The following is a 461,373-nucleotide window of genomic DNA, read 5'->3' as shown; positions in this document are numbered from 1 at the left end:
TTTTCCAAGCTGCAACCAGCCAGACGTCAGAATTGACTCGTTGGATACCTCAGGAAACAGTCCCAAATTTACAAACCACCGCGGTACCCCCTGAATATTGTTGGTATTTTCCTGCTCGATGACATCCTTTGAGGCCAGCAGATCCAGGCGAACCAATCGATAATAGCCGCCATCAAAAATAGCCTGGATCACCGACTCGGCACCGACCTTGTCACCGTTTTCCAGATAGGGAGTGAGCGCAAGCCCCAGCGAAGTTGCCGTATTGATGACCGTTGTTTCCTGTTGCTGCGCCAGATAAGTGCGGGTTGAATTGAATTGCACCCAGTATGTGGCCGCAAATAACAATCCAAACAGCAGCAGCATAGTGGCTAATAACTGTCGATAGAGCGTCATAGGTTAATCATCCAAATTCACCACTGGCCGAGCCAATCGCCCCGAGGTCATGCGATTGCGTAAATCATTCCATAATCCCAAGCGGGATGATTGACCAGCCAGTTCCCCTTGGCCTCGTGCCTTCATCAACCACAAGTGACTACCGTTAAAACTGTAAATAGGCTCCAGATCACGCCGCTGTGTGGCTGGGCGAATCGAGCCTATCAAATTATCCAAAATAACCGGAACGGAAGAGGGTGTCTCATAATATGCCACCACCATGTGAAACTGGTTGTAATCGAGAGCCTTGACGTACACCATCCGCATTTTATCATCCGGGATCCCAAGCTCGAGCAGCGTAGAGTATTTGGCGATACTGAAATCTTCACAGTCTCCCCCGGCGGCCCCCAAAAATTCCAGCGGGGTTGCCCAATAATCCTTTTTGCGCCATAACTTGATATCGTCAATAAAACGCATCCGATTGAAAAAATTATTAACCCGCTCAAGCTTTTTTTCTTCGCTCAGGGCCCTGCCCTTCGTCTCCATGACCAGCATACGCCAACTGGTTACACGCTTGCCGGCTCTGGCGCCATAGGTCTGATCCGCCCGTTTGATCAAGTTGAGATCTTCCTGTGGCAGAGGCTGACTGGCACAGAGCAGAAGTGAGAAGGGTAACAGCAGGATCCATAAGGAGTGGCGCAAAGCGCGTAGGGATCTGTATCTCCATTCATTAAGAAGATAACACCATCTGCCGCCGGTTTCGCGCTGGAGTGTCACGTCATATTCCTGCTGCATTATTGCTGCTGCACTCCTCAAAGCCCGTGCAACCATCTGCTTTAGCCAAACATGGTGACTGCCAGCAGCAGTCACCATATTGGCGTTCATGATCCCAGCGGGATCATGGGCAAACGGTTATTGCCTGGCCTGCCATTCAGCGGGTTGTTTGACGCTAAATGCATTGAGCAGGCTACCTGTCGCGTTGAGAATGCGATAGTCCGCCAGCAGTGCATCATACTCGGCAGTAATGTAGCTGCGACGCGCCTCGAACAGTTCGTTCTCGGTGTTCAATACGTCCAGCAATGTCCGTTGACCCAACCCAAACTGCTTCTTGTATGCCTGTACGGTGTCATAGCTGGCGTCAACATGCTCTTTCAGGAAGGTCTTCTGCTTGGCCAGCGACTCTTTCGCGTTCCAGGCCAGACGAGTGCCTTCCTCCACCTGGCGGAACGCATTCACATGAATGTCTTTCGCCTGAGAGTAGAGCGCCGATGTTGCATTGCTCTCTGCCACATCAGAGCCGCCACGGAACAGGTTGTAACGCATCCGCACCATGGCGGTCAGGTCATCATTACGGCCAGGAACAGCATCGATATCCTCATTCCAGTTCTGATCGACCTCGAATGTCACATTGGGATAGAAACCGGATTTGGCACCTTCATGCTGATACTTGGCCGCTTCGATATCCTGCAAGGAAGAGAGCAGGGTGGGGTGGACTTCGGTCGCCGTTTTCAGCGCACTATCGAGGCTGGTCGGGATAAGCTCGGTATTGGGAACCGGCTGCACCAGATCTTTGGGTACCTCGTTCACGACACGAATAAATTCACTCTCTGCATCGCGATAGTTGTTTTCAGCAGCAGCCTGATTTGAATAGGCTCGGGCAACACGACCTTCAATCTGGGTCTGATCCGCAGTAGAGCCAAGCCCTGAATCAGTCCGCTTGCTGATGTCGCTGCGGATCTGTTCGTGGGTTTCCAGGTTCTGTTTGGAGAGTTCCAAAATCTCCTGCTGACGCAGCATATTGAGGTAGACCTCAGCTACTCGCAGCGCAGTATTCTCTGCTTCGGAGATCATCGCCAGACGCTGGGCATTGGCTTCTGCTTCGGTTCTGGAGACGTTGTTGCTGACATCAAAGCCATCAAACAACATTTGCCGCAGACTGAGTCCGGCTTCTTTACGCGTCAGTGAATCATCACCCCTGAACCCAGGAGCACGAGTTGTAGGGCTGTCAGTCTTTTCATAGCCTACGCCACCACGCAGATCGATCGTGGGATAATAGCCACCCTTGGCTCCATCATGCTGATAGAGTCGTGCCTGATACAGATCAAACGCTTCCTTGATCTTGGGATGCGTAGCAAGTGTCTGTGCCACCGACTCTTCCAGAGTCTGGGCCTGACCCAAACTCGGGATCAGGATGCAGCCACTGACCAGCATGGCAACAATCGTTTTTTTCATGTTATCTCCAGTCATGTTTTGTTTTTAGATTGTTGGCTTATCGTTCTCTCAGTGCCGACTGCTTCGCCCGTAAAATCGGCTTAAGCAAATAGTCTAGGACACTTTTTTTACCAGTAATGATATCAGCACTGGCTAACATACCGGGGATGATGGGAAGTGCGTTAAGCTCATCGCCCAAGTAACTCTTCTCAGTTCGAACCCGAACCAGATAAAAGGAGTTCCCCTCCTCATCCTGGATCGAATCCGCACTTATCTGTTCAACCTTGCCATGCAATCCTCCATAGATTGTAAAGTCATAGGCAGTAATTTTGACGATGGCATCCAGCCCCGGTCGCAGGAAGGCGATATCTTTCGGTGACACCTTGGCTTCTACCAGCAAGGTATCCTCCAACGGCACAATCTCCATCAAATCCATGCCGGGCTGAACCACGCCGCCCAGGGTGTTGATCTTGAGTTTCTTGATGGTGCCCTTGAGCGGAGCAATCACGCTGGTCCGGTCGACCCTGTCTCGCAAGCCAACCTGCCCTTCTGATAACTGGCCAAGCCGCCCCTGTTTCTCATTCAGTTCAGTCTGGGAGTCTGCTCTGAATTTTAGCGCAATATCATTACGCTTGGAGATGGTCTCACGCAGTACCGAATTGAGTTTTGGGATCAGCAGACGGTTGCTCTCCAGCTCCCCCTGCATCTCGTTGACCTGCCGCTCAAGCTTGATTAGCTCCACTTGAGGCACTATACCCTCTTTCGCCAGCGGACGGCTAATATTCAGTTCCTGTCTGGCCAGATCCACACTGCGATTCACGGTGCGAATTTTGGCATTAAGTTCAATCAGCTCCTGCTCTTTCTGTTCGATTTGCTGACCAAGAATATAGAGCTGGTTCTTCAGGTTATTGAGGCGATCCCGCTGTACAGAGCGCTCACGGTGCGCATATTCGGCAAAGACGGTTTCATAACCATCGGGGAACTGGATTGGCGCTTCGCCTACCACTACCTGCTCACGCCACCCCAGTGCCGGGTCGTTTTTCACCTCGACGCTGGCCATCTCGGCGCGCAGACGGGCCACATCCCCCTTCAGGGTGACGACCTCTTGCTCCCGTTCTCTAAAGTCGGAGCGGAAACGGGTGTCATCAATACGCAGCAGCGGCTGCCCCTTTTCGACGATGTCCCCCTCTTTGACGAAGATCTCTTTGACGATCCCCCCTTCCAGGTTCTGGATCACCTGCAGCTGACGGGACGGAATAACTTTGCCCTGACCCACGGTGACTTCATCCAGTTCGGCCCAGGCCGCCCAGACGATGGCACTCATGAAAAAGAGGAAACAGCACCATAGCAGGATGCGAGCTCCGGTCGGCGTGGTCAGCAGTACAGCTGCCGCGCCGTCATCGACAAACTCCAGATGCTCGGGTGCTGGCAATACCTCGCCGGAAGGCGTCTTTTTGCTGCGCTTGAACCAGTCCATGAGCCCCTTAACCATGGGACACCTCCTGCACGCGCACCTTGCCTTCCTTCAACTGCTGTAACACCACCTCTTTGGGACCATCAGCAACGATCTGCCCCTGCTCGATGACGATCACTCGCGATGCCACATCCAGCATCGAGGTTTTGTGAGTGATGAGGATCAATGTGGTTTCCGGGCCCAGTCTGGCGAGCTCCTGTTTGACCTGCATCTCGGACTGATTGTCCATGTTGGAGGTCGGCTCATCCATCACCAGAATGGGGGGATCATTGAGCAGGGCGCGTGCCAGCAGGATCGACTGACGCTGGCCACCGGATAGCTGACGGCCCCCCTCGCCTATCTGCCGATCCAGCCCGTTAGGATCCCGGTTGGTAAAGTTGGTGACACCCGCCCGCTTGGCTGCGCGCAAGACTCTCACATCATCCACCAGCGGATTACCCAGCATGATGTTGTCCCGCACCGATCCGAAAAAGAGAATGACATCTTGCGGAACACAGCCGATATTGCGACGGATCACCGCAGGTGGCAGTTGATCAAGTTCAAAACCGTCGATACGTACCGAGCCATCGGTCGGTCGATACAGCCCCATCAACAACTTCTCGAGGGTCGTTTTACCCGCCCCAATCCGGCCGATAATCGCCACCTTTTCGCCCGGCTGAATGCGCAAATTGATATTGTGCAGGGTGCTGGTTTCCATGCCGGGATATTTGAAGGAGACATTCTCGAATTCAATGCGACCGGCAATCACCGGATGATGGATATATTGCTTGCCTTCCTCCTGCTCTCCCGGGGTTTGCATGATTTTTTCCAGAATATCCAGTGCTGACTTGGCCTGGTTATAACGGGTCGACAACACGGAGAGTTGCACCATAGGTGCAATGGCGCGACTGGAGAGCATCACGGCGGCAATCATGCCCCCCATAGTGACCAAGCCTTCGGAGATCTGGTAAACACCGACAATCACCAGACCAACCGTCACCACCTGCTGGATATAACTGGCCAGCGAGGACATGGAGTTGGTAATGCGGCGGGTCTGTACGCCCCAGGTGGAAATATGAGAAACGGCCTGTTCCCAGCGATGCTGGAACATGCTCTCGGCGCCGAAAATCTTGACGGTTTCCAGCCCGGAAATACTTTCAATCAGGTTGGCGTTCTTCTGGGACGCAAGGCGCGAACCCTCTTCGATGGACTGCTTGAGGGGCTCCTGAATATAAAAGCTGTAAGCGATGAGGATCAGCATGGCGACGATGGGGACCACCACCATCACACCGGCAAACATCCAGATGATAAAAAGGAAGAAGACGGCAAAAGGGAGATCGATAAGAGTAGAAACCGTTGCGGAGGTGAAAAACTCCCGCACCGATTCAAATTCCTGCAGATGTTTGGCGAACGCGCCGGTGGAAGCGGGACGAGATTCCATCCTCATGCCCATCACCTTGGCGAAAATCTTGGCGGACAGCAGCACATCAGACTTTTTGCCAGCGATATCGATAAAGTAGCTGCGCAACTGCCGCATCACAAAATCGAAGGTAAAGACCACCATGGCCCCGACCGCCAGCACCCAGAGTGAATCAAACGCCAGATTGGGCACAATCTTGTCATAGACGTTCATGGTGAAAAGAGGGCTGGCAATGGCAAACAGGTTGATCAGAATGGAGGCGATCAGCACATCGCGATAGATGCCGCGGGATTCGAACAAGGTGCTCCAGAACCAGTGGCCATCACGGGTTTCCAGTACCTTGGGCGAGCGCTCGTCAAACTTGAACTGCTTCTTTACATAGAAGAGGCGTCCCAGATACTCATCACCCAATTGGGCTGCGGTCAGCCATTGCGCGGCATCACCGGCCTGCGGGAAAATCACTTTCCCCTGGCTGCGATCTTCGTTCCACTCCAGCAAAATGCAGGCGCCACCACTGCGCATCTGCAATACACAAGGCAGCAGCAAGGGAGAAATATCGGCCAGTGGCTGTATCACTTCACGGGCGGATAACCCGCCCCGCTCGGCAGCACGGCAAAAGAGTGCGGTTGTCAGGCGTCCGGAGACCAGTGGCAACCCGGTCGTCAGGGCATCCTGGCTGTTGGGCACACCATAAAAACGGGTCAAGAAGACCAGACACTCCAATAACTCATCAATACGACTTGTTTCTGCTTGCATAGCATCCTGTCACTGCATAAATGAGGTAGATAAGAGCGTTCATCGCTCATATTTCCCTGCTATAGCCACGCTAAAACCGAGTGGCCTTCCCGCTGATGAGACTGATCAGGGGATAAACCTGTCCAGATAGATCGCGACACTCATCGCCAATTTCCCGGCACAGCAGCAATGGCGGCATGATTCGTTATTGGTAAAAATAATCGGCTCATCAACACCATGCTAACACTGCAATCAGGGTGAATGTCGGAGTTAATTGATAATGGCATTTATTATGGCGCACCACTATATCAACCGGCACGTAGCAAAACTATAGTTTAGGGTATGAAGTTTTTTATATAACCCTATGTTTTACGTGAAAATAATAATCTGGCGCTCAATTATAGGTCAGGAAGTATGAAGGGTCTGCCCAACGCGTGACCTTGCGGGCCGTTCAATGAGAGTGCTTTGGCAATGTCCGCCATGGCCGTCCAGCGATTTTCACACCAGGCTGGCGCCAACAGGGTTGGACGGCGCGCGGAGGCCGAAATCCGGTGATACACCACCTCGGGCGGCGTGTGCTGGATCATGGCAACGGCCGCTTCCACATACTGCTCCAGCGTCAAGACCTCAAGGCGCCCCGCCTGCCACGCTTTGCCAAGAGTACTACCCTCTACCACATGAAGCGGATGCAGCTTGATCCCCTCAACACCGGTCTCAACGATGCGATGCAGGGTATCGAGGCTGTCCATCGGCACTTCGCCCGGCAGGCCGACGATCAGATGAGCACATACCTTGATGCCGCGCTGATGGGCACGTCTTACCGCATCCTCATAGGCGGCATAACCGTGGCCGCGGTTGATCCGTTGCAGGGTCTTGTCGTTGGCACTTTGCAGCCCGAGCTCCAGCCACACCTCGTAACCCCGGGCCTGATAGCCCGCCAACAGATCCAGCACCGCATCCGGCACGCAATCGGGGCGAGTGCCCACACAGAGCCCCACCATATCGCTCACTGACAGCGCCTCTTCATACATCCGCTGCAGATATTCGACCTCGGCATAGGTGCTGGTATAGGCCTGAAAATAGGCAAGATAGCGCTTGGCACGGGTGACTTCGTCCCGGCGAGCCAGCAGTTGTTGCACCACGGAGAGTTGCTGAGCCGACTCGTCAGCAAAAGAGGATACGTTGCAGAAGGTGCAGCCACCACGGCCCAGGGTGCCGTCACGGTTCGGGCAGGTGAAGGCCCCGTGGATGGAGAGTTTGTGGATCTTCTGACCATGACGCTGCTTGAGATCCTGACCGAATGTATTGACGAGTTCGTGTAACTGCATGACACCTCCGCTAAAGGAGCGCCATTGTACGAGCTTGCGCAAAACAGGGGCTGAGCTGGATCAAGCTAGCGGAGAGGGTAAAACATATAAAGACCCGACCAATTTTGAATAAATATAGAGAAAAAGCGCAAAAAAAGGATTTTTACAGTTCTTTGACGATTCAAACAGTAAACATCCATATGAAAATGAGACCTGATAACCCACTGTTGAACAATGAAAAATTCAAAGAGACCCTACAGCACACAATTGCAAGCATGGGATATTGAAAATGTGATCACTTCCGCTCTCGGTAGCATAGGGTTGGTAAAATTACTACATTCGCCCATCGTCGCCGAGCGCACCATTGAGCCCGTCAATGGCGATATATTTAACCAACAAAATAAAACAAAACAGAATAAACACTTCATAACTGCGAGCAAATCCCACCAATCCGACATTTTGTTATGCGAATGTAACTATGAAGACAAACCTGACCTGCGATTGACCTCGCCAGAAAATCCCATTAGTTTGGAGATTCGCCACGTCAGGCAGACGGAACCACAAGAGCCAATCGCAATTTATGCAGTCAGGTGATGACTGTGCGATACAAGGCCGAGCAAGGGAGAAATGCAATGTCACTATATGATCCAAAGCTGGAGAGGGATAACTGTGGCTTCGGCCTGTTGGCCCACATGGAAGGGGAAGCCAGCCACAAGCTTGTCCGTCTCGCGATGTCAGCATTGGCTCGCATGCAGCACCGCGGCGGGATCTCCGCCGATGGCAAGACCGGCGATGGTTGCGGTCTGCTGCTGCAAAAACCGGACAGCTTCTTCAGAGCTGTCGCCGAGGAGAAGGGATGGCACCTTGGCCGCAACTATGCGGTCGGCATGCTGTTTCTCAACCCTGACCCCGTATTGGCCCAGCAGACCCGCGACATCATAGACGAAGAGCTGGAAAAAGAGACCCTGAGTCTGGTCGGCTGGCGCAAGGTGCCCGTCGATACCAACGTACTGGGTACCATCGCCAAAGCCTCCCTGCCCAGCATTGAACAGGTTTTTGTCAACGCCCCGCCCGGCTGGGTCGACAAGGATCTCGAGCGCCGCCTCTATATCGTGCGCCGCCGCATCGAAAAGCGCGTCAACGACGACTACTTCTATGTGGTCAGCCTCTCCAACCTGGTCACCGTCTATAAAGGGCTGTGCATGCCGGTGGACTTGCCGCGCTTCTATCTGGATCTCGCCGACATCCGTATGCAGGCGGCCATCTGCGTCTTCCACCAGCGCTTCTCCACCAACACCAGCCCGCGCTGGCCGCTGGCGCAGCCGTTTCGCTATCTGGCCCACAACGGCGAGATCAACACCATCGCCGGCAACCGTCAGTGGGCCAAGGCGCGCAGCTACAAGTTTGCCACCCCGCTCATTCCCGATTTGCAGGAAGCGGCACCCTTCGTCAACACCACGGGGTCGGATTCCTCCAGTCTCGACAACATGCTGGATCTCTTCCTCGCCGGTGGCATGGACCTGTTCCGCGCCATGCGCTTGTTGATCCCGCCTGCATGGCAAAAACACCCGAACATGGATGACGACCTGCGCGCCTTCTACGACTTCAACTCCATGCACATGGAGCCGTGGGACGGCCCGGCCGGTATCGTCATGACCGACGGTCGCTACGCCACCTGCGCACTTGATCGCAACGGTCTGCGTCCGGCCCGCTACGTCATCACCAAGGACAAGTTCATCACACTCGCCTCCGAGGTCGGCACCTGGGACTACACCCCGGACGAAGTGCTGGAGAAGGGCCGGGTCGGCCCGGGCGAGCTGTTCGTGGTCGATACCAGCAACGGCAAGGTGTGGACCAGCTTCGAGATCGATGACGATCTCAAGAGCCGCCACACCTACAAACAGTGGATGGACAAACATTGCCGCCGGCTGGTTCCCTTCGAGCAGATGGACGACAGCCAGACCGGTAGCCGCGAGTTCTCCGATGAGCAGCTGAAAACCTATCAGAAGCTGTTTGGCTACTCCTTCGAGGAGCTGGACCAGATCATCCGGGTTCTCGGTGAAAATGGTCAGGAAGCGGTGGGCTCCATGGGGGATGACACCCCGATGGCAGTGCTCTCTTCCAGCGCTCGCACCCTTTATGACTACTTCCGCCAGATGTTTGCGCAGGTGACCAACCCGCCCATCGATCCGCTGCGGGAGAATCACGTGATGTCGCTCGCCACCTGTATCGGTCGCGAGCAGAACGTCTTCAACGAGACCTTCGGCCACGCCCACCGGGTGCTGTTCCAGTCACCGATCCTGCTCTACTCCGACTTCCACCAGCTGCTGGCACTGGAGGGAGAGTACTACCGGCACAAGGTGATCAGCCTCAACTTCAAGCCCGAAGAGGGACTGGAGGCCGCCATCCTGCGCATCTGCGAGGAGGCCAAGGCTGCCGCCAGGAGCGGTACCGTGCTGCTGGTGCTGTCGGATCGCGACATCAGCATCGATACCCTACCCATCCCGGCCGCCATGGCGGTGGGTGCGGTGCAGCGTACTCTGGTGGACAACAACCTGCGCTGTGACGCCAACATTCTGGTGGAGACCGCGAGCGTGCGCGATCCGCACCACTTCTCGGTGTTGCTGGGCTTTGGCGCGACCGCCATCTACCCCTATCTGGCCTACGAAACCCTGGCCAAACAGGTTGAAGAGGGGGTGCTCGCCATGCCCCTGCGCCAGGCGATGGTCAACTACCGCAACGGCATCAACAAGGGGCTCTACAAGGTGATGTCCAAGATGGGCATCAGCACGGTCGCCAGCTACCGCTGCTCCCAGCTGTTTGAAGCGGTGGGTCTGGCCAAAGCCGTGGTCGAGACCTGTTTCCGTGGCGTATCGAGCCGTATTCAGGGCGCCGACTTTGCCGACATCCAGCAGGATCAACTCAAGCTGGCACGTCAGGCCTGGCTGGCCCGCAAGCCCCTCGCCCACGGCGGCCTGCTCAAGTTCGTTCACGGCGGCGAGTACCACACCTACAACCCGGATGTGGTGCAGACCCTGCAAACCGCGGTGCGCTCCGGCAACTATGCCGATTACAAGGAGTACGCCCGTCTGGTCAACGAACGCCCGGTCTCTACCTTGCGTGACCTGCTGGCCCTGAAGAAGGTCGACAATCCGGTCGCACTGGATCAGGTTGAGCCAGCCGACAAGCTGTTCCCCCGCTTTGACTCCGCCGCCATGTCCATCGGTGCCCTCGGCCCTGAGGCCCACGAGGCGCTGGCTGTCGCCATGAACCGCCTCGGCGGTCAGAGCAACTCCGGTGAAGGGGGCGAAGATCCCAAGCGCTTCGGTACCGAGAAGAACTCCCGCATCAAGCAGGTGGCTTCCGGCCGCTTTGGCGTCACCCCCCACTACCTGATGAACGCCGATGTGGTGCAGATCAAGGTGGCTCAGGGGGCCAAGCCCGGCGAGGGTGGCCAGCTGCCCGGTGACAAGGTGACTGCCCAGATCGCCCAGCTGCGTTATTCCGTGCCCGGCGTGACCCTGATTTCACCGCCGCCGCACCACGACATTTACTCCATCGAGGATCTGGCCCAGCTCATCTTCGACATCAAGCAGATCAACCCAAGCTGTCTGGTGTCGGTGAAACTGGTCTCCGAACCCGGCGTTGGCACCATCGCCTGCGGCGTGGCCAAGGCCTATGCCGACTTCATCACCATCTCCGGTTATGACGGCGGTACCGGTGCCAGCCCCCTCACCTCGGTCAAATATGCCGGCTCCCCGTGGGAGCTGGGTCTGGCCGAGACCCAACAGGCGCTGGTCGCCAACGGCCTGCGCCACAAGGTGCGACTGCAGGTGGATGGCGGCCTCAAGACCGGTCTGGACATCATCAAAGCGGCCATCCTCGGCGCCGAGAGCTTCGGTTTTGGCACCGGCCCCATGGTGGCGCTCGGTTGCAAATACCTGCGGATCTGCCACCTGAACAACTGCGCCACCGGCGTTGCCACTCAGGATGAGAAGCTGCGTCGCGAGCACTTCACCGGCCTGCCGGAGATGGTGATGAACTACTTCAAGTTCATCGCCGAGGAGACCCGCGAGCTGATGGCCCAGCTCGGCGTCACCCAGCTGACCGACCTGATTGGCCGCACCGATCTGCTGGAAGCCCTGCCCGGCCTCACCGCCCGTCAGGCCAAGCTGGATCTCTCCGGCATTCTGGCCCGTCCGGTTGCTCCGGCAGGCTCCAGCCTGTTCAGCCAGCAGCACAACCCCACCTTCGACAAGGGACCGCTCAACCTGAAAATGGTGGAAGATCTGCTGGAAGCGGTGGAAACCTCAAGCGGCGGAGAGTTCCGCTACGACATTCGCAACACCGACCGCTCGGTGGGTGCGCGCCTCTCGGGCGAGATCGTCAAACGTCACGGCAATCAGGGAATGGCGGCGGATCCGGTCAAGGTGCACTTCAACGGCACCGCAGGCCAGAGCTTCGGCGTCTGGAACGCAGGTGGCCTCGAGATGATCCTCACCGGTGACGCCAACGACTACGTGGGCAAGGGGATGACCGGCGGCAAGCTGGTGATCAAGCCCCATGTCGGCGTGGCGTTCAAATCCCATGAAGCGGCCATCATCGGCAACACCTGCCTCTACGGCGCCACCGGCGGCAAACTCTACGCCGCAGGCACTGCCGGCGAGCGTTTCGCGGTGCGCAACTCCGGCGCCCTGGCGGTAGTCGAGGGGATTGGCGACAACGGCTGTGAATACATGACCGGCGGCATCGTCACCGTGCTCGGTCAGACCGGTGTCAACTTTGCGGCGGGCATGACCGGCGGCTTTGCCTACGTGCTCGACGAGTGCGGCAACTTCGCCAAGCGCACCAACCCCGAGCTGGTGGAACTGCTGGACGTGGCGGATCTCGCCATCCATCAGGAGCACCTGCGCGGCATCATCACGGCGCACCTCAATGAGACCGGCAGCTCGCGCGCCGAGGAGATCCTGGCCAACTTCGACTCCTATGTGCCCAAGTTCAGGCTGATCAAACCCAAGTCCAGCGACGTGAAATCGCTGCTGGGTCACACCAGCCGTTCCAGTGCAGAACTCAGAATCCAGGCGCAATAAGGAGGGAACCCTATGAGCCAGAACGTATTTCAGTTTATCGATGTCCAGCGGGTTGACCCGCCCAAGAAGCCGCTCAAGATCCGCAAAATCCAGTTTGTGGAGATCTACGAGTCCTTCAATCAGCCGCAGGTACAGATGCAGGCAGATCGCTGCCTAGAGTGCGGCAACCCCTACTGCGAGTGGAAGTGTCCGGTCCACAACTACATCCCCAACTGGCTGAAGCTGGCCAAAGAGGGGCGCATTCTGGAGGCGGTGGAGCTCTCCCACCAGACCAACAGCCTGCCGGAAGTGTGCGGTCGGGTCTGCCCACAGGATCGCCTCTGTGAGGGCTCCTGCACCCTCAACGATCGCTTCGGCGCTGTGACCATCGGCAACATCGAAAAATACATCACCGACAAGGCGTTCGAGATGGGCTGGAAGCCCGACCTCTCGAACGTGGTCAAGACCGGCAAGCGGGTCGCCGTTATTGGCGCCGGCCCGGCGGGTCTTGCCTGTGCCGATGTGCTGGCACGCAACGGCGTCACCCCGGTGGTGTTTGACAAATATCCCGAAATTGGCGGCCTGCTCACCTTCGGTATCCCCTCCTTCAAGCTGGAAAAAGAGGTGATGCAGCGTCGCCGCGAGATCTTCCAGGGGATGGGTGTGGAGTTTCGTCTCGAGACCGAAGTGGGCAAGGACATCACCTTCGCCGACCTGCTCGGCGAGTTCGATGCGGTCTTCCTCGGGGTCGGTACCTACAAGTACATGAAGGGCGGCTTTGCCAACGAAGAGGCGCCGGGCGTCTATGATGCCCTGCCCTACCTCATCGCCAACGCCAACCGCTTGCTGGGGTTCGAGAAGGCGCAAGCTGACTACATCGACTTCGCCGGCAAGCAGGTGGTGGTGCTGGGCGGTGGCGATACCGCCATGGACTGCGTGCGGACCGCCATCCGTCAGGGGGCTGACAAGGTTATCTGCGCCTATCGCCGCGACGAGGAGAACATGCCGGGCTCCAAGCGGGAGGTGAAAAACGCCCGCGAGGAGGGGGTTGAATTCATGTTCAACCTGCAACCGGTGGCAGTCGAACTGGATGCCAACGGTCGCACCGTCGGCATCAAAGTGGTGAGCACCGAGCTGGGTGAACCCGATGCCAATGGCCGCCGCAATCCGGTGGTCATCGAAGGCTCCGAGCAGGTGCTGGCTGCCGATGCGGTGGTGATGGCGTTTGGCTTCCAGCCCAACCCCCAACCCTGGATGGCGGAGTTCGGCATCGAGCTCGACAACCGGGATCGCATCAAGGCCCACGAGCAGGCGGAATACGCCTTCCAGACCAGCAATCCCAAGGTGTTCGCCGGTGGCGACGCGGTACGTGGCTCCGATCTGGTGGTGACCGCCATCTACGAAGGGCGCAAAGCGGCCGAAGGGATCATGGACTATCTGGCGGTCTGATCCGACCGACCAAGACCCTGATACGCTTTCACAATCAGCCTCGCCAATGCGGGGCTGATTTTTGTAGCTACCCACCCCCTACAAACGCACCACCAGCCACTCCCCCTTGCCGACCGGCACCAGCGAGGTGGCAAAGGCCGGATCCTGCCCGACCTCGTTCATCCACTCCACCATCTCGCTGCGATGGGAGATGGCGTTGTCGACCACCAGCAGGCCACGGGGTGCCAGCAGGCGGCGGATCTGCGGCCACCATGCCCGGTAGTGCTGACGATCCGAATCGAGGAAGATGAGCTGATAGCCGGCTTGCGGCAAGGTCGGTAACAGCTCACTCGCATCCCCTGCCAGCAACGTTACCCAGGGGGCCAACCCTGCCTGCTGAAAGTTGTCATGGGCCTGTACGCGCTTATCCTCATCCAGCTCAATGGTGGTCACGTGCCCCTCCAGCCGACGCACCGCTTCTGCCAGCCAGAGTGTGGAGTAACCATTTGAGGTGCCGATCTCCAGCACCGCCTGCGCCCCACGGGTCTGCACCAGCACTGACAGCAACTCCCCCGTGTCGCGGGTGATATTGAGCAGCTTGCGGTGGCGAGCCTGCTGCATGCTGTCATTGCGCTCGCCAAGCTGCTCCAGCTGGCGTTTTAACTGTTCCAGTTCCATCGATATCCCTTTCGTCCTTACCCAAAACCATTAGCCCACACCTCCAAGCTTGGCATTTGGGAGTCAAATGATTGCTTTCAACCGCCATTCACACCACAAAGGATGAGAAAGGACAACCATTTGAGGCAGAATTTGTGACGTCTATCTGTTACACTTCGCGCCCGCCATTTTCCGGCTCACTCTCTGACTTGATGTCAGGCGCAGCCGTCGGTGGTTACAACCTCCGTCTCGCTCATGCCGAGCTAACCAAGCCAAACACAGCCCAGCTGGAACACAGGAACCCATTATGAGATTTGAATCGTTCGATTTTGCCCCCGAGATTTTGCGTGCTGTCTCAGATTGCGGTTATCAGGAGATGACCCCTGTGCAGCAACAGGCGATCCCGGCCATTCGCCGTGGCCGCGATGTGCTGGCCAGCGCCCAGACCGGTACCGGCAAGACCGCCGCCTTCGCCCTGCCCATCTTGCAGCGTCTGGTAGACAATCCGGCGCCGGTCCAGCCTTCCAACGCCCGTGTGCTGATCCTGACCCCGACCCGCGAGCTGGCGGCTCAGGTGGCGAGCAACATCAATGACTTCGCCAAGTATCTCGATATCACCACCATCACCATCGTCGGCGGTGGCAAGCAGGACGTGCAGGCCAAGAAGCTCAAAGCGGGCGCTCACATCATTGTGGCCACCCCGGGCCGTCTGCTGGAGCACCTCACCGCCTGCAATCTCAGCCTCTCCGGTGTCGAGTGTCTGGTGATGGATGAAGCGGATCGCATCCTCGACATGGGCTTCAGTGCCGATGTGCAGAAGATCCTGCAAGCGGTCAACAAGACCCGTCAAAACCTGCTCTTCTCCGCCACCTTCTCCGACGCGGTGAAGAAGCTGGCCAACCTGATGCTGGACAGACCGCAGATCGTCAGCGTCAACAAGCAGAACTCCACCGCCGACACCGTCAGCCACACCGTCTATCCGGTCGAGCAGAAGCGCAAGCGCGAGCTGCTCTCCGAGCTGATTGGCAAGCAGAACTGGCAGCAGGTGCTGGTGTTTGCCAGTACCCGCGAGAGCTGTGATGTGCTGGTCGAGGAGCTGAACCTCGACGGCATCAAGTCCGCCGTTGTCCATGGCGAGAAGGCCCAGGGCAACCGTCGCCGCGCCCTGCGCGAATTCATGGAAGGCAAGGTACGGGTACTGGTGGCCACCGAAGTGGCCGCCCGTGGTCTGGACATTCCGGATCTGGAATACGTGGTCAACTATGATCTGCCGTTCCTGGCGGAAGATTACGTGCACCGCATCGGCCGTACCGGTCGTGCCGGCAAGCGCGGCATGGCCATCTCCTTCGTCAGCCGTGAAGAGGAGCGTACCCTGCTGGAGATCGAGGCCCTGATCGGCCAGAAGATCCGCCGCATCATGGTACCGGGCTATGAGGTGAGCAGCCGTGACGAGCTGATCAAACAGCTGCAGGAGCGTCGTCGCTTCGGCAAGCGTCCACAGCGTGAAGATAACGCCGTGGCTCAGGTGATGGCCGAAGCCAAGCTGCAGGGTCAGCGCCTCAAGCGTCTGGCCGCCGCCAAGAAGCCCCGTCAGCCGAAATAAGGCGGGCAGTTGCTCTATTGAACCGCAAAGGCGCCACTGGCGCCTTTGCCATCTCTGTCATCGGTGTTGACCCCTGGTGGTCAACTCAAGGATTGCTTATGACCTCTCCGACCTACAATCAGGCCCTGCTCGAGATGGCCACTCAAAGCCTGGCCGAACTGGCCCGCACCGCCGAGCAAAAGGCGGGCAAGCGCACTCCGGCGCAAGAGAGCCACTTTCTCTGCACCTGGATGGCTGACTCCCTCAAGGAGAAGCGCTTCTCCCGTCTGGTGATGGAAGATTTGAAAGCTTGGGTGCAGCTTGGCCGCACGCTGGGTGCGGGTGCCGATCTCAAGGGATTGCTGGAGCGCATCGCCTTCCAGTACCAGTGCGCCATGACCAACCCGCAACAACTGGGGGCCAAGCTGGCGGCGCTGCTGGAGGAGCTCTCAGCGGCAGGCTGGCTGGTGCTGACCGAGAGCGAGGTGAACGCCAAGCTGCGCCTGCAATCGGGCGGGCAGGCGAGCCTGGTGGTAAGCCACAGCGAATATGAAGGCCATATCGAGGACGGTGAGCTTGTCAAACCCCTCACCCTCTATGTGCGCGGTGACGAGAAGGTGCTGGCCGAGGCGGCCTTCAAGCACGGCCTGCTGCTGAGCCAGGGCAACAAGAAGACCACCCTGGTCAAACACCACAAGGCCTACCGGCTGATGCCAGACAACGCCCAACCGGCGCTGGCACTGCTGAGCGAGGCTCGCCAGAGCGCCTGATCCCGCCAGTGTGCTGCAATAAAAACGGCAGACCCTTGCGCAGGATCTGCCGTTTTTTATTGTTCGATGTTTGGTGATGAGGTTGGGTAGTCGTTTAGCGGATCTTGAACCCAATCTGGCCCGCGTCACACCACTCGAACATCACCTCCTCGCTCTTGCCGCAGCAACTGCCACCACAGACCCGGCTTTCACGCTTGATGACCCGCCCCTTGCGCATCCAGACACCGAGCATGGCCTCCACCGCATCTTCCGAGGTGTGGAAGTGGCGAGCCAGATCACGCCGGCTCACCTTCTGCTGCACGGCGAGGTAATCCCCCAGCTCGCGCAGGATCATAAGGTCACCACCTTGCGGGCAACGATGTCACCGTGACGGCGACCGGCCCACCAGAGCAACACCAGAGAAAGGCCGTAGCTGACGATCCAGAACAGGCTCTGCTCCGGATGAGCGGCAAAGGTCGCGACCTGATAGAAGAGGGTCGCGCACATAAAGGCCATATAGTTGCACCATACCGCCGTCATCAGCGCCCACTGACGACCGGTTTCCCGCACCAGCGCGCCCATGGCGGCGGCGCAAGGCATGTAGAGCAGCACGAACAAGAGGTAGGCAAAGGCACCGGCCGCCCCGTCGAAGTGGGTCTGCATGTTGCCGTAGGTGGAGACATCCACCTCCTGCGCCTCGGCGGCAGCTTTCTGGTCGTCGAGGTTGCCAACATCAAGCCCCATGGGGTCGCTCGGGTTGATCTCCGCCAGATTGGCCGCCACGGCATCGATCGCCTCGTGGAAGCTGGCCACCAGCGAGAACTCGCTCGCCTCCTCTTCATCTGCGCCACCACCGGCGTAGAGGCTGTTGAGGGTACCGACCACCGCCTCTTTGGCGAAGATGCCGGTGACGATACCGACTGTGGCCTGCCAGTTGTCATCGCGTACACCTATGGGGTGCAGCACCGGGGTCACCGCCTGGCTGATTTTGCTCAGGACCGAGCTCTCCTGCTCCTGATGGCCAAAGCTGCCATCGGTCCCCAGGGAATTGAGCACGCTCAGCACGGCGACCACCAACACGATGGTTTTACCTGCACCAAAGACGAAAGATTTGAGCTTCTGCCAAGTCTTGATGGCAACGTTGACCGGCCGCGGCCACTCGTAATCCGGCATCTCCATCAGCATGGAGTCGCTCTTGCCCGGCAGCAGGGTGCTGCGAAGCAACAGGCCGGTGAGCACCGCCACCAGAATGCCGATGAGGTAGAGACCGAACACCAGGTTCTGACCTGACTCGGGGAAGAAAGCCACCGCAAACAGGGCGTAAACCGGCAGACGGGCACCGCACGACATAAAGGGGGCCATGGCGGAGGTCATCAGCCGCTCCCGCTCGGAGTTGAGGGTACGGGTCGCCATCACCGAGGGGACGGTACAGCCAAAACCCATCAGCATCGGCACAAACGCCTTGCCCGGCAGGCCGAGGCGGCGCATCAGGGCATCTACCACGAAGGCGGCACGGGCCAGATAGCCGGAGCTCTCCAGCACCGCGAGGAACAGATAGAGGCAGCCAATCACCGGAATAAAGGTGGCCACGGTCTGCAAGCCGACGCCGAAGCCGTCTGCCAGAATGGCGCCCAGCCACTCGGGGGCATTGACCAGTCCCAGCAGGTGGTGCACCCCATCGACAAACAGGGCGCCGCCCATGATGTCAAAGAAGTCGATAAAGGCGCTGCCGACGTTGATGGCAAACAGGAACATCAGGTACATGACAAACAGGAAGAAGGGGATGCCAATCCAGCGATTGAGCAGCACCCGATCCAGCCACTCGCTCTGGGCCTCGGTGAGCTTGCCCTTCTGCTGACGAGCCTGTTGTACCCACTGGTGGATATGGCCGTAGCGAATATCCGCCAGTTGCAGGTCGATATCCTGTCCCTGATGGGCGCGAGCTACTACATTGGCGGCGGCCGCCTGCTGACCGGGCAGCAGGGTCTCCTGCATCACCGCATCCTCTTCCAGCAGGCGCAGGGCGCGGCCACGGGTAGTAAGATGATGCGGGGCGAGCAGGGTCTCCAGCTCCGCCAGATCGGTTTCAAGCGCGTGGCCGTAATCGAGCTGCAAGGCGGCTTGCGGCTGACCGATAAACTGGCGGATCTGCTGTTTGAAGGCGGCAACCTGCTTGCTGTTGTGGGCAGAGAGGGCCACCACCGGGCAACCGAGGGATTTGCCGAGCTTGCTCTCGTCGATGACGATGCGGCGCTTTTGCAGGATATCCAGCTTGTTGAGCACCACCACCATAGGCAGGCCCAGTTCGCGCAGTTGCAGCGTGAGGTAGAGGGAGCGCTCCAGATTGGCGGCGTCGATGACGTTGAGCAGCAGGTCGGGTTGTTGGCCCTGGGCAAAGCGGCTGGCGATCTGCTCGTCCAGACTGCCATCCTGACTGGCCAGGCTATAGATGCCGGGCAGATCCATCAGCTTGAAGTGATGCGCACCCGCGCTGAACTCACCCATCTTCTTGTCGACGGTGACACCACTCCAGTTGCCTACCTGCTGGCGGGCGCCGGTCAGGGCGTTGAACAGGGAGGTCTTGCCGCTATTGGGGTTACCTACCGTTACCAGGGAATAATTCATACCAGCTCTACCTCTATTTTCTTCTGAACCCGCCGCGTGTGTGGCAAGCCGCTTTGCAGGTTCGACTTATTGTCTCTGAACCGCTCCCGGTGACTTTCTTGACCGGAGCGGCAGCCGAGCAGGGGGTTATACCGGCTCGACTTCTATTTGCTGGGCCAGACTCTTTTGCATGGATAGACAGATCCCCTGGCACTGGATCTGGAGCGGGTCCCCCAGGGGGGCGGAGCGCAGATAGATGACTTCAGTCTGGGGCAACAGGCCCATCACCATCAGTTTGCGGCGCAGCGGCCGGGCGAGCAGATTCATATTCTTGATGCGAGCACTCTGTCCCGGTGACAACTGCGTGAGTACCATGACTGACTCCTGAAGTTAAACAATAATAATTCGCTTTTACTTGGGGCATTATAAGCTGTGTCTTCAACTTTTATTTGAGTAAAATCAAACTCCGCTTAGCTAACCCATAAAGTATTGCCATGAGTCACGACAACAACAGCCGCCTCGTTTACAGCACAGATGGCGGCATGATCAAGGAGCAGAGCGCTCCCCAATCCGCCTCCCCCTTCCCCACCGACGGCACCGTGCGCATTCGCCGCGAGACCAAGGGGCGCAAGGGTGCCGGGGTGATCACCATTCATGGCGTACCCGCCGATCAGCAAAAATCCCTGGCCACCCTGCTCAAGAAAAAGTGCGGCACCGGAGGCGGTATCAAGGAGGGAGTGATCGAGATCCAGGGGGATAAACGGGACCTGATCAAAACCGAGTTGGAGAAAGCCGGTTTCAGCGTCAAGCTGGTGGGTGGCTGATCCCCTTGTCACTCATGCGGTTTTTCCCTAGAATGCCCGCTCCCATCGAGGGGGAGTAGTCTCGCACACCGGTGCCATCCATTGCATGAATACCGGTTTGCGACCCTGATCAACATACTTGGTGCCAAATCACCATGGTCAGGGTGATCCATGCCAGCCATGGATTTGACAAGACCTTTGACGGGCCAGTGCCAATACCGGGGACGGATGGCGCAGGCTTGTCTTTGGTTTATAACAATTCCGTCCCCCGGTCATTTTTATGGAAGCCTTGTTAACCTCAACCCTCAGCGTCGCTATTGCCGAAATCGGCGATAAAACCCAGCTGTTGGCGTTGCTGCTCATCTGCCGTTTTCGCAAGCCCTGGCCCATCATCGCCGGCATGCTGGCGGCTACCCTGCTCAACCATGCGGGCGCTGCCTGGATTGGCGAGTTCATCAGCCGCTGGCTCGATCCCAAGATAATGACCTGGCTGGTCGCCATCGCCTTTATCGCCATGGCTATCTGGATTTTGGTGCCGGACAAGATGGATGACGAGGAGAGCCCGCTCGATAAATACGGCCCCTTTATGGCCACCTTCGTGCTCTTCTTCATCGCCGAGATCGGTGACAAGACCCAGATCGCCACCGTGCTGCTGGCCGCCAAATATGACTCGCTGGTGCAGGTCATTACCGGCACCACCCTCGGCATGATGCTGGCCAACGTACCTGTGGTGCTGATCGGCAAGCTGGGGGCAGACAAGCTGCCGCTCAAGGGGATCCGCATCGCCTGCGCCATCCTCTTCGTCGGCCTTGGGGTGAGCACTCTGATCTTTGCCTGATCGCCTTTTCCGCTGCTCAAGCCCTCCCCTGTGGAGGGCTTTTTGTTTACTGCTGTGTCTATTGCGTAATCCGCTGTCGCAACCACCAGCCGTAGAGCCAAGGGGCAGTGCACGGTTGCGGGTGCCTCATGCCATAATGGGGCAAACCTCGTGGAGTCCCCCCATGCACAACATATCAAGAGAGACGCTTCTCGAATGGGTCAAACAGGGACGGCTGGCGCCAGAGAAGCTGGCGGACGCACTGACCCTCGCCGATCTTCCCCCCATCCGGCGCGCTGGCAGTGGCTGTTTGACCGGCTGTTGCTCTGGCTCGGTGCCCTCTGCATCGGGGCTGGCCTCATCTTCTTTGTCGCCTTCAACTGGCAAGAGCTGGGCCGGGTCTCCCGCCTCGCCCTGCTGGAGGCACCGCTGCTCGCCATGCTGATTCTGCTGTGGCGCAAACCGCTGGGGGATACCCCCCGTCAGGCGCTGCTGCTCGCCATCGCCCTCAATATCGGCGCCCTGCTGGCGCTGGTGGGTCAAACCTACCAGACCGGCGCCGATCCCTGGCAGCTGTTCGCCACCTGGGCGCTGATGCTGTTGCCACTGGCTGTATTTGGCCAAAGCCCCCTGCTCTGGACCTTAAGCTGGCTGCTCGGCCAGCTGGCGCTGGTGCTCTACTGGCGGCTCGGTTTGTTCACGTTTTTCTTTACCTTCGATGAAGAGGGGCTGGGCTGGTGCCTGACCCTGCTCAACGCCGCCCTCTGGGGTCTGCTTCTGCTGGCACCTGCCAGCTGGCGCCTGATGCCAAGCTGGCTAGCGGGCCTTGCCGCCGGACTTGGCGCCACCCTGCTCGCCCTGCTAGCGCTCTTCGATGCCGCCTCCCCGCTGGTGTGGCCGCTCTGGCTTGGCTGGCTCGCTGCGGCCTATGCCCTTTGGCACCACAGATTTATCGCCGGACTCGCCATGGGGTGCCTCAGCCTGATTGCCGTCATCCTCGCGGCGCTGGGCAAGTGGATGGAGCCCGACATCAACGGCTTCTTGCTGCTGAGCCTGATTGCCATCGGCCTTTCGGTCACCGCCGCCCGCTGGCTGCAACAACAACGGAGGTCTCATGAGTGATCTGACCCTTTGGCAAGCGCTGCAACAGGCCAATCTGGTGGAAGGGGATCAGCCCCGCAACAACCAGCCACACTGGTCGAGCCGCTTTCTGCTCGGGCTGGTGGGCTGGATTGCCGCCCTGTTCCTGCTCTTTTTCCTGTTTCTCACCTTCGAGCAGCTGACCCGCGAGGCCAACAGCGCCCTGCTGCTGGGGGCCGTGCTGCTGGCGGGGGCCTACGCCCTCAATCGCAGCCAAAGCGGCGATCTCTGGGATCAGTTCGTGCTGGCCCTTACCCTGGCGGCCGATGCCTGGCTGCTCTATGGCCTGCTCGATCAGCTTGATCTCCATCACGCCCTGCTCTGGTTTGGGTTGTGCCTGCTCTCCCTTGCCATCGCAGTGCTGTTCGATCACTGGCTGGTGCGGCTGTTTCACAGCGTGGCGGCGGCCCTGCTGCTCACTCTTGGCCTTGCCTGCCTCGGGCTGCAACTGCTGGCGCTGCCGCTGGTAATGGCGGCCATCGCCTTCTGCTGGCTGCGGGCAGATAGGGATCCAGAGCGCCACCAGCTCTACCACTCCATCACGCTGGGGCTCGCCCTCTCGCTGCTGGTGCTGGGCCGTCTGCACCATCCGCTGTGGGATGGCGGCAGCAGCGTGCTGGACGAGCTGGGGCTTTCCCGCCTGCCGCTCTGGCTCAATCCCCTGATCTGCGCCGCCCTGCTGCTGGCGGTGATGGTGAAACTCAAGCTCCCCCTGCTGTTTGGCCTGCCGCTGGTGCTGATCAGCGCCGTTATCCCTGGCATGGGGGCGGGCGCACTGGTGCTGATCCTCGGGTTTTATGCCGGCAGTCTGGGGCTGATGACCCTCTCGGCCCTGCTGCTGCTCGGCTATGGCTCGCTCTATTACTACGATCTTGGGCTCACCCTGATGACCAAATCCTGGCTGCTGCTGGGCTCCGGCATCCTGCTGCTGGGGGCCCGCCAACTGCTCACCACCTTTGCGGCAAGGAGCGACTCATGAAACCTGTGACCCGACAACTCGCCCTGTTGCTGAGCGGCCTCGCCATCCTGGCGGGCATCAATGCCACCGTCTGGCGCTATGAGCACGCCATGAGCAGCGGCGAAGTGGTGCTGCTGCGGCTCGCTCCGGTCGATCCCCGCTCCCTGATGCAGGGGGATTACATGCGGCTCAACTATGAAATTGCCCGCGAGCTGACCAGCCGCGACGCCAGAGCTACTCAAAACAAGGGCAGCGACACCCTGGTGATCCGCCTCGATGCCCATCAGGTGGCCACTCTAGTGGCCGATGGCAAACCGGATCGACTCGCCAGCGATGAGCGGCTATTGCAGGTGCACCAGAGCGAGCGGCAGTGGCAGATTGGCCCCGATGCCTACTTCTTTGAAGAGGGCACGGGGGAGCAGTACGAAACAGCCCGCTACGGCGAGTTCCGTCTGCAAGCGGATGGCAAGACCCTGCTGGTGGGGCTGCGGGATGAGGCCTACCAGCCCATCGGGCTGATCCGCGCCCGCTGGTAGCGGCAGTGAGTGGCTATTTACTCTGTTCATGGTCACACTCAAGGGAAGGTTGATCGCTAAGGATGTTCCCAATGAGGATATGGCTGATCTGTCATCTGTTGCTGCTCTGCTGGGCCTCGACGGCCCGGGCTGATCTGGGCAAGCTCGAGTACCTCACCGAAGAGTACCCCCCCTACAACTACAGCGATCCGCAAGGCCAGCCCACCGGCCTTGCGGTCGATCTGCTGCAGATGATCTGGCAACACAGCGGCGTGACGCCCCAGCCGGTGCGCATCCTGCCCTGGGCGCGAGGTTATTACTTGCTAACCCAGAAGCCCAACGTGGTGCTCTTCTCCACCGCCCGCACCCAAGCGCGGGAGGATCTCTTCAAGTGGGTATGCCCCATCGGCTACTCGGAGTACATACTGCTGGGCCGCAAAGCGCAGAACATCACCCTGACCGCTTTCGAACAGATGAGCCAATACAAGATCAGCGCGGTGCGCTCGGATGCCGCCGAGCAGTTGCTGCTCAACAACGGTATGGATGACAACAACATCATCCCGGCCAACCGCCTGTCGCAGGGGTTGAAGATGTTGCTCTCCGGCCGCGCCGACCTGCTCGCCACCAGCAAGCTGGCGGGATATGACGCCATCCGCGAACTGAAGCTCAATAGCGACGACTTCAACGTGGCCATGGTGCTGAGCGCAGAGCAGCTCTGCTACGCCTTCAGCCGTCAGGTGCCCGACAGCGAGATCACCCTCTTTCAGCAGGGCCTGACCCGCGCCCTCGCCTCGGAGGAGTTTCGCAAATTGCAGGCCAAATACCTGCCGGTGCGCTGAGCACTCACTCACCCGCTGGGCAGCAGTTCGCTGCCCATTTTATTGATGAAAGATGCAATAGAGGTGGCTAGCTATTCCCGCCACAAGCAGTCAAACTGGGCTACATAGTTGATTGCGAAGGATCTTTCCCGTGCGGACATGGCACCTACCTCATCTGCTACTGCTCTTGTGGGCCACCTTCGCGCAGGCCGATCCGGGCAAACTCGAGTATCTGAGCGAAATCTCTCCCCCGTTTAATTTCAGCGACCAACAAGGGATGCCGACCGGATTGTCGGTGGAGCTGATGCAGCTTATCTGGAAAGCGCGCGGCGTGTCGCCCCAGCCAATCCGCATTCTGCCCTGGGCCCGGGGCTACAACCTGCTGCAACAAAAACCCAATGTGGTGCTGTTTGCCACCGCCCGCACTCCGCAGCGGGAAGCACTCTTCAAGTGGGCCTGCCCCATCGATCACTCGGAGTTTGTGCTGCTGGGGCGCAAGGCGGACAACATCACCCTCGGCTCCGTGGCCGAGATCAGCCGCTACAAGGTCGGCGTGGTGCGCTCCACCGTCTCCAAACAGCTGCTGCTCGAGCGAGGTATCGATGAGCGCCAGCTGATGCTGGCCAACCGCCTCACCCAGGCGGCCAAAATGCTCACCTCCGGTCGCGCCGATCTCTTTGCGACCAACAAGCTGGCTGGCTATCAAACTCTGCAGCAGCTTGGCTTCAAGCCGGATGACTTTCATGTCGCCTTCGTGCTGGATGCCAGACCGCTCTGCTACGCCTTCAGCCGTCAGGTGCCCGACAGCGAGGTCGCCCTCTTTCAGCAGGCGCTGACCCAGGTCGTCGCCTCGGCGGATTACTCGGCCCTGCAAGCCAAATACCTGCCGCTGCGCTAACGCCCCGATCGCCGCCGACATAGGGCGCAAGATGGCGGCCGCCCCCGCGCTTTTTTGCCAAACATGCTCCGTCGCCTTGGCGAAATCGGCCAGCTTGGTCACACTTGAGCAGATATTCCCTTGATCAGGATGGCAAAAATGAAACCATGGATTGGATTGGCCGGGGTGCTGCTGGCCACCCTCGCACAGGCGAGTCCTGAGCTCGGCAAACTGCACTACATCACCGAAGAGTACAAACCCTACAACTACGCCGATGCCAGCGGCGCCCCCACCGGCCTCGCAGTCGAGCTGCTGCAACTGGTATGGAAAAAGACCAATACGCCGGCGCAGCCCATCACCATCATGCCATGGGCGCGCGGTTACTACCTGCTGACCCAAAAGCCCAATGCGGTGCTCTTCTCCACCGCCCGCACCCAGGCGCGGGACCCCCTGTTCAAGTGGGCCTGCCCCATCGGATATGCCGAGATCGTGCTGGTGGGGCTGGCCGATCGCAATATCACCATCACCAAGCTCGACGATGCCAAGGCGTTCAATATCGGGGCGGTACGAGCCGATGTGGGGGAGCAACTGCTGCTCAACAACGGCTTTGACGAGACCAAATTGATGGCCGCCAACCGGCTGGCACAGGCGCTCAAGATGCTCACCTCCGGCCGGGTCGATCTGGTCTCCACCAACAAGACCACCATGGAGCAGCTGATCGTCGAGCAAAAACTCGATCCCGCCCGCTTCAAGGAGCAGTGGGTACTGAGCTCGGAGCAGTTCTGCTTCGCCTTCAGCCATCCGGTGAGCGACGAGCTGGTCAAGGAGTTCCAGACCGGCTTGACCCAGGTGCTGGCGAGCAGCGAATACCCGCTGCTGCACAGCAAATACTTCCCAACCCCCGCAGCCAAATAGCGGAGCCGCGTCGAGCACCAACAACAAGGGGCCCACCGCGGGCCCCTTCGCTTTTTTCCGTTTGCGCTCCCCTCCTTTACCGTTTGCACTCCTCTCGCGGCGTCACCCCACCGCCCTGCCAGCTCCAAGCCCCGACAACCAACAACTAATCGCTAATTAATAAAAGTTTGTGCCAGCGCAAAAAATCACTCTTTTCTGATAGTTAGCTCATCAAAACCATAGATAAGACCACTCTGGCTCCGTAATATGGCGACGGGCGTCTGTTGACCCCTTTTCCGAGATCAATGGTCAACGGCGCAATCTGGTAGCGACAGTCAGGGGCGGTAGCGACTTTAGCGTAGGGTCGAGTAGGGTCGATTAGCGAAGCGTAATCGTCCACGGTAACCATCCCCTCTCCCCTTGCGGGAGAGGGTTAGGGTGAGGGGTCGGTAACGTCTTTGCCCTGCAACAGGGTATTGGCATGGCTTCGCCAGTAGGGTCGATTAGCGGAGCGTAATCGTCCACGGTCGCTGTTCCCTCTCCCCGTGCGGGAGAGGGTTAGGGTGACGGGGTCGGTAACGTCTTTGCCCTGCAACAAGGTATTGGCATGGCTTCGCCATGCAGGACGCGAGGACTCCGTCCTCGACGGGGTTTCGCCGCCGCTGCGCGGCTTGGCGAGTGACTTTGGAAAGACCCAAAGTCACCAAAGGTCTAATCCCCCACTTGTTCGCCCTCCTGCGTCGGGTTCCCTCGGTTCACCCGTTTGTCCCACGGCACGCGCCGATGGGCCATCCATGGCCCAGCGGCGCTCGCTCGGCGTCCTGCCTCGCGGCCTGGACAAACGGGCTCACCTCGGCGAACAACAGGGGGCAACACCCAGCCCGCAGCCCCGAGGCCAGTTAACAGGCGTAGGGTGCAATAAGCGCAGCGCATTGCACCGCGGTAACACTCCCCAGCCTATTCGGGGCAAAGATCGGGCGGGTTGTTGTCTCGCTGCCACCCCCTCGCCACCCCATGGCGAGAGCAGATTGTCGCACCTATGCAACAGGTATCATCGACATGGTTGCATAGGTGAAAAAAACATGGCGGGTATAACGGCAAGCGGCAGATATCCCAATTTGGAAACGGCTTTATATTGAAGGCCCGACAGTGAGTATTTCACCGTAATAACACCATATTTCTCGAACGTCCGATTACGCTTCGCTAATCGAACCTACGAACTATAAATAAATACATTTAATTGCCAAGGATATCAACATGACACCTATTGAAAAAATTAAGGGTTGGATTGAGGACAAACCAATCTGGTGGAAACACACTATACGTTTGGCATTAGTCAATGGAGAGCTAGATCAGGATGATATCAATGAGATATATCAAATTGCTAGAATTGAACATTATTTAGAAGATGAACAGCAATTTGATCGTTCTCGATTAGATGTAGCGTTAGATTTTTCTGGTTATACGACTGAAGTAGATAAAGTTAACTTGGCATCAATAGAAAATGTCCAAGGAGTCGGAGTTCTTCATGACGAACAAATTCTGAAATTTAATGAAAGTGGATGTTTTATTGTTTACGGTGATAATGGTGCTGGTAAGTCAAGTTATGCCAGCATTTTAAAGAATGCATGCCTAACTCGTGGATCATGTCCAACGATATTGGGAAATGTTTTTTCGGTAAACAATCCAACTCCAAGTGCAAATATTAGAATCACTGTAGGTGGAAAAGATGAGATTCACGCTTGGTCTTTAAACAAAGATATAATACCCTCTCTTAAAGCAATAAGGGTTTTTGATTCCACATCGGCTCAACACTATGTCAACAAAGAAGACTCCCTTGGTTTTAAACCATCAGGGCTAAATCTATTGACCGAACTAACCAAGACGATTAATAGAATCAAAGCATTTATTGATGAAGATACCATGGCAGGTAACGGCTTTATCAAAATTAATCCTTTGGAATCCAACTCAGTTACAGCTCAATTTTTCAATGACATATCTTACAAAACTAATGAGGCTGATGTACTTAATCATGTAGCCTCGAAAGAAGAAATATTGAGAATTGAACCTCTCTTGCAAGAGATATCTAAGTTTAAGTTACAAACACCAGAATCAATTAAAGCATCACTGCGTCAACAAATCGACATTTTAACTCCATTGTATCAATCAACAACAAACATTTTAAGGCACTTAGGAGATAAAGCATTTGAACGATTAGTCGAATTGCAAGATGATTATCATAAAAAGCAAAAGATTGCTGATGATATAATGCAGGCAACATTACAAGGATTACCTCTGGATACAATTGCAGGTATAGCTTGGCAAACAATGTGGACAGCCGCAAAGAACTTTATTAAGTCTGAACCAAAGGCTCATAACTTCCCACCTATTCAGGGTGATTCTTGCCCTTTATGTTTACAAGATATTTCTGAGGTCAGCGCTGAACGACTAGCTTCATTAAGCACGTTTTTAGCGAACTCAGCAGCTACAGATGCAAAAGATGCGCACAATTTACTTAAAAATGCTCTTTTAATGATTTCATCTCAAGATGTCAGCCTCACTAATCATAATGCTGCGCTAACAGAAATAGATAAGTTACAACCAGGAATGGCAGATAAGATAACTGTACTATTTAACACATTATCTGAACGTCAAAAGCTATTCACTACTTCATCATCATATCCAGCTAGCGACTCACCTCTAGATACTTCTGCTGCTACAGGATTATATACAGCTATTAACATAATCGCTGAACAATTAAGCTCAATTAATGATAATAATGACCTATCTAAACTAATAATTAAAAAGGAATCAGAGCTAAATGAAATCAAAGACAGGAAATACATACAGGAAAACCTTGAGCACATACTTAATAATATCAGAAGGCATAAAGTTATCGAGAAAATGAATAAAATAAGGAGTGAGTGTGATACAAGAGGCATCTCTTTGTTGTCATCAAAAATTTATCAGCAAGATGTAATAGAACCACTCAAAAACTCCTTTCAAAATGAATTGAAAAGTTTCGGTTTTACTCGTTTCTCTGTTGACGTACAGACAAGAAACTCTGGAGGTTATCAGCAATTTAAGTTATCGATAGCTGAATCTGGTGAACAAATTGTTGCGAAGGTGGCAAGCGAAGGAGAGCAACGCTGTATTGCTATAGCAGCTTTCTTGGCCGAAATGAAAGTTGATAACAGACAGTCCACTGTTATATTTGATGACCCAGTCAACTCATTGAGTCATCAATGGAGCTGCAAAATTGCAAAGAGGCTTATTGACGAATCTATAAATCGCCAAGTAATTATATTTACACATGATATAGTATTTTTTAAAATTCTGTTAGAGCAAGTGGAAATTCAACAAGCAAAATATGGGAGCTTAACTCTCGAAAGATCAAGAAAGCATGCAGGAATTGTCAGAGATAGCGCCCCTTGGGAAGCATTAACGACCTCCAAGCGTTTAAATTATTTGAACACCAAGCTTCAAAATTTAAGAAAAATCGATAAGGATGGAACAGAAAATGACTTCCATCGTGCCTCTAGAGAGTTTTATGGCTTACTCCGAGAGTCATGGGAACGTTTGATTGAAGAAAAGCTTCTGAACAAAGTAGTATGTAGATTTGAACGAGGTGTTTCTACGCAACGCTTGTCACGGCTAATTGACATATCGGAAAGTGACATACAATTAATAGATAATGCCATGAGTAAATGTAGTGCTTATTTTACCGGTCATGATAACGCCCCAGCTGTTGGTGCCCCCTGCCCAACTATTGATGAAGTGGAAGCAGACCTTTCTCAGATTAAATCATATCTGAGTGACTTACAGGTTCTAAGGAAAAGAACTTAACTTATTAAAGGCTTATTTAACGTCATCAAATTACATTTCCATATAAAGATTTGGGTTATCTCTATGACCATTAAAAACCGCAGCCTTGAGCTGCGGTTTTTATTTCTATTTCCCTGACACTTTTTAACTCAAGCCAAAGCCCTATTTCCCCACCTCCTTGCTCTGCCCTCCCCTTTCAGCGGAAAAGGCGGTCAACATGCACGCTAAAGCCACGGGCGGGCACGGTATTGGTTCCCCCTGCAAACCGCCGAGTCGAGTTCAACGGGTCAGGAGCGCCATCAGGGATGATGGCGCAGCCGCAGCCGGCACAGGGATGTGCCGTCTGCGGCGCTCCGTCCGACCCGTTGGACGAGACGAGGGAACCCGCGAAGCGGGCGGGTTGCCGGGGGAGAAGACCTTTGGTGACTTTGGGTCTTTCAAAAGTCACTCGCCCCAGCCCGAAGGGCGGGCGAAACCCCTTCGAGGGCAAGGCCCTCGTGTCCTGCATGGCGAAGCCATGCCATTAAGGAGAGAGGGAAGGTGCCAGCCCTCAGACCGGCCACAAAAAAAACCGCAGCCCTAGGGCTGCGGTTTTTTATTAGCTCAACCTGTTGGCACCAGACGCCAACAAGGCCAACCGGCCTTAGGCACGGCGCCAGCTGGTCTTGCCGGCGCTGTCTTCCAGCACTATGCCCATCTCGGTGAGACGGTTGCGGGCGGCATCGGCAGCAGCCCAGTTCTTGTCGGCACGGGCCTGATTGCGCTCGGCGATCAGGCGCTCGATCTCGGCAACCTCTTCGTCCGCTTCGTCACCCTTGAGGAAAGCCTCGGGGTCTTGCTGCAGGATGCCGAGCACGGCGCCCAGTTCGCGCAGACGGGCGCCCAGCGCGGCGGCAACGGCCATGTCTTCACCCTTCTGGCGGTTGATCTCGCGCACCAGATCGAACAGGGCGGAGTAGGCTTCCGGGGTGTTGAAGTCGTCGTCCATCGCTTCCTTGAAGCGCGCCACCTGCTCCTCGCCACCGGCAGCCGCGGCCACCGGCAGATCGCGCAGGGCGGTGTACATGCGCTCCAGCGCGGCGCGGGCTTGCTTGAGGTTATCTTCCGAGTAGTTGAGCTGGCTGCGGTAGTGGCCAGACATCAGGAAGTAACGGACGGTTTCGGCATCAAAATGGGCCAGCACATCGCGGATAGTGAAGAAGTTGCCAAGGGATTTGGACATCTTCTCTTTATCCACCATCACCATGCCGCTGTGCATCCAGGTGTTGACGTAGTCGCCACCGTGGGCGCAGCAGGACTGGGCGATCTCGTTCTCGTGGTGCGGGAACTGCAGATCGGAGCCGCCGCCGTGGATGTCGAAGTGGTTGCCAAGGTGCTTGGAGTTCATGGCGGAGCACTCGATGTGCCAGCCAGGACGGCCCGGGCCCCAGGGGCTCTCCCAGGTCGGCTCGCCGGGCTTGGACATCTTCCACAGCACGAAGTCCAGCGGGTTGCGCTTGGCATCCACCACATCAACGCGGGCACCGGCTTGCAGCTGCTCCAGATCCTGGCCGGAGAGCTTGCCGTAGTCGGCGTAGGATTCGACGATAAACATCACGTCGCCGTTATCCGCCACATAGGCGTGCTCTTTTTCCAGCAGGGATTGCACCAGCTCGATGATCTCTTCGATGTGCTGGGTGGCGCGCGGCTCGATATCCGGGCGCACCATGCCGAGGGCGTCGAAGTCGGCGTGCATGTCGCCAATCAGACGCTCGGTCAGCTCGTCGCAGGTGACGCGGGTTTCAGCGGCGCGCTTGATGATCTTGTCATCCACGTCGGTGATGTTGCGCACGTAGGTGAGGTCGTAACCGGCGTAACGCAGGTAGCGAGCGACCACATCAAAGGCGACGAAGGTGCGGCCGTGGCCGATATGACAGTGATCGTAGATGGTGACGCCACACACATACATGCCCACCTTGCCCGGGTGGATAGGTTTGAATTCTTCTTTTTGACGAGTGAGTGTGTTGTATATCTTCAGCATCTTCTAACCACTGCCTGTGAGTAAAATGGTTGGTCATAATACCCCGTTCGGGGGCAGAAAACGAGGCAGAAAAGCGGGCCAATCCCGCCTGCCAGCACGGTTACGGCGCCAGAGAGACTATGCCGCCAGCCCCTGATGGGCTAGAATTGCCACCACTTTATGCCATACACCTGCGGGCACTTCGTCGCCCGCATCAAATGAAAGGACATATCATGGTCACTCTGCACACCAATCACGGCGACATCACCCTCACCCTGAATGCTGAAAAAGCCCCGGAAACCGTGGCCAACTTCCTGCAATACTGCCGTGACGGTCACTACGACAACACCATTTTCCACCGTGTCATCGACGGCTTCATGATCCAGGGCGGCGGCTATGCCCCGGGCTTTGAAGAGAAAGACACCCGCGCGCCCATCAAGAACGAAGCGGCCAATGGTCTCTCCAACAAGATCGGCACCATCGCCATGGCCCGCACCATGGAGCCGCACTCTGCCAGCGCCCAGTTCTTCATCAACGTGAACAACAACGACTTCCTCGACTTCAAATCCGCTACCACTCAGGGCTTCGGCTACTGCGTATTCGGTGAAGTGACCGCCGGTATGGACGTGGTCAACAAGATCAAGGGCGTCAAGACCGGTAACTACGGCCGCATCCACCAGGACGTGCCGGTAGAAGACGTGGTGATCACCAAGGTGACCCTTGCTGACTGATCTCTGCCGACTCGGCACAGACAAAACTGCGGCCCCGGCCGCAGTTTTTCCATCTGCCTCCCCCACTGCCAGTCCGAACTGGCGCCGCCTCGACTATCTGGCCCACGGCAACCCGCGCCAGCGCTCGGCCCATGCCCTGCTCACCGCCGGTGTGTGGGATGAGCTGGCCGCGCAGTGCGCCGATCTGGCGCTGGTGAGCACGCTCGCCATCGGCCTGGATCGGCCCGGCAGCGATCTCGATATCCTCTGCCAGCATCCAAATCCCGCCGAGTTTGCCGCTACTTTTGCAGAGCAAGGCTGGCAGGCGAGCCCCAAGGGCGACAATGTCTGGCTGCTGGAGCGCACCTTTTCCTGTCTCGAGCAAAAGAGTATCGATAGCGATTGCTCCAAGAGCGAGGCCCGCTGGCCGCTGGAGCTCTACGTGACCCCAGCTCCCATCGAGACGCTGAACGGCTGGCGCCACCTCACCCTGATGGCAGCTTTGCTCGAGCGGTTTGGTGATGCCTTCTACCGTGAAGTGCTGCGCCTGCGCCTTGAAGAGGGATTGAAAGGGGAAGCGGCCACGTGCCGGTTGCTGGGTCTGGCGGGCGATCCTTACGCCGCGCTGCTGACGCTGGAGGGACGCAATCTGGCCGAGCTGGCATGGCAGCCGCCATCCCGTGACGATATCCATACCTCAACTGGCACGATGGCGCCCGCAGCGCACGATTCGTCCCCTGTTGTGTCTACTACCTCTGCCACCCCTGTTTGCCCTGTTTCGACCGAGAGCCCGATCCCCACATCATGAGCACCCTCTTTATCAGTGACATTCACCTCTCTGCCCAGCGGCCCGATATGACCGCGGCACTGGTGCGCTTTCTCGAGCACGACGCCCCCGGCGCCGATGCCCTCTATGTGCTGGGGGATCTCTTCGAATTCTGGATTGGCGACGATGACCCCAATCCGCTCCATCAACAGATGGCCGACGCCTTTTTGGCCCTGAGCCAGCAGAACGTGCCCATCTACTTTATCCACGGCAACCGCGACTTTCTGCTGGGCCAGCAGTTTGCCAAGCGCGCGGGGATGACATTGCTGGGTGACCCTTGCGTCATCGACCTCTATGGGGAGCGGGTAGTGCTCAGCCACGGCGATCTGCTCTGCACCCTGGATGAGGGGTATCAGAAGTTTCGCCGCATCACCCAGCTCAAGTGGCTGCGCTGGCTCTTTTTGCGGCTGCCGCTCTCCCGCCGTCAGGCCATCGCCTGCAAGATGCGCGGCCAAAGCCAGATGGAGAACGCCCACAAGAGCCAGATCATCATGGATGTGACGCCCGCGGCGGTGGACGAGATGCTGCGCGCCCACGACTGCCGAATGATGATCCACGGCCACACCCACAGACCCGCCATCCACGACTTCACCCTGGACGGCCCGCCCGCCCGCCGCATCGTGCTGGGAGACTGGTTCGAGCAGGGCTCGGTGCTGATCTGCCGCCCCGGCGAGCAGCGGCTGGAAATGCGGGCGCTGGCAACGATCGACCCCGCCGCTCAGCCATCCGTCTGACATCCCCCCTGTGCGGGTTGCAGGTAAAACCTGCGGCCCGGCGCCCCCCTGTAAACCTGGTGAACCGACGTATCACGATGAGATCAGGCTGGTATGGCCTGTGCCGATGGGGTGCTCGCCCCATCCCTATCGGTTCTGCTGCGCCAGCAACACCAAATACGGCAAAAGCCGGCCAAAAAAACATCCAAGATGCTGAAAATAAAGCAAAATGACCATTCAATCAGCGTTGAAATAAGCAAGGCAGCTCATTAGACTACCGACTCCCCTACCCGTCGTAACACAAGGAACGTATCAAACAATGAAAAAGACGGTTCTCACCCCCTTACTGGCGCTGTTGATCACAGGCTGTGGCGGCGGTGATGGCGAACAGGAAGAGACCCCTATCCGCCCCCCTGTCACCCCCAACTATTTCGAGGCATCCAGCCAGAGCAGCGCGGGCGGACAGTTGAACCCCACCAACCTGCGGTTGGCGGCGGGTGAACAGGGGCGCTTCTCGGTACAGGCTGACAGCGGTTACCTCCTGACCGATATAAGCGGATGTGATGGCACCCTGGACGGCCTCACCTATACCACTGGCCCCATGCGCAGCGATTGCCAGATCTCGGCCAGCTTCACGCAGGAGAGTGCCGCCGTCTATTTCAACGCCACCACCCACGCTTCTCAGGGGGGGGCGCTAAGCCCCGACTCCCTGCGCCTGAATGCGGGTGAGCAGGGCCGTTTCACCGTGCAGCCCGAGAGTGGCTTCGTACTGGCGCAGATCGCTGGGTGTGAGGGCACCCTGACGGGTAATACCTACACCACAGCCCCCATGCGCGCCGATTGTCAGATCTCGGCCCGCTTTATCAGCGATGCCGCCAATGCGATTGCCCGGGAAGATCATACCCTTGCCAGCGAGCAATCCCTGATCGCCCATGCCCGTGCGACGATTGCCGACAGTGAGGCGCACCGCACCGAACTGGTTCGCAGCCTCTATCAGGGAATGGCACAGATCAGCTGGAACCCGAGCCACGACTCCATCACCTTTTCCAGCTTCCAGCCGGAGAGCACGGTGACCCTGCTCCCCTCCAACATCAATGGCAAGGGGGAGAGCGAGATCCGGGGTCTGGTGATGGTCTCCGAGCAAGCCGATTACCGTCAGGCCGCCATGGGGGCGAACCTGTTTTCCGTTGACCGCACAGCGCAGAGCGAGGCGCTGCTCAAGGGGCTGATTGGCTGGCTGACCCGGGGCAAGGATAGCGATGGCCTGCGCATCCTCACCACCCAGATGCCTAGTCGCGCCGATAGCGTCTATTTTCCCCACAACGAAGGCGTGCGTGACTGGCTCAAGGCGATCTATCCCGACAAGCACAACATCAACCCGGCCAATACCTGCGATTATCAGGCGCTGAGCGACTGTATCGACACCATGGCGCCGGAGCTTATCGTGATCAGCGATATCGACCGCCAGGGGCTGGGGTATCAGGGGATCGCAGAGGCGATCGCCAAGGCCAAAGCGGCCAGGATCCCGCTGCTGCTCTCCAACTATCGGCGCGATGCCAGCCCGCTGCTAAGCCCCCTCTATCTCGATATGGGGCTGGTCACCTGGGGCAACTACTGGTCAAAACTCAGAGCCAGCGATCTGGCAGTGAACACCATCATGGCACCCGACACCCAGCTGATGGCGGTCGATACCCTGCTTGGCAACCTTCTGGATCGCAACTTCACTACCCAGTGGCTCGATAGCTGCGGCGGCAACTTTATCAATTGCGGTGGCTCGGAGAGCTTCAACCAGCAGTTCAAGCTGGGTGCCGACTGGCTGAGAAATGCGGCCATCACCCTCGACAAGGCCGGGATCAGTCCCTTTGCCCGTGACGGCGTGACACTGTTGCCCGCCACCCTGCTGCTGGCCGACAAATACCGTGCCGCCATCGACTACCCGATTGCCTGGGATGAACATCAATCCTGGCAGCAGGCGATGTTTGCCGACTGGCTGGTGAGCTATGCCCGCCCCCGTACCCCGGCCCAGCCCGATCTGGGGGAGTACGTCACCGATCGCAACAAGGTGGTGAAGGGACAAGCGGCTCACTATGCCTATCCCGCAACGCTCACCGACAGTCGGCGCATTGCGGTTCCCTACAGCGGGCAGTGGACCACCACCGGCTGGTATGCCCTGCCGGGACAAACCATCACCCTGAGACGCACCGATAACGCCGATGTGTCTGCTACCGTCCGACTCAACTACCATAGGCCCAACACCAATCGCGCCTATGAGCAGAAGATCTATCGAGCCCCGCTGGAGCTGACCACCGGACGACTGATCTTGGCCAAGGGGGGCAGCGTCACCTTCACCTCTCCTTATGGCGGCCCTATCTATCTCTATCTGGAAGGGGGGGCAGCATCGCTGGCCGTCCAGGTAAGCGCCACGGGCGTCACCCGTCATCCGGCCATCATGGATTTCAGTGATGAGCAGCAGATACGCGAGTTCAACGAGCGGCTGGAACAAACCGAGCTGCCCCATATCGATCTGCGGGCCGATGGCGCCGAACAGCATCTGCGCCGGGATCGCTTCACCAAGGCGGTGGGGGGCGTCATCCCCGACACCAATGCCCTGCTCGACAGCATCGCCCGGGATCACATCAATGGCGTCTACACCCTGGCGGGCCTGAAAATTCAGGGAAAGGGGCTCGATAAGTCGCTGCCGGCAGATGTTAAAAACGCCTGCGTGGCACTGCTGGGGGAGGGTTGTCTCGATGAGTCGATTCATACCCGCACCATCATCCAGCATGCCAACTATGACCAGAATGCCCATTGCGGCAGCGGTTGCAGTGGCAACCCGTGGGACTCTTCCGGCAGCATCAGCCCGATCGGCTGGCTCGACAATCACGAACTGGGCCACAACCTGCAGACCAACCGGTTGAACGTGCAGTACGCAGCGGCAGACGATGCCGACAACTGGAGTGGCTACGGCAGCCGGGCGGGGGAAAACTCCAACAACATCTTCCCTTATGTGGTGAAGTGGCGCGCCCATTATCTGAGGGATGGCAACACGGCGCCCATCAAGGATGGGCACATGAATCACAAGGATCTCTTCTATGTGTTCATGTCTGATGCGGCGCAGGTACGGGACAGGAGTGGCAACCGCGTCGTGCTCGGGGCCAACTGCCAGGTGCTCGATACCGGCGAGAGTCGCTACGAAGCCCCCTGGAAGAGCAATGCCTACGCCGTCCACAACGGCTATCGCATGGCGTTTTATATCCAGATGGCATTACGCGCCCACCGTATGATTCTGACTGATGGCACCCGTCTGAACGATGGCTTCACTATCTTCACTCTGCTCTATCAGCATTCACGGATCTTCGGCGCGGCAGCCGACAGTGAAGCGCAGTGGAATGCCAGCAAGGATAGGCTCGGCTTTAGCCTGTTCCCCTACTCGGGGCATGCGGTCTATGGCGGCAAACGGGTGCGCGACATACCGGGCAATGACTTTATGCTGATTGCACTCAGTCGGCTCACCGGCTGGGACTGGCGTAATCACTTCGATCTGCTTGGCCTGCGTTACTCCAGCCTCGCGGTCGCTCAGGTGCAGGCCAACCAGCGTTATGGCAGCCTGCCGATGGGGATGTATGTGCTGGAGGATGACCTGCCCCCAGCCAACATGAGCGAAGGCGTCACATTCCTGCCGCTCTCTGAAAGCGACGGATCCACCCTCTGGCCCCGCAACAGTGGCTCGCCAAGCGCCTGCCCAACACCCTAAATAGGGTCATCGCGATAACCACAACAAGCGCCCGGCAGGGCGCTTGTTGTTTATCCGGCCTCTGGCCCCGTTGTTGATGATGTGAAGAGGGTGGAATTAAGTGGTGATCGCTCACAGATCAGCAAAGCAAACCTGCACTCCTCCTTCAGTCCCCAGGTTGTGTGAACCCCGTCACCTTGCCCCTTGCCGATTGAGAGGATGATAGCGCTCAGGCAGAAACGTCTTTCTCGCCAGTATTTCAACAAGTTGAGGTTTGTATGCCTGACAGCAATGCGGTCGCTCACCCGTTCGATGCCAAGAAGATCAATGTCAACGATCCCTATGAGATGAAGCAGTGGATCAAAATGTTCGAGTGCACCGAAGTCCAGCTGAAACGGGCGGTCAAGGCAGTCGGCACCTCAGGCAAGGCGATCAGAAAATACCTCAAGAAGTGAGGGTGCAACCCCGTCACAAACCCGGCCCCGCTGACGGGCTTTTCTCATTTTGGCCTTTACGTGGGCCATCCCCGCCCCTGTTTGGCGGTGCACATACCGCCATTCAGCCGCTCATAACCGGACTGTGCAGCCCGACCAGCACTGGCCGCCGTCCGACAGCTTGTGACCGGCCAGCGCCGTCTGGCCCTTCGCATCCCGGCATCCCTGCCTATAATGCGGGCTCAAACACACAGAGAGGATTAATCCATGGGCTTTATCACCTGGATCGTATTGGGACTGTTGGTGAGTATTCTGGCGAAGTGGATCATGTCGGGCCGCGATGGTGGTGGCTTCTTCATGACCGCCCTGCTGGGGATTGTCGGCGCCATGGTCGGCGGCTATGTGGGCACCTTGCTGGGTCTGGGCTCGGTGACCGGCTTCAATATTTCGAGCATTGCCATCGCCACCGTGGGTGCCCTTATCGTCCTGTTTGTCTTCAACAAGATCCGCAGCTGACAACCCAACGCCATCTTATGTGTAGATAAACAGGGCACCGCGAGGTGCCCTCTCTTTTTGTATCACCTTCACTATTTTGCCAGCGGCAAGATCAGCCTCACCAGCAAGCCACCCAGCTGAGTGGCAGGCAGCAGCACCACCTCGCCGTGGTGGTAGTGGGCGATGTCGCGCACCAGCGCCAGACCAAGCCCTGCTCCCGGCTGTTCGCTCCCCTGCTCGAGGCGCTGGAACGGCTGCCAGACCCGCTCTGCCAGCTCGGGGGCAATGCCGGGGCCGCTATCCTCCACCTCAAGCCAGATCTGCCCGTTGCCGTGCACCACCCGCGCCGTCACCGTGCCGTGGGTCGGGGTGTATTTGATGGCGTTGTCGAGCAGGTTGGCGCACAGCTCCCCGAGCAGCAGCGGCTCCCCTGCCACCATGACGGCGGACTCCTCCCCTTCGTAACCGAGATCGATCCCCTTGCTGCGCGCCTGCGCCAGCCGTGACAGACAGGCCTGCTGCACCAGCGCCGTCAACTCGATGGGATCCCGCAGGCGCAGCCCGGAGCACTCGTCCGATTTGAGCCGGGCCAGCAGCAGGAGCCGCTCGGTCAGGGCGATGGTGTGATCGAGCCGCACGGCCATGGCATCGAGGCTTTCGCTCATCAGGGCAGGATCGCCGCTGCCGCGCGCCACCTCAACCTGGGTTTTCAGGATGGTGAGCGGGGTGCGCAGCTGGTGGGCGGCATCGGCGCTGAAACGTTCCTGCCGGGCCACCAGCTGGCGCAATCGGGCCAGCTGGCGGTTGAACGCCTGCACCAGCGGCCGGGTCTCCTGCCAGGGGAGCAGATCCGGCAAGGGAGCGAGCGTGGCGGCATCGCGGCGCAGGATCTCCCGCGACAGGCGGCGCATCGGGGTGAGCAGCCGCTTGAGCAACAGATAAGCGAGCAGCAGGGTGAGCACCACCAGCGCCCCCTGCGTTAGCACGGCCGACCAGAGCAGCTGCTGTGCCAGTTGCTGGCGGCCGAGCAGGGTTTCCGCCACCGTGATGCGGGCCATGCCGGTGACGCCCCCCTCGCCTACCGGTTGCAGCAGCATCACGGCGCGGATTGGCGCCTCCTGATAGAGGCCGTCGTAGAAGTAGGCGAGCGCCGGATAGCGGTCGGTCAGGGGCGTGCCGACCGGCATGGGGGGCAAATCGTCAAAGCCGGAGATGACCCTATCGTCGATGCCGCGCACCTGATAGAAGAGGCGATCGCGCATGTTGCGCTCGAAGCTGTCGAGCACCACATAGGGCACATCCACCTTGAGAACACCATCGTTTGCCGTCAGCCGCTCGGCGACGGTGCGGGCCGAGGCAAGCAGGGTGCGATCATAGGCCGAGGTGGCCGCCGCCAGCGCACCGTAGTAGCTGTACCAGGCCGAGGCGGCCCAGAGGATCAGCAAGGGGCCCCCCAGAAACAGCAGTAGTTGATGGAGCAGGGAGCGACTAATGGGAGGCCTCCGGCGCCGCTTCCAGCAGATAGCCCAGCCCGCGCAGTGTGGTGATCACCACCCCGCTGCCCACCAGTTTTTTGCGCAGCCGGTGGATATAGAGATCGATGCTGTCGAGCCCTACCTCGTCATCGAGGTTGAACACCTGCTCGAACAGCTGTCCCTTGGCAACCGGCCGCCCGTGGCGGTACATCAGCGCTGTCAGCAGCGCCAGTTCGCGCGGAGTCAGGGCAAGGCGGGCATCGGCCAGCAGAAAATAGCCGTCGGGATGCAGGGTCAGACGCCCCAGCCGCAACTCGGCACCACCGCTTTCGCTGCGCCGCAGCAGGGCTCGCAACCGGGCATCCAGCTCCCCCAGATCGAACGGCTTGGCCAGATAGTCATCGGCTCCGGCATTGAGACCGCAGATCCGCTCCTCCACCGCGCCGCGGGCGGTGAGCAGCAGCACCGGCACCCCCTGCCCCCGACTGCGCAACCGGCCGAGTACCGCCAGCCCGTCGAGCTTGGGCATCTCGATATCGAGCACCGCCAGCGCGTACTGTTCGTGGCGCAGCAGGTGGTCAGCCTGAGCTCCGTCAGCCACCCAATCCACCGCGAAACCGGCGCTGGTGAGTGCCCGCGACAGCCAGTGGGCCAGTTCGTGATTATCTTCCGCCAACAGCAAGCGCATCCCTCTCCCCTTGTTCCTAACCACGGCATTCAGCCGCACTGCTTCAACTGCATCCCTTCGTCACTGCCATTGCGGGAGAAGGTGCGATCAGGGTCACACTCCCGGCTCTTGGTCAGCGATTGAAAGGTGAATGAAAGGTTGTTGTTTTAACAATTCCGCATCACTTCGTCTATCGACGGAGTCACACCCAGGAAAAACAACGACAAGATGGAGCACACAACCATGAAGCAACGCACACGTCATGCCCTCGCCCTGCTGACCCTGCTCGGCGCCCTGCCACTGCAGGCGGCCGAAAGTGCCACGACCCCGAGCCGTACCGAATGTATCGCACCGGCCAAACCGGGCGGTGGTTTCGATCTCACCTGCAAGTTGCTGCAGGTGAGCCTGCAGGAGACCGGCACCATCGACAAGCCGATGCGGGTCACCTACATGCCGGGCGGGGTCGGCGCCGTGGCCTACAACGCCATCGTGGCCCAGCGCCCTGCCGAGGCGGGCACCGTGGTCGCCTTCTCCGGTGGCTCCCTGCTCAACCTCTCACAGGGGAAATTTGGCCGCTACGGGGTGGACGATGTGCGCTGGCTGGCGGCGGTGGGGACCGATTACGGCATGATCGCGGTGCGCCACGATGCCCCCTATCAGAACCTCAAGGAGCTGGTGAGCGCCATGGAGCGCGATCCCAATAGCGTGGTGATCGGCGCGGGTGCCTCCATCGGCAGTCAGGACTGGATGAAGACGGCGCTGCTGGCCAAACAGGCCGGGGTTGACCCGCACAAGATGCGCTACGTCGCCTTTGAAGGGGGTGGCGAGCCGGTCACCGCGCTGCTTGGCAACCATGTGCAGGCGGTCTCCGGCGATCTGAGCGAGATGGTGCCCTATATCGGCGGCGACAAACTGCGGGTGCTGGCGGTGTTCTCTGCCGAGCGGCTGCCCGGCAAGCTGGCCACCATCCCCACCGCCAAGGAGCAGGGTTATGACCTGGTGTGGCCGGTGATCCGTGGCTTCTATGTCGGCCCCAAGGTGAGCGACAGCGAATACCAGTGGTGGAAGCAGACCTTCGATCAGTTGGTGAAGACCGACACCTTCAAGGCGCAGCGGGATCTGCGCGGCCTGTTCGAGTTTGACCTCACCGGCGAGGCCCTCGACAGCTACGTCAAGGAGCAGGTAGCGCAATATCGCGAGCAGGCCAAAGCCTTCGGTCTGGCCAAATAGGAGCCGCAGCCATGAGCGATCGCATCTTCGCCGCCATCTGGCTGCTGCTCTGTCTGGCGGGGGCCTCCCTCGCCTGGCAGTACCAGAGCGAATACAGCTATGAGCCGCTGGGGCCGCGCCCCTTCCCGCTCGGCATCATCGGCCTGATGGCGCTGTGCGCCCTGTTGCTGCTGCGCCGCCAGCCGGACACCGTTACCTGGCCGCCGCTGCGTACCCTGCGCCACCTCGCCATCATGGTGGTGGCGCTGGCCGGGTACGGTGCCAGCTTCGAGTGGCTGGGCTTTCCGCTGGCCACCACCCTGCTCACCTTTGTTCTGGGGCGCCTGTTTGGCGCCTCTGCCAAAGCCGCCCTGCTCTCCGGCGTTGTCGGCGGTCTGGTGCTCTATCTCGCCTTCGACCGGCTGCTGGATGTCACCCTGCCCCTCGGCGTCTGGTTCTCTTAAGGAGTCAATATGGATACCTGGATGTACCTATCCCAGGGCTTTGCGGTGGCACTCACCCCGGAGAATCTGGTGATTGCCCTGATCGGCTGCTTTGTCGGCACCGTAGTCGGCCTGCTGCCGGGCCTTGGCCCCATCAACGGGGTCGCCATCCTGTTGCCGCTGGCTTTTGCCCTGAAACTGCCCCCCGAATCGGCGCTCATTCTGCTCGCCACCGTCTATATCGGTTGTGAGTATGGCGGGCGGATCTCCTCGATCCTGCTCAACGTGCCGGGGGATGCCGCCGCCATCATGACCGCGCTGGATGGCTACCCCATGGCCCAGCAGGGCAAGGCGGGAGTGGCCCTCTCCATCTCGGCGGTCAGCTCCTTTGTCGGCTCCATGCTCGCCATCGGCGGGATCATTCTGTTCGCCCCGGCGCTGGCGCGCTGGTCACTGGCCTTCGGCCCGGCGGAGTATTTCGCCCTGATGGTGTTCGCCATCGCCTGCCTTGGCAGCATGATAAGCCAGAACCCGCTCAAGTCCTTTATGGCGGCGCTGATTGGGCTGGGACTCGCCACCGTCGGGGTGGATGCCAACACCGGCGTCTATCGCTTCACCTTCGACAGCGTTCACCTCTCGGACGGTGTGCAGTTTATCGTGGTGGTGATCGGCCTCTTCTCGGTGAGCGAGATCCTGCTGATGCTGGAGCACACCAGTGGCGGCGGCAAGCTGGTGCGCACCACCGGACGGATGCTGTTCAACTTCAAGGAGCTGGTCCATTGCACCGGCACCATGCTGCGCTCCTCCACCATCGGCTTCTTCGTCGGCATTCTGCCCGGCGCCGGTGCCACCATCGCCAGTGCCATCACCTACATGACCGAGAAGCGCCTGGCGGGGCCCAAGGCCAAATTCGGCGAAGGGGACATTCGCGGCGTGGCCGCGCCGGAGGCGGCCAACAACGCCTCAGCCTGTGGCTCCTTTATCCCCATGCTGACCCTGGGGGTGCCGGGTTCGGGCACCACGGCGGTGATGATGGGGGCACTGACCCTCTACAACATCACTCCGGGCCCCACCATGTTCACCGAACAGCCCGATGTGGTGTGGGGACTGATCGCCGCCCTCTTGCTGGCCAACGTCATGCTGCTGGTGATGAACATCCCCATGGTGGGGCTCTTTACCCGCATGCTCTCCATCCCGCTCTGGTTTTTGGTGCCCGCCATCGCCAGCGTCTCGGCAGTGGGAGTCTATGCGGTGCACAGCACCACCTTCGACCTGTTGCTGATGGTGGCCCTCGGGGTCTTTGGCTACCTGCTGCGCAAGATGCACTTCCCCATGTCACCGCTCATTCTGGGCTTCGTGCTGGGTGAAATGCTGGAGCAGAACCTGCGCCGCGCCCTCTCCATTAGCAATGGCGATACCACCATCCTGTGGAGCAGCGGCATCAGCCAGACCCTGCTGGTGCTGGCCATCGTTGTAATCGCCCTGCCCCCGCTGGTACGCCTGCTGCGCCGCCGCAAAGCCGATCCGCTGATCCCGGACGCCCGCCCGGAACAGGGGGCCTGATCCGATAAGAAAGATGACGGGATATATTGATATAAAAGGGCGAGATCTGAACGATCTCGCCCTTTTTAACAGACCGCATCCATCTGTCACTAACGGTATAAAAACATCCAATATATCAACGCTAATCGCCCCGCGTTCTCTGACACCTCAAGAGTCTCAAACTGACGTCATTCAGCAGGTCTTATGAGCAAGCCGCTACGTGACAAAGTGTATGGAGATGGTATTCACCTGACAGTTGCCCACAAAAGGGAGTGGTCATACGGCTTCAAACCGGATAACAAAACGGTACCCCTACCGTGTTATCCGGAGTCACCATATGACCACCAACGAGAAAGTAGCACGTCGCAAACTCAGCCTGCTAGAGCTCGCCAAAGAGCTCAATAACGTCAGCAAAGCCTGCAAGCTCATCGGCTACAGCCGTCAGCAGTTCTACGAAATTCGCCGTAATTACCAGACCTATGGCGCCGAGGGCTTGCTTGACAAATTGCCTGGCTGTAAAGGGGCTAATCCCAACCGGGTTGCGCCCGAGATTGAACAGGCCATCCTTGATTACTCCCTCACCAGACCAACTCATGGCCCACTGCGGGTAGCACAAGAACTGGCCCTGCAAGGTATCAACGTCAGTGCCGGTGGAGTACGTGGCGTGTGGCAACGCCACGATTTGCTCTCTAAACACGACCGCTTTTTGCGCCTTGAGAAAACTCACCGTGAGCAGACCATTGAGCTCAATGACGAACAAATTCGCCTGTTAGAACGCTTCAGCCCCGAGTTTCGCGAACGCCAGATTGAGGTTCACTACACCGGGGAACTGGTGGCGGTCGACACCTTCTTCGTCGGCGCGCTCAAGGGGGTTGGTAAGGTGCATCTGCAAACCGTGCTGGACTGCTATAGCCGCCACGCCAGGGGGCGGCTCTACACCAGCAAGCTGCCGGTGACCTCGGTTCATGTGCTCAATGAAACGGTGCTGCCGTTTTTCGAGGCCCACGAGGCGCGGGTCTATACCATCCTGTTGGACAACGGGCGCGAGTTCTGTGGGCGTCCTGACCACCATCCCTACGAGCTGTTCCTGCAACTGGAGGGGATTGAGCACCGGACAACCAAGGTACGCAGGCCATAGAGCAACAGCTTTATCGAGCGGCTACATCGAACCTTGCTGGATGAACACTTCCGTATCAAGGGGAGGACAACCTGGTATGAGTCGGTAGAACAGATGCAGACAGACCTGGAAGCTACCTAGAGCACTACAACACCCAGCGGCCACATCAGGGCAGGATGATGGAGGGTCAAACCCCCTATACCATGTTCAAGAAGGGGCTGAAATTGATACCGAAGGAAGTGCACACTAAAGTAGCGTAAACAAGACACCGGTTTGAGGCCGGTGTCAGGTGATAACTAGATCTGTACACCGATCAGGGCTACACCAATCGCCTGCAACTCGAAGTGAAACTGGCAGAACTGCCGGAGTGATATCTGGATGCGAGAAGGGCCCCACAATGTGGGGCCCTTCTCATTCTGCCTGACAGCGCACTGAGACATGGCCAAGGAAAGGCGCCGCATGAAGTGCGCCATCAGGCAGAGCGGCATCATACAAGAAGACCGTACCACTACCCATGAGAAGAAGAGGTAAGCCCCTCAAAAAAACGCTGTCGCCACTTTGGCGCCATTTAGGCAAAAGAAAAAGGCCACTATTTCTAGCGGCCTTTCGTAACTCTTTGATTTTAATGGTGCCCGAGGCCGGAATCGAACCGGCACGACGCGAACGTCGAGGGATTTTAAATCCCTTGTGTCTACCGATTTCACCACTCGGGCACCGCAATCGGTATCAAGCTCGCGTGGCGGGCTTGTCAATATGGAGGCACGTTCCGGAGTCGAACCGGACTAAACGGATTTGCAATCCGCTGCATAACCGCTTTGCTAACGCGCCATGCAAAAGAGAGTTGGCTCTCGATTGTCTGAATTTGGAGCGGGAAACGAGACTCGAACTCGCGACCCCGACCTTGGCAAGGTCGTGCTCTACCAACTGAGCTATTCCCGCATTGGTCTGGCTGACTGCCTGACTACGAGGACGCATTCTAGCGATGTTCCTCGCCCAGTCAACCAGAAATATTTAATTACCTGATCGTTCGGTTTTTTGCCCTTTTTGAACAGTTTTAGCGCCTTTGGACGTTTCCTGCCTCAAATCAGTGGAAACATCACCTTGCGGCGCAAGTGACTCACAGGTTGGCGTGGTGGGTCAAATCGCCCCAGGCTGCCTTCATGTACTGGAACATCGACCAGAAGGTGAGCACGGTGGCGACATAGAGCATCACATAGGCGAGCCACACCATCCAGACGTTGTATTGCCAAATCAGACCGGTCAGCGACACCATCTGGATCATGGTCTTCCACTTGCCAATCCAGCTGACCGCCACCGAGGAGCGTTTGCCGAGCTCAGCCATCCACTCACGCAGGGCGGAGATGATGATCTCGCGGCCAATCATGGTCATGGCGGGGATGGTCACCCAAATGGTGTTGTAGTGTTCAACGATGACTACCAGTGCGGCGGCAACCATGATCTTGTCGGCAACCGGGTCAAGGAAGGCGCCAAAGGCGGTGGACTGATTGAGCTTGCGAGCCAGATAGCCATCAAACCAGTCGGTGGCAGCGGCCAGAATAAAGATGATGGCGGCAGCCAGATAGGACCATTGATAAGGCAGATAGAACAGGATGACGAAGACGGGAATGAGCAAAATCCGGAAAAACGTCAACAGGTTAGGTATATTTGTCATTATTTTCAGCCACTTCTTGTACGTCGCTACATAGTGCGCCAAAGCCGATTTGCGATGCAACCGCACTGGCGCCCGTCTTGGTCTTTTTAATCCATCAATCTTCTCAAAATGCGAGGGCCATTATGGCATTTACGGCCCCCCCGCGTCACGGCTCTTGTGCATCAAGGAGTTAGCGATTTTGCCATGCGGCTAACCCAGCTCAGGCGCTGTGCAAGCCATCGTGGATGGCCTGGGCCAGCTCCTGGCTGATGCCGGGTACCTTGGCCAGTTCATCCACGCTCGCCTTTTTGACCTCCTGCAGGCCGCCCAGATATTTGAGCAGCGCCTGTCGCCGCTTTGGCCCCACCCCCGGAATATCCTCCAGACTGCTGCTGGTGCGGGCCTTGGCCCGTCTGGCACGGTGGCCGGTAATGGCAAAACGGTGGGATTCATCGCGAATATGCTGAATCAGGTGCAAAGCGGGCATATCTGCCGGTAAATGCAACTCTTCGTGACTCTCCCCCATGATGAGCGTTTCCAACCCTGCCTTGCGAGTCACCCCCTTGGCAATCCCCACCAGCAGCGGATATTTGCCGCCGAGGAACTCCAGCTGACGGGCCAGGATCTCTTCGGCGCGGCGCAACTGGCCGAGGCCACCGTCGATAAACAGCACGTCCGGCACCTTGTCCGGCTCCTGCTGCTTGCCAAAGCGGCGCTCCAGCGCCTGCTCCATCGCTGCGTAGTCATCACCGCCGGTGATACCGTCGATATTAAAACGACGATATTCCGATGAGAGCGGCCCCTCCCGGTTGAACACCACGCAAGAGGCCACGGTGCGCTCCCCCATGGTGTGGGAGATATCGAAACACTCCATGCGAGCGATGGGGCGCTCAAGCTCCAGCAGCTCTTCCAGCTGGTCGTAGCGAGCGGTGATGGTGCTCTTGTGAGCCAGCCGCGAGCGTAGCGCCGTCTCGGCATTGATGGAGGCAAGCTTGATAAAACGGGCCCGCTCGGCGCGGGTACGGCTCACCACCCGCACCTTGTAGCCTGCTGTCTGGCTCAGGGTCTCGGCGATGACGCTTTCATCTTCGAGAGCCACATCGAGCAGCACCTCGCTCGGGATCTGCCGCCCCCCCTGCCCCGACAGATAGAACTGCAGCAGGAAGGATTGCACCACCTCGTCGAGCTGGGTATCGGCCGGCACTTTCGGGAAGTAGCTGCGCGAGCCCAGCACCTTGCCCTGACGAATAAAGAGCACGTGGATGCAAGCAGCACCTTGCTGGAAGGCGACCCCCACCACATCCAGCTCGTCCAGCACGTTGCCGCTCACCGACTGCTGTTCGGTGACCCGCCGCAGCGCCAGGATCTGATCCCGATAGCGGGCTGCCTCTTCAAAGCGCAGATCGCCGCTGGCAGACTCCATCTTGCCCACCAGCTCGCCAATCACCTGCTGGTTCTTGCCTGCCAGAAACAGTTTGGCCAGCTCCACCTGCTGGGCATATTCGGCCTCGCTCACCAACCCGGGTACGCAAGGGCCGGCGCAACGCTTGAGCTGATAGAGCAGGCAGGGACGGGTGCGGTTGGCATAGACCGCATCCTCGCACTGGCGTACCGGAAATATTTTCTGCATCAGATGCAAACTCTCGCGCACCGCGCCGCCAGAGGGGTATGGGCCGAAGTACTCTCCTTTGATCTTGCGGGCACCGCGATGCACGCCGATGCGCGGATGCTGGTGCGCGGTGATGATGATCCAGGGGTAGGATTTGTCATCCCGCAGCAGCACGTTGTAACGGGGTTGGTACTGCTTGATGAGATTGTGCTCGAGGATCAGCGCCTCGGTCTCGGTGTGGGTGACGGTGACCTGGATATCGGCGATCTGGCGCACCAGGGTGCGGGTCTTGATGCTGTCGACGTTGGTGCGAAAGTAGGAGGCGAGCCGCTTTTTCAGATCCTTGGCCTTGCCCACATAGATCACGGTGCCACCGCTGTCATACATGCGGTAAACGCCGCTCTGATGGGTGACGGCGCTCAGAAACGCCTTGCTGTCGAAGAGAGGTTCGGGAGAGAGGGTCATCAGCTACTCGGCTCACACAAAGGCAAAAATTGACGGGCAGAGCATACTGCCCCCGCCGCCTGAAAAGCAAAAGGGCAGAAAAGCAAAAAGGCGGCACGCGCCGCCTTTGTGACCACACGCCACCCGATTAGAGGGTATCGGCATCCAGCATGCCATAGCGAATGGCCAGATGGGTCAGTTCCACGTCACCGTTGATCCCCAGCTTGCTGAACAGACGATAGCGGTAGCTGTTGACCGTCTTCGGGCTCAGGTTGAGCTGCTCGGAGATATCAGTCACCTTCTGCCCCTTGGTGATCATCATCATGATCTGCAGCTCGCGCTCGGAGAGGGACTTGAAGGGATTCTCGTCAGCGGAGGCAAACTGGCTGAGGGCCATCTGCTGGGCAATCTCCGGGGAGATGTAGCGCTGACCGGAGTGCACCAACCGGATCGCCTGGATCATCTCGTCAGGGGCAGCCCCCTTGGTCAGGTAACCGGCGGCGCCGGCCTGCATCACCTTGGTGGGGAACGGATTTTCTGAATGAATGGTCAGCACTATGATGCGCACATCGGGGCGGATCCGCAGAATTTTGCGGGTCGCTTCCAGACCACCAATACCCGGCATGTTCATGTCCATCAGGATCACGTCCGGATGGTGTTGGCGACAGAATGTAACTGCGGTCTCGCCGCTCTGTGCTTCACCCACCACCTTGATCCCGCGCACATCTTCAAGAATGCGTCTTATCCCTGTACGCACCAGCTCATGATCATCGACCAGGAATACATTTATCACCCAAACACCCCGTTTTATCTCGTTTTAGCCGCCCGGTTAGGGTTAACAGGGCGTCTTGCATCATAACCAAACTCGTCGCTTTGGCAAACCATGCACGCCAAAAGTTTGAGAAAACCCATGTTTAGCGTTTAAAATCAAATAATTATATAAATTTTCAAAACAAAAAACGGTGCCTTGCGACACCGTTTTTCATGACGTTAGTGCTGTGGCCATCACTTGGCCAAAAAGGTGCGCACCTTCTCCAGATCGGCCTGGGTATCCACCCCGACCGGCGGCGCTTCGAGCGCCTGGGCGACGTGGATCTTCTCCCCGTACCAGAGCACCCGCAGCTGCTCCAGCGCCTCGACCTGCTCCAGCACGCTCGGTGCCCAGTCTACGTAACGCTGGATAAAGCCGGCGCGATAGGCATAGATACCGATATGACGCTGGTAGTGGTCACCAATCTGTTCGTGGCTCCCAGAAATGCGGTCACTGGCAGCAAAGCGATCCCGATCCCAGGGAATGCTGGCGCGACTGAAGTAGAGGGCGTAGCCATCCTTATCAGTCACCACTTTCACTGCGTTCGGATTGAACGCCTCTTCGGCATCCTTGATCGGCACCGACAGGGTCGCCATCGGCGCCGTAGCGGCGGCCAGATTGTCCGCCACCTGACGAATAATGGCGGGCGGAATGAGCGGCTCATCCCCCTGCACATTGACGATGATGGTATCGGTAGCAAAACCGTAGTGACGGCACACCTCGGCCAGACGCTCAGTGCCGGACTGGTGATCCGGTGAGGTCATGCACACCTCGACGTCGGTGCTCAGCAGTGCCTGCTGCACCCGCTCGTCATCGGTGGCGACGATCACCCGATCGGCACCCGATTGCAGGGCTTTCTCCACCACGTGCTGCACCATGGGCTTGCCATGGATATCCGCCAGCGGCTTGCCCGGCAGACGGGTTGACGCATAGCGGGCCGGAATGACGACGACGAAACTCATGACGGCAGCTCATCGCTGTTGAGCGGACGGGCACGGTTCTCCAGTAGTACCGGGATCCCCTCTTCCAGCGGATAGGCCAGCTTGTCGAAGCGGCAGACCAACTCATGAACTGCTTTGTTGTAATGCAGCTTACCCTTGCAGACCGGGCAGGCGATGATGTCGAGCAACTTGATGTCCAAAGCCAAAACGATACTCCTTCACGATGTCGCGCTGGCGGCTTCATCACGCCAGCGATGGATGTCGAGCAACCAGATATTCCATACGGGACCGCTATTGGTCCACTTCTCCCCCGCTCAGGCAAGAGAGATTAATCTTGCGCCCTGGTCGCGCCCTTTGCCTTCACCCCCAGCTTGTGCAGCAGGGCATCGAGCAGGGAAGCGGGCAACTCGGCGCTGACCGGCAGATACCACCAGTTTGCGAGGGCAAACGGACGACACTTGACCGCATCCTTCTCGGTCATCAGCAGCGGCTTGCTGGCAAAGCGGCCAACCAGCTCATCCCGATCGAAGGGGTGATGATCGCCGTAGGCGGCCTGCTGATCCAGCGGGTAGCCGAGCCCTTCCAGGGTGGCAAAGAAGCGGGGAGGATGACCGATCCCCGCCAGCGCATCGACCGGCCCCGACAAGGGGGCAGCCAGCGGGGCATCGTCGCATACCCGACGCGGCGCATCGGCGACCAGTTGCATGGGGTACTCCCCCTTGCCCGGCTCGCCGCCGTTGCAGATGATGGCGTCCACCCGTTTGAGGCGAGTGACCGGCTCGCGCAGCGGCCCCATCGGCAGCAAGCAGGCGTTGCCGAAACGGCGCATCCCATCTACCACCACCAACTCGATGTCGCGGGCCAGCGCATAGTGCTGCAGACCATCGTCGGTGATGATGATATCCACCTCACCGCTCTGCTCCAGCAGTCGTACCGCGTCGGCACGTTTCGGAGCAACCACCACGGGGCAGCCGCAGCGCCGGGCAATCAGCACCGGCTAATCCCCCGCCAGCGCCGTGGTGCTGGTTTCATCCAGACGATAGGGGTAATGGGGCGCCTTGCCACCATAACCACGGCTCACCACCCCGGGGCGATAGCCGCGGGCTTGCAACTGCTCCACCAGCCAGACCACCACCGGCGTCTTGCCGTTGCCCCCCACCGAAATATTGCCCACCACGATCACCGGCAAGGAGGCGCGATACCCCTTGCGCCAGCCGTGACGATAGGCGTAGCGGCGGGTGCCGCTGATGATGGCAAACAGCAGGGCAAAGGGGGCCAGCAACCAGCGCCAGCCACTTTTGCGATACCAGAGCCGTTCCAGCATCAGGCCTTGCTTCCCGCGTTGCCAAACTGAATGGCTCGCAGCTGGGCATAGGTGCCACGCTGCTCCATCAATGCTTCGTGGTTACCGCGCTCGACGATATGACCTTCGTCGATCACCAGGATCTCGTCCGCCTTCTCGATGGTGGAGAGACGATGGGCGATCACCAGCGAGGTACGCGCCTTGCAAAGCTCATCGATAGCCGCCTGAATGTGGCGCTCGGATTCGGTATCGAGGGCCGAAGTGGCCTCATCCAGCAGCAGAACCGGCGCATCGCGCAGCAAAGCGCGGGCGATGGCCACACGCTGGCGCTGACCACCGGAGAGGGATGCACCGTTCTCGCCAACCACAGTGTCATACCCGTTGCTCATCTTGCTGACGAACTCGTCGGCGTGAGCGATACGGGCGGCCTGCACGATCTGGTCGCGGCTGTATTTGTCTTCTGCGGCGTAGGCGATGTTGTTGGCCACCGAGTCATTGAACAGGTGAACATGCTGGGAGACCAGCGCGTACTGCTTGCGCAGCTCGCTCAACTTGTATTCGCGGATGTTGATGCCGTCCAGCAGGATCTCGCCCTGATCGATGTCGTAGAAGCGGGTCAACAGGCTGGCAATGGTACTCTTGCCAGAGCCGGAACGGCCCACCAGCGCCACCGATTTACCCGCCTCCACCTTGAAGCTGACGTTGTGCAGCGCCGGGGTGTCCTTGGTCGGGTAGGTGAAGGTGACGTTGCGAAACTCGATCTCGCCGCGAGCACGCTCCAGAGTGCGGGTGCCGATATCCTGCTCCGGCTCGCTGTCGAGCAGGCCAAACAGGCTATGGCAGGCGGTGATGGCGCGCTGGAACTGGTTGTTGACGTCGGTCAGGCTTTTCAGCGGCTTGAGCAGCATCATCATGGAGGTGATCATGACGGTAAACGTACCGGCAGTCAGCTCGCTGCGCACACTGTCGATGGTGGCTACATAGAGGAAGGCAGCCAGCGCGATGGAGGCCACCATCTGCACCACAGGACTGCCGATGGCATCGGCGGCGACCATCTTCATGGTTTGCTGGCGCATGTTGTTGCTGACCTGGAAGAAGCGTTTCTCTTCCACCTTCTGGCCACCAAACATCAGCACCTCTTTGTGCCCTTTGAGCATCTGCTCGGTGGAGGTGGTGATATCCCCTACCGCCTGCTGGATGTGACGGCTGATCTGGCGGAAACGACGGCTGATAAGGCCGATGATGACCCCCACCAGCGGGCCAACCACCAAAAAGATCACCGACAGCTGCCAGGAGTGCCAGAACATCAGGCCGAGCAGGCCGACCACGGTCGCCCCTTCCCGCACCAGGGTCACCAGCGTGGTGCTCGCCGCCGAGGATACCTGACTGGCGTCATAGGTCACCTTGGAGAGCAGATGACCGGTGTTCTGACGGTCAAAGAAGCTCATCGGCATCGCCACCATGTGATTGAACACCTGCTGTTGCAGACGCATCACGACGTGGTTGCCAACCCAGGCCATGCAGTAGTTGGAGAGAAAGTTGGCGACACCGCGCAGGGCCACGATGCCGAGGACGAAGAAAGGCATCCATTTCAAAACGGTGCTGTCGTTGCCATTGATGCCCTGATCGATCAGCGGCTTGATGGAGTAGACAAAGGTGGTATCCACGGCGGCATAGCCCAGCATCCCGATGATGCCACCGACCAGGCCCAGCTTGCGATCACGGACATAACCGAGCAGGCGTTTGAATACTGGCCAGCTCTCTTGTGAGGTTTCTTGTTGCATGAATAGCCGTTAGTAATGGAAATGACGGGCTATTCTAGCCAAAGCGCAGGCTTACACCAAGCGCCGCCACCTATATCGCATTCCTCCACGGCAGAAATGGCGGATTATTGCTCAAACCACACTCGCGGTCGCCACCACTCACCACTGCGCCGGTACCAGGGCCCCAGATCTCGCTCGGCGGTGACGCTCAAGCCCGCTGCGGTGGGTTCGACCAGCATCGCCCCTTGCTGACCGGTGATCCACTGGCGGGCATCCCGATAGCGGGCCACTACATCGGGACGGGGAAAGCCCCACTGATTCATAAAACCGGCGCTGTGGATCACCTCCTTTGCCACCACCGCCGCGACAAACGGGGGCGTGGAGGAGGTGCGACTGCCATGATGGGGGCTCACCAGCAAGGTGCTGGCCAACCCCTCCCCCTCCAGCGCCACCAGTCTCAGCTCTGCCTGCCGTTCGATATCGGCACTCAGCAATATGCTGCGCTGCCCATCGCTGATGCGCACCACGCAGCCATCGTTATTGCGCCCGCCACCGGGATGTTCTGGCCAGAGCACTGCAAACGAGAGCCCCTGCCAACGCCACTGTTGCCCACGCTGGCAGAGCGTCGTTCTCTCACTAAAAGGGTAAGAGGAGAGCTCGTAGCGCACCGGCATGGCGCTGAGCAGTCGCTTGCGATTGCCGGCATGGTCCCGATCCTTGTGGCTGATGATGAGGCGATCGATGACCCGGATCCCCAGATGGCTTAGCTGAGGCAGGATCACAGCGTCCGCCATGTTGTAGCCTCCGGGATAGCGATCACCGGTGTCATAGAGGATGGCTCGCTCCCCCTTGCTGATCAGCACCGCCAGCCCCTGCCCCACGTCCAGCACCCGCAGTTGCCAGCGGGCAGGCGTTGGCCAGAGCGTGAGCAACAGCGCACACATCCCCGGCAGCCAGAGCCAGCGTGCCGGGCGCCACTGCGCGGCGACCCCGAGCAGCAACAGCAGGGTGCAGAGCGGCAGCCACCAGCCGGGCAGTGACCACCACAGTTGCAGTTGATCGGCCAGCCAGGTCAGAATCGTCAGCACCCACCCGAGCCCCAGATCCGCCAGCCAGAACAGGACATAGGCAAGCGAGGTGGATAGCGGCGCCAGCAGCACACCGATCAGGGCCAGCGGGATGATGGCGATACAAAAGAGCGGCACAGCCAACAGGTTGATCACCATGGCAAGGGGCGCTATCCCCTCGAACAACGCCAGTTGCAGCGGCAGCAGACCGAGTAGCAGCCAGAGCTGGATCTGCCAGAGCCCCGGCTTGTCGTGGACATATCCCACCAGCAGCAAGATGGCCACCGCCAGAAACGAGAGCCAGAAGCCGGCCGAATAGAGGGCGAAGGGATCCCAGAGGGTCAATACCACAAAGGCCCACAGCCAGATGCGCCAGGCCGGCCACTCTCGCCGGCTCCAGCGCAATACACTCCACACCAGCACCATGATCAGAGCCCGTTCGGTGGCCACAGCAAACCCGGCCAACGCGCTGTAGACGGCGGCAAACAGCAGGGAGGTGATGATGGCGCCACGCAGGCCAAACAACCTGCCCAGCCACCACCCGAGCACCGCCACCAGCGCAATGTGCTGCCCAGAAATGGCGATGATGTGAGTCAGGCCGCTACCGCGAAACAGCTCCCACTGGGCATCCGTGATGCCACTCTGCTCGCCAAAAGTGAGCGCCGCCAGCAAGGGAGCATGGCCAAGAGTGCGCCAACTCTCGGTCGCCGCGCCCAACCAGCGTTCGCGCCACCCCACAGGTGCCTGTTGAATATCTATCACCCGACGCAAATTGCCGGTGGCGGTGACCCCCTTGCCCAGCAGCAGACGCCGCCCATCCAGCCCCGCCTCGTTGGCCAGACCGTGAGCCGGTTTCAACGAGGTCACCAGGGTGATCCGGCTGCCCACTGTCATGGCGGGTAATGCCTGATAGGCATTGACCCGGATCAGGGGCTCAGGTGTCACCGGTTGCTCGTCGAGGGTGCTCACCCGCAGCAGCAGCCGGACAAATTTATCCCCCTCGGGCTCTGCACTTTGCAGCTGTGCGGTTATCATGTGGCTCGTCTGATCGCCCAACCGCTCCAGCCAGGCCAGCCGATAGGCAAGATTGGCCTGCATCCAGAGGATGCCGAGCAGAAGAAACAGCCACCGCCAGGCACGGCAATATGCAAGGGGGATCAGCAGGGACAGCAACAGGCCCCCCCATGCGAGTGAAGGTAACCATGGCCAGAGCAGTGAGGAGCTTGCCCCCAGGGCAAACGACAACAGACGCAGATCCATGGAGCAAGTATTTAGCAAGGTTTCAATATGCCCAAACGACTCATTAAACGCTGGATGCCCGATCAGCAAACCCTGAAAGAACACAAGCACCTGCGGCTGTTCGGCAAACTGCTGCTCGATGCCAACCTCTGGCACCTCAACCGCCGCTCGGCCGCAGGGGCATTTGCGGTGGGCCTCTTCATGGCCTGGGTGCCGCTCCCCTGCCAGATGCTGCTGGCCGCCGGTGGCGCCATCCTGTGCCGGGTCAATCTGCCGCTCTCGGTGGCGCTGGTCTGGCTCTCCAACCCCTTTACCATGCCGCCCCTGCTCTATGGCGCCTATCTGGTGGGTTGCCAGCTCATGGGACATTCAGCGCAGCAGATAGAGATTGAATTCACCTGGGACTGGCTGGTCTCGGTACTGGGCACAGTGGCACCGCCGCTGTTGCTGGGCTCGCTGATCCTGGCCCTGCTCAGTTCCCTTATCGGCTACACCCTGATCCGCACCTTCTGGCGGATCAGCACGGTGCGCCAGTGGCAAAAACGCAAGATGGCCCGCCCATGCTGAGTCGCTGGTTTGCCCGCTTCAAGCTAGATCCCGACACCCTGCGCCAGCAGAAGTGGTTTGCCCTGTTTGGTGAACGGCTGCTTGCCCCCGCCCTCTGGCAAGGGGGCACCCGCGCCCTGAGCGGCGCCGTAGCGGCCGGGATCTTCGCCTGCTGGTTCCCCATCCCGATGCACTCGCTCATCGCAGTCGGTCTGGCGCTGGCATTCAGCCTCAACCTGCCACTGGCGCTGCTGGCGGTCTGGTTCAACAATCCGCTGACCCTGCCGTTCATGTACCTCTACGCCTATCGCACCGGTTGTCTGGTACTGCACCAGACACCGGAGCCTTTCCACCTCAGCTGGACCCTCCACTGGCTGGAGCAGGAGGCGGCAACTCTTGTTCCCCCATTCCTGCTCGGCAGCCTGCTGCTGGCGGTACTCACCGCCCTGAGCGGCGGCGCCCTGACCGCGCTGCTGTTGCAACTGCGCAAACTGTGGCAAGGTGCCCGCCACCAGTGAGTCCCCCTTCCCATTGTTTGACGATCAGCCGTTGGCGATCAAAAAAGCCCGTCACCAGGTGACGGGCTTTTTCATGGCATAGTGCCAGAGCACAAGGCGATGCGATTACAGCACCTTGGCGATCGCCTCGCACAGAGGATCGATATTGGCGCGGGTAATACCGGCTACGCTGATCCGGCCTGAGCCGACGATATAGATGGCAAATTCGCTCTTGAGGCGCTCCACCTGATCCTTGGTGAGACCGGAGAAGGAGAACATGCCGTTCTGCTCGCGGATAAAGCTGAAATCCTGGCTCACGCCGAGGGCAGCCAGCTTCTCTACCAGCAGCTCGCGCATCTCGCGAATCCGTACCCGCATGGCAGCCACTTCTTCGACCCACTCGGCATAGAGAGCCGGATCGCTCACCACGGCGGTGACCACAGCGGCGCCGTGTGACGGCGGGTTGGAGTAGTTGGCACGGATCACGGTCTTGACCTGAGTGAAGGCCACATCGGCGATCTCCTTGGTCGCGCTGACCAGCGTGAAGGCGCCGACCCGCTCGTTATAGAGGCCGAAGTTCTTGGAGAAAGAGCTCGCCACCAGCAGCTCGTCATGGCACTCGGCGAATATGCGCAGACCTTCGGCATCCTCTTCGATACCACGGGCAAAACCCTGATAGGCGAAGTCAAACAGCGGCAACCAGCCGGCAGCAGCACTCTGCTTGGCCAGCGCGCGCCACTGATCGCTAGTGGGGTCGATACCGGTCGGGTTGTGGCAGCAGCCGTGCAGCAGCACCAGCTCACCCGGCTGCACTTCGGCCAGCGAGGCCTGCATGGCGGCAAAGTCGAGCTCCTTGGCGGCGGCGTCGTAGTACTTGTACCACTTGACGGTCAGGCCCGCGGCCTGGAACACGCTGACGTGGTTGGCCCAGGTGGGATCGGAGATCCAGATTGTCTTGGCCAGACCGTTGCGCACCACGAATTCGGCCGCGATACGCAGGGCCCCGGTACCGCCCGGCGCTTGCGCGGTCTTGGCGCGGCCACTGGCAACCAGCGCAGAGTGCTGCCCGAACAGCAGTTGCTGTACGATGCGGCCATATTCGATATTGCCTTCAATACCGAGGTAGTTCTTGGTCTTCTCGTCGGTCAGCAGCTTCTGCTCGGCTTTCTTGACGCAGTGAAGAATGGGGGTGGCACCGGACTCGTCCTTGTAGATCCCTACGCCCAGATTGATCTTGTGGCTGCGAGAGTCAGCGCGGAAGGCTTCGGTCAGGCCCAGGATCGGATCCGCTGGGGCGGCAACAACCTTTTCAAACATGGTATTCCCTGTATTCCGTTGAGTTCGTTGGGTGGCAAAGCGGCTTGATAAACAAAAGCGCTCATCTGGCGAGCGCTTCGTCAACTCTTTATATCACCGCGTTCAATGGGGGAAAACCGCTTTTTGGCTCGCTTTCAGGCCAATTTCAACCAACGGCATGCCACGCTGGCGCCAGCGCACACACCTCGGCCGACAAGCCACCATTTGACTCAACCAAACCGCTACAAACTGCTAACAATGGCTTGGGGATCCGGCTCGGTTCCCAGGGCCGAGCTTCAGTCAAAGGTTGGGCATACGCGCTGAGGATGGGGGCCAGATCACGAGGCAGCCACCAGCTGGCCGGACGACCCAAGCGCTGGGCCAGTGCCTGCAGCCGATCCACCCCGGCAGGGTCGAGGGCGGTGAGATGACTCCACAGCACATTGGGGGGCAAGGCGGCCACCACCTGCTGCAAGGCAAGGGGAGCCGATGGGGGTGCCCACACCAGCAAGGTGCCGGGTTCAAGAGGCAGCTCGGCAAAGGCGCCGACGCTGTCTGTGGTGATCACCCGCTCGATGCTCCCCTCCCCCCACAGGATCTTGCCAAGACCCGCCAGGGTGCGCTCGGGCAGCGCCACCTCCCCCAGCGCCTGCAACCAGGGGGCTGCGTCGATCAGGGTGCCGCCGCTGAAAAAGAGGCTGAACGGCTGGGCGGCGCGCAAGCGCAACAGCTGATCGGCACAGAGCCGGATCCCCTTGTCCTCGAAATCGATCTGCTCGTTGGGGGTGAAGTTCACTTCGCTCTTGCGATAGAGCGCCGCCAGCACCCGTTCGTTGACCTGCTCCCCCAATTGCCAGCCCTGAGCATGCAACCACTCCTCGGGCTCGGGGGGAGCGGTGGCGATCTCGGCCAGCATCAGCTCGCGGGTGAGATAGCGCCGCCCGGCCGGGGTGAGCTCATAGCTGTGGTTGCCGTGGGCAAGCAGCAGCTGGTTATCCTTGAGCAGGCCCACCAGCGGTTGCCACTGACGGCCACGGATCACCACAGGTGAGTGGCTCAGCAACTGCTGCGCCAGCGCCCGCCATTCGGGGTGACTAAAGTCGATCAATTACAATCCATCCCTGTCAGTGCTCAATCGGATAAACAGCCTGAAAAGGTACCGTTACAGGCCGATGACGCCAAGCCTCCCGCGCCAATTACGTGACCTCGCTCCCTGCAATCTGCTCCAAACAGAAGAGCCCACAGTGGGGTGGGCTCTTTCTTGGATAACACTCGACGCTTATTCGACGTTGAGGCGCAGTTCGGCGTCGTGCCAACCCAGTGGCAGGGTCAACAGCTGATCGATCAGCTCACGGCGATCGGATTTCTCCAGATATGCAAGATAGAGCGGACGGCTCAGCGGCTGGCCCCCCTCCACCAGATGGAGCGCCCCCTTCTCGAGGAAGGGGCTGACCATGCGCCGTGGCAGGTAGGCCGCACCACCGTTGGCCAGCACGAACTGCAACGCCATGCTAGCGGAGCTGGAGTGCAGCACCGGGGTCTTTTGCAGGCTCTGCAAGCGGCTGGGTTGCGGCTCGAAGCTGGTGCCCCAGTCGAGGTGGATGTGCGGCATCTGCATCAGGTTGTCGGCATTGGCGGCCGGATCCCGACTCACCAGCTCGAACACCAGCTCACCGATGGGATGCAGGGCAATCTCGTCGATCTTGGTGGGCTCGGAGAGCAGGGCCAGATCGAGGGAGCGCTCCAGCAACTGGCGGCAGAGGTGCTCGCGGGAGGCTGTTTCCAGCCGCACCGCCAAACCGGGCGCCAATGCATAGATGTGATTGAGCCAGTCGTTGAAATCGAGCTCCCAAAACACCGCGGGCGCGCCGATGGCCAACTGCTGGCTGAATCCTGGCGAGAGCGCCACATCCTGCTTGGCACGACCAAGGGTGTGCAAGATAGCGTCTGCGTAGGGCAGCAGACGCTCACCGGAGGCGGTCAGGCGGATGTTGTTGCGATGACGTGCAAACAGACTGACACCCAGTTGCTGCTCGAGCTGGCGGATCCGGAAACTCACCGCCGACTGGGTCAGGTAGAGATTTTCAGCAGCCCGGCCAAAATGCCGGGTCTTGCTCACCTCGATAAAGGTCCGAAGCAGCTCGGTATCCATTAATCGATGGACTCGTCACTGCCACCACCGCTGCCACCACCGACATCAAAGCTGCCGCCACCGCTGCTCTCTTCGCTGGCGCCGCCAACGACGGTGCAGAGGCGATGAACGCGCTTGGGACCGATCACCTTGAGGTATTTGAACCACACCTTGGCATGGGGGTTGGTACCGGCTGCGCCGGATTTGACCTGCTCGACGAAGGCGGACTCGACATCGTCACGGGGTGCAAGGTTGCCCTGGTAGAGTGCCAGCATAGCGGTACCATACTTTTCCAGACTGTCCGCTTCGGCCACAGTGAATTCACCACTGCGACGCAGGCCACGGGGAAAATGTTTGAAGTCGTTGAAACGCTTGTCTGATTCGAAGCTCATAGTGCTCTTTTTTCTGGTTAGTTTGACCTTTGCGGGCAAGTATCATCAGGCCATCGCCGAGTGCAAAATCAATTTTCTCACTATGTTAATAAATATCTTTTATCGAAGTCACTTTGCCCCATCGCTGACGCTGATTTTGTGGCATAACACACAAAAAACGTTGATAAATAATAAACTTATGTAAACGTGCAGCCAATTTGCACGTCACTTTTTGGACTGTGCAGGCAAAAATAAAGCGCCATACGGCGCTTTATTTGTCACATCAGGTGAACCAGCTGAACCTTTGGTTCAAACATGCTTACTCAATCATGGCCGGTTGGGCCAGGTTGTCTGCACGCCACAGACGGTAGCGCACTTCATACTCCTGCGGCACGTAGATCACGAACGGCAGTTTTGAGTTGTAGTTCACGAAGAAGCCCTGACCGTAGATCTGGACGAAGGTCTCTTTCTGCTGGTTATCCGGGCACATCATCAGGGTGCTGATGGGGTCGGAAACCTTGCCCAGTTTCAGGTAGTTGTAGCCCCAGCCTTTGACGCTGTGCTGTTCCAGGTTGCCTGCAAAACGCGGTACGTTGCAATCAACCATCATCTTTTTGCCGACCTGCAGCTCGACCATCATGTCGGCTTCTTTCTCGACTTCAGGCAGGCGGATCACCACACGTTCCTGATTCACGTCAGCGGCTGGGAACATGCTGATATCAAATTTTTTCGGCTCGGCGGCGAAGGCATGGCCACCCAGCAACAAGGCGCCCAGCAGGCTAAAACGCAATACGGTTTTCATCTGTACCTCATGGGGTTGGTTCAACGCCGCTAGACTAACCGCTCTGCCGATTTCATGCCAGCGATCTGCTACGTAAAAACTGCGTAAAATGATGCAGATCCGGCACACCATGACGTGATCTGGCTATTTTCTGACAGGGCGCACACTCCCGTTACGGGAACCTGAAACAAAAAGCGAGGCCAATTAGCCTCGCTTTGCATTCAAATGGCGCCAGAGTGCTATTTGGCCGCCTCTTGATGGGCCTTGATGACGGCCACCGCCTTGTCGGGGAAGTCGCTGAACACCCCATCCACATCGGCCTGATAGAGGAAAATATTAAGGAGATCGGTGAAGTCCTTGGCATAGGCCGGGATCTGCCCCTCATCCTGACGGAAGGTATAGGGGTGAACTTTCAGGCCCGCCGCGTGGGCTTCTTTTACCATGCCGGTGAAGACCGGCTTGCCCAAAGTGCCCGGCTCGGTGACGATCATCGGTTTCCACGGGCCAATCCCTTCGGCATAGCTGGCGATGGTTTTCATCGCCCCCGGCTTGAACATCCAGTCATAGTTGTAGGGGGTAGCCTTGCCCTTGGCGTCGTAGACCATGGTCTCGTTCCAGTCGGTCTCGGCCATCAGCTGCACCAGTTTCAGATCCATACCCATGGCGGGCATCAGTTCGCTGTTGATGCGCTTGAGTTCATCGGCATCGAAGCACTGCAGATAGACCTTGTCATCCTTCCCGGTGTAGCCGTACTCCTTGAGCACCTTCAGCACTGCTTTGGAGATATCCTTGCCTTCGTGACGGAACAGCCAGGGCGCCTTGATCTCCGGGTAGATGCCGATGTTCTTACCGGTGCTCTTGTTGAGCCCCTGGATCATCTCGATCTCCTCCTGGAAGGTGTGGATCTTGAAGTCTGACTTCCAGAGCGGGAAGCGGGCAGGATAGACCGGCACCTGCTTGCCATCCACCAGCTGGAACGGCTCGGTCATGCGCAGGGAGCGCACCTCGTCCAGGGTGAAATCCACCACATAATAACGGCCGTCCGGACGGGCACGGCCGGGGAAGCGCGCCGCCACATCGGTGATGCCATCGAGGAAGTGATCGTGCATCACCACCAGCTGGTCATCCTTGGTCATCACCAGATCCTGTTCCAGATAGTCGGCCCCCATGCCATAGGCCAGCGCCTTGGACTCCAGGGTATGCTCGGGCAGGTAGCCGGAAGCGCCACGGTGGGCGATCACCACCTTGCCTTCATCGGCAGCCAACACGGGTAATGAGAGGGATGCCCCAAGGCTCAAGGCGATGAGGGAAACGGCGAGTTTTTTCATATGTGATGCTCTTTTATTATTGTGTGTAGGTAATTGTTCTATCAGAGGTTTGTTTCATATTTACGGTGGAAAGCGGTGGGCAGCAGCGCACTGCCCACCGTCACTCATCAGCTCGCCTTGCGCAGAGCCTGATGGTATTGGTCGAGCCAGATCTGCAGCATCTGCTGCTCTGACTCGTTCAAGCGCAGCCCCAGCTTGCTGCGGCGCCAGAGGATATCGTCCAGTGAACAGGCCCACTCCCGTTCGATGAGATAGCGCACTTCCGACTCGTACAGGCCACCACCGAAGTGAATGCCGCGATCCTCTTTCAGCCAGAGACGGGCATGGGCGCCATAAGCTTCGGCAATGCGCAGGGCGCTGCGATCATCGAGCCAGTCAAACTCCAGCGCAAAGGCGCGGGCCAGCTCGCGCACCGAGCAGTCAAACTCGCCACCTGGCAGCCGGCTGGTCGCAGTCCAGTCATCCCCCATCTGGCTGAACCAGGGCTTGAGCTTGTTGCAGGCAGCCTGCGCCAGCTTGCGATAGGTAGTGAGCTTGCCGCCAAACACCGACAAGAGCGGCGCACCATCCGATTCGCCAGAGAGCTCGAGGGTGTAGTCGCGGGTCACCGCCTGCGGCGAGTCTGACTCGTCATCACAGAGCGGGCGCACCCCGGCGTAAGTCCAGATCACATCTTTCGGCGCAATCTGGCGAGTGAAGTGGGCGTTGACCACCTTGCACAGGTAGGTAATTTCGGCCTCGCTGATCTTCGCTTCCCGCGGGCTGCCGTGGTGCTCCACATCGGTGGTGCCGATGAGCGAGTAGTCCTGCTGATAAGGGATGACGAAGACGATGCGGTTGTCTTCGTTTTGCAGGATATAGGCCTCTTCGCGCTCATGGATGCGCGGCACTATCATGTGGCTGCCTTTAATAAGGCGAATGCCGCGGGGGGATTTCTCGTGCAGGCTCTCGTCGTAGAAGGTCTTGACCCAGGGGCCCGCCGCATTGACCAGACCACGACAGGTGACGGTGAACTGCTCGCCCCCTTCCCGCTCCAAAGTGAGCGTCCAGTGTTTGGAACCGCGCACCGCCTTGATGCAGCGGGTGCGGGTCTGCACGTCGGCCCCCTTGTCACGGGCCATCATGGCGTTGAGCACCACCAACCGGGCGTCGTCGACCCAAGCATCGGAATATTCAAACCCCTTGTTGATCCCCGCGCTCAAGCCATCTTGCGGCAGGAAGCGCACGCCACAGCTCCCCTTTAGCTTGTCGCGCTTGGCCAGATTGTCATAGAGGAACAGACCGGCGCGGATCATCCAGGCCGGACGCAGGTGCGGGCGGTGCGGCAGGCGAAAACGCATGGGACGGGCGATGTGAGGCGCCATACCGAGCAGCACCTCCCGCTCCGCCAATGCCTCTTTCACCAGCCGGAATTCGTAATGCTCGAGATAGCGCAAACCGCCGTGGATCAGCTTGCTGGAGTTGGACGAGGTGGCAGAGGCGAGATCTTGCGCCTCAAACAGGGCAACCTTCAGGCCCCGTCCTGCCGCATCGGCTGCGATGCCGACCCCGTTGATGCCGCCACCGACGACGACCAGATCATAATGTTCGCTCATGTTCACCTACTTTCATTTTTATGATTGCCATAACAGCAATGTTTGATTTCGCTCATTTTAGAACATGAAAATACAACAAACGAACATTTTATGATGAAAGTGTGATCGCCACAGCCCGCCAGAGGTGGCAAAGGGGACAGGTCAGCGGAGCAAATGGCGTCGGGCCAACATCGGCGGGTTGATAGCCAAAAAAACCAGATTGAATAGTGGTTTTGGCAATACCTATAAAGGGGTGAGATGGGTGCAGGGATGGGGGAGAGAAAGAGAAAGGAGGCCGCCCTGACGGGCGACCGGCACAGCCTTGGCGTGTTTCGCCGTCAGCAGATGTGGCAGGCGATCTGGTGTTGCGCCATCAATCGCGCCAGCTTTTCCGGTGGCTCCTGATCGGTAAAGAGGGCGTGGATCTGGCTGAGATTGCCCAGATTGACCATGGCATTGCGACCGAACTTGGTGTGGTCGGCGGCCAGAAAGACCTGACGGGAGTGGGCGATGATGGCCTGGGCGATCTTCACCTCGTGATAGTCGAAATCGAGCAGGGAGCCGTCGTTGTCGATCCCCGAAATCCCGATAACGCCATAGTCCATGCGAAACTGACCGATGAAGTCGCGGGTCGCCTCCCCCACGATGCCGCCATCGCGGTTGCGGATCTCGCCGCCGGCAATGATGACGGTGAAGTCATCCTTGGCCGTCAAAATGCTGGCCACGTTGAGGTTGTTGGTGACGATGCGCAGCTCGCGGTGATCGAGCAGGGCGCGGGCGATCGCCTCGGTGGTGGTACCTATGTCGATAAAGAGCGATTAGCCGTCGGGAATATTGGCCGCAACCTCGCGGGCGATGCGCTCTTTCTCCTTGAGTTGCATCACTTTACGGGCGCTGTAGGCGGTATTGACGGTACTCGAATGCAGGGAGGCACCGCCATGATGGCGCCGGATCTTGTTCTGTTCGGCGAGATCGTTCAGATCCCGGCGAATGGTCTGGGGGCTGACGTCAAAGTGGGTCACCAGATCGTCGGTCGAGACAAATCCCTGCCGCGTCAGGACGTCCAGGATCTCCAGATGTCGTTGGGTTTGCTTCACGCTTGCACTCCGATGATGAGACAAAAAAAGGCCCCGGCAGATGCGGGGCCTTTTGGCAGTTTACCTGATCCCCTTTGGGATCAATAAGCTGAGGATCACGTTTTATGCCTTATGGGCAGCCGCTTTCTTGGCCGCAACGGCAATGTTCTCGTGCTTGAGGGTCATCGCCAGCAGAATGATGGAGAGCACGCAGGAGACGGTCAGCACCATGAAGCCGCCATCCCAACCGAAGTGGTCAACGGTGTAGCCCAACATGGCGTTGGCTGCCACGGCGCCGCCCAGATAACCGAACAGACCGGTGAAACCTGCCGCAGTACCGGCTGCTTTCTTCGGTGCCAGCTCAAGAGCATAGAGACCGATCAGCATGACAGGGCCGTAGATCAGGAAGCCGATAGCCACCAGCGCCATCATGTCGATGGTCGGGTTGCCGGCCGGGTTGAACCAGTAAACCAGCACAGCCAGGGTCACCAGCACCATGAACAGGATACCGGCCGGTGCACGGCGGCCCTGGAACATCTTGTCAGAGATCCAGCCACACAGCAGGGTGCCCGGAATACCGGCCCACTCGTAGAGGAAGTAAGCCCAGGAGGAGTTGTCGACGGTGAAGTGCTTGGCCTCTTTCAGGTAGGTTGGCGCCCAGTCCAGCACACCGTAACGAATGAGGTAAACGAAAGCGTTGGCGATCGCGATGTACCACAGCAGTTTGTTGTGCAGCACGTACTTGACGAAGATCTCCTTGGCGGAAAACTCCTGCTCGTGGCTCTCGTTGTAATCCTTCGGATAGTCGTTCTTGTACTCCTCGATGGGAGGCAGACCGACCGATTGCGGGGTATCACGCATCACGAAGAAGGCGATCACCGCGATGGCGGCCGCCGCTGCCGCAGGCACATAGAAAGCGCTGCGCCAGTCGTTGAACCAGCCCATCCCGAGGATAAACAGCGGGCCAATCATGCCGCCACCCACGTTGTGTGCCACGTTCCAGACCGCAACCACTTCGCCGCGCTCTTTCTGTGACCACCAGTGCACCATGGTGCGACCGCAGGGCGGCCAGCCCATACCCTGTGCCCAACCGTTCAGGAACAACAGCACAAACATGATGGCAATGCTGGAGGTGGCCCAGTGCATGGTACCCATCATGAACATGATGGCAGCCGAGAGCAGCAGACCGGCGGAGAGGAAGTAACGGGCGTTGGAACGGTCGGAGACGTTCCCCATCAGGAACTTGGACAAACCGTAAGCGATGGAGACCCCGGAGAGCGCGAAACCGAGATCACCACGGGAGAAGCCCTGCTCGATCAGATAGGGCATCGCCAGACTGAAGTTTTTCCGTACCAGATAGTAGCCGGCGTAACCGAAGAAGATCCCGAAAAACACCTGCCAACGCATGCGTTTGTAGAAGGGATCGACCTTGTCAGCCGGGAGCCTGTCGATGTGCGCCGCAGGCCTGAAGAGACTAAGCATGTTCTGCTTCCTTATTGTTGTTATGGGCGGTTGAGGATGCCCTGACCATTCCAACGAATCATGTGAGTCCACTAATTCGTAAGCGAGCCTATTGTGCTCATATGCGCTCATTTAATCTGTGATGCATGCTCAAATATTGCAGTTTTATTACAAATAAAAGCTCCAAATGAGAAATCACTCAGCAAGCGTCAGCCCTTGTGTGGCAAGGGTTGCAAGCTACCCCCTAAGTGGTAACTGGCGGTAATCAAGATGCTTTACGTCACATTTTCTTAGCAATGAGTGGGATCTTGTCCACATTTCCTATGGAGGGGGGATGGTGAAATTATTGGGAAGGGTTATTTTCTGTCACGACCGATAACGAGCGCAAACGAGCATAACGTTTGCGCAAGACGCAAAAACAACAAGGAAACGTTTTCGGCAGCAACGGATAGACACAAAAAGATAAAACGGAACATCAAACCTCTACGGGTGGATATAAGGAACAAAAGTATGAGCATACAAAGACCCAATACCCTGCTTGGCGAGTGCATCGCCGAGTTTATCGGAACCGGCCTGCTGATATTTTTCGGCGTCGGATGTGTGGCGGCACTGGTGCTGGCAGGCGCCAACTTCGGGCAGTGGGAAATCTCCATTACCTGGGGTCTGGGTGTGGCCATCGCCATCTATGTGACCGGCGGCATTTCAGGTGCTCACCTGAACCCGGCTGTAACCCTGGCGCTGATGACCTTCTGCGGTTTCGACAAGCGCAAGGTGGTACCCTACATCATCGCCCAGATAGCCGGTGCCTTCTGCTTCGCGGCCCTTGTCTACTTCCTTTATGGTAACCTTTTCACCCAGTGGGAAGTGACCCATAACGTGGTGCGCGGCAGCGTCGAGAGCCTCGGCACCGCCGGGATCTTCTCCACCTACCCCAATGCCCTGCTGACCAATATGCAAGCTTTTGCCGTCGAGCTGGTGATCACCGCCGTCCTGATGCTGGGCATCATGGCGCTGGGTGACAACAACAACGGCGCTCCTAAAGGTTTCGCAGCCGCTCTGCTGATCGGTATCCTGATCGCGGTGATCGGTGCCTCCCTTGGCCCGTTAACCGGTTTTGCCATGAACCCGGCCCGTGACTTTGGTCCGAAACTGTTCGCGTTCTTTGCTGGCTGGGGTGATGTTGCCCTAACCGGTGGTCGTGACAACCCCTACTTCTGGGTTCCGATCCTTGGCCCCATCGTTGGCGCCCAGATTGGTACCGCTCTGTATGTCAAAGTGCTGGCTCCCTGCGTCCCGGGCAACCGTGTCGTCACCACCGAGCAAGCGACCCAAACCGCCAAAGAAGAGGCTGCCGCATAAGAGCGGCCCCCTCCAACGTATAAAAACGTGGAAAATAGAAACGTGGAGAACATCATGTCTGCTGAAAAGAAATATGTCGTCGCTCTGGACCAGGGAACCACCTCTTCCCGCGCCATCGTGTTTGATCAGGATGCCAACATTGTCGGTACCTCCCAGCGCGAGTTCACCCAGCACTACCCGAAAGCGGGCTGGGTAGAGCACGACCCGATGGAGATCTGGGCGACCCAATCCTCCGTCTTTACCGAAGTGCTGGCCAAGACCGGCCTGCGCAGCGAAGAGATAGCCGCCATCGGTATCACCAACCAGCGTGAAACCACCGTTGTCTGGGAAAAGGCCACCGGCAAGCCCATCTACAACGCCATCGTCTGGCAGTGCCGCCGCACCGCAGCCATCTGTGAAGAGCTGAAAGCACGCGGTCTGGAAGAGTACGTTCGCGAGAACACAGGTCTGGTGCTGGATGCCTACTTCTCCGGTACCAAGGTGAAGTGGATCCTCGACAACGTGGAAGGTGCCCGCGAGAAAGCAATGAACGGCGAGCTGCTGTTCGGCACCATCGACACCTGGCTGGTCTGGAAGATGACCAATGGCGAAGTACACGTCACCGACCCGACCAACGCCTCCCGTACCATGCTCTACAACATCCGCGAGCTGAAGTGGGACGAGAAGATGCTGGACGAGCTGGGCATCCCCATGTCCATGCTGCCGGAAGTGAAACCCTCTTCCGAAGTTTACGGCTACACCACCCGTGGCGGCGGCTCCCGCATCCCCATCGCCGGTATCGCCGGTGACCAGCAGTCTGCCCTGTTCGGCCAGCTCTGCTTTGAAAAAGGGATGGCCAAGAACACCTACGGCACCGGCTGCTTCATGCTGATGAACACCGGCACCGAGCCGGTTCGCTCCAGCAACGGCCTGCTGACTACCGTTGCCATTGGCCCGAAAGGGGAAGTGAACTACGCGCTGGAAGGTGCAGTGTTCATGGGCGGCGCCACCATCCAGTGGCTGCGTGACGAGCTGAAGATCATTCACGATGCCCGCGATACCGACTACTTCGCCTCCAAGGTGGGTGACACCAACGGCGTCTATCTGGTACCGGCCTTCGTCGGTCTGGGCGCGCCCTACTGGGATCCGTATGCTCGCGGCACCATGGTCGGTCTGACCCGTGGCGCCAACCGCAACCACATCATCCGGGCCGCGCTGGAATCCATCGCCTACCAGAGCCGCGATGTGCTGGATGCCATGCAGCAGGACTCCGGTATCAAGCTGGCAGCGCTGAAAGTAGACGGCGGCGCCGTAGCCAACGACTTCCTGATGCAGTTCCAGGCTGACATGATGCACACCCCGGTGGTACGTCCGACCCGCATCGAGACTACCGCCATGGGTGCCGCTTTCCTGGCAGGTCTGGCAGTCGGCTTCTGGAAGAGCTCGGACGAGCTGGAAGACAAGTTCAGCGTGGACCGCGAGTTCATCCCGCAGATGGACAGAGACGATCGCGCCAAACGTTACAGCGGCTGGCAAAAAGCAGTTGAGCGTTCACGCCGTTGGGCTGAAGAGGATTGATCGGGCATCCGATATTCCTTTGAGATAAACACCAAAGAGGCCGACCGCAATGTCGGCCTCTCTTTTTATGCTTTCCCTTACCGCTTTCTGCCCCCTTCCCCGCTCATTGCTCCCTCCTGTTTTTCTGCCGCACTCTGTTGTTACCATCCGCGACAACGCAATTGAGTTCTCTATCTATAATCATCATCTGGGTCGCATATGCGACCTTATTTATGAGGAGAGCGATATGGAGAGGGCGATACACCGTTTTACACTGCACTCACTCTGGTCAGGGCTCGGGATCCGCACCAGGATCCTCGCTGGCGTGGCGATACTGATGGCCATCGCCATCAGCTGCATCACCTTGATCCTCGAGCAGATATCCCACAGTCAGGCCCAGCAACGGGTCGAACGCTACGAGCTGCCAAGCAGTGTGGATCGCATTGCCAACCAGCTGACAGCGCAGCTTATCCAGCACCTGACCGAGGCGCAGGCGCTAGCCAGCAACCGTTTTGTCATCGACTGGCTGACCGCTGGCATGCCAGAACAAGAGTGGCCCGCCATGGAGCGCTACTTTCAGGATCTGCAACGGCGGATCGGCGGTAACGTCTTTATCGCCCCCCGCCAGAGCAACACCCTGATCAACTTCAGCGGCGGCCCCATCGCCCAGAAATCGCTGAGCGAATCAGACCCGAAAGATGGGTGGTTTTTCGGCTTTCTCAAACGCAGCAAACCCTATGAGCTGAACCTCGACATCTCCGATTTTGACAAGCGCGCCTCCCTCTATATCAACACCGCCGTCACCTACGAGGGCAAGACCCTGGCGGTGGCAGGTACCTCCATCGACATGAGTGCCCTGAGCAAGCTCATCAGCGGCTACCGGATCGGCAAGAGTGGTCAGGTCTATCTGGCCGACATGGAGGGCAATATCGAGATCCACCCCGAGCTGGAGGTGGAGGGGGCCGCCCACCACCAGCAATCCTTCCTCGATACCGTCAAACGGCTTATTCCCAATGCCCGGGAACAGGTGGCCGTAGAGGCGCTAACACTGGAGGGGCAAACCTACCTCATCGCGGTGCGTTACATCCCCACCCTCAACCGGCTGCTGATTGGCGAGATCAACAGCGCCGAGCTGGAAGAGGGACTGCAGGAATCCCGCCAGCTCATTATTATGGTCTCGCTCGCCATCGGCGGGATCGCCATGCTGGCCTCCGCCTGGCTGGCTCACTCCATCAGTCGCCCCATTCGTCAGGCAGCCGATGGCATGCACCACATCACCGCCGATCGGGATCTGGCGACCCGTCTCGACTTCTCTGACGAGTCGGAGCTGGGCATGATGGCCCAAAGTTTCAATCAGCTGATCCAGAGCCTGAACCAGAGCTTCTCCCGCTTCCAGCAGTCAGGCAGCGCCCTCTCCGCCCAGTCGTCCCAATCCATGCAGCAGGCCCAGGCACTGGCAGGAGAAGCGTGCCAGCAGGCCCAGAGCATTCAGGAGCTGACCACTGTGGTCACCACCATCGGTGACAACGCCGAGCAGATCGCCAGCCGCTCGGAAGGGGTCAACGACGTGACCCAACGCATCGCCAACCATATGCTCAGCATCGAGCAGGATGTGACCCAGAGCGCCGCGCAACTCGACACCTTGCGCAGCAGCATCGGCAGCTCCTCGGCCCTGCTCGATGAGGTAGTGAAAGACAGCAACAACATCACCCAGATCATGAACCTCATCCGCGATGTCTCGAACCAGACCAACCTGCTCGCCCTCAATGCGGCTATCGAAGCGGCTCGGGCAGGGGATATGGGACGGGGCTTTGCGGTGGTGGCCGATGAGGTACGCCAGCTGGCGGTACGTACCCAGACCGCCACCAAGGATGTGCAGGATCTTATCTTGCGCCTGCAGGAGGGAACGCGGCAGGCCAGCAGCTCAATGGCAGACTCACGCAACCTGAGCGAAGAGGGATACAACCGGATGAATCAGGCCAGAGAGGTGCTGGTTGATGCCACCAGCCAGATCAACCAGACCGCCCTCGAGATCAACGAGATCAGCGCGCTGGCGCAGGCGCAGAATCAACAGATGGGGCAAGCCAGAACGGCGCTGGACGAGCTGGCCATGGTGGCCGAACACCAGCGGGAACACGCGCAGGAGAGCAATGCCGCCAGCCGCGAACTGTTCGAACTGGCCAAGGCCATCGACGAGCAGATCCGCCAATACCGGATTGGCTAGGCCCGGCGCTTCCCCCTCTCCCTCTCAATAACCAAGACGCCACCACAGGGTGGCGTTTTCATTTTGCAAATCATTTTGCCTGCGCTCTCGAAACGGGAATGACGACAAGACTCGCAACCAATTGATAATTAACATTAAAAAATGTGGAATGGCCATTGCTTAGTGATATCAGACTCAACAGAGGGATATCGCCATGAAACCGACCACCACTCAAGCGCCCGTAGCCCACGTCGCCACTCAAAAAGAGACACTGACCCCCCGCGAAGGCACCTTCCTGATGATGGTGGCCCAACTGGTGGTGCTCACCTGCATCGTACTGGCCGCCACCGTCGGCGGCCTCTCCTGGCAGTGGACCCTGCTGCTGGCCATTCCGCCGGTGATCGGCGGCGCCCTGCTCAGCCGGGTATGGGGCAAACTGCCACGGTAACTGCGCTTCACCTCACACACCTTCCCGAACCGGCGGCCGACCCTCAAGTCGGCCGTCTGTTTATCTGCCGGCTGGCTAATGCTGATTGGCCGCAACGAAGGCGCGGCTTGTTCTTCGCCAAGCAAACCGCAGCGACGAACCGTTGAAACAAACCGCACAAACCAACCTGCACTAAAGGGTATGGCTGCCAAGCTGCTCTTTAAGAAAGTCGAGCCAGACCCGTAGCCGGATATCCCGCTGGGCATCGGAGTAGAAGACCGCATTGATGGGGCGCGAGGCGCCACTGTTGCTGCGCGCCAGCACCTCCACCAGCGCGCCGCTCTCCCGATCCGGCCCGGTCATAAAATCCGACAGACAGACAATCCCCTGCCCCGCCAGCGCCAGCTGACGCAAGGTTTCACCGCTGCTGGCACGCAGGCTGGGGGTGATGGCAAAGCGATCCCCCTGCTCGGCACTGAGCAGCGGCCAGTGGTTGAGGTGATCTGGATGCAAAAATCCAAGCAGCTCGTGACCGCTCAGCAGATCTGCCGGTTGGCGCGGGGTGCCGCGCTCGCTCAAGTAAGCAGGAGAGGCCAGCAGCCGCAACCGCGAACGGCCAAGGGGCAGCGCGCGCAGGGAGGAGTCGGTCAGCTCGCCGATGCGGATGGCCATGTCCACCCGCCGCTCCATCAGATTGATAAAGCCCTCCGAGCTGTGCAGTTGCAGCTCGATGGCAGGATAGCGAAGTCGAAACTCGCCGATAATTGGCACCAGCCGATGCAGAATAAAGGGGGTAGCGGCATCGACTCTCAACACCCCTTCGGGTTGTTCCCGGCGCATCAGCAGATGCCCCTCCGCCTCGCTCATCTCGGTCAGGATCTTCACCGCCCGCTGATAGAACCAGCTCCCCTCCTCGGTCAGGCTGACCCGGCGGGTGGTGCGATTGAGCAAAACGGTTGAGAGCTTCTCCTCCAGCCGCTTGATGCCGCGACTCACCACCGAGTTGTCCATGCCGAGGTTCTCCGCCGCTTGGCGAAAACTGCCCGCCTCCACCACCGCCACAAACAGGGTCAGTTCATCAGAATGGGTCTTCATTGCTGTTATCCGGACAAGAGTAATGGGCCTTTATAGGCGCAGCCGCTGTGGATTGGCAAGCGTGCGATGAGGCCAGTTCTTTTTTTCTACAGAGAAAGAACGTGACCGCGAGCCCACATCATACCCGCGATTTGTCAGTACAATGCAGCCAGAAAAGCACCGTATGGCACCACCCGTTTCACAAGGATTAATACCATGACATTTGAAGCACAGCTGGCCGCCGCCCATCAGGAGCTGGCTAACAAAGGGGTATGGCATGCCAACTACAATCCCCCCTTGTTCTGGTTGTTGCGCCAACTGGGTTGGTCTGTCAAACCGCCACATTACGAGAGCTGGCTTACCAACTTTCTGGTATTTGGCATCGGCCTTGGACTGATCTGGAGCATACTGTTGTGGCTTTTCAGCTGGCAACCCATGGGAATGGATCTGCTATTTGCTCTACGTCAAACCGCATTTTTTGCGGGATTTATCGGCCTCATTATGGCCAGTGTCCTCAGGTTACGGCATAAGCAACTTAAACTGACCCCGTGGGAACAACTTGCTAAGCCCAGCGATGCTGATGATGAGGGAGACGAACTGAATGAAAGCCCATGAAAAACTGAACTATGTGGAGTTTGCAGCGCGGGACCTTGCGGCCACCAAGACCTTCTTTCAGGCTGTATTTGGCTGGCAGTTTGTCGATTACGGCCCCGACTACTGCGCCTTTGCCGATGAGGGGCTGGATGGCGGATTCTATCGGGCAGAGCAGTGCAATCAAACAGCTCAGGGCGGCGCCTTGCTGGTGTTCTACAGCGCTGATATTGAAGCAACCCAAGCCAAGGTGATCCAACACGGTGGCACAATCAGTCGCCCACTATTCGACTTCCCCGGTGGCTGCCGTTTCCACTTCGTTGAGCCCAGCGGCAATGAGTTTGCAGTCTGGTCAGAACATTCCCACGCCTGATGAAACAGGGCGGTACGTCCGCCCCTTTTCTCTTTGATGCCATGCCACCATGGCACTTGCGCCATGTATTTCTGGCTACAGGATTGCTGCTCTCCCCTCAATACTGTTTTGCAACCAGCGCCCTGTTTCCAGCAAGTCACGGCAGGCATACTGACCCTTCGTTTTTGCCAAGGAGGTTCAGATGTCATCACCCGTGATTGTGATTGCCCAGCTTGAAGCCAAACCCGAATTCGCCGCCCAGTTTCGCGCCGCCCTTGAGCCGCTGATTGCGGCCACCTTGCAAGAGGCGGGCTGCCAGCGCTATCAGCTGCATCAGGACTTGGACAATCCAAACAGCTGGATGCTCTACGAGGTGTGGGAGAGCGAAGCGGCCCTCACCGCCCATCAGGGCCAACCCCACTTTACCGAGTTTGTCGCCAAGGCCGAGCCCTGGTTTGCCAGCAGCACCATTCGCCGCTATCAGCCACTGGGCGCCTGACTGGCCCTAGAGCCTGTTTCTGTTCAGCCCATCAAGGGCCAACCACCACCCCATTGAGGAACAAGATGATCAATATGCCACCCATGGGTCTGGGCACCTTCCGCCTGAAGGGCGAGCCGCTGCTTGCCACCCTGACCAACGGTCTGGAGCTGGGCTATCGCCATATCGATACCGCCCAGATCTATGACAATGAAGCCGAAGTCGGCGCCGTGCTGACCCGCAGCACTGTTGCCCGCCACGAGATCTACCTGACCACCAAGGTGTGGACCAGCGAGTTTGGCCCGGGCAAGCTGATCCCGAGCCTTGAGGTGAGCCTCGAAAAACTGGGCACCGACTATCTGGATCTGGCGCTGATCCACTGGCCCTCCCCCAAGGATGAGGTGCCGATGGCAGTCTATCTGGAGCAGTTGGCCGAGGCCAAGGCCCGGGGCCTGACCCGGGAGATCGGGGTCTCCAACTTCACTGTGGCCCAGCTCAAGCAAGCTATCGAGATTTTGGGGCCGGGGGCCATCGCCCACCAGCAGATCGAGGTTCATCCCTTGCTGCAAAACCGCAAGGTGGTCGAGTTCTGCAAGGCCCAGGGTATCGCCGTCACCGCCTATATGCCGCTCGCCTATGGCAAGGTGCTGAGCGAGCCGCTGCTGATGGAGATTGGCAAACGCCACGGGGTATCGGCAGCGCAGGTGTCGCTTGCCTGGCTGCTGGCGCAGGACATGGCAGTGATCCCGAGCTCCACCAAGCGGGAGAATCAGGCCGCCAATCTGGCCGCTCTCGATATCACTTTGAGCTGCGAGGAGATGGCCGCCATCGCCACGCTGGATCGGGGCGAGCGCTGCGCCAATCCCGACTTTGCCCCTGCATGGGACTGACGCGAAAGGCGTGAGACTAACGCGAAAGAAAGGCTGGCTCGCCAGCAAGCCAACTTAAACAGGGAGAGCATCATGCTCTCCCTGTCTCTTTTCTTGCCTCACGCTTTGCAGCGCTTGCTGAACGTCCAGTCGCCACATTGATGCCAGATACAGCCCCGCAATCAGGGCGCGTTCTGGCAAAGGGCGGGATCGAACACTTGCTTCCAGTCTGATTTCATATCGACCACCACCCAGCCCCGCGCTTTTGCCTGCGCCAGCCCGTCGATCAGCTTGCCGCTGGCAGGAGGATGGCTGTCGTAGGCGTATTCGCGCTTGGCATCGGTGTGGTGCACCAGCAGGCCGAAAGTGTGGTAATCCGGGTTGGTCGAAGTGTATTGCAGCATGGGCACGTCGCCATCGCTGTTGCCAAAGGCGCCGACCGGACGCTGCCCCATAAAGAGGTGAATGGCGGCCGGTTTCGCCTTGCTGTCATCGAAATAGGCGCCGTTCATGGTCTTGCGGATCTCGCTGCCCTCCCCGGTCAGGGCAAACTCGCCGAGGGTAAAAGAGCCAATCACCTGCTGGGGCGGGATGCCATACATCTGCTCGGACATCACCCGCATAAAATCGACGCCGCCGCCGGAGACAATCCAGGTCTGAAAGCCATTGTCCCGCAGATACCCCAGCAACTGCTTCATCGGCAGATAACCGAGCTGATCGTAGTGGCAGCCAAAACGGGGATCCTTGCTGCTGTTGACCCAGCGAGTGACCCGCTCGGCAAACTCGGTGGTGGTCATGCCGCTGTGGGTCAGTCCCACCAGCTTGGCGAGCCCCTTCTCCCCCGATTTGGCCACAGCCTTGAGGTCGTTGTTCAGCACTGCCGCGACGATGGGGTCGGCCTTCCACTCCGGGTGTTCCGGCGCCAGGCGCTTGATCTCGTCCATCGCAAACTGCAGCTGATAGGTCATGGGCGCTTCCGGCCAGAGGGTGCCGTCATTGTCAAACACCACATGGCGCTTCTCTGGCGGAATAAAAGTGGCCTGCTGCTGATCGGTGGCATTGGTCACCCAGCGGGTGATCGCCTGCTTGGCCGCCGTGTCATTCCAGGCAGAGAGGGGATCGCTCTGGCCAGCCTGTACCGCAAAGGCGCCGCACAGCAGCAAAAGAGAGGAGAGTCGGTTCAATGTCATCATGTTACCTATCAGCTGGATATTGCCTGTCTATTGCCTGTAGATGAAAGCGCACGGCTATCACAACACCGGCGCACATGGGTTCAACACACACGGGTTTCACAGGGAAAAGCCTATGGCGGCCAGCTTGTACTGGAGCTTAAACAAGCTCAGAAAAGGAGCAGCGTTCATCCCGTTCTGCGAGGCAGATCACTGCGTTGCGCTCACGCCGCGGGCAGCACAATCCCCTCCCACTCAGCTTTATTGCTGCTTATTTGGCAAAAGTAATTTGCTGTCACCGTCATTTTTGCCAACAAAACCCATCGGCATACTGGCGCCATTCTCCCGTCGGGAGTCCCTAACCAAGGAGTTGTTATGCCACTGGCGTTATTTGCCCTTACCTTAAGTGCCTTTGCGATCGGCACCACCGAATTTGTGATTGTGGGGCTTATCCCCACCATCGCAGAGCAGCTCAATGTCTCGCTCCCCTCGGCGGGCCTGCTGGTCAGCCTCTATGCCCTTGGGGTGGCCATCGGCGCCCCCGTGCTCACGGCGCTCACCAGCAGGGTGCCGCGCAAGTGGCTGCTGGTAGGGCTGATGGCACTCTTTACCGCCGGCAACCTGCTGGCCTGGCAGGCCCCCGGTTACGAGAGCCTGATCGTGGCCCGCATCCTGACCGGATTGGCGCACGGGGTCTTCTTCTCGGTGGGTAGCACCATCGCCACGGGTCTTGTGGCCAAAGAGAAGGCGGCGAGCGCCATCGCCATCATGTTCAGCGGCCTTACCGTGGCGCTGGTAACCGGCGTACCGCTCGGCACCTGGATTGGTCAGGTCTTTGGCTGGCGTGAAACCTTTCTGGTGGTGAGCCTGCTGGGTCTGGTCGCCATGGTGGGTAGCCTGCTGCTGATCCCGGGCAACCTGCCCAAGGGGGCAGCCTCGACCATCCGCGAGCAGCTTTCGGTACTGACCAAAAAGCCGCTGCTGCTGGTCTACGCCAAGACCGCCCTCGGTTATGGCGGCGCCTTCACGGCGTTTACCTTCCTCGCCCCCATCCTGCAGCAGGTGAGTGGCTTTAGCGCCGGTGCGGTGAGCCTGATCCTGCTGGTCTACGGGGTATCGGTTGCCGTCGGTAATATCTGGGGCGGCAAGCTGGCCGACAAGATGGGTCCATTGCCGGCGCTGAAGCTGCTGTTTGCCGGTCTGGCGCTGGTGCTGCTGGTTCTCACCTTCACCGCCCCCCATCCGGTGCTGGCGGTACTGACCGTGCTGGTGTGGGGCGCCTTTGCCTTCGGCAACGTGCCGGGTCTGCAGGTGCTGGTGGTGAAACAAGCCGAACTGCACACCCCCAAGGCGGTGGATGTGGCATCGGGCCTCAATATTGCCGCCTTCAACGTCGGCATTGCGCTGGGATCTGTGGTCGGTGGTTTTGTGGTGGAACACCTCGGCCTGATGCACACACCCTGGATCGGCGCCCTTATCGTGCTGCTGGCCTACGGACTGACCCATGTCAGCGAGCGCCGCGAAGCCCTCCGGCTCGCAGCCTGTCAGGCATAAGCTGCGCCAGCAGGCGTCACGCAAAGACGTGGCGCCTGCTGCAATCGGCGCGGCAGGCTTCTATGCTGTGACACAGCCTCAAGCCCTCAACTGTTTCAGCAACCAAGCCTGTCACCCTCGCATCATTTGCCACGGAGTCTGTTATGAAGGTGCTTATTGTCTATGCCCATCCCGAACCCAAAAGCTTCAACGGTGCCCTCTTCTGCCACGCCATCAGGGCGCTGGAGCAGGCGGGCCACACAGTGATGACCAGCGATCTCTATGCCATGGGATTTGATCCCGTCTCGGATCGGCGCAACTTCACCGCCGCCAGCGATCCCGATTTTCTCAAGCTGCAACTCGAAGAGCTGGCTGCCACCGAGCAGGGCAGCTTTGCCCCGCAGCTGGAGCAGGAGATGCAAAAGCTGGAGGCGGCCGATCTGCTGATCTTCCAGTTCCCGCTCTGGTGGTTTGGCCTGCCTGCCATTCTCAAGGGGTGGGTGGATAGAGTCTTTGCCATGGGGCGAGTCTACGGTCAGGGCCATATCTACGAGAGCGGCAAATTTCGCGGCAAGCGGGCCCTGCTGAGCCTCACCACCGGTGGCCCCGCCGAGACCTATCTGCCCGACGGCTTCAACGGCGATATCGACGGGGTGCTGCGCCCCATCCAGCGCGGGATCCTGCAATTTGTCGGCTTCGACGTGCTGCGCCCCCATATCTGTTATGCCCCGGTGCGGGTCTCGCAAGAAGAGCGGGAAGCCTGGCTCGCCCAGTGGGCCGAGCGCCTTGGCCAGATGGAGCAGGAGTCCCCCATCGCGGTCGGCCGCTACCAGTAACGGCTGACGCAGCTGACACTCTCCCCCACACAGCACAAAAACAGCGAGCGGCACCCGGCCGCTCGCTGTTTTTCACGCTCTGTCGTTATGGTTTTTGTTATCCGTTGGCGGGTCTTATGCCGCCTGTTGCACGCCTGCTTTGCCGGTCACGGCACGTTTGAGCCAGTAGTCGAGGCTGACGTAGCGGCCCCCGCCGTAAACCAGCAGCACCAGCAGCATCACGAAGTAGGTGGCGGCAAACTCCATCCCGTTGTTGAGCATCACGGGATCCCCGAGCTCGGTGATGTAGTTGTAGCGACCGGGGAAATTGGCGGCCAGCCACTCGATAAAACCATTGAGGCGCAAGGTAGCCTCCATGCTGCCGGTGGCGATGGCATCCCAGCCGTGCTTCCAGTGCACCATGGCGCTCGCCACGCTCATAAGGAAGATGGTGGGAATGGCCATGATACGGGTAAAGAGGCCAAGGGCGATGCAGATGCAGCCCAGCACCTCGGTGCCCGCCGCCAGAAAGGCGAGCAGGGTCGGGAACGGCAGGTTGAGCCCCCCTTCCGAGACCGGCGCACCAAACCAGGCGACCGTGCCGGCAAAGCCCATCACCTTGGAGTGGGCCCCCACATAGATGACCGGAATGAGATAGAGGCGAATGGCCAGCAGGGCCAGAAAATCGAGCCGCTTGCACTGGGCTACCGCCCGCTCGTACCACTGGATAAGGGTGTTGTTCATGGGAATTCTCCTTGGTGTTTGCTAAATGGGGGCAAGGGAGTGCCGGTCTGGCGCTCACCGACGGGCAAGGTCAGCAGACCCAGCCGGTGAAAATGGCGAGCCCACTCGCTCAGATCAAAATCACTGCGAACCTGTTGCACCTGTTGCTGGAACGCGGCTTGGGTGATCCCCGGTTGCTGTTGCAGCAACTGGATCAGCGCCACATCCCATTCGCGCAGCCGCTGGGTCACCACTTGATGCTCCGGGCTGCGAAACAGGCCATAGAAGTGGTTGCCCTGCCGGGTCGGCACCACGCCGCTGCGACGAATGGCAAAGGGGAGCTCCAGCAGTTGCAGGGTGGGATTGAGCACAAGCGGACTCTCCGCCGTTACCTCCTTCCCCGACACCACTTGCGGCACCACCCCTTCATCAATCTCGACACAGAGGCAGGCCCACTCGTACTCCAGCAGTGCCAGCCGCTGCCTGGGCCAGTTGAGAGAGCCCTCACTGTGGCGATGCTGCACATAGCGGACAAACTCGGTGGCGATATGGTGAAACTCCGGGGCCTCGGCGCCGTGCTGGATAACAAAGCCCTCCACCAGCTGCCACCTGTCCACCGGCGCCCAGTGAGCGTGGGTGAGCGGAAAGGCACTCTCCAGCACCGACTCCACATTGGCGCGCACGCTGCGGGCATAGTGGCTGGCGATGCCATCCTGCGGCAGCCGCACCCGGCTCGCCAGCCAGGCGGTCTGCTGCTGCATTCGCTGCGGCGCCGTTTTGGGCGCAGTGATAAGTGATAACCGTCTATCCATAGCGCACCTCCTGCACCTGACAGTCGTTCGCCTCGCAACAGGCGCCGTGCACCCGCGCCAGCTCGGCCTCCAGCTCTGCCAGCGGTGGCAGATGGTGATCCCGCTCCAGCAGCAGGGGGCGCAGGCCATGGGTCTGCACCGTATAACGGGCCAGCGCTACAACCTCCTCGCACACCGGTTTACCATGGGTATCCAATAAAGTGCCGTCTGCCTCTTCCAGATGACCGGCGATATGGAAATAGCTGATCGCACTGCCCGGCAGCCCGGCAATCATCCGCTTGGGGCAGTAACCGTGGTTGCGGCTGTTCACAAAAACGTTGTTGATATCGAGCAGCAGTTCGCAGCCACTGCGCGCCACCAGCTCGGCGAGAAAATCCTCCTCCGGCATCTCGTGGTCATAGCCGTGGTAGTAGGAGATATTTTCCAGCACCAGCGGGCGGGCCAGCGCCTCCTGCACCTGCGCGATCCGCTCGGCCAGATAGGGGATGTTCTCCCACTGACGCGGCACCGGTAGCAGTTCGTAGAGATAACCCTGTTGGTCGCGGGAAAAGCTCAAATGCTCGCTATAGATCCCGATGCCGAACTCGTCCAGAAAGGTGCGGATCTGGCTGAGCAGGGTGCGATTGAGGGGCTGGCAATCGCCGAGAGAGAGGCTGAGGCCGTGGGCCACCAGCGGGTAACGCTCGGCCAGCTGATGCAGCTGCGCCCGCTTGGCGCCGCCGATGGCCATCCAGTTCTCCGGCGCCAGTTCGAGAAAGTCGATGCCGGGGCGGACGGGGCCGACGCAGAGCGCATCCAGATGCTCCTGACGCAGCCCGATCCCCCGACTGCGGGAGCTTATTGGCCGCATACCCCCTCCGTCATCTTGCTGCCGTTGCTGGATCTGTCGCCATCAATCCCCTCGCCCGCCACGCCACACTTGCCATCGCGGGCGCGCACCAGCCGCCCCTGCGGATCGCTGTCGAGGGCCTGCTTTTCAAAGCGCTTCTCGGTGCCGCACTTGCCCGCCGCGCACTTGCCGCCGTGCTGTTCGCTGGGGGCGGCCTTGACCGGCGCATCGCCCGGGGTGGCCGCCAGCGCCAGCCCCGGTGTCAGGGCAATCAGGCTGGTCATGGCGATGGAGAGGGTCAGTTTGCCGGTGGTTTTGTTGCTGCTTGAGTTACTCATGGGTGGACTCCTTGACGGATGAAACGGGGTAGCTGGAGAGATCGCGGGCGGCCACGATCTGGCCGTGGAACTGCTGTTTGACGATGGCCATCGCCTCTTTCTTGTGATTGAGGCCGACCCCCATCCAGTGGTTGAGCACCAGCAACTTGGGGTTCACCTCGGCGGCAATTTTGGCCACCACAGATGGCTTGGCATGGAGCGAGGCGGAGACCGGATCGGCCCCTTCGTGGATGGCGAGCGGCATCACCAGAATGTCGGCCCCCTTGGCAAACGGCACAAAGGCCGGGTTGCTGCCGTTCTGATCTGCAGAGATGACGATGGTCCCCTCGGCGCTCTCGATACGATAGGCCAGACAGGGCACGTCACCGTGGGGGATGCCGAGCGCCGTGATGGTCAGCCCATCCTGCTGATAGACGGTGTGGGGCTGCGGACTCTGGTAGGGCACATCGTGCAAGGTGATGGGGAAGAGGCCATCGGTGCCATCCTTGAAGCCGCTCAGGTAGGCATAGGCGCCCTTGTCCTTGTTGAAGAGGGCATCAAAGTAGCCGCTCATGCTGGGAAAGGCCGAGCCGGCCTCTGGCCCCGCCAGATCCAGCGGATCGCTGCGTTCGAAGAAGTAGGCCCCCTTGAGCAGGGCGGGCAGGTCGGTCACATGGTCGGTGTGGAAGTGGGTGATGCCGATAAAATCGACCTCTTCGAGCTTGGCCCCCGCCTGGCCGAAGCGCAGGTAGACGCCGCCACCGGCATCGATCAGGATGCGGGATTTCCCCTTCCACCAGATCACCTCGCTGGAGGAGGCGCGCAGGTCGTCGGAGATAGGGCCACCACTGCCGAGCACCTGCAGGGTGAAGGTTTTATCCAGTGGCGTCAGTTGTACCGGTTCGGCACAGGCCGGGGCGACGGTGAGCGCGCACCCGATGGCCAGCGCCACCGCTTTCAATCTCTGTTTCATCACAATTACCTGTCGGTTGGTTGTCGGTTGAAAGTGTGTCGTTTGTGTCGTTTAAAGAGGGGGAGAGAGGGGCCGATGGCGACGGGTGAACGCCAACCACCGGCCGTGGCGGGGCGCGAGCCCCCCGCCGTCAGTTACCGTCCCGTTCGTCCGCCTGCCAGCGCGCTTCCAGCCAGAGCAGGTTGCACAGGCCCAGCAGCAGGGCGAATCCGAGGCCCAAAATCCAGGTGAAGTACCACATAGCAGATCCCTTGAGGTCAGTAGAGTTGATGGCTGTCGCGCTTGATGCGGGCACGGTCGAGCTTGCCGCGTACCACCCGATAGACCCAGCCGGTGTAGCCCAGGTTGACCGGCATCAGCACCAGCACGAGGCCGAACATGATGGCCAGGGTCTTGTAGCTGGAGGTGCTGTCCCACAGGGTCAGGCTGCTGACCGCATCGAGGGATGAGGGCAGCACGAAGGGGAACAGGGCGATGGCCACCGAGCAGAGCATGGCGGCGCAGGCGATGGCGCTGGCCAGCAGCGCAATCCGGCCCCGCTCCAGCCAGGAGGCAATCCCGCTCACCAGCGGCGCCAGCGCCCCGATGATCGGCACCAGCCACAGCAGCGGATAGTCAAAATAGTTGCGCAGCCAGCCTCCGGCGTGGGGGATCACCCCCTTCATCAGCGGGCTGATGGCAGCATTCGGGTCAAAAGGTTGTGTGCCGACACCGATCAGCTGAAACCCTTGCAGATCCACCAGATGCCAGCCGGCCAGCAGGTAGCAGAGGGTCACCAGCGGGGCCAGCAGGATGGCGATCCCCCGTGCGCGCAGCGCTGGGGTGCCGGTCACCTTGGCTTGCAGAAAACCGGCGCCGTGCAACAGCAACAGGCTGATGGCAGTGGCCAGCACCGAGAGCAGCCAGCCCCAGTGGAAATCGAACGCGCCATAGTGCAGACGCAGCGCCGTGTCGAAGCGAAACGGCAGCCCCTCCATCACCAGACCGATAGCCGCACCGAGGATGAGCGCCGGTATCAGGCCACCGGCCACCAGCGCCCGATCCCACCAGCGGCGCCAAACCGGATCAGCCAGCTTGCTGCGATAGTCAAAACCGACCGGACGCAGAAAGAGCCCGAGCAGCAGCACCACCATGGGGATGTAGAGCCCCGAGAAGGCGGCGGCATAAACCAGCGGCCAGGCGGCGAACAGGGCACCGGCACCAGCAATCAGCCACACCTGATTGCCTTCCCACACCGGCCCCACGCTGTTGATCACCAGACGGCGGTCGTCGTCATCTTTCGACACCACCGGCAGCAGCATGGCGATGCCGAGATCGAAGCCATCCATCACGATAAAACCAACCATCATGAAGAGCACCAGCGCCCACCAGATGAGTTTCAGGGTTGCGTAATCCATCAGGCGATCCTCGCAAGTTCGGGTTGTTCACCGCTGTAGCGGCCGGTATGGAGAATGGCGGGCCCCTTGCGGATCACATGGCGCAACAGGAACAGCTCCACCACCAGCAACAGGGTGTAGATGGAACAGATAGCGATCAGGCTGAACCAGAGTTGGCCCGGCTGAAGCAAAGAGACCGAGGCCGAGACCGGCAGCACATCGCTGATGGTCCAGGGTTGACGGCCGAGCTCGGCCACCAGCCAGCCAGCCTCGATGGCAATCCAGGGCAGCGGAATGCTCCAGAGCAGGGTCTTGAGCAGCCGTGGCGAGTCTTGCAGCCGGTTGCGGCAGAGCTGAACAAAGCTCACCACCATCAGCCCCAGCATGGTGACGCCAAGCCCCACCATCACCCGAAAGCCCCAGAACAGCGGTGCCACTGGCGGGATGGAGTCATCGACCGCCTTGGCAATCTCTGCCTCACCGGCCTTGGCGATATTGCTGGCATAGGGGGTTAGCAGCATGCCGTAGCCGAGATCCTTGCCATGCTGCTCGAAGCGAGCGCGGTTGGCCGGGGTGTCATCGCCCCGCCGGATCTGGTCGAGGGCCTCTGCCGCTACCATGCCGCTGCGAATGCGCGCCTCGTTCTGCACCTTGATATCCTTGAGGCCGGTCACCGCCTCGTCGATGGAGCGGGTGGCGATGATCCCCATCAGATACGGGATCTTGATGGCGGCGTGAGTGGTCTCGGCAGTCTGATCCGGGAAGCCGAACAGGGTAAAGGAAGCTGGCGCCGACTCGGTCTCCCACTCCGCCTCGATGGCGGCGAGCTTCACCTTCTGCACCTCGCCGGTGCGATAGCCCGACTCATCCCCGAGCACAATGACCGAGAGAATGGCTGCCAGCCCAAAGCCGGAGGCAATAGCGAATGAGCGCAGGGCAAACTGCACTTCCGTCTTGCGCAGCAGATACCAACTGCTCACCCCCATCACGAACATGGAGGCGGCCACATAGCCCGCCGCAACGGTGTGAACGAACTTCACCTGCGCCACCGGGTTGAACAGCACGGCGGCGATATCCACCAGCTCCATCCGCTGGGTCAGCAGTTTGAACTCGGCCCCCACCGGGTTTTGCATCCAGCCGTTGCCGATCAGGATCCACAGTGCCGAGAGGTTGGAGCCGAGCGCCACCAGCATGGTCACCAGCAAGTGCTTGCCGCGGGAGAGCTTGTCCCAACCGAAGAAGAAGAGCCCCACCAGGGTCGATTCGAGAAAGAAGGCCATCAGCCCCTCGATGGCCAGCGGGGTACCGAAGATGTCCCCCACATAGTGGGAGTAGTAAGCCCAGTTGGTGCCGAACTGAAACTCCATGGTGATCCCCGTGGTGACCCCCATGACGAAGTTGATGCCAAACAGTTTGCCCCAGAAGCGGGTGATGTCCTGATAGATCACCTTGCCGGTCATCACATAAGCCGACTCGGCGATCACCAGGATCCAGGACAGCCCCAGCGTGAGGGGCACAAACAGGAAGTGGAACAGGGCCGTGGCGCCAAATTGCAGGCGAGACAGGCTGACCACGTCATCCGGATTGATCATGCGTCACTCTCTTTTGTTGTATTTGCCTTGCACGTTTCGTGCGTGACAAGTACATCACGGAGCATGACACCTATAACAGATGCAGTTATATTGAATTACACCTATAACAGTTGATCCAGGTCATGTCCCTTTACCAGCAGTTGGCCGACCGCCTGCAAAGCCAGATTGACGATGGTATCTGGCAACCGGGGGAGCGCATCCCCTCCATTCGCCAGAGCTGCAAGACCCACGGGCTCAGCCCCATGACCGTGCTGCAGGCCTATCAACTGCTCGAAAGTCAGGGGCGGATCCTCGCCCGCCCCCAGTCCGGCTACTACGTCAAAGCCGCTTCGCCGCAGGTCGTGCAGCACACGCCGAGCCAGACCCACTACAGCGGCTCGGTGGATATCAACGATCTGGTGTTCGAGGTGTTGCAGGCGAGCAAATCGCGGGATCTGGTGCCCCTTGGCATGTCGGTGGCCGATCCGACCCTGTTCCCCCATCCCCAGCTCGGGCGGGCGCTGGCCAGCTGCATGCGCAAGCTCGATCCCTTCAGCACGGTGGCCGACCTGCCCCCCGGCAACGAAGCGCTGCGCCGCGCCATCGCCCAGCGCTACGCCAGCGACGGGGTGGCGGTCAATCCGCAGGAGATCATCATCACCACCGGCGCCATGGAGGCACTCTCCCTCAGTCTGCAGGTGCTGACCGAGCCCGGTGACTGGGTGGTGGTGGAGTCCCCCACCTTCTATGGCGCCCTGCAGGCCATCGAGCGGCTGAAACTCAAGGCGGTGGAGATCCCGGTCATTCCGGGGGTAGGCATCGATCTTGACCTGCTGGCCGACGCCCTCAGCCAGATGCCGATCAAGGCGTGCTGGCTGATGGGCAATGTGCAGCACCCGCTGGGCCACACCATGCCGGATGGTCACAAAGCGCGGCTGATGGAACTGCTCAACAGCCATGGGGTGCCGCTGGTGGAGGATGACGTCTATGCGGAGGTCTACTTTGGCCGCGAGCGCCCCAAGCCGATCCGCCACTGGGATCAGCGTGGCGACAGCCTGCTCTGCAGCTCCTTTTCCAAATGCCTGGCGCCGGGTTTTCGGGTCGGCTGGGTGGTGGCGGGGCCCCATGCCGAGCGGGTGCAGCGGCTGCAGCTGATGTCCACCCTCTCCACCAATGTGCCGAGCCAGCTGGCGCTGGCCGAGATGCTGCGCCAGGGCGGAGTCGATGCCCACTTTCGCCGCCTGCGCCACACTCTGGCCCAGCGCCAGCAGCAGATGCGGGCAGCCCTGCAACGGCTGTTGCCGGACGAGGTGCGGATCTCCTCCCCCGATGGCGGCTACTTTCTCTGGCTGGCGTTGCCTGCCCATTTTGACAGCCGCGCCCTGCACGCCAAGGCTCTGGGCAGCGGTTTTTCAGTAGCCCCCGGCGCGCTCTTTTCCAGTCAGGGGCAACACAACCACTGCCTGCGCCTCAACAGCTCCCATCCCTGGAGCGAGCAGCTGGAGCAGGCCCTCACCCGGCTGGCGGCACTGATTGCCGCACAGCTCAGTGAAAAGTAACGAGGCAAAGAGCCGCTGGCGAAACGAACAAAGGCCCGCAACGGGCCTTTGTGGTTGGGGAGTGACGCGCCCTGGCTCGCCATCAAAAACTGATCATCTGGCCATGATCTGCGACTGCACCTTGAAGCCCAGCGCCTCGTAGAGCGCTTGGGCGCGCTCGTTGAAGGCCATCACCTCCAGCCGGATTTGCTGAGCATCACGGGCCTTGGCCCACTCATCGCAATGGGCGATCAGCGCCTTGCCAATCCCGCGGGAGCGGTGCTGCTCATCCACCACCACCGAGCCGATGCGGCAGATCGGCGCACGGGTGAGAAACGGCACGCTCTCATTGATGTCTATCCGCGCCGTCAAAAAGCCCACCACCCTGCCATCCTGCTCGGCAACGCAGAACAGACGCCCTTCTGCACCGATGGCGCTCAGCAAAAACTCCCGCTCCTCTGGCGAAGGGGGGCAGAACACCTCGGGATAGTGCTGATGGTGGATCTCTCCAATCTGCCGGTTCAGCTCGACAATCGCGTCGATATCCAGTTCGGTTGCCTTGCGTATCTCCAACGGTTGCTCCTTGCGAAAAGGTGATGGTCCTGCGCCATCTTAGGGGCTGTGCTCAGCAATCCAAATAGGCTCATCCGCATCTTTTGACGGGCAGCAGAAACAACAACGCCCCTTGAGCGGGGCGTTATCGGCAATCCATGGCGATGAGGGGTATCAGGCGGGGGCGTTAAGCTGGGCCACCTGCCGCTCGATGCTCCCCTTGAGGTTGTCATCGAGTTTGAGGGCGCGCGCCAGCTCGTCGAGATAACCGCGCTCCATAAAGTGATCCACCTCGATGGCAAGCAGGGAGGCGAGATAGACCTCGGTGGCCAGCTCCATGTCGGTCACTTCCCGCGCCAGCGCGTGGGGATCGAGGGGGCGGGCCAGCTCGGCGTCAATCCAGCGGGCGACATCGCTCTGACCCTGTTCGGTCAGGTACTCCTGAATTTTCTGGCGCTCGGCGCCGTCGATATGGCCATCGGCCCGGGCCGCAGCCACCATGGCGCGCACCAAAAGCGCCGCGCGGGCATCCAGCGCATTGCCTTCCAGCCCACTGATGGGATGAGTGGGCTGGGCTGGCGCCGACTGCTGGGCCTGCCAATCCTGATAGAGCTTGTAGGCCAGCCCGCCAAGGGCTGCGGCGCCGCCCACGGCAGCGGCCTTGCCACCATATTTGCGCACTTTTTTATTGCCCAGCAGCAGACCGAGCGCACCGCCGGCCAGCGCCCCCTGCATCTGCCCCTTGCGCTTGTCTCCGCCTTCGTTGAGCCAGCCTTTGCCAGCTCCCAGCAACTGTTCCAGCATCTGTTTCATGGTGTCACTCCTGCGGCTATGTTCCCGTCGATAGAGCCAGATAGTGACCCCGCCCCCCTGAATCGGGGATGAACCCTTGACCGGGCAGGCCGATGGGGCAAAGCTCAGGGAAACCCTTCAGGCAATAAGGATGTAACTGTGCCAAATCGCGAACTGACCCTGCAATTTCTGGCCGAACCCTCCGACGTCAATTTCGGCGGCAAGGTACACGGCGGCATGGTGATGAAGTGGATCGATCAGGCGGGCTATGCCTGCGCCGCTGGCTGGTGCGGCGGCTATGCGGTGACCGTCTATGTGGGGGGGATCCGCTTTTTGCGCCCCATCCAGATTGGCCAGCTGGTAGAGGTTCACGCCCAGGTGATCCACACCGGCACCACCAGCATGCATCTGGCGGTGGATGTCTACAGCCGCCACCCCACCGAGACCGAGCGCCACAAGACCACCCACTGCATCATCATCTTCGTGGCGATGGATGAGCAGGGCAAACCGACCCCGGTGCCCCAGTGGCAGCCACTGAGCGAGAGCGATCTGCAGTTGCAGCAGTACGCCAAAAAGCTCATCGCCCTGCGCGAGGAGATCGACAAAGAGATGCGCCAGCACCTGTGACCTTCATGCCTCACAGCCCGACAGAGCGGGCGCTTTCGGCCAACGGCGGCGCCCCTGTATAATCCCCCCTCTTCCCGCAACCGGAACCCTGCCCATGTCACTGGAAACTGCCCCGCCCGAGGTGAAACTCGCGGTGGATCTGATTGAACTGCTGGAAACCAACCAGCTGGCCCCCGAGCTGGTGCTGGCGGCGCTGGCCATCGTCAAAAATGACTACGAGCGCAAGCTGGCGGAGGGGAAGGATCACTGATCCCCCCGTTTATCTTTCCGACTTCAGTTTTCCCCATACCACAAGTTACTGCGGCCCCATCACCTCGTCACAGAGGGCGATCAGGGCCGAACTCAAGTGGCTAAGCGGTTCGCCCCCATCCTTTGCCGCATGGAGCGCCAGCTCCACCGGCGCCACCTTGGGCCACTGGGTCAGGGCCAGCTGATCGGCGGGCATCAGCCGTTTGGGCAGCAAGCTCACCCCGATCCCCGCGCTCACCGCCCCCTGCAAACTGGCAAGGCTGGCGCTGACATAGGCGATCCGCCAGCGCCGACCCAGACCATCGAGCGCCTCGGTCATCTGCTGGCGATAGAGCCCTTCGCTCGGGAAGGCGACCAGCGGCAGCGGATCACGCCCCTTCGCTGGCCAGTCGCGACTATCGACCCACACCAGCGGCTCACGCCAGCTGGCGAGCGGCGAGCCCTGTCCGCGCACCTGTTTGACCAGCGCCAGATCCAGCTCCCCCGCCGCGAAGCGCTGCCAGATCTCGTGACTCAGGCCACTTTGCACCTCCAGCCGCACCTCGGGGTAGTCGCGGGCAAAGGCGGCCAGCACCGGGGTAATGGCGCCTGCGGCGAAATCCTCCGGCACCCCGAGGCTGAGCGATATGCTCCCCTCGCTCACCTGCTCCTCGGCCTGTGCCAGCAGCGCCAGAATGCGGCGGGCCAGACCCAGCAATTTTTCTCCCTCCGCCGTTGCCACCACCTGCCGACCGGAGCGGTCCAGCAGCGGACAGCCAAGCTGCTGCTCAAGGCGGCGGATCTGCTGGCTGATGGTGGATTGGGTCAGATGGACCCGTTCACCGGCGCGGGTAAAGCTGCCGGTGTCGATAATGGCGACAAAACTGCGCAGTAACAGGGGATCCAGCATGGGGCACTCCATTTACAAAACCACTGAAGCCCATTCTATCATTTAATTTCCAAATGACTTTCGAGCCCGCTAGGCTGACGCTTTTGCCTCCTTTAGACGGTGATCAGCCATGTTCAGCCTCGATGACTCCGCGTCCCGAGTGCCCCCTGTCTCTCCCAGAACCGGAAACTGCACCCGATGAATCAACGAAATACGGATCAACCCGCAGGCCAGACTGCCCTGCTGGTGCTGGTGATCCTGACTGGCCTTAACCTGCGCCCCTTTCTTACCGCCATCGGCCCGCTGAGCGGCGAGATTGGCCGCGCCCTGTCGCTCGGGATGGATACCCTGGCCTGGCTCACCCTGCTGCCGCTGTGGCTCATCGGGATTGGTGTGCTGCTCACCCCCAGCCTGCGTCGGCGCGCCAGTGCGTGCCAACTATTGGGGGCGGCCCTGCTGCTGCTCGGCATTGGCAGCGCCATCCGCTTCGATGCCCAAAGCGGCAGCTTGCTGATCGCCAGTGCTGCGCTTTGTGGATTGGGGTCGGCACTGGTGCAGGGAGTGCTACCGGCGCTGATCAAGCAGGCCTTCGCCCACAAGGTACCGCTGGTGATGGGGATCTTCTCCGCCTGCATGATGGGGGGCGGAGCACTGGGGGCCAGCCTCACCCCAAGGCTGGCGGCGAGCCTCGACTGGTCGCGGGCACTGGCGCTCTGGAGCCTGCCGCTGCTGCTGGCCCTCGTCTGGCTAGGGTGGAAAGTGCGTCTGCCACGGGCCGCCGCGGTCGCCATTCCCCACGGCGAACAGCGGCTGATTGCCTTGCCCCGCAGTTGGTTGCTGATCGTCTGCTTTGGCATCATCAACAGCGGCTACGGCATCGTAGTGGCCTGGCTGGCCCCCGCCTATATGGCGCAAGGGTGGAGCGCCGCACAGGCGGGCGAACTGGTCGCCTGGCTGGCACTGGCGCAGACCGCCAGCGGCCTCGGCCTGCCGCTGCTGGCGGCGCGCAGTCTGGATCGGCGGCCGTGGATGGGGCTTGCCATCGCCATGCAACTGGCGGGATTCGGCGGCCTCTGGCTGGCGCCAGCCAGCGCCCCCATTCTCTGGTGCATGCTGTGCGGCGCCGGTCTTGGCGGCAGTTTTTCGCTCATCATGGTGATTGCGCTCGATCACCTGCCAGACCCGCGCCGCGCGGGCACCCTGAGCGCCCTGATGCAGGGATTCGGCTTTATGCTGGCCGCCACCGGCCCCTGGGTGGCGGCGCGGCTCTATCACTATGTGGGCGACTTTGCGGCCGCCTGGCTGTGGCAACTGGGAGGATTGCTGCTGATGAGCCTGCTGGTGCTGCGCCTCGACCCGCGCCACTATCCCCGCGTTATGCGGTTACCGACCGCCAGCGAGCCGACCATCTCGGCGCCCCTCCCAACCAGCTCTGCTGCCCAAAACAACACACCGGCCTGAGGCCGGTGTGTTGGGGATAACAGTGCTGGGGGTGACAAGACGAGGCTGACACCGCTCAGGGGAGCAACTCAGCGCCCCTTCTTCTGCCGTCCTGTGTTAGCGGTGCGCGGCTTGCCAGCGGCCGGTTTGCCACCCTTGGGTGCCCCTTTGCCTGCACTGCCCTTGCCAACACCGCCCTTGTTGGCTGCACCTTTGCCCGCGCCCCCCTTGCCCACCGGCAGCTTCTTCTCGAAGGCTTCCGGGCCCGGCACATTGGGACGCCCGCCAATCTCGTGATCGTCATCGCGGCGCGGCTTCTTGCCCTGCCCCGGCTTGGCGCTTTGCGCCGCAGGAACCTTGGCCGCCTTGGGCTTGTCGCCTTTGGCCGGTTTCACCTCGGAGGAGGAGTCCTCAATCAGCTTGAACAGATCGATCAGCTCGTCGTCGGTGAGATCGCGCCACTCGCCTACCGGCAGCCCCTTGAGGCTGACGTTCATGATGCGGATGCGCTCCAGCTTGGTCACTTCAAAACCGAAGTGCTCGCACATCCGGCGGATCTGGCGGTTCAGTCCCTGCACTAGCGTGATGCGAAAGACAAACGGCGCCTCTTTCTTCACCTTGCACTTCTTGGTCACAGTACCGAGGATCGGCACCCCGGCCGCCATGCCGCGCACAAACTCGTCGGTCACCGGCTTGTCGACGGTCACCAGATACTCTTTCTCGTGATCGTTGCCAGCCCGCAGGATCTTGTTGACCAGATCGCCGTGGTTGGTGAGGAAGATCAGCCCCTGCGAATCCTTGTCGAGCCGCCCGATGGGGAAGACCCGGGTGCTGTGGTTGACGAAATCGACGATGTTGTCCTTCTCGCCCGCCTCTGTGGTACTGACGATGCCCACCGGCTTGTTGAGGGCGATCAGCACCAGACTGTCCGCCTCGCGCGGCTCGATCACCTGACCGTTCACCTTGACCAGATCGCCAACCTGCACCTGATCACCGATCCCGGCCCGCTTGCCGTTGATAAAGACGTGGCCCTGCTCGATAAAGCGGTCGGCCTCGCGGCGCGAGCAGATACCACTCTCGCTGATGTATTTGTTCAGGCGCATGGATTCGTTAGCCAGCATGAGTCACCTGCCACAGGGTCTGGGCCACGCCCGGTTGTGCCATCGCCTGTTCCGGCTGCGCCGGAGAGGCTGTCTGCTGCATCAGCCAATTCACTACGTCAAAGTTCTGCATACCATTCCATCTTCAAAAAAGGCCAATGCCAGCTTATCCATCAAAAAACGCCGCTACAGTAGCATAATTGCCCCCTCTCAGGGGCAGATAGTTGCAGAGTCGCAGCGCCCAAGCGGGCATCCGAGGACAAGTTCACGCCGCCAGATGGCCCGCGATGCAGCCTTCGAACGGCCAGCCTGATGCCAACGGCGGGATTAGGCGCCCACAGCCAGCGCGGACGAACGCCATCAACTATACATATCACCTTGTTTCTATTAGGCTTTAAGCCGGTTGGCAGCGCCTTGGATGCTGCGCCAAACTCGCCCGCCCAGAGGCGGCCCCATCTCTATCGCCAAGGATTGCACCATGCTGGCTCACACTCGCCGCCTTGTTCGCCGTGCTCTGCTGACCCTGTTGCTGCTGTTGCTGACCGCATGGGCGGTGATCGCCTACTTCGCCTGGCAGGCAGCGCCGCTGCAGCTGTGGCACACAGTGGTGCCCCCCGAACTCAGTGCCGATGAGCTCGATCGCAGCGACTGGCAAGCCTATCTGGCCCGCGAAGCAGAGCTGTTCGAGCTGGTGGCCACCGAGGTAGTCGCCAAGACACCGCCGGAGCAGCAACTGGCCAGCAATCGCTACCATCAGGACGCGCCCATCAATCCCGCCCGCTTTCAGCAGAACTGGAACCGCTCCTACCTGCTGCGCCCCGAGGGGGAAGTCAAAGGGGTAGCGGTGCTGCTGCACGGCCTGACCGACTCCCCCTACAGCCTGCGCCATCTGGCCAGACGCTATCAGCAGCAGGGCTTTATCGCGCTGGGGCTGAGGCTCCCCGGCCACGGCACTGTGCCCGCTGGCCTCGTGGATGTGGATTGGGAGACCTGGCTGGCCGCCACCCGACTGGCGGTGCGGGAGGCCAGATTGCTGGCGCCGGGCAAGCGGCCGCTGCATCTGGTGGGCTTTTCCAACGGCGGCGCGCTGGCGGTGAAATATGCGCTCGATGCGCTGACCGACCCGAGCGGCACGCTGGCAAAACCGGATCGGCTGGTACTTATCTCCCCGATGATCGGGGTGACCCGCTTTGCCCGCTTCGCCGGGCTCAAGGCCGTGCCTGCCCTGCTGCCCGCCTTTGCCAACGCCGCCTGGCTCGACACCATGCCGGAGTTCAACCCGTTCAAGTACAACTCGTTTCCGGTCAACGGCGCGCGCCAGTCCTACCGCCTGACCCACGCCATCCAGCAGCAGGTGCGCCAGCTGGCCGCCAGTGGCGAGCTGGCGGCGTTTCCCCCCGCACTCACCTTCCAGTCGGTGATGGACTACACCGTCAGCACCCGCTCCATCATTGCCGATCTCTACCACTACCTGCCGGCCAACGGCAGCGAACTGGTACTGTTTGATATCAACCGCAACACCCTGTTTGGCCCGCTGATCAGCTCGGCCTCCGAGCTGGCGCTGCACCGCTTGCTGCCAAACGCCCCCGGACACTATCGCCTCACCGTGGTGGGCAATGTCGAGCCAACCGCCCCCGCAACGCAGGCCAGAACGCTGGCCAGCGCCGACCAGCCTGAGCAGGTCCGCCCGCTGGGTATCGATTATCCCAAGGAGATCTACTCCCTCTCCCATGTGGCGCTCCCTTTCCCGATGGACGACCCCCTCTATGGCATGGCAGCGCGCCCGGAGCAGCGGGAGCAATACGGCATCAATCTCGGCGGTCTGGCCCTGCGTGGCGAGCGCGGCGTGCTGATCGTCAACCCCGGCGCCCTCACTCGCACCTCCTCCAACCCCTTCTACCCCTATCTGCAGCAGCGGGTGATGGAGACCCTCACCGCCCCTCCCGTCGCCCGACCTGCCGCTGTAACCCCTGCCAGCAGCGGTCAACCTGATGCGGCCTATCAGGCCGAGCTGGAGCAGTTTTTACAGGAGAGCGACGAGAGCAGCGCGCCTTTCTAGGGCGTTTCTGCCACATCGGCCAAGCGGCCGACTTGCTTGGCGCGATAACGATACAAGAAAGGGGCCGTCAATTAACGGCCCCTTTCTATTGATGATGGCGATGGGAGTGATGGCTTGGTGGGCTCAGGGATAGATGCTGACTTCTATCAGGTTCTGGTCCGGATCGAGGAAATAGAGTGACTCTGATAGGTGTTGCACCGTCAGGCGCCGCGCCAACCCTGTCAGGGATAGATGCTCACTTCTATCAGATTCTGGTCAGGGTCGAGGAAGTAGATGGATTCTATCGGCCCGCAGGCGCCACTTTTGGTCACCGGCCCCTCGACAATTTCCACCCCGTGGCAGGCAAGCTGGGCCATCACCTGCTCCAGCGGCCAGCGGGTGATAAGGCAGACATCTCCCGACCCCACCTGCGCCCGGTTGCGCGGCTCCTGCCCCAGCAGTTGCAGATTGATCTTCTGGTTGCCAAACCCTACCGCCCGGCGCCCCGCTCCGAAGGTGATGGCCTCCATATTGAGCACCGAACTGTAAAATTCCACGGCCCGTTCGATATCACTGACCGTCAATACCAGATGGTCGATATGGCTGATCATGGTTACCTCCTGGTGGTGATCTGGCTGATGTGACCGGCATATACCCGCAAACATCCGACTGTTGCCGCCACGGCGGGCTACCCCATCATACCCGGCAAGGGGAAGCCCATGTGTGCCGTGGCGCGCAAAGCGAGCGCAAATGTTCTGGTCAGATAAATTCGCGTTACTGCACCGCAGCGCACGCTTTGTCACGCTGGGCCAGCAGGGCTTCATCGTCACTGTCCATCGCAGCCAGAATCGCCTGATTGCAGGCACGCTCCGCCAGCTTGGCAGGACTCTGTTTGGCATCCCCGATTTCGGCGATAAGGGGCCGATAACTGATGGCCGCCGAGCAGTACATGGTGCGAAATTTGGGCAGTTGCCAGCTGCTGTCATCCTGCCGGGTCAAGTCATCGCACAGCTTGTGAAACAGGGCGGACGCCTTGACCGTGCACTGGCTAAAACGCCGAACATCCTGCTCGTAGGAACGACAAACGCTCGGCTGCTGGATCTGCCACAGCTGAAAAGAGAACGGGACCGACTCCCCCTCATACTGCACCACCAGCGTCTTGGCCTCGGTGCCATAGATATCCGCAACCTGCTGCTGTACCAGATTGAGATAAGCCGAAAAAAGATAGGAAACCGGATCCATCACCACCTCCCTGTGGTTCTCACTGCCGGGCTTTATTACCGAAAACCGGGGCGATTTTCAAACGAGTAACAGGCGACAACAGCTTACTGATTTGGTTGGAAAAAATGATACTCTTCTCGCCACCCACATGTACAACGTTCAAGGCTAAAGTGCGATGCAACAATGCGGTATTTATGAACAGCTCATTACTCAACTGCTGACATCTCGACTCGACCGCGAGCGCTTTTACGTAGGGGAACGCCAGCTTGAACCTGCCGAAGCGGCAGTTTGGTTATCCAGATTTCTGAGCCGAGTTTTGGAATATGCGGTGGGTTCGGTAATTGGAGAGGATCAGCTGCAACGGCAGATTGAGCTGGCTAACCAGTTATTGCTTTGGCTAAAGGATCGCACCCAAGACCCAGACTTTATTGGCGAGAACCTCATTGATAGTCAGGGAAAAATTCTGACAGCGCTCTACCAGTTGGATAACCCCATCTCAGCCAATTTAAAGCAATATGCCGAGGATATTTTCCCTCTGACCGGACTGACACAAAGTGAGCTGTTCTGCGGCAGCAATGCGGGTTTGTCGATGGAGTCGGAGATTAAACGGGAGATATTATCTGCAGATAGCATCTGCTGGCTGGTCTCATTTATCAAATGGGCAGGTATCCGTATTTTCCGTCATGAGCTGGAAGAGTTCACCCGCAGCGGCCGCCAATTAAAAGTAATTACTACCTCTTATATGGGGGCAACCGACGCCAAGGCAGTTGAATTTTTAGCCAGCCTCCCCAATACCGAAGTCAAACTCAGCTATAACACCCAGCGCGAGCGGTTGCATGCCAAGAGTTATCTCTTTTGCCGAAATACCGGCTTTCATACCGGCTATATAGGTTCATCCAATCTCTCTCACTCTGCCCTCACCAGTGGCTTGGAGTGGAACCTAAAAATCACCTCGCAAGAGATCCCTCATATTATCGAGAAATCCCTGAGTACCTTTGAGACCTATTGGGAATCCGATGATTTTGAGCTGTTCGATGGCAAGCTCGGAAGCCGCAAGAAATTACAACATGCCCTGCAAGAGGCCCGTGGCGATGGGGACAAAAATAACCCGACCTATTTCTTTGATATCGCGCCGTTTCCTCATCAACAGGAGATCCTTGAGCAATTGGCGATGGAGCGCACTTTACACCAGCGCTTCCGTAACTTGGTGGTTGCGGCCACCGGTACAGGGAAAACCCTGATCTCCGCTTTTGATTTTGCGCGTTTTCTGAAAACCAAACCCGACGCAAAGTTCCTGTTTGTCGCCCACAAAGAGGAGATCTTGCGCCAAGCATTAGCCTCGTACCGCGGTGTGCTCAAGCAATCCAATTTTGGCGAACTCTTGGTCGGCGGTGCCGTGCCTACTCACTACCGTCAGCTATTTGCCTCGGTGCAATCATTGAATAACCAGCTGGCTAATTTACGTCTTAGCCCAGACTATTTCGATTACATCGTCATCGATGAGGTTCACCATATTGCTGCGGTCAGTTATCGTGGTCTGCTCGCCGCCTTTGAACCTCACATTCTGTTGGGATTAACCGCAACGCCAGAGCGCCATGATGGCGGCGATATTCTCGCTGATTTTTGTGGTGTCATCGCAGCGGAGATCCGCTTGCCAGAGGCCATCAATCGTCGCCATCTCTGTCCGTTCCAATATTTTGGTATCGATGATGATACTGACTTGCGCCAAGTGACTTGGAAAAATGGTCGTTATGACATCACAGAGCTCACCAATATCTACACCCATAATCAACAGCGGGTACAGAAAATAGTCCAAAGCCTCTATGAGATCGTCACCGATATTACCAAGATCAAAGCGCTGGCATTTTGTGTGAGCCGCGAACATGCCGATTTTATGTGCAAGGCATTTTTATTGAAGGGCATCAAGGCTGACATCCTCACCAGCGATAACCGAGACGAGCGCCATAGCAAACAACAGAATTTGCGTACCGGCGTTATCAATATTCTCTGCGTGGTGGACATTTTCAACGAAGGTGTCGATATCCCGGAAGTCGATACCTTGCTGTTTTTACGACCAACGGAAAGCCTCACTATTTTCTTGCAGCAATTAGGGCGGGGCCTGCGGCTGGCGAACGATAAAGAGTGCTGTACCGTGTTGGATTTTGTTGGCAATGCTCGCGCGGAGTATGACTTTGCCCAGAAATTCCGGGCTCTGGTGGGTAAAACCAATAAAGCGATCAGCCACGAAATCAAACAAGGCTTTCCCCATGCCCCATTGGGTTGCCGTATCGAACTCTCAAAACAGACCCAAGAGTTAATTCTGAGCAATATCAAGAAGGCGACGCTCAATACCTCGCGGCTCATGGGCCTGATCCGCCGTTTCTCACAGGATTGCGATTTACCGCTGACACTGGCGAATTTTTTGAAGTTCTACCCTCACATCAGCCTTGAGGAGATCTACAAGCGCGGCAATTGGAGCACCTTGGTCAAACAGGCCCGCAACCACACTGTTTCTGAAATGAGCGATGAGAAGCTGTCGACCCTCTACACCCGGGCCATCAAAACCCGGCTATTGGGCTGCGATGCACTCAATTACTTGAACTTCTTACAAACCTTGGTGGAAAGCGCCTTTACCTTAACGGCTGAGCACGATGAGCGGATGGCCTTGATGTGCCATTACGACTTCTGGCAACAGAGCGGCCCCACTGCAGGCTTTAGCTCCTTGGCGCACAGCCTGAAACAACTCAATCAACCAGAGTTAAGGGCCGAGCTGGCAGATCTGTTGCCCATGCTGATCAACCGGGTGCAACACGAACAAAGCGCCATGCCAAACCTCCCCGGTAATCCACTGCAACTGCATGCTCGCTATGCCAGAGAGCAGGTGCTGGTTGGCTTTGGCGCGACCACCTTCGCGCAGCAACCCACGGCTCGCGAAGGGGTCTATGTCATCGCAGAGCAAAATATCGAGTTGCTGTTCGTGACCTTGAACAAAACGGAACAGCACTTCTCCCCCACTACCCGTTATCACGACTACGCCATCAACGAGTCGCTGTTTCATTGGCAGAGCCAAAACAGCGCTCGCCCAGAACGGGGTAAGGGGCTGAGTTACATAAACCACAGAGCAGAAGGTAAGCGCTTGTTTCTGTTCGTTCGTGAGCAGAGCAAAGATGAATTTGGCCGCACCCTTGGCTTTGTGAACTTTGGTGAGGTGGAGTACGTATCCCACACTGGCAGCCAACCGATGAACATTAAATGGCGTCTCACTACTCCGATGCCGCCATTTATGTGGAAAGAAGCCGCCAAACTGGCTGTTGGTTAGTAAGGCTTCTCACCCGGTGGGGATATGGCGCAAAACCCACCGGATTCTGGCCCAAAACCCCGGCTAAATTATCCAGTTGCATAATAACCATGCGGCCTTGCGGTTGTTTAACTGGCCCTAACGTCAGATAATACCGCCCGCCTTCAAACCCCGATAACCCGACTTTCAGTGACGGTAATTGATGACTGAGTACCTGCTTTTATTGATCGGCACCGTGCTGGTTAACAACTTCGTGCTGGTGAAATTCCTCGGCCTCTGCCCCTTTATGGGGGTCTCCGGCAAGCTGGAAACCGCCATCGGCATGGGGCTGGCGACCACCTTCGTGATGACCCTCGCCAGTGCCAGCTCCTATCTGGTGGAGCACTATATCCTGCTGCCGCTGGATATCGCCTATCTGCGCACCCTCGCCTTTATTCTGGTGATCGCCGTGGTGGTGCAGTTTACCGAGATGGTGGTGCGCAAGAGCAGCCCGACCCTCTATCGCCTGCTGGGGATCTTCCTGCCCCTCATCACCACCAACTGCGCGGTGCTCGGGGTGGCGCTGCTCAGCATCAATGAGCGACACGACTTTATCCAGAGCGTGATCTACGGCTTTGGCGCCGCCACCGGCTTCTCGCTGGTGTTGATCCTGTTTGCCGCCATGCGCGAGCGTCTGGTCGCCGCCGATGTGCCCGCCCCGTTTCGCGGGGTGTCGATTGCCATGATCACCGCCGGTCTGATGTCGCTGGCCTTTATGGGCTTTACCGGCCTTATCAAGATATAACCATGATCCATATTCTCTTTGCCATTCTGGTGCTGACCCTGCTGGCGCTGGCGTTCGGGATTATCCTGGGCTTTGCCGCCGTCAAGTTTCATGTGGAAGCAGACCCCATCGTCGATCAGCTCGATGCCCTGCTGCCCCAGACCCAGTGTGGCCAGTGCGGCTATCCCGGCTGCAAACCCTACGCCGAGGCGGTTGCCAACGGCGATCAGATCAACAAGTGCGTGCCCGGTGGCGAGGCCACCATGCGCAAGATTGCCGATCTGATGGGGGTCGAGCCCCAGCCGCTGGGGGGCAGTGACGAGGCCGCTGTGCCGGTCAAAAAGGTCGCCTTTATCCACGAAGATCAGTGCATCGGCTGCACCAAGTGCATTCAGGCCTGCCCGGTGGATGCCATCGTCGGCGCCACCAAGGCGATGCATACCGTGATTGCCAACGAGTGCACCGGTTGCGATCTCTGTGTCGATCCCTGCCCGACCGACTGCATCGAGATGATCCCGGTGCCCACCACGGTCGATAACTGGAAGTGGGATCTCAATAACGTGCATGTTCCGGGCAAGATTCCGGTCAAGATAGTGGAATAAACAGCGGAGCAACCATGCATTCCTTACTCGAACGTATCAAAGCCGGCACGCTCTGGGACTTTCACGGCGGCATTCACCCCGCCGACAACAAGCTGCAATCAAGCCAGAGCCCGGTGGTAGACGCCGGTCTGCCGCCGCGCCTCATCATTCCGCTGCGCCAGCACGCAGGCCCCGCCGGCGATCTGCTGGTGCAGGTGGGTGACAAGGTCAAGAAGGGTCAACCGCTGACCCGTTATGCCAGAGGGCGGGTGGTGCCGGTGCACGCCTCCACCTCGGGCACCATCACCGAGATTGCCAACCATACGGTCGCTCACCCTTCGGGGCTTGACGATCTCTGCGTCATCCTCACCCCCGATGGCGAGGATAAGTGGGGCGAGCTCGATGGCAAACCCGATTACTGGAATCTGGAGCGGGGCGAACTGCTCGAGCGCATCCAGCAGGCAGGGGTAGCGGGCCTTGGCGGCGCCGTGTTCCCGACCCACAGCAAGCTCGACGGCCGCGGCCAGCTCACCGAGATCCTGATCGTCAACGGGCTGGAGTGCGAACCCTATATCACCACCGACGATCGGTTGATGCAGCAGTACGCCGACGAGATCATGGATGGCATCCGGGTGCTCAAGCATCTGCTCAAACCGAAACTCACCCTGATCGGGGTGGAAGACAACAAGCCCGAGGCGATCGAGCAGCTGACCCGCCACGCCACCGATGAAGATGTGCTGGTCAAGACGGTGCCGACCAAGTACCCCTCGGGCGGTGCCAAGCAGACCATAGAACTGCTCACCGGCCGTCAGGTGCCCAAGGGGGGCCGCGCGGTCGATATCGGCATCATGGTGCTCAACGTCGCCACCGTGTTTGCCATCAAGCGCGCCATTATCGACGGCGAGCCGCTGATCGAGCGGATCGTCACCCTTACCGGCGACAGCTTCAAGAAGCCCGGCAACGCCTGGGTGCGCCTGGGTACGCCGGTGCGCTGGCTGTTGCAGCGTTTCGAGCTGCAACCGGAAGCGGAGCAGCGGGTGATCATGGGTGGCCCCATGATGGGCTTTACCCTGCCCCACGCCATGGTGCCTGTGGTCAAGGCCACCAACTGCCTGCTGGCACCGACGCAGGCCGAGCTGCCCGCCCCCGGCCCGGAGCAGCCCTGCATCCGTTGCAGCGCCTGCGCCGATGCCTGCCCGGCTACCCTGCTGCCGCAAGAGCTTTACTGGTACAGCCGGGCCAAGGAGTATGACAAGGCCGAGAAGCTCAACCTGATGGACTGCATCGAGTGCGGCGCCTGCGCCTGGGTCTGCCCCAGCGAGATCCCGCTGGTGCAGTACTACAAGATCGCCAAGGACGACATTCGCGAAGCCCGCGCCGAGGCCGAAAAAGCCGAGCGCGCCAAGCAGCGTTTCGAGGCCAAGCAGGCCCGCTTCGAGCGGGAGAAAGCGGCCCGCGAAGCGCGCCATGCCGAAGCCGCCGCCCAGCGCCGTCAAACCATGACGGCCGCAGGCGGCGAAGATCCGGTGGCAGCGGCCCTTGCCCGCATCAAGGCCAAGCAGGATGCCCCCATCACCGCCATTGCCGCCACCGCCGAGGGCTTGCCCGACAACAGCGCCGTGATTGCCGCCCGCGAAGCCCGCAAACGGGAAGCGGAAGCGCGCCGCGCCGCCAAGCTGGCCGAGAGCGCAAACAGCGAAACAGCCGCTGCGCCGCAATCCGCCGAGGCGGTTGACCCCGCCAGCGATCCCAAGAAAGCAGCCATCGCTGCCGCACTGGCGCGCGCCAAGGCCAAGAAAGCCGCTCAGGCAGGCGAGAGCGCCGAGCCTATGACTGCCGAAGCCGTTGCTGCGCCTGCGGTAGATGCTGATCAGCAAAAGGCAGAGGTTGATCCGAAAAAGGCGGCGATTGCCGCCGCCATCGCCCGAGCCAAGGCCAAAAAGGCCGAGGCGAATGGTGAACCGGTAAGCGCTGCCAACGGCACGGCAGCCGAGGTCAACACGCAAGATGACGCCCCTGTCGATCCCAAGAAAGCTGCAATTGCTGCCGCCATCGCTCGTGCCAAGGCCAAGAAGCTGGCCCAGCAGGGTGACAGCGCTGAGGGCGATCTGACTACAAACGCAGGCACCTGCGAATCCGCTGCAACCCAAAGCGATGCGCCATCTGCGGCCAGCGAAGCGGTCGATCCCAAGAAAGCCGCTATCGCTGCTGTCATTGCCCGCGCCAAGGCCAAAAAGCTGGCCCAACAGGGCGAAAGTGCCGGTGCTGAAGGTGCGCAGAGTGAGCCTACTGCCAGCGCGGAGACCCGCGACGATACAGTAGCCAAGAGCGAAGTAACCACCAGCCAAAGCGATACGGCTGCAAGTGAAGCGGTCGATCCCAAGAAAGCCGCTATCGCCGCAGCCATCGCCCGGGCCAAGGCCAAAAAGCTGGCCCTGCAGAGCGCAAGTACCAGTGCTGAGGTAGAAAATGCAGGTGCTGGGGTAGAAAGTGCCGGTACTCAGGTAGAGAGTGCCGGAGCTGAGGGTGAGCGCGCACCGACTGAGCCGATGCAAACCGATGCGGCCAGCAGTGAGCAACCACTTGCCGTCACTGCCGGGCCTGAAGCGAACGCCCCTGCGGCTGATGCCCCGGTTGATCCGAAAAAAGCGGCCATTGCAGCTGCCGTGGCCCGCGCCAAGGCGAAGAAGCTGGCGGCCGAGGCAGCCAGAGCCGCAGAGACCGCCGCTGAAGATGCCCCGTCAGCCGACCGAACAACCACAAGGTAATCGACAGACTCATGTTCAATATTGCGACTGCGCCGTTTGCCCATAACCGCAAACAGACCCGAACCCTGATGCTGCTGGTGATCCTGGCCTGCGTGCCGGGCTTGCTGGCCCAGACCTGGTTCTTCGGCTGGGGCTCCTTTATCCAGATCCTGCTGGCGCTGGTGACCGCGCTGCTGTGCGAGGCGCTGGTGCTCAAGCTCCGTGGCCGCGCCATCAAGCCTGCCCTGATGGATGGCAGTGCGGCGCTCACCGCCGTGCTGATCGGTCTCTCCCTGCCGCCGCTGCTGCCGTGGTGGATGCTGGTGGTGGGCACGGCCTTTGCCATCATTATCGCCAAACACCTTTACGGCGGACTGGGCCAGAACCTGTTCAACCCGGCCATGGTCGCCTATGTGCTGCTGCTGGTCTCCTTCCCGGTGCAGATGACCAGCTGGCTGCCGCCGGAGAGCGTGCGCGCCTACAGCCTCGGCTTTGGTGATGCGGCGTCGGTCATCTTCACCGGCTTTAGCCTCGACGGCTACAGCATGGCCCAGCTCAAGCAGGGGGTGGATGGTCTCACCATGGCGACCCCCCTCGATACCCTGAAAACCGGCCTGACTCAGGGGCTCACCACCGGCGAGATCCTGAGCGGCCCGCTGTTCGAGGGTTGGGGCGGCATCGGCTGGAGCTGGGTCAACCTCGGCTATCTGCTGGGCGGCCTGTTCCTGCTGCTGCAGAAGGTGATCAACTGGCGCATTCCGACCGCCATTCTGGGCTCCCTGCTGGCGGCCTCCACCATCGGCTATCTGGTGAGCCCGGATGCGACTGCCACGCCCATGTTCCATCTCTTTAGCGGCGCTACCATGCTGGGGGCCTTCTTTATCGCCACCGATCCGGTCAGCGCCTGCACCACACCGCGCGGCCGACTGGTCTATGGCGTGCTGATCGGGGTGCTGGTCTACATCATTCGCCGCTTTGGCGGCTATCCGGATGCCTTCGCCTTCGCCGTGTTGCTGGCCAACCTTTGTGTGCCGTTTATTGACAGCCTGACTCGCCCGAAAGTGTATGGAGCTCGTCGCCAATGATGTTTCTGCCCTTTTCCCCCATCACAGCTGACGGAGCCCGGACATGTTAAAGAGCATGCGCAAGAACGGCCTTATTCTGGCAATGTTCGCGCTCGGCTGTACCGCGCTGGTGGTACTGACCAACGAGCTGACCAAGGATAAAATCGCCCACCAGCAGCAGCTGGAGAAGCAGCAGACCCTCTCGGTATTGCTGCCGGAGGGGAGCTATGACAACGATCTGGTGGCCAGCTGCCAGCAAGTGACCAGCAGGAAGTATCTCGGCAGCGATCAGCCGCAAGCCCTCTATACCGCCAGCAAAAATGGCGTGGTGACCGGCTATGCATTGGAGGCGATCGCGCCGGATGGTTACAGCGGGGCGATCCGCATCGTGGCGGGCTTTGATGCCAAGGGCACCATCACCGCCGTGCGCGTGCTCGCTCACAACGAGACCCCGGGCCTCGGTGACAAGATCGAGCTGAAGAAATCGGACTGGATCAACAGCTTTGCCGGAAAATTCCTGACCCATGACAACGAGCGCCAGTGGGCGGTGAAGAAGGATGGCGGCGAGTTTGATGCCTTTACCGGCGCCACCATCACCCCGCGAGCCGTGGTCAAGGCGGTGAAGAACCTGCTTAAACTGCAGCAGGAGCAACCCGAACTGCTCAGCAACGCCCCGGCTTGTCCGGCGGCGAACTAACGGAGTCGAGCCATCATGAACCAGATGGAACAGATTGAAACGGGCGCTGCCCCGATTGCCGAGCTGGAAAGCCGCAAGGGCGAGCTCAAGGAGCTGATGAGTCAGGGGCTGTGGAAGAACAACCCCTCGCTGGTGCAGGTGCTGGGGCTCTGCCCGACCCTCGCCGTCTCCTCCACCTTTACCAATGCGCTGGGGCTGGGCCTTGCCACCATGGCAGTGCTGGTCTGCTCAAACCTCGCCGTCTCGCTGGTGCGCAACTGGGTGCCGAAGGATATTCGCATCCCGGTCTATGTGATGATCATCGCCTCGCTGGTGACCAGCGTACAGCTGCTGATGAACGCCTACACCTATGGCCTCTATCAGGCGCTCGGCATCTTTATCGCCCTCATCGTCACCAACTGCGTCATCATCGGCCGCGCCGAGGCCTATGCCTCCAAGAACCCGCCGCTGCTGGCGGCCCTCGATGGTCTGATGATGGGCCTTGGCTTTACCCTGGTGCTGCTGGTACTGGGCGGCATGCGCGAGATCATCGGCATGGGCACCCTGTTTGATGGCGCCGAGCTGCTGCTGGGCGAGTGGGCCAAATCCCTGCGCGTCGAGCTGTTCCACGCCGATGCCAGCCTGCTGCTGGCAATTTTGCCGCCGGGCGGCTTTATCGGGCTGGGGCTGTTGATCGCCGCCAAGAATGCCATCAACGACTGGCGGGACCGCAAAAAAGCAGCCACAGTGGCCCACTGCAACGTTGCCCCGGCTCGCGTCCGGGCGACCGAACTATGATCGGACGCAAGGCATGAACAACCAGAAACGCAGAGAGATCCTGGAGCGACTGCGGGAAAACAACCCCCACCCCACCACAGAGCTCAACTTCAACTCGCCATTCGAGCTGCTGATCGCCGTGCTGCTCTCGGCACAGGCGACCGATGTCAGCGTCAACAAGGCGACCGACAAGCTCTATCCGGTGGCCAACACCCCGCAAGCGATGCTGGAGCTCGGGGTGGACGGGCTCAAGGAGTACATCAAGACCATTGGCCTCTTCAACACCAAGGCCGAGAACGTCATCAAGACCTGCGCCATCTTGCTGGAGCGCCACGGCGGCGAGGTGCCGGAGAACCGCGAAGCGCTGGAAGCCCTGCCCGGCGTCGGCCGCAAGACCGCCAACGTGGTACTCAACACCGCCTTTGGCTGGCCCACCATCGCCGTCGATACCCATATCTTTCGGGTCTCCAACCGCACCGGCTTTGCGGTAGGCAAGAATGTGGATCAGGTGGAGGAGAAGCTGCTTAAAGTGGTGCCCGCCGAGTTCAAGCTGGATGTCCACCACTGGCTGATTCTGCACGGACGTTACACCTGTCTGGCTCGCAAGCCCCGCTGTGGTTCCTGTATCATCGAGGACTTGTGCGAGTACAAAGAGAAGGTCTATCCCGAGAACTGATAGCCTCGCAACCGAGATTGAAAGCAGTACACATCACCAACCCGGAGAACTGAGCAATGAGAATTCTGCATACCATGCTGCGTGTCGGCGATCTGCAACGCTCCATCGACTTCTACACCCGCGTCCTTGGCATGAAGCTGCTGCGCAAGAGCGAGAACAGCGAGTACAAGTACACCCTGGCCTTCGTTGGCTACGGTGACGAGAAGGATGAAGCGGTGATCGAGCTGACCTACAACTGGGGGGTGAGCGAGTACGAACTGGGCTCAGCCTATGGCCATATCGCGCTGGAAGCGGACGACATCTACGCCACCTGCGACGCACTGCGCGCCGCCGGTGCCAAGATCACCCGTGAGCCAGGCCCGGTCAAGGGTGGCACCACCGTCATCGCCTTCGTCGAAGATCCGGACGGTTACAAGATTGAACTGATTGCCAAGAAAGATGCCGGTACTGGCCTCGGTGACAGCTTCTAAGCTGCCCTAATCCCGCAGCCGAATGGCAGGATCAAAAAAGAGCGCAGATGCGCTCTTTTTTATGCTTCTTTGCCGGGGACAGCGCTAGATCTCGCCGTTACGCCCCATGCTGATCACCACTCGCCGGTTCTTGGCACGACCCTGCTCGGTTTCGTTGGAGGCGACGTGCTGCTTCTCGCCATGCCCCTCCACCGAGATCTTGCCGGGATCGATCCCCAGATCGACAAACACCTTCTTGATGGCATCGGCCCGCTTCTCGGAGAGTTTCAGGTTCGGCCAGCGGCCGCCATAGCTGTCGCTGTAGGCATCGATCACCACCACATCGATGCTCTTGTCCGCCTTGATAAACTCGCTGATCATCGCCAGCCGCCGCTTGGAGGGGATGGAGAGCTGATCGCTGTTCTTGTCGTAGGTGAGCACGCTAAAGGCGATATCGTTGAAGCTGTAAGGCAACAGTCCGCTCAGACAGTCGATAAAGGCCTGATATTTGACCCGAAAGTTGACAGACGACAGCGACACTCGCACCGCGCGGTTCTGGCGATACCAGTCCCGATACTGGAAGGTCGGCATCCGTCCCCCCTCCAGCTCGTCGAGCATGGTCCAGGCGGTTTGCCCCTCCACCAGCCCATCGAACTGCTGATAGAAGCGCAGTTGACTCACTTCTCGCCCGGCGATGCCCGGGCGCCATACCGGCGGCATGATGCCAAGGCTCACCGTCTGGGTCTGGGCCTGTGGCCGCTTGCCCTTGAGCTCGAAGTCGAGGTTGATCTTGCGCCCGGCGCGGCTGACAAAAGCCCCCGTTCCCCAGTTGGGAATAGGGTGCTCGAGACGACACTCAATCTGGGTATCGGAGGTCAAACGCCAGACGGATTGATCCAGACCGGCACCAAATTCGGTGACCCCAGCCTGTAACTGCATACTCACGGATATGCTGACCAACCCCAACATCCAAGCGTTCAATTGCTTGTCCTCCACACGATCTCACAAGAGATATCGGCGGCAAGAGGCCAAGCTTTAGCGACAAACTGCAAAGGCGTGCCGTTGCTGTGGCAAAGGCTTGCCCCTCAGCGACAGCCGACCGCAAGCGGCGCTTATTCCCCCCTCTTAGCTCCGTGCCAACCGGCAGGAAGCTCGCTACAGTAAAGCCAGGGCAATCAGACGCCGCTTATCGGGAACCACACTCATGCACAGCTCTTGCTCCTCTTTATTGCAGATGTTGTTGCCAATGCTGCTGGCGCTATCCGGCGGCGCCGTCAAGGCCGCAACACAGGATCAGGAGTGGGCACAGGAGCGCGCCAATGCGGTGCTCTCGCTGATGACCTTCACCGTGGTGCCCGACATCACCGCCAGCAACCTCGATATCGGCAGCGGCACCAATCAATCTGCTGCCCTCAACATGACCCAGATCGGCGGCGGCGCCACCATGAGCGAAGCCGTTCCCATCTATCTGGAAGGGGCGATCGGCTTTAGCCGCTACGATCCCCAGTTTGTGGTGAGCAACGGCACCGAGAGCCGCACCCTCCCGACCAAATGGAACAGCCTGACCGCCTCTGGCGGGATCGGCTGGGATATCGCCCTCCATGAAGACCCGCGCGGTGGCCACTGGGTGCTGCGCCCCATCGCCAACGTCTCGCTCGGTACCATGGCCAGCGATCTGCGGATCGGCAACTGGCTGCTGGAGCGCACCAAGGGCTACTCGCTGGATTTTCTCGATGGTGGGCAGCTCAATATGTACGGACTGGGCGGCTCGCTGATGCTCGACTACGAGCTCTTTTCAAAGACGCAGGATATCGATATCGAAGTGCGCTACTCCTACCAGCACCTGCAGAGCTTTGGCGGCACCTCGACCAGCGTCCGTGGTCACGCCGAGGCGGAGAACCTCGGTCTCTATCTGCGTCGCCGGGCCCCGCTGTTTGACTGGACTCTGCTCGACAGACCGGTGCGCTATGTACTGGAGGGGGCTCATACCGCATATCTGGGGGAACAGCGGGGGTTGCTTGGCTTTGACTCCCTCAACTCTATCGGCGCCGGTCTGGAGCTGGACAGCAGCAAATACGACATCATAGTCACCCGTACCCGGCTGGTTGCCCGCTATATGTTCAGCCACAATACCAGCGGTTATTCCATCGGGTTGGCCATGAGTTTCTAAGTCGTTATTTTTGCCTGACAAAAGTGGGCAATCCTCAGTGAACGCACAGTAACACTCCAGATAATCACGCCCTATTGACGGAGGGTTTATTTATCCTGACCCTTTCATATGCCTCACCACCCCATCATATCAGGTAAAAATATCCACCTGCTGGTAGGCTAATTCCCCCCCTCGCACACCGAATATTGGAGTTTTTTGTCTGTGTATTTACGGCGCGCAATGGCTGATTGGTCCTGTGATGTCGCCAGCCTGTACTCGCTTGCAACAGAGAAAATACTCAACTCCAGATATTGCAGCCCTATGGCCAACTTTATCGACACCCATAAGGAACCATCCTGGATGGTCCCCCATCTTTTGCACAGTGACTTGAACCACACCTAACTCACTGTTTTAAATGATTTATAGTTTTTCATACTTTATGAATACAATTAATCCTGTTTTATTTTACTTACATCACCCGACTGCTAAATTTGGCGTCATCCCGGCAGGACGAGGCGCACTGAAACGACTGGCTGCGGGCTACCGATAACAGGTGTGCAATGGGCACAGAAATAACGTTAAGGCATAGCAACCGTTATTTTGACGACATCACACTTGCTGATCCTTGTTGATTTGAGGTTATCTGATGAAAAAAACGCTGCTTGCTCTCTCTGTATTGGTCATGACCGGAACCGCATATGCAGGGGTGCCTGATTTATCCGCCAGCTGTCCTGGACATATTAATCTTCGCGTCGAAGATGGCACGGCTTATATCAATAACCAGCAAGTTCCACTTAAAAAAGTGAATTCAAATTTCTACGAGGCGAGCAAGGGGCGCACCACCCTCTCCATGGTGAAAAATGGCGACTGGGGCATCACCTATTTTGTCAAAAATGGCGACAGCGGCGCCTGCCAGCTCAATGACGATGAGAACGATGACGACGGCGATGATGAGAGCGCCAGCAGCAGTGCCTACAACGGTAGCACTGCGCAAACCAAGGTTGCCGAGAACGCCTGCATGAACGCCGTCGCCAGAAAAGCGGGCGTCAGCCGCAGCAAACTGACCCTCGACTATGTGGCCGACTCCCAAGCGGGGATGATGATTGATATCAAGGGGCCCCATGACCAGCTCTGGCACTGCCTCACCGACGCCCGCGGCCATATTTCTGGCATCAATCAGGACTGATTTCGAGCCACGGCTCAGCGGGGCCCACACCGACCGTGGGGGCTCCACCCCTTATCCATTGCAATTATTTGATACAGGAAAATGAAGATGAAATCCAAACAGACTCTGCTCAATGTCGCCCTCGGTTGCCTGCTGGCGATCGGTATCTCCGGCTGCGCCGTGGCCAAAACCCATCACGGCCACAAGACCCATGCCCAAGCGCACGCTCAGGAAGGGGCCGTGCAGTATGGCGACGAGAGCCCGTGGGCTGGCAACTATAAAGCGGTTACTGACGATGGCCGCACCGTGGCCGAAATTCACGTCGATACCACAGGGGAGACCTATATCGATGGCAATCAGGTCAAACCAAGCCACAGCGGCAGCGACTACCTGAAATTCAAGCAGGAGACCATCACTTACACCCTGCGCAAAAGCGGCGCCAGCTGGAAAGACAGTGATGCTGGCACCAGCGGCCGCATCCTGTTCGATTGATAATCCCGACACCGGCCTTGCCAGACACCAAGCCCCGCCAAGGGGCTTTTTTGCACCTGCAAAATACTATCAGCCTCTGCATGATCACCAACGAGAAAGTAGCACGTCGCAAACTCAGCCTGCTAGAGCTTGCCAAAGAGCTCAATAACGTCAGCAAAGCCTGCAAGCGGCGCTGTTTCCCAAATCAACCATCAAGCCACAACTGCCCCAGCCCCAAGTGACCGTTACACTCGGGGCCCAGGGTATTGAGTTTGTTTATGGCGCTGACATACGCCATCACCTCTCCCACTTGGCCGTTGTAGTTACGTAAACTGACTTTCCCCGCTAACAACTGTTTGAACCGATACATCGCTGTCTCTGCAAGTGAGCGACGGTGATACCCCGATATCTTCTTCCAGTACGCCAGCCCTTCCTTGCGCATCACCAGCACCGCGTCATTTCTTGCGTGTCCTTTTTTCCATAACCCCGCGCTTTTGCGAGGCGGGATACAGGCTGTTGCCCCTTTGCGCAAGATAAGCTGATGACTGGGCGCCATCCGCATAAACACGCCCCAGTTTGCGCCGTAGTGGATTGAGCAGAGTCGGCAACACCTCGACATCATGGACATTCTCCAGTGAGATTTCCGCCGCCACGATATCGTGGGTTGCCGGGTCTACCGCCAGATGCAACTTGCGCCAGACTCGCCGTTTCTCGGCGCCGTGTTTTCTGACCTTCCACTCGCCTTCACCAAATACCCTCAGCCCGGTTGAGTCGATAACCAAATCGGTAATACGTCCTTTTGGGGGCTGTCGATAAGCCACCGTCACCGTGCGGGCCCGCTTGCTTACACAACTGTAATCGGGGGCACAAAGCGGTACGTTCATCAACTCGAACAGGGAGTCGAGTAGTCCCTGAGTGGCCCGCAGAGTGAGGTTGAAAATCCCCTTGAGCATCAGGAAGGTGCAGATGGTCTGGTCAGTGTAGAGTTGGCTGCGGCCTCGGCACCCATGATGGCCGTGGTGAAACCAGTTGTTCATGGCCTCGGCATCAACCCAGAAGGTGAGTGAACCACGGTTAATCAATGATTTGTTGTATTGAGGTCAGTTGGTGATGGGGTGAAGCGACGTGCTCATGATGCAGGCTTGAAGGAGATGGTGGTGATCAGATCACCAAGTCCTCAATTAGTTCCATTTAAGCTGCATCGATTTGGGCAACAACGCCCCTGCAAGCTCATCGGCTACAGCCGTCAGCAGTTCTACGAAATCCGCCGTAATTACCAGACCTATGGCGCCGAGGGATTGCTCGACAAATTGCCCGGCTGTAAAGGGGCTCATCCCAATCGGGTTGCGCCCGAGATTGAACAGGCCATCCTCGATTACTCCCTCACCAGACCAGCTCATGGCCCGCTGCGAGTCGCGCAAAAACTGGCTCTGCAAGGCATCAATGTCAGTGCGGGCGGTGTGCGTGGCGTGTGGCAACGGCACGACTTGCTCTCCAAACACGACCGCTTGCTGCGCCTCGAGAAAACCCACCGGGAGCAGACCATTGAGCTCAGTGACGAGCAAATTCGCCTGTTAGAACGCTTTAGCCCCGAGTTTCGCGAACGCCAGATTGAGGTTTACTACACCGGAGAACTGGTGGCGGTCGACACCTTCTTTGTCGGCGCGCTCAAGGGGGTTGGCAAGGTGTATCTGCAAACCGTGCTGGACTGCTACAGTCGCCACGCCTGGGCGCGGGTCTATACCATCCTGTCGGATAACGGGCGCGAGTTCTGTGGGCGCCCTGACCACCATCCCTACGAGCTGTTCCTGCAACTGGAGGGGATTGAGCACCGGACAACCAGGGTGCGCAGGCCGCAGAGCAACGGCTTTATCGAGCGACTGCATCGCACACTGCTGGATGAACACTTCCGTATCAAGGGGAGAACGACTTGGTATGAGTCGGTAGAGCAGATGCAGACAGAGCTGGATAGCGATCTGGAACACTACAACACCCAGCCAACACCCAGCGGCCACATCAGGGCAGGATGATCGAGGGTCAAACCCCCTACAGTATGTTCAAGAAGGGTCTGAAATTGATACCGAAGGAAGTGCGCACTAAAGTAGCGTAAACAAGACACCGGTTTGAGGCCGGTGTCAGGTGATAACTAGATCTGTACAAATTAAACGAGACCGGCAATTTGCCAACTATCACTAGAAATTACAATCCGGCGATTCACCAGAACTCCGTTACGCAATAGCAATGCCGCCAAAAAGAAAATGGCCGAGATATCATCTCGGCCATTCGTAGCTTGGTCAAAAACTCAAGCTAGGATATTACGCATGTGCAACTTATTAGAAGTTGTACTGCATACCGAATTCCCACTGGTCATCTTTCTCGCCAGCGCTTTCGATTGCGTAGTTAGCATAAGACTTGATGTTGGAAGTGAAGGCATACTCAACACCCAGAATTACGCGATCAAAGATCTCGACATCATTTGTTGTACCAACAACACTGTCAATATTGGTACCTTTAGCATCCAGCTTGTTGTAGCCAGCCAGCAGTTTCCAGGAGTCGATGGTGTAAGAACCAGCCAGTTCAAAGCCTTTCGCTTTAATCTCTTGACCATCATCGAAGCCTTTCAGCTTGGATTCGTTATACATGGCGCCGAAATAGAAGGCATCAAAGGCGTAAGAAGTACCGATCGCCCAGTCATCTTTACTCTTCAAGTTGCTGATTGTTGCACCGGTGATATTGCCATTGATGTCTTTCTCTGCGCCCAGATAAGTGCCACGTTCAAATTCTTTGTTCTCGATACTCACGCCGAAGCCAAAGCCGTTAGCCATGTTATAACCGGCACCAACAGCATAACCGCCTTCCAGTCCTTTCTTGTTACTGTCTTTATCGACTGATGTAGAGGTCAGAGATTTGGACAACAATTCTGTACCAAATTCATCCATACTGCTATTTTTGCTGATGTAGGAGGCATTGAAGAAAGCGCCATTCCACTCACCACGGTAGATAACCTGACCTTCTTGGCGACCATCGTTTACGCTCGCAACGTTACCCAGCTCTTCAAAGATATCGGCACGATCTTGTACGCCCCACTTAGAAGCAGTATCGGTCTGACCAAACATGAACTTACCATATTGAGAACCATCAAAACCGGCCCAAACATGACGTGCAGTAAGAGAATCTTGCTTGCTGTTTTCTGAACTCAGTTGCCATTCGCCCTGAGCAATCGCAGACCAAGTGTTGTTCAGGGCAACTTTACCCTGCATACCGGTACGGGCATAGGTATAGACTTCACCTTTAGTGGTGGAATCGCTCTTTTTGTAAAAGAGATCGCCATTGTCCTTTTCGTCCAATGCGGCAGTGTTTTCTTCGCCTTGATAGGCGGCATGAACACGTCCATATACATCAAACTTGGTGCCATCTTTGTCATATACGGTAGCTGCGTTGGCTGCGGAAGCGAACAGAGCCGGGATAGCAATTGCCAGAATTGTCTTTTTCATAGTTTCCAATGCCTACTGTAAGTTAAACACTAAGTCGTTGTTATTCCCTGTGTTAGCGATGTTCTTTGCATCACTATGCCGCCGAGACTAGCACCGGATTTTTTGAACCGCAATGAAAAAACTTGGAACTTTTTATGGAAATCATGGTCACCAAGATGAAAATGTGATGCGCATCTCACTTGAAGCAGAACCAACGGGAAAACGTTTACAATTAATCCTGCTGATTATTTGGACTAAAATAGTCTATTTTTCATGCAAATAACGCTAACTACCTGATAAACAACCAACGTGGTCTGATCAGCGTAAAACTGCCGTGATAATGGCTGTTGCCTCGACCTCACCAAGGGGTTGCGGGTATCCTTGTCCTTCGATTAACCCCTAACTGGCCTTCTCTTCATGCTCTCTACTCGCCTTAAAGCCACCATTCGTCAAACCTATCGCCAGATTTCGGATGGATTACCCGGTTTTGTGCCGCGCAAAGAGCAGAACTTTCTGGTGGCCGAGATAGCCAAAACCCTGACCGGCGAGTACGACAAACAGCGCCGGATCCTGGTTGCCGAAGCGGGTACCGGTATCGGCAAATCCCTCTCCTATGCGCAGGGCGCCATTCCGGTGGCGCGACTCACCCAGAAGAAGCTGGTGATCTCCACTGCCACAGTGGCTCTGCAAGAGCAGCTGATCCACAAAGACCTCCCCTTTTACCACCGCCACAGCGAGCTGCCGTTTCGCTTTATGCTGGTCAAGGGGCGTCAGCGCTACTGCTGCGAGCATCTGCTGGAGCAGGCAGCCAGTGGCGCCGAGATGGCCAACTTCGAGCTCGACTTTGGCAGTCTGAGCAAGTCCAAGCCCTCTGACAGCGACAAAGATCGCTACCAGGCCCTGTGGCAGGCCTACACCAATGGCAAGTGGGACGGGGATCGGGACAACTGGCCGGAGCCCATTCCCGACACGTGTTGGGATCGCATCGCCGCCGACCGCCACACCTGCAACAAGGCGCTGAGCCATCACCAGCACTGCCCATTTCATCGCGCCCGCAACGATATGGAGAGCGCCGATGTGCTGGTGGTAAACCATGCGCTGCTGCTCTCCGATCTGACCATGGGCGGCGGCATCATTCTGCCGCCCCCCGATGAGTGCATCTATGTGCTGGATGAGGCCCATCACCTGCCCACCATTGCCCGGGATCACGGCGCGGCGTCGGCCAGCGTCAAAGGCTCGCGTCGCTGGTTGGAGAAGCTGGTACAAAGTGCAGGCAAGCTGGCGCGGACTCTTAATAAGGAGAGCCTGCTCGACCCCCAACTCAAACTGCAGGATGCACTGGCCTCCATCCAGCCTGATCTGAAGGCGGTCGAGCAGTGGCTCAGCGCCAACGATCGGCTTTTTGGCAGTGAACCCCACTACCGTTTCGCCGAAGGGGTATTGCCGGATCCCCTGCCCATGCTGGCAGAGAATCTCAAGGAGTCGAGCAAGAAGGCGCTGCGGGCGCTGGATCGGATGCAGGGGGCCATAGGTGAAGCGCTGAAAGATGGTGAGATCCGCCGCAAGGAGGCCGAGCCCCTGCTGGCCGAGAGCGGTTTTCATCTGCAGCGACTGGAGAGTTTCTGCGCCCTCTGGGAGATGCTGGGGCGCCATGTGCCGACCGGCAAAACCCCGCTCGCCCGCTGGATGGCCAAGAGCGATGACGGCGATATCTGGCTGCACGCCTCACCGATAGAGGTGGGCTATCTGCTGGAGGAGTGGCTCTGGTCGAAATGTCTAGGTGCCGTACTGGTCTCCGCGACCCTCACCGCCCTCTCTTCCTTTAGTTATTTTCGCCATCAGGTGGGGCTCAAGGAGCACGATGGTACCCGCTATCTGCGCCTGCGCTCCCCCTTTGACTATCAGAAAGCCGAGCTCTATCTGCCCAAGATGGAGCACGAACCCAACTCGCCGGCCTTTACCAACGAGCTTGTCAGCGTGCTGCCACGCATTTTGGCGGGCAAGGAGGCGAGTCTGGTGCTCTTCTCCTCCTACCGCCAGATGAATGAGGTGGCCGTTGGCTTGCGAGCCAAGGGACTATCACTGCTGGTGCAGGGGGAAGCCTCCCGCAATGCCCTGCTCACCCTGCACAAACAAAAATGCGATGGCGGTCAGGCCAGCATCCTGTTTGGTACCGGCAGCTTCTCGGAGGGGCTGGATCTGCCGGGTCACTATCTCACCAATCTGGTGATCACCAAACTCCCCTTTGCGGTACCCAACTCGCCGGTCGAGGAGGCCACCGCCGAGTGGGTGGAGCAGCGAGGGGGGAACCCCTTTCTGCAACTGACAGTGCCGGAGGCATCGCGCAAGCTTATCCAGGCCTGTGGCCGCCTCATCCGCAAAGAGGCTGATCGGGGACGGGTCACCATTCTCGACCGCCGCCTGCTGACCAAACGTTATGGCAAGGGGTTGCTTGATGCTCTCCCCCCGTTTACACGGCGGATCGAGTAAATCAGTCTGCCGCTATTGACAAACAAACTGACAGCAGCGCAAACATCGAGCACCAGAAAGAGCCATTGCCGCAGTAGGCCAAACCTGTAAAAATGAGCCCCTGTTTTCAGTGGGCAATCGCCTGACTGTTCAAGGAGATGAAATGAAACTGACTGTTCTGGTACCGGCGCTGGCTGGTCTGTTGTGGGCCGGTAGCGCCCTTGCTGATGCCCAATTGGAAGTGACCACCCCGTATGTCGTCCAGCTGATCGATGGTCAAGCAATCAATCCCTCATTACTCGATAACACCAAAAAGTTTCCACTTAGCGTTGGTAAACATCAGCTCGTGGTTGCATTTGAAGGCAATTATTCTAATCGAGACGAAATCAAGCTGGTGACCGCCGAGCCGCTGGTGCTGAACTTCACCGCTGCCGACAACCAGCAGCTGGTGCTGGACTATAAAAAGCCCCGCAACGAAGCAGAAGCCAAACAATTCCTGAAGGATCAGAAAGTCACGCTGAAAGACAAGGTCAGTGGTCAGCAAGTGAGTAGCGAACAGTTCGTGATGCCGAAAGTAGAGGGCTTCCAGCTGACCCGTGACTATCAGCAAGAGCTGATCAACATGGGCAAAGCCTTCAACCAGCCCAAAACCGTTGCCGTCTCTACTGCTGCCGTGATGGCTGCCGCCAGCGCACCGGTTCAGGTTGCCCCCAGCAAGGCTCAAAGCAATCCGGAAGCGCTGACCCAGTTGCAAAACTGGTACAACAAGGCAGATGCGGAAACCCGCAAAGCCTTCCAGATCTGGGTTATCCAGCAGCAATAAGCCGGACTGAGAGATTGACTGAAAGGGGAGCCAAGCTCCCCTTTTCCATATCCTGCGGTCTCACTCACGACGCGTCTTGATTTATGCGCTGCCACTTCCCCTTTATATAGGGAGTGTATATATGGATTCATCTGCTGATTTCATATATAGAAAGCGCCACCTTGCCGGGGAGAATGGCACCATGTCGTTGCACATTTTCTATCACCCCCTCTACTCCTCCCTGACGCTACCCGAGCGCCATCGCTTCCCACTGGCCAAGTATCAAGGGCTGTTTGAACGCCTGCAGGTGCAGGGTTACCCCCTTGGCGAAGCGCCCGCCGCTACCCGGGAGCAAATCTGTCGCATTCACGATGCCGATTATGTCGCGGCGGCCCTGAGCGGCCAGCTGGAAGATCGCGCCATCCGCAAGATCGGTTTTCCCTGGTCACCCATGCTGATAGAGCGCACCTTGCGCTCGGTGGGTGCCACCGTTGCCGCCAGCCGCCATGCACTTGAGCAGGGCTGCGGCTTGCAGATCTCCGGTGGCTACCACCACGCCCATCGGGATCACGGCAGCGGTTTTTGTCTGTTCAACGATCTGGTGATTGCCGCCCAAGCTTGCCTCGACGAGGGGCGTTGTGAACAGGTGCTGATCGTCGATCTCGATGTGCATCAGGGAGATGGCAGTGCGACCCTGTGCGCCAGACGGCGCGATATCATCACCCTCTCCCTCCATGGGGAGCACAACTTTCCCCATCACAAAGCCGCCTCTCACCTCGACTTTCCGCTGCCAAGCGGCATGACGGACGATGCCTATCTCACCACACTGCAACAGGCACTCTCGCTGGCACTGCGCCTCTATTCGCCGGATCTCATCCTCTATCAGGCGGGCGTCGATGTGCATCATGCTGACGAGCTTGGCTATCTCTCCCTGAGCGATGAAGGGGTTCGCCTGCGCGATGCCATGGTATTTGACTGTGCAATCAAGCATGGGTTGCCCATCGCGGCGGTGCCCGGTGGCGGCTATCGCCGCGACTGGCAACAGCTGATCCCGCTTCATATGTCGCTGTTTGAAATAGCGCGCCACCGTTTTAGCTGATGGCATGGCTTTATAGCGCGGACACCCCATCAGAAGTGGGCGGGCACTTCACCAGATAAAACAGAAGAGGCGACCCTGGGGTCGCCTCTTCGTGTTTCGTCATCTGGGTCACACAAGCTCGCTCGTTGTCAGGCAAGCTTGGGACGCCTGAGGATAACTATTTCTGACGCTTGCGGGCGTACTTGCGACGGGCGCGGGCCTGACGCTCCTCTTCCCGCTCGGCCTTCTCTTTGGCTTTTTGCTCGGCTTCTGCGGCGGCTTCGACAATCTCGACGCTCACCATCTCCGGCGTCTCCAGCGAGATGCGGCCAAGCAAGCCGGAGCGGAACTCGTTGATCAGGATCTCGGACGCCTTGTGCAGGTCGGCCAGCCCCCCTTTGCGCATAAAGGCCCGCTGGCGGGCGATCATCTCCAGCAGCTCGATTTCGGTCTCGGGCAGCTCGTCAATCTGGTAGCGCGCCTTGATCCGCTCCGGATAGGCCTTGATGAAGTAGTCAGCGGCGAACATGGCGATATCGGCATAGTCGAACACTGTGTCCTTGATGGCCGCTGTGATGGCCAGACGATAACCACAGGAGGGCGGGTTGAGCTTGGGCCAGAGGAAACCCGGGGTATCGGTCAGGATAACGTTGTTATCCAGCTTGATCCGCTGCTGGGACTTGGTCACCCCCGCCTCGTTGCCGGTGCGGGCGATGATGCGCCCGGCCAGGGTATTGATCAGGGTGGATTTGCCCACGTTGGGGATCCCCATGATCATCGCCCGCACGCCGCGCAGCTCAAAATTGCGCTCCGGCAGCATCTCGTGACAGAGAGTCAGCAGTTGCTTGATCTTCTCCGGCTCTTGTTGCGTCAGCGGCAGCGCCTTGATCCCCTTCTCTTTTTCCATGTGCGCCACCCACAGATCGGTGATCGCCGGATCGGCCAGGTCCGCCTTGTTCAGCACCTTGATCACCGGGGTATCACCACGCAGCTCGGGCACCAGCGGGTTTTCGCTGGAGAAGGGGATGCGGGCATCGAGCATCTCGATGATCACATCGACCTGGGGCATGACCTCGGCAATCTCTTTGCGGGCCTTGTGCATGTGACCGGGGAACCAGTTGATGGACATATCCGTTACTCTCTGTGGGGGCTGCGGGCGCGCGCATGGAACAACAGGCGCTCTGCCGCGGGCATCGAACGAAGGGGGGGCATTTTACCTGCTGCGGGCCTCTTTTGACAGGTCATTCTAACCATCACCTCATCAAATCAGCAGACCGCCGAGGCGGAACAACCTTGCCGGAAGCGACCGGACCAACTGGCTCAATTGACAGATAACACATTGATATACTGTAACATTTTCATCACTTTTTCACACAACCGTCACCGATAGTCAGTAAAAGTGTCATCTGCCCCCTCTAGGCTGCGCTCAGGTTTTACAAGGAGCGAACCCCAATGAGAAAAATGGCAGGACTTGCAGTGATGATCGGCGCCGCCCTGGCTGCCGGCTGCAAATCAGACAATGACACGGTGGCGACCAAGCCCGCAGCCCAACCCACCAACGTCATCTTCTTCCTCGGTGACGGCATGGGCCTCAACACCCTGACGGCAGCCCGCATCTACGGTGTCGGCGAAGAGGGTGATCTCACCATCGATACCCTGCCAGAGACGGCCTTTATCAAGACCTTCTCCCACGATGCCCAGGTCACTGACTCGGCCCCCTCCATGGCGGCCTACATGACCGGGGTCAAGAGCAACAACGGCGTCATCAGCATGGACGGCGACGCCACCTATGAGAGCGACTGCAGCAAGAGCGCCGGCAAGCCGGTGACCACCCTGCTGGAGCTGGCCAAAGCCGATGGCCGCGGTACCGGTGTGGTAACCAGCACCCGGGTAACCCACGCCACCCCGGCGGCTACCTATGCCCATATCTGCAACCGGGATCTGGAAGCCGATATCGCCGTCCAGCTGGTACCGGGCGGCAAAGGCTACAACAGCGCCCTCAAGGAGGGGCTGGATGTGGTGCTCGGTGGCGGCAGCAGCTTCTTCCTGCCCAAAGCCGACAAGGGCAAGCGGGAGGATGGCCGCAACCTCATCAGCGAAATGCAGGCCAAGGGCTACCAGTTTGCCAGCAATCTGGATGAGCTGAACAAGGCCGATGCGGGCAAGCCGCTGCTGGGACTGTTTGGTTCCAGCCACATGAAATATGACCTGGACCGCCCCGCCAGCGAGCCGTCACTGGCCCAGATGACCCTGGCCGCCATCAAGCAGCTCAAGGGCAAAGAGAAGGGTTACTTCCTGATGGTGGAAGGGGGCCGTATCGACCACGCCCTGCACGACACCAACGCCAAGCGTGCGCTGCAGGACACCCTCGCCTTCGACAACGCCATCAAGGCGACCCTCGACGAGGTGAAGAAAACCGACCCCGAGCTGAAAAACACCCTGATCGTGGTCACCGCCGACCATGACCATACCCTGGTGCTCAACGGCTACGCCAAACGTACCGGCAAGACCACGGCCGACAACCCCGGCGTGCTCGGGCTGGTGAAGAACTACGAAACCGGCGAGCCGAGCAAGGATGCCGACGGCATGCCCTACACCATCATAGGTTTTGGCAACGGCTACAACCGGGTGGACGGGCCGCGCAGCAGCGTGGCACCGCTGGATGACGCCACCGTCTCCGCCAACGACTATCACCAGGAGGTAGTGGTCAAGGTGGGTGAAATCGGCAACGAGACCCACGGCGGCACCGACGTCTTCCTCGGCGCCATCGGCCGTGGAGCGGATAGCTTCCACGGCTCACTCGACAACACCGCCGTGTTCGGCAAGGTCAAGGCTGCGGCCGGGCTGTAAGGAGCATTCCCATGAAAAGAGCCATCAACCAATCGATGAAGCAGAACCTGCATAAAACCCTGGTCAGCACAGCCCTGCTGGCCGCCCTATGTGGCGCGGCACAGGCACAAGCCGCCGATGCCAAGAACGTCATCCTCTTTATTGGCGACGGCATGGGCCCCACCGTGCTCACCGCTACCCGTCTCTACAAGGTGGGGGAAGAGGGCAATCTGGAGATGATGAAGCTGGCCCACAGCGCCCGCATCAAGACCTTCTCCAACGATGCCCAGACCACCGACTCGGCCCCCTCCATGGCGGCCTACACCACCGGAGTCAAGATGAACAACGAGGTGATCGCCATGAGCAGCGACACCAAAGCCGTCGCCCCCGGCAAAGACGTCAATGGCAACAAAACCGTCAACAATTGCAGCAGCGATAACGGCAAGCCGGTGCCCACCATTCTCGAGCTGGCCAAGGCGGCGGGCAAGTCGGTGGGTGCCGTCACCACCACCGAGCTGACCCATGCCACCCCGGCGGCCACCTACTCCCACATCTGCCATCGGGATGCTGCCTACGCCATCGCCGCACAGGCGGTACCGGGCGGCGCCGGCTTCAACACAGCCTTGGGGAACGGGGTCGATGTACTGATGGGGGGCGGCGCTAACCACTGGACGCCCTACAACAGCACCAGCAACAAGGGGGGCCGCGCCGACGGGCGGGATCTCACCGCCGAGCTGACCGCTCAGGGCTATCGCTACGTCACCACCCGAAGCGATCTAGCCAAGGTCGAGAGCGGCAAGCTCATCGGCCTGTTCAGCGCCAAGTCCCACCTCGACTACGAGCTGGACCGCGTCGCCAAGGGGGCAGCCAATACCCAGCCGTCGCTCTCCGAGATGACCGCCAAGGCGATCGATCTGCTGAGCCAGAACAGTCAGGGTTACTTTCTGATGGTGGAAGGGGGCCGGATCGACCACGCCCTGCACGGCACCAATGCCAAGCGCTCGCTCACCGACGCGGTGGCGCTGGACGAGGCGGTCAAGACGGCGCTCGGCAAGGTGGATTTGAAAGATACCCTGATCGTGGTCACCGCCGATCATGACCACACCATGACAATCAACGGCTACTCCGCCAAGGGCAACAAGGTGCTGGATCTGGTGAAAAATGGCGATGGCTCGACCCAGAACGACGTGGATGGCAAGCCGTTTACCACCCTGGTGTTCGGCAACGGCCCCAACCGCCCCGACGTGCGCCCCACCCTCACCAGTGATCAGGTGATGGCGGACGACTACCTGCAAGAGACCGGGGTCAAGCTCGGCTCCGAGACCCACGGCGGCGGCGATGTGATGCTGTTTGCCGATGGCGCCGGCAGCAACCGCTTCAAAGGCACGCTGGATAACACCAAGGTGTTCGGCAAGCTGAAGGAGGCGCTCGGCCTGTAAGCAGCAGGGGCCCGGGTGCATCTGAGCAATCGACTCAGCGACCCGGGCCCCGGCTCTTTCGAGCGACAGATGATGATGCGACTTTTGCTTTCATTATGGCTGCTTGGCAGCACCCTCGCCTTCCCCCTGCATGCTGACGACACGCCCCCGGATCTCGCCGCCCGGATCAGCTATCACGACCGGAACACCGGCAGCGATGGCATCGCCAGAGAGAGTGTCTGGCAAGAGAAGTGGCTGCGCGTGGGCAATCAGGTGTGGAGCCAGCGGCTCATTCCCCTCCCCCTTGCCCGTGCCTATCATGCCACTCACGACGCCACCCCCGGCCACAAGCACTTTACCCACCAGATGGCGGCCCGCTGGGTCAGCCGCAATGATGAGGGTGAACTTCAGCTGCGCTATGCCGACAGCTGGCACAACCAGCTGGTTGAAGTGCCGGTGGAAGAGTATGGCCAGGTGGCCTTCAAGCCCGACTGGCTGCGGATCCGCCATCTCGTCAACCCGGTGCTGCTCGAGGGGATGACCCCGCTGGATGAGGCCGCCCCCGAGCAGGCCCGCTGGTATGAAAAACGCGAAGGGCAGCAACGAACCCGCATTCTCTGGTCGAGTCAGTGGCAGATCCCGCTGGTGGTCGAATCGGCCAGTCTCGACGGCTATCGCAGCTACCGGATGGAGGTAACCCTGCGCAAGCTGCCTGCTCAGCTTCCCTGGCAGCAACTCGCTGATTACGAAGTGCGCGATCTGCGGGATTTCTTCGACTGAGATCCCAACCCCTCAGCGGGCACAACGACAACGCAGGCAGGAATGTTACACTCTGCATATTCGACTCTGGCTCACGACCTTGATGCGCGCTCTCTGCCTGCCCTTTTTTGCCCTGCTGTTATTGCTGGTACACACCGGTGCCCAGGCTATTGTGCTGGTGGCGGCCGAGTTGCCACCCTATGTCATTCGCTCCTCTCACGGCAAGCCAAGCGGTGTCGCCATCGAGATCATGGAAGAGGCCGCGCGACGCCTCAAAGAACCGCTCACCATCGAGCTGATGCCACTGGCCAGAGCCCTCACTCAGGCTATCCACCGCAAGGATGTGCTGCTGATCCCGCCGGTGCGCAGCACTCAACGGGAACACCTCTACTACTGGGTAACACCGATACTCGATGACGATTTTGTCATCGTCAGCGATCGCCGCTTTCATCCTACCCCCCTCAAAGTGACAGATCTCCCACCGCTGCAGATCGGCACCTTGCGCTACTCCTTCGGTCAGCATCTGCTGAGACAACGACTTAAGCTTGAAAGTGATACCGTGGCCACCGAGAAGCTCAATGCCCAGAAATTGCATCGGGGCCGTATCGATGCCTGGGTGGCTGCCTGGAACGCCATCCTCTACAACCAGCGCCTTGGTGATTTGCCAACCGACCGGCTGGTACGCGGGGAGACTCTGATGCGTACCCAGTTTTATGTCGCCGCCAGCAAGGAGTTCCCCTTCACCGAGGGACGTCGCTGGCAAGCCGTAATCGACGAGATGCGCCATGATGGCACACTGGAACGGATCATCCGTCAGTACAACTATCAGGCTCCTGAGTAGTCACTCAATCACGGTTGCCAAGGCCGGCCAGAATGGTTATGGTAGGCCTATGAAAATACTCGCTATTTCCTCGCATTTGCTCACACCCTGCTGAGCCCCCGCCTCGCTCCTTCGGCCGCGAGTCGCTTGGGGGCATGGCATTTTCAATTGATTGAACCTGTTGAATCCATTTTTGTAACACCCAGTGTGATGGCCAACCTGCACCCGCCGGTATGGGCCTATCCGCTATTGATAAGGAATATCTTATGAAACAACCTCATCTGGTTATCTCCAGCCTTGATCTGGACCGTATCGAACAACTGCTCGGCAACCATCCCCAGCACCTTGCCCTGCAAGAGGAGCTGGATCGCGCCGAAATCCGCGAGCCGGCCGATATGCCGCCCGATGTCGTCACCATGAACAGCAAGGTACGCTTCAAGATGCAGAGCAGCGGCAACGAGTTCTGCCTCACCCTGGTCTACCCGCGCGATGCCAAGGGTGACGAGACCAACATCTCGGTACTGGCACCGGTGGGCAGCGCCCTGCTCGGTCTGAAAGTGGGCGACAGCATCGCCTGGCCGGGCCCGGCCGGTCGCACCATCGAGGTGGAGATCCTTGAAGTGGTCTATCAGCCGGAGCGTGCCGGCGAGCTGCACCGCTGATCCCGGTTGCGGGCAGGCCAACCCGGGAGGCCAGCCCGCACAGCCTGATCCCGATCAAGCTTCCCCTGCTTATCGGGTCGATTTTCCCCCTATTCCCCCCGCCCCTTGAGCCTGACTCGGGGGGCAGGTATCTTGTTGGCCGCGTCATGGTCATGACGCACCGAATTTCAGGCTGACATCATGATAAACATTGCCCTCATCGACGATCACCAAATCGTCCGTTCCGGTTTTGCCCAACTGCTCAATCTGGAGCCCGACCTGCAGGTGGTCGCCGAATTTGGCTCCGCCAGCGAGGCGCTGGCCGGCCTGCCCGGCAGTGGCGCCCGCGTCTGCGTCTGCGACATCTCGATGCCCGACCAGTCGGGGCTGGATCTGCTCAAGCAGCTCCCCTCCGGTCTGGCAGTGGTGATGCTCTCGGTACACGACAGCCCCGCCCTCATCGAGCAGGCGCTGCAAACCGGTGCCAAGGGATTTCTCTCCAAGCGCTGCAGCCCGGACGAGCTTATCGCCGCGGTGCGCACCGCCGCGCTTGGCGGCTGCTACCTCACCCCCGACATCGCCCAGAAACTCGCCAGCAGCAGCCGGGATCCCCTCACCAATCGGGAGCGGGAGATTGCCCAGCTGCTGGCGCAGGGGCTGGAGGTGAAGAGCATCGCCGAGCAGCTTGGCCTCTCCCCCAAGACGGTGCATGTGCACCGCGCCAACCTGATGGACAAGCTCAAGGTCAGCAACAACGTCGAGCTGGCCCACCGCATGCTGGATAGCTGGTGATCCACCGTCTTGCCAGCTATGTCGCCATCACGCTGGCGGCCTGCTTCATCTTTGCCGCTGGCTGGTTTTGCCTCTGGAGCATCAGCCTGCATCTGGCGGGTGGCCCGGCGCTGGCGGTGCTGCTGTTCCCCTTCGGCCTTCGCCTCGGGTTGTTGTTGCAAAGTCCCGGCCACTACTGGCCGCCGCTGTTGCTGTGCGAAGGGCTGCTGCTCTACTGGCTCAATCTGGAGGTAGGGCTCCCCCACTGGCCGTGGCTGGTCGCGGGCAGTCTGCTGACCCTGCTACCGCTGCTGATTGCCCGTCGCCAACAGGTGCGCAACGACTGGCAGCAACTGTTGCTGCTGCTCGCCACCGTCACGGCGGCGGCGCTGCTGCAAGCCCTGCTCTGGCATCTGGCCGGGGAAGATGGCCTCTCGGCCCTGCTGCTCAGCCTGACCGGCGGGCTGACCCTGACCTCCACCTGCATGCTGATCTGGCACTACCTCACCCGCGCCACCTGGGTGCCGCTGGGGCCTGCGCTGGTGGATCAGCCGGTGGAGTGGCGCTTTCGCCATCTGGTCTGGTATCTGCTGCTGTTCATATTGAGCCTCTGGCTGCAACTGGGATTGCCCAACTCGCTGGTGCGCTTCACCCCGTTTTGTCTGGCCATCCCCATCATCGCCATGGCGTGGCGCTACGGCTGGCAGGGGGCGCTGCTCGCCACCCTGATGAACACCATCGCCCTGCTGGCCAGTCAGGCCTGGCACGATCACCCCCTCGACTTGCTGCTCTCATTGCTGGCCCAGAGCCTCACCGGCCTGCTGCTGGGTGCCGGGATCCAGCGCCAGCGGGAACTCAATCAGGCGCTGACCCGCCAGCTCGCCCACAATCGCCAGCTCACCGAGCGGCTGCTGGAGACCGAGGAGAGCATCCGCAAGGAGGTGGCGCGCGAGCTGCACGACGACATCGGCCAGACCATCACAGCCATTCGCACCCAGGCCGGCATAGTGCGCCGCCTCGCCCCCGACAATGCAGGTGTGGGTCAGAGCAGTGCCCTGATCGATACCCTCTCTCTTGGCATCTACGACGCGGTGCGCGGTCTGCTCGGGCGGCTGCGCCCGCGCCAGCTCGACGACATGACTCTGGAGCAGGCGGTACGGGCACTGCTGCGGGAGCTGGAGCTGGAGCGTCACGGCATCGTCACCCGGCTGGAGTGGCAGCTGGCGGATGGGGATCTCTCGGATGCCCAGCGGGTCACCCTGTTTCGGGTCTGTCAGGAGGGGCTCAACAACGTGGTCAAACATGCCAACGCCCACTCGGTCACCATTCGCGCCCGGACCAGCGGCGAGCAGTTGCAACTGGTGCTGGAAGATGATGGCCGCGGTCTGCCGGAAAGCCGCCCGCAACAGGGCTATGGCCTGCTCGGCATTCGCGAGCGGGTACAAGCGCTCGGTGGCAGTCTGCAACTCTCCTGCATCCACGGCACCCAGCTGACGGTCAACCTGCCCAGTCGCAGACGGGAAGAAAGTCATGGCTAATCACCACCAGAGGGCCTGCCTGTGCTGAGTTTTATGAGAAGCGCGCCGCCCCGGCCCCTTATCCGGGATCAGGCCGAGATCGATGCCACCTATCGCCACTGGCGGCTGCACCTGCTGCTGACCATGTATCTGGGCTACGCGGTCTTCTACTTCACTCGCAAGAGTTTCAACTTCGCCATGCCGGACATGCTGGCGAGCGGCATGCTGGACAAGTCCGATATCGGCATGCTTTGGACTCTGTTCTACATCACCTACGGCTGCTCCAAGTTCTTCTCCGGCATCATCAGTGACCGCGCCAACCCGCGCTACTTTATGGGCGTCGGACTGATGGCCACCGGCGTTATCAACATACTGTTCGGCCTCTCGTCGGCACTCTGGATGTTTGCCGCCCTCTGGGTCGCCAACGCCTTCTTCCAGGGCTGGGGCTGGCCCCCCTGCTCCAAGCTGCTCACCAGCTGGTATTCGCGCACCGAGCGCGGGGTCTGGTGGTCGGCCTGGAACACTGCCCACAACGTCGGCGGGGCGCTCATTCCCCTTATCGTCAGCACCATCGCTCTGCAGCATGGCTGGCGCTACGGCATGATAGTGCCCGGCCTTATCGCCATCCTTGCGGGATTGTTCCTCTGCTGGCGGCTGCGGGATACCCCGAGCGCCATGGGATTGCCCACTGTGGGCGAGTGGCGCAAGGATGCCATGGAGCTGGCCCAGCAGACTCAGGATGCGGGGCTCTCCCATCGCCAGATCCTGCGTAAATATGTACTGGGCAACCCCTATATCTGGCTGCTCGCCTGCTGTTACGTGCTGGTCTATGTGGTGCGCACCGCCATCAATGACTGGGGCAATCTCTACATGACCGAGCAGCGCGGCTTCAATCTGATGAGCGCCAACTCGGCCATCTCCATGTTCGAGGTGGGAGGCTTTATCGGTGCGCTGGTGGCGGGCTGGGGATCGGACAAGCTGTTCAACGGCAACCGTGGCCCGATGAACCTCATCTTTGCGGTGGGGATCCTGCTGGCGGTGGGATCGCTCTGGCTGATGCCCTTCTTCAGCTATGTGATGCAGGCGGCCTGCTTCTTCACCATCGGCTTTTTCGTGTTCGGCCCCCAGATGCTGATCGGCATGGCGGCAGCGGAGTGCTCCCACAAGAATTCAGCAGGGGCAGCCACCGGCTTTGTCGGTCTGTTCGCCTACATGGGGGCGGCGCTGTCGGGCTATCCGCTGGCCAAGGTGATGGAGATCTGGCACTGGAACGGCTTCTTCGTAGTGATCTCGGTGGCGGCAGGCGTCTCGGCCCTGCTGCTGCTCCCCTTCCTCAAGGCGCAGGCACCGAGAGCCGCTCAAGCGAATGCAGAGTAGCGGGTGGCAGCTGACGAACTATATCCGGCAAGCAGAAACAAACAGGGCGCGGATCACCGCGCCCTGATTTTATTCCTGAACCTCTTCCTGCATCAGGCAGCCTGACAGACCCGGTTCTTTCCTTCCCGCTTGGCCCGATAGAGAGCGTCATCCGCACGGCTGAACAGGCTGTCAAAGTGCCACTCCCCCTGCCAGTGAGCAATACCCATGCTGACGGTGATATGGATCCCCTCTACCTCGCTGGCCGCAAGCTGAACCCGCAGTGACTGGCACCGGGCGATCGCCTCCTCTGCGGTGGCATGGCGAAACAGCAGCACAAACTCCTCGCCCCCAAAGCGACTGGCCAATACGCCCTCCAGCTCGCGCAGTGCCAACCCGACCCGCTCCAGCACCCGATCACCCACCTCATGACCATGCCGATCGTTGATCTGCTTGAAGTCATCCAGATCGAGCACCACCAGCGCCCCCTGCTGTGCAGGGCGTCCCCGGGCCAGACGTTCCATAAAACCACGGCGATTGAGTAACCCGGTCAGCGGGTCATGACTGGCCTGATAGCGCAGCTCCAGTGCCCGGTGCTGGTTGCAGAGCAGCAGTACCCCGAAGGTGAGCATGGAGCTACCCACCAGCATGGAGACATAGGGCAACACGTTGAACAGCTGACGCTGGAACGGGCTTTCGATCACCTCGCCCCACACGGTAAATATCCGCATCAGGGTCATGGCAATCAGCACCAGATTGAGGCCAATCAGCACCCATACCGCCACCTGATAATCGGGTCGACCATGACGCCAGAGCTGCCAGATGATGAGCGAACTGAGCATGAGGAAGGTGGCACTGCTGATCATCACCCGTACCGCAATCCGGCCATCGATGGCGACCGACCAGGTCATGACGGCGGCAAACAGCAGGATGAATCCCCAGCAGACAGGCCAGCCTGGCGATTGACGGAAGAAACAGCGTTGGGCGACCAGCAGCAACGACACATGAAAAATCAGGAAGACATTGCCCACCCAGGAGCCATAGGAGGTGGGTGTCAGCAGCAGACTGGCAAATCCCGCCTGACCCAGCATGGCAAACAGACTGGACCACCACCAGACCCCGACGCCGGGAATATCGTTGTGGGTAACGCGAATGATGGTGAGAGTGAGGAAACCGAGACAATAGCCACACAAGGCCATGATCATCAAGGTAAAAATATCCAGCTTAAGCAGCAGTGAGGCGTCCATACCAAAGCCATGCAGAGAGGGTAACTGAGTATATGAGAAGCGTTTGCCAAGACCCAGTGCGACTTGATGGTTTTCACAATAAAGCCCGTTCGTTTGCTGACAAACAGAGCAATGCGTGTGATATCCCACCAATGCGTATTCGTATCAGCCCCATAAAAAGCCTCTTACGGAGCCCAATAACACAATAAGAGCTGCAAGCGGCACCCTGGCTTTGTAACAAAATGTCTTGGGGATAATTTGGGCTTGAACCCACTCAATTAGATAGATATGTTGTTTTCGTGTGATTTTATGAATGAAGCCATGAGCAATAAATGTCTCTAACCTGTTGAGTCTTCTGACACAATCTGTTTTTGGTACATTTTTCACTCAACCACTATTCATAGCATCTCATATGGGGCTTTTGTCCAGCTCAAGACATTCATCCTGTCTTGCCTGTTGCCGGATGCAGCAGTCTCTTGTGCCACGGAGTCGCACGGGATCAGGTTCAAGGCCGAACACACCACCGACAGAGACGTCACTTATGATCAAAAAACTGATTCTTTCTACCCTGCTGTTTTGCGGGATCGCCACGGCGGCCCCAACCCCAGCCCCTACCTCCACCCTGGATGCCGTGCTCGAACGCGGCGTGCTGCGAGTCGGCTTTGATGCCGGCTATCAACCCTTCGAGATGACCAACAAGCAGGGCCAATACATCGGCTTTGATGTGGATCTCGCCAAGATGGTCGCCAAAGAGATGGGCGTGAAGGTCGAGTTCGTCAACACCGCCTGGGATGGCATCATTCCGGCGCTGCTGACCAACAAGTTCGACGTCATCATGGGCGGCATGACCGTCACTCCCCAGCGCAACCTGCGGGTCAACTTTGCCGATCCTTACATCGTGGTCGGCCAGACCATCGTCCTGCGCAAAGAGAAGGCGGGCGAAATCAAATCCTTCACCGACCTCAACGACCCGAAATACAAGATCGCGGTCAAGCTCGGCACCACCGGCGAGCAGGCAGTCAAGCGCCTGATCCCCAAAGCCACCCTGCTGCAGTTTGAAACCCAGGATGACGCCAAGCTGGAAGTGATCAACGGCAAGGTCGATGCGTTCGTCTATGACCTGCCCTACAACGCTATTTTCGCCTCCCAGAATCAGGGCGCCGTGGTGCACCTCGACAAGCCGTTCACCTTCGAGCCGCTGGCCTGGGCCATCCGCAAAGGGGATCAGGACACACTCAACTGGTTCAACAACTACCTGCGCCAGATCAAGGGCGATGGCAGCTACGACCGTCTCTACAAGAAGTGGTTCGAATCCAACGCCTGGCTGAACCAGCTCAAATAACCTCCGGGGGGCGGCACATGCCGCCCCTGCACCACGCAGCTCCCCACACAATAACGAGAAGAGGTTGTGACTGTGCACACACCCAAACCGACAAGACAGATGGAAAAACAGCCCAATCAGCTACTCTGGCATGGGGTTTTCCTGCTGATGCTGCTGGTTGCCGTATTCGGCATCTACAAGGCTGTCCAGTCAGTGGATTACACCTGGCGCTGGGAACGCATTCCCCAATACATCGCCTATCAGGCGGAGCAGAAGAATCTGGCCGAATTTGACGGCACCGTGATCGCGGGTACCAGTGAGGCAGAGAAGGGCAAGCTGTTCCTGCAAGACGATCTCGACCCCAATGTGCGGCAAGCCATCGCCAGCACTGGCGTACAAGTCGCCGAAGGGGATACCGTTTTTCGTGGCGATACCCTCGACACCCAACTGAGCTGGACCGCAGGCCCCATCGCCTGGGGCGTCTGGGTCACCGTCAAGCTCTCGCTGGTAGCAGGCATCTTCGCCATCCTGCTCGGCACCCTGGCCGGGCTGGCGCGCCTCTCCCCCAATCCCGCCCTGCGCAATCTGGCGGTCACCTACGTTGAGCTCATCCGCGGCACGCCGCTGCTGGTGCAGATCTTCATCGTCTACTTCTTTATCGGCACCGTGCTGAACCTCGATCGCTTCACCGCCGGGGTCGCCGCGCTGGCGGTCTTTACCGGCGCCTATGTGGCGGAGATCGTCCGCGCCGGTATCAGCTCCATCCACAAGGGGCAGATGGAGGCAGGTCGCAGCCTGGGTATGACCTCCGCCCAGACCATGCGCTATGTCATTCTGCCGCAGGCGTTCAAGCGGGTACTGCCACCGCTGGCAGGCCAATTCATCAACCTGATCAAGGACTCCTCGCTGGTCTCGGTCATCTCCATCACCGATCTGACCAAGGCCGGTCGCGAGGTAGTCAGCTCCACCTTCAGTCCGTTCGAGGTGTGGTTTACCGTCGCCTTGCTCTATCTGGTGCTCACCGGCACCCTCTCCTTCCTGGTACGCCGTCTCGAGGTGAAATATGCACGCAGTAACTGATCCCATCATCAAGGTGCAACAGACATCGAGAAGTGCAGCCATCACCGGCACCCCCTTCGCCTTCCCGGTTCGTTTTCTGGAGGCGAAATATGCGCGCAGCAACTGATCCCATCATCAAAGCGACCGGCGTAGAGAAGTTCTACGGCAGCGAAGTGCATGCCCTGAAAAATGTCAGCACCCAGGTGGCCGAAGGGGAAGTGGTGGTGATCGTCGGCCCCAGCGGCTCGGGCAAATCGACCTTCCTGCGCACCCTCAACCAGCTGGAGACCATCAACGACGGCAATATCGTGGTCGACGGTATCTGCCTGACCGAGCCGGGCGATGTCAACAAGCTGCGGGAAGAGGTGGGCATGGTGTTCCAGTCCTTCAACCTCTTCCCCCACCTGACGGTGCTGGATAATATCTGCCTCGCCCCGCAGAAGGTGCGTGGCCTGTCGCGCCGTGAGGCCGAAGACAGAGCCAAGGCGCTGCTGCTGAAAGTGGGGCTGTCGGTGAAAGCCGCCAGCTATCCCTCCCAACTCTCCGGCGGTCAGCAACAGCGGGTGGCCATTGCCCGGGCACTCGCCATGCAGCCACGCATCATGCTGTTTGACGAACCCACCAGTGCGCTCGACCCCGAAATGGTGGGGGAAGTGCTGGATGTGATGAAGGGGCTGGCTCGCGAGGGGATGACCATGGTGGTGGTGACCCACGAGATGGGCTTTGCCCGCGAGGTAGCGGATCGGGTGCTCTTTATGGAGAGTGGCGAACTGCTGGTGGATGAAAAACCGGCCGATTTCTTCGACAATCCCCCCTCGCCGCGTCTGCGCCAGTTCTTGAGTCAGGTGCTGTAGCCAACACGCTCTGCTGGATAAACGAAGAGGGACCGCAAGGTCCCTCTTCTTGTGTGTCACGCTGAGCAGACTCAACCCAGCTGAACCCGAGTGCCCATCTCATCGGCTCAGCGCGGGGACTTTCCCAGATAGCGCTCCACGATCACTTTCACCCCGTCACGTTTTTTGAGCTGATAGAGCTCCTTGTCAAACTGGTCGATAAAGGCCTGTTTGTAGGGGTACTCCCCCTTGCGGCTATAGCCGAGAAACCCCTGCTCCTTGCTGAGCACCGGCCCCTGTTTGAGCAGGGACATATCGGCCACCGCCAGCTGATCGGCCTTTATCATGTTGAGCAACTCATAGAGCAGGGAGAGGCGATCATTGATGGTGCAATCGACCCGGCCGCGGACAATCTTGAGCAGGTTCTCCCGATTGCTTTTCACCTCCTCCACGTCGATCTGCTTCTCTTTTACCGCCTGCCAAAAGGCATCGCCGCCGACGGCAAAACCGGCGTTCATACCAAAGCGCAAACCGTGATAGTCGAGCGGAAACCTGGCCTGCGGGGTATTGGCCGCCACACTGGCGCCGCACATCACCACCAGCTCTTCATCCAGCATCGGCTGGGAGTAGGGCCACATGTAAGGGCGGGTATCGGGCATGTAGTAAGGTGGAAAAATGGCGAAGGCAGCCCCCTGCTCCACCATGCTCAGACCGCGCCGCCACGGCATAGGCTTGAGCACCACCTCATAGTCAGGCATAGCAGAGGTCACCTCGCGGATGATGTCGGCATAGATCCCCCTGACCTCCTCCCCCTCCTGCCAGGAGTAGGGGGGATAGGCGGCATCCGCGAGGATCTCGACCTGGGTCTTGGCGTGCGCCATCATGCACAACCCCAGCAACAAGCAACACCAGACGCGCATAAGCCAGCACCTCCTGAAAAAGCCTGCATCAAGCATAGCCATCCGCCGCGCCTTCCTCTGCTGCCGCGCCATATTTCATGCCATCTCTTCGTTGGCAGAAAAATGTTAATGAAATATTAAAACCATCCTTTATGCTGGAGAGCAATTGCTCTGAATGGATGGCCGCTTATGGATGTGCAACTGCTCCTGCTCTACCTCTCCCCGATTTTTCTGGCCTTTATCGGCTGGGAGATGCTCTACCTGCGCAAACATGGCACCGCCTTTCCCACTGCCACCTACCAGTGGCGGGATCTGTTCGCCAACGCAGCGCTGGCCCTGATGCATCAGGGGGGCGATGCACTGGCGGCCATCGCCATCGTTTATCTGTATGACACCCTCTGGGGCTGGCGGCTATTCGATATCGAGCTCACCTTCTGGAGCGTGCTACTGCTGTTCCTGCTGCAGGATCTCTGCTACTGGCTGTTCCACTTCACTAGCCACCATGTGCGCTGGTTGTGGGCCTCCCACGTGGTGCATCACAGCTCGGAGCGGCTCAATCTCTCCACCGCCTTTCGCCAGAGCCTGATGTATCCGGTCTCCGGCATGTGGCTGTTCTGGATCCCGATGATTGTCATCGGCTTCCCGCCAGAAGCGGTGGTCGTCACCGTGCTACTGAGCCTGGGCTTTCAGTTCTTCGTCCACACCCAGGTGGTGGGCAAACTCGGCCGGCTTGAGTGGATCTTCAACACCCCCTCCCACCATAGGGTGCACCACGCCAGCAACGCCAAGTACATAGACCGCAACTTCGCCGGGGTGCTGATCATCTGGGATCGGCTGTTTGGCACCTTTGTGGAAGAAGACCCGGCCGAACCGTGCCGCTTTGGCATCACCAAACCGATCCACAGCTTCAACCCCCTCACCCTCACATTCCATGAGTGGCGCGACATGCTGCGCGACGCCCGTGGCCTGCCTTGGCGACAAAAACTCGCGGTGCTGTTTGGCAATCCGGCCGGACCTGCCAGCCGCTGAGCCTTCGCCCCGAATCGCAACTCCCGGATAGCAAGCCCCTGATAACCAGTCCCTGATAACAAGAGAGCGCCACAGTGGCGCTCTCTTTTATGGTCAGTCACATCTTCGATGTCACAGATGGGCGAACGACCAGACGGCGGGAATCAGGCTCAGCAAGGTCACTCCGGCCAACAGCCGCTCGCGACCGCTCAGGCAAAGATCTGCGCCCAGCTGACGGCGGCTGTAGAGAAACAGCAGCAGACCCGGCCCGTAGAGCAACAACGACAGCAGCAGATACTCCCCCCGGCGGCATAGAGCAGCCAGAAGCCGTAACCGCTCGACACCAGCGCCACCGCCCGCATCAGACCGCGGCCCTGCCCGCCCTCACCCTTCTTGCTGAACGAGAGCTTGAGCAAGAACAGACCGATCAGCAGGTAGGGCACCAAAATCATCGAGGTAGAGATAAGCAGCAGGCTGGTGTAGCCCTTGCCGAGCAGCCACACCAGCAGCAGGCAAGTCTGCACCGTCAGGCTGGTGAGCCAGAGCGATGCGATAGGCGTCCCATTGCGGTTCTGGCGCCGGAAGATGGCGGGAAACGCGCCGTGGCGGGCTGCGCTGAACGGCACCTCCGCCGAGAAGAGGGTCCAGCTCACGTAGGAGGCAAGCACCGAGACGATAAGGCCGACGCTGATGAGCAGCTTGCCCCAGGAGCCGGTCATCTGGGCCATCAGCCCTGCCATGGAGGGGTTGGGCAGCGCTGCGAGCTCGGGCCGACTCAATATCCCCAGCGCCAGCACCGAGATAAGCACATAGAGCAGCAGTGCCAACACGACCCCCAGTACGGTGGCGGTGCCCACATCCCGCCGGTTTCGGGCGCGGGCCGACAACACCGCGGCCCCCTCGATACCGGTGAAGACCCAGAGGGTGATCAGCATGGTGTTGCGCACCTGCTCGGAGACCGGCACAGCCAGAGTGCTGCCCTGCTGATCCGCCGCGAAGGTAACAGGGTCGAACCAGTAGCAAGCAAACAGAATAAACAGCAGCAGTGGCAGGCTCTTGGCCAGAGTCGCCACCAGATTGAACAGCGCCGCCTGCTGCACGCCACGGGCCACCAGCAGATGCACCGCCCAGAGGATGCAGGACTCGCCGACAAACGCTGCCAGCGTGTTTCCCTCACCAAACCAGATCTGCTCCGGGGTATCGACAAAGCTGCCCAGCGCCGCAAAGGCGATCACCAGATAACCCACCACGCCGATGGTGGCACAGAGCCAATAACCCCAGGCGGAGAAGAATCCCACCAGCTCGCCAAAACCGGCGCGGGCGTAGCTGTAGATACCGCCGTCGAGATCCGGCCTTAACCGCGACAGATAGAGAAAACTCATGGCGAGCGCCAGGATACCCACCCCCGTCACGCCCCAGCCGATCAGCACGGCGCGGGCGCCTGCCACCTCGGCCATGTTCTGGGGCAGGCTAAAAATCCCCGCCCCCACCATGGAACTGAACACCAGCGCGGTGAGGGACCAGAGCCCAATCTTGCTCTCTTTCATGGAAGCTCCTTAGCGCAACCGGCTGCTCAGCGCCTGAATATGCTCGGGGCCGATGCCGCAGCAACCGCCGATCAAGTTCGCACCAGCTGCGCGCCAGCGCTCGGCCCAGCCAAGGTAATCCAGCGGCCCCAGATCGGCGCGGATCTCGTCCAGCCCATCATTGGCGGTGGCCTCCTTGGGTTGCGGCGGGAAGGCGTTGGCATAGGCACCGAGGCGAATGTCAGCGCGGCCCAGCGCCTGCAATCGGGCGCTGGCCACCTCGAGGGCCCCCTCAATCACCTCAGGCTGACAGCAGTTGAACAGGATGGCATCGACCCCGGCCGCCACCAGCGCGGTCACCGCATCAGCCACCTGCTCGCCGGAGCGCAGTGTCGGCTCATTGCCCAGCGCCTCATCTTCCAGCGTGAAGGAAACCCAGAACGGCTTGCCATCTTTCGGCAGCAGCGCTTTCAGAGCCAGTGGCTCGGCAATCAGGCTCATGGTCTCGGCCAGCCAGATATCCACATAAGGGGATAGCGCCCGGATAAGCGGCGTCGCCAGCTCGCTCACCCGGTCCGCCTTGAACAGGTCGGCACGGTAGGAGCCAAAGAGCGGTGGCAGAGAACCCGCCACCTGCACGGCGCCCTTCTGCTCGTCAGCCACCTCTCGGGCCAGCTGACCAGCCAGCGCTGCCAACCCCTCCCCGTCGGCAAAGAAACGCTCATCGCCGATATGAAACGGCACCAGCGCATAGCTGTTGGTGGTAATGACCCGGGCACCGCTAGCCACATAGGCCTGATGCACGTCACGCACCGTCTCTGGCGCCTCCATCAAGGCCAGCGCCGACCACTCGGGTTGACGAAACGGTGCTCCTCGCCGTGCCAGCTCGCGCCCCATGCCCCCATCCAGCACCCACAATTCCCTGGTTTCCATCTGTCGTGTCTCTTTGTTATGTGCGTTGTTTATTTGCGTATTTATCTGTTTGTTTTGTTGATCTGCGGTTTCGCATCGAATCGCTGCAGATCGTCCTGCTTCATCCTGGGAAGCCCTTTTATTACACAGCCATAAAAACACATAGATGTTTAGACGGCCAAAGCAAGATAAAACAAAGTGCCACGGGCGGCAATCAGTATCAGCAGAAATCAGCGTGCAAACGGCGAGGCAAACGCAGAAATGCAAGAGGCCACCCGAAGGTGGCCTCATCACAATCTTGATCCGCTGGCGACTTAACGCCCGGCCAGCACTCGCTTGATCTGCTTGACCCAGTCCGAGACCCGACCCTGCTGCGGCAAGCCGCGCCAGATCTGCTCCCACTGGGCAGGGCTGAGCGGACGACCGAGGCGACGCTGCACACCCGCATAGAGGTAGTCATGGGCCGTGGTGGCCGCATGCTCGGAGGTGAGGAATTTGGAGACCGGATCGGTCAACCGCACATCCCGCATGCCGAGCAGCGGATAGTCGTTGTGCACTGCCGCCAGCATGGTCTCGCGCATGGCAGACTCGATGTAGCCACGGGCAAACAGGGCAGTCACAGACTCCAGCGACCCCTGATCCGGGCCATGATACTGCTCATCAAAGACCGGGCTCGGTTCGGCCATGCCGCTTTGTACCACCGCATCGGGATCCGGCTGCGGCACGACTACAGCAGGCTTGGGGGCAACCGGCTTGGCTGCCACTGTGGCTTTGCGCGGCGCACTCTGACTACAGGCACCCAGTGCCAGGGCGAGCGCGACACAGGCCAGCGCACGGGAATGAGACTGCATCATCTTCATGACTCTTATGTCGCTCCTTTTACGATTCCTGAGCAGGCTTCTCGGCCACAGCCGGTTCGACCCGGGTAACCAGCAGCTGATCAATCTTGTAACTGTCGATATCCACCACTTCGAACTTGTAACCGGCGTATTTGACCGAGTCAGTGCGCTTGGGGATCTTGCGCAGCATATACATGATAAAGCCGGCGATGGTCTCGTAGTTCTGGTTCTCGGGGAACTCTTCGATATCGAAGGCGCGCATCACGTCGGAGATGGGGGTAACCCCGTCCACCAGCCAGGAGTTCTCGTCGCGCTGGACGATCTGCTCTTCCACCACGTGGGTGGCCCACTCACCCATGACGGTGCTCATCAGGTCGTTCATGGTGACAATCCCCACCACCAGCGCGTACTCGTTCATCACCACGGCAAAGTCACCACGATGATTCTTGAAGTACTCCATCGCCTCATAGAGGTTCAGGGTATCGGGGATGATGATGACGTTCTGCACCAGGTTGCCACCGATCAGGTCGATGCTCTGGCCGCCGATAACGCGGATCAGCAACTCTTTGGCATCGACAAAGCCCTTGATGCTGTCGAGGTTGTGGTCACAGACCAGAAACTTGTTGTGGGGATGTTCGGCGATCTTCGCCTTGATGCTCTCTTCACTCTCTTGCAGGGTGAAGTAGATGAGGCTCTCGCGGGCCGTCATGGCAGAGGTGACACCAAGGGACTGCAACTCGAATACGTTCTCGATGAGCTGATGCTCCTCGCGCTGGATAACCCCCGCCTCGGCACCGGCATCCATCACCGCATAGATATCGTCGGAGGTGATCGTCGTTGCGCACCGTGGAGACACGCATCAGACGGAACAGGGAGTTCGCCAATCCGTTGAAGACCCACACCAGCGGCATCAGCACGGTGACGAAGAAGAGCATGGGACGCACCACCACCACGGCAATCTGCTCGGGCATGGTCATGGCCAGACGCTTGGGCATCAGATCGGCGATCAGGATAAACATGCCGGTGACGAACACGAAGGAGGCACCGGAGCTGATCTCGCCAAGCCAGGGGCCCTGGTAGAACTGGGAGACAATCCCCTTGATGGCGGGGTTGAGGGCAGACTCACCCAGGATACCACCCAGAATGGCGACGGTATTGAGGCCAATCTGCACCACGGTGAAAAAGTTGCCCGGCTGGGCCTGCAGGGCCAGCACCTTTTCGGCCTGGCGATTACCTTCATCCGCCATCACCTGCAATTTGATTTTGCGAGACGCGGCGAGAGAGATCTCGGAGAGGGAGAAGAACACACTGCCGCCAACAAGCAGCATTAAAAAGAACAAACTATCGGCAAAACTCATGATTAACCTATTGCTACACCCGCCTTAGCACAAGACGGCAAACTGGGCCCGGGAGACCGGACCGTGAGCCCATCCGGGACTCACACAGGGGGAGTATTCTATCAGAAAACAGCCAGTTGGGGGCTTTATCTTACTCCGACCAGTTATGCAACAAAAAAGGCGCTTCACGCGCCTTTTTATTCACTTCCGGTTAGCCCTTGCCCAGCAAGGTGCCCAGATCGTCCGCCTTGGTGTGGCGCACATCCTTGCCTTTCACGTAGTAGACAATGTACTCGCAGATGTGCTGGCAACGATCGCCGACCCGCTCAATGGCCCGCGCCGCCCACAGCACGTTGAGCACCTGGGGGATGGTGCGGGGATCTTCCATCATGTAGGTCATCAGCTCGCGAATGATGGACTCGTACTCGCGGTCTACCTTGTCATCTTCCTTGTAGACCGCCAGCGCCGCATCCAGATCCATGCGGGCGAAGGCGTCGAGCACATCGTGCAGCATCTTGATAGTACGACGGCCCATGTTCTCCAGCGACACCAGCGGCGGCTGCGGCTTGTTGGCGTTGTCGGTCAGCATGCGGGCGATCTTGTCGGCCACATCGCCAATGCGCTCCAGATCGGTGATGGTCTTGATGATGGCCATCACCAGTCGTAGGTCGGAGGCAGTCGGCTGACGCTTGGCGATGATGCGGGTGCACTCCTCGTCGATCGCCACTTCCATCGCGTTGACCTTGTGGTCGTTGGCCACGATCTTGCGCGCCGCATCGAGATCCTGATCGTGGATCGCCGCAATGGCGTCGGTGAGCTGCTGCTCTACCAGACCGCCCATCACCAACACCTGGTTGCGCACGCTCTCTAGCTCGGCATTGAACTGACCGGAGATGTGTTTATTGAGGTTCATATTGTCCATACAAATAATCCTTGATTGCTCCGATTATGCCTTAGCCGTTGAACCGACTGCCAATCTGTTTGCTGAGATTCATCCTCTCCTCTCCTTAGCCGTAACGACCGGTAATGTAATCTTCGGTTTTTTTCTTGGCCGGGGTGGTGAAAATGGTGTTGGTATCCGAGTACTCGATAAGCTCGCCCATATACATGAAGGCGGTCTGATCCGACACTCGCGCAGCCTGTTGCATGTTGTGGGTCACGATCACCACGGTGAACTGGCTCTTGAGCTCGTTGATCAGCTCCTCGATGGTGAGGGTGGAGATGGGGTCGAGCGCCGAGGTCGGCTGATCGAGCAGCAACACTTCCGGCTCGATGGCAATGGCGCGGGCAATCACCAGACGCTGCTGCTGACCACCAGAGAGACCGAAGGCGTTGTCGTGCAGACGATCCTTCACCTCGTCCCACAAGGCCGCACCGCGCAGGGAGCGCTCGGCCGCTTCATCCAGAGTGCGACGATCGTTGATCCCCTGCAGGCGCAGACCATAAACCACGTTCTCGTAGATGGACTTGGGAAACGGGTTCGGGCGCTGGAACACCATGCCCACCTGACGGCGCAGGGCGGAAACATCGACGCTCTTGTCATAGATGTTGTGGCCGTGCAGCTGGATTTCCCCCTCGATGCGGCAGATCTCCACCAGATCGTTCATCCGGTTGATGCAGCGCAGCAGGGTCGATTTGCCACAGCCTGACGGGCCGATAAAGGCGGTCACCTGCCCTTTGGGGATCTTCATGTTGACGTTGAACAACGCCTGCTTGCTGCCGTAGTACAGGTTGAGATCCTTCACCTCCAGTGCGGTCTGCTCCGGGGTCAGGTTGAGCAGGTCCAGCGCGGTGTGCTGGGTAGACGTGGTCGTTACGTTGATCATCTGTTACCTCAAAATCTATCTGGAGTGGCCGAACTGCTGCCGGCGACCCTCACGTATTGGTGCAGAGAGATGGCGGCTCGCGCTCGGCCGCCCCTCTGTTATCTCACTCTTGTATCACTCAAGCGGCGCCGGATTAATGCTCCAGCGACCGGAATTTCTCGCGCAAGTGGTTACGAATACCGATAGCGGTCAGGTTCAGACCCACGATCACCGTCACCAGCAGGAAGGAGGTGGCGTAGACCAGCGGGCGGGCCGCTTCGACGTTGGGGCTCTGGAAGCCGACGTCATAGATGTGGAAGCCCAGGTGCATGAACTTGCGCTCCACATGCAGATACGGGAAGTTGCCATCCATCGGCAGGGTCGGCGCCAGTTTCACCACCCCCACCAGCATCAGCGGCGCCACTTCACCGGCTGCACGGGCAATCGCCAGAATAAGGCCGGTCATGATGGCCGGGCTCGCCATCGGCAGCACGATGCGCCACAGGGTCTCGGCCTGGGTGGCACCCAGTGCCAGCGAGCCCTGACGGATGGTGCTCGGGATCCGCGCCAGCCCCTCTTCGGTGGAGACAATCACCACCGGCAGGGTCAGGATAGCCAGGGTCAGCGCCGACCAGATCACGCCGGGTGAGCCAAAGGTGGGGCTCGGCAGCGCTTCCGGGTAGAAGAGGCGGTCGATGCTGCCCCCCAGGGTGTAAACGAAGAAGCCCAGACCAAACACGCCGTAGACGATGGAAGGCACGCCCGCCAGGTTGATCACCGCAATGCGGATGATCTTGGTCAGACTGTTCTTGCCCGCGTATTCGTGCAGGTAGACTGCCGCCACCACCCCCAGCGGGGTCACGATGATCGCCATCAGGAAGACCATGAACACAGTGCCGAAGATAGCCGGGAACACCCCGCCCTCGGTGTTGGCTTCACGGGGATCGTCAGAGACGAACTTGCCGATCTGGTGGAACCAGTGACCCACCTTGGCAAGCAGGCTCATGTCGTTGGGCCATACCACGTCCAGTACCTTGGACATCGGCATGGTCACCAGCTCGCCACGCATATCCTTGACGGTAATGGCGTCGCGGTCCGCTTGGCTACGCAAGGAGAAGAGCTCTTTTTCCAGCACCTGATAGCGATCGTTGAGAGCCTGACGCTCGCTGGCCAGTTCGGCTTTGAGCTGCTCGGTCAGCTTGTCATCCAACTCGGCCTTGCGCTCTTTCAGGCGCAGCCGCTCCAGTTGATAGTTGATGCTGCCGATGTCCCCTTTTTGCAGATCGTTGGCCTGTTCTGAAAGGGCATTGGCTCGCGCCAGCACCCGCTGCAGGGCAGGATGCAGATCAGAGGTGAGCTCGCGGCCATCCTCTTTCACCCCGACGATATAGCCATAGAAGTTGCCGTTGGTGGCACGCTCAACCATGGCCAGCTCAGCCGGCTGACTCTGGGACTTGATGTCCGTCTCCAGCACCCAGCGAAAATCGAGGTCAACGAACTCACGGTTGCCGGTCTTGACCAGATAGCGGGTCAGCAGCTCGCGCTCTTCCCCTTCCAATGGCAGACCTGCAGCGCGCAGTCGCTCCACCGGTACCTGCTCGCGATCGTTGATCTCGCCGATCAGTACGCTCTTGTTGCCGCTGGCGTCTTCCAGCTGCCACTCATAGATGGGGTGCGGCCAGAAGTAGACCAGACCACGCCAGCCGATCAGCAGCAGCAGACCCAGTACCGCCACCAGACTCAGGCTGACGGCACCGCCGGTCATCCAGATCCAGGGGGCCCCTGATTTAAACCACTTACCCATTGTCGATTCCTTGTCCATTACAGAGTCGCCCCTTACATCGAGCTGTATTTTTCACGCAACCGCTGACGGACAAACTCGGCCAGGGTGTTGAACAAAAAGGTGAACACAAACAGGACGAAGGCCGCGAGGAACAGTACCCGATAGTGGGAACTGCCCACTTCCGATTCCGGCATCTCCACCGCGATGTTGGCGGCGAGGGTGCGCAGCCCCTGGAACATGGAGAAGTCCATGATGGGGGTGTTGCCGGTAGCCATCAGCACGATCATGGTCTCGCCCACGGCGCGGCCGAGGCCCATCATCACCGCAGAGAAGATGCCCGGGCTCGCGGTGAGGATCACCACCCGGCTCAGGGTCTGCCACGGGGTGGCCCCCAGCGCCAGCGAGCCTTGGGTCAGGTGCTTGGGCACCGAGAAGACCGCATCTTCAGCGATGGAGAAGATGGTGGGGATGACCGCAAAGCCCATGGCGATACCGACCACCAGCGAGTTGCGCTGGTCAAACTTGATGCCCATTTCGTGAGTCAGCCAGATGCGCGAATCGCCGTGCATAAAAGCATTCTCGATGAGCGGGCTCAGGGCGAAGGCCCCCCAGCCAATCAGCAGCAGCACCGGGATCAGCAGGATGGCGTGCCACCCCTCCGGCAGCAAGGACTTGCCGCGCTCCGGCAGATAGTTCCAGAGCAGTGCAGTCAGCAGCATCCCCATCGGCAGCAATACCAGTAGCAGGATCACCCCGGGCAGCGCCCCCTCGATGATCGGCGCCAACCACAGACCCGCCAGGAAGCCCAGGATAACGGTCGGCAGCGCCGCCATGATCTCGACCGTCGGCTTGACGTATTTGCGCAGCCCCGCCGACATGAAGTAGGCGGTATAGATGGCACCGGCCACGCCGAGCGGCACAGCAAACACCATGGCGTAGAAAGAGGCTTTCAGCGTACCGAATACCAGCGGCACCAAACTCAGCTTGGCTTCAAAGTCATTGCTGGCGGAGGTGGATTGCCACACATACTGGGGCTCCGGATAGCCTTCGTACCACACCTGTTGCCAGAGGGCAGACCAGGTCACTTCGGGGTGCTCGTTCTCCACCGAGAAGAGCTTGAAGGTATTCCCTTGCTGCATCAGCAGCAGGTTGTGACGGGGGGAGATGGCCAGAGCAGAGAGTTCGCCCCCTTCCACCGTCTCGGTCAACAGCTTGGTCTCGCCGGTGGCGTGGAAGAAGCTGATGATGCCGTCCTTGTCGGCACTGATGAAGCCTTTGCGAAAGTGCTCGGGAGTCAGCAGATCTACCGCGCCATCACCCTTGAAGTCACGAATTTGGGTGAACTGGCGTTTGCCATCCTTCGCCACTTCGAACCACTGAGAAATCACACCGTTGTCATTACCCACCAGCAGTGAAGAGGCGCCGGAGAGCAGCTGAACCCGGGTCACATTGGCGTTGGGGGCATTGATCTCCAGCACGTTGCGCAGGGAGATTTCGCTCAGGTTATGAATGTCATAGACGGAGAGGCGATTGCCCTCGCGCACGAACAGGATCCGCAGATTGGGGGTCAGCAACATCTGATCCACATGGCGCGGCAGGGAGGGAATCGTGTAGTTTTCACTGCTCCACTCAATCTCCCCGGAGATGAAGTTCTCCTCACCGCTCATCACCGTCATCACGCCACGACCATCTTCGGTCACGGCGGCGGTCGCCATCTTGTCCTTGGTGGCTTCGAACACCATCAGTTGCAGCGCCTTCCCTTGCGGGTCGATCACCACAGGCTCTTCGCCGAAGGGATATTGCAGGCTGGGTTCAATCACCCGCACATCGTTGGGATAGGAGACCTTGAACGCTGGCTGGACGATCTGCGCCTTGCCATCGGCAAAGCCGTAGGCGATCAGCCGCTGACCAGGAGCCGGGGTCGCTACCGTGGTGATGTCACCAGCAACCTGGGCCTGACCCAGTGACTGGCCGACCTTGATCTTGTCATCTCCCTGCACCGCAAAGAAGTTGACCTGCCCTTTATCGCTGAAGCGATAGCCGATCTCGTTCTGCTCTTCCACGCCGAGCCAGGCGGTCTTCCCTGCGGCAGGCAGGGTAAACGAGGCGGTCGGCTCCATGGAGGCGCCATTGAAGATGGGTTTCACCACATAGAGCAGATAAAAGAAGATAAGCAGCAGCGCCACCAGTACCAGGGCTCCGCCTGTGGTGACGCCATATTTGGCCAATTTATCCTTGATCCGGCGTTTTCTACTGCCCGCCATGACCAGGTTTAACGATTCCGATGACATGCAAGACCTCAATGTAAGCTAGGCTTCGCGGCATTATATGGCGGTTGCATGACAGTTTTGTTACATCGAGAACGCTTTAACAGAGGTTGTTAGCGGAAAAATGAGCGGGGATCCTTTCGAAGGCGGGTGAACGCAATATATTGTTTATAAAGGGATATTTATGATGGTGATCAGCAAGGGCAGCCTGCGCTGCCCCCGAATGATTCAGGAAAGGGTATCGTTTGATTGTTGCAACGCCAGTTTGGCCGCCTTTTTCTCGGCGCGGCGGCGCTTGAAGAAGGCCGACAACTGAGCCGAGCAGGCATCGGCCAGCACACCACCGGTCAGCTCGACACTGTGGTTGTGGCGCGGGTCCTGCAAGATCTCGAACACCGACCCCGCGGCACCGGTCTTGAGATCTCGGGCGCCGTAAACCACCCGCTTGACCCGGCTATGGATCAGCGCACCGGCACACATACAGCAGGGCTCCAGCGTCACATAAAGAGTGGTGTCGAGCAGGCGGTAGTTCGCCAGCTGCTTGCCCGCCGCCCGGATTGCCATCACCTCGGCATGGGCACAGGCATCGTGTTCGCTGATGGAGCGGTTCCACCCCTCTCCCACCGCCTGACCATCCAGCACCAGTACGGCACCGACCGGGATCTCGCCAATCCCTTCGGCCCGGGCGGCCAATGCCATGGCATGGCGCATCCACTGTTCGTCCTGCTCGGTTTGACTCGGTGTCTCTGGGACCTCTGATGGTTTCACGCCCATCCCCTCTTTATATTGTTCAATTGTGCTGTTTGCATTCCAGCTATCCACATCTGTCAGATAATTCCATAGATAGCAGGCATGAGAGCTCGCGGTGACAGGGCGGCGATTATGCCAAATCTGCACGTCAGACCCAAGCCGCATCCCGACTGAGCAATAAAGAAGCAATCAGCATCTCTATGATAAAAAAGGAGTTGCACCCGTTTGGCCATGCTATTAGACTTCCTCCCCGTCAGCCGAGTCTGACTCCGTCGGTGTGTAGCGCAGCCAGGTAGCGCATCTGCATGGGGTGTAGAGGGTCGGAGGTTCGAATCCTCTCACACCGACCATTTTCCCCGAGAATAGCCCAGTCAAACGACTGGGCTATTTTTTTGCCTCCGATTTATCCTCCTGACAACGCCAGCCTACCAAGAACAAAAAACACTCAGAACCACTTGAATCTTTTTGCCGAACTCATTAAGATGCGCAACTTTCCGCCGGTAGACAACACAGGGAGGTGGAAACACGAGTGAAGGGATCACTGTCCGGCTTGCGTGCAACACAGGACCAGGCATGAACCAGAACACCGATTTCGCACCCGCCATTACGCTTTATTCCGTTCCTCACGACACCCCTTGCCACACCGAAAGCGAAAATGAACAGGTCATTCAGCTGGATGTGATCGATCTTGCCGAACCGGATGATGACTATTGAGCCCGGCCAGATGGCCGCTCAATCACTGGGGCATCGCCTGTTCAACACACTCAGTTTCACACCCTTGGCGAGAAATCTGCAAAAAACGACAAACTGCTAATTCTATCAAGGATGACAGTATTATTGACTGATGCGTCTCCCCCTTTCCTCTCCAGCATCCCCCCCGACAATTGATACAAACCTACGTTATTGCGCTTCACTTTCCATCGTTGCAACCGCTGGTGCCAACAGAGCCTGCATCACCACACCAAGTTTAAAACGCACGTTCACCAACTGGGTCTAGCAATAGCAAAACATTCATTGCCACATTCAAACGCAATTTATACAGCTGTTTTGGCAAAGCCTGGAGTTAGGTCGGGATTTGTTTTTGCATTTGTAATTTTATTACGTAATAAGTTACAAAATGAGGGGCAGGGTAACGGCCCAAATTAGCCGTTGTCCGATGGGAAAAAGCAGGAGCATAACCATCTGTGTAGAGCTTTTACACCAACCAAATAAAGCAATAAAAAACATCAACTTAATCATATCCAAAAAACAGGTGTTTAAAAAAAACTGTTGACGTACTCAACAATATTTCGCACCTTATCAATCGTGTTACCCCGTTGTTGCGGGAACGTTTCAGGAACAGGGATTCGACTTTAGTCGTAGTTAGTAAGTTCAAAATGTAATTCTCAAAGGAGTGAACCTTATGTCGGCACCGGCTCAGACCCACTGCAGCGCCCGCCTTCGCATCCAGGGCGAGATGCTGCCCGAATACGCGCAAATTCTGACGCCGGACGCGGTGGCTCTGGTCTCCGAACTGGTGGAACGTTTTGCTCCCCAAAGAGGGGAATTGCTGAAACAACGTGTGGCACGCCAGGCCCGTATCGATGGCGGCGAGCTGCCGGACTTCCTGCCGGAAACCGCCCACATCCGTGAAGGTGACTGGACCATTCGCGGCATTCCCGCCGACCTGCAAGACCGCCGTGTGGAGATCACCGGCCCGGTCGAGCGCAAGATGGTGATCAACGCCCTCAACGCCAACGTCAAGGTGTTCATGGCGGACTTCGAGGACTCACTGGCCCCCGCCTGGAACAAGGTGATCGAGGGCCAAATCAACCTGCGCGATGCGGTCAACGGCACCATCTCTTACACCAGTCCGGAAGGAAAGGCTTATACCCTGAACGCCGATCCGGCCGTCCTCATCTGCCGGGTGCGCGGTCTGCACCTGCCGGAAAAACATGTCACCTTCGATGGCGAGCCCATCCCCGGCGGTCTGTTCGATTTTGCCCTCTACTTCCTGCACAACTATCAGGCGCTGCTGGCCAAAGGCTCGGGCCCCTACTTCTACGTGCCCAAGTTGCAGAGCCATCTGGAAGGGCGCTGGTGGAGCGAAGTATTCGCCTGGACCGAGGACAAGTTCGGTCTGCCCCGTGGCACCATTAAGGCCACCGTGCTGATTGAAACCCTGCCAGCCGTATTCGAAATGGATGAGCTGCTCTATCAGATGAAGGATCACATCGTTGCGCTGAACTGCGGCCGCTGGGACTACATCTTCAGCTATATCAAAACCTTGAAGAACCATCCGGATCGGGTCCTGCCCGACCGTCAGGTGGTGACCATGGACAAGCCGTTCCTCTCCGCCTACTCGCGGCTGCTGATCAAGACCTGTCACAAGCGCGGTGCGCTGGCGATGGGCGGTATGGCTGCCTTTATTCCGGCCAAGGACGCGGCCGTCAACGAGCAGGTCTTCGCCAAGGTCAAGGCCGACAAGGAGCGCGAAGCCAACAACGGCCACGACGGTACCTGGGTCGCCCACCCTGGCCTCGCTGATACCGCCATGGCGGTGTTCAACGCCACCATTGCGGCGGGTGCCAAGAACCAGATAGGCGTACTGCGCGAGCAAGATGCCCCCATCACCGCCACCGACCTGCTGGCCCCCTGTGAGGGCGAGCGCACCGAGGCGGGGATGCGCACCAATATCCGGGTTGCCCTGCAATATCTGGAGGCTTGGATCAACGGCAACGGCTGCGTCCCCATCTACGGTCTGATGGAAGATGCCGCCACCGCCGAGATCTCCCGCACCTCCATCTGGCAGTGGATCCGCCACGGCAAGAGCCTGTCTAATGGCAAGGTAGTGACCAAGGCGCTGTTCCGCCAGATGCTGGCCGAGGAGCTGAAGGTGGTCAAAGCCGAGGTGGGCACAGCACGCTGGCAGGCAGGACGCTTTGCCGAGGCAAGCGAGCTGATGGAAGAGATCACCTGCGCCGACACCCTGATCGATTTTCTGACGCTGCCCGGTTACGAGCGGCTCTGAATCACGGGCCCCCAGCGGGGCTCGCCAATAACAAGTCAATGGAAACGTGAAATCAATGAAAGAGGGAACTGATATGGCACTGACCCGTGAGCAACAGATCCAGGCTATCGAGAAAGACTGGGCGGAAAACCCCCGCTGGAAAGGGATCAAACGCGGCTACAGCGCCGAAGATGTGGTGAACCTGCGCGGCAGCTTGCAGCCGGTGCACACCCTGGCTCAGCGCGGTGCCGACAAGCTGTGGGGCCTGATCCACGGAGACGCCAAGAAAGGCTACGTCAACTGCCTCGGCGCCCTGACCGGCGGTCAGGCGGTGCAGCAGGCCAAAGCGGGGATCGAGGCGATCTACCTCTCCGGCTGGCAGGTGGCAGCGGACAACAACTTGTCCTCCACCATGTATCCGGATCAATCCCTCTACCCGGCCAACTCGGTACCGTCCGTGGTGGAGCGCATCAACAACTCCTTCGCCCGTGCCGACCAGATCCAGTGGGCCAACAAGGTAGGATCGCAGGATGAGGGCTTTATCGACTACTTCCTGCCGATCGTGGCCGATGCGGAAGCCGGTTTCGGTGGCGTGCTGAACGCCTTCGAACTGATGAAGGGGATGATTGAAGCGGGCGCCGCTGGCGTGCACTTCGAAGATCAGCTGGCATCGGTGAAAAAATGCGGCCATATGGGCGGCAAGGTGCTGGTACCGACTCAGGAAGCGGTGCAAAAGCTGGTTGCCGCCCGTCTGGCAGCCGATGTGTGTGGCACCACCACGCTGGTGATCGCCCGTACCGACGCCAACGCCGCTGACCTGCTGACCACTGACGCCGACCCGTACGATGCAGATTTCCTGACTGGCGAGCGCACTGCCGAAGGGTTCTACAAAGTGCGTGCCGGTATCGATCAGGCCATCGCTCGCGGTCTGGCTTACGCCCCCTACGCCGACATGGTGTGGTGTGAAACCGCCAAGCCGGATCTGGACGAAGCGCGTAAATTTGCCGAAGCAATCAAGGCCAAGTTCCCGGATCGCATCCTGGCCTACAACTGCTCCCCGAGCTTCAACTGGAAGAAAAATCTGGACGATGCCACCATCGCCCGCTTCCAGCAGGCGCTCTCCGACATGGGCTACAAGTACCAGTTCATCACCCTCGCGGGTATCCACAACATGTGGTTCCACATGTACGAACTGGCCTACCAGTACGCCCGTGGCGAAGGGATGAAGCACTACGTCGAGATGGTGCAGGAGCCGGAATTTGCCGCAGCTAGCCGTGGCTACACCTTCGTGGCGCACCAGCAGGAGGTCGGTACCGGTTACTTCGACAAGGTGACTACCGTCATTCAGGGTGGCCAATCCTCGGTCACAGCCCTGACCGGCTCCACCGAAGAAGATCAGTTCCACTAATAAGAGAGCTGCCTTGAAATAGCAAAACCCCGGCCTGATGCCGGGGTTTCTTTTTATCTGTAATTCAAACGAAAGTCAGGCCACAACCGCACACCGCAGAGAGGATCAGAGCTCGAGGATCTCTTTGACAAAGGGAATGGTGAGCTTGCGCTTGGCGCGAAATGAGGCGTTGTCGAGCTGATTGAGAGTGGTAAGCAGGGTTCGCATATCGCGGGAGAGTCGGTTGAGCAGGAAGCGGCCCACATCGATGGGCAATTTGAAGCCCCGCAGCTCGGCGCGCAGCTGCAGGGCACTGAGCTTGCCTTCATCATCCAGCTCTTCGAGATGGAAACTGACACCCCAGTCGAGGCGCGAAGCGAGATCCGGCAGTTGCAGTCCCAGTTTACGCGGTGCGCTGCAGCCGGTGACCACCAGCGTCCCCTCGCCCTTCTCCTGCCAGCGGTTGTAGAAATCGAACAGCGCCCGCTCCCACACGGCATTGCCGGCGATCGCCTCGAGGCTGTCGAGACAGACCAGCGGCAGGCTTTCGAGGGCATCGAGCATGCTGGGATCGAGCTGTTCAAACTGATCGAGAGAGAGATAGGCCGCCGCCGCATCGCGGGCATTGACCTCGGCACAGGTGGCATGGAGCAGATGAGAGCGTCCGGATCCCTTGGCTCCCCAGAAATAGAGGAAAGGCGATCCCTGACCGATGGCCGCATTCTTGAGGGCGGTGATCAGATGAGCATTGTTGCCGGGATAAAAACTGACGAAGGTTTCATCATCCGGTAGTTGTACGGCTAAAGACAGTTGTGCCGGTTGCTTCACTCGTTGGGCTTTGACTGTGACATTTGTGGCTAAGTGTATCATCGCAAAGGCAGATAGAGAACCGCCCGGACAAGCCGGGCGGTCTACAAAAGCCTTATAAAATCAGGGCTGCGACCATTGGTAACGCAAACCGCTGCCATTATCGTCAACCTTGCGCAAACGACTCTCAAGTTGCAGCGCCCGTACCAGCTCGGCCTGATCCCCTTGCAGGGTAAAGTTGAAGGTGACCTGGTCCCCCTCCAGCTTGCCGATCGCCACCTTGCTGACGTTGGCCATCCCCTGCAGCATCTTCTGCACGGCGATCATGCTGTCCACTTCGGAGAGGCCATCTACCACCAGGGTCTGGCTGGTTGCCGGACCAGAAATGCGGGCACCGTAGTTTTTCACCAACCAGGCCGCCAGGGTATCGGTAAACCCTTGCGCCACTTCGGCCTGAGTGCCGGTGCTATTGCCACGGGTCAGCTCGGTCACTTCACCGGCTGCTTTGGGGCCGTAGAGTCCCCAATCGATGCTCCACTTGTCACCTTCCGGTGTCAGCTTGCCCAACACCACCATCTCGGCGCCATAGCGCTGGCTTGCCTGCAAAATCGGGTCGGCAAAGCGTCCCCAGACGTCGGTGGCACTGACCGCCATGTTGTCATCGAGATCCATCAGCGGAATGCTGATGGGTAGCCCCAGCGTCTGGGCCTGCTCGCGCAAGGCTTGCGCCCAACCATCGCTGGATTGATCCGCCAGCAGGCGACGCTCCCCCTGATCCACCACCAGCCAGATCGCCATCTGGGGACGCGCCGGGCCAAGCAGGGCAAACTGGCTCTCGGAGACCAGGCTGTTGACCTTATCACTCTTGAACTCGGCTTTCAGATACTTGACGGAGTCCTGATCCTGATAGCCATAGCTTTTGACATAGTCGCCCGGGGCCGCCAGCGCCTTGACCACCACCGGCTGGGTGAGGATGTCGCGCTTGCCGGTCACCTTGATCAGCACCTGACCCAGTGCCTGCCCCTGAGCGGCCACCATGTCGCCACTGGTCGGGGCCTTGCCCTGATAGAGGTCGGTCACCTGAGCGGCCGAGGCCATGAATGACAAGCCGCAGCAGAGGGCGGTCACAACACGTTTGAACATGAACAGAGTCTCGAAATGGGAGAGTGTGCTTATGGTAGCGGCAAGGCGCGTCCTGCGGCAAGGCTGGCACAAGCGGCCACAAACAGCAGAGCCGGCGATGCGCCGGCTCCGATCACCCCTTCCACATGGGAAGCAGGTTAAGGCATAAACTTATTTGGTACCGAAGATCTTGTCGCCTGCATCGCCCAGACCCGGCACGATGTAGCCTTTCTCGTTCAGCCCCTGGTCGACAGAAGCGCAGTAGAGCTCTACGTCAGGGTGAGCGGCTTCCAGCGCCTTGATCCCTTCCGGCGCGGCAACCAGTACCAGCACCTTGATGGATTGGCAGCCTTTCTTCTTCAGCAGATCGATGGTGGCGATCATGGAGCCGCCGGTGGCCAGCATCGGATCGATGACCAGCGCCAGACGCTCTTCGATGTTGCTGACGATCTTCTCGAAATAGGGAACCGGTTGCAGGGTCTCTTCATCGCGGTAGATACCGACCACGCTGACGCGGGCGCTCGGCATGTGCTCCAGCACGCCATCCATCATGCCAAGACCGGCACGCAGGATCGGTACGACGGTTACCTTCTTGCCCTTGATCTGGTCAACTTCTACTGGCCCATTCCAGCCATCGATGATAACCTTCTCGGTTTCGAAGTCAGAGGTAGCTTCATAGGTCAACAAACTGCCCACTTCTTTGGCCAGTTCACGGAAACGCTTGGTGCTGATATCGCCTTCACGCATCAGACCGATCTTGTGTTTGACCAGGGGGTGTTTGACTTCAACGACTTTCATTATTATCTCCTCTAACCTGCCGCAAAAAAAATCGCGGAATCATACAACAAAAGCCCCCGCTTGTAGAGCATTTCCGCGCAAAAACGCGCAAACGATTTCCTTTCTGGTTTTTCACCGCCACTGTTAGAATACGCCCCGAATTTTACCCTCCACTTCTTTACATGACGGGGAATACTCGTGACTGACAAAACCTCACTGAGCTACAAGGATGCTGGCGTAGATATCGATGCCGGCAATGCACTGGTTGAACGTATCAAGGGCGTGTCAAAGCGCACTCGTCGTCCTGAAGTCCTTGGTGGTCTTGGCGGCTTTGGGGCCTTGTGTCAAATCCCTGCGGGCTACAAGGAGCCGGTACTGGTCTCCGGTACCGATGGTGTGGGCACCAAGCTGCGGCTGGCCATCGACCTGAAGAAGCACGACACCGTGGGCATCGATCTGGTGGCCATGTGCGTCAATGACCTGATCGTACAGGGCGCCGAGCCGCTGTTCTTCCTCGACTACTATGCGACCGGCAAGCTGGACGTGGACACCGCGGCCGCGGTGGTCACCGGGATCGGTGCCGGTTGCGAGCAGTCAGGCTGTGCCCTGGTGGGCGGCGAGACCGCCGAGATGCCGGGTATGTATGAAGGGGAAGACTACGACATCGCCGGTTTTTGCGTCGGTGTGGTGGAAAAGAGCGAAATCATCGACGGCAGCAAGGTCGGTGAAGGGGATGCCCTGATCGCCCTGGCCGCCAGCGGCCCTCACTCCAACGGCTTCTCCCTGATCCGTAAAATTCTGGAAGTCTCCAAAGCCGACGTGCATCAGCCGCTGGGTGACACCACCCTGGCCAACGCGCTGCTGGAGCCGACCCGCATCTATGTGAAACCTGTGCTCAAGCTCATCAAGGAGTGCGAGATCCACGCCCTCTCCCATATCACCGGCGGTGGCTTCTGGGAGAACATCCCCCGCGTATTGCCTGCCAACACTCAAGCGGTGATCGACGAGCAGAGCTGGCAGTGGCCGGCGGTGTTCAGCTGGCTGCAGCAGGCTGGCAACGTCACCCGTCACGAGATGTATCGCACCTTCAACTGCGGTGTCGGCATGATCATCGCCCTGCCCGCCAACCAGCTGGAGAAGGCGCTGACCCTGCTCAAGGCGGAAGGTGAAAATGCATGGCACATCGGTCATATCGCCAAGGCAGCAGATGGTGAGGAGCAGGTCGTCATCAAATGATGCGGATCCTCGTCCTAATCTCTGGCAGCGGCAGCAACCTGCAGGCGATCCTCGACCACTGCGCCAGCGGCAAGATTGCCGGTGAAGTGGTCGGCGTTATAAGCAACAAGGCCGATGCCTATGGTCTGGTTCGCGCCAAAGAAGCTGGCGTGGCGACCTCCATTCTGGCCCAGCAGCAGTTTGCCAGCCGGGAGGAGTATGACACCGCCCTGCTGGCGCTGATGGCAGACTATCAGCCGGATCTGGTGGTGCTGGCCGGGTTTATGCGGATATTGAGCGGCGATCTGGTGCGACATTTCGCCGGCAGGATGATCAATATCCACCCCTCCCTGCTGCCCAAGTATCAGGGCCTGCACACCCACCAGCGCGCCATAGATGCCGGTGACAGTGAACACGGCGCCAGCGTCCACTTTGTCACCGAAGAGCTGGACGGGGGCCCGGTGATCCTGCAGGCCCGCGTGCCCATCTTTGAAGGGGACACGGCGGACGAGGTAGCGGCACGAGTACAGGCGCAGGAGCACAGCATCTACCCGCTGGTGGTACGCTGGTTCTGCGAAGGCAGGCTGCAGATGGTAGATGGCGCCGTGCAACTGGATGGCGCCCTGCTGGGCCCCGCTGGTTACGCCTGCGAGTAACAGCTAACAACTGCATGTCAGATACAACAAGGGAGGCTTAGGCCTCCCTTGTCATTTCTACCTACCGCACGATGGCAGCGGTTAGGTCGGATTACTCGGCCAAGCGACCCTACACCGGATTGTCGATATCGATAAAGGTCACATCCAGCCCGTGCACGGTCGCCAGCCACTCCCCCAGCGCCTTGACGCCGTAACGCTCGGTAGCGTGATGGCCAGCGGCGTAGAAGTGCATCCCCATCTCGCGAGCGGTGTGAATGGTCTGCTCGGAGGCTTCACCGGAGATAAAGGCATCGATGCCCTGCTCCGCCGCCAGATTGATGTAGCTCTGACCGCCACCGGTGCACCAGGCCACGGAACGGATAAGCTCGGGGCCGCTGTCGCCACAATAGAGTGGTTCGCGGCCAAGGCGCTCGGCAATCAGTTTGGCAAAGTCGGCGCCGCTCATCGGCTCTTCCAGCTTGCCCACCATGGCGACGCTCTTGCTGTTCCACGGCTCCAGGCCGCGGCGTACCTTGATGTCGAGCAGCTTGGCTAGCTGGGCGTTGTTACCCACCTCGGGATGGACATCCAGCGGCAAATGGTAGGCAAACAGGTTGATATCGTGGGTCAGCAGGGTCTTGAGCCGACGCTGCTTCATGCCGGTGATCTGGGCCGGTTCACCGCTCCAGAAGTAGCCGTGATGGACCAGAATGGCATCGGCCTCGGCAGCCACCGCCGCGTCAATGAGCGCCTGACTGGCGGTGACACCGGTCACTACCTTGCGAATGCGCTCACGCCCCTCCACTTGCAAGCCGTTGGGGCAATAATCCTTGATGGCGTGCGGTTCGAGCAGATGATTCAGTACGGTTTCGAGTTTTCGATGAGAGATCATAGGGGTCCCTTATTAAGGCTCGGTCCCCTGCTTTACCAATAAAAACAGGGCCCAGGCTCAAAGCGCCAAGGGCCCCATGATAATCGAGCCGGGCCGTCAAGACCATGACAGCCCCCACACAGTGCGGTTTCCCTCCCGGCCTCAGGCTGGCAGATCGATCCCCGCCTCCCGCATCTGGGCCAGCTTGTAGCGCAGGGTGCGCGGGCTGATGCCGAGTCGGTCGGCCACCGCCTTGCGGCTGCCGTTACAATCTTGCAGGGTGTCGAGGATGATCTGGTGCTCCTGCTGCTTGAGCTCGCTGCCGAGGCGATCGCCACCATAGCTGCGCTCCACGCTGACAAACTCCATCTCCTGCTCGTCCAGCTCTTCCAGAATGAGGTGGTCACAATCAATGACCCCGTCGGGGCTGAGGATCAGGGCCCGCTGTACCACGTTGTCCAGCTCCCGCACGTTGCCGGGCCAGGGGTGAGCCAGCAGCCGTTCCCGCGAGGCATCCGTCAACTGTGGTGTCGGCAGCCCCTGCTGACTGGCATGGAGGGCCAGCAGGTGCTCCGCCAGCGGCAGAATGTCGCCGGGCCGCTCACAGAGGGCAGACCAGCGCAGCGGGAAGACGTTGAGGCGATAGTAGAGATCTTCGCGGAACAGGCCATCCTGCACCGCTTTTTTCAAATCCCGATTGCTGGTGGCGATGACCCGCACATCCAACGGGATCATCTTGCGACTGCCGAGCCGCTCCACCTCTTTCTCCTGCAGTACCCGCAGCAATTTGGCTTGCAACCCCTGATCCATCTCGGTGATCTCGTCGAGCAGCAGGGTCCCCCCCTGCGCCTGTTCGAACTTGCCCGGGCACCCCTGCACCGCGCCGGTAAAAGCTCCCTTCTCATAGCCAAACAGGGTCGCCTCCAGCATGTTTTCTGGAATGGCGGCGCAGTTGATGGCGACGAAGGGCTGCTCGGCGCGGCTGGAGTTGTCGTGAATGTAACGGGCCAGCACCTCTTTACCCGTCCCGCTCGGGCCGCTCACCATCACGGTCGCTTCGCTTCTGGCCACCCGGGTCGCCAACTGGAACAGCTCGGCAGTTTTGGGATCCCCGTAAACCACGGCGCGCTTCTCCACCTTCTGGGCGGGCACATAGCGGCTGACCTGATTAAGCAGCACCTCCGGCGAGAACGGCTTGGCCAGATAGTCGATGGCCCCTTCACGCATGGCGCGCACTGCGCCATCGATATTGGCGTAGGCGGTCATCAGCAGCACAGGTATCTGCGGATATTGCTGGCGAATGGTGGCCAGCAGGGTGAGGCCGTCCATCCCCCCCATCTGGATATCGGAGATCACCATGTCAAACGGCTGACGGGAGAGGGCCAGCAGAGCCCGCTCGCCGCTGTCCGCTTCACGGCACTCATAACCGCCGAGCAACAAGGTATCCACCAGCGCTTCGCGCAGGCCATTGTCATCTTCAACTACCAGGATCCTGGCCTGTGTCATGCTACACCTCCAAGCTGCACCGTTTGCTGGTGCAGGGGGAACGACAGAGTAAAGCAGGTGCCTTCACCGGGAACCGAGGCCACACCGACCTCCCCCTGATGGGCACGCACTACAGATTGCACCACCGCCAGTCCGAGACCAGTGCCTTGGGAGCGAGTGGTAAAGAAGGGTTCGAATACCTGACCGAGCTGATGGGAAGGGATCCCCTTGCCATTATCGATGACCCGCATCTCCACCCGGGCACCGCTGCGCACCGCGCTGACCAAGAGTGACGTAGCCCCTGCCTGCTGGGCATTGGCAATCAGGTTGTTGATGGCCCCCGCCAGCGCACTGCTGTTGGCCAGCAGACAGAGATCGGGCTCCGGCGCCTCCATGTGCAGCTCGCAGCCCTGCTGCTGGCAAAAGGCCTCGGCACCGGCCTGCACTTCGGCCAGCAGCCCTTGTACCGAGATGGGGGTGACCACCTGATTGTCGCCATTGCGGGCAAACAGCAAGATGTCGTTGATCTGCTTCTCCAGATCCTGCAAACGGGCCATCAGCTTTTGCTGAAACTGAGTGCGGGATTCCGGTTTGAGGGTGCGGTTGGCCAGGTTTGCGGCATAAAGCATGGCAGCGGAGAGCGGCGTGCGGATCTGGTGGGCGAGCGAGGCCGCCATATTGCCCAGCGCCGACAGCCGCTTCATGTGGTTTATGCGGTCTTGCAGTTTACGGGTTTCGGTCAGGTCATTGATAAAAACCAGCTGGCCGGGCTGATCCGGCAGCGGTTGGGTCGATAGCTGCACCCGGCGCCCGTCACGCAGGGAGATCTCGTGGCCATCATCCTCGCGCGGCTCGAAGCAGCGGGCAATGATGTGGCGCCAGAGCTCCCCTTCCAGCGGCTCCCCCAGCAGGGAGATGGCCGCCGGATTCGCGCGGGTGACCACCCCTGCCCCGTCAAGCAGCAACACCCCGGTGGGGAGCGCCTTGAAGATGGCATAGAGCTGGCTCACTTCGTGGGACTGGAGTGGCATGTCCTGCTGCTGGATTGTCATAAACCTGACCTCAAACTGGCTATTGGGTCAGGTCATTCAATTTCCATGCCACTAAATTACATGAAGTAAAACAATGAATTGCGCATTAGCGTCAAGGCTTTGACCCTCAGACGTCCTTGCTCATCCCGTACTTTTTCATCTTCTCCACCAGGGTGGTACGGCGCATGCCGAGCAGATCGGCGGCGCGGGCCACCACCCCGTCCTGAGACTCCAGCGCCTGACGGATCAGCTCGACTTCGAGGTCGGCCAGCATCTCTTTGAGGTTGACCCCCTCCTCCGGCAACTGCATGGTACGAGCCGAGGCGAGGGAGTGATCCAGCTCGGGCGGATCCTGAAACACCGCCGCCAACGCATCCCGTTCATCCATCTCGGTCAGCCGCTCATCCCGCGGCTCACTCGGCAGCAGGCGATAACGGCTCGGCAGATCGGCCACATCGACAATCTGGTGTGGGTAGAGGATCAACAGTCGCTCCAGCAGATTGGATAGCTCGCGCACGTTGCCGGGCCAGGGGTACTGCATCAGTGACTCCAGCGCCCGCTGGGTCAACCGGATAAAGCCATGGTGCTGCTCGGCATGGCGGTTGAGCAGCTCCTGCAGCAGCAGCGGGATGTCATCGATGCGATCCCGCAGCGGCGGCGTCTCAATGGGGAAGACGTTGAGGCGGTAGTAGAGATCTTCACGAAAACCCTGAGTGCGGATCATCGCCTCCAGATCCCGGTGGGTCGCCGCGATGATGCGCACATCGGCCTGAATGGGCTTGCCGCCACCGACCCGGTCGAACAACCGCTCCTGCAGCACCCGCAGCAGTTTGACCTGCATCGGCATCGGCATATCGCCGATCTCGTCGAGGAACAGGGTGCCCCCCTGCGCCAGCTCGAAGCGACCGCGACGAGCCGCGATGGCACCGGTAAACGCCCCCTTCTCGTGGCCAAACAGTTCGCTCTCCAGCAATTCGGCCGGAATAGCGCCGCAGTTGATGGGCACGAAGGGGCCACTGCTGCGGGAAGAGAGTTCATGGATAGCGCGCGCCACCACCTCTTTACCAGTGCCGGACTCGCCGAGGATCAGCACGTTGGCATCGGTCTCGGCCACCTGGCTGATGAGGCGGCGTACCTCCTGGATCCCCTTCCCTTTGCCCACCAGCAAACGCAGCAGGGCCTGCCCCTTGTCATGGGTCTGCTGACGGGGATGCAAGGATACAAAGGCCTGACAGAAGTGCAGATGACGAGTAAGGGATTCATAGGTAAAGGGCGAGATCGCGACCCCGATAAAGTTGCTGTTGGGCAGATCGGCCTCAACCAGCGAGAGGAAGGGGGTACGGGGGAAGGCGGCCAGCAGCTCTGACAAGGGACGGTCGGTCAGCTCACCCACCAGCACCCCTTGCAGCGGACCGGAGGATTCGATGGCTACATCCAGATCGCTTTGTGCCACCTCCTGCCACGGGATCCCCATAAACGAGAGCACGGTTCCCAACTGTTGGCGCCGCTGCGCATCGGCATCAACAATCAACACCCCCATCTCCACCATATCCATTCCTCGCGATGTCCTGAACTAACTTATTGTTTTATTTAATGATAAAACAGCTACCGACTGTCTTTTTGCTGGCACACAAAGTGCCAAAATTCCGACGCATTGTCAAAAATTGTCGTATTCAGGCTAAGTGTATCGACAGAAACGGGAGATTAGATAAATTTTGCCGAGGAATTTTCTGCATTGGCGCCGTTAACAAACGCCGCCAATAGCGGAAAGAAAACTGCCCTCGTCAGAGGGCAGCATGGGACACGGTGAAGCGCATTCAGTGGCGATTATGGTGGTGCGGCGCCGCGTAACGACACTCGGGGAAACGGCTGCAAGCCAGAAAGAGTCGACCGGCGTGGGGGCCTTTTTTCGCCTCCCGCTCCACCAGCGGCGCATCACAACGAGGGCAGTGGTGCACTTCATGCTCTTCATCATCCTCTACATCGGCGAACAAGCCATCGACCAGCTCCCCCTCACTCTGTGGCGCCTCCACCATCCCCTTGGCCTTAATGGCGGGCTCGTGAAATGGCGCGGGCGAGATCGCCTCGGCATGGGGAGTGCGGCCACGCATTCCGGCACTGACATCCACGCCGTCCAGCAGCAGAGGGTTGAACGTCGGCTCGCGGCGCGCCCCGTGCAGCAGATCGTCGATCAAGGGTTCGCTGGTTTTGACCAGCAGCGGCAGGATCTGTTCGCGCAGCTCTTCCACCAGATAGCTGGCACTTGCCGGGATCTGCAGCAACGGCAGTCCGGCGCTGTCGCAGGCGGTTTTCAGAAAGAGATCCCGCGCCTTGCGCTTCTGGTGACGGTGGGAGCTGTCATCGAGTTCGATGGCACAGATAAAGGAGAGATCAGCGGGGTGGCAAAGCAGATAGTCGAAATGCTTGGCGCTGATCTTGTTGAAGTACTGCTGCCATTTGCTTTTGCCGATCCCGGCCTGCGGCGTCAGCACATCGGCCACCCGCACCTTGGCAAAGACCCGGGCCTTGTCACCCACCGCCAGATCCAGCACCCCGAGGAAGGATCGCTCGGCGGGACTGAACAGGGTCTCCTGCATATCATAGGGCAGGCGCTTTTGCTGTCTGCCTCTGCTCCAGAAGATCGCCAGCACAAGCAGCGCCAGCAACAACAATCCCGATAGGACAAGGGTATTCATGAGAGCACGATCCAGTTCACGACACGAAAGGGGAATCACTTTACCACAGCCGCCACGGAGCAAGGCAGCAGACCCGTGTATAGAAAGTGAAAAGTCCCGTCTTTTTATCTATTTGTCAGCAGGCGGGGGTTCATATGACCAGCCCCAGCAGGCACAATAGGGATAGAGCACAAAATCCCATTTCAAGGAGAGCAGGATGCAAAAGCAATTGGTGGTCACCGTGATCGGTGCAGACAAACCCGGGATTGTCGAGAGTCTGGCAGCAGTCATCAGCCGCGAGCAGGGTAACTGGCTGGGCAGCGCCATGAGCGAACTGGCGGGCCAGTTTGCCGGTATCCTCCATGTCTCTGTCCCCGATGAGCACTATCGCAGCCTGTGCGAAGCACTAGCCCTTCTACCGGATCTGACCATCAGCTTTGCCGAAGGGACACCTACCACCGAGCCAGCCCATCAAGTCATGATGACGGTGACCGGCAACGACCGCCCCGGTATCGTCCATGAAGTAGCCAGCATCCTGCGCCAGCTCGAGATCAACGTGGCCGATCTCACCACTGGCTGTGAACCGGCTCCCCACTCCGGCGCCCCGCTCTTCTATGCCCATGCGCTGGTTGCCCTGCCCGACGGGCTCGCGATGGATACGCTTATCACCGCGCTGGAATCCCTCTCCGACGATCTGGTGGTCGACATCGACGAAGCGTTCAGCGAGCAGTAACAATACTGTCATTTATTTGTCATATATTAACGCCATAACTGCCGCGCAGACGCGACCTGAAACAGAGGCACAAGATGAGCACCGACAAGCAGTATGAAGAGAAAGAGCTGAGCTGGCTCTCATTCAATGAACGGGTGTTGCAAGAGGCAATGGACAAGACGGTGCCCCTTATCGAGCGGGTTCGTTTTCTGGGGATCTTCTCCTCCAACCAGGATGAGTTCTTCAAGGTACGGGTATCGGACGTCAAGCGTCGCATCCTCATCAATGAAGTACATGGTGGCGACGATGAAGCGAAAGTGCTGCTGCGCGCCATCCAGCAAAAAGTGATGGCGCTCGGTGAAGCGTTCGACAACACCTATAAAGAGCTGTTGATTGCGCTGGCCCGCCACAACATCTTTCTGGTCAACGAGAACCAGCTCTCAGATGCCATTCAGAAGTGGCTGCGGGTCTTCTTCAAGGAGAAGGTGCTGCGCCACATCATCCCGATCCTGCTCAACAAAGAGGTTAATCCGGTCAAATTCCTCAAGGATGAGTACACCTATCTGGCCATCGAGATGAAGAAGAACGGTCAGGTGATCCAGTACGCTCTGGTGGAAGTGCCGACCGACGACCTGCCCCGCTTCTTCCAGCTGCCGCCGGAAGGGACCCGCCGCAAGAAGCAGATCATCATTCTTGATAACGTCATCCGCTTCTGCCTCGACGAGATCTTCAAAGGCTTCTTCGACTACGACGAGATTGCCGCTTATGCGGTGAAGCTGACCCGGGATGCCGAATATGATCTCTCCGACCAGCTGGACTTGAGCCTGGTGGACAAGATGAGTGACGGCTTGAAGCAGCGCCTCACCGCCATGCCGGTGCGCTTCGTCTACGAGCGGGAGATGCCCGCCGCCATGATAAGCTTCCTCAAGCTCAAGCTGCAGATCAGCTCCTACGACGCCATCATGCCGGGTGGACGCTATCACAACTTCAAGGATTTCATCGGCTTCCCCAACGTGGGCCGTGACTATCTGGAAAACCCCAAGCTGCCGGCCCTCGATTGCCGCGATTTTGACGGCTTCGTCAACGCCTTCGATGCGATTACCAAGCAGGATATCCTGCTCTACTACCCGTATCACAAGTTCCACCACTTCACCGAGCTGGTGCGCCAGGCGGCGTTCGACCCGGCGGTCAGCGCCATTCGCATCAACATTTATCGGGTGGCCAAGAAGTCGCGGATCATCCACTCCCTCATTGATGCCGCCAACAACGGCAAGAAGGTGACCGTGGTGGTCGAGCTGCGCGCCCGTTTCGACGAGGCGGCCAACATCGACTGGGCCAACATCCTTACCGATGCCGGGGTCAAGGTGGTGTTCGGGGTACCGAGCCTCAAGATCCACTCCAAGCTCTGCCTCATCACCCGCCACGAAAATGGCGAGGCGGTGCGCTACGCCCATATCGGCACCGGGAACTTCAACGAGAAGACCGCCAAGATCTACACCGACTTCTCGCTGCTGACCCGCAATCCGGATATCACCGCCGAAGTGGAAGGGGTATTTGAATACATCGAGTACCCCTATAAGCGTTACAAATTCAACCACCTGCTGGTCTCCCCCATCAACAGCCGCCGTCAGCTCTATCGCCTCATCGACAACGAGCTCTCCAACGCCAAGGCGGGCCAGCCGAGCGGTATCATCCTCAAGATCAACAATCTGGTGGACAAGGATCTCATCAACCGCCTCTATGCCGCCGGGCAGGCGGGAGTACCGATCCAGATGATCATCCGTGGCATGTGCGCCCTGCGCCCGGGTGTGCCAGGTCTCAGTGACAACATCAAGGTGATCAGCATCATCGACCGCTTCCTCGAGCACCCTCGGGTGATGGTGTTCCACAACAAGGGCAACCCCCAGCTCTATATCTCCAGCGCCGACTGGATGAGCCGCAATATCGACGGCCGTATTGAGGTGGGCACCCCCATTTATGACGAGCGCCTCAAGCAGCGCATCATGGACATTCTCGAACTACAACTGAGTGATACCTGCAAGGCGCGGGTCATTGATGCCGACCAGCAGAACGAGTATGTGAAGCGGGGCAACCGCCGCAAGATCCGCTCTCAGGTGGCGATTTACGACTATCTCAAACGTATCGAGTCAAACAATGGACAATAGTCTCTATGCCGCCGTGGATCTCGGCTCCAACAGTTTTCATATGGTGATCGCCCATCTGAGCGAAGGGCGTTTTCGCATCGTCGATCGCATCAAAGAGCGGGTGCGTCTGGCGGAAGGGATGGATGAGCAGAAGCGGATGAGCCCGGAGGCGATGGAACGCGGCCTCGCCTGCCTCTCGCTGTTTGCTGAGCGCCTCACCAATATCAAACCGGACCAGATCCGCATCGCAGGTACCTACACATTGCGCCGGGCCAGCAACGCGCGCGAATTTGTGAGTGAAGCAGCCAAGGTGCTCAACCACCCCATCGAGATCATCAGCGGGCAGGAAGAAGCACGGCTCATCTATCAGGGGGTTGCCCATACCCAGCATATCGAGGGCCAGGTACTGGTGATCGATATCGGTGGCGGCAGCACGGAGCTCATCATCGGTGAAGGGTTTGAACACAAGGCCCTTACCAGTCGCAAGATGGGCTGCGTCAGCTTTACCCAGAGCTTCTTTGCCAGCGGCAAGCTGAGCGACAAGCACTTCACCAATGCCGTGCTGGAGGCGCAGCACCAGCTCGCCCCCATCGTCAACCAGTACCGCAAGCTGGGCTGGCAGAGCTGCCTTGGCAGCTCAGGCTCCATTCGTACCGTGCGCGACGTGCTGCAAGGTGAGGGGCTGACCGATGGCAGTATTACGCTGGAGGGGCTGGAGCGGCTCAAGGCGCTGATGATTGAGCGCAAGCGAGTCGATAACCTCAAACTGGTCGGGCTTACCGAGGAGCGTCAGGAGGTGTTTGCCGCTGCGGTCGCCATCCTGCTCGGGCTGTTTACTTCGCTGCCCATCCAGCGGCTCGACTACTCCGATGGTGCGCTGCGCGAAGGATTGCTGTATGAGTTCGAGGAGCGCTTGCAGCACCACGATATTCGCGAACGCACCGCACAGGCGCTCGGTACCCACTACCGGATGGACCGCAAACAAGCCGCCCGGGTGGAGCAGAGCGTGCTGACGCTGTTCGATGCCCTGCAAGAGCCCTGGCAGATGGAAGTAGAGCCCTATCGAGCCATCCTCGGCTGGGCGGCCCGGCTTCACGAAATTGGCCTTGCCATCAACTACAGCGGCATTCATCGCCACTCCGCCTATATCCTGCAACACACCGACCTGCCCGGCTTCAACCAGGACGATCAGGCGCTGCTGGCTGCGCTGGTACGCTTTCAGCGCAAGGGGCTCAAGCTCTCCGAGCTGCCGCCCCTACCCAACCACGACATGCAGACGGTGCTGCGCTGCATCCGAATCCTGCGCCTCGCAGTCGCCGCTCACCACAAGCGGCAGGACAACCTGCTGCCTGAGTGGAAAGTCGCAGTGCAAGGGGATCAGCTGGTCGTGACCCTGCCGATCGACTGGTGCGAGGAGAACCGTCTCCTGATGCAAAATCTGGAGAAGGAGCACCGCTACTGTCAGGAGCAGGGCTGGCCACTGTTGTTCCAGCTCGGCTAAACCGGAAAGATAAATGCAAAAGGCAGCCCAATGGCTGCCTTTTTCATATCAATCTACCCGTTACTGCAACTCGGGCAGCAACCACTTGGCCATCTCGAAGTAGATGATAAGGCCGGTGCCATCCACCAGTGTCGCGATGAATGGCGCAGAGACCACCGCCGGATCGATGCGGAAACGACGCAGCACCATGGGAATAATGGATGCGACCGTAGCACTCCAGAGCACGATGGCGATGATGGTAAAGGTCACCACCATGCCAATCTGGGGACCGACGCCGAGACTCCATGCCCGTACCCAGGCCGCCATGGCAATGGCACCCGAGATGAGCAGACCGGTGGAGAGCTCCTTTTTCAGCACTGTGCCGAGATTGCGCAGACTCACCTCCCCGACCGCCATGGCACGTACTATGGTGGTGGTGATCTGGGTGCCGCTGTTACCGCCAGTACCGATCAGGAGCGGAATAAAGAAGGCCAGCGCGATAGCCGCTTCCAGCTGCTCCTCGAATGCCCGCAGCACGGTGCCGGTGTAGGCTTCCGCCACAAACAGGATGAGCAGCCAGCCCACCCGTTTGCGCCACAGCTGCCAGGGAGTCGCCTGCAGATAGGGAGTATCGAGTGGCGAGGAGCCACCCTGCATCTCGGCATCCTCGGTGGATTCGAGCTCCAGAATATCCGCAGCATCATCGACGTGGAAAATACCGACCAGTCGCCCCTGATCCTCGACAGGCAATACCGACAGGTCGCGGTCGATGAGCAGGCGCGCTGCCAGCTCCTGATCGGCTCGGGCGTTGATCCGCACCGTCTCCCGATCCATCAGGGTCGCGACACTGGCCAGCGGGTCGGCGATCAGCAAGGTCTTGAGGGAGAGGCTTCCTTGCAGACGACCATCCCCGTTGACCACATAAATATGGCGAAACAGCTGGGCATTGTCCCAGGCATCGTGGATCAGCTGTTTGGCGTGACCGACCGTGTCCTCCTCCCGCACCGCCAGATATTCGTGGCGCATGTTGGCACCCACCGACTCGGTGGGCCAATCCAGCAGGGAGTAATACATGGCCTGCGCCTGGGTCGGGAAGCGAGCCAGCAACATGGTTCGATCCTGACGACCCAGTTTGCGCAGGATGGCGACCATCTCGCGGCGGGGAATGGCCTCCTGCAACACGCTGACGATGCTGCCATGGAGCCGCTGCAACAGGCGCCCGGCACTCTCGGCCGAGAGTGAGCCGAGCAGTTCGGCACCTTGCGGAATTGGCAGGGTATCAAAGATGCAGTTGAGCTCTTCCGGACGCAGGGTCAGCAGTTGATCGGCGCGCTGAACCGGATCCAGATTATGTTCCAGCCAACCCTGCAGGGCGGCCAGATCGAGCAGTTGGTGACGGTTAAGAATGGTATGTGTTTTCTTCATCACAGATATCCTCATGTGATTTCAGGCGAGCCTGAATGCCTCCGAAAATAGCCGGATGCAACGACAAGAAAACAGCAATTTGATTGACGAGTAATAGGCAGGAAATGACGCCGTTCGGCGTGTCATCATCCCCACGTACCAGCTTTAGCACTGTATAACGTATCCGGCATGCCGGAAGCCACTTGGGTTTACACCTTAATCCGATGAAAACTGTCCTGATCTTGGGCGTCTCTGGACGTCGTGAGATCAGTGGCCTGTGTTTATACAGGAGCCTCGCCTAACGAGATGCTGCAAATAATTCGCACAACCCTCTGTTGTGCGGGCGGCATGATTATCCAATCCCGCTGGGAGGTCAACCCCGCAGCTCCCATTAAATGGGCAACGGCAACAGCTTGTTACAATTGGCAGGAGATGACACGGAACCAATTTCCATAGTCTGGACAAAAGCAAAGGCCCCAAAGGGGCCCTTCTTTAATTAGCGAATATAGTCAAATAGCGTCAGACGGCTTATTTTGCTGAAAGAGAGTTGCGAGGCACTCAATGCCGCATCCTCTTTTGACAGAGCGGAAATCACTTCATAGAGATCCGCTTCCGACACCTTGGCTCTCGCCTCGGCGTTGAGGGTACTCAATCCCTCATTGGAGCCCATAGCCTGTTCCAGACTATTCATCCGGCCGCCCAACTCACCCAACCCATGATCGATATTCAGGCGGGCATTTTTCATATGAACGGTGGCATCGGCTATTTTCTGCTCGAAGGTCTCGGCAGAAATAGCCGGATCTCGCAGAGCCGTAATAAAGTCCGACATACCATTCAATATGTTGTCATTCTTCGGTGGATTAAGATCAAACTGCTGAGCCGCACCACCTGCAGGCAAATCAAGGGTCAACTCCAACCCATTGAAAGGGATCTTGGTGCCAGCAGTGTAGTTACCCGTTTGCAACGTATTGCCACCGGCATCCTTGATATCATAGGTATCTGGCGGGCCTATGGTGGTTGATACGGTATAAGTGTTGTTGGGCAGTGCCGAGTTATAATTGGACTTATAGAAATTATCAAAGTTACCCTGATCGCCTATCCCGACATTGATATTTGCTGTGGTTGCACTGGCGGTTCTTCTGGTCGCCACGATTTCAAACAGATCCTGCCCGGAATCATTGGCAGCGATTTGTACTGTGGGTGAGACCTGAATATTTCGCTGACCTGGATCACCCTGATAAATATATTTTCCGTTGACGTCTTTTATATATGGCTGGGTCTTGCTCTGATTGCCACCAAATATAAATTCACCCGATGAGTTTTTGCTATTCATCAGGTCGAACATCTGCTGCTGCAACCCTTCAAGCTCGCTGGCGATGGCCTTGCGATCATCCATGCTGATAGCGCCATTATTTGACTTCTGGATCAGGGTCTGGGCACTGAGCATCGCCGTATTAAGAGAATCCAATACTGTCTCTTCATGCCCCAGGCTGTTTTCCAGCAAGCTGCCATTGACACTGTACTGCTTGAACAGGTCAATCTCCTTGGTCAGTGCCATCTTCTGACTCATCCCTGCGGGATCTTCTCCGGCTGTCTGAAATTTATTGCCGGTTTGCAGTTGTTGATAGGCAGTATTCAACCGCTCGTTGGCACTGTTGAGGGAATAGATATTCCGGTCGTAGATCATGTTGGTGGTGATGCGCATGACGTTACCTCACGGAAGAGAGCAGTGTATCGAAAATGGTTTTGGCCGTGCTGACGATTTGCGCCGATGCCGCATAGGATTGCTGGAAGCGGATCAGATTGGCCGCCTCCTCCTCCAGATTGACCCCAGACACGCTTTCAAAAATGCCGGTGCTCTGGATAAGCTTGGACTCATTGGCCTTGAGCAGCGTTTTTGCCTGACTGGTATTGTTGCCCACTTCCATCACCAACCCGGAATAGGCCTGATTGAAGGTCATCTTGTCGTTGGTCGTCCCACCATTGGTGCTCTTGCGCACCAGATCCTTGTTTTGCAGCTCGGCCAGAACCAGGCCATTGCTGTTATCGGCAAAGCCATTGCTGTTGTAACTGAGCTTGAAGCTGTCACCGGCATCCACCGTTCCGGTGATGCTGAACTCGTAGCCTGGCGCCTGTTTCGGGTTGGCATAGACTGCGGCTCCGGCGGGGAAAGGGTTGACGATCGCAGACATCAGGTTTTGCCCTTTGCTGCTCGCAGGGGCAGTGCCAATCAGGGTAGTGCCATCGGCTTGAAACACCTGATAGTTACCACTGGCATCGATTTTGACCACCTGAGGCGCTGTCGGGCTCAGACTATTGGTACCAAAACCTGACCCCACACCTGTATTGAATACGCCACCCAGTTTGATATCCGCCCCGCCGCCATTATTGGTGGTCTTTTCCGCTTTAAGCGGAGAGGCCAGGGCCAAATCTTCCGGTCGGGTGATCAGCTGACCCAGACCGGCGGCCGCACTTTTGGTGGGTTGCAGCAACAGTTTGTCACCCGCAGCCGGCGTGCCGGTGAGATCGATCGAGATCCCGTGCCCAGTCAGTTCAAAGGTTGTTGGTGGGGTAGCCCCCGCTGTGATCAAGGTACGATTGCCAGACTTGTCGAGCGAGAACACCTCATAACCGGTAGCACTGCTAAAGCGCACTTCGTAATCAAACGGAGTCACTGATGTCCCCTTGCCCGGCACGAAGCTGACATTCGCCCCGACCGTCCCGGTGTTATTGCCATAGGGTAAGCCCTTGCTGGTAGGCAGGGTGAAAATATCGCCGCCAATCTCGTTATCCAGATCCATCCCGAGGCGGTTCTGCTGGTTCATCGCATCGGCCATCGCCACGGCCAGCTGCCCCAGTTCGCGCTTGGTAGGCTCAAGGTCGGTACGCGCCTTGAACAGCCCCCCCATGGCGCCACCAAACGTATCGTGGTCGATGGTTGCCTGATTATCCCCCAGAGTCAGTTGCAGCTCCTGATCTCGGGAGTCAGGATCTCCTGCAATCACCTTGAACTGGGCGACGCCCCCATCGAGGATCAGCGAATGGCCGGTGCTCATATTGACCAGCATGCTGCCGTTGGGTTGGGCTACGGTACGAATATCCATCTTCTCCGACAGCTGGCGGATCGCCTCATCCCGCTGATCAAACAGCATCAGGTTCTCTTCGGGTGACCCCTGGGTGCGGATGATGGCCTGATTAAGATCATTGATGCTGGTGAGCAGGCTGTTGACCTGCTTGGTTTCATCTTCAATGCGGGTATTGAGGGTATCGCTCTGCTTGTCGAGCTGTGCCGAGAGAGTATGAAAACGGTTGACCATGCCACTCAACTCCGTCATCACCACCTTGCGCCCACCGATCTCGGCAGGCGATTCATTGGCAGAGTGAAATGACTTGAAGTAGGAGGTGATGGCTGCCCCCACGCTGTTGCTGGTATCCCCAAGCAAGCTGTCAACGCCAGCCAGCTGTTCATAATGGGTCAGGGAGGCATGATAGGCGGAGGTATCACGGCGCACCTCCCCCTGCATATAGTCATTGATCACCCGCTGGGTCTTGATGTCACCGGTCCCAAGACCGATGGTATTGGTATACACCAGCGTACGCTCACGCACATAGCCCTGGCTATTGACGTTCACTATGTTGTTACTGGTGGTCTGCAGCAGGCGTTGCTGTGCCAGCACGCCCGATGAACCAATCCCAAGCAGGTCGCTTGCCATACGTTACAGCTCCATCTCGTGGTATTGGGCAATGGCATCACTGCGCAATACCTGTTTCAATTTTCTGGCGTAGTGCGGGTCGGTGGCATAACCCGCCTGTTGCAGCGCCTCAAAGTAGCGATCAGGACTATCCACCTTCGCCAGGGCTCCCTTGTAGCGAGAGCCGGAAGTGAGGAAGTCTACGTAGTCATTGAAGCTCTCTTCAAACGACTCATAGGAGCGAAATGCCGCTTTCTGGCGGGAGGCGACGCCTTGCTCATACTCGAGCGTGCTGACCACCGCCTTGGGCCCTTCCCAGCGCGGATCGGCCTTGATACCAAACAGGTTATGGGTCACCTGCCCCTCGCCATCCTTGATCACCCGCTTGCCCCAACCGCTCTCCAGTGCCGCCTGAGCGACCAGTACCGCCGGGCTTAACCCCAACTTGTCGGCCGCTTTCTTGGCAAGCGGCATCAGGCGATTGACGAACTCTTCCGGCGTATCGAACTCTTTGCCCCCACTACCGGTGACACTGCCCTCTTCGCTGGCCATGCGTCCCATGGGCGGAATGCTGCGGTGCGGTCGACGGGGCATAGTGAGTGCATGGCTCTCCTTGACCCCCTCAGTCATCTCTTTTTCAGCAAAATCTTTGCCAACTTTTGATGCCGAGATCAAATCATCTGCTGCGGCCGTGGGTGGCTGATAGGGTTTGTAGGTCCTTTCGGTGCGCTGCGGCATCTTGAGCACCCGTCCATCCTGATGGGTAAAGGTCTCGGGAGAGAGCTGTTTGGCCACCATGTCAGCCAATCCCAGCCCCCCCTTGCTGGACATGTCGGCGACTCGCTGCTCATCCAGCATCCCTTCATAGAACTGGGTATAGCTGCTGTTCATCGGGTTGTCCTGAGTCAACACTCCGTTGGCCTGACGCATGCTCTGAAACAGCATCTGGGTAAAGATTGACTCGAACTGGCGTGACGCACTCTTGAGCGCTTCGGCCTGCCCCTCTTTGCTTTGGCTCATCTGGCGCAGACGATCCAGGTTCTTGATGTCCTGTACCATCCCGAGATTCATGCCGCTGTTGCTGTCAAACTCCGCCATTTTGCTTACCTCATTGCCACCCGTGGCAACCACTTGCCGCTTGTTACAATATGACCAGTTGCCCCTCGATGGCGCCTGCCTGCTGCAGCGCCTCAAGGATGGCCATCAAATCACCCGGGGCAACCCCGACCTGATTGACCGCCCGGACCAAATCGTCCAGGGTCGCACCGGTATCAAACTTGAACATCCGCCCCGGCTCCTGCTGGACATTGATGGTCGAGTTGTTGGTCACCGTCGTCTCTCCTCCCGCCAACGGGTTGGGCTGGGAGACCTGCTGGTTTTCGGCGATGGTCACCGTCAACCCGCCGTGGCTGATGGCCGCCGGTTTGAGCTTGACCTGACTGCCGATCACTATGGTGCCGGTGCGGGAGTTGACGATGATCTTGGCCGCCTCGTTGGCCGGATCCACCTCCAGATTCTCGATGGTGGCGAGATAGGAGACGCGTTGACCCGGATCCCGCGGGGCATAGACCTTGACCGAGGTGGCATCGAGCGCCTGAGCGGTATTGGGCCCCACCAGATCGTTGACCACATCGGCCAGACGGCGCGCCGTAGTAAAGTCGGGGCGGTTAAGGTTGAAGGTGATAGTGTCACCCTGACTGAAGGAGTTGGGCACCTCCCGCTCCACGGTCGCACCGTTGGCAATCCGCCCGACGGTCGGGGTATTGATCACTACCTTGGAACCATCAGCCCCCTCGGCCCCCAGACCACCGACCACCAGACTGCCCTGCGCGACCGCATAAACCCGGCCATCGAGCCCTTTCAGGAAGCTTTGCAGCAGAGTGCCGCCCCGCAGGCTCTTGGCCTCGCCGATGGCAGAGACCGTCACATCGATGGTCTGGCCCGGCTTGGAGAAGGGGGGCAGGTCGGCATGGATCGCCACCGGCGCCACATCTTTGATCTTGGGCTTGATGTTATCCGGCACCTTGATGCCAAAGTTGTTGAGCATCGTACGGAAGGTCTGCTCGGTGAAGGCGTTGTTCTTCTCGCCAGTGCCGGGCAACCCCACCACCAGACCGTAACCAATCAGCTGGTTGTTACGCACCCCTTCAACCGAGCTGATGTCCTTGATCCGGGCCGCATTGGCCACGCCCAAGGGCAGCAGACAGCAGAGCAGAGTGACAAGACGGAGTGACTTCATAACATCTCCTAGAGCGGCCACCAGGGACCATTGAAAAAGCTGGTAAGCCACCCTTGCTCCTGGCTATTGGCCAGATCGCCGGTACCACCGTAGTAAATGCGGGCATTAGCCACTTTCTGGGACGAAACGCTGTTATCAGATGTCACATCCTCCGGGCGAATAAGGCCGGTGATCCGGATATATTCATTGCCATTGTTGAGCATGATCCACTTCTCACCACGCACCACCAGATTGCCGTTGGGCAGCACCTTGGCCACGCTGACCGAAATATTGCCCTGCAGGCTGTTGCTCTGATCCGCCTTGGCCTGGCCCTTGAACGCGCTGTCTTGAGCAATGGAGGCTGAGAGATCATAGGGGCTGGCGGTCACGGGCACGCCACCCAACTTGACCGGGTCCAGATTGAACTTGTTATTCTTGCCACTCTGGGTATTGGCCTTTTTCGAGGCGGAGGTCGACTCCGACAACTCGATGGTAATGATGTCGCCTACCTTGTGTGCCTTGATATCCGAATAGATGCCATTGACCTGATCCGGCTGGAAAATCGCCCCTGTCGGTCGCACCGACACCGGCTCCGACTCCCCGTAGACGGGGGAAAACTCGGGATCATCAGGCTTGGGCGTATTGGGAGTGCTGCTACACCCTCCCAGCACCAACAATCCCAGCATCCATACAGCTTTCATCATGCGCCTCCTAATTAGGTACGCTGGATCAGGAAGGACATCATGCCGTCCACGGCGGAGAGCACCTTGGAGTTCATCTCGTAGACCCGCTGAGCCTGAATGAGGTTCACCAGCTCTTCGGTCACGTTGACGTTGGAAGTCTCCAGCATCCCCTGCTTGATCACCCCCAAGCCATCGGCACCGGCAGTCCCCTGAGCGGCAGCACCACTGGATTGGGTCTCGACAAACATGTTCTCCCCCATCGGCTGCAAGCCGCTGGCGTTGACGAAGTCGGAGATGTTGATCTGACCGACCACCTGAGAAGCGCCATCGCCCTTGAGCTGCACCGAGACCTGGCCATCTTCACCCACCGTCACGCTCTGGGCATTTTCCGGGATCTGGATTTCCGGTTGCAGCGGGTAGCCATTACCCGGGGTCACTATGGTCCCTTCATCGTTGAGGGTGAACTGACCGTTGCGGGTATAGGCCGCACTGCCATCCGGCAGCTGAATTTCAAAGTAGCCACGACCACTGATCATCAAATCGAGCGAGTTGTCAGTGGTTTGTACGTTACCCTGGCTGTGGTTTTTCTGGGTCGCCACCACCTTGGCACCCGCCCCCAGCATCAAGCCGGAGGGGAGCTCGGTATCGGCAGAGGAGCGGCCACCGGGCTGATTGATGTTTTGGTACAGCAGATCTTCAAAGATGGCCCGTGACTTTTTGAAGCCCACGGTGCTGGCGTTCGCCAGGTTGTTCGAGGTGACCGAAATATTGGTCTGCTGTGCATCCAACCCGGTCTTGCTGATCCAGAGTGCGGGATTCATAGGTAACTCCTTGATTAGCTGATTCGCAGCAGTTGGGTTTGAGCTTCATCATTCTCTTCGGCCGTCTTCATAATTTTGACCTGAGTTTCGAACTGGCGTTGCAGCCGGATCAGGTTGGTCATCTCATCCACCACATTGACGTTGCTCCCCTCAAGGGAGCCGGCAATCAGACCGACATTGGCAGAGGCGGGTTCATTCTGACCATCCTTGCGGCGAAACAGACCATCTTGGCCCTTCTCCACCGCATCGGCGGCAGGGTTGACCAGCTTGATCCGCTGGAAATCCTCCGGCAAATTGGCAGCAGCCCCTTCCGGACGGCCGCTGATGGTGCCATCCCGATTGATCTCGAGTTTCTCCATCGGCATCGGCAACACGATGGGCTGACCACCGTCATCCACCACATTCAGACCGGTCGAGGTCTGCAAATTGCCGGTCGCATTGACCTGCAAATTCCCCATGCGGGTATAGGCCTCACCGCCCTTGGGATCCTGCACGGCAATCCAGCCAGGACCATCCACCGCCACGTCCAAATCCCGTCCGGTGGTCATCAGCATGCCATGCTGCAGGTTCTGCCCCGGGCGCTCAGCCATGGCAAACACCCGGCTTGGCAAGCCCTCTCCGAACGCCTGCATGCTTCTCGCCTGCTCAAAATCTGACTTGAAGCCGGTGGTATTGGCATTGGCGAGGTTGTTGCCCCGAACAGCCAGGCTGTTCATGGTCTCTTTGGCCCCGGACATGGCGATATAAAGCAGGTGATCCATGGAATTCTCCGTCAAACAGATGACTCTGACAGGAGAAATGCAATTAGAGTGCCAACAGCAGAGATATGGGGGATAGGAGGATGGGAATGCGACAGAAACAGAGAGGGGGGCCAAGCCCCCTCTCATTATCATTTATTGCGGGATTAACGGATCTGCAGGATGGTCTGCTGCAGCGAACTGTTGACCTCCAGAGAACGGGAGTTGGCCTGGAAGTTACGCTGGGCAGTGATCAGGTCCACCAGCTCGGAGGTCAAATCCACGTTGGACTGCTCCAGGGAGGATGATTTGATGGTGCCAAATGTCCCTGAGTTTGGCGTCCCCGGCAAGGCATCGCCAGAGAGCAGAGACTGACGCCAGGAGGTATCGCCAACCTGAGTCAATCCTTGCGAGTTGGCAAACTTGGCCATTGCCACCATGGCCACCTTGATGGTGGTTGCGTTACTGTAAGTCGCGGACACGATGCCATCCGGAGTGATCTCCTCACCTTGGTCAACCGGCCGACAGTGGAGCCATCTTGCGACAACTTATTGACTTCAAATGGTGAGGCATATTGAGTTATTGTGCCCAGTGAAATCTCAAAAGTCTGAGTGGGGTCAGCACCATTAGTGATAATACCCGCACCGGCGGCACCCAATTGCTCCGTTTGGATTGTTGCAGGGGTGGTTGGGGTAATCATTTTACCATCGGCACCAAAGGTAAAACGCGCAGCCAAAGGTGCTTGGGCCACACCAGCAGCCATTTGAGTCTGCACCCCTGTGGCTATATCAATAGGCTTTTCACCCTCATATAAATACATACGCCATGCTGTAGGATCTGCCGGTTTGGTCGGGTCGGCATCGCTGGCTTCTTTAACGAAATATTTAGTGATGGTATGGGGCTCACCTAAAGAGTCATACACGACAACAGAGGTGGAGGACGAGTAGGTTTTCGAGTCCTTTGGATCAAAGCTCGACAGGCTACCAACTATTGGAGGTACAGCAAAGGATCCGGCATTGTGCCCGCCGATAACGGGGTCGCCTTGGACGGCAAATTGAAGCTTGCCTCAATCTTGCTGGTCTTGATTGGCTCGCCCGCCCGATCCGGTATCTGGATCGGCTTGGTAGCATTGATGCTGACCGCCTTCGGGGTGCCATCGGCGTTAATTTCATAACCTTGCAGGTAATGCCCCTGATTATTGACCATATAGCTGTTTTCATTAAGCTTGAAGGCCCCGGCACGGGTATAGGTGCGATCCAGGTTGGTCAAGCCATCAGAGGTCACAAAGAAGCCATTCCCCTGAATTGCCAAGTCCAGCGCGTTATTGGTAAATTGCAACGCCCCCTGGTGGAACTGCTGGGCAACCGCGCCAGTCGCCACACCATTACCGACCTGGGTCTTGGCGTTGACAAAGATGGAGTTGGCGTAAACATCCGCAAACTCAGCTCGGGACTCTTTAAAGCCCATGGTATTAACGTTGGCAATGTTGTTGGCGGTGACGTTCAAGTCTTTTTGTGCCGCGTTGACACCGCTCAAGGCATTGTTAAATGACATATCCAGCTCCTTAGATCGATGCTGTCGACGTGGTTTTTGACGGTGTAACCGTCGGATTTGAATTAGTGCCTGAAATTTGCAGAATATTGTTCAGATATTCGCTCCCCAGCCCTCTCAAGTTGAGACGAGTCGGGTTGGTGGCATTGCCCAAAGCAACGCTATCTACTTTGGCATAAGCAAATGTGGCAATACTTTCCGACTTCCCATCGAGCGCACCACTAGCTTTGATGACATATTTGCCTGAAGCGACTCGGTTACCGGCCTTGTCTTTACCATCCCAAGCAATTTCCACATTACCTTTTTGGTCGCCTTCGAGGGGAAACTCCTTGATAACCTGCCCCTTTTCATCCTCAACGGTGATTTTGACATTCGAATATTTATTCGTTGTGCCAACAGCAACAACTGCAGATAAAGGACCATCCTTGTCTAGAAATCCTGTATTGCCTTGTAACAGCACATTTTGTCCAACCAAAGAAGACGCCTGGAGAGCCTGGCTGGAGATCATCTGGTCATTAAGCTTACCCATTTGAGTAGACAGGCTACTGATCCCCTCAGACGTAGACATAGAGGCCATCTGGGAGAGCATCTGGGCATTGTCGACAGGCTTGAAGGGGTCTTGATACGATAATTGCATTGTTAGCAGCTTCATAAATGAAGCTTGATCCAGCTCTTTCTTGGGCGTCGTGGTTGTGCCTGTCGTCTGGGTCGTGGTACGGCTGATGCCGTTCACATTATTGGTTGTATCGACCATGCTGCATCCCTCCTATCAGGATTTGCCAAGCTGGAGCGTCTGCTGCAGCATCTTCTTGGCCGAATCTGCAACCTGTACGTTGGTCTGGTAGCTGCGCGAGGCGTTGATCATGTCGGCCATCTCTTCAACCATGTTGACGTTTGGTTTGAAGATAAAACCGTCTTTATCCGCCATCGGGTGGTTGGGGTTGTACTCCTTGAGCAGTGGCGCCTTGCTCTCGACAATCCCCTTCACCTCAACCCCGACCGAGCCCTGCTTGTCAGACATCGCCTGATCGAGCTGGGCGGCAAAGACTGGCCGCCTGGCGTGGTAAGTATTTTCCACACTGGAGCTGACGCTGTCCGCGTTGGCCATGTTGCTGGCAACCGTGTTGAGGCGCACTGACTGTGCGCTCATAGCCGAGCCTGCTATGTCAAAGACCTTGAACAAACTCATCACTGCTCTCCTTTCAGGGCCTTTAGCAGACCACTGATCTTGCTATTCATAAATTCAAGGGAGGTTTGATACTCGAGGCTATTGCGCAGAAATTCGCTGCGCTCCTGCTGCACATCGACTGTATTGCCGTCACCGGTATCCGGTTGCAGCGGGTTGCGATATTGCACGGTACCCGGGGCGTCCATATTCAAGGCAAAGTGCTTTTCGCTGGTCGTTGCCAAACCAAACCCCTGATGCGACTGGGCCTCCTGCAATGCCTGAGCAAAATTGATATCCCTGGCTTTGAAGCCTGGGGTATCTGCGTTGGCAATATTGCTGGAAAGCACCTCAGCACGCTTGGCGCGAACGCTTATGGTGTGTTGATGCACACCGAATGCCTTGTCAAATGAAAGAGCCATAGCATACCTCCTGCTTGGTTGATTTTGTTTGCAAGAGGTGTGCCATAAGCAAACCACTCAGATCGATGGTTTGGGTATGAGCACATTTCAGACCGAAAACGGCAGGAGCATCTCGCGCATTGAGTCAGACGGCATCATTTGGCCACCTTAAGGCTTCAACCACTTTTGCAGTGGCGAGATATGGTAGGTAAATAGAAAGACTGATCTGTAGATAAAGAAAGAGGGAAGCTCGTAGCTTCCCTCTTTGTATGAACTGGCAATATCCGGCAGACCCCGAATATCAAGGCGGTCAGGCCTATTTGACCTTGTAGACAATCCCCGGATTGCAGCGGATCATCTCGAACCGGTCAGTCAACCCGGCCAGTGACTCCGACGCTCCCAACATCAGATATCCACCGGGGTTGAGACTGGCAGCAAACTGGTTGAGGATCTTCGACTTCACTTCCGGCGCAAAATAGATGAGCACGTTACGGCAAAAGATAATGTCAAACTTGCCGAGCAGACTATAACTCTCCAGCAAGTTGAGTGGCCGGAAGGTGGTCAATTTTCTGACTCGCTCGGCAACCCGCATCTTGTTGTCACCATAGGGCTCAAAAAACATCTTCTTGCGCTCCGGTGACAAACCGCGCGCCAGAGCAAGGCTATCGTAAACGCCTTCCTTACACTGATTGAGCATGGTCGTCGAAATATCCGTCCCGACAATCTGTACGCCACCAGGCAAGGTCCCTGGCTTTTTCATCTGCTGCTCCAGTGCCGTCATGGCAATGGAATAGGGTTCCTGACCTGACGAGGATGCAGCCGACCAGATCTTGATGGGGCGGCCACTTTTCCCCAACTCGGGGAAAATCTTGTCGGTAAGAAGCTGAAACGGATAAGTATCACGAAACCAGAGGGTCTCGTTGGTCGTCATAGCATCCACCACGGCCATTTTCAGATCACGCTCTCGCACACTCATTGCACGGGTAACCAGATCAGACAGACTCTCGATGCCAAACTGAGCCATCAAAGGTGAAAGACGGCTCTTCACCAGATACTGTTTGTTATCCCCCAGCACAATTCCGCTCTGTACCGCCAGAAAGTTGCTGAACTGTTTGTATAAGTCGTCCGAAAGTGTCTTCATGCAGCTGTTCTTCTTTATTAGAGTGCGTTTTGTACGGCCTTGGCCAATTCATCAGGCTGGAACTTGGCGATAAAATTGTTCGCACCAACTTTCTGCACCATTGCCTGGTTGAATACTCCACTGAGCGAGGTATGCAGAATAACATGCAAATCCTTGAGATTGGGATTATTCCGGATCTCGGCAGTGAAGGTATAGCCATCCATTTCCGGCATTTCGATATCCGAAATAACCAGCGCAACCTGATCCTTGATAGGACCATTTTTGGTCATTTCCAGCAGCATGTTCAATGCTTCGCGGCCATCTTTGGCCAACACGCACTCGACACCGATAGCCTCAAGCGCACGTTGTACCTGTTTACGTGCCACTGAGGAGTCATCCGCAACAAGAACAGGACGCCCCAGAGTCGGGTGGTCGACGCTGGCCTGAACCAACTCCTCACTAACATCCGTTGCAACCGGCGAAATTTCGTTCAATATCCGCTCAACATCGAGGATTTCGACCAACTCGCCATCGACTTCAGTCACGGCTGTCATGTAGTTGATGCGACCCGCACCTTTGGGCGGAGGCAGGATGGATTCCCAGTTCATGTTGATGATGCGCTCGACCGAATGCACCAGAAAACCCTGAATAGAGCGGTTGTACTCGGAGATGATAATGAAGCATTTGCTCAGATCATCAATCGGGCGTTTGCCAACCGCCATGCTGAGGTCGATAACCGAGATCGTCTGGCCACGAATATGAGCCACTCCGCGAATGCAGGAGTTCAATTTTGGCATCACGGTCAAGGGGGGGCACTGCAACACTTCACGCACTTTGAATACGTTGATGCCAAATCTTTGACGTCCATTGAGACGAAACAACAACAACTCCAGCCGGTTTTGCCCCACTAGCTGGGTACGTTGGTTGACCGAGTCCAGGATACTGGCCATAAACACTCCCTAAAAACGCTTGGCATTAATCATGCATGCGTGATGGATTGCGTCAGACTATCGATGTGACAACGAACAGATTCTGAAGCAATCATAGTTAAATATGGTGATATGCGTGAACAACTTATCGACCAACGAGCGAAAATGATTAACCGACTTTTACTCATCAGCCTCTTTTTTGGCAGCATATCTTCCAGCTACGCCTCGGACGTCACTACTTATCTACAAGAAAAGGCACAAGAGTTCGTTTATAGCCAGCTGGATATTCCGTTGGATGCCAGAGCCGAGGTCACCTCTGCCACGCTGGATGAACGGCTCCCACTGACCCGCTGCGAAGATCTACTCACTATCAGCTTACCAGCAAAAATGGAAATTCGCCGTAATACAACAGTTTACCTTAAATGTGAGGAAGAGAGACCCTGGGACGTCTATCTCCCGGTGCGGGTCAGCATTCAAAAGCCCTATGTCACTGTGACCAACCCCATCGCCAAGGGGGACCTGCTGAGTGAAAGCCAGTTGGTGTTGGCCTATCAAGATCAGACCCTGATCCGCGGCGACTACCTGACTGACACAGCCCCTCTTATCGGAGTACGCAGCAAGCGGGAGATAAAACCTGGGCAACCCATCCGTTTGAGCCAGGTTTGTGTAGTGTGCAAAGGGGATCAGGTCACCCTGACGGCAGAAAACAGCAACTTCCAGATCAAAACCATGGCCCGAGCCTTGCAAGATGGCAGCTTCGGAGAGATCATCAAACTCGTCAATATTCGCTCCGGCAAAACCGTTGAGGGTAAAGTCAGTGCAGTAGGTGCCGTATCGGTCACTTTTTAAATCCGGATCCTTGACAACTTTTTTTCTAAAGTTTTGATCTGCCGCACCGATAAACAGGTAAGCAAACCTTAAAGCAGACGAAGGTAACTAAAATGGCCATCAACAATATCAACAACTTGGCGAATAATCGGTTGCAAAATACCGCTAATAGCCAGGGGACAGGCAGCAAGTCAGTCACCTCATCGCCCGAAAACAAAGCGGCTACTGTCAAGCTGGACTCCGTCTCCTTGACCAGTGAGGCGCAACAATTGCAAAAGATGCAACAAAACCTCAATACCGCCTCGACCGGCAATGAGAGCAAGGTCGAACGGCTGAAAAAAGCCGTCGCGAGTGGCGAATATCAGGTTAACAGCGACGCTGTGGCCAAGAAGATGTTCAGTTTCGAGGCCAATCTGGACAAAGTTCTGGGATGATGGATTTACCTTCGTTACTGCACACCCAAGATGATTACCTCAGCCAGATGCAAGGCATTCTGGAAGAGGAGTTCAGCTTGCTCGAACAGCATCAGGCACTGGCCCTGCCCGCACTGACCGAGCGCAAACAGCAGTTGCTTGCTGCGATAGAAACTCTGGACAAGACACTGGCAGAGATGCCGGAACTGGCACTGCAGCTGGCAGCCTATCCCGACGAGATGGCGCAACTTCGTGCAAAACTGGATGCCTGCCAGGCACAAAATGATATCAACGGTCGCTTGCTTGAATTGAGCATCGTATCAAACCGTCGTCTGGCAACCTTTCTGAGTCAGCTGCGCGATCGCAACAGCCTGACCTATGACGCCAAGGGCAACACTCGCTCTGGCACCCGCTCCTACGGTATAAAGGCCTGACATCTCTTATCAGGCCTTGCATTTTTGCTCTCCGTTTTAAAGCACCAGTCGCAACAACTCTCGCCCGTCCTCACACGCATTGACGCGCAGTACCCCGTCCTCATAGCACCCGTAACTGGCCGGCAGCTCACCGCGCGGGAAACAGATTGACCCCGGGTTCATCAAGATCCGTTCTCCCTGCCACTCCAGCACCGGTACATGGGTGTGACCGCTCAGGAACAGACTGCCTGGCGGGAGCTGAACCTCGTCTGATCGATAAAGATGGCCGTGGCTAACAAACCAGCGCCGCTCGTCGATCAGCAACTGGTTGTAGGGGGCGGTGATGGGAAAGCGCAACAGCATCTGATCCACTTCGGAATCACAATTGCCCCGCACCGCGATGATTTGCGGAGCCAACTCGTTGAGCCGATCGGCCACAGCGGCCGGGTTATACCCTTCCGGCAGAGGATTGCGCGGGCCATGGTTGAGCAGATCGCCGAGCAGCAGATAGTGATCCGGCTGCCAGGGCTCAAGTTGGGTCAGCACCCGCTCCAGCGCAATGATGCTGCCGTGGATGTCGGAAATGATGGCAAGTTTCATGAAATGCTCCTCACTGCGGGCTGAAATAGAGATCCTTGGTGGCAATCGTCCCTTTCAAATTCTGGCTGGGCAGCCCTCGCAGCGCGGGATCGACCAGTCTCATCTGATTGTAATGATACACGGGGAGGATCGGCGCCTCCTCAAGCAGCAACTGTTCGGCATGCCGGTAGAGTTCAACCCGGCTCGCGCTGTCCAGCATATTGGCCGCCTGCTCCAGCAGCAGATCAAAGTCGGGATTGCAGTAGCCGCTCTCGTTGCGCAGATCCTGACAACGGAAGCTGCCCAGCATGGCTGATGGCTCCACATAATCGCCAAACAGGAAGCTTCTGGCCACCTGGAAATCACCGCTATCCTTGGCCACCTGATAGGCACCCCACTCCAGACTGTTGAGGGTGACCTGCACCCCCAGCTTCTGCCACATGGCGGCAATGGCCATCGCCATCTGCTTGTGGGTTTCTGCGCTGTTGTAGGTAATGCTCAGCTTGAGTGGATTCGCACTGTTATACCCGGCCGCTGACAGCAGCGCTGCCGCTTTGGCCTGGCGGGTTGGCATATCTTCAAGCGCCACAGGCAATATCACCCGGGGGTAACCCGGCATCTCCGGCAACAGCGACCATGCTGCCTGCTCATCCTGCCCGCTCACCGATCCAATGAGCTGCTGTCGATCAACCGCCATGGAGAGCGCCTGACGCACCCGCACATCCTGCAGTTCGGGGCGCTTCAGATTGAACGCATAGAGATAGGTGCCAAACAGCGGCACGCCCCAGAGCCGCTCCGGAGACTCGCGCTTCATCTTCTGGTAATAGCCGAGGGAGACCTTGTTGGTAAGCTGGATTTCACCAGCCTCATAGCGCAGCCGTTCGGCATGTTGCGAGGTGATCGGCAGGTAGGTGACCCGTCCGATACGGGTGTGAAGGTCATCCCAGTAGTGAATATTGCGCTCGGCTTCGATCCGCTCGTTTGGCGTCCAGCTTGCCAGCCGGTAAGCACCATTGCTCACCAGCTTGCCGGGCTCGGTCCACTGTTTGCCGAATTTGGCAATCGCCTTCTGATTGACCGGCACAAAGGGGCGCTGACTGATGAGCTGCAGGAAATAGGGAGCCGGCCGCTCCAGGGTGATTTTCAGGATCTGATCGCTTTGCGCTTCAATGCCCAGATTGCCGAGCTCCAGCGCGCCGGCATAGATGGATTGCGCATTGTTGATCCCCGTGGCCAGCAGCAATCCGGCAGAGGGAGAGTTGATGGCCGGATCGAGCAGACGGCGCCAGGCATAGACAAAATCAGCGGCCACCAGCGGCTCGCCATTGGACCACTTCAGTTGGGGGCGCAGGAAGAATCGCCACTCCAGCCCATCTTCACTCACCTCCCAGCGCTGGGCCTGAGCGGGGACGATATGCCCCTGCTCATCTTCGCTGACCAGCCCTTCAAACAGATCGACCAGTACCGCCTCACCCGGAAAACCGGAGCGCACCAGCGCAGGATCCAGCGACTCCGGCTCGGCACCGTTGCCCTTGACCAGGGTTTGCCGATCGGCAAGCAAAGGCTGCTGCTCAACGGTGGTGGCATGGGCCAGGGGCCCTGCCAGCACGGCAAGCAATAGCGGGGAGAGCCAGCGTTGCGCCAGCTTGGGGAAGAAACCATACCTCATGACAAAACCTCGAATAAAACCACTGCAGGAGGGGAAGGCCGACGGCGCGCCTGATGAATGCCTGATACCGCTCTTGTTATCCCCGAAAACGCCCCGTATTGTATCGGGCTTGCCCGGGAGATGGAGTCTTTCGGGTTAATTTTTTCAGGAGTTTTTATGGGTTATGAGTGGCTGGCCCTCGCGTCGGCCAGTTTATGGGCAATTGCAGCGCTAATTTCGGTCAAACCGGCCCGTCATCTCGGCGCATTTGCCTACAGCCGCTGGCGCATGTTTCTGGTCAGCCTGATGCTCGGCACCATGAGTCTGCTCACCGGTGGCTGGCAAACCCTCACCGCAAGCGCCCTGCCCCTGCTCGCCATCTCGGGGCTGGTCGGCATCTTCGTGGGCGATACGGCGCTGTTTGCCTGCATGAACCGGCTGGGGCCAAGACGCAGTGCCCTGCTCTTCTCCTGCCATGCGCTGTTTTCCGCCCTGCTTGGGCTGTGGCTCTTTAATGAACAGCTGACAGGCTGGCGACTGCTGGGGGCCATGCTGGTCTTTGCTGGCGTGATGCTGGCGATCCTGTTTGGCAGACGCAGTAGCAGCAACGAGTGGGAGCAGATCCGTGGCAATCTGGCGCTGGGGATTGGCCTTGGCCTGACGGCGGCACTGTGTCAGAGCGTGGGGGCCATCATCGCCAAGCCGGTGATGATGAGTGGTGAGGTGGATGCGGTGAGTGCATCGGGTATCCGAATGGGCAGTGCCCTGCTGGCCCACTGCGTCCTGCGGCTGGGGCGCTTGCCGCTGGCCATGCCGCTCAAACCGGTCAATCGCCAGATCCTCGCCATGATTGCCACCAACGGTTTTCTGGCGATGGGGCTGGGGATGACGCTGATCCTGATGGCGCTGCGGCAGGGCGAGGTGGGCATGGTGGCCATTCTCTCCTCTACCACACCGGTACTGCTGCTGCCGCTGTTGTGGTGGCACTCGGGGGAGCGGCCATCCATTGCCGCCTGGGCGGGGGCACTGATTGCCACCCTGGGCACCGCGCTGGTGCTGGGTTTCAGCACTCACTGACACCCGGCCCCCCCTGATCAGAACAGGGCAATCTCCTCAGCGGTCAGCTCTCGGTATTCACCGGGTGCCAGATCTTCATCCAGCGTCAAACCGCCCACCCGCTCGCGATGCAAGCCAACGACCTTGTTGCCGATGGAGGCAAACATCCGCTTGACCTGATGGTACTTGCCTTCGTGGATGGTCAGGCGGGCCTCGCACTCGCCGAGAATTTCCAGCTGGGCAGGACGGGTTTTATCGGTCTCGTTACGCAGGTAGACCCCTTCGGCGAACAGCTCGATTGCATCCGGGCTCACCGGATCGGCCAGCCAGACGTGATAGGTCTTGGCACACTCGTGGCGCGGCGAGGTGATGCGGTGGGACCATTGACCGTCATCGGTCACCAGCACCAGACCCGTGGTATCGAGGTCGAGGCGACCCACTACGTGCAGCTTGCCCATCGCCGGTTCATCCATCAGGAAGAAGACGGTCGGGTGATCCGGATCCTCGTTGGAGCAGACGTAACCTTCCGGCTTGTGCAGCATGAAATAGCGGTTGCGCTGCTCCAGCGTCAGCAGCACGCCGTCAAACTCGATCTGGCTCTGCTCATTGATATGAAAGGCGGGCTGCTTGACCACAATGCCATCCACCATGACCTCACCCTGACGGATCAGTTTGCCTGCCAGCGAGCGGGTCAAATCGGAACAATCGCACAGAAATTTATCAAGCCGCATTCACAACCTCGGAGTCCAACAAGTAAAGGGGCGTCATTATATCGGGCGGGGGCGACAACGCCACTGTTAAGGGGTTGCCAATTATGACGAACTGGTCATCCGATGTTACACTTCTCCGGTGTGACCCATCCGAACGATACTCATAATAATAAGAGTCAGGAAGCCCTCATGAAGTCTCAAGCATCCTATCCCGTCATTCCCGTCAACCAGCTGAAACCCGGCATGTATGTCATTGCTATCGCCAGCCAGACAGGTGGGATGGAGATCGCCCAGATGGGCTTGGTGACCAGCGTGGCGCAAATTGCCAATCTGGTGCGTCAGGGGGTGCTCACGGTACGCATCGATCTGGCCCGCAGCAAGCTGGGCAGTGCCGAGAGTGACGCCGTTACCTCCCCCGATCTCAATGCCAACAGCGCCCAGGTAGGGCGCCGGGCCAGTGCCAACGGCGAAGGACGGGAGCTTAAAATCCGCCGCCTCTATCAGGAAGCGCGCGAGCTGCAAGGCAAGTTCATTCGCCACCTCAAAGCGGGTGAGCCCATCGACATCACTCCGCTGGCCGAAGTCGCCGAAGAGATGGTGGACACCATGTTCACCCACGGCGATGCCATGCTCTGTCTGGCCCGTATTCGCGCCAAGGATGCCTACCTGATGGAGCACTCCATGAACGTGGCCATTCTGCTGGCCAACTTCGGCCGCTATCTTGGGCTTGAGCGCAGCGTACTCAAGGAGCTGACCCTGGGTGGCCTGCTGCACGACGTGGGCAAGATCATGACCCCGGACGAGGTGCTCCACAAACCGGGCAAGCTGACCGATGAGGAGTTCGCCATCATGCGTCAGCATGTGGTGCACAGTTACGAGATCCTCAGCAATACCCCGGGCATCACCCCCACCATGCTGGAAGTGGCAGCCAACCACCACGAGCGGCTCGATGGCTCCGGCTACCCGCAGCGACTCAAGGGGGAGCAGCTCTCTCTCTATACCCGGATGAGCGGCATCGTCGATGTCTACGATGCCATCACTGCAGATCGGGTCTACAAAGCAGGTATGCAGCCGACCCAGGCCTTCCGCATTCTACTCAAGGGGATCAATCAGCACTTTGATGCCGAACTGGTTACCAAGTTCATCAAGTGCATGGGAGTCTATCCGGTGGGCACTCTGGTACAGCTCTCAAACCAGCGCCTGGCTATCGTGATGCAGCGCAACGAGCAGCAGCCGCTCAAGCCAGTGGTCAAGGTGATCTATCACGCCACCCAGCGTCACTACCTCGACGTACAGTGGCTGGATCTGGCCAAGTCAGGGGTGCAGGAGAGCATCGAAAACACGGTCGACCCCAAAGAGTTTGGCATCAACCTCGCCAACTTCTTCTAAATCTCTCACCTCAGATATTCATGATTGGCGCTGGCTGTCGAGCCAGTGCTGGATCAGAAACTCCTCATCCAGCGGCGAGAGATCAAAACGCAGGCTGGCCTCTTCAATGGCAGAGATATCGTGCTGGTGGTGCTCACTGAGCCAAAGCACCGCACGACGCAAATCTTCACCATGGGGGAGTAGCAGATGGTCGCTCATGGGATACCTCCGGTAGACTGCAGGGCGGCCCGCGAACGTGGCCACCTCTTTCCAGTCTAGTCGGTCAATCCCCATCACCCGCGCTTCTTCACCCTCCCCCCTCAATCACGGCAATCAGCTTGCCACCGGGATCAGCGACCGAAAGCGCGCAGCCAATCCTGATCGAACTTCACCAGCGCCGCATCCACCGCAGGCACGTTCAGCAGCTGCTCCGCCACATCGAGCGGCAAGGTGATGGACTGGCAACCGGCCAGCAGGCAGTCAAGGGCCTGACGGGGAGTGCGGAATGACGCCGCCAGCACCTTGCTGTTCGGCGCGTGCAGCGCAAGCAGCTGTTGCAGCTCCTGCACGGTGGCGATGCCATCGCCCCCCTGAGCATCCAGCCGGTTAACGTAGGGCGCGACATATTCCGCCCCCGCCACCGCCGCCAGCCAGCCCTGCAGCGGGGTATAGACAGCTGTGCCCAGGGTCGGCACGCCGTTGGCGGTCAGGCTCTTGATGGCAGCCAGCCCCTCTGCGCATACCGGGATCTTGATCACCAGATCTGGGTCCAGCTCACGCAGGGCGAACGCCTCACGCACCATCTCGGTTTCGGTTTTGGCCATCACCTGGGCAAACAGGCGCGCCTTGGGGCCCAGCACGTCGCGCAGGGCGGGCAGCAGCTCACAGAGCGGCAATCCCCCGGCGGCGGTAATGGAAGGATTGGTGGTGACACCGGCCAACGGCAGGATCCGTGACCAGCGACGCACTGCCGCCACATCGGCGGTATCGAGATACAGCTCCATCTCTAACTCCTTAACGGGATGTTCAATATGTCGCCATTCTAGCGATAAAACATCTGCAAATAGCTTGATCGAAATCAAATCAACTTTCGAATGAAAGCAAATAGAATGCAAATACAAAAGGAGGCGGTATGATTTTCGACCTGCAACGATATTCAACTCACGATGGCCCCGGCATTCGCACCCTGGTATTTCTCAAGGGGTGCTCGCTGGCCTGTCGCTGGTGTCAAAACCCGGAAAGCCGCTCTCCCAAGCCGGACATACTACTCGACCGGCGCCAGTGCATCGAGGGATGCCAGCTCTGCTGCCAGGCCTGTCCGGCAATCTTGCGTGACAGCGAGGGCATCCAGCTCAGTCGTTCTGCCCTCAAGGCCGACGATATGGAACGGCTACGCGGCCTCTGCCCCAGCGAAGCGCTGCAGGTGTGCGGCCGCGATGAAACCCTGGACACCCTGATGGACACCATCTTGCGGGATCGCCCCTTCTTCGAGCGCAGCGGCGGTGGCGTCACCCTCTCCGGCGGCGAGCCGTTTATGCAGCCCGACTTTACCGCTGCCCTGCTGGCCCGTTGCAAGGCCAAAGGGCTGCACACCGCGGTCGAGAGCTGCCTCCATGTGCCCTGGCACCAGATTGAGCCAAGCCTCCCCTCACTGGATCTGGTGCTGGTGGATCTCAAACACGTGGATAAAGAACGATTCTTCCACTGGACCCGCGGCAAGGTGGAGTTGCCCATCGCGAACCTCAAACGCCTCGCCGAGCACGGCGTGCCGATGCAGATCCGGGTGCCACTCATTCCCGGCTTCAATGCCGACCACGCATCGATAGAAGCCATCACCGACACCGCTGCCAGCCTCGGCACCGTGCAGGAGATCCATTTCCTCCCCTATCACACTCTGGGGATGGGCAAATATGCCCTGCTGGATCTGCCCTATCAGGCGCCGGAGACACCGCTCGACGACCCCGATTTACTCAGCTTTGCCCACGCATACGCCCAACGTCAGGGGCTGACCCCTGTGACCAGAGGATAAGATCATGACCCAGCTCGACCTCAATACCCTCAGCCCGCGGATCCGCGCCCACAAAGAGAGCCTGATCCACATCGTTCAGCCACCGGTCTGCACCGAGCGTGCCCGCCACTACACCGAGGCCTATCAGGCTCATCTCGCCCGGCCGCTGCCGGTGCGCCGCGCTCTGGCGTTGGCCCATCACCTCAAGGAGCGCACCATCTGGATCAAGCACGACGAGCTGATCGTCGGCAATCAGGCCAGTCAGGTACGGGCGGCGCCACTGTTTCCTGAGTACACGGTGAACTGGATTGAGAAGGAGATCGACGAGCTGGCAGACAGACCCGGCGCCGGTTTTGCAGTCAGCGAAACCGACAAGGCGATCATCCACGCCCTCACCCCCTTCTGGCGCGGCCAGACGGTGCAGGATCGCTGCTTCGGCCTCTTTACCGACGAGCAGAAAGCGCTGCTGGAGAGCGGCATCATCAAGGCCGAGGGAAACATGACCTCGGGGGATGCCCACCTCGCGGTCAACTATGAGCAGCTGCTCACGCTGGGTCTCGATGGCTTCAAGGCCAAGGTGGCCGAGCGGCGCAGTCGGCTGGATTTGGCGGATTGGGCCGATCTGCAGCGCGAGCAGTTCCTGCACGCCGTCGCCATCACTCTGGATGCGGTCAGCGCTCATATCTCGCGCTACGCCGCACTTGCCCATGATATGGCAGCACAAGAATCTCGCCCCGAGCGCCGAAACGAGCTTGAGACCATAGCGCTCAACTGCGCCCATATCACCCACCAGTCCCCCGAGACCTTCTGGCAGGCGCTGCAGCTCTGCTACTTTATCCAGCTCATCCTGCAGATCGAATCCAACGGTCACTCGGTGTCGTTTGGCCGGATGGATCAGTACCTCTACCCCTGGTATCGCCGCGAGGTGGAGCTGTCGGAATCCCTGTCACGCCCCCGCGCCATCGAACTGCTGCAAGGGTGCTGGCTCAAGTTGCTGGAGGTGAACAAGATCCGCTCCGGAACCCACTCCAAAGCCTCCGCCGGCAGCCCGCTCTATCAGAACGTCACCATCGGCGGCCAGAACTGGCGGGATGGCACTGCCCATGACGCGGTCAATGGCCTCTCCTACGTGATTCTGGAGTCCTGCGGCCAGTTGCGTTCAACTCAGCCCAACCTCTCGGTGCGCTACCATGCCGGGATGAGCGAGGATTTTCTCGACGCCTGCATTCAGGTGATCCGCTGCGGCTTCGGCATGCCCGCCTTCAACAACGACGAAGTGGTGATCCCCGAGTTCATCAAGCTCGGGGTTAGTGTGGAAGATGCCCACCACTACGCCGCCATCGGTTGCATCGAGACTGCTGTGCCCGGCAAGTGGGGCTACCGCTGCACCGGCATGAGCTTTATCAACTTCGCCCGCATCCTGCTGGCGGCGCTGGATGGCGGCCGCGATGCCACCACCGACAAGGTATTCCTGCCCCAGCCTCAGTCGCTGCGAGACGGGAGCTTTGGCAACTTTGACGAGGTGATGGCCCGCTGGGATGAGCAGGTGCGCTACTTCACCCGCAAATCCATCGAGATCGACTGCGTGGTCGACAGCGTGCTGGAGGCTCAAGCCCACGACATCCTCTGCAGCACCCTCGTGGATGACTGCATCGAGCGTGGCAAGACCATCAAGGAGGGAGGCGCCGTCTATGACTGGGTCTCCGGTCTGCAGGTGGGAATTGCCAACCTCGGCAACAGTCTGGCGGCCCTGAAGAAGCTGGTGTTCGAGCAGGGGATTGTGGATCAGCAAGAGCTGGCCGAAGCACTCGAGCAAGACTTTACCGGGCTGGCAGGGGAGCAATTGCGCCAGCGCCTCACCAACGCAGCCCCCAAATACGGCAACGATCTGGACGAGGTTGACCTGCTGCTGGTGCGGGCCTACCAGAGCTACATCGACGAGCTCAAAGGTCTGCACAACACCCGCTTCGGCCGTGGCCCCATCGGCGGTACCTACTATGCGGGCACCTCCTCCATCTCCGCCAACGTGCCCTTCGGTGCCGCCACCATGGCCACCCCGGATGGTCGCCATGCCCGCACCCCGCTGGCGGAAGGGGCCAGCCCCTCGTCGGGTTCGGATCGTCTCGGCCCGACGGCGGTGTTCAACTCCATCGGCAAGCTGCCCACGGCGGCCATCCTCGGCGGCGTACTGCTCAACCAGAAGCTGAGTCCGGCGAGCCTTGAGAACGAGCGGGACAAAGCCAAGCTGATGAGCCTGCTGCGCACCTTCTTCGAAGTGCACAAGGGGTGGCATGTGCAGTACAACATCGTCTCGCGGGAGACCCTGCTGGCAGCCAAGGCCCATCCCGATCAGTACCGGGATCTGGTGGTACGGGTGGCGGGCTATTCAGCCTTCTTCACCGCCTTATCCCCGGATGCGCAAGATGATATCATCGCCCGCACCGAGCACAGTCTCTGACGGGGCGCACCCATGGCGCCTGTGACATCATATGATTGGCAAGCCACCCTCGGGTGGCTTGCCGCTATCCACCACCTTGCATGCGAGCCCACCATGAATCCACGCCACCAACTGATCCTCACTCTGGTCCATCAAGCTCGCAAGATGAGCGTGAGTGAACTCTCCCGACACACAGGTGTGTCTGAGGTGACGGTGCGCAACGACCTCACAGCGCTGGAGAAGCAGGGGCTGCTCAGACGGGTACACGGCTCGGCCATGGCGCTGGAGACCGATGACCCGGATGCCCGGATGAACATCAATTACCTGCTCAAGGAGCGCCTCGCCGAGCGGGCCGCCCAGCTGGTGGAAGATGGCGAGACGGTCTTTATCGAGGGGGGCAGCGCCAACGCCATGCTGGCGCGCCATCTGGCCCTGCACAAACGGGTCACCATCATCACCATCAGCAGCTATATCGCCCATCTGCTCAAAGACACCCCGGCTCAGGTGGTGCTGCTCGGCGGGCTGTTCCAACATCAGAGCGAGAGCGTGGTGGGGCCGCTCACGCGCCTCTGCATCGAGCAGGTGCACTTCTCCAAGGCCTTTATCGGGGTCGACGGTTTTCATCCCGAGATGGGTTTCACTGGCCGCGACATGATGCGGGCCGATGTGGTCAACAGTGTGCTGGCCAAGGGGATGACCAATGTGGTGATCACCGACAGCAGCAAATTTGGCGCCATCCACCCGAGCCAGCTTGGCGCGCCGGGCCAGATCAACGTGCTGGTTACCGACGATGCCCTGCCCGCCCCCATGCGGACTGCCATCGCGGCCAAGGGGATCACCCTGCACTGCGTCGCGGCCTAGGCCGCCCGCTAATTCACGCTATTTCATTGACCTGACAGGATAAAATTTTCATGATGAGCCAGTCCCCATCGGGACTGACATCATCAGAGCGTGATCTGCAGGAAGCAGACTTCAGGAGAGCAAGGACATGCCATCGACCATCACCGCCGGGGAGCGCCGACTCCCCCCTATCATTCGCGCCACCGCCATCACCCTGACCCTGTGCTGGAGCCCGTTTGACTGGAGTGCCACGCTGCCCGCTGACTTGAAGTGGGAGAGCAACAACCAGGATCCTCTCTATGCCGATCCGGCCGCCAAGCGCGGCGGCACCTTTCGCACCTTTATGACCAGCTTCCCCCTGACCCTGCGCAAATATGGCCCCGACTCCAACGGGGGCTTTGCCGGTTACGTGCGGGAAACCAACCTGCCACTGCTGAGCACTCATCCCGTTACCGGCAACCCCATGCCGATGCTGGCAAATGAGTGGGCCTTCGGCGCCGACAACAAGACCCTCTATTTTCGCATCAATCCCAAGGCGCGCTGGTCAGACGGCCAGCCGGTCACCGCCGATGACTGGCTCTTTACCCTCAAGATGATGCGCAGCAAAGAGATCAACGACCCCTGGTACAACAACTACTACAGCACCCAGATAGCCGATATCACCAAGTTTGATGATCACACCCTGGCCATCACCAGCGGCACCGAAAAGAGCCGCCAGGATCTGCTCGAGTCACTGCCCATCAGCCCGGAGCCGAGCCACGCCATCAAGCTCACCGCCAACTGGGTCAAGGAGTACAACTGGAAGGTGTTGCCAGTCACCGGCCCCTATCAGATCGATCAGGTGAAAAAGGGTAAATCGGTCACCTTCAAGCGGATTGAAAACTGGTGGGGGGATGACGAGCGCTACTTCCAGCATCGCTTCAATCCTGCGCGGATCGAGATCAAGGTGCTCAGGGATCTGAACATCGCCTGGCAGCACTTCCTGCGCGGCGATCTCGACACCTTCCCGCTGGTGATGCCCAACTGGTGGCACGACAAGACCAAAACTGCAGAGTTCGAGAAGGGTTATATCGCGCGTACCTGGTTCTACAACCAGACCCCGCAATCGCCAATGGGGCTCTATCTCAACACCGCCGATCCGCTGCTGAATAATCTCGATGTGCGGCTCGGGATCCAGCATGCCCTCAACCTCGACAAGATGCTCACCACCCTGCTGCGGGGGGATTACCAGCGACTCAACAGTTATGGCTCAGGTCAGGGTGAGTTTACCAACAGCGAGATCAAGGCCCGTCCGTTCGCTCCCAAACTGGCACGGGAATACTTTGCCAAAGCCGGTTTCAACAAAGTGGGGCCGCAGGGAATTTTGCAAAACGACAAGGGGCAGTCACTGACCCTCGCTATCACCTACACCACGGCGGAGCACGCCCAGCGGCTCACGCTGTTGCGGGAAGAGGCCAAGAAGGCGGGGCTTAATCTGGAGCTCAACCTGATGGATGCATCGGCCGGTTTCAAATCGATGCTGGAGAAAAAGCACCAGAGCGCCTGGATGGCCTGGGCGGGCAGCCGCTATCCCGCCTATTGGGAGTTCTTCCACAAGGTCAACGCCAACAAGCCCCAGACCAACAACATCATGAACATCGATGACGATGCCATCACGGCTCTGGTGGAGCAGTATGACAAGGAGTTCGACTTTGCCAAAAAGGCGGCCCTGTCACGGCAGATCCAGCAGCGGCTCTATGAGCTGGCAAGCTTCGTCCCCGCCTATCAGGTGCCCTACACCCGGGAAGGCGCCTGGCGCTGGATAAAACTGCCAAAAGTACCTGCAACACCCAAGAGCGAGCAGCTTTACTGGCCTCTTGGGGGCGACAACAGCGGTTACAGCTATGGCGGTCTGCTATGGATTGATGAAGAGCTAAAATCCGAGACCAGGGCAGCCATCAAGAGTGGCAAGACTTTCCCGGCCGAGCCTATCATCGACACCACTTATCGCCAGCCCTGATTGCATCAGCCCATCGGCAAAAGTCCTTAAAACAAAAGACCCCGCCAGATAGCGGGGTCTTTGTTGGCAACCGGTGTTGCGAATAGCTCGGTGATCAGCCGCGTTTGGCCTGCTTCTCGGCAATGGCGTCAGCCACGTCAGCCGGCTCCAGTACGATGCCTTCCTGATCCGGGGTCGGGAACACGGCAACACACAGCTCGTCCTGCTCCATACCGTCAACCCAGCGCTCCAGCCACACCTTGAGGGTGATGGACTGCGGCTTGCAATCGGCCCACTCACCTTCGGCCCACGCCTTGGCGTACTCCGGGTGCGGCCATACCGGGATGCAATCTTCATCGTCGGTGGTCAGCATCATGACGCCATGCTCGTCAGTCAGGACGAACAGCTCTTCATGCTCGACCAGCTTGCTGATGAAGTGATCGTAACGGTAATCAGCGTTCAGTTGCAGCGCGGCATTGCGCTCGGTGTCGCTCAGTTCATAGCTCATTGGCCAAGTCTCTCTCTCGATAAAGGGCGCCATGTTCACATCTTGTCGTCAGCTTGTCCAGCTTGCAGCCCCTTGGCACCGGATGGGGAAGGCAATGACGCCAATAAGGATAGAGCAGCCTCCTCGATAGCGAGACCGCCAGCCATCATATTGCCCCTTTTACAGCGCAGGGGTGACCAGCTCTACATCAGGCTGCTCGCTCAGCTTTTGCCGCAGCCAGTAGGCGGACTCCACTTCGACAAAGCAGAGCAGATCCCGGCCATTGGCCGCCATCGCCATCAGCTGCTCAAAACGCTGCTGTTGCTGTTGCTCCCAGGCGGCAGCAAGTTTAGCACCGTGGGCTTCATCCACCACTTCGCGACGCAGCTCGAACAGGTTATCGGTGATCGGGCTGTTGATCTTGGCGGCGCAGTGCCAGTACATCAGCAGGTTATCCATCATCTCGCTGTCGTAGTTGGCCAGCGCATCCAGCTCGGGTGTATCACCGCTGTCGCTGGCGGCAAAATCACACCAGCCCGCATCGAGTGACGCCAGCTCATGAGCCCCATTGGCATGCTTGCGTAACAGTGCAATGTCGGCCCCCTTGCGTGCAGGTAACCACACCTCGCCCTGATAGGCATCCAACAGGGAGGTCAACGAAGCAGCGGGGTAAACCGGAAAGCGGGTACAAAGTGAATGCAGCAGGGATACCAGAGTGATCTTGACCATGAGCGATACCTTGAACAGGGCGAACAGCCACCAATAGACCGTCCGATATAAAGAAGTGCCCTATCCTACCACGTTTGGTCCGGCTCGGCCCTTGGCGAAGCTGTCAGCCAACCATCTGATTACGCCGAAAAAAACAGCATTTGAAACACAGCATCCAGCCAAAGATCAATAATTTGAGCCAGCGCCCACTAAAGTGGATCCGGGGATGCTAGTTTGCATACATCTTTAGCGTAAGGAGTAAATCCATGATTGGGATCGACCAGGTTTCTAACGAATTCGTGAACGATTTGAAAATACTGGCATGCTTTGATCCGGCCAACATGAGCCTGGGGATTAAATTACGCAGCGATATGTCTGAAGAGTTGTGCCAAGCGGCAGCCCGTCTGCATCAACAGGGGCTCATCAGCGCAGAAGATGGCGGCTATCTCACCCCGTTTGGCATGACCATGGTTGAACACCTGCAACATCTGCTGGTCGCACTCAAACCGCTTTGACCGGCTGTGGTGCCCAGAGGGAAAAGTTGAGTAGCTCCCAGCGCTTCCCTTGGTGAAGATGACAGGCAAACAGCAAAGGACCTTCGGGTCCTTTTACTTTGCCATCCACCAGCCACTCCCCCTCCCTTTCAGGCATCAGTCGCGCATTTACCTCATCGGGTTGCAGCGCAGCGCCTATTCGAACCTGGACAAATTGCTGGCAGATCACCTGCGCTTCCATCGCGGATTGAACCGGTACCGGCGCATCGGACGTCGGAGTCAAGGTGGCAGCAAGCAGGAGCGATAGCAACATGATTCAGCACATGGGAGTCAGTAGCAGAAGCCATATAAACAAAAAGCCGTGGCACCATAGGTACCACGGCTTTCTTAAATTCTGTAAGAATTACAGAGCGGTTACGTTCTCAGCCTGCGGGCCTTTCTGACCTTGGGTCACAGAGAACTGTACGCGCTGACCTTCAGCCAGGGTACGGAAACCGTTACCTTGAATGGCGCTGAAGTGAACGAAAACGTCCGGGCCGTTTTCTTGCTGGATGAAGCCAAAACCTTTGGTTTCGTTGAAAAACTTAACGGTACCGGTGATCATGTTAGACATATCTTTTAAACCTGTATTCAAAATAATTACTTATGCTTTTCAGCGGGTAAAGCTCAAAAAACGGGATTAACTTATGAACAACAGGACAAGATGTGAAACATCGTATTCATTGACATAACTATCGCCCTTTCAAGCTGGTTTGGATTATACGTGGCTTTGTAGATTACGCAAACAAATTTGTGCCCTGCCAATGACAGGGCACAAACCGTTATAAGGTGGCTGCTTCCAACGCTGCGACCAGCGCTCTGAGAAAACGAGCCGCCTCCCCGCCAGTACAGGCTCTGTGGTCAAATGTCATCGACAGCGGCAATGCCCTGACGGGACGCGCTTCACCGTGGATGAACACCACTTTTTCGAACAGTTTGCCTGCCCCTATGATGGCCACCTGCGGCGGCGTGACGATGGGGCTGGCATAACGGCCTGCGATGGCACCGAAATTGGTGAGCGTAATGGTCGCCCCCTGCAACATCTCGCGCGGCACGGCGCGCGCCTTCACATCGGCGATCATCCGATCCAGCCCCTGCCGGATATCTGCCCCCTCCCGTTCGGCCACGTTCTCCATCACCGGCACATAAAGGCCATGCTTTGAATCCACTGCGATGGCTACATTAACCTCTTTGAACAGCCGCCGTGACAGGGTATCGCCATCGAACCAGGCATTCATCGAGGGCTCGGCGCGGCACGCCACGCCAATGGCCTTGATAAGGCGCACCGTCACATCCTCATCAGGCCGCCAGTGACGCAAATCCACCTCGTCGGTGATGCTGACCGGCACCACAGTCTGATGAGAGAGCTCCATCGCCTTGGCCATGGCCCTGCGCGACCCTTTGAGGAATTCGTTGCCACTGCTCTGCTGGGCCTCGAATGCCTGCTGCACATCCAGCTCGGTCACCATGCCGCCGCTGCCACTTCCCTTGATCCGGTCGATTTCCAGACCCAGTTTTTGTGCCAACAGTCGCACCGCAGGCATGGCTTGCACCAGCGATCCCCCCGGGGCAATGGCCCCCACCACGAAGTGATCCTCGATATGCTGCTGATGGGCGCTCACCTTGCCCACCACGGTGCCATCATCCTCCCCCCCTCGAACTCCACCAGCGGCGCACCGATATGGAGGATATCCCCCTCGGCGCCGCAGAGACGGGCAATCACCCCGGCCACCGGAGAGGGTACATCCACCAGCGCCTTGGCCGTTTCCACCGACAACAGCACCTGATCGACCGCAACGGTATCACCGGTACTCACCTTCCACTCGACGATCTCGGCTTCGGCCAACCCTTCACCCAGATCCGGTAATTTGAAAAATTTCATAGCCACTGGTTCTCCATCAGCTGGTGAGCGGCATCAGCGATATCCTGCTCGGTGATGAGGTAATACGCCTCGTTGCGATAGTAGGGGACGGCGGCATCCACCCCGGTCAACCGTTTGGGTGGCGCCTTGAGGCTGGGAAGTGCCTGCTCGGTCACCCGCGCCACAATTTCGGCCCCGACCCCGAAGCTGCCACACGCCTCGTGTACCACCAGTAAACGGCCGGTCTTGCGTACCGAGGTGAGGATGGTCTCCATATCCAGCGGCTTGATGGTGGCCAGATCCAGCACCTCGCACTGGATATCCTGCTCGGCTAGCAGGTTCGCCGCCCGCATCACCTCCTGGATGCAGGCCCCCCAGGCCACTACCGTGATATCCCGGCCCGGGCGCAGGGTGAAACAGACGTCCAGCGGCAGGCCGACACCGTCATCCACCACCTCGGATTTCATCGAGCGATAGATGCGATCCGGTTCGAAAAACATCACGGGATCTGGATCGCGGATGGCCGAGAGCAGCAGGCCATAGGCGCGTCTCGGGCTGGAGGGGATCACTACCCGTAGCCCCGGAATATGGGCAAACAGCGCCTCGACACTCTCGCTGTGGTGTTCAGGCGAATGAATGCCCGCGCCATACGGGGAGCGATAGACGAGGGGACAGGAGAGGCGGCCACGGGTGCGGTTTCGCATCCGCGCCGCCTGACAGATGATCTGCTCCATCCCGGGGAAGATGAAGCCCTGAAACTGGAACTCAGCCACCGGCTTGAGTCCCTGGGTGGCCATGCCGACCGCCACCCCGGCGATCAGCCCCTCGGCCAGCGGCGTGTCGATCACCCGCTTGAAACCGAACTTGTCGCGCAGGCCCACGGTGGCGCGAAACACCCCGCCGTTGACCCCCACATCCTCGCCCAGTACCACCACATCCGGGTCGTGCTCCATCTCGTAGTGAAGGGCCATGTTGACCGCTTCCAGCAAACTGATCTCACTCATGGCCAACCTCCTGCTTCATCCCCTTGGCAATCACTCGCTCGCGCTGGGGCAAGAGTTCGGCGGGCAGGCTGGCGTAGTGATAATCGAGCATCGCCTCCGGCGGCTGGGGCGCCATCGCCTCATAGCGGGAGACCGCCTGCTCTACCTCCCGGGTGGCTTCCGACAGCAGGCTCTGCTCCTGCTCTTCATCCCACCAGCCTTTGCTATGCATAAACTGGCGCAGCCGCTTGACCGGCTCTTTCGCCCAGGCGGCCTCGACCTCGGCCCCATCGCGATAGCGAGTGGCATCGTCGGCAGTGGTGTGATCGCCGAGGCGATAACTGACCGCCTCGATCAGGGTCGGCCCCTTGCCACTGCGGGCCCGTTCGACGGCACTGCGGGCAGCATCGTAGACCGCCACCACATCGTTGCCATCCACCTGCAGGCTGCGCACCCCTGCACCAATCCCCTTTTGGGCCAGCGTAGGAGCGCTCGATTGCAGCTTGCGTGGCACCGAGATGGCCCACTGGTTGTTGTTGACGATGATGACCATCGGCAGGTGCCAGACACCGGCGCAGTTCAGCCCCTCCAGAAAATCCCCCTTGGAGGTGCCACCGTCGCCGATAGTGACTACGGCGACACGCGGTTGATTACGCAGTTTGAAGGCCGAGGCAATACCGCAGGCGTGGGTGATCTGGGTAGCGATGGGGACGCAGATGGGGAGATCTTCTGAGGGAGTCCCATCGGGTTTGAGAAAATAACTGCCCCGCTCGTCACCACCCCAATATTGCAGGTTCTTCTCCATCGGCACGCCCCGCACATAGAGGGTGGGCATGTCCCGATAGTAGGGAACGTAGACATCCTGCGGCTGCATGGCGAGACCAATGCCAATCCCCACGGCTTCTGCGCCGAGATGGGAGGGAAAAGTACCGAGTTTGCCGGTTCGTTGCAGCGCAATCGCTTTTTTGTCATAGCTGCGCACCATCACCATATTGCGGTAGAAGGTGTGCAGTATCGCCTTGTCCAGCCAGGTCGGTAAGGTGGCGACCGGGCACCCTTCCGCATCGAGGTAACGAAGGAAAGGGATGTCGACATGGGTCATAACTGGCTCCTTGCCGTTGTGAGCGTCACCGATGCTGGTGACACCTAGATGTAAATGCCTTGTTAAATAAAAAGCAAAGAGATTTACTCAGGTAAGACCAGTAGAAACTTCTTTAAAGTAGCGAAGGAGCTGAATTTTCGGCGATGAGTGGCAAGGTATGCCGTAAATGGTGCAACTTTGCAGCGCTGAAGACAGGATGCCAAATATTGAAAAGGGGAGCCTTGCTCCCCCTTCTGTTACTCAAGTCAGCGGTTACGCCAACCAGCAGTTACGCCAGCCACTGTTGCAGCTGGCTGGCCATGCCAGCTGGCAGCAAGTGAGCGCGACTTAGCAAGCGCCTGCGCCAGGGCTCGGCCAGCAAGGTGGGGCAAATTCGCATCTCCCGTCCCCGATCAGCCACCCGCACCAACCTGTCGATAAGAGTCTCCAGCGGCGGATGCGTCGGCCAGTGGGGATAGAGGTCGGCAGTCGCGATCCCGGCCAACTCGCACACCCGCTCCTCTTCCTCATTTCCCTTTCCATCAGCCATTGGCCAGGGGTGAAGCACCTGCAGCCAGCCCGGCCGTGCGGCCTCCAGCAACTGGCCCAGCGTCGGCTGCGCAAAGTGGGGATCCCCTGCGACTTTGAGCAGATGGCGCGCCCCTGCCAGCACCACCACGCCGCGGGCGGGAAGTGCAAGAAGATAGTCGGCCAGCGCCTGATCCCGCCCCCTGTTGTGTTGCTGCCACAGCTCCGGGCTCATCTCCTGCCACTCGAATAAGGGCTCGCAGAGATGCACCCGCAGCCGCACATGTTCGGGGCGCGCCAGATTGCTCTGGCGCAGGGCGGCAAAGAAGGCCGGAAACTCGGGGGCCATCCAGGCGGGAAAGGCGCAAGAGTCGAGCCAGACCGGATAGAGCCGCGCCAGCGTCAGCGGCTCACCCTGCCAGCTCTCCTGCCCCGTCAGCCAGGCATCGAGCAAGCCCTGATGGCGGCGATTGCCGCACTCCAGCACCAGATCAGTCATGACTCCCCAGAGCGCCGGATCACACAGCCAGGCGTGCTGGCGCCGGATAAAATCCGGGTGCCAATGCGGCTCCCCTAGCCCCACCAGTTTGCCCGCCAGCAAGGCTTCCCTGATAGCGGCAACAGGGGTCATACGTCCCCCTCCTGCCGGATGTGCGGTTGTTGCCCGACCCCATCGACCCGCTCACAAATAAAAGCGCCGATCTTCGCCAGCCAGTCAGGATGCACCATCTCCTGATGCAGACAGGGGAAGCGCTCATAGCGGATGTCCCCTTTTGTCAGCGACTCCCAACCACGCCCATCCAGCCAGGGCTGGCGAGAGGCTGACGCCTCGATAAAGATCACCTCCCCGTGGTAGCAATAGTCGACCGGCTGACGGATTAGCCGGTTGTTGTGGCCCACCAGCTCAATCATCGCGCTCACCACCTGCTCGTCGAGCATGGCCAACGCACTCCCCTCTGCCCCCAGTCGGGCCACCACCTCATCGTGAGTAAGGGAGTCCAACGCCTCGTCCGCAACCGCAATGCCCCCCATCCGCAGCAGCGCATCGAGCATCCGCTGCTCGTCGGGCAACGGCTGGGTCTGCCACTGCTGACAGGGGTAGGCGTCGAGCAGCAGCACCATGGCCACCTCTTGTCCCTGCTCTTGCAACATGGCGGCCATCCGGTGCACCAGCATGCCCCCGAGCGACCAGCCGAGCAGCCAGTAGGGTCCCTCGCTCTGTTGACGACGCAGCTCGGTCACATAATCGAGCGCCAGCTCGTCGAAACTGGCGGGCAGCGGCGCATCCGGCTGACAGAGCGCCCGCGCCTGCAGGGCATAGACGGCCATGTCGGTCGTCAGATGGGGCACCAGTGGCGCATAACACCAGCCGAGCCCGCCAGCGGGGTGGACACAAAAGAGAGTGCGGCCTGATGCGCCCGACTGCGCACCGGGCGCACGCAAGGGCAACAGCATGGGCATGGCCTCCCGCTCGCCGCCAAGACGGCGCGCCAGCTGGGCAGGGCTCGGTGCTTCGAACAGGCTAGCCAGAGTGAGAGTCTGTCCAAGCGACTCTTCAATACGCACCACCAACTGCGCCGCCAGCAGGGAGTGGCCGCCGAGGGCAAAGAAGTTATCGTCGGCGCCGACCCGCGCCAGCCCCAGAACCTCGGCGAAGAGGCGACAGAGCCGCTCCTCCAGCAAGGTTTTCGGCAGTGACTGACCCACCGCCGACGCCATGTCGGGCAGCGGCAGCCCCTTGCGATCCAGCTTGCCATTGGGGGTAAGCGGCAGCTCAGCCAGGTTTACCAGGAGCCCCGGTACCATGTAGTCGGGCAACGCCGCGCCAAGGGCGGGTGCCAGCTCGGCCAGCGTCAGCTCTGTGCTATCTGCGGTCACCACATAGGCCACCAGACGGCGATCGCCGGGGGCAAATTCGGGAGCCAGCACCACCGCCTGCGCCACCCGGGGATGGCGCAGCAGCACCTGCTCGATCTCCTCCAGTTCGATGCGTTGACCACGGATCTTCACCTGAAAATCGAGGCGCCCCAGATACTCGATGGCGCCATCCTCGCGCCAGGCAGCCAGATCGCCGCTGCGATAGAGCCGCCCCGCCCCGAAGGGGTTGGCAATAAAGCGCTCGGCGGTAAGCTCGGGCTGGCCAAAGTAGCCCTCTGCCACCTGCACGCCGCCGATCCAGAGCTCCCCCGCCACACCGGGCGGCACCGGCTGCAACCAGGGATCGAGAATGTGGATGCAGGTATTCCAGACCGGATAGCCGATGGGCACGCTGGTCACCGCCTCGTCTGCCCGGCAGGGATACCAGGTGACATCCACCGCCGCCTCGGTCGGGCCATAGAGGTTGTGCAGGGGGGCTGAAAATGCCCCATACCAGCGCTGCACCAGATCCGCGGGCAGCGCCTCGCCGGAGCAAAATACCTGCCGCAGGGCTCGGCAACGCGCAGGCTCGGCTTGTGCGACGAAGATCTGCAGCATGGAGGGGACAAAATGCAAGGTGGTGATCCCCGCCAGCTCAATCAGCTCGGCAAGGTAGGCGGGATCCTTGTGGCCGCCCGGTTTGGCGAGCACCAGCCGCGCCCCGGTCATAAAGGGCCAGAAAAACTCCCAGATGGAGACATCAAAACCGGCCGGGGTCTTTTGCAGCAACCGATCCGCCGGGCCGATGGGATACATGTGCTGCATCCAGAGCAGCCGGTTGACGATGGCGCCATGGCTCACCACCACCCCTTTGGGCCGACCGGTCGAGCCTGATGTGTAAATGATGTAGGCCGCATCTTCCGGTTTGGGGGCTGGCAGATCACAAGGTGCTGTCGTTGCCAACTCTACTGCCGCCAGCTGCTCTGCCACACCGGGGGCATCGAGGCAGACAAGTGGCGCCGCCACATCGAGCGGCATCCGCAAGGTGCGACTGGTCAGCACTAGCGCAGGATCGCTGCTGGCGAGAATGTAGCCGATCCGCTCCGCCGGATAGTCCGGATCAACGGGTACATAGACGGCACCCACCGCCATGATGGCCTGCTGGGCGAGGATAAGCTCGGGAGAACGCGGGATCACCACCGCCACCCGACAACCTGGGCCCACGCCCCTCCCCGCCAGATAGCTGGCCAGCTGGCGGGTGCGCTGGCGCAACTCGGCCACACTCCAGCGCTCGGCGCCACACTCCAACGCGATTGCGCTCTGATCTGCCGCCGCCAGCCCCTCGGCCAGCAGTGCGCTCAGGGTAGTGGTCGGCAACGGATGGTCGGTTTGGTTCCAGCGCGTCAGCTCAGCCTGCTCGCAGGGCAGCAACAGCGGCAAGCGCACCGCCAGGGTCTCGTCAGCCGCCTCACTCCAGGCGGCCAGATAGGCTACCAGTCGGGCCAGATGACGTTCACTCTCCTGTTGGCTGAAGCGCCCCTGATGTGCTTCGAGGGTCAGGGTCATCGCGCCTGCCTCCTCGGCAAAGTAGAAGGCGCATTCCTCCACCGGCCCTGCCGCCAGCACCTGCACCTCGCCACGAACCTGGTTGTGCCCTTCACCAAAGCTGAGGGTACGGGCAAAGGGCATCAAATTGACCTGAGGGCCAAACAGCGGCTGGCCCGGCTGACGCTGTTGCAACCACTCCTGACGGCAGCCCTGATGACGGCGCAGGGCGGCAAATTGCCGCTCGACCTGTGCCAGCAACTCCCCTACCCGGCTGGTGCCGCTCAGCTCGATGCGCAGGGGCACCACATTGACCTTCATGCAGGGGGTATCGGCCGCCGCTGAGCCCAGCCGCCCCATCAGCGGAATACCCAGCACCACCTCGCCAGCGCCGCTCATCCGCTGCACATAGCTGGCCACTGCTGCCAGCAGCAGGCTGTAGGGGTGACAAGCCGAGCGACTCGCACGTGCCACCAGTGCCTGCCACTGGCGGCCCACTAGCCGCTGCTCAAGACGATATGTGGAGCCCGGCCCTTGCGCCGGACGGCGGGAGAGCGACGCAGGACTCTCCACCCCGGCCAGCTGCTGCACGAAGAAATCGCGATCCCGCGCGGCGCGCGGCGAATCCTGATAAGCCGCCTCCTCGGCCAGCAACTCCTGTTGGGTCGCATAACGGCAGGGGGCTGGCTGCTCACCTGCGCAAAGCGCCTCATACCAGCTCGCTACTCGCTGGCAGAACAGGCTCAGGCCAAAGCCGTCGATGGCGATATGGTGCACGGCGATAAACCAGGCCCACCGCCCCTCGCCAAGGCGATAGAGGGTGGTAGCAAACAGCGGCCCCCCGGCCAGATTGAAGGGGGCGGCCAACTGCGCACGCATCTCGGCCTGCGCAGCTGCAAGCGGGTCGGCTTCACTGCGCAGATCCCGCTCGGTCAGCTGCCAGCAGGCGGGGTTGGCCACCATCTGCGGGCCATCGGCAGTAGCCACAAAGGCGCAGTGCAGACCGGGGATCTCGTCGATGGTCTGGCGCACCGCGCGGGTGAAGTGATGGGGAGCCAGCGCCCCTTCCAGCAGCCAGTATTCGCCGGTATTGCAGGCGGGGCTCTGCGGGTATTTTTGCTGGGCAAACCAGATGCCCGCCTGAGCGGTGGTAAGTGGCCAGCGCGGCTGCTCACCACGCTGGTGGGTGGCGCGCATCGCCATTGTCTGTTCCATGGGAATGTCCTTGCGCAAACATCGAGCGGGCAGCGGCTTGCCCCTGCCCGCATGGCTGAAAAGCGAGGAGGCCTGGCCTCCTCCATCAAGAGAGTGTCACGCCTGTCAGATCGGCAGCGCGAGGGCTAGACCCCCAGGGTGGCACCGCCATCGACCACCAGATCCTGCAGGGTGATATGGCTGGCGGCATCGGAGGCGAGAAACAGCACGCAGGCAGCCACCTCGTCGGGGGTTCCCAATTTGCCAAGGGGGATCCCCAGCTTGAACTGCCCGGGCAGGCCCGCGATGGTGCGCTGCTCTCCCTCCCGCTGCTCAGCCTCCCCCTCCTGCCACATGCCGTACAGCATCGGGGTACGGGTCGAGCCCGGCGACACCAGATTGCAGCGCACGCCGTAGGGAGCAAGCTCCAACCCCGCCGTTTGGGTGAGGCTGGTCAGCGCCGCCTTGGAGGCGCCATAGATGCCCATCCCCACTCGCGGCACCCGACCGGCATTGGAAGAGACATTAACGATGGCGCCCCTGCGCCGCCCCTGAAACCAGGGGGTCAGGGCCCGCATCAGATAGAAGGGGGCGAAGGTATTGATGGCGAAGGTGCGTTGCAAGAGGGCGTCATCTACCTCATCGATCCTGCCGGTCGCCAGTATGCCGGCGACATTGACCAGCACATCGGGCCCCAGCCCCTCGTCGAGCAGCTGTTCGCAGCAGCGGGTCACAGCCTCGCTGTCGCTCACATCGATCACCCCCCCCTTCACGTTGCCAGGCAGCGCCTCGGCCAGTTGCAAATCGAACGCCACCACGCTGGCCCCCGCCTCGGCAAAGGTGCGTGCCACCGCATGGCCAATTCCCTGCGCCGCGCCGGTCACCCAGACGGTTCTGCCTTGCCACTCGCTCATGGGGTGCACTCCGGTTCGCTGACGTGCACTTCGTTGACCTGATTAGCTGTTGCCTGATTAACAGTGGGCTGACTGACATTGTGCTGACGGGAGAGGAGCGCCCACCAGTGAGCCAGGGTCGGCGTGCGGGCCAGCTCGGCCAGCTCCACCACCAGCCCCTGCTGACGCCACTCTTCCACCAGCCCCATCACCGCCAGCGAGTCGAGACCGTAGTCGAGCAGGTTGTCATCCTCGGTGGGCTGCTCCTGCTGCATCTCGGCGGGCAGCCGTGCCAACACCTGAGCACGTAGTGACTCGCGAGTCAGGGGGCGTTTGCTGGCCGCCATCACCTCGGCCACGTTAATCACCCGACCGGCATTGCGGCTGACGTAGGAGAGCGCCAGCAGATGATCCTCGCGGGAGAAGTCGGCGATGGCATCTGCCACCAGGAAGGGGCGGATATCGCGCATAAAGGCATCGACCGCCGTCTGCATCACCCCGATATGGCCATAGATGCCGCAGATCACCAGCTGATCCCGCCCCCATCCGTCCATCAGCTCCGCCAGCGGTGAGCGGCAAAAAGCGCTGTAGCGCCACTTGGTCAGCACCGTATCCTGCGGCTCGGGCGCCAGCGCCGAAACAATCGGCTGACGCTCCGGCGCTCGGGTCAATCCGGGCCCCCACATGTCGTTGAGCAGCGCCCGATCGGCCTGGCTCTGCTCGGCGGGTTGGGCGGTATAGACCACCGGCATGCCAAGAACTCGCGCCTGACGGATCAGGGTGGCGATATGGTCGATAACCTGATTGATCAGCGGATTGCCCGCCCCGTAGAAATCGACGAAATAGTGCTGCATATCGTGGACCAGCAAGGCGGCACGGCCCGGTTCGAAGGGCCAGTTCACCCGCCCGGTTGGCAGCTCCTCAGCGGTGGGCAGCGGATAGGCGGCGAGGGATTGAATGGTCATGCACACTCCTTGGCGAGCTGCTCGCGCAGCGTCTGTTTGTCTATCTTGCCGACCGGGGTGTGGGGCAGTTGCTCCACCAGCACCAGGCGATCGGGCAGTTTGTAATCGGCCACCCCCTGCTCGCGCAGGAAACGGCGCAAGCGGGGCAGATTGAGGGGCTCGCGGCACATCAGAAAGGCGCAACTGCGCTCCCCGAGCATGGGATCGGGCATGGCGACCAGCGCCGCCTGCCGCACATCTGGATGGGTAATCAGCAACTCTTCAATCTCGAGGGCGTCGATCTTCTCCCCGCCCCGGTTGATCTGATCCTTGTTGCGCCCCACCACCATCAGGTGGCCGCTGGGCAAGCGGCAGACCAGATCGCCGGTGCAGTAGAAACCGTCCCGATCAAAAGCCCGCTGATTGTGGGCATCAGCCTTGAAATAGCCGCGAAAGGTGTAGGGGCCACGCGTCCAGAGTTCGCCACACTTACCATCAGGCAAGGGGTGCCCGTCGCTGTCTCGCACCTCCACCTCGTCGCCCGAGCTCATCGGGCGGCCCTGGGTATTGACGATGTGCCACTGGTCATCCTCGGTGCGGGTGTAGTTAACCAGCCCCTCGGCCATGCCGAACACCTGCTGCAAGCGGCAACCAAGGCGGCTCGCTACCGCCTCGGCGTGAACCGGGCTGAGGCGCGCGCCGCCCACCTGCACACACTCCAGAGAGGTCTGCGGATAGTGGCTGGCCGCCTCCAGCCAGAGCGCCAGAGCCGGTGGCACCAGTGCCGCCCAGTTGATCTGATGGCGCTGCACCAGCGGCAGACAGGTTGCAGCGGAAGGATCCTTTGCCAGCACCACACAGCCACCGGCATAAAACACTCCGAGTGCCCCGGGGGAGCTCAGGGGAAAGTTGTGGGGCGCCGGCAGGGCACAGAGATAGATCACCCGCTCATCCCAGCCGCACACTGCTACGCTCTGGCGCACGCTGTAGCCATAGTCATCGTGGGTACGGGGGATCAGTTTGGGGGTGCCGGTGCTGCCGCCGGAGAGCTGGAAAAAAGCGACTTGATCGGCCGGGGTAGGGGTTTGCGCGATAGCCGTCAGCGGCGAACCATCAGCACGGGCTATCAGGTCAGGCTGACGCCATGCAAATCCTGACTGAAGATCGGAGCCTTCAGCCGGCTCGAACAGCAATGTCTGACAGGAGGGATATACCAGCTCATCAAGGGCCGCCAGGCTCCCCGCTTCACCGGCAAAGCCGGGGTGAGAGGGGCTGAGAACCAGCAAGGCGGGCTCAATCTGGCGGGCAAAGGCCACCAGCTCGCGCCGCTGATGGCTGTAGAGGGCATGCACCGCCACTACGCCGCAGCGGATCAGGGCAAACCAGCAGATATAGAACTCGGCGCAGTTGGGCAACTGAACCAGCGCGGTATCGCCATGACCCAACCCGCGCACAGTCAGCCGCGCCGCCAGCGCATCGACCTCACGCTTTAACTGGCCATAACTGAGGGTTCGCTCGCCGCAGATCAGGGCCGTGCGCTCGGGATAACGTGCGGCGGAGTCATCGAGCAGGGCGGTGAGCGGTTGTCCGCGCCACCAACCTTGTGCCCGGTAGTGGGCAGCCAGCTCGGCGGGCCAGGGGGTAAAGGGTACCAGCGGCTTCATGCAGTTACCTCCGGCTCCCGGCTTTCGAGGCCGAAGGCACGCAACATGGTGCCGAGCTTGGCGGCGGTCTCCTGCCACTCCGCTTCCGGCGAAGAGCCCACCACTACCCCGGCGCCGGCATAAAGCCGCAGCTGCTTGCCGGCCAGCACGCCACAGCGAATGGTGACCACCCACTCGCCATTGCCATCGGCATCCATCCAGCCGACAGCGCCACAGTAGAAACGGCGATCGTACCCCTCAAGCCGGGCGATGGCCTGACGTGCTGCCGAGAGCGGCGTGCCGCATACCGCCGGTGTCGGGTGCAGCGCCAGCGCCAGAGCCAGCACGGGAGAGGGTTCATGGAGCCGCCCAGCAATGCGGGTCGAGAGGTGCCACATGGTAGGAGTGGCGATCACCTGCGGCTCAATGGGGACGTCCAGCTCGCGGCAGAAGGGAGCGAGGGCCTCAGCGACCGCATCGGCCACCAGCGCATGTTCATAGCGATCCTTCTGGGCACCCAGCAGTTCGGCACTGGCCGCCGGTTGATCAGGAAAAGCGTGGCGTGGACGGGAGCCCGCCAGCGGATTGCTCACCACCGCCATCTCGCTGCGCGATACCAGCAGCTCGGGGCTCGCACCAAGCAGGGTCTCCCCATCCGGCAGCGGGATCTGGAACACATAGGCGCCCGGATTCTGGGCCAGCAGAGAGCCATAGGCGTGTGCGGGAGAGGTCTGTTCTGCGCTCTGCACATCGATGGCGCGCGACAACACCACTTTCTCGAGCTGGCCCTCGCTGAACTGCTGCAGTGCTGCCCGCACTGCCCCCTGATAGTGGGCAGAGCCGGTCACTTCACTCACCTCGCCATGGAGCTGGCAACAGCGGGCGGGCAACATCGTATCCCTTGCGACCCACTGCGATTGCGCCGGGATCACCAGATGCCAGGGGGATTGGGTATCAAACGGAATGGCGCCGATGGCGATGGGATTGACCATCCCCTGCTGGCGCAGCTTACGCAGATGGGCGAGCAGCTTATCCGGTGGGATGCCGGTAAAACTGTCGTGGATACCGGAGGCGACCAGTACCCTGTCACCGCTGGCAAAACAGCACACTTTATCCAGCCCGACCGCTGTGGCGGGCCACTCTCCTTCCAGTGCATGGTCACACATGACGGTGCTACTCCTTGGAATGAATCACTGCCTGACACGACTTAAAGTGAGCCATTTGACTCACCAGATATCAGGGTGAACGGCATCCTAACAAGGAGCGAAAAAACGATCAATACAAATAAGAATCAATTTCATTAACTTCTTTTTAGTCAAAAGAGAGTGACGAACGAAACTGAGCTTCGCCAATAAAAAAGAGTTGCGATCGGAGCAAATTCAACTTGATAATGATAACGCTTATCATTTGTATATTATGGAAGATGTAAATAATGAAATCCTCAACCTCCCGTTTTATTGCTCCCAGCCTGCTGGCTACTACCATAGTCACTCTGCTGACCCAGCAAGCGATCGCCGCCAGCAACGCCCCTCAAGCCGATGAAGTGATCACTGTCACCACAACGGCGCACAATACCCGCTCGGCACCGGCCTCTATCTCTGTCATCACGGCAGAACAGATCGCCGCCGCACCGGTCAATGACCTTGCCGACCTGCTGCGCCACGAAGTGGGCATTCAGGCTGAAGCTGACACCAATGGCCGCAGCGATATCGGCATTCGCGGCATGTCCGGCAAGTACACCCTGGTGCTGGTGGATGGCAAACGCCTCTCCTCCTCCAATGCCCTGTGGCGCGGCGGCAACTTCGACAATACTCCGGTGCCCCTTGGCATGATCCAGCGGGTCGAGGTGATCCGTGGCCCCATGTCGGCACTTTACGGCTCCGATGCCATCGGGGGTGTCATCAACATCATCACCAAGCAGCCGGGCAAAACCTGGCAAGGGGCGGCCGATGCCGACTTCAAAGCCATCGAGGGCAAGGATGGCGGCGATCAGCACAGAACCAACCTGGGCTTTACCGGCCCGCTGACCGACAACCTGCTGATCCGGATGAACGGCGAGGTGTATGACCGTCAAGCCTGGACCCCCACCGAAGCTGCTGACGGCATCCCTCTTATCGAAGCCAAACAGACCCGCAACTTCGCCTCCACCCTGAGCTGGCTGGTGGATGAGCAGCAGCGCTTCGAGCTGGATTACCTCTACAACCAGGATGAGCGGCCTCTCGATATCTTCCGCAAAACCGGCAACAAGGTGCACAGCCGCCAGCAGCAAAACGATCGCAACCTGTTTGGTCTGACCCACAAGGGGAACTGGAGCTGGGGTGACACCACCGTCATGGCCAACTATGAAAGCTCCCAGATCGACGACTTCAACACCAGCTACTCTGCCCCGCAGCAGCGGGAGCTGGAAGAGAACACCTTGACCCTCAAGGGCTATACCAACCTGGCGCTGGCCAACCACTACCTGACCCTGGGTGGTGAATATCTGGATCGGGAGCTGGTGGATGCGGTGAGCTACAAGGATATCGGCGGCAAAGAGAGTCACTCTCAGGAGGCGCTGTTCGCTCAGGACGAGATCGGCCTGACCGACAGCCTGACCTTCACGCTGGGCGGCCGTTACGATCACCACGAGATCTACGGCAGCCACTTCACCCCGCGCGGCTATCTGGTCTATGAGATGAACGATGTGGTGACAGTGAAAGGCGGTGTCAGCCAGGCCTTCAAGGCACCGGCGCCGCACCAGTACTCCAACGGCTACAGCATCGAGAGCTGCGGCGGCAGCTGCCGCATCTATGGCAGCGACAAGGTCAAGCCGGAAACCAGCACCAACTACGAGCTGGGTGTCATCGCAGGAGAAGGGATCTGGGAGACCAGCGCCACCCTCTTCTACTCCGACATCGACGACATGCTCACCTTCAAGCAGTTGCCGAACTCCACTGACCGCACCTGGTACAACCTGGAGAAAGCCACTACCAAGGGGCTGGAACTGACCGGCAAGCTCGATCTGACCGACGATATCAACCTTGGCGCGAACTACACCTACCTCAAGGCGGAAGGCGATCAGGGTCAGGCTCTGCCCGAGCGGCCGGAGCACAAGGCCAACGCCAAGATCACCTGGCAGGCCACCGAGCGGGTAAATGCCTTTGTCGGCACCACCTACACCGGCACCCAGTTTGCCGAGCAGACCGTCAACAAGGTTGTCGTACTGCACAAGCTGCCCAGCTATCAGACCTTTGATCTCGGCACCGGCTTCAAGGTCACAGAGAACTTTGACCTGCGACTGGGGATCAACAACCTGACCGACGTGCGCCTGCAAGAGAAAGACACCGTCTTCCAGAACGTCGAACCGGGTCGCAGCTACTACGTCAGCGGCTCAGCCCGCTTCTAAGGTAGCCAAGGCCGATATAACAGAGCGCGGGCCCATGCCCGCGCTCTGTTAACCAAGAGAATAAGGGGAAGATCCCCACTGGACAGCAAAGAGCATGCAGATTTCCATTTTCATCAGGATCGCTCATGTTCACCTCACTTCTGAATGCTTCACCCCTTGCCACCCTGCCCACCCCTGACGAGATGTTAAAGGCCAGACCCTGTCCGGCACGGCTCGCTCGCCAGATCGCTCGCAGCCGCCAGCAAGCCCGCCATATTCTGCAGGGAAATGATGATCGCCTGCTGCTGGTGATCGGCCCCTGCTCCATTCACGATCCGGCAGCCGCCCGCGACTATGGTGGCCGGCTCGCTGAACTGCAGGGCCAATACGGGGAGCAACTGCAACTGGTGATGCGCACCTATTTCGAAAAGCCGCGCACGACGCTCGGCTGGAAAGGATTTATCTTCGATCCCGACCTCGATGGCAGCGATCGACTGGAAAAGGGCCTATCCCAGGCCCGGGAGTTACTTCTGGCCCTTGGACAGGAAGGGCTCGCCTGTGCCACCGAATTTCTCGATCTCACCAGCATGCTCTATCTGGGGGATCTCATCAGCTGGGGCGCTATCGGTGCCCGCACCACCGAATCCCAGCTCCACCGCCAGCTAGCCTCGGCCCTTCCCTGCCCCATCGGTTTTAAAAACGGCACCGACGGCAATATCCGGATCGCGGTCGAGGCGATCCTCGCCAGCCGAGCGGCCCACCTCTATACCCAGCCTTCCGGTGATGGCCAGCTGGCACTGGTGCGCAGCCATGGCAACCCCGACTGCCATCTGATCCTACGAGGTGGCCGCCAGCCCAACTATCAGAGCCATCATGTGGCTGAGGCTGGTGACTTGCTGCGCCAGCATCATCTGTCACCCCGGCTGATGATCGATTGCAGCCACGGCAACAGCCAGAAGCAGCATTCCCGCCAGCTGCTGGTTGCCCGTGACATTGCCGACCAGCTGGGTGCTGGTAGCCATGCCATCGCCGCCATCATGGTGGAAAGTTTTATCTGCGAAGGACGTCAGGATATCGGCAGCAAACCGCTGCGCTACGGCCAGTCGATCACCGATAGCTGTATCGGCTAGGAACAGACAAGGCAGCTGCTCGATATGGTGGCAGAAGGGGTGGAGGTGCGCCGCCAGCAGCGGATCGCCCTGGCGGGATAAATGGCGGATTAGAGAGATAACGCAGAAAAGAGTGTGGCCCCGATGGGGCCACCTTGTTGTTCACTATCTGACACTCGTCAGGCGACTGACTCACGCTCAACCAGCTGGGCTTCAAATTTGAGCGCCAGGCCGTCCACCGGCTTGTGATCGAGCAGACGCAGCGCCAGCTCGGCAGCGCGGCTGCCCATCTCCTCGATGGGGTAGCGCACCGTGGTGAGCTTGGGATAGATGTAGCGGGCGTAGGGGATATCGTCGAACCCCACCACCGACACCTGCTGCGGGATCTTGTAACCCCGCTCCAGCAGGCAAGAAATGGCGCCGGCCACCATACCGTCGTTGAAACCGAGCACGGCCGTGAACTCGACACCACGGGCCAGCAATTCACTCATCGCCACATATCCGCCATTTTCGTCGGCATAGGCGCGGCTGACGAGTGCAGGATCAAAGGCGATCCCGGCTCTCGCCAGAGTTTGGGTATAGCCCGCCATCCGCTGCTGACCATCGACAAACTCTTCATCATCGGAGGTGATAAAGGCGATGTTGCGATGACCGGCATCCAGCAAGTGCTGGCACGCGGTGGTGATCCCCGCCTGGTTATCGAGCCAGACGCAGCGATCTTCCGCACCCGGCACCTGACGGTTGATAAAGACGATGGGGGTAGAGCCTGCCGCCAGCTCGCTCAGCTCCTCGTCCGGAAGCGCCTTGCTGTGGAGGATCAGCGCATCGCACTGGCGCTGCTGCAGCGCCTGAATGGCATGACGCTCGCGTGCGATATCGTGATTGCCAGACATGACGATGGTGAACTTGTTGGCCTGATCGACCATGGTTTCGATGCCACGCATCATCTGGGCAAAGAAGGGACCGCCGCAGAGGTCGCCAACCAGCACGCCAATGCAGTTGGAACGCTTGCTGACCAGTGCCTGGGCAAAACTGTTGGGTCGAAAATTCAGTTCCTTCATGGCCGCCAGTACGGCCTCACGCTTTTCCGGTGCTACCTGTGCCGTGTTGTTGATAACCCGCGACACGGTGGAGATAGACACATTTGCCAGCTGAGAAACGTCTTTAATCGTTGCCACTATCCATTCCTTTATTGTGGGGGAACCTGTCGGTGCCGACGCCCGAGTATACCCTGCGGCCTGATGCAATTCCCGGAGCCAGGTCACCAGGCATGTTTCCTTTGGTAACAAAACCTTACCCGATGATACCCGGCAGCAGGGAAATTTGAAAACAGGGGCCGGCTGGCGGCCCCCGACTCAATAGGCGTGATTGAGCTCCCGCTCCGACATGAAGCGCAGCGGCTGCTGCAGCTTGTGCTGATAAATGAGATCGAACGACAGCACGTTTTGCACGTAGTTGCGGGTCTCCTTGTAGGGAATACTCTCTACCCACACGTCCATCGGCTTGTTGTCACTCTGCTCTCGCCAGCGTTTTACCCGTCCCGGCCCGGCGTTGTAGGCCGCCGCCGCCAGGATCCGGTTGCCATCATAGACATCCAGCAAACGCTTGAGATAGGCGCTCCCCAGACGAATATTCATCGTCGGATCAAACAGTTGCTGCTCGTTGCGATAGGGCACCCCCAGCTTGCCGGCAGTCTCTTTGGCAGTAGCAGGCATCAGTTGCATCAGACCGCGCGCCCCCACCGGCGACTGGGCCAGCGGATAGAGGGCACTCTCCTGACGGGAGATGGCGTAGAGCAAACTGGTGTTCATGGTGCGCTCTTGCGCCATCTGGGAGAAGGTGCGTTTGAGCGGCAGCGGGAAGCGCAGGTCGAGGGCATCCCACGCTTCGGCGCGAATGCTGGCGAGAATGGCCAGCTCGTGCCAACCCTGATTGAGGGCGATATGACCAAACTCGATGCGCTGGGCCACCGGATTGCGATCCATGTTGTGGATCCACTCCGAGCGGGCCGCCGCAATCTCGTTCATCGACAGCAGCTCGCGCACCCGCAACAGGAAGGGCCAGCGCTGACTGGCCGTGCGCCAGTCCGGTACATGCTTGACGCTCTGGTTCTTGATGCGATAGGGCACACCGGTGCGCTGGGCGGCCATGAAACCGTAGAAACCACGCAGGTTGGCAGTCTCCAGATAGAGATCCCGTGCCGGTTTTTGCTGCCCCTGCACCTCAAGGGAGCGCGCCATCCAGTAGCGCCAGCGATCCTCTTTCTGACGGGCCATCGGCATCATCTTCACCCAGCCGGAGAGGCCACGCCAATCCTGCTCCCAGATGGCCAGTCGCGCCCGCAGCTCGGTAATGTCGGGATCCGCCAGCTTTTTCACCGTGCTGTCGACCCAGCTGCGCTGGGCAATGGAGCGATCCAGCAGCAGGCGGCGGGCAATGGCACGCTCTACCGGTTTCACCTCGGCCTGGGTCAGGCCGAAACGGCTGCGAAACAGCGCAAGCTGGCGCAGCACCGACTCCGGCTCCTGATTGGCATAGCGGGTCAAGCCAAGTGAGAGCAGCTTGCGGGAATAGGGATTGCTGCTGAAATAGGCCGGGTTCATCGCCTTGGCGGGCTGCTCAAACAGGGTCACCATCTGATCGCCATAGCTCTGCAAGCCGCTACCCAGGGTCGCGCCAAGGTGGCGGATCAGATTGGGGTTTTCCGCCTCGAACGCCAGCGTCATCCGCTGCCAGATCTTCTCCTGGGTTCGCTGACCGGATGCCTGCCACAGCTGGAACAGCGGGGAGCAGGCATCGGGACGGGATTGACCGCTCATCCAGATCTTGCCCGCCCCCTGCAACGCCTCTTTCGGCTTGCCGGTGTAATAGAGCGCCTGATAGTGCATGCAGAGCAGGTCAGTGGAGCTCGGCTTGGCCGGATAGAAGCGAAGGAACTGCGACCACTGCTGGCTCTGGGCCAGATAGGTCAGATAACTGCGCTCCAGCCGGTTGGACTGGGGGGTATCCCCATGCTGGCGGATAAAACGGGTCACATCGTTGTAATCCGCCGCCCCCGGACGAAAGGCGAGCTGATAGTAATCGAGGTAAGGGAGCAGGGGGTAATGGGTCAAACGGGCACGAATTTGCTGGAAACGGGCCTGATCATTGGCCCGTACGGCGTCATACGCCTGACGGTAGAGCGTCTGGTCGGCAGTCTGCGCCATCAGGGTCGGCACAAACAGCGCCGACAAAACAATTCCCCATACAGCTTTCACTGAACATCTCCATTGAGGGCAATACACCGCCCGGTGGCGGTGGGTCTACTGCCTCTCATTCTACCCGTTGCCGGGCAGCGCTACAGCGGGGAGCAGGGACTATTTTTCTGACTCGCTCAGCTGCATTTCACGCAGTTGCTCCGGTCTGGTCAGACGCTGTACATATTTCTCCAGATAGGGCACCGGCAGCGGCTTGGAGGCGAGATAGCCCTGATAGAAACTGCACCCCTGCGCCTTGAGAAACTCCAGTTGCTGACGGGACTCCACCCCTTCCGCCGTGACGTTAAAGCCCATATGGCGGGCCATGGCGATCACCGCCTCGACGATGGCCATGTTGTCGCCATCTTTCGGGATGTCCTGAATGAAGGAGCGGTCGATCTTGAGCTCATCGGCAGGCAGCCGCTTGAGGTAGCTCAGGGAGGAGTAACCGGCGCCAAAATCGTCGATGGCAAAGCTGATGCCGAGCTCCTTGAGCTCGGTCATCTTGCTGATGGTGTCCTCGGCATGACCCAGCACCACAGATTCGGTGATCTCCAGATTGAGGCAGGCCGGATCCATGCCGGTTTGCGCCAGCACGTCGTGGATCCGCTCGACAAAATCGGTGGCATGGAACTGCTTGGCACTGACGTTGACCGAGATCTGCGGAATGTGGATGCCGTTCTCCTCCCACAGCACATACTGGGCGCACGCCTCGTGCAGCACCCAGTTGCCGATATCGACAATCAGGTCCGTCTCCTCGGCGATGGGTATAAACTCGGCCGGTGAGACCAGCGAGCGACCGGCCGGCTGCCAGCGAATGAGCGCCTCGACACCGATGATATCGCCGCCATCGACCATATGCTGGGGCTGATAGTAGAGGGTCAGCTCTTGCTGGCTGAGGGCGTTGCGCAGTTCGTTGTGAATGAGCAGACGGCGATCCGCCTGCTGCTGCATCGAGGCATCGAAGAAGCGACGGGTCTTGCGGCCAGCGGACTTGGCCTGATACATGGCGGTATCCGCCTGCTTGAGCAGATCATCGACCCCCTGCTCCCGATCCGGAAACAGGGTAATGCCAACGCTGGCGCCGATGTGCAGCACTTGCCCCACATAGGTATAAGGAGCGGCAATCTCGGTGATGAGCCGCTCGGCAATGATATCGGCCTGCATCTCCGCCTGGGGCGGGCTGGCCGAGAGCGATGGCAACAGCAACACAAACTCGTCACCGCCGAGGCGGGCCAGGCAATCTCCTTGCCGCACCAACCGTTTGAGACGGGCGGCGACCTCCTTGAGCAGCCAGTCACCGGTGGCGTGGCCGAGGGAGTCGTTGATGGTCTTGAAGTGATCGAGATCGATAAAGAGCAGCGCACCAATCAAGCCATCGCGGGTCGCCTCGTTGAAGGTCTGCACCAGGGTCTCATGCAACTGACGGCGATTGGGCAATCCGGTCAGCTCGTCGTAATAGGCGAGATCCTGGATGCGCCGCTCGGCCGCCTTGCGCTCGGAGATATCCTCGAAGCAGATGACAAAGTGGCTGATCACCCCCTTCTCATCCTGCACCGGCGTCACTATCTCCCACTGGGGATAGGTGTGACCATCGACATGGCGACGCTGGGTCTCCCCCTGCCAGCGGCTGAGGGTATTGAGCTCGTAGCCGAGCCCACCCAGATTTGGCCAGAGATCCTCTTCCAGATGCAGGCCCAGCACCGACTGGCTGTCAAAGCCGGTGATCTGGCTGAAGGCGTTGTTGACCCGCAGGATCTTGAACCCCGGATCCGTGATGATGATCCCTTCGTGGGTCTCGAATGCAACGGCAGAGAGGCGCATCTGGGCATCGGATTGCAGCCGCTCCAGCTCGGCCACCATCCGTACCGAGAAGGTATTGAGCACCGAGGTGAGATTGCTGGTATCTGCCGGGGCCGAATAGAGCAGCGCCAGATGGCCCAGAAGTTGGCCTCTGGCATCAAACAGCGGCTGACCATAATAAGTCTGCCCGGCCGCCAGCCAGGGTTGATACTCCTGCGACTCGTCGATCACCTCGAAACAGATGGCCCCTTGCTTGTAGAGCTCCTGACAGGGGGATCCCGCCAGCGGATAATCCTTCTGCGCCAGCCCGTCGGCGGCCAGCACTTTGACCCGGTCGGCACCGCACAACTCACCCACCCAGACCGCATCCACCTTGAGGATATGGGCCAACTGGCTGACCAGGGTATTGAAGAAATCGAGCCCGGTGCGGGCAGAAAGCGCCTGCGCCAACTGGGTGAGCAGGGTGGTTTGCAGCAACGGCAAAGAGAGATTGAGGGAGGAGACCGCACTGTTGGCGGTATCAAGAGGGGCCAGCCAGCCACAGCAGATCTGCTGGGTGGGCACAAACTGGCCGCTCCAGAGCACATGGTTGAGCTGCCCCTGATCATCTTTCAGATGACCGATGAACTGTTCAGGCAGATGTGATTCATGAAGCCGGACAAGAAAGTCGGCAAAGCCTGCCTCATCTTCCGGTAACAGGCGAGCGGCCCAGGGATGATTGCCCTCCCCTTGCCACTGCTGGTAGGCCCCCTGATCAGAGAGACTCCACTGATCATGTTGCCGATCGAAAAACCACATGACTTGCGTGGCCTGCTGCTTCATTTACCACTCCAACACAACAACCAACCACGTTTGATGTCCAATCAGGCATAGCAACGCCCCCTGCATCCGCTCATGAGATCAGAGGTTGCGAGGGAAGAGTACAAACATGCGATATCAAGCAGTGGAAACCGGACATGAGGTCGACACGAAGTGCTGCCAAGAAGGGACAGAAACGATCCTATTCCCGTCATACTGCCTGCCAGTTTCATGGAGCTCAAGCTGTTTTTGGCACGAAACCGGAAAAGATCACAATTTATAAGTTGCTGAATAGCCAAGGGAAGGTTATGTGACATGGATCACATTTCAATCTTTACCAATGAGTAATCTGAAGGTGAAGACACAAGCAAGACGACCCGAAGGGGGCCAATATGAAAATCGAAATTACCAGCAAAATCATCGACATCACCCCGGCTATCCGCGAGCGCATCGAATCCCGTTTTGAAAAGCTCGAACGTCTTCAGGTGCCTCTCATCACACCTCATGTGATTGTTTCCAAAGAGCGTCTGATGTTCACTGTCGAAGCCAGTGCTGGCATCCCCAACGGCAAACTGTTTGCCCAGGCAGAGCATGAGGATCTCTACGCCGCCATCAACGAACTGGGGCAAAAACTGGAGCGCCAACTCAACCGTCACACCGAAAAGCCGATTGCCCGTCGTGCCAATGCCGCACTCAAAGAGCAGCCGCAACCGGATGAAGCTGACGCTTGATAGCATGCTGCAAGGCTAAAAATTCTAAAGAGCATAAAGGCGGGGTTACCTGCCTTTTTGTTGCCTGTGATTTACCCCACAAGCACAGCATTACGTCAGTGAACAGGCGCCATCAACTGAGCCAGTGCAACCGGGTATCCACCCCCTCTTGCAAACGATCGAGGATCGGCAGCAATACCAGCGGATCCTCCTGGCGTGGCATATCGGCCAGCTTTCCTTGCAACCGCTCCCGCGCCAGCGGTGACAGGTTGTCGTAGACAGCCTCATCCAGCAGCGGCTGTTTGACCGCCAGCGGCGGTGTTTGCAGCGCCAGCCAGAGCCGCACATCCACCATGCTTCCCCCTTGCTGCAACCGCTCATTGATGGCACTGCAGTCACTCCCCGCCCCTTCAGCCACCAGCACCTCTGCCGGTCTCAGCGCAAAGTGCAGACGCCAGTCACGGCTCTGGGGAGTGGCCGCCGGTTTGGCATCAAACCAGGGCTGCTCCTCCACCGCATCGGTCAGCAGGGCCAGATGCAACCGGAAATCAGCGCGATCGCCATGCTGCAGGTCACGGTTGAGGCGCTGCCCCAACTGGCCCTCATCAACGAGCAGGTGATTACGGATTGAACTGGGCAGCATGAGATAACTCTCGAAAATGGCGATTTCACTGGTTATCGGCCACAAATCCAATTCTTTTAATGGAAAAATCCTGCTTGGGGGTTCACAAAACCGGAAGATCTGTTAGTATGCGCCTCGCACTTGTGGAGGGGTTCCCGAGCGGCCAAAGGGATCAGACTGTAAATCTGACGGCTCTGCCTTCGAAGGTTCGAATCCTTCTCCCTCCACCATTTCAAGTGCGACAAGTTGAAAGCAATACCCCCGTGGAGGGGTTCCCGAGCGGCCAAAGGGATCAGACTGTAAATCTGACGGCTCTGCCTTCGAAGGTTCGAATCCTTCTCCCTCCACCATCATTCGGAAAACCCGGCCTAGCGCCGGGTTTTCGCATTTCTGGTCTGCCCAATCCGTTATTCCTCTGCCCTCCAGTCCCTTATCGCTGTATGCCTGCAGCCGATCGCGCAATAAAAAACGGGAGGTCTGCGCCTCCCGTTTACGTTCATATCAGCCCTGTTACGGGATGATGCGTTACAGAGTAAAGCGATAGAAGATATCGACCGCCTGAGCCACCCCGCTCATCGCCTGCAGATAGAGCCGTGGCAATACCTCGTAGCGCAGCTTGAATTCGGCGATGGGGCTGAAAACCCCGACCCCGTACTGGAACTGCAAGCCCGGCAGCAGATAGGCCGACAGCGTCACCTGGGTGTTGTCGCCACTGCCCGCCGTATCGAGGGAGACATCGCTCATCCCGAGCGACTCGCCGATGCTCGACACCACGCCGTTGGCCTGACTCACCGCACCGGCCACCAGCAGACCGTTGAAACCGCCATCCTCACCGCCAGTCTGCAACCCTTTTCCGCGCAGCAGATAGGAGAGCTGTTCCGACTGCGCCATCTGCGGCTCGGAGTAGACAGTGATCTCAGGCTTGCTGGCAGGGCCTGTCACCCGCACCCCGACCGTCACCTGACCCTCGATGGTATCGGGATCCCGGTTGGCTTCGATGTTGAGGAACGGCCGATCCAGCGGACCGGAGAAGAGGATACGCCCCTCCTTGATGATGAGGTTCTGACCATAGGCTTTGAAGCGGCCGTTGGTCAGCACCAGCTGGCCATTGCCAGCCAGCGGCTTCTCGGGATCCTGACGGATATTGAGGCCACCGGAGACATCGGTCTTCAACCCCATGGCATCAAGCTTCACATCGTTGCCAAGGCGGATCGCCACCTTCATCGCCAGCGGCAGACTGGCCTGCTTGGGAGCCGGGGGCAGATCGTCATAGACCACCGTCACATCGTCTGAGACCGCCACCGCCGAATCCGGCAAGCTCTTGACCAGAATGCGCGCCCAGGGAATATCCACCTGACCGGTAATGCGGGTCTCCTCCCCCAGCGACACCGCGATATCGGGCGAGACTCTGACCCGGCCCATGCCCGGATATTGTGCCTCCAGATCCTTACCCTGAATGGTGAGGCTGCCGCTGACCGGCATCTTGGCCCAACTGAGCCAGCCGCCCAACGCCAGCGGCCCCTTGCCCACCAGCATGGAGCCATCGAGCTCGGCGCGGTTGCCCTCGATCTTGAGGCGGGTCACCAGCTTGGTCAGGGTCACCATGTCGGAGTGGGTCTGCACTTCACCGTCACGCAGGTTGAGCTGGCCAAACAACAGGGGCGCCGCCAGGGTGCCGTCGAAACGGGCATCGGCGGAGATGATCCCTTGCAGGGAGCGCACCTCAGGGATGAGCGGCGCGAAGGTATTGAGCTTGAGATCGTCAAACTTGAGCTGACCGCCGAGCAGACCGCGACCGGCGGGCTCCCTGATCAGTAGATCGGTATCGATATTGCCGATCTGTTTGGAGGCAAAATCGAGGCGAATGGCCGCCTGCTGCCGCTCGAAATCAAGGGCCAAAGCCAGCAGCTGATAGTCGGTCTTGAGGCCATCTGCCACAAAAGTGCCCGGCGTGGTTCGCACCACCGCATGCAGGGTCGGCTGATTGCCACGCCAGCTGGCACGCCCATCGGCGGAGAGCATCGCCTGCCAGCGGAAGTTGTCCGGCAACCAGGGGCGTAGCCGCTTGAGATCAAACTCGCTCAGGGCAAACTCCAGAGTGCCCTGCGCAGCGGAGACCTGACTCCCCTTGACGCAGAGGCTGGCCCCCTGGGAGCCGAGGCAAAGATCCCCCATCGCCAGCCGCTGACGCGGCAGATCGAGATCCAGTGCCCAGGGGGAGCTCAAGTCCCAACGGCGCAGCGGAGTTTTCAGCCGCAACTCGGAGAGCGCCCCGCGCCAGTGATCCCCGCGCACGCCGCCACCCAGTTTGAGGTTGGCCGCAACAGGGTCACCCTTCATGGTCAGGGTCAACAGATGCTGACTGATATCGCCGCTGAGGTTCAGGGCCAGCTGGCTGAGCTTGGTCTCACCCTGTTTCAACTGCGCCACCAACAACGCGAGCTCACCGGCCGGTTTGGCACCGATCGCCACATTGCCCTTGAGGCTAATGCCCTTCAGGTCGGTGCCGGCATAGTAGAGCCGGTCGGAGGCCAGATCCGCATCGATTTTTGGCGTCTGCTGATTGCCACTGACCTTCACCTGTCCCTTGATATCCCCTTTCAGGCCGGGATAGATACCCCCCAGCTGGGGAGCCTGCAGGTTGGCATCGAGCTTCCATTGGGCGCTGCTGATACTGCCCTTGGCCTGCAACTGGTTGGGGCCACTTTGCAGCGAGAGCGCCGGGATCTGCCACTCCATCTTGTCATTACCGCTAAGCTCCCCCTTGAGGGCCAGCGGGTACTGGTTGAGTTTGCCATCCACCTTGAGCTTGGGCAGTTTCAGCTCCCAGTGACCCGCCTCGTTCATCACGAAACGGCTCTCCAGCTCACCGGCCAGCGTCCCTTTCAGCTCAGGCAGCAGCTCGGCCGGATTGATCCCCTTGAACATGGTGGTTCCCTGCCACTCGATCCCCTTGTTCCAGGCGAGCTTGCCATCGAGCTTCAACTCCCCCTTGAGGGCGTTGAGCTGCAAGGCGATCTTGCTGAGCCGCTCCAGATCCCCCTTCCCGTCCAGCGCGAGCTTGAAGGGGGGGACATCGGTTCCCTTGCCGGAGGTATTGAGGGCAAACTGATAGCCGGAGAGCTTGCCCTTGGCAGTCAGGCTCCCTTTGTCCAGCCGATAGCTCGGCTCATCTTTGGCAGGCTTGTGCAACGGCCAGCCGAGGCTCTTCCAGTCGAGGGCCACATCAAAAGGGAGATCCGGGTCGAGGGTTGCCAGCGAGCCCTTGAGATTGGCGGCAATCGGCCCCTTGGCCGACAACACCAGCCCCAGCTTGCCGACCGAACCGCTCAGCACCAGCGTGGCCTGCTCACCCTGCAGCTCGCCATCCAGCAGCCCCTTGCGGGCCTTGGCATCCAGGGTCACCGCCAGCGGGTAGTCATCACTGAGCTGGATGTGTCCCTTGAGCGCCAGATCGGCCATGGCGTGGCGCAGCGAGAGCTCACGCACCTCGATGCGATCGTCGGCTGCAGTGGCAGAGAGCAGCAGCTTGTCGAGCCCTTCGATCAGCTCGCCCTGCTTATATTGCACCCGGGTCGCGCTGACCCCTTCCAGCTGGATGGGGAAAGGAAGATGAATGGCGGGCAGGAGAATGGGGGCTGCCTTTGCCGTCTTCGCAGCTGGCGTCCCTTTGCCCTGTTTGACGGTCTTGGCGCTGGCCTTGTCGGTACGAGCAACCGCAGTCACGGCTTGCTTCTCGTTAGCGGCCGGCTGCTTGGCAGATTTGGCTGCGCTGGCGGGTGCCGCGTCATCCAGCGTCACCTTCAGGTTATCGAGCACCGGGCCGCGTACAATCAGCCCCTTGCGGTTGAGGGTGGCGCCGATATCGAGGGACCCCAGGGTCACGGCCACGCCGGGCACAGCCAGATCGAGATCCGCGACCTTGAGGCTGTCGACCTGAATCTTGAGTGGCAGCGGGCGCCAGACAAAGGGTTCGGATGGTTCTTCCGGTGCGGGCTCGGAGTCGGCTACCTTGACCACCGGATGGGTCACCGCCAGGGATTTTATCCAGAGCTTGCCCTGCAGCAACTTGCCGAGATCCCAGTCGAGCACGGCGCGATCCACCGTGACATCCACCAGCTCATCCTGCCAACCCGCCCCTTCCAGAGTCCAGCCATACCCAAGCTGACCGGCCACCAGCTCCCCCTTGAGGGAGGGCAGCGCCGCCCTGGCCTGTTGCCACAACCACTTGTTGCCCTGATGGGTAAAACCCAGCAGGCTGACGCCGATGAGCAGCAGGAACACCAGCCCCATCAGCCAGAGAAAAATGCGTTTTAGCCAGATCACAATGCAGACCCCCGCGCAAGATACAGCCGCAGCGGCCAAAGAAAAAAGCGTTTAGACAACATCATAATTCAGGCCCCAATGCGAAATGCAGCCGCAAGGGCTTGTCCTCTTCCGATACCCCGACCGCCAGATCCAGCCTGACCTGACCGATGGGGGTGACCCAGCGCACACCGACGCCAGTACCTATTTTCCAGGGTTCGCTGTAATCGGTGGTGGAGGTGCCGCCATCCACAAACATGGCCCCCAGCCACTTCTCGCTGAAGCGGTAGTTGTATTCCAGACTGGCCACGCTGGTGTAGCGGCCACCGGTCAGCTTGCCATCCGGCCCGGTGGGGGAGATGCTCTCGTAACCAAAGCCGCGCACCGTCTGATCGCCACCGGTAAAGAAGCGCAAGGACGGTGGCACCAGCGAGAAGCTGTCACCTATGATGGCCCCCTGCTCTGCCCGCATCAGGAATCTGTGGTTATCGCCAAGAGTTCGCAGCCACTTGCTGCGCCCCCACACCCGCATAAAGCTGATGTCGGAGCCCCATCTGGGGTCGGAGAACTCCAGCGTCAACTGCTGGCGATCCCCCCAGTCGGGCACCAGGGTGCCGCGCACCCGCAGTCGGGACCAGGAGACCCCGGGGATCAGCAGCAAGCTGTTCCCCTCGTCGGCACCCTGGGTATAGATCTCGTTCTCCAGCCGGATAAAGACGTCCCGATCCCAGCTCTCCGGCCGCCGCGTCCAGCGGTGCACACCGATAGTGGTGAGATCGGAGCGGGTATCGTTGTTGTCCTTGTACTGGTAGCCGGTCTGGATGGAGTAGTAGTCCCGCAGCGGGTTACCCACCGGGATCTGGTAGTCGAAGCTGAGCTCGGCCTCCGGCGCCGACACCTTGGCGGTGGCAAACAGGCGGTGGCCGTAGCGGTTGACCCAGGGCTTCTCCCAGGTGGCACTCATCCGCGGCCCCACGTCGGTGGCGTAACCGATACCTGTCTCGATTTCGTGATCAACCCGGTTATCCAGCGTCACCGCGATGGGCACCCGATAGTTGCTCGCCTCGCTCAATACCGGCTTGATATCGACCTGACGGAACAGCTTGGTGGAGGAGACATCCTGCGACATCTCGGCCAGACGGATGGCGAGATAGGGATCGCCGCTCTTGATGTTGATAAGCGGGCGAATAAGGTGAAGCGCTTCGGGAGTGGCATCGTAGCGGATCTCGCCAAAACGGTAGCGATGGCCCGATTCGAACAGAATAAAGATCTCCGCCGTCCCCTTGTCCGGGAACACCTTGACCTGACTCTTGCTCAGCTTGGCATCAAAGTAACCACGGGCCAGCCCGAGGCTGCCCAGATCCGCCTTGATGGATTCATATTTGGCGTGATTGAGGGGCTCACCTTCTTTGAGGGGCAACTTGTCCAGCAGGGCGCTGTAGAGCTCGTCGCTGCCCGCATCCCCCTCCAGCAGAATATCGAGGCGGGAGACGATGACCGGCTCCCCTTTGTCTACCTCAATCACCACTTTGGACGGAGTCTTCTTGTCGCGACTCAGGGTGATTTTCGGCTGGTAGTAGCCATATACCTGCAGCGCCTTTTGCACGCTCTCGGTGATTTTGGCTCGAGCCGGGCGGTATTGCCGCTCCTGATAAACAGGCAGGGCATTGAGGTAGGCTTCAACGTTATCCTTGTTCTCCCCTTTCAACCCCTTGACCTGATAGGTGAGCTTGGCGGCAAACGCGGGCGAAGCCAGCAGCGACAGCAACAGGCCCACCCCCAGAACCCGCAGGCCGCGGCGAAAGGCAGAGCCAGACAGTGAACGCCCTGCCAGCAGGGATGAAATGCATCCTGTCAAAGGTCAATATTCCTGAATCTGTGGTGAAGGAAACCGGCGCCCTTTCGGGCCAACCCCGAATGCGGCGCAGCACGCCATGCCGTGCATGGCCGTGACACAAAAATGCGCGCCAGAAAAATGGCGAACCTTATCCTAACATAGGCATCGGCCAGCGACAGCGCGGCGCCATTGGCAAATTCGCCATATCTTTTAAGAGGTTGACCACAAATCACACATTTTGGTGACAATGACGCCGCCCGCTTTCCCGATGGGAGCGAATTGACCTGCCCTGAATAAGGCTCACCCCACCATCAGGCACCATTTGTCACCTCTCCTCCTCTCTTTGCAACCAGAAACCCACCACGACAGAGTTTGTCGGCATCACCCCACCCTCACCGTTTAACAGGCCCGGCACACGCCAAAGCCCGCCGTAGCGGGTGATTAAGAATTGCTCGTTCAGCGCAATCGAATTATCCCGCTGCCTTTGCGAACGTCCCTCCCTCACACTTGAACCATCAACTGAAGGAGACACATCATGCATGCACGTAGCGAACAGATGGCTGACTATATTGCCGATCGTCTCGAGTTCATCACCTTCCTCGCCTGTTGCAGCGCCCTGCTGGCCCTGCTGACCGGCATGAGTGGCCAGCAGGCGCTGGCCTTTACCGCCCTGAACCTGCCGTTTGGCCTCGGCATTTTGCTGGCGATGGCGCTGCTGGCCCCCCTGCCCGCCCACTGGCGGCTGCCGGGGATCACCTTGCTGCTGGCAGGTTGCGCTCTGATGACCCTGCAACTGGGGGGCGAATGGCTCAATCCGCTGGCCATCTGGAGCCTCTACGCCCTGCTCGGTCTGGAGATCATCTGGCAAGCGCGTCCCCGCGCCGTGCTGGCCACCCGCGCTCGCCAATAATACGGCCGATAAAGGGCGGGCTGTGATGGCTGACGCCAGTGGCAAATTGGGGTACTCTTGCGCCCCGATTTGCTACCACCCTTGGCGTTAACAACCTTCGCCATCACTCCCAGGAGCGCCCCGATGAAAAAAGCCTGTGCCCAGCACATTCTGGTCAAGACCGAAAAACAGTGTCTGGAGATCAAGGAGAAGATCGAGAAGGGAGCCGACTTCGGCCAGATGGCCAAGCGCTTCTCCACCTGCGCTTCTGCAAAACGCAGCGGCGATCTGGGGGAGTTCAATAAAGGGGATATGGTCAAGCCCTTCGACGATGCCGTCTTCAAGGGCGAACTGCTCAAGGTGCTGGGACCGGTGCGCACCAAGTTCGGCTTTCATCTGATCAAAGTGCTCTATCGCAACTAAGTCATCGCAACTGACCATTTTCTCGGTGAAGCTCCCATCAGGCGGGCTTCACCGACCTCTGCATCCCCCCCTCGCAAAACTGACCAAAACCACGCCAAACTCTCATCAATTTACTAACGTTATCAGGCAATTAAGTTTATCCTTCTCGGCATTGTCCACATTCGACGATGGATCCCGTGCTATGCCCCGCTCTTGCTTGTGGCCCCTGCTGGCCTGGTTACTCCCGCTCGCTGGCGCCCTCGGCAGCCGCTTTCATCTCTGGCCATGGTGGATCGGTTTTGCGATCTGTCTCATCGGAGCCCTTGTTTCCCTGATCTTGCTGGTACGCCTGCCCTGGAGCCGTAACCGCTACGCCAGCGGCCTTGGCGCCTTGCCGCTACTGCTGCCCCTGACATTTGTGGCACAGGCGCTGCGGATGCCGCTGATCAACGATGTGAGCACAGATCCCTACAATCCCCCCCAGCTACGCTGGGCGGCAGAGCTCAGAACGGCGCAGGATCTGCCAATAAATAGCGCACCGCTGAAAGCAGTTGAGGCAAAACCCGGTCCTCTCTTTACCAGGGCCTCTCCTGCCGAAGTGGTGATTGAAGCCAGCGAACTGATGCAGGAGCTGGGCTGGCAGGTACGACCCAGCCCCGACGGTCTGGATGCGGTGGTTACCACCGGCTGGTTCGGCTTTCAGGATGATGTGGCGCTGCGGGTCTTTGCTGGCCCCAAAGAGACCCGCATCGATATGCGATCAGCCTCCCGTCAGGGGCAAAGCGATCTGGGCACCAACCGGGCGCGGATCGAGGATTTCCTGACCCGCCTGAATGAGCGCCTCGGCCAGGCCTACAAACCCAATTTGAAACCGTAAGTGTGAAACAACAAGAAGGTAACTGATGCGCGTTGAGGTCAAACCCGACCGGGAATATGCCTGGTTTATCCGCCCTTTTTTCTGGCTGCAAAAGCGCAACTATGGTCAGGTGCTTATTCCGGGCAAGTGCTGGGGCCGCTCGCCGCGCCTCTTTGCCGCCGTCGCCACCCTCTACGGCGTCATCAACCGCAAGCGCTCCCCCATCGACCCCGTGCTGCGCTCGCTGGTGACGGTGCGGGTCTCCCAGCTCAACTGGTGTCGTTTTTGCGTCGACATCAACGCCATGACCCTGGTAAAGAGAGCCGGCTCCAGCGAGAAGGTGGAGGCGCTGGCCAACTGGCGCGAAAGCCCCTTGTTCGACGAGCGGGAGAAAGCGGTGCTCGACTACACCGAAGCGATGACTGGCATCGATGGGGTGAGCGATGAGCAGGCAGCCCGCCTCAAGCCCTGGTTCGACGACGATGCCATGGTGGAGCTGACCGGCCTTATCGCCTTCCAGAACATGTCGGCCAAGTTCAACGCCGCCCTCGATATCGCCCCGCAGGGCTTCTGCCAGCTGCCGGTGCAACCGGAACGCCCCGCCCAGCCTGACAGCAAGGACGCCTGATGAACCGGACCCGCCTGCTGCTTGCGCTGGTGATGGGGAGCCTTATCGGCACCTTTTTTGCCCTCGATCTCGGTCGTTACCTCACTCTGGACGCCTTGCAGGCCCAGCAGGCGGCAGTGGCGCAATGGGTCGACAGCCACTTTGTCTCGGCCAGCCTGCTGTTCGTGCTTATCTATGTGCTGAGCACCGCTCTCTCCCTGCCCGGCGCCAGCCTGCTCACCCTGGGTGGCAGCGCGGTGTTTGGTGTCGCCTGGGGACTGCTGCTGGTCTCCTTTGCCAGCACCCTAGGCGCAACCCTGGCCTTTCTCAGCGCCCGCTTCTTGCTGCGCGACTGGGTCGAGCAGCGCTTTGGCGACAAGCTGGCCACCTTTCAGTCCGGCATGGCGAAGGAGGGGGCCTTCTATCTGCTGAGCCTGCGCCTAATCCCCATCTTCCCCTTCTTTTTGGTCAATCTGCTGATGGGGCTCACCCCCATCAGAGTCAGCACCTACTACTGGGTCAGCCAGCTTGGCATGCTGCCCGGCACCTTCGTCTATGTGCTGGCGGGCAGCGAGCTTGGCCAGTTAACCAGCACCGGCAATATCCTCTCCCCCGGCCTGATGGTCGCGTTGACACTGCTCGGTCTGATGCCCTGGCTGGTCAAGAAATTGACCACACACCTTGCGCAGCGGCGACTGCTCGCCCCCTACGGCAAACCCGCTCGCTACGACTACAACCTGCTGGTAATAGGTGCGGGCGCAGGTGGGCTGGTCACCAGCTATATCGCCGCGGCGGTGAAGGCCAAGGTGGCGCTCATCGAGAAACACAAGATGGGGGGAGATTGCCTCAACAGCGGCTGTGTCCCCTCCAAGGCATTGATCCGAAGCGCCCGCTTTGCCGCAGAGCAACGTAAAGCCGACGAGCTGGGCTTTAGCCCAAGCCACTCCCGCGCCGATTTTGCCGCCGTGATGGAGCGGGTGACGCAGGTTATCAAGGAGGTCGAGCCCCACGACTCCATCGAGCGCTATCAGGGGCTTGGAGTGGAGTGCATCGAAGGAGAGGCACGACTGGTCTCCCCCTGGGAGGTAGAAGTGAACGGCCAGCGCCTTGCCAGCCGCCATATCGTCATCGCCACCGGCGCCCGGCCGCTGGTGCCCAAGCTGCCGGGGCTGGATCAGGTGCCTTACCTCACCTCGGATAGCCTCTGGCAACTGCGCACCCCGCCGCGCCGCCTGCTGGTGCTGGGCGGCGGCCCTATCGGCTGCGAGCTGGCCCAAAGCTTCGCCCTGCTCGGCATTCCCGTGACCTTGGTGGAACTCTCGGAGCAACTGCTGCCCCGCGAAGAGAGAGAGGTAGCCGACGCCCTGGCCGGGCAGATGAGCCGCGATGGCGTGCAGCTACTCACCGGCTGGCGTGCCGAACGAGCCGACTATCTGCCCGCAGCCGATGGGGATCTCCCCATCCGGCTGCAACTGCGCCGGGGCGATGAGACACAAGTGGTGGAAGGGGATCAACTGCTGCTGGCACTGGGTCGGGTCGCCAACGTCAGCGGCTTCGGGCTCGAAGCGTTGGGGGTCGAGCTTGCCCCCCGCGGCACCATAGCGGTCGATGGTTTTCTTGCCACCAACTTCCCCAGCATACTGGCAGTGGGAGACGTAGCGGGCCCTTACCAGTTCACCCACTTTGCCGCCCATCAGGCCTGGTATGCGGCAGTAAATGCCCTGTTTGGCCAGTTCATGCGCTTTCGGGCCGACTATCGGGTCATTCCGGCGGCCACCTACACCATGCCAGAGATTGCCCGGGTCGGGCTCAATCGCAAGGAGGCCGAAGCGCAGAGGATCCCCTTCGAGGCGACCCGCTTCGAGCTGGCCGAGCTGGATCGCGCCATCGCCGATGGCGAGCGCCACGGTTTTGTCGAGGTGCTGACCGTGCCAGGCAAGGATACTATCCTTGGCGCCACCATAGTGGGCACTCACGCCGGTGAACGGATCGCCGAATTTGTGCTCGCCATGCGTCACCGCCTCGGTCTTGGCAAGATCCTCGGCACCATTCACGCCTATCCCACCCTGATGGAGGGGAACAAATATGTGGCGGGTGAATGGAAACGGGCCCACCAGCCCACCCGGGTGCTGGCGTTGCTGGCCCGTTATCACCGCTGGCGCCGTGGCGCCTGACAATCAGGGAAACGTTTATGCTCAAGCCATTCTCACTGCTCGGCTCACACCTCAACTCGCACCGCAACTCTTGGCTCAAACAGCGGCTAAATGCGCTGCTGTGCGCCCTGCCACTGCTGGCCAGCGCCCCGCTGTTAGCCACCCCTCACGACAACTGGCAACGGACACTTGAGGAGGCGAAGGGGCAGACCGTCTACTTCAACGCCTGGGGTGGCAGCCCGGAGATCAACGCCTATCTGGTGTGGGCCGGGCAGGAGCTGGCGCGCGACTATCAGGTCAAACTGGTGCAGGTGAAGGTGGATGACATCGCCCAGAGCGTCAGCCAACTGCTGGCCAACAAGCAGGCGGGCAAGCAAGCTGGCGGCCCCATCGACCTGCTCTGGGTCAACGGCGAGAACTTCAAGGCGCTCAAGGAGCAGGGGCTGCTCGGCGCTCCCTTTACCGCCGAGCTACCCAACATGGCGCTGGTCGACAGCACCCTGCCGGTGAGTGAGGACTTCACCCTGCCGGTGGAAGGGCTGGAAGCCCCCTGGGGCATCGGCCAGCTCAATCTGATGGTCGACACCGAAGAGGTCGCCAGCCCACCCACCTCGGCTACAGCCCTGCTGGCGTGGGCCAAGGCCCATCCCGGTCGCTTCACCTATCCCAAGCCGCCCCAGTTCCATGGCTCCAGTTTTCTCAAGCAGATCCTGCTGGAATTGACGCCAGATCCCGCCCCCCTCTATCGGGAGGCGACCGAGAGCGACTTTGCCAAGCTCACCGCCCCGCTCTGGGCCTGGCTCGATGAGCTGCATCCGGCGCTCTGGCGCAAGGGCAAACTGTTCCCCACCAGCGCCGCCGAGACCCGCCAGCTGCTCGATGATGGCGAACTGGCCATGGCCATCAGCTTCAACCCGCAGGAGGCGCAGAGCGCCGCCCAGATTGGCGCCCTGCCCCCCAGCGTGGAGGCGATTGCCATGAAAAAAGGGGCGCTCACCAACAGCCATTTTCTCGCCATCCCCTTCAACGCCAGTGCCCGTGCGGGAGCCAAGGTGGTGGCCAACTTTTTGCTAAGCCCGGCGGCGCAGGCGCGAAAAGCCAATCCGGCATTCTGGGGTGATCCCAGCGTGCTGAGGGCCGATGCCCTGCCTGATTCAGCCAAGGGGCAACCGGCGCTGCGCTTCAAATCGGTAGCCGAGCCTCACCCCAGCTGGCAGCTCAAGCTGGAAGCGGCCTGGGCCGAGCGTTACGGCCACTGATGAGTGCCGCTGGTCACCCGCTGGCCCGCACCCGGCCGTGGCGCCGGTTAACACGCCACCCCACTATGAGTGCGGGGATAGCGGTCATTTATCTGGCGCTCTTCGTCATCCCATTGCTGGCGGGACTGTGGCAACTGCTGGCGGAGGGGATGACCGCCTCTCATCTCGCCTTGCTGCTGGCCCAGCCTGGCCTATGGCACTCAGCTGCGCTGAGCCTGTGGATTGGCGCCGCCTCCACCCTTGGTAGTCTGCTGTTGACCGCCCTGCTGCTGGCCCACAGCAACAGCCGGGCTTTCGGGCTGCTCCGTCGCCTGCTCTCGCCCATGCTGGCCATGCCCCACGTCGCCTTTGCCATCGGCTTTGCCTTTCTGCTCGCCCCCTCCGGCTGGCTGCTGCGGCTCGTCTCGCCAGCGCTGACGGGTTTTGATCTCCCCCCCGACTGGCAGACCATTCGGGATCCTTGGGGGCTCGGGCTGATTGCACTGCTCGTTTTCAAGGAGACCCCCTTTTTGCTGCTGATGGCCATGGCCGCGCAGCAACCCATCCTGCTGGCACGCCAGCAGTGGCTGGGGGCGAGCCTCGGTTTCAGCGCCCCCCAGATCTGGTGGCGCCTGCTGCTGCCAGCGCTCTGGCCTGCCCTGCGCCTGCCCATCTATGCGGTGGCGGCCTACGGAGTGGCGGTGGTGGATCTCACCCAGCTGCTCGGGCCCGACGCCCCCGCCCCGCTGGCGGTGCGGTTGTGGCTCTGGTATCAGGACCCGGATCTGCTCTGGCGCGGCGCCACCGCCAGCGGCGCCCTGCTTTTGCTCGCCATCACGGCGTTGCTGATCGCTCTGTTCAGATTACTGGAGTGGCTTCATCAAGAGGTGGGCAAAGGCTGCTGGCTCAATGGCAAACGGGCGGCGCCCCACTTCTTTGCCAACCGGCTCGCAGCGGGCTTTGCCTTCACCCTGATCACCCTCAATCTGGCGGTGCTGGCGGCGCTGCTGCTCTGGTCGCTGGCGCGCCGCTGGCCCTTTCCCGCCCTTTTGCCCAGCCAGTGGAGCAGTCATTACTGGCTGGATCTGCTGCCAACCCTGCTGCCGCTTCTGGCAACCAGCGCGCTGCTGGCGCTGGCGAGCGGCTTGCTGGCACTGGTGATCGCGGTGTGTAGTCTGGAGGCGCAAGCCGGCCGCCGCCCCTGGCCGCTCTGGCTTATCTGCTTGCCGCTGTTGCTGCCGCAAGCGAGCCTGCTGTTTGGCATCCGGCTCGGGCTGGACTGGCTTGCACATGACTCGATAAGCAGCGGCATTGGCTGGGGATGGGTGCTCTGGAGCCAGCTGTTGTTTGTCTTTCCCTATGTCTATTTGTGCCTGCACGGCCCCTATCGCCAGTTCGATCCACGGATCACCCAGAGCGCCCTGCTGCTGGGGGCAACGCCATGGCGAGCCTGGTGGCAAGTGAAAGCGCCGCTACTGGCGCGCCCGCTGCTGTTTGCCTTCAGCGTCGGGGCGGCGGTGAGTTTGGCCCAGTATCTGCCGACCCTGCTCTTTGGTGCTGGCAGAGTGGTCACCATCACCACGGAAGCAGTGGCCATCGGCAGCGGCCTCAACCGGCGGCTGGCGGGGCTCTACGGCCTGCTGCAACTGCTGCTGCCACTCGTTATCTATTTGCTGGCGCTCTGGCTGCCAGCGCGGATCAATCCGGCGCTCAAGGGGGGCGGCTCACGATGAACTCTCACGATGGAAACAGCCATATGCTGAGCACCACGCCTCTTCGACTTTACCTTGATGAAAATCTGCTGCTTTCACTCCCTGCCCTGCAAGTGGCCCCCGGCGAGGTATTGACCCTGATGGGCCCCAGCGGCTGTGGTAAAAGCTCCCTGCTGGCGGGGCTGGCAGGAGTACTGCCCGGCGCGCAGACAGATGGCGGCCCGATCCGGCTGGAGGGGGAGATAAGGCTCGGCGAGCGGCCACTCAACACCTTGCCTGCGCAAGCGCGGCGCATCGGCATGCTGTTTCAGGATGACCTGCTGTTCGACCATCTGACGGTGGCGGAGAATCTGATGTTCGGCATGCCTGCGATCATCAAGGGAAAACGCACACGGCGGGAAAAGGCAGTGGCCGCATTGGCACAGGTCGCGCTGGCGGATCAGGCTGACAAGCTGCCACAGCTGCTGTCAGGGGGTCAGCGGGCGCGGGTCAGTCTGCTGCGGGCACTGTTGGCGGAACCCGACGCCCTGCTGCTGGACGAGCCCTTCTCCCGCCTCGACAAGCCGCTGCGGGCCGCCTTTCGCGAGCTGGTGTTCGCGCAGATCAAGGCGCTGGCCATCCCCGCTATTCTGGTGACCCACGATGCGGAAGACGCACCGGGCACCATACTCAACCTCACCGAATGCCACTGTTAACCGAGGAGTGTTCACCTTGTTTGATCGCCATCTGATCCCCGTGATCCGCAGCCCCCTCACCCAGCTTGCCAAACCGCTCTGCCGTGCCGGGATCAGTGCCAATCAGGTGAGCCTCACCGGCTTTGCCATCGGCATGCTGGCGCTGCCGCTGCTGGCCTTTGGCTGCTATTCATGGGCACTCGCGGCCATCCTGCTCAACCGCTTGCTGGACGGGCTCGATGGCGCCGTGGCGCGAGAAACCGGCATCACCGACTGCGGCGGCTTTCTCGACATCACCCTCGACTTTATTTTCTACGCCGCCGTGGTGCTGGGCTTTGCCCTCGCCGCCCCCGCCAATGCGCTGCCCGCCGCCACCCTGCTATTTGCCTTTATGGGTACCGGCTCGAGCTTTCTGGCGTTTGCCATCATGGCGGGCAAGCGGGGGATCGACAATCCGGTCTACCACAACAAATCCCTCTACTATCTGGGTGGCCTCACCGAGGGGAGCGAGACCATCGCCCTCTTTGTGCTGATGTGCCTGTGGCCCGCCGCCTTCGCCCCGCTCGCCTACGGCTTTGCCCTGCTCTGCGCCATCACCACCCTGACCCGGCTCTGGAGCGGCTACCACACCCTGCGTCCCCCCCAGCCATAAACAGCACAGCCCTCACCGGAGGGCTAATCCATCGCACGATGAATTGGCGGCAAACAAGGCGCACGGAACACTTGCACGGGGATGACAATGTTTTACCATTGCGACACTTTATCAGTCTCTTTGAGAACCCTATGCGTCGCCTTGCCTCTCTTCTCACTCTGTCATTATTCCCCCTGCTCGGTGGCTGCAGCAGCGCCCCCGCGCTAAAGCCCGTGGTCGTCCCCCAACCCAAGAGCGCCTTTATCAATCAGGCGCCATCCAGCAAACCCGTTTATACACAAGGGGTTAGCAAGGGGGACTTCGCCAATCGCCCCAACGTGGACAGGTTCGTCCAGAAAATGGTCGAGAAGCACGGTTTTGACAACGCCCAGTTGCATCAGGTGCTGGCACAGGCAGAGCGTTACGACTGGATCATCCGCCTGATGGATGCCCAGGCGCCGACTACCGCCAAGCCCACCGGCCCGACCGGCGCCTGGAACCGCTATCGCGCCAAGTTCATCACCCCGGACAACGTACAGAACGGCGTCAACTTCTGGCGTGAATACGCAAGCGAGCTGAACCGGGCGGAGCAGATCTACGGGGTGCCGCCGGAGATCATCGTCGGCATTATCGGGGTCGAGACCCGCTGGGGCCGGGTGATGGGCAAGACCCGCATTCTGGATGCGCTGGCCACCCTGGCGTTTGATTATCCGCGTCGCGCCGAGTTCTTCACCAGCGAGCTGGAAGCCTTCCTGGTGATGACCCGCGACGAGGGGATGGATCCCACCGAACCCAAGGGCTCCTATGCGGGCGCCATGGGCTATGGCCAGTTTATGCCCTCCAGCTTCCAGCGCTATGCGGTGGACTTTGACGGCAACGGCCACACCAACCTGTGGGATCCGGTGGATGCCATCGGCAGCGTCGCCAACTACTTCAAGGCCCACGGCTGGGAGAAAGGCCAACCGGTAGCGGTGCGCGGTCAGGGCCAGCTGCCCGGCTACGAGCACGGCTTCCAGACCCGCTACCCAGTGGCCTCCCTGCGCCGCGCCGGGCTCACCCCCACCAGTACCCTCGGCAACCACAGCGAAGCGAGCCTGCTGCGCCTCGATGTGGGCACCGGCTACCAATACTGGTACGGTCTGCCCAACTTCTACACCATCACCCGCTACAACCACAGCACCCACTACGCCATGGCGGTGTGGCAGCTGGGGCTGGCGGTGAAAGAGGCCAAAGGCGGTTACTGAGTCATTTGCTTATAAACACGAGGCAGGCCTGTCCAGGCCCGCCTCGTCTGCACTCCACACGGCGCCTTCTGGCGCCGTGTCGGTTTAAAGCATCCCAGCCGCGGTCAGTCTGTCCAGCTCAGCGATCAGCTGGGTCGGTTCTGCCCGTTGGGTGTAGTCCACATTGACGAAGTGGTAACGTACCACCCGATCCTGGCCAAGGATATACGTCGCCGGGACTGGCAAAGTAAAACTGTCATCCCCGTTGCTGGCCGGAATATCGATACCAAAACGCTCATAAATTGGGCGCAGCACCTCGGGCAGCTCGAATACCAACCCCAGCGAAGCCGACACCCGGTTGCCTTCATCGCTGAGCACGGTGATCGCCAGCTCGTTGGCGGTGAGAGTGTCCTGCGCGGTTGTTGGCATCTCGGGAGTCAAACCGAGGAGGGTGACCCTCCGTTTCACAAACTCGGGCAACGCGATATTGAGTGCCTGCATCTCGAGATTGCAATAAGGACACCAACCACCTCGATAGATGTTGAGCACTACAGGCCCCTCAGCCAGATAGTGGGAGAGCGGGCGCACCACCCCGTGCTGATCGGGCAACGCAAAGTCTGGAAACTGATCGCCAGTGACAAATGCCCCTTGTTCCAGTCCGCTCGCCCGTAGCGCTTCTGTTGCCCCCTCCATCACCGCCAGTACATCACCTAGGACTTTAGTTCGCTTTATCGCATCGTACTCTTTGATTTTTTGCTCAAGTGTGGGCATGATTACCATCCTTTCTGTAGTGGTCACTACAATATCAAACAAGCCACCAACACTGGTCAAGATATTTTTTAGTGATCACTACAAAAAGACAACGCAAGCAGGAATCGAAATGGCAAGACCGGCATCATTTGACAGAGAACAAGTTCTGGAGGTTGCCCTCAACAGCTTCTGGGAAACGGGCTTCAGCAACACTGGCATCGCCACACTCGTTGACAGAATGGGGTTGAAGCCCAGCAGCCTGTACGGCGCCTTCAGCTCAAAAGAGGGATTGTTTATCGAAGTGTTGCAGCGCTATTCAACACAGAGTCTGGCGCAGATCGAACTGTTGCTGGCCTCGGCAGATTCTCCCCTAGCCGGTGTGCGAGCACTGCTCGATGCTGTTGCTCGGGATGCCATTGCCAGCGAGACACATCGTGGCTGCCTGCTGGTCAATACCCTGCTGGAAGTGGGGCGCCAAAATCCAACGATTCAGCATGAAGCCAGCGTGCACTTAGCCGAAGTGGAAAAGCGGGTGGCCAATAACTTGCGCCAGGCACAAGCAGCTGGAGAGTTGGCCGCCGAGCGCGATATCGACACCCTCGCGGCTTTGTTGATGACCATGGTGTGGGGAATGCGCGTACTGGGTCGCACCCATCCACCTGCCGCCAAGGTACAGGCTGTGTTGGCCCAGATACAGGCCATGCTTTAAACCCCAGACCAGCAGGCCCTCGCACAATTCGTAGCCACCACAGAAAAACAGAGGAGCCGATTTGGCTCCTCTCTTCACCTTGTCTTTAGCCCGAGGACCCGGGCGCTGACGTGATGCGTGGCTTATACACCAGCCTTGGCCAGTGCCGCGGAGACGATCTGCTGGGCCTCCTGCTGGATGAGGTCGAGGTGCGCGTCGCCCTTGAAGCTCTCCATGTAGATCTTGTAGATGGACTCGGTGCCGGAGGGACGCGCCGCGAACCAGCCGTTTTCGGTCACCACCTTGAGGCCGCCGATGGCGGCATCGTTGCCCGGCGCCTTGGTCAGCTTGGCGATGATGGGCTCACCAGCCAAAGTTGAGGCTTCCACCAGCGCCGGATCCAGTTTGGAGAGCACCGCTTTCTGGGCACTGTTGGCCGGTGCGTCGATACGGCGATAGCTGGAGCGGCCAAACTTGGCTTCCAGTGCGTCGTAGTGGGCCTGCGGATCCTTGCCGGTCACCGCCAGAATTTCCGCCGCCAGCAGCGCCAGAATGAAGCCATCCTTGTCGGTGGTCCAGACTGTGCCATCTTTGCGCAGGAAGGAGGCGCCCGCGCTCTCCTCGCCGCCAAAGCCGAACTCGCCGCTGTAGAGGCCATCCACGAACCATTTAAAGCCGACCGGCACCTCTTTGAGGGTGCGGCCAATCTCGCCGGCCACCCGGTCGATCATGGAGGAAGAGACCAGCGTCTTGCCAACGGCTGACTCTTTGGACCAACCGGTTCTGTGGGTAAACAGATACTGGATCGCCACCGCCAGATAGTGGTTCGGGTTCATCAGACCGGACTTGGTGACGATGCCGTGACGGTCGTAGTCAGGGTCGTTGCCAAGGGCGATGTCGAACTTGTCCTTGAGGGCAATCAGGCTCGCCATTGCGAACGGGCTGGAGCAATCCATCCGGATCTTGCCGTCTTTATCAAGAGTCATGAAGGAGAAGGTCGGGTCGACCTTGTAGTTCACCACCTCGATATTCAGGCCATAGGTCTTGGCGATGACGTCCCAGTAGGCGACGCCGGAGCCACCCAGCGGATCGACACCGATCTTGATGCCCGCGTTCTTGATGGCATCCATATCCAGCACGTTCTTCAGATCATCCACATAGGGGGTGACATAGTCGTGCTCGACCACGAACGGGCTCTTGAGCGCCTCGGCGAACGGCATCCGTTTCACGCCAGCCAGACCCGCTTCCAGAATGGCGTTGGCACGGTCCTCCACCCACTTGGTGATCTCCCCTTCAGCGGGGCCACCATGGGGCGGGTTGTACTTGAAGCCACCATCTTCCGGCGGGTTGTGAGACGGGGTGATCACCACACCGTCAGCGCGGGCAGCAGGCTTGCTGGCCCCTTCTTTGCCAGAGTTGTAGCGCAGGATGGCGTGCGAGATGACCGGGGTCGGGGTAAAACCGAGGCCAGCCTGAATGCGGGTCTCGACGCCGTTGGCAGCCAGCACTTCGACGGCGCTGGCAAAGGCGGATTCGGACAGGGCGTGAGTATCCATGCCGACAAACAGCGGGCCAGTGATGCCGGCCTGCTGGCGATACTCCACCAGCGCCTGGGTCACCGCCAGAATATGGGATTCGGTAAAGGCACTGTGCAGGGCGCTGCCACGGTGGCCGGAGGTACCGAAGGCCACCCGCTGCTCGGGGCGGCTCATGTCCGGCTTGTTGAGGTAGTAGGCGCTGACCAGACGGGGGATGTTGGTCAGGTCGCTTAAACGGGCCGGTTGACCGGCGTGGGAATGCTGAGCCATGGCGTTTTCCTTGCGTAATGGCGGCCTTGCCGGGCAAGGCCTGAGTCTTGAAGAATCGTTAAATTGCGCCACACACTTGCGCGATCACCTCTTCGCCATAGCCCATGCTGGCCATCAGCTGGGCCACCATGTTCTGCTTGCGGCTGGTGTTGGTGTTGGTGATCACCCAGAACGGGGTCTCCGGTACCGGCTTGGGCTTGGTGGTGCTGCCACTGGCGCGCAGAGCCTCGGGATCCTGCGAGAAATAGACGCGCTTGCGCCCCTTGATTTCGGTGGCCTGGGTAAAGCCTTCCGGGTTATCCTGGTAGAGGGTACTCAGCACCAGCATAAAGCGGTTGATGGACTTCTCTTCTTTTTGCAGCTCACCGGAATCGAGCAGGGCTTGCAGCCCTTGTTGGGTGGCTACCGTACTGGGCTGCGCGACGGCAACGGGCTCGGCAACCGGCACACCTTGGTTAGCAGGCTGTTCCAGCAGACGGCGCAGGATATCGGAGGCACTCTCACCAATGTGCCGGGTCTGGCTGGCGATATAGAAGTAGAGATCGTCATCAAGCTCGATGGTTTTCATAGGGATGCGCTGGACTCGTCGAAATTCGGATGCGGCGATTATACATAGGCAAACCCGACAGCCCAAGCAAGGGGCTGGCAGATGTACATGAATCTCATCGAGAATACGGCATAATAGCGGGCCAAGTGTGTGATCAGCCGCACTGATAGCCGATCCGGACAGGATTTTTTAGAAAAAAAACCACATAAAATCCCAATCCATTGGACGAAATCCTTTTCTTTCCAGTGCGTTAAATAAAACAGCGATACGCACCCACGACCGACAAGGTGTCATTTTGCAACAAAACAGCATATTGAACTTCAAGGTGCAGGGTCAGGGCCCGGCGGTCATTCTGATCCACGGCCTGTTTGGCAGCCTCGACAACCTCGGCCTGCTGGCCCGAGCCCTATGCGAGCACTATCGGGTAGTCAGCGTCGATCTGCGCAACCATGGCGCCTCCTTTCATAGCAGCGAAATGAGCTATCCGGCGCAAGCGGCCGACATCATGACCCTGATGGATCGGCTGAATATTGCCGAAGCCACCCTGATTGGCCACTCGATGGGTGGCAAGGTGGCGATGCAGCTCGCCAAGCTGGCGCCAGAGCGGGTGACCAAGCTGGTGGTGGCCGACATGGCGCCGGTCGCCTATCCCCACTCCCGCCACCAGAATGTGTTCGCCGGACTCAACGCCACACTGCGCACGGCGCCGCAAAGCCGCAGTGAAGCGGAAGCCATGCTGGCGCAGCACATCGAGATCGCCGGGGTACGCCAGTTCCTGCTCAAATCGTTCGCCAGAGGCGAGCATGGCTGGGGTTGGCGCTTCAATGTGCCCGCCCTTGAGCAAAACTACGCCAACATCATGGGCTGGCCAGCGGATAAACGCCGCTTCGAGGGGCCGGTGCTCTTTATCAAAGGGGGGGATTCTGACTATATGCAGCCCCAATACAGCGAGACGGCACTGGCCCAATTCCCGGCGGCAAAGGTGCGGGTTATCGCCGGAACAGGCCACTGGCTGCATGCGGAAAAACCGGCCCTGTTCAACAAATTGGTTGTGGATTTCCTGTCGACAGGCGGTTAACAGTTTCAAATCCTTTGTGATATAGTGCGCCGGTCATAAGGAGTGTGCGCAATCCATGCTAAGTGAACATATCGACCTGATCGAAAGTTTGGGCCTCAAGTTATTTTTTGTGGCCATTTTCATATTGATTGGCCTGGCCATTCAGGACGTGCTCAAGCGCGGCAATGTGCCCCGTTTCGGTCGTTTCATCGTCTGGTTGGTACTGTTTCTGGGTTGTGCAGGTTTTGTCGCCAAGGGGCTGATCGAACTGGGCTGGGAAGGCTCAGGACTCGGCTAACTTATTTTCATCTGTGATGTATGGCCAAACAGCAAACTGATCGAACAACACTGGATCTGTTCGCAAATGAGAAGCGCCCCGGCAGGCCAAAGACCAATCCACTCCCCCGCGAGACCCAGCTCAAGATCAACAAGCGTAACCAGCTTAAGCGCGATCGGGAAAATGGGCTGAAGCGGGTAGAGTTAAAGGTGGAGGCCGAGTTGCTGGAGCGCCTGAACCAACTTGCGTTACAACAGAACATCAGCCGAGCCGAGCTGATCCAATCTATCCTGAAACAACAGATTGAGTCCGCCTTTGCGGTGGACATTGCAGTCTGAGCGTTGAGCATTAACACCAAATACGGGTAACTAAACACTATGGCAAGTGTAGGTCTGTTTTTTGGCAGCGATACCGGTAACACCGAAGCTGTCGCCAAGATGATCCAGAAAGAGCTGGGCAAAAACCTGATTGAAGTCCGTGACATCGCCAAGAGCAGCAAGGCCGACATCGAGAGCTTTGATCTGCTGATGTTCGGCATCCCGACTTGGTACTATGGCGAAGCCCAGGCCGACTGGGACGACTTCTTCCCCGATCTGGGCGAAATCGACTTCACCAACAAGCTGGTCGCCATCTTCGGTTGCGGTGATCAGGAAGACTATTCCGAGTACTTCCTCGACGCCATGGGCACCCTGCGTGACATCGTCGAAGCCAAAGGCGCCATCATCATCGGTCACTGGCCGACTGCCGGCTACGAGTTTGAAGCCTCCAAGGCACTGGTCGATGACAAGCACTTTGTCGGTCTGGGTATCGATGAAGATCGCCAGCCGGAGCTGACTGCCGAGCGCGTCAAGGGCTGGTGCAAGCAGCTGCACGAAGAGATGTGCCTGGGCGAGCTGGAGTAATCCGCCTCCCCTCATACCTCTGACAACAAGGGCCCCGACGGGGCCCTTGTTGTATCTGCAAGTGGCGATGCCTGCCTTCATTCTCCCCTGTTATTCACCTCTGTGCTCCGGTTTGGCTCGCACATAGAGGGTGCGCTTGACCTGCGCCACCAGCTCGCCGCTCTTGTCCTGTACCGTAACCTCGAATTCGGGGAAGTGTTTGTTGCCACCTTCGGTCGCCGCCATGATTTCGGTCAACTTGCCCTCGGTCAGGTTGAACTCGGCCACCAGCTTGCCCTTGCCGGGCTTGATGTAGTTGATGCTGCCCGCCTTGTCCCAGACGTAGTAGCGATTCTTGAAGTAGCCCATCAGCATCAGTGGATAGATGGGGTCCGTCATGGCAAACATGCTGCCGCCAAACTGGGTGCGGTTGGCGTTCTTGTTCCACCAGCGGGATTTGAGGGTCACCCGGCAGTAGCGAAAGTCATCGCTCAGGGTCTCTATCTTGATACCGGCACCCCAGAAAGGGGGCCAGGCGTTGAGTGCGCGGCGCACCCAGGCCGCATTGTCAAAAAGCCAATCCATGGATCTCATCCGACCAGAAATATGAAAGTTACATCTTATCAACATCTGCCATGCCAGCAAGTCGGACGACACGATTGATTATTTCAATCCAACCGGCAATTTATGGCTAAACCCCTTGAATTGCTGGGTTTATTTTTAGGGAGGCTACGACCTATAATGACAGGCCAAGCGAGTTCAAGGTTGCCATTCCTGCGGCAGTCCATCAGAATAACCCCACCTTCGAGAATGCGAATAAGTAGAATATGGCAGACAACAACCAAGCGTTAAAAAAGGCCGGGCTCAAGATCACCTTGCCCCGGGTCAAAATCCTGGAAATCCTGCAACAGCCGGACTGCCAGCACACCAGCGCCGAAGATCTCTATAAACGACTGATCGACCTGGGTGAAGAGATTGGTCTCGCTACCGTCTATCGCGTTCTCAACCAGTTTGATGATGCCGGTATCGTTACCCGTCACCACTTCGAAGGTGGCAAGTCGGTATTCGAGCTGGCCACTCAGGAGCACCACGACCACCTGGTTTGCCTCGACTGCGGCAAGGTGATCGAGTTCTCCGACGAAGTGATCGAACAGCGTCAGCGCGAGATCGCCAAGAAATTCAATATCCGTCTCACCAACCACAGCCTCTACCTCTACGGTCATTGTGCTACCGGTGAGTGCAAGCACGACGAATAAGTCGCCCGCGACTTGCAGATAACGGACAATAAAAAAGCCAGCATCAGCTGGCTTTTTTATTGTCCGGCGCAGGCCGCTGGCAGCACAGGGCAGGGTCTCCCCTGCCCCATCGGCTTAGCCTTCGACTTTGCCCCAAGAGTCGCGCAGGGCAACGGTGCGGTTGAACACCAGATGCTCCGGGCTGGAGAGCTTGTTGTCGGCGCAGAAGTAACCTTCACGCTCGAACTGGTAAGCCTGCTCCGGCTTGGCGTTCTTCAGGGATGCCTCGACACGGGCCCCCTCGATAATCACCAGGGATTCCGGATTCAGCGCGGCTTCGAAGTCATCCTCGGCGCCCGGGTTCGGTACCTTGAACAAACGGTCGTAGAGACGCACTTCCGCTGGCAGGGAGTGAGTGGCGCTGACCCAGTGGATCACCCCTTTCACCTTGCGGCCATCGGCCGGATCCTTGCCCAGGGTCTCGGGATCGTAGGAGCAGTAGATGCAGGTGACTTTGCCATCGGCATCTTTCTCGATACGCTCGGCCTTGATCACATAGGCATTGCGCAGACGCACTTCCTTGCCCAGCACCAGACGCTTGAACTGCTTGTTCGCCTCTTCTTTGAAGTCCGCTTCGTCGATGAAGATTTCGCGGGTGAAGTTCAGCTCGCGGGTCCCCATCTCGGCATTGCTCGGGTGGGCCGGGGCCGTCAGCACTTCGTCGGCAGCCAAGTTCTCGATGACCACTTTCACCGGATGCAGCACGGCCATGGCGCGCGGCGCATGCTCGTTGAGGTCTTCACGGATGCAGGCTTCCAGCATGCTCATCTCGACGATGTTGTCCTGCTTGGTGACGCCAATGCGCTTGCAGAACTCGCGGATGGAGGCCGGGGTGTAACCACGACGACGCAGACCGGAGACGGTCAGCATGCGCGGGTCATCCCAACCATCGACGTGCTTCTCGGTCACCAGCAGGTTCAGCTTGCGCTTGGACATGACAGTGTATTCGAGGTTCAGACGAGAGAACTCGTACTGACGGGGGTGGCAGTCGATGGTGATGTTGTCCAGCACCCAGTCGTACAGACGACGGTTGTCCTGGAACTCCAGGGTGCAGATGGAGTGGGTGATCCCTTCCAGCGCGTCCGAGATGCAGTGAGTGAAGTCATACATCGGGTAGATGCACCACTTGTCACCGGTCTGGTGGTGGTGGGCAAACTTGATACGGTAGATAACCGGATCACGCATCACCATGAAGGGAGATGCCATGTCGATCTTGGCGCGCAGGCAGGCGGTGCCTTCGGCGAACTCGCCGTTCTTCATCTTGGCAAACAGCGCCAGGTTTTCTTCCACGCTGCGATCGCGGAACGGGCTGTTCTTGCCAGCTTCAGTCAGTGTGCCACGGTACTCGCGCATCTGCTCGGGCGTCAGCTCGTCCACATAGGCCAGACCCTTTTCAATCAGCTCGATGGCGTAGCCGTGCAGCTTGTCGAAATAGTCGGAGGAGTAGCAGATCTCGCCATTCCACTGGAAGCCGAGCCACTGTACATCCTGCTTGATGGACTCTACGTACTCGATATCTTCCTTCACCGGGTTGGTGTCATCGAAACGCAGGTTGCACTGGCCCTGATAGTCGCGGGCGATGCCGAAGTTCAGGCAGATGGATTTGGCGTGGCCGATATGGAGATAACCGTTCGGCTCGGGCGGAAAACGGGTATGCACGCTGCTGTGCTTACCGCTGGCCAGATCTTCATCAATGATCTGACGAATAAAGTTAGTTGGGCTGTTCGCCTGACTCATGGCTCACCTCAAAAAAGCGTCACTGGCGGAAGTTGTGCCGGCTGGCACCCTCATCCCCCCGCCGTCAAGCCGGGTATGATCCCTTATTACGGGCGCTGTCTCAACCTGAATTTGGCACTTCCGGGCCATTTCCCGGCCATTGCACCGCTAAAAACGGCGTAGCTTGGCACACTGCACACCAAATGCATAAAAAAGCCCCGCACTGGGCGGGGCTGAAAGTGATGAAAAACACAAAACAGACAATTACACACAACAAAGGCTCACACGCACAGTCAACCTTTCCCAAACCCGATGCGCCATCGCCCTTGGGAAAGGCGGGTCTTGCGACCCACCTCATGTTAACGGTTGACTGCTATCAGTTCAGTTCGGTGACACGGCTGGTGCGCTTGCCATCGAAGCTGGTGGTACGCAGGTAGACCTTGCCATTCACGCTCGGCTTGGCCGCGGCGTCATAGGCACTCCAGTTGGTACCGTCCAGGCTGTACTGGATGGGCAGACCCGGCAGATCCACGTTCGCTTCCAGCACACCGTTCACTACCTTGGCACCCGGTACGGAGAGGCGGTATTCAACACCGGCCTGATCCAGTTTCGGCAGCACGCGCTGACCCAGTACGTTGGCAAACTGGTTCCACTCTTTGTTGAGGGTGGCCTTGTTGACGAACTTGGTCTCGCCGGAGAACTCACGACCCTTCACATAGTTCAGCTCGAAGCCACCTTTGTGCCAGGCACGCTCGGCCACGGAGAAGATACGCGGGTAGACCATGTACTCGTACTGAGCATCGGTACGCACGGTTTCACTCCACTGCTGACCGGAGATCCCCTTGAACTTGACCGGATCCTGGTCACCCTTGGCCACGAAGGCGTTGCCGTCGCGGTCAACCGAGGTCTCGGCGTTCTGTGGCAGGTTTTCCGGGGCGAAGGCAAACACCTTGCGAGTGTCGTTGAAACGAGTTGCCCAGTAGTAGCCACGCTCAGCCGGGTGTACTTCGTTCGGGAAGTCGAAGTAGAGGTAATCCGGGTTGGACAGCACCACTTGGTAACCCTTGTGGGCCCACTTCATCGCTTCGTTGAAGCCACCCCAGTAGAGGGTTTCCCAGAAGTTGACACGGGTGTTGTCGGTGGCGAAGTCCTTGGCACCGCTGGCATACTTCAGACCGTCTTCCCACGCCTGCAGGGTAGAGAAACCGCGGTCTTTGACCATCTGGCCCACTTCCTTGGCGAAGTAAACCGGCAGCTCGCCCACTTCCTTGATCTTGCCTTCGTCGATCATCTTCTGGCACATCGGGGACTTGCCAAACGGCTTGTCCTGCTTGCTGGAGTCGACGTTGCCTTTCCAGGCGACCAGCTCTTCTTTCTTGGTGACGGCCGGATCCTGATAGCCACCGCCCTGCATGATGTTCTTCGCCTCATCACCACCGTAGTGCCATGCGGTCAGCGGCTGACCGGCGGCTTGGTGCATCTGGGCAACTTCATCCATTACCTTGGCCACGAAGGTGGCAGCACCCGGCTGGCAAGGGTTGATGAAGGACATCTTGTCGTAGAACTGGACCGAGGTGACGTTGGAGGTGTCAGCCGGATCAGTCAGACGGAACTGGTTGGCTTCCGCTTCTTTGCCTTCCGCCATCAGACGCTTGTAGCGCGCTTCCATGGAGACCACGGCAGCACGAGCGTGGGCCGGCATGTTGATCTCGGGGATCACGGTCACACCGCGGGCCTTGGCATAACGCACCAGATCCACGTAGTCAGACTTGCTGTAGAAACCGGAACCCTGGTTGTCGCTGGTCGGGCCGGAACCCAGTTGCGGCATCAGGCACTTGGTTTCGGACTCGTCGTGGCAACGCTGGCTACCGACCTGGGTCAGCTCCGGCAGACCCGGGATCTCCAGACGCCAGCCTTCATCGTTGGTCAGGCCAAGGTGCAGCACGTTGAGCTTCATGGCAGACATCTGGTCAACCAGCTTCTTCATGGTATCCAGACTGCGGAAGTGGCGGGCCACGTCGGTCTGCATGCCACGGTATTCAAAGCGCGGCGCATCCTCGACGGTCATCGGGCTCACCAGCTTGTCATCAACACCCAGCAGGGAGATCAGGGATTGTGCCCCCCAGAATGCCCCGTCGATGTCGCGACCCTGGATTACGGTGCCCTTCTGACCGATGGTCATGTCATAGCCTTCAGCCTGCTTGAGCTTGCTGCCGAGCTTGATGGTCACCGGGTAGCCGGTGTCGGAGAGGGTAACACCCAGCTTGGTCAGTTGAGCCTTCAGGGCCTCGGCGCGATCGCTCGGCAAGTCCAGGGCATTGAGTTTGATGGTGGAGAAGTCAACCTGCGGGCCCGCTTTGACTACCTGCTTCATCGGGGTCGGCAGGATCTGGTTGTCAATCTTGCCAGCCGGCAGCAGGGTGCTGGTCTGGTTGGCCGCGAAACGGGTCTCGCTGTTCATCAGGATGTTCTTGTCATCCTTGGTACGCTTCCAGCCATCAGCCGGCATCGGCTTCTCGTAGGTGCTGGCATCATTGATGTTGCTCATGCTGGCCAGTACTTTCGGCTCGGCACCTTCGCTGGCAACATACCAGTTCGGCATGATGTCAGATTCGAACAGTACCCAGTATTCCACCACCAGCGGCACTTCGACCGTGGCATCCTTGGCAAAGCCCTGGAACTTCTCGGTTGGCGTCAAACGATAGAGATCGCCGGTCAGGTGAGTGATGGTGAACTGGTCGTTATCCACACGCTGGATACGACGGATGGAGGAGACGTAGATGCTCCAGTCTTTGGAGGTGACGTCAGCACCGGTATTGGTCAGGTGCAGCTTGGCAACGCCACAGCTCGCCCACTCGGAACCGAGCGCCTGGCAATCGAGGCCGGCACCGGCACCGTCGTTGGTGACCACTTCATACTTGACCACCAGGTTGTTGGCGAGGGAGTCGACCACGGCCTGCTTGGCGGCATCGGCTGCCTGGACCTGGCTGACAAAAGCGGTAGACATGGCAATGGCTAACAGAGAATGTTTCAAGTTCATAACTGCTGCTCTCATTTGAAGTAAAGGTTGGATTTTCTTGGCTTTTTTATATGGGGCCCCTGAGCGGGGCCCTTAGTTATGTCAACAATGGACTTAGACTTGAGGTGAGCGAGTCGCTCGATTAACGCAGGGCTTTCATCTCACCGGCGATGATTTCGGCCAATGGGCCCAGAATCACCTGCAGGTTCTGCTCACCGAGTTTGACCACACCGGCCGCACCCAGGGCTTTCAGCTTGCGCTCATCGACGATGCTGCGGTCTTTCAGAGTCAGACGCAGACGGGTAATGCAGGCATCGATGGAGACCAGGTTCTCTTGACCACCCAGCACTTCCAGGTATTGCTTGGCCAGCTCGGTACGGTTGGTAGATTGAGCGGCAGCCGGAGCAGTATCTTCGTCATCTTCACGACCCGGGGTTTTCAGGTTCAGCTTGGCAATCACTACGCGGAACACTGTGTAGTAGAGGCCGAAGAAGACCAGACCCTGAGGGATCAGCATGTACCAGTTGGTCGCCAGCGGGTTACGGCTGGAGAGCACCATATCCACCAGACCGGCACTGAAACCGAAACCGGCCATCCACTGCATGGAGGCAGCGATGAACACGGAGATACCGGTCAGTACGGCGTGGATGACATACAGTACCGGCGCCACGAACATGAAGGAGAACTCGAGCGGCTCGGTAACACCGGTGAAGAAGGAGGCAAAGGCAGCTGCGATCATGATGGAGGCAACTTTCTCTTTGTTCTCTTTCTTGGCGGAGTGGTAGATGGCCAGAGCGGCACCCGGCAGACCGAACATCATGATGGGGAAGAAGCCAGCCTGGTACATACCGACCACGCCTTTCACCTGATCCAGGCTCTTGCCAGCGGCCAGAGCGGCATCGATGGTAGCCTGACCACCCAGGAAGTTCGGGATGTCGTTGATACCGGCCACGTTGAACCAGAACACGGAGTTCAGGGCGTGGTGCAGACCGATCGGGATCAGCAGACGGTTGAAGAAGGCGTAGATACCGGCACCGGTAGAGCCCAGGCTCACGATGGACTCACCGAAGGAGACCAAACCACCGTAGATTGCCGGCCATACGGCCATCAGGATGAAGGATACAACGATCATCACCACTGAGGTTACGATCGGTACCAGACGGCGACCGGAGAAGAAGGAGAGTGCCTTGTGCAGCTCGACGCTGCTGAAGCGGTTGTACAGCTCAGCGGCGATAACACCACACAGGATACCCACGAACTGGTTGCTGATCTTGGCAAACGCGGCAGGAACCTGCTCCACCGGGATGCTCTTGATCTGGGCCACAGCGCCCGGGCTCAGCAGGGTGGTAACGACCAGGAAGCCGACCAGACCTGCCAGCGCAGCAGAACCGTCTTTATCCTTGGACATACCGTAAGCGACACCGACTGCGAACAGTACGGACATGTTATCGATAATGGCTGCGCCCGCCTTAATCAGGAAGGCAGCCAGCGCGCTGTCACCACCCCAACCATTCGGGTCAATCCAGTAGCCAACCCCCATCAGGATCGCTGCGGCAGGCAATACCGCTACCGGCACCATCAGGGCACGGCCGATCTTTTGCAAATAACCGAGAATGTTCACGGTTCCTCTCCTTAGTTAATGTTTTTCTAGAAATTAAGTGCTTATCACGTTTGACGCATAAGCCATCAAGGCTTGATTGGCAGTCTAGGGCTTTTATTTCGCTGCGCAAATTAATAAACCGATAATCGTGATCGTTATCACCCAAACAAGATAAAGGTGGTGGATAGATGTGGCTTAGTTCGCAATCTTTATTTACGCTATAAAACAACTTGAATCCGTCTTAGCCAATTGCCACCGCCAAACCGGTCGCAACCCGACACAGAGGTATCCCATATGCGCCTGATCCCGTTGAAATCTGCCAGCCAAGTAGGCCTGTGGTCTGCTCGTTACATCGTTGACCGCATCAACGCGTTCAAGCCGACCAGCGATCGCCCTTTCGTACTGGGCCTGCCCACCGGTGGCACCCCGCTCAACACCTACAAGCGCCTGATCGAGTTGCACAAAGCCGGTGAAGTGAGCTTCCAGAACGTGGTCACCTTCAACATGGACGAGTACGTCGGCCTGCCGGAAGATCACCCGGAGAGCTACCACAGCTTCATGCACAACAACTTCTTCAGCCACATCGACATTCGTCCCGAGAACATCAACATCCTCAACGGCAATGCCGAGGATCTGGTGGCCGAGTGCAAGCGCTATGAAGACAAGATCAAGTCCTACGGCAAGATCCACCTGTTCATGGGTGGCGTGGGTAACGACGGCCACATCGCGTTCAACGAGCCGGCCTCTTCCCTCTCCTCCCGCACCCGGGTCAAGACCCTGACCGAAGACACCCGTATCGCCAACTCCCGCTTCTTCGGTGGCGACATGGAGCAGGTGCCCAAACTGGCCCTGACCGTGGGTGTCGGCACCCTGATGGATGCGGAAGAGATCATGATCCTGGTCACCGGTCACGGCAAGGCACTGGCCCTGCAGGCCGCCGTGGAAGGCAGCGTCAACCACATGTGGACCATCTCCACCCTGCAACTGCATCCGAAGGGAATGATGGTGTGCGACGAGCCCTCCACCATGGAGCTCAAGGTCAAGACCGTTCGCTACTTCCAGCAACTGGAAGCCGCCAACATCGGCCGTCTGTAAGGAGTCGTCATGTACGCATTGACCAACTGCACCCTCTACACCGGCAGCTGCGTGCTGACCGGCTACGGGGTGCTTATCGAGGGCGACAAGATTGTCGCCATCTCTCACCTGGCCGAACTGCCTGCGGGCATCGAGCAGATTGACCTCAAAGGCGCCAACCTGACCGCCGGTTTTATCGATGTGCAGCTCAACGGCTGTGGCGGGGTGATGTTCAACACCGACATCACGGTCAAGACCCTGGCAACCATGCAGGCGGCCAACCTCAAATCCGGTACCACCAGCTTCCTGCCGACCCTGATCACCAGTCCGGATGCCGACATGAAGCAGGCCGTTGCGGTGACCCGTGATTACATGGCTGCACACCCCAACGAGGTGCTGGGCGTCCATCTGGAAGGGCCTTACACCAACCTCAAGCGCAAGGGGATTCACCCTGCCGCGCAAATTCGCCAGCCAGCGGACGAGATGATCGACTTCTTCTGCGCCAACGCGGATGCCATCACCAAAATCACCCTGGCTCCGGAGCGCAACGAGCTGGCCCATATCCGCCGTCTGGTGGAAGCGGGCATTCTGGTCTCGGCCGGTCACACTGCCGCCAGTTACGATCAGGCCATGGCCGGGTTCGATAACGGTATTCGCTTTGCGACCCACCTCTACAACGCCATGACTCCGACCCTCAACGGTCGCGAGCCGGGCGTCGTGGGCGCCATCTACGATCGCAAAGATGTCTATGCGGGCATCATCGTCGATGGCCACCATGTGCACTGGGCCAACGTGCGTCTGGCTCACAAGGCGCTGGGGGAGCGACTGGTGCTGGTCACCGATGCCACTGCGGCAGCCGGAGCGCCGGAAGGCTTTGAGAAATTTGATTTTTGTGGCACCACCGTCTTTTTACGCGATGGTCAGTGTGTCGACGAGAATGGTACACTCGGCGGTTCCTCCCTCACCATGATTGAGGGGGTGGAAAATCTGGTCAAGCAGGTCGGATTACCGCTCGATGAAGCACTGAGAATGGCCAGCCTCTACCCCGCTCGCGCCATTGGATGGGACTCACGTCTCGGTAGTATCCAGGTCGGTAAAGTAGCCAACCTCACTGTCTTCGATCAGGACTTCACGGTCCGTGGGACCGTGGTTAACGGACACTACACACAACAGTGACATCATGACTGGCGGACAAATAGCAAACGTAGATCTTATCAAGCAGGTCAACAGTGCAGCCGTGTATCGGCTGATCGACCTGCAAGGCCCCATCTCCCGGGTCAAGATTGCCGAGTTGAGTCAGCTGGCCCCGGCCAGCGTGACCAAAATAACCCGGCAACTGATCGAGCATGGCCTGATCAAGGAGACCTCTCCGCAAGCCTCAACCGGCGGGCGGCGTGCCATCTCCCTGACCACCATCAAACATCGCTTTCAGTTTGTCTCTGCCAAGCTGGGCCGCGGCTACCTGCAACTGAGTCTCTATGACCTCGATGGCAAGGAGCTCGACCAGCACGTCATTCAGGTGACCGAGATCGACCAGCAACCCGTGGTCGACATGCTGCTGCGAGAGATTGGCGCCTTTATCGATGCCAACCGCGAACGTTGTCGCAACCTCATCAGCATCGCGCTGACCATGCCGGGTCTGGTCAACCCGGAATCCGGCATGGTCATCTACACCCCCAAGTACCAGATCCGTAATCTGGGGCTGGCGAAGCTGCTTGAGAACCACTTCAACCTCCCCTGCTATGTGGGCAACGACACCCGCTCGCTGGCGCTGGCCGAACACTTCTTCGGCGAGTCCCGCGACTGCATGGACTCCATTCTAGTGAGCGTCCATCAGGGGACGGGCTCGGGGATCATCACCAAGGGTCAGGTGTTCCTCGGTCAGAACCGCAACGTCGGCGAGATCGGCCATATTCAGGTCGAGCCGCTCGGCAAGCGCTGCCACTGTGGCAACTTCGGCTGCCTCGAAACCATCGCCTCCAACGAAGCGATCATCGACAAGGTGAAGGAGCTCATCAGCCGCGGTCACCAGAGCGCACTGCAAGAGAAACACATCACCATTCAGGAGGTGTGCAAGGCGGCACTGGCAGGTGATGAGCTGGCCCGCAGCGTGATCGAGAACGTGGGTGAGCATCTGGGACGAGCGGTGGCTATTACGGTCAACCTGTTCAACCCGCAGAAGGTGCTGATCGCCGGTGAAATCACCGCCGCCGAAGAGATCCTCTTCCCGGCAATTCGTCGCTGTGTCGAGCATCAATCCCTGCCGAGCTTCCACCGTGGCCTGCCCATCGTGAAAGCCCGCTTCCAGAACCAGCCGACCTATGGCGGCTTTGCGCTGGTCAAGCGCGCCCTGCTGGAGGGAGATCTGCTGCAGATCATCATGGAGCAGAAGTAAGGCACTGATCTTGCGAGATAACAAAACGGCAGCCACTGGCTGCCGTTTTCTATTGTGTGCTTGCTGGCGATTTAGCCCGCCCGACATGGCTTGAACAGATCCAGCTTGTTGTCGTAAACACGGGTCTGCACATCCATGATCCCCAGCATGGAGTGAAAGAGGTTGTCATGGGAGAAGCGCTGACTGCTCGCCTCCGCCGCCAGGCAACCCATATCCAGCTGGCGATCGGCCTGCAACTGAGGCGAGAACCAGGTCAGCAGCGGCACCCGGGTCTGATCATCCGGCGCGAACTTGTATGGCGTACCGTGCAGATAGAGTCCCATGGCCCCCAGGGATTCGCCGTGATCGGAGAGATAGACCAGTCCCACATCGTACTGGCTCTCCAACGACTTGAGCTTGTCTATCAGCAGCCCCACCACCTTGTCGGTGTAGCGGATGGTGTTGTCATAGGTATTGACCAGCTCTTCGTTACTGCAGTTTTCAATGTCGCTGCGCGGGCAGTCCGGCATAAAGACGCGCTCGCTGGCAGGGTAACGACGAAAATAGGTCGGGCCATGGCTGCCCATCAGGTGAAAAGCCACCAGCTTGTTGCCCTTCATGCTGGCAATCTGCTGATCCAGCCCCTCCAGCAGCACCTCGTCATAGCAAGACTCCCCCTGACAGAGCGCAGGATAGGATTTGGGGAGGATCTCGATGGTCGGCACATTGCGGCACACCCCTTTGCAACCGCCATCGTTCTCTTTCCACAACACCGAGACTCCGGCATGTTGCAGCACATCGAGCAGGCCGTCACGGGAGCTGGCGAGCTGGTCATCGTAGCCACGGCGCGTGAGGTTGGAGAACATGCAGGGCACCGAGACCGCAGTAGCCGTACCGCAGGAGCGCACATTCCTGAACGACACCACTCCCTGCTCTTTGGCCGTAAAGCTGTTGGTCGCCTTGCCATACCCGTTAAGGGAGTAGTTCTGGCTGCGCGCCGTCTCCCCCACCACCAGGAACATCAAAGTCGGCTTGCTTCCCCGTGCCACCACCCTGGCATCGGTCCCCAAGTGCTGGTAAGGGATCGGCGTGGCAAACAGCACATCCCGCCCATATTTGTAGAGGCCGTGCACATAGTTGGCAGGCACAATCTCTTTGGCCAGCGACTTGTTGTTGCGCCCGACCGAGGCGTAATCCTGATAGTAAAGTGACGCGACGCCCCCGATAAACAGCAGAGAAATAGCCAGTGCACCTGCCCGCCACGCCAACCCCTGATACCAGCGAGCCGGATAGCGGATCCGCAGTGACCAGAGCACCAGAACAGGCAGCAGCCCGGTCAGCAGAAACCAGAGCGCAACCGAGCCATTCAAATAGGCCCCGGCCTCACCGCTGTTGGTCTCCACTATGTTCTGGATCATGCCTACATCAAAGATGACGCCGTATTTGAGCATGGCGTAGCTGACGATGGAGCCAGTCAGAATGAGCACGGTAAAAAAGGGCTTGAGCACAAACCGGAACGTGAAGGGAATAAACACGGCATTGAGCGCCGCGATCAGCACCAGCGGGATCGAGATGGCAAATCCGGCTTTGACATGGGTCAGGGCGCTAAGCACCGTATAGAAATGCAAAAAGATTGGCCAGTTCAGTACCAGGGCGAAAAAGAGCACCAGCAACAGATTGGTCTGCAGTACACCGAGAGTTACACGCATAAACAACTCCTACATACCGGCCTGCAGCGCAGCGGGCCGGCCAAGCCAACAAAAACGACGGGGCCAGCGTAGGAAGTAAAACTTAAGCGCGAATTAAGAGGAGAAGCATGGCGCTCGTGCGCACCATCACAGCACGGAGTGCTCCGCGGCACCGAAATGGATTTTTAGTTGTCTATCCATCGGATTTTGCTAGCTTGTTGAGTAGGCATTCACGAAATGCAGGTTAACCGATGGCACTGATCCAAGCCTCGATAGAGCAATTGAGAGTAGGCCACTATATCCATCTCCCCACGGGATGGACCAACCACCCGTTTATGTTCAATACCTTCAAGATCAAGGATCAGCAGCAACTCGACATTCTCCGTCATCTTGATCTCACCCTGCTGATGGTCGACCCCGACAAGAGCGATCTGCCCATCGAGCCGCTGCTGCGCGGCGATATCCCGGATGCCGGGCCTGATCTTGATGAACTGGAAGAGCTGATTGCCTCGGGCCCGCCCCCCTTTGATGAGAAAGCCTTTCGCCGCTCCATGCGCGCCGCCGACAAAGCCTTTGGCCAATCCATGAGCGAGCTGCGCGATGCACTCGGGGCACTCAACCTCAAACCGGATGAAGGACTGGCCAACACCGCCCAGATTGTCCGTAATGCCGCCTTCACCCTCAGTCAGCATGAAGGGCCTCTCGGGCTCCACCTTATTCGCAGCCCCCACACCGATATCCTGCTGCAACACAGCCTCAATGTGGCTTTTATTGCCATGCTGATGGCCCGCGAACTCGGCATGAACCCCATTGAGATTGAGGAGACGGGACTTGCGGGACTTATCCACGACATCGGCGAACTGAAAATCCCGAGCCAGATCACCCAAAAACGGGGGGATCTCAACAAGGCCGAGCAGAACTTCCTCAATATGCATCCCCAGTACGGGCTGGAGATGCTGACCCAGCTCAACGCCTTTGAACCGAAAATCCGTCAGGTCGCCCATCTGCACCACGAGCGGCTCGACGGCAGCGGTTATCCGCTCGGGATCAAGGGCGGGGAGATCCCGCCGCTGGCGCGGTTGATCGGGCTGGTCGACTTCTACGACGAGCTGCTCCATCCCCGCAACAGCGGTAACCCGGCCGCGCCGAGTCAGGCCATCAGCCAGCTCTACAAGTTATCCCAGAAGAAGTTCGACCAGAATCTGGTCAAGTTGCTGGTCAAGGTGCTGGGGGTCTATCCGCCGGGATCACTGGTGAAACTCTCGGACGAGAGCATTGCGCTGGTGCTCTCCACCGAGCCCACCATGCCCCTCAAACCGAAGATCCTGCCCTATATCAAGGCCCAGCGGCCGGAAGCCGTCGCCATGATCGATCTGCGGGAAGATGAACGCACCATCACTGCTTTTATCAAACAGGAAGAGCTCGATGAGGGGCAACGGCAGTTCTTCAACCTGACCCGCCGCTTCTGCTACTACTTTGCATTCTGAGTTATCCCCAGAAGCTGGGGATAACTCATTGGACAAACCGGAATAATTGCTCAAACCCCCATCAGAAGGTTGCCAACTGACCATGTATAAAAAACGCCCAGCCAAGAGGCCGGGCGGAGCATGCCACCTCCGTGTGGCGTATCCAGCGGATACATTCATGCTCCATCCATCAATATCAACCCGCTGCCGCTTACACAAATATCAATTTAACATGCTGATTTAATATGGTTTTATCCACTTGTTCTGGCAAACTGACGGCCTGTTACTCCCAGTTGGGCCAACAGAACAAGATCCTGATCACACTTATTCACGGGCTGGCTATTTTTTCAGCTGGCTTATGAGGAGCGTTTTTTATGCAGTTGGTCCTCTCCTTGCTGCAACAGATGAGCGTCAGCCTGGTGATCGCCTATCTCTTCTCGAAAAGCCCGCTGCTGCGCCCGCTTGCCAACTATTCCGTGAGACTACCTCACAAGATACTGATATACATCATCTTTTCTAGCTTTTGTATCCTCGGCACCTATGTGGGCCTCGATATCGATGATGCCATCGCCAACACCCGGGCGGTCGGCGCCGTCTTGGGGGGATTATTGGGGGGGCCGCTGGTAGGCTTTCTGGTGGGGCTGACCGGCGGCCTGCACCGCTATACGCTGGGGGGATTTACCGATCTCGCCTGCGCCATCTCCACCACCTGCGAGGGGTTGCTCGGGGGCATAGTGCACTGGCGACTGATGCGCTCGGGGCGAACGGATGCCCTGTTTGAACCGCGTATCGCCTTCTTTACCACCCTCTATGCCGAGATCATGCAGATGGTGATCATCCTGCTGGTGGCGACCCCGTTCGACAAATCCCTGCTGCTGGTGCGCACCATCGCCACCCCGATGATTCTGGCCAACTCCTGCGGCGCGGCGCTCTTTATCAGCATGATCCGCGACCAGCAGCGGATGTATGAGAAGTTCTCCCGGGTCTTCTCCGCCAAGGCGCTCAATATCGCCAACCGCACAGTGGGGATCATGAGTCAGGGCTTTACCCCGGAGGCGAGCAACAAGATTGCCCGTATCATTCAGGAGGAGACAGGCGTGGGGGCGGTCGCCATCACGGACACCGAGCAGATCCTCGCCTTTATCGGCACCGGCGAAGATCACCATCTGCCGGGTACCCCCATTGCGTCAGCCATTACCATGCAGGCCATCGCCCAGAACAAGGTGCTGTTTGCCGATGGCAACAGTCAGCCCTATCGCTGCAGCCTCTCCCCCGCATGCCAGCTGGGCTCGGTGCTGGTGATCCCGCTGCAGGGGGACAAAGGAGTGATCGGCACCATCAAACTCTACGAGCCGAAGAAGCGGCTGTTTCTCAAGATCAACCACACCCTGGGTGAAGGGATTGCCAACCTGCTGTCACAGCAGTTGCTGGCCGGTCGGCTGGAGCAGCATCAGCGGCTGCTGGTGCAGTCCGAGTTGAAACTTATCCAGGCCCAGATCAACCCCCACTTTCTGTTCAACACCCTCAACACCATCAGTGCCATCACCCGGCGCGATCCGGACAAGGCGCGAGACCTTCTGCTGCACCTGTCGCTGTTCTTTCGCAAGAACCTCAAACGCCAGAGCGGCCTTGCGACCCTGCTGGAGGAGCAGGAGCACTGCCAATCCTATCTGGAGATCGAGCTGGCTCGCTTTGGCGATCGGCTGACGGTGATAAACGAGATCCCGCCCCATCTGGCCACACTGCGACTGCCCAGCTTCACCCTGCAACCGCTGATCGAGAATGCCATCAAGCACGGCATCTCGACCCTGCTGGAGCAAGGGCGCATTCGCCTTTATACCGATGAGCAACCCGCCAGCGTCACCATCCATGTGGAAGATAATGCAGGCACCTGGCAAGCACATCCCGCTGGCGACGGTCTGGGCATGACCATTGTCGATCGGCGACTGAAAAGCGCCTTTGGCGAGCGCTATGGCGTGACTATTGCCTGCGAGCCTGAGCAGTGGACCCGGGTGTCGTTCACCATCCCCAAGGAGCAACCATGATCCGCACCCTGATAGTCGATGACGAACACTACGCCCGCGAAGAGCTGAGGCAGCAGCTGGCCTGCGATCCTGCCATCGAGATCGTGGGGGAAGCGGCCAACGCCATCGAGGCGCTGCCGCTTATTCAGCGCCTCAAGCCCGATGTGGTATTCCTCGATATCCAGATGCCCAAGCTGAGCGGCATGGAGCTGGTCGCCATGCTCGACCCCCTGCCCCGGATCGTCTTTGTCACCGCCTTTGACGAATATGCCATTCAGGCCTTTGAAGAGAACGCCTTCGACTACCTGCTCAAACCGGTGGAGCCCGCCCGGCTCGCCAAGACCCTCGCTCGCCTCAAGCAGGATATCTCCCCGCAGCCCATAGATCGGCTGGCCCCCACCATCGAACATATTCCGGGCTATCTGCACAATCGGGTCAGGCTGCTGCCCATCGCGCAGGTGGAGTATGCCTTCTCCGATCTGGGCGGGGTCCATGTGGCCTGTCAGGGCGAGCTGTTCCACACCCAGCTCACCCTCAAATCGCTGGAAGAAAAGAGCCCGCTGCTGCGCTGCCACCGCCAGTATCTGGTCTCCCCCAACGCCATCTTCGAGATCCGGCTGCTGGATAACCAGCTGGCAGAGATTGTCACCCCGAGCGGCGCCCGGGTGCCGGTCAGCCGTCGCTATCTCAAGGAGCTCAAAGATCAGCTGGGGCTGGACTGAACCGCGGAGTGTGCGCCTGATCACAGCCGCCGACCGCTCGGCGCGCCAAAGCGCCGCTCGGGGAGTTTCACCTGCCAGTCAGGCGCAACCGTTTTAGACTCGCTCTGCACACTAAAAAATAACAATGCAGGAGCGTAGCAATGATCTGGTTCTTCCTCTGTGTCGGCTTACTTGTGGCCGGCTACTTCATATACGGCAAATTCATCGAACGGATATTCAGCCCGAAACCCGAGCTGAAAACCCCCGCCATCACCATGGCTGACGGGGTGGACTATGTCCCCATGTCGGACAAGAAAGTCTATCTGGTTCAACTGCTCAACATCGCAGGTGTCGGCCCCATCTTCGGCCCCATCCTGGGTGCCCTCTACGGCCCGGTCGCCATGCTCTGGATCGTCTTTGGCTGCATCTTCGCCGGTGCGGTACATGACTACTTCTCCGGCATGCTGTCTGTACGCGCCAAGGGGGCCTCGGTGCCAACCGTGGTCGGTGAGCATCTGGGCACCGCCGCCAAGCACTTCATGAACCTGTTTGCCGTGGTGCTGCTGATGCTGGTGGGCGTGGTATTCGTGCTGAGCCCGGCAGGCCTCTTGGCCAACCTCACCTCCACCGATCTGGTCTACTGGATCGTGGCAATTTTTGCCTACTACATCCTCGCGACCATAGTCCCCATCGACAAGATCATCGGTCGCTTCTATCCCATCTTCGGCGCCCTGCTGGTCTTCATGTCGGTCGGCCTCATCGTTGGCCTGATCGTCTCCGGCAAAGGCTTCTACAACACCGGGATGGACTTCTCCAACCTGCACCCGACCGAACTGCCGCTGTGGCCGCTGCTGTTCATCACCATCGCCTGTGGCGCGGTATCAGGCTTCCACGCCACCCAGTCACCGCTGATGGCGCGCTGCATGCAGAACGAAAAATCCGGCCGCTTCATCTTCTACGGCGCAATGATCGGTGAAGGGATCATCGCCCTTATCTGGTGCACCCTGGGTCTCTCCTTCTACGACAGCACCGAAGCGCTCAACGCTACCATGGCCAACGGCGGCCCGGCAGCCGTGGTACACGAAGTCTCCACCAGCCTGCTCGGCACAGTCGGCGGCATTCTGGCCATCCTCGGCGTGGTGATCCTGCCCATCACCTCTGGTGACACCGCGTTTCGCAGTGCTCGCCTGATCGTGGCGGACTTCCTGAAGATGACCCAGAAGCCGCTGGCCAAGCGTCTGCTGATCGCCATCCCCATGTTTATCCTTGGCTTCATCATCTCCAAGGCTGAATTCGGGGTGATCTGGCGCTACTTCGGCTGGGCCAACCAGACCACCGCCGTCATCATGTTGTGGGCTGCGGCTGCCTACCTCATCAAAGAGGGCAAGCTGCACTGGATCTGCACCATTCCCGCCATGTTCATGACCGCTGTGGTGATCACCTATCTGGCCAACGCCCCCATCGGGTTCGGGCTGGAGATGGGGACCTCCACCATCATCGGCTTGGCTGCAACGGCGGCCATTACCGTGGCCTTCCTGATGAAGTTCCGCCAACCACTGGTTAGCAATCCCAGTGAAGGGTGATGTCTGACTTGAGGTGGTAAAAAAGGGGCCAAAAGGCCCCTTTTAAATTGATAAAAAAACCAATAAAACAACTCGTTATTCCCTTAAGCTCCTATACAGCACAAGCCCTTAAGATTCCGTGCGGCCTGACGATAAATATGTGATTTTCAATTGCTTTCCCGAATATATGAATCAATGATAAAGCTGTGCTTAAAGCCAGTGGAGGTTATACATGTTCCTTGATTACTTTGCCCTTGGCCTGCTCGTCTTTGTCGCGCTGGTCATCTTCTACGGAATCATCGTGATCCACGATATTCCTTACGAAATCGCCAAACATCGGAATCATCCCCATCAGGATGCCATCCATGTTGCCGGCTGGGTCAGTCTCTTCACCCTGCATGTGTTGTGGCCCTTCCTCTGGATCTGGGCAACCATCTATCGCCCCGATCGCGGCTGGGGCTTTAACCAGCGCCTGCAAAAAGATGAAGATGATATCGCGGCCCTCAGAGAAGAGCTGGCTGAACTGAAGGGCCGTCTCAACCATATCGAACAGCAAGAGCAACAGGGATAAATCATGGACCTGCTACTGATCCTGACCTATACGGCACTCTGTGTAGCCATTTTCAAAATCTTCCGCATCCCGCTCAACAAGTGGACTGTTCCGACTGCCGCGCTGGGTGGTGTGGTGCTCATCGGCACCCTCATCATGCTGATGAACTACAACCACCCCTACTCCGAGATGGCGCGCAACTACTACCTCTCAACCCCCATTGTGCCGCTGGTCAAGGGCCGGGTGGTCGAGGTGCCGGTACAAGCCAACCAGCCGGTGAAAAAGGGTGACGTGCTGTTTCGCCTTGATGATGAGCCCTTCAAGCTGAAGGTGGAAAGCCTGACTGCACGGCTCGATGCCAACAAGGATCAACTCAAGTCGATCGATGCCAGACTGCGCTCCGCCAAGCTGGATCGGGATCGCGCCAGCGACCTGATGCGCCGTGGCGTCGGCAAGCAGCGCGACCTCGACGTAACCCAGGCGAGCGTGGACGAGATCGCCGCCCAGATGGATCAGCAACGCGCCATGCTGGAAGATCTGCAGGCCCAGCTCGATGAAGCCAAATACCAGCTGGCCCAGACCGTGGTCTATGCCCCAAGCGATGGCCATGTGGTGCAGCTCGCCCTGCGTCCCGGCATGATCGCCACCCCCTTCATGTATCGTCCGGTGATGACCTTCATCCACAAGGATGAGACCGCCTATGTCGGCTGGTTCTGGCAGAACAGCATGCAGCGTCTGGCGGTGGGTGACGAGGCCGAAGTGGTGATCGACGGTATCCCCGGCAAGATCTTCAAGGGCAAGGTGACCGCCGTGATCCCGGCCATTGCCGCCGGCAACGTGCAGGCCAACGCCATGCTGCTGGATCAGATCAGCGCTATCCGCCCGGGCCGCATGCCGGTGCTCATCTCCATCACCGACCCCGAGTGGGCCAAGTATCAGGTGATTGCCGGTGCCAGCGGACAGGCCGCCGTCTATACCGAGTACTTCCACCACGTCTCTGTGATGCGCAAGGTACTGCTGCGCATGGCAAGCTGGATGAACTACATCTTCCCGTTCCATTGATCAGCACCCAGGCACCCTGCGGGCCGGCATCATGCCGGCCCGCTGTTTTTGTGACGGCAAGCACCCTATAATGGCGCCATCTTGCACCACCCCACATCGACATACCCAAGCCTGCATGTTCGTCCTCAGACCCTATCAGACCGACGCCGTCAACGCCGTGATCAGCCACTTTCGCAAACACCCGGATCCCGCCGTGGTGGTGCTGCCAACCGGTGCTGGCAAGAGTCTGGTGATTGCCGAGCTGGCCCGCAAGGCGCGTGGTCGGGTACTGGTGCTGGCCCACGTCAAGGAGCTGGTGGAGCAGAACCACGCCAAGTACGAGGCGTGGGGGCTCAAGGCCGACATCTTCGCCGCCGGTCTGGATCGCAAGGAGGCAAGCGCCCAGGTGGTATTTGGCTCGGTGCAGTCGGTAGCGCGCAATCTGGCCGCCTTCGACGGGGCGTTTTCGCTGCTCATCATCGACGAGTGCCATCGAGTCTCGCTCGATGACGACAGCCAGTACCATCAGGTGATCGACCACCTCAAGGCCGCCAATCCGGCCCTCAAGATCCTCGGCCTCACCGCGACCCCCTATCGGCTCGGGCTGGGCTGGATCTACCGGCGCCACTACCACGGCATGGTCAAGAGCCACGGCGAGCGGCTGTTCGGCGACTGCGTGTTCGAGCTGCCCCTGCGTTTTATGGTCAAAAACGGCTACCTGACGCCGCCGCGCATGGTGGATGCTCCCATAGTCCACTACGACTTCAGCAAGCTGGTGGCGCGGGAGAACGGCCTCTTCAGCGAGGCGGATCTCAACGGCGAGCTCAAACGCCAGCAGCGGGTCACCCCCCATATCCTGAGTCAGGTGCTGGAGTATGCCGCCGACCGGCAAGGGGTGATGATCTTCGCCGCCACCGTCGAACACGCCCGCGAAATTCACGGCCTGCTGGGCGCCAGAGGGGAGCAGGCAGCCCTTATCACCGGCGAGACACCTGGACCGGAGCGCGATGCCCTTATCAGCGCCTTCAAGGCGCGCGAGCTCAAGTTCCTGGTCAACGTGGCGGTGCTCACCACCGGCTTTGATGCCCCCCATGTCGATCTTATCGTGATGCTCAGGCCCACTGAGTCGGTCTCCCTCTACCAGCAGATCGTCGGGCGGGGCCTGCGTCTCTCGCCGGGCAAGAGCGATTGTCTGGTGCTCGACTATGCGGGCAACAACTTCAACCTGTTTGCCCCCGAAGTGGGGGAGCCCCGCCCCCACGCCGGTACCGAGCCGGTGCAGGTGCCCTGCCCCGCCTGCGGTTTTGCCAACACCTTCTGGGGCAAGACCGACGAGGATGGCAAGGTGATCGAGCACTACGGCCGCCGCTGTCAGGGACTGTTTGAAGATGACGAGGGCAACCGCGAAGAGTGTGACTACCGCTTTCGCGCCAAGATCTGCCCCGGCTGCGGTGCGGAGAATGACATCGCCGCCCGCCGCTGCCAGAGCTGCGATCAGCTGCTGGTGGACCCTGACGACAAGCTCAAAGAGGCGCTCAATCTCAAGGATTGCATGGTGATCCGCTGTGCGGGGCTAACCCTCACCGCAGGACGCGGCAAACAGGGGGAGCGGCTGGAGGTGACCTACCACGATGAGGATGGGCTGACCCTCAGTGAATACTTCGGATTTCACTCCCCGGGCGCACGGCGCTTGTTTCAACAGCACTTTGTGCGTCATCATTGGCCCGCCCCGGGGCTGGAGCCCGAATTTGCCACCCTGGCGAGCGTGCTGGCCGCGCAAAGCCAGTTCCGTCATCCGGATTTTGTCATCGCCCGCAAATCGGGTCGCTTCTGGCAGATAAAAGAGAAAATTTTTGATTATGAGGGTCGCTATCGTACCGCCAACTCGCTGGCATGATGGCGACCGGCATACATGGCATGAATTGCGTTATCCCGTCGATCCCGCATCGGCTGGTTGAATTATCAGGGTCGGCACCACTGCCGGGCCCTTCGTCACGTTAGAGGATGTTATGCAGCGGCTGTTGATTGGTTTTTGTGCTCTCTTTTCTTCTCTGGCGGCTCATGCCGCCCCGCTGACGCCCCCTCAGGGTGGCCAGTACGCCATCATGGTGCAGGGCAATAACGGCGTCGAGTTCGCCCGCCATGCGGATCAGATGATCGCCCCCGCCTCCACCATGAAGGTGCTCACCGCGCTGGCGGCCCGCCTCGAGCTGGGTGCAGATTTCCGCTTCGCCACCGACATTCAGGCCCAACCCGGAGCCAAACAGGGTGACACCATCAACGGCGATATCTGGATCAACTTCGTCGGCGACCCCACCCTCTCCCGCATGGATCTGCTGGCGCTGTTCAAGCAGCTCGGCGTCACCAGCATCAAGGGGAATGTCTACGTCAACACCGGCGCCTACAACGGCTACGAGCGCGGCAACGGCTGGTCGTGGGGGGATCAGACCCTCTGCTTCGCCGCTCCCGTCTCCTCGGTCATCATCGACAAGAACTGCGCCTACGGCACCATCACTGCCACCCAGATTGGCAAACCGGCGGTGGGCAATGTAGCTACCGGCGTGCCCATCGGCATCGGTGCCGACAACGTGGAAGTGATGAGCTACGCCGACATGGCGCGCCAGTTCTGTGCACTGGAAGTGGACATGGCCAAGGGCAACTTCTACGAACTCAAGGGCTGCATCACCCCGAACAAGGATCCGCAGGGTCTGCGCTTCGCCATCCACGACGTGGAAGCCTGGGGCTGGGACAACATCCGCTGGGCGATGAACCGCGCCGGCATCAAGCATGATGGCCTGCTGCGGGTCACCCACAAGGCCCCTGAAGGAGCAGAGACCCTCGGCACCCACTACTCGGTCTCCCTGCCGGTGATGCTCGCCAAGATGCTGAAGAAATCGGACAACCTCTACGCCGATACCTTCCTCAAAACCGTGGGTCGTCACTACTACAACAAGCCGGGCAGCTATCGCAGCGGCACCATGGCGGTGCGCGCCATTCTGACCAAGAACGGCATCGATCTGGGCAATGCCACTCTGGCTGACGGCTCCGGTCTCTCCGCTCACAATCTCATCAGCGCCCGTCAGATGATGTCGGTGCTGAACTTCATCCAGAAGAATGATGCCGAGCTTGGCCTGATCAAGCTGCTGCCGAGTTCCCAGGTGGATGGTACCCTGGCGTGGCGCCGCAGCGTCACCGCCCCCATGATGAAGAACAAGGTGCACGCCAAGACCGGCACCATCACCGGCACCTCCAATCTGGTGGGCTTTATCGACACGGCAGGCGGCCAGCGCAAGGCGTTCGTGATGTTCCAGCGCGGCCTGTCCCAAGATCCGGCCACCCATGAGCGCTACCGTGCCAGCAAGGCGCCGTGGCCCTGGACGGTGTTCGAGAAGGGGGTGCTGGAGAGCATCTATCAGCAGCAGCCGATCCATATCGCCGATGAGAGCTGAGCCAATAGGCCCGCTCGAATCAGGGTATCGATAATTTCGGCTTCAAGTCGCCACGAGGCAGGGCTATGCTGTTGCCTGCCTCATATCAACGGCCATACATAAACGGCTTAAAAAACGGAGAGAAAATATGTTTGCAGTGATTTTTGGTCGCCCGGGTTGCCCCTACTGTGTCCGTGCCGTACAGATCGCCGAGCAGCTGACCGAACAGCGCGATGACTTCAAATTCCGCTACGTGGATATCCATGCCGAAGGCATCACCAAAGAAGATCTGGCCAAGAGCGCCGGCAAGCCGGTCAATACCGTGCCGCAGATCTTCCTGGATGAGCAGCATATCGGTGGCTGCACCGATTTCGAAGCCTACGCCAAAGCGAATCTGGGTCTCTACCAGTAATGCCAGCGGGTCATCCCGAGCGGGTTGACCACCAGATCGTATAAAAAAATCCGGCGCTATCAGGCGCCGGATTTTTTTATGGGCAACACGCGCACATCATCCCCGATCAGGGGGTCACCGACTGGGCGGCAAAGCGCGCAATGATGGGGTTGTGATCCGAACTGTCGGTCGCCGGTGAACTCACCTCGACCAAATCCAGATTGCGGTAGTAGAGGTGATCCAGCGGGCGACCGAAGGCGGTGCGGCGCAAGTCAGGCACCGGCACGGCCTCTTGCAGACCCAGCTCGTCCACCAATTTGCTTAACCAGAACTGACGTTTGTCGCTCCAGGTATTGAAATCACCGGCCAGGATCACCGGCCCCTGATGGCGGCGCACCAAGGCAGTCAAATCGTTGAGCTGCTCGCGGAAGGTGGCCATCCCAAGCTCGAAATTGACCGCATGGATATTGATGACCATGACGCCATCAGGATCGCCCTGCAGCGGATAGAGGCTCACCAGCCCGGATTTGGGGATACGCAGCAATGGCTCGGGGGAGCGCACGCCACAGACGAACGCCTGCGGGGTCTTGGCCACCGTCATCACCCCGAACGACACGCCGCCCTGAGTGAAGGCTTGCAGCTGTTGCCACTGGAAATCACCGGCGCGCAGCCAGTCGAGCATATCGGGACGGGTGGCCGACTCTTGCAGCAGCACCAGATCCTGCCCCTTGGCATAACTGTCCATCCCTTCACGCCAGTTCTTGCGCTGGCCCTTGTAGAGATTCCACACCGTCACCCCAAATTCACGGGGCAACGCCGTGGTCGCCAACGCTACCAGCGGCGGACGCTGGCAGTCGAGTCCCGGCACAATCCCTTGAGCTGTGACCAGATGGTTCTGATCCGGCACATCAAAACAGCCTACCAACCCCAGGGTCAGCAGGGAGGTGCCAAGAATGCGATAACTATTTTTCATTGGCTAACAACCGCCCGCCTTTGCTTTTTGTTGCGACCATCACAAACGTCATCCACGCCGACTAAGCTGATAGTCCCTGTTCCACCCAACCAGAAGGACGCTGTCTCATGGCGAAAGAACTTCGGTACAACGTGACGTTTTATGATCAACAAGGAAATTGTCATCAAGTGGAGCTGGCCACCGTCTATCAGATAAGACGGGACCCTCAATGCGATCTCTGCCTGTTCGACACCCTGCAATATGTGGGCTCGGAAGAGATGCTGGAACGCATGATACGGCAAAAAACCGGGCTTGAGCAGGAAATATCCATCATCAATGCCCGGCTGATTTAATCAGGCACTCACCGGAACCGGGCGGGATTTGCCCTGTTCGTCGATGGCGACATAGGTGAAGATCCCCTCGGTCACGCAGTAGCGCTGGGCATCGTTTTCCCGCAGTACCGGTTTGACCCACACCTCCAGCTTGAGCTTCATGGAGCTGCGGCCGATCTTCATGCAGCGGCCGTAGCAGCAGACCACATCGCCCACCTTGACCGGACTGTGAAAGGTCATGCCTTCGACGGATACGGTACAAATACGTCCTTTTGCCAGCTCCTTGGCCATAATGCCCCCACCTATATCCATCTGGGACATGATCCAGCCACCAAAGATGTCGCCATTGGGGTTGGTATCGGCTGGCATTGCCAGGGTTCTCAGCAACAACTCCCCATCGGGGTGACGTTTTGTATCTACCATCATTACCGCCTCTCTCTCATGGATGGCGGCATGATAGGGGGCGATCACCCCCTTGGCAAACCTCAATTGCCCGAGGCGGCGAGCTCGGCAAACCAGTGGGCCGGATCGGGCCAGCGATAGTTGAATCCCATCTGCTGGCAAATCAGCTGACCGTCGATGGGCTGAAATTCACCGGCAGGCTCGATAAAGACCGGCACGGGCAATCCCTGCTGACGCGCCGCAAAGGGGTAGAACTGCTCGCGGCGCGGATGCACCGGCGCGCTCAGGTTGAAGACATCCCCGTCCTTGCCCCGCTCCAGCAGCAAGATGCAAGCCGCCACCACATCGTCCAGATGGACCAGATTGACCGACTGGGCGCCGCCATCGAGAGTCTTGCCCGCAAGGAAACGGCCGGGATGGCGATCCGGGCCATAAAGGCCGGAGGGGCGCACTATCATCACCGTCTCGAAACCGGCTGCCAGCACCGCCTGCTCCGCCGCCAGCATCCGCTCGCCACGGGCATGGCGCGGTTTGGGCTGCTCACCCTCTTCTTGACCCGCCCCCCATACCGAGGTGGCACTGACAAACAGCACCCGCCGGGTGCCACTCGCTTTGGCCAACGCGCAGGCCTTTGCCACCGCCTGCGGGTAGTCATCGGTCTTACTCGGCGGTACGCAGATAACCAACGATTCGCAGGGGATGGGCCACGGCGCGTTTTGATCAGCAACGGGCATCTCGGCAGAGCCCATATTGGCAGAGATGGTCAGCGGATGGGCGTTGATCCCCTCCCCCTGCAGACGGGCCGCCTTCTCGGCGCTGCTGACCGTCACCACCACCTGCTTGCCTGCCGCCAGCAGGGCCCGCGCCAGCGGCAGCCCGAGCCAACCCGCCCCCAGAATGCCGATCGTCCCGGCTACATCTTGCTCTGTCATGGTCGCCTTCTTATCTATCTAACGAAAGTAGAACATATATTCATGAGAATATATTACGACAAAATTATTTAGTACAAAATAGAGTTTATATACACGCATATATGAATATTATTATATTGCTTTATTAGCATAAATTGCTTCCAGTACCCAATCATATACGTGTTGTAGTTCTGAAATTTTCCTTTTTATGTTATCCTCAATGTTGCCATCGATACTTAAAAATGCCCAAATCGTTAAATGCGGGGATATATCTTTTTTTAGCTTTCGACCATCTGACTCTAGTGTTACGGGATAGTTTCTTTTCCTACCACGAAAACTTTTATTTTCATCAAGACAAGTTAAAGCTTCGTCTAAAATCGAACCCCATATTTTCCGATTAAGTTCTGACAATAGATATTCACGGCCCCCTAAAAACCTCTCCCTAATATTTAATCTTGAGGCTCCTTGCCAAGCATCACGTGAAAATCGAATAACAATATCATTTGAACTTTCTATTTTTGACTTTAATTTTTCTATATCAGGATTATTCAATATGAATGGAGTAATTAGCCACCGCCCAGTCTTTGCACTACCTTCTAGATTAACACCTATTCTTACTTTACCAGTTTCCGTATCTACAGAAATATTCCATTGGACTCCTTCTCGTCCATCACTCATGCCAAATATTGGTCGATTTAATTGTCCAAAAGGCCTACCTTTTACATTGAGGCATGATGAAAAAATCTGGAGAAGCTCTACGTATCGTGAATCAATTCGCTGAAAATGATACTTACGTTTCCCCCCTCTATTATCTGACTCTGCATCAAGGCTGGAATCAATTCCCTCTGGAACACGCACTCTTTTTATGTTTGTTTGATTTTCAAGAATAGAAATTATTGCAACATGCGCATCATCAGCACTTAAGTTAAAAAACTCGCGTCCTTTTTGGCGTAATGGAGCTAGTTTCGAATGAACTAGAGATTCAAATTCCTTGCATTTATCCACGACTATGGAATAGGCTACCACCCATATAAAGTCCCCCGTAGCACCGCTATTTATTTCATTACACCTCTCATATGGTGTTCTTGTCGTCATACCAATTTTACATACAGGTAAATTTATGTCTTTCACCTCTAAAATGTAAACATAACCACTACTATTATCTACTGGCTTATCCATTCATTCCCTTCTATTAAATTAGTTGTCACATGAACAATAAAACCCTTTAACAACCCTCTAGCCTTACAAATCACACTCTATATTTTTTGAGCCATAGTTTCCACTACATCAATAATATCGAGGATATGCTTCCACATAAATCCGACTTGCAGACAAAAATATTAATACCGTACCTCAATTGTACCCTAATCATGTCTATTTAAAAAAGCGGGCCAATGGCCCGCTTGGTTATATTTTGCTCACCCATCCTCACACCGGCGGATGGAAATGGCTGGCTTCGCGGGTGGCCATCTCCTCGTAGGTGGCCCACTTCTGCCACGCCACTTTTTGCGCCACCTGCATCAGCCGTTCGGCCTCCTCCGGATGGCTCTGGGCCAGCACCCGATAACGGGTCTCCTCCTGCCGGTATTCAGCAAGGGGAATGGTGGGGCGCAGGCTGTCGAGGCTGAAGGGGTTCTGCCCCGCACTGCGCAATACCGGGTTGTAGCGCATCAGCGGCCAGTGACCGGAGGCCACCGCGCGTTTTTGCTGGGTCAGGCCAAACTCCATATCGATGCCGTGGGCGATACAGTGGCTGTAGGCGATGATAAGCGACGGGCCCGGATAGGCTTCGGCCTCACGCAAGGCCTGCAGCGCCTGCTGCGGATTGGCACCAAAGGCGATGCGGGCCACATAGACGTTGCCGTAGGAGATGGCCTGCAACGCTACATCCTTCTTGGCCAGCGTCTTGCCCCCCGCCGCGAATTTGGCGACGGCACCGAGCGGGGTCGATTTCGACATCTGGCCGCCGGTGTTGGAGTAGACCTCGGTATCCATCACCAGCACGTTCACATCGCGCCCGGAGGCGAGCACATGATCGAGCCCCGATGAACCGATGTCATAAGCCCAGCCATCGCCGCCGATGATCCAGACCGAACGGCGCACCAGCTGATCGATGAGCGACAGCAGCTCGCGGGCCTTGCCGGATTTCACCTCTTCCAGCCGCTCGCGCACTTGCGCGACCCGGGTGCGCTGGGCGCGGATCTCCGACTCCAGCCGCTGTGGGGCGCTAATCAGGGTATCGACCAGCTCTGCGCCCAGCTCTCCCTTCATCGCTTCGAGGGCCGCCACCGCCTGACCGTGATGCTGATCGGCGGTGAGACGAAAACCAAAGCCGAACTCGGCGTTGTCCTCAAAGAGGGAGTTGGACCAGGCGGGCCCCTTCCCTTCGCCGTTCTTGGCCCACGGTGTGGTCGGCAGGTTGCCGCCATAAATGGAGGAGCAACCGGTGGCGTTGGCCACTAGCATGCGATCGCCAAACAGCTGGGTCAGCAGCTTGAGATAAGGTGTCTCGCCACAACCGGCGCAGGCACCGGAGAACTCGAACAGGGGTTCGAGGAACTGGGCACCGCGCACCGTGGAGAAGTCCACCCGCTCGCGAGCAGGCCAGGGCAGGCTCTCGAACCAGCGCAGCGCCTGTTTCTGGCCAGCGAGATGCGGCGCCTTGTCCATCATGGCGATGGCGCGCTCGCCCTCATGACTCTCATCCGCTCCGACCCGCACCGGACAGGCCTGCACGCACTGGCCGCAGCCGGTGCAATCCTCCGGATAGAGCTGCAAGGTGTAGCGGCTGTCGGGGAAGCCCTTGGCGGTGACGGGCACCGACTGCGCTGCCTCGGGGGCGGTCGCCAGCCAGTCCTGATGGTAGAACTTGGCCCGCAGCGCCGCGTGGGGGCAGACAAAGACGCAGTTGCCGCACTGGATGCAGATATCGGAGTGCCAGATCGGGATCTCGCGGGCGATATCCCGCTTCTCGAAGCGGCTGGTGGCAGTGGGGTAAGTGCCATCCACCGGCAACATGGAGACGGGGATCAGATCGCCGCGCCCCGCCAGCATCTCGCCAGTGACCCGCTGGACAAACTCGCTGCCACCCGGTGCCAGTGGCAACGGATAGTCGCTGATCTGCTCGTCACCGGCCGGGATCACCACCTTGCAGAGGTGAGCCAGGGTATCGTCCACCGCCGCGAAGTTACGCTCGACCACCTCGGGTCCCTTGCGGGCATAACTCTTCTCGATGCTCTCCTTGATCAGCGCAATGGCCTCATCCCGTGGCAACACCCCTGCCAGCGCGAAGAAGCAGGTCTGCATAATGGTGTTGATGCGATTGCCCATGCCGTTTTGCTCGGCCACCCGATCCCCATCGATGCAGTAGAGCTGGATATTGAGGGCGCGAATACGGGCGCGCAGCCGCTCGGGCAGCTCAGCCCAGACTCGTTCAGCCTCGTAGGGGGCATTGAGCAGCAGGGTCGCCCCTTCCGCGGCGTGCTCCAGCAAGTCTACCGACTCGACAAAACCCCACTGGTGGCAGCCGATAAAGCTCGCCTGCTCGATAAGCCAGGGGGCGTCGATGGGCTCGGGGCCAAAGCGCAGGTGGGAGACGGTGCGCGAGCCCGACTTCTTGGAGTCATAGACGAAGTAGCCTTGGGCGTGGAAGCCCTCCAGCTCGCCGATGATCTTGATGCTGTTCTTGTTGGCACCAACCGTGCCGTCGGCGCCGAGACCGAAGAAGAGCGCCCGCACCCGGCTGGCAGGCTCAAGATCACCGATGGGATGCCATGCCAGACTGAGGCCCGACACGTCATCGACAATCCCCACGGTAAAGCGGGGGCGCGGCGCATCGGATGCCAACTCCTCGAACACCGCCGCGCACATGGCGGGGGTGAACTCTTTGGACGAGAGGCCGTAACGGCCGCCACTGAGCCAGGGCAGCCGCTTGATAAGGCCGCGCTGCAAACCGTCGATAAGGGCGCTCTGCACATCCAGCAGCAGCGGCTCACCGCCCGCCCCCGGCTCCTTGGTGCGATCCAGCACCGCCATGCGCCGCACGCTCTGCGGCAGCGCATCGAGCAGCGCCTGTACCGGGAAGGGGCGATAGAGGCGAATGACCAGTACCCCGGTCTTTCGATCCTGCCGATTGAGCCAATCCACAGTGGTACGGGCAGTAGCCGCCCCCGAGCCCATCAGCACGATGACGTCGGTGGCATCGGGCGCGCCGTGGTACTCCACCAGCCGGTAGTGGCGGCCGGTCAGCTCGCCGAGATTGTCCATGCATTGCTGCACCCGCGCCGGTACCGCTTCGTAGAAGGGGTTGACGCTCTCGCGGGATTGGAAATAGGTATCCGGGTTCTGGGCGGTGCCACGCATCACCGGATGATCCGGGTTGAGGGCCCGCGCACGGTGGGCGCGCACCCAATCGTTGTCGATAAGAGCGCGAATTTCATCCCGATGCAGCGCGGTGATCTTGTTCACCTCGTGGGAGGTGCGAAAGCCGTCGAAAAAGTGGATAAAGGGCACCCGGCACTGCAGGGGGACGCTGTGAGCGACCAAGGCCAGATCCTGCGCCTCCTGCACCGAGCCGGAGGCAAGCATGGCAAAGCCGGTGCTGCGCGCCGCCATCACATCCTGATGGTCGCCAAAAATCGACAGCCCCTGCGCTGCCAGCGAACGGGCCGCCACATGGAACACCGCCGAGGTCAGTTCACCGGCGATCTTGTACATGTTGGGCAGCATCAGCATCAGCCCCTGACTGGCGGTGAAGGTGGTGGCGAGCGCCCCCGCCTGCAGGGCGCCGTGTACCGTGCCTGCCGCCCCCCCTTCGCTTTGCATCTCCACCACTGTGGGAATGTTGCCCCACAGGTTGGTCTGCCCCTCCGCCGCCCAGGCATCGGCCAGTTCGGCCATGGTCGAGCTCGGGGTAATGGGGTAGATGGCACACACTTCGCTCAGCTGGTAGGCCACCCGGGCCGCGGCTTCGTTGCCGTCGACCATGATCAGTTCATGTTTCATTGGGACTCCTCCGGTTGGCGCAGCTCGATGGCGTGACAAGGGCACTGGTCGTGACAGGCACCGCAGCCGGTGCAGCGCTCGGCATCCACCTGATAGCCCTTGCCCGGCCCCAGCTTGGCGATGGCCTGCTCGGGGCAGCTGCCATAGCAGCCGTCGCACTCGAAGCAGTTGCCGCAGGAGTAGCAGCGCGCCGCCTCGTAGCGGGCGGCCACCTCATCCAGCCCGCCGATGATCTCGCCAAAGTCATCCCGCGCCCATGCCGGTTTGACCGGCTGACTGCTGGCCGGGGCGTGGGTCTGGAACCAGAGTTGCAACTGCTCTGGCCCCACCAGCGGGTAGGAGACCATCTTTTGGTAGTGGCGACCGCGCAGCCAGGCATCCATATGGCGCGCCGCCTTCTTGCCATGGCCGGTGGCGATGGTGACGGTGCGCTCGGAGGGCACCATGTCGCCGCCCGCAAACAGACCCGGCACATCCGTCATCAGGTTGCCAGCCACCTGCACCACTCCCTCCTTGTTGACCCGCACGCCGGGAATGCTCTCCAGCACCGAGAGGTCGACCTCCTGACCGAGCGCCAGAATAAGGGAGTCTGCTTCGAGGGTTTCAAACTTGCCGGTGGGCACCGGCTTGCCCTCGGTATCCAGCGCCATCACCTCCACCTCGATGTTGGTGTTGTCGAGCTGGCGGATGCTGCGCAGCCAGTTGATCTTGATCCCCTCCTCCTCGGCCTCGTCGGCTTCAAAGGCGTGAGCCGGCATATGGTCCCGGTCACGGCGGTAGATGATCATCGCCTCTTCCACACCGAGGCGACGAGCGGTACGGGCAGCATCCATGGCGGTGTTGCCGCCGCCGTAGATGGCCACCCGCCGTCCCAGTTTGGGGGGTGGCAAGCCCTGCTCTTCGGCCAGACTGGCCTGTTCGAGGAAACTCACCGCATCGAGGATCTTGCCCGCTTCCCGGGCCGGAATATCGACCCGCTTGGCCAGATGGGCGCCGATGGCCATAAAGACGGCGTCAAAGCCCCCCTCATCGCGCTCGCGCAGCACATCCTCCACCTTGTGGTTGAGGGTCAGGGTCACCCCGGCCGCCACGATGCGGGCCACCTCCCGATCCAGCACATCGCGGGGCAAGCGGTAGGCGGGAATACCAAAGCGCAGCATGCCGCCGGCAAGCGGCCCCGCTTCGCGGATCTCCACCTGATGGCCGAGCCGGTTGAGGTGCCAGGCGCAGGAGAGGCCGGAGGGACCGGCGCCTATGACCAGCACCTTCTTGCCGCTGGCAGGGGCAGGGTTTGCGGGCTGCCAACCACGGGCCAGCGCCTCGTCGCCGAGGAAACGCTCGATGGCATGGATAGAGACGGATTCATCCACCTGACCGCGGTTGCAGGCGCTCTCGCAGGGGTGATAGCAGACCCGGCCATGAATGGCGGGCAAGGGGTTCTCTTCGATCAGGGTCTGCCAGGCCGCCTCAAAACGGCCGGCCTGCGCCAAAGAGAGCCAGGCCTGGATATTTTCTCCGGCCGGGCAGGCGTGATTGCAGGGTGGCAGGGCCGGCCGCCAGACGGGTAGCCGAGTACGCACCGGGCCTGTTCCCGTTTTCAGGGAGAGATCCGGCAATGGGGTCATGTCCAGTTGTTTGCTCATACATTGCTTTCTTCTTTTTGTGTGACAGGCCCCACCCGATGGCGCTTGATACCGTGTAGCCGAAGCGGACGGTGGCCGGATGGGGAAGAAGCGAAAGCGTTAGAAACTGGGAACTGAGTCGATAATGGCCGCTTTTTTGTACTGATTAGCGAATCAGGATCAAAAAATGTTGCACTTTATGGTTCATAGAGACCAGAACGTGACTCAAGTAACATCTTCTCCAGCTGACCGCTGGCTTTCAGTTTGGCGAGCCCCCGATTGAAGGTTTTGATCAGTTCGTCAGCATTGGCGCGCTTTCGGCTGATCAACAGGTGACCTTCAACTTTCATCACGGGTTTTGAATGGGTTGCAAAGAGCTCGACCGTACTGGCCGGGTAGAACTGACGCAGGGAGTAGTAGCCGACATCGATGTTCTCCAGGGTCAGGTCGGCGCGGCCGGAGAGCAGCAGATCAAAGCTCTGGCGCAGCCGGGTGACAAACTGCACCTGCAACGGCACCTGCGCGATGGCTGCAAAAAAATCTGCATTGTAGGTATAGCCACTGACCGCAGCCAACTTGCGATCCGCCAAATCCTGATAGCCACGCCATTCCAGCGGAGCTGACTTGAGATAGAACCAGACGTAGGTCTCGCTCAGGATGGGATCGCTGTAGAGATGGGTTTTGCGCCGCTCGTTCGACTCATACCAGTGGACAGTGCCATCCACCACTCCCTCCTCCGACAAGCGAAAGGCCCGTTTCCAGGATAGAAACTGAAACTTGACGCTCACCCCCTCACTCTTGAATGCCTCGCTCACCACATGAGGGATAAGCCCCTGATATTTCAGCGTCTCGGAGCAGTAAGGGGGATACTCTCCCGTGGTCAGGGTCAGCTCCTGCGCCCAGAGCCCGTGGCAAAAAAGGCTCCCCGCCAGCAACCAGCTTATTTTCATCCCGATGCCCTCTTGTTCTGTTTTCCCAACTATAGACCGCCCCCTTGAAAGGATTGCCGGATCGCCGGGGAACCGTTATGTTCCCCTTTTTCCAGGCGATCGCGCCGCGTCACAAGGATATGAAGATGCCCAGGCTAGACAGCATTCACCTCTACCCCATCAAATCGACTGCAGGTATGCCGCTGGCTCGCGCCCGGGTGACCGAAGAGGGACTGGCAGGGGATCGCCGCTACATGGTGGTCAAACCGGACGGCACCTTTATCACCGCCCGAACCCACCCCCAACTGCAACAGATCGTGGCCACCCCCATCGAAGGGGGCTTGCAACTGCGCTATCCGGGCTTTGAACCCCTCACCCTGCAAGAGGTCGACTTCAGCCGCGCCCCGCAAGCTACCGGAGTCTGGAGCGACCGTTTCACCGCCCTGCACACCGACCCCAAAGCCGATGGGTGGCTGAGCCGGGTGGCAGGGGAAACGGTGCAGCTGCTCTGGCTGGGTGAAACCTCTGATCGCTTTCGCGAGAAGACCGGCACCCGGGTCAGCTTTGCCGACGGTTATCCGCTGCTGCTGATAAGCCAAGCCTCCCTTGAGGATCTCAATCTGCGCTCCGATGCGCTGCACCAGATCAGCCAGTTTCGCACCAATCTGGTGGCAAGCAATACCCAGCCCTTCGAGGAGGACAGCTGGGTGCGCATCCGCATCGGTGAGGTGGAATTCAAGGTGGTCAAGCCCTGCAGCCGCTGCATCATGACCACGGTGGAAGCGGGCACCGATCGTTTCAACGCCCTGAAAGAGCCGCTGGCCACCCTAACCCGCTACCGCCGTGGCGAGGATGGCGAGGTCTACTTCGGCCAGAATCTGGTGGCGCTGAATGAAGGCTGGATTGAGGCAGGCAGCGAGATCGAGGTTCTGGAGCGTACCCGTCCGGTGGTCTATCCCGCCGCCGCACCGAAGAAGCGGGAGCTGGTCTGCGTGGCCCGCGAACCGCTGGCGCGGGATCTGGAGACCTTCTGGTTCGACGCCGCCGATGGCGAGCCCCTGCCCGACTACCTGCCGGGCCAGCATCTGCCCATCAGCCTCGATATCAAAAACGAGCGGATCCAGCGGCGCTATACCCTGAGCTCCACGCCGGATCACCCGGAGCGTTACAGCATCAGCGTCAAGAAGGTGGAGGGTGGCCGCATCTCCCACTGGCTGCACCAGCAACTGCAGGTGGGCGACCGGCTGCTGGCCGCCAACCCCGCAGGCGAGTTTCACTTAGGGTCCGAGCGCAACCTCCTGTTGCTCTCCGCAGGCTCCGGCGTCACCCCCATGCTGGCGATAGCCCGCACCCTGGCGCTACGCGGGGAGCTGGAAGAGGTTCACTTTATGCACCTGTGCCGCAGCGAAGCGGACATTCCCGCCGCCAGCGAACTGCACGCCATGGCGCAGCAGGGGATGACCCTCACCCTGATCCTGAGCCAGCCGGACAATCACTGGCAGGGGCTGCAAGGGCGACTCAATGATGAGCATCTGCAACTGGTCAAAAGGTTGGCCGGGAAAGAGGTCTTTATCTGCGGCCCCCACGGCTTTATGGCCGATGCGGCGGCGAAAGTGGCAGCCCTCGGCGTTCCGGCCGCGCGTATCAGACAGGAGAGTTTTGGCGGCGCCATTCTCTCGGTGGCCCGCCCCCATCAGGCGGTGCAACTGCGTATCGGCGCCCAAGCCTTTACCGGCAACAATCAGGGCACTGTGCTGGATCAGGCCAACAAGCAAGGTGTAGAGCTGCCATGGAGCTGCCGCGCCGGCATCTGCGGCAGTTGCAAACAGACGCTGATCTCGGGCGACGTGGATCACCCAGACGCCCCCGCCATCACCGCCGCCGAGCGGGCCGAGGGCAAGATCCTTGCCTGCTGCGCCGTGCCGCTCACCGACCTTGAAATCCTATGATCGGGTGATCGGGCCGCATTAATTCACGCCAACCCAGATGACCGGGGAATTGACCCCGGTCATCTTTATCCACACTTGTTCACCTGATCCGCCCTTAATTTGCCCCCACGGCCTTCATCTGTGAGTTTCCCTTCCTATACTCTCAGAGCAAAAAGCCTTGCCAGCCATTGACTTGGCGATGCTCCATACGACACTCAGCCATAGGGAAAGGACGCCCATACCATGGAACAGAACAAGCCCGCCTTTCAGCTCAACCTGCGGCTATCCGTCATCACCCTGATCCTGCTGTCACTGGTGTTTTTCGCCTACAGCTGGGCGGGTAAACAACTGGAAGAGAGTTATCGACAACAATATGTCTCCTACCTGCTGGCCGACGAACTGCGCCAATCCTCCGATGATCTGACCCGACTCGGGCGCACCTATGTCATCACCAAGGATCCAGCCTACGAGCAGCAGTACATGCGGATCCTGGCCATTCGCAACGGCGAGCAGCCGAGGCCGGATGGCTACAACCGTATCTACTGGGACTTTGTCGCCGCCAACGGCCAGAATCCCCGCTCCGACAGCAATGTTCGCCGTGGCCTGATCGACCTGATGAAAGATGCCGGTTTCACCGACGGTGAGCTCGCCAAACTGAACGAGGCCAAAAACAACTCGGATGCGCTGGTCAACACCGAGGTCGCCGCCTTCAAACTGGTGCAGCAGAGCGATGGCGACCCGGTTGCCAACCAGCAAAAAGCCATCGCCATGATGCATGACAAGGCCTATCACCAGAACAAGGGGCGCATCATGTCCCCCATCGATGACTTCTACGTGATGATGGAGCAGCGCAACCATGAGGCAGTCGAGAGCGCCATCGCCAATACCGATATGCTGCGCTATCTCTTTATCGCCCTCGGTCTGGTGTTGATGTTCTTCCTCTGGCGCACCTATCGCTCCCTGCTCGATCTGGTGGGCACCTCGGTCGAACAGCTCAAGACCGATCTTCATATGATGGCGGAAGGGGACTTCTCGCGCCCCATCAAGGTGCCGCCAGGATCGAAAGAGAGCCTGATCGGCCTGCTCGGCGGTATGCAGACCACCCTCAAGGGGATCATCGCCAAGGTCTCCCACTCCACCGAGGAGCTGTCCCACTCTGCTGACAGCATCGCCCAAATTGCCGAGCAGACCGCCCAGTTTGCCACCGATCAGCAAACCAGCACCCAGACCATGGCCGCCGCCATCGAGGAGCTGGTGGTGAGCATCAGTCACCTCTCCGACAATGCCACCCATGCCGACGAGCTGAGCAAGGTCTCAGCCAATACCCTGGAGGAGGGGTCAGGGGTCATTAAAGAGACGCTTGGCAGCATCGAGAATATCTCCACCACTGTGGGGGATGCAGCCAGCACCATCTCCGAGCTCAACGGCCATACCCAGCAGATTTCGGAGATCATCGGGGTGATCCGCGGTATCGCCGATCAGACCAACCTGCTGGCTCTCAACGCGGCCATCGAGGCAGCGCGGGCCGGTGAACAGGGTCGCGGCTTTGCGGTGGTGGCCGACGAGGTGCGCAATCTGGCCAGTCGCTCGGCGGCCTCAACCCAGCAGATCACCGGGATGATTAGCAAAATCCAGAGTGGGGCGGATGCCTCCATCCGCAGCATGGAGAACACGGTCAACAACGTCTCTCGCGGGGTCACGCTGGCCAACCAGACCGGCGAGGCGATCGCCAGCATCCAGAGCCACGCCTCCAACCTCACCGGCTTGATGGGAGAGATCAGCCACACCCTGCGCGAGCAGTCCACCGCCGCCAACGAGGTGGTCTCAACCGTCGGCAACATCACCTCCCTCTCCGAACAATCGGGGGATGCCGCCCGCCATGTGTCGCAAGAGGCGGCCAAGCTCAAGCAGCTGTCCCGGGTGCTGCGCCAGGAGATGGGGCACTTCAAGCTTTAAAGACCACGGCAAAGCAAAACGGCTGCCTTTGGGCAGCCGTTTTTTATTCGGGGTTATCCCCAGTTTCAGTATCTATCAACCACGCAGGGCGGCGATACGCTGCTCGATGGGCGGGTGGCTCATGAACAGCTCGCTCATGGAGCGCTTGCCGTTGATGCCAAAGGCCATCATAGAGCCTTCAAGCTGCGGCTCGGCACCGCGGGAGAGGCGCTCAAGGGCGGCAATCATCTTGTCGCGACCAGCCAGCTTGGCGGCACCGGCATCGGCACGGAACTCACGCTGACGGCTGAACCACATGACGATGATGGAGGCCAGAATACCGAACAGCATTTCCAGCACGAACACGGTGATCATGTAGGCAAAACCGCCGGTACTGCTGCTCTCTTCCTCGTTGTTGGAGCTGAAGAAGTTGCTGATCACGCCAGCCACGATCCGGGCGAAGAACATCACGAAGGTGTTCACCACCCCCTGGATCAGGGTCAGGGTCACCATGTCGCCATTGGCCACGTGGCTCACCTCGTGGGCCAGTACCGCTTCCGCCTCGTCACGGCTCATGCTGTAGAGCAGGCCGGAGGAGACCGCCACCAGCGAATCATCGCGGCGGGCACCGGTCGCAAAGGCGTTCATCTCGGGAGAGTCGTAGATCCCCACTTCCGGCATCTTGATACCCGCTTCGCGGGCCTGACGGGCCACAGTGCTCACCAGCCAGTGCTCGGTCTCGTTACGGGGTTGCTCGATGACCTGGACGCCATAGCTGCGCTTGGCCATCCACTTGGACATCAGCAAGGAGATAAAGGAACCCCCAAAACCGAACACGGCACAGAACACCAACAGCCCGGAAATGCTGGACTTGTTGATCCCCAGAACCGAGAACAGGATATTGAGTACCACCCCCAGCACCAGCATGACGGCCAGGTTGGTCACCAGGAATAGCATAATTCGCTTCATATAGACTCCTTGTGAAGATAAGGGACATGACCGGGGATCACTCGGGATCCCCACCTGATCATGTTAATGTCGACATTCTAGGGAGATTCGATGAATGTTCGCTGAATATGCCGTCAAAGTAGCGGCGAGATATCGAGACGCCCCTGCAAATCGGCTTCAAGCGGATTGTTTATAAACGGAATTTCGCCGAGGAAGGGGGCTGGCAGCAAGCCCCTCAGGGTGTCCAGATTTTCCTGATAATGGCTCATGGAACCATGGAGCCGATTAATTACCCACCCCGCCACCGGCAACTGATCATTGCGAATGGCGGCAAAGGTGAGCAGCGCATGGTTGAGGCAACCCAACTTGGCCCCCACTACCATGATCACCGCCATGTTCTCCTGCTTGACCCAGTCCGACAGCAGATGCTTGCGATCGAGCGGCAAATACCAGCCCCCAGCCCCTTCCACTACCGCCAGTTCGGCCCCAGCCTGTTCAATCTTGCGTAGCCCCTCGCTCAACCCCTGCATGGTGATAGGCTGGCGCGCCTCGCTGGCGGCGATATGGGGCGCAATCGGCGGCTCATAGGCGAACGGATTGACCACCTCATAGGGCAGCGGCAGACTCGCCGCCTCCTGCAACAGAACGGCATCCAGGTTGCGCAGCCCGTCCGGGGTGCGGGCACATCCGGCCGAGACCGGCTTGTAACCCGCGCACTTGATTCCCTGTGCGCTGAATTCGCGCAGCAGGGTGCGCGCCACCAGCGTCTTGCCCACATCGGTATCGGTGCCGGTGATAAAGAATGATTTCATACGGTTCTCTCCTTGACAGGGGGTAGCACACTGCCCTGCACACACTGCGATTCCCGGCGCTCAACGAGGCTTGCTGAGGCTGCCGAGGCACACCCGATAACTGGCGACCAGCCTGCCATCGGGCTGGCGAAACGCCTCATACGCCTGCGCCAGCTGCTGCAATCTGGCGCGCCCGCTCAGACCGGCCGGGGCGGCACTCCCCTGATTGTCATTGACCTGATTGGCCCCAATCCCCTTGAGATCACGCAACAGCTGCGGCAATTCAAGATAGGCGAGATCCCAGGTGATACAACGCAGCTCGGGAGCAGATATCCCGGCGCTAGCCAGCGCCTGCTCCAATTGTGGCAGGCTGAGGAAGCGATTGACATGGGCGCGACCATCAAGCTGCTGCCAGGCGGCTCGCAACTGCCAGAGCGACTCATCGAGGGTCGAGAAAAAGATCTGGCCGCCCGGTTTGACCACCCGCAGCAGCTCGACAAAAGCCTGGGCCGGACACTCGCACCACTGCAACGCCAGACTGGAGAAAACCCAGTCAAATGTGTTATCGGCGAAAGGAAGCTGCTCCGCATCGCCGTAGAGCAGGCGGGCGCCGCTGCCACGCAAGGCGGCCTGCGCCAGCATGCCGGGGGCAAGATCCAGCCCCACCAGCTGGTGACAACGGTTCGCCAGTTGGGGCAAGAAAAAACCGGTGCCGCAGCCCAGATCCAGCCCGCTCACCGTCAGATCAGTGCCAACCGGCCTGCTCGGCATCCATTCCAGCAACGCCTGACCCACCTCCTGTTGAAAGCGGGCATGGGCATCGTAATGACGAGCGGCGGCGCCGAAACGGCGAGCAAGCTGCGCCTTGTCGACCGTTTGAAAACGCTCAGCCATAGTGAGCCTCCCCAAGCGTTGTAACTGCAGGGCAGACCCCCAAGGCATCGAGCAGGCGATCCACATCCTGCTCGCGGTGAGCCGCGCTCAGGGTAATGCGCAGCCGCGCCGTACCGACCGGCACAGTGGGCGGGCGGATGGCGCTAATCCAGACGCCGCGCTCCCGCAGCCGTTCTGCCAGTTGCAGGGCAACACTGCTCTCCCCCACCAGCAGCGGCTGGATCGGGGTATCGCTCGCGCCAAGCTGCCAACCCTGATCCTTTGCCCCTTGCCGGAAGCGAGCGATCAGCTGGCCAAGATGGGCGCGGGACTCATCAGCCGCTCGCACCAGTTCGATGCTCTTGCTGACCGCGCAAGCCTGCGCGGCGGGCATATGGGTGCTGTAGACATAGTGGCGGGCGAAGTTGACCAGATACTCCACCAGTTCGCGACTGCCGCCGACAAAGGCACCGGCAACCCCGAGCGCCTTGCCAAAAGTGCCCATCTGGATGTGTACGCAGGCCGGGTTCACCCCTTGTGCGGCCAGCGTGCCACGCCCCTCGGGCCCCAGCACGCCGAGACCATGGGCATCGTCGATCATCAGCCAGTTGCCGCTCCGGGCTGCCAATGCCGCGAGTTCACCCCAGGGGGCCTGATCCCCGTCCATGCTGAACACCCCCTCCGAGACGATCAGCCCGCGATTTGGCTCAAGCTGCCGTTCAAGGGCCGCCATATCGTTGTGGGCAAAACGCTTCATCTTGCAAGGGAGCTGGCTGCCCATCTCCTGCAAAGAGGCGTGGTTGAGTTTGTCCTGCCACAGCAGGTGTTCCTTGCCGAGCAGGGCTTTGAGCACCGCCTGATTGGCCGAAAAACCGCAGTTGAACAGCAGTACCGCCTCCACCCCGAGCCACTCGGCCAGGGTCTCCTCAAGCTGTTGGTGGGCACGGCTGTACCCGGTCACCAGCGGCGAGGCGCCGGAGCCCACGCCATAGCGTTCAACCCCCGCGTTGAAAGCGGTCTTGATGGCGGGATGATCTGCCAGCCCCAGATAGTCGTTGGCGGAAAAATTGAGGTATTCGCGCCCTGCAACCCTGAGCCGCCCGCCACTTGCCCCGTCGGTCGCGATGCGGTTGCGCAGCAGACCCGCCTGCTCGCGCTCGGCCAGCGCCGTGCTCAACCCAAAGGGGCCCGTTACTGCAGGGCCGTTCATGACCGCGCCGTCTCTGCACGGGGACGGGTGGCGTCATAAAACATTTCGGCAGGTTCGCTCTGGCGGCTCACCTCGGCCAGCAGCTCCTCTTCTTGAACCTGATCCGGCTTCTGGGCGCGCTGGGCGGGACGAATGCCGAGCCGCTTGAACAGCTGCATATCGCTGTTTTCGTCCGGGTTGGGGGTGGTCAGCAGTTTGCAGCCATAGAAGATGGAGTTGGCCCCGGCCATAAAACACATGGCCTGCATCTGCTCATTCATCTTCTCCCGCCCGGCTGAGAGGCGCACATGGGAGGCGGGCATCATGATGCGCGCCACGGCGATGGTGCGGATAAATTCGAACGGATCGAGGTTCTCCTCGTTCTCCAGCGGCGTTCCCTTCACCTTGACCAGCATGTTGATGGGCACACTCTCCGGGTGCCGCGGCAGGTTGGCGAGCGCCATCAAGAGGCCCGCCCGATCTTTCGCCTGCTCGCCCATGCCGACGATGCCGCCAGAGCAGACCTTCATGCCCGCGCTGCGCACATGCTCCAGAGTATCGAGCCGATCCTGATAGGTGCGGGTGGAGATGATCTCGCCGTAAAACTCCGGCGAGGTGTCGAGGTTGTGGTTGTAGTAATCGAGCCCAGCAGCGCCAAGACGGGCCGCCTGATCGGCGGTGAGCATCCCCAGCGTCATGCAGGTCTCCATCCCCAGCCCGCGCACCTCCTCAATCATCCGGATGATGTAGGGCATGTCTTTTTCTTTGGGGTTGCGCCAGGCGGCCCCCATGCAAAAGCGTGACGAGCCGTTGGCCTTGGCTTCGCGGGCCCGCTCCAGCACCTTCTCCACCTCCATCAGCCGCTCGGCTTCGAGCCCGGTGTGGTAACGGGCGCTCTGGGGGCAGTATTTGCAATCTTCCGGGCAAGCGCCGGTCTTGATGGAGAGCAAAGTACTCACCTGCACTTCATTCGGGTCAAAGTGGGCGCGGTGGACGGTCTGGGCCTGAAACAGCAGATCGTTGAACGGCAGGGCAAACAGGGCCTGAACCTCGGCGAGGGTCCAGTCATGACGAAGGGCGTGACCGCCCGCGGTGAGAGCATTCATACATGGCTTCCGGTTGTTATTAGTGGGATCCTGCGCCCGCCATCTCGGGATGGACGGCCACAGAACCCGCCGCCGGGCCCGCGCGCTCAGGGTGATGCGCAGTGCCAAGTGGCTGAAATTGTTGGCTAGTGTAGAGAGCACGCGTAGACTGTCAACACCGACCAGATCAAACCAATTTACAACAGAACATAAAATGACCAACCAAGAGTTCGACCTGCACCACATCTGGCACCCCTATACCTCCCTCACTCACCCCCTGCCCTGCTATGAAGTGGCCAGCGCCAAAGGGGTGACCATCACCCTCAGCGACGGCCGTGAACTGGTGGATGGCATGAGCTCCTGGTGGGCTTGCGTGCACGGCTATCAGGTGCCGGAGTTGGACGCCGCCGCCACCGCCCAGCTCGGCAAGATGTCCCACGTGATGTTTGGCGGCCTCACCCACGCCCCGGCGGTCGAGCTCTGCCGCAAGCTGGTGGAGATCACTCCAAAGGGGCTTGATCGGGTATTTCTGGCCGACTCCGGCTCGGTGGCAGTGGAAGTGGCGCTCAAGATGGCCCAGCAGTACTGGCACGCCAGGGGGACGCCCAGAGCCAAATTTGTCGCCCTGCGCAGCGGCTATCACGGCGATACCTTTGGCGCCATGAGCGTCTGCGATCCCGATGGCGGCATGCATGAGCTCTACAAGGGGTTTCTGCCGGAACACTATTTTGTCGATGCGCCCAGCTGCCGCTTCCACGCCGAGTGGAACGAGCAGTGCGTGGTGGAGCTGGCGACGCTCATGGCGGATCATCACGAAGAGATCGCCGCCATTGTACTTGAGCCCATAGTGCAAGGGGCTGGCGGCATGCGCTTCTATCACCCCCGCTACCTGCAGTGGGTGCGCGCCCTGTGCGACGAGTTCGGCGTGCTGCTCATAGCTGACGAGATCGCCACCGGCTTTGGCCGTACCGGTCAGCTGTTTGCATGCGACTGGGCGGGGATCAGCCCCGACATCATGTGTCTGGGCAAGGCGCTTACCGGCGGCTACCTCACCCTCTCGGCGACCCTGACCACCGAGCATGTCGCCCATACCATCTGTGACGGCAAGGCGGGGGTCTTTATGCACGGCCCCACCTTTATGGGCAATCCCCTCGCCTGCGCGGTGGCCAACGCCTCCATCGATCTGCTGCTGACCTCACCTTGGCAGGAGCGGGTGCGCACCATCGAGCATCAGCTGCGAACAGAACTGGTAGAGCTGACCCTGCACCCAGCGGTCGCGGATGTGCGGGTGCTCGGCGCCATCGGGGTGGTGGAGATGAAAGAGCGGGTGGATGTAGCGCGCATCCAGCGCAAGTTTGTCGAACTGGGCGCCTGGATCCGCCCCTTTGGCAAGCTGGTCTACCTGATGCCCCCCTTCGTCATCACCCCTGAAGAGTTGCGGGTATTGACCGGCGCCATCCGTCAGGCCATCACCGAGGGCGAGTTTTAATGCATGCAGCGGGCGGCCATCGCAGCCGCCCGTTTGACTACCGGCATTTGATATATAAAAAGGGCAACTTTATCCACTTCAGTGCAGTTTCACTTGCCGTAATGTGAGCAAAACACCAGACCTGAGGCCCCAAGAGGGGTAAACTGCTGCGGTTTTACCATCAAGAAAGACTGCTCATGCGCCTCTCCATTGCTGCCAAAATCAACTTTTTCCTGCTCTTCATCTTCTCCATGGTACTGGTCTTCTCCGCAGCCTATCAGGCGGTGCGCGAGCGCGATCTCATCCTGACCCTCATCAAGGAGCAGAGCCGCGAGCAGACCGAAGCCTATTTCGACGGCCTCAACATGCTGATGCTGACCGGCAAGATGGATGCCCGCGATACTCTGCGCGGCAAGTTTCTCGACCACGCCCATGTGGAGGATGCACGCATCGTTCGTGGCGACGCGGTGAGCAAACAGTTCGGGCCAGGACGGGAGACTGAACAGGTAAAGGATGAGTTTGATGAGCTGGCTCTGGCGGGCAAAGGGAGTCTGGAGGTGGTGCACAACGGCATGCACAGCCGTCTGGTGGTGACCCGACCGCTACTGGCCAAGAAGGATTTTCGCGGCACCGACTGCACCAGCTGTCATCTGGTGCCGGAGAACACCGTGCTTGGTGCGGTGCGCTTTGACTACTCCCTCGATTCGCTGTTTACCCGGGTCGAGCAGAACATTCTCACCTCGGCGCTGATCCTCACCGGCATCTTCGGGATGGGACTGCTGCTGACCCTCTGGGTCATCCGCACCTGGATCGTGCGCCCTCTCAACCAGTTGACCCGCTCCATGGAAGAGGCCACCGACTTGCACGACTTCGGCCACCGGCTGGAGGGAGATGACGGCGACGAGATTGGCCGGGTGGCGGTGGCCTACAACCAGATGCTCGACAGCGTGGAGCGACAGCTCGGCAAGCGCACCAAGGCCAGCAAGCAGGAACCGGATCAGCCCCGCTAAGACGAACGCTTAACCGACGTAGTAGAAGAGCAAGCTGGCGATCAGTACCAATAGCAGGATGGCCAGATTGACATGCCGGGAGTCATCCTGACGGCGGCTGCGCTTGCGCTCCAGCAGCAACACCGCCAGCGTCAGGGCGCAGCAGCTCCAGAGCCCGTAGACCAGCCATGGGGTAAGGGCCGGGTCCCAATAATCGCGCACCTCGATCCCGCCATAGACCAGAAAACCGTAGGCAATTTCGGGACGGGCATAGTGGTAAAGGGAGAGCAGCACGATAAAGCCGCCCCAGCAGAGCATCACCAGCCCCTGTAACACCCGTGTCAGCCAATCTGGCCCATGCCGCCGATCTTTCACCCACCTCTCCTGCGCCCGTGACACTCTTGTTGAGTGAACCATGCCGAAAACCCCACCAGAGTCCGACATTTTTGCTTGTTTATCAAACCCGCGCGGGTAAGATTGACGGCTTAGTCTGCCATGGTGGGCCATCTGTGCCCGGGCCAGACTCCCTAGTGTTGCAAATAGCGCTGCAAGAACAAGCTGGAGACAATATTTCGATGACGCACGCATCCGTAGTAGATGTGCTGGCCGGTAAGTATCCGGTCGGCACCACCCAAACTGTCAAAGGGTGGATCCGGACTCGCCGTGATTCCAAGGCGGGGATCTCATTTTTGGCCATTTCCGATGGCTCCTGTTTCCATCCGGTACAGGCAGTTGTCCCCAATACCCTGGCCAATTACGAGAATGAAGTGCTGCGTCTGACCACTGCCTGCTCCGTGGAAGTGACCGGCGTGGTTGCCGCCTCTCAGGGCAGCGGCCAGGCTTTCGAACTGCAGGCGACCGAGGTGAAGGTAGTCGGCTGGGTCGAAGATCCGGACACCTACCCGATGGCCGCCAAGCGCCACAGCATCGAATACCTGCGTGAACAGGCCCACCTGCGCCCGCGCACCAACATCGTTGGCGCCGTGACCCGCGTTCGTCACTGCCTGGCGCAAGCCATCCACCGCTTCTTCCACGAAGAGGGTTTCCTCTGGGTTGCGACCCCGCTCATCACCGCCTCTGACACCGAAGGTGCCGGCGAGATGTTCCGCGTCTCCACTCTGGACATGGAAAACCTGCCGCGCACCGACGCCGGCAAGGTGGACTACAACGAAGATTTCTTCGGCAAAGAGGCTTTCCTGACCGTATCCGGCCAGCTGAACGCCGAAACCTATGCCTGCGCCCTCTCCAAGGTCTACACCTTCGGCCCGACCTTCCGCGCTGAAAACTCCAACACCAGCCGCCACCTGGCCGAGTTCTGGATGGTTGAGCCGGAAGTGGCCTTCAACGATCTGGAAGATAACGCCGCACTGGCCGAAGCCATGCTGAAGTATGTCTTCAACGCCGTACTGACCGAGCGTCGCGACGATCTGGAGTTCTTCGCCCAGCACGTGGACAAGGATGCCATCGGCCGTCTGGAGCGTTTCGTCTCCTCCGACTTCGCCCAGATCGACTACACCGACGCCATCGAAGTGCTGCAAAACTGCGGCAAGAAGTTCGAGTTCCCGGTCTCCTGGGGTATCGATCTCTCCTCCGAGCACGAGCGCTATCTGGCCGAGGAGCACTTCAAGTCTCCGGTGGTGGTGAAGAACTACCCGAAAGATATCAAGGCCTTCTACATGCGCCTCAACGACGACGGCAAGACCGTTGCCGCGATGGACGTACTGGCACCGGGCATCGGCGAGATCATCGGTGGTTCCCAGCGTGAAGAGCGTCTGGACGTGCTGGATGCACGTCTGGCCGAGATGGGCCTGAACAAGGAAGATTACTGGTGGTATCGCGACCTGCGTCGCTTCGGTACCGTGCCGCACTCCGGCTTCGGTCTGGGCTTCGAGCGTCTGGTTGTATACGTGACCGGCATGGGCAACGTCCGCGACGTGATCCCGTTCCCGCGTACTCCGCGTACCGCCGAGTTCTGATCAGCGGCATCTTGCCACTGCATTGCACAAGCCGACCTGTGGGTCGGCTTGTTTATTGTCACCGTTATGGGTGATACTCAGGATCAATCGGCACAAGGAACTCGTCGCCTATGGGATATCGCCTGCTGCTTTCGCTATTGCTGTCCTGCATGCCTGTTCAACTGTGGGCCGAGCCCGTTCGTCTGACCACCCTGGAGTGGCCCCCCTACACCAGCCAGAGCCTGCCCGATGGCGGCCTCACCGGTCATATCGTCAAACGTGCCTTTGCCGAGGCGGGACTGGAGGTGACGTTCGACTTCTACCCCTGGCAGCGGGCGGTACGGCTGGCGGCCGACCCGACCCAGCCTTATAGCGGCTATTTTCCAGATTACCTCTCCGACACCCTGCCGACCTTGTGGCGCAGCTCCCCCAGCGTAGGCGACAGCGTGCTGGGCATGGCGCAGCGCTCAGGCCCACCCATCCCCTGGCAGCAGCTCACGGATCTCGCCCCCTACCGGATCGGCGTGGTGGAGGGGTACGTCAACACCCGTGAATTCGATGCCCTGATGGCCAGCAAGCGCCTCAACACTGCCGCCGTCGATTCCGACCTGCTCAACCTGCGCAAATTGCAGCGCGACCGGCTCGATCTGGCGGTGATCGATCGGGATGTCTTTCACTGGCTCATCAACCATGATCGCAAGCTGAGCAGCGCCGGATTGCAATTTCACCCGAAGATCCTCGAACACAAGAGCCTGCACATCATGTTTCGTCCCGACCAGCAGGCGTTGCAGCAACGGGTGGCACAGGCCATTGCCAGATTGGATATTGCCAGGCTGAGCGAGGATTATCAGCGCCGCTATCTGCAGCAAGCCCCTGCGGCCAAGTGAGCAGACCCGCCGAAGTCAGCCCTTGCTGGCCAAAATAGCCTGAGCGCTGGCTTTTTCACCCTCTTCTGCCGCAATCGAGCCCTTTTTATGCCCCTCCCCTGCAGCCCTGCTGCTACTCTGTGCTGCCACCATGACCACCCGATGGCTTGGCCCCGAGTGATACCACTTGGTGACAAAAATGATGTTTTTGTTAGTACGTGGTTTTTAAGTGGTTTAATCAAAAATTCATCGAGTTATTGAAGTAACTCAATTTTTTCACTTTTTCAGGGGAGCAGAATAGTAACTAACCCTTTTGGGCTAAATAAAACAGACAATGACAATTCATGGTTCAGGCTACCCGCGGCAATATGGGTTGAATCACACGAGGTAACGGAATGATCTTGATGGAATTTTTGGTGGTACTCGGCTGCTTGCTGCTGGGTACCCGCTTTGGGGGCATGGGACTCGGTCTCATCAGTGGTATCGGTCTCTTCCTGCTGACCTTCGTCTTTGGCCTGGTGCCGGGCGAACCGCCGGTGCAGGTAATGCTGACCATTCTGGCGGTGATCGGCTGTGCCGCCACCCTGCAGACTGCCGGTGGCCTCAACCTGATGATGCAAGTGGCCGAGCGTCTGCTGCGCCGTCACCCGCAATACATCACTATCCTGGCGCCGCTCACGACCTGGACCCTCACCTTCCTGTGCGGTACCGGCCACGTGGTCTACACCATGTTCCCAATCATCGCTGACATCGCGCTGCAGAAGAACATCCGCCCCGAGCGCCCGATGGCTGTCGCCTCCGTTGCCTCCCAGATGGCCATCTGCGCCTCCCCGGTCTCCGTTGCCGTGGTCTCCATGGTCTCCATTCTGGCGGCCGGTCACGGTATCGGTCAGGCTTACGGCCTGCTCGACATCCTGATGATCGCCATCCCCTCCTCCCTGACCGGTGTCATCGTGGCGGCCCTGTGGAGCCTGCGTCGCGGCAAGGATCTGGACAAGGACGAAGAGTTCCAGGCCAAGATCAAAGACCCGGAGCAGCGTGCCTTCATCTACGGCGGTGGTGAAACCCTGCTCAACACCAAGTTCCCGAAAGAGGCCTACTGGTCAACCTGGATCTTCTTCGCCGCCATCGCTGCCGTGGTATTGCTCGGCGCTAACGAAGGTCTGCGTCCGGTGTTCACCATCAAGGACAAGACCGGCCCGCTCTCCATGAACCTGGTGATCCAGATGATGATGCTGATCGCCGGTGCCATCATCCTGATGCGCTGCAAGGTCAAGCCGGGCGAGATCGCCAACGGTGCCGTCTTCAAGGCAGGCATGGTCGCCATCTTCTCCGTATTCGGGGTTGCCTGGATGAGCGAGACCTTCTTCCAGGCCCACATGCCGCTGCTCAAAGAGACCCTGGCCCATGTGGTACAGGCCCAGCCCTGGACCTACGCCCTGGTGCTGTTCCTCATCTCCAAGCTGGTAAACAGCCAGGCCGCCGCCCTCACCGCCATCGCCCCCATGGGTCTGGCGCTGGGTGTCGAACCCAAGCTGCTGATCGCCTTCCTGCCGGCCAGCTACGGCTACTTCGTGCTGCCGACCTACCCGAGCGATCTGGCCTGTATCGGTTTCGACCGCTCCGGTACCACCCGCATCGGCAAGTTCATCATCAACCACAGCTTCATCATTCCGGGGCTGATCGGGGTGGTGACCTCCTGCTCACTGGGCTTTATCCTCACCAGCATCCTGCTCTAATCGCAGCGGCGTTTACCACGCCATTGCAATACAGGCCCCCGCTTCGGGGGCCTGCTTTTTCCCGCTCTGTTACCCCAACCATTTCCCCGCCGCCATTTCCGGACACAATGCCTTTACCTCTGCCCCTGCCGCTGGGTAGCATGCTCCCTCGTTCACCATTGGAATCTCATCCATGTCTCGCGTCATCCTGCTCTGGAGCGGTGGCAAAGATGCCATGCTGGCCCTCTGTCATGCCCGCCAAGCGGGCCATCAGGTGGTGGCACTGGCCACCTTTGCGCCGCCAGAGCCCCGATTTCTCGCTCACCCCTTGCCGCTGGTGCGCCGTCAGGCGGAAGCCCTCGGGCTGCCCCATCTGCTGGTCACCATAGAAGCGCCGTTCGATCTCGGTTATGAGTGGGCACTGGCACGGCTCAAGGAGGAGTGGCAACTCGATGGGGTAGTCACCGGCGATATCGACAGCGTGGGCGGTGCGCCTAACTGGATCCGCGAGCGCTGCCGCCCGCTTGGTCTCACCGTCCATACCCCGCTCTGGCAGCAATCTCGCCAAGCCTTGCTGGCGGATATGCTGGCCCGCGGCATCGTCGCCCACCTCTCCTGCATCGATACCCGGGTGCTGGCGCCGGAATGGGCCGGGCGAATGCTGGATGCGGCCACCCTGACCGAGTTGCAGCAACGGGCCGAGCACGAGGGCTTCGATGCCTGCGGCGAGCAAGGGGAGTACCACACCATGGTGACCGACGGCCCGGGCTTTGCCACCCCGCTGCGCCTCGATGGCTGGCAGGTGGCGCGGCAGGATCACCTGGCCTATCTGGCCGAACCGCAGGGGTAACGGCCGCAAGCCATCTGGCCAACTCACTCAGCTAGCGCGAAAAATCGAGATAAAAAAACGGGGGGCAACAGCCTCCCGTTTGGATTTGAGCGGACCAGTTTTGAGCGGGCCATGACGACCCGAACAAGGGATAAACCGGCTTATTTCGCCAGCTTGCCCAGCACCCGCTGCAGCAGGCGGATGCGCGGCTCGATGCTCTCCAGCAGCAGGAATTCCGCCTCCGAGTGGAAACCGCCGCCCATGGGGCCGAAACCATCCAGCGACGGCACCCCCGCGGCGGCGGTGAAGTTGGCATCCGAGCCGCCACCGGCTTCCAGCCAGTTGAAGGGGATCCCCTCCTCCTTGGCTGCCGCCTCCACCAGCGCCATCAGCGCCTCGGTGTCACCGCTCGGTCGCATCGCCGGCTTGAAGGTCTGGCGATCCACCTCGACCCGACAGCCCGCGAGGAAGGGGTTGTTGGCCATAAAGGTGAGCCGATCGTGTACCGCAGCGGCCTCTTCGTTGCTCCAGAAGCGCAGATCGACGATCGCCTCGGCAAAGTCCGGCACCACGTTGACGCCGGTGCCGCCCTGTACCACGCCGACGTTCATGGTGGTGCCCGTGGTCATGTTGACCTGCTCGTTGATGGCCAGCACCCAGTGCGCCAGCTCGGTGATTGCAGAGATCCCTTCGGTCAGGGCCGAACCGGCGTGGGACGCCTTGCCGTGGAAGGTGATGCGGTACTTGGCATTGCCCTTGCGGGCGCTGATAAGATCTCCGCTCGGGCGAGCAGCTTCAGCCACCAGCACGCAGCCGCTCTGTTTGGCCTTCTCCACCAGCCAATCTTTCGACCAGGGGGAGCCAATCTCTTCGTCGCAGTTGCAGCAGACCAGCACCTTGAGCTTGGCAAGCAATACCGGATCCATCTCTTTGAGGGCATACCAGATAGAGAGCAAGCCGCTCTTCATGTCCGAGACGCCGGGGCCAAAGGCTTGATTGCCTTCGATGTTCAGCGGGCGTTTGGCCGCCGTCCCCTCGGGGAAGACGGTATCCATGTGGCCGCACAGCATCACGTCGTAGTGATCGGCACCCGGCGCATTGGTGATCTCGAGGCAGGGGCCGCACTCGGCAGCAAACTGGTGGCGAGTCACCTGCCAGCCGATGGCCTCATATTTCTCGGTCATGATGTCGGCCACCTTCGCCACCCCGGCCGGGGTGCGAGTACCGCAATCGAGGTTGATGAGCGGGGCCAGATCGGCCAGATAGCTATCGAGGGAAAACGGGCTCTTTACAACTGTCATTATCTTCTCCATGCAACAATCAGCGTTGATGGCCGATCGTCTATTGCAACAATGCGACACAGTGAGAAAAAGGCGGGCAGCCATGCCACCCGCCCGACCGGTAAATTCCAAACACCACTACATAACCCACATCACTACATAAACAGCAGATAGTTGAGGGTCAGCGCCGTCAGCAGCGCCCCCGCCATCGGCACGCTGGTGCGCTTGACCACGGTAAAGGGCGATACCTTGGCAATCCCCGCACAGGCGATCAGCACAGCCGCGATGGGGGAGACGGTACGGCCGATACTGGAAGCGAGCTGCATCGGCAGCAGCATGGTTACCGCAGGTACGCCAAACTTGGCTGCCACCGCCGGTGCCAGGGTCGAGAAGCTTAGGAACGCCGCATTTCCGGAGCCCATGATGACCGCCGCTACCATGATCAGCGCCACCATCACCAGCGTCATCAGACCGCTGCCGATACCGGCATTGCTGGCAGAGTGCAGCAGGGTATCGATGGCGCCGATGGCCTTGAGGGATTCGGCAAACAGCTCGGCACAGACGATGAGCGCCACCACGGGGCCAAACACCTTGCCCATGCCGTCGAGGAAGCTCGACAGCCCGGCAAAAGCGGTACGCACCGAGCGGCTACGCAGCAGCTCGCACAGCATGCCGATAAAGACCGACAGCAGCATGGCCACCTCCACGCTCATCTTGATGTCGCTCACCAGCAGCTTGGAGAAGGTCATCATCAGCACGAAGGGGATGATCGGCAGCAGGGCATACCAGGTGGGCGCCTGCACGCTCTCGGTGCCCTGTTCGTCCAGCTCGGCGTGATCGCCGCGATGGAGCGCAGGATCCCAGCCATCCTTGCGATCGCAGTGACGCTGCCAGAAGAAGTGCAGCACCATGGTCACCAGCAGCATGGGAGCCACCAGCCAGATCTGGTAGTCGACAAAATAGCTGGTCGGATCCATGCCGGATTGACCGGCGGAGAAGATGGCGTTGGTCTGGGTCGGGCCAATTTCAAACGCCTGGGAGGTGGCGATGACACCACAGGCGGAGGCCGGGCTGATGCCGAGGTTGCGCATCACCGGATACATGGTGACCATCAACAGCAGGCCAAGGCCGGTGGCGGAGGTGACGAACAGGGAGACGAATACCGCTACCAGATAGCAGATGGAGAGCATCAGGTAGCTGGACTGGATGCCGGCCACCGGCTTGACCGCCACTCGCACCAGCGCCTGGGAGGCCCCGATATGAGACATGTAAGTGGCAAAACCCGCCACCGCCATGATGGTGAGGCCGAGGCCCGCCGCGCGGTAGGAGAAGATCCCCTTGAACACTTCGAACAGGTCGAACAGGGCGAAGCCGGTGCTCTTGTCAGCGGGGAGAATGGGGTGCAGCCCCAACCAGTAGGCCACTGCAAAAATGGCCATGCCCGCCAGCGCCAGCACCGCCTGCGGGTTGTAATCCTTGATGATGCCGTAGACCACGGCGACCAGAACGAGCAAGACGAATAAAAGTTCCAATATTCACTCCTGATAAATTTATCGAAGAGCGAAATCTAGTGATCTGACCACTGTTTGCCTTTGATCCCTATCAATAAAGGTGCCGTCACCGTGACTCATTAGCATAATATGTCGGCCATGTAACAATTTTTCGTTATTTCAACTACCGGAAAACCTTTATCACCCCATATCCGGGAATTGTGTGACGCGACTCCCCTCTTTTTTGCGTTGGATCAACATATGACGGCGCCGAACTGGCGAAGATGCGCTTCGACACATAGCGACCATTTCGCGCCGGAGAGAGTTATGACAAGCCAAGCCACCGCAGGTGCTTCGACCTGCGACTACAAGCTGTGGGACATCCTCGTCGAGTCTGCAAAGGAACGCACTACCATTCGTTACTCCAAACTGGCCAAGCAGGCCGGGCTGGAGCAGTGCCAGGATGAACTGCGCACCCTGCTGCAACGCATCCGCATGTACTGCACCGAAAACAACCTGCCGATCCTCTCCGCCATCGTGGTGGACGACGTGGGCAAATACACTGGCCTCTCTTCCAGCCTGCCTGATGCACCCTGGGAACGGGCCCGGGTCTTTGACCATGAGTGGACCACCCTGCACTGATTGAGGTGCTTGATAATGCCGACCAAAACGCGCCCGCTGGCGCGTTTTGGCTATCTGGCCTTTGCCCTTTCTCTTTTTCTCCTGCAAAAGCGGCTTTTCTCCTGCAAAAGCGGCTTTTCTCCCGCAATAGCCGCCCCATTGGGCACGCCCGCCGCACAGCTTATGATCTTGAGCTCAAAGCGCCGTTCAGGTGTGACCAGTCCCGGTAAAACCCGCGAGCCGGACCATCGGCGTTGCCATGGGATTGCCACAATGCCAGAATCGGGCCCTTGCACTGTGTTGATTCGGATTTTCGGGCACGGCCACGGCCAGCGCCCACAAGAGAAGGACTCCCCATGGCCATCACCCTCTATGGCATCAAGAACTGCGACACCATCAAGAAAGCCCGCAAGTGGCTGGATGAGGCCGGTATCGACTACCGCTTTCACGACCACCGCGCCGACGGCCTGAACCCGGACGATCTGGACAGCTGGCTGGCAAAACTCGGCTGGGAAGCCCTGCTCAACAGCCGCGGCACCACCTTCCGCGCCCTGCCGGATGAAGCCAAACAGGGACTCGATACCGCCAAGGCGCGCGCCCTGCTGATGGAACATCCGGCCATGATCAAGCGCCCGCTGCTCGACCGTGACGGCGAACTGACCCTGGGTTTCAAGGCTGATCACTACCAATCCCTCTTCTCCCGTTAAGGACAACTAAGGACAACTGATGTCGGATGTCATCGCACTGGCCAAGGATCTGATCCGCCGCCCCTCCGTTACCCCCCTCGATGAAGGGTGTCAGACCCTGATGGCGGAGCGCCTCGCCAGGATCGGGTTCGTTATCGAGCCCATGGTGTTTGAGGACACCACCAACCTCTGGGCCCGTCGCGGCAGCGAGGGGCCGCTGTTCTGCTTCGCCGGCCACACCGACGTGGTGCCCGCCGGGCCGCTGGACAAATGGCACACCCCGCCGTTCGAGCCGACCATCAAGGATGGCGTGCTCTATGGCCGTGGTGCCGCCGACATGAAGGGCTCGCTGGCTGCCATGGTGGTAGCGGTCGAGCGCTTCGTGGCCGAGCATCCGGATCACACCGGGTCCATCGCTTTTCTCATCACCTCCGATGAGGAGGGGCCCTTTATCAATGGCACCACCCGGGTGATCGACACCCTGGAGGCCCGCAACGAGAAGATCCGCTGGTGCATCGTCGGTGAACCCTCCTCCACCGCCGTTGTAGGCGATGTGGTGAAGAACGGCCGCCGCGGCTCCATCACCGGCGATCTGTTGGTTCGCGGAGTGCAGGGCCATGTCGCCTATCCCCATCTGGCGGACAACCCCATTCACAAAGCCGCGCCAGCGCTGGCGGAACTCGCTGCCACCGTGTGGGATGAGGGCAACGCCTACTTCCCGCCCACCAGCTTCCAGATCGCCAACATCTCGGCCGGCACCGGCGCCTCCAACGTCATTCCGGGCGAGCTGCAGGTACAGTTCAACTTCCGCTTCAGCACCGAACTGACCGACCTGGATATCCGCGAGCGGGTCGAAGCGCTGCTGGATAAACATGGCCTCGATTATCAGCTGAGCTGGACCCTCTCCGGCCAACCGTTCCTCACCGACACCGGCAAACTGCTGGCGGCGGCAGTCTCTGCCATCGAGGCGGTGAATGGCCAGCAGCCAGCCCTGCTCACCACCGGCGGCACCTCCGACGGGCGCTTTATCGCCCCCACCGGCGCCGAGGTGATTGAGCTCGGGCCGGTCAACGCCACCATTCACAAGGTGAACGAGTGCGTGAAGGCGGACGATCTGGATCTGCTGGCGGACATGTACCAAGGGGTGCTCGAGAGATTGCTGGCATGACGCAGGAACAACTGCTGGGGCTCGACGAGAGCCACCTTATTCTGGTGGGGCGCGGCCCCCATCGTCTGACCGCCGCCACCGCGGCGGCCTTCAATGACATGCAGGTGGCGGCCGCCTATGAGGGGTTCAACCTGCAGGCTGCCTCCAGCTGGCGCAGCTTCGAGCGCCAGCTCGCCATCTGGAATGGCAAGTGGCGCGGCGAACGGCCTCTGCTCGATGCCAACAGTCAGCCCATCGATGCCCTGCAGCTGGGCGAGATAGAGCGGCTGCACGCCATCCTGCGCTGGAGTGCCCTGCCCGGCACCAGTCGTCACCACTGGGGGACCGATCTCGATATCTACGACCCGGACTGCCTGCCCGCCGATACCAAACTGGCACTGGAGCCCTGGGAGTATGAAGCCGGGGGCTGGTTTGCAGATCTCAGCGAGTGGCTCAGCGATCATATGAGCGACTTCGGCTTCTTCCTGCCCTATGCCAAACCAGTCGGTGCAGGTAGCGGCGTCGCCTACGAGCCCTGGCATATCAGCTTCTCGCTGGAGTCCGACGAGCAGCGACTCGATCCCGCGGCACTGGCGCTTTGCCTGCAACAGGCGGATATTGAAGGCAAGTCGACCATATTGGCCAACCTTGATGAAATTTTGGCCCGTTATGTCACCACCTGTCCTGACGAAAGGAAAATCCCATGAATCTCTGGCTGTGGATAGGGTTGCCGCTGCTGTTCCTGCTCGGGCTGTTTCTCAATGCCATCAAAGACATGAAACGGCTGGAGAAGCAGTTGCCCAACTACAAGGACAAGATCCGCGAAGTGAAGGATGACGAGGACGACTGAATCCCGCCCCATCCCGTGGGGAGCGCCCTTGTGCTCCCCTCTCCCTCTGCTGTGCCGTTTCGCTTTTCCCCGCCCTTTCTTCCCTGCGCATCCTGAAATCGACGCTCCTTTGACTCCGCTTTCGATAACCCCGTCACTGTCAGAATATGGCGCGGCCATGCTGAAAAAAGGGATGAAAAATGTAAGAAAGTGCAAATTGATGCACAAATAAGCCACACAAGGGGGGCCTAACTGCATATAATGTGCCTACTTTGCACATTACTAGGAAGGAGTTCGCCCTTGGATGCCGCTACCATCAACAGTTTCTTTTTTGTCGCTGCCCTGTTGGTGGGAGCCAGCGTACTGTTGAGCGCCCTCTCTTCCCGCCTCGGTATTCCCATTCTGGTTATCTTCCTCGCCGTCGGCATGCTGGCCGGTGAGGATGGCCCAGGAGGCATCCACTTCGCTGACTACTCCATCGCCTATCTGGTGGGCAACCTGGCGCTTGCCATCATTCTGCTCGACGGCGGCATGCGCACCCGGGTCTCCTCGTTCCGGGTGGCGCTCTGGCCTGCCCTGTCGCTGGCGACGGTCGGGGTGGCCATCACCACCGGCCTGACGGGGCTCGCCGCTGCCTGGTTGTTTGACCTCAACCTGATGCAGGGGATGCTGATCGGCGCCATCGTCGGCTCCACCGATGCGGCGGCGGTCTTCTCCCTGCTTGGCGGACGCAGCCTCAACGAGCGGGTGAGCGCCACTCTGGAGATAGAGTCAGGCAGCAACGACCCCATGGCAGTGTTTCTCACCGTCACCCTCATCGAGGTGCTCGCCACCGCCCAGCAAGGGCTGGATGGGGGCTTCCTGCTGCTGCAACTGGTCAAGCAGTTCGGTCTTGGCGCCGGGATTGGCCTTGGCGGCGGCTGGCTGCTGTGGCGCCTCATCAACACCGCCCGCTTGGCGCCGGGGCTCTATCCGCTGCTCACCGTCAGCGGCGGCCTGCTGATCTTCGCCCTCACCACGGCGGTCGGTGGCAGCGGCATTCTCTCCATCTATCTCACCGGTCTGTTGCTCGGTAACCTCGCCCTGCGCAGCCGCAGCACCACATTGTCGGTGCTGGACGGTCTGACCTGGCTCAGCCAAATCGGCATGTTTCTGGTGCTGGGGCTGCTCGCCTCCCCCACAAGCTGCTGCCCATCGCCCTGCCCGCGCTGGCGCTGGCGATGTGGATGATCCTGTTTGCCCGCCCGGTGTCGGTCTGGATCGGGCTGCTGCCGTTCAAGAACTTCGCCCCCCGCGAGCGCTGGTTTATCTCCTGGGTCGGCTTGCGCGGCGCCGTGCCCATCATTCTGGCAGTGTTCCCCATGATGGCGGGACTTCCCAATGCCCAGCTCTACTTCAACGTCGCCTTCTTCGTGGTGCTGGTCTCGCTGATTTTGCAGGGCAGCTCGCTACCGCTGGCATCAAAACTGGCACGGGTGGAAGTACCTGCACCACCGTCCCCCATCAACCGCTCCGGACTCGAGATCGATCTCGACAGCCAGTGGGAGACCTTCGTCTACCAGCTGGGGGAAGAGAAGTGGTGCATCGGCTCGCCACTGCGGGATCTGCAGATGCCCACCGGCACCCGGATCTGCGCCCTGTTTCGTGGCCGCGAGCTGCTCCACCCCTCGGGCAGTACCTGTCTGCAGGCCGATGACATCCTCTGCGTCATCGGTCACGAACGTGACCTCCCTGCCCTCGGCCAGCTCTTTAGCCAGGCGCCGGAGCAGGATCTCGGCCCCCGCTTCTTCGGTGACTTCCTGCTGGAAGCAGCCGCGCGGCTGGTGGATCTCGCCCCTCTCTACGGGCTGGATGTGAGCGAGGTGGCGGATCAGACACTGGGTGATTTTATTGCCAGTCAGTTGGGCGATAATCTGGTGGTCGGTGACCACATCGAATGGCAGGGCCTGATCTGGACCGTGGCCGAAATGGACGAGAGCGTGCCGAGCAAGATCGGGGTGCGCTTTCAGGAAGATGACCCGGTCTGACCGACCGTCCCGTATCAAGTCCCCAGCAAGAAGGGAGAGAGTTATGCCATATCAAAGTTTGCTGTCCGGCCCCCTGCCCCCCGCAGCCAATCTGGGGGTGATTGAAGGCTTTTTTGGCAAGGGATGGAGCTGGCAGGCCCGCGCCCGCTACGCCCAGTGGCTGCCACGCCACGGTTACGGCTTCTATATCTACGCCCCGAAAGAGGATGGCTATCTGCGCAAGCATTGGGCCCTCCCCTGGCCCGAGCAGCAGTTGGCAGATCTCGCCGAGCTGGCGCGTCAGTGCCGCGCCAACGGGCTCGCCTTCGGGGTGGGCTTGAGCCCGATGGGGGCTCATCACGACTACGATCGCAAACGCCCGGCGCTGCTTGAGAAAGTGCGCCTCATCGACGAGATGTTGCAGCCCGATATTCTGGCGGTGCTGTTTGACGATATGAAGGGGGATACCCCGGATCTGGCCCGTCACCAGCTCACCATCGCCCACGACATCGCGGCCCACAGCAAGGCGGCCCGCCTCATCTTCTGCCCCAGCTACTACTCGACCGATCCGGTGCTGGAGAAGGTGTTCGGTGCCATGCCACCGCGCTATCTGGAGGAGATTGGCGAACAGCTAGACCGCCGCTTCGAGATCTTCTGGACCGGCCCCAAGGTCTGCTCGACCGAGTATCCGGCGGTACACCTCAAGCAGGTGACCGAGCTGCTCGGCCGCAAGCCCTTCCTGTGGGACAACTACCCGGTTAACGATGGCAGCAAGGCGAGCAGCTACCTGCACCTGCGCGCCTTCGAGAACCGCCCCGCCGAGCTGGCAGAGCTGGTCTCTGGCCATGCGGTCAACCCGATGAAACAGGCAGCGCTCTCCGCCCTGCCCCTCGCTACCCTGCCGATGAGTTACCGACTCGGCAAGCAGTACGACCCCGACAAGGCGCTGCATGCAGCCCTCAACGCCACCTGTGGCCCGCAGATCTCGGCGATGATCGAGGCCGACCTGCCGCTGTTTCAGGATCTGGGGCTGGCACAGCTCACCCCCGAGCAGATTGCCGCCCTCAAGGCGCGCTACCTGCCGTTTCGCGATCAGGCTTGCGTAGACGAAATCGTGCGCTGGCTGGACGGCGAGTATGTGTTCGACCCGGACTGCTTGACCGATTAAACCGCCCCGCGGGGCTGGAAGGAGGTTGTATGGATGCACACCTGCTTTATCAGAATCTGGCGGTGATCGCTGCCTTCTTGCTGATCTACAGCCTGATCGCGGGGCGCTTTGAATCAAAACTGGTCAACGGCCCCCTGCTCTTTCTGCTGACCGGCTGGTTGCTGGGGCCGGGTGGTGTGGAGCTGATCGCCCTCTCTATCGACAGCGCCGGCATCAAGCTGCTGGCCGAGCTGACGCTGGTTATCGTGCTGTTCAACGATGCCGCCAACACCAACTGGCAGGTATTGCTGGCCAACCGCCAACTCCCCATCCGGCTGCTGCTGATTGGCCTGCCCCTCACCCTGCTCTGTGGCGCCCTGTTTGGCCACTGGATCTTCCCCGACCTGCCACTGCTGGAGATGGCGATCCTCTCGACCATTCTTGCCCCCACCGATGCGGCGCTCGGCAAGGCGGTGGTAAGCAACCCCGCGGTGCCGGCACCGGTGCGTGAAGGGCTCAATCAGGAGAGCGGCCTCAACGACGGTATCTGCGTGCCTGTGCTGCTTCTGCTGCTGGCTCTTATCGCCCCCACAGAGCAGCACGCAGGCACCGCCACCTTGGCTATCACCCTGATGCTGGAGGAGATCGGCATTGGCCTGCTGGTCGCCTTTGTACTGACCAGCCTCACCATCCGGCTACTGAAAATCTCCTATCTCAACGGCTGGCAACTGCCGCTCTGGCGCCAGCTCACCATGCCGGGGCTGGCCCTGCTCTGCTTTGCGCTGGCACAGACTCTCGGTGGCAGCGGCTTTATCGCCGCCTTTGTCGGCGGTCTCTTTATCGGCCACCGCCTCGGCGAGCACAAGCACGCCTATATGGACAGCTGCGAAGGCTACGGCGACCTGCTCTCCGTGGTGATCTGGATGGTGTTTGGCGCGACCCTGATGCCCATTCTGCCGGAGCTGCTGCACTGGCAATACTGGCTCTATGCTATTGCCAGCCTCACCCTGCTGCGGATGGTGCCGGTTTGGCTGAGCCTCATCGGTACCGGCCTCAAGCCGGAGCTCAAACTCTTTATCGGCTGGTTCGGCCCGCGGGGCCTTGCCAGTATCGTCTTTGCGGTGATGGTGCTGCAAAACGAGCCTGCCCTGATTGGCCAGCGCCCCATCATCGCCACCGTGCTCTGCACCATCATATTGAGCGTCATCCTGCACGGCCTCACCGCCAACCCCTGGGTCGAGCGTTTCAAGCCTCGCTGAGCCACCCGGTGCTCATAAAAAATGCCACCGACCGGTGGCATTTTTCTTTTGTGGCGAGAGTCACTGACAGCTCTTACCCGAGCGCCAGCCAGACTCCCACCCCCAGCATCAGAGTACCGGCGATGCGGTTCATCAGGGTGACGTTGCCGCTCTTGGCGAGGAAGTGGCGCAGAGTGCGGCCACCGCTGGCGTAGAGCAACAGGCAGGAGAACTCGATGACCAGGATCAGCGCCACCAGCGCGCTGATCTGCGGCGCCATCGGCTTGTCGGCAGAGATAAAGGGAGGCAGCAGGGAGATCATGAAGGCCCACCCCTTGGGGTTGGCGATGGCGGTGACAAAGCCCTGCAGCGCCAGCCCCATGGCGCTGGTCTGTTGACCGGCCGAGAGATCCGCCGGAATGGCCATCTTCCCCTTGGCCTGCCACATCTGGATGCCAAGCCAAACCAGATAGGCGCCCCCCACATATTTGAAGGCGGCGAAGATCCCCGGATAGTTGAGCATGATGGCTGCCACCCCGATCACCGACAGCACCGAGACCAGCCCGACCCCGATCAGCTCTCCCCACATCATGTGCAGGGTACGGCGCACCCCAAGGCTCATCCCCAGCGTCATCGACAGAGTCATGCACATGCCGGGGGTCACCGAGACAAAGAAAAAGGTCGGGATAAACAGAGCCAGAATGGCCGGATCGATCCAGCTGGACACAACACACCTCCATATGACGAGAGCGGGAAATCACGAAAACGGGACAGGATTGACACAACCCAGCCAGTTGTACCACATATTCAGGGGATAAAGCGCTAAATCATGCCTAAATGGCTCCTTTCTCACAAGAAAAAACCTTTTCTTCAGCACATTTCAGCAATAAAAGCCTGTGACAGCTCCTGACGTGCATGTGTAATATGTCGGCTCCTCCAATTCCGGATTAGAGCCATTTATGTCATTGAATAATCTATCAATACGTGTCCAGGTCTTGATACCTTTGCTGCTGGCCAGCCTGCTGATGATGGTGATGATCGCCATCAGCAAACAGGGTCTGGATGAAGCCATCAATGACATAGATGAGACGACCCAGACCGTGGTCCAGCACAAGGACGATATTGCCAAACTGATCCACGCCACCTACCGGCTACGCACCAGCGCCATCTATGGCCTCTACGATGCCAAGCTGTTTGCCGCACTGCCCGCAAACCTCAACAGCGCCGAGCAGGAGATCAACGCCATCCTCGGCCGTCTGGTGCTCCCCGGTGCCGAGCAGGATAACCGTCAGGTCGCTGCTGCCCTGCAGGCCTACCTCAGCCATACCCGCAGCAACATGCTGCCGCTGCTGGCGCAAAAACATCAGGGTGGCGGCGATCCGGTCGCCTACGAGGCGGCTCGCCTCCATTTCCGCGAGCTGGGTGAACAGCTGATCAAGCAGATCGACAGCATGTCCGCCCACATCAACCAGCTGATCCAGCAAGAGCTGGCCGAAGAGCAGGCCCACTACGACGCCACCCTGCTGCGTACCCTGCTGCTCACCGCCGGTACCCTGCTGGCGGCGCTGATCTGTGGCTGGGTCCTCTCCGGGCGCATCGTCAGCCCCATCGGTCAGTTGCAAGAGGTGATGCACGCCGTGGCGCAAGGGCGCTTCAACGTGCGCGCCAAAGCGGAGGGCAACAACGAGCTGACCCGTCTGGCCAAAGATATCAATCTCACTCTGGGGCAACTTGGTAGCACCATCGAGAGCCTGACCGGAATCAGCAACAGCGTCGCCTCCGCCGCCACCGAGCTGGCCGCCGTGATGACCCAGTCCGAGGCCAATGCAAAGCAGCAGCACAGCGAGATCGAACAGGTCGCCTCCGCCGTGACCGAACTCTCCAGCACCGCTGACAACGTCAACCACAACGCCGCCATCGCCGACGAGCTGGCGCGGGATGCCAATGGCCGGGTCGAACAGGGGCTCGCCCTCTTTACCGAAAGCATCGCCGCCAACAGCCGGATGGCAGGCAGTCTGGAAGATGCCGCCGCCATCGTGGCTCAGCTCAAATCCCAGTCCGAGCAGATCGGCAAGGTAATTGAAGTGATTCAGGGGATCTCCGAGCAGACCAACCTGCTGGCGCTCAATGCCGCCATCGAAGCGGCACGAGCCGGTGAAACGGGGCGCGGCTTTGCGGTGGTGGCCGACGAGGTGAGAATGCTGGCAGCCCGCACCCAGGACTCCACCAAGGAGATCCAGGCCATCATCGAGCGGCTGCAGGGCCAGTCCCAGTCCGCCAACAACGGCGTACAGGAGACTCTGGAGATCCTCAGCCATAACCAGCGCTTGTCGGCTCAGGTGCAGGATCTGCTAAGCGGCATTACCGGTGCCGTGCGCCAGATCAACGACGCCAACGCCCAGGTCGCTACCGCCGCCGAGGAGCAGTCCTGCGTTACCGCCGACATCAACCGCAACATCACCAATATTCACGAGATCGTGAGCCAGAGCTCTGCCGGCATCAGCCAGAGCGCCAGTGCCAGCAACGAACTCTCCCAGCTCGCCGAGCAGCAACGCAAGCAGCTGGCCCAATTCCAGCTGTAAGCGAACAAAGTGAACCAGACAAAAAGGCCCGCAGGGGCCTTTCTTGTTGATGGAGCAATGGCTTTGTCTCTGTTTTAAACGCCATTTTTTGGCCGTTGGTGCCATAAGGGGCTGGGCTGCCCTGTCAAATATCGGTATGGTAGAGGCACGTCACTCCCCCTCACGTGAGAACACCATGAGCCTGAGATTCAAGAAACCCGCTTTTATCGCCTTGGGGCTAATCGCCCTCATTTCCGCCGCCTGGCTCGACTACTACCTGCCGGAGCACACCATCGCCACCATCACCGGGGTCGAGGTGAAGCGCACCGACAAGGATGGCCCCATCAGCCAGAAGAACCCGGCTGACGGCCCCACCACCGACGTCTATTACATCTACACCGAGCGCCCCGGCGAGAAGATCCGGGTGTTCCGCAACGAAGATACCGAGTGGGGCTGGCCCTTCTACTTCAAGTTCAACGCCGCCGACGTCCAAGCCAAGGCCAAGTCCATGGAGTTCGAGAAACGCCTGGCCATCATTACCTCCTACGGCTGGCGCGTGAACATGTTCTCCATGTTCCCCAACGTCACCAAGATTGAGAGCACGGAACCTGACGCCTCCACCTGGAGCTTCTTCCGCTGGTTCTGGTTCGGCCTCTGGGCACTGGTGATGGGCAAAGCAGCCATTGCGACCTGGCGCTACTTCGATCGTCTTGAGGACGAGATATGAGTGAGCCGAGCAAGACCCGCACCAGCTTTTACCGGCGACTCTACGTGGCCTGGCTGATCAGTCAGGGCACGGATACGGTACCTGCCATCATGGAGGCGACCGGCATGCCGCGCCGCACCGCGCAAGATACCCTGAGCGCGCTGGCCGAACTCGATATCAGCTGCGCCTTCGAGCAGACCGAGGGGGCTCGCCACCTGCAGGGGCACTACCGTATCAGCGACTGGGGGCCCATCAATCCGGCGTGGATCAAGGCCCAGCTGCCTCTTATCAAGGAGACGCTGAGCTATCCCTGATCAGGGCGCTAAGCAACAATAAAAAAGAGAGGCCAGCCGGCAAGGCTGGCCCCTCTTTTTTCAGGCCGATGGCGTGACAGGTGGCTCTACTCGGGCATGGCCGAATCCTCAAGCTCCCCGTCTGACTCGCCGCGGGTGCAGTCGATGATGGAGCGCTTGGGGTTGTTGGGATCGCGCAGCAGCAGGGGCGCCAACCCCTCGTCATGCTTCTGCTCGTCACCAAACTCGCTGCCGTAGGCGTTGTGGGTCAACCGGCGGGCATTGGCGATGGGAGTATCGACAAAGAGAGCGTGCACTTCGAAGCTGGAGGCGGGCACGATAAAGCCGACCACCGGCAAGCCGTGCAGCTCCTCGTGCACCTTGTACCAGGCAAAGCCGTCGCTCACCTTGTAGGGGGTGTAGTTGGCCAGTTGTAGATTGGCGGGCCTGCCCGTCTCATCCACATAGAGATCGGTAAATTCACAGGTCGCCAGCCCCTGCCACATCCGCTCGAATGGCGTCGCACAGCCAGTCAGTTGCAACCCGGCCAGCAGCACCAAGCCTCTCTTCCACATTCCCCGCCCCTTCTTGCAAAAATGAACCGGCGCTCAGTCAAACGCCCGCAGCCGCGTCACCAGCAGATCGATAAAGCCCGGACGATCCAGCCCCAACAATACCAGCGCATTGGCTGGCTTGCCGGTCAGACCATAACGATCCACCACCGTCATCCCCACGGTATGCTCACCCCGGGTCTCGATATCGACCCGGCACTCGACCCCGTGGAACAGCTCGGGAGCCAGCAACCAGGCAATGGTACAGGGGTCGTGGAGCGGTGCACCAGCAAATCCCCACTTGGGATCCCGATGGTAGATCATGAAAAAGTCGAGCAGCCCGGCCACGCACTGGGCCACCGGATTGGTGATGGCGCGCACCCGCTCGATATCCTCATCCATCACCTGCGCCTCATGGGTCACATCGAGGCCACACATGGTGATGGGGATACCCGACTTGAACACCATATCGGCCGCTTCCGGGTCCACATAAATATTGAATTCCGCCGCCGGCGTCCAGTTGCCAGCCCCTGCGGCGCCCCCCATCAATACGATGCGGGCAATCTTGGGTTTGAGCTCGGGATGCGCCGCCAGCAGCAGGGCGATATTGGTCAGCGGCCCGGTCGGCACCAGGGTCACAGGTTCTAGGCTCTCGCGCAGACATTTGGCCATCAGCTCGATCCCCGTCATCCTCTGCGGTGCAAAGGCGGGATCCGGCAACTTGGGGCCATCGAGGCCCGATTCGCCATGGACGTTGTCGGCGATGATCAACTCGCGGGCCAGCGGTTTCGGTGCCCCCGCCGCCACCGGAATATCGTCACGTCCCAGCAGGGTGAGGATGCGCAGGGCATTGTTGAGGGTCTTGTCCGGCGTCTGGTTGCCCGCGCTGGTGGTGACCGCCAGCACGTCAAGTTCAGGGCTGGCCAGCGCCAGAATCAGGGCGATGGCGTCGTCGTGGCCGGGATCACAATCGAGAATAACGGGCAGTGCCATGGGATGAGTCCTTACAACATAACAGGGAGCCATACCTTAACAAGCAAGCCTCGGATGAACTCGGGAGGGGGTCACAAAACGGGGCCTTGTTGCTGACCTGGGCGGTTTGCACGGCACACCGCCCCGCTCAACGCGGCTCATTATCAAAAGGTTGCATGGCGTCATCCCATTCATTTTCCGAGACTGCGCACCGCCCATTCGCCCAGCCGCGCCGGTTCGGGTATGATCGCCCCCCGTTTTCTGCCCGTGCCCCCTATGTCCGTTATCGTCGATACCTTCATTGCTCCGCCCTGCAAGGCCGCCATCGAGATCCTGTTCGAAGATGAGCACCTGCTGCTCATCAACAAGCCAAGCGGCCTGCTGAGCCTCTCGGGCAAAAATCCGCAGAATCTCGACTCTGTTCATTATCGACTGGTGCAGGATTTCCCCGGCTGCACCCTGGTGCATCGCCTCGATTTTGGCACTTCAGGCATCATGGTGGTGGCCAGAAACAAGGCCATCAATGCCCTGCTCTGCCAGCAGTTCAGTCAGCGGGCGGTGAGCAAAGCCTACAGCGCCCTGCTGTGCGGTCATTTGATTGACGACGAAGGGGTTATCGACGCCCCCATCGCCAAGGATCCGTCGATTTTCCCGCTGATGAAGATCTGCGCCGCCAGCGGCAAGCCCGCCCGCTCCCGCTATCAGGTGATTGAGCGTCTGGATCAGCTAATGCAAGATCAGGCTGTGCCACTGACCCGGGTGCGGCTGGTGCCAGAGACCGGCCGCACTCATCAACTGCGGATCCACAGCCAGTTGCTGGGCCACCCCATCCTCGGCTGCGATCTCTATGGCGGTCTGCTGCAACCGGGTTGCGAACAGGCGCCGCGGCTGATGTTGCACGCCAGCGAGCTGGATTTTACTCATCCGGTAAACAGCGAGCCGATGCAGATCCGCTGTGCCGCCCCTTTTTAGAGGCAATGGGTAGAGGCCGTCAGTAGATGGTAATAAACGCGAGTGCGGCGGGATCAGTGAAAGGGGTGACGGGAAAAGAACAGGGGACAAACGGCGGATAAAGATAGGGGCCGTGCTTTCGCAACGGCCCCCACCCCCCACTCTTTGTGATGCTATCAGATCAGCTTGCGGGCAGCGCCCAGTACGATCTTGATGGCATCAGATTCGGTCTTCGCCATGGTCTCGGCGTTCGGGATCTCTTGCTGGGTACGGTTGACGATAACGCCAGCCACCATACCGGCACGCAGGCCCTGGCTGGAGCACATGGTCAGCAGGGTTGCGGACTCCATCTCATAGTTCAGCACGCCCATGGCTTGCCACTCTTTCATGGAACCCTGGAAACGGCTCACTACGCGGCCGGATACGGTGTCGTAACGCTCCTGACCCGGGTAGAAGGTGTCAGAGGAGGCAGTCACACCGATGTGCAGCTTGGAGCCCATCTCTTTGGCGGTGTTCACCAGCGCAGTGGTGCAGTCGAAGTCGGCAACAGCCGGGAACTCCATCGGAGCAAAGTGCAGGCTGGCACCGTCGAGGCGCACGGAACCGGTGGTCACGATCACGTCACCCACGTTCAGGTGCGGCTGGATGGCGCCAGTGGTACCGATACGCAGGAAGGTGCGAATACCCAGCTGGGCCAGCTCTTCTACCGCGATGGAGGTGGACGGGCCACCGATACCGGTAGAGCAGATGATCACGGCCTTGCCGTCCATCTCGCCGCGCCAGGTAGTGAATTCACGATGGCTGGCCAGGTGCACCGGGTTATCCAACAGCTCTGCGATACGCTTCACGCGCTCGGGGTCACCGGGGACGATCGCCAGGGTGGCGCCTTGCAGATCCGCTTTCTTCAAACCCAAGTGAAATACATCAGACATATTGGACTCCTGGTTGCCCCCTGCCAGCATGGTCAGGGCACAAGTTAAGATGATTCTTTATGATACTTTCAAGCCTTTACCCCCCTCTTCGGGGAGGCGCCAACTATGGTCGAAAGCGCTTTCCAATTCCTTGAAGCGCCTCACACTTCCACGCATTGACAGTGACAAACATTGCGCAAAACGTTTGCTAACTCAATGAAATAATTGACAAACGTTTTCTGCCAATCGAGTCAGATGCAGGAAAGTCAAGCCTGGTTCAGCGCTTAATTAACGACTCGTGATCGACCCCGTAAAGTTGTAAACAAGATGCTTTTGTATCCCTTTCTAGATGGTAGCCTAGCTCTCAACTACCACTTAATGGCTAACTATAGGAAGTCCATCATGGCTACATTCAAGTTCTATATTCCCGCTATCAACCTGATGGGTGCCGGCTGTCTGCAAGAGGCTGCCGCCGATATCAAAGGTTACGTGTAGCCCGCCGCGAAAAATGAAAAATGCTTTCGCTAAAAACGAAAACACGCCACAACGGTAGTTTTATCAAACTTGGTGAACCGGTTTCGCAGACTTTGATAAGAGGTATCTAGGCGTTAAACGAAGAGATTTAAATGGCCACATCGCGTGGCCATTGTCTTTCTCAGCGGGTGAGGTCTTCTATCTTGACCACCTTGCCGTTGATGATCGTCACGGCCTGGGGGATAGCGTTCGCGCCTTGCTGATATGTCCAGCGCTCCCCGATCTTGGGGGCATCCAGCAGGCGCTCGTCGATAATATCCTCTTTCATCAGCGGCTGGCCGCAGCTCTTGAGTACATTGAACGATGAGTCGCCATCACTGATTAAGGCGTTCTTGCAGCGCATGGCGCCTGCATTTGCTGTCAGGGGCAGCAAGGCGACCAAGCCGAGTAACATCCAGTGTTTCATTTGTCCTCCACTAAAAACTCACTTGAGCCCTCCACTCTACACCTCCAGCTCAAAGGTGGGTAGATCCGGCGCCTCTCCTGCCAGCTCCCCTCCCCTGTAAAATGCCTTCTTGCCGATGGCTACCCCAGTGCCCCGCACTGTGACCGTTCCACCCGCCAACGCGGTGAGAGTGGTGGTCATGGTACCTACTGCGGTCACGGTACCAACCAGCAAGGGATCAGCGCCCGGTACCAGCTCTAGGAATCGCTTAAACAGGTTCATACAAATCGCTCCACACTTAGTTGTTGGCGCACCGTCATGGCCCGGTTCTGCAATGCAGCAGAGACCCTGACGCCCCGGTTATAGCCCTTCCAACCGTCCACGGCGAGCAATGCCCCCGGCAGGATCAGCCCGGTATCAGCAGACAACGGCAGCTCGATGGTCTGGGTACGCTTGGGCATGGTCTTGGCCAGCCCCACCACACCCTGGGCACGGGCAGCCGTCACATCACACACCAACGGGTGGGTGATGGTCGGCGCTTGTTGCTCGCCAGCTGTCCCCTGGCGCACAACCCTCGCACTGATGCCCTGATGGCCACCGCTCACCCAAATCCCGTTGGCGGCATGACCCGGCTGGAAGTCACTGCCCAGGGTAGTAATGATGGCGCGGGGGATCGCCACATCGGCCACAGCAGTATCAAGCTGCCATGGCACTGTGGGATAACGCGGTTTGATGACCAGATGGCGGTTGCGCTGGTGTGGCAGCACAAAGCCACCGGCCGCCTCGGCCAGGTACCTGACCACCTCGATCGGGGTCTGGTTATTCAGGCTAAAGAACCCGGCAGGCACCAACCAGTCAGCCGCTTGCCAATCCAGCGTCCAACCCACCGGCAATACGGCAGCAGCCAGCTGGGCCATGGTCGCGGCAGCAGGCTCGCTTACCGCCTGCGCCAATACATGGGTCGGTGACAAGTAAGCGGTACGCGAGCGTCCCGTTAGCGTTGCCGACTCGCGGCCAAAGCTCTGGCTCGATTGCCAGCCATCGCACACGCAGTCCCATTGCTGACCGTTGATATGAATGCTGACCTCTTCCTCATCGGTCAGTGCAGCCGCCGCGATACGGGGGATCTGGGCGCTGAACTGCCATGCCCAGGAGTCGGTATCGAGCTCGATACTTACCGCCGTGGCAGGGATATCGAGCCCATCGCGTACCCGTACGATCTTCGCTGTATTGCTCACCAGATAGACCCTCCTGGTTGGAATAACGATTGCTGCATCACTGCCGTGCCAAACAAACTCCAGCTCGGCCTCGCCCCGCTTGCGCCCGAACTCCAGGCGCAGGGTTCGCTTGTCTGGGCGCTCCGGGATGATCGGCGGCTTCGGATCCTGGCTGGTGCCTGGCCCCGGCTGCATCGCCTCCTCCCAGCCATCGCGCCACCCCTTCCAGAGCGGCAGGCCAAGGCGCAAGCGGCGGCCATAGAGCAGCAGGCCAACGGCATCGCCATGGCTCCACTGGTCGGCCAGCCACACCTTGTCAAAGCGCGGTGGGTTGCGATAACCGCCGACCTGCCACATACCGGCCTTGTCACCCTCGACCCAGAGGGCGCGATTGACGGCATGGCCGGGGGCAAGGTGCTCCACCTGCTGGCCATGATCGTGACCGGTGACCAACCCCTCCTGGTACTGACTGCGGGCCAGCTCATAGCGCTGGGGCATGATGGCGCTCTGCTCCACCTGCTCACTGCTGGCGGGTTCGGCCTCCTGCCAGCTGACGGCGCCCACGGTGCGAGCCAGTTCTGGCCGCTCCCAGGTGCTGGCTACCCGGCTGCTCACCAGACCGGCCCGCTCCCACTGGCTTTCCTGGGCGGCGCTCGGGCCACGGAATACGTTGATATCGTACTCCCCGGCGATCACCGGCACCGGCTGCTGATTGCTGGCCGCTATGCCGCACTCAATGACGAATGCGCCCACCATGGCGCAATCTGGGGCGGTGGTACTGGCGAGACTCCCCTCCAGCACCACGGCACCGCCCAGCGCGGCTATGGGGCGGTCTGGCTGGCTGGCCCAGATGGCTGGCAGGGTCAGCAGGTCGGGGGAGACGGCCAGGCGCGGCGGCATGGAGGCGCCAACCAAGATCGCCTCATAGCGCACCACCTCGGCCTGGTTCAGCTCCAGCTGTCCGGTCTGACTTCGGGCCTTGCGTAGTTCTAAGCTCGCATCCTTTCTGGCCATATAGCCCCCGGTTACGGTTCGGTGATGGTGGCGTTATTGATGCGGATCAGGGCACCGGCAAAAAACTCGCTCGCCGGTATCTCCAGATCGGCGCCACTGCCTGGCACCCCCACATCGAGATCCGCCACAAAGTCGCCATCCCGGTCAGCAATGCGCCCCCAGGTGGGGGCGCCGCTGGCGGTGGCCATCTGCTCTGCCAGGGGTTTCAGGGTCAGCACCCCGCCGCTGACCGTCTTGGCACAGGGGTGGCTGAACTTGAGCACCACCAGAGCCAGCTGGTCGGTGATGGCCGCCCCCGGCGCCGGTCTGGTGCCGGTGTAGACGGTCAGGGTAGCGCTGGGGCCGCTGCCGGTGTCGATGGCAGTCGCCAGCAGCTGGGCGCGGCTGGTGCGCAGCGTGTCCACATAGGTGAGCATGGCTATTTCCTCTTGAGCGGGGCCAGCATGGGGAACGGCGCAGGGGCCACACCCCCGCCAGGCGGGTAGGGTTTCGGTGCCTGGTAGTCGGCGGCCACGGCGTTATAGTCGGCGGGGCCATAGGCAGGGTCATCCTGGGCGACCACCATATAACGGCGATTCAGCCAAAGCAGATCGAACCGATATACCCCATCCGATGCGCGGCTGTAGGTCTCGCCAACCAGTTCTCCATCCTGAGTAAAGCAGAGCACCCGCCGCCGCACCCCCACCCCGCTGATGGTCACCGTGCTCTCGATATAGCCCTGTTCCACATTGCGAACCCCATCGCGGATCCAGAAGTAATCCCGCCCCTTGCAGAGCGGGTACTGGGTCTGTTGCTGGAGGTTGACCGGCCCAGCCCACATCGTCGGGGTGCCGCGCCACGCCACATCTTGCGGCTGGAACTGGCTGCGGGGCTCTTGGTTGGCAGGGATAGCGGTGAGCGGTACGGCCCGAAACAATATGGACCCATAGAGCAGATCGTAACGAGCTTGGCGCTCGGCTGCCGTAAGCTCGCGGTTATAAAACGCCACATGAGCCATTGAGGCCGAGGTGACCCAGCTACCGCCCCGAGAAAACAGATGAATGGGCAGGCTGCCCTGGTTGCCCTGGGTGCCGTTGCCGGTGGCGACCGCCCACTCCTTTAGCACCAGGCCATTCAAGTAGATTTTAGTGACCCCCTGCACACTGGTAAAAATCATGTGATTGAGGCCGGTGACAGGCCCGGCGCGGCCATTGGCATCAGAAACAGAATGATCCCCCAAAATAAACTGGAAGGAGGGGGCAGGCATACCTAGCGCCGTGCCAACACTCTGTAAACTCCAGTTTTTGTTGTCCCCACCTCGTTCGGCGATGATCAAGTTGTTATCTTCCGAGTGGGAGATTAGGCACTCCATGGTGAAGGTACGCCCCTTGTACTCGGCCCGATCCGGGATCACCACCAAGGGCGAACTCATCCCCTTGGTCAGGGTGACATCCATCCCCCATAAGGTGCTTTGTGACTGCTGAAAGCTTCCGCTCTGACTACCGTGGTTAGCATAGGGAGATATATCTCTCCCCAAGTTGGCTAGGGTATCCAGCGGATAGTAACCCACTGGGTTACTAGCCAGAATCATGTCTCGCAATGCTTTATCACTTGCCATCGCTTACCTCCATGGGCCGGTGATATCGAACCCAATCAGTGAGCGCGGATCTAACTGAAATACGCCCGCCTGATAGAGTCCACGAATGAAGCGCACCTTCTTGCCTGGCAGCGCGGGCAAATCACCAAAGTTTTTACGATGCCAAGCAGCGATATCACCGTATGGCACAATAAGCCCTGGCATATAGCCGCGCAGATGGTTGCCGGTCTCTATCACCATGCAAGGATCGGTTGAAAAGTAGAAACCATTGTCAGGCCCGTTAGGCACCGGCAGCCCATTACCAAACCGGCCAAACAATCCCTTAAACCACCAACCTGTACTCCCAAATAATTGGGAATAAGGCCGAGCCATGGCTCTGTATGCGGGTTGGTCAAATGCTAAAAATGCATTCCCCCAGCTGTTTGAACCGTTCTGATCTCGGTTTGACCATGAAACAGTATTCTCAGCTGCATTGCTGGTCAGGTAATGGCACAGCACGGCATGATATCTATCGCCTGGTCTTACACTCCTGATATAACCGGCGCAATAAACCTGCTGATAGCCATAGTTACCCATTGCAGGGATCAGATAAAACATTTGTGGATCGCCAACAATGTCCCACGTCTTAGGGCTATAACGCTGGGTGGCTGGCAGGCGAGCATCATAAATAGTGGTATAAGTGTTGATATCAACAACATCCTCTACCATCGTAACTTTTGCCAAATGCGCAGCAGAGCCATAGGCGTTAGTACCAGTCCAGCCAGTAAATGCGCTGTTATCAATCCGAAACGACACGTTCCCCGATTCGCTGACATTGGTGGGACGCACGATAAAGATTTTCCCGTCACCGCTTTCGTGGGTGATCGTCCAGCCCAGCGGCGCCACCTTCATGGTCATGGCCGCGCCGGAACCCGCCGCGCCGGGGTTGCCACCGTCAATCTCGAACCACACCTGAGTTGCGGTGACCTGCATCACCCGATGCTCGCCGTTGTAGGCGGCAGGCGATACCCCATCGACCTGGACAACTGAATCTTGCAGATAGGCATGGCCGCCGCTAAAGGTAGCCACCGCCCACCCCTTGGCAGCATCAAACGACAGGGCATTAATCGTCAGGGTGCCAAAGCCGGTGACCAGCACCGCCTTGAGCAGCGCTGCCAGGGCGCCATCTGCGGTATCGCCCAGACTCGGGGCGCCTTGCATTTCGCTTGCAAACCATTTGACCTTGTATTCAGCCATGTTGCCGTTCTCCATGGTGGGGCGCAGCTCTACAAAAGAGTGCCCCACAAAAAATAATGGGCGGGGCACGGTGCCCCACCCGGTTAGCGGTTAACGTTGCCGCGCAGTTGCAGCTCAAAGCGGTCGCTCTCGCTGGCCGCCACCGATTGCAGCACGGTACGGATAGCCCAGATCGGGAAGTTGGCCGCCTTGGTGTTGAAGCGCAGCACGTTGCCACTCGCCCAACCAGACCCCCAACCACGCTTGTCCAGCCGAAAATAGGGCTGGCCGTTGTTGGGGTTGATGGGGGCAAAGTCGGTATTCACATCCCCCAGCGCAATCTGGCCCACATGCTCCCCGACCAGCACAAAGCTGGTACTGGTCTGGAAGATGATGGCCCAGCGCTCCTCCAGGGTGGCGCGGTTGGTGACCACGATAGGGAAGTCGGTGTCGTTGTACTGCGCCGTGGTGGGGTCGCCGTCTACAAAGTCCTGCCATTTGTTCGTCCAGGTTCGCTGGTCAAACAGGTTGGTGTAACGCGCCCACAAGTCGCCCATGATCAGCGCTGACGACACCAAGGTGTCAGCAGCGTCATAGGCGTGAGACAGGGGGCGGGCCAGCACCAGGCGGCCAGAGATCTCCACATCGGTGACCAGGCTCATATCCTCAATCCGGTGAACCACCGCCAGCGGCTCCACATAGCCGGTCAGGTTCAACGGGGTGGCCAAGGTGACCACGCCGCTATCCAGATTGACGCTGTAGAGCGCAGGGTCGAGCCGCTTGCCGTTCTTGTCCTCCACATGGCAGTACGCCAGCCGCTGGCGCCCGGTGTTGAACTGCTGGCCAGCTGTCACCCCCAGCGGGTAAGCACCGCGCTTGGTGCTATGCACCACCACGATGTTGCCCTTGCGGATAAACGGCACCCGGCCATCAGACGGCAGCCGCACCGGATCCAGCCCGATAATGTCGGCATCGAGCGGTAGATAGCTGAACACCACGCAGTTGAAGCGAATGGAGTCAGCCACCACGCTGATCGGCTTCCAGATCTTGCCATCCTCCCCCACCTGTTCGGCGTCATACCATGGCTGGGTCTCGTTGCCCGCTGCCGTGACCTTGCGGCCAAAGCGCACGGTGACGATGCCGGTCTGATAGTTCACCTTGCCATCCATGTCAGTGGTGGTGAAAAAGCCGTCCCCGTCTGCCGTGGCCTCGATACGGCGCCCGCTGGCGGTGTTGGCGCTGATGTAGAGGCTGCCCGGTGCCAAGGGTGCGCCGGGGGTGCGAAACGTCACCGCATCCACCGATTGGGCGCTGAATGAGGTGGCCAGACTCTGGAGCGATGGCTGGGCCGGTTGCCCGGCTGCCCAGTCGGCCAGCACCGCCAACCCGTTGGAGTAGTCGATGGTGCCCGCCTGGATGCCTGCCCCCGTCTCTGGATCCGGGTCGCGGTAGAGCAGCCCTTGCCGGTCAACGTAGGTAGAGCCGCCCAGGGTGAAGCGCATCGACCCCTCCAGAATCGCCTCGGCAAAGCCTGGGGTAACGTCTATGCGCAGCGCCTGAGCGGTCAGGGTGGCATTCTGGGCCAAGGCCGAGTTGTTGTTGCGGTAGGTCACATCCACCCACCCCTGTTCCCCATCAGGGAAGGTGTAAGCGGTGTTGTGGTACTCGATACCGGTCATCGTCCAGCGCTGCACCGCGATCTGGTTGTTGCCTTCCCAGCGGGTGCCCACGGTCACCCAGGCATATTTCGGCTTGGGCAAGGGGCTGGAGCCATCCGGCATAAAGTGCAGGGTTCCCGCGCCGTAGTCGATGGCCCCCAGCACCACACCGCTGGCATCGATCAGCTTGCCCAGCCCGTCATCGCGCAGGGTAATGATGGGATCGCGGGTCTGGATCACCAGCTCCTGATCGTCCACATCGAACTTGTGATAGAGGGCGTTGAACTTGACCCGCACCGATCCCGGTGTGAGGTTGTGGGCGCCGCCGCCGTCCTTGCCGTCCAGGGTGATGGAGAGGTGCCCCACCTGGCCGGGGGTATTGAGGCGCCCCGGTTCGATATGGCGCTCGGTCACCGGCTCACCGTACTGGTACTGGGCGGCGTACTCCTGACCCAGTGCGGGCAGGGTGACGTGCTCCAGATCGATGATCCCCTCGGCATAGTTGATGATGCCGGTGATATCGCCGCTTATCTTGCCGTCCCCCGCCACATCGGTGGCCCGCTTGCCATCGCCCCAGGTGAGGATCACGCTCTTGGGGGTGATCCCCTTGTGGGGGAGCTGCCAGGCGCTTTTGCCGATGCTGATGGCCTGCCCGCTGCGGTTGGTGTAGTTCACAGGGGTGGCCCAGCTGAACATGATGGAGGTATCCACATCCGGCAGGGCGCCCAGGGTCAGCATCACCGACCCGGTGGCCAGGTTGATGGTGCCAGAGCCATAAGAGCGGTCTAGCCCCAACAGCTCCCCGCGCCCGTTGTCTTTCAGGTCATACCATTTGCCTTGCGCCATAAAGCTGACGGTAGTGGTGCCCGGCGCCGGGGTCGGATGCAGGGTGATGGTGTAGGCATAGCCCCGGTTGTTGGCGGCGATCTGGATCTGGGCCGTGTCAGCAATACGGGCAGGGCGGGCAGCTGGCCAGAAAGAGACGGTCTTGCTCTGGGTGCCGTAGTTCGGGCACTGGGCATTGAACTCCAGCTGGCCACGGCCATAGTCGATGGAGCCGACCACCGACCCGGCAACAACCAGCTCGCCCCCCTTGTCGGTGATGGTGGCCGCGCCGATGGTGATGGTCACGGTGCCAGGCTTGGCCCCGCTGCCCAGGAACAGGCCACGGCTCGGGGCGATCACGGCGGCGGTGTTGATGCTCACCAGCCCACGGCCAGAATCGACAAGGCTGGCCAGCTCACCGGCAGCGGTCAGATCCACCGCGGGGGTCTCGCTGCGGGCCGCAGGCACCAGCTGGGTAAAGATGGTCTTGGCCCGTACCTGCATCGAGCCAAAGGCGGCATCTTCCACCATCCGGGTAGATGCAAAGTAGTTGGCCGCATCGGCCACCACGGTTTCGCGCAGGGCGGTCTTGGGGTTGGTCACCACATCATAGGGGGTCGGCTGCTCCCCCTCGAAGGTGAAGCGCAGCGGATCCGCCAGGGTGCAGGTGACCACGTTGCGGGTGAACTCGGGTACACCAGCGATCTGGAACTTGGTCAGCTTCTGGGTTACATCCAGCACCCGCACATACTGCTCGAACTCCCCGGCCTTGTTCTCGTTGCCGACCATCACCAGGGTTTCGCCCACCTCGGGCAATCGCGCCTCAACCCGCTGGAAGAAGCGGATCGCCCGCTGCCCTTCCAGCTGGGTATCGTAGAGAAAACCCTGCCACTTCGGGCCACGCGCCAGATAGCGCTCCACCACATCGCGGGCGTTGTTGCGGGTGTCGTGGTGGTCTTTGGTGGTCATCAGGGCCAGGCCAACGTTCGGATCGTAGGGCGGCAGCAGCACGGCGGCATTCGCACCATAGTAGGTGTCGGTGTCGTCCGTCTGCACCGCCAGAAATACCTTGCGCAGGTTCACCACCCCATAGGCCCGATCCAGATCGCTGATATCGGGAAACATGCTGTTATGTTCGCCGCTGACGATCTCCTTGCCGGTGATGCGGCCGCCACCGTCCTCGGTGTCCGTCATCCGCTGGCTGGCCATCAGCTTGATATCGCCAGATAGAATGCTCATGGGGTTACCTCAGTCAGATTCAGGGTCAGGGTGTAGGGGTCACCCCCTTCCGGGTCGGCCATCTCGACCAGTGGGGTAGCCACCACACCAGGGCGGCGCCACACCACGGTGCGAGCCACGCCATCGAGCAGGGTCAACGTCATCAGCTGGGCCACCTGCGCCTCCAGCACCTTGAGCTCCTGCACCTTGGCCCGGGAGCAATGCCCGACCAGGGTCATCGGCCGCCCCTCTGGCTTAGCGGTCTCCTCCACCAGCAGGGCGCCGCTCAGGGTCGGGGTCACCACCTGCTCGACCGGCGCCCACTCGAACTCATCGCGCCAGACCAGATCATCCGGCAGCAGCACGCTGTTTAAGGTCACGTTCATTGCCGCAGTCCTTGCTGTTTAAGAATGTTGATAAAGGCGTTGGCATTGGCCTCATCGGCCTGCAGTTCGGCCGAACCTCCCGCCCCTTTGAGCTCGATAGTGATCCGCTCAGGCAAGGGCCTGCGCACCCCTGGGTAGTTGGGGCCGGGGGCTGGCTGATCTACCGTTGTGGCTGGTGGCTGGGCGGCGGCCTGGTTGGTTCTGGCACTCTCTTTGGCAAGGGCCTTGTCGAGCTCCTCCTTGAGGCGAGCCTGCATGACCTGCATCTCCTTTTGGAACTTCTCGCCGTAATACTTGCTCCACTCGCTGTAAGCCGGAATGTCTTTGACCTTCTGGCTATAACGGGCCAGCTCATCCTCAACACCAGCCAAGGTATTGGCCAGCCCCTCGGCATTCCCCCGCAGGCTGTTGATATCGACGCTCTTGTAGTAGAAGGAACCGGCGTTCACGGTGCGGGTGATATCGCCTCGACCACCGCCCCCACCGCTACTGGCAAGGCTGGTCTGGGTCTGCTTGGCCTCATCCTGTACCCCTTTAAGCCCCGCCCGCATCGCATCGGTGGCCCCTTTGGCCCGTGCGGCCGCTTCGTCAAAGCCATCACCAATCGCAGCAACAGCTTTTTTGGCATCTCCGCTCCCCCCTTTCACCTTGGCCGTGGCATCGGCGGCGATGGCCATCGACCGCGCCAGCGCATCCCCGGTGATCTTGCCCTGGGCGGCAAGTTGCTTCTGGCGCTCGATCACCGCATCGATCTCGGCGGTGGTCTTGGCGCTGTTGTAGGCTGCGGCCAGCGCCTCCTCGATGGCGGCGCTACTTGCGCCGGTATGCTGCACCAGCACATCCAGAGCGCCCAAGGTCTTCTGAAAGCCCGCACCTATACGGCCATTGGCCTGCTCAAAATCGAGGCCGAGCACCTTAAACGCTTCTGTCAACTTGGCGGGGCCATCGGCGGCGGTTTGCTTGGCAACGGCATTTATCTCGGCCAGATAGTCACGGGTGCTCTTGGCCTCCGCCCCCAGTGCTTTAACGGCTGCGGCCCCCTTCTGCCAGCTTCCGGTGGCATCGTCGTAATGCACCTTCCCCTCGGCCACCAAGCGTTCGAGATCCGCCATGCTGGTGATGGCAAAACCGAGCTCGGCTGACAGGGCGGCAAACTGACCATTGAGGCGGGCCTGAGTCTCGGAGCGCAGCGCTTGCGCCTCTCGAAGTGCCAGCTCAGCCTGCACCAGCTGGCGCAGGGCAGAGGCGAACTGGGTGATCTGGATGATGGACTCGACCGCCACGGCAGCCAGCAGCCCCTTGACGGCTGCGCCCAGTGCCCTGACCCCTATCGCAGCACCGGCTGCTGCTGTGCCCGCTGTCGTCATACCGCCTGCTGCTGTCGCTGTCGCCACAGGCATGGCAATAAACTGGGCGTAGAGGCCGCGCAGATCACCAATCCAGCCCGCTATTTTCAGGCCGACCCAAGCCTGGGCCAGTACGGTCAGCGCTGTGCGCCACTCATAGAGGGTCTGGATCAGTGACTTGAGGGTTTCCCCTATGGCAATAAAGCCATCGGAGAGGCGCTGCGCCCACTCCTGCAGGCGGCCATCATTGGCCATCCGAGCGAATTCGGCGTTTAAGTTGGCAAGCTGATTTTTGAGCCAGGCCAGCGCCCCGCTCTCGGCCACCATTCGGTAGAACGTTTCCAGGTTGTCCTGGGCATTGGAGATAAGCCCGGAGAGCAGGCTCATGTTGTCGGCAGCCGCACCGCGCGATTGGGTGGCAATCTCGTTCATCAGGGCAGAGATGGTCTCACGGCCCAGCTTGCCCGCCTCAGAGAGCTTCTGCAGCTCGGCAGTATTGCGGCCGGTGACCTTCTCCAACATGTCCCAAACAGGAACACCTCGTTCCATCAGTTGCAGGATCTCCTCACCCTGCAGCTTCTGCTTGGCCCAGGCTTGGCCAAGGGCCAGGGAGATGCCCTGCACCTCTTCAAAACCGCCGCCCAGCTTGAACGCTTGATCGACAATGCCCTGCATCGAACCATTCATTGGGTCGATACCGAACGCCTTGAGCCGCACGAAGACCTGAGTGACCTGATCGAGCTGCAGGGGGGTGTTCTTGGCAAAGTCCTTGATCCAGGCTGACGCCTCTTTGCCACCGGCAATCGACCCCATCACCGCCTTAAGCTGCACATCGAGGCGCTCGGCCTGATCGCCGCTCTTGAACATGGCCATCAGTTGGCTGGTAAGGGTCTGGATACCAAACCAGGTACCAGCCAACGCCACCAGACGCCCAGTCAGACTGCCGATGGCCCCCTGCAAGCCACCGGCCTGCTGACTACCCTGGCTAAACTCGCGCCCCAGTTGCTCGGTCTGGGCGACACTCTTGGTCAGCTCACGCTGCAGACGCTGCTGTTCCTGGGCAAGGTTCTTGGTATCGAGCCCGGACTGCTTGAGCCCTGCGTGGAGGCGGGTATGACTGGCTGACTGAGCGACCAGCTGGCGCTCCAGTTGCTTGACCTCGGAAGCCAGCAACCGCTCTTGTTCGGCCAGCGCCTTGGCGTCACCGGCGCCTGCTTGGCTGGAGCGGCGCAACTGCTCCAGCTTGTCACGGCTGAGCACTGTCGCCAGTTCGAGCTGGGTCAGGGCGGCTTTGGAGTCATTGAACTGCTGGATCAGCGCCTGCTGGCTGCTTAGCGATTCGAGGGTTTCAGCCAGCCGTGTCGTCTCAGCGGCCGTCTCGTCCGAGATAGGGCCCAGCTCCTGCACCTCACCCGCCAACGCGGCCAGGTCTTCCCGGCCGGTGACTTTAGCCGCCAGCTCCAGGGCAAGTTTGAGGGTGGTGTTGGTGCTCATCAGATTTCCTGCGCTCATAAGGCTACTGGGCCGATTGCCATATGGTGCAGGATGGGCAGGGAGGGGCGGGTTTATGGCGGATTAGTCATAAGCAAAGGCCCCGAGAGATCGGGGCCTTTGCGTCGGTTGAACAACAAGCAGGGGTTAAACGGTGACCGGTCGATCCACATAGAAGGGGGCGGTCTCGCCATCCACGGCCAGCAACTCCCCCTCCAGCTCGATCTCGATGGGCTTGTCGCTCATAAAGTCCACCGCCTTCTTGGGGGACAAGCTGGCACGGGGCACCGTCAGTTTGATGGCCTCGCCGCTGACGATACTGCGGCCATCGAGCAGCAGCCGCGCCTTGATCTCCGGCTGGATGTTGCCCGCGATGCGGGTACCGGTCACCGCGTTATAGGTACCGCTGACCGTCAGGCTACCGCCATCCGCTACCGAGCCCCCCTTAATCGCCCGTACCAGCCCGAGCGCATAGTTGACCTCGATATCGGTACCCACCACCAGCGCGGTGACCCCTTCCTTGATGGCCAGGCCAGTCGAGGCAATATTGCTCTTGCCCAGCTGGGCCCACTTCGGCCAAGCGGGCAGCACGACCTGCAGATCAGTCATCGTCCCGGCCCCCTGATTGATGGGGCTCTCCAGACCCATAAAGGCAGCGGCCAGCAGCACGGGCGGGATCTCGGTGGTCTTGATGGTGACCATGGCAGGCTTGGGAATGTGGTAGTTCTCCCGCGCCTGACCGTATTGCCCCTTGCGCTTGCTGGGAATGGAGATCTTCTGGCTGTCGGGTTTCACTTCCAGGCTATCCACATCGATGGGGCCAATCACCCCGGCCGAGACCCCGTTGGTAAAGGTCTCGATAAAGAGATCCCCTTCCAGGTGCAGTGTTTCGCTCATCATCGCTCTCCTTTGAATTTCACTCGGGTAGTAAAGGCAAGCGGCAAATAAGCCGCACCGCCGCTGTAACTGGGTTTGACCGGTGGGGTTTCGCGGCGAAAGGTACTGTCACCACATGCTCGCCCACTGATGGCCTGCAGGATGCGGCCAAGCCACACCCCGGCACTGACCTCCTTGGGGCTAGCACGATGCACCAGCACCAGCAACCAGAGCTGATCAAAGCTGCTGGCTCGGCCTGACTGAGTGCCTTCGCTCTCACGTTCGCCCTGATAGACCACATGCACCGCCGGGCTGTGCTGGCCCAGATTGGCGATGGCCGCCACATCGGTGGCCACAAACACCTCCTTGAGCCCTTTCGTTTTCAGGGGGGTCAGCAGCTCACGCAGCCGCTCGCCCGCCTGCAGGTAGTCGAGTTCGGTGCCAGACTGGTTGGCGGGTTGACTCATAGAAAGCCCCCCTTATCCCGCCCGAACACCCGCCCATCCGACTGCAGTTGAGCCAGGTTCTGGCTCTCCAGGGTGGCGCCATCGGATGCCAACCCCAGCGCCAGCTCCCCCTTGCCAACCGATTTCAGAAAGGCCAGGGCAGCCTCGTTGCGCTTGGCTATCTGCTCCGGTGCTTGTTCACCATAGAGACGGTGACGGGCGATATCGGCGCAGATAGGTACCAGGGCACTCGGGATATGGGCCAGCGGCAAGGGATAGCGACCCGCCAGATAGCCATCGATCAAGGCGCCTGCATCCTGCAGGGCGATGGTGATGGCCGCCTGATCCAGCTCACCGGTCGGTGTCATGGCCAGGCGCAGCAACTCAGCCTCGCCAAAGCGGATCACCATGTCATTGACGCTGGCATACATATCACTGCTCTCCGTTCTGGCCGGATGACTGCTCATCCTTGACCGGGTATTGCACTTCGGTCGCGGCGATCGCTGTCACCAGTTCGGCCTTCTTGAGCTTGGCCGCCTCCGGGATACCCATCTGCAGCGCCAGCTCGCGCAGCTCATCGACCTTCATCTCGGCCAGCGGCGTGACCTTGCCAGCCAAGGTGGCAACCCCTGCCAGATAGCCCGAACCGGTCAGGACGCCCAGTGTTGCGTCCAGATCCCCAGGCGCCGATGGTGCATCACCTGCCTGAAAGCTGGTGTCTTCAGCCAACCGGACGACCACCAGACGCGGGTCGTTCTCCAGGGTCGCGCACTGCTCAGGCGACACAACCATCTCAGACTTGCCCGGTACAATCGGCAGGCCCGCGCGAAAATAGACCTGACGAACTGTTGACGTAATCCCCACTCGAATAGCCAGTTCCATCTCTTGTTCCATCTCATGTGTTCCTCGTCATATCTGATAGAGAGGCTGTTTAAACCGGGGGTTAAACAGTGCCTGGCAGCTGTTTAACCCCCGGTTTAAACAGTGCTTGTCAGCTGTTTAACCCCCGTCTTTTAAACAAACAGCAAACAGGCATAACGCAGGGTTAGAGGTAGTCAGCCACCACCAGCTCCAACTTGCCTTTCAGCTCGTTGCTGCTGCTGCTCGACAGCTCTCGCTCCAGCATCTGGGTCGCCAGCTTCTCAAGAGAGGGCGGTACCACCAACATGGTGGCCTTCACCCCAAGCTTGCGGCCGCCATCAGCCTGAAACTCCCGCATCCTGGAGAAGGAATCCCACAGGTTGTCGGGGGTCAACGCCCGCTTGTTGGCAAAGGCCAGTTGCCAGAAGCCAAAGCCTGCGGCATCACGGCAATCGACCCCGTAGCGGAACTCCTTGCGGGTAAATACCGCCTCGTCATCGATCTTGGTCATAGCGACCAACTCCGGTGACTTACGATCCTGGAAGATGACCGGCTTGAGGGCGCGGCTGGTATCGAGCAGGAACCAGGGCTCCCCCTGGTAACCGGCATCCACCACCACGTTGGCAGTCATCACAGGGGTACCGGTACCATCGGCCTTGGGATAGACCGGGTGATCGGTGTCGAAGAAATACTGGCTGTCATAGCAAGGCGTGGTGAAGCCAGCACCGAGCAGACCGAAACAGAGCTCATCGGGGTGAATGCCCGCCGAACGGCCCATCTCGGCAAACATCGGCGCGTAGATACCCAGCTCGTCATCTGCGATATCGTTGCGATCGACAGCCACAGTGGCCTCGAAGTCTTCGTTGACGATCTGGTAACCGTGCGCCTTCATCGACTCGATCACCCGATCACCGACCCACTTGCGCAGACTGGGGAACTTGCCCAACCAGCCATAGGTGTTGGACTTGGTGGTCGATTTGATCACGGTGGCGATCTTGGTGTACTGGGCAGGCGCTTCACTCTTGGCGTCTTCAAAGTTCTTCTTGAAGCCGGTGAAGAGGGACTGCAACAGCGCGGGTGTAATCATGGCCATACGGGTGTTCCTTCTCTGGATAAATGGCGTGGTAGGGTCTGCGCTTAAGCCTGCTTGGCCTTGGCAAACTCCTCGTAGCTGATACCGAGCTGGTCAGCGGCATACTTGTCATCCGCCGAGAGCACCGCATCCCCCTTCTTCTCGGGCAGGGTCACCTGAGTGGTCTGGCTGGCGGACAGTGCGGCAATCGCCGGACGGGGATCCAGCAACGCCTTAAGGGCAGCTACCCCTTTCTGGGCGGCATAGGCGGTCAAATACTCTTCTTCGGCGGCCACCACCTTGCCCTGGGTACGGGCTTCCTTGATCAGGGTTGTGGCATCCGTGGTTTCCACCTTGGCGCTTAAACTCGCTACCTGGGCAACCAGGGCGTTATAGGTCGCCACCGGCACGAATTGCGCCAGGTCAACTTGGCCACCCGGCTGCGCTTTGAGCGCGGCCAGCGATGCCTTCTCGGCAGTGAGTGCCGCCTCCAGCTCCGGCGCTTTCTTGGCGCTGGCCTGCAGGCTATCGAGCTCGGTGAGCGCCTTCTGCAGTTGCTCATCAGTGGGATCGCCGGTCAGCTCGATGCCGAGCTTGGCCAACAGCTTTTTCAGCAGTTCATTCATGGATGTCTCCTTGGAGGGGTTGGCCAGCTGGCCAGGTTGGGAAGCGGGTAGCGCACTGAGCGCCGCCAGAGCCTGCATACCCACCACACCGGGATCATTGGTGATGGCGGCCATCCGCAGTTCCAGCGGGCGGCCCTGGGCGTCATAGGGAAAGACGGCAGAAAGGAATCGGTACTCTTTGGCAGCCACCAGGGCAGCGGCACGATCCGTCCAGCGCGGTTTGATAAAGAGGCCCTGCCCCTCGCGCCATTCGATCTCGTCACCGTTGAACCAACCGGCTGCCGGAGCCTCCTTGCCAGTCTTTTCGATATGGAGGGTCTGGTGGTCGTAGTCGATCAGGATGTCTTGCCCGAGCGCTTTGGCTCGATTGATCAGGGTGGTGGCGATGCTCTTGTCGAGCTGCCAGTGACCACCAGGAACATCAAAGGGGCGGCCATCGCGGGCCTTGAATGGGCCGACCGGTAGCAACTGGTACCAACCGTCTTCGCTCGGGCCAAGGGCTGCATCGAGCACGGCCAACCCCAGGGCTGTTGGTCTTGCATTCAAGATGGCCACGGCAATGGCGGAACTGGCGGCAGATAGGGACATCACTCTCACTCCGGCTGGTCACAGCAAACCTCATTGCGGCCAGTGTCATCGAACTGAGAATTGGGTGGGGTTTATGGTGGGTTACTGCATCACGGGATGGATCGGAGGGTAAGCTGGGGGGCGGCGATACTGTTTAATGGTGTTTAAACGCCATTTTCCTGACCTATTGAGAGGGCAGACATGCCATCGTAGCCGCAAGGGGGCACCAGAGGCGCCCAGAAGCTCACGGAGCCTCGATGACCAAATATCCCTCCAGCGTCTCCAACACGCTCTGTTTATCCTCTTCTGACAGCCCCAGATAGGGTCGCTCTGGCAGGTGGGTCTCCTCCCGGCCGAACTGGTGGGCGGCACCATATTCCATGGGCGTACCAAAGTAGAGGGTCTGGGGTTCGGCCTGATAGTTGAGGGTATCGCGCAGATCGTCGTTCAGACGCAGCACCTCATCGGCATGACGCGGCTTGCGAGCACGGTACTTCTCCGAGAGCGGGGCCCAGGGCTCCCCTTCCGGGCTCTCTTGGGCATCCCAGCGATCCCGGTGCGACAGCTGCAGCCCTTCGCCAATATCGGCCAGCGGCTCACTGAGATCACCGGTTTGCTGGTAGAGCTTGGCCAGCAGTTCGTGGGCATCGGCCACCCCATGGTGGCTGATGGCAATAAAGCTACCGGCCATCAGGCATCCCCCTCAATGGTGGTCATATAATGCAACGCCTCCTCATCCGCGTTGGCCATTGCGGCCTCCCACATCTCGCCAATCAGGGAAAGCTCTTCCTCGTTGGCTTTGGCCTCCAACTGCTCCAGTTGATGAACATCGGCCAGGGTGAACGGCCCCTCCTTATCGAAGAGATCAATAGCTTGCTGCAATAGTGGCTCAGTCATCGTTTTTCTCCTTTGGTGGCAGCCTTGGCAGCCTGTTCGATCATGGCCTGCACCGCTTTGGCCAACTCGGGGTAGTGGGCCACCATCGTTTCTCTGGCCAGCATCCAGGCTGCAAAAGCCTCTGCGGCCGCTTCTTTGCCATTCGTACCGGCATATTGGGTTAACAATCCCAGTCCGGTCACATCTGGTTCACCGGCCCAAAAATGAACCTGGTGGCCCAGCTCGTGCAACCAGGTGGAGATCCGCTGGGCGGACTCCCCCAAGCGACCACCCACGCAGGCTGACACACTAAAGTGACGGCGGAGCGCTTCACCGCTGCTCCCCTTTGGCCACCACTCACGGGGGCCTCGGTTCTCCTTGGCAGACGCGATCACTTCTCCAGCCGCCGCTTGCACCGCCTGCATATCGACCGTTTTTATAGTATCAGCCGCCTTGACCTTGATAACCAGGTGATCCCAACTCTTGCTGGTAAAGCCATTGGTTCGCGCGGCAGTTCGGTGGTAATAGAGCGAGCGTATCGAGTAGGCATCGTGACCCAGATATTCGGCGATAGCCGGGGCAACCTTGAGCCCTGCCGCCCCCTTCCCCATCTCGGCCTGCTTGATAAACAGCGTTTTGACCGGATGTGCCTTGAGGAACGCCGCCAACGGTTCGCGCTGGGGGGCTGGCAACTCGGCCAGCAGATCACTCAGCCCCTGGGCGGTGACACCTTTGACACTGGAGAAGGCGCTCTCCACTATCCGCTCTGGCAGGCGCTCGGCCAACGCAGGCTTGGCCGCTTCGCGCTTGGTCACCACCTTGGTCAGGTCGGCCGGAGTCTGGGGCCGATAATCAAAGCCGGGGTCGATACCTCTGGGGATCTTGTGCAACTCCCCGGTGGCCTTGTCCACCCACTCATATTCGCCATCGTCCGGGGCCTTGCCGACCACCAAGCCGCGCCGCTTGAGGTCGGCCTCGGAGAGCAGGAACTTCTTGCACTTGCAGCCATAGCCATTGCTGGGGCTGTGCGTCTCCCACCAGGGGTGATCAACCGGCAGCACCAGGTTGTTCCACTTGAGGTGCAACTCCCTGGGGTGCTCGGAGTCCCCATGACGATAGAGCGCATAGGGGCGTTTGTGCTTGATACGCTGGATCTGTTCCTCACGCCCGGCGTTATAACTCTGGCGCAGGTTGGTCTCGAAGATGACGCGGGAGCGCCACGACGCCGGGCCGGTATGCTCCCAACCGTGGCGGGCCACAATCTCCTTGAACGCCTTCTGAAAAGCCCCGATTGATTGCCCTTCACTGATCGCCTTGTCTACCGCCCCGCGCAGGTCAGCCAGCAGATCGGTCTTGGTGGCCCCCGCCACCATAAAGGCGCGGTTATGGGCATCGCGCCACACATCGGCCCAGCGTTCGCTTGGCATATCGAGCTTCTGGCGAAAGAAGGCGATCGCCTCGGCAAAGGGCAAGGAACCATAGCGAACGGGCATCAGCGGCCCTCCTCCATCTCAAGCATACCGAGCAGCTCGCTGGCGGCGATGGCTTGCGCCATCAGCGCCCCCAGCTCGTCATGGCTGAGCTCTGGTTCCAGCGCCAACAAGCCATCCCGGATCTCTTCCAGGGTAGTGGCCTGCATCACCAGCGCCTGGACAGCATCGGTCATCCCAGCCAGCAGAGGGGCCGCCTCGGCCTGCAGCCGGGCCAACTGGGCATCGTTGTTATCCCCCTTGTCGGCCTCACCTTTGCTTGCAGCCAGCGCGACCAGTCCCTTTGCTTTAAGCGCGGCCTCTCCCTGCCCAGCCTGCTTGTCCACGATGATCAGTACCTCTTCCCCCTCCTTGGGGGCCGGGATCTGCAACTTATCCCGCACCCACTGCGCCGGGATCTGCATTCCCATCCCCACCAGGGCCCGCAGTGGATAGGCCAAATCGCGCATATCCTCCGGCTCGGTCACATCAAACTCCAACCGGGGACAGCGGCGCGGCCCTTGGTAACTCTTGCCGTTCAGAGCATAGAGCGGATAAACCAGATCGCGGGTCAGGGTGGCGGCCAACTGGCGCAGGTCGGCATCCCGTACCTCCTGGCGCACCTCGTTATGGACATTGCCCAGGGCATTGGTCGAGCTCTTACCATCGGCCTGTGAGGTCAAGGTGCCCCCCAGAATGGCCTTGCTCATGGAACGCTCGCACCAATCCATCATCACCACAAAGGGATCAGCCTGACCACTGGCGGCGTTCTGGAACTCAATCTCCATCCCGCGCGGGATAATGCCCCCGGCGTTATGACCGATGGAGAGCACCGCCTGCAGCAGGGTGGCCTTCTCTTTCTCGGTCGCCCCTTCCGGGTATTTCCCCAGCCGCACCGGCAGGCCGTAGATCTCCAGAAACTCGGCAAGATCCCGCACACTGTAGTTCTTGAACAGGAACGGCCAGACCAAGGTGCGGACAAGGCCGGTGCGGGCCAGATACCCCGATTTGGACTTGGCCTTGTGCAGCAGCCAGCCAAACGGGTTGAGGGCAACCCCTTCCTGGCTGCCGTCTCGCAAGCGCAGCTGATTGCGATCGTCCGGGTGGGTCTGGAACCAGGCAGGGTCGCGCCAGATGATACCCTTGGGGATTTGCAGCCCCTCGACCATCTCCCAGCCGCTGAACTCCTGGGCACTGAACCCCTTGAGGATCCCGTCGGTGGCGTCAAAGATGGCATCATCCAACCAGGTGAAGTCCTCCAGCAGCTCCCGGATAAGCTCGGCATCACGCTTCTCGGCCGGGGTGGCGTTGCGGGGTGGTTCGATTGTCCAGCTCACCCCAAGCAGGGCACGGCGGCGTTTGCCGAGCTCGCTCTGCAGGTGGGCATCCTTCTCCTCCATGTCTTCGGCCAGCTCGCACTGGGCGATGAGGCCCCCCTCCTCGGCCTCTTTCAGCGCCGCAGCCGCTTTGCCTGGGGTCAGCCCGATGGTCGGATGATCGCTGTAGTGACGGCGCAGCTGGGCCAACTTGGCATCGTTCTCGGTCTGCGGCTCTTTTTCCAGGCTCATGGCTTTGCCATGGATATCAATGATCCTGCCCATTACCAGGCTCCTCGCTCATATCGGTGATAGTCATCGTTACGCCCCTTGTCGTGTTTACCTGGTAAAGGGGTGAACTCAATGCTAGGGCCAGGAGAAGATGCCGCGTGTACGGCCAACCCCAGAGCCCAAAACTCGTCAGCATGGCCATCCGCTGTCCGTTCGGCGGTAAAACGCACATTACCCGATGAAGTCACCTGTTTTGTCACTTGTCGCAGAGCCGCACGAGTGGCCGGTTCATATGGAATACGGAGCCGACGGTCTTCCATTGCTGACCTAACGGGATAGGCCAAAGACTCTTTGACTGAGGAGGTAAAGTTGACGGCTTCAACTTTACCGGCGCCGAATTTATCTTGTGCATCATCAGCCCAACCAATCCCTAGGCCGGTAGCATCAATACAGATCCGTTGGCAACGTTGAAACCATGGCCAGATAATCTTCTCTTGATCAGACTTACGCATGTTCTGTAACCGTTCGACATGCCTGGTATAAAGCACATCCCCCAGCCGCTCGACGATCCACAACACTGTCAAGTCGTGTTTGCGGCCAATATCAACACCGGCATACAACTGACCGTTCTCGCATTGCCGCCAGTCCACATCAGACGCATATTCAGCAGACGCTATTAGGTCATATTCCAGGAACGCCACATCGTCATCCGCTGGCTGGCACATGTACTCCTGCTGGAACGACTCCTCATCTGCACATCCGGCCCTGACGAAATCAAAATAGCCAGCCTCGTCCATAGCCTGACGTTCATCATCCGCAGGCAGCATCTGCTGCAATTTGAAAAGGAACCCTTGCTCTAGAGCATCTTGAAGTGTGACTCGATGCAGACTGATCCCCTTTGGATTGCCGTTTTCTCTGGCTTCTCGGATCAACTGATTGAAAAAGTTGTGGCTGCCACGGTGGGTACTGATCACCTCCATACTGCCGCCCCAGGTAATCCCGGGATATGCGATACTCCATAACTTGCGTGGGTCTGGATGAAGAGCAAACTCATCCAGAATACGGCCTCCACGCTTACCAGCCTGCGCATCCGGATTGGAGCTCATGGAATGAATCCGTTTACCACTGGCAAATTGCAACACATAGGCTGAAATGCGTTCCTTCGGGTCGATAACGACTTCCCCAAGATCCTTGGCCGCCAGCCCCATGATGCCCGCCCACATCTTGCAGTCTTCGATGAACAGCCGAGCCTGAAGGTCATCACGACTACTAACCCATTGATCATGTCTTGCCCCCACCGCAGCAGTTCGTTCGGCTGCGGCATAGCCAGTTGACCATGACAACCCTATCTGACGTCCCTTTTCCATGAGCTTCAGACGACTATTGTCCTGTATCCACCTGCCCTGATAAGGCAGAAAGATCGCATCCGGATTGGCTGGGATGATTTTGGCATTTCCCTTGAATTGGCCCATTACACAATCCCCAGGGCTTCACGAATGGCCTGTTTAGTTGCTTCTGTCACACCAGCATTGATGGGCATGGCATCCAATTTTTTCTTTTGTTCTTCCATGAACAACTGCCGTAGTTCCGTCTCCCGCTTGTGACTCTGCATGGCGGTCGATTCGAGCCGCTGAGCCGCCAGCATGGCGTTCTTCAGCATGTCGATATCCACCGCCTCCTCCGGGTTCTGCACCTGAGCCAGCATCGCCTTGAACAGCTGGGAGCGGCCCAGCTCCAGAATGAGCTTGGTGGTCTCCCCCATCGGCTTGTCGCCAAGCTGGGAGGTCAAGGCGGCCGTGGTTTCGCGCAAATCCCGCAGGTGCTGGCCGACCTGTTCAACCTGGCTGGCATGACGGCTTAACCCGGAGCGGGAGAGCTTGAGATCATCGGGCAGCCCCGCCTCCTCGATCAGGCCGTTGATCTCATCCAGGATGGCGGCCTGACTGTTGCCCTTATCCCGCAGCATCTCGTTGAGCGCGTTGCGGATAGACTCAGGCAGCAGCCACACCTTGCTGGCGCGGCCTCGGGTCGGTTTCTCGGCCATGCTTAATCCTCCGCTCGGGGCTTCTTGACGCCGGGCACCGTTGCCCGGCCCTCTGCCGCGTCCTGGCCCCGACCGGTCAAGTGAGCCACCTGCACCGTGGCCAGTCGCTCGATGCGCACCAGCCCCTGCTCTTCCAGCCAGGCCAGCAGGGTCTTCACCCGATCCCGCGTCACCCGGCCGGTTCCCAGCTGGTCGAGGCAGTCATTGAGGATTGACTCGTTGGCGGCACCACCGATATCCAGCAGGGAGCGCAGGATCACCAGCCGCTGCTGGGCGTCCAATATCGCTTGAATACTCATGCCTTCTCCTTGAGTTCATTTTCCAACAGCAGATCGGCAAGGCGACGGGCTTGGCGCAGCTCCGGCTTCACCTCCCGCAACTCCCCCCGCAACTCGCTGATCTCCAACTGCAGCTTGTGCAGCTCACGCTCGCTCGGCAGGTCAGCCAGTACCTGCTCCACCCGCTGGACTCTCTGCACCAGGGCAGTGAGGTCTTCGCGCTTGGCGTAGGTTTTGGAGAGCAAGATGATGACCACCAGACCCACCAGGCTGGCCAACGCATAGAGCGGGCCCCAGTTCTTAACGATGAATTCCCACACGGGTCGCCTCCTTGCGCTCATACAGGGTCTGGCACTCGATACAGCGCTCGGCACCAGGCTCGGCTGCAAGGCGGGAGGGCGGGATGGCTTCGTCACAATCGCAGCAGATACCATCGCCGTGTGGCCTTGCCCTGTTCTGGTGGGCTTCGATAATGCGCCCAGTCCGATCGGCATCGGCCTGCTGGGCGCGGTCTATGAGGTTTGTCACATGACCTCTCTTACTTGACGGTATGAGTCGCCTTGATGCGGCCCCAGATGGCGAGCAGGCCACCCACCGCACTGGCCAGATCCACCAGGGTGGATGCCAAGCTGGCTTGGGTACCCGCATCGACCGGCACACCGAACAGGCCCGCAATACCGGCCCCCACGGCAATCACACCACCGATCACGGTGCGGCTTTTGAAGGCAGACTTCGCTTGAGGTAACAGGGAATCAGGCATGATGGACTTCCTTTTGTTGAGGTTGGGAATGACGGGCACGGGCCCGCAGGCGATCCAGTTCGGTCACCGAACGCCACCCTTTCTCGAACAGGGATTGACGGGTCTGGTGGTGGCTATAGAGCGGGATCGCCTTCGGGTCAGCGATCTGATTGGCCAAAGCGGCCTTGAGATGGGCTTTGCGCCCATCCTTGAAGCAAGCGAGATAGCGGGGGTTCTTGAGCTCAGGAATGCCAAAGTAGCCCGCAGCCTGGATCGCGGCCGCCGCCTTCTGTTGCTTGATGGACAGCACGCTCATGCCACCACCTCGCCAACCACGTCGGAAAGGAGGTAGCTCTGCAGACGCAGCAGCCGGTTGATCCAGCCATCGGCATTGGCCCACTGGCTCGGGTCTTTGCGCACAATGCCGTGCATGAAGCTGGCCCGCTGCATCATCAGCGCCAGCAACAACTGGCCCTCGCCCTTGGCCCCCAGTTGCTGCTTGAGTCTGCCAATCGACACCGGGCCAAGGCGACCATCTGCCATCACCCCCAAGACCTGCTGCAGCTGTTGGATGGCGCGTTTCGGCCCGTGATGCACCGCTGCATCAAACACGGCGATAGAGAGTGCCGGGCTTAAGCTCGCAATCAGGTCACAGCGGGCGGGCATCCAGTAGTTCTGGCGGAAAAAGGGCTCGGTATGGGCCGGAGTCAGATCACCGATAGCGATATCGGGTACCCCATCCCGATCGAGGTCGGCCATGCCGTCCTTCTTGCCATCGGCGGCATCGGCAACGCCGTACTTGGTATGACCACCACGGTCGGCGGGATGGTTGACTTCGCCCCCTTCCACATCGGGACGAAGCAGCCATTTAAGTGCGAGTGATAACATAAAGGCCCCTCGGTGAACTGCGTTATCAGCAGCGTACCGAGGGGCCTCTATGGCATGGGTTTATGGTGGGTTACATGAATGCAGCTATCTTAAAACCACCCTTTCAATCTGTGAGGTTCTCACGTTGTACCAACATTGATAGTACATTTCTTTCCAGGCACCAAATCCATTTTGGGCCTTCAACGCCGAGCCGTAGTACACGACAACGTTAGGCGGAATCCCCCACATGTAGTCAAATTCAAAAAGCGGTTTGCCAAACAGGCTGTCCGTCCATTCGTAATCGTACCGAGCCCTGCTTTCAATACTATGTTTGCAAGGAATCAGAGCATCAGACCTGGCCTTGTCAGCAAAGCACTTTACATCCTCACTGCCACAACCAGACACGGGGGATGATGTGCTGACTGGGGCATCCATAACCGGCTCGGGTTCAGACGCTCTAGCTGAGTATTCATCCTTCATGGCTTGAATGGCGTTGCTATGATCGACCTGCTCTTTGTCACATGGCCAATAGTCCACCCATTCCCCATCGCATTTATACTTTACGGCACCAACCGACGCGCCTGCCCACAGCACCCCAGCGACCAACCACATACACCTTGTCACACGCACCTCCTTGTTGGAAATTCAGGCTAAAACATCAGAGCCAAAAGAGAAACCCCGCCGCAGCGGGGTTTCTCTTTAATGTGAATCGCATCTCTATTGATAGCCAAACAGGTCAGGTTGATGGCGGCGGCGGGTCAGTTCGCGCTGTTCGGCCACCACCGCATAGGTCTGTGGCACTGAGAGGCCATGCTTACGGGCCAGCACATCGATATTCCGCCCATTGAACTCGTCCCAGATAGCCCGGTCACGTAACGCGGCCTTGAGATGATCCCCGGTGGGGATGTAGTAGGCACGCCCCCCCATGTAATGGGCCTGTACCAGCGCCAACTTGCGGGCCTGAGCCTTGGCCAGCTCCGGCTCCATTCCCCCTCTGACCAACTCGCAGGCCAGCACATCGACCAACTCGGCCAAGGCTTTGGGCCATTTGGCCGTCAGTTCGGTGGTCGGGATCTGATCCAGGCGATCGACAAGCTGCCCCAGCGACTCATGATCATCGGCGAACAGGTCGAGATTTTCAGCGTTAGCGTCCATTATTCATCTCCTCAAACGCCGCCACAACGGCCTGATAACCGGCCACTCGCCCGGACTTCTCATTGGTGGGGACGGTTTTCTCGGCCGCGACAAGGCGGGCAACCAGCTCCCGCTTGTGCCAGTTCTTCAGCGACTCAAGCACCTGGTACGCCAACCCATCTGTGAGCCAGGCCACCTCTGCCACGCCGATGCCGTTGTTAAGCCGTACCGTTTGCCGCTCAACATAGTGATTCAAGGCCGTCTCACTGCCATCGCGCAGCAGGCCATGGCGGTGCATGGTGATCCATACTGCCCGGATCACGTTTATCTCGGCGGTTTTGGCATGGGCCCCACGGGCCGGGCTTAAACGCTTGTGCTCTCCCGCTTTAACAGCCCCTTTAACAGGGCGTTTAACCGTCGGTTTAAACCCTGCCCCCTTCATGGCCAGCAGCACCTTGTCCAGCTCCGGGATCGTCAACTCGGCAGCCGAACGCTTGCCGCTCTGCTGCTCCAGCAACGCCCGATAGGTCTCCTCATCGAGCCCCAGGGTGCGCCTGCCAACCTGAACCAGACGGATCAGGCGGGTACGATCACCACTCTGCGCAGCATTTGGCTGATTGTTAGCTAAGGTGTTCAATTCCCCCTCCCCGTCTTTTTCATCCAGATTTGTCCGGCCGCCATCACGTCAGGCCCACTGCGCCATTCAGGGCAATGGCTATCGAGCCACTGCTCTGCCTGCTGCTGGCTCAGGTTGCCAAACTTCATCACGTAGGCCAGCAGTCGTTGCCAGTTAGACATGGCCATGGCTGGCCTCCAGCGCCACCGCTCTGGCTTGCTGCAGTTCAGCCACCAGTTGCCAGCGCATCTGGCTTGCTTCCCCCGCCAGGGCAAATAACCCCTGGGCGCGGGCCTCTCTAATAAACTGTTTGAGCTGTTTGCACACAGCCCGTTTTTCAGCGGCCGCCAGTGCAATGGCTGCGGTGCTGAATATCTTGGTAAGCCGAATATCCATCTCTGTTTTAGTCATCGCCGTGCTCCTTTATCGAGGCGGTGAAGACCTGGGCCCAGGTCGGCTGCTCATCAGTGCCCGGCCACCACGCCGGGCAGACCATCCCGAGCAGTCGCTCGGGATGGTTTCGCTTGTTATTGCACGGTTACGCAATAACCATTTTCAACCACGTCATGGGCGTGCATCCCCACCCCAACCATTTTTTCAATTGCACGTAATATGTCCTGTTTGTTCTGGCATCTGCATTCGGCCACGAATGCTTCCAGATGTTTTTTTGCCAGTAATTCGGCCTCTACTTCAGTGACAAAAGCCTTTGTGTTTTTCATCATTCCCCCTTCATCCAGCCAGCAGCGCGATACCAATCACCAAGGCCAGCAAGTTAGCGGCCATCCATACCTTGCTCATTTCACCTCCTGCTGCGCTTTATTGGCCTTATTGATGATGCTTTTCAGCATCTTGCGGCGGCTCGGTTGGTTATATCCGAATGCCGCCATGGCCTTCAGTACCGCCTCCGCATCTTCAAGCGCTTGCTTAGGGTCATGGATGAGCGTGCATTCCAGCGTTGATTTCGTATCCTGGATGCTGGTAAACACCAGATCGTTAATGCGTTTCATAACACCCCCAACTTTCCTTGCTCCTGACCGGCCACCCCGGCATTGAGCTCCACATCCTGCCCAGCGCGGTATCCATCAAACATGGAGTTGTGATCCCGGCGATTACCGCCAGCCTCACGCGCCGCTGCCTGTTTGAGCTTGGGGTGGTGCTGCTCCATGAACTGCTTGACCAGGGCGGATTCTTTCTCGCTAGGAACGAGCTGCTGCACCTTGGCCCACACTGCCCGGCACCACCCTTCACAAAACAGATCCGCTCTGGTGGTCTTGGTGGTTGTCTTCATCCGCTTGTTCAAACCGGCCAGGTACTCACGGCGGGCCTTGCCCAGCTGGCGGGCCAGCACTTCATAGACATAACCTGCGATCTCGGCACGTTCTGCCGGGCCAATGAACGACACCCGGACAGCACCGAAAATCTCGCGCTGGTACATCACCTCAACCCCGAAGGCATCCCCAACCAGGGAGATCAGCATGTGGCTCCATTGGGGTTGTGTTCTGCTTTGGTTCGCACACTTGGCCCACTGTTGCCCGATGCTGCTCAGTTCGATATCGGTTTCGGTGAGACCATTCGCCGCCATCAGCGCTTGCACCTTGGCCATGGCATTGGCCGCTTCGTGCTGGTTGCCACTGGCCGCCAAGGCCAGCAGCTTCTTGATCTTCTCTAAAATTCGACTTTTCATCTGCTTATCCCTAGCTGCTCATCAGTACCCGATCACCACATCGGGCAGACAGGGCGGCAATGCCGCCCCGTTTCGCATCGGGCCATTACTCGAACTGCAGTGGCTTCGCCCCTTGATACTCCTCGACATTGAGGGGGGCAGGCCCCAGCCCCAGCGCCCAGAGCAGGGCGGCCTTGATGCCATCCTCATAGGTGTCGTCGGGGTAGCAGGTGCCCTCGGTTTCAGTGATCTGCTCACAGAGCTGCAGTTGCTCCTCGGCCATATCCACGTTGATTTCCATCGCGTCTCCCTCCCTTACAACTTGGCCAGATCCAGGCTCATCTGGATGTAACGCCCCTGGGCGTCACGCTCATAGAGCCGCAGATATTGGCTGGTACCGGTCACCTGAATGGCATCGGCGATCGCCTGCATGGCCTGCTCCCAGTCGGCGTCTTCGATGTTGAGCTGACGCAGGGAGAGCACCTGGTTAACGTCGATATGACCGGCTTTGGAAACCCGAAAAGCGTGGTCAACCAGGGCCCGCAGTTTAGGACTGGCGCCATCGCTCCAGCGGGCGATGCACTGGTCAATCAGCACCTTGGCAGCCTGGATCCGTTCATCAAATTTGCGGTGCTCCCCCACGGCCCGGATCAGCTTGTAACGGCCGTCGAAACTGAGCAGGGTCACGTTGCCCTTGGCGCCGCCCCACGCCACGCCGTACTGCTCGGATGACAGGTCAACAAAGTCGTTGATCTGCTGCATGGCGCCAATCTTGAAGGCGGCCAGCTGCGAACGCTGCTCGCGGGCAGCCGCAATGATGCCCATCACCACTTCATCGCGCAGCTTGTCAGCCGGAGCGATCAGGTTTTCCGGTACCCAGTGCCCTTGGGCGTTCTGGCGCATCGGGGTGGTACTGCTGGTTTGTGCTTCTTGCATAGGGTTCTCCTTAATGGATCTTGTTGCTGCCGGGCATCTGATAGCACACAGCGGCAGCCTGCTGTTTCACTGGGCCGAGTACCTGCTCTTCCAGGTGAGTCGCACGGCAAAATTCGAGGAACTTGGGTAATTGACGCAGCACGACCTTGGCCAGTGCTTCGTCTTCGATATCGAGCTCTATCTTGGCCATCTCCATTCTCCTTATTGGCGCCAGTGCAGCAGGCAGCCGCCAAAGCGCACCAGGGCGACCTCCCGAACCACGCCAGCCAAGCATTCGCGGCTTAATACGGCGCGGGCCTTCATCGCTTGTGGCAAAGGGCCAGTGACGGCCAGCAGCGGGGTGTGGCGCACCTGGCTGGTGCGGACTTCACATCCTCTGGCCGTCAACCAGTGGCTGAGCTGTTCGGCAGTTTTGTGCAAATTGCTGCGCAGATTCTTTTTCATCCCGTTCTCCTTGTGATTCATCACCGGGCCCACTGCTTATTCCGAGCCCAACCCCCGCCAACCGTTATTTGCCTTCTTGCTTGTCGAGCAGTCGGTTGTATTTGATACCCATGATTTTCAGCTCGTCCGCCAGCAGCTCACTCAGGATGCGCAGCGACGAACTGGCATTGTCGCCATCGCTCTTGGCCTGACGGCGTAACCTGGAGAGGGTCGCCTCGGCGTCATAGCGAGCCGTTTTCTGTGACCCTTTGCCCTGCTCCACCGATAACCGCATCGGGCGGCGCAGTTGCTGCTCCTCCGTCAGCTGGCTATGGGGGCAACCTGAGCGGCAAGCCTTCCAGAGCTTGATATCCATCGGGCTGCTGCCCACGTCACTGGGGCCACGGCGCTGATGGGCAAGGCACTGATGAACAGGGATCGCGCCAAGAATGGGGCAAATCACCTTTTGACCCATCAGGTTGCCCTCAACCAGCATCTGCACCCGCGCCAAATCGCCTGGGTATTTCTCGTTACACACCTGGCTGATAAGGGTGCGCGACAAGCCGAGCTTTTCAGCCACCACCGCCAGTGAAGTGGCGGCGACCTCTGCCTTTAACACCTCAAGCCACGTTTCCATGTTCACCCTCCTCAACCAGGAACGGATAAAGCCGTTGCTGGTTCTGATCCCAACAGCCATTCCTGCGAACAATTGGGGCGTGGCGGCCGGTATCTCTTAGCAACCGGTATTTGGCAACCTCCCCAAGGTGGGGCATTGCCTTCGCCAGCACTTTCACATAACCCGCTTTAGTCAGTGCCTTGGTATATATCGCGGCATGGTTGCTGGTTGAATTTGATGTCATAGCCAGCTCATTCAACGTAAATGCGCGGCTAATCTTCATGGTGTTCCACATCTTCTGCTGAGTGGTTTTACGCCGACTTTTCCGCTTCACGCGAGATTTAACAGGGCTTTGGTTGGTTCCAAATTTCGGTGAATTACTCAGATCCAAAACTTGATAACGATTGCAGCCAAAGACCTCCCTTTGACGTAATTTCCCCTCAACGACACAATGAATATGCCCACTAGCCAGCCAGCGACGCATTAAGGCGTAAACATTCGCCTGCTTTATTTCCGTCGCGGCCAACAACTCACGAAGATCGAAAGAGTCCTGCTTACACATCCACAACCAAGCCTCTTCCGTCTTGGATTTACCACTCATATCAACCACTGGTATCCCTCCCGTGCTTTGTTGTTATTGGGTATATCTGGCAGCTACCGGCTGCGGCGCACGTCATGCAGCAGTTCGCTGGCGTCTACATCCTCCAGGCGGATGATGCGAGCGTCAGAGGCCATGGCCATCTTCTCGATTTTGTCGAGGGCTGAGACGATGGTACGAACCACCCCGTTGGAACGTTTGCGGATGAGATCCAGCAAGGCATCATCAATTTCCACATCCACCTCCAGCATTTCGCTGGCAATCAGGGACACATCATCGAGATCAGCCGGTTTGAATTCGATCCACTGGGAGATACGGTTAAACAGCTGCTTGCGCTGGCTAATGCGGCGGGCAATCTCTTCCATCCCGACCAGGATCAGCGGTTGTTCGGTGGCATCGTAGATATCGCGCAGGGTCTCCATGATGCGGGCATTGCCGACCACGTAATCGGCCTCGTCCACGAAGATGGCCAGCTCTTCGGCCCGCACGGCTTCGACAATGCTATCGACCTGGGCCCGCAGGTTATGGCGCTGGGGAATGCCAATCTCTTTGGCGATCTGCTCCAGCAGGCTGGTCACCGTGTCGGCCTTGTAGCAGCGGACATAGATGCCGTTTACTTCGTCCTGGTTGAACAGCCACTCCACGGCGGTGGTCTTGCCAAAGCCGGAGGGCCCATGGATCAAGCCAATGCCCGGCACGATGCTGGAGCGGTTGAGCAGGTTGTCGAGCAGCTGCTCGGTCTTGATCATGTTTTTGACTTCAACGATCTTGTGTTTCATAGTGTTTATGTCCTTTATCTATGGTTTAAACAGGGCTGCACGTTATCCATTTGCCTGGTTCTGACGTGTGGCCCTAACTTCATCCAGATGGCGATTTATCCGTTTTGCCATCAGCTTGTGGCTGTAGAGGTACCTGGTCAGCCACTCCTTCTCCCGCTCGGTCAGCGGTGAATCCAATTCTTTTTCGCCAAATGGATGGCCTGCTCGTATTCTGTTTTCAGCGCCCGAGACTCCTGCCCTGCCGTGGCTTCTACTCGCTTGGCTTTCTCCTCGCGTCTTGCTTCGATGGCGGCCAGCTCCGTGGCACTGAACCCGACCGGCTCACTGGATGCCGCAACGCCTGTCAGGGCGGCAAGCGCCGGGTTGTCGAGGTTCAGATCCGAGCGTTTGAACTGGGCCACATCCTTGGCCTGCTCAACAAAGTGAGTGACCACATCCTGGTGCAACTGGTCGATACCAAACGTCTTGGCCACGTTGCGCATCTCGCGGCGGAAGCGGGCCAGCACTTTGGCATCCTCACGCTTGGCGGCACGGAATGCGTCTGGGCTGATGCCATTGCCGAGCAGCTCGGTATTGATGGCCTCCACTCGCTCTCCCCAGTCTCCGGTGCGGTACAAAGTGGCGCGGCCCACATCGTTCGGATCGAGAAACACGCTGACCCGCTGGCTCTTCCAGGTGTGCTCCAACAGCTCCGGGGCGCTGTATTTCAGGCCACCGGCCTTGATAAAGCCCTTGGAGACGGTCGCCTCACCGATATGGTTGAGCAGCAAATCCAACGCAGACTCATCGGTAATGGCGCGGCGCTGATAACGGGCGCTCTGGTACTTCTCGTTTGGGGTCATCCCCAGTGAGCTGTGCTTTTTGTTGTGGTAGCGGGCATCCAGCCAGTTATCGAGCAGGGTCTGCAGCTCTTGCGCTGTCATCGCCAACTCAAAAATCTCTTTTTCCGCATCCGGTTTGCGCTTCTCTTCCAACCGCTGGGCAAAGCTCTTGCGGGCTTCAATCACCTGCCGATCAGCCACGCAGTGGCCAATATAGGAGGGCAGCAACTCGATAAGGCCGTGGCTCAGGGTGCGGAAAAATCGCTCGATGAAGGGCTTTTCCCAACCCGAATAGGCATTGGAGCGGCTGACATTGATATCCAGCAGGGTGCAGATCGACATCACCCGCTGACTCACGTAGTCAGAGCCGTTATCGGTACGCATCACGCCGTTGTCGTTGAGGGTGCCCCAGGCCAACAAGGTCTTGCGCAGCAACAGGCAGATCCCCTCACTGGAGGAGCTCTTGGCCACCAGCAGACGAACGCGGCGAGTAAACACGTCGATCACCGCGATAATGCTGTGACGGCCATCCACCAACATGGCATCGACGGGAGTGCTGTCGAACTCCCACACATCGTTCGGCTGACCCATCCAGGGATACATTTCCTCGATGGCTGTGCGGTATTTGTTGTTGTAAGCATCCGGGTTAGTGGCATAGGTAAAGGCCACTTTGTTTTCAGCCAACCACTTGACCATCCAGCGGCGCAGGGATGACTGGCTGGGGATATGCCATCCCAGCTTGTTCATCTCGTTGTACTCGGTGGCAAGCTCATGCAGAGCGCCCCACTTGTTGGCCAGGTGTGGCTTGGCCGTCACCAATGCGGTGAGGAACTGGGCCAGCTCAGGGCTTTGCTCAACGGTTGATGGCCGTTCACGCTGATAATTGCCAGCCAGTGCAGCTGGGCCTTCATTAGCCAGCGAGCTTTGCCAACGGCGCAGCGTTATCAGGCTGAACGGTTTTTGCCGCTCATAGACGCTGGCTGGCAACTGCAGGCTGCGGGTACGGTATGCCTCGATAAAGATCCGGCGACCAACCTCCCCTTGCTGGCAGGCGTGATAGGGCGCCAGAAAGATATCGGCGGCCTGCAAGATAAGCAGTCTGGCGTCTACTTTTTTGCGGGGGGCTTCGCTCAGGGTCAGCAGCTTGCGGCCAGCATCAGGCTTGACCGGTCTCTCCCGCTCCAGTAGCTTGGCCATCGCCTTGCCGCCAGCACTGTGATCGGTCACTGCCTGCCCTTGCTCAGCCACAGCCTGCTCAGCCAGATAGCGGCGGGTTTCTGCTGGCAGTGAACTGATGTGAAACTCGCTGCCTTTACCTGTCTCACGTTTTCGGCTCTGCCAACCATCCTTTCTTGACCTAATCAGAACGTTGCGATCAGTAGCAGGTAAACCGGGCAGACCGGCCAATTCCTGCGCGGAAAACCAAGTACGATCACTCATCACTTACCTCGCCTATTCCTGCGGCCTTAGCAATTTTCTCACGCAAAGCAACACCCTTCGGGCCATTCCAAGACCCAATCAATGCCTGTCTAGCGTTCGGATAAAGCACTTCATTTTCACTGCACCAACGATGCAGACTTGTGCCTTTGGCAATCAGGCGTGCTCTGACAGTGGTAAGCAAACTGTTGCCAGGTGTGAGTTTGTCTTCCATTTGGATATACTCGCTTTCCCATTTAAACGAATTAGATAAAAGTGTATGCCTGCATTTGTTGGCATGTCAACAGGTGATTGCATGAATATTGATCGCGCTGATATAGCGACACGACTGATTGAAGAAAGGGCTAGGACTGGGTACTCACAAGCTGACTTTGCGAGACAACTTGAGCTTTCAAGAGAGGGACTTCGACTTTATGAAATGGGGCAAAGGGGGTTAAGTGCTGAGTTTCTTGCGAAAGCTGCATGTCTCGGAGTTGATGTTCAGTACGTTTTAACTGGTGTCAGATCACAAAATGCAGCTGAAGCAGCAAGAGCTACCAATCCTGGAATCCAAGTGACTCAAGGCAGCTCAGCAAACATTGTTCAATTCGTACAAGCTGGAGCCAATGTTAAATTTGGCGACACCATCAACACTCAAAGCCACACAACAAAGATCACTGCGGAGGTCAAACCGGGCATTGAGCACATTACCGAGGAACAGGCATCAAAACTAACGGCCCTTGTTAAAACGATCGTAGAACTTGAGGAAAAACATAGGAAACAACCCCGTTCTCACAGAAGTGTTTGGGCTGCACTGAACAGCCATTGCTCTGTGACACGTTACCGCTTGATACCTATAACCTCTTATGAGAAAGCAGAAAAATACCTGCGGCAATGGATCGGCCGACTCACCTCTCAAAAAAATGCGCCGAAGGTAGACAACTACGAATGGAGAAAGCGCAAGTATGCCTATATCAAGATCAACTGTTCCCCAGAATGGTTAGACTCATACATTCAAAAACGATTTCAGGTTGACTCAATTACTGAGGTCAGCGATAGCGACCTAGATAAGCTGTATAGGGCTGTTGCTGCACAAAAATCAAAACGATAACAATCGGATCTACTGGCAATTTTGAATGGTAATCAGATCCGATTCATCACCTTGACCAATACAAACAAAACCAACGTAACATCATGTTTTTGTTATATTTAAATTGAATCGGATCAACCTACACAAATCGGATCAACTGATCCGATTATCGCTACTGGAATCGGATCAGTTTCAAACATCTTCCTGCCAACCTATTATCAACCGCCACCAAGCGGCCTGGTCGTGCTTCGTCTGGGGGATGAACTCTATGCCAAGCGGCTGCAGAAGCGCGTTGATGGCGGGGTGAACATCATCAGCGACAATAAAACCGGATACGATACCCTGGAGGTTATGCCGAACGAGCTGGACTCGTTGAGCATCATTGGCAAGGTGGTTTGGCTCGGGCATGATTTTTTTTAACTGCGACTATCTGAAATTGTGATGTGGCCTCGCCAAGCTATTTGGCCGCTGCATTTAAACACCCGGTTAAACCACCAGTTCAAGGGTAAATCTCGTTTATCATTTCCGGCGCATTAAACACCATATTCATGCGCCGTCTTTCATTTTGGCGCCGCGCCCGCCTGCCACCTTCGGATCGCCTTCTAAGCCTTGTCAGCCTTGAGTTTGTCCCACGAATTCCCACTTACTTTCGGCTGCTCCCGGTTTTTTCATTCTCTGTGGTCGGTTACATTACGGCTATCGCAAGGCGCTGATCGTCACCGACAAAATTCTCAACCAGATCGGCGTGGTCGCCAAGCTCACCACCCTGCTGGCTGAACATGGTATTGAAAGCGCTGTTTTCGATAAGACCAAACCCAACCCCACTACCAGCAACGTCGAAGCGGGTCTGGCCATGATCAAGGCCAACGGCTGCGATTGTGTCATCTCGCTGGGTGGCGGCTCGCCCCACGACTGCGCCAAGGGCATTGCGCTGGTCGCCGCCAACGGTGGCAGCATCAAGGATTACGAAGGGGTGGATCGCTCCGCCAAGCCGCAGTTGCCGCTTATCGCCATCAACACCACCGCCGGTACCGCCTCCGAGATGACCCGCTTCTGCATCATCACCGACGAAGCGCGCCACGTGAAAATGGCCATCATCGACAAGCACGTTACCCCGCTGATGTCGGTCAACGATCCCGAGCTGATGCTGGCCAAGCCGGCCGGTCTCACCGCCGCCACCGGTATGGATGCCCTGACCCACGCCATCGAAGCCTATGTCTCCACCATCGCCACCCCGGTAACCGATGCCAGCGCCGTGATGGCCATCGAGCTGATTGCCAAGCACCTGCGCACCGCCGTTCACCATGGCGATGACCTGCATGCCCGCGAGCAGATGGCCTACGCCCAGTTCCTGGCCGGCATGGCCTTCAACAACGCAAGCCTCGGCTATGTGCACGCCATGGCCCACCAGCTGGGCGGTTTCTACGACCTGCCCCACGGTGTCTGCAACGCCGTGCTGCTGCCCCACGTTCAGGCGTTCAACGCCCAGGTGAGCGCGGCTCGTCTGAAGGATGTCGCCCGCTACATGGGGGTGGATGTGAGCGCCATGAACGACGAGCAGGGCGCCGCCGCTGCCATTGCCGCCATCAAGCAGCTGGCGCTGGATGTGAAGATCCCGGCCGGTCTGGAGCATCTCGGCGTCAAGGCCGATGACTTCGATACCCTGGCCAGCAACGCCCTGAAAGATGCCTGCGGCTTAACCAACCCGAAACAGGCGAGCCACGAAGAGATCGTTGCCATCTTCCGCGCGGCGATGTAAAGGCCACCGGATTGCCAGAAAGGGTCGCAGTGCGGCCCTTTTTATTGGCTGATGGATCAATGGCTTTTTACTTCCGTGGAGGGAGTCGGTATGATTTGCCGAGCCAAAAAGACTGTATGGATGATCTGAACTCGATATGCGGATGAAACACCTGATTGCCGCGGCTTTGACCGCCCTCACCCTCTCCGGTTGCAGCCTGGTCTATCGTATCGATATTCCCCAGGGCAACTATGTGGAACAAAAACAGGTCGACAAACTGCGCCAGGGGATGACCCGCGAGCAGGTCAGCTATGTACTGGGAACCCCCATGCTGCGTGACGGCTTTGACCCCAACACCTGGTACTACCTCTATGAATTCCAGCCGGGCCACGGCGACAAGGAGCGCAAAGAGCTCACTGTCACCTTCGCCAATGACAGGCTGACCACAGTGACGGGTGACTTCCCACTGCCAGCAGCTTTCAATACCCCGCTCTGATATCCCGCAAAACCGGCCTCGCGCCGGTTTTGTTTTATCCAGCCCCGCGTAATTCATCCTGCCCGACAACACTGAGTCATTTCTCCCCATTGCAGCTGCCCGCAAATTGCCTGATGCTGATGAGCAGCCACCATGGCATCAACACCATCGAATGACACAGGGAGAATCCCCATGAGCCGGATCCTGATTGCCGGAGCCAGCGGCCTGATCGGTCGCGAACTGCTGCAGCAACTGCCTGCCGAACATGAACTGACCCTGCTATGTCGCCAGCCGGGCAAGGAGGCACACCACTGGCTGCCGGTCAATTTTGATGATCTGGCCAGCGTCACCCTCTCCCGCCCGGTCGATATCGCCTTCTGTGCCCTTGGTACCACCCGCAAGGAGGCGGGCTCTGCCGAGGCGTTTCGCCGGGTCGATCTCGACTATGTGGTCGCCTTTGCCGAGCTGGCCCGCCGCCACGGTTGTCAACGGCTGATCGTGGTCTCGAGCATGGGGGCCAGCGCATCGTCCCCGGCTCTCTATCCGCGTACCAAGGGAAAGATGGAGCAGGCCCTGCTGGCCCAATCCTGGCCACGGCTCGCCATCGTGCGGCCCGCCATGCTGCTGGGGGATCGCCAGCCACCGCGCCTCTCCGAGCAGGTCTTTCAGACCATCTACCCGCTGTTTCGGCCACTGCTGGTGGGCAAGCTCGCCCGCTGGCGCGCCATCGAGGCCCGTCAGGTGGCTCGCGCTATGATCGCCCTCTCGAAAATGCCCGCCGGGTGCGAAATTGTCGAAAACGAGCAGTTGCTGACCCTCTGAACCCGGCCTTCCCCACTGATTACGCACAGTGCTGCAAAAACAGCAGGGCAAGCCAATTGGCTTGCCCTTTGTCTATCTGTTGGCGAGGTATCCTGACCGCCTCTTGCCATCACAGGCTGCGCTCGGCTGTCAGGGCAACATCCATCAACCGCGAATATGGTCGATAAAGGTGTCGATCTGCTCACGGGTGCAGGCGGGGTTCATAAAGACCGCCTTCTCTCCGGCGATATAGGAGTACTTGCCGCGGGCGTCATAGTCGGAGTGGGCCACCGCCTCCACCCAGTTGGTGTAGAGCCCCACCTTGCCGCGCCCCTTGAACAAGCTGCGGTGATAGTCAGTGTTGCGCTGCAACCGCGTCTTGTAGGCGGGATCGCTTGAGCGGGCCAGCTCGAAGGCGAATTCGGCTTCCGGATCGCTCACCCACTCGGGGTTGTAGATCTTGAAGCCGACGCTCGGCCCCTGATTCTCCTGCGCCACCAGCTTGACGTTGCCGAGCTGGCTTAACCGGAAGCGGAAGTAGTTGGCATTTTGCAGGCAGTGGGCCAGCACGATACGATACCCCTCCACTCCCATGTAGTTGAGCGCCGCATAGGCACCGAACAGGCCGCTCGCGCCGCGGGAGCACTCGATGGTGGATTGCAAGTGGGTCTGGCCCTGAATGTCCCGCTCGAAGTAGGAGAAGTTCTCCGGGTCATTCTCCATCGCCTTGAGATCATCCTGCTCCTTGATCATCACCAGACTGGAGGTGTAGGGCACATAGCCCCACTTCTGGAAGTCGACGGTAAAGGAGTCGGCATATTTCAGCTCGGCAAAGCGTGCCACGTTGCGCTCGATCCCCGCCAGAGTGGCGCTGTTGATGGCGAGCGGGTTGGCGGCAAAGTCGTAACCCAGGAAGAAGATCATCGACCAGCCGATGGCGGCATCGACGTGGATGTGAGGTTTGACCGCCACCTCGAACTGCTCGCAGAGGCGATTGCGCAGCTCGAACACGGGTTTCACCTGATCCACACCGAAGGTGTCGGTGGTGCCCATGGTGAGCATGATGGTCGGCACCACGTGTTTCAGGGCAAAACAGGCGGTCAGGGTGCGCTCGAGGTGGTCGAGATCGATGTCGTTGTTCTCGCCGACCTGAATGCGGATGGTCTTGTTCTCGATGTCGACCCCGAGCAGGGAGAGGTTGGTAATGTTGGAGTAGTGACCGCCCTGGGAGTTGATTATGCGGTAATCCTGATAGTGGCCTAGCCCCTTGTGCTTGGCCTCCGGCAAGGTTTTGCGAATGCCGAGCAGGTAGCCGTAGAGGTTACAGAAGGTACCCCCCTGGGTGAAGATGCCGGTGGCCCGCTCGGGGTCATAGCCTGCCAGCAGGGCAATCTGGCGCACCACCTTCTTCTCCAGCTCCTCGGCCACTCCGGCGTATTCGGAGTAGACCAGATTGGGGTTGGCCAGAATTCCCATCTGGGCGCCGTAGATGGCGGGATCCGCCGACATGGTGATGACGTTCTCGACGCTGGAGGGATTCTCCCAATCCTTCGACAGGGCGGCGGCAAACAGCAGTTCGGCCATCGGCTCGCCCGAGGTGCGCATGGTGGCGGGCACCGGCATGGTCTCGCAGAGATCGGCCAGGCGGGCACGGCCATCAGGCCAGGCGTTCAGGCGGGCATCGGGCGCCAGACCACGGGCCCGAAATTCGTTGAGGGTGGCAAATCCGGGTTCGCGAAAAACGGGCCAGAGATCGGGATTGCGCGAGAAAAAGTTGGCTTTGACTGTGGCGAAACGGGCGGAGAAATCGGGGTGAACGGCATTGACGCTTTCGTCTTGCAAATAAACTAAGTCACTCATTTTTATACCATTAGTACAGCAAATGTGCGGCCGTTATACCCCTGTACCTGCGGGGCCGACAGTGACAATATCTAATGGCCTACCCTACTTTTTGTCATGTATCAGCCATAACAAGGGCTGGCAAAAAGGCGCCTTTGAGGCGCCTCTTTAGATTTCGTGATCTTGCTCCCACCCTGGCTGACAGCGCCCTCACTACCAGACCACCATCAGCGCAGCGTCCCCCTCAACGCAGGGAGGTCAACAGCCACTCGGCAAACTCCGCCAGCTCGCTCTGCTGATGCGGAAAGGCCGCCAGCCAGGGCTGCAGGCGCGCGGCGACAGCCTCCGGTCGATAGCCGCAACCCGCCAGTTCGGCCGCCAGCAGATCAAACGGGGCCGGCTCCAGAGTATCGCTAAAGAGCTGCGCCCGGGTGATGACCCCTTTCTCCACATCAAAGTGCAACTCCACCCCGCCCCAGCTGAACCGCTCCTCCAGCAGATGGCTGAAGGCCGGGGCATGGCCATAGTTCCACTCCCAGCTGCGCTGGCGGGCGAAGGTCTCGGCAAAGCCCGGCAGATCCGGCATCTGCTCGGGGGAGATATGCTCGGGCTCAACTCGCGCGCCGTAATGGTGGAAGAAGGCCTCGACCAGCGCCTCGCTCACCTGTTGATGACCGATCCCTGGCAACAGTTCGCACAGATTGGCCACCCGGCTGCGCACCGAGGTGATCCCCTTGGCCGCCAGCTTCTTGGGGTCGGGGTTGAGGTAGTTGGCAAGGCGGCCGAGATCGGCATCCAGCAGCAGGGTGCCGTGGTGGAACCCGCGATCCAAAGTCTCCCGATAGGCCGACCCCGATACCTTGCGCTCCCCGTCAGGGGTGGCCACCAGCAGATCGTTGCGACCGGAGGCAAACGCCTCGATCCCCAATCGCTTGAGCCCGTCCAGCACGATGGCGGTGGAGACGCTCTTGTCATACTCCGGCTTGCCCGCCATGAAGGTGAAGCAGCTGTTGCCAAGGTCGTGGAACACGGCGCCGCCACCGCTGCTGCGACGCGCCAGGGTCACCCCGTCCTCTTCCATCCGGCGGGTATTGCACTCCTTCCACGGGTTCTGGGCTCGGCCGATCACCACGGTATTGGCGTTGCGCCAGAGGAACAGCACCCGCTGACCGGGGTCCATCTGGCGGAAGATGCACTCCTCAACGGCCAGATTGAACAGGGGATCGTGAGAGTCGGAGAGAAGCAGACGCAAGCGGGACATAAAAAGACCTTATCCGGAACTGGGGGCAGCATGATAACACTGACGGGGTACCATCACTGAGCCGTTGCACATTAACCGGTGCGCAGCAGCCGCGATACATTTGCGTCACACCTGACTGCCCTATAAAAGTATCTATTGATATAACGACACAGCTTGACGTGCAACCACGGAAAAAATGCAGTCAAGCCACAATGACAACGATAAAAACGGGAAAAAGTGGCTAGAATGCGACCACTTCGATAGGCCATATGACTCTCTTATTGGTCACATAACTTGCAAAAAAACGGCATGTATCCATCCCGTGTGATGAACGACACAAAAATGACTTCCCAACCCCCCTATACCCCATTGCAAACGCCTTTTCTCCCCTTGCAGGTGACACAAAATTGCTTGAATCTAGCCTAGACACCGCTCCCGAGAGAAACGTTGTATGACGGAGAACGCAGCCCCCCGCCAGCCCCTCAGCTGGTTTCTGCCAATGCTGGTCGGTATGGTCATCGCGACCCTGACCTCTTCCCCCGTGCGAGCCGGCGAGCAGGTCATCGTCCAGTTGCCGTGGCAACACCAGTTCCAGTTTGCCGGTTACTACGCGGCCATCGCCAAAGGGTTTTATCGGGAGGCCGGTCTGCATGTCACCCTGCGCGAAGCGGACTCCCGCACCGATGTGGTCAGCGAGGTGATCTCGGGAAAGTCCCAGTTTGGCATCAGCGGCAGTGACCTGCTGCTGGATCGGGCTGCCGGTCGCCCGGTGGTGGTGCTCGCCGCCCTGCTGCAGCACTCGCCGCTGGTTCTGCTCACGCTGGATAGGCCAGATATTCGCAACCCGGCCGATCTGGCCAACAAGCGACTGATGCTGGAGCCTGGCTCCAACGAGCTGCTGACCTACCTTTCCCACCATACCCGCAGCCGCGACTGGGTCACCCTTCCCTACAAACAGGGGATAGAGGCACTGCTGGCGGGCAAGGTGGATGCCATCAGCGCCTACAGCACTACCGAGCCCTTCTATCTGCAACAAAAAGGGATCCCCTATCGGGTCTTCAGTCCGCGCACCATCGACTTCGACTTCTACGGCGACAACCTGTTTACCTCCGAGCGGGAGCTGATCACCCGACAGGATCGGGTCTACGCCTTCCAGCAGGCCAGCCTCAAGGGGTGGCGCTATGCGATGGACCACCCCGAAGAGATGATCAACCTGATCATGGAGCAGTACCCGACCGGGGCTGGCCGTGAACAGCTGGAGTTCGAGGCTCGCGAAACCAGAGAGCTGATGCAGCCAGATCTGATCGAACCTGGCTACATGCAGCAGGAGCGCTGGCTACAGATCGCCAAAACCTATCTGGAGGCGGGCATGCTCACGGTATTGCCCAACCTCGACCGCTTTATCTACGACCCGGCGCAGGAGCGGCTGCGCCAGCAACGGCAACTGCTCGACAAGAGCGTGGCGGTGGCCATGCTCATCACCTTTACCCTGATGACCCTGCTCGGCATCTTCTTGCACCTCTATCTGCGCCTGCGTGAGGAGGCGCGGGATCGCCAGCGGCTGACCCGTGAACTGGCCCAGAGCGAGCAGCACTATCGCTTCGTGGCGGAGAACAGCGCCGATGTGATCTGGACCATGGATGCCGCCAGCTTGCGCTTTCGCTATGTCAGCCCGGCCATCGCCCCTCTGAGCGGCTACGAAGCCCCCGAGTTGTTTGCCCTGCCCCTCAAACAGCTGCTGCCGGATGCCTCAAGGCAACTGCTGCGCGAGGAGATCTCCGCCACCCTGGAGGCCTGGCAGCGGGGGGAGCATGACCAGACTCGCCGGGTCATTCGCACCCAGCTGCGCCACAAGGATGGCCATCTGGTGGCGACCGAAACCATCATCACCCTCCATGGCAACCACAATGCCCAGCCGGAGGCGATCCTCGGGGTCACCCGGGATATCACCGAGCGGGCAGCGCGAGAGGAGATGATGCGCCGCCTCGCCTTCTACGACCCCCTCACCGGGCTGCCCAATCGCCGCTTGCTGCAGCAACGGCTCAAGGAGCTGATGGAGCAGGAGACGCCCCGTCCGCTGGCATTGATGTTTATCGATCTCGATCACTTCAAGCCGATCAACGACACCTTCGGTCATGAGACCGGGGATATTCTGCTCAATATGGTGGCCGAGCGGATCAGCCACTGCGTGCGCAAACAGGATCTGGTGGCACGGCTGGGGGGCGACGAGTTCGTTATCTTGCTGCCGGAGACCGGCGACGAAGTGCTGGCAGTAGCCGACAAGCTGCACCAGCAGCTGCGCCATTCGTTCCAGCTGGAGGGGCAGGAGCTGCTCATCTCCAGCAGTATCGGGCTGGCGCTCTACCCCGAGCACGGGGAGGATGCCAAGACCCTGATGCACCACGCCGATCAGGCCATGTATCAGGCGAAGAATCGCGGCCGCGGCCGGGTCTGCCTCTATACCGAAGGCCTTGATCCCGAGCAGGGCGCCCTGCTGTGGCAACCCGGCCACGAGTGCGGTCACCCGCGCATCGATGCCGAGCATCGCCAGCTCTTCGTGCTGACCAACCGGCTGCTGGAGCGGATGAAAGATCAGCACGAGGATCCGGCCCCATTTCTGGAGAGTCTGGAGAGCCTGTTCGACATGGCTCGTCACCACTTCGCCTTTGAAGAGCAGATGCTGGCGGAGATAGACTATCGGGAACTCGTCAGCCACCGTCAGGATCACCAGCGCCTGCTCAACAAAGCGAGCCAACTGCTGCACGCCGCCAAAGCGGGGACATTGGGCAACGACGAGCTGCTCAACTTCATCATTCAGGAGCTGGTAGTCGGCCACATGAGTCAGGCGGATCGCCGCTACTTCCCCCTGTTCAGATCTGAGCGCAGCCTGTCGGTTGCGGAGGTGGTCGCCTAGTCCCCCTCTGCTCAGACCCGAGCGTAATGCGCCTCTTGCGAAAGGGGCGACCTAGTCACCGCGCAGGGCCACCACGGGGTCGAGACGCACTGCCCGCAGTGCAGGAGCGACCCCGGCCAGCAGACCCACCAGAGCGCTGCAACCGAGCGCCAGCAGCAGATAGAGAGGATGGAGGGTGAGCGGCAAGCCGGCCGCCAGCAGGGTGAGCAGTAGCTTGAGCCCCCCGAGCAGGGCCAGTCCCATGGCCCCGCCCAGCAGCGCCAACACCACGGCTTCGAGCAGGAACAACAATAGAATGCGCCGCCGTGGGCAACCCAACGCCATCAGCAAGCCCACTTCAGGGATCCGCTCCTGCTGGGCGATGCTCATGATGCTGAAGATGCCGACCGCCCCGATCAGCAGCGAGATAATGCCGAGCCCGCCAACCGCCAGCTTGATGATGGAGAGGATCTTGTCGAGGCTGGTCAGCATGTCCTGCTGGGAGGTGAGGGTGAAGTCCTCGGCGCCGTGGCGGGCGATCAGCACCCGCCGGATCTGGGCGGTGATATCGGCCTCCGTCTGTCCGGCGCGATAGATGACGTCGATCTCCTGCAGCCCCTCCTTGTTGAACAGCGCCTGGGCGTGAGCGGCGGGCAGATAGATCATGTCATCCAGATCAAAGCCGAGAAATTGCCCCTTGGGCGCCAGCACGCCGGCCACCCGAAAACGGCGATCACCGGCCCGCAGCAGACTGCCCGGCGCATCTCCGCCGGGAAACAACTCAGCCGCCACCTTGGCCCCCAGCACCGCATAGGCGCGGGGCATGGCACTGTCGTCCGCGGGCAGAAAACGTCCCTGCACCAGGGTGAGTCGCCAGCCGGAGAGCGCCGCCGAACCGGTGCCCAGAATGGCAGTGCTGCGGGTCAATCCGCGGCTGCGCACCTCCCCTTGCCCCTGCACCACAGGGAGCGCCGCCTCTACCCCTGCCAATCTGGCTAGGGCATCGGCATCCTCCAGCAGCAGGGGACGGCTGCTGGAGAGGATGCCGGGCGGGCCGCCGGCGGTCTCTGTCTTGCCCGGGGTCACGGCGATCAGCCGGGTGCCAAATTGGGAGAAGCTGTCGAGCAGATAGAGCCTGAGCCCCTCGCCGATGCCGGTGAGCAGGGTCACCGAGGCGATCCCGATGGCGATGCCGAGCGCCGACAGCAGACTGCGGCTGCGCCCCGCCAACAAGGCGCGCCAGAGCCAGAACAGCAGATCAGCTGCGCGCATCAGCCACCGCTCCATTGCCCGCTGCGCAGGCTGCTGACCGGATCTTGCCTTGCGGCCCGGGAGGCGGGCAGCCAGCTAAAAAACAGTCCAGTCAGCAGGGCCGCCGGTATGGTGCAGAAAGTAGCGAGCAGAGGGACTGCCGCCGGAAATCCGGGCCAAATCACTCCGGCGAGGCCAACCAGGGCATAGCCCAACACAGTGCCAAACAGCGCGCCACTGCCGCTCAGCAGCAGCGCCTCCCACAAAAACAGCTGGCGGATCTGGCGACTATCGGCACCCAGCGCCTTGAGCAGGCCGATCTCGCCGGTGCGCTGGCGGGTGCTGATCAGCGCCAGATTCATCATCATGATGCCGGAGACCAGCAGGCTGATGGCGCCGATGCCGGCAACTGCCAGGGTGAGGGTCGAGAGAATGGTGGAGAAGGTGGCCAGCATGGCGTCACGGCGCACCACGGTTACATCGAGCACCCCGTGGCGCGCCTGCATCAGCTGCTCCAGTCGCTTGACCAGCGGGGGCACTGCTTGTCCCGCCAGCGGCTGGATCAGCAGCCGAAACAGCCCCTCGGTGTTGAACAGCCGCATGGCGCTACCCACCGGGATCAGCGCCGCCTCGGCCATATCCATCCCCAGATTGCTGCTCTGGCTGGTGAAGACCCCCACCACCCGAAAGCGGCGATTGTCAAAACGCAGCCACTGACCGACCGGATCGGCCTGACCGAACAGCTCACGGGCCACCTTGGCCCCGAGCAGGACGGCCGGTCGATCCTCTGCGGCATCCCCTGGCAGCCAGCGGCCGGAGAGCAGTTCCAGCCCGTGGGTATCGCGTAGCCCGTTGCTGCTGCCAAGCAGCATAGTCTGGCGCAGCCGCGCCCCCTGCTTGGCCTCGGCAAAGCCCATCACCAGCGGCACCAGCCGCACGTTTGGCTGATGCTGGCCAAGGTAGTGCATGTCATCGAGTGTGATCTGCCGCAGACTGTTGCCGGTGACCGGCGGCAGCCCGCCGGTGGTCTCCTTGCGGCCCGGGAACATTACCAGCAGATCCTTGCCAAGGGAGCTGAACTGGTCGGCCACATAGCGCCTCGCCCCCTCCCCCAGCGCGGTGAGCAGCAGCACCGAGGTGACGCTCAGACTCACCGCCAGGATCAAGACCAGCGCCCGTGAACGCTGACGCAGCAAGGCCACGGCGGCAAAGCGGATCACATCGGGCCGCCGCATTCAGCCACCGCCGCTATCAATGTTGATGCGGCCATCGTTCATCAGGATCCGCCTGCCCGCCCGCTCACCGAGGCGCGGGTCGTGAGTCACCACCACCAGCGTGATCCCCTGCTCCCGGTTGAGCCCCTCCAGCAGGGTAATCACCTCCTCCCCGGAGCGGGAGTCGAGATTGCCGGTGGGTTCGTCGGCCAGGATTAGCCGCGGCGCCATCGCCATGGCACGGGCGATGGCTACCCGCTGACGCTGACCGCCGGAGAGCTCGGCGGGGCGGTGCCCGGCCCGGTTCTCCAGCCCCAGCTCCCCCAGCAACTGCTGGCTTCGGCGATGGCGCTCGGCGGGGGCGATCCCGCACAACATCAGCGGCAGCTCGACGTTTTCACGGGCGGTGAGGCGGGAGATAAGGTGAAACGACTGGAACACGAAGCCGATGCGATGGCCGCGCAGCTGGGCTAGCGCCGGCTCTGACAGAGTGGCGGTATCCTCCCCTCCCAGCCAGTAACGCCCCTCATCGGGCCGATCCAGCAGCCCCAGCACATTGAGCAGGGTCGATTTGCCGGAGCCCGAGGGGCCCATCACCGCCAGATACTCCCCCTCGGCAACCCGCAGGGAGACGCGGTCGAGGGCAGCCACTTCGCTCCCCCCAAAGTGAAACGACGGCTGACGGCATCAAGGCGAATGAGATCACTCATCCGTCTGCTCCGTGGCGGCGCTGAAAGGGCCCTCCCCGACAATCTGTCCGGGCTGAGCTGCCAGCCGATCACCGGCGGCGAGCCCCTCGGCCACCTCAATCCAGTTCCAGTTCTCCACACCCCAGCGGGGTACCACCCGCACCAGCTTATCCCCTTCCAGCCGCAGCACGCTGCCATCGTCGGCCCGGCTGCTGGCCGCTACCCGCAGCACATCGGTGGCGCGGGTCACTTCGACTTCGAGGTCAGCGCTGTAGCCGATAAGCAGGGGCACATCGGTGGGCAGGGCAGTGAGCGCCGCCTCCACCTCCACGGTGCGGGCCTGCTTCTCCAGCTCCTTCACATAGGGGGCGATACGGGTGACGGTGGCGGCAAAATCGCGCCCAGGCATGGCATCGAGCAGTACCCGGGCAGACTGGCCCACCTTGAGGCGGGCGGCATCCACCTCATCGATGGGGGCAGAGACATACAGACAGCGATCGTCGATGAGATCGATAACCGGGGGCATGGCCACTCCGGGCGGTGAGGGGGTCATGTATTCGCCCAGCTTGCTGTTGACCTCCGCCACCACGCCGGCAAACGGCGCCAGCAGACGACGCTCGCTCAAGCGAGCCTCCACCTGGGCGACCTGCGCCTCGTCGACCCGCTCCTGCTGACGGGATGCCTGACAGACATAGCGGCGGGTATCGGCCAGATTCTGGGCCTGCTCGGCGAGGGTGCGGGAGGTGAGATTTTTGGCCAGCAAGGTGGCCAGCCGGTTGGCCTCCCGCTCGTAGTAGGCCGCCTCGCTGCAACGCTCCTCGCGCTGGGTCTTGCCAAGGGCCTGCTGGGCACGGGCACGGGCAAGATCGGCGTGAATGTCGTCACTCCAGAGGGTCAGCAGCAGATCTCCCTGCGCCACCCGCTCCCCAGCCTTGACGGCGATCTGCTCCACCACGCCGCCACCGGGCAGACTGAGTCCGGCCCGCTGACACGACTTGATGGTGCCAGCCCGGGTGTTGACCACGGTGACCAGCACATCCCCCCGCCCGACCTCAGCCAGCCTGATCGGCGTCGGCTGCGGTCGCCACCACCATGCCACAGCAGCCACCGCCACCACAACGCCACTTCCCCACCACAACCAACCTCTCTTCATCGCGCATCCTTTCGCTAGTGACTCCCGTCATGTGCGTCGGGAGAGCAGGGCATAATAGAGCAAGGGTATCACCACCAGGGTGAGCAAAGTGGAGACCAGGATCCCGAAAATCAGGCTGATGGCCAGTCCGTTGAAGATGGGATCATCAAGGATAAACAGAGCCCCGATCATCGCCGCCAGCGCCGTCAGCATGATGGGTTTGGCCCGTACCTGCGCCGCTTCGATCACCGCCTGCTCGAACGCCACTCCGGCGCTGCGCTGCTGCTCGATAAAGTCCACCAGCAGGATGCTGTTGCGTACGATGATCCCGGCCAGGGCGATCATCCCGATCATCGAGGTAGCGGTAAACTGGGCTCCCAACAGGGCGTGGCCCGGCATCACCCCTATGATGGTGAGCGGAATGGGGGCCATGATGATGAGCGGCACCAGATAGGAGCGGAACTGGGCCACCACCAGCAGGTAGATGAGGATCATCCCCACCCCGTAGGCGATACCCATGTCGCGGAAGGTCTCGTAGGTGATCTTCCACTCACCGTCCCACAACAGCGCCACCTCCCCCAGTTTGTCGGGCTGCTGCACGTAATATTGGGGCAGGTCGATATCAGCACCGGCGGCAAACATGCCGTAGAGCGGGCTGTCGGTATGGCCACCCATGTCGGCCACCACCATCACCATGGGCTGCATGTTCTTGTGCATGATATAGCTGGGGGCCACCTCATCACGGCGACTCACCAGCTCGGAGACCCGCACCAGCTGGCCACTCTGGCTGCGCACCTTGAGGGCCAGTACGCCCGCCAGATCCCGTTTGTCACCGGGAGCCAGTTCGATGCGGATCGGCACCGGATACTTGGCGCCGTGTCCCTGCAACCAGCTGGCATCCTGATAACCCACCCCGCCATTGAGGGTGTTCACCAGATCGCCGAGATCGACCCCGAGCAGGGCCGCCTTGCTGCGATCCACCACCAGCCGCCACTTGGGCTGCGGGTCAGTCAGATAGATATCCACATCCACCAGATCCGCCGTGGCTACAAAACGGGCCTGTACAGCGCGAGCGGCCGCTTCGCGGGCGGCCTGAGTCGGGCCATAGATCTCGGCAACGATGGGGGACCAGACCGGCGGGCCGGGCGGCACCTCAACGACTTTCAGGTTGCCCCCTGCCGCACTGGCGATGGCCTGCAGCGGCTCCCGAACCGACTGGGCAATCTGGTGACTGCTGCGATCCCGTTCATGCTTGTCCACCAGATTGACCTGAATATCCCCCACGTTGGCGCCGCTGCGGATAAAGTAGTGGCGCACCAGGCCGTTGAAATTGATGGGGGCTGCGGTGCCGGCGTAGACCTGGTAATCCTTCACCTCCTCCACCTTGGCAAGCTCCCTCCCGACCGCCAGCAGGGTGCGCTCGGTCTGCTCCAGGGTCGCCCCCTCCGGCATATCGAGCACCAGCTGAAATTCCGACTTGTTGTCAAAGGGAAGCATCTTGAGCACCACCCACTGCACCACCGGCATGGCGGTGGCGGCCCCGACCAGCAGCAACACCACCAGCCAGAGTTTGCGTCTGGCGCGCTTGGCGCCATCACCGATCAGGAAAGGGGTCATCAGCCGGTGAAAAAGACCCGCCTTGGCCTCGCCGTGGGCACCGTGCACCTCCCCCTTGAGCAAATGGCTCGCCAGCCAGGGTGAGAAGATGAAGGCCACCAGCAGGGAGATAAGCATCCCCATGCTGGCATTGATGGGGATGGGGCTCATGTAAGGGCCCATCAGGCCGCTGACAAAGGCCATCGGCAACAGGGCCGCGATGACGGTCAGGGTCGCCAGTATGGTCGGCCCCCCCACCTCGTCCACCGCCCCCGGAATAAGCTCCTTGAGCGACCCCTTGCCCAAACCGCGATGGCGGTGGATGTTCTCCACCACCACGATAGCGTCATCCACCAGAATGCCGATGGAGAAGATCAGCGCAAACAGCGACACCCGGTTGAGGGTAAAGCCCCAGGCCCAGCTGGCAAACAGGGTCAGCGCCAGGGTGATGACGATGGCAACGCCAACTACCAGCGCCTCGCGCCAACCCATGCTCACCAGTACCAGCAGCACCACCGCCGTGGTGGCAAAAATCAGCTTGCCGATCAGGGTGTTGGATTTGGTCTCGGCGGTGACGCCGTAGTCCCGGGTCACCGTCACCTCGACTCCTGCCGGGATAAGCCGGTTCTGCAAACTCTCGACCCGCGCCTCCACCCGCTTGGCCACATCGACCGCGTTCTGGCCCGGCTGCTTGCCGATGGCCAGGGTCACCGCCGGATAACTGGCTTGCCCCATCCCCATCCAGCTGCGCTTGGTCGGGGTCTCCTGACCCAGAGAGACCCTGGCCACCTCCCCCAGATAGACCGGCTTGCCGTCGTGCAGCCCCACTACCAGCTCGCGGGCCTGCTGATCGTTTTGCAGGAACTGCCCGACCTGCACCTTGATCTCCCGGTTATCTTGCTCGATGGCCTGTGTCGGGCCCACCTGATTGGCGGCCGCAAGTCGCTGGCTCAGCTCACCCCAGCTGATGCCGTGGGCGCTGAGGGCCGCCGGATCCGGCATCACCCGCAACACGGCGCTCTGGCTGCCCAGCGTGTAAATATCGCGGGTACCGGGAATGCGCTTGAGTTCGGTCTCCAGCTCATGGGCGACCTGGGTCAACTCGGGAGCCCCCAGTTGCTTGCTCCCCTCTTTGCTCCATAAGGTCAAACTGACGATAGGGACATCATCGATCCCCCGGGGTTTCACCAGCGGCTGACCGACTCCGATCCCCTGTGGCAACCAATCGCGGTTGGAGTCGAGCTGGTTGTTGAGATCGACGATGGCCTGCTCGCGGCTCACCCCCACCTTGAACACCACCACCAGCAGGGCGCCATCAGGTTGGGAAAAAGAGTAAAGGGTATCAATACCCTTTATCTGAGAGACCACCTGCTCGGCTGGGGTGGTAACGAGAGAGGCCACTTCAGCCGGAGTGGCTCCCGGGAAGGGAATATAGACATCGGCGAAGGTGACATCGATCTGCGGCTCCTCCTCCTTGGGGGTCACCAGCACTGCAAACAGACCGAGCAACAGCCCCACCAGCGCCAGCAGCGGGGTGATGGCCGAGCCCTGAAACAGCGCAGCCAGCCGACCGGCAGGCCCCAGCCTCTCCTTGTTGCCGTTCAGCTCGCTACTCATGGGCCACCTCCTGCTGCTGCGCCCAGGCATCGGGGGCCAGCTTGTCACCGGCTTGCAGCCCGGCCAGGATCTCGCACTGTCCCTCGACGCAATGGCCGACCCGCACCGGCGTCAGGGCCCAGCCAGCGGGCTGCTGCAGATAGACGCCGTTGAACTCCCCTTGCCGCAGCAGGGCGCGATCCGGCACCTGCAACACCTGACGCTCACCCTGCTTGAGCTGCACCTTGAGCCACATGCCGGGCAATACCCCGGCAGTTTGCGGCGGCAAGTCGAGGCGCAACTTGAAGGCGTGGCTCTGGCTGTCGGCATAGTTGAAGCGGGTCAGTTTGACCGGGGTAACAGACTTGCCATCCGGCAGCAGCACCTGCACATCCGCAGGCTCACGAGCCAGCGAAAGGGCGGATTGGGGCAACTCCACCTCCACCCGCAGTGTGTCTAGAGAGAAGCCGGAGAGCAGCGGGGTACCGGGGGCGACAGTCTCCCCCAACTCCACCAGCCGTTTGGTCACCACTCCGGCGTAGGGAGCCAGAATGCGGGTATAACCGTAGGCCTCGCGGGCCTGAGTGAGAGCTGCATCGGCAGCGTTCACCTCGGCGCGGGCGGCGCGATCAGTCGCCTGGGCATTGTCGAGCTGGGCGCGGGTGATCACCCCCTTGGCAATCAGCGCCTGAAAGCGGGCAAGCTGGCGCTCGGCTTCCACTTGCTGAGCCTGCGCCCGCGCCAGCCGCGCCTCGGCACCCGTGACGGCGGCAAACTGCTCCTTGCCGCTGATCTCCAGCAGCGGCTGCCCCGCCTGCACCTGATCGTTCACATCCACCAGCATACGGGAGACCCGGCCGCTGGTCTGGGCCGCCACCGTCCCCTGATTGATGGCACTGACGGTGCCATCCAGCGTCAGCCAGTCGGTCACCGCCTGTGGCGCCACTGTCAACAAGGGCTCTGGCTCCCCGTCCGCGGCAAAGGCCCGGGGGGATGTCATGGCCTGCGATGTCATCACCAACAAGGTGATCCCCAGCAACCGGATCTTTTCCATCATTACTCTCCTTCCCTGGCGTAATCTGTCACTTCACGGGATCAGGCGGTATGGGACTGGCGCACCTTATCCACTCCCCGAACTGGCGCCTTGGCCAGCACCCTGGCCAGCCCTCTGTCAAACAGCAAGATCCCGGCCACCATGGCCGCTATAAACAACATTATCATGGGCTGCCCGCTGGAAATGAGACTCAGAGCAGGCCCCGGGCAGATACCCACCAATCCCCAGCCGATGCCAAACAGCGCCGCCCCGCCGATCAGCCGGCGCTCCAGCCGAGGGGCTGGTACGGCTGCGATGGGATCCCCCAGCACACTCTGGCGACGGGGTTTCACCAGCAGAAAATAACCCGGCATAAAGACCAGCAGGGCCCCTCCCATCACGAAGGCGAGGCTGGGATCCCAGGCCCCGGCCAGATCGAGAAATCCGGTGACCCGGGCGGGATCCACCATGCCGGAGATGGCCATCCCCAGTCCGAACAACACACCCGCAAACAAACTTGTCAGCAACTTCATGGCGAACAGCCTCTTACAACAGATGATGAGTAACGAAGACGGTGATAAAGCCCGCCGCCATAAAGGTCAGGGTAGCGACGATGGAGCGCAGGGAGAGCCGCCCCATGCCACAGATGCCGTGGCCGCTGGTGCAGCCATTGCCAAGACGGGTACCGACCCCGACCAGCAGACCGGCCAGTAGCACAACGGGCCAGCCGGGCAGCGTGGTGAATGCAGGCATACTGGCCCAACCCAGAGTCAGCGCCAACCAGGCGCCCGCCCCGAGCCCCAGCAGAAATAGCACCCGCCACGGCGCACGGTGTTGCAGCGCACCGGCCAGAATGCCGCTGATCCCGGCCACCCGGCCGTTGAACAACATCAGGATCAGGGCCGACAGCCCCGCCAGCATGCCACCGCCCAAAGAGAGCAGCCATTGGCTTTCCATCATCAAGATTCCTTATTTTCTGAGTGACAAAAATGGGTTTGCAGCGCCCCCAGCACATCAGCTGCCGCCTCGCTCACCAGCGAGTAGTAGATCTGCTGGGAGACCTTGCGCGAACGGATCAGGCCGTAGCGCTTCAATACCGAGAGTTGCTGGGAGAAGGCCGACTGCCCGAGTTGGCTATGGGCCAGCAGCTCCCCGACGCCCTTCTCCCCCTCCACCAGCTGGCAGAGCACCATCAGGCGTTCGGGATGAGCCAACGCCTTGAGCAGGGAGGCGGCGGCGGTCGCATGTCTGTTCATCTCGTCGAATTGGCTCATAAGAGTAAATTAGCAATTGCTGATATTTGTTCTATTGTATAAAACAACACTAAATTAGCAATATCTAAAGTAGATAAGGAGAAGGACCATGACAGTAGATAACGGAGTCAGAATCGTCGCGGGTTGCATATTGCTGCTCTCGCTGATCCTTACCACCTGGGTTCATCCGGGCTTTGTCTGGTTGAGTGCCTTTGTCGGGGTCAACCTGATCCAGAGCGCATTCACCGGTTTCTGTCCGGCAGCGATGATCCTCAAACGGATAGGATTTAAATAAACGGGTCGGATGACCCGGCTCACATGAGCGTGTAATAAACGCAGGAGGCTGAACATGGCAACGGTAATCGTCATCGGCGCGGGTCTCGGAGGCATGTCTGCCGCCTACGAACTCAAGGCCGAACTGGGCAAGCAGCATGAGGTGATCCTCATCAATGACAAGCCGGACTTTGAATTTACCCCCTCCAACCCCTGGATTGCCGTCCAGTGGCGGGAGCGCAAGGAGACCTCGATCCCCATCGAACCCCATGTGAAGAAAAAGGGGATCCGCTTTATCCATGCCGCCCTGACCGAGCTGCAACCGGCGGCGCAGCAGCTCACCCTCTCCGATGGCCAGACCCTGCGTTACGACTTTCTGGCGATCTGCACCGGCCCGGCCCTCGCCTTTGACGAGGTGACGGGGGCTGGCCCCGAATCCGGTGGCACCACCAGCGTCTGTACCCTCTCCCACGCCGAAGAGTGCCGCCACAGTGTCAGTGCCCTGGTCGATGAGCCCGGCCCTGTGATTGTCGGCGCCATGCCGGGCGCCTCCTGCTTCGGTCCCGCCTACGAGTACGCATTCATCCTCGATCGCCACCTGCGCGACAAGAAGGTGAGAAAAAATGTGCCCATGACCTTTGTCACCAGCGAGCCCTACATCGGCCATCTGGGTCTCAACGGCGTAGGTGACTCCAAGGGGATGCTGGAGAGCGAACTGCGGATGCGCGATGTGCAGTGGATCTGCAATGCCCGCACCGTGGCGGCGCAAGATGGCCAGATGACGGTGGAGGAGCTGGACGATGAGGGCAACATCAAGCGCACCCACACTCTGCCCTACAAACACGCCATGATGCTGCCCGCCTTTGTCGGCATTGCGCCGCTGCGGAGCATCGAGGGGCTGGTCAATCCCCGCGGCTTTGTCATCGTCGACGAACACCAGCGCAACCCCACCTTCCCGCAGATTTACGCCGCCGGGGTCTGCATCGCCATTGCCCCGCCGCACAAGACGCCGGTACCAACCGGGGTGCCCAAGACCGGCTATATGATTGAGGCGATGGTGCGCACCCTGAGCCACAACATCAAGACGGAGCTCAGCGGCCAGCCGCCGGTGACCAAGGCAGTGTGGAATGCCATCTGTCTGGCAGACATGGGAGACACAGGCGCCGCCTTCGTCGCCATGCCGCAGATCCCGCCGCGCAACGTCGCCTGGTTCAAGAAAGGAAAGTGGGTCCATCTGGCCAAGATCGCCTTCGAGAAGTACTTCCTGCACAAGATGCAGGTGGGGGATACCGAGCCCATCTACGAGAAACTGATGCTCAAATACCTCGGTATCGACAAGACCGAATGACCCCGCAGACCCGGCCCTCGCCGGGTCTGCTTTTGGCGGCCCTGCGCGGCAAAAACGGGGCTTTCGATTATGTTTCAAGATGTTGCTGCGGGCAGCGCGGGGTTTACCCTGCCCGCCGCCTCGGCTATCATTCGAGCCTCTTATCAATAGCGGAGACCATCAGTGGGCAACTCATCAAGTGACAGTTGTAGACCGACCCTCATCGTCGGTACCAAGGTTGCGAGCTAGCCGCAGGTCTTTCTCTGCCGCAACTCGCAACCCTGCGAGAAGCGGAAATCCACTCCCCTCTTCTCCCTTTTTACACTTGACGTCTGGCAACCAGTGGCCAACCGCCACGGTCGCCATGCCTGCATAGTTTCTGCTTCCCACAAGGAGGCTGCTATGCGTTTTATCTCAATCAAACCGGCTGCGGATCGCGCGGTCGCAACAGGTTCTGTTGCTACCCGGGCTCACCCCCTGTTGAGCCGGCTCGGCCGTGGCATGCTGCCACGCTGGCTGGGCGGCAAACAGCGTCAGCACCACTATAGGCTGCAGATCCGCTGTGAGGATCGCGCCGATATGGAGCAGGTGCTGGATATGGTGAACCACACGTTGCAACCGGCTGGGCTGCAACCGATGCAATCGATGAAGCCGGGTCGCGGCGGCGGGCGAGAGCTGGTGCTCAACCTGCAGTGCACCCCGCCCCAGCGCCGCTATCTGGTGCAGTTTGTTCATCAGGTCGGGGTGGCACATCCGGTGCGCTGGCAACTGCGCCCGCGCATCGACTGCGATCCCGAGCTCAACTGACCGCTCATCTGCGTTAACCACAGTGAAAGGGGCCAGCCACGCTGGCCCTGCTTGTTGCGTCCTCTCCGAGCGTCAGGGCATCTGATGATGCTCGCGCCCCGGGACGCCGCGTTTTTGTTTTTCTGCTGGCCATCCGCGCAATCATCCCCTGATCCATCCGCCTCCCGGCGTTTCATCATGGATTGCGCCAAGCCAGCACTTATCGGAAGGAGTACGCCATGAAGATGTGGCAACAAATTGACATGATCTCCCTGCTCGACACCCTGGCCAGCCTCTTGCTCGCCTTTGTGCTCGGCAGTCTGGTCGGGCTGGAACGCCAGTACCGCCAACGTACCGCGGGCCTTCGCACCAACGTGCTGGTCGCCGTAGGGGCCGCCCTGTTCGTCAGTCTGGCCCAGCGCATCTATGACCTGCACGGCGGCAACTACAACGTGGTCCATGTGGTGGCCTATATCGTCTCCGGCATCGGCTTTCTCGGCGCCGGCGTCATCATGCGCGAGTCGGGCAATATCCGCGGCATCAACACCGCCGCCACCCTCTGGGGCGTAGCAGCGGTCGGCGCCGCCTGTGGCGCCGGGTTAGCCATGGAGGCCATTCTGGGCGCCCTGTTCGTGCTGGCCGCCAACACCCTGCTGCGACCGCTGGTCAACCAGATCAACCGTCGCCCGGTAGACAATACCGACACCGAAGTGACCTACAAGGTGACGGCCCTGACCCAGCGAGAGCATCAAAAAGAGGTGCTGCACTGGCTCGAGGAGATGCTGGAGCAGGCCAACTACCCCTTGAGCGAACTCGATATCGAGCCGTTTGGCGAGGGGGATCTGGAGATCTCGGCGGTGCTGCTGGCTACCTCCATCGATGGCGACGAGCTGGATGCCCTGATGGTGAAACTCGGCATCCACCCCCATATCAAGCAGGTCTTCTGGCGCACCAGTACCACCGACTGAGCTGTCGGTCAGAGTCATGGCTCCATCCGCCAACAGCAAAAAGCCCCGCCAGCAATGGCGGGGCTTTCTCATATGGATGGGCGAAGAGTGGCTAGCGGCGACTGCGCCAGCGCACCCTGGGGGTGATCACCTGGGCGGTCTGTGCGGGAGGATTGCCCGCAATCAGTTGCTGCATCAGCTCGAAGGCGGCGAGGGCCAGCGCCGGACAATCCTGCGCCACCGAGTCGATGCGCATGGGGATGCAGTCGAGCAGGTCGTGATCGTCGAAGGTGCACAGGCGCATCCCTGTCTCCATCAACCCCGCCTCGTTAAGGTAGCGCAGTACCCCTTCCAGCAGGGTAAAAGAGGCGGTAAAGAGCCCCCTTGGGGGCGCCCCCAGCTCGGCCACCAGCTCGGCCATCAGCTGATAACCGGAGCTCGGCTGATAGTCGCGATGGCGCACCCGGGCGGCATCGGCTTCAAAACCGGCGCGATGGAGCCCCAGCTCATAGCCCGCCAGCCGGTGACGACTGGGGGAGAGATCCAGCAGGCCGCCGAAGTAGTAGATCTCCTCGCCGCACTCGCTGGTCATGTCCCGCACCAGCTCGGCGGTGGCCTTGCAGGCATCGGAGATCACCATGGGCAGGCGCGACTCGCCAATATGGCGGTCGAGCTGCACCACCGGCAGGCGGTCGTGGATGCGGGCATAGATGTCATCGCTGTGGCCGCTGGAGGCGACAATCAGCCCATCCACCTGGCGGCTGATGAGGTTGTCCACCACCCGCTGCTCAAGGGCGGGATCATCCTCGGAACAGGCGATCAGCAGCTGGATGCCCGCCTCCCGGCAGTGGGCCTCGAGGGCACGGGCGATGCGGGCAAAACCGAAGTTGGTGAGATCGGGGATCACCAGCCCCCAGGTGTAGCTGCGGGTCTCGCGCAGGGAGCGGGCATGAAAGCTCGGCAGGTAGTGACACTCCTCCGCCACTGCCTGAATGCGCTTGCGGGTATCGTCGGCGATCCGGTACTCCGCACTCTTCCCATTGAGCACCAGACTGGCGGTTGCCTTGGACACCCCCGCCAGTTCGGCGATCTGGGCAATCGTGATCCGTTTCTTCTTCTCCACCTGGCCTCCCGGCTGACTAGAACCGGGCTATTGTACTAGGCATGCCGACAGCGGCCAGTGATTGAGGCAAATTTTGCAGCCATCATCGCCGTTACCTGATGATAGTTGTGGCTTTTCTCCGGGGAAGTAGCGCGCCGACAGGCTGTGACGCCCCTCATCGATGAAACACTCCAGACTGGAGCGATCGCACAGGACGGTGATCAGCCCGCCAGCCCATGGGCTGCTGCGGGTCTCCCACGCTCCGCTCTGCCAGTTCTGGCGCCGCAAGGTGATGCGCCACGGCTGCCAGCACAGCTCGGCCACGGCACCGAACCAGAGGCTCCCCTCACCACACAGATCCAGATCGAGCCAGGCCGAGTCGATGGCCAGCCCCGGAAACTCGCCAAGCGTCCCCTCAAAACGGGTCAACTCTCCCTTCAATGCCGCCAGCTCCGCCACCGGCCGCTGGCAGAGCCACTTATCCTGCCAGAACAGCTCCCGCGGGCAGCTCATCTGGTGGATCCAGCCGTAAGCGACAGTGGGTTGGCTCATCTCATTCTCCTCCGGCAGCCCCAGCCAACCGAACAGGAGGCGGCGACCCTGAGTGTCCAGGGTAGTTTGCGGCGCATAGAACTCGAAGCCCCGGTCCAGCTCGTGGAAAGCCCCGTGCTCGAAGCGCTCGCCGTCGAAGTTGCCAGAAAGCCAGCCGCACTGGTAGAGGTTGCGATAATCCTCGCCTGCCGGGGCAATCCCCTGCGGGCAGCTGATCAGCACATGACACTCCCCCAGCGGGAAGAGATCTGGGCACTCCCACATATAGCCAAACTCACCCAGCCCCCCGCGCCCGCTACCGGCGATGGGGCCCACCCGCTGCCAGCTTTGCAGGGTCTCGCTGCGATAGAGCAGCACTTCCCCCTTGTCATCCAGGGTGCGGGCCCCCAGCACCATCAACCACTGTTTACCGTCGTGCCACACCTTGGGGTCGCGCACGTGGCCGCTGTAGCCTGCGGGCAGATCCAGCACAGGCCCCAGCTTGGCAAAACCACCCTCACCGTCGGCCCGGGCCAGACACTGATAGGCGGCGCGGCTGCCATCCGGGTATTTGACATTGCCGGTGTAGATGAGGGTCAGACGCCCCTGCTCGTCTCTCACCGCCGAACCCGAATAGCAGCCGTGGCTCTCATAGGCTTCGGTGGGCAAGAGCGCCACCGGCTCGTGCTGCCAATGCAACAGATCGGTGGAGGTGACATGGCCCCAGCCCTTGTTGCGGTGCTCGCAGCCCAGCGGATTCCACTGGTAGAAGAGGTGGTAGCGCCCGTCGTGCTCGATAAAGCCGTTGGGATCGTTAAGCAGCCCCACCGGGGCTGCCAGATGCCAGCGGGGCCGATGGGGATCGGCCGCCGCCTTGAGCTGTCCGGCCAGCAGCGACCGGACAATCTGGTTGAGACGTTCGCTTTCCTTCATCACTCCACCTTGTACTTGAGCAGGTAGGAAGCAGCGAAGGCGGCGCCAAAGGCGATCACCAACCCGATGATGTAATGAATAAGGCTCATGGGCTGGACGATGGCCATGCCGGGAATACCGGTCAGCCCCACCGCCGTCATCCCCACCTTGGCCGCCACCACGTAGGCGCCGCCGCAGGCCCCGCCAAACAGACCGGCGAGGAAAGGTTTGATATAGCGCAGGTTCACCCCGAAGATCGCCGCTTCCGTGATACCCAGCAGGCACGACATGGCCGCCGGCACGGTAATGGCCTTGATCTTCACGTCGCGGGTCTTGAAGTAGACCGCGAGGCAAGCCCCGCCCTGTGCCACGTTGGCCATGGCCCAGATGGGCAGCAGGAAGTTGACGCCAATTTGCGGATTGGCCAGCAATCCCGCCTCGATGGCGTGGAAGCTGTGGTGGATGCCGGTGATGACGATAAGCGAGTAAGTGCCGCCAAACACCAGCCCCGCCAGCCAGCCCGCCTGCTCATAGAGGGCGCTCAGACCAAACGAGATGCCATCCCCCAGCACCCGACCCGCCGGGCCGATAAAGAGCAGCGCCACAAAGCCGGTGATGATGACGGTGAGAAACGGCGTGAGGATCAGATCCAGCGCATCCGGAATGCGCTTGCGCAGCTGTTTCTCCAGATGGGACATAAACCAGACTGCCAGCAGCACCGGGAAGACGGTGCCCTGATAGCCGATCATCGCCACATCCAGTCCGAAGAAATCCATGGTCTTGAAGCCACCGGCCACGCCCCAGGCGTTGGTCAGCGCCGGGTGGGTGAGGATGCCGCCAAGGGTCGCCCCGAGGTACGGATTGCCGCCAAACTCACGTGCTGCCGTAAAGCCGATCAGAATGGGCAATATGATAAATGCCGCCGAGCTGAACATGTCGAGCATCACAAACAGAGCGCTGTCGGCATTGGCCCAGCCGTAGGTGCGCACCATGCCGAGCAGCCCCATCAGCAAGCCCGAGGCGACGATGGCCGGAATGATCGGCACGAAGATGTTGGAGAGGGTTCGCGCCAGCCGCTGGGCCACGTTGAGCTTGGCCGCCGCCATGTCGGTCAGCTCCGCCTTGCTGGCGGTGCCGGTACCGGTCAGCGTCACAAACTCCGCATAGACCTTGTTGACCAGACCGGTGCCGAAGATCACCTGAATTTGGCCCGCGTTGCTAAAGCACCCCTTGACCCCCTCCAGCTTGTCGATGGCGGCCTTGTTTACCTTGCTGTCATCGGCCAGCACCAACCGCAGCCGGGTGGCGCAGTGGGCAGCGCTGACAATGTTCTCCTTGCCCCCGAGCAGGGGCACCAGATCCTTGGCTATCGCACTGATATTCATATTCTTCCTCTTATGACCCGCCACGCTGGCGGGCCCTTGTCACATGAGAGTAGGGGCTGTCGAGCCGGGCTTCTAGCCTCAGCTCAACAGCCGCTTGCGCTTGATCGCAAAAAGGCATCCAGTTCGGAGCGGGTCGGCAGCGCCGTCATCGCCCCCTTGGCGGTGGTGGCGAGCGCCCCGCAGCCGTGGGCCTGAGCCAGGATGGCGGGTAGCTCGGCCAGAGTCGGCAGCGACGAGCGCCCGGCCAGCGCCGCCAGCAGACCGGCGACGAAGGCATCCCCCGCCCCCGTGGTGTCGATGGGCGTCACTTTCTGCCCCACCCACTCCAGCAACTCGCCATCAAGGCGAGCCACTACCCCGGCCGCCCCTCTGGTCACCAGCACCAGCGCCGGGCCAGAGAGAGTGGCGAGCCCGGCAGCCAGATCATCCTCGCCGCTCAGCAGTTGCAGCTCCTCGATGGAGAGCTTGACCACATCCGCCTGCGCAATGGCCTGACGCACCAGCGGCAGCATCTCGGCCGGGTTGCCCCACACCTCGGGGCGCAGGTTGGGGTCGAAGCAGACCCGCCCGCCTGCCGCCTTGATGTCCGCCATGGCCTGCAGGCAGCTGGTGCGTACCGGCTCGTTGGCGAGCGCGATGGAGCAGGTCAGCAACCACTGACCGGCATCGAAGTGGGGCAACTCATTTGGGGTGAGGAACTGGTCGGCACTGGGGCGCACCATAAAGGTGAAGCTGCGCTCCCCCTCATCATCCAGTGCCACCAGCACGGTAGAGGTGCGATGGTCAGGATCGAGCCGTAGCGCACCGATATCCACCCCCTCCCCGCTCAGGGTCTTGGCCATAAAGCGGCCGAACGGATCGGCTCCGACTCGGCCGATAAAGGCCGCATCGCCACCCAGCCGTGCCACGCCAACCGCCACATTGGCGGGAGCGCCACCCGGACACCTGAGGTAGTGCAACGCCCCTTCCGGGATCAAGTCCACCACCGCATCCCCCATTACCCATACACGATTCGTCACCTTGCTACTCCACTGCTGCATCGGATCCACGGTCAAACCCTAACTCTGTTCTGTTGGCTGGCATTATCAGCTGAACCGTTTTAGCCAACCAACAGGTCTCGGCACCGGTTGCCATTTTTGTGATCGGGATAACGAACTAGAACCAGGTTTCCATCTGCACACCAAAGTTCCACTCGCCACCGGCGGTGAAGTTGCTCTGGCCCATTGCATCGTCGCTGGCGTAATTGTCGAGCTCGGAGGACCAGTCCATCCAGCTGGCGAACACCCTAAGCTCAGGCCGCTCGAAGAAACCGGCGGTCTGCGCCTTGAAGGTGGGGGCGAAGGTGAGCTTGGTGAAGTTGCCGTTCACCGCCTGGCGTCCCTTGTAGCCCTTGGGATCGAGATCCATGTACTGCCAGGCCGCCTCGTAGACCAGCTCGACGTTCTGGCTCAGCACCTGCGCCACCCGGGTATTGAAGGTGAGCCAGCGGTACTCGTCCCCTTTCACGTAGCGATCCTGACTCTGCTCGGCCAGCAGGGCCGGGGCAAAACGCCAGCGCGAGTTGAGATCGGTGGCACCAAACACGGCGATCCGCACCGCATCGGCGTCCGGCAACAGCTCGCTGTCAGAGCCCAGCCCCTTGACCTCGGCCCCCAGCCCATGACCGTACAGCACCGCCGCCTTGGCAAAACCGGGGTTGAGGCCGAAGAAGCTCTCGCCGTGGTAGGCCAGCAGGGTGTGTGCCCCCTTGTCCGCCGCCTCGCTGCCCACCCCCTTGTCATTGATGCGGGCGTCATTGTCCTTGGCCGAGAGACCGTTCACCATCCACTGCCAGTTGCCGACGCGGTTGTTCATGGTAAGGGTGTAGCTCTCGATATCGGAGAGACCACTGGCGCTGATGTCGCCGTAATCGCGGCCATAGAGAGAGAAGTTGGCCTTCCAGCTGTCGGCCAGCTGCACGTCGTAGACACCGCCGCCGGTACCGGCCAGGAACACCACGTCGGAATCGAGCCAGTGGATGTCAAAGTTGTCGCGGTCAAAGCGCTTACCCGCCCACAGCACCGCATTCTTGAAGGGGCCGTCGAAGCTCGCCAGATTGCCGATCTCGGCAAACACCTGACGGGTATTGAGGCTCGAATCGCTGGCGGTCCAGTCGTTGCTGGTCTCCACCCCGTCTGCCAGCATCAGCTTGTAGCGGGCCCAGCTGCCATCCTCGAAGGTCTGGGTTTTCAGCAGGTTGGCCTCCATGTAGGTGTCATCCTCGTTGCCAAGGCGACCGACTGCCCCGCCCACTGAACCGGCCGGGGTGATGTAGGGGCCACCGCGCCCACCGTTGCCATTGCTGTTGACCAACAGGCCCGAACGAGCGTAACCGTGAAACTCGAAGCCCTGGGCACCGGCGGTCTTCTCATCCACCTTCTGGCTGCGGTTGTCGGCCACCTGCGCCTGCTCGCTGGCGGCGCTCGCCTTCACTTCCGCCTGACTGGCACGACTCTCTGCCGCCTCGGCTCTCGCTTCGGCCGCCTGTACCCGCGCCTCCAGCGCCGCCAGTCTGGCCTCGACACTCTCACCTGCAACACTTGCCTGCGCCGCCCACAGCGGACTGATCATCCCCAATCCCAGCGCTACCGCCAGCGCCAACTTGCTCTTGAACATCATCATCTTCCTCATCTGTCATCTGTGGCCCGGACGGGCGCTGTTGTTATCGACAGATGGAGCATAGCTAAACCGCTTTAGCCAACTCAACACAGCAACTAAACCGTTTCAGCAACAGTGTGAGCGGGATAACATTTGTACAGCAGGAATTGGCGGGAGTTGTGAGGAGGATCCCTCATCAGGATCCACTCAATAGGGCGGATCCTGGCTAAACGGCGGGCAAAAAAAGAGCCGGCACAAGGCCGGCTCTGTTTATTCGGGTCGCTGAAATCAGCTGGTTAGATCGTCGAAGAAGCGTTTCACCCCTTCGAAGAAGCCTTCCGATTTCGGCTTGTGGGTCTTGGCAGCGGCACCGCTGAAGGATTCGTCCAGCTGGCGCAGCAGCTCTTTCTGCTGCTCGGTGAGGTTGACCGGCGTCTCGATCACCACCTTGCACATCAGATCCCCTACCTGGCCGGAGCGCACTGACTTCACGCCCTTGCCGCGCATGCGGAACATCTTGCCGGTCTGGGTCTCCGGAGTGACCTTGAGCTTGACGCGGCCATCCAGGGTCGGTACTTCAATCTCGCCACCCAGCGCAGCTGCGGTGAAGCTGATGGGCACTTCGCAGTAGAGGTTGTTGCCGTCACGCACGAAAATTTCGTGCTCTTTGACGTGCACCTGTACGTAGAGATCCCCTGCCGGAGCTCCTGCTTCCCCCGCTTCCCCTTCGCCGGAGAGACGGATGCGATCGCCGGTATCGACGCCCGCCGGAATTTTCACCGACAGGGTCTTGGTGCGCTGGTAGCGACCTTCACCGTGACACTTGCGGCACGGATCCTTGATGATCTTGCCGCGGCCGTGACAGTGCGGACACGCCTGCTGCACCGCGAAGAAGCCCTGACGCATCTGCACCTGGCCGGAGCCGTGGCAGGTCGGGCAGGTCTGGGCACTGCTGCCGGTGTGGGCACCGGAGCCGTTACAGACTTCGCAGTGAACCAGGGTCGGCACCTTGATCTCCTTGGAGACCCCGCGCACCGCCTCTTCCAGCGTCAGCTCCATGGTGTAACGCAGGTCGGAGCCACGGGCCGGGCCACGACGTGCACCACCACGGCCACCGCCGAAGATGTCACCGAATACGTCACCAAACATGTCGGCGAAGTCGGCACCGCCGCCAAAGCCACCGTGGCCACCGCCACCCTGGCTCGGGTCGACACCGGCATGGCCGTACTGGTCGTAACGGGCACGCAGGTTGGCATCGGTCAGGACCTCGTAGGCTTCCTTGACCTCTTTGAACTTCTCTTCGGATGCGGCATCACCCTGGTTACGATCCGGGTGATACTTCATGGCCAGGCGCTTGTACGCCTTCTTGATCTCGCGATCGTCGGCATCTTTCGCCACACCCAGTACTTCGTAGAAATCGCGCTTCGACATACTCATCCTGTGGTTACGCAGACGGGCGTTGGTTACCCAACGCCCGTGAATTCATTGACCAAGCCGATGGGCGAAGCGGACTCCGCCCATCTGGGTAGGGCTTACTTCTTGTCGTCTTTCACTTCTTCGAACTCGGCGTCGACTACGTCGTCGTCAGCCTTGGCAGAAGAGGAGGACTGACCGGCATCAGCACCGGCTGCACCCTGGGCCTGAGCCTGCTGCTGGGCAATTTCCATCAGCTTCTGGGACGCTTCCAGCAGAGCCTGCTGTTTGGCTTCGATAGCAGCCTTGTCGTCACCCTTGATGGCCGCTTCCAGCTCGCTCAGAGCGGCTTCGATCTTGGTCTTGTCGTCGGCAGGCAGGGCTTCACCGGCTTCGGTGATCTGCTTGCGTACGGAGTGGACCAGACCATCAGCCTGGTTGCGAGCCTGTACCAGCTCTTCAAACTTCTTGTCCTCGGCCGCGTTGGCTTCGGCTTCGCGTACCATGCGCTCGATCTCGTCATCAGACAGACCAGAGGAGGCCTGGATGGTGATCTTCTGCTCTTTGTTGGTCTCTTTGTCTTTCGCAGAGACGTGCAGGATACCGTTGGCATCGATGTCGAAGGTCACTTCGATCTGCGGCAGACCACGCGGTGCCGGACGGATGCCTTCCAGGTTGAACTGGCCCAGAGACTTGTTGTCGCTGGCGCGCTTGCGCTCACCCTGCAGCACGTGAATGGTCACGGCAGACTGGTTGTCTTCGGCAGTGGAGAACACCTGGGACTTCTTGGTCGGGATGGTGGTGTTCTTCTCGATCAGCGCAGTCATCACGCTACCCATGGTTTCGATACCCAAGGAGAGCGGGGTCACGTCCAACAGCAGTACGTCGGTCTTGTCACCGGACAGTACGGCACCCTGGATGGCAGCACCCATGGCCACGGCTTCGTCCGGGTTGACGTCTTTACGCGGCTCTTTGCCAAAGAACTCGGCAACGGTCTTCTGAACCAGCGGCATACGGGTCTGACCACCGACCAGGATCACGTCGTCGATCTCGCCAACTGCCAGACCGGAGTCTTTCAGGGCGACACGAACCGGCTCCAGAGAGTCTTTCACCATGTCTTCTACCAGGGATTCCAGCTTGGCGCGGGTTACCTTGATGTTCATGTGCTTCGGACCGGTGGCATCTGCAGTGATGTACGGCAGGTTGACGTCGGTCTGCTGGGCAGAAGAGAGCTCGATTTTGGCTTTCTCGGCGGCATCTTTCAGACGCTGCAGAGCCAGCTGGTCGTTGCGCAGGTCGATGCCCTGCTCACGCTTGAACTCGTCTACCAGATAGTTGATGACGCGGTTGTCGAAGTCTTCACCACCCAGGTGGGTGTTACCGTTGGTCGCCAGTACTTCGAAGGTGGTTTCGCCTTCAACTTCGTCGATCTCGATGATGGAGATATCGAAAGTACCGCCACCCAGGTCATATACGGCAACCTTACGCTCGCCCTTGACCTTGTTCACGCCGTAAGCGAAGGCAGCAGCAGTCGGTTCGTTGATGATGCGTTTTACATCCAGACCGGCGATGCGACCGGCATCCTTGGTAGCCTGACGCTGGGCGTCGTTGAAGTAAGCCGGAACAGTGATAACTGCTTCGGTTACCGGCTCACCCAGGTAGTCTTCGGCGGTCTTCTTCATCTTTTTCAGCACTTCGGCAGAGATCTGCGGCGGTGCCATTTTCTTGCCCTTCACTTCAACCCAGGCGTCGCCGTTGTCAGCTTTGGCGATGGCGTACGGCATGATTTTCAGGTCACGCTGCACTTCTTCATCTTCAAAACGACGACCGATCAGACGCTTGATGGCGAACAGGGTGTTTTTCGGGTTGGTGATGGCCTGACGCTTGGCCGGCTGACCAACCAGGATCTCGCCATCATCGGCATAGGCAATGATGGACGGAGTAGTACGATCGCCTTCTGCGTTCTCGATCACGCGAGCAGTGTCGCCATCCAGAATAGCGACGCAGGAGTTGGTAGTACCCAGGTCAATACCGATGATTTTACCCATTTGACGAATCTCCAAATACTTTGAATAAACTGGCGAGGAACTCGCCTTAATGCGTTAACGGCTAGGTGGGGGCTGCCAATCTGGCTTTCAAGCTCCCGGCATCAAATTTTTTGTGCCGCCGCGGCCTTGCTACCTATATGGGGTCGCCAGACGCAGCTTCAAGCCCCGACCCTAAAAAACCACACCCTTTGTCATGGTTGCGCGGTCACGTTGAGCCGTAAACCGGGCAAGATGAACAGGTGCTGCACTGCGAAACAAAAAGCCCGCCACAGGGCGGGCTCGGGCACCCACAGCCAATCAGTCGACCGCTTTGGCGATCATCACCATGGCCGGACGGATCACCCGACCGTTGAGGTCATAGCCCTTCTGCATCACTGCAATGACGGTGTTCGGGGCCACATCGGCACTCGGCACCATGCTCATCGCCTGATGGGCATTGGGGTCAAACGGCTGGTTGATCGGGTCGAGCGCCACCAGACCAAACTTGGCCACGCCGCTCTGCATGGATTTCAGGGTCAGCTCGACACCTTCGATCATCGGCTTGAGGGCTTCGTTCTCCTTGTCGGCCAGTTCGATGGCTCGCTCAAGGTTGTCCAGCACCGGCAGCAGTTCGCCTGCGAACTTCTCCAGAGCGAATTTGTGCGCCTTCTCCACATCCAGCTCGGTACGACGGCGCAGGTTCTCCATCTCGGCGGCGGTACGCAGGGCGCGTTCACGCTCTTCCGCCGCTTTTTGGATGGCGGTTTCCAGCTGCGCTTCCAGTTCGGCAATGCGGGCCTGCTCGGCTGTCACTTCACTGTCTACATCGGTCGGCTCGACTGGCTGGGCTTCCACTTGCTCCATCGCTTCAACCTTTTGCTCTTCGTGGTTCATGACATCTCCAATTCCGGGGTTACTTATGAGGGCCCTGACGTCTGGTTGAGCGACCGGACGACAACAGACCGACTATGTTGGCGCTATTATGGGGATGCATCCCCGGCTTTCAAGGAGTAAAGGGCAATCTGGGTTGCTGAATAGCTGCAACCATCGGTTTATCCGGGTTACCGCTCACCGTTTAACCATTAGCCTCAAGGGGATAGCCGGCACCCTCACACGGGAGAGCGTCACAAGCGGAGCAAAGCACTGTATACTGGCCCGCAATACCCATCCCAGATCTGACTGACTATGGATTCTCCGTTCAAAACCATCGCCCTGATTGGCAAACCCCACCATGAGGGGGCCAACCAGACGCTGACCGGCCTGCATCAATACCTGACCGCCCGCGGCTTTCGGGTACTGGTGGAGAGCCGGGTCGCCCAGACCCTGAGCATCCTCGATGAAAACGTGATGGATCTGGTGCAGCTGGGCCAGCAGGCCGATCTCGCCATCGTGGTGGGCGGCGACGGCAACATGCTGGGGGCGGCGCGGGTACTATCGCGCTTCGATGTGGCGGTGATCGGGGTAAACCGGGGCAACCTCGGCTTTCTGACCGATCTCTCGCCGCAGGATTATCTGCTGCCGCTGGAGCAGGTGCTTTCCGGTCACTACAAGAGCGAACACCGCTTCCTGCTGGAAGCCTCGGTCTATCGCCACGGCGAGCGCAAGTCGAGCAATCTGGCGGTCAACGAGGCGGTACTGCACCCGGGCAAGATCGCCCACATGATCGAGTTCGAGGTCTATATCGATGGCAGCTTTATGTATAGCCAGCGCTCGGACGGCATCATAGTGGCCACCCCGACGGGCTCGACCGCCTACTCCCTGTCGGCGGGCGGCGCCATCCTCACCCCCAAACTCAACGCCATCACGCTGGTACCCATGTTCCCGCACACCCTGAGCAGTCGCCCCATCGTGCTCGATGCCGACAGCGAAGTACGGCTGCTGGTCTCGCCGGATAATCAGGACGATGCCATGCAGGTCAGCTGTGACGGTCAGGTAACCCTGGCGGTCCACCCGGGGGACGAGATCCTGATCAAGAAGAGTCACCACCAGCTTCATCTGGTGCATCCCCTCGACTACAGCTACTTCCACGTGCTGCGCAACAAGCTCGGCTGGGGCAGCAAGCTGTTTTAATCGGCGCTGACCGATAACGGCATTGCCAGAGAGGGCGCCTGAATTGGCGCCCTTCTCTTTTCTGTCGTGGCAACGTCCCCTGCACTCTCATATCCGTACCGCGTCCCAATAGTCAGTACCGCATTCTCATAGCCATGGCGCACTGGCGCGGCTTTCCTGTGTTAAAAATGGCGGCGCCCTCTTTACTGTATATAAGACCAGTATATACTGGATGCATACACAGTAATGTTGACCTATACAGGATGAGACCATGCTGACCCAGCTGACCGTCAACAACTTCGCCATCGTCAAGTTTCTCGAACTCGATCTGCAACCGGGCATGACCTGCATCACAGGTGAGACCGGCGCCGGTAAATCCATCGCCATCGACGCTCTCGGTCTCTGCCTCGGAGAGCGGGCCGAAGCCGGCATGGTGAGACCCGATAGCGACAAAAGCGAGGTCAGCGCCCGCTTCCTGCTGGACAACAACCCGGCCGCCCGCGCCTGGCTCGCTACCAACGAGCTGGAAAACGAAGGGGAATGTATCGTCCGGCGAGTCATCTCCGCCGAGGGGCGCTCACGCAGCTATATCAACGGCGTGCCCGTCCCCCTCACCCAGCTCAAGAATCTGGGCCAGTTGCTGGTCAACGTCCACGGTCAGCATGCCCACCAGATGCTGCTCAAACCCGACTACCAGCTCGCCCTGCTCGATAGCTATGCCGGTCATCATCTGCTGCTCGACGAGGTGCGCCAGCACTATCAGCAGTGGCGCCAGTTGCAGAACGAACTGAACCGGCTCAAGGCCGAACAGCAGCAACGGGAGGCCCGTCGCCAGCTGATCGAGTATCAGGTGCAGGAGCTGGACGAATTTGCCCTGCAGCCGGGGGAGTTTGAAGAGATAGAGGAAGAGCACCAGCGTCTGGCCAACGGCACCGAGTTGATGCAGGAGTGCGGGGCTTGCCTCGATCTGCTCTATGACAACGAAGAGACCACTATCGCAGGGCTGCTGCAATCAGCCGTCGATCGGGCCGAGGGGCTGGTCAGCATGGACAGCCGCCTCACCCCGGTACTGGAGATGCTGAACGAAGCACTGATCGGGGTACAGGAGAGCCACAGCGAACTGCGCAGCTATCTCGACCGACTGGAGCTGGATCCCGAGCGGTTCAACGAGCTGGAAGCCCGCCTCTCCAAAGCCATCAATCTGGCCCGCAAGCACCACGTCAAACCGGCAGATCTGGCTCAGTACCATCAGGAGCTGGCCTCTGATCTCGCTCGCCTCAACTCCGACGAAGAGCGGTTAGAGGGGATGGAAGATGAGCTGGCCGAGGCCCGTCAGGCTTTTGTCCAGGCCGCCGAGGCCCTGAGCCAGAGTCGCCAGCGCTACGCCGAGGAGCTCGGTGCCAAGGTGAGTGCCAGCATGCACGAGCTGGCGATGCCGGATGGCCGCTTTGCCATCGAGGTACGCCCCGATGCCCAGAGCAGCCTCTCTCCGCTGGGTATAGATCGGGTGGAATTTATGGTCACCACCAACCCGGGCCAACCGATCCAGCCGCTTGGCAAGGTGGCATCGGGTGGCGAACTGTCGCGTATCAGCCTCGCCATCGTGGTGATCAGCGCTCGCAAGGTCTCCACCCCGACCCTGATTTTCGACGAAGTGGATGTGGGGATCAGCGGCCCTACGGCCGCTGTGGTAGGTCGCCTGCTGCGCCAGCTCGGGGAGTCCACTCAGGTGATGGTGGTCACTCACTTGCCTCAGGTGGCAGGCAACGGCCACCAGCATATGGTGGTGAGCAAGCATACCGATGGCAAAACCACCGAAACCCAAATGAGTGCCCTTGATGAGACAGCCCGTCTCAATGAATTGGCACGCCTGCTCGGTGGCGACCAGATCACCGACAACACCCTGGCCAATGCCCGCGAGCTGCTGCGTCGCTGAATCAGGCATCGAGTCACGACTAACGAGTAACGACTAAAGGTGAATCGTTAATTGAATCCCGAGTCCCGAGTCCCGAGTCCCGAGTCCCGAGTCCTCCACCGTGAACCTCACAGAGCCGTCAGGATTACCGACCCAGATCAATAAAATGGCGAGTTAGGCGAAGCTGGCAGCAACATGGGCATGGATCCGGTTGCCTTCATGCAACGGATTTCGCATAGTGTTGCCCCCTTTATGGGTATCCAATTGTGAGGCTTTGTCTATGATCCACGTTTTTGGTCACAAGAATCCTGATAGCGACAGCATCTGCAGTGCACTGGTTATCACCGACTGGCTCAATGGCCAGGGCCGTCAGGCCACCCCATGGCGCCTGGGTGACCTGCGCACCGAAACCCGTTTTATTCTGGAGCAGGCTGGCGTCAGCGAACCCGAGTTGCTGACCAAAGATCTGACCGGTGAAGATGTCTGGCTGGTGGATTTCAGTGATCTGGAACAGGGCCCCGCCACACTGGCACAAGCCAATGTACTGGGTCTGGTGGATCACCACCGTCTCGGCACTCTGGTTACCCAGTCTCCGCTGGATGCCTGGATCCGTGCCGTCGGCTGCACCTGCACCATCGCCTTCGATCTGCTCAGTCAGCAAGGCACCGTGACCCGCAGCCAGGCTCGTCTGATGCTGGGTGCCATCATGAGCGACACCCTCTGTCTCACCTCGCCGACCAGCACCGAACAGGACAAGCTCGCTTGTGAGCGTCTGGCACCGCTGGCAGAAGTCTCACTGGCCGAGTTCGGCCAACAGCTGCTGATGGCAAAAACCGACCTGAGCGGTCTGACTCCGGCTCAACTGCTGCAGCAGGATGAGAAGGCGTTCCAGGCGGAAGGTTGCAACTTCATCATGAGCCAGATCGAAGTGGGCAGCGAACAGCAGCTTGCCGAGCACCTGCCGGCGCTGCAGCAGGAGATGGCCCAGCGCGTGGTGCGCGAAGGGCTCGACTTCTTCGTGCTGATGGTGACTGACCTGACGGCAGCCGCCAGCCGCATCTATTTTACTGCGCACCCGAAAGTACCGGCAGAATCCAGCTACCACCCGGGCTTTGTCAGCCGCAAGAAACAGGGTCTGCCCTGGGTGATGGATCTGCTGGCCAAAGCCTGATCCTCACTCGCCATAACCGATTCCAAAGCCCTGCCTCTGCGCAGGGCTTTTTCATCGCCACCGCCAGCGGCACTCCCTATCCTCTTGCTGACCATCTTGCTCACCACTGCGGTCTCTCGCTTACTCCTTTCACGGCTTATTGACAGTTAACGCCATAACTTTGCTTACATATTTGCGGCTGTTATTTATCAGGGCTTTGCTGCAGGATAATCGCCGCGCACAACCTTTTCCGTTTCCATTCAGGTGATCGATGAACATAACCCCCAAGCAGAGAACCCTGGCTATCACCATGCTGATCGCCGTGGTGCTCCTCGGCTGGCTGCTCTGGCCCAGTCCCCCCCCAAGGCGATGCTGACCGCCCAGGTGACCCGCGAGGATATTGCCCAGACCGTACTGGCCAGTGGCGTGCTGCAGGCCGTGGAGCAGGTGGATGTGGGGGCCCAGGTCTCCGGTCAGGTTACCAAGCTGGCCGTCGAGGCTGGTGATCAAGTCAAACAGGGAGACCTGCTGGCCGAGATCGATCCCCTGATTGCCCAGAACAACCTCAAAACGGCCGAGGCGGAGCTTGCCAGCAACCGCGCCCAGCTCAAGATCAAGCAAGCGCAACTCAAACAGAACGAACTCGCCTGGCGTCGCCAGCAACAGATGTTCAAGCAGGAGGCGAGCTCACGGGCAGATCTGGAGAGTGCCGAGGCACTGCTGGCCGTCACCCGCGCCGAACTGCAAAATAGCCAGGCCAATATCGACAGCGCCCTGATCAAGGTTGATCGGGCCAGAACCGAGCTGGGCTACACCAAGATCCTGGCGCCGATGGATGGCACCGTCATCAGCATTGTGACCCGTCAGGGCTAGACTCTGGCTGCCAGCCAGACGGTGCCGACCGTGCTCAAGCTGGCTAACCTCGAGACCATGACGGTCAAGGCGCAGATCTCCGAAGCCGATGTCACCAAGGTCAACGCCGGCATGCCGGTCTACTTCACTCTGATCGGCGATCCGGATACCCGCTATCAGGGTACCCTTCGCGCCGTGGAGTTAGCGCCCACCAACATCAACGATCAGGCTACCACAGGTACCACCACCAGCAATGCGGCTGTCTACTACTACGCCCTGTTCGATGTACCCAATCCCGCTCATACCCTGCGGGTCGCAATGACCACCCAGGTGACCATAGTGCTCGGCGAGCGCAAGCAGGTGCTCACTGTGCCGCAAACCGCCCTCGGCAAGTCGCTGGGTGATAACGAGTATGAAGTCACCGTGATTAAGGACGATGAAACAACCGAAACCCGCCATATCAAGACTGGTATGAAGGATGAGATCCGCATTGAGGTGATCAGCGGGCTGAGTGAGAAGGAGGAGGTGCAGCTCAATCACGGTGCCCCCGCCGACAATGATGAGATGGCGGTGATGCTATGATTGAGCCCCTGAACCAGCTGCCGTTGATCCAGCTGAAAGGGGTAGAGCGACGCTACCAGAGTGGCGACAGCGAAGTCACCGTGCTCCACCCTCTTGACCTAACCATCACGGCAGGAGAGATGATCGCCATTGTCGGCGCGTCCGGCTCCGGCAAATCGACCCTGATGAACCTGCTGGGTTGTCTGGATAGCCCGAGCGGCGGCCAGTACCTGTTTCGCGGTCAGGACACCGCGACAATGGATGCGTTGGCGCTGGCCCGACTACGCTGCCACCACTTCGGCTTTATCTTTCAGCGCTACCACCTGCTGCCCCACCTCGATGCCGCCGCCAACGTGGAGATCCCAGCCGTCTATGCCGGCACCAGTCGCCCGGATCGCCAGGCGCGCGCGCGTCAGCTGCTGGGCAGACTGGGTCTGGCCGATCGCAGCCACCATACCCCGGGCCAGCTCTCCGGCGGTCAGCAGCAGCGGGTCAGTATCGCCCGGGCGCTGGCCAATGGCGGCGAAGTGATCCTCGCCGATGAACCGACCGGCGCACTGGATAGCCAGAGCGGCAAGGAGGTGATGGCGATCCTCAAGGAGCTGCACGCTCAGGGCCACACCATCATTCTGGTCACCCACGATATGAACGTGGCCAGCCATGCCGACCGGATCATCACTCTCAAGGATGGTCGGATTGAACAAGATAGCGGCCCCAGCCAAACGGCCGTGTTGGCTCCAGCCACCGCCACAACCCCTCAAAAAATAGTGCCTACTAAAGGTGCCATGGGCCACGACTGGGATCGTTATCGGGAAGCGGGACGGATGGCGATGCATGCCATGCTCGCCCACCGGATGCGTACTTTCCTCACCATGCTCGGCATCATCATCGGTATCGCCGCCGTGGTGAGCGTGGTGGCGCTGGGGCAAGGGGCGCGCGCCAAGGTGATCGACCAGATCAATGCGATGGGCACCAACACCATCGAGATCTTCCCGGGCAAGGGCTGGGGCGATGAGAAGATGGCCAGCATCCAGACCCTCAACAAGGGAGATCTCGATGCTCTGCTGGGGCAACCCTATCTTGCGGGCGCCAGCCCCGAGATTGGCAGCTCAGGCCAGTTGCGCTATCGCAACAAGACCAACAGCGGCAATGTGACCGGGGTCGGTAACGACTATTTCAAGGTGAAGGGGATGACGCTGGTCAGTGGTCGCTTACTGGAGTGGCAAGATATCCAGCAGCGTGCCGCCGTTGCCGTGGTGGACAAGAAGAGTATCACCAGCCTGCTTGGCAAGGAGGAGCCGGTCGGCAAGGTGGTACTGGTCGGCACCTTGCCGGTGCGGATTGTCGGTGTGGTTTCGCAGGAGACCGGCTTCGGCCCCACCAGCCAGTCGGTCAATATCTGGCTGCCCTACAGCGCAGTGATGAAGTCGCCTCATCTCGCAGCACCACTTCAGCCAGATCACCATCCGGGTCAAAGACGGGGTACAACCGGCACTGGCCGAACAGGCGGTGATCGAGCTGATCACCAAGCGCCACGGGGTGAAGGATTTCTTCACCTTCAGCAGCGACAGCATCATCAAATCGGTAGAGAAAACCACCGCCACCATGACCCTGATGGTCTCGGCCATCGCGGTGATCTCGCTGATCGTCGGCGGGGTGGGCGTGATGAACATCATGCTGGTGTCGGTGGTGGAGCGCACCCGCGAGATCGGCATTCGCATGGCCGTGGGCGCCCGCCAGTCGGATATCCTGCAGCAATTTCTGATTGAAGCCGTGATGGTGAGCCTGCTGGGGGGGATCTTCGGCGTCGGCCTCTCGCTCGGCATTGGCGCGCTCTTTTCACTGCTGGTGGACTCCATCAAGATGCAGTTCTCGCTCTTCTCCATCCTGATGGCCTTTGGCTGCTCGTCACTCATCGGGATCCTGTTTGGTTACCTGCCGGCACGCAATGCGGCGCGGCTCGACCCTGTTGTCGCACTGGCGAGGGAATAACAATGCACAAACTCTCCTGGCTGGCTCTCTGCATGGCCCTCAGCGGCTGCAGTCAGCACAGCACCTATCAAAGACCCGAGCTGGCGATCGCCCCCACATGGCAACAAGCAGAGGGCGCCCAACTGGCTACGCAGGCAGGCCCCTGGTGGCGGGAATTTCATGATCCCCAGCTCGACAAACTGGTCGACGCGGTACTGGTCGCCAACCCGGACATGCGTGTGGCGGCCCTCAAGCTCAAAAGCACCCGACTGGGCGCCGAGCAGGCCGATACCAACCTCACCCCCTCGGTCAATGGCACTATCGCAGCCAGTGGCAACAAGGATCTGAAAACCGGCAAAGACACCAACAGTCTGGGTCCCTCGCTGAGCCTCAGTTACGAAGTGGATTTGTGGGGCAAGCTTGCCTCGGTGCGAGATCAGGCAAGCTGGGAGGCGGCGGCAAGCGAGCAGGATCTCGCCAGCACCCGACTACTGCTGATCGGCAATACCCTGGAGCAGTATTGGCAGCTCGGCTATCTCGGCTCTGCCATCACCCTTGGGGAACAGCAGCTGGCCAACCTGACCCGTACCGAGCAGCTGACCCAGACCAAATACCAGGCAGGCGCCATCACCCGGCTCGATCTGGCGCAGGCACGCCAACAGTTGGCCGGAAAACAGGCTGAGCTGGCCTCCCTCAAGGCGCAGCAGGAACAGGCTCGCAATGCCCTGCGTCTGTTGCTGGGCCGCAGCAGCGGGCCGCTGGAGTATGCACCCGCTTCCCTTGCAAAGCAGACCATTCCTGAACTTGCGGTGGGTATTCCGGCCGATGTGCTGGCCCGCCGCCCCGATGTCAAAGCGGCCGAATTGCGGCTGCGCAAGACGCTAGCTAAAGGGGATAAGATCCGCACCAGCTTCTACCCCAGCCTGACCCTGACCGGCAGTGCCAGCACCGCATCCGATAGATTGGCGCAGGTGCTGCAAAATCCGGTAGGTACGCTGGGAGCCAGCCTCGCCCTTCCCTTCCTTGAATACAACCGCACCCAGCTCGCCATCGAAAGCTCAGAGCTGGATTACCAGATTGCTGAAACCGAGTTTCGCAAACAGCTCTACACCGCACTGGTGGAGGTTGAAGACAATCTGGCCGCACGCCACTATGGCCAGCAGCGACTCGATTATCTGCAGGAGCAGCTGAGTTATGCCCGGGAGGCCGAACGACTGGCCAAGGCACGCTTCCAGGCGGGTGCGACCGGCGTGCAAGCCTGGCTCGATGAGCAGAACCGACTGTGGGATGCCCAGCAGAGCCTGTTGGCCCAGCAAAAAGAGCAGCTCACCACCACTGCCAAAATCTATCGCGCCCTGGGTGGCAGCGATAGCGTGGCGCCCCGATAACGCTTCACCCGGCCATTCCCCGCTCAGCCGGCAGAGTGGGGAATGCCATCGCCATGGACCGCACAGCCCCCCCCTCGCCCACACGGCAACCGAACTCCATTGCCCATCATCAGGGGCAGTCATGGCAGCACTGCCAATTACATGCATCGGCGACCCAGAATATCCGGGCCATACCTTGAGGCTCTCTCTATACCTCACGCTCCCTGACCGGAGGTAACGATTACCGGATATTCCATCAGCAGAGAGCTCGACTCTTGCCGAGCGGCGCCCCGTGAATCGTGAGATGCATTTCCGAAGCTCATATCTGCACGACGCATACAAATAGCGATATCACGCAGTTAATCCTGCACGACAAAATTAATCGCAAACAGCGAGGGATATTGAGCAAAGTAACAGTGAAGTGAAACGACGGTAAAAAGGATACAAGCGAGGATGTAGATAGCAGAGCGGCAGAAGGCGGATTGGATAACGACGAGTAAAAAGGCAAAAAATAATGCCGCCCAAGGGCGGCATTATTCAATCTCTGAACCTGACGAATTAGATCAGGAAATCGTTCAGGTCTTTACCCAGTGCTACTTGAGCAGCAATGGCTTTCGGCATACGGCCTTGACCGGTCCAGGTTTTTTCCTGGCCATCTTCTTCGTACTTGTATTTAGCCGGACGCGGAGCACGCTTGCTCTTGGCAGCGCCAGTCGCAGCAGCCGGAGCTGCGGCAGTCGCCAACAGCTCGCGAGGATCAATACCAGCCTGCTGCAGCATTTCGGTGAATTCATTCAGCTTGCGCTGACGCTCTTCCTGTTCAGCACGCTCCTGTTCAACAGAATCGGCGCGCTCTTGGTAAACCAGGTCAAACTTCTCTTTAGCTTCCAGCAGTTGCTCAAACGGCAGTTCACGAATAGCCGCACGCAGACTGCGAATGTTCAGCAGAACTTTCAGAAACTCGTTCATTATTTCCTCACAAAAAAGTCGGTTACAGGGATAACTGTTTCAGAATAGCATGGACAATTCGCGAGAACATACAGTTTTTCTATATTAACGTTCTTTTTTTCTTAAATTTCACCATCAAGATTGAATGCTTGCCACTCTTAATAACAAACTGGCTGGAATGCAGCTCTTCTGGGTAGAGAGATGATTACCATCTTGTGTTCAAGAAACATCGGTATTTCAAGACTCATTAATTTCCAGTTCAGCATCCAGCAAAACTAACTCGGTAACCTGCTTTATAAGCATGAGCGCACATTTCTACCACACGTTCAACATCATGTGACAAGACTATGCCTATCTGTTTAGCAATGAACACATCTAGAACCTGTCCCTTCACCCGATGATGAGGGGGATACTCCCAATTGACTATCAACCCATTCGACACTTCCAACAAAATTACATATTAATCAATTGGTTGAGAGCGAAGCATGACATTTCAAATATGCTTTTCGTAGCCCGTTTGACAGTGGTATGCGTCCGAAAACAGACTGTTCGGATAGTGGCCGTCCAGAAGGTAAACAATAAAAAAGCCAGCCGTTTTTAAGGGCTGGCTTTCTATGTAGCCAAATAGCACTATTTATTTTTGGTTATATTCTTGCCTGATTTGTCAACACCAGTAATCACTGCCTGTGAAGCGGATCCAGTTAAAAGGGGCTCGGTTGGATAGAGCTTGAGCGCTTCCACTCGCATCGTATTGGCTTCCTCCCTACGACCCAATGCATTAAGCGCGATCACCATATTGGCGTATATGTTGGCACGCGGTGTATGGCGTACGAATGCCTGCCCCCACTCCAGATAAGCTTCCAGTTCGGTCTTGTTATTTGTCTGCAAACCCACCATCAGACGAACCGAGTTCACATCAAATTCCACTCGGGTCAACCAAGCCATGGGATTGACGATATCAAGTAGCAAAGTCGGCTCTTTATACCCACCCCGTTCATATTTGGTGACTACCCATGCGGTGTGAATTGCTGTGAGCATAAAGGGAACGACCAGCAGCGGGATAGCGATCGCCATAAATCGCAGTAACAGCCATAGGCGGCACTCCATATCCCACCATGATGAGCGACCATGACTCACCAAGTTACTTTCTTCGATTTCAGTGTCGATGCTATAAATTAGCGTCAGCAGCAACCACCATAGTACGATTGCATGGTAGAGAGGATATTCCATCTGGGTATGGAGCAATATCGGTGTAACCAGGGCAAGCAGCCCCATGGCATTAACAGGGGGGACTCCAATGAGGCGAAACAATAATGCACCGCCCATGATTACCATGCCGACCATGGGTGCAATCCCCCCCTCAACAGCCCAGTAGAGAAACTCGTTATGGGGGTGGTCAAGATTGTACTCAATCTGCACCATGGACGGATCCAGTACTTTATCAGCCATGTAGTGATGGAGAAAAATAGATTCAAAACTGCCATATCCCCAACCACTCCAGGGAGCCTGTGCAATTAGTTTTGCCGCATAAGACCAGTAAATAGAGCGCATACCACCAGATTGATAAATCTCTAATCCGCGCTTTGCTCCAGCCAGCCAATATTGTGATAACAGGCCAATCGCTACAGCCAAAATAACCAGACCCAATATCCGCCATAGCAGCTGCTGTCGATAAAGCTGAGGCATCAATAAAAACAGTGCTAGCAGACCGCCTAACTGCCCCACTCGGGATTGCAAAACAACGAGCAGCAGTGCTGCAGAAAGAATGACGCCATAGCGCAGCGCCATAAGCAAGCGCCCCCCCCCTCGGCGTAATTCCAGCCAGATAGCAAGAGCAAGGCCAGTTGCCATAAACGTCGCCATCACGTTTGGCTGTTGAAAGATCCCGTATGGACGATTGGCTTTGGTGTCATAACCAATCCAGTTACCTGGCGTTAAGAGGTAGAATTGCACTAGACCCAGCAATGCCTCCATCGCGATCGCAACCAGGATGAGATAGAGCAAGCGATCACGCTGTGCTTTATCAAAGCGCCATTGATAAAGTCCAAACAAAAACAGCAGGCCAGCAAACAACCCCAGTAATCGGGGAATGGCATAATCCTTGAAAGCAAACCCGGAATAGAGCATCGGAAGCAGCAGCAAGAGCGCCCCTATCCATAAACCCGCTTGTAATGGAGAAAAGACCAGACGCTGGCGTAACGTCACCTGCCAGAGCCCCAATCCGATAGCCAGCGAGGCAAACACCCACCCCCATGCGTTAAATGGCAGGTACAGCCCAGCACCACCTGGGTTGTGCATAAAAAAGTGCACACCCAACACCCAATAAAGTACACTTAAGCTGATCATAATTAGTTTTAAAGTCATAGTTGTGCTGCATCTAGTCGGTATATGCGTTAAAGGTGTAGTGGTCAACTAAATCCGGACACTTGGTTAGGTCGAACCTCGGCTTTTGCTGGCGGTATCCCGTCATTGTATTGATGTGGACGCCGCCAGTTGTAGTAATCCATCAGGTAATAACTGATATCCCGCTTCGCCTCTCGCAAGTTCATATATCCCATAGCCGGGAGCCACTCTGACTTCAGGCTTCTGAACAACCGCTCCATCGGGGCGTTATCCCAGCAGTTACCACGACGACTCATGCTCTGGGTCATGCGATAGCGCCACAGTCGTTGCCGAAATACCATATTGGCTGCCCTAGTCAGAGTGAAATAGTACACCGGATGGCAACCCCGCTGCTGATAGGCCAGCTCTGCATCAGGCTTATCAGACATCGCCCAGCCCACGACCCGCCGGGTGTGCAGGTCAAGAAGCACTGCCAGGTAATGCCAACGATCACCTGCCTAGACGTAGGTGATATCGCCACACCACACCTGATTGGGTTGCTGGACATCAAATTCGCGGGCCAGCAGGCCGTTCAGACTGTGCCACCTTATAGTGGTGTGCGCCCGGCTGTTTGGATACCAGCCCTGCTTCCTTCATCAAGTTACGTAATTTGAATCGGCCAATCTGATACCCCAACTCCCGCATCATCGGCATCAAGGCGCGGCTGCCTGCCGAGCCTCGGCTCTCTTTGAACAACCGGCGCAACTCGCTGCGTTGCTGTATCCGCTTACGGTTAATCATCCGCTTGCGAGCCAGATAGTAGTAAAAACAGGATGTTGGAACATCGAAAGCGCAGCAGACCAGGGTGATGGGGGCTTGCTCTCTTAATTGGTCTATCAGCGCGTACGTGTGAACTAGTCCGCCATCAAGAGAGCAGTTGTAGATTCAACTTGTCAACGCAACACTCTTTTCAATAACTTCTTTTGGCGTTTTAAATTTCAGGATTTTCCTCAGTCTGCGGTTTAGTTGAGCTGCAACCGTATCCAGCTCTTGCTGGGAATATTGGGCAAGACATGTCTTTTTGGGGAAGTATTGTCGGATCAGCCCATTGGTATTTTCATTCGCCCCCCGTTGCCAGGGACTCTGGGGATCACAGAAGTAAACCTTCACCCCAGTGTTTGCAGTAAACCCCAAATGCTTGGCCAGTTCCATGCCGCGATCCCATGTCAGCGACTAATGCCGTTCACTATATTGATGGTCCCCCTCTCTCCCTAGCGGGTATGGCGTTTCCCATGACGCATGGCTGTGAGAACGACGTAGATGCTTGACAAGCAGATGGTGCAGTACGGTTTCACCGACATCCAGTGTACGGCTGGCTTCAGGGACAGAATATCCCTGGTCGAGCACTAGGGATGCGGCGTCGAGTTTGAATTCGGCAGTAAATGAGCGACGTAATCTTGTCATTGAACACCTCAGATCATGGTGGCAACTGTACCACCCAAATGGTGTCCGGGATGATTAGACCATATATGGACGCCCCAGGGTTGTGCAAGAACTGAACTGATACGGTTTGCGACCATATATCCGGCGTTATGATGAGATTAACTCCCTAGCAATGATGTCATCCGAGCCTTGCTTCCTTATCACTACACCAGTATATGCATACCCAAGTCTAATTCAGGCTGTTACAAGGACAGTACCCGTTTCTTCATCAGTGCCTGCAAACTTAGTAACGTAGATTTTCTAAGCAAATATCAAATGAATTTCCTGCAAAAGCTCTGCTCATACTGAAATCAACCGAGTCAGTTAGTACGCGCCAGATAATCCGAGTTAACTTATTTGCCAGGGCGACAGTGGCTTTCAAGAAGCCACGCCGCAATTCAATTGCCTTGATCCATCTCCCTAAACTGTCATCCCGTTTTTGCACACAACGCATCACCGCTCGAGCGCCATGGATGATCAAGGTCCTCAAGTTACGATTACCGTTCTTGGTCATGGATGAAAGCCGTTGTTTTCCACCTGAACTGTGCTGTCGAAGGACTAAGCCACACCAAGCCGAAAGCTCACGGCCGCTGGAAAACTGGGTGGCATCAACCTCACTGACCACCGCAGCGGCAATCAGTGGCCCGACGCCAGGAATGGTCAATAAGTGGTGATAGGCAACCTGCTGGCTGGACAGTTCAGCTAGTTCCTTATCCAAGACATCAATCCGTTCAGTGAGTATCTGCATATCTTCTCGTAACAGGCTCGGTAGTCGGCGAAGCGTGAAGGTTATCGTATTGTCTCCGTCTTCAAGCACTTCTGGCAGTTGTTGTTGCAGGCGTTGTAACCCAGCTGGAATAATGACCCCGTACTCGGCAAGTAATGCCCGTAGTTGGTTAGCCAGAGCTGTTCGCTGCTCAACTATGAGCTGGCGAGCACTACGTAACGCCTTGATATCTTGTTGCTCTGTAGTTTTAACTGATACGAAGTGGATCCCTGGTCGGCAAGCAGTTTCACAAATAGCTAATGCATCGTTGACATCATTCTTCTGGTGTCTTGCAAAGGCTTTGACATGCTGTGTGGGTATGAGTTTTACGTCATAGCCCATCGATATCAGTGTCCGTCCCCAGAAGTGAGATGTTGAGCAAGCTTCCATAGCAATCAGTGTTTGCGGTGGGAAACTGGCGCAACGTGTGGAGCAGTTTCTGGCGAGATATTTTACGACTCCAGGCAACAGAACCATCAGCCATCCATACACACACCTGAAAAACAGACTTAGCAATATCGATTCCAATTACTTTGATCGTGTTCATGTGGTGCTCCCCCAAGTTGAACGCTGTCAGCCTAAGTATGAAACTGACCACGCTGGGAGGGGGCCTCCATCACATCACTACAGCTTGATTTTTGGGCGACGAATTAGATCGCACAAACTGGACTGAAGTTCCTACCTCCGGTGAGCGATAATTCGTAACAGCTATTTAGATGGAAGGATATATAATACATGGAAAGATCTTAGTCATGAACGACTCCTCAGCCAAGAGATAATTTTCCATATGTGGCTCAACATTACATAATAGAACATTGAAATAAATAAAAACATTATCATAACCATAAAATCTGGTATACCACTATACTCCATAAATATACCAAAAATAGCGAGCAATGCTGCCATAAAAGAGATTAAAGCCAAAGATTTACCTGATGACAGGCCAGCTCTCAAACAAATATGATGCAAATGTTCTCTATCAGCTTTAAATGGCGATTGCTTCTTTTTTATTCTCCTTACCATTGTCGAAATCATGTCGATAAGAGGAATGGCAATCAACCATAAGGCCGTTACCGGCTTCATCTGAGAAGTTGCACCTTGTGTGCCCTGCAATAATATCCATACGATGGTGAATCCAAGCAGCATGCTTCCTGCATCACCCATAAATATTTTGCATCTGTCTTTTAGTATAAAACCAAGATTTAATAGTAAATACGGCACAGTGACGATAATAAAAAGCAAAGAGAACCATGCAAGATTAAACTGTTCATCTTCATAGTGTATGTAAAAAAGCCCTGCAAACGCGACTAGAGATAATGTCCCCAATAAACCATCAATACCATCAACCATGTTAAATGCATTTATTGCTCCCAAAACAGCCAGTATCGTAACGATGTAGCCAAGAGGTCCTAAAACCAATTCCGAACCAAAGAGTATATATCCTAGGCTTTTCAATGAAAGACCAGCACCAAAAATCATGAGACAAGAAACAATGATTTGAACAATTAATCTTATTCTATAATCTACGTCATACTTATCATCAATCACACCGATCATAACAAGTATTGAAGCACATAGAACATAAATATCAGAGTGCACTAGCAACTCTTGTTTCCACCAAAGAGCTAGCATTACTGATGTATAAATTGATAAACCACCGACTAACGGGACGTTACCTACGTGTTGTTTTCTTTGTGTGGGTTTGTCAACCAAGCCAAAAATATGTGCTAGCTTGCTAAAAAAAAGGGATAATAAAAATGACGCTGCGCCAATAAAAATAAAGAAAAATAATATGTTTGAATTCATGCTATTACCGTTACTTTACACTTGATATTTTGCTATGGTTTTTTTATAAAAATCAAAAACTATCTCGTTTGCGTACTTATTAGCCACATAGTTTCTTCCATTACGTCCGAGCAATACTAATTCAGAAGACTCCAATCCAAGAACATAAGTACACGTTTCGACTAAACTATCTACATTTTTTGGCTCACAAAGGAAGCCGGTTTCCCCATTGATAACGACATCTTTACACCCTGGGGCATTTGATGCAATAACTACTTTCGACATGGCCGAAGCTTCAAGCAGCGTGCGAGGAATCCCCTCTCGATATGATGGTAATACAACACAGTTTGCTTTATTTATGAACGGTCTAACGTCATGCTCAAATGGTAAATAATCAATCACCCCTTCTTGTATCCAAGCCTCCAGCATTTCTTTTTCTATCGAATTAGGATTACCAGAATCAACATCTCCCATTAATATAAACTTACACTCTGGGAAAAAACATTTAATTCTTCTTGCGGCTTCAACAAATTCAAAAATGCCTTTATCTGAAAGCATTCTTGCAATCAAGAGAAATGAAAAACCTTCACTAAAAAATGGCTGAAAATGGATGTTTGAAAAATAATCAACATCAATCCCCTCACCAGGGAGTATTCTTGTTTTGTTCTTATCGACTAGCCTTAATGAAATAAAATAACTTTTATCATCCTCATTCAAAAACCAAACTTCATTTGAAAAGAACAATGCGACCTTATATAAGTAACGAGATATTGTTGATACTAAGTTATTATTTATAGCTATATAACCTAAGCCAGTTGTAACCGCTATATTTTTAATCCCCGCGAACCATGAGGCAATGGAGCCATAAATTATTGGCTTTATAGTATAGTTGAAGATAAGGTCTGGCTTAATTTCTTTTATTTTTAGATAAATTTTGAAAAGAAGCAATATTTCGTAGATTGGATTTATTCCTTTTCTCGAAAGATTTATATCTAATAACGTGCACCCAGGTATATCTTTAATCTTATTGAAGGAGTGATCATTTGGCGCCAAAATATAGACTTGATGCCCTAAACCAATAATATTTTTAATTAAATCCATTCTGAAGTTATAGAATGACCACATTGTATTGCCAATTAATAATATTTTCACATTTAAATACTCAAGATGTTTTTATATGGAAGCCAAAACAAGCCTGCGAATGGAGAGAAACATAGCCAAATATATAATAAAAAAAAGTATAGCGATAAAACAAATGTCACTGCGTGACGAAGATATTTAGAATCACGAATCCTATCTAAAACTAACATCAATAGAAGTGGTTGGAAATATATAAAGTACAAGTAAAATCTATCCACTAGTGTTGGATAGAAAAAAACTAGAATCATAGATATGCATGTAACTATGGCTCCACTTTTTAGTAAATCAGACTGTCTATCCGCAAACAAAAAAAATGATGGCGATGGATTCACCATCAAATATAGACATAAGATAAAAATCCCCAGACCGACACGTAAAATTGCACCCTGCGAATAGACTAAATTTTTTATATATAGTTCTGATATATGATTCCAATAAAAAAGATATATATAAATCATCATTGCAATAAAAAACAACAACATAGAAAAAATAATTTTCTTATTATTAAGCCCTAATATAAACACAGGAATAAATGATAATGAAGACTTATGAAAAAGCACAGATAGCATAATAACCAGAAGTGATTTGTATACTTTTCCATCCAAGAAAAATGAAACCGCTAATAAGGACAATCCAATTGCTACAGACTGTCTAGTGTAACCCATTCCCACAACAACAATTAAGTATGGATATAAAACAGCTAAACACAACCATGGATATGGCTGCTTGGAACAAAAAATGAATATGCAACTAAAAAAAATAAGCGCACAGATAAAATTAACTATATATATAGTCCCGAATGTTCTTCCAACAATCCAGTTTATAGCCGCATATGCTGGGTCTGTATACCTGATTGCATCAAAAAATGAAAGCTTTGATATCTCAATAAAGAATTTATTATATAGAAGCCAGTCTCCACCAATAGACTCTCTCAATCCAATAAATAAACATAAAAAAACATAAAAAAGTATCCATGGGAACTTACCTCGCAATATTCCATTATGCCTAAATGTAAACAATGATAAAATAATATAAGGAAATATATATGCAATATAAGAACCCATGAAATAATGCTCAGTTGATTATTAATAACTCTTTTATCGACTTGTATTGCTGTTGAACACAATATATATTTTCGACCGCTGCACGTCCATTTTTTCCATACATTTCACGGAGAGCACTTGACGATATGAGCGTAGAACATGCAGAAATCCACTCCTCTTGTGTAGATGCTAGCAATCCTGATTTTGAGTCATTTACAATATCAACATTAACGCCTATTGGGGAAGCAATTACTGGAATGCCGACGGCCATATACTGAATTATTTTATATCCACACTTACCCTTTTCCCACTCACTGTCTATTAATGGCATGATCCCAATGTCCATTTTTTTAATTAGCTCCACTTCACTATCTGCAGACCATGAAACCAATTCAATATGATCATTCTTAAAATGACTTAAAATCTTATCACTAGCACCAACCACCAAGAGTTTTACAGAAAATTTTTCACAGATAGATGACAGAGCATTTTTCATTTCAATTAGATATTTCTCCGTTGATGGAGAGCCGATCCATCCGATATAAGAGACTTTATCTCTGTAATTGTAATTTGGAACTTGAGAATAACGACGGATATCAATCACTGTAGGTATAATCAAAACGTTTTTAGCACCGGATAACTTTGCTTTATCCGCCAAATTTCTATTTCCTGCAATAACTAGTGATGCATGCTTCATCACCTTTTCAATTTTATTTCCCAATAGAATCTTTTTTAAATTACCATGTTTATATTGTAGATACACCGCATCATCATAGTCAACAACAACTCTTTTCCCTATAAGGACAAAAAAACGTTCAAACCAACCAGGTAAATAGGGAAAGATTTCTTTTTCTACCCATATCGTGTCAAAAAAAACACATAATAAACAATGAAAAAAACGCCTTATATAACACCAAACAATATTGAGATATGATAGTTTTCTCTTTCCATTAAGAAATAGCATATACTTTGCGTTAAAGAACGATGTTACATAAAAATCATCATGGCCAGTAGTGATAAAAGGTAAGTATTGTAATAATCGCAGTCTTGAGCTAGCTCCTTCTACAGGGTAACGACTCATAATCATAATTTTTTTTCTCATTCTCGCCCCTAAAAATCAATCTAAATAAAACTCAAAATATTCGATAGTAAAAAACCATGAAATAAATTTATTACTATCTCCCATCAAATTATGGGTTCTTCTTATATAGAAGTAGAAAAATAAATAAGTTTTATTACCAACCTTTTATTTTTATTGATTGCACTCCTATTAAAAACGGCCGAACGAATTTCACTATGACAAATAGGCAAAACAGAAGCTTAGGGAAAACTGTATCTCAGTATCGAATTTCATTCGTTGATTTACCTATAGAAATTATGTTTATTGCCGAAATATCTTTTTATACGAAATAAAACAAAAGTATAAAAATGACTTTAAAAACCCCATCCTTAAACAATTATAGAATTTTAGTGATTCATTAATAGTTCCTCCTGTATGCAAAAATCCCTCTAACTCAGCAGCATCAACACTCTTATTTTCTTCTAACATAAATCGATTATAAATAGCCAGATTTTGCTTTTTAACATTGATATAGTGCTTTTCTAATAGGCTTAAATTATCCATTATACTTCTTGCCTTGAAAGCAGAAAGAAGAGAGTTCTGCTTTGCACCTATACAATTAGACTCATGTTGTCTATATAACATTGTTGGCTCTAGACAATAAGATGTTTGCCCAATAAGAGAGGCGACAGATATTAACCACCAATCATGCATAATGGCCTCGTCTGGGATAGGAAGCGCAATATCTAATAGCTTTCTATTGAAAATCATCGAGCATCCTGGAAATATGTTACTATACAAAATATTATTAGTTCGTGCATCTTGCGGTAGCTTTACACCTTTATAATTTAAAAATGATTCATGTATTACAGATAACTCACTATCAACGACCATTACATCCGTTGAAACTAAACAGGGGTAGTTTCCGTCCAATTTCATTATAGTATCAAGGCTAAGCTCAACTTTATGTGGTAGCCACACATCATCCTGATCACAGGTCATCACAAAGTCAGATGATGTTAAAGATAGTCCAAATGAAAAATTATTCTTCGCTCCACTTTTACCCGATGAGTTTTTATAAAGCTCTATGCGTGGATCTTTTTTAAGAGCCAATAACAAATAAGTTTTGTCTGTTGAATTATCATCAACAATAATGATTCTATTAACTTTATCTATAGATTGCTGAGACAATATTGAGTCTATCTGCTGTAGTAAATAAACTTTAGGATTAAACGTAGCTATAATGATATCTATCATACTGTAATACTCAACTTAAATACATAATGAAAATATCTTATTAGTCGCATTAAAACGACTGTGAAATATTGAATAGTAGTCACCAAGAGAGCATTACCAAAGATGTTTAAGTAGACGATGATGTATACTCTATACGAATATAACTATCGCCTTATACAGGCTTCAAACAAGTGCCTTTTCACAGTCTTTAGTGTGCCCTGCTTATTGCATCAATTCTTCCCTTTCAGGAACATGTTGAATATCTTATCCTGCCATCAACTGGTACTGATATTGTACTAATCATTGCAATTACCTAGACAATGACTTATCACTCTGTCTACATTTCTTCAACTGATCCATAGCAGGTCACCTTCCTTTTGATGCGAAAGTGTTCACCCCGCAAAAGTGTTGATGCCGTGCTCAATCTCCCCTCAGTTCTAGAGACTGCGTATTGGGATTATATAAGCTTGTAGATCTCGCAAATTTGCCTGACGGGATGCTATATAGCCGGATACTTTTGCAATCAAATACTGTTTACAGATACAGCATGTCAAGCATATGAGCTTACTGACGAAGGGGTTTACAACTACTAACTTTACTAAATGGCTGTTCCGAATAGTAGATCACCGGAGGAAGGGAACTCAGTCCAGTTTGTGCGATCTCATTAGTCGCCAAACAAAACAAGCCGCACCCAAAGGACTGAGTTGATGCCTATCCTACCCCCCCTGCCACGACCACAACGGCGCCGTATTCACAAAATCACCCATGTCACGAGTGATAAAGGACATGCTCGTCGCTTTATGGCACCTTGCTGTTACATGAAGGCCGCACGATCACTGATGTCCATCACCATACCGGCGCGGCTGGCCATGCCCCGGCCCTACCTGTCGCCAAGATTGCCACCTTACTGGTGCTGCTCATGCAGTTTTTTCCGCAAGATTTTGGTTATCAGCGCAGCCGCTGGTGTACCGAACTATTGGCCATCAAAATCAATCGGTTAACAGGCATTATGGCAGCCTCCACGCTCCGCAGATGGTTACCTCGTATGGGACTTGTCTGGCGCAGGCCCGTGCCAACCTTGCGGATAAAAGACCCAGCCTATCAGGAGAAAATGGCGGATATCGACGCCACGCTGGCCCGTAGTGATGCCGATAATCCGGTGTTTTATGAGGATGAAGTCGATATAGACCTCAATCCAAAATTAGGGGCCAACTGGATGTTCAGAGCGCAGCAAAAGCGGGTTGTCACACCAGGACAGAACGCGAAACATTACCTAGCGGGCGTTCTCCATGCAGGCAAAGGAAGAATGCTTTACGTCAGTGGGATAAAGAAAAAGTTATCCCTGTTTTTCGCCATGCTAGAAAAGCTGCGTCTCCACTACCGACGAGCCAAAACCATCACGCTGACCCTCGATAACTACATCATTCACAAAAGCAAACAGACCGAGCGATAGTTGAAGAAAAATCCCAAGTTCTGCTTGGTGTTCCAGCCAGTTTACAACCCTTGGGTTAATCACATAGAACTGCTGTGGCACAAGTTACATGAAACTATCACGCGCAATCAACAATGTAGAGAAATGACCAGCCTGCTAGCCGAGTGAAACACTTCATGGATACCGTGTCTCCTTTCCCGGGGAATGGCTATGCCACAGCGAAGGTGTAGCACTATTATGATCAGTTATTTAGTTCAAATTGCATTAACAAAATGCGTTCACACCCTGACGAGCATCCCCTTAAAGCCACGCCTCGCTCAATTGAGCGGGGTAGCTAAAGATGAATAAGGTTCTAAATAGTGATAACCACGATTATATCTTACATCGAAAAATATATCGAATCAGAATTACAAGTCAATAACTTCAACCAATTAGAAACCTCACAAACCTCTAACACCTTACTTTCATCTAAAGTAAGAAAAGAACTTAACAAAAAATTATTTTGAACTATATTATTCGATTTAAATTCTGATAGTGAGATAATATGTCCTTTACTGACATTGAGTTCTGAAGAGTTAGCAACCACAAATACAGACCCATTATCTAAAGACTCTAAGTAACGCTGAGAATAACCTATCTGCTCACATTTAGAAATCTCAATAATAAATTTTGACCTTCTAAAAATATCATTATATTTTTCCTTGCATATCTTTTTATTAGTTATGATCTCATCTTCCTGTAAAAACTTGGAGTATAATTTAAAATAATATGAATATCCATTTACGTTAGCCCAAACAATTAAATCAGCCAATATACGCAATCTAAGGGGGGAATATACTCCAACAAAAAACAAATCATTTGATTTTAAGTTGATTTCATCTTTTTTAGATTTACTTGACAAATAAAAGTTTGGTAAAAACTTCCATCTCATAGACTGCGCATCTGCCTTGTCAAAAGAATAGACTACATCAAATACCTTAGATAAGGATATAGTAGATGGAAAATGTATTATGTTATCCCATTGATACAATGATTTACACTTGGCATTAATAGATTGAATCGCATTTTCAGATAAACCATACCCCTTTACAACAACTAAATTGTCATAAACCAGTTTAGTATTTATTTGGTTTAAAACCCATTTTTCAAACTTAGGAAATGCGTGAAAGGACAAAATGAAATCTCTAATTTTTATAAAAAAACTATTTTCATGCGGATTTCCCGCAACCAAAAAACTGATAATAAACAAAATAGATTTTTCGAAAAAACTCAATTTTCTTAATGAAAAAAAATCTGTTTCATCATAAAAAATGGCTGTTACACTCTTATACTGCTTAGATGCTTCTTTTTCCAAAATTTTTTCATAACCATTGAACTTAGGCATTATCAATATAATGTTATTATTCAATTTAATTTCCCAGTATTAATGTGGCCAACATCCCTCGTGGGGAAATATTAACTTTATTTGTTATTTTTTCGTTATGGCATTATATTTTAGTTTAATATCATTCACATTAAAAAGACATAGCAACATAGATATAAAGTAAATCTGAGCAATACCACTAGAACCAAAAAGATATATATCTTTAAAGTTACCAATTAATATCAGAAACAAGGAAAACAAATATACTGAAAAAACATCTTTATTTTTATGGCTTTGTAACAGAATTAAAAAATTAAGAAAAAGCATCAAAAGAAAACTAAGCACCCCTAAAACACCAAAATACCAAATAAGTAAAACATAACCACTATCAATACCTAATCCTAGCATAGAGAATATTCCTTCACCAAAAACCATATCAGAAGGAAATCTATACATACTTTTTAGCACATCTGATGATGCAGTACCAATCTCATTGCGCATTAATATATTAATAAATAACTCCAACGCCCAATCAATAAGATTTTTAAAACTCTCATAATAAAATAAAACAAGACAAGCTAAAAGAGATATTGAGAGTGCCAAAACCTTAATAACAAATAACTTACTTACTCTGGTCACACGAGCGGGCAAGATCAAAATTAAAGAAAGTGTGGCCAAAATTATAATGAATCCCATTCGACCTGAAAGAAAAATAGCTGAAATATTAAACACAATTAAAATCATATCAGTAATAATAAACTTGGCATTGGTATGTGACAGCTTATATTTAACATGAACCAATCCGATATAGACAATTAGACAATGAAACAATGACATAATAGACCCCCCGAATACAAATAACCCGGAACTTCTCATGCCTAATGCCAAATATTCTTCTGTTGTTTCATTGGTATCCACGATACTATATACGATTTGCTTTAATTCTGGACTTAATAGCACCAAAACGGCTATAACTGCATTTAAACTACCAATAAGATATAGATGTCTCAATACAACGTATTGATAGCCATCTTTATAATGGCTTCGATAACAAACCAATAAGAGAACTGAGCTAATAAAAATAAAAAAACCATAACAAATAAACACAAGGAGATCAAATGAATTAGTACCGTGAATCAACGGAACCAGAGCAACAAAAACAAGAAAAACTAGATAGATAAAAATCGATAAAATAATTTCCCTAGATAAAAACCGTGGGTTACTTTTGATAAAGTTAAAAATAAACAAAAGTAGTATTATCGGAAAAGACAAATTTGCAGAACCTATACCTAGAATCGACATAGGCATAACCAGCATTAATGTCACTAGAAAATATAATCCATGATAAAACATCCACTAATGCCTCGCACTGATAACGCTTTTATTAATAATAACATTATATTATAAACAATATTTTAAACTGTTTTATCTCCGACAAAAAACATTAACCTTTCTCGCAGTACATTTATCTTTTACTTTGTTAATGGCTAATACGAACAAATCTAACAATAAATATTTTAATGCTAAAGTAAAACTATAATCGGAGACTAACCTTTCAACCTCTCCATGTCTATTATATGCAAAGCCATTTCTCCTTAACAAAGCAGTTATTTTTCCATACCAAGCATTGGCTTTTATTTTAGATGATTCTTTAACACTTAACCTCGACTGTTTGATGCCATCAAGTCTCGCCTTATGAACTAAGTCTCCAACTAGTGTTGGCGTAGTTAAACATAGACTGCCATCGGCTCCTTTACGATAGAAGGCTAATGGAGTTTCAATATAACCTAAAAATCCACACCGAGATAAATTTATGTGTACATGATAGTCCACAATCAATTCTTTTACAGAAAACACTGCACCAATATCAGAAGAACGATAGACCATTGAACTATTATTAAGAAAATTGAACCTTTCCAATAAGAAACCTGTATTTATTTTATCGGGTATTCTTTCGACATTATTAAAACAACCAAATACACTACCATCCTCATTTACAACTGTTGCATTAGCATAAACTGCACTACAGTCACTATTATCAAGTAAATAGGAAATTTGTAAATCTAGTTTATTTTCGGCCCAATAATCATCAGCATCACAATGAGCAACAAACATTGTTTCAGCCTGACAATGTACATACTTAAAATTTTCAAGAGCGCCAATATTCACGGGATGACGAATATGTTTCACAAATGAATATTTTCTTTGGTATTCAGCACACACTTCTGATGTTCCATCAGTAGAGGCATCATCTGAAATAATAACTTGATATGAATAATTTGTTTTTTGTTGCACAATGCTATCCAGGCATTGTCTTATGTATTTAATTTGATTATAAGTGACAACACAAACCGTAAGGATTGCATCATTCATGATTTCTGGCCGCCTTAATTTATGCTATATATTTATTTATGTCATTTGAAGTCAAATATTTTGCGATTTATTTAATTTTTTCTTTTAACTCTCATAATTGCTCAATTTCAGTTGCCGAAGAACGATAACGGATGATGTTTGCAGAATTCACCCCAAAAATTGCACAAAGTGGTACATTATTAGTCACTAATGATTCATGAGCAACCATAACTCCATCTCCGATGCATTATTTTACATCAACGGCAATACACACATTTTTCTGATGTAAATTGATCAATGTAGAGGTAAATGATTTAATGACACATCCAATTTCATCATTATTTGAAATAGAGAAATTGATACTAAACCAATATGATGCTTGTCTCTAAATAAAATTTAGAAAAAATAAATACCACCTGCAATTAATCAATATTTACCTATTAATGAACATTGATGCAATAATTCCACAGCATCATGTTAGCCACCATGAATTTAGGTTCAGGCCCATACGCACCCCGAGTTGTCTTAATAGTATTATCTTTCTTTGATTTTTTTTATTTCACTACTTCATTTTTTAACTTTTAATTAAACGCTCTAACACTACACAGTTCTTTTGTTATTATCGATAACTGTTACATAACAATCCTCTCAACCAAAACAATTCTTACTTTCTATTTTTAGCAGGAACGTCGATACAAAAGTAAAACCTTTCATAGTATAAATCGTTCATAGAACCTAAATCCTCAATGCATATTTACCGTTATGTTATAACGACTTTTACGTATCTTTTGACACCATCATTATCAATATAATAAGCATTTTTAAAATCGCCATGGCTTAAGGCTCTAAGCATATCAATGTGCTCTCTAAAAGTACCGGTATGCTCAAGTTCCAAACAACATAACTGATTAAAGTCATAAATAGAATTATAGTTCCCAACCTCTTTAGGAGAATATGTTTTATAATCCTCAAATACAATACGTTCAAACCATTCAGAAAGTAACGCTAACTCAACATCCTGGACTTTCTCATATACATCTAGAGATGTATCACTTTCAGCTATGCAGACTTCTTGCTGAACAATTATATCGCCTGCATCCACGTCTTCATTCATGATATGAATTGTCGCACCTATTGGTAGCTTATTTATAATGGAAAAAACTTGTGGAAACCACCCTCTATTATAAGGATTTAATCCTGGATGGACATTTACACAAATGGTGTTGTTTACTATTTCTGCTGGAAAAATCTGCTTGCAGTGGAGAGAAAATATCACATCATAAGAACGTGCAAAATCTGCATCTTTGGTTTTTATATCTATCTCTACAGCACCAAGCTGCTGCATGGCAAATGGCTTTTTGTTTACTTTGGAATAACAAAAATCACAGCTAGCATTTTTAATGTTGGGGAGAATATGATCTTTCAGAAATAGAGACAACTTCGGATTGTCAGATACAACTAATACTTTTTTCATTATTTCACCTAGTAACTACATATCAAGTGTAGAAATACTGTTTATTACCAATGACTGCTCTAAATAATTCAAATCACTGTAAATAGGTAAACAAAGCACTTTTTCCGCCAAGGCATTAGCATGTGACAAATGTGTGGTATCGGCACTTGGCAACCCCCGATACATCGGCATATTGCTGATCAATGGATAAAAATAGCGGCGAGATAAAATCCCATTGGATTTCAGTTTTTCATATAACTCATCACGGCTGAGCGGGTAATTTTCCTCAACCAAGATAGGGAAGTATGAGAAGTTACTATTAGCGTTGCAGTCATGCTGATACATGGTAATACCTGTTACGTCTGCAAGCTCAGTGCGGTAACGCGCATCGATAGCTTGGCGCTGCGCCATGGCCCGATCAATATGTTTAAGTTGTACTAAACCAAAGGCCGCATTGATTTCACTCATTTTTCCGTTAATGCCTGGAGCAGTGACGGTGAGTTCATCGGCAATGCCAAAGTTCTTTAAGCGATCAATACGCTGCTTGGTTTTGGCATCTGGGCTGATTATAGCCCCACCTTCGAAAGTGTTAAATACCTTTGTCGCGTGAAAGCTTAAAATCGATAAGTCGCCCCATCTAAGTAAACTCTCACCTTTATAATTCACACCGAAGGCATGAGCTGCATCATAAATCACCTTCAGTCCGTAGTTATCCGCAATTTTTTGAATGGCTTCTACATCGCAAGGATTAGAGTAGCAATGTACCGGCATAATGGCAGTGGTACGTGGGGTAATCGCAGCCTCTATCTTGGCAGGATCAATATTAAAGGTGGCGGGATCAATATCGACAAACACCGGCTCTAAGCCATTCCACATGATCGAATGGCTGGTTGCCACAAACGAATAAGGAGTGGTGATCACCTCACCGTGAATACGCATTGCCTGCAAGGCGGTGATGAGTGCAATGGTGGCATTATTAAATAAAGAAACATGTTCAACACCGAGGTATTCCGCCAGCTTGGCTTCCAGCTCTTGGTGGAATGGACCATTGTTGGTTAACCAACGGTTGTCCCAAATTTTTTCAAGGTAAGGTACGAATTCATTTAACTCTGGTAAAAATGGCTGAGTGACTGGGATTGTTTTATTCATCATGTTACGCCCAAAGTGAAAATAATTAAACCGTTAGCGTAGAAAGGTGCTGCGTAATTGCAACAGCAACGGCTTTTGCGCCAGAACTAAATACATGCCATATACTATTAAGGCCACCCCCAAGTTAACCCCGACTTGCAACCAAGCTTGTGGGAAATATAACCCGGCCCCATACCCCAAGGTGGCTGCTACCACCACGGCTAGCCAGATGGGTAAAATATCTTTGCACTGCTGCCATTGGCTTAAATTGGTTAACTTGGCTGTGTAATAGGTATTAAGCAGCAAGGCTAAATAGGAAGTAAGAGTAAAACCGGTACACATTGCCAACACGCCATAAGGAATGCTAAACCATAATACCGTCACACCAATAACTTTTTTAATTACTTCAAGCTTTAAAAATAGATCGCTGCGACCAGTAACTTGCAATAAATTCAAGTTGATGGAATGAATTGGGTATAGCATATAGCCTAAACACAATACAGTGAGCAATTCTGCGGTTCCCTGCCACTGCTCACCTAATAGGCTGGTTAACAACGGCTTTGCAATTAAACCCAAACCAACAATTAACGGAAAAATAACTAACGCCGATAACTTTAACGTTTTCCGATAGGCCTTAGCCATTCTATCTTGGTCGTGTTGTAGCTGGCTAAACAACGGAAAAGTGACACGCTGAATAATACCCGTAAGGGTGGTAGTTGGCACACTAGCTAATTGATTGGCTTGGCTAAATTGCCCCACTATCGCAGGACTGAATTTTTTACCAATAACAATTTGATATAAATTGTTGTAGGTGACATCTAGCAAACCAGATAATAACAATTTGCTGCCATAACTAAACAAGTAGCTAAAGGAATTTTTAGTACTGTATCCACGCGGTAACCAAGGGGAAAAAAAGTTAAACAACAAGGTAGCACAACTGGCATTGAGCAATGCTTGCGTCACCAAGGCCCATACGCCATAACCATTAATTGCCAATATAATCGCTGTTGGCCCACTGATCATCACACTTAGCACCGATATTTTGGCTTGGGTTTTAAAGTCCATCTCCACATTAAGTTTAACTCGCGGGATTAACGTGAATGCATTGATCAGCACAGTTAAGCCCAATACTCTCAGCAGAGGTTGCAGCTCTGATCGCCGATAGAAATCGGCAACAAAAGGCGCACTTACATAAAGGGCAAGATAGCACAAACCTGCCATGGCAATATTGTAGTAAAAAGCTGTCACCAAGTCGATTTCAGTGCGATCTGTTTTCCGAATCAACGCCGAAGTAAAACCGCTATCGACAAACACATTGGCGATGGCAATAAACACTGCCAGCATACCCACCAAGCCAAAGGCAGTTGGCCCTAGTAATCTCGCTAAATATAAAGTAATCGCGAGCTGAATGCCTTGGGTTAGAAATCGCTCCAAGGCGCTCCATTGCAGGCCTTTTTTTGCTTTGGTTGCCAAATCTGACATTAAAAATACTCTGCCAGTTTAAAGATTGGTTGTTTTTGGTCTTTATCAGATAAGGTGAGATTCATACCTTCTACTGGCCATGCCACAGCTAGTTGCTCATCATTCCACGCGATGCCTCTATCACTGGCTACGCAATAGTAGTTAGTTGTCTTATACAAAAACTCCGCAGTGTCGCTCAAGGTAACAAAGCCATGGGCAAAGCCTTCTGGGATCCATAGTTGGCACTTGTTTTCGGCAGACAGATGCACACCAACCCACTGGCCAAAAGTGGGCGAGCATTGGCGAATATCCACCACTACATCAAACACTTCACCTGCAACACAACGCACCAGCTTGCCCTGGGCATGAGGAGGCAATTGATAGTGCAAGCCACGCAGTACCCCTTTTGACGATTTGGAGTGATTATCCTGCACAAAAGTCACCGGATATCCTACCGCCTCTTCAAACAACTTGTGGTTGAAACTCTCAAAGAAAAAGCCACGTTCATCACCAAATACTTTTGGCTCAAAAATAAGCACATCAGGAATTGCTGTCTTGATTACATTCATCTGTCTATCCACATTAAATTCGATCTTTATGGGGAGAACATCTTCCCTCTCCCCATATCACTTCAAACTTTGGCAACCATTCTCAGCAGATATTGTCCATAAGCATTCTTTGCCAGCGGTGCAGCAAGTTCACGCACCTGTTTAGCATTAATGAACTTCTGGCGATAGGCAATCTCTTCCGGACAAGCGACTTTCAACCCCTGACGGGTCTCGATGGTCTGAATAAAGTTGCTCGCTTCAATCATGCTCTCGTGGGTTCCGGTATCAAGCCAGGCATAACCACGGCCCATCATCGCCACCGACAGATTACCTTGCTCCAGATAGATACGGTTCACATCAGTGATTTCCAACTCACCACGGGGTGATGGCTTCAGGCTCTTGGCGATCGCCACCACGCTGTTGTCATAGAAATAGAGGCCGGTCACCGCATAGTTGCTCTTGGGCTCCAGTGGCTTCTCCTCCAGAGAGATAGCGGTACCCTCTTTATCAAATTCCACCACCCCATAACGCTCGGGGTCATGCACATGATAGGCAAAGACGGTAGCGCCGCTCTCTTTGGCCGCTGCTGCCGCCAACTGTTTCTGCAGATCGTGGCCGTAGAAGATGTTGTCGCCTAGCACCAGTGCACAGGGGTCTGAACCGATGAACTCTTCACCCAGAATAAAAGCTTGTGCCAACCCGTCCGGACTTGGCTGCACCTTGTATTGCAGGTTCAGTCCCCACTGGCTGCCGTCACCCAGCAATTGCTCAAAACGGGGGGTATCTTGCGGCGTACTGATGATCAAAATATCGCGAATCCCGGCCAGCATCAGGGTGCTGAGCGGGTAGTAGATCATCGGCTTGTCATAGATCGGCAGCAGCTGCTTGCTCACCGCCATGGTGACTGGATAGAGACGGGTGCCAGAGCCACCGGCCAGAATAATGCCTTTACGTTTGGTCATAATGCTTGTTTCTTATTTTTAAATTGCAAAAGAAAAGGGTGGCGTTAGGCCACTCCTTTCTGTTTTATCCCTGCCAGCCAGGGATGCATTCAACACATCCCTGGCCAGTGATTTACTTGCCCAGGATCTCGGTCAACATCCGCTCCACACCGACGGTCCACTCCGGCAGCACCAGATCAAAGGTGCGCTGGAATTTGCCGGTATCAAGACGGGAGTTATGGGGGCGTTTGGCCGGAGTCGGGAAAGCACTGGTTGGCACTGCATTGAGCTGTGTCACAGCCAGTTCAACGCCCGCCTCTCTAGCTTTGGCAAACACCAGCTGGGCGTAGTCAAACCAGGTGGTGGTGCCGGAGGCAATCAGATGGTATAGCCCGGCGACCTCGGGTTTGCTCTGCGCCACGCGGATCGCATGGGCGGTGCAATCGGCCAGCAACTCGGCACCGGTCGGGGCGCCGAACTGGTCATTGATGACTGACATCTCGTTACGCTCTTTGCCAAAACGCAGCATGGTCTTGGCAAAGTTGGCACCACGGGCGGCGTAGACCCAGCTGGTGCGGAAGATCAGGTGACGGGAGCAAATAGCGGCGCCTTGTTCTCCTGCCAGCTTGGTTTCACCGTAGACGTTGAGCGGGGCGGTTGCATCGGTTTCCACCCAGGGGCGCTCACCGCTGCCATCAAACACATAGTCGGTGGAGTAATGCACCAACCAGGCACCCAATACTTCCGCTTCTTTGGCTATAGCTGCCACACTGGTGGCGTTAAGCAGCTCGGCAAACTCACGCTCGCTTTCGGCTTTGTCGACTGCGGTATGGGCTGCAGCGTTGACAATCACATCCGGCTTGACCAGACGTACCGTGTCGGCCACCCCTGCCGGGTTGCTGAAATCGCCGCAATAGTCGGTGGAGTCAAAATCAACGGCAGTGATGCGCCCGAGCGGCGCCAGTGCGCGCTGCAGCTCCCAACCGACCTGACCATTTTTGCCAAACAGCAGAATATGCATCAGGCACGCTCCCCATCGTTCTTTTCAATCGCAGAATAGTGCTGCGCAATCCAGGACTGGTAGGCACCGCTCTTGACGTTATTGACCCACTGCTGGTTATCCAGATACCACTGCACAGTTTTGCGAATACCGGATTCAAAGGTCTCTTGCGGTTGCCAATCCAACTCGGCGCTCATCTTGCTGGCATCGATGGCATAGCGGCGATCGTGGCCGGGACGATCCGCCACATAGGTGATTTGCTCATGATAAGAGCCCACCTTCGGCACCATCTCGTCCAGCAAATCGCAAATGGTGTGTACCACCTCCAGATTCTGCTTCTCGTTATGACCGCCGATATTGTAGGTCTCCCCCACCAAGCCCGTGGTCACCACCTTGTAGAGCGCGCGCGCGTGGTCCTCCACATAGAGCCAGTCACGGATCTGGTCGCCTTTGCCATAGACCGGCAACGGCTTGTCATCCAGCGCATTGAGGATCACCAGCGGGATCAATTTCTCGGGGAAGTGGTACGGGCCGTAGTTATTGGAGCAGTTGGTGACGATGGTTGGCAGGCCGTAAGTACGGCGCCAAGCGCGAACCAGATGGTCGCTGGAGGCCTTCGAGGCGGAATAGGGGCTGCTGGGGGCGTAAGGAGTGGTTTCGGTAAAGAGCGGCAATGGTTCACCGACGGCTACTTCATCCGGATGGGGCAGATCACCATATACCTCGTCTGTGGAGATATGGTGGAAGCGGAAGGCCGCCTTGCGCACATCATCCAGACCATTCCAGTAGGTGCGGGCCGCTTCCAGCAACATATAGGTGCCGACGATATTGGTCTCGATAAAGTCAGCCGGGCCTGTGATGGAGCGATCAACATGGCTCTCGGCGGCCAGATGCATCACGGCATCCGGCTGGTGCAGGGCAAACACCCGATCCAGCTCGGCGCGATTGCAGATATCTACTTGTTCGAAGGTATAACGCTCGTTTGACGAGACATCGGCCAAGGATTCCAGATTGCCGGCATAGGTGAGTTTATCGAGATTGATAACGGAATCTTGAGTATCACGGATGATATGGCGTACAACAGCAGAGCCAATAAAGCCTGCGCCACCGGTAACAAGTATTTTCATTTATATGCGTTCTCTTGCGAGGAGTTGATATGGATGCGGTTGCGGGCTGAGCCAGAAATACAAGACCGCGCATAGGGGCCTTTTAACATCACCAGAATGTATATAGATGAGTGCTATTCAATCAAGTTAGCGAAAAATGCTATGGCTACCGCCCCTGGGTTACAGCCCCCAGTTTGCTGCTTTTAACCTGATTGTGCTTGCTGTTGGTCATCATGCCCTCCAGCATTGTTATGTTTTGATGGCGCATAACCATGTTTTCATTTCGTGTTAAAACGACGAAACAGAACTTTCATGGCAAAAAAACGCACAGTACCAGCCCGATAGAACGGCAGATTCTATCTCGATTCCAACAAGACTGCACACCAAAAAATGTTTCAGCATCTCGTTTTTGACCAAGATTCGATAGAACACCATGGGGGCTGTATGACCCCACTGAAAGTACGATTAAAAATTGAACTGAAATTGTGATTGGAACAAAAAATGGGGTAACCATGCTGGTTTCCCCATTTGTATTGTTGGTCAGATTGGTCTGACACTATCTTTTGGTAGCGCTGTTAACTGAGAAAACACAGCCATCAGTCATGTTTTGACTCATGGGCATGGGTCAGACGCGCTTCTTTGCTGCTGTGTTTGGTGAAGTAGCGCATCACCAACACAAAGAAGAGCGGTACGAAGAAGATGGCCAGCACGGTGGCACTGATCATCCCCCCCATCACGCCGGTACCGATGGCGTTGCGGCTGCTGGCACCTGCGCCGGAGCTGATCACCAGCGGCAGCACCCCGAGGATAAAGGCGAGCGAGGTCATCAGGATCGGACGCAGACGCAGGCGTGCAGCCTCCACCACGGCTTCACCCAAGCCCATCCCCTTGTCGTAGAGCTCTTTGGCAAATTCCACGATCAAAATCGCGTTCTTAGCCGACAGACCTATGGTAGTGAGCAGGCCGACCTGGAAGTAGACGTCGTTCTCCAGCCCGCGCAGGGTGGCAGCCACAATGGCCCCCAGTACCCCGAGCGGCACCACCAGCATCACCGAGAACGGAATGCTCCAGCTCTCGTAGAGGGCTGCCAGACAGAGGAAAACCACCAGCAAGGAGATGGCGTAGAGCGCAGGTGCTTGTGAACCGGCCTGACGCTCCTGGAAGGAGAGCCCGGTCCACTCGATACCCACCCCTTCCGGTAGCTGTTTCACCATCTGCTCGATGGCGGCCATCGCATCACCGGTACTCTTGCCAGGCGCCGCCTCACCGACGATCTCCATCGCCGGCACGCCGTTGTAACGCTCCAGACGGGGTGAGCCGAAGCTCCACTCGGTGCTGGCAAAGGCGGAGAAGGGCACCATCTGACCGGCACTGTTGCGCACATACCAGAGCTTGAGATCTTCCGGGTTCATCCGGAAGGGGGCATCCGCCTGCATGTAGACCTTCTTGATCCGGCCCCGGTCAACGAAGTCATTGACGTAGGACGAGCCCCAGGCGGTAGCCAGGGTGTTGTTGATGTCCGCGATGGAGAGCCCCTGCGCCAGCGCCTTCTCGTAGTCGATCTTGATATCGAGCTGCGGCGTATCTTCCATCCCGTTCGGGCGTACCCGCACCAAGGTGGGATCCTGCGCCGCCATGCCGAGCAGCTGGTTACGCGCCGCCATCAGCTTGTCGTGACCGATACCGCCACGATCCTGCAGGAAGAAGTCAAAACCGGTCGCCGTCCCCAGCTCCGGGATCGGAGGCAGGTTAAAGGCGAACACTTGCGCCTCCTTGATGCTGAACAGATAGCCCATGGCGCGGCCGATAATGGCATTGGCACTGCGATCCGGGCTCTTGCGCTCGCTCCAGTCCTTGAGCTTGATAAAGGCCATCCCCGCGTTCTGGCCACTACCGGCGAAACTGAAGCCAGATACGGTCAGTACAGAATCGACATTATCCTTCTCGTTTTTCAGGAAGTAGTCGCGCATGTCCGCCAGCACCACCTCGGTGCGCTGCTTGGTGGCCCCCACCGGCAGTTGCACCATGGACATGATGACCCCCTGATCCTCTTCCGGCAGGAAGGAGGTGGGCATCCGCATAAAGAGCACTGCCAACACCGCCAGCATGGCGCCGTAGATCAGGCTGTAGCGCACGCCCTGCTTGATCACCTTGCGCACACCGCTCTGATAGCGGTTGGTACCGGCATCAAAGGCGCGGTTGAACCAGCCAAAGAAGCCACGCTTGGCACCAAACTCGCCATGTTTCATCGGCTTGAGCAGGGTGGCACAAAGCGCCGGTGTCAGGATCAACGCCACCAGCACCGACAGCACCATGGCCGAGACGATGGTCAGCGAGAACTGGCGATAGATGGCGCCGGTCGAGCCGCCGAAGAAGGCCATCGGCACGAACACGGCGGAGAGCACCAGGGCGATCCCCACCAGTGCGCCGGTGATCTGGGTCATCGACTTGCGGGTCGCTTCCAGCGGGGAGAGATCCTCCTCGCTCATCAGCCGCTCCACGTTCTCCACCACCACGATGGCGTCATCCACCAGCAGGCCGATGGCCAGCACCATACCGAACATGGTGAGGGTGTTGATGGAGAAGCCGAACGCCGCCATCACCCCGAAGGTACCGAGCAGCACCACAGGCACCGCAATGGTCGGGATCAGGGTGGCGCGGAAGTTCTGCAGGAACAGATACATGACGCAGAACACCAGGAAGATCGCCTCGATCAGGGTCTGCACCACCTCCTCGATGGAGATCTTCACAAACGGCGTGGTGTCGTAGGGGTAGACGATCTCCATGTTGGCCGGGAAGTAATCCGACAGCTCATTGAGCTTGGCACGCACCTTCTCGGCGGTATCCAGCGCGTTGGCGCCGGTCGCCAGCTTGATGGCGACCGCGGCGGTAGACTGACCGTTGTAGAGCGCATCGGCGTCATAGCTTTCGCCCGCCAGCTCAACCCGGGCCACATCTTTCAGCCGTACCTTGGAGCCATCCTGATTCACCCGCAGCAGGATGTCGTTGAACTGCTCCACGGTAGAGAGCCGGGTTTGCCCCATGATGGTGGCGGTGAACTGCTGATCTTCCACCGACGGAGTACCGCCCAGCTTGCCGAACGCCACCTGGGCGTTCTGCGCCTTGATGGCCGCCTGCACATCACCCGGTGTCATCTGCACCCGGTTGAGTTTGTTGGGATCGAGCCAGACCCGCATGGAGTACTGGCTGCCGAACAAGGTGATGTCCCCTACCCCGTCCAGACGACTCAGAGGCTCCTTGATGTTGGAGACCACATAGTCCGCCAGGTCGTCGTTGTTCATGCTGCCATCGCTGGAGATGAAGGCCGCGACCATCAGGAAGCTACTGGAGGTCTTCTGTACCCGGATCCCCTGCTGCTGCACCTCTTGCGGCAGCAGCGACATCGCTTGTTGCAGCTTGTTCTGCACCTGTACCTGGGCGATATCGGGGTCGGTTCCCGGCTGGAAGGTGAGGGTCACCGACACCCGCCCCGCGGAGTCAGACTGTGAAGACATGTAGAGCAGGTGATCCAGCCCGGTCATGTTCTGTTCGATGATCTGGGTCACCGAGTCTTCCACCGTTTTGGCGGATGCGCCCGGATAGCTGGCGGAAATACCGACAGCGGGCGGCGCAATGCTCGGATACTGGGCGACCGGCAATTTGATGATGGCCAGACTGCCCGCCAGCATGATCACCAGCGCGATCACCCAGGCAAAAATGGGTCTATCTATAAAAAATCGAGCCATGAGGCGATTACTCCATCCTACTTGTTGGCCGGGGTGTTGGACGCAGCTTGAGCAGACGGTGCATCGGCGCCCTGCTCGGCGGGATTGACTACGGCGCCCGGTCGTACTTTCTGCAAGCCAGCCACGATCACCCGCTCGCCGGAGGTGAGGCCTGACTCCACCACCCAGTTGCTGCCGACGACCCGGCTCAGCTGCACGTTGCGCAGCTCCACCTTGTTGTCAGCGGTCACCACCATCACGGTGGCGCCGCCATTGGGGGTGCGAGTCACGGCAGTTTGCGGCACCAGCAGCCCTTGCGCCCGCTCACCCTCTTGCAGGGTGGCGCGCATAAACATGCCGGGCAGCAGCAGCTGATGAGGGTTGGGCACAATCACCCGCAGGGTCACCATGCCGGAGGTCTCATCCACAGTCACATCGGAGAACTGCAACGAGCCCTCTTCGCCATAAGTGGAGCCATCTTCCAACTGGAAGGTTACCTTGGCCCCCTTCTGCTCGTCCTGGGTCAACTTGCCCTCGGCGACCAGTCGCTTGAGGCGCAGCAGATCAGCGGTGGACTGACGCACATCCACATACATGGGATCCAGCTGCTGAATGGCGGTCAGGCTGTCAGCCTGCTGGGCGGTCACCAGTGCCCCCTCGGTCACCGCGGATTTACCGATGCGGCCACTGATGGGGGCGGTGATGCGGGTGTAACCGAGATTGATCTCGGCAGTACGCAAAGCCGCCTTGCTCGCCATGATCTCCGCCTTGGCCTGCTTCCAGCTGGCGTCGGCATCGTCATAGTCCTGACGGCTGATGGATTTGACCTTGAGCAGCTCCTGATAGCGCTGCGCCTTGAGGCGGGCACTCTGCTCGTTAGCCTCGGCCTTGGCCAGATTGGCTTTGGCGCTGGCGACTGCCGCCTGATAGACAGCCGGGTCGATCTGATAGAGCAGATCGCCCGCCTTCACATCGCTCCCCTCGGTAAAGAGGCGCTTGAGGATGATGCCGCTCACCTGCGGACGCACTTCAGCCACCCGCAACGGGGCGCTGCGGCCGGTCAACTCGGTGGTCAACATCAGCGGACCGCTCTGCAGGGTCACTACGTTGACCGCCGCGGGGGGCATGTCGCCCTGTCCCTGGGGTGCGCCCCCCTTGTCACCACAACCTGCCAGCAAGCCTGTAGCCAGCAAGGCAAGACCAACTGAACGAGCAAGAATATGTTTATGCATGAAACACCTGAGCCTTTGCCAGTCAATGAACAATCAGGGCCGCATGGGCCCTGTTGGTAAATAGTCGAAAGATGAGGCAATATACATACATTCATAAATGTATGTAAGTGACTTTTTGCTTGCATGAGGCACAAATTTCGATGGCCAGACGAACCAAAGAAGAGGCGCAGCAAACCCGCTGCCACATCATGAGCACGGCGCTGGATCTGTTCTGCTCTCAGGGCCTGGCCAAGACCAGCCTGACCGACATCGCCAGGACGGCAGACCTGACCCGCGGGGCCATCTATTGGCACTTCAAGAACAAGGATGAACTCTTCATTTCGCTCTGGCAGGAACTCTGCAGCCCCCTCGCCCACCAGCTCGATGCCTGCCTCAATCCAGATGAGCCGGACCCGCTGGGGCAACTGCGCCTCTTCTTCGAAGGGGTGCTCCACAGCTTCATTCACAATCCGGCCCAGCGGCAGATGTTCACCATCCTGTTCAATCTCGAATCGCTGGAGGGGGAAGCCATCTCACTGCGCGAGCATATCCGCAGCCAGTCCGCCAACTTCTTTCGGGACCTGGAGACCACCCTGGCCAACGCGGTACGGAGGGGGCAACTGCCCGCCAACCTCAACCTGCAGCGCGCCGCCACCCTGATCCACTGCACTCTGGATGGCTACATCATCAACTGGCTCCACTTTCCGGGGCGGATCGACCTGCAGGGCGAATCCGCCTTCCTGATAGAGAGCATGTTCACCATGCTGGCCCAACCCCACGGGCCTGCCTGCGGCCGCTAACCGGCTCCGGCAACTCCCACCCATCCAAATCGGGGCCTGACTGCGCGCTTTGGCAGTCAGGCCCCGATTTGTTACCCTGTGCGCCCCCTGCTTGAGGTAACCCCTGTGCCACACTCTGACGCCATCCCCGCTTCCTGGCCATTTAACGACCAGCACGCCCACGTTCGAGCTGCCTTTGTGGCACGCCTCAAACCCGGCGCTCACCTGCTCAATGGTCAGTGCGGTACGGGGGAGGATCTCTGCTGGCTGCGTGCAGAAGGGTATGTGGTCACCGCCTGCGAAGCGGTACTGGCTGACGCCAGAGTTGCCTCGCAGCAATCCGGACAAGCAGTGCGGGTCTGCCCGCTGGCGAAGATGCACTCGGTGCTCCCTTACGATGGGATCTGGCTGAGCCGCCCGCTTGATAGCGACGCGGCCACCCTTGTTCCCCAGTTGCATCAGCTGGCGACCCTGCTCAAAGCGGGCGCTCCGATCTGCTTCCCCCTGCTGCCAGCTTGCGGGATGAACCACGACCAGCAGATCCATCATCTGCAGCAACTGGTCACCACATCCGGGATAGCACTGCAACTGGCGCCGATGGAAGCCGTATCAGCCAGTACGTCAGATTCCTCAAATCAACACGCCAACCAGTACGTCATGTTGCTGCGTGGCGATCATCAGGCCACCTAACGGGCTAATTCATCACGGATTTTCCTGTTCAACGCCAAGCCGACAGCTAGTCGGCGATCTTGACCTTCGACAATATTTAACTCGGCGTTAACGCAGAAAAGGCAGACATAACACGGCGTACGTGTTAAAAAGTGTGATTAATATCAAATTTTAATAACAAAACAGACAATACAACCAACTCCGGATTTCCTTATGAAACTTGTCCTGAAACTCATTGCTGGCATCCTTGCCGGTCTCTTGCTCGGTCTCTACGCCCCTGAGTGGGTGGCGCGCGTGCTGTTTACGGCCAAGACAGTGATAGGTCAGCTGATCACCTTCACCATTCCGCTCATCATTCTGTTCTTTATTATGAGCGGCATCGCCAGCCTGCCGAAAAACTCCGGCAAGCTGCTGGGCAAAACCGTGGCCCTCTCCTACTGCTCCACCATTCTGGCGGGGCTGTTCGCCTTTACCGTGGCGAGCCACCTGATCCCGCAGTTCACCACCGCCGCCGAGCCCACCACGGCCACGGCCATCAAGCTCGCCTCCTACGTCAATCTGGAGATCCCGCCGCTGTTTGGCGTGATGTCGGCACTGGCCGCTGCCTTCGTGTTCGGCATCGGGATCAGCGCCACCCAGGCCACCGATCTGCGCCGGGTCGCCGATCAGGGCCGTGACATCATCGACCGCCTGCTGGCCAAGGTGATCATTCCGCTGCTGCCGTTCTATATCGCCGGGGTCTTTGTCGAGATGACGGTAGAAGGCACCGTATTCGCTACCCTGAAAACCTTCGGCGTGGTGCTGGTGATGGCGATCCTGATGCACTGGATCTGGCTCTCCGTACTGTTCGTCGGTACCGGTCTGGCCCTTGGCCGCTCACCGGCCCAGCTTATCAAGAACATGCTGCCCGCCTACTTCACCGCGCTGGGGACCATGTCGAGCGCCGCCACCATTCCGGTTGCCCTGCAATCGAGCAAGAACAACGGGGTGAGCGACGGCATCGCCAATTTTACCGTGCCGCTGTGTGCCACCATTCACCTCTGTGGCTCCACCATTACCCTGGTCACCTGTGCCACCGCGGTGATGTTCCTCTCCGAGCATCTGGCCATTCCGGGCATCGAAACCATGCTCCCCTTCATCATGATGCTGGGGGTGATCATGATCGCCGCACCAGGCGCGCCGGGTGGTGGCGTGATGTCGGCGCTGGGCCTGCTCACCTCCATGCTCGGTTTCGGTGAAGCCTCCATCGCCCTGATGATCGCCCTCTATCTGGCGCAAGACAGCTTCGGCACCGCCTGCAACGTCACCGGTGACGGCGTGATTGCCCTGTGGGCGGATCGCTTCGCCAACGGTAGCGAGAGCGCAGCTCCAGTGGCCGAGGCCGAACAGGCGTAAGCTCGCCGGGATAGCCCGACCATCCTCTGCAAAACCGCAGGCCCGAACCATGTTCGGGCCTGCGTCGTTTCTGTCCCCTTTACTGCTTTTGTTAGTATTCCTCCTCCCCCTCTTTACCCCTCTCTACCGTGAACAGCACTGGCGCTACCCTCTGCATCAGACAAAATTATTGGCATATGCTACATATGAGCGTATAAATGGCTTATGCCAATTAGGAGCCACCATGCCAAGACCCAAGATTGCCCGCCAGATCTGTGGCCGCCCCGCCAACAGCTGCTTCAAACCCAACGGCCGCCCCATGCATCAGCTGGAACAGGTCACGCTGGCCCCTGATGAGTTCGAGGCACTGCGCCTCGTCGACCTTCAAGGAATGCAGCAGCAGGAGGCCGCCCTGGTGATGGGGGTCTCCCGCCAGACCCTGGCCAATATCCTGAAAAAAGGGCGCTACAAGGTGGTGGAGTGTCTGAGTCTGGGCAAGGCATTGATGATGCAACCCGCCGAGCCCGACCACCCAACCAGTGGAGAAGAGCCGACATGAATGCTGTCACAACCATGACCACCACCCTCTGCAACAGCGCCCTGATGCTGAGTCAGGGGTTGCTGGCTGGCCACTTTACCCGTGCCGAGCAGCTGCAAATTCTTAACCCCGAAGGGAACGTTATCGCCACCCTGCCCAATCCGGCCGCCGCCGAAGGTTGCCACGGCAAGCAAGCGCTGCTCGACGCCCTCGCCCATCATCAGGTAGGTCAGGTGGTGGTGCGCAATATCGGCGAGCGAATGCTGGGGCGCCTGCTGGCGGTCAATATCCGGGTGCTGCAGTGTCGCGCTGCCCGCCTGCCGCTGCCCGCGCTGCTAGCCCCCACCAATTTGCAACCTCTCACCGAGGCAAGGCAGGGCCGTCCGTCTCGTCGTCATCAGAGCAAGGCGACTATCCGTGCCATCCAGCCCGTCGGCGCAGGCCACCCCCATTGTCACGGTGGTTGCAACAGTGGCTCCGATCACTGTTGCGCCAGTAGTGGCAATCAGGCAGAGAGCCCACTGCAAGGCCATACTTGTTGCCACGGCAGTGAAGGCGCCAACCAGCAGGGCGGTTGCTGCCATCATCACTGATGCCATCTCTGTGCATGTCATCACCATCAAGGAGAAGAGATCATGTCCATCTGGTTGTTGAGCCTGCTCGCCTCGTTCGTGCTGATCCTGACCATGGGCACCATCATCTGGTGGCGCCAATACCAGCTTGCCCAGAAGCGGGAAGATAAAGAGGTGCGTCCCTGTGGCTGCTCCAGCGCCTGCGCGGATCACCTCTACCAGATCAGCGAGCCGACGCCCAAAAAGTAACCTGACCGCAAACGCCATAGCCACAGAGATAAAGTCGGCAAAATAAGGGCGCGTGGAATCGAGAGGCGCATAAAAGAGAGGGGGCACCTGCTGGTGCCCCCTCTCTATTTACTCCTCGTCATGCTTGAACCGCCTCTTTCCCCCTTATGCTCATCACACGCGCTCAACCCGGCTCGGCGCCGCTGGCCGCCACACTCGCAGAGCAGGCCGGATCCTGATACTGCTGATAGATGGCATAAAACTCGGCCTTGTTGTGCAGGGCTGCGGCAACGCAGGCGGGATCAAACTGGCTGCCGGCATGCTCCTCCAGATAGGCAAACGCCGTCTCGAACGGCCATGCCTTCTTGTAGGGGCGCTCGCTGGTAAGGGCATCAAACACATCGGCCACCGTCACGATGCGCGCCGCCAGCGGGATCGCCTCCCCCGCCAGCCCCAGCGGATAGCCGGTTCCGTCGAAGCGTTCGTGATGGCTGGCGATGATATTGGTCAGCATATCGGTGTGATGAATGCCATCGAGACCAAACTCGTTGATCATCAGGCTGATCATCTCACGCCCCTTGCCGGGGTGGATCTTCATGATCTCGAACTCTTCCGGGGTCAGCTTGCCCGGCTTGAGCAAAATGGCATCCGGCACCGCAATCTTGCCGATATCGTGCAGCTCGGAGAAGAGGTAGATAAACTCCACCTCCTCATCGCTCAGCCCGCAAGTCGGGGCCAGCGTCTTGGCAATCAGCCGGGAGTAGGCCGACATCCGGTGCAGATGGTTGGCGGTCTCCTCATCCCGATAGCGGCTGAACTCCCGCGCCGTGGTCAGCGCGCCGCCAAGGGTCTGGATGGAGAAAAACTCCACCGCAATGATGGCCGAGAGCGCCTGGGCATAGGCCGACAGCTCGCTGCGGATCGGCTCCTCGAAGTATCCCGGCTCCATGGCATCACAAAACAGAAAGCCAAACAGTTTGCTGTTGAACAGCAGCGGCTCGGTATAGCTGGAGGCATAACCCGCCTCCAGTACCTTGCGGCTGTGCTCCGACGCAGAGCCACGCAGGGCATCGAGATTGCCGAGCACCCGGGGCTGCTTGTGCTCCGCCAGATAACTCAGGGAGGGAACATCGCTCAGCTTCACCTCATACTGCACCAGCGACGAGGGCCCCTCGGTGCTATGGGCAAAGGTCTTGAGCTGATCGGTATGGGGATCGTAAATCGCGATGGCCACCCGACTCAGCTTGTCAAAGCGCTGCCTGAGCGTGGCATGTACGCTCTGCATTTTTTCGCCAAATGAACTTTCCATCGCCTTCTCCAACGGGTTCCCGTACTGGGAGTATAGTGACTCCCGGTGTTCTCCTCTCTGTCACCAAATCAATATTGAGAGGAAAATCAACAAAGCAGCATCCCCACAACCAACCCGCATGGCAGAGGCAATAGCCCTACCAAGGGCGCGTCATCACCGGCTGTTGGTGCGGCGCAATCTTGCCTGGTCGGAGATATTGTTCGGTTCTGCCATGCTGGCTGTATAGTTTTTGGTTAACCATTCCGGTAAAATCCGCGCCCTTAAAGAAGAGCCACCTAAGAGTGATTGAGCGATGTCCAACACAAAACAGGCCCCCAAAGTAGGATTCGTCTCCTTGGGTTGACCCAAAGCAACAAGACCAATCCATGGCTAATACTGTCAGTAAGGCTTGTGCTGGCGGGCTCCCATCACTGTACCGGTGCCGGAGTTGCAAGCTGTAGTACTGACATGTTGCTCAACACAGGATCATATATTCCGTTACCTAGGATGTGTTCGTCCGTTCAACCATCAGGATACGCCCGAACTCGCTCAGGCTGTGCTCGACCTCCTCAGCCGCATCGAGCATGGGATCCTGACTGAACGCCTAGGCTAGGATGTTATGTTGGGTTTACCGATATTAAAGAGGTGCTTAATGACGTCCGTCTCTATGGAGACTCATAAGGCGATAAAAACGCTAATTGGCGCCGGTTATAATCCAAAGAAGCTGAGGCTACGTTGGCATTACTTTACGAGGATGAGCTACAAATAAGTCCACCAATACAGCAAACCGCGAGAAAGACCCGAATGCCCTCCATCATGTCAGAGACTTGTTCACTTTCTTAGCTCCTGAGGTATCGGCCATTGCTGCTTAAAATCCATAAATTCGGCAACAAACGAAACCATAATGCTCTTAACAAATTCATCATATACGGATTGATTGATAGTGACATGTACGAATGACTCCACTCTCAAAGAATCTCCTACTGCGGCTAGGAAATCCGCATCTTGAAAGGTTAGTGTCACTGTGCCACTTTTTTGATTCTGGCTCAGAACGATCTGCTGATTGGACATTTTCCACCTCGAAATGATGCTTATATGCAGTGTCATTATATGCGTGTACTCACAGCCGTGTACAGCACGCCGTATAACGTAGACCATAGATCCTCTAGTGAGGAGATAAAATGGATTCTGACGAGTTTGAGCTGGCGATGCTCGCAACTGCATTCGGTAAAAATGTACGAGAGCTGCGGTCTGCACGAGGTATGCAACAGGAAAAACTAGCACTAATTGCTGGTATAGACCGTGGTCATATGGGAAAAATCGAACGTGGGGAAACTAGGGTAACCCTGGAAAAAGTTTATCAGATCGCCAAGGCCCTAGGGGTCTCGCCTGCATCATTGCTGCCATAACCATAGCTGTTGCTCTAACCAAATGGCCTGCCAATAAACTCGAACATGCCAAACACCTAACCTTATAACTGCATACAAACCACCCAAGTCTGGTCTGGTCTGGTCTGGTCTGGTCTGGTCTGGTACAGTTTCAGCCAGTGCCAGGCGAAACCACATTCGTTGTCATCAGAAGCATCGTCCAGATGGCCAACTAGAAACCGGCAGGTTTCTCAATCCCCTCATTGTTGACCACAACAAAACCATTGAAAACAATAACCCTGAGCTTGGGGGCATTCTGAAAATATCGATGATACTGAGGTTGGTGTACTCAGACTCGACTGCACAGGCATTACACAGCGTATCGAGCGCTGAAATTAATTTAGCTCGACCGGTATGAATCGCTACACCGCATCGTACAGCATCATCCAATCTGCCATCTCAAGCCCTATCCATATCACCAAAAAATGTATTCTGGCTCATAGTTAGCCAGTTCTGAGTGTGCAGCCAAGCTGGGCTGACTAACATTTCGTTTTAATCATATACACAACCCCGTAGTTCTCATTTCTCTGCCACCAGTACAGCGACAAATAACTATGGGGAACGATCCTACCGGCTGAAATAGATAGGACTGCAACGCAGAGCCAAACGGCGTTGGAGCACTCTTGCATCCTAGGTCACATATTTTCATGTCAGATACAATCATAGGTAGAGACATTGTGCGGTCACCTTCGTTTTACCATTTACAACGCGGGCAGACAGCCCACTTTTTGCTTGATATAAAGAGGGTTCAAGCAAGCAGGCGTTGTGATTCTCTATAATCTAAGAGATTTTGTTGTAAAAATAGAAAGTCACATGCAAATCAATAACTTATTACTATATGATTTGTTGACATTTTTTTAGCTAACCATATGTTTTTATGATGCTTTTGTTTTTACAACAAAATGTCCTTCCAACTTAGCCCCTTACACCATAATTACAACAAATCAGAGAAATACAGTCATGGTTTTTCCGATTCAGGAATTAAAGAATATAGCTAAGTGTCTAATTTTAATTGATTATTCATCACTGTTGTAAACTTCATGTATTGTTGTTTAATGCTGATTGCAACCTAATCAATCTTTGCTTCATTGCCAATTTTAAAAATCATGAAATCCCTCGTAAAACTCACAAAAAACCAAAAAAGACATTGATATATAAGAAATTTCAAATAAGTCAAAAGCTATTTTGCGATAATTTTCGTTTTGGTGTGGCGATTGATGTTTGCAGCACTATAATGAACAAAAAGACCAGTTGTTGTATTTTTATGGAGTGGCAATTATGAGCATTAGGCAGTTGAGAGAACGGATCATTCAAGGCATTGAGAGTAGCGACAAAACTGAAAGTGCGCGTTATAGGCACCATCAGACAGCACTCAACATGTTACTGAAAACATCAATTGTGCAGTCCGAGGATGAGCTGGAAACTGCACTGTTAGAAAATCTCAGTGAAACAATAGAAAAGCTGAAAATGACCTTGGCACGTCAGAGCAGGAGTGATACGCGAGGCCCACTGACACGAGTGCGTCGGTTGGCAGAGTTCTACGCTCAAATAAACAACATAGATTTCAGCAAAATGACTTTTTGTGAGGCTCTGGCAGCAGCAGTTCAGAGGAAATACGGTGAGCGTCTCTGGCTCGATGAGGTCACTCCTAAGACGCAGAATAATATTAAGAAAAGCTTCATTACATACAGAGAAGTAGCACGTGAAATTATCAACGCGTCATTATCTAACTGCCCAGAGGCATGGCCAATTCTGAAAAGTAGCCCACAAGCGATTGGCAGCGCAACAAAAGTTTTGCGCGATTATATGATGGGTACATCACACCCTGCCGAGCGAGTACCTGACGTTCGCATCAATTTCATTGAAAGTTATTTCAATTTACCAAAAAACTTGTTGTTAGATAAAATTCATAGAAAAGTTGACCATCAACGCAGAGGAAAAAATCGGTCAGATCTTGATCTGTCGGCTATCAATCGCAGCACATTCATTAGCTCGTCACTGAATCCAAATCTACAGAAGGTTTATGATGAGTATTGTGAGTATAAAATAAATAAAAAACAACCAGCGATAGTAAACATTTCTGACGAGCTTAGGTCAGATCGACGCTATGAGATACGAGCAAAAGTCAATGAAAAAAACAGAAGAAACAATGAATGGACAATCAACGCGAAGGGCGAATGCGGCTCTGCTATCGCATTTAAAAGTCAGCTACTTTCATTTCAACATTTTTGTCATACTGAATTAGCTATTGATTACATGTCTGTTAGCAGTTATCACTTGACAATACCTGAGATTATGCAGGCTATGGCTGAATATTCGGAAGGACTGCAAACGGGTACAAGCCAATTCTCTAGAGTGCTAAATTTTGTAAAACGAGGGTCGGATTCGAAGGGCTACCTAAGGTTTTGTGCCGATCGTGGTAACAGAACAATCGAGGAGTTTTTTAAAGACCTAGATTTTATTATCGAGGAATATCCTAATTGGTTTAAGATGGCAGAGAAAGGCATCAACAGTCGCGGCCAAGCGGGCAAGAAAGGGAAACTGAACATTCAATTCTTACTCAACATACCTGCGTCAGATCGCCGAAATGCGGTTTATAGGGCCAGCCAGTGGTTATTCGATAAAGCAAAAGTATACAAGACCAATGCTGAGCAAAAAAATTTACTTTCGAATAACACAGACGATAAAAAACTAGAGCTGGCGCATAGAAAAAGTGCAGCATCTCAGATTGGCCGTGCGTTGCAGTATTTTAGAGCAGGACTGATACAAACAATCAGTTTTTATCAATCTCCACGCAGCGCAAACTGGACTGAATTGAAATTTTACCCTAATGCGACATCACAGAACAAAAACTATGCAAGTATAACATATCATCGTCAGCGTAACCGATTCCAACTATATATCCCATGTTTTGGTACATCGATGGTTAGTGACGATAACACAAAGTACAGATATCTTAAAAACGCAAATGCAAAAAATAGCGTGGATGTTGATGTTGAGTTACCAGAACAGCTTACCCCGCTGATCAAAGAGTATTTGAACATAAGGCGCAGCTATATTGAGTTTGATCTCATGACCTTTGCGGGCGTTCAGTCAATTGACGATATTGATATCTTTTTCCCTTGGCGTAGCATTCGACAAAGCCAAGTAAACAACGAGGAAAACCTTAAAATAAGAAGTAAATATATAGAAATATCATCAAAACTGTCAGATAATTTCATATCACTGACATATCAGGCCTATCTGATGACGATGCCTCATGATAAACAACATGGTATCAACATTCATGCGTTAAGACACCTTGTTGCAGAAACGCATCTCGAGGAACATCCTGGTGATTTTATTGGTGCAGCAGCGAAGCTCAATGATGACGTGGAGCAAATAATTAAGACCTACGGTGATAAGGATAGAGCTAAAGCGATGCGCAGAGTATCTGACAATGAAACGCTGGACTTCTCATTTACGTTATAATAAGCAGTAGAGAATATTTATACAGTTCTAGTTATCACCTGACACCGACCTAAAATCGGTGTCTTGTTTACGCTACTTTCGTGCGCCCTTCCTTTGGTATCAATATCAGAGCCTTCCACCGTACTGCATCCATCCCCCCTCCCTGATTACCAGCCCGCTCCTACGCACCCTCTAAAGCTCAATGAGCTCACCTGGGGAGTGGTCATACATCTAAATCCAATTGGAACTTGACGAAGTTCAAAACAATCAAATGTAAGTGTATGATTTTTCATGAAAGTGTTGTAACTACTGATGTAGTTAAAGCATCCAATTTAACTGAATAAACTGATGTGCTTTTATACATAGATCCATTTGTGGGTAGGATAGAGATGGCAAGAATCCTGATGACTCGCGCCCTTGACGACAACGGCCATATCGTTGATGTCAAAGATGTTGTGAGTGGAAAAGCATGCAATTGCACATGCATAGGTTGTCAGGGCGCTGTCTGGGCAATGAAGGGGCAAGTTAAAGCCCATTATTTCTCTCATGAGCCTAATTCAGTCGAACAGAATGCCTGTACCTGGAAGCCGGAAACGGAAATACATATCCTAGCTAAAGAGGTTTTAGCAACGGATAGGCAGTTGTTACTGCCTATTGGAACTATAAATCCAATACATCAAAATATAGCCTTTGATGAGATGGTATGTGAGGTTTATGAAGGCAGAGTTATACCTGATGTTATTGGGTTCATCGAGGGAGAGAAGGTTCTCATCGAAATTGCAGTTACGCATTTTTGTGATCGAGAGAAAGTTAAAGAATTAAAGAGGGTGAATGCAACCTGCATTGAACTTGACCTGAGTGGATTTCGTGTGAAAGGAGAGATAATATCAAAAGAAGAGATAAGAGATTATCTAAAAAAATGCCCCAAAAAATGGGTGTCTGTAGCCCCTGTAGGCAACTTCTCCGAAATGATTTACTCCCATAATAGACAACAATTATTGTCTTTACAGCATCAGTATTCATCTTTGAGTTCAAAGCACCAGACAGAGGTTAAAAAACTTAATGCAGAATTCGAAGCGATAAAAAATACGCGCGAATCAGAACTAAGCGATATGCAAAGAGTGATTCAACAGTCTCGGCATGCAGAAGGCAAGGCTAACGCCATTTTAAAAAGATGGGAGAGAGTGTTAAAAGAAAAAGAGTCGTCCATTTTAGAGGCACAGGAAAAAATAATCCTATTGGAAGATCAATACAGAAGCTTTGAAATGGAATTGAAAGACCGTCTATATCATAGACAAGATGAAGTTGATCAAAAGCAAGATTTACTACGTGACCTTCTTAATTTAGATGAACTTAAGGCTGAGTTTTATTCACAGGTTGATGATATAAATAGAACCATTAAAGCCAAAGAGGCTCAGCTTGAAGCTAGTGAAGTCGAAATACGCAGGCGGTCAGCCTCGTTAAACCTTATACAAAAAAATCTAAATGATAGCCTCATCTCATTACAAGAACGAGAATATGCTCTAACAGAAAGATCCAAAGACTTGGCAAACATCGTAGATATTAAATCAAGAGAGCAGGCTAAAGTAATGTTTGAGCAGTTACTGAAAGAAAAAGCAAATGAGATAAAAGCTCTTGAGGAAAAAGAAAAGAAAGCAAAAAAAGATATTGATGATTTAAGGCGAAAATATAGTTCATATATCAAGATCCCATAACTTATTTTGGTCTTTTCAAAACTACTGCTACGCGCTAGATCCCGTCATCAACTTACAGCAAACCAAATGTTCTCTGACCCCAAGCATAGAGTACCAACTCGGTAAAGTTTGCTGACCAGCTATAAGAGCATCTCTAGTGACATCATTGACAATAATCGACTGATATACTTGAATGGGCTCAATTGAGATTTTTTCATTTTCTGCGAACCGCTTTGCTCACCTAGCCCCTCTTATCAAGCAAGAGAGTGATTCAACACTCTTGCCATCGGAGGAGGCTGACATGTTCTATGTAAAGAATGTCCCAAACTGGGAGCGAGTGTTACGCATCATCCTGGGCATCATGGCGCTTGTGTTTCCAGTGATGAGCTGGGGGAAATCTGACCTTGCTGTTGCAGCAGGAGTAATGAGTGCCATCCTTTCCATGACGGGCCTGATGGGGTTCTGCCCGATGTGCGCCATGGTTGGCCGTAAACTCGACAAAAGGAACTGAGTCATGACACATTGCATGATGGAAAAAGAGAACCTCATTCTGTCTGCTCAGACAGAAGATCATGCGGCTATCTCCCGCTTGCTGGCAGTATGCCATGCAGATGCACGGCGCTACGCACGCAAACACTGTCATGCCAGTGATGTTGATAACACCAATCAGATCGCCGCAGCGGATGTTGCTGAAATAACACTGACACTGGGTGAGCCTTCCAAAGGCTTGCAGAATTCCGCCTCAAGATTCCACACATGACAAAGTTGGGTGGCTACAAAGATGATGAATAATCCTTTTTTGGTGCTGGTTGACAACAGTTCGATACGAACACTGCTCCTTATCGCCTTTTCCCTGCTTTTGTTACTTCTGCTTGCCGTCTCGTCCGTTGCCCTGCATCGTTTTAATCAATCAGTTTGTCGAGCAGCAAGCACGGATTGAATTTCTTGCCCAACGAGCTAATCAATACTCTCAGAACGCAGCACTGCATTTGCTGCTTCTTCTGCAAACAGACGAACGTTACAAGCGTGTAGCCCTCTATACAGCGATGGACTCTGCACTGGCTGCATCCGATGCCGCTATTGAAGGATTAGAACGGGCTGCATCAATGGGGGGAGATGTGGGTGATATTGACCAACTCATAAACCTGCGAAAGCATTATGGTGACTCTTTTCAGCAAACGGTGGAACGAATCGAAATTGATGGCTTGTCTTCCGCTCGCCAACACTATGAAGAGCAAACTGATGTACTTCTTAAAGCATTGCTTGTTCAGACACTACGTATTGCAGAGCATCAGCAAGAACTGATGCAAAGTGGGGTTATCGCACTCAAAGACGATGCAAACCGAGCGCGTTTGACCGTTATTATCCTTGCATTCAGTGCGCTCGTCACTGGAAGTGTCTTGGCGCTGTTGATTGCCAGAAGCATTGCCAAACCTGTACACAAAGCTGTGATGGTCGCTGAGGCTATAGCTGGAGGGGATTACCAGTGCAAGGTGCCTTTAGGCCTAGGCGTTGAAACGAAAGCACTTATGCGGGCTCTTGATACCATGCGCCGTAGTATCTCGACCCGCGAGCAGCATATTTTGCGGCTAGCGTATGCGGATCCACTTACTGAGCTCCCAAACCGCACCTGTTTTATGGAGGCGCTGACAGAGGCGGCTTTACAAGGTAGTGGCGCTTTAGTGCTCATCGATATTGATAGATTTGCCCAAATTAATAATGCTCTGGGCCATCTGGTGGGCGACAGGCTCCTACAGGAGATGGCTCAACGTTTACTCGCCATGGTTGCTGGCAAGCACTTGGTGGCGCGTTTGGGAGGCGATGAGTTTGCGCTACTTATCAAAGAGGTCGATTACTTCAATATCCTTGATAATGCCCAAGAGTTGCGTATTCCGGCGAAGTTGAACAGCCATTCCGGCCAACGTGAACACCCTGATCCTTAACGCGCTCACGTCACCCCGTTTCTAACTCGAGTGTTCAGATTGGGTCAACTCACTTCTCCTCTTTCTCATCGATTCTCCCTTCAGTGACAGCCGGTGAGCGTTGTGCATCAGCCGGTCCAGGATCGCATCTGCCAGAGTGTTGTCCCCCAAGCTCGCGTACCACTCTTCCGTTGGCAGCTGACTGACCACGACCGTCGAGTATTTCCCGTACCGATCATCCATGATCTCCAGCAGGGCGTTGCGCTGCTCGGCATTCACCGCTTCCAGTCCCCAGTCATCCAGGATCAGCAGCTCTATCCTTGCCAGTTGACCCAGCAGTCTGGCGTAACTGCCATCTACCTTGGCCTGGCTCAGCTCAAGTAGCAGACGCGGCAGCCGGTAGTAACGAGTGCTGTGCCCCTGCTGACAGGCTTGGTAGCCCAGCGCACAGGCTAGGTAGGTTTTTCCGCAGCCACAGGGGCCGGTAATGAGCAGGTTCTGGCCCCGGCGCAGCCACTCTCCTTGGGCCAGGTTTGCCACCTGTGACCGCTCTAGGTTGCGTGCAGACTGGTAGTCCACCTCTTGCACCGTGGCTTGGAGTTTGAGCCGCGCCTGCTTGACTAGCCGAGCTTGTTTACGTTGCTCCCGGCTCAGTTGTTCGTGTTCGACCAGCAGGCTTAGACGCTCGATGAAGGGCAGCCCTTCGTAGGTACTGGCCTGTTCCAGTTGTTGTTGCACTGCATCCGCCATGCCGGTCAGTTTCAGGTTTCTCAGGCGGGTCAGGGTTTGTTGGGTCATGGGGCGTATCCTCTTTAGTGGAAGCTCTGGGGGCCACGGATGTTCTCGTGCTCTTGCGGTAACTCTGGGTAGCTCAGCGGGCTTTCGGGCAGTTGGTCGCGGCCACTGGTCAGCACCGACTTGAGCTGTTTGAGTCGCACCAGTCCTTCCCGATTAGCCAACTGACAGCAGGCCTCGACCCGTGATGGCGGATACTCCCGGCTAAGACTCAGTAGCCCCAGGCAGAGTCGGTATGCCTGCTCGACATGGGCTTTCTCTTCCAGCCGTTCGCTCACCCAGCACAAGGTGCCCGGTCCGATATCAGCAGCCCACTGCTTGAGACGGCCTGGCGTCCAGCGTTGCTGCTTGCTGTGGCGTTCCGGCATGTGCTCCGGGATCGTGCTAATCCCCGGGATGGTTTTACGCGGATGGCTCGCGACCAGCTGTTGCTGGTGATAGACCTGAAGCAAAGTGTCGCCAGCATGGAGCTCCAGTTGCTGGCCCACATACTGGTGTGGCACCGAGTAGTGGTGCTGCTCATAGCTGACGTGATAGTCGATGTTGACCTTGACCGTTTTGATGGCGACATAGCGATAGGGATGCACCGGCAGTGGTCCCAGTGCCGGGCGGTCCAACTGCTCAAATGCGTCACGTCGGTTACCGGGCAGTTGCTTGAACGGACGCTCGTTGAGTTCGTTCAGCAAGGCACGGATGCACTGGTTGAGATCGGCAAGCGAGAAGAAGGTCTGATGGCGTAGACGGGCCAGGATCCAGCGCTCGACGATCTGCACACCCACCTCCGCCTTGGCCTTGTCCTTGGGCTTGTAAGGACGAGCTGGCATCACCGCCACCTGATAGTGCTCGGCCAACTGCTGGTAGCTGGGGTTGAGCTCGGGATCGTATCGGCAAGCCTTGCTGACACCGCTCTTGAGGTTGTCGGGGATCAGCAGTGCCGGTGTCCCGCCGAAAAACTCAAAGGCACGGACATGGCTTTGCAGCCAGTCCGGCAGTGACTGTGACCAGGTGGCCTCGGCAAAGGTGTAGTTGGACGCACCGAGCACGGCGACAAAGACTTGTGCCTGACGGACCTCACCCGTAGTCGGCGACACGATGGGCACCGTGGGCCCGCAGTAGTCGATAAAGAGCTTTTCCCCCGCCTTGTGGATCTGGCGCATGGAGCGCTTTTGCAACTGACACCAGGACTTGTAACGGTCACAGAACTGGGAGTAGCTGTAACAGCTATTGGGATAGCGCTGGGTGTACTCCTCCCAGAGCAGCTGTTTGGAGACCCCCTTGCGCTTGAGCTCCTGATGGACAGAGGGCCAATCCGGCACAACATGGCGGGCCGAGATGGTGGTATCGGCCTGCGGATAGAACAGGGCAGCCAGTCGGCCATCATCAAGATCGGTAGGTAAGGGCCAGGTAAGGCCGAGCGCCTGGGCACTTTTGAGGAGTTTCTGGATGGAGCCGACACTGACCTTGGTACAGATACTGATTTGGCGAACAGAGAGGTCAGCTTCCAGCCGCAGTCGCAGTACTTCACGAATTTTACGCATTGCAATCCTCTTGGCAGACATAGGCTCTTCCCTGGCAAAAGGGAGAGCGTATCAAAGGTTTTTAAATCAATGCGTTAAGGATGATTCCGGTGAATGTGAACAGTGATTCCGGGATGTTGAACACTGTTTCCGGAAAGGAGGAGCAAAGTGTTCAGGTTGAGCCGGAATGAGCGTTCACATTGGTCCGGAAATGGTGTTCACGTTGAATCGGAATTGGTGTTCATGATCGGCCGGAATATGCAAGAGTTACTGGGGCAACTCCGTAAGCCTATTGAACTGGATGGTCAACGCCTTGACGTTGAGGGCAGTCTGGGGATCGCGATATTTCCAGAAGATGGTAATAACAGCAGCTTGCTAATGAGGCGAGCAGGTATGGCAATGCGTCATGCCAAACGCCGCCGTGACGGTTTCGCCTTTGCGTGCAAGATTGCAGATGAATCCCCCCATGAGCAATTAGCCTTGATTGGTGAAATGCGAGATGCCTTGATCAACGAGGAGTTTGTCGCCTTCTTTCAACCCAAGTTGGAGCTTGCGAGTGGCCTCGTCAAGGGAGCAGAAGCATTATTGAGATGGCAACACCCAACCAAAGGGTTGGTGCCACCTGGACGCTTTATTCCGTTTGCCGAGCAAACGGGATTTATCCGTGAGATCACGCCATGGTTATTAGCGCATGTGATATGTCAAGCGGCTTCCTGGCACCGAGAGGGACACGATATCGTCACGTCAGTCAACTTGTCTACGCTCGACTTGACATCCCCAGACCTAGTACCAAAGGTCATAAAGTCACTGCAAGAGAATACCTTACCTGCTCAGCTGCTTTGTCTGGAAGTCACTGAGAGCGCACTCATGGATGATCCTGATATTGCGTTACAGCATTTGAAAGAGCTTGCCAGCCTGGGGGTGAAGCTATCCATTGACGATTATGGTTCAGGGCAAGCCTCTCTCGCTTATGTGAAGAATTTACCTGTGCATGAATTGAAGATTGACCGCATTTTCGTGAGCGGTGTTGACCAGCATTTTAGAAATGCAGCTATTGTCCGCTCCACCATTTTGTTGTGTCAGGAACTGGGATTGTCAGTTGTCGCGGAGGGGGCCGAAACCCAGGAAGAACTTGCATGGTTGAGGGCCAATCATTGCGATACCGTGCAGGGCTATGTTGTCGCCAAGCCAATGCCCGCAGAGGAATTTGCTGGTTGGGTTACTGTCCATCATACTCAAAATAGGGAGGATGGTATTTTTCCTCACACAGTCGAACTGTATACAGAACAAAAATAAAGAAGTATTTACACCTTGTACTTATCACCTGAAAATTAAGCGGTTTATTTTTTTAGCTTGCATGAATACATTTCTTCATCGGCCAAGCACAGTAGACTGTCTAAATTAGGAGGGGTGAGAGCATCGTATACAACGATACCTAGTGAGCAAGAGAGTTGATAAGGCTTGCCGCTGGTGTGGTTAAAATTCTCTAGTGCATTATAAAATCTCTCTTTTATCCGTGAGCTATGTTCATGACCCGTGCCAGGTAAAAGAACAACAAACTCATCGCCACCTAAACGAGCCGAAATATCGGCATCTCTAAATACGCGACACAGTAATTCAGCCATCTGGCATAAAGCATCATCACCGACATTATGCCCATATGTATCATTGATCACTTTGAAGTGATTAAGATCTAAAAATAACAGCGTGACTGGATTTTTTACGCGAAATGCATATTTCAAACTTTTGTCGGCAAGGAGCATGAATCCACGGCGGTTGGTAATCCCCGTCAATTCATCGATTGTGGCCATCTGGACGGCTCTTAGCTCACTTTCGACCATTGATGCCAAATCTGCTAGCATGGCTTGGTCTTTATCACTCAATGACCTGGGCTTTCTGTCTATAATACAGAGGGTGCCCAGTTTCAGGCCATCTCCCACTTCCAATGGATGGCCCGCATAAAATCGGATGTGAGGCTCCCCAGTGACTAAGGGGTTGTCAAAGAATCTGGGGTCTTGAGTTGCATCTTCGACTACGAATAGCTCCTCGCCGAGGATCGCGTGACCACAAAATGAAATCTCTCGTGGTGTTTCCAGGACAGGCAATCCACAGCACGATTTGAACCACTGTCTGTTTTCATCAACTAACGAAACCAGCGCAATGGGTACATCAAACATATTACGAGCCATCCTGGTTATGCGGTCAAAACGCTCTTCTGCTGGGCTATCAAGTACAGCAAGACGGCGTAGCGCATCTAACCGCTGCTTCTCGTTATCTGGCACTACAGGGCTTTGCATCAACATCTCCTTACCGCGTTTGACGACATGATGATGTTAGTTTATATAGTAGAACGCTATGGTGGAAACCTTAATTTGTATGGGAGAGATTGATTGAATAAAAATTTATTCAAAATGAATGAAAACACACCAAAATAAGCGGCAACACTTTGTAATATCAGGTCACCATCTTATATTAATGAATTTGAAATATCCAGAGTAAGCCTATCAGCTTCATCATAATCAAAATCTGTTTTCTGAATTTTTTTTACACCGTACTCATTAAGTAAAATATGATGTTCAGGGATGATATTGTGAATTGATAAGCAACTTTTTACACACTGTAGAGGGCATCCATCGATAGCAATGATAAATCTACCCGACTTAGCTATTCGGACTAGATGCTTTACATTTCCACCAACACCAGCAATGCAGGACATTTCTGCGTCGCCTCGTTTATCTAGCTGAATAGCCATATAGTTTGCCATCTGCGCTGCACTTGAACAACCAGAGCATGAATAAACCAATGGTAAAGAACGTAAACATTCACTCATAAATCATCCTTTAAATATCATAGTCCTATAAAGATGCCCTTAATAAATAGGGCATCAGCGAAATCAATTATCAAATTTAAAGTTTCTACCAATAGTGTTGGTAATTCCGTGGTAACTCCTGAAACTATAAATTAGAGGGCTCCACAAATCCGCGTCAATAACGTCATATTTTTTAAGTAAAGATGCATCTGCATGCACATGAGTGGCTCGCAATTCAACGATAGCAAAATTATTGCGTTTTGTTATATGTTCAACTAAACACTCGACCTGAATTAAACATTCCTGGATACGAGATGGTTTAACAGTACAAGACGCCAACTCTGTAAATCTACCAAGACTAAATTTATCACCACAATAATTGAAACCTATCTTTTCAGATGGAACAGGATCCTTTCCGGTAAATTTGGCAATAGATTCAATTCTATCCGCAAGGTTGTCTGATGCAATATTCAATACGACTTCTGGACATGTCTCAATATTTTCGATAGCCTTTGAATTTAGACTAAGGCCGATGACAATATTGTTCGAAAGAGACCAACTTGATGATATTGGCGTAATGTTAGTTGTATCAGTATTATCGATGGTACTAAGTAGAATTACAGTATTTCCCCAATAAAGTGATTTTGGGTGAATTTGCTTATGCATTGCCATCTCCTTTGTAACAAAAACACTACAAAATAATATATCACAATGTGATATAATTGAACCTATTGTATTTCACCTGAGAAGTCAACAACCGAGTAAGCTATGCTAACAAAAGCTCAATTTGAGGCACTTTCTGAGTTTCGCTATCAGTTAAAGCGTTTCCTTCACTTCAGTGAAACCGCAGCCAAGGAGCTCGGACTCACTCCATTACAGTATTTATCCCTCCTACATATACAAGGATACCCAGGGCGTGACTGGGCAAGCGTGGGTGAGCTAGCTGAGAGACTGCAAATGAGTCATCACGCTACAGTGGCTTTACTAACGCGATGTGAGGAACTAGATCTCGTGGAACGACGTAAAAGTGAAAATGACAAGCGCAGAGTTGATGTACATTTGACAAATAAAGGAAGAGACTATTTACAACAATTGGCACAACAACATAAGGCAGAATTACAATCGCTACAAAATACATTCCAAGTAGCACGAATTACAGCACTGAACGAATATCATGTTCCTGATAAGTGAAAGACAACCATGAAAAGTATGAGCAAGCTAATTGCTCATACTTAATCATACAAAGACTCTAACTATACTCGACATTAAACTGCTTACAATAAAATATAACTTGTGAACAAATCTTATCGTGGTCTTCAAAAAGAATTAAGTCAATAGTTTCATTATCAGGAAGTATATTTAGTACTCTAGAGCCAGGCTTGCTTTCAACCAACTTAATTAAAGTTATTTGGTGCCATGAGAAAAATAGATGTTTTTTATGGCAATGAAACTCAATGCCGCTGAAGTTCAATTCCAGTTTTACTTTCCTTGCTATACAAATGTATCTTATATCTATAAATGCAGTAATAATGAATATTAGCAATGAAAATAAAATAGTATTGCGATATAACTCTTCAGTTATTGGCAAACCGGTCACTTCGGATACCAACAACAGCAGAGTTGGCCAGAAAATTGCAACAAAGAAAGGTTCGACTAACTTAGTCACAAACTGCTTATTTGATACGTGATATACCATACTACACCTGATAAATAGTAGTCGCAGTTTACACTGCGACTACTACCCTAATCATGTTACCGACGAGACCTTACGATCTGGATGCGTCTAGTTAAATATTCGAGCGGTACACTCCAAACGTGTACCAATCGACAGAATGGAAAGACAACAAACAAAGTCATACCTAAAATCATATGAATTTTGTAGATAAACGATACCCCTTCTAAATTTTTAGATGCCCCTGTTTGGAACGTTACAACATCTTGTGCCCAACTTACGAGCTTCATCATGACACTTCCATCAAGATGGAAAGCAGAAAATGGAATTGTCAGAAGACCAAGCGCTGCCTGGGAAACTAATAGCACTAAAATCAAAATATCCGCAGTCGATGATGTTGCTCTGATCCTTACGTTTGTCAGACGCCGCTTTAAGAGCAGATAACCACCGTACAACGTCATTGCACCAAAGATACCGCCAGCACACATCGCTATGAGTTGTTTTGATTGCAATGATAAGAATGACTCATATACCCAGTGAGGTGTCAGCAAGCCAAAAAAGTGGCCGAAGATGATACCAAGAATGCCAATGTGGAACAGTCCAGATGCCAGCCTCATATTCGAGTTATCAAGTAACTGGCTTGATCCTGCTCGCCAAGTGTACTGCCCATAATCGTAACGAACCCAACTACCAAGTAGAAAAATGGTAACTGCAATATATGGGTATATATCAAAGAAGAAGCTATGAATATAGTTCATTTGTTTGCCTCACCAATTTCAAGGTACTGTGGTACGACTGCATTCTTAAATCGGTTGCTATGAATCGATTGAATTGAACTGGGACATGATTCTCCTCCTAAAAACTTCACCTGCTCTTCCTCCCAAACAGCATCTAACGCAGCGGGTGTTGCATCATCAGCCTCTTTCATAACTTGTGTGCTTATAAGAGCGCTATCGTACTCTGTCATGGATAGATCAATTAGAACCCCAAATAGAACATGATATTTGCTTTCTCTTTTGAGTAGCCTCTCTTTAAGCAACCCCAAGATCGGAGTGATAAAACACAACCCCTCTATAATTTCAGCGTTATTTCTTGTTGAAAGGTATTCCAAGTAAACAGGAAGAAAATCCGGTAATTCTCTTTTGTTAAGAGAAAATCCTGCATCTTCATATTGCTTAAGCAGGTCTACCATTGCTTGTCCGCGATCACGCGACTCACCATGAACATGCTCAAAAAGAAGCAGAGAGGTGGAACGGCCACGGTCGAAGATATCACAATATATTTCTTGGAATGAAAGTAGAGAACGATCAAACGCATATGTTACAAAATCACATATTGATGATTTTTGTGCCGATGTCAGCTCATTACATTCAGCTATGCAATCAAAGATTTCATCCTTGTTTTCCCACAGATCAATATCTGGGTAGTCCAAGAGGATTGATATGATCTTTAAAGATTTCATTTTTTATCCTCACTTGGATTTGTAGATACATTAATGGCATTAATTCTCTGGCTATTAAACAGGTTGTACTTAGTGTCGCTACCTTTACAACCATCACCAAAGCTAAAGCCACACCCTTTAGCTTCAGGAAATGCTTCTCGTGCTAGCTCGCGATGACTGGAAGGAACTACAAAGCGGTCTTCATAGTTAGCTATAGCCAAATAACGATACATTTCCTGCGCTTGGTGTTCAGTTAAACCAACCTGCTCTAATGCGCTGGTATCCACCTTTTTATCTACAGTTTCAGCTCGCTTATAATGACGCATTGCCAACATACGATTCAGTGCACTCTTAACAGGTGCTATATCGCCAGCGGTCAACAGATTCGCCAAATACTGTAAAGGAATTCGCAAGCTAGAAATATCTGGTAGAACACCATCATCACCTAAATAGCCTGCATCTTTGGCTGATTGGATAGGGGAAAGAGGTGGTACATACCATACCATCGGTAACGTGCGATACTCTGGGTGTAATGGGAGTGCAAGCTTCCATTCCATCGCCATCTTGTACACAGGTGACTTCTGAGCAGCATCTAGAACATTTTGAGTGATGCCTTGCTTTAAGGCTTCTTCAATGATAGCAGGATCATGTGGATTTAAGAAAATCTCCAACTGCTTGTTGTATAAATCCTTGTCATTTTCAGTTGATGCTGCTTGCTCAATACGATCTGCATCATAAAGGATTACTCCCAGATATCTAATTCGTCCTACACATGTTTCAGAGCAGACGGTTGGTTGACCAGACTCAATTCTGGGGTAGCAGAAGATACATTTTTCAGATTTACCACTTTTCCAGTTAAAGTAAATCTTCTTGTAGGGGCAACCAGTAAGACACATACGCCAACCACGACATTTGTCTTGGTCAATAAGGACAATGCCATCTTCTTCACGTTTATATATTGCCCCACTAGGGCAAGTAGCCACACATGCAGGATTCAAGCAATGCTCACAAAGCCGAGGGAGATACATCATGAACGTATTTTCAAACTGTCCATACATCTCCTTTTGGATGTGGTTGAAATTGTAGTCTTGTGAACGCTTAGTGAATTCCCCGCCCAAGATTTCTTCCCAGTTTGGGCCATTGTTGATCTTGTCCATACGTTGACCAGTGATCAGTGAACGTGGACGTGCTATTGGCTGATGCGCACCTTGTTTAGCATTATGTAAATGCTCATAGTCAAAGGTGAAAGGCTCATAATAGTCATCAATAGTCGGCATGTCAGGGTTGTTAAAAATCTTGGCTAAAACGCCAATCCGGTTACCCATTCTTGGAACGATTTTTCCATTGATATTTCGAACCCAGCCACCCTTCCATTTATCCTGGTTTTCCCAATCGTTTGGATAGCCCACGCCTGGCTTGCTTTCTACGTTATTAAACCAGGCGTATTCCATTCCCTCGCGACTTGTCCATACGTTCTTACAAGTAACAGAGCAAGTATGACATCCGATGCATTTATCGAGGTTTAGCACCATTCCAATTTGCGCACGAATTTTCATTTTTACTTCTCCCCTGCCTTGTTACTGTACATATTGTCAGCCTGTGTATAGTCATTATTTTCGTCATCAAGCCATTTAACCTGATTCATGCGGCGGACGACAACAAACTCATCACGGTTAGAGCCCACTGTGCCATAATAGTTGAACCCATAAGCCTGATGTGCATATCCGCCAATCATATGAGTTGGTTTAGGGCAGACACGAGTAACGGAGTTATGAATCCCACCACGTTGTCCTGTTATTTCGGAGCCTGGAATATTCACCAGGCGCTCTTGAGCGTGATACATCATTACCATTCCAGCAGGGACGCGCTGACTCACCACTGCACGAGCAGTTAATGAACCATTGATATTAAATGCCTCTATCCAGTCGTTATCCTCAATTTTTAGATCTTTAGCATCATCTTCACTTATCCAAACAATTGGCCCACCCCGAGACAGTGTAAGCATCAACAAGTTTTCGCTGTATGTTGAGTGGATACCCCATTTCTGGTGCGGAGTGATCCAGTTCAGAGCTTTCTCTTTGTTACCGTTACCCTTCTTACCCATAATATTTTTAATAGTCTGGGTATTGATTGGTGGTCGATATGAAATGAGACTTTCGCCAAAATCACGCATCCATTGGTGATCCTGATACAGCTGTTGACGACCAGTAATGGTTCGCCATGGAATTAGCTCATGAACGTTTGTATAACCTGCGTTATACGAGACATGCTCGTCTTCCAAACCAGACCATGTTGGGCTAGATATGATTTTTCTCGGCTGAGCCTGAATGTCACGGAAACGAATTTTTTCCTCTTCCTTGTTGATAGCAAGATGTGCATGTTCTCGGCCAGTCAGCTTACTTAATGCATTCCAAGCCTTAACAGCCACATGACCATTAGTCTCTGGGGCTAAAGTAAGAATTACTTCAGCCGCATCAATTGCAGTGTCAATCTTTGGCCGCCCAGCATTCGCGCCATCATGGTGTGTGTAGTTAAGTTTTTTAAGAAGGTCTACTTCGGTTTCTGTGTTCCAATTAATACCCTTGCCACCATTTCCTTGCTTATCAAGGAGTGGACCTAACGATGTAAATCTTGCGTAGGTGTTAGGATAATCGCGCTCAACGGTCATTATATGTGGTGCAGTTTTTCCTGGAATGAGATCACATTCACCCAATTTCCAGTCTTTTACTTCAAACGCTTGGGCTATTTCTGCTGGAGAGTCATGCTGCATTGGCAATGTAACCACATCGGTTTCAACGCCAAGATGTCCTTTACAGAGCTCAGAAAACGCTTTTGCAATTGCCTTATAAATTTCCCAGTCGGATTTTGCTTCCCAGGCTGGATCTACAGCTGCTGACAATGGATGGATGAATGGATGCATATCCGAGGTATTCATATCATCTTTTTCATACCAGGTTGCAGTAGGCAACACGATGTCTGAAAACAGACAGGTACTCGACATCCGAAAATCTAGAGTCACAACGAGATCAAGCTTGCCTTGGGTTGGGGTATCTTTCCAATCAACTTCAGATGGTTTGCTATCACTGAATGAGCCGAGATCTTTTCCTTGAATGCCATGTTCTGTGCCCAACAGGTACTTGAGCATGTATTCATGACCTTTACCTGAAGACCCAAGAAGATTTGATCTCCAAATAAACATATTGCGTGGATAATGATCTTCGGGACACTCAGCAGCAAAACGAATACTGCCGTCCTTCAGCGAGTTAACCGTGAACTCTACAGGGCTTACCCCAAGCGCTTTTGCCTGTTCAGCAATACTCAGTGGATTAGTATTCAGCTGAGGGCTTGAAGGAAGCCAACCCAGCCGCTCTGCTTTCACGTTCATATCAATGAGATGCTTACTATATTTACTTGCATCAGCTAAAGGTGAAAGCAATTCTTGGGCATCTAACTTCTCATATCGCCATTGACTAGAGTGGTTATAGAAGAAAGACGTCCCATTCATGTGGCGTGGAGGCTTTTGCCAATCTAGGCCAAATGCCAACGGTTGCCAGCCCGTCTGGGGACGAAGCTTCTCTTGCCCTACGTAGTGAGCCCATCCACCACCGCTCTGTCCTACGCAACCACAGAATACCAGCATGTTAATCAAACCACGGTAATTCATATCCATGTGATACCAGTGGTTCATGCCTGCACCAACGATGATCATTGAGCGCCCATGTGTTTTGGCTGCATTGTCAGCAAACTCACGAGCGATGCGGATAATCTCATCTTGTGGTACACCCGTTATTTTTTCTGCCCAAGCGGGTGAATATGCCTTCACTTCCTTATAGGTATGTGCGCTGCTAGGGTCATCAAACCCTCTTTCTACACCATAGTTAGCCACGGTGAGATCGTAGACGGTGGTCACAAATTCTTGGCTTCCATCTGCCAACACGATGGATTTAGCTGGAATTTTTCTTCTGATAACTTCTTCTAATTCAACAGGTGTGAAATGCTCACTTTCCAATCCACCAAAATATGGGAAAGCCACCTCAACTAAATGTTGAGGTTCCTTTATTCCAACAGACAAAGTGACTGGTGTCTTGGACTGCCCAGCGGTCTCTTCAAGATTCCACTTTCCATCCTCTCCCCATCTATAGCCAATCGACCCTTGTGGCGCGACCAGATCACCAGAAACCTCATCAATCGCTATGGTCTTCCATTCAGGGTTGTTCTGTTCACCTATGTTATTGACCAAATCTGATGCTCTCAGGAAGCGTCCTGCTTCATAGCTACCATCTGGTCGTTTGGTCAATCTGACCAACATCGGAAAATCGGTATATTTCCTTGCGTAACTAACAAAATATTCATTTTTATGTTGAACGTGGAACTCGTTCAAAATGACATGGCCCATAGCCAATGCTAACGCGCTGTCTGTACCTTGTTTGGGGTTAAGCCAGTGATCACAAAGCTTAGCTACTTCAGCATAATCTGGAGTTATGGCGACAGTTTTGGTGCCTTTGTATCTAACTTCAGTAAAGAAGTGAGCATCAGGAGTACGAGTCTGAGGAATATTTGAGCCCCAGGCTATGATGTATGAGGAGTTGTACCAATCTGCTGACTCTGGTACGTCTGTTTGCTCTCCCCAAGTCATCGGTGATGCGGGAGGAAGATCACAATACCAGTCATAGAAGCTAAGGCAAGAGCCACCGATGAGCGATAAATATCTTGCACCTGCGGCATAGGAAACCATAGACATCGCTGGAATTGGTGAGAAGCCAACAACGCGATCTGGGCCGTGCTCTTTTACGGTGTAAACGTTTGCCGCTCCAATGATCTCATTAACTTCATTCCAGGTGCTACGAACAAAACCGCCTCTACCTCGGGCAGCCTTATACTTTTTGGATACATTCTGATCGGAAGCAATCGCACCCCATGCTAGAACAGGGTCTTTGTGCTTACTTTTTGCGTCTCGCCAAAGCTCAATCAACGCTTTCCTGACCATTGGGTACTTCAGTCGATTGGCGCTGTACAGATACCACGAGTAGCTTGCCCCTCTTGGGCAGCCGCGAGGCTCATGGTTTGGGAGATCTGGCCTTGTCCTAGGGTAATCAGTTTGCTGCGTTTCCCATGTAACCAAGCCGTTTTTTACATAGATTTTCCAACTACATGAACCAGTACAGTTCACGCCATGTGTTGAGCGTACAATTTTGTCATGTTGCCAGCGGTCTCTGTAACCATCTTCCCAATCTCTGTTCGTATTGTACGTTTGGCCGTGTTCACCAGAAAACTTTTCACCTAATGTCTTTAAATAGTTAAACCTGTCAAGAAACTTGCTCATTTTACTGCTCCATATGCATATGCATTAATAGTAACATTCTATTTATTGAGTTCTTTTCCATATACAAACCATGTTATTAGCCCACAAATAACATAGAAGACTAAAAAAGCTTTCATCGCATTAATTGGTGTTCCGCTGAGAGCTATTGATAAGCCGAATGCGTTTGGAATAAAGAAACCACCAATTGCACCTATTGCTGAGATGAACCCTAATGCTGTTGCTGTATCATTTGCTGATTTTTTTAAGGCTTGAGCTTCTGAATCATATCGCTGTAGATTCCTTTTTATCATCATCCCCCTAAACAAAACGGCGATCATTTGAAATGTAGAACCACTCCCAACTCCTGCGCATGAGAACAAAGCCATAAAGACAGCTAGAAAATAGGTGAAGTTGCCATGCCCTGCATCTGATGGAAGAGTTGAAAACAAAACCGCAACTAACGTAGCCATTAAGCAAAAGCTAACAAAGGTGACTTTAACACCGCCCAGCTTATCTGATAAAACGCCACCAACTGGCCTCATCAATGCGCCGAATAATGGCCCTATGAAAGCATATTTCATTATTTCAATATCAGGGAATTGAGTTTTAGCGAGCATTGCAAACCCCGCAGAGAATCCAATGAATGAACCAAAGGCAGCCAAATATAAAACACTCATAATCCAAAGATGTTTTTGTTTTAACACTACCCATTGCTCTTTAAACGAGGCTTTGGGTGCTGCAATATCATTCATAAAATGCCACGCTGCAATACTCAATATCAATATTACTGGCATCCATATTAAGGGTGCATTGCTGAGCCATATTGATGCATCAGGATTTCCTTGACCTAAACCGAAAGGGCCAAAGATATTTACAGAAATTACGATAGGTACAAGCATCTGCATGACACTGACACCCAAGTTACCTAGCCCCCCATTTAAACCAAGAGCCTTTCCTTGTTGAGTTTTTGGATAAAACAAGCTGATGTTAGCCATACTAGATGCAAAGTTGGCACCACCAAACCCACATAACAAAGAGATTATTAGAAATGTTGAATACGGCGTTGTGGTGTCTTGCAATGCAATGGTCAACCATGACATAGGTATCATAAGCAACAAGGTACTGAATGCTGTCCATCTCCGGCCACCAAAAACTGGGATCACAAATGAGTAAGGAATCCGTCCTAAAGCTCCAGTAAGTGACGGGAGTGCAGTCAGCAGAAACAGCTGGTCTGTTGTAAAGGTGAAACCAGCTAAAGGCAAGTTCATTGCTACTACGCTGAATATCATCCACACAGAGAATGAGATCAGTAGACAAGGGATAGATATCAGTAGGTTTCTTCTGGCAATATGAGAACCATTCTCAATCCAAAAGCACTTGTCATCAGGATTCCAGTCAACGAGCGTTTTGCTGTTATTTCTTTTATTTGTGTGACTGTCTTCACATCCATCTTTGTATTTTTGATATATGGACATTTTGCTCACCGGTTAGTGTTGGGGTACACAATTTCCAATAAACAATTTAAATGGATATTTTTTATTGACTTAGATCAACTGAACATATGTATTACAAATGATGAATATTTCGATAACTACCTACTACAGGGGGGGGCGGGTTGAAATTAACCACAACAAAATCATGCACTTAGCTTCAACAAGACTTTCTTTATCATGAGCTGGCTAATGTCTGGAATATTGTAGGTATTTACTTTGAGGTATTTTTATTAGGGTATCTAAAAGGTATAAACATCAGTAGTGACAATCTTAGGAAGTGTCAAATTCGTGAACATACTATTGAAGTATTGGAAGAAACTGTCTATTACAATTTCTATAACGTCAATTATATGTACACTATGCCTCATATCTATATTTAATATGAGTGCATCGATTTATTTGTCATCAAGCATCCAAGGGAATGCATATGTGATAAATAGTATTGGTTCAATTAGAATGAAAGTCTATGCACTCCTCTCAGGAACACTGTCTGTTGATGAAAAAGTGCAAGCGGTTAATAGCGTTGAATCAATTCTGCATGATCCTTTTTTTATTAACACGGCTGAAAAGCACAACCTTAATAAAGAATACATACAACTCAACAGTTTGTGGGATCCAAAATTAAAAAACATTCTTTCCCACTTAAAATCTGGTGATGTAGCAACACCATTAAGCATTAACCGCTCTAAAGAGTTTATTAGTTTGCTACAGAAGATAATCAAAAGCATTGAGAACAAAACAGAATCTAAGATCGTAGTGATTAATGGCCTTCAAAAAGCATCTTCTTTAATTGTTATATTGTTTTCCTTCATCGCAATTTATAGCTTAAATAAGCGTTTCTTTAGACCGTGGTCAAAATTATTGTTAATGGCTAAAAACATTCAGCATGGTGATTTTAGTTCAAAATTTGATTCTGAATCACATGATTACCGCGATGAGATGTGGCAGCTTGGCAATGCATTAAACAATATGTCAGAGGTTGTTAAGCATACCTACAGCGATCTGGAACAGATGGTAGCTGAAAAAACGCATAAACTTAACTTGCAGAATTTGCATTTAGAATTCCTTTATCGCAGTTGTAGATTATTTCAAAATCAAGAATTCAACTGCAAAGTTTTAGCTCCTTTCATGAAAGAATTAATCGGATACACTGGGGCTGGAAAAATAAAAGTATATATTCATGATCCACATAAAAATTCGGTCAAACATTTATACACCTTTGGTGAGAACGTGAGGCCATTACATTGTGCCTCTATGCGTTGCTCATTATGTATTAATAATGCAGATGTCACATCCCCTATTGAGAGTGAATATAATAATAGGTTATGGAACATTGGAGATGCGCATAATGATTATGGTTACATAGAATTTTTCTTTTCAAATGAAGTCACTATATTACATGATACAGAACAATTAATATTTGCATTTTGCAACTTGCTGTCTCAATCCTTATCTCTTTACTACAAAGAGCAACAACAACAACAACTATTATTATTTAAAGAAAGAAACACAATTGCTCAAACACTTCATGATTCGATAGCACAGTCTTTATCATACTTAAAGATAAAGATTAGCCTTCTTCAAAGGGATCCAATCATCATTAGTTCTTCTCAGGTTGATAATGTTTCAGAGATGAGGTGTGAGTTAAATGAAGCTTACTCAAACATCAGAAAACTAATTTCTACTTTTAGAATTCCATATAAGAAAATCGAAACGTTAATTTTATTAAAAGATGCGATAGCAATATTTAATGACACATATGGTTTTAACATTAGGTTGGAATATAAAGATTTTTATGAAGACTATTCGCATGAGCAGGAAATACTCATACTGAACTTCTTCAATAAATTATTCGAATGTTTAAGGATAAGTATGCCTCCATCACGGATTGAGCTGCATATAAAATCCCTAGCTGAATATGTCATTATCATCCTGAAGGGTGAAGCTGAGTTCGAGGATTCAATATCGAGCTTAGTTGTTTTTCTAAAATCAGAAAATATTTCATTCATTAATGAACGGACGCAAGTGAAAATTGATCTTCACGTAGTTTGAGGAACACACATGGAAAAAGCTTTAACAACCAACGCAGATGTTTTTTCAATTTTACTAATTGATGATCATCCTGTCCTACGGAGCGGGATTAAGCAACTTTTACGTACAAATCCCTTTTTAACTATTGTAGCTGAAGCCAGTACAGGACAAGATGGTGTTCAGCTAGCATTAGATTATGAACCTGACTTAATTTTGTTAGATCTTAATATGCCTGAGTTTAGTGGTATAGACACATTAAAGTCATTACGAGCGCATAATGTATCTAGCAGAATCGTAATCTTCACAGTATCAGATTATGAAGATGATGTTTCGGATGCTATACTTGCTGGAGCAGATGGTTATCTACTCAAAGACATGGAACCTGAAGACCTGATTAGCTCGATTGAACAGGCGTGCATGGGAAAGCTTGTGATAAGCCCAAAACTAACTGCAATCCTTATTGAAAGTATGCAGTCAAGAAGAAAAAACCGCCTTAAAGACAAAAATCTCCAAGTGTTAAGCCATCGCGAAATAGATGTTTTGAAATTTATTGCTCAAGGCTTGCCTAATAAGGTTATATCAAGACGTTTATTTATTTCTGAAGGAACAGTTAAAGTTCATGTAAAAAACATTCTTAAAAAATTAAATCTTCATTCAAGAATTGAAGTTGCAGTGTGGGTTCATAATGAGAAGATTATTTTCGACTAGTAGTGATAACTATTGCGTTATTTAATCATTTGCAGAAATAAAGCGTCACCGAAAAGTGGCGCTTTAATAGCTATCACTCTAATGTGAAAGGCCAGGAAGGATTTCCAATAGATAACGGCGCTGTTCTAATGGTGTGTTGCTTGTCCAAAAATCGAAAATCACATGAGCTAGCAATGGCATTAAGAGAAGTAAAACACACAACATTGCAAGCAGTTTCTTTGCTGAAACCTTTTTATTCGCAGTACCAAAATGAATCGCATTAGCTTGTTTTGGGCATGCAGAGATACAAGTTAAACAGTTTGTACACTCAATATTTCTGACAGATATAAGTTCATTAACCTGTATCCTTGATGGACATGCTCTACTGCATTTATCACAATCGTATCCCTTGCTTCGTAAACAGCTGCTGGAAGACCTGCGAATACGTAATGGTGTCAGAAGTCCTAACAAGGCAAGCCATCCACCATAAGGGCATAGGTATCTACAGAAGCCTTGCTTGAAAAACATCGTGATACATAATACCCAGGCAACAAAAATGCCTGATATGAAGTTCAAGTTGAAAAAGAAGGCTCCCATTTTCATGTCAGCAGCTTGGTGATACTGGCTAATCAAGTACCCTGGCAGTGCAACATTTGGAACAGCAAGAATAACTATGAACATCAGAAATGATAGAACTAGACATTTCTGAGACCTGAGCAGTAGGTCTAACCATTTTGGCGGAGTCCACTCACCAGGTAGCAGCAAATTTCGAAAATGATGCAGCCATTCACCGACAACCCCAAGAGGGCAAAACCATGAGCAGAAGGCACGACCTAAAATGAGTCCAGATAAGGAAATAACCAAGACTGTGATTGTTGCAGCTGGATGGTGGTAATCAGTAATGCCCAAACTCAACAACGCCCGCAAGCCAAGACCGCCCGCTATAGGTAGAAAGCCATCTACGATATCAGGTCTAGACAGCCAAGGTAGGTCACCCTGGTGGAGTTGAAAAATATAAACGCCATACTGTATTGTTACAAATCCCCACGATATAACTAAGAAATATCTAACTAAACTACGAAGTTGTTGATCACTTGAATCATAAAATGCGGATATTAATTTATATCTATAAAGCATACCAATAGCGACAGCAAACACGATTAAACTACTTAGTGGTGGCTTGGCTGCTACCGTCAACCATACAGCAGCGGTTAGCATCATGAACAGCTGCCAAGACCAGCCTGAACGCTCATGCCACTGGAACAACAACAGATACACCAAGCCACTCAGCATGGTTATGGTTTCAATCCCACTCATCTAGCCAACTCCCATCGCAAAAACAGCCAATCATAAACAACATTACAGTTATTCATTTTGATCTGGATGGGCAGTTGGCCTAGTTTGTGGCGATGACCAGATTGTAATTTATTCTCTTGTCTTAATGAGTGGGGTGTCTGAGCTTACGTTTTCAGCCCAAAAATGGATATTGAATCTAGCATCTTCAGACAGTTCAACCCTGTGCCAATACTGAGGTGGGCTGGTTGCAAACTCTCCGGCTCGGATTACAAGCGTAATTTCAGGTATCTCCGCTGTTTCATCAGCAAAACCGTAATATGTTACCGTCCCCTCCATTACACATAACTGACCGAATACGCCAGCAGCTGTATTGTGATGGGTTAATAGAGCCTGTGGTACGTTTTCATTTGTAAAGAATGGGGTTGAACGGCGAACAACCCAATGAGCTGGTATACTATGCAGTAGCGACATGTTTTATCCTTAATAATCTATGAAATTAAGTAAGGCTGAGCATATGCTCAGCCAGCAATTATTCATCTAGAAAGAAGGCGTAGAAGTGGGAATGCAGCTCCCATTTGGTCTCCACCTACGACAAAGCCGCACATTTCACCATCCTCGCTGCGAGCTTCTGCGACCATTCCATTTTTATTCCACTTAAACTGCCATGAAAGGTCTGTACCTTTTGTTCTACCAGCTAACTGCAAAGGATATTGAAGTGTTTTTACCTTCACTAGCATTGGAGGAAGCGTTAGTGGTGTTGGCTTACCAATCAGAGTTTTAGATAATGCATTGGCACCGAGAACAATTGGCTGCAAAAAGGGGCGTAATTCACCTTTCCACTCAACGCAATCGCCAAGCGCATAAATGTGCTCACTCGATGTTCTCAGGTATTCATCCACTACAATTCCACGCCTTACAGCCAGTCCCGCATTCATCGCTAAGGATAGATTCGGTTGTAGACCTATAGCTGAAATGACAAGATCCTGTTCACTGAAACTGCTGTCAGTGAGCTCTATCGTAAAGGATTCGTTGGCATCTCCTCTTTGTATCGACTTGATACCTCGACCAAGTTTTAGGTCAACCCCCTGCTCCCGTAAGGCTTGCAGTAACGGTTGACTCAATGCAGCTGGCATTAATGTACTTAGGGGGCTGTCCGCCAGATCTACAAGCGTCACAATTCGGTCTTGGCCCACCATATCCATAGCCAACTCACAGCCGATCAAACCTGCTCCGAGTACCATAATGCGTTTTGCATTCTTAATTAATTGTTCGGCATTGGCATAATCATTTTGGCTATTGAGGGTTACCATTTTATCCGAGTTGGGAACGGGAGGCAGTATAGAACTGGCCCCAGTTGCCAGCACTAGCTGGCCATAAGAAAAATCGCCATTATTTGTGTGTACCATTTTGTTATTCGGACTAATGCTATGCACAATCGTATTAGGTGACAGAATGATACGTTGCTGTTCAGCAAATTGAGCCCCCGTCAACTTTGTCATTGCGCTGGCGGTGTAACCACGACTGACCACATGACTCAAGTCCGGTTTGTTATATTCATTGCCATTATCAGCGGTAATAAGACGGATCGGTCTTTCACCATCTAATTTACGCAAGCTTTTTACCAACTGCTGAGCGGCAAAGCCGCTACCGATGATGACTATATCCTGGCTGGAACCAGCATAATGCTCATTTAATGCGCTCATACACATGCCTCCACTGCGCATGGTTCGAATACCTCCTTGCCGATGCCGCAGCCAGGGCAAAGGAAACTCTCCGGTACAAGGCTCCAGGGAGTGCCAACCGCAACCAATTGATCCGGTTCACCTAAGGCGGGGTCATAAACCCACTGGCAGACTGTGCAAAGCATTGCTTGCTCATCGTCTACTCCGGCTACAACTGACTGGGTGGTCTCCTCTACAGGGGAGATATCAACAGTGAATGGCACTTGATGGGCTGCTTTTTCTGGGCGAGGCACCTCAATAGGATGTAACGCCCATTGACGAGCGAGCTGGCGTCCATGCTCTCGGCACTCTGCCAGTGCAGAACCATCTGGTCGCCATTTGGCTTTCAGAGAAATGCTGATATCAAAGCCTGCATCCATCAATCGGGTCTGGATACGATCTACTGCACCACCAGTCCAGCCGTAACTGCCGAATGCAGAAGCACGCTTGTTTCTAAAGCGCAGGCCAGTTATCTCCTCCAGCATGCCTGCCACCTTAGGCATCATGACGTTGTTCATTGTGGATGAGCCCACGAGTATTCCCTTGGAGCGGAACACTTGTGTCAGGATCTCGTTCTTATCGTGGCGGGCTACGTTGTAGATCTTGACTGCGACCCCAGGGTCAACTTCGTGAATACCCTGTGCGATGGCATCGGCCATCATACGGGTGTTGTTTGACATCGAGTCATAGAACAGGGTGATACGATCTTCTTGGTAGTGGTCTGCCCACTCCAGATACTTGAGAATAATTTGGGTCGGATCCTCACGCCAGACAATACCGTGGGAGGTTGCCACCATGCTTACTGGCAGGTTGAATCCAAGCACCTCTTTGATTTTAGCTGTCACAAGTGGGCTGAATGGGGTGAGGATATTTGCGTAGTACCGTTGGCACTGCTCCATCAATTCGGTTTGATCTACTTCGTCATTGAACAGATGCTCATCACAATAGTGTTGACCGAAGGCATCGTTAGAAAACAACACTGCGTCCTCAGTCATGTAGGTCATCATGCTGTCGGGCCAGTGCAGCATAGGTGTTTCAATGAACACCAGCTGCTTGCCATTACCGATGTCGAGACTGTCGCCTGTTTTGACTGGATGGAAGTTCCATTCAGGATGATGATGGTGTCCCGTGATTGAGTCGATAGCGTTGTGAGTGCAGTAAATCGGAGTGCCTGGGATACGAGCCATCAATTCGGTCAGTGCCCCTGCGTGATCTTCCTCAGCATGGTTGATCACCACATAATCGATAAGGTTAAGGTCGATCTCTGCTGCAAGGTTTTGAACGAACTCTCGGCTGAACTTATGATCGACTGTATCAATCAGCACGTTCTTCCCTTCACGGATGAGATAGCTGTTGTAGCTCGTCCCCTTGTTTGTCTTGTACTCAGTACCATGAAAATCTCGAACTTCCCAGTCCCGTTGGCCGACCCAGTGAATGTTGTTTTTGACATGAATGGTCATCTGGCAATTCCTCAGTATGTAATAGTTGGTATTTCTTGATATCAACTATTGCAGCTAACATGCCAACTCATAACTCATTGTTTTTATGAGGCTTAGTTTATTTTCTTGTTAAAATGACATAGTATTGATATTGTTTAAATGACAGCATTAATGTCATTTGGACACTAACAATGATTTCGACAGACAGTTTGGCTCGTATTGCTATAGACATACAGCTGGGGATTTCACATCAAGACAGATTCCACCGCCTTATCCAGAGTATTCGCAGCCTACTGAACTCAGATGCGTCAGCCTTGCTACGATACGAAGGAGGCCAGTTCATCCCGCTCGCCATCGATGGCTTAATGCAGGACGTATTAGGACGCCGTTTCGCCATCAAGGAGCACCCACGCATGGAGGCAATTGCCCGTGCTGGTGACGTAGTACGCTTTCCGGCAGATAGTAGCTTGCCAGACCCCTATGATGGCTTGATCCCTGATCATGCAGAATTTAAGGTGCATGCTTGTGTTGGTTTGCCTCTGTTCTCCGATCAAGTCTTGATTGGTGCATTGACCATAGATGGAATGAATCCTGCTCAGTTTGATGACATTAGCGATGAAGAGTTGCGTTTAATTGGTGCGCTAGCGGCAGCGGCGTTAAGTAACTCATTACTACTAGAGCGTTTAGCTCGCCAGAGCAGTGAGCCATTAATACCTTCAACACCAACAGGTGCAGATAGGTTCGAGATAATCGGGCATTCTCAGGCGATGCAGCAGCTAAAGCATGAGGTAGATATAGTTGCTAATACTGATTTAAACGTCCTGATTTTGGGCGAAACGGGTGTAGGTAAGGAGTTAATAGCAAAAGCTGTACATCTTGGCTCGCCACGTGCAGATCGCAAATTGGTATATCTCAATTGCGCAGCCCTACCGGAATCCGTAGCAGAGAGTGAACTATTTGGGCATGTAAAGGGAGCGTTTACAGGCGCTATTCATAATCGTGCGGGTAAATTTGAATTAGCGGATAAGGGCACGTTGTTCCTGGATGAAGTTGGTGAATTATCCTTATCATTGCAGGCAAAATTGCTACGTGTCATTCAATATGGAGACTTGCAGCGCATTGGTGATGATACCCCACTGAAAGTCAATGTACGTGTGCTTGCTGCAACGAACCGAGACTTGAAGAAAGCAGTCATCGATGGCAAGTTTCGAGCAGACCTCTATCATCGCCTGAGTGTTTTCCCTATACATGTACCAGCCTTGAGAGATAGAGAGGATGATATCTCCTTGTTGGCTGGCTACTTTTGCGAGTGCTGTCGAGTGAGTATGGGGTTAGAGCAACTGCGGATCCAACCTCAAGCACTGCATCTTTTGAAGGGCTATGACTGGCCTGGTAATGTGCGCGAACTGGAGCATGCCATTCATCGTGGTGCCGTATTGGCTAGAGCAGAGCAACGAAGTCCGGTTCTGACGCTTGCAACCCATCATTTCAGTATAGCTATGCCACCAATGCCTCAATCTAGTATAAGCCCTGCCGAAAATATTGATGGCTTCACCACTAACCAAATGGGTTTGAGAGCATCAACTGATGCATTTCAGTCTGCGCTAATTACGAAGGTGCTAGCAGATCATAATGATAATTGGGCTGCAACAGCACGAGCCTTAGATATTGATTGTGGTAATTTACACCGCCTAGCCAAGCGGTTGGGACTGAAGTAAATATCAGTATTTTTTACATTTTTGAAATTTCGATTTGAAATCAGAGCATTAATAATATAATAGAGCCCTAGTTATGGACAACATTGAATCAAACAGACCACCATCGCCACTAAAAACTTTATTGATTGATGATCATTCCATTCTACGCAGTGGAATAAAAGAGCTTTTATCTACAGATCCTGACATTAAAGTCGTTGCAGAAGCAGGTGATGGCCAACAAGGGCTAGAGCTGGCTATTACTTACGAGCCGGATGTAATAATATTAGATCTTGATATGCCCATACTGAACGGTCTTGAAACGTTAAAAAAAATAAAGGCACATGGGCTGAAATGCAAAGTCATAATTTTCACATGTTCCGACCTTGAAATGGATGTAATTGAGACTTTCAGGGCAGGAGCAGATGGATATTTGCTCAAAGACATAGAGCCATCTGATTTTATAATGTCAATAAGATCAATTTATTCTATTTCATTTGTGGCGAGCCCTTCAATATTAAAGATTTGTAATTCAGATCATTATATTAAGCAATCAAAAAAAGCAGCTAACTCGATAAATTCTTTAAGCCATAGAGAGATAGATGTGCTAAAGCTTATGTCAAACGGCTTTTCAAACAAGCTAATCGCTCAAGAATTATTTATATCTGTAGGAACAGTCAAAATTCACGTGAAAAATATACTAAAAAAATTAAGCTTGAAATCAAGAGTGGAAGTGGCAGTGTGGGCACATAATCGAACTATAAACTAGGTGTATGGGATAGCTCCCTATATTTCCTATAAAATATCACATCATATGTATGCCTTGTATTGGGTTAAGAAGAAATCACCACTTGGCATACATAATATTATGCACCAAGTGATGATTTATCTAACATTGCTTTTATTAGTTTCATTATAACTTTAATACAACCATCCTGTTCTGAATGAAACGCCTACAAAAACGAATAGGATAGATATGATCGTCACTGCTCGAATGTGCCATCCCATTAAAGCTAAATTAGACTCATTTAAATTCGGAATTACACGAAATCTAGCATTTATTGCAAAACAGGTAGTGAGTGTAAGTAATGCCAATTTAATGAGAATAACATTTGTAACCCTGTTATCAATGTTAAACCAATTTAGTACATCACTCTCAATGTTCAATGCCAGGTAAATACCCGTGACTATCTGCGTTATTAAGGCAGGCATTCCAATTCTCTCGTATACAGATTCAAAGTCTAGTAATATTTTCGTTGACGATTCCTTTAGTGCTTTAGGGAGAACTATTAGAGCGAGTATAATATGCCCGCCAGTCCAGATTGTTGCACCTAAAATATGCAAAAATAACGCAACTCCATGCATGTCAAACACCTTCGATGTTACACATTAAATTGGCATTCAGGATGTTCATTAAAGCACTTTTTGCTAATGATTTCTACTAAAAAAATTCAGTAGTTAGTAACTGATTTAATTAAAATCACAGTAAGTGTGATGCATTATTATTGATGCTCTACATCACAATGCAAGATGTCTCTGAAAGATACATCTTGCATTTGGATGCAATGTATTTAATTGCACTCTTTATTTATATTTTTATATGATGGAAAAAAATTTTATATTAAAGTGGGATTACATTATCAAATGAGATCTTTGCCATTTTCTTTTAATATTCAAAATAAAATTAATACGGCTAGATTTATAAAAAAACCACCTACACAAAGGAATAGAAATAGTATGGCAGCAAGAATCAAAGGTTTTACACCCGCTTGATGTATTGCACCAATGTGAGTACGTAATCCAAGAGCGGCCATAGCCATTGCAAGCAATATACTGTCGATATCAATCAAGTAATTGACAATGTGTGGAGGTATAATGTTAAGGGAATTTATTCCACTGGCGACAATAAATAATACCGCAAACCATGGTATAGTAATGCTATTGCTTTTATGGGACGTATCATGAGTCTCTTTACCGATGCATGTAGATAATACTATTAAAAATGGTGCGAGCATCATGACACGAATCATCTTAACAATCACGGCCGTATTTGCTGCATCCTCGCTGACACTACGGCCTGCTGCCACTACCTGTGCGACTTCATGAATTGTTGAACCAGCAAACATGCCGTATTGTTCAGCACTTATATCTAAATAGGGATAAATTAGTGGGTATAGAAACATAGCAATAGTTCCAAATACAACCACCGTAGCAACAGCAACTGAAACCTTATGAGCTTGGCCCTTGATCACAGGTTCAGCAGCCATTATCGCAGCTGCACCACAAATGGAACTTCCTGCACCAATTAGCATTGTTGTCTGTTTATCAAGTCTTAATAGTTTTGTTCCAATATAATAAGCCAAGATAAACGTACAGCTGATCATTAATATGTCTATGATAATTCCTGCCCAGCCTATCCCCTCTATTTGCTGGAAGGTTATTCTGAAGCCATAAAGAACAATGCCAACTCTAAGTAATTTATTTTTAGCATAATCTACACCTATAGCAGTATGATTTGCTACACGAGGGAAGACGGTGTTTCCAATAAAAATCCCAAATACAATAGCCAAAGTAAGCGCACTAAGGCCCATATGAGTTGCAACATCCAGTTTACTAGCTAAAATACTCATTGCGGCAATTATCGCTACGAGTATGATGCCTAGCCACCACTGGTAGCTTTTTAGGCTACTTTTCAAAAACGAATTATTATCATGTACAACAGACGAATGAGGCATTGAGTGGTCTTCTATACTTATTTACTGTGTTATAGCATTATATGCCTTGATAATTGATAATAAAAATACATAATAATTAACAATGGATAACCTACAGTTATGGTTATAAACCTACACCTTTTGCGCATTTTTTATACGGTTTCAAGTGAGGGCGGTTTTTCCAATGCAGCCACACATCTTTGTATTAGCCAGCCAGCGGTATCAAAAGCAGTTAGTGAGTTAGAGCGTCAGATAGGGCTTCCATTACTAGAAAGAGGTTCAGGTAGAAGCCGAAAAGGGATTCATTTGACTGAGCATGGGCAAGTGCTATTTGACCATGCGCATGCAATATACATGTTAGAGCGTGCTGCCATTGATGATATGCAAGCCAGAATTGGAATGAAGAAAGGGCGCTTGACAATTGGAGCAAGTAGCACAATTGCTGGGTATTGGTTTCGACCATATTTATCAAAACTTATACAACGTTTTCCTGATATTGACCTAAAAATAACTACGGGAAATACGCAGTATATAGGACAGCAGTTATTAGACTGTCAAATCGATATCGGATTGGTCGAAGGAACACTGAGTGATCCTCGCCTCTTATCATGTCATTGGCATGATGATGAGCTTTGTCTTATTACATCCCTAACATCAGATACATATGAACATGATTGGGCACAACACACTTGGTTGTTAAGAGAACCTGGTTCAGGAACGAGAGAAGCAACAGAGTTATGGTTAGAAAATCAAGGCATTATCCCTATACGGTGCATTGAATATGGTAGTACTGAAGGAATAGTCAGAGCTGTTGCTGAGGGACTAGGAGTTTCGCTGGTGTCTTCTCGGGTGGTGCGTGAATCAGGATATGCTGATGATGTTTCTGTTATGCCTATTTCTATTAGATTTCGCCCATTATTTATCGTTTTATTGAAAGACAGGCCGATTTCTCCTCTTGTAGAAAAATGTTATAATATCTTGATAAGTCAAAGTTGATATGTAATCTTCAAGCTAATAAGCGTTGTAGAATTTCCTACTCTATCTGCGTTGACGATTTTTCTAAAAGAAATAATCTATCGCATAAAGAAATCCATATTTCAATCCAAGGTGTGATTTGAGCAGGAATATATAGTCATTACTGCTATTTCAAGATCTTTTAGGTGGTTTTTTAGCTTCATGCGGACTGTAACATCTAATATGATATAAGTAGATATGTATACTTATTGGAAAGCTGCTTATAGATACTAATTTTCTATAGCTTGCATTTCTAGACTAATTCCATGTCTTAAATTCAGTATCACCGCACTTAAGGAAGGTGCGAACAAGTCCCTGATATGAGATCATGCATGTCATCTGGAGCCATGGAACAGGGTTCATCATGAGTCATCAACTTACCTTCGCCGACAGTGAATTCAGCAGTAAGCGCCGTCAGACCAGAAAAGAGATTTTCTTGTCCCGCATGGAGCAGATTCTGCCATGGCAAAACATGGTGGAAGTCATCGAGCCGTTTTACCCCAAGGCTGGTAATGGCCGGCGACCTTATCCGCTGGAAACCATGCTACGCATTCACTGCATGCAGCATTGGTACAACCTGAGCGATGGCGCGATGGAAGATGCTCTGTACGAAATCGCCTCCATGCGTCTGTTTGCCCGGTTATCCCTGGATAGCGCCTTGCCGGACCGCACCACCATCATGAATTTCCGCCACCTGCTGGAGCAGCATCAACTGGCCCGCCAATTGTTCAAGACCATCAATCGCTGGCTGGCCGAAGCAGGCGTCATGATGACTCAAGGCACCTTGGTCGATGCCACCATCATTGAGGCTCCCAGCTCGACCAAGAACAAAGAGCAGCAACGCGATCCGGAGATGCATCAGACCAAGAAAGGCAATCAGTGACACTTTGGCATGAAGGCCCACATTGGTGTCGACGCCAAGAGTGGCCTGACCCACAGCCTAGTCACCACCGCGGCCAACGAGCATGACCTCAATCAGCTGGGTAATCTGCTGCATGGAGAGGAGCAATTTGTCTCAGCCGATGCCGGCTACCAAGGGGCGCCACAGCGCGAGGATGTGGACTGGCTGATCGCCGAGCGCCCCGG

Annotated in this window: 394 protein-coding genes, 6 tRNA genes, 2 other RNA genes, 20 pseudogenes and 1 riboswitch (2 of these 423 only partly in view); of the genes and pseudogenes, 179 read left to right on the top strand and 243 right to left on the bottom strand. The window is 57.4% G+C overall.

Annotation, left to right across the window (positions count from 1 at the left end; all coding sequences use genetic code 11):
- From ACTG2J_RS08525 to ACTG2J_RS08500, 6 genes are all read right to left on the bottom strand, one after another.
- On the bottom strand, nt 1–393 hold the start of the coding sequence (locus tag ACTG2J_RS08525) for an EAL domain-containing protein (RefSeq protein ID WP_042056178.1). Its footprint begins 1,533 nt before the window's first position; only the first 393 of its 1,926 coding nucleotides appear in the window; the start codon lies at nt 391–393; its stop codon lies off the left edge, out of view.
- A gap of 3 nt (nt 394–396) precedes the next feature.
- A complete protein-coding gene (locus tag ACTG2J_RS08520; RefSeq protein ID WP_439997905.1) occupies nt 397–1,149 on the bottom strand; it encodes a transglutaminase-like cysteine peptidase in 753 nt (250 codons plus the stop codon).
- Between the two features lie 135 nt (nt 1,150–1,284).
- Nucleotides 1,285–2,604: a TolC family outer membrane protein gene (locus ACTG2J_RS08515; RefSeq protein ID WP_439997389.1), complete on the bottom strand. Its 1,320-nt coding sequence runs from the start codon at nt 2,602–2,604 to the stop codon at nt 1,285–1,287.
- A 37-nt stretch (nt 2,605–2,641) separates the two neighbouring features.
- The gene (locus ACTG2J_RS08510; protein ID WP_005350982.1) at nt 2,642–4,075 is read right to left on the bottom strand and encodes an HlyD family type I secretion periplasmic adaptor subunit; all 1,434 of its coding nucleotides are present in this window, start codon (nt 4,073–4,075) and stop codon (nt 2,642–2,644) included.
- Nucleotides 4,068–6,212, bottom strand: a complete 2,145-nt coding sequence (locus ACTG2J_RS08505) for a type I secretion system permease/ATPase (protein ID WP_005350980.1) — start codon at nt 6,210–6,212, stop codon at nt 4,068–4,070. Before ACTG2J_RS08505 ends, ACTG2J_RS08510 begins: the two co-directional genes overlap by 8 nt.
- 377 nt (nt 6,213–6,589) lie before the next feature.
- Nucleotides 6,590–7,519, bottom strand: a complete 930-nt coding sequence (locus tag ACTG2J_RS08500) for a TIGR01212 family radical SAM protein (RefSeq protein WP_042083735.1) — start codon at nt 7,517–7,519, stop codon at nt 6,590–6,592.
- Nucleotides 7,520–8,130: 611 nt separating this feature from the next.
- Between ACTG2J_RS08500 and gltB the strand changes: the two genes are divergently transcribed.
- Nucleotides 8,131–12,588 (top strand): glutamate synthase large subunit, encoded by a 4,458-nt coding sequence (gene gltB / locus ACTG2J_RS08495; protein ID WP_323905639.1) that lies wholly within the window; start codon nt 8,131–8,133, stop codon nt 12,586–12,588.
- A gap of 12 nt (nt 12,589–12,600) precedes the next feature.
- Complete coding sequence (locus ACTG2J_RS08490) at nt 12,601–14,016, top strand: FAD-dependent oxidoreductase (protein ID WP_439997388.1); 1,416 nt, start codon at nt 12,601–12,603, stop codon at nt 14,014–14,016.
- 78 nt (nt 14,017–14,094) lie between these two features.
- Here ACTG2J_RS08490 and ACTG2J_RS08485 read toward each other — a convergent pair whose 3' ends face one another.
- Nucleotides 14,095–14,673 (bottom strand): O-methyltransferase, encoded by a 579-nt coding sequence (locus ACTG2J_RS08485; protein WP_236350877.1) that lies wholly within the window; start codon nt 14,671–14,673, stop codon nt 14,095–14,097.
- 286 nt (nt 14,674–14,959) lie between these two features.
- Here ACTG2J_RS08485 and ACTG2J_RS08480 point away from each other — a divergent pair, with 286 nt between their 5' ends.
- Nucleotides 14,960–16,255 (top strand): DEAD/DEAH box helicase, encoded by a 1,296-nt coding sequence (locus ACTG2J_RS08480; RefSeq protein ID WP_005337380.1) that lies wholly within the window; start codon nt 14,960–14,962, stop codon nt 16,253–16,255.
- 98 nt (nt 16,256–16,353) lie between these two features.
- Complete coding sequence (locus ACTG2J_RS08475) at nt 16,354–17,004, top strand: DUF2913 family protein (protein WP_158114005.1); 651 nt, start codon at nt 16,354–16,356, stop codon at nt 17,002–17,004.
- 94 nt (nt 17,005–17,098) lie between these two features.
- On the opposite strand, the gene ACTG2J_RS08470 is transcribed toward ACTG2J_RS08475, so the two are convergent.
- The 3 genes from ACTG2J_RS08470 to ACTG2J_RS08460 all read right to left on the bottom strand — a co-directional run bounded on the left by ACTG2J_RS08470 (nt 17,099) and on the right by ACTG2J_RS08460 (nt 19,962).
- The gene (locus tag ACTG2J_RS08470) at nt 17,099–17,338 is read right to left on the bottom strand and encodes a FeoC-like transcriptional regulator (protein ID WP_021229435.1); all 240 of its coding nucleotides are present in this window, start codon (nt 17,336–17,338) and stop codon (nt 17,099–17,101) included.
- A complete protein-coding gene (gene feoB, locus ACTG2J_RS08465) occupies nt 17,335–19,608 on the bottom strand; it encodes a Fe(2+) transporter permease subunit FeoB (RefSeq protein WP_439997387.1) in 2,274 nt (757 codons plus the stop codon). The genes ACTG2J_RS08470 and feoB overlap by 4 nt, the downstream gene beginning before the upstream one ends.
- Before the next feature lie 126 nt (nt 19,609–19,734).
- Entirely contained in the window at nt 19,735–19,962 is a 228-nt protein-coding gene (locus ACTG2J_RS08460) for a FeoA family protein (protein WP_439997386.1), read from the bottom strand.
- A gap of 119 nt (nt 19,963–20,081) precedes the next feature.
- Between ACTG2J_RS08460 and ACTG2J_RS08455 the strand changes: the two genes are divergently transcribed.
- The 9 genes and pseudogenes from ACTG2J_RS08455 to ACTG2J_RS08415 all read left to right on the top strand — a co-directional run bounded on the left by ACTG2J_RS08455 (nt 20,082) and on the right by ACTG2J_RS08415 (nt 30,255).
- Nucleotides 20,082–20,411, top strand: a complete 330-nt coding sequence (locus ACTG2J_RS08455) for a translation initiation factor (protein ID WP_005337385.1) — start codon at nt 20,082–20,084, stop codon at nt 20,409–20,411.
- Between the two features lie 259 nt (nt 20,412–20,670).
- Nucleotides 20,671–21,228: a TMEM165/GDT1 family protein gene (locus tag ACTG2J_RS08450; RefSeq protein WP_005346773.1), complete on the top strand. Its 558-nt coding sequence runs from the start codon at nt 20,671–20,673 to the stop codon at nt 21,226–21,228.
- A gap of 163 nt (nt 21,229–21,391) precedes the next feature.
- Nucleotides 21,392–22,329 (top strand): annotated as a pseudogene (locus ACTG2J_RS08445) (DUF2157 domain-containing protein).
- Nucleotides 22,322–23,326 (top strand): DUF4401 domain-containing protein, encoded by a 1,005-nt coding sequence (locus ACTG2J_RS08440; protein WP_439997384.1) that lies wholly within the window; start codon nt 22,322–22,324, stop codon nt 23,324–23,326. Before ACTG2J_RS08445 ends, ACTG2J_RS08440 begins: the two are co-directional and overlap by 8 nt.
- Entirely contained in the window at nt 23,323–23,841 is a 519-nt protein-coding gene (locus tag ACTG2J_RS08435) for a GDYXXLXY domain-containing protein (protein ID WP_439997383.1), read from the top strand. The genes ACTG2J_RS08440 and ACTG2J_RS08435 overlap by 4 nt, the downstream gene beginning before the upstream one ends.
- 71 nt (nt 23,842–23,912) lie before the next feature.
- Complete coding sequence (locus ACTG2J_RS08430) at nt 23,913–24,659, top strand: substrate-binding periplasmic protein (RefSeq protein ID WP_236350882.1); 747 nt, start codon at nt 23,913–23,915, stop codon at nt 24,657–24,659.
- Between the two features lie 130 nt (nt 24,660–24,789).
- Entirely contained in the window at nt 24,790–25,536 is a 747-nt protein-coding gene (locus ACTG2J_RS08425) for a substrate-binding periplasmic protein (RefSeq protein ID WP_167567360.1), read from the top strand.
- A gap of 138 nt (nt 25,537–25,674) precedes the next feature.
- Entirely contained in the window at nt 25,675–26,430 is a 756-nt protein-coding gene (locus ACTG2J_RS08420; RefSeq protein ID WP_439997381.1) for a substrate-binding periplasmic protein, read from the top strand.
- A gap of 1,236 nt (nt 26,431–27,666) precedes the next feature.
- Nucleotides 27,667–30,255, top strand: a complete 2,589-nt coding sequence (locus ACTG2J_RS08415; protein ID WP_439988779.1) for an AAA family ATPase — start codon at nt 27,667–27,669, stop codon at nt 30,253–30,255.
- Nucleotides 30,256–30,877: 622 nt separating this feature from the next.
- Here ACTG2J_RS08415 and cysS read toward each other — a convergent pair.
- Entirely contained in the window at nt 30,878–32,254 is a 1,377-nt protein-coding gene (gene cysS, locus ACTG2J_RS08410; protein ID WP_421298656.1) for a cysteine--tRNA ligase, read from the bottom strand.
- A 212-nt stretch (nt 32,255–32,466) separates the two neighbouring features.
- Between cysS and ACTG2J_RS08405 the strand changes: the two genes are divergently transcribed.
- The 6 genes from ACTG2J_RS08405 (at nt 32,467) to ACTG2J_RS08380 (ending at nt 39,165) form a co-directional block, all read left to right on the top strand.
- Entirely contained in the window at nt 32,467–32,964 is a 498-nt protein-coding gene (locus ACTG2J_RS08405; protein WP_005337417.1) for a peptidylprolyl isomerase, read from the top strand.
- Nucleotides 32,954–33,751, top strand: a complete 798-nt coding sequence (locus ACTG2J_RS08400; protein WP_439988780.1) for a DUF4269 domain-containing protein — start codon at nt 32,954–32,956, stop codon at nt 33,749–33,751. Before ACTG2J_RS08405 ends, ACTG2J_RS08400 begins: the two co-directional genes overlap by 11 nt.
- On the top strand, nt 33,748–34,503 hold the full coding sequence (gene lpxH / locus ACTG2J_RS08395) for a UDP-2,3-diacylglucosamine diphosphatase (RefSeq protein WP_439988781.1): 756 nt from the start codon (nt 33,748–33,750) through the stop codon (nt 34,501–34,503). The genes ACTG2J_RS08400 and lpxH overlap by 4 nt, the downstream gene beginning before the upstream one ends.
- Nucleotides 34,504–34,801: 298 nt before the next feature.
- Nucleotides 34,802–38,236, top strand: a complete 3,435-nt coding sequence (locus tag ACTG2J_RS08390) for an ImpA family metalloprotease (protein WP_439997380.1) — start codon at nt 34,802–34,804, stop codon at nt 38,234–38,236.
- Between the two features lie 257 nt (nt 38,237–38,493).
- The gene (locus ACTG2J_RS08385; protein ID WP_005337420.1) at nt 38,494–38,670 is read left to right on the top strand and encodes a DUF3606 domain-containing protein; all 177 of its coding nucleotides are present in this window, start codon (nt 38,494–38,496) and stop codon (nt 38,668–38,670) included.
- 246 nt (nt 38,671–38,916) lie between these two features.
- Nucleotides 38,917–39,165, top strand: coding sequence for a GlsB/YeaQ/YmgE family stress response membrane protein (locus ACTG2J_RS08380; protein ID WP_439988783.1), 249 nt, complete (start codon nt 38,917–38,919; stop codon nt 39,163–39,165).
- 71 nt (nt 39,166–39,236) lie between these two features.
- On the opposite strand, the gene ACTG2J_RS08375 is transcribed toward ACTG2J_RS08380, so the two are convergent.
- Nucleotides 39,237–40,589 carry a sensor histidine kinase gene (locus ACTG2J_RS08375; protein ID WP_439988784.1) on the bottom strand — a complete coding sequence of 451 codons (1,353 nt, stop codon included), beginning with the start codon at nt 40,587–40,589 and terminating at the stop codon, nt 39,237–39,239.
- A 43-nt stretch (nt 40,590–40,632) separates the two neighbouring features.
- Complete coding sequence (tctD, locus tag ACTG2J_RS08370) at nt 40,633–41,307, bottom strand: transcriptional regulator TctD (protein WP_005350926.1); 675 nt, start codon at nt 41,305–41,307, stop codon at nt 40,633–40,635.
- Between the two features lie 222 nt (nt 41,308–41,529).
- Here tctD and ACTG2J_RS08365 point away from each other — a divergent pair, with 222 nt between their 5' ends.
- The 4 genes and pseudogenes from ACTG2J_RS08365 (at nt 41,530) to ACTG2J_RS08350 (ending at nt 45,857) form a co-directional block, all read left to right on the top strand.
- Nucleotides 41,530–42,516 (top strand): Bug family tripartite tricarboxylate transporter substrate binding protein, encoded by a 987-nt coding sequence (locus tag ACTG2J_RS08365; RefSeq protein WP_005350924.1) that lies wholly within the window; start codon nt 41,530–41,532, stop codon nt 42,514–42,516.
- An 11-nt stretch (nt 42,517–42,527) separates the two neighbouring features.
- On the top strand, nt 42,528–42,959 hold the full coding sequence (locus ACTG2J_RS08360; RefSeq protein ID WP_439988785.1) for a tripartite tricarboxylate transporter TctB family protein: 432 nt from the start codon (nt 42,528–42,530) through the stop codon (nt 42,957–42,959).
- A 9-nt stretch (nt 42,960–42,968) separates the two neighbouring features.
- The gene (locus ACTG2J_RS08355) at nt 42,969–44,501 is read left to right on the top strand and encodes a tripartite tricarboxylate transporter permease (protein ID WP_439997379.1); all 1,533 of its coding nucleotides are present in this window, start codon (nt 42,969–42,971) and stop codon (nt 44,499–44,501) included.
- 316 nt (nt 44,502–44,817) lie between these two features.
- Nucleotides 44,818–45,857, top strand: a pseudogene (locus ACTG2J_RS08350) (IS481 family transposase).
- A 366-nt stretch (nt 45,858–46,223) separates the two neighbouring features.
- On the opposite strand, the gene ACTG2J_RS08345 reads toward ACTG2J_RS08350, so the two are convergent.
- The 11 genes and pseudogenes from ACTG2J_RS08345 to ACTG2J_RS08295 form a co-directional block, all read right to left on the bottom strand.
- Nucleotides 46,224–46,310 (bottom strand) — tRNA-Leu (locus ACTG2J_RS08345).
- A gap of 41 nt (nt 46,311–46,351) precedes the next feature.
- A tRNA-Cys gene (locus ACTG2J_RS08340) sits at nt 46,352–46,425 on the bottom strand.
- 35 nt (nt 46,426–46,460) lie between these two features.
- A tRNA-Gly gene (locus tag ACTG2J_RS08335) sits at nt 46,461–46,536 on the bottom strand.
- A gap of 178 nt (nt 46,537–46,714) precedes the next feature.
- Entirely contained in the window at nt 46,715–47,269 is a 555-nt protein-coding gene (gene pgsA, locus ACTG2J_RS08330) for a CDP-diacylglycerol--glycerol-3-phosphate 3-phosphatidyltransferase (protein WP_031227442.1), read from the bottom strand.
- 199 nt (nt 47,270–47,468) lie between these two features.
- Complete coding sequence (gene uvrC / locus ACTG2J_RS08325; protein WP_113738676.1) at nt 47,469–49,322, bottom strand: excinuclease ABC subunit UvrC; 1,854 nt, start codon at nt 49,320–49,322, stop codon at nt 47,469–47,471.
- Nucleotides 49,323–49,449: 127 nt separating this feature from the next.
- Nucleotides 49,450–50,094: a UvrY/SirA/GacA family response regulator transcription factor gene (uvrY, locus tag ACTG2J_RS08320; protein WP_005337448.1), complete on the bottom strand. Its 645-nt coding sequence runs from the start codon at nt 50,092–50,094 to the stop codon at nt 49,450–49,452.
- 212 nt (nt 50,095–50,306) lie between these two features.
- Entirely contained in the window at nt 50,307–51,074 is a 768-nt protein-coding gene (kdsB, locus tag ACTG2J_RS08315; protein WP_113738677.1) for a 3-deoxy-manno-octulosonate cytidylyltransferase, read from the bottom strand.
- Nucleotides 51,071–51,259, bottom strand: coding sequence for a Trm112 family protein (locus ACTG2J_RS08310; protein ID WP_005347033.1), 189 nt, complete (start codon nt 51,257–51,259; stop codon nt 51,071–51,073). The genes kdsB and ACTG2J_RS08310 overlap by 4 nt, the downstream gene beginning before the upstream one ends.
- A gap of 122 nt (nt 51,260–51,381) precedes the next feature.
- Nucleotides 51,382–52,377 (bottom strand): annotated as a pseudogene (gene lpxK, locus ACTG2J_RS08305) (tetraacyldisaccharide 4'-kinase).
- Nucleotides 52,377–54,140, bottom strand: a complete 1,764-nt coding sequence (msbA, locus tag ACTG2J_RS08300) for a lipid A ABC transporter ATP-binding protein/permease MsbA (RefSeq protein ID WP_429067301.1) — start codon at nt 54,138–54,140, stop codon at nt 52,377–52,379. Before msbA ends, lpxK begins: the two are co-directional and overlap by 1 nt.
- 104 nt (nt 54,141–54,244) lie before the next feature.
- Nucleotides 54,245–56,446, bottom strand: a complete 2,202-nt coding sequence (locus ACTG2J_RS08295) for a DNA internalization-related competence protein ComEC/Rec2 (protein ID WP_421171907.1) — start codon at nt 56,444–56,446, stop codon at nt 54,245–54,247.
- A gap of 27 nt (nt 56,447–56,473) precedes the next feature.
- On the opposite strand from ACTG2J_RS08295, the gene ACTG2J_RS08290 reads away from it, so the two are divergent.
- Together ACTG2J_RS08290 and ACTG2J_RS08285 are read left to right on the top strand one after the other, a co-directional pair.
- On the top strand, nt 56,474–56,992 hold the full coding sequence (locus ACTG2J_RS08290; protein ID WP_139442597.1) for a DUF2062 domain-containing protein: 519 nt from the start codon (nt 56,474–56,476) through the stop codon (nt 56,990–56,992).
- Nucleotides 56,986–57,489: a DUF2062 domain-containing protein gene (locus ACTG2J_RS08285; protein WP_005359699.1), complete on the top strand. Its 504-nt coding sequence runs from the start codon at nt 56,986–56,988 to the stop codon at nt 57,487–57,489. Before ACTG2J_RS08290 ends, ACTG2J_RS08285 begins: the two co-directional genes overlap by 7 nt.
- A 105-nt stretch (nt 57,490–57,594) precedes the next feature.
- Here ACTG2J_RS08285 and ACTG2J_RS08280 read toward each other — a convergent pair whose 3' ends face one another.
- From ACTG2J_RS08280 to glpT, 9 genes and pseudogenes are all read right to left on the bottom strand, one after another.
- Complete coding sequence (locus ACTG2J_RS08280; RefSeq protein WP_439997378.1) at nt 57,595–58,785, bottom strand: amino acid aminotransferase; 1,191 nt, start codon at nt 58,783–58,785, stop codon at nt 57,595–57,597.
- 145 nt (nt 58,786–58,930) lie between these two features.
- Nucleotides 58,931–59,872 carry a hypothetical protein gene (locus ACTG2J_RS08275; RefSeq protein ID WP_439997377.1) on the bottom strand — a complete coding sequence of 314 codons (942 nt, stop codon included), beginning with the start codon at nt 59,870–59,872 and terminating at the stop codon, nt 58,931–58,933.
- Between the two features lie 171 nt (nt 59,873–60,043).
- Nucleotides 60,044–60,916 carry an HTH-type transcriptional regulator HdfR gene (hdfR, locus tag ACTG2J_RS08270; RefSeq protein ID WP_005337525.1) on the bottom strand — a complete coding sequence of 291 codons (873 nt, stop codon included), beginning with the start codon at nt 60,914–60,916 and terminating at the stop codon, nt 60,044–60,046.
- The gene (locus ACTG2J_RS08265) at nt 60,916–61,287 is read right to left on the bottom strand and encodes a DUF413 domain-containing protein (protein WP_113738679.1); all 372 of its coding nucleotides are present in this window, start codon (nt 61,285–61,287) and stop codon (nt 60,916–60,918) included. Before ACTG2J_RS08265 ends, hdfR begins: the two co-directional genes overlap by 1 nt.
- A 298-nt stretch (nt 61,288–61,585) precedes the next feature.
- Complete coding sequence (gene eco, locus ACTG2J_RS08260; protein ID WP_005337529.1) at nt 61,586–62,068, bottom strand: serine protease inhibitor ecotin; 483 nt, start codon at nt 62,066–62,068, stop codon at nt 61,586–61,588.
- Between the two features lie 218 nt (nt 62,069–62,286).
- Nucleotides 62,287–63,375 carry a glycerophosphodiester phosphodiesterase gene (gene glpQ, locus ACTG2J_RS08255; RefSeq protein WP_005337531.1) on the bottom strand — a complete coding sequence of 363 codons (1,089 nt, stop codon included), beginning with the start codon at nt 63,373–63,375 and terminating at the stop codon, nt 62,287–62,289.
- A gap of 107 nt (nt 63,376–63,482) precedes the next feature.
- Nucleotides 63,483–64,970: a glycerol-3-phosphate dehydrogenase gene (gene glpD / locus ACTG2J_RS08250; RefSeq protein ID WP_139476640.1), complete on the bottom strand. Its 1,488-nt coding sequence runs from the start codon at nt 64,968–64,970 to the stop codon at nt 63,483–63,485.
- Between the two features lie 317 nt (nt 64,971–65,287).
- A pseudogene (locus ACTG2J_RS08245) lies at nt 65,288–66,046 on the bottom strand (DeoR/GlpR family transcriptional regulator).
- Nucleotides 66,047–66,148: 102 nt separating this feature from the next.
- On the bottom strand, nt 66,149–67,507 hold the full coding sequence (glpT, locus tag ACTG2J_RS08240) for a glycerol-3-phosphate transporter (protein ID WP_005337540.1): 1,359 nt from the start codon (nt 67,505–67,507) through the stop codon (nt 66,149–66,151).
- 489 nt (nt 67,508–67,996) lie between these two features.
- On the opposite strand from glpT, the gene ACTG2J_RS08235 reads away from it, so the two are divergent.
- The 4 genes from ACTG2J_RS08235 (at nt 67,997) to ACTG2J_RS08220 (ending at nt 73,032) form a co-directional block, all read left to right on the top strand.
- Nucleotides 67,997–68,845, top strand: a complete 849-nt coding sequence (locus ACTG2J_RS08235; RefSeq protein ID WP_005337544.1) for an MIP/aquaporin family protein — start codon at nt 67,997–67,999, stop codon at nt 68,843–68,845.
- Nucleotides 68,846–68,899: 54 nt separating this feature from the next.
- Nucleotides 68,900–70,402 carry a glycerol kinase GlpK gene (gene glpK, locus ACTG2J_RS08230; protein ID WP_005337546.1) on the top strand — a complete coding sequence of 501 codons (1,503 nt, stop codon included), beginning with the start codon at nt 68,900–68,902 and terminating at the stop codon, nt 70,400–70,402.
- 226 nt (nt 70,403–70,628) lie between these two features.
- A complete protein-coding gene (locus ACTG2J_RS08225; protein WP_439997376.1) occupies nt 70,629–72,605 on the top strand; it encodes a methyl-accepting chemotaxis protein in 1,977 nt (658 codons plus the stop codon).
- A gap of 193 nt (nt 72,606–72,798) precedes the next feature.
- Complete coding sequence (locus ACTG2J_RS08220) at nt 72,799–73,032, top strand: hypothetical protein (RefSeq protein WP_005337550.1); 234 nt, start codon at nt 72,799–72,801, stop codon at nt 73,030–73,032.
- A 171-nt stretch (nt 73,033–73,203) separates the two neighbouring features.
- On the opposite strand, the gene ACTG2J_RS08215 is transcribed toward ACTG2J_RS08220, so the two are convergent.
- Nucleotides 73,204–74,106 (bottom strand): LysR substrate-binding domain-containing protein, encoded by a 903-nt coding sequence (locus ACTG2J_RS08215; RefSeq protein WP_439988788.1) that lies wholly within the window; start codon nt 74,104–74,106, stop codon nt 73,204–73,206.
- A gap of 195 nt (nt 74,107–74,301) precedes the next feature.
- Here ACTG2J_RS08215 and ACTG2J_RS08210 point away from each other — a divergent pair, with 195 nt between their 5' ends.
- The 4 genes from ACTG2J_RS08210 to dkgB all read left to right on the top strand — a co-directional run bounded on the left by ACTG2J_RS08210 (nt 74,302) and on the right by dkgB (nt 76,396).
- Nucleotides 74,302–74,700, top strand: a complete 399-nt coding sequence (locus ACTG2J_RS08210) for a DUF6404 family protein (RefSeq protein ID WP_439997375.1) — start codon at nt 74,302–74,304, stop codon at nt 74,698–74,700.
- Nucleotides 74,687–75,049, top strand: a complete 363-nt coding sequence (locus ACTG2J_RS08205; RefSeq protein WP_021229361.1) for a VOC family protein — start codon at nt 74,687–74,689, stop codon at nt 75,047–75,049. Before ACTG2J_RS08210 ends, ACTG2J_RS08205 begins: the two co-directional genes overlap by 14 nt.
- Before the next feature lie 181 nt (nt 75,050–75,230).
- Entirely contained in the window at nt 75,231–75,527 is a 297-nt protein-coding gene (locus ACTG2J_RS08200) for a putative quinol monooxygenase (protein ID WP_040097728.1), read from the top strand.
- Between the two features lie 65 nt (nt 75,528–75,592).
- The gene (gene dkgB / locus ACTG2J_RS08195) at nt 75,593–76,396 is read left to right on the top strand and encodes a 2,5-didehydrogluconate reductase DkgB (protein ID WP_421316359.1); all 804 of its coding nucleotides are present in this window, start codon (nt 75,593–75,595) and stop codon (nt 76,394–76,396) included.
- Between the two features lie 161 nt (nt 76,397–76,557).
- Here dkgB and ACTG2J_RS08190 read toward each other — a convergent pair whose 3' ends face one another.
- Nucleotides 76,558–77,568 (bottom strand): HAD family hydrolase, encoded by a 1,011-nt coding sequence (locus tag ACTG2J_RS08190; protein ID WP_234881634.1) that lies wholly within the window; start codon nt 77,566–77,568, stop codon nt 76,558–76,560.
- A 351-nt stretch (nt 77,569–77,919) separates the two neighbouring features.
- Between ACTG2J_RS08190 and ACTG2J_RS08185 the strand changes: the two genes are divergently transcribed.
- Both ACTG2J_RS08185 and ACTG2J_RS08180 read left to right on the top strand, forming a co-directional pair.
- Entirely contained in the window at nt 77,920–79,098 is a 1,179-nt protein-coding gene (locus ACTG2J_RS08185) for an MFS transporter (RefSeq protein WP_439997374.1), read from the top strand.
- 143 nt (nt 79,099–79,241) lie between these two features.
- Nucleotides 79,242–79,913 (top strand): NAD(P)H-dependent oxidoreductase, encoded by a 672-nt coding sequence (locus tag ACTG2J_RS08180; protein WP_439997373.1) that lies wholly within the window; start codon nt 79,242–79,244, stop codon nt 79,911–79,913.
- Nucleotides 79,914–80,027: 114 nt separating this feature from the next.
- Here ACTG2J_RS08180 and ACTG2J_RS08175 read toward each other — a convergent pair whose 3' ends face one another.
- From ACTG2J_RS08175 to ACTG2J_RS08140, 8 genes are all read right to left on the bottom strand, one after another.
- Nucleotides 80,028–80,636, bottom strand: a complete 609-nt coding sequence (locus tag ACTG2J_RS08175) for an HvfX family Cu-binding RiPP maturation protein (protein WP_064338242.1) — start codon at nt 80,634–80,636, stop codon at nt 80,028–80,030.
- Nucleotides 80,633–81,427, bottom strand: a complete 795-nt coding sequence (locus ACTG2J_RS08170; RefSeq protein ID WP_439997372.1) for an HvfC/BufC family peptide modification chaperone — start codon at nt 81,425–81,427, stop codon at nt 80,633–80,635. The genes ACTG2J_RS08175 and ACTG2J_RS08170 overlap by 4 nt, the downstream gene beginning before the upstream one ends.
- Nucleotides 81,420–82,277, bottom strand: a complete 858-nt coding sequence (locus ACTG2J_RS08165; RefSeq protein ID WP_439997371.1) for a DUF692 domain-containing protein — start codon at nt 82,275–82,277, stop codon at nt 81,420–81,422. Before ACTG2J_RS08165 ends, ACTG2J_RS08170 begins: the two co-directional genes overlap by 8 nt.
- Nucleotides 82,265–82,594 carry a hypothetical protein gene (locus ACTG2J_RS08160; RefSeq protein WP_144715501.1) on the bottom strand — a complete coding sequence of 110 codons (330 nt, stop codon included), beginning with the start codon at nt 82,592–82,594 and terminating at the stop codon, nt 82,265–82,267. Before ACTG2J_RS08160 ends, ACTG2J_RS08165 begins: the two co-directional genes overlap by 13 nt.
- Nucleotides 82,587–83,546, bottom strand: a complete 960-nt coding sequence (locus tag ACTG2J_RS08155; protein ID WP_194496686.1) for an MBL fold metallo-hydrolase — start codon at nt 83,544–83,546, stop codon at nt 82,587–82,589. The genes ACTG2J_RS08160 and ACTG2J_RS08155 overlap by 8 nt, the downstream gene beginning before the upstream one ends.
- Nucleotides 83,547–83,676: 130 nt before the next feature.
- Nucleotides 83,677–83,787 carry a cytochrome bd-I oxidase subunit CydX gene (gene cydX / locus ACTG2J_RS08150; RefSeq protein WP_005337572.1) on the bottom strand — a complete coding sequence of 37 codons (111 nt, stop codon included), beginning with the start codon at nt 83,785–83,787 and terminating at the stop codon, nt 83,677–83,679.
- 16 nt (nt 83,788–83,803) lie between these two features.
- Nucleotides 83,804–84,943, bottom strand: coding sequence for a cytochrome d ubiquinol oxidase subunit II (gene cydB, locus ACTG2J_RS08145; RefSeq protein WP_113738690.1), 1,140 nt, complete (start codon nt 84,941–84,943; stop codon nt 83,804–83,806).
- Nucleotides 84,943–86,514 carry a cytochrome ubiquinol oxidase subunit I gene (locus ACTG2J_RS08140; protein WP_439845793.1) on the bottom strand — a complete coding sequence of 524 codons (1,572 nt, stop codon included), beginning with the start codon at nt 86,512–86,514 and terminating at the stop codon, nt 84,943–84,945. Before ACTG2J_RS08140 ends, cydB begins: the two co-directional genes overlap by 1 nt.
- A 122-nt stretch (nt 86,515–86,636) precedes the next feature.
- Here ACTG2J_RS08140 and ACTG2J_RS08135 point away from each other — a divergent pair, with 122 nt between their 5' ends.
- Nucleotides 86,637–88,052 (top strand): PLP-dependent aminotransferase family protein, encoded by a 1,416-nt coding sequence (locus ACTG2J_RS08135; protein WP_439845792.1) that lies wholly within the window; start codon nt 86,637–86,639, stop codon nt 88,050–88,052.
- A gap of 93 nt (nt 88,053–88,145) precedes the next feature.
- Here ACTG2J_RS08135 and ACTG2J_RS08130 read toward each other — a convergent pair whose 3' ends face one another.
- Together ACTG2J_RS08130 and ACTG2J_RS08125 are read right to left on the bottom strand one after the other, a co-directional pair.
- Nucleotides 88,146–88,604, bottom strand: a complete 459-nt coding sequence (locus ACTG2J_RS08130; RefSeq protein ID WP_439997369.1) for an N-acetyltransferase family protein — start codon at nt 88,602–88,604, stop codon at nt 88,146–88,148.
- A gap of 153 nt (nt 88,605–88,757) precedes the next feature.
- Nucleotides 88,758–89,396 (bottom strand): tellurite resistance TerB family protein, encoded by a 639-nt coding sequence (locus ACTG2J_RS08125; RefSeq protein ID WP_005347072.1) that lies wholly within the window; start codon nt 89,394–89,396, stop codon nt 88,758–88,760.
- Between the two features lie 138 nt (nt 89,397–89,534).
- On the opposite strand from ACTG2J_RS08125, the gene ACTG2J_RS08120 reads away from it, so the two are divergent.
- Both ACTG2J_RS08120 and rsmS read left to right on the top strand, forming a co-directional pair.
- Complete coding sequence (locus tag ACTG2J_RS08120) at nt 89,535–90,002, top strand: acyl-CoA thioesterase (protein ID WP_041208541.1); 468 nt, start codon at nt 89,535–89,537, stop codon at nt 90,000–90,002.
- Nucleotides 90,003–90,096: 94 nt separating this feature from the next.
- Nucleotides 90,097–90,252 carry a pleiotropic regulatory protein RsmS gene (rsmS, locus tag ACTG2J_RS08115; RefSeq protein WP_005359642.1) on the top strand — a complete coding sequence of 52 codons (156 nt, stop codon included), beginning with the start codon at nt 90,097–90,099 and terminating at the stop codon, nt 90,250–90,252.
- Between the two features lie 45 nt (nt 90,253–90,297).
- On the opposite strand, the gene ACTG2J_RS08110 is transcribed toward rsmS, so the two are convergent.
- Complete coding sequence (locus tag ACTG2J_RS08110) at nt 90,298–91,140, bottom strand: LysR family transcriptional regulator (protein WP_439988794.1); 843 nt, start codon at nt 91,138–91,140, stop codon at nt 90,298–90,300.
- Between the two features lie 177 nt (nt 91,141–91,317).
- Between ACTG2J_RS08110 and ACTG2J_RS08105 the strand changes: the two genes are divergently transcribed.
- Nucleotides 91,318–92,580, top strand: a complete 1,263-nt coding sequence (locus ACTG2J_RS08105; RefSeq protein WP_439988796.1) for an MFS transporter — start codon at nt 91,318–91,320, stop codon at nt 92,578–92,580.
- A gap of 68 nt (nt 92,581–92,648) precedes the next feature.
- On the opposite strand, the gene rluF is transcribed toward ACTG2J_RS08105, so the two are convergent.
- Nucleotides 92,649–93,680: a 23S rRNA pseudouridine(2604) synthase RluF gene (rluF, locus tag ACTG2J_RS08100; protein ID WP_439988797.1), complete on the bottom strand. Its 1,032-nt coding sequence runs from the start codon at nt 93,678–93,680 to the stop codon at nt 92,649–92,651.
- Entirely contained in the window at nt 93,670–93,792 is a 123-nt protein-coding gene (locus ACTG2J_RS08095) for a hypothetical protein (protein WP_265177348.1), read from the bottom strand. The genes rluF and ACTG2J_RS08095 overlap by 11 nt, the downstream gene beginning before the upstream one ends.
- A gap of 345 nt (nt 93,793–94,137) precedes the next feature.
- On the opposite strand from ACTG2J_RS08095, the gene ACTG2J_RS08090 reads away from it, so the two are divergent.
- Nucleotides 94,138–95,718: an alpha/beta hydrolase gene (locus tag ACTG2J_RS08090; RefSeq protein ID WP_439997368.1), complete on the top strand. Its 1,581-nt coding sequence runs from the start codon at nt 94,138–94,140 to the stop codon at nt 95,716–95,718.
- Nucleotides 95,719–95,939: 221 nt separating this feature from the next.
- Here the strand turns inward: ACTG2J_RS08090 and ACTG2J_RS08085 are convergent, their stop codons facing one another.
- Nucleotides 95,940–96,308, bottom strand: a complete 369-nt coding sequence (locus ACTG2J_RS08085; protein WP_043825666.1) for a VOC family protein — start codon at nt 96,306–96,308, stop codon at nt 95,940–95,942.
- 163 nt (nt 96,309–96,471) lie between these two features.
- The gene (locus tag ACTG2J_RS08080) at nt 96,472–96,939 is read right to left on the bottom strand and encodes a hypothetical protein (RefSeq protein ID WP_110302933.1); all 468 of its coding nucleotides are present in this window, start codon (nt 96,937–96,939) and stop codon (nt 96,472–96,474) included.
- Between the two features lie 154 nt (nt 96,940–97,093).
- Between ACTG2J_RS08080 and ACTG2J_RS08075 the strand changes: the two genes are divergently transcribed.
- The 9 genes from ACTG2J_RS08075 to gloA all read left to right on the top strand — a co-directional run bounded on the left by ACTG2J_RS08075 (nt 97,094) and on the right by gloA (nt 107,970).
- A complete protein-coding gene (locus tag ACTG2J_RS08075) occupies nt 97,094–100,237 on the top strand; it encodes a DUF3427 domain-containing protein (RefSeq protein ID WP_439997366.1) in 3,144 nt (1,047 codons plus the stop codon).
- Nucleotides 100,238–100,418: 181 nt separating this feature from the next.
- Nucleotides 100,419–101,000 carry an electron transport complex subunit RsxA gene (gene rsxA, locus ACTG2J_RS08070; RefSeq protein ID WP_005337600.1) on the top strand — a complete coding sequence of 194 codons (582 nt, stop codon included), beginning with the start codon at nt 100,419–100,421 and terminating at the stop codon, nt 100,998–101,000.
- 2 nt (nt 101,001–101,002) lie between these two features.
- Complete coding sequence (rsxB, locus tag ACTG2J_RS08065; protein ID WP_040067826.1) at nt 101,003–101,581, top strand: electron transport complex subunit RsxB; 579 nt, start codon at nt 101,003–101,005, stop codon at nt 101,579–101,581.
- Between the two features lie 14 nt (nt 101,582–101,595).
- Nucleotides 101,596–104,328 carry an electron transport complex subunit RsxC gene (rsxC, locus tag ACTG2J_RS08060; RefSeq protein WP_439997365.1) on the top strand — a complete coding sequence of 911 codons (2,733 nt, stop codon included), beginning with the start codon at nt 101,596–101,598 and terminating at the stop codon, nt 104,326–104,328.
- Nucleotides 104,329–104,339: 11 nt separating this feature from the next.
- Entirely contained in the window at nt 104,340–105,392 is a 1,053-nt protein-coding gene (gene rsxD / locus ACTG2J_RS08055) for an electron transport complex subunit RsxD (RefSeq protein ID WP_439997364.1), read from the top strand.
- A 43-nt stretch (nt 105,393–105,435) separates the two neighbouring features.
- Nucleotides 105,436–106,068 (top strand): electron transport complex subunit RsxG, encoded by a 633-nt coding sequence (rsxG, locus tag ACTG2J_RS08050; protein ID WP_439997362.1) that lies wholly within the window; start codon nt 105,436–105,438, stop codon nt 106,066–106,068.
- A 15-nt stretch (nt 106,069–106,083) separates the two neighbouring features.
- The gene (locus ACTG2J_RS08045; RefSeq protein ID WP_439997361.1) at nt 106,084–106,845 is read left to right on the top strand and encodes an electron transport complex subunit E; all 762 of its coding nucleotides are present in this window, start codon (nt 106,084–106,086) and stop codon (nt 106,843–106,845) included.
- A gap of 13 nt (nt 106,846–106,858) precedes the next feature.
- Nucleotides 106,859–107,500: an endonuclease III gene (nth, locus tag ACTG2J_RS08040; RefSeq protein ID WP_201906336.1), complete on the top strand. Its 642-nt coding sequence runs from the start codon at nt 106,859–106,861 to the stop codon at nt 107,498–107,500.
- Nucleotides 107,501–107,556: 56 nt separating this feature from the next.
- Nucleotides 107,557–107,970: a lactoylglutathione lyase gene (gloA, locus tag ACTG2J_RS08035; protein ID WP_005347113.1), complete on the top strand. Its 414-nt coding sequence runs from the start codon at nt 107,557–107,559 to the stop codon at nt 107,968–107,970.
- Nucleotides 107,971–108,054: 84 nt separating this feature from the next.
- Here the strand turns inward: gloA and ACTG2J_RS08030 are convergent, their stop codons facing one another.
- Nucleotides 108,055–108,930 carry a flagellar protein MotY gene (locus ACTG2J_RS08030; RefSeq protein ID WP_005359611.1) on the bottom strand — a complete coding sequence of 292 codons (876 nt, stop codon included), beginning with the start codon at nt 108,928–108,930 and terminating at the stop codon, nt 108,055–108,057.
- A gap of 223 nt (nt 108,931–109,153) precedes the next feature.
- Between ACTG2J_RS08030 and ACTG2J_RS08025 the strand changes: the two genes are divergently transcribed.
- The 3 genes from ACTG2J_RS08025 (at nt 109,154) to ACTG2J_RS08015 (ending at nt 111,755) form a co-directional block, all read left to right on the top strand.
- On the top strand, nt 109,154–110,119 hold the full coding sequence (locus ACTG2J_RS08025; RefSeq protein ID WP_439997360.1) for an autotransporter domain-containing protein: 966 nt from the start codon (nt 109,154–109,156) through the stop codon (nt 110,117–110,119).
- A gap of 625 nt (nt 110,120–110,744) precedes the next feature.
- The gene (locus ACTG2J_RS08020) at nt 110,745–111,284 is read left to right on the top strand and encodes a hypothetical protein (protein WP_439997359.1); all 540 of its coding nucleotides are present in this window, start codon (nt 110,745–110,747) and stop codon (nt 111,282–111,284) included.
- A gap of 87 nt (nt 111,285–111,371) precedes the next feature.
- The gene (locus tag ACTG2J_RS08015) at nt 111,372–111,755 is read left to right on the top strand and encodes a hypothetical protein (protein ID WP_371155147.1); all 384 of its coding nucleotides are present in this window, start codon (nt 111,372–111,374) and stop codon (nt 111,753–111,755) included.
- Between the two features lie 184 nt (nt 111,756–111,939).
- Here the strand turns inward: ACTG2J_RS08015 and ACTG2J_RS08010 are convergent.
- Nucleotides 111,940–112,816, bottom strand: a pseudogene (locus ACTG2J_RS08010) (IS5 family transposase).
- A 135-nt stretch (nt 112,817–112,951) separates the two neighbouring features.
- On the opposite strand from ACTG2J_RS08010, the pseudogene ACTG2J_RS08005 reads away from it, so the two are divergent.
- A pseudogene (locus ACTG2J_RS08005) lies at nt 112,952–113,844 on the top strand (integrase core domain-containing protein); the annotation flags it as partial.
- A 223-nt stretch (nt 113,845–114,067) separates the two neighbouring features.
- Here the strand turns inward: ACTG2J_RS08005 and ACTG2J_RS08000 are convergent.
- Nucleotides 114,068–115,228: a porin gene (locus tag ACTG2J_RS08000; protein WP_368177755.1), complete on the bottom strand. Its 1,161-nt coding sequence runs from the start codon at nt 115,226–115,228 to the stop codon at nt 114,068–114,070.
- Between the two features lie 396 nt (nt 115,229–115,624).
- Here ACTG2J_RS08000 and dinG point away from each other — a divergent pair, with 396 nt between their 5' ends.
- The 3 genes from dinG (at nt 115,625) to ACTG2J_RS07985 (ending at nt 119,577) form a co-directional block, all read left to right on the top strand.
- Nucleotides 115,625–117,697: an ATP-dependent DNA helicase DinG gene (gene dinG, locus ACTG2J_RS07995; RefSeq protein WP_439997357.1), complete on the top strand. Its 2,073-nt coding sequence runs from the start codon at nt 115,625–115,627 to the stop codon at nt 117,695–117,697.
- Between the two features lie 142 nt (nt 117,698–117,839).
- The gene (locus tag ACTG2J_RS07990; RefSeq protein ID WP_270816956.1) at nt 117,840–118,499 is read left to right on the top strand and encodes a YccT family protein; all 660 of its coding nucleotides are present in this window, start codon (nt 117,840–117,842) and stop codon (nt 118,497–118,499) included.
- A gap of 181 nt (nt 118,500–118,680) precedes the next feature.
- Nucleotides 118,681–119,577 carry a histone deacetylase family protein gene (locus tag ACTG2J_RS07985; protein WP_439997356.1) on the top strand — a complete coding sequence of 299 codons (897 nt, stop codon included), beginning with the start codon at nt 118,681–118,683 and terminating at the stop codon, nt 119,575–119,577.
- 157 nt (nt 119,578–119,734) lie between these two features.
- On the opposite strand, the gene ylqF is transcribed toward ACTG2J_RS07985, so the two are convergent.
- Nucleotides 119,735–120,685 carry a ribosome biogenesis GTPase YlqF gene (gene ylqF / locus ACTG2J_RS07980; protein WP_005334061.1) on the bottom strand — a complete coding sequence of 317 codons (951 nt, stop codon included), beginning with the start codon at nt 120,683–120,685 and terminating at the stop codon, nt 119,735–119,737.
- Between the two features lie 323 nt (nt 120,686–121,008).
- Here ylqF and ACTG2J_RS07975 point away from each other — a divergent pair, with 323 nt between their 5' ends.
- From ACTG2J_RS07975 to ACTG2J_RS07940, 8 genes are all read left to right on the top strand, one after another.
- Complete coding sequence (locus ACTG2J_RS07975) at nt 121,009–122,406, top strand: alkaline phosphatase (RefSeq protein ID WP_439997355.1); 1,398 nt, start codon at nt 121,009–121,011, stop codon at nt 122,404–122,406.
- 11 nt (nt 122,407–122,417) lie between these two features.
- Entirely contained in the window at nt 122,418–123,824 is a 1,407-nt protein-coding gene (locus ACTG2J_RS07970) for an alkaline phosphatase (protein WP_439997354.1), read from the top strand.
- A gap of 72 nt (nt 123,825–123,896) precedes the next feature.
- On the top strand, nt 123,897–124,583 hold the full coding sequence (locus ACTG2J_RS07965; RefSeq protein WP_110303057.1) for a hypothetical protein: 687 nt from the start codon (nt 123,897–123,899) through the stop codon (nt 124,581–124,583).
- Between the two features lie 82 nt (nt 124,584–124,665).
- Nucleotides 124,666–125,403 (top strand): substrate-binding periplasmic protein, encoded by a 738-nt coding sequence (locus tag ACTG2J_RS07960; protein WP_113738710.1) that lies wholly within the window; start codon nt 124,666–124,668, stop codon nt 125,401–125,403.
- A gap of 245 nt (nt 125,404–125,648) precedes the next feature.
- Nucleotides 125,649–126,044, top strand: coding sequence for a nucleoside diphosphate kinase regulator (rnk, locus tag ACTG2J_RS07955; RefSeq protein WP_041209885.1), 396 nt, complete (start codon nt 125,649–125,651; stop codon nt 126,042–126,044).
- A 180-nt stretch (nt 126,045–126,224) separates the two neighbouring features.
- Nucleotides 126,225–126,815 (top strand): transcriptional regulator UhpA, encoded by a 591-nt coding sequence (gene uhpA / locus ACTG2J_RS07950; RefSeq protein WP_033114395.1) that lies wholly within the window; start codon nt 126,225–126,227, stop codon nt 126,813–126,815.
- Nucleotides 126,812–128,332 carry a signal transduction histidine-protein kinase/phosphatase UhpB gene (uhpB, locus tag ACTG2J_RS07945; protein WP_439997353.1) on the top strand — a complete coding sequence of 507 codons (1,521 nt, stop codon included), beginning with the start codon at nt 126,812–126,814 and terminating at the stop codon, nt 128,330–128,332. The genes uhpA and uhpB overlap by 4 nt, the downstream gene beginning before the upstream one ends.
- A gap of 21 nt (nt 128,333–128,353) precedes the next feature.
- Nucleotides 128,354–129,688: an MFS transporter gene (locus ACTG2J_RS07940; RefSeq protein ID WP_439997351.1), complete on the top strand. Its 1,335-nt coding sequence runs from the start codon at nt 128,354–128,356 to the stop codon at nt 129,686–129,688.
- Nucleotides 129,689–129,780: 92 nt separating this feature from the next.
- Here the strand turns inward: ACTG2J_RS07940 and ACTG2J_RS07935 are convergent, their stop codons facing one another.
- Nucleotides 129,781–130,914: a GGDEF domain-containing protein gene (locus tag ACTG2J_RS07935; protein WP_439997350.1), complete on the bottom strand. Its 1,134-nt coding sequence runs from the start codon at nt 130,912–130,914 to the stop codon at nt 129,781–129,783.
- 520 nt (nt 130,915–131,434) lie between these two features.
- Between ACTG2J_RS07935 and ACTG2J_RS07930 the strand changes: the two genes are divergently transcribed.
- The 4 genes from ACTG2J_RS07930 to ACTG2J_RS07915 all read left to right on the top strand — a co-directional run bounded on the left by ACTG2J_RS07930 (nt 131,435) and on the right by ACTG2J_RS07915 (nt 134,127).
- Entirely contained in the window at nt 131,435–132,235 is an 801-nt protein-coding gene (locus ACTG2J_RS07930; protein WP_005334079.1) for a transporter substrate-binding domain-containing protein, read from the top strand.
- Nucleotides 132,236–132,334: 99 nt separating this feature from the next.
- The gene (locus tag ACTG2J_RS07925) at nt 132,335–133,294 is read left to right on the top strand and encodes an amino acid ABC transporter permease (RefSeq protein WP_216977437.1); all 960 of its coding nucleotides are present in this window, start codon (nt 132,335–132,337) and stop codon (nt 133,292–133,294) included.
- On the top strand, nt 133,278–133,400 hold the full coding sequence (locus tag ACTG2J_RS07920; RefSeq protein WP_439997348.1) for a hypothetical protein: 123 nt from the start codon (nt 133,278–133,280) through the stop codon (nt 133,398–133,400). The genes ACTG2J_RS07925 and ACTG2J_RS07920 overlap by 17 nt, the downstream gene beginning before the upstream one ends.
- A complete protein-coding gene (locus ACTG2J_RS07915; protein ID WP_005350722.1) occupies nt 133,384–134,127 on the top strand; it encodes an amino acid ABC transporter ATP-binding protein in 744 nt (247 codons plus the stop codon). Before ACTG2J_RS07920 ends, ACTG2J_RS07915 begins: the two co-directional genes overlap by 17 nt.
- A 107-nt stretch (nt 134,128–134,234) precedes the next feature.
- Here the strand turns inward: ACTG2J_RS07915 and ACTG2J_RS07910 are convergent, their stop codons facing one another.
- Complete coding sequence (locus ACTG2J_RS07910) at nt 134,235–135,026, bottom strand: substrate-binding periplasmic protein (protein ID WP_439997347.1); 792 nt, start codon at nt 135,024–135,026, stop codon at nt 134,235–134,237.
- 168 nt (nt 135,027–135,194) lie between these two features.
- Here ACTG2J_RS07910 and ACTG2J_RS07905 point away from each other — a divergent pair, with 168 nt between their 5' ends.
- On the top strand, nt 135,195–136,034 hold the full coding sequence (locus tag ACTG2J_RS07905) for a sterol desaturase family protein (RefSeq protein ID WP_439997346.1): 840 nt from the start codon (nt 135,195–135,197) through the stop codon (nt 136,032–136,034).
- Nucleotides 136,035–136,145: 111 nt separating this feature from the next.
- On the opposite strand, the pseudogene ACTG2J_RS07900 reads toward ACTG2J_RS07905, so the two are convergent.
- The 9 genes and pseudogenes from ACTG2J_RS07900 to tadA all read right to left on the bottom strand — a co-directional run bounded on the left by ACTG2J_RS07900 (nt 136,146) and on the right by tadA (nt 147,256).
- Nucleotides 136,146–137,560 (bottom strand): annotated as a pseudogene (locus tag ACTG2J_RS07900) (basic amino acid/polyamine antiporter).
- Between the two features lie 9 nt (nt 137,561–137,569).
- Nucleotides 137,570–138,472 (bottom strand): homocysteine S-methyltransferase family protein, encoded by a 903-nt coding sequence (locus ACTG2J_RS07895; RefSeq protein WP_257687750.1) that lies wholly within the window; start codon nt 138,470–138,472, stop codon nt 137,570–137,572.
- 293 nt (nt 138,473–138,765) lie between these two features.
- Nucleotides 138,766–139,302 carry a hypothetical protein gene (locus ACTG2J_RS07890; protein WP_100654823.1) on the bottom strand — a complete coding sequence of 179 codons (537 nt, stop codon included), beginning with the start codon at nt 139,300–139,302 and terminating at the stop codon, nt 138,766–138,768.
- Between the two features lie 28 nt (nt 139,303–139,330).
- Nucleotides 139,331–140,648, bottom strand: a pseudogene (locus ACTG2J_RS07885) (hemolysin family protein).
- Between the two features lie 190 nt (nt 140,649–140,838).
- The gene (gene phoU / locus ACTG2J_RS07880) at nt 140,839–141,549 is read right to left on the bottom strand and encodes a phosphate signaling complex protein PhoU (RefSeq protein WP_005334097.1); all 711 of its coding nucleotides are present in this window, start codon (nt 141,547–141,549) and stop codon (nt 140,839–140,841) included.
- 85 nt (nt 141,550–141,634) lie between these two features.
- Entirely contained in the window at nt 141,635–142,453 is an 819-nt protein-coding gene (gene pstB, locus ACTG2J_RS07875; RefSeq protein WP_439997345.1) for a phosphate ABC transporter ATP-binding protein PstB, read from the bottom strand.
- A 133-nt stretch (nt 142,454–142,586) separates the two neighbouring features.
- Nucleotides 142,587–144,236 (bottom strand): phosphate ABC transporter permease PstA, encoded by a 1,650-nt coding sequence (pstA, locus tag ACTG2J_RS07870; protein WP_113738718.1) that lies wholly within the window; start codon nt 144,234–144,236, stop codon nt 142,587–142,589.
- A 32-nt stretch (nt 144,237–144,268) separates the two neighbouring features.
- The gene (locus ACTG2J_RS07865; protein ID WP_113738719.1) at nt 144,269–146,506 is read right to left on the bottom strand and encodes an ABC transporter permease subunit; all 2,238 of its coding nucleotides are present in this window, start codon (nt 146,504–146,506) and stop codon (nt 144,269–144,271) included.
- A gap of 204 nt (nt 146,507–146,710) precedes the next feature.
- Entirely contained in the window at nt 146,711–147,256 is a 546-nt protein-coding gene (gene tadA / locus ACTG2J_RS07860) for a tRNA adenosine(34) deaminase TadA (protein WP_265177488.1), read from the bottom strand.
- Nucleotides 147,257–147,505: 249 nt separating this feature from the next.
- Between tadA and ACTG2J_RS07855 the strand changes: the two genes are divergently transcribed.
- From ACTG2J_RS07855 to aceA, 4 genes are all read left to right on the top strand, one after another.
- Nucleotides 147,506–147,582, top strand: a tRNA-Pro gene (locus tag ACTG2J_RS07855).
- Between the two features lie 223 nt (nt 147,583–147,805).
- Nucleotides 147,806–147,946 (top strand): hypothetical protein, encoded by a 141-nt coding sequence (locus ACTG2J_RS07850; protein ID WP_005334106.1) that lies wholly within the window; start codon nt 147,806–147,808, stop codon nt 147,944–147,946.
- A gap of 688 nt (nt 147,947–148,634) precedes the next feature.
- Entirely contained in the window at nt 148,635–150,242 is a 1,608-nt protein-coding gene (gene aceB / locus ACTG2J_RS07845; RefSeq protein WP_113738720.1) for a malate synthase A, read from the top strand.
- 73 nt (nt 150,243–150,315) lie between these two features.
- Nucleotides 150,316–151,629 (top strand): isocitrate lyase, encoded by a 1,314-nt coding sequence (aceA, locus tag ACTG2J_RS07840; RefSeq protein ID WP_113738721.1) that lies wholly within the window; start codon nt 150,316–150,318, stop codon nt 151,627–151,629.
- A 105-nt stretch (nt 151,630–151,734) separates the two neighbouring features.
- Here aceA and hda read toward each other — a convergent pair whose 3' ends face one another.
- The 3 genes from hda to upp all read right to left on the bottom strand — a co-directional run bounded on the left by hda (nt 151,735) and on the right by upp (nt 154,335).
- Nucleotides 151,735–152,436, bottom strand: a complete 702-nt coding sequence (gene hda, locus ACTG2J_RS07835; RefSeq protein ID WP_013723920.1) for a DnaA inactivator Hda — start codon at nt 152,434–152,436, stop codon at nt 151,735–151,737.
- Nucleotides 152,437–152,538: 102 nt separating this feature from the next.
- Nucleotides 152,539–153,558, bottom strand: a complete 1,020-nt coding sequence (locus ACTG2J_RS07830) for a DUF2066 domain-containing protein (protein ID WP_113738722.1) — start codon at nt 153,556–153,558, stop codon at nt 152,539–152,541.
- A 150-nt stretch (nt 153,559–153,708) separates the two neighbouring features.
- Nucleotides 153,709–154,335 carry a uracil phosphoribosyltransferase gene (upp, locus tag ACTG2J_RS07825; RefSeq protein WP_005334115.1) on the bottom strand — a complete coding sequence of 209 codons (627 nt, stop codon included), beginning with the start codon at nt 154,333–154,335 and terminating at the stop codon, nt 153,709–153,711.
- Nucleotides 154,336–154,512: 177 nt separating this feature from the next.
- Here upp and purM point away from each other — a divergent pair, with 177 nt between their 5' ends.
- Together purM and purN are read left to right on the top strand one after the other, a co-directional pair.
- Complete coding sequence (gene purM / locus ACTG2J_RS07820) at nt 154,513–155,550, top strand: phosphoribosylformylglycinamidine cyclo-ligase (protein ID WP_021231046.1); 1,038 nt, start codon at nt 154,513–154,515, stop codon at nt 155,548–155,550.
- On the top strand, nt 155,547–156,185 hold the full coding sequence (gene purN, locus ACTG2J_RS07815; RefSeq protein ID WP_113738723.1) for a phosphoribosylglycinamide formyltransferase: 639 nt from the start codon (nt 155,547–155,549) through the stop codon (nt 156,183–156,185). The genes purM and purN overlap by 4 nt, the downstream gene beginning before the upstream one ends.
- 109 nt (nt 156,186–156,294) lie before the next feature.
- Here purN and ACTG2J_RS07810 read toward each other — a convergent pair whose 3' ends face one another.
- From ACTG2J_RS07810 to ACTG2J_RS07790, 5 genes are all read right to left on the bottom strand, one after another.
- Nucleotides 156,295–157,056, bottom strand: coding sequence for a Nif3-like dinuclear metal center hexameric protein (locus ACTG2J_RS07810; protein WP_118853618.1), 762 nt, complete (start codon nt 157,054–157,056; stop codon nt 156,295–156,297).
- A 141-nt stretch (nt 157,057–157,197) separates the two neighbouring features.
- A complete protein-coding gene (locus ACTG2J_RS07805) occupies nt 157,198–158,541 on the bottom strand; it encodes a sigma-54-dependent transcriptional regulator (RefSeq protein WP_043823348.1) in 1,344 nt (447 codons plus the stop codon).
- The gene (locus tag ACTG2J_RS07800) at nt 158,538–159,572 is read right to left on the bottom strand and encodes a sensor histidine kinase (RefSeq protein WP_118853617.1); all 1,035 of its coding nucleotides are present in this window, start codon (nt 159,570–159,572) and stop codon (nt 158,538–158,540) included. Before ACTG2J_RS07800 ends, ACTG2J_RS07805 begins: the two co-directional genes overlap by 4 nt.
- Before the next feature lie 106 nt (nt 159,573–159,678).
- A complete protein-coding gene (locus ACTG2J_RS07795; RefSeq protein ID WP_162628355.1) occupies nt 159,679–161,100 on the bottom strand; it encodes a sigma-54 dependent transcriptional regulator in 1,422 nt (473 codons plus the stop codon).
- A 268-nt stretch (nt 161,101–161,368) separates the two neighbouring features.
- Nucleotides 161,369–162,247, bottom strand: a complete 879-nt coding sequence (locus ACTG2J_RS07790) for a DUF2726 domain-containing protein (RefSeq protein WP_162628329.1) — start codon at nt 162,245–162,247, stop codon at nt 161,369–161,371.
- Between the two features lie 196 nt (nt 162,248–162,443).
- Here ACTG2J_RS07790 and ACTG2J_RS07785 point away from each other — a divergent pair, with 196 nt between their 5' ends.
- From ACTG2J_RS07785 to ppx, 3 genes are all read left to right on the top strand, one after another.
- A complete protein-coding gene (locus tag ACTG2J_RS07785; RefSeq protein ID WP_088869422.1) occupies nt 162,444–162,959 on the top strand; it encodes a glycine cleavage system protein R in 516 nt (171 codons plus the stop codon).
- Between the two features lie 74 nt (nt 162,960–163,033).
- A complete protein-coding gene (gene ppk1, locus ACTG2J_RS07780) occupies nt 163,034–165,103 on the top strand; it encodes a polyphosphate kinase 1 (RefSeq protein WP_005350671.1) in 2,070 nt (689 codons plus the stop codon).
- Entirely contained in the window at nt 165,093–166,583 is a 1,491-nt protein-coding gene (ppx, locus tag ACTG2J_RS07775) for an exopolyphosphatase (protein WP_439988812.1), read from the top strand. The genes ppk1 and ppx overlap by 11 nt, the downstream gene beginning before the upstream one ends.
- Before the next feature lie 60 nt (nt 166,584–166,643).
- On the opposite strand, the gene mgtE is transcribed toward ppx, so the two are convergent.
- From mgtE to ACTG2J_RS07705, 14 genes and pseudogenes are all read right to left on the bottom strand, one after another.
- Nucleotides 166,644–167,987, bottom strand: a complete 1,344-nt coding sequence (gene mgtE, locus ACTG2J_RS07770; RefSeq protein WP_019446139.1) for a magnesium transporter — start codon at nt 167,985–167,987, stop codon at nt 166,644–166,646.
- Between the two features lie 122 nt (nt 167,988–168,109).
- Nucleotides 168,110–168,279, bottom strand: a riboswitch (M-box (ykoK) riboswitch).
- Between the two features lie 183 nt (nt 168,280–168,462).
- On the bottom strand, nt 168,463–169,671 hold the full coding sequence (flgL, locus tag ACTG2J_RS07765) for a flagellar hook-associated protein FlgL (protein ID WP_201990386.1): 1,209 nt from the start codon (nt 169,669–169,671) through the stop codon (nt 168,463–168,465).
- Between the two features lie 4 nt (nt 169,672–169,675).
- Nucleotides 169,676–171,679 (bottom strand): flagellar hook-associated protein FlgK, encoded by a 2,004-nt coding sequence (gene flgK / locus ACTG2J_RS07760; RefSeq protein ID WP_201990388.1) that lies wholly within the window; start codon nt 171,677–171,679, stop codon nt 169,676–169,678.
- A gap of 3 nt (nt 171,680–171,682) precedes the next feature.
- Nucleotides 171,683–172,756, bottom strand: a complete 1,074-nt coding sequence (flgJ, locus tag ACTG2J_RS07755; protein ID WP_113738728.1) for a flagellar assembly peptidoglycan hydrolase FlgJ — start codon at nt 172,754–172,756, stop codon at nt 171,683–171,685.
- Between the two features lie 43 nt (nt 172,757–172,799).
- The gene (locus ACTG2J_RS07750; protein WP_005350664.1) at nt 172,800–173,897 is read right to left on the bottom strand and encodes a flagellar basal body P-ring protein FlgI; all 1,098 of its coding nucleotides are present in this window, start codon (nt 173,895–173,897) and stop codon (nt 172,800–172,802) included.
- An 8-nt stretch (nt 173,898–173,905) separates the two neighbouring features.
- Nucleotides 173,906–174,577, bottom strand: a complete 672-nt coding sequence (gene flgH, locus ACTG2J_RS07745; protein ID WP_005350662.1) for a flagellar basal body L-ring protein FlgH — start codon at nt 174,575–174,577, stop codon at nt 173,906–173,908.
- 14 nt (nt 174,578–174,591) lie between these two features.
- Nucleotides 174,592–175,380 carry a flagellar basal-body rod protein FlgG gene (gene flgG, locus ACTG2J_RS07740; RefSeq protein WP_005334158.1) on the bottom strand — a complete coding sequence of 263 codons (789 nt, stop codon included), beginning with the start codon at nt 175,378–175,380 and terminating at the stop codon, nt 174,592–174,594.
- A 14-nt stretch (nt 175,381–175,394) separates the two neighbouring features.
- Nucleotides 175,395–176,141 carry a flagellar basal-body rod protein FlgF gene (gene flgF, locus ACTG2J_RS07735; protein ID WP_005334159.1) on the bottom strand — a complete coding sequence of 249 codons (747 nt, stop codon included), beginning with the start codon at nt 176,139–176,141 and terminating at the stop codon, nt 175,395–175,397.
- A gap of 143 nt (nt 176,142–176,284) precedes the next feature.
- Nucleotides 176,285–177,671 (bottom strand): annotated as a pseudogene (gene flgE, locus ACTG2J_RS07730) (flagellar hook protein FlgE).
- 10 nt (nt 177,672–177,681) lie between these two features.
- A complete protein-coding gene (locus ACTG2J_RS07725; RefSeq protein WP_100646289.1) occupies nt 177,682–178,422 on the bottom strand; it encodes a flagellar hook assembly protein FlgD in 741 nt (246 codons plus the stop codon).
- 15 nt (nt 178,423–178,437) lie between these two features.
- Nucleotides 178,438–178,857: a flagellar basal body rod protein FlgC gene (gene flgC, locus ACTG2J_RS07720; protein WP_005350658.1), complete on the bottom strand. Its 420-nt coding sequence runs from the start codon at nt 178,855–178,857 to the stop codon at nt 178,438–178,440.
- Nucleotides 178,857–179,255, bottom strand: a complete 399-nt coding sequence (flgB, locus tag ACTG2J_RS07715; protein ID WP_005334169.1) for a flagellar basal body rod protein FlgB — start codon at nt 179,253–179,255, stop codon at nt 178,857–178,859. The genes flgC and flgB overlap by 1 nt, the downstream gene beginning before the upstream one ends.
- Before the next feature lie 295 nt (nt 179,256–179,550).
- Nucleotides 179,551–180,375 carry a CheR family methyltransferase gene (locus tag ACTG2J_RS07710; protein WP_005350656.1) on the bottom strand — a complete coding sequence of 275 codons (825 nt, stop codon included), beginning with the start codon at nt 180,373–180,375 and terminating at the stop codon, nt 179,551–179,553.
- A gap of 17 nt (nt 180,376–180,392) precedes the next feature.
- Nucleotides 180,393–181,304: a chemotaxis protein CheV gene (locus ACTG2J_RS07705; protein WP_005334174.1), complete on the bottom strand. Its 912-nt coding sequence runs from the start codon at nt 181,302–181,304 to the stop codon at nt 180,393–180,395.
- 144 nt (nt 181,305–181,448) lie between these two features.
- On the opposite strand from ACTG2J_RS07705, the gene flgA reads away from it, so the two are divergent.
- The 3 genes from flgA to ACTG2J_RS07690 all read left to right on the top strand — a co-directional run bounded on the left by flgA (nt 181,449) and on the right by ACTG2J_RS07690 (nt 182,958).
- Nucleotides 181,449–182,132 carry a flagellar basal body P-ring formation chaperone FlgA gene (gene flgA, locus ACTG2J_RS07700; protein WP_113738730.1) on the top strand — a complete coding sequence of 228 codons (684 nt, stop codon included), beginning with the start codon at nt 181,449–181,451 and terminating at the stop codon, nt 182,130–182,132.
- A 92-nt stretch (nt 182,133–182,224) separates the two neighbouring features.
- Nucleotides 182,225–182,545, top strand: a complete 321-nt coding sequence (flgM, locus tag ACTG2J_RS07695) for a flagellar biosynthesis anti-sigma factor FlgM (protein WP_005334177.1) — start codon at nt 182,225–182,227, stop codon at nt 182,543–182,545.
- Nucleotides 182,542–182,958, top strand: coding sequence for a flagella synthesis protein FlgN (locus ACTG2J_RS07690; RefSeq protein ID WP_040066163.1), 417 nt, complete (start codon nt 182,542–182,544; stop codon nt 182,956–182,958). The genes flgM and ACTG2J_RS07690 overlap by 4 nt, the downstream gene beginning before the upstream one ends.
- A 36-nt stretch (nt 182,959–182,994) precedes the next feature.
- On the opposite strand, the gene yfcE is transcribed toward ACTG2J_RS07690, so the two are convergent.
- Together yfcE and ACTG2J_RS07680 are read right to left on the bottom strand one after the other, a co-directional pair.
- Nucleotides 182,995–183,537 (bottom strand): phosphodiesterase, encoded by a 543-nt coding sequence (yfcE, locus tag ACTG2J_RS07685; RefSeq protein WP_227273395.1) that lies wholly within the window; start codon nt 183,535–183,537, stop codon nt 182,995–182,997.
- Nucleotides 183,538–183,547: 10 nt separating this feature from the next.
- A complete protein-coding gene (locus ACTG2J_RS07680) occupies nt 183,548–185,185 on the bottom strand; it encodes a peptide ABC transporter substrate-binding protein (protein WP_439988813.1) in 1,638 nt (545 codons plus the stop codon).
- A 156-nt stretch (nt 185,186–185,341) separates the two neighbouring features.
- On the opposite strand from ACTG2J_RS07680, the gene ACTG2J_RS07675 reads away from it, so the two are divergent.
- Nucleotides 185,342–186,241: a DMT family transporter gene (locus tag ACTG2J_RS07675; protein ID WP_108542279.1), complete on the top strand. Its 900-nt coding sequence runs from the start codon at nt 185,342–185,344 to the stop codon at nt 186,239–186,241.
- A gap of 17 nt (nt 186,242–186,258) precedes the next feature.
- Here ACTG2J_RS07675 and rsuA read toward each other — a convergent pair whose 3' ends face one another.
- On the bottom strand, nt 186,259–186,951 hold the full coding sequence (gene rsuA / locus ACTG2J_RS07670; protein WP_108542280.1) for a 16S rRNA pseudouridine(516) synthase RsuA: 693 nt from the start codon (nt 186,949–186,951) through the stop codon (nt 186,259–186,261).
- 168 nt (nt 186,952–187,119) lie between these two features.
- Here rsuA and ACTG2J_RS07665 point away from each other — a divergent pair, with 168 nt between their 5' ends.
- Nucleotides 187,120–188,319: an HD-GYP domain-containing protein gene (locus ACTG2J_RS07665; RefSeq protein WP_005350638.1), complete on the top strand. Its 1,200-nt coding sequence runs from the start codon at nt 187,120–187,122 to the stop codon at nt 188,317–188,319.
- Nucleotides 188,320–188,337: 18 nt separating this feature from the next.
- On the opposite strand, the gene ACTG2J_RS07660 is transcribed toward ACTG2J_RS07665, so the two are convergent.
- Both ACTG2J_RS07660 and fsa read right to left on the bottom strand, forming a co-directional pair.
- Complete coding sequence (locus ACTG2J_RS07660) at nt 188,338–188,517, bottom strand: hypothetical protein (RefSeq protein ID WP_042057439.1); 180 nt, start codon at nt 188,515–188,517, stop codon at nt 188,338–188,340.
- Nucleotides 188,518–188,648: 131 nt separating this feature from the next.
- Nucleotides 188,649–189,302 (bottom strand): fructose-6-phosphate aldolase, encoded by a 654-nt coding sequence (gene fsa, locus ACTG2J_RS07655; RefSeq protein ID WP_245147836.1) that lies wholly within the window; start codon nt 189,300–189,302, stop codon nt 188,649–188,651.
- A 128-nt stretch (nt 189,303–189,430) separates the two neighbouring features.
- Here fsa and ACTG2J_RS07650 point away from each other — a divergent pair, with 128 nt between their 5' ends.
- From ACTG2J_RS07650 to ACTG2J_RS07635, 4 genes are all read left to right on the top strand, one after another.
- Nucleotides 189,431–190,327 carry a glycyl-radical enzyme activating protein gene (locus ACTG2J_RS07650; RefSeq protein ID WP_113738734.1) on the top strand — a complete coding sequence of 299 codons (897 nt, stop codon included), beginning with the start codon at nt 189,431–189,433 and terminating at the stop codon, nt 190,325–190,327.
- Between the two features lie 4 nt (nt 190,328–190,331).
- On the top strand, nt 190,332–192,764 hold the full coding sequence (locus ACTG2J_RS07645) for a formate C-acetyltransferase/glycerol dehydratase family glycyl radical enzyme (RefSeq protein WP_113738735.1): 2,433 nt from the start codon (nt 190,332–190,334) through the stop codon (nt 192,762–192,764).
- 93 nt (nt 192,765–192,857) lie between these two features.
- On the top strand, nt 192,858–193,604 hold the full coding sequence (locus ACTG2J_RS07640) for a DeoR/GlpR family DNA-binding transcription regulator (RefSeq protein ID WP_113738736.1): 747 nt from the start codon (nt 192,858–192,860) through the stop codon (nt 193,602–193,604).
- A gap of 127 nt (nt 193,605–193,731) precedes the next feature.
- The gene (locus ACTG2J_RS07635; protein ID WP_439988814.1) at nt 193,732–195,582 is read left to right on the top strand and encodes an extracellular solute-binding protein; all 1,851 of its coding nucleotides are present in this window, start codon (nt 193,732–193,734) and stop codon (nt 195,580–195,582) included.
- A gap of 94 nt (nt 195,583–195,676) precedes the next feature.
- Here ACTG2J_RS07635 and ACTG2J_RS07630 read toward each other — a convergent pair whose 3' ends face one another.
- Nucleotides 195,677–196,069 (bottom strand): DUF2750 domain-containing protein, encoded by a 393-nt coding sequence (locus ACTG2J_RS07630; RefSeq protein WP_005334204.1) that lies wholly within the window; start codon nt 196,067–196,069, stop codon nt 195,677–195,679.
- Nucleotides 196,070–196,228: 159 nt separating this feature from the next.
- A complete protein-coding gene (locus ACTG2J_RS07625) occupies nt 196,229–196,777 on the bottom strand; it encodes a hypothetical protein (RefSeq protein ID WP_439988815.1) in 549 nt (182 codons plus the stop codon).
- 245 nt (nt 196,778–197,022) lie between these two features.
- Here ACTG2J_RS07625 and ACTG2J_RS07620 point away from each other — a divergent pair, with 245 nt between their 5' ends.
- On the top strand, nt 197,023–197,271 hold the full coding sequence (locus tag ACTG2J_RS07620) for a TIGR02647 family protein (RefSeq protein ID WP_005334209.1): 249 nt from the start codon (nt 197,023–197,025) through the stop codon (nt 197,269–197,271).
- Here the strand turns inward: ACTG2J_RS07620 and ACTG2J_RS07615 are convergent.
- From ACTG2J_RS07615 to ACTG2J_RS07565, 11 genes and pseudogenes are all read right to left on the bottom strand, one after another.
- Nucleotides 197,258–197,563, bottom strand: a complete 306-nt coding sequence (locus ACTG2J_RS07615; RefSeq protein WP_439988817.1) for a hypothetical protein — start codon at nt 197,561–197,563, stop codon at nt 197,258–197,260. The genes ACTG2J_RS07620 and ACTG2J_RS07615 overlap by 14 nt on opposite strands.
- A 90-nt stretch (nt 197,564–197,653) precedes the next feature.
- The gene (locus ACTG2J_RS07610) at nt 197,654–197,863 is read right to left on the bottom strand and encodes a cold-shock protein (RefSeq protein ID WP_005302803.1); all 210 of its coding nucleotides are present in this window, start codon (nt 197,861–197,863) and stop codon (nt 197,654–197,656) included.
- Between the two features lie 208 nt (nt 197,864–198,071).
- Nucleotides 198,072–199,171: pseudogene (locus ACTG2J_RS07605) on the bottom strand (dihydrolipoamide acetyltransferase family protein).
- On the bottom strand, nt 199,168–200,154 hold the full coding sequence (locus ACTG2J_RS07600) for an alpha-ketoacid dehydrogenase subunit beta (protein WP_021231077.1): 987 nt from the start codon (nt 200,152–200,154) through the stop codon (nt 199,168–199,170). The pseudogene ACTG2J_RS07605 and the gene ACTG2J_RS07600 overlap by 4 nt, the downstream one beginning before the upstream one ends.
- Nucleotides 200,147–201,235, bottom strand: coding sequence for a pyruvate dehydrogenase (acetyl-transferring) E1 component subunit alpha (pdhA, locus tag ACTG2J_RS07595; RefSeq protein ID WP_439997344.1), 1,089 nt, complete (start codon nt 201,233–201,235; stop codon nt 200,147–200,149). The genes ACTG2J_RS07600 and pdhA overlap by 8 nt, the downstream gene beginning before the upstream one ends.
- A gap of 268 nt (nt 201,236–201,503) precedes the next feature.
- On the bottom strand, nt 201,504–202,373 hold the full coding sequence (locus tag ACTG2J_RS07590) for a hypothetical protein (protein ID WP_439988818.1): 870 nt from the start codon (nt 202,371–202,373) through the stop codon (nt 201,504–201,506).
- Entirely contained in the window at nt 202,370–206,359 is a 3,990-nt protein-coding gene (locus tag ACTG2J_RS07585) for an amino acid adenylation domain-containing protein (RefSeq protein WP_439997343.1), read from the bottom strand. Before ACTG2J_RS07585 ends, ACTG2J_RS07590 begins: the two co-directional genes overlap by 4 nt.
- Before the next feature lie 125 nt (nt 206,360–206,484).
- A complete protein-coding gene (gene dhbA / locus ACTG2J_RS07580; RefSeq protein ID WP_113738744.1) occupies nt 206,485–207,252 on the bottom strand; it encodes a 2,3-dihydro-2,3-dihydroxybenzoate dehydrogenase in 768 nt (255 codons plus the stop codon).
- Nucleotides 207,249–208,196: an isochorismatase family protein gene (locus ACTG2J_RS07575; protein WP_113738745.1), complete on the bottom strand. Its 948-nt coding sequence runs from the start codon at nt 208,194–208,196 to the stop codon at nt 207,249–207,251. The genes dhbA and ACTG2J_RS07575 overlap by 4 nt, the downstream gene beginning before the upstream one ends.
- A complete protein-coding gene (locus tag ACTG2J_RS07570; protein WP_113738746.1) occupies nt 208,193–209,839 on the bottom strand; it encodes a (2,3-dihydroxybenzoyl)adenylate synthase in 1,647 nt (548 codons plus the stop codon). Before ACTG2J_RS07570 ends, ACTG2J_RS07575 begins: the two co-directional genes overlap by 4 nt.
- The gene (locus tag ACTG2J_RS07565) at nt 209,836–210,984 is read right to left on the bottom strand and encodes an isochorismate synthase (protein WP_113738747.1); all 1,149 of its coding nucleotides are present in this window, start codon (nt 210,982–210,984) and stop codon (nt 209,836–209,838) included. Before ACTG2J_RS07565 ends, ACTG2J_RS07570 begins: the two co-directional genes overlap by 4 nt.
- 266 nt (nt 210,985–211,250) lie before the next feature.
- Here ACTG2J_RS07565 and ACTG2J_RS07560 point away from each other — a divergent pair, with 266 nt between their 5' ends.
- The gene (locus ACTG2J_RS07560; protein ID WP_158109616.1) at nt 211,251–213,203 is read left to right on the top strand and encodes a TonB-dependent receptor domain-containing protein; all 1,953 of its coding nucleotides are present in this window, start codon (nt 211,251–211,253) and stop codon (nt 213,201–213,203) included.
- A gap of 125 nt (nt 213,204–213,328) precedes the next feature.
- A pseudogene (locus ACTG2J_RS07555) lies at nt 213,329–214,393 on the top strand (3-deoxy-7-phosphoheptulonate synthase).
- 77 nt (nt 214,394–214,470) lie between these two features.
- On the opposite strand, the gene ACTG2J_RS07550 reads toward ACTG2J_RS07555, so the two are convergent.
- From ACTG2J_RS07550 to ACTG2J_RS07540, 3 genes are all read right to left on the bottom strand, one after another.
- Nucleotides 214,471–215,469, bottom strand: coding sequence for a LacI family DNA-binding transcriptional regulator (locus ACTG2J_RS07550; RefSeq protein WP_113738750.1), 999 nt, complete (start codon nt 215,467–215,469; stop codon nt 214,471–214,473).
- Nucleotides 215,470–215,646: 177 nt separating this feature from the next.
- Nucleotides 215,647–217,548, bottom strand: coding sequence for a transglycosylase SLT domain-containing protein (locus tag ACTG2J_RS07545; protein WP_040066126.1), 1,902 nt, complete (start codon nt 217,546–217,548; stop codon nt 215,647–215,649).
- A 99-nt stretch (nt 217,549–217,647) separates the two neighbouring features.
- Nucleotides 217,648–220,152: a putative bifunctional diguanylate cyclase/phosphodiesterase gene (locus ACTG2J_RS07540; RefSeq protein ID WP_021231088.1), complete on the bottom strand. Its 2,505-nt coding sequence runs from the start codon at nt 220,150–220,152 to the stop codon at nt 217,648–217,650.
- A gap of 368 nt (nt 220,153–220,520) precedes the next feature.
- On the opposite strand from ACTG2J_RS07540, the gene hpf reads away from it, so the two are divergent.
- On the top strand, nt 220,521–220,859 hold the full coding sequence (gene hpf / locus ACTG2J_RS07535; RefSeq protein ID WP_005334257.1) for a ribosome hibernation-promoting factor, HPF/YfiA family: 339 nt from the start codon (nt 220,521–220,523) through the stop codon (nt 220,857–220,859).
- Nucleotides 220,860–220,971: 112 nt separating this feature from the next.
- Here hpf and ACTG2J_RS07530 read toward each other — a convergent pair whose 3' ends face one another.
- The gene (locus tag ACTG2J_RS07530) at nt 220,972–221,481 is read right to left on the bottom strand and encodes a VC2046/SO_2500 family protein (RefSeq protein ID WP_204483842.1); all 510 of its coding nucleotides are present in this window, start codon (nt 221,479–221,481) and stop codon (nt 220,972–220,974) included.
- Between the two features lie 124 nt (nt 221,482–221,605).
- Between ACTG2J_RS07530 and ACTG2J_RS07525 the strand changes: the two genes are divergently transcribed.
- Nucleotides 221,606–221,690 (top strand) — tRNA-Tyr (locus tag ACTG2J_RS07525).
- Nucleotides 221,691–221,725: 35 nt separating this feature from the next.
- Nucleotides 221,726–221,810: transfer RNA gene (locus ACTG2J_RS07520), tRNA-Tyr, on the top strand.
- 175 nt (nt 221,811–221,985) lie between these two features.
- On the opposite strand, the gene tamB is transcribed toward ACTG2J_RS07520, so the two are convergent.
- Together tamB and tamA are read right to left on the bottom strand one after the other, a co-directional pair.
- Nucleotides 221,986–225,786: an autotransporter assembly complex protein TamB gene (gene tamB / locus ACTG2J_RS07515; protein ID WP_439997342.1), complete on the bottom strand. Its 3,801-nt coding sequence runs from the start codon at nt 225,784–225,786 to the stop codon at nt 221,986–221,988.
- A 61-nt stretch (nt 225,787–225,847) separates the two neighbouring features.
- Nucleotides 225,848–227,623 carry an autotransporter assembly complex protein TamA gene (gene tamA, locus ACTG2J_RS07510; RefSeq protein WP_100646312.1) on the bottom strand — a complete coding sequence of 592 codons (1,776 nt, stop codon included), beginning with the start codon at nt 227,621–227,623 and terminating at the stop codon, nt 225,848–225,850.
- 514 nt (nt 227,624–228,137) lie between these two features.
- On the opposite strand from tamA, the gene ACTG2J_RS07505 reads away from it, so the two are divergent.
- From ACTG2J_RS07505 to mltB, 10 genes are all read left to right on the top strand, one after another.
- Complete coding sequence (locus ACTG2J_RS07505; RefSeq protein WP_069555247.1) at nt 228,138–228,512, top strand: hypothetical protein; 375 nt, start codon at nt 228,138–228,140, stop codon at nt 228,510–228,512.
- Between the two features lie 123 nt (nt 228,513–228,635).
- Nucleotides 228,636–228,914, top strand: a complete 279-nt coding sequence (locus ACTG2J_RS07500) for a peptidylprolyl isomerase (protein WP_005334269.1) — start codon at nt 228,636–228,638, stop codon at nt 228,912–228,914.
- 181 nt (nt 228,915–229,095) lie between these two features.
- Complete coding sequence (locus tag ACTG2J_RS07495; RefSeq protein WP_113738754.1) at nt 229,096–229,770, top strand: DUF1499 domain-containing protein; 675 nt, start codon at nt 229,096–229,098, stop codon at nt 229,768–229,770.
- 25 nt (nt 229,771–229,795) lie between these two features.
- The gene (locus ACTG2J_RS07490; RefSeq protein WP_113738755.1) at nt 229,796–230,377 is read left to right on the top strand and encodes a carboxymuconolactone decarboxylase family protein; all 582 of its coding nucleotides are present in this window, start codon (nt 229,796–229,798) and stop codon (nt 230,375–230,377) included.
- On the top strand, nt 230,377–232,530 hold the full coding sequence (locus tag ACTG2J_RS07485) for an FAD-dependent oxidoreductase (protein WP_439988822.1): 2,154 nt from the start codon (nt 230,377–230,379) through the stop codon (nt 232,528–232,530). Before ACTG2J_RS07490 ends, ACTG2J_RS07485 begins: the two co-directional genes overlap by 1 nt.
- 17 nt (nt 232,531–232,547) lie before the next feature.
- Nucleotides 232,548–233,768: an ABC transporter substrate-binding protein gene (locus tag ACTG2J_RS07480; protein ID WP_439988823.1), complete on the top strand. Its 1,221-nt coding sequence runs from the start codon at nt 232,548–232,550 to the stop codon at nt 233,766–233,768.
- A gap of 65 nt (nt 233,769–233,833) precedes the next feature.
- On the top strand, nt 233,834–235,480 hold the full coding sequence (locus ACTG2J_RS07475; RefSeq protein WP_439989591.1) for an ABC transporter permease: 1,647 nt from the start codon (nt 233,834–233,836) through the stop codon (nt 235,478–235,480).
- A gap of 23 nt (nt 235,481–235,503) precedes the next feature.
- Nucleotides 235,504–236,154 (top strand): ATP-binding cassette domain-containing protein, encoded by a 651-nt coding sequence (locus ACTG2J_RS07470; protein WP_439988824.1) that lies wholly within the window; start codon nt 235,504–235,506, stop codon nt 236,152–236,154.
- Between the two features lie 16 nt (nt 236,155–236,170).
- Nucleotides 236,171–236,785 carry a CDP-alcohol phosphatidyltransferase family protein gene (locus tag ACTG2J_RS07465; protein ID WP_439988825.1) on the top strand — a complete coding sequence of 205 codons (615 nt, stop codon included), beginning with the start codon at nt 236,171–236,173 and terminating at the stop codon, nt 236,783–236,785.
- 131 nt (nt 236,786–236,916) lie between these two features.
- Nucleotides 236,917–238,008, top strand: coding sequence for a lytic murein transglycosylase B (mltB, locus tag ACTG2J_RS07460; RefSeq protein WP_113738761.1), 1,092 nt, complete (start codon nt 236,917–236,919; stop codon nt 238,006–238,008).
- Between the two features lie 84 nt (nt 238,009–238,092).
- Here mltB and ACTG2J_RS07455 read toward each other — a convergent pair whose 3' ends face one another.
- The gene (locus ACTG2J_RS07455) at nt 238,093–238,758 is read right to left on the bottom strand and encodes a peroxiredoxin-like family protein (protein ID WP_113738762.1); all 666 of its coding nucleotides are present in this window, start codon (nt 238,756–238,758) and stop codon (nt 238,093–238,095) included.
- On the opposite strand from ACTG2J_RS07455, the gene ACTG2J_RS07450 reads away from it, so the two are divergent.
- Entirely contained in the window at nt 238,757–239,446 is a 690-nt protein-coding gene (locus tag ACTG2J_RS07450) for a TetR/AcrR family transcriptional regulator (RefSeq protein ID WP_237672020.1), read from the top strand. The genes ACTG2J_RS07455 and ACTG2J_RS07450 overlap by 2 nt on opposite strands.
- A gap of 122 nt (nt 239,447–239,568) precedes the next feature.
- On the opposite strand, the gene pgm is transcribed toward ACTG2J_RS07450, so the two are convergent.
- Together pgm and seqA are read right to left on the bottom strand one after the other, a co-directional pair.
- Complete coding sequence (gene pgm / locus ACTG2J_RS07445; RefSeq protein WP_113738763.1) at nt 239,569–241,233, bottom strand: phosphoglucomutase (alpha-D-glucose-1,6-bisphosphate-dependent); 1,665 nt, start codon at nt 241,231–241,233, stop codon at nt 239,569–239,571.
- Nucleotides 241,234–241,291: 58 nt separating this feature from the next.
- Entirely contained in the window at nt 241,292–241,801 is a 510-nt protein-coding gene (seqA, locus tag ACTG2J_RS07440; protein ID WP_162628332.1) for a replication initiation negative regulator SeqA, read from the bottom strand.
- Nucleotides 241,802–242,075: 274 nt separating this feature from the next.
- Here seqA and ACTG2J_RS07435 point away from each other — a divergent pair, with 274 nt between their 5' ends.
- Genes ACTG2J_RS07435 through fldA form a run of 4 tightly spaced genes read left to right on the top strand, consistent with a single transcriptional unit; the run spans nt 242,076 to nt 244,016 of the window.
- Nucleotides 242,076–242,858 carry an alpha/beta fold hydrolase gene (locus tag ACTG2J_RS07435; RefSeq protein ID WP_162628333.1) on the top strand — a complete coding sequence of 261 codons (783 nt, stop codon included), beginning with the start codon at nt 242,076–242,078 and terminating at the stop codon, nt 242,856–242,858.
- 55 nt (nt 242,859–242,913) lie between these two features.
- The gene (locus ACTG2J_RS07430; protein WP_005334296.1) at nt 242,914–243,135 is read left to right on the top strand and encodes a DUF2788 domain-containing protein; all 222 of its coding nucleotides are present in this window, start codon (nt 242,914–242,916) and stop codon (nt 243,133–243,135) included.
- Between the two features lie 20 nt (nt 243,136–243,155).
- Nucleotides 243,156–243,452 (top strand): LexA regulated protein, encoded by a 297-nt coding sequence (gene ybfE / locus ACTG2J_RS07425; RefSeq protein WP_005334297.1) that lies wholly within the window; start codon nt 243,156–243,158, stop codon nt 243,450–243,452.
- A gap of 39 nt (nt 243,453–243,491) precedes the next feature.
- On the top strand, nt 243,492–244,016 hold the full coding sequence (fldA, locus tag ACTG2J_RS07420) for a flavodoxin FldA (protein ID WP_005334298.1): 525 nt from the start codon (nt 243,492–243,494) through the stop codon (nt 244,014–244,016).
- A gap of 90 nt (nt 244,017–244,106) precedes the next feature.
- On the opposite strand, the gene ACTG2J_RS07415 is transcribed toward fldA, so the two are convergent.
- Nucleotides 244,107–244,580, bottom strand: a complete 474-nt coding sequence (locus ACTG2J_RS07415; RefSeq protein ID WP_180993667.1) for a DUF4442 domain-containing protein — start codon at nt 244,578–244,580, stop codon at nt 244,107–244,109.
- Between the two features lie 242 nt (nt 244,581–244,822).
- Here ACTG2J_RS07415 and fur point away from each other — a divergent pair, with 242 nt between their 5' ends.
- Nucleotides 244,823–245,251, top strand: coding sequence for a ferric iron uptake transcriptional regulator (gene fur / locus ACTG2J_RS07410; protein WP_005334301.1), 429 nt, complete (start codon nt 244,823–244,825; stop codon nt 245,249–245,251).
- A gap of 114 nt (nt 245,252–245,365) precedes the next feature.
- On the opposite strand, the gene glnS is transcribed toward fur, so the two are convergent.
- The 3 genes from glnS to nagE all read right to left on the bottom strand — a co-directional run bounded on the left by glnS (nt 245,366) and on the right by nagE (nt 251,646).
- Nucleotides 245,366–247,027 (bottom strand): glutamine--tRNA ligase, encoded by a 1,662-nt coding sequence (glnS, locus tag ACTG2J_RS07405; protein WP_005334302.1) that lies wholly within the window; start codon nt 247,025–247,027, stop codon nt 245,366–245,368.
- Nucleotides 247,028–247,382: 355 nt separating this feature from the next.
- Nucleotides 247,383–250,046, bottom strand: a complete 2,664-nt coding sequence (locus ACTG2J_RS07400) for a beta-N-acetylhexosaminidase (RefSeq protein ID WP_439997341.1) — start codon at nt 250,044–250,046, stop codon at nt 247,383–247,385.
- A gap of 121 nt (nt 250,047–250,167) precedes the next feature.
- Nucleotides 250,168–251,646: an N-acetylglucosamine-specific PTS transporter subunit IIBC gene (nagE, locus tag ACTG2J_RS07395; RefSeq protein ID WP_043818489.1), complete on the bottom strand. Its 1,479-nt coding sequence runs from the start codon at nt 251,644–251,646 to the stop codon at nt 250,168–250,170.
- 273 nt (nt 251,647–251,919) lie between these two features.
- On the opposite strand from nagE, the gene nagB reads away from it, so the two are divergent.
- The 3 genes from nagB to nagC are packed head-to-tail and all read left to right on the top strand — an operon-like array spanning nt 251,920 to nt 255,094.
- Entirely contained in the window at nt 251,920–252,720 is an 801-nt protein-coding gene (gene nagB / locus ACTG2J_RS07390; protein ID WP_005334308.1) for a glucosamine-6-phosphate deaminase, read from the top strand.
- A 9-nt stretch (nt 252,721–252,729) separates the two neighbouring features.
- Nucleotides 252,730–253,875, top strand: a complete 1,146-nt coding sequence (gene nagA, locus ACTG2J_RS07385) for an N-acetylglucosamine-6-phosphate deacetylase (RefSeq protein WP_113738765.1) — start codon at nt 252,730–252,732, stop codon at nt 253,873–253,875.
- Nucleotides 253,876–253,879: 4 nt separating this feature from the next.
- Nucleotides 253,880–255,094, top strand: a complete 1,215-nt coding sequence (gene nagC / locus ACTG2J_RS07380; protein ID WP_005334312.1) for a DNA-binding transcriptional regulator NagC — start codon at nt 253,880–253,882, stop codon at nt 255,092–255,094.
- 71 nt (nt 255,095–255,165) lie between these two features.
- On the opposite strand, the gene ACTG2J_RS07375 is transcribed toward nagC, so the two are convergent.
- Nucleotides 255,166–256,782 carry a phosphoethanolamine transferase gene (locus ACTG2J_RS07375; RefSeq protein ID WP_439988831.1) on the bottom strand — a complete coding sequence of 539 codons (1,617 nt, stop codon included), beginning with the start codon at nt 256,780–256,782 and terminating at the stop codon, nt 255,166–255,168.
- A 230-nt stretch (nt 256,783–257,012) separates the two neighbouring features.
- Here ACTG2J_RS07375 and ACTG2J_RS07370 point away from each other — a divergent pair, with 230 nt between their 5' ends.
- From ACTG2J_RS07370 to ACTG2J_RS07330, 9 genes are all read left to right on the top strand, one after another.
- Nucleotides 257,013–258,248 carry an HD-GYP domain-containing protein gene (locus tag ACTG2J_RS07370; protein ID WP_040066103.1) on the top strand — a complete coding sequence of 412 codons (1,236 nt, stop codon included), beginning with the start codon at nt 257,013–257,015 and terminating at the stop codon, nt 258,246–258,248.
- A gap of 353 nt (nt 258,249–258,601) precedes the next feature.
- Complete coding sequence (locus tag ACTG2J_RS07365; RefSeq protein ID WP_439988832.1) at nt 258,602–260,272, top strand: LytS/YhcK type 5TM receptor domain-containing protein; 1,671 nt, start codon at nt 258,602–258,604, stop codon at nt 260,270–260,272.
- Complete coding sequence (gene btsR / locus ACTG2J_RS07360; protein WP_019445442.1) at nt 260,269–260,973, top strand: two-component system response regulator BtsR; 705 nt, start codon at nt 260,269–260,271, stop codon at nt 260,971–260,973. The genes ACTG2J_RS07365 and btsR overlap by 4 nt, the downstream gene beginning before the upstream one ends.
- 140 nt (nt 260,974–261,113) lie before the next feature.
- Nucleotides 261,114–262,535, top strand: coding sequence for a carbon starvation CstA family protein (locus tag ACTG2J_RS07355; RefSeq protein WP_111899653.1), 1,422 nt, complete (start codon nt 261,114–261,116; stop codon nt 262,533–262,535).
- 211 nt (nt 262,536–262,746) lie between these two features.
- A complete protein-coding gene (locus tag ACTG2J_RS07350; protein WP_005344404.1) occupies nt 262,747–263,085 on the top strand; it encodes a DUF3302 domain-containing protein in 339 nt (112 codons plus the stop codon).
- 3 nt (nt 263,086–263,088) lie between these two features.
- Nucleotides 263,089–264,126 carry an HlyD family secretion protein gene (locus tag ACTG2J_RS07345; RefSeq protein ID WP_439988833.1) on the top strand — a complete coding sequence of 346 codons (1,038 nt, stop codon included), beginning with the start codon at nt 263,089–263,091 and terminating at the stop codon, nt 264,124–264,126.
- Nucleotides 264,127–264,241: 115 nt separating this feature from the next.
- Nucleotides 264,242–266,002 (top strand): DEAD/DEAH box helicase, encoded by a 1,761-nt coding sequence (locus tag ACTG2J_RS07340; RefSeq protein ID WP_439988834.1) that lies wholly within the window; start codon nt 264,242–264,244, stop codon nt 266,000–266,002.
- A 112-nt stretch (nt 266,003–266,114) separates the two neighbouring features.
- Entirely contained in the window at nt 266,115–267,554 is a 1,440-nt protein-coding gene (gene dacB / locus ACTG2J_RS07335; protein ID WP_439988835.1) for a D-alanyl-D-alanine carboxypeptidase/D-alanyl-D-alanine endopeptidase, read from the top strand.
- A 94-nt stretch (nt 267,555–267,648) separates the two neighbouring features.
- Nucleotides 267,649–267,945, top strand: a complete 297-nt coding sequence (locus ACTG2J_RS07330) for a GrxA family glutaredoxin (protein WP_223849348.1) — start codon at nt 267,649–267,651, stop codon at nt 267,943–267,945.
- A gap of 106 nt (nt 267,946–268,051) precedes the next feature.
- Here the strand turns inward: ACTG2J_RS07330 and ACTG2J_RS07325 are convergent, their stop codons facing one another.
- On the bottom strand, nt 268,052–268,897 hold the full coding sequence (locus tag ACTG2J_RS07325) for an endonuclease/exonuclease/phosphatase family protein (RefSeq protein ID WP_439988836.1): 846 nt from the start codon (nt 268,895–268,897) through the stop codon (nt 268,052–268,054).
- A gap of 107 nt (nt 268,898–269,004) precedes the next feature.
- On the opposite strand from ACTG2J_RS07325, the gene ACTG2J_RS07320 reads away from it, so the two are divergent.
- Nucleotides 269,005–269,229 (top strand): hypothetical protein, encoded by a 225-nt coding sequence (locus ACTG2J_RS07320; protein WP_005337874.1) that lies wholly within the window; start codon nt 269,005–269,007, stop codon nt 269,227–269,229.
- Here the strand turns inward: ACTG2J_RS07320 and yciA are convergent, their stop codons facing one another.
- The 6 genes from yciA to ACTG2J_RS07290 all read right to left on the bottom strand — a co-directional run bounded on the left by yciA (nt 269,230) and on the right by ACTG2J_RS07290 (nt 278,097).
- Nucleotides 269,230–269,634, bottom strand: coding sequence for an acyl-CoA thioester hydrolase YciA (yciA, locus tag ACTG2J_RS07315; protein WP_005337875.1), 405 nt, complete (start codon nt 269,632–269,634; stop codon nt 269,230–269,232).
- Nucleotides 269,635–269,693: 59 nt separating this feature from the next.
- On the bottom strand, nt 269,694–270,542 hold the full coding sequence (locus tag ACTG2J_RS07310) for an NAD-dependent epimerase/dehydratase family protein (RefSeq protein ID WP_236768565.1): 849 nt from the start codon (nt 270,540–270,542) through the stop codon (nt 269,694–269,696).
- A 111-nt stretch (nt 270,543–270,653) separates the two neighbouring features.
- Nucleotides 270,654–271,700, bottom strand: coding sequence for a GIY-YIG nuclease family protein (locus ACTG2J_RS07305; protein WP_236768564.1), 1,047 nt, complete (start codon nt 271,698–271,700; stop codon nt 270,654–270,656).
- Between the two features lie 249 nt (nt 271,701–271,949).
- Nucleotides 271,950–275,525: a pyruvate:ferredoxin (flavodoxin) oxidoreductase gene (nifJ, locus tag ACTG2J_RS07300; protein WP_439988837.1), complete on the bottom strand. Its 3,576-nt coding sequence runs from the start codon at nt 275,523–275,525 to the stop codon at nt 271,950–271,952.
- Complete coding sequence (locus tag ACTG2J_RS07295) at nt 275,522–277,168, bottom strand: NAD(P)-binding protein (RefSeq protein WP_439988838.1); 1,647 nt, start codon at nt 277,166–277,168, stop codon at nt 275,522–275,524. Before ACTG2J_RS07295 ends, nifJ begins: the two co-directional genes overlap by 4 nt.
- 176 nt (nt 277,169–277,344) lie before the next feature.
- Nucleotides 277,345–278,097, bottom strand: coding sequence for a substrate-binding periplasmic protein (locus ACTG2J_RS07290; RefSeq protein ID WP_439997340.1), 753 nt, complete (start codon nt 278,095–278,097; stop codon nt 277,345–277,347).
- A gap of 77 nt (nt 278,098–278,174) precedes the next feature.
- Here ACTG2J_RS07290 and ACTG2J_RS07285 point away from each other — a divergent pair, with 77 nt between their 5' ends.
- Together ACTG2J_RS07285 and ACTG2J_RS07280 are read left to right on the top strand one after the other, a co-directional pair.
- Entirely contained in the window at nt 278,175–280,025 is a 1,851-nt protein-coding gene (locus ACTG2J_RS07285; protein ID WP_439997339.1) for an MOSC N-terminal beta barrel domain-containing protein, read from the top strand.
- Between the two features lie 222 nt (nt 280,026–280,247).
- A complete protein-coding gene (locus ACTG2J_RS07280) occupies nt 280,248–281,960 on the top strand; it encodes a methyl-accepting chemotaxis protein (RefSeq protein ID WP_439997338.1) in 1,713 nt (570 codons plus the stop codon).
- A gap of 75 nt (nt 281,961–282,035) precedes the next feature.
- Here ACTG2J_RS07280 and htpX read toward each other — a convergent pair whose 3' ends face one another.
- The 5 genes from htpX to bioB all read right to left on the bottom strand — a co-directional run bounded on the left by htpX (nt 282,036) and on the right by bioB (nt 286,846).
- Nucleotides 282,036–282,908: a protease HtpX gene (htpX, locus tag ACTG2J_RS07275; RefSeq protein ID WP_005337890.1), complete on the bottom strand. Its 873-nt coding sequence runs from the start codon at nt 282,906–282,908 to the stop codon at nt 282,036–282,038.
- A gap of 113 nt (nt 282,909–283,021) precedes the next feature.
- Complete coding sequence (gene bioD, locus ACTG2J_RS07270; protein ID WP_005337893.1) at nt 283,022–283,699, bottom strand: dethiobiotin synthase; 678 nt, start codon at nt 283,697–283,699, stop codon at nt 283,022–283,024.
- Nucleotides 283,700–283,759: 60 nt separating this feature from the next.
- On the bottom strand, nt 283,760–284,572 hold the full coding sequence (bioC, locus tag ACTG2J_RS07265; protein WP_439997337.1) for a malonyl-ACP O-methyltransferase BioC: 813 nt from the start codon (nt 284,570–284,572) through the stop codon (nt 283,760–283,762).
- The gene (bioF, locus tag ACTG2J_RS07260) at nt 284,565–285,761 is read right to left on the bottom strand and encodes an 8-amino-7-oxononanoate synthase (protein ID WP_439997336.1); all 1,197 of its coding nucleotides are present in this window, start codon (nt 285,759–285,761) and stop codon (nt 284,565–284,567) included. Before bioF ends, bioC begins: the two co-directional genes overlap by 8 nt.
- Nucleotides 285,758–286,846 (bottom strand): biotin synthase BioB, encoded by a 1,089-nt coding sequence (gene bioB / locus ACTG2J_RS07255; RefSeq protein WP_204382916.1) that lies wholly within the window; start codon nt 286,844–286,846, stop codon nt 285,758–285,760. Before bioB ends, bioF begins: the two co-directional genes overlap by 4 nt.
- Before the next feature lie 193 nt (nt 286,847–287,039).
- Between bioB and bioA the strand changes: the two genes are divergently transcribed.
- Together bioA and ACTG2J_RS07245 are read left to right on the top strand one after the other, a co-directional pair.
- Nucleotides 287,040–288,314, top strand: a complete 1,275-nt coding sequence (gene bioA / locus ACTG2J_RS07250) for an adenosylmethionine--8-amino-7-oxononanoate transaminase (RefSeq protein WP_439997335.1) — start codon at nt 287,040–287,042, stop codon at nt 288,312–288,314.
- A gap of 176 nt (nt 288,315–288,490) precedes the next feature.
- A complete protein-coding gene (locus tag ACTG2J_RS07245; RefSeq protein WP_005337912.1) occupies nt 288,491–289,303 on the top strand; it encodes a HAMP domain-containing protein in 813 nt (270 codons plus the stop codon).
- A gap of 9 nt (nt 289,304–289,312) precedes the next feature.
- Here ACTG2J_RS07245 and ACTG2J_RS07240 read toward each other — a convergent pair whose 3' ends face one another.
- A complete protein-coding gene (locus ACTG2J_RS07240) occupies nt 289,313–289,657 on the bottom strand; it encodes a hypothetical protein (protein WP_005359354.1) in 345 nt (114 codons plus the stop codon).
- A 200-nt stretch (nt 289,658–289,857) separates the two neighbouring features.
- On the opposite strand from ACTG2J_RS07240, the gene asnS reads away from it, so the two are divergent.
- From asnS to ACTG2J_RS07220, 4 genes are all read left to right on the top strand, one after another.
- Nucleotides 289,858–291,258, top strand: a complete 1,401-nt coding sequence (gene asnS, locus ACTG2J_RS07235) for an asparagine--tRNA ligase (RefSeq protein WP_005337914.1) — start codon at nt 289,858–289,860, stop codon at nt 291,256–291,258.
- Between the two features lie 110 nt (nt 291,259–291,368).
- Nucleotides 291,369–292,124 carry a substrate-binding periplasmic protein gene (locus ACTG2J_RS07230; RefSeq protein WP_252656439.1) on the top strand — a complete coding sequence of 252 codons (756 nt, stop codon included), beginning with the start codon at nt 291,369–291,371 and terminating at the stop codon, nt 292,122–292,124.
- Nucleotides 292,125–292,498: 374 nt separating this feature from the next.
- Complete coding sequence (locus tag ACTG2J_RS07225) at nt 292,499–293,842, top strand: anaerobic C4-dicarboxylate transporter (protein ID WP_005337916.1); 1,344 nt, start codon at nt 292,499–292,501, stop codon at nt 293,840–293,842.
- A 172-nt stretch (nt 293,843–294,014) separates the two neighbouring features.
- Nucleotides 294,015–294,671 carry a hypothetical protein gene (locus tag ACTG2J_RS07220; RefSeq protein WP_113738784.1) on the top strand — a complete coding sequence of 219 codons (657 nt, stop codon included), beginning with the start codon at nt 294,015–294,017 and terminating at the stop codon, nt 294,669–294,671.
- A gap of 140 nt (nt 294,672–294,811) precedes the next feature.
- Here ACTG2J_RS07220 and ACTG2J_RS07215 read toward each other — a convergent pair whose 3' ends face one another.
- Nucleotides 294,812–295,951, bottom strand: coding sequence for a M20 family metallopeptidase (locus ACTG2J_RS07215; protein ID WP_058058027.1), 1,140 nt, complete (start codon nt 295,949–295,951; stop codon nt 294,812–294,814).
- Nucleotides 295,952–296,085: 134 nt separating this feature from the next.
- Nucleotides 296,086–297,462 (bottom strand): C4-dicarboxylate transporter DcuC, encoded by a 1,377-nt coding sequence (gene dcuC / locus ACTG2J_RS07210; protein WP_128836092.1) that lies wholly within the window; start codon nt 297,460–297,462, stop codon nt 296,086–296,088.
- 285 nt (nt 297,463–297,747) lie between these two features.
- On the opposite strand from dcuC, the gene ACTG2J_RS07205 reads away from it, so the two are divergent.
- The 8 genes and pseudogenes from ACTG2J_RS07205 to ACTG2J_RS07170 all read left to right on the top strand — a co-directional run bounded on the left by ACTG2J_RS07205 (nt 297,748) and on the right by ACTG2J_RS07170 (nt 305,115).
- A complete protein-coding gene (locus tag ACTG2J_RS07205) occupies nt 297,748–298,062 on the top strand; it encodes a hypothetical protein (RefSeq protein WP_005337929.1) in 315 nt (104 codons plus the stop codon).
- 335 nt (nt 298,063–298,397) lie between these two features.
- Nucleotides 298,398–298,748, top strand: a complete 351-nt coding sequence (locus ACTG2J_RS07200; protein WP_201990443.1) for an ArsC family reductase — start codon at nt 298,398–298,400, stop codon at nt 298,746–298,748.
- A gap of 19 nt (nt 298,749–298,767) precedes the next feature.
- A complete protein-coding gene (dapE, locus tag ACTG2J_RS07195) occupies nt 298,768–299,895 on the top strand; it encodes a succinyl-diaminopimelate desuccinylase (protein WP_201990445.1) in 1,128 nt (375 codons plus the stop codon).
- On the top strand, nt 299,892–300,581 hold the full coding sequence (locus tag ACTG2J_RS07190; protein WP_113738788.1) for a M15 family metallopeptidase: 690 nt from the start codon (nt 299,892–299,894) through the stop codon (nt 300,579–300,581). The genes dapE and ACTG2J_RS07190 overlap by 4 nt, the downstream gene beginning before the upstream one ends.
- On the top strand, nt 300,578–300,724 hold the full coding sequence (locus ACTG2J_RS07185) for a hypothetical protein (RefSeq protein ID WP_005337933.1): 147 nt from the start codon (nt 300,578–300,580) through the stop codon (nt 300,722–300,724). The genes ACTG2J_RS07190 and ACTG2J_RS07185 overlap by 4 nt, the downstream gene beginning before the upstream one ends.
- A gap of 279 nt (nt 300,725–301,003) precedes the next feature.
- A pseudogene (locus tag ACTG2J_RS07180) lies at nt 301,004–302,730 on the top strand (potassium/proton antiporter).
- A 43-nt stretch (nt 302,731–302,773) separates the two neighbouring features.
- Nucleotides 302,774–303,877: a beta-N-acetylglucosaminidase domain-containing protein gene (locus ACTG2J_RS07175; protein WP_113738790.1), complete on the top strand. Its 1,104-nt coding sequence runs from the start codon at nt 302,774–302,776 to the stop codon at nt 303,875–303,877.
- 29 nt (nt 303,878–303,906) lie between these two features.
- Nucleotides 303,907–305,115, top strand: coding sequence for a cation:proton antiporter (locus tag ACTG2J_RS07170; protein WP_113738791.1), 1,209 nt, complete (start codon nt 303,907–303,909; stop codon nt 305,113–305,115).
- 73 nt (nt 305,116–305,188) lie between these two features.
- Here ACTG2J_RS07170 and ACTG2J_RS07165 read toward each other — a convergent pair whose 3' ends face one another.
- Nucleotides 305,189–305,821, bottom strand: a complete 633-nt coding sequence (locus tag ACTG2J_RS07165; RefSeq protein ID WP_005344345.1) for a LysE family translocator — start codon at nt 305,819–305,821, stop codon at nt 305,189–305,191.
- Between the two features lie 232 nt (nt 305,822–306,053).
- Here ACTG2J_RS07165 and ACTG2J_RS07160 point away from each other — a divergent pair, with 232 nt between their 5' ends.
- From ACTG2J_RS07160 to ACTG2J_RS07150, 3 genes are all read left to right on the top strand, one after another.
- Nucleotides 306,054–307,676 (top strand): methyl-accepting chemotaxis protein, encoded by a 1,623-nt coding sequence (locus ACTG2J_RS07160; RefSeq protein ID WP_113738792.1) that lies wholly within the window; start codon nt 306,054–306,056, stop codon nt 307,674–307,676.
- A gap of 175 nt (nt 307,677–307,851) precedes the next feature.
- Nucleotides 307,852–308,382, top strand: a complete 531-nt coding sequence (locus ACTG2J_RS07155) for a DUF1523 family protein (protein WP_005337948.1) — start codon at nt 307,852–307,854, stop codon at nt 308,380–308,382.
- A complete protein-coding gene (locus ACTG2J_RS07150) occupies nt 308,379–308,675 on the top strand; it encodes a winged helix-turn-helix domain-containing protein (RefSeq protein ID WP_005344341.1) in 297 nt (98 codons plus the stop codon). Before ACTG2J_RS07155 ends, ACTG2J_RS07150 begins: the two co-directional genes overlap by 4 nt.
- A gap of 86 nt (nt 308,676–308,761) precedes the next feature.
- Here the strand turns inward: ACTG2J_RS07150 and ACTG2J_RS07145 are convergent, their stop codons facing one another.
- Complete coding sequence (locus ACTG2J_RS07145) at nt 308,762–309,229, bottom strand: hypothetical protein (RefSeq protein WP_005337958.1); 468 nt, start codon at nt 309,227–309,229, stop codon at nt 308,762–308,764.
- Nucleotides 309,230–309,262: 33 nt separating this feature from the next.
- Nucleotides 309,263–310,198 carry a pyrimidine-specific ribonucleoside hydrolase RihA gene (gene rihA, locus ACTG2J_RS07140; protein WP_439988844.1) on the bottom strand — a complete coding sequence of 312 codons (936 nt, stop codon included), beginning with the start codon at nt 310,196–310,198 and terminating at the stop codon, nt 309,263–309,265.
- A 255-nt stretch (nt 310,199–310,453) separates the two neighbouring features.
- Between rihA and ACTG2J_RS07135 the strand changes: the two genes are divergently transcribed.
- Nucleotides 310,454–311,149, top strand: coding sequence for an RluA family pseudouridine synthase (locus ACTG2J_RS07135; RefSeq protein ID WP_439989592.1), 696 nt, complete (start codon nt 310,454–310,456; stop codon nt 311,147–311,149).
- 155 nt (nt 311,150–311,304) lie between these two features.
- Here the strand turns inward: ACTG2J_RS07135 and udp are convergent, their stop codons facing one another.
- From udp to ACTG2J_RS06905, 46 genes are all read right to left on the bottom strand, one after another.
- Complete coding sequence (gene udp, locus ACTG2J_RS07130) at nt 311,305–312,060, bottom strand: uridine phosphorylase (protein WP_005337975.1); 756 nt, start codon at nt 312,058–312,060, stop codon at nt 311,305–311,307.
- Nucleotides 312,061–312,694: 634 nt separating this feature from the next.
- Complete coding sequence (locus tag ACTG2J_RS07125) at nt 312,695–312,979, bottom strand: DUF2845 domain-containing protein (protein ID WP_244775124.1); 285 nt, start codon at nt 312,977–312,979, stop codon at nt 312,695–312,697.
- Between the two features lie 36 nt (nt 312,980–313,015).
- Entirely contained in the window at nt 313,016–313,240 is a 225-nt protein-coding gene (locus ACTG2J_RS07120) for a hypothetical protein (protein WP_439997334.1), read from the bottom strand.
- A complete protein-coding gene (locus tag ACTG2J_RS07115) occupies nt 313,237–315,189 on the bottom strand; it encodes a hypothetical protein (protein ID WP_439997333.1) in 1,953 nt (650 codons plus the stop codon). Before ACTG2J_RS07115 ends, ACTG2J_RS07120 begins: the two co-directional genes overlap by 4 nt.
- Nucleotides 315,190–315,200: 11 nt before the next feature.
- Nucleotides 315,201–315,605 (bottom strand): hypothetical protein, encoded by a 405-nt coding sequence (locus ACTG2J_RS07110; RefSeq protein ID WP_439997332.1) that lies wholly within the window; start codon nt 315,603–315,605, stop codon nt 315,201–315,203.
- A gap of 2 nt (nt 315,606–315,607) precedes the next feature.
- A complete protein-coding gene (locus ACTG2J_RS07105; RefSeq protein WP_439997331.1) occupies nt 315,608–316,624 on the bottom strand; it encodes a LamG-like jellyroll fold domain-containing protein in 1,017 nt (338 codons plus the stop codon).
- Nucleotides 316,625–316,789: 165 nt separating this feature from the next.
- A complete protein-coding gene (locus ACTG2J_RS07100) occupies nt 316,790–318,001 on the bottom strand; it encodes a hypothetical protein (protein ID WP_439997330.1) in 1,212 nt (403 codons plus the stop codon).
- A gap of 83 nt (nt 318,002–318,084) precedes the next feature.
- On the bottom strand, nt 318,085–321,702 hold the full coding sequence (locus ACTG2J_RS07095) for a curculin (mannose-binding) lectin protein (RefSeq protein ID WP_439997329.1): 3,618 nt from the start codon (nt 321,700–321,702) through the stop codon (nt 318,085–318,087).
- Nucleotides 321,699–322,067, bottom strand: coding sequence for a hypothetical protein (locus ACTG2J_RS07090; RefSeq protein WP_439997328.1), 369 nt, complete (start codon nt 322,065–322,067; stop codon nt 321,699–321,701). Before ACTG2J_RS07090 ends, ACTG2J_RS07095 begins: the two co-directional genes overlap by 4 nt.
- Nucleotides 322,064–324,907, bottom strand: coding sequence for a tape measure protein (locus ACTG2J_RS07085; RefSeq protein WP_439997327.1), 2,844 nt, complete (start codon nt 324,905–324,907; stop codon nt 322,064–322,066). Before ACTG2J_RS07085 ends, ACTG2J_RS07090 begins: the two co-directional genes overlap by 4 nt.
- A 144-nt stretch (nt 324,908–325,051) precedes the next feature.
- Nucleotides 325,052–325,801, bottom strand: coding sequence for a hypothetical protein (locus tag ACTG2J_RS07080; RefSeq protein WP_429157885.1), 750 nt, complete (start codon nt 325,799–325,801; stop codon nt 325,052–325,054).
- Nucleotides 325,801–326,247 carry a phage tail terminator protein gene (locus ACTG2J_RS07075; protein WP_439997326.1) on the bottom strand — a complete coding sequence of 149 codons (447 nt, stop codon included), beginning with the start codon at nt 326,245–326,247 and terminating at the stop codon, nt 325,801–325,803. Before ACTG2J_RS07075 ends, ACTG2J_RS07080 begins: the two co-directional genes overlap by 1 nt.
- On the bottom strand, nt 326,244–326,657 hold the full coding sequence (locus tag ACTG2J_RS07070) for a gp436 family protein (protein ID WP_016350132.1): 414 nt from the start codon (nt 326,655–326,657) through the stop codon (nt 326,244–326,246). The genes ACTG2J_RS07075 and ACTG2J_RS07070 overlap by 4 nt, the downstream gene beginning before the upstream one ends.
- Nucleotide 326,658: 1 nt before the next feature.
- Nucleotides 326,659–327,018: a Rho termination factor N-terminal domain-containing protein gene (locus ACTG2J_RS07065; RefSeq protein ID WP_439997325.1), complete on the bottom strand. Its 360-nt coding sequence runs from the start codon at nt 327,016–327,018 to the stop codon at nt 326,659–326,661.
- A gap of 253 nt (nt 327,019–327,271) precedes the next feature.
- A complete protein-coding gene (locus ACTG2J_RS07060; RefSeq protein ID WP_439997324.1) occupies nt 327,272–328,180 on the bottom strand; it encodes a Mu-like prophage major head subunit gpT family protein in 909 nt (302 codons plus the stop codon).
- Nucleotides 328,181–328,224: 44 nt separating this feature from the next.
- Nucleotides 328,225–329,373 carry a phage protease gene (locus ACTG2J_RS07055; protein WP_439997323.1) on the bottom strand — a complete coding sequence of 383 codons (1,149 nt, stop codon included), beginning with the start codon at nt 329,371–329,373 and terminating at the stop codon, nt 328,225–328,227.
- Nucleotides 329,374–329,596: 223 nt separating this feature from the next.
- Nucleotides 329,597–330,043 carry a phage virion morphogenesis protein gene (locus tag ACTG2J_RS07050; protein WP_215269992.1) on the bottom strand — a complete coding sequence of 149 codons (447 nt, stop codon included), beginning with the start codon at nt 330,041–330,043 and terminating at the stop codon, nt 329,597–329,599.
- Complete coding sequence (locus ACTG2J_RS07045; protein ID WP_439997322.1) at nt 330,043–330,249, bottom strand: hypothetical protein; 207 nt, start codon at nt 330,247–330,249, stop codon at nt 330,043–330,045. The genes ACTG2J_RS07050 and ACTG2J_RS07045 overlap by 1 nt, the downstream gene beginning before the upstream one ends.
- A complete protein-coding gene (locus ACTG2J_RS07040) occupies nt 330,246–331,721 on the bottom strand; it encodes a phage head morphogenesis protein (protein ID WP_439997321.1) in 1,476 nt (491 codons plus the stop codon). Before ACTG2J_RS07040 ends, ACTG2J_RS07045 begins: the two co-directional genes overlap by 4 nt.
- The gene (locus ACTG2J_RS07035) at nt 331,721–333,298 is read right to left on the bottom strand and encodes a DUF935 domain-containing protein (RefSeq protein ID WP_439997320.1); all 1,578 of its coding nucleotides are present in this window, start codon (nt 333,296–333,298) and stop codon (nt 331,721–331,723) included. The genes ACTG2J_RS07040 and ACTG2J_RS07035 overlap by 1 nt, the downstream gene beginning before the upstream one ends.
- Entirely contained in the window at nt 333,298–334,716 is a 1,419-nt protein-coding gene (locus ACTG2J_RS07030) for a phage terminase large subunit family protein (protein ID WP_213392718.1), read from the bottom strand. The genes ACTG2J_RS07035 and ACTG2J_RS07030 overlap by 1 nt, the downstream gene beginning before the upstream one ends.
- Nucleotides 334,716–335,288, bottom strand: a complete 573-nt coding sequence (locus tag ACTG2J_RS07025) for a DUF3486 family protein (RefSeq protein ID WP_213392719.1) — start codon at nt 335,286–335,288, stop codon at nt 334,716–334,718. The genes ACTG2J_RS07030 and ACTG2J_RS07025 overlap by 1 nt, the downstream gene beginning before the upstream one ends.
- Nucleotides 335,289–335,290: 2 nt before the next feature.
- The gene (locus ACTG2J_RS07020) at nt 335,291–335,587 is read right to left on the bottom strand and encodes a VpaChn25_0724 family phage protein (RefSeq protein ID WP_058059547.1); all 297 of its coding nucleotides are present in this window, start codon (nt 335,585–335,587) and stop codon (nt 335,291–335,293) included.
- Entirely contained in the window at nt 335,584–335,886 is a 303-nt protein-coding gene (locus ACTG2J_RS07015; protein ID WP_081042918.1) for a DUF2730 family protein, read from the bottom strand. The genes ACTG2J_RS07020 and ACTG2J_RS07015 overlap by 4 nt, the downstream gene beginning before the upstream one ends.
- Nucleotides 335,867–336,094 carry a TraR/DksA C4-type zinc finger protein gene (locus ACTG2J_RS07010; protein ID WP_076495051.1) on the bottom strand — a complete coding sequence of 76 codons (228 nt, stop codon included), beginning with the start codon at nt 336,092–336,094 and terminating at the stop codon, nt 335,867–335,869. The genes ACTG2J_RS07015 and ACTG2J_RS07010 overlap by 20 nt, the downstream gene beginning before the upstream one ends.
- 10 nt (nt 336,095–336,104) lie before the next feature.
- Entirely contained in the window at nt 336,105–336,326 is a 222-nt protein-coding gene (locus ACTG2J_RS07005; RefSeq protein ID WP_058059549.1) for a hypothetical protein, read from the bottom strand.
- The gene (locus tag ACTG2J_RS07000; RefSeq protein WP_244775100.1) at nt 336,319–336,621 is read right to left on the bottom strand and encodes a hypothetical protein; all 303 of its coding nucleotides are present in this window, start codon (nt 336,619–336,621) and stop codon (nt 336,319–336,321) included. Before ACTG2J_RS07000 ends, ACTG2J_RS07005 begins: the two co-directional genes overlap by 8 nt.
- Nucleotides 336,618–337,193 carry a glycoside hydrolase family 108 protein gene (locus ACTG2J_RS06995; RefSeq protein WP_244775099.1) on the bottom strand — a complete coding sequence of 192 codons (576 nt, stop codon included), beginning with the start codon at nt 337,191–337,193 and terminating at the stop codon, nt 336,618–336,620. Before ACTG2J_RS06995 ends, ACTG2J_RS07000 begins: the two co-directional genes overlap by 4 nt.
- A gap of 696 nt (nt 337,194–337,889) precedes the next feature.
- Nucleotides 337,890–338,327 (bottom strand): Mor transcription activator family protein, encoded by a 438-nt coding sequence (locus ACTG2J_RS06990; protein ID WP_058059553.1) that lies wholly within the window; start codon nt 338,325–338,327, stop codon nt 337,890–337,892.
- A complete protein-coding gene (locus ACTG2J_RS06985; RefSeq protein WP_439997319.1) occupies nt 338,317–338,943 on the bottom strand; it encodes a gp16 family protein in 627 nt (208 codons plus the stop codon). The genes ACTG2J_RS06990 and ACTG2J_RS06985 overlap by 11 nt, the downstream gene beginning before the upstream one ends.
- The gene (locus ACTG2J_RS06980; RefSeq protein WP_179085073.1) at nt 338,940–339,110 is read right to left on the bottom strand and encodes a hypothetical protein; all 171 of its coding nucleotides are present in this window, start codon (nt 339,108–339,110) and stop codon (nt 338,940–338,942) included. Before ACTG2J_RS06980 ends, ACTG2J_RS06985 begins: the two co-directional genes overlap by 4 nt.
- Nucleotides 339,097–339,333, bottom strand: coding sequence for a hypothetical protein (locus ACTG2J_RS06975; RefSeq protein ID WP_224967834.1), 237 nt, complete (start codon nt 339,331–339,333; stop codon nt 339,097–339,099). The genes ACTG2J_RS06980 and ACTG2J_RS06975 overlap by 14 nt, the downstream gene beginning before the upstream one ends.
- A gap of 40 nt (nt 339,334–339,373) precedes the next feature.
- Nucleotides 339,374–339,448, bottom strand: an RNA gene (locus tag ACTG2J_RS06970) — hammerhead ribozyme type II.
- 1 nt (nt 339,449) lies between these two features.
- Complete coding sequence (locus tag ACTG2J_RS06965; protein ID WP_127007483.1) at nt 339,450–339,644, bottom strand: hypothetical protein; 195 nt, start codon at nt 339,642–339,644, stop codon at nt 339,450–339,452.
- 72 nt (nt 339,645–339,716) lie between these two features.
- On the bottom strand, nt 339,717–339,929 hold the full coding sequence (locus ACTG2J_RS06960) for a hypothetical protein (protein ID WP_439970774.1): 213 nt from the start codon (nt 339,927–339,929) through the stop codon (nt 339,717–339,719).
- Nucleotides 339,926–340,606, bottom strand: a complete 681-nt coding sequence (locus tag ACTG2J_RS06955) for a DUF2786 domain-containing protein (protein ID WP_439997318.1) — start codon at nt 340,604–340,606, stop codon at nt 339,926–339,928. Before ACTG2J_RS06955 ends, ACTG2J_RS06960 begins: the two co-directional genes overlap by 4 nt.
- A gap of 8 nt (nt 340,607–340,614) precedes the next feature.
- Nucleotides 340,615–340,684: hammerhead ribozyme type II (locus ACTG2J_RS06950), an RNA gene on the bottom strand.
- A gap of 7 nt (nt 340,685–340,691) precedes the next feature.
- The gene (locus ACTG2J_RS06945; protein WP_182932662.1) at nt 340,692–340,886 is read right to left on the bottom strand and encodes a hypothetical protein; all 195 of its coding nucleotides are present in this window, start codon (nt 340,884–340,886) and stop codon (nt 340,692–340,694) included.
- 14 nt (nt 340,887–340,900) lie between these two features.
- Nucleotides 340,901–341,521 (bottom strand): DUF3164 family protein, encoded by a 621-nt coding sequence (locus ACTG2J_RS06940; protein ID WP_227096302.1) that lies wholly within the window; start codon nt 341,519–341,521, stop codon nt 340,901–340,903.
- 10 nt (nt 341,522–341,531) lie between these two features.
- Nucleotides 341,532–341,711: a hypothetical protein gene (locus ACTG2J_RS06935; protein ID WP_111900137.1), complete on the bottom strand. Its 180-nt coding sequence runs from the start codon at nt 341,709–341,711 to the stop codon at nt 341,532–341,534.
- An 11-nt stretch (nt 341,712–341,722) separates the two neighbouring features.
- Nucleotides 341,723–341,965 (bottom strand): hypothetical protein, encoded by a 243-nt coding sequence (locus tag ACTG2J_RS06930; protein WP_244775092.1) that lies wholly within the window; start codon nt 341,963–341,965, stop codon nt 341,723–341,725.
- 64 nt (nt 341,966–342,029) lie between these two features.
- On the bottom strand, nt 342,030–342,581 hold the full coding sequence (locus tag ACTG2J_RS06925; protein WP_244775090.1) for a transcriptional regulator: 552 nt from the start codon (nt 342,579–342,581) through the stop codon (nt 342,030–342,032).
- Complete coding sequence (locus tag ACTG2J_RS06920) at nt 342,565–343,170, bottom strand: hypothetical protein (protein ID WP_216992729.1); 606 nt, start codon at nt 343,168–343,170, stop codon at nt 342,565–342,567. Before ACTG2J_RS06920 ends, ACTG2J_RS06925 begins: the two co-directional genes overlap by 17 nt.
- A gap of 44 nt (nt 343,171–343,214) precedes the next feature.
- Complete coding sequence (locus ACTG2J_RS06915; RefSeq protein ID WP_058059563.1) at nt 343,215–343,937, bottom strand: AAA family ATPase; 723 nt, start codon at nt 343,935–343,937, stop codon at nt 343,215–343,217.
- Between the two features lie 161 nt (nt 343,938–344,098).
- A complete protein-coding gene (locus ACTG2J_RS06910) occupies nt 344,099–346,198 on the bottom strand; it encodes a DNA-binding protein (RefSeq protein ID WP_439997317.1) in 2,100 nt (699 codons plus the stop codon).
- Nucleotides 346,191–346,409 (bottom strand): hypothetical protein, encoded by a 219-nt coding sequence (locus tag ACTG2J_RS06905; RefSeq protein WP_224967846.1) that lies wholly within the window; start codon nt 346,407–346,409, stop codon nt 346,191–346,193. The genes ACTG2J_RS06910 and ACTG2J_RS06905 overlap by 8 nt, the downstream gene beginning before the upstream one ends.
- An 81-nt stretch (nt 346,410–346,490) precedes the next feature.
- On the opposite strand from ACTG2J_RS06905, the gene ACTG2J_RS06900 reads away from it, so the two are divergent.
- The 5 genes and pseudogenes from ACTG2J_RS06900 to ACTG2J_RS06880 all read left to right on the top strand — a co-directional run bounded on the left by ACTG2J_RS06900 (nt 346,491) and on the right by ACTG2J_RS06880 (nt 350,299).
- Complete coding sequence (locus tag ACTG2J_RS06900) at nt 346,491–347,285, top strand: helix-turn-helix domain-containing protein (RefSeq protein WP_224967848.1); 795 nt, start codon at nt 346,491–346,493, stop codon at nt 347,283–347,285.
- 222 nt (nt 347,286–347,507) lie between these two features.
- The gene (locus ACTG2J_RS06895) at nt 347,508–347,684 is read left to right on the top strand and encodes a S24 family peptidase (RefSeq protein WP_439997316.1); all 177 of its coding nucleotides are present in this window, start codon (nt 347,508–347,510) and stop codon (nt 347,682–347,684) included.
- 271 nt (nt 347,685–347,955) lie between these two features.
- Nucleotides 347,956–349,023 (top strand): annotated as a pseudogene (gene yiaY / locus ACTG2J_RS06890) (L-threonine dehydrogenase); the annotation flags it as partial.
- 136 nt (nt 349,024–349,159) lie between these two features.
- A complete protein-coding gene (bamE, locus tag ACTG2J_RS06885) occupies nt 349,160–349,498 on the top strand; it encodes an outer membrane protein assembly factor BamE (protein ID WP_005337980.1) in 339 nt (112 codons plus the stop codon).
- Between the two features lie 171 nt (nt 349,499–349,669).
- The gene (locus tag ACTG2J_RS06880) at nt 349,670–350,299 is read left to right on the top strand and encodes an NAD(P)H-binding protein (RefSeq protein ID WP_113738797.1); all 630 of its coding nucleotides are present in this window, start codon (nt 349,670–349,672) and stop codon (nt 350,297–350,299) included.
- Between the two features lie 144 nt (nt 350,300–350,443).
- Here ACTG2J_RS06880 and ACTG2J_RS06875 read toward each other — a convergent pair whose 3' ends face one another.
- Together ACTG2J_RS06875 and ACTG2J_RS06870 are read right to left on the bottom strand one after the other, a co-directional pair.
- Nucleotides 350,444–352,138: a pyridoxal phosphate-dependent decarboxylase family protein gene (locus ACTG2J_RS06875; protein ID WP_236268457.1), complete on the bottom strand. Its 1,695-nt coding sequence runs from the start codon at nt 352,136–352,138 to the stop codon at nt 350,444–350,446.
- Between the two features lie 223 nt (nt 352,139–352,361).
- Nucleotides 352,362–353,378: a lipoate--protein ligase A gene (locus tag ACTG2J_RS06870; protein ID WP_439988846.1), complete on the bottom strand. Its 1,017-nt coding sequence runs from the start codon at nt 353,376–353,378 to the stop codon at nt 352,362–352,364.
- 430 nt (nt 353,379–353,808) lie between these two features.
- Here ACTG2J_RS06870 and ACTG2J_RS06865 point away from each other — a divergent pair, with 430 nt between their 5' ends.
- Entirely contained in the window at nt 353,809–356,271 is a 2,463-nt protein-coding gene (locus ACTG2J_RS06865) for a diguanylate cyclase domain-containing protein (protein ID WP_439997315.1), read from the top strand.
- A 51-nt stretch (nt 356,272–356,322) separates the two neighbouring features.
- On the opposite strand, the gene ACTG2J_RS06860 is transcribed toward ACTG2J_RS06865, so the two are convergent.
- Genes ACTG2J_RS06860 through ACTG2J_RS06820 form a run of 9 tightly spaced genes read right to left on the bottom strand, consistent with a single transcriptional unit; the run spans nt 356,323 to nt 366,035 of the window.
- Complete coding sequence (locus tag ACTG2J_RS06860; RefSeq protein ID WP_043818601.1) at nt 356,323–357,522, bottom strand: ABC transporter permease; 1,200 nt, start codon at nt 357,520–357,522, stop codon at nt 356,323–356,325.
- On the bottom strand, nt 357,522–358,736 hold the full coding sequence (locus ACTG2J_RS06855) for an ABC transporter permease (protein ID WP_069527918.1): 1,215 nt from the start codon (nt 358,734–358,736) through the stop codon (nt 357,522–357,524). Before ACTG2J_RS06855 ends, ACTG2J_RS06860 begins: the two co-directional genes overlap by 1 nt.
- Nucleotides 358,737–359,366, bottom strand: a complete 630-nt coding sequence (locus ACTG2J_RS06850) for an ABC transporter ATP-binding protein (protein ID WP_439997314.1) — start codon at nt 359,364–359,366, stop codon at nt 358,737–358,739.
- Nucleotides 359,367–359,417: 51 nt separating this feature from the next.
- Nucleotides 359,418–360,557: an efflux RND transporter periplasmic adaptor subunit gene (locus ACTG2J_RS06845; RefSeq protein WP_113738801.1), complete on the bottom strand. Its 1,140-nt coding sequence runs from the start codon at nt 360,555–360,557 to the stop codon at nt 359,418–359,420.
- A gap of 27 nt (nt 360,558–360,584) precedes the next feature.
- The gene (locus ACTG2J_RS06840; protein WP_113738802.1) at nt 360,585–363,749 is read right to left on the bottom strand and encodes an efflux RND transporter permease subunit; all 3,165 of its coding nucleotides are present in this window, start codon (nt 363,747–363,749) and stop codon (nt 360,585–360,587) included.
- On the bottom strand, nt 363,742–364,782 hold the full coding sequence (locus tag ACTG2J_RS06835; RefSeq protein ID WP_429215758.1) for an efflux RND transporter periplasmic adaptor subunit: 1,041 nt from the start codon (nt 364,780–364,782) through the stop codon (nt 363,742–363,744). The genes ACTG2J_RS06840 and ACTG2J_RS06835 overlap by 8 nt, the downstream gene beginning before the upstream one ends.
- Before the next feature lie 41 nt (nt 364,783–364,823).
- Nucleotides 364,824–365,294 carry a DUF6691 family protein gene (locus tag ACTG2J_RS06830; protein WP_429215721.1) on the bottom strand — a complete coding sequence of 157 codons (471 nt, stop codon included), beginning with the start codon at nt 365,292–365,294 and terminating at the stop codon, nt 364,824–364,826.
- A 13-nt stretch (nt 365,295–365,307) separates the two neighbouring features.
- Complete coding sequence (locus ACTG2J_RS06825) at nt 365,308–365,721, bottom strand: YeeE/YedE family protein (protein ID WP_021231150.1); 414 nt, start codon at nt 365,719–365,721, stop codon at nt 365,308–365,310.
- Nucleotides 365,721–366,035: an ArsR/SmtB family transcription factor gene (locus ACTG2J_RS06820; RefSeq protein ID WP_005338008.1), complete on the bottom strand. Its 315-nt coding sequence runs from the start codon at nt 366,033–366,035 to the stop codon at nt 365,721–365,723. Before ACTG2J_RS06820 ends, ACTG2J_RS06825 begins: the two co-directional genes overlap by 1 nt.
- Nucleotides 366,036–366,123: 88 nt before the next feature.
- Here ACTG2J_RS06820 and ACTG2J_RS06815 point away from each other — a divergent pair, with 88 nt between their 5' ends.
- The 4 genes from ACTG2J_RS06815 to ACTG2J_RS06800 all read left to right on the top strand — a co-directional run bounded on the left by ACTG2J_RS06815 (nt 366,124) and on the right by ACTG2J_RS06800 (nt 369,368).
- Nucleotides 366,124–366,309 (top strand): YgaP family membrane protein, encoded by a 186-nt coding sequence (locus ACTG2J_RS06815; RefSeq protein WP_113738805.1) that lies wholly within the window; start codon nt 366,124–366,126, stop codon nt 366,307–366,309.
- Nucleotides 366,310–366,363: 54 nt separating this feature from the next.
- The gene (locus tag ACTG2J_RS06810; RefSeq protein ID WP_439997313.1) at nt 366,364–367,635 is read left to right on the top strand and encodes an NAD(P)/FAD-dependent oxidoreductase; all 1,272 of its coding nucleotides are present in this window, start codon (nt 366,364–366,366) and stop codon (nt 367,633–367,635) included.
- Nucleotides 367,636–368,016: 381 nt separating this feature from the next.
- Nucleotides 368,017–368,421: a hypothetical protein gene (locus tag ACTG2J_RS06805; protein WP_005359258.1), complete on the top strand. Its 405-nt coding sequence runs from the start codon at nt 368,017–368,019 to the stop codon at nt 368,419–368,421.
- Between the two features lie 218 nt (nt 368,422–368,639).
- Entirely contained in the window at nt 368,640–369,368 is a 729-nt protein-coding gene (locus ACTG2J_RS06800; RefSeq protein ID WP_005350335.1) for an MgtC/SapB family protein, read from the top strand.
- Between the two features lie 91 nt (nt 369,369–369,459).
- Here the strand turns inward: ACTG2J_RS06800 and ACTG2J_RS06795 are convergent, their stop codons facing one another.
- The 8 genes from ACTG2J_RS06795 to grpE all read right to left on the bottom strand — a co-directional run bounded on the left by ACTG2J_RS06795 (nt 369,460) and on the right by grpE (nt 380,248).
- Nucleotides 369,460–370,470 carry a LacI family DNA-binding transcriptional regulator gene (locus ACTG2J_RS06795; RefSeq protein ID WP_058055966.1) on the bottom strand — a complete coding sequence of 337 codons (1,011 nt, stop codon included), beginning with the start codon at nt 370,468–370,470 and terminating at the stop codon, nt 369,460–369,462.
- Between the two features lie 27 nt (nt 370,471–370,497).
- Nucleotides 370,498–371,913, bottom strand: coding sequence for a glycoside hydrolase family 32 protein (locus tag ACTG2J_RS06790; RefSeq protein ID WP_439997312.1), 1,416 nt, complete (start codon nt 371,911–371,913; stop codon nt 370,498–370,500).
- The gene (locus tag ACTG2J_RS06785) at nt 371,913–373,277 is read right to left on the bottom strand and encodes a sucrose-specific PTS transporter subunit IIBC (protein WP_040065997.1); all 1,365 of its coding nucleotides are present in this window, start codon (nt 373,275–373,277) and stop codon (nt 371,913–371,915) included. Before ACTG2J_RS06785 ends, ACTG2J_RS06790 begins: the two co-directional genes overlap by 1 nt.
- 83 nt (nt 373,278–373,360) lie before the next feature.
- Nucleotides 373,361–374,317, bottom strand: coding sequence for an aminoimidazole riboside kinase (locus ACTG2J_RS06780; RefSeq protein WP_113739099.1), 957 nt, complete (start codon nt 374,315–374,317; stop codon nt 373,361–373,363).
- A 115-nt stretch (nt 374,318–374,432) separates the two neighbouring features.
- Complete coding sequence (locus ACTG2J_RS06775; RefSeq protein ID WP_113738808.1) at nt 374,433–375,938, bottom strand: carbohydrate porin; 1,506 nt, start codon at nt 375,936–375,938, stop codon at nt 374,433–374,435.
- Nucleotides 375,939–376,202: 264 nt separating this feature from the next.
- Nucleotides 376,203–377,345, bottom strand: coding sequence for a molecular chaperone DnaJ (gene dnaJ, locus ACTG2J_RS06770; protein WP_005338032.1), 1,143 nt, complete (start codon nt 377,343–377,345; stop codon nt 376,203–376,205).
- Nucleotides 377,346–377,446: 101 nt separating this feature from the next.
- The gene (dnaK, locus tag ACTG2J_RS06765; RefSeq protein ID WP_005338034.1) at nt 377,447–379,375 is read right to left on the bottom strand and encodes a molecular chaperone DnaK; all 1,929 of its coding nucleotides are present in this window, start codon (nt 379,373–379,375) and stop codon (nt 377,447–377,449) included.
- A 297-nt stretch (nt 379,376–379,672) separates the two neighbouring features.
- Nucleotides 379,673–380,248 carry a nucleotide exchange factor GrpE gene (gene grpE / locus ACTG2J_RS06760; RefSeq protein ID WP_113738809.1) on the bottom strand — a complete coding sequence of 192 codons (576 nt, stop codon included), beginning with the start codon at nt 380,246–380,248 and terminating at the stop codon, nt 379,673–379,675.
- A 291-nt stretch (nt 380,249–380,539) separates the two neighbouring features.
- Between grpE and nadK the strand changes: the two genes are divergently transcribed.
- From nadK to ACTG2J_RS06730, 6 genes and pseudogenes are all read left to right on the top strand, one after another.
- Nucleotides 380,540–381,424 (top strand): NAD(+) kinase, encoded by an 885-nt coding sequence (gene nadK, locus ACTG2J_RS06755; protein WP_005338038.1) that lies wholly within the window; start codon nt 380,540–380,542, stop codon nt 381,422–381,424.
- Nucleotides 381,425–381,674: 250 nt separating this feature from the next.
- Nucleotides 381,675–383,339 carry a DNA repair protein RecN gene (gene recN / locus ACTG2J_RS06750; protein WP_439997311.1) on the top strand — a complete coding sequence of 555 codons (1,665 nt, stop codon included), beginning with the start codon at nt 381,675–381,677 and terminating at the stop codon, nt 383,337–383,339.
- Between the two features lie 259 nt (nt 383,340–383,598).
- Nucleotides 383,599–384,489, top strand: a complete 891-nt coding sequence (locus ACTG2J_RS06745) for a manganese-dependent inorganic pyrophosphatase (RefSeq protein ID WP_439997310.1) — start codon at nt 383,599–383,601, stop codon at nt 384,487–384,489.
- Nucleotides 384,490–384,739: 250 nt separating this feature from the next.
- Nucleotides 384,740–385,902 (top strand): annotated as a pseudogene (locus tag ACTG2J_RS06740) (efflux RND transporter periplasmic adaptor subunit).
- A pseudogene (locus ACTG2J_RS06735) lies at nt 385,899–387,873 on the top strand (MacB family efflux pump subunit). Before ACTG2J_RS06740 ends, ACTG2J_RS06735 begins: the two co-directional pseudogenes overlap by 4 nt.
- Before the next feature lie 2 nt (nt 387,874–387,875).
- Nucleotides 387,876–389,240 (top strand): efflux transporter outer membrane subunit, encoded by a 1,365-nt coding sequence (locus tag ACTG2J_RS06730; RefSeq protein WP_439997309.1) that lies wholly within the window; start codon nt 387,876–387,878, stop codon nt 389,238–389,240.
- 537 nt (nt 389,241–389,777) lie between these two features.
- On the opposite strand, the gene ACTG2J_RS06725 is transcribed toward ACTG2J_RS06730, so the two are convergent.
- The 10 genes and pseudogenes from ACTG2J_RS06725 to ACTG2J_RS06680 form a co-directional block, all read right to left on the bottom strand.
- Nucleotides 389,778–390,188, bottom strand: coding sequence for an H-NS family histone-like protein (locus ACTG2J_RS06725; protein ID WP_005344269.1), 411 nt, complete (start codon nt 390,186–390,188; stop codon nt 389,778–389,780).
- Between the two features lie 609 nt (nt 390,189–390,797).
- On the bottom strand, nt 390,798–392,531 hold the full coding sequence (locus ACTG2J_RS06720; RefSeq protein ID WP_201990491.1) for a PglL family O-oligosaccharyltransferase: 1,734 nt from the start codon (nt 392,529–392,531) through the stop codon (nt 390,798–390,800).
- A gap of 44 nt (nt 392,532–392,575) precedes the next feature.
- Nucleotides 392,576–393,425 (bottom strand): annotated as a pseudogene (locus ACTG2J_RS06715) (IS3 family transposase); the annotation flags it as partial.
- A 9-nt stretch (nt 393,426–393,434) separates the two neighbouring features.
- Nucleotides 393,435–393,953: pseudogene (locus ACTG2J_RS06710) on the bottom strand (IS30 family transposase).
- 262 nt (nt 393,954–394,215) lie between these two features.
- Nucleotides 394,216–395,284 (bottom strand): annotated as a pseudogene (locus ACTG2J_RS06705) (IS110 family transposase).
- A gap of 203 nt (nt 395,285–395,487) precedes the next feature.
- The gene (wecA, locus tag ACTG2J_RS06700) at nt 395,488–396,543 is read right to left on the bottom strand and encodes a UDP-N-acetylglucosamine--undecaprenyl-phosphate N-acetylglucosaminephosphotransferase (protein ID WP_113738816.1); all 1,056 of its coding nucleotides are present in this window, start codon (nt 396,541–396,543) and stop codon (nt 395,488–395,490) included.
- A gap of 15 nt (nt 396,544–396,558) precedes the next feature.
- Nucleotides 396,559–397,674, bottom strand: coding sequence for a glycosyltransferase family 4 protein (locus ACTG2J_RS06695; protein ID WP_201990494.1), 1,116 nt, complete (start codon nt 397,672–397,674; stop codon nt 396,559–396,561).
- Between the two features lie 2 nt (nt 397,675–397,676).
- Nucleotides 397,677–398,726, bottom strand: a complete 1,050-nt coding sequence (locus tag ACTG2J_RS06690) for an EpsG family protein (RefSeq protein WP_439997308.1) — start codon at nt 398,724–398,726, stop codon at nt 397,677–397,679.
- A gap of 10 nt (nt 398,727–398,736) precedes the next feature.
- The gene (locus tag ACTG2J_RS06685; RefSeq protein ID WP_439988857.1) at nt 398,737–399,807 is read right to left on the bottom strand and encodes a glycosyltransferase family 4 protein; all 1,071 of its coding nucleotides are present in this window, start codon (nt 399,805–399,807) and stop codon (nt 398,737–398,739) included.
- 279 nt (nt 399,808–400,086) lie between these two features.
- Nucleotides 400,087–401,022, bottom strand: coding sequence for a glycosyltransferase family 2 protein (locus ACTG2J_RS06680; protein ID WP_439988858.1), 936 nt, complete (start codon nt 401,020–401,022; stop codon nt 400,087–400,089).
- 686 nt (nt 401,023–401,708) lie between these two features.
- Here ACTG2J_RS06680 and ACTG2J_RS06675 point away from each other — a divergent pair.
- A pseudogene (locus ACTG2J_RS06675) lies at nt 401,709–402,663 on the top strand (IS630 family transposase).
- A gap of 149 nt (nt 402,664–402,812) precedes the next feature.
- Here the strand turns inward: ACTG2J_RS06675 and ACTG2J_RS06670 are convergent.
- From ACTG2J_RS06670 to ACTG2J_RS06615, 12 genes are all read right to left on the bottom strand, one after another.
- Nucleotides 402,813–403,841, bottom strand: a complete 1,029-nt coding sequence (locus ACTG2J_RS06670; RefSeq protein WP_439988860.1) for a hypothetical protein — start codon at nt 403,839–403,841, stop codon at nt 402,813–402,815.
- Between the two features lie 60 nt (nt 403,842–403,901).
- On the bottom strand, nt 403,902–405,122 hold the full coding sequence (locus ACTG2J_RS06665) for a hypothetical protein (RefSeq protein ID WP_439997307.1): 1,221 nt from the start codon (nt 405,120–405,122) through the stop codon (nt 403,902–403,904).
- Nucleotides 405,123–405,221: 99 nt separating this feature from the next.
- Nucleotides 405,222–406,169 (bottom strand): glycosyltransferase, encoded by a 948-nt coding sequence (locus ACTG2J_RS06660; RefSeq protein ID WP_439988862.1) that lies wholly within the window; start codon nt 406,167–406,169, stop codon nt 405,222–405,224.
- 739 nt (nt 406,170–406,908) lie between these two features.
- Nucleotides 406,909–407,622 carry a dTDP-4-amino-4,6-dideoxyglucose formyltransferase gene (locus tag ACTG2J_RS06655; RefSeq protein WP_439988863.1) on the bottom strand — a complete coding sequence of 238 codons (714 nt, stop codon included), beginning with the start codon at nt 407,620–407,622 and terminating at the stop codon, nt 406,909–406,911.
- Between the two features lie 15 nt (nt 407,623–407,637).
- Nucleotides 407,638–408,753 carry a dTDP-4-amino-4,6-dideoxy-D-glucose aminotransferase VioA gene (gene vioA / locus ACTG2J_RS06650; RefSeq protein WP_439988864.1) on the bottom strand — a complete coding sequence of 372 codons (1,116 nt, stop codon included), beginning with the start codon at nt 408,751–408,753 and terminating at the stop codon, nt 407,638–407,640.
- 30 nt (nt 408,754–408,783) lie between these two features.
- A complete protein-coding gene (locus tag ACTG2J_RS06645) occupies nt 408,784–410,211 on the bottom strand; it encodes a lipopolysaccharide biosynthesis protein (RefSeq protein WP_439988865.1) in 1,428 nt (475 codons plus the stop codon).
- Entirely contained in the window at nt 410,211–410,759 is a 549-nt protein-coding gene (gene rfbC / locus ACTG2J_RS06640) for a dTDP-4-dehydrorhamnose 3,5-epimerase (RefSeq protein WP_439988867.1), read from the bottom strand. Before rfbC ends, ACTG2J_RS06645 begins: the two co-directional genes overlap by 1 nt.
- A 62-nt stretch (nt 410,760–410,821) precedes the next feature.
- Nucleotides 410,822–411,700, bottom strand: a complete 879-nt coding sequence (gene rfbA / locus ACTG2J_RS06635) for a glucose-1-phosphate thymidylyltransferase RfbA (RefSeq protein WP_439988868.1) — start codon at nt 411,698–411,700, stop codon at nt 410,822–410,824.
- Between the two features lie 112 nt (nt 411,701–411,812).
- Entirely contained in the window at nt 411,813–412,700 is an 888-nt protein-coding gene (gene rfbD, locus ACTG2J_RS06630) for a dTDP-4-dehydrorhamnose reductase (protein WP_439988869.1), read from the bottom strand.
- A complete protein-coding gene (rfbB, locus tag ACTG2J_RS06625; protein ID WP_439988870.1) occupies nt 412,700–413,806 on the bottom strand; it encodes a dTDP-glucose 4,6-dehydratase in 1,107 nt (368 codons plus the stop codon). Before rfbB ends, rfbD begins: the two co-directional genes overlap by 1 nt.
- Nucleotides 413,807–414,381: 575 nt before the next feature.
- Complete coding sequence (locus tag ACTG2J_RS06620; RefSeq protein ID WP_184232417.1) at nt 414,382–417,531, bottom strand: efflux RND transporter permease subunit; 3,150 nt, start codon at nt 417,529–417,531, stop codon at nt 414,382–414,384.
- A 17-nt stretch (nt 417,532–417,548) separates the two neighbouring features.
- The gene (locus tag ACTG2J_RS06615; RefSeq protein WP_236320364.1) at nt 417,549–418,742 is read right to left on the bottom strand and encodes an efflux RND transporter periplasmic adaptor subunit; all 1,194 of its coding nucleotides are present in this window, start codon (nt 418,740–418,742) and stop codon (nt 417,549–417,551) included.
- A gap of 140 nt (nt 418,743–418,882) precedes the next feature.
- Here ACTG2J_RS06615 and ACTG2J_RS06610 point away from each other — a divergent pair, with 140 nt between their 5' ends.
- The 6 genes from ACTG2J_RS06610 to ACTG2J_RS06585 all read left to right on the top strand — a co-directional run bounded on the left by ACTG2J_RS06610 (nt 418,883) and on the right by ACTG2J_RS06585 (nt 422,902).
- Complete coding sequence (locus tag ACTG2J_RS06610) at nt 418,883–419,521, top strand: TetR family transcriptional regulator (protein WP_439997306.1); 639 nt, start codon at nt 418,883–418,885, stop codon at nt 419,519–419,521.
- Nucleotides 419,522–419,626: 105 nt separating this feature from the next.
- On the top strand, nt 419,627–420,190 hold the full coding sequence (locus tag ACTG2J_RS06605) for a hypothetical protein (protein WP_439997305.1): 564 nt from the start codon (nt 419,627–419,629) through the stop codon (nt 420,188–420,190).
- A 192-nt stretch (nt 420,191–420,382) separates the two neighbouring features.
- On the top strand, nt 420,383–421,564 hold the full coding sequence (locus tag ACTG2J_RS06600; protein WP_005359180.1) for a dicarboxylate/amino acid:cation symporter: 1,182 nt from the start codon (nt 420,383–420,385) through the stop codon (nt 421,562–421,564).
- 223 nt (nt 421,565–421,787) lie between these two features.
- Nucleotides 421,788–422,102 (top strand): DUF134 domain-containing protein, encoded by a 315-nt coding sequence (locus ACTG2J_RS06595; protein WP_005338107.1) that lies wholly within the window; start codon nt 421,788–421,790, stop codon nt 422,100–422,102.
- Nucleotides 422,099–422,674 carry a NifB/NifX family molybdenum-iron cluster-binding protein gene (locus ACTG2J_RS06590; protein WP_439988873.1) on the top strand — a complete coding sequence of 192 codons (576 nt, stop codon included), beginning with the start codon at nt 422,099–422,101 and terminating at the stop codon, nt 422,672–422,674. The genes ACTG2J_RS06595 and ACTG2J_RS06590 overlap by 4 nt, the downstream gene beginning before the upstream one ends.
- A 42-nt stretch (nt 422,675–422,716) precedes the next feature.
- Nucleotides 422,717–422,902: a hypothetical protein gene (locus ACTG2J_RS06585; RefSeq protein WP_076492298.1), complete on the top strand. Its 186-nt coding sequence runs from the start codon at nt 422,717–422,719 to the stop codon at nt 422,900–422,902.
- Nucleotides 422,903–423,065: 163 nt separating this feature from the next.
- Here the strand turns inward: ACTG2J_RS06585 and ACTG2J_RS06580 are convergent, their stop codons facing one another.
- A complete protein-coding gene (locus ACTG2J_RS06580) occupies nt 423,066–424,190 on the bottom strand; it encodes an HD-GYP domain-containing protein (protein WP_439988874.1) in 1,125 nt (374 codons plus the stop codon).
- Between the two features lie 810 nt (nt 424,191–425,000).
- Nucleotides 425,001–425,240, bottom strand: coding sequence for a hypothetical protein (locus tag ACTG2J_RS06575; protein ID WP_042024897.1), 240 nt, complete (start codon nt 425,238–425,240; stop codon nt 425,001–425,003).
- Between the two features lie 110 nt (nt 425,241–425,350).
- Here ACTG2J_RS06575 and ACTG2J_RS06570 point away from each other — a divergent pair, with 110 nt between their 5' ends.
- From ACTG2J_RS06570 to ACTG2J_RS06545, 6 genes are all read left to right on the top strand, one after another.
- Nucleotides 425,351–425,578: a helix-turn-helix domain-containing protein gene (locus ACTG2J_RS06570; RefSeq protein ID WP_080768707.1), complete on the top strand. Its 228-nt coding sequence runs from the start codon at nt 425,351–425,353 to the stop codon at nt 425,576–425,578.
- Nucleotides 425,579–426,817: 1,239 nt separating this feature from the next.
- A complete protein-coding gene (locus tag ACTG2J_RS06565; protein WP_139459913.1) occupies nt 426,818–429,067 on the top strand; it encodes a hypothetical protein in 2,250 nt (749 codons plus the stop codon).
- Between the two features lie 368 nt (nt 429,068–429,435).
- A complete protein-coding gene (locus ACTG2J_RS06560) occupies nt 429,436–430,761 on the top strand; it encodes a hypothetical protein (protein WP_052447229.1) in 1,326 nt (441 codons plus the stop codon).
- A gap of 280 nt (nt 430,762–431,041) precedes the next feature.
- Entirely contained in the window at nt 431,042–431,251 is a 210-nt protein-coding gene (locus ACTG2J_RS06555; protein ID WP_042024869.1) for a YgaP family membrane protein, read from the top strand.
- A gap of 3 nt (nt 431,252–431,254) precedes the next feature.
- Nucleotides 431,255–431,500 carry a hypothetical protein gene (locus ACTG2J_RS06550; protein WP_052447230.1) on the top strand — a complete coding sequence of 82 codons (246 nt, stop codon included), beginning with the start codon at nt 431,255–431,257 and terminating at the stop codon, nt 431,498–431,500.
- A 127-nt stretch (nt 431,501–431,627) separates the two neighbouring features.
- Nucleotides 431,628–432,683: a diguanylate cyclase domain-containing protein gene (locus ACTG2J_RS06545; RefSeq protein WP_439997304.1), complete on the top strand. Its 1,056-nt coding sequence runs from the start codon at nt 431,628–431,630 to the stop codon at nt 432,681–432,683.
- 21 nt (nt 432,684–432,704) lie between these two features.
- Here ACTG2J_RS06545 and istB read toward each other — a convergent pair whose 3' ends face one another.
- Nucleotides 432,705–433,460, bottom strand: coding sequence for an IS21-like element ISAs29 family helper ATPase IstB (istB, locus tag ACTG2J_RS06540; protein WP_182859533.1), 756 nt, complete (start codon nt 433,458–433,460; stop codon nt 432,705–432,707).
- A gap of 14 nt (nt 433,461–433,474) precedes the next feature.
- Complete coding sequence (gene istA, locus ACTG2J_RS06535) at nt 433,475–435,016, bottom strand: IS21-like element ISAs29 family transposase (RefSeq protein ID WP_439997303.1); 1,542 nt, start codon at nt 435,014–435,016, stop codon at nt 433,475–433,477.
- Between the two features lie 126 nt (nt 435,017–435,142).
- Between istA and ACTG2J_RS06530 the strand changes: the two genes are divergently transcribed.
- Complete coding sequence (locus ACTG2J_RS06530) at nt 435,143–436,270, top strand: putative bifunctional diguanylate cyclase/phosphodiesterase (protein WP_439997302.1); 1,128 nt, start codon at nt 435,143–435,145, stop codon at nt 436,268–436,270.
- A gap of 44 nt (nt 436,271–436,314) precedes the next feature.
- Here ACTG2J_RS06530 and ACTG2J_RS06525 read toward each other — a convergent pair whose 3' ends face one another.
- The 3 genes from ACTG2J_RS06525 to ACTG2J_RS06515 all read right to left on the bottom strand — a co-directional run bounded on the left by ACTG2J_RS06525 (nt 436,315) and on the right by ACTG2J_RS06515 (nt 438,449).
- Nucleotides 436,315–437,271: a GGDEF domain-containing protein gene (locus tag ACTG2J_RS06525; RefSeq protein ID WP_042024868.1), complete on the bottom strand. Its 957-nt coding sequence runs from the start codon at nt 437,269–437,271 to the stop codon at nt 436,315–436,317.
- Nucleotides 437,272–437,441: 170 nt separating this feature from the next.
- Entirely contained in the window at nt 437,442–437,804 is a 363-nt protein-coding gene (locus ACTG2J_RS06520) for a putative zinc-binding protein (protein WP_439983785.1), read from the bottom strand.
- A 63-nt stretch (nt 437,805–437,867) separates the two neighbouring features.
- Complete coding sequence (locus ACTG2J_RS06515) at nt 437,868–438,449, bottom strand: flavin reductase family protein (RefSeq protein ID WP_159143395.1); 582 nt, start codon at nt 438,447–438,449, stop codon at nt 437,868–437,870.
- A gap of 102 nt (nt 438,450–438,551) precedes the next feature.
- Between ACTG2J_RS06515 and ACTG2J_RS06510 the strand changes: the two genes are divergently transcribed.
- On the top strand, nt 438,552–438,974 hold the full coding sequence (locus ACTG2J_RS06510) for a MarR family winged helix-turn-helix transcriptional regulator (RefSeq protein ID WP_080768711.1): 423 nt from the start codon (nt 438,552–438,554) through the stop codon (nt 438,972–438,974).
- 58 nt (nt 438,975–439,032) lie between these two features.
- On the opposite strand, the gene ACTG2J_RS06505 is transcribed toward ACTG2J_RS06510, so the two are convergent.
- The 6 genes from ACTG2J_RS06505 to ACTG2J_RS06480 all read right to left on the bottom strand — a co-directional run bounded on the left by ACTG2J_RS06505 (nt 439,033) and on the right by ACTG2J_RS06480 (nt 447,673).
- Entirely contained in the window at nt 439,033–439,449 is a 417-nt protein-coding gene (locus tag ACTG2J_RS06505; RefSeq protein WP_155395964.1) for a hypothetical protein, read from the bottom strand.
- A gap of 86 nt (nt 439,450–439,535) precedes the next feature.
- Nucleotides 439,536–440,213 (bottom strand): respiratory nitrate reductase subunit gamma, encoded by a 678-nt coding sequence (narI, locus tag ACTG2J_RS06500; RefSeq protein WP_042084594.1) that lies wholly within the window; start codon nt 440,211–440,213, stop codon nt 439,536–439,538.
- Nucleotides 440,210–440,917: a nitrate reductase molybdenum cofactor assembly chaperone gene (narJ, locus tag ACTG2J_RS06495; RefSeq protein WP_042024867.1), complete on the bottom strand. Its 708-nt coding sequence runs from the start codon at nt 440,915–440,917 to the stop codon at nt 440,210–440,212. The genes narI and narJ overlap by 4 nt, the downstream gene beginning before the upstream one ends.
- The gene (narH, locus tag ACTG2J_RS06490) at nt 440,914–442,452 is read right to left on the bottom strand and encodes a nitrate reductase subunit beta (RefSeq protein WP_042084597.1); all 1,539 of its coding nucleotides are present in this window, start codon (nt 442,450–442,452) and stop codon (nt 440,914–440,916) included. Before narH ends, narJ begins: the two co-directional genes overlap by 4 nt.
- Nucleotides 442,453–442,454: 2 nt before the next feature.
- Nucleotides 442,455–446,219: a nitrate reductase subunit alpha gene (locus tag ACTG2J_RS06485; RefSeq protein WP_042024866.1), complete on the bottom strand. Its 3,765-nt coding sequence runs from the start codon at nt 446,217–446,219 to the stop codon at nt 442,455–442,457.
- Nucleotides 446,220–446,257: 38 nt separating this feature from the next.
- Nucleotides 446,258–447,673, bottom strand: coding sequence for a NarK family nitrate/nitrite MFS transporter (locus ACTG2J_RS06480; protein WP_042024865.1), 1,416 nt, complete (start codon nt 447,671–447,673; stop codon nt 446,258–446,260).
- Nucleotides 447,674–448,120: 447 nt separating this feature from the next.
- On the opposite strand from ACTG2J_RS06480, the gene ACTG2J_RS06475 reads away from it, so the two are divergent.
- Together ACTG2J_RS06475 and narL are read left to right on the top strand one after the other, a co-directional pair.
- Nucleotides 448,121–449,743 (top strand): histidine kinase, encoded by a 1,623-nt coding sequence (locus ACTG2J_RS06475; RefSeq protein ID WP_159143394.1) that lies wholly within the window; start codon nt 448,121–448,123, stop codon nt 449,741–449,743.
- Between the two features lie 9 nt (nt 449,744–449,752).
- Nucleotides 449,753–450,430 (top strand): two-component system response regulator NarL, encoded by a 678-nt coding sequence (gene narL / locus ACTG2J_RS06470; protein WP_017408671.1) that lies wholly within the window; start codon nt 449,753–449,755, stop codon nt 450,428–450,430.
- Nucleotides 450,431–450,508: 78 nt separating this feature from the next.
- On the opposite strand, the gene ACTG2J_RS06465 is transcribed toward narL, so the two are convergent.
- From ACTG2J_RS06465 to norV, 4 genes are all read right to left on the bottom strand, one after another.
- Nucleotides 450,509–451,726: a 4Fe-4S binding protein gene (locus tag ACTG2J_RS06465; protein ID WP_439997301.1), complete on the bottom strand. Its 1,218-nt coding sequence runs from the start codon at nt 451,724–451,726 to the stop codon at nt 450,509–450,511.
- Between the two features lie 108 nt (nt 451,727–451,834).
- Nucleotides 451,835–452,176, bottom strand: coding sequence for a DUF1971 domain-containing protein (locus tag ACTG2J_RS06460; RefSeq protein WP_017408673.1), 342 nt, complete (start codon nt 452,174–452,176; stop codon nt 451,835–451,837).
- Between the two features lie 62 nt (nt 452,177–452,238).
- The gene (norW, locus tag ACTG2J_RS06455; protein ID WP_042024864.1) at nt 452,239–453,408 is read right to left on the bottom strand and encodes an NADH:flavorubredoxin reductase NorW; all 1,170 of its coding nucleotides are present in this window, start codon (nt 453,406–453,408) and stop codon (nt 452,239–452,241) included.
- On the bottom strand, nt 453,405–454,886 hold the full coding sequence (gene norV / locus ACTG2J_RS06450) for an anaerobic nitric oxide reductase flavorubredoxin (RefSeq protein WP_017408675.1): 1,482 nt from the start codon (nt 454,884–454,886) through the stop codon (nt 453,405–453,407). Before norV ends, norW begins: the two co-directional genes overlap by 4 nt.
- A gap of 170 nt (nt 454,887–455,056) precedes the next feature.
- Between norV and norR the strand changes: the two genes are divergently transcribed.
- Complete coding sequence (norR, locus tag ACTG2J_RS06445) at nt 455,057–456,583, top strand: nitric oxide reductase transcriptional regulator NorR (RefSeq protein ID WP_082037433.1); 1,527 nt, start codon at nt 455,057–455,059, stop codon at nt 456,581–456,583.
- A 73-nt stretch (nt 456,584–456,656) separates the two neighbouring features.
- Nucleotides 456,657–457,328 (top strand): response regulator, encoded by a 672-nt coding sequence (locus tag ACTG2J_RS06440; RefSeq protein WP_080768714.1) that lies wholly within the window; start codon nt 456,657–456,659, stop codon nt 457,326–457,328.
- 152 nt (nt 457,329–457,480) lie between these two features.
- On the opposite strand, the gene ACTG2J_RS06435 is transcribed toward ACTG2J_RS06440, so the two are convergent.
- Nucleotides 457,481–457,924 carry a CopD family protein gene (locus ACTG2J_RS06435; RefSeq protein WP_042084603.1) on the bottom strand — a complete coding sequence of 148 codons (444 nt, stop codon included), beginning with the start codon at nt 457,922–457,924 and terminating at the stop codon, nt 457,481–457,483.
- Between the two features lie 308 nt (nt 457,925–458,232).
- Entirely contained in the window at nt 458,233–459,294 is a 1,062-nt protein-coding gene (locus ACTG2J_RS06430) for a YeiH family protein (RefSeq protein ID WP_052447232.1), read from the bottom strand.
- 99 nt (nt 459,295–459,393) lie between these two features.
- Here ACTG2J_RS06430 and ACTG2J_RS06425 point away from each other — a divergent pair, with 99 nt between their 5' ends.
- On the top strand, nt 459,394–460,269 hold the full coding sequence (locus ACTG2J_RS06425) for a LysR family transcriptional regulator (protein WP_439997300.1): 876 nt from the start codon (nt 459,394–459,396) through the stop codon (nt 460,267–460,269).
- Between the two features lie 382 nt (nt 460,270–460,651).
- A pseudogene (locus ACTG2J_RS06420) lies at nt 460,652–461,373 on the top strand (IS5 family transposase); it runs 244 nt beyond the window's last position.

It is taken from the genome of Aeromonas sp. 6P, from assembly GCF_051919525.1.
GTDB lineage: Bacteria > Pseudomonadota > Gammaproteobacteria > Enterobacterales > Aeromonadaceae > Aeromonas > Aeromonas veronii.
Note: the sequence above shows the minus strand (reverse complement) of the source record. Positions and strands in the feature narration are given on the sequence as shown.

Coding starts and splice junctions, on each gene's coding strand:
- ACTG2J_RS08515 (WP_439997389.1), bottom strand. CDS start 2,604: ATGAAAAAAACGATTGTTGCCATGCTGGTCAGTGGCTGCATCCTGATC.
- ACTG2J_RS08510 (WP_005350982.1), bottom strand. CDS start 4,075: ATGGTTAAGGGGCTCATGGACTGGTTCAAGCGCAGCAAAAAGACGCCT.
- ACTG2J_RS08505 (WP_005350980.1), bottom strand. CDS start 6,212: ATGCAAGCAGAAACAAGTCGTATTGATGAGTTATTGGAGTGTCTGGTC.
- ACTG2J_RS08500 (WP_042083735.1), bottom strand. CDS start 7,519: ATGCAGTTACACGAACTCGTCAATACATTCGGTCAGGATCTCAAGCAG.
- gltB (WP_323905639.1), top strand. CDS start 8,131: ATGTCACTATATGATCCAAAGCTGGAGAGGGATAACTGTGGCTTCGGC.
- ACTG2J_RS08490 (WP_439997388.1), top strand. CDS start 12,601: ATGAGCCAGAACGTATTTCAGTTTATCGATGTCCAGCGGGTTGACCCG.
- ACTG2J_RS08485 (WP_236350877.1), bottom strand. CDS start 14,673: ATGGAACTGGAACAGTTAAAACGCCAGCTGGAGCAGCTTGGCGAGCGC.
- ACTG2J_RS08480 (WP_005337380.1), top strand. CDS start 14,960: ATGAGATTTGAATCGTTCGATTTTGCCCCCGAGATTTTGCGTGCTGTC.
- ACTG2J_RS08475 (WP_158114005.1), top strand. CDS start 16,354: ATGACCTCTCCGACCTACAATCAGGCCCTGCTCGAGATGGCCACTCAA.
- ACTG2J_RS08470 (WP_021229435.1), bottom strand. CDS start 17,338: ATGATCCTGCGCGAGCTGGGGGATTACCTCGCCGTGCAGCAGAAGGTG.
- feoB (WP_439997387.1), bottom strand. CDS start 19,608: ATGAATTATTCCCTGGTAACGGTAGGTAACCCCAATAGCGGCAAGACC.
- ACTG2J_RS08460 (WP_439997386.1), bottom strand. CDS start 19,962: ATGGTACTCACGCAGTTGTCACCGGGACAGAGTGCTCGCATCAAGAAT.
- ACTG2J_RS08455 (WP_005337385.1), top strand. CDS start 20,082: ATGAGTCACGACAACAACAGCCGCCTCGTTTACAGCACAGATGGCGGC.
- ACTG2J_RS08450 (WP_005346773.1), top strand. CDS start 20,671: ATGGAAGCCTTGTTAACCTCAACCCTCAGCGTCGCTATTGCCGAAATC.
- ACTG2J_RS08440 (WP_439997384.1), top strand. CDS start 22,322: ATGAGTGATCTGACCCTTTGGCAAGCGCTGCAACAGGCCAATCTGGTG.
- ACTG2J_RS08435 (WP_439997383.1), top strand. CDS start 23,323: ATGAAACCTGTGACCCGACAACTCGCCCTGTTGCTGAGCGGCCTCGCC.
- ACTG2J_RS08430 (WP_236350882.1), top strand. CDS start 23,913: ATGAGGATATGGCTGATCTGTCATCTGTTGCTGCTCTGCTGGGCCTCG.
- ACTG2J_RS08420 (WP_439997381.1), top strand. CDS start 25,675: ATGAAACCATGGATTGGATTGGCCGGGGTGCTGCTGGCCACCCTCGCA.
- ACTG2J_RS08415 (WP_439988779.1), top strand. CDS start 27,667: ATGACACCTATTGAAAAAATTAAGGGTTGGATTGAGGACAAACCAATC.
- cysS (WP_421298656.1), bottom strand. CDS start 32,254: ATGCTGAAGATATACAACACACTCACTCGTCAAAAAGAAGAATTCAAA.
- ACTG2J_RS08405 (WP_005337417.1), top strand. CDS start 32,467: ATGGTCACTCTGCACACCAATCACGGCGACATCACCCTCACCCTGAAT.
- lpxH (WP_439988781.1), top strand. CDS start 33,748: ATGAGCACCCTCTTTATCAGTGACATTCACCTCTCTGCCCAGCGGCCC.
- ACTG2J_RS08390 (WP_439997380.1), top strand. CDS start 34,802: ATGAAAAAGACGGTTCTCACCCCCTTACTGGCGCTGTTGATCACAGGC.
- ACTG2J_RS08385 (WP_005337420.1), top strand. CDS start 38,494: ATGCCTGACAGCAATGCGGTCGCTCACCCGTTCGATGCCAAGAAGATC.
- ACTG2J_RS08380 (WP_439988783.1), top strand. CDS start 38,917: ATGGGCTTTATCACCTGGATCGTATTGGGACTGTTGGTGAGTATTCTG.
- tctD (WP_005350926.1), bottom strand. CDS start 41,307: ATGCGCTTGCTGTTGGCGGAAGATAATCACGAACTGGCCCACTGGCTG.
- ACTG2J_RS08365 (WP_005350924.1), top strand. CDS start 41,530: ATGAAGCAACGCACACGTCATGCCCTCGCCCTGCTGACCCTGCTCGGC.
- ACTG2J_RS08360 (WP_439988785.1), top strand. CDS start 42,528: ATGAGCGATCGCATCTTCGCCGCCATCTGGCTGCTGCTCTGTCTGGCG.
- ACTG2J_RS08355 (WP_439997379.1), top strand. CDS start 42,969: ATGGATACCTGGATGTACCTATCCCAGGGCTTTGCGGTGGCACTCACC.
- pgsA (WP_031227442.1), bottom strand. CDS start 47,269: ATGACAAATATACCTAACCTGTTGACGTTTTTCCGGATTTTGCTCATT.
- uvrC (WP_113738676.1), bottom strand. CDS start 49,322: ATGACCCTCTCTCCCGAACCTCTCTTCGACAGCAAGGCGTTTCTGAGC.
- kdsB (WP_113738677.1), bottom strand. CDS start 51,074: ATGAGTTTCGTCGTCGTCATTCCGGCCCGCTATGCGTCAACCCGTCTG.
- msbA (WP_429067301.1), bottom strand. CDS start 54,140: ATGCAACAAGAAACCTCACAAGAGAGCTGGCCAGTATTCAAACGCCTG.
- ACTG2J_RS08295 (WP_421171907.1), bottom strand. CDS start 56,446: ATGGATCTGCGTCTGTTGTCGTTTGCCCTGGGGGCAAGCTCCTCACTG.
- ACTG2J_RS08290 (WP_139442597.1), top strand. CDS start 56,474: ATGCCCAAACGACTCATTAAACGCTGGATGCCCGATCAGCAAACCCTG.
- ACTG2J_RS08285 (WP_005359699.1), top strand. CDS start 56,986: ATGCTGAGTCGCTGGTTTGCCCGCTTCAAGCTAGATCCCGACACCCTG.
- ACTG2J_RS08280 (WP_439997378.1), bottom strand. CDS start 58,785: ATGTTTGAAAAGGTTGTTGCCGCCCCAGCGGATCCGATCCTGGGCCTG.
- hdfR (WP_005337525.1), bottom strand. CDS start 60,916: ATGGATACCGAGCTGCTTCGGACCTTTATCGAGGTGAGCAAGACCCGG.
- ACTG2J_RS08265 (WP_113738679.1), bottom strand. CDS start 61,287: ATGAGCTTCGAATCAGACAAGCGTTTCAACGACTTCAAACATTTTCCC.
- eco (WP_005337529.1), bottom strand. CDS start 62,068: ATGAAAACCGTATTGCGTTTTAGCCTGCTGGGCGCCTTGTTGCTGGGT.
- glpQ (WP_005337531.1), bottom strand. CDS start 63,375: ATGAAAAAACTCGCCGTTTCCCTCATCGCCTTGAGCCTTGGGGCATCC.
- glpD (WP_139476640.1), bottom strand. CDS start 64,970: ATGAGCGAACATTATGATCTGGTCGTCGTCGGTGGCGGCATCAACGGG.
- glpT (WP_005337540.1), bottom strand. CDS start 67,507: ATGCTTAGTCTCTTCAGGCCTGCGGCGCACATCGACAGGCTCCCGGCT.
- ACTG2J_RS08235 (WP_005337544.1), top strand. CDS start 67,997: ATGAGCATACAAAGACCCAATACCCTGCTTGGCGAGTGCATCGCCGAG.
- glpK (WP_005337546.1), top strand. CDS start 68,900: ATGTCTGCTGAAAAGAAATATGTCGTCGCTCTGGACCAGGGAACCACC.
- ACTG2J_RS08225 (WP_439997376.1), top strand. CDS start 70,629: ATGGAGAGGGCGATACACCGTTTTACACTGCACTCACTCTGGTCAGGG.
- ACTG2J_RS08220 (WP_005337550.1), top strand. CDS start 72,799: ATGAAACCGACCACCACTCAAGCGCCCGTAGCCCACGTCGCCACTCAA.
- ACTG2J_RS08215 (WP_439988788.1), bottom strand. CDS start 74,106: ATGAAGACCCATTCTGATGAACTGACCCTGTTTGTGGCGGTGGTGGAG.
- ACTG2J_RS08210 (WP_439997375.1), top strand. CDS start 74,302: ATGACATTTGAAGCACAGCTGGCCGCCGCCCATCAGGAGCTGGCTAAC.
- ACTG2J_RS08205 (WP_021229361.1), top strand. CDS start 74,687: ATGAAAGCCCATGAAAAACTGAACTATGTGGAGTTTGCAGCGCGGGAC.
- ACTG2J_RS08200 (WP_040097728.1), top strand. CDS start 75,231: ATGTCATCACCCGTGATTGTGATTGCCCAGCTTGAAGCCAAACCCGAA.
- dkgB (WP_421316359.1), top strand. CDS start 75,593: ATGATCAATATGCCACCCATGGGTCTGGGCACCTTCCGCCTGAAGGGC.
- ACTG2J_RS08190 (WP_234881634.1), bottom strand. CDS start 77,568: ATGATGACATTGAACCGACTCTCCTCTCTTTTGCTGCTGTGCGGCGCC.
- ACTG2J_RS08185 (WP_439997374.1), top strand. CDS start 77,920: ATGCCACTGGCGTTATTTGCCCTTACCTTAAGTGCCTTTGCGATCGGC.
- ACTG2J_RS08180 (WP_439997373.1), top strand. CDS start 79,242: ATGAAGGTGCTTATTGTCTATGCCCATCCCGAACCCAAAAGCTTCAAC.
- ACTG2J_RS08175 (WP_064338242.1), bottom strand. CDS start 80,636: ATGAACAACACCCTTATCCAGTGGTACGAGCGGGCGGTAGCCCAGTGC.
- ACTG2J_RS08170 (WP_439997372.1), bottom strand. CDS start 81,427: ATGGATAGACGGTTATCACTTATCACTGCGCCCAAAACGGCGCCGCAG.
- ACTG2J_RS08165 (WP_439997371.1), bottom strand. CDS start 82,277: ATGCGGCCAATAAGCTCCCGCAGTCGGGGGATCGGGCTGCGTCAGGAG.
- ACTG2J_RS08160 (WP_144715501.1), bottom strand. CDS start 82,594: ATGAGTAACTCAAGCAGCAACAAAACCACCGGCAAACTGACCCTCTCC.
- ACTG2J_RS08155 (WP_194496686.1), bottom strand. CDS start 83,546: ATGAAACAGAGATTGAAAGCGGTGGCGCTGGCCATCGGGTGCGCGCTC.
- cydX (WP_005337572.1), bottom strand. CDS start 83,787: ATGTGGTACTTCACCTGGATTTTGGGCCTCGGATTCGCCCTGCTGCTG.
- cydB (WP_113738690.1), bottom strand. CDS start 84,943: ATGGATTACGCAACCCTGAAACTCATCTGGTGGGCGCTGGTGCTCTTC.
- ACTG2J_RS08140 (WP_439845793.1), bottom strand. CDS start 86,514: ATGATCAATCCGGATGACGTGGTCAGCCTGTCTCGCCTGCAATTTGGC.
- ACTG2J_RS08135 (WP_439845792.1), top strand. CDS start 86,637: ATGTCCCTTTACCAGCAGTTGGCCGACCGCCTGCAAAGCCAGATTGAC.
- ACTG2J_RS08125 (WP_005347072.1), bottom strand. CDS start 89,396: ATGAAACAGATGCTGGAACAGTTGCTGGGAGCTGGCAAAGGCTGGCTC.
- rsmS (WP_005359642.1), top strand. CDS start 90,097: ATGTCACTGGAAACTGCCCCGCCCGAGGTGAAACTCGCGGTGGATCTG.
- ACTG2J_RS08110 (WP_439988794.1), bottom strand. CDS start 91,140: ATGCTGGATCCCCTGTTACTGCGCAGTTTTGTCGCCATTATCGACACC.
- ACTG2J_RS08105 (WP_439988796.1), top strand. CDS start 91,318: ATGAATCAACGAAATACGGATCAACCCGCAGGCCAGACTGCCCTGCTG.
- rluF (WP_439988797.1), bottom strand. CDS start 93,680: ATGCTGGCTAACGAATCCATGCGCCTGAACAAATACATCAGCGAGAGT.
- ACTG2J_RS08095 (WP_265177348.1), bottom strand. CDS start 93,792: ATGCAGAACTTTGACGTAGTGAATTGGCTGATGCAGCAGACAGCCTCT.
- ACTG2J_RS08090 (WP_439997368.1), top strand. CDS start 94,138: ATGCTGGCTCACACTCGCCGCCTTGTTCGCCGTGCTCTGCTGACCCTG.
- ACTG2J_RS08085 (WP_043825666.1), bottom strand. CDS start 96,308: ATGATCAGCCATATCGACCATCTGGTATTGACGGTCAGTGATATCGAA.
- ACTG2J_RS08080 (WP_110302933.1), bottom strand. CDS start 96,939: ATGGATCCGGTTTCCTATCTTTTTTCGGCTTATCTCAATCTGGTACAG.
- ACTG2J_RS08075 (WP_439997366.1), top strand. CDS start 97,094: ATGCAACAATGCGGTATTTATGAACAGCTCATTACTCAACTGCTGACA.
- rsxA (WP_005337600.1), top strand. CDS start 100,419: ATGACTGAGTACCTGCTTTTATTGATCGGCACCGTGCTGGTTAACAAC.
- rsxB (WP_040067826.1), top strand. CDS start 101,003: ATGATCCATATTCTCTTTGCCATTCTGGTGCTGACCCTGCTGGCGCTG.
- rsxC (WP_439997365.1), top strand. CDS start 101,596: ATGCATTCCTTACTCGAACGTATCAAAGCCGGCACGCTCTGGGACTTT.
- rsxD (WP_439997364.1), top strand. CDS start 104,340: ATGTTCAATATTGCGACTGCGCCGTTTGCCCATAACCGCAAACAGACC.
- rsxG (WP_439997362.1), top strand. CDS start 105,436: ATGTTAAAGAGCATGCGCAAGAACGGCCTTATTCTGGCAATGTTCGCG.
- ACTG2J_RS08045 (WP_439997361.1), top strand. CDS start 106,084: ATGAACCAGATGGAACAGATTGAAACGGGCGCTGCCCCGATTGCCGAG.
- nth (WP_201906336.1), top strand. CDS start 106,859: ATGAACAACCAGAAACGCAGAGAGATCCTGGAGCGACTGCGGGAAAAC.
- gloA (WP_005347113.1), top strand. CDS start 107,557: ATGAGAATTCTGCATACCATGCTGCGTGTCGGCGATCTGCAACGCTCC.
- ACTG2J_RS08025 (WP_439997360.1), top strand. CDS start 109,154: ATGCACAGCTCTTGCTCCTCTTTATTGCAGATGTTGTTGCCAATGCTG.
- ACTG2J_RS08020 (WP_439997359.1), top strand. CDS start 110,745: ATGAAAAAAACGCTGCTTGCTCTCTCTGTATTGGTCATGACCGGAACC.
- ACTG2J_RS08015 (WP_371155147.1), top strand. CDS start 111,372: ATGAAATCCAAACAGACTCTGCTCAATGTCGCCCTCGGTTGCCTGCTG.
- ACTG2J_RS08000 (WP_368177755.1), bottom strand. CDS start 115,228: ATGAAAAAGACAATTCTGGCAATTGCTATCCCGGCTCTGTTCGCTTCC.
- dinG (WP_439997357.1), top strand. CDS start 115,625: ATGCTCTCTACTCGCCTTAAAGCCACCATTCGTCAAACCTATCGCCAG.
- ACTG2J_RS07990 (WP_270816956.1), top strand. CDS start 117,840: ATGAAACTGACTGTTCTGGTACCGGCGCTGGCTGGTCTGTTGTGGGCC.
- ACTG2J_RS07985 (WP_439997356.1), top strand. CDS start 118,681: ATGTCGTTGCACATTTTCTATCACCCCCTCTACTCCTCCCTGACGCTA.
- ylqF (WP_005334061.1), bottom strand. CDS start 120,685: ATGTCCATCAACTGGTTCCCCGGTCACATGCACAAGGCCCGCAAAGAG.
- ACTG2J_RS07975 (WP_439997355.1), top strand. CDS start 121,009: ATGAGAAAAATGGCAGGACTTGCAGTGATGATCGGCGCCGCCCTGGCT.
- ACTG2J_RS07970 (WP_439997354.1), top strand. CDS start 122,418: ATGAAAAGAGCCATCAACCAATCGATGAAGCAGAACCTGCATAAAACC.
- ACTG2J_RS07965 (WP_110303057.1), top strand. CDS start 123,897: ATGATGCGACTTTTGCTTTCATTATGGCTGCTTGGCAGCACCCTCGCC.
- ACTG2J_RS07960 (WP_113738710.1), top strand. CDS start 124,666: ATGCGCGCTCTCTGCCTGCCCTTTTTTGCCCTGCTGTTATTGCTGGTA.
- rnk (WP_041209885.1), top strand. CDS start 125,649: ATGAAACAACCTCATCTGGTTATCTCCAGCCTTGATCTGGACCGTATC.
- uhpA (WP_033114395.1), top strand. CDS start 126,225: ATGATAAACATTGCCCTCATCGACGATCACCAAATCGTCCGTTCCGGT.
- ACTG2J_RS07935 (WP_439997350.1), bottom strand. CDS start 130,914: ATGGACGCCTCACTGCTGCTTAAGCTGGATATTTTTACCTTGATGATC.
- ACTG2J_RS07930 (WP_005334079.1), top strand. CDS start 131,435: ATGATCAAAAAACTGATTCTTTCTACCCTGCTGTTTTGCGGGATCGCC.
- ACTG2J_RS07925 (WP_216977437.1), top strand. CDS start 132,335: ATGGAAAAACAGCCCAATCAGCTACTCTGGCATGGGGTTTTCCTGCTG.
- ACTG2J_RS07920 (WP_439997348.1), top strand. CDS start 133,278: ATGCACGCAGTAACTGATCCCATCATCAAGGTGCAACAGACATCGAGA.
- ACTG2J_RS07915 (WP_005350722.1), top strand. CDS start 133,384: ATGCGCGCAGCAACTGATCCCATCATCAAAGCGACCGGCGTAGAGAAG.
- ACTG2J_RS07910 (WP_439997347.1), bottom strand. CDS start 135,026: ATGCGCGTCTGGTGTTGCTTGTTGCTGGGGTTGTGCATGATGGCGCAC.
- ACTG2J_RS07905 (WP_439997346.1), top strand. CDS start 135,195: ATGGATGTGCAACTGCTCCTGCTCTACCTCTCCCCGATTTTTCTGGCC.
- ACTG2J_RS07895 (WP_257687750.1), bottom strand. CDS start 138,472: ATGGAAACCAGGGAATTGTGGGTGCTGGATGGGGGCATGGGGCGCGAG.
- ACTG2J_RS07890 (WP_100654823.1), bottom strand. CDS start 139,302: ATGCAGTCTCATTCCCGTGCGCTGGCCTGTGTCGCGCTCGCCCTGGCA.
- phoU (WP_005334097.1), bottom strand. CDS start 141,549: ATGGACAATATGAACCTCAATAAACACATCTCCGGTCAGTTCAATGCC.
- pstB (WP_439997345.1), bottom strand. CDS start 142,453: ATGATCAACGTAACGACCACGTCTACCCAGCACACCGCGCTGGACCTG.
- pstA (WP_113738718.1), bottom strand. CDS start 144,236: ATGGGTAAGTGGTTTAAATCAGGGGCCCCCTGGATCTGGATGACCGGC.
- ACTG2J_RS07865 (WP_113738719.1), bottom strand. CDS start 146,506: ATGTCATCGGAATCGTTAAACCTGGTCATGGCGGGCAGTAGAAAACGC.
- tadA (WP_265177488.1), bottom strand. CDS start 147,256: ATGGGCGTGAAACCATCAGAGGTCCCAGAGACACCGAGTCAAACCGAG.
- ACTG2J_RS07850 (WP_005334106.1), top strand. CDS start 147,806: ATGAACCAGAACACCGATTTCGCACCCGCCATTACGCTTTATTCCGTT.
- aceB (WP_113738720.1), top strand. CDS start 148,635: ATGTCGGCACCGGCTCAGACCCACTGCAGCGCCCGCCTTCGCATCCAG.
- aceA (WP_113738721.1), top strand. CDS start 150,316: ATGGCACTGACCCGTGAGCAACAGATCCAGGCTATCGAGAAAGACTGG.
- ACTG2J_RS07830 (WP_113738722.1), bottom strand. CDS start 153,558: ATGTTCAAACGTGTTGTGACCGCCCTCTGCTGCGGCTTGTCATTCATG.
- upp (WP_005334115.1), bottom strand. CDS start 154,335: ATGAAAGTCGTTGAAGTCAAACACCCCCTGGTCAAACACAAGATCGGT.
- purN (WP_113738723.1), top strand. CDS start 155,547: ATGATGCGGATCCTCGTCCTAATCTCTGGCAGCGGCAGCAACCTGCAG.
- ACTG2J_RS07810 (WP_118853618.1), bottom strand. CDS start 157,056: ATGATCTCTCATCGAAAACTCGAAACCGTACTGAATCATCTGCTCGAA.
- ACTG2J_RS07805 (WP_043823348.1), bottom strand. CDS start 158,541: ATGACACAGGCCAGGATCCTGGTAGTTGAAGATGACAATGGCCTGCGC.
- ACTG2J_RS07800 (WP_118853617.1), bottom strand. CDS start 159,572: ATGACAATCCAGCAGCAGGACATGCCACTCCAGTCCCACGAAGTGAGC.
- ACTG2J_RS07795 (WP_162628355.1), bottom strand. CDS start 161,100: ATGGTGGAGATGGGGGTGTTGATTGTTGATGCCGATGCGCAGCGGCGC.
- ACTG2J_RS07790 (WP_162628329.1), bottom strand. CDS start 162,247: ATGAATACCCTTGTCCTATCGGGATTGTTGTTGCTGGCGCTGCTTGTG.
- ACTG2J_RS07785 (WP_088869422.1), top strand. CDS start 162,444: ATGCAAAAGCAATTGGTGGTCACCGTGATCGGTGCAGACAAACCCGGG.
- ppk1 (WP_005350671.1), top strand. CDS start 163,034: ATGAGCACCGACAAGCAGTATGAAGAGAAAGAGCTGAGCTGGCTCTCA.
- ppx (WP_439988812.1), top strand. CDS start 165,093: ATGGACAATAGTCTCTATGCCGCCGTGGATCTCGGCTCCAACAGTTTT.
- mgtE (WP_019446139.1), bottom strand. CDS start 167,987: ATGAAGAAAACACATACCATTCTTAACCGTCACCAACTGCTCGATCTG.
- flgL (WP_201990386.1), bottom strand. CDS start 169,671: ATGCGCATCACCACCAACATGATCTACGACCGGAATATCTATTCCCTC.
- flgK (WP_201990388.1), bottom strand. CDS start 171,679: ATGGCAAGCGACCTGCTTGGGATTGGTTCATCGGGCGTGCTGGCACAG.
- flgJ (WP_113738728.1), bottom strand. CDS start 172,756: ATGGCGGAGTTTGACAGCAACAGCGGCATGAATCTCGGGATGGTACAG.
- ACTG2J_RS07750 (WP_005350664.1), bottom strand. CDS start 173,897: ATGAAGTCACTCCGTCTTGTCACTCTGCTCTGCTGTCTGCTGCCCTTG.
- flgH (WP_005350662.1), bottom strand. CDS start 174,577: ATGAAAGCTGTATGGATGCTGGGATTGTTGGTGCTGGGAGGGTGTAGC.
- flgG (WP_005334158.1), bottom strand. CDS start 175,380: ATGAATCCCGCACTCTGGATCAGCAAGACCGGGTTGGATGCACAGCAG.
- flgF (WP_005334159.1), bottom strand. CDS start 176,141: ATGGATCACCTGCTTTATATCGCCATGTCCGGGGCCAAAGAGACCATG.
- ACTG2J_RS07725 (WP_100646289.1), bottom strand. CDS start 178,422: ATGGTCGATACAACCAATAATGTGAACGGCATCAGCCGTACCACGACC.
- flgC (WP_005350658.1), bottom strand. CDS start 178,857: ATGAGTTTGTTCAAGGTCTTTGACATAGCAGGCTCGGCTATGAGCGCA.
- flgB (WP_005334169.1), bottom strand. CDS start 179,255: ATGGCTCTTTCATTTGACAAGGCATTCGGTGTGCATCAACACACCATA.
- ACTG2J_RS07710 (WP_005350656.1), bottom strand. CDS start 180,375: ATGAAGACACTTTCGGACGACTTATACAAACAGTTCAGCAACTTTCTG.
- ACTG2J_RS07705 (WP_005334174.1), bottom strand. CDS start 181,304: ATGGCCAGTATCCTGGACTCGGTCAACCAACGTACCCAGCTAGTGGGG.
- flgA (WP_113738730.1), top strand. CDS start 181,449: ATGATTAACCGACTTTTACTCATCAGCCTCTTTTTTGGCAGCATATCT.
- flgM (WP_005334177.1), top strand. CDS start 182,225: ATGGCCATCAACAATATCAACAACTTGGCGAATAATCGGTTGCAAAAT.
- ACTG2J_RS07690 (WP_040066163.1), top strand. CDS start 182,542: ATGATGGATTTACCTTCGTTACTGCACACCCAAGATGATTACCTCAGC.
- yfcE (WP_227273395.1), bottom strand. CDS start 183,537: ATGAAACTTGCCATCATTTCCGACATCCACGGCAGCATCATTGCGCTG.
- ACTG2J_RS07680 (WP_439988813.1), bottom strand. CDS start 185,185: ATGAGGTATGGTTTCTTCCCCAAGCTGGCGCAACGCTGGCTCTCCCCG.
- ACTG2J_RS07675 (WP_108542279.1), top strand. CDS start 185,342: ATGGGTTATGAGTGGCTGGCCCTCGCGTCGGCCAGTTTATGGGCAATT.
- rsuA (WP_108542280.1), bottom strand. CDS start 186,951: ATGCGGCTTGATAAATTTCTGTGCGATTGTTCCGATTTGACCCGCTCG.
- ACTG2J_RS07665 (WP_005350638.1), top strand. CDS start 187,120: ATGAAGTCTCAAGCATCCTATCCCGTCATTCCCGTCAACCAGCTGAAA.
- ACTG2J_RS07660 (WP_042057439.1), bottom strand. CDS start 188,517: ATGAGCGACCATCTGCTACTCCCCCATGGTGAAGATTTGCGTCGTGCG.
- fsa (WP_245147836.1), bottom strand. CDS start 189,302: ATGGAGCTGTATCTCGATACCGCCGATGTGGCGGCAGTGCGTCGCTGG.
- ACTG2J_RS07650 (WP_113738734.1), top strand. CDS start 189,431: ATGATTTTCGACCTGCAACGATATTCAACTCACGATGGCCCCGGCATT.
- ACTG2J_RS07645 (WP_113738735.1), top strand. CDS start 190,332: ATGACCCAGCTCGACCTCAATACCCTCAGCCCGCGGATCCGCGCCCAC.
- ACTG2J_RS07640 (WP_113738736.1), top strand. CDS start 192,858: ATGAATCCACGCCACCAACTGATCCTCACTCTGGTCCATCAAGCTCGC.
- ACTG2J_RS07635 (WP_439988814.1), top strand. CDS start 193,732: ATGCCATCGACCATCACCGCCGGGGAGCGCCGACTCCCCCCTATCATT.
- ACTG2J_RS07630 (WP_005334204.1), bottom strand. CDS start 196,069: ATGAGCTATGAACTGAGCGACACCGAGCGCAATGCCGCGCTGCAACTG.
- ACTG2J_RS07625 (WP_439988815.1), bottom strand. CDS start 196,777: ATGGTCAAGATCACTCTGGTATCCCTGCTGCATTCACTTTGTACCCGC.
- ACTG2J_RS07620 (WP_005334209.1), top strand. CDS start 197,023: ATGATTGGGATCGACCAGGTTTCTAACGAATTCGTGAACGATTTGAAA.
- ACTG2J_RS07615 (WP_439988817.1), bottom strand. CDS start 197,563: ATGTTGCTATCGCTCCTGCTTGCTGCCACCTTGACTCCGACGTCCGAT.
- ACTG2J_RS07610 (WP_005302803.1), bottom strand. CDS start 197,863: ATGTCTAACATGATCACCGGTACCGTTAAGTTTTTCAACGAAACCAAA.
- ACTG2J_RS07600 (WP_021231077.1), bottom strand. CDS start 200,154: ATGAGTGAGATCAGTTTGCTGGAAGCGGTCAACATGGCCCTTCACTAC.
- pdhA (WP_439997344.1), bottom strand. CDS start 201,235: ATGACCCATGTCGACATCCCTTTCCTTCGTTACCTCGATGCGGAAGGG.
- ACTG2J_RS07590 (WP_439988818.1), bottom strand. CDS start 202,373: ATGACCCCTGTTGCCGCTATCAGGGAAGCCTTGCTGGCGGGCAAACTG.
- ACTG2J_RS07585 (WP_439997343.1), bottom strand. CDS start 206,359: ATGGAACAGACAATGGCGATGCGCGCCACCCACCAGCGTGGTGAGCAG.
- dhbA (WP_113738744.1), bottom strand. CDS start 207,252: ATGAGCGAGTGGCAAGGCAGAACCGTCTGGGTGACCGGCGCGGCGCAG.
- ACTG2J_RS07575 (WP_113738745.1), bottom strand. CDS start 208,196: ATGACCATTCAATCCCTCGCCGCCTATCCGCTGCCCACCGCTGAGGAG.
- ACTG2J_RS07570 (WP_113738746.1), bottom strand. CDS start 209,839: ATGAAGCCGCTGGTACCCTTTACCCCCTGGCCCGCCGAGCTGGCTGCC.
- ACTG2J_RS07565 (WP_113738747.1), bottom strand. CDS start 210,984: ATGTGTGACCATGCACTGGAAGGAGAGTGGCCCGCCACAGCGGTCGGG.
- ACTG2J_RS07560 (WP_158109616.1), top strand. CDS start 211,251: ATGAAATCCTCAACCTCCCGTTTTATTGCTCCCAGCCTGCTGGCTACT.
- ACTG2J_RS07540 (WP_021231088.1), bottom strand. CDS start 220,152: ATGAAGCAGCAGGCCACGCAAGTCATGTGGTTTTTCGATCGGCAACAT.
- hpf (WP_005334257.1), top strand. CDS start 220,521: ATGAAAATCGAAATTACCAGCAAAATCATCGACATCACCCCGGCTATC.
- ACTG2J_RS07530 (WP_204483842.1), bottom strand. CDS start 221,481: ATGCTGCCCAGTTCAATCCGTAATCACCTGCTCGTTGATGAGGGCCAG.
- ACTG2J_RS07505 (WP_069555247.1), top strand. CDS start 228,138: ATGCATGCACGTAGCGAACAGATGGCTGACTATATTGCCGATCGTCTC.
- ACTG2J_RS07500 (WP_005334269.1), top strand. CDS start 228,636: ATGAAAAAAGCCTGTGCCCAGCACATTCTGGTCAAGACCGAAAAACAG.
- ACTG2J_RS07495 (WP_113738754.1), top strand. CDS start 229,096: ATGCCCCGCTCTTGCTTGTGGCCCCTGCTGGCCTGGTTACTCCCGCTC.
- ACTG2J_RS07490 (WP_113738755.1), top strand. CDS start 229,796: ATGCGCGTTGAGGTCAAACCCGACCGGGAATATGCCTGGTTTATCCGC.
- ACTG2J_RS07485 (WP_439988822.1), top strand. CDS start 230,377: ATGAACCGGACCCGCCTGCTGCTTGCGCTGGTGATGGGGAGCCTTATC.
- ACTG2J_RS07480 (WP_439988823.1), top strand. CDS start 232,548: ATGCTCAAGCCATTCTCACTGCTCGGCTCACACCTCAACTCGCACCGC.
- ACTG2J_RS07475 (WP_439989591.1), top strand. CDS start 233,834: ATGAGTGCGGGGATAGCGGTCATTTATCTGGCGCTCTTCGTCATCCCA.
- ACTG2J_RS07470 (WP_439988824.1), top strand. CDS start 235,504: ATGCTGAGCACCACGCCTCTTCGACTTTACCTTGATGAAAATCTGCTG.
- mltB (WP_113738761.1), top strand. CDS start 236,917: ATGCGTCGCCTTGCCTCTCTTCTCACTCTGTCATTATTCCCCCTGCTC.
- ACTG2J_RS07450 (WP_237672020.1), top strand. CDS start 238,757: ATGATTACCATCCTTTCTGTAGTGGTCACTACAATATCAAACAAGCCA.
- ACTG2J_RS07455 (WP_113738762.1), bottom strand. CDS start 238,758: ATGCCCACACTTGAGCAAAAAATCAAAGAGTACGATGCGATAAAGCGA.
- pgm (WP_113738763.1), bottom strand. CDS start 241,233: ATGGCTCAGCATTCCCACGCCGGTCAACCGGCCCGTTTAAGCGACCTG.
- seqA (WP_162628332.1), bottom strand. CDS start 241,801: ATGAAAACCATCGAGCTTGATGACGATCTCTACTTCTATATCGCCAGC.
- ACTG2J_RS07430 (WP_005334296.1), top strand. CDS start 242,914: ATGCTAAGTGAACATATCGACCTGATCGAAAGTTTGGGCCTCAAGTTA.
- ybfE (WP_005334297.1), top strand. CDS start 243,156: ATGGCCAAACAGCAAACTGATCGAACAACACTGGATCTGTTCGCAAAT.
- fldA (WP_005334298.1), top strand. CDS start 243,492: ATGGCAAGTGTAGGTCTGTTTTTTGGCAGCGATACCGGTAACACCGAA.
- ACTG2J_RS07415 (WP_180993667.1), bottom strand. CDS start 244,580: ATGGATTGGCTTTTTGACAATGCGGCCTGGGTGCGCCGCGCACTCAAC.
- fur (WP_005334301.1), top strand. CDS start 244,823: ATGGCAGACAACAACCAAGCGTTAAAAAAGGCCGGGCTCAAGATCACC.
- glnS (WP_005334302.1), bottom strand. CDS start 247,027: ATGAGTCAGGCGAACAGCCCAACTAACTTTATTCGTCAGATCATTGAT.
- ACTG2J_RS07400 (WP_439997341.1), bottom strand. CDS start 250,046: ATGAACTTGAAACATTCTCTGTTAGCCATTGCCATGTCTACCGCTTTT.
- nagB (WP_005334308.1), top strand. CDS start 251,920: ATGCGCCTGATCCCGTTGAAATCTGCCAGCCAAGTAGGCCTGTGGTCT.
- nagA (WP_113738765.1), top strand. CDS start 252,730: ATGTACGCATTGACCAACTGCACCCTCTACACCGGCAGCTGCGTGCTG.
- nagC (WP_005334312.1), top strand. CDS start 253,880: ATGACTGGCGGACAAATAGCAAACGTAGATCTTATCAAGCAGGTCAAC.
- ACTG2J_RS07375 (WP_439988831.1), bottom strand. CDS start 256,782: ATGCGTGTAACTCTCGGTGTACTGCAGACCAATCTGTTGCTGGTGCTC.
- ACTG2J_RS07370 (WP_040066103.1), top strand. CDS start 257,013: ATGGCACTGATCCAAGCCTCGATAGAGCAATTGAGAGTAGGCCACTAT.
- ACTG2J_RS07365 (WP_439988832.1), top strand. CDS start 258,602: ATGCAGTTGGTCCTCTCCTTGCTGCAACAGATGAGCGTCAGCCTGGTG.
- btsR (WP_019445442.1), top strand. CDS start 260,269: ATGATCCGCACCCTGATAGTCGATGACGAACACTACGCCCGCGAAGAG.
- ACTG2J_RS07355 (WP_111899653.1), top strand. CDS start 261,114: ATGATCTGGTTCTTCCTCTGTGTCGGCTTACTTGTGGCCGGCTACTTC.
- ACTG2J_RS07350 (WP_005344404.1), top strand. CDS start 262,747: ATGTTCCTTGATTACTTTGCCCTTGGCCTGCTCGTCTTTGTCGCGCTG.
- ACTG2J_RS07345 (WP_439988833.1), top strand. CDS start 263,089: ATGGACCTGCTACTGATCCTGACCTATACGGCACTCTGTGTAGCCATT.
- ACTG2J_RS07340 (WP_439988834.1), top strand. CDS start 264,242: ATGTTCGTCCTCAGACCCTATCAGACCGACGCCGTCAACGCCGTGATC.
- dacB (WP_439988835.1), top strand. CDS start 266,115: ATGCAGCGGCTGTTGATTGGTTTTTGTGCTCTCTTTTCTTCTCTGGCG.
- ACTG2J_RS07325 (WP_439988836.1), bottom strand. CDS start 268,897: ATGAAAAATAGTTATCGCATTCTTGGCACCTCCCTGCTGACCCTGGGG.
- ACTG2J_RS07320 (WP_005337874.1), top strand. CDS start 269,005: ATGGCGAAAGAACTTCGGTACAACGTGACGTTTTATGATCAACAAGGA.
- yciA (WP_005337875.1), bottom strand. CDS start 269,634: ATGATGGTAGATACAAAACGTCACCCCGATGGGGAGTTGTTGCTGAGA.
- ACTG2J_RS07310 (WP_236768565.1), bottom strand. CDS start 270,542: ATGACAGAGCAAGATGTAGCCGGGACGATCGGCATTCTGGGGGCGGGT.
- ACTG2J_RS07305 (WP_236768564.1), bottom strand. CDS start 271,700: ATGGATAAGCCAGTAGATAATAGTAGTGGTTATGTTTACATTTTAGAG.
- nifJ (WP_439988837.1), bottom strand. CDS start 275,525: ATGAAACATGAACTGATCATGGTCGACGGCAACGAAGCCGCGGCCCGG.
- ACTG2J_RS07295 (WP_439988838.1), bottom strand. CDS start 277,168: ATGAGCAAACAACTGGACATGACCCCATTGCCGGATCTCTCCCTGAAA.
- ACTG2J_RS07290 (WP_439997340.1), bottom strand. CDS start 278,097: ATGAAAATAAGCTGGTTGCTGGCGGGGAGCCTTTTTTGCCACGGGCTC.
- ACTG2J_RS07285 (WP_439997339.1), top strand. CDS start 278,175: ATGTTCCCCTTTTTCCAGGCGATCGCGCCGCGTCACAAGGATATGAAG.
- ACTG2J_RS07280 (WP_439997338.1), top strand. CDS start 280,248: ATGGAACAGAACAAGCCCGCCTTTCAGCTCAACCTGCGGCTATCCGTC.
- htpX (WP_005337890.1), bottom strand. CDS start 282,908: ATGAAGCGAATTATGCTATTCCTGGTGACCAACCTGGCCGTCATGCTG.
- bioD (WP_005337893.1), bottom strand. CDS start 283,699: ATGAAATCATTCTTTATCACCGGCACCGATACCGATGTGGGCAAGACG.
- bioC (WP_439997337.1), bottom strand. CDS start 284,572: ATGGCTGAGCGTTTTCAAACGGTCGACAAGGCGCAGCTTGCTCGCCGT.
- bioF (WP_439997336.1), bottom strand. CDS start 285,761: ATGAACGGCCCTGCAGTAACGGGCCCCTTTGGGTTGAGCACGGCGCTG.
- bioB (WP_204382916.1), bottom strand. CDS start 286,846: ATGAATGCTCTCACCGCGGGCGGTCACGCCCTTCGTCATGACTGGACC.
- bioA (WP_439997335.1), top strand. CDS start 287,040: ATGACCAACCAAGAGTTCGACCTGCACCACATCTGGCACCCCTATACC.
- ACTG2J_RS07245 (WP_005337912.1), top strand. CDS start 288,491: ATGCGCCTCTCCATTGCTGCCAAAATCAACTTTTTCCTGCTCTTCATC.
- asnS (WP_005337914.1), top strand. CDS start 289,858: ATGACGCACGCATCCGTAGTAGATGTGCTGGCCGGTAAGTATCCGGTC.
- ACTG2J_RS07230 (WP_252656439.1), top strand. CDS start 291,369: ATGGGATATCGCCTGCTGCTTTCGCTATTGCTGTCCTGCATGCCTGTT.
- ACTG2J_RS07225 (WP_005337916.1), top strand. CDS start 292,499: ATGATCTTGATGGAATTTTTGGTGGTACTCGGCTGCTTGCTGCTGGGT.
- ACTG2J_RS07220 (WP_113738784.1), top strand. CDS start 294,015: ATGTCTCGCGTCATCCTGCTCTGGAGCGGTGGCAAAGATGCCATGCTG.
- ACTG2J_RS07215 (WP_058058027.1), bottom strand. CDS start 295,951: ATGACAGTTGTAAAGAGCCCGTTTTCCCTCGATAGCTATCTGGCCGAT.
- ACTG2J_RS07205 (WP_005337929.1), top strand. CDS start 297,748: ATGACAAGCCAAGCCACCGCAGGTGCTTCGACCTGCGACTACAAGCTG.
- ACTG2J_RS07200 (WP_201990443.1), top strand. CDS start 298,398: ATGGCCATCACCCTCTATGGCATCAAGAACTGCGACACCATCAAGAAA.
- dapE (WP_201990445.1), top strand. CDS start 298,768: ATGTCGGATGTCATCGCACTGGCCAAGGATCTGATCCGCCGCCCCTCC.
- ACTG2J_RS07190 (WP_113738788.1), top strand. CDS start 299,892: ATGACGCAGGAACAACTGCTGGGGCTCGACGAGAGCCACCTTATTCTG.
- ACTG2J_RS07185 (WP_005337933.1), top strand. CDS start 300,578: ATGAATCTCTGGCTGTGGATAGGGTTGCCGCTGCTGTTCCTGCTCGGG.
- ACTG2J_RS07175 (WP_113738790.1), top strand. CDS start 302,774: ATGCCATATCAAAGTTTGCTGTCCGGCCCCCTGCCCCCCGCAGCCAAT.
- ACTG2J_RS07170 (WP_113738791.1), top strand. CDS start 303,907: ATGGATGCACACCTGCTTTATCAGAATCTGGCGGTGATCGCTGCCTTC.
- ACTG2J_RS07160 (WP_113738792.1), top strand. CDS start 306,054: ATGTCATTGAATAATCTATCAATACGTGTCCAGGTCTTGATACCTTTG.
- ACTG2J_RS07155 (WP_005337948.1), top strand. CDS start 307,852: ATGAGCCTGAGATTCAAGAAACCCGCTTTTATCGCCTTGGGGCTAATC.
- ACTG2J_RS07150 (WP_005344341.1), top strand. CDS start 308,379: ATGAGTGAGCCGAGCAAGACCCGCACCAGCTTTTACCGGCGACTCTAC.
- ACTG2J_RS07145 (WP_005337958.1), bottom strand. CDS start 309,229: ATGTGGAAGAGAGGCTTGGTGCTGCTGGCCGGGTTGCAACTGACTGGC.
- rihA (WP_439988844.1), bottom strand. CDS start 310,198: ATGGCACTGCCCGTTATTCTCGATTGTGATCCCGGCCACGACGACGCC.
- ACTG2J_RS07135 (WP_439989592.1), top strand. CDS start 310,454: ATGTCCGTTATCGTCGATACCTTCATTGCTCCGCCCTGCAAGGCCGCC.
- udp (WP_005337975.1), bottom strand. CDS start 312,060: ATGTCTGATGTATTTCACTTGGGTTTGAAGAAAGCGGATCTGCAAGGC.
- ACTG2J_RS07125 (WP_244775124.1), bottom strand. CDS start 312,979: ATGAAACACTGGATGTTACTCGGCTTGGTCGCCTTGCTGCCCCTGACA.
- ACTG2J_RS07120 (WP_439997334.1), bottom strand. CDS start 313,240: ATGAACCTGTTTAAGCGATTCCTAGAGCTGGTACCGGGCGCTGATCCC.
- ACTG2J_RS07115 (WP_439997333.1), bottom strand. CDS start 315,189: ATGGCCAGAAAGGATGCGAGCTTAGAACTACGCAAGGCCCGAAGTCAG.
- ACTG2J_RS07110 (WP_439997332.1), bottom strand. CDS start 315,605: ATGCTCACCTATGTGGACACGCTGCGCACCAGCCGCGCCCAGCTGCTG.
- ACTG2J_RS07105 (WP_439997331.1), bottom strand. CDS start 316,624: ATGGATGTCACCCTGACCAAGGGGATGAGTTCGCCCTTGGTGGTGATC.
- ACTG2J_RS07100 (WP_439997330.1), bottom strand. CDS start 318,001: ATGGCTGAATACAAGGTCAAATGGTTTGCAAGCGAAATGCAAGGCGCC.
- ACTG2J_RS07095 (WP_439997329.1), bottom strand. CDS start 321,702: ATGAGCATTCTATCTGGCGATATCAAGCTGATGGCCAGCCAGCGGATG.
- ACTG2J_RS07090 (WP_439997328.1), bottom strand. CDS start 322,067: ATGAACGTGACCTTAAACAGCGTGCTGCTGCCGGATGATCTGGTCTGG.
- ACTG2J_RS07085 (WP_439997327.1), bottom strand. CDS start 324,907: ATGAGCACCAACACCACCCTCAAACTTGCCCTGGAGCTGGCGGCTAAA.
- ACTG2J_RS07080 (WP_429157885.1), bottom strand. CDS start 325,801: ATGAGCGAAACACTGCACCTGGAAGGGGATCTCTTTATCGAGACCTTT.
- ACTG2J_RS07075 (WP_439997326.1), bottom strand. CDS start 326,247: ATGAGTCAACCCGCCAACCAGTCTGGCACCGAACTCGACTACCTGCAG.
- ACTG2J_RS07070 (WP_016350132.1), bottom strand. CDS start 326,657: ATGTATGCCAGCGTCAATGACATGGTGATCCGCTTTGGCGAGGCTGAG.
- ACTG2J_RS07065 (WP_439997325.1), bottom strand. CDS start 327,018: ATGGTTGTGTCGCCTGAGCAGTGCGCGACCCTGGAGAACGACCCGCGT.
- ACTG2J_RS07060 (WP_439997324.1), bottom strand. CDS start 328,180: ATGGCCATGATTACACCCGCGCTGTTGCAGTCCCTCTTCACCGGCTTC.
- ACTG2J_RS07055 (WP_439997323.1), bottom strand. CDS start 329,373: ATGTCCCTATCTGCCGCCAGTTCCGCCATTGCCGTGGCCATCTTGAAT.
- ACTG2J_RS07050 (WP_215269992.1), bottom strand. CDS start 330,043: ATGGCCGGTAGCTTTATTGCCATCAGCCACCATGGGGTGGCCGATGCC.
- ACTG2J_RS07045 (WP_439997322.1), bottom strand. CDS start 330,249: ATGACTGAGCCACTATTGCAGCAAGCTATTGATCTCTTCGATAAGGAG.
- ACTG2J_RS07040 (WP_439997321.1), bottom strand. CDS start 331,721: ATGCCCGTTCGCTATGGTTCCTTGCCCTTTGCCGAGGCGATCGCCTTC.
- ACTG2J_RS07035 (WP_439997320.1), bottom strand. CDS start 333,298: ATGGGCAGGATCATTGATATCCATGGCAAAGCCATGAGCCTGGAAAAA.
- ACTG2J_RS07030 (WP_213392718.1), bottom strand. CDS start 334,716: ATGGGCCAATTCAAGGGAAATGCCAAAATCATCCCAGCCAATCCGGAT.
- ACTG2J_RS07025 (WP_213392719.1), bottom strand. CDS start 335,288: ATGGCCGAGAAACCGACCCGAGGCCGCGCCAGCAAGGTGTGGCTGCTG.
- ACTG2J_RS07020 (WP_058059547.1), bottom strand. CDS start 335,587: ATGAGTATTCAAGCGATATTGGACGCCCAGCAGCGGCTGGTGATCCTG.
- ACTG2J_RS07005 (WP_058059549.1), bottom strand. CDS start 336,326: ATGCCTGATTCCCTGTTACCTCAAGCGAAGTCTGCCTTCAAAAGCCGC.
- ACTG2J_RS07000 (WP_244775100.1), bottom strand. CDS start 336,621: ATGAGCGTGCTGTCCATCAAGCAACAGAAGGCGGCGGCCGCGATCCAG.
- ACTG2J_RS06995 (WP_244775099.1), bottom strand. CDS start 337,193: ATGTTATCACTCGCACTTAAATGGCTGCTTCGTCCCGATGTGGAAGGG.
- ACTG2J_RS06990 (WP_058059553.1), bottom strand. CDS start 338,327: ATGGACGCTAACGCTGAAAATCTCGACCTGTTCGCCGATGATCATGAG.
- ACTG2J_RS06980 (WP_179085073.1), bottom strand. CDS start 339,110: ATGGCCATGTCTAACTGGCAACGACTGCTGGCCTACGTGATGAAGTTT.
- ACTG2J_RS06975 (WP_224967834.1), bottom strand. CDS start 339,333: ATGACTAAAACAGAGATGGATATTCGGCTTACCAAGATATTCAGCACC.
- ACTG2J_RS06965 (WP_127007483.1), bottom strand. CDS start 339,644: ATGATGAAAAACACAAAGGCTTTTGTCACTGAAGTAGAGGCCGAATTA.
- ACTG2J_RS06960 (WP_439970774.1), bottom strand. CDS start 339,929: ATGAAACGCATTAACGATCTGGTGTTTACCAGCATCCAGGATACGAAA.
- ACTG2J_RS06955 (WP_439997318.1), bottom strand. CDS start 340,606: ATGAAAAGTCGAATTTTAGAGAAGATCAAGAAGCTGCTGGCCTTGGCG.
- ACTG2J_RS06945 (WP_182932662.1), bottom strand. CDS start 340,886: ATGGAAATCAACGTGGATATGGCCGAGGAGCAACTGCAGCTCTGTGAG.
- ACTG2J_RS06940 (WP_227096302.1), bottom strand. CDS start 341,521: ATGCAAGAAGCACAAACCAGCAGTACCACCCCGATGCGCCAGAACGCC.
- ACTG2J_RS06935 (WP_111900137.1), bottom strand. CDS start 341,711: ATGGCCAAGATAGAGCTCGATATCGAAGACGAAGCACTGGCCAAGGTC.
- ACTG2J_RS06930 (WP_244775092.1), bottom strand. CDS start 341,965: ATGAAAAAGAATCTGCGCAGCAATTTGCACAAAACTGCCGAACAGCTC.
- ACTG2J_RS06925 (WP_244775090.1), bottom strand. CDS start 342,581: ATGGAAACGTGGCTTGAGGTGTTAAAGGCAGAGGTCGCCGCCACTTCA.
- ACTG2J_RS06915 (WP_058059563.1), bottom strand. CDS start 343,937: ATGAAACACAAGATCGTTGAAGTCAAAAACATGATCAAGACCGAGCAG.
- ACTG2J_RS06910 (WP_439997317.1), bottom strand. CDS start 346,198: ATGAGTGATCGTACTTGGTTTTCCGCGCAGGAATTGGCCGGTCTGCCC.
- ACTG2J_RS06905 (WP_224967846.1), bottom strand. CDS start 346,409: ATGGAAGACAAACTCACACCTGGCAACAGTTTGCTTACCACTGTCAGA.
- ACTG2J_RS06900 (WP_224967848.1), top strand. CDS start 346,491: ATGAATATTGATCGCGCTGATATAGCGACACGACTGATTGAAGAAAGG.
- bamE (WP_005337980.1), top strand. CDS start 349,160: ATGCGGATGAAACACCTGATTGCCGCGGCTTTGACCGCCCTCACCCTC.
- ACTG2J_RS06880 (WP_113738797.1), top strand. CDS start 349,670: ATGAGCCGGATCCTGATTGCCGGAGCCAGCGGCCTGATCGGTCGCGAA.
- ACTG2J_RS06875 (WP_236268457.1), bottom strand. CDS start 352,138: ATGAGTGACTTAGTTTATTTGCAAGACGAAAGCGTCAATGCCGTTCAC.
- ACTG2J_RS06870 (WP_439988846.1), bottom strand. CDS start 353,378: ATGTCCCGCTTGCGTCTGCTTCTCTCCGACTCTCACGATCCCCTGTTC.
- ACTG2J_RS06865 (WP_439997315.1), top strand. CDS start 353,809: ATGACGGAGAACGCAGCCCCCCGCCAGCCCCTCAGCTGGTTTCTGCCA.
- ACTG2J_RS06860 (WP_043818601.1), bottom strand. CDS start 357,522: ATGCGCGCAGCTGATCTGCTGTTCTGGCTCTGGCGCGCCTTGTTGGCG.
- ACTG2J_RS06855 (WP_069527918.1), bottom strand. CDS start 358,736: ATGCGGCGGCCCGATGTGATCCGCTTTGCCGCCGTGGCCTTGCTGCGT.
- ACTG2J_RS06845 (WP_113738801.1), bottom strand. CDS start 360,557: ATGAAGAGAGGTTGGTTGTGGTGGGGAAGTGGCGTTGTGGTGGCGGTG.
- ACTG2J_RS06840 (WP_113738802.1), bottom strand. CDS start 363,749: ATGAGTAGCGAGCTGAACGGCAACAAGGAGAGGCTGGGGCCTGCCGGT.
- ACTG2J_RS06835 (WP_429215758.1), bottom strand. CDS start 364,782: ATGGAAAAGATCCGGTTGCTGGGGATCACCTTGTTGGTGATGACATCG.
- ACTG2J_RS06830 (WP_429215721.1), bottom strand. CDS start 365,294: ATGAAGTTGCTGACAAGTTTGTTTGCGGGTGTGTTGTTCGGACTGGGG.
- ACTG2J_RS06825 (WP_021231150.1), bottom strand. CDS start 365,721: ATGATGGAAAGCCAATGGCTGCTCTCTTTGGGCGGTGGCATGCTGGCG.
- ACTG2J_RS06820 (WP_005338008.1), bottom strand. CDS start 366,035: ATGAGCCAATTCGACGAGATGAACAGACATGCGACCGCCGCCGCCTCC.
- ACTG2J_RS06815 (WP_113738805.1), top strand. CDS start 366,124: ATGACAGTAGATAACGGAGTCAGAATCGTCGCGGGTTGCATATTGCTG.
- ACTG2J_RS06810 (WP_439997313.1), top strand. CDS start 366,364: ATGGCAACGGTAATCGTCATCGGCGCGGGTCTCGGAGGCATGTCTGCC.
- ACTG2J_RS06805 (WP_005359258.1), top strand. CDS start 368,017: ATGCGTTTTATCTCAATCAAACCGGCTGCGGATCGCGCGGTCGCAACA.
- ACTG2J_RS06800 (WP_005350335.1), top strand. CDS start 368,640: ATGAAGATGTGGCAACAAATTGACATGATCTCCCTGCTCGACACCCTG.
- ACTG2J_RS06790 (WP_439997312.1), bottom strand. CDS start 371,913: ATGAAGGAAAGCGAACGTCTCAACCAGATTGTCCGGTCGCTGCTGGCC.
- ACTG2J_RS06785 (WP_040065997.1), bottom strand. CDS start 373,277: ATGAATATCAGTGCGATAGCCAAGGATCTGGTGCCCCTGCTCGGGGGC.
- ACTG2J_RS06780 (WP_113739099.1), bottom strand. CDS start 374,317: ATGCAGCAGTGGAGTAGCAAGGTGACGAATCGTGTATGGGTAATGGGG.
- ACTG2J_RS06775 (WP_113738808.1), bottom strand. CDS start 375,938: ATGATGATGTTCAAGAGCAAGTTGGCGCTGGCGGTAGCGCTGGGATTG.
- dnaJ (WP_005338032.1), bottom strand. CDS start 377,345: ATGTCGAAGCGCGATTTCTACGAAGTACTGGGTGTGGCGAAAGATGCC.
- dnaK (WP_005338034.1), bottom strand. CDS start 379,375: ATGGGTAAAATCATCGGTATTGACCTGGGTACTACCAACTCCTGCGTC.
- grpE (WP_113738809.1), bottom strand. CDS start 380,248: ATGAACCACGAAGAGCAAAAGGTTGAAGCGATGGAGCAAGTGGAAGCC.
- nadK (WP_005338038.1), top strand. CDS start 380,540: ATGGATTCTCCGTTCAAAACCATCGCCCTGATTGGCAAACCCCACCAT.
- recN (WP_439997311.1), top strand. CDS start 381,675: ATGCTGACCCAGCTGACCGTCAACAACTTCGCCATCGTCAAGTTTCTC.
- ACTG2J_RS06745 (WP_439997310.1), top strand. CDS start 383,599: ATGATCCACGTTTTTGGTCACAAGAATCCTGATAGCGACAGCATCTGC.
- ACTG2J_RS06730 (WP_439997309.1), top strand. CDS start 387,876: ATGCACAAACTCTCCTGGCTGGCTCTCTGCATGGCCCTCAGCGGCTGC.
- ACTG2J_RS06725 (WP_005344269.1), bottom strand. CDS start 390,188: ATGAACGAGTTTCTGAAAGTTCTGCTGAACATTCGCAGTCTGCGTGCG.
- ACTG2J_RS06720 (WP_201990491.1), bottom strand. CDS start 392,531: ATGACTTTAAAACTAATTATGATCAGCTTAAGTGTACTTTATTGGGTG.
- wecA (WP_113738816.1), bottom strand. CDS start 396,543: ATGAATTCAAACATATTATTTTTCTTTATTTTTATTGGCGCAGCGTCA.
- ACTG2J_RS06690 (WP_439997308.1), bottom strand. CDS start 398,726: ATGGGTTCTTATATTGCATATATATTTCCTTATATTATTTTATCATTG.
- ACTG2J_RS06685 (WP_439988857.1), bottom strand. CDS start 399,807: ATGAGAAAAAAAATTATGATTATGAGTCGTTACCCTGTAGAAGGAGCT.
- ACTG2J_RS06680 (WP_439988858.1), bottom strand. CDS start 401,022: ATGATAGATATCATTATAGCTACGTTTAATCCTAAAGTTTATTTACTA.
- ACTG2J_RS06660 (WP_439988862.1), bottom strand. CDS start 406,169: ATGAATGATGCAATCCTTACGGTTTGTGTTGTCACTTATAATCAAATT.
- ACTG2J_RS06655 (WP_439988863.1), bottom strand. CDS start 407,622: ATGAAAAAAGTATTAGTTGTATCTGACAATCCGAAGTTGTCTCTATTT.
- vioA (WP_439988864.1), bottom strand. CDS start 408,753: ATGATGAATAAAACAATCCCAGTCACTCAGCCATTTTTACCAGAGTTA.
- ACTG2J_RS06645 (WP_439988865.1), bottom strand. CDS start 410,211: ATGTCAGATTTGGCAACCAAAGCAAAAAAAGGCCTGCAATGGAGCGCC.
- rfbC (WP_439988867.1), bottom strand. CDS start 410,759: ATGAATGTAATCAAGACAGCAATTCCTGATGTGCTTATTTTTGAGCCA.
- rfbA (WP_439988868.1), bottom strand. CDS start 411,700: ATGACCAAACGTAAAGGCATTATTCTGGCCGGTGGCTCTGGCACCCGT.
- rfbD (WP_439988869.1), bottom strand. CDS start 412,700: ATGCATATTCTGCTGTTTGGCAAAAATGGTCAGGTCGGTTGGGAGCTG.
- rfbB (WP_439988870.1), bottom strand. CDS start 413,806: ATGAAAATACTTGTTACCGGTGGCGCAGGCTTTATTGGCTCTGCTGTT.
- ACTG2J_RS06620 (WP_184232417.1), bottom strand. CDS start 417,531: ATGGCTCGATTTTTTATAGATAGACCCATTTTTGCCTGGGTGATCGCG.
- ACTG2J_RS06615 (WP_236320364.1), bottom strand. CDS start 418,742: ATGCATAAACATATTCTTGCTCGTTCAGTTGGTCTTGCCTTGCTGGCT.
- ACTG2J_RS06610 (WP_439997306.1), top strand. CDS start 418,883: ATGGCCAGACGAACCAAAGAAGAGGCGCAGCAAACCCGCTGCCACATC.
- ACTG2J_RS06600 (WP_005359180.1), top strand. CDS start 420,383: ATGAAACTTGTCCTGAAACTCATTGCTGGCATCCTTGCCGGTCTCTTG.
- ACTG2J_RS06595 (WP_005338107.1), top strand. CDS start 421,788: ATGCCAAGACCCAAGATTGCCCGCCAGATCTGTGGCCGCCCCGCCAAC.
- ACTG2J_RS06590 (WP_439988873.1), top strand. CDS start 422,099: ATGAATGCTGTCACAACCATGACCACCACCCTCTGCAACAGCGCCCTG.
- ACTG2J_RS06585 (WP_076492298.1), top strand. CDS start 422,717: ATGTCCATCTGGTTGTTGAGCCTGCTCGCCTCGTTCGTGCTGATCCTG.
- ACTG2J_RS06580 (WP_439988874.1), bottom strand. CDS start 424,190: ATGGAAAGTTCATTTGGCGAAAAAATGCAGAGCGTACATGCCACGCTC.
- ACTG2J_RS06575 (WP_042024897.1), bottom strand. CDS start 425,240: ATGTCCAATCAGCAGATCGTTCTGAGCCAGAATCAAAAAAGTGGCACA.
- ACTG2J_RS06570 (WP_080768707.1), top strand. CDS start 425,351: ATGGATTCTGACGAGTTTGAGCTGGCGATGCTCGCAACTGCATTCGGT.
- ACTG2J_RS06560 (WP_052447229.1), top strand. CDS start 429,436: ATGGCAAGAATCCTGATGACTCGCGCCCTTGACGACAACGGCCATATC.
- ACTG2J_RS06555 (WP_042024869.1), top strand. CDS start 431,042: ATGTTCTATGTAAAGAATGTCCCAAACTGGGAGCGAGTGTTACGCATC.
- ACTG2J_RS06550 (WP_052447230.1), top strand. CDS start 431,255: ATGACACATTGCATGATGGAAAAAGAGAACCTCATTCTGTCTGCTCAG.
- istB (WP_182859533.1), bottom strand. CDS start 433,460: ATGACCCAACAAACCCTGACCCGCCTGAGAAACCTGAAACTGACCGGC.
- istA (WP_439997303.1), bottom strand. CDS start 435,016: ATGTCTGCCAAGAGGATTGCAATGCGTAAAATTCGTGAAGTACTGCGA.
- ACTG2J_RS06525 (WP_042024868.1), bottom strand. CDS start 437,271: ATGCAAAGCCCTGTAGTGCCAGATAACGAGAAGCAGCGGTTAGATGCG.
- ACTG2J_RS06520 (WP_439983785.1), bottom strand. CDS start 437,804: ATGAGTGAATGTTTACGTTCTTTACCATTGGTTTATTCATGCTCTGGT.
- ACTG2J_RS06515 (WP_159143395.1), bottom strand. CDS start 438,449: ATGCATAAGCAAATTCACCCAAAATCACTTTATTGGGGAAATACTGTA.
- ACTG2J_RS06510 (WP_080768711.1), top strand. CDS start 438,552: ATGCTAACAAAAGCTCAATTTGAGGCACTTTCTGAGTTTCGCTATCAG.
- narI (WP_042084594.1), bottom strand. CDS start 440,213: ATGAACTATATTCATAGCTTCTTCTTTGATATATACCCATATATTGCA.
- narJ (WP_042024867.1), bottom strand. CDS start 440,917: ATGAAATCTTTAAAGATCATATCAATCCTCTTGGACTACCCAGATATT.
- narH (WP_042084597.1), bottom strand. CDS start 442,452: ATGAAAATTCGTGCGCAAATTGGAATGGTGCTAAACCTCGATAAATGC.
- ACTG2J_RS06485 (WP_042024866.1), bottom strand. CDS start 446,219: ATGAGCAAGTTTCTTGACAGGTTTAACTATTTAAAGACATTAGGTGAA.
- ACTG2J_RS06480 (WP_042024865.1), bottom strand. CDS start 447,673: ATGTCCATATATCAAAAATACAAAGATGGATGTGAAGACAGTCACACA.
- narL (WP_017408671.1), top strand. CDS start 449,753: ATGGAAAAAGCTTTAACAACCAACGCAGATGTTTTTTCAATTTTACTA.
- ACTG2J_RS06465 (WP_439997301.1), bottom strand. CDS start 451,726: ATGAGTGGGATTGAAACCATAACCATGCTGAGTGGCTTGGTGTATCTG.
- ACTG2J_RS06460 (WP_017408673.1), bottom strand. CDS start 452,176: ATGTCGCTACTGCATAGTATACCAGCTCATTGGGTTGTTCGCCGTTCA.
- norW (WP_042024864.1), bottom strand. CDS start 453,408: ATGAGCGCATTAAATGAGCATTATGCTGGTTCCAGCCAGGATATAGTC.
- norV (WP_017408675.1), bottom strand. CDS start 454,886: ATGACCATTCATGTCAAAAACAACATTCACTGGGTCGGCCAACGGGAC.
- norR (WP_082037433.1), top strand. CDS start 455,057: ATGATTTCGACAGACAGTTTGGCTCGTATTGCTATAGACATACAGCTG.
- ACTG2J_RS06440 (WP_080768714.1), top strand. CDS start 456,657: ATGGACAACATTGAATCAAACAGACCACCATCGCCACTAAAAACTTTA.
- ACTG2J_RS06435 (WP_042084603.1), bottom strand. CDS start 457,924: ATGCATGGAGTTGCGTTATTTTTGCATATTTTAGGTGCAACAATCTGG.
- ACTG2J_RS06430 (WP_052447232.1), bottom strand. CDS start 459,294: ATGCCTCATTCGTCTGTTGTACATGATAATAATTCGTTTTTGAAAAGT.
- ACTG2J_RS06425 (WP_439997300.1), top strand. CDS start 459,394: ATGGTTATAAACCTACACCTTTTGCGCATTTTTTATACGGTTTCAAGT.